This window comes from Variovorax sp. LjRoot175, from assembly GCF_964253805.1.
GTDB lineage: Bacteria > Pseudomonadota > Gammaproteobacteria > Burkholderiales > Burkholderiaceae_C > Variovorax.
This window is the reverse complement of sequence record NZ_CAXURY020000001.1, coordinates 4,405,011-4,847,715: the sequence shown is the minus strand read 5'-3', so window position 1 is coordinate 4,847,715 and position 442,705 is coordinate 4,405,011. Positions and strand designations below refer to the sequence as shown.

The 442,705-nt window shown below is 66.8% G+C and carries 427 protein-coding genes, 3 tRNA genes and 7 pseudogenes (2 of these 437 only partly in view); 251 read left to right on the top strand and 186 right to left on the bottom strand.

The window, feature by feature from the left end; translation table 11 throughout:
• Window positions 1-523, bottom strand: partial view of an SDR family NAD(P)-dependent oxidoreductase gene (locus tag ACSQ89_RS24100; RefSeq protein ID WP_436293464.1) — the 5' portion only. Its footprint begins 290 nt before the window's first position; 523 of the gene's 813 nt are visible here — the first part of the coding sequence; the start codon lies at window positions 521-523; its stop codon lies off the left edge, out of view.
• 105 nt (window positions 524-628) lie between these two features.
• Between ACSQ89_RS24100 and ACSQ89_RS24095 the strand changes: the two genes are divergently transcribed.
• A complete protein-coding gene (locus tag ACSQ89_RS24095; protein ID WP_436293465.1) occupies window positions 629-1,570 on the top strand; it encodes a GlxA family transcriptional regulator in 942 nt (313 codons plus the stop codon).
• A gap of 16 nt (window positions 1,571-1,586) precedes the next feature.
• Here ACSQ89_RS24095 and ACSQ89_RS24090 read toward each other — a convergent pair.
• Window positions 1,587-3,283, bottom strand: a pseudogene (locus ACSQ89_RS24090) (methyl-accepting chemotaxis protein).
• Between the two features lie 86 nt (window positions 3,284-3,369).
• Between ACSQ89_RS24090 and ACSQ89_RS24085 the strand changes: the two are divergent.
• The 4 genes from ACSQ89_RS24085 to ACSQ89_RS24070 all read left to right on the top strand — a co-directional run bounded on the left by ACSQ89_RS24085 (window position 3,370) and on the right by ACSQ89_RS24070 (window position 9,788).
• Complete coding sequence (locus ACSQ89_RS24085; RefSeq protein WP_436293467.1) at window positions 3,370-3,798, top strand: hypothetical protein; 429 nt, start codon at window positions 3,370-3,372, stop codon at window positions 3,796-3,798.
• Between the two features lie 106 nt (window positions 3,799-3,904).
• A complete protein-coding gene (locus tag ACSQ89_RS24080) occupies window positions 3,905-5,107 on the top strand; it encodes a TolC family protein (protein WP_436293468.1) in 1,203 nt (400 codons plus the stop codon).
• Complete coding sequence (locus tag ACSQ89_RS24075; RefSeq protein WP_436293469.1) at window positions 5,104-6,615, top strand: efflux RND transporter periplasmic adaptor subunit; 1,512 nt, start codon at window positions 5,104-5,106, stop codon at window positions 6,613-6,615. Before ACSQ89_RS24080 ends, ACSQ89_RS24075 begins: the two co-directional genes overlap by 4 nt.
• Window positions 6,612-9,788, top strand: coding sequence for an efflux RND transporter permease subunit (locus ACSQ89_RS24070; RefSeq protein WP_436293470.1), 3,177 nt, complete (start codon window positions 6,612-6,614; stop codon window positions 9,786-9,788). Before ACSQ89_RS24075 ends, ACSQ89_RS24070 begins: the two co-directional genes overlap by 4 nt.
• Here ACSQ89_RS24070 and ACSQ89_RS24065 read toward each other — a convergent pair.
• The 6 genes from ACSQ89_RS24065 to ACSQ89_RS24040 form a co-directional block, all read right to left on the bottom strand.
• Window positions 9,775-10,140 carry a hypothetical protein gene (locus ACSQ89_RS24065; RefSeq protein WP_436293471.1) on the bottom strand — a complete coding sequence of 122 codons (366 nt, stop codon included), beginning with the start codon at window positions 10,138-10,140 and terminating at the stop codon, window positions 9,775-9,777. The genes ACSQ89_RS24070 and ACSQ89_RS24065 overlap by 14 nt on opposite strands.
• 54 nt (window positions 10,141-10,194) lie before the next feature.
• Window positions 10,195-13,314, bottom strand: a complete 3,120-nt coding sequence (locus ACSQ89_RS24060; protein ID WP_436293472.1) for an efflux RND transporter permease subunit — start codon at window positions 13,312-13,314, stop codon at window positions 10,195-10,197.
• Between the two features lie 12 nt (window positions 13,315-13,326).
• On the bottom strand, window positions 13,327-14,415 hold the full coding sequence (locus ACSQ89_RS24055; RefSeq protein WP_436296630.1) for an efflux RND transporter periplasmic adaptor subunit: 1,089 nt from the start codon (window positions 14,413-14,415) through the stop codon (window positions 13,327-13,329).
• 11 nt (window positions 14,416-14,426) lie between these two features.
• Complete coding sequence (locus ACSQ89_RS24050) at window positions 14,427-14,981, bottom strand: hypothetical protein (RefSeq protein WP_436293474.1); 555 nt, start codon at window positions 14,979-14,981, stop codon at window positions 14,427-14,429.
• 18 nt (window positions 14,982-14,999) lie between these two features.
• Window positions 15,000-16,241: a TolC family protein gene (locus tag ACSQ89_RS24045; RefSeq protein WP_436296542.1), complete on the bottom strand. Its 1,242-nt coding sequence runs from the start codon at window positions 16,239-16,241 to the stop codon at window positions 15,000-15,002.
• A 107-nt stretch (window positions 16,242-16,348) separates the two neighbouring features.
• Window positions 16,349-16,804 (bottom strand): DUF2946 family protein, encoded by a 456-nt coding sequence (locus tag ACSQ89_RS24040; RefSeq protein WP_436293476.1) that lies wholly within the window; start codon window positions 16,802-16,804, stop codon window positions 16,349-16,351.
• A 121-nt stretch (window positions 16,805-16,925) separates the two neighbouring features.
• Between ACSQ89_RS24040 and ACSQ89_RS24035 the strand changes: the two genes are divergently transcribed.
• Window positions 16,926-17,339, top strand: a complete 414-nt coding sequence (locus ACSQ89_RS24035) for a PPC domain-containing DNA-binding protein (protein ID WP_436293477.1) — start codon at window positions 16,926-16,928, stop codon at window positions 17,337-17,339.
• Between the two features lie 79 nt (window positions 17,340-17,418).
• Here ACSQ89_RS24035 and ACSQ89_RS24030 read toward each other — a convergent pair whose 3' ends face one another.
• Both ACSQ89_RS24030 and arsC read right to left on the bottom strand, forming a co-directional pair.
• Complete coding sequence (locus tag ACSQ89_RS24030) at window positions 17,419-18,210, bottom strand: phosphodiesterase (RefSeq protein ID WP_436293478.1); 792 nt, start codon at window positions 18,208-18,210, stop codon at window positions 17,419-17,421.
• Window positions 18,211-18,337: 127 nt separating this feature from the next.
• Entirely contained in the window at window positions 18,338-18,784 is a 447-nt protein-coding gene (gene arsC, locus ACSQ89_RS24025; RefSeq protein WP_093109707.1) for an arsenate reductase (glutaredoxin), read from the bottom strand.
• 29 nt (window positions 18,785-18,813) lie between these two features.
• Here arsC and ACSQ89_RS24020 point away from each other — a divergent pair, with 29 nt between their 5' ends.
• From ACSQ89_RS24020 to ACSQ89_RS24000, 5 genes are read left to right on the top strand one after another with little or no spacing between them, the layout of a single operon-like run.
• Window positions 18,814-19,137: an ArsR/SmtB family transcription factor gene (locus ACSQ89_RS24020; RefSeq protein WP_093109706.1), complete on the top strand. Its 324-nt coding sequence runs from the start codon at window positions 18,814-18,816 to the stop codon at window positions 19,135-19,137.
• Between the two features lie 10 nt (window positions 19,138-19,147).
• Complete coding sequence (locus tag ACSQ89_RS24015) at window positions 19,148-19,585, top strand: ArsI/CadI family heavy metal resistance metalloenzyme (protein WP_436293479.1); 438 nt, start codon at window positions 19,148-19,150, stop codon at window positions 19,583-19,585.
• Window positions 19,586-19,599: 14 nt separating this feature from the next.
• Entirely contained in the window at window positions 19,600-20,094 is a 495-nt protein-coding gene (locus ACSQ89_RS24010) for an arsenate reductase ArsC (protein ID WP_436293480.1), read from the top strand.
• A 4-nt stretch (window positions 20,095-20,098) separates the two neighbouring features.
• On the top strand, window positions 20,099-20,806 hold the full coding sequence (locus ACSQ89_RS24005; RefSeq protein ID WP_436293481.1) for an aquaporin: 708 nt from the start codon (window positions 20,099-20,101) through the stop codon (window positions 20,804-20,806).
• Window positions 20,803-21,993 carry an MFS transporter gene (locus ACSQ89_RS24000; RefSeq protein WP_436293482.1) on the top strand — a complete coding sequence of 397 codons (1,191 nt, stop codon included), beginning with the start codon at window positions 20,803-20,805 and terminating at the stop codon, window positions 21,991-21,993. The genes ACSQ89_RS24005 and ACSQ89_RS24000 overlap by 4 nt, the downstream gene beginning before the upstream one ends.
• A 2-nt stretch (window positions 21,994-21,995) precedes the next feature.
• Here ACSQ89_RS24000 and ACSQ89_RS23995 read toward each other — a convergent pair whose 3' ends face one another.
• Genes ACSQ89_RS23995 through glgB form a run of 7 tightly spaced genes read right to left on the bottom strand, consistent with a single transcriptional unit; the run spans window position 21,996 to window position 39,157 of the window.
• A complete protein-coding gene (locus tag ACSQ89_RS23995; protein WP_436293483.1) occupies window positions 21,996-27,140 on the bottom strand; it encodes a malto-oligosyltrehalose synthase in 5,145 nt (1,714 codons plus the stop codon).
• Window positions 27,133-28,974, bottom strand: a complete 1,842-nt coding sequence (gene treZ, locus ACSQ89_RS23990; RefSeq protein ID WP_436293484.1) for a malto-oligosyltrehalose trehalohydrolase — start codon at window positions 28,972-28,974, stop codon at window positions 27,133-27,135. The genes ACSQ89_RS23995 and treZ overlap by 8 nt, the downstream gene beginning before the upstream one ends.
• Window positions 28,971-31,142: a glycogen debranching protein GlgX gene (gene glgX / locus ACSQ89_RS23985; protein ID WP_436293485.1), complete on the bottom strand. Its 2,172-nt coding sequence runs from the start codon at window positions 31,140-31,142 to the stop codon at window positions 28,971-28,973. Before glgX ends, treZ begins: the two co-directional genes overlap by 4 nt.
• A complete protein-coding gene (locus ACSQ89_RS23980) occupies window positions 31,139-31,846 on the bottom strand; it encodes a mechanosensitive ion channel family protein (protein WP_093109698.1) in 708 nt (235 codons plus the stop codon). The genes glgX and ACSQ89_RS23980 overlap by 4 nt, the downstream gene beginning before the upstream one ends.
• 23 nt (window positions 31,847-31,869) lie before the next feature.
• On the bottom strand, window positions 31,870-35,211 hold the full coding sequence (treS, locus tag ACSQ89_RS23975) for a maltose alpha-D-glucosyltransferase (RefSeq protein WP_436293486.1): 3,342 nt from the start codon (window positions 35,209-35,211) through the stop codon (window positions 31,870-31,872).
• A gap of 12 nt (window positions 35,212-35,223) precedes the next feature.
• Window positions 35,224-37,266 (bottom strand): alpha-1,4-glucan--maltose-1-phosphate maltosyltransferase, encoded by a 2,043-nt coding sequence (locus ACSQ89_RS23970; protein WP_436293487.1) that lies wholly within the window; start codon window positions 37,264-37,266, stop codon window positions 35,224-35,226.
• Window positions 37,259-39,157, bottom strand: coding sequence for a 1,4-alpha-glucan branching protein GlgB (glgB, locus tag ACSQ89_RS23965; protein ID WP_436293488.1), 1,899 nt, complete (start codon window positions 39,155-39,157; stop codon window positions 37,259-37,261). The genes ACSQ89_RS23970 and glgB overlap by 8 nt, the downstream gene beginning before the upstream one ends.
• Before the next feature lie 181 nt (window positions 39,158-39,338).
• Here glgB and ACSQ89_RS23960 point away from each other — a divergent pair, with 181 nt between their 5' ends.
• Complete coding sequence (locus tag ACSQ89_RS23960; RefSeq protein WP_093109694.1) at window positions 39,339-39,599, top strand: hypothetical protein; 261 nt, start codon at window positions 39,339-39,341, stop codon at window positions 39,597-39,599.
• Window positions 39,600-39,620: 21 nt separating this feature from the next.
• On the opposite strand, the gene ACSQ89_RS23955 is transcribed toward ACSQ89_RS23960, so the two are convergent.
• Window positions 39,621-40,535, bottom strand: a complete 915-nt coding sequence (locus ACSQ89_RS23955) for an NmrA family NAD(P)-binding protein (RefSeq protein WP_436293489.1) — start codon at window positions 40,533-40,535, stop codon at window positions 39,621-39,623.
• 143 nt (window positions 40,536-40,678) lie between these two features.
• On the opposite strand from ACSQ89_RS23955, the gene ACSQ89_RS23950 reads away from it, so the two are divergent.
• Window positions 40,679-41,647 (top strand): AraC family transcriptional regulator, encoded by a 969-nt coding sequence (locus tag ACSQ89_RS23950; protein WP_436293490.1) that lies wholly within the window; start codon window positions 40,679-40,681, stop codon window positions 41,645-41,647.
• 7 nt (window positions 41,648-41,654) lie between these two features.
• On the opposite strand, the gene ACSQ89_RS23945 is transcribed toward ACSQ89_RS23950, so the two are convergent.
• Window positions 41,655-42,566, bottom strand: coding sequence for an SMP-30/gluconolactonase/LRE family protein (locus ACSQ89_RS23945; protein ID WP_436293491.1), 912 nt, complete (start codon window positions 42,564-42,566; stop codon window positions 41,655-41,657).
• Window positions 42,567-42,687: 121 nt separating this feature from the next.
• Here ACSQ89_RS23945 and ACSQ89_RS23940 point away from each other — a divergent pair, with 121 nt between their 5' ends.
• Window positions 42,688-43,464, top strand: a complete 777-nt coding sequence (locus ACSQ89_RS23940; RefSeq protein WP_436293492.1) for an SDR family NAD(P)-dependent oxidoreductase — start codon at window positions 42,688-42,690, stop codon at window positions 43,462-43,464.
• A 167-nt stretch (window positions 43,465-43,631) separates the two neighbouring features.
• On the opposite strand, the gene ACSQ89_RS23935 is transcribed toward ACSQ89_RS23940, so the two are convergent.
• Complete coding sequence (locus tag ACSQ89_RS23935; RefSeq protein ID WP_093109690.1) at window positions 43,632-44,591, bottom strand: LysR family transcriptional regulator; 960 nt, start codon at window positions 44,589-44,591, stop codon at window positions 43,632-43,634.
• Between the two features lie 88 nt (window positions 44,592-44,679).
• Here ACSQ89_RS23935 and ACSQ89_RS23930 point away from each other — a divergent pair, with 88 nt between their 5' ends.
• Genes ACSQ89_RS23930 through ACSQ89_RS23885 form a run of 10 tightly spaced genes read left to right on the top strand, consistent with a single transcriptional unit; the run spans window position 44,680 to window position 57,334 of the window.
• The gene (locus ACSQ89_RS23930) at window positions 44,680-46,131 is read left to right on the top strand and encodes an aldehyde dehydrogenase family protein (protein ID WP_436293493.1); all 1,452 of its coding nucleotides are present in this window, start codon (window positions 44,680-44,682) and stop codon (window positions 46,129-46,131) included.
• A 56-nt stretch (window positions 46,132-46,187) separates the two neighbouring features.
• Window positions 46,188-47,156, top strand: coding sequence for an ABC transporter substrate-binding protein (locus ACSQ89_RS23925; RefSeq protein ID WP_436293494.1), 969 nt, complete (start codon window positions 46,188-46,190; stop codon window positions 47,154-47,156).
• Window positions 47,157-47,180: 24 nt separating this feature from the next.
• The gene (gene chvE / locus ACSQ89_RS23920) at window positions 47,181-48,251 is read left to right on the top strand and encodes a multiple monosaccharide ABC transporter substrate-binding protein (RefSeq protein ID WP_093109687.1); all 1,071 of its coding nucleotides are present in this window, start codon (window positions 47,181-47,183) and stop codon (window positions 48,249-48,251) included.
• A gap of 56 nt (window positions 48,252-48,307) precedes the next feature.
• Window positions 48,308-49,831, top strand: coding sequence for a multiple monosaccharide ABC transporter ATP-binding protein (mmsA, locus tag ACSQ89_RS23915; RefSeq protein ID WP_436293581.1), 1,524 nt, complete (start codon window positions 48,308-48,310; stop codon window positions 49,829-49,831).
• Entirely contained in the window at window positions 49,821-51,026 is a 1,206-nt protein-coding gene (gene mmsB, locus ACSQ89_RS23910; protein WP_436296541.1) for a multiple monosaccharide ABC transporter permease, read from the top strand. Before mmsA ends, mmsB begins: the two co-directional genes overlap by 11 nt.
• Window positions 51,023-52,552, top strand: coding sequence for a sugar ABC transporter ATP-binding protein (locus ACSQ89_RS23905; RefSeq protein WP_436293496.1), 1,530 nt, complete (start codon window positions 51,023-51,025; stop codon window positions 52,550-52,552). The genes mmsB and ACSQ89_RS23905 overlap by 4 nt, the downstream gene beginning before the upstream one ends.
• Window positions 52,549-53,616 carry an ABC transporter permease gene (locus ACSQ89_RS23900; protein WP_436293497.1) on the top strand — a complete coding sequence of 356 codons (1,068 nt, stop codon included), beginning with the start codon at window positions 52,549-52,551 and terminating at the stop codon, window positions 53,614-53,616. Before ACSQ89_RS23905 ends, ACSQ89_RS23900 begins: the two co-directional genes overlap by 4 nt.
• A complete protein-coding gene (gene yjfF, locus ACSQ89_RS23895; protein ID WP_436293498.1) occupies window positions 53,613-54,629 on the top strand; it encodes a galactofuranose ABC transporter, permease protein YjfF in 1,017 nt (338 codons plus the stop codon). Before ACSQ89_RS23900 ends, yjfF begins: the two co-directional genes overlap by 4 nt.
• A gap of 16 nt (window positions 54,630-54,645) precedes the next feature.
• Window positions 54,646-56,382 (top strand): IlvD/Edd family dehydratase, encoded by a 1,737-nt coding sequence (locus tag ACSQ89_RS23890; RefSeq protein ID WP_436293499.1) that lies wholly within the window; start codon window positions 54,646-54,648, stop codon window positions 56,380-56,382.
• A gap of 22 nt (window positions 56,383-56,404) precedes the next feature.
• Entirely contained in the window at window positions 56,405-57,334 is a 930-nt protein-coding gene (locus ACSQ89_RS23885; RefSeq protein WP_436293500.1) for a dihydrodipicolinate synthase family protein, read from the top strand.
• Window positions 57,335-57,343: 9 nt separating this feature from the next.
• On the opposite strand, the gene ACSQ89_RS23880 is transcribed toward ACSQ89_RS23885, so the two are convergent.
• The 5 genes from ACSQ89_RS23880 to ACSQ89_RS23860 all read right to left on the bottom strand — a co-directional run bounded on the left by ACSQ89_RS23880 (window position 57,344) and on the right by ACSQ89_RS23860 (window position 64,718).
• Window positions 57,344-58,855: a CHAD domain-containing protein gene (locus ACSQ89_RS23880; RefSeq protein WP_436293501.1), complete on the bottom strand. Its 1,512-nt coding sequence runs from the start codon at window positions 58,853-58,855 to the stop codon at window positions 57,344-57,346.
• A 10-nt stretch (window positions 58,856-58,865) separates the two neighbouring features.
• A complete protein-coding gene (locus tag ACSQ89_RS23875) occupies window positions 58,866-59,117 on the bottom strand; it encodes a hypothetical protein (RefSeq protein ID WP_126837645.1) in 252 nt (83 codons plus the stop codon).
• Between the two features lie 98 nt (window positions 59,118-59,215).
• Window positions 59,216-59,704 (bottom strand): hypothetical protein, encoded by a 489-nt coding sequence (locus tag ACSQ89_RS23870; protein WP_436293502.1) that lies wholly within the window; start codon window positions 59,702-59,704, stop codon window positions 59,216-59,218.
• Window positions 59,705-59,864: 160 nt separating this feature from the next.
• The gene (gene cphA, locus ACSQ89_RS23865) at window positions 59,865-62,432 is read right to left on the bottom strand and encodes a cyanophycin synthetase (RefSeq protein ID WP_436293503.1); all 2,568 of its coding nucleotides are present in this window, start codon (window positions 62,430-62,432) and stop codon (window positions 59,865-59,867) included.
• 45 nt (window positions 62,433-62,477) lie between these two features.
• Entirely contained in the window at window positions 62,478-64,718 is a 2,241-nt protein-coding gene (locus ACSQ89_RS23860) for a cyanophycin synthetase (RefSeq protein WP_244503976.1), read from the bottom strand.
• Between the two features lie 127 nt (window positions 64,719-64,845).
• Between ACSQ89_RS23860 and ACSQ89_RS23855 the strand changes: the two genes are divergently transcribed.
• Genes ACSQ89_RS23855 through queC form a run of 4 tightly spaced genes read left to right on the top strand, consistent with a single transcriptional unit; the run spans window position 64,846 to window position 68,519 of the window.
• Window positions 64,846-67,122 carry an ABC transporter ATP-binding protein gene (locus ACSQ89_RS23855; RefSeq protein ID WP_436293504.1) on the top strand — a complete coding sequence of 759 codons (2,277 nt, stop codon included), beginning with the start codon at window positions 64,846-64,848 and terminating at the stop codon, window positions 67,120-67,122.
• Complete coding sequence (locus ACSQ89_RS23850) at window positions 67,119-67,583, top strand: DUF1854 domain-containing protein (protein ID WP_436293505.1); 465 nt, start codon at window positions 67,119-67,121, stop codon at window positions 67,581-67,583. Before ACSQ89_RS23855 ends, ACSQ89_RS23850 begins: the two co-directional genes overlap by 4 nt.
• Window positions 67,580-67,780, top strand: a complete 201-nt coding sequence (locus tag ACSQ89_RS23845; protein WP_436293506.1) for a hypothetical protein — start codon at window positions 67,580-67,582, stop codon at window positions 67,778-67,780. The genes ACSQ89_RS23850 and ACSQ89_RS23845 overlap by 4 nt, the downstream gene beginning before the upstream one ends.
• Before the next feature lie 37 nt (window positions 67,781-67,817).
• Entirely contained in the window at window positions 67,818-68,519 is a 702-nt protein-coding gene (gene queC, locus ACSQ89_RS23840) for a 7-cyano-7-deazaguanine synthase QueC (RefSeq protein ID WP_436293507.1), read from the top strand.
• Here queC and ACSQ89_RS23835 read toward each other — a convergent pair.
• The 3 genes from ACSQ89_RS23835 to gspF all read right to left on the bottom strand — a co-directional run bounded on the left by ACSQ89_RS23835 (window position 68,498) and on the right by gspF (window position 72,500).
• Window positions 68,498-70,264, bottom strand: a complete 1,767-nt coding sequence (locus ACSQ89_RS23835; RefSeq protein ID WP_436293508.1) for an ABC transporter ATP-binding protein/permease — start codon at window positions 70,262-70,264, stop codon at window positions 68,498-68,500. The genes queC and ACSQ89_RS23835 overlap by 22 nt on opposite strands.
• Window positions 70,265-70,361: 97 nt before the next feature.
• Complete coding sequence (locus tag ACSQ89_RS23830) at window positions 70,362-71,261, bottom strand: 5'-nucleotidase (RefSeq protein WP_093109670.1); 900 nt, start codon at window positions 71,259-71,261, stop codon at window positions 70,362-70,364.
• A 6-nt stretch (window positions 71,262-71,267) separates the two neighbouring features.
• Complete coding sequence (gene gspF / locus ACSQ89_RS23825) at window positions 71,268-72,500, bottom strand: type II secretion system inner membrane protein GspF (RefSeq protein WP_436293509.1); 1,233 nt, start codon at window positions 72,498-72,500, stop codon at window positions 71,268-71,270.
• Between the two features lie 95 nt (window positions 72,501-72,595).
• On the opposite strand from gspF, the gene ACSQ89_RS23820 reads away from it, so the two are divergent.
• Window positions 72,596-73,168, top strand: a complete 573-nt coding sequence (locus ACSQ89_RS23820) for a hypothetical protein (protein WP_436293510.1) — start codon at window positions 72,596-72,598, stop codon at window positions 73,166-73,168.
• A 3-nt stretch (window positions 73,169-73,171) separates the two neighbouring features.
• Here the strand turns inward: ACSQ89_RS23820 and gspE are convergent, their stop codons facing one another.
• The 10 genes from gspE to gspG all read right to left on the bottom strand — a co-directional run bounded on the left by gspE (window position 73,172) and on the right by gspG (window position 82,663).
• Window positions 73,172-74,593, bottom strand: coding sequence for a type II secretion system ATPase GspE (gspE, locus tag ACSQ89_RS23815; RefSeq protein WP_093109668.1), 1,422 nt, complete (start codon window positions 74,591-74,593; stop codon window positions 73,172-73,174).
• 10 nt (window positions 74,594-74,603) lie between these two features.
• The gene (gspD, locus tag ACSQ89_RS23810) at window positions 74,604-76,916 is read right to left on the bottom strand and encodes a type II secretion system secretin GspD (RefSeq protein WP_436293511.1); all 2,313 of its coding nucleotides are present in this window, start codon (window positions 76,914-76,916) and stop codon (window positions 74,604-74,606) included.
• Window positions 76,917-76,918: 2 nt separating this feature from the next.
• Window positions 76,919-77,716: a type II secretion system protein N gene (gene gspN / locus ACSQ89_RS23805; RefSeq protein ID WP_436293512.1), complete on the bottom strand. Its 798-nt coding sequence runs from the start codon at window positions 77,714-77,716 to the stop codon at window positions 76,919-76,921.
• A gap of 14 nt (window positions 77,717-77,730) precedes the next feature.
• Window positions 77,731-78,297, bottom strand: a complete 567-nt coding sequence (gene gspM, locus ACSQ89_RS23800) for a type II secretion system protein GspM (protein WP_436293513.1) — start codon at window positions 78,295-78,297, stop codon at window positions 77,731-77,733.
• A complete protein-coding gene (gene gspL / locus ACSQ89_RS23795) occupies window positions 78,294-79,502 on the bottom strand; it encodes a type II secretion system protein GspL (protein WP_436293514.1) in 1,209 nt (402 codons plus the stop codon). Before gspL ends, gspM begins: the two co-directional genes overlap by 4 nt.
• Window positions 79,503-79,635: 133 nt before the next feature.
• Window positions 79,636-80,730 (bottom strand): type II secretion system minor pseudopilin GspK, encoded by a 1,095-nt coding sequence (gspK, locus tag ACSQ89_RS23790; RefSeq protein WP_436296540.1) that lies wholly within the window; start codon window positions 80,728-80,730, stop codon window positions 79,636-79,638.
• Window positions 80,727-81,392 (bottom strand): PulJ/GspJ family protein, encoded by a 666-nt coding sequence (locus ACSQ89_RS23785; RefSeq protein WP_436296539.1) that lies wholly within the window; start codon window positions 81,390-81,392, stop codon window positions 80,727-80,729. The genes gspK and ACSQ89_RS23785 overlap by 4 nt, the downstream gene beginning before the upstream one ends.
• A complete protein-coding gene (gene gspI, locus ACSQ89_RS23780) occupies window positions 81,392-81,748 on the bottom strand; it encodes a type II secretion system minor pseudopilin GspI (protein WP_244503975.1) in 357 nt (118 codons plus the stop codon). Before gspI ends, ACSQ89_RS23785 begins: the two co-directional genes overlap by 1 nt.
• Window positions 81,745-82,248, bottom strand: a complete 504-nt coding sequence (locus tag ACSQ89_RS23775; protein ID WP_436296538.1) for a prepilin-type N-terminal cleavage/methylation domain-containing protein — start codon at window positions 82,246-82,248, stop codon at window positions 81,745-81,747. The genes gspI and ACSQ89_RS23775 overlap by 4 nt, the downstream gene beginning before the upstream one ends.
• Window positions 82,223-82,663 (bottom strand): type II secretion system major pseudopilin GspG, encoded by a 441-nt coding sequence (gspG, locus tag ACSQ89_RS23770; protein WP_093109661.1) that lies wholly within the window; start codon window positions 82,661-82,663, stop codon window positions 82,223-82,225. Before gspG ends, ACSQ89_RS23775 begins: the two co-directional genes overlap by 26 nt.
• A gap of 65 nt (window positions 82,664-82,728) precedes the next feature.
• Between gspG and ACSQ89_RS23765 the strand changes: the two genes are divergently transcribed.
• The gene (locus tag ACSQ89_RS23765) at window positions 82,729-83,247 is read left to right on the top strand and encodes a type II secretion system protein N (protein WP_436296537.1); all 519 of its coding nucleotides are present in this window, start codon (window positions 82,729-82,731) and stop codon (window positions 83,245-83,247) included.
• Between the two features lie 15 nt (window positions 83,248-83,262).
• On the opposite strand, the gene ilvA is transcribed toward ACSQ89_RS23765, so the two are convergent.
• Complete coding sequence (gene ilvA, locus ACSQ89_RS23760; protein ID WP_436296536.1) at window positions 83,263-84,816, bottom strand: threonine ammonia-lyase, biosynthetic; 1,554 nt, start codon at window positions 84,814-84,816, stop codon at window positions 83,263-83,265.
• A gap of 251 nt (window positions 84,817-85,067) precedes the next feature.
• Here ilvA and ACSQ89_RS23755 point away from each other — a divergent pair, with 251 nt between their 5' ends.
• A complete protein-coding gene (locus ACSQ89_RS23755; RefSeq protein WP_093109658.1) occupies window positions 85,068-85,517 on the top strand; it encodes an OsmC family protein in 450 nt (149 codons plus the stop codon).
• A gap of 21 nt (window positions 85,518-85,538) precedes the next feature.
• Here the strand turns inward: ACSQ89_RS23755 and coq7 are convergent, their stop codons facing one another.
• Entirely contained in the window at window positions 85,539-86,168 is a 630-nt protein-coding gene (gene coq7, locus ACSQ89_RS23750) for a 2-polyprenyl-3-methyl-6-methoxy-1,4-benzoquinone monooxygenase (protein WP_436296535.1), read from the bottom strand.
• A 282-nt stretch (window positions 86,169-86,450) separates the two neighbouring features.
• Here coq7 and ACSQ89_RS23745 point away from each other — a divergent pair, with 282 nt between their 5' ends.
• The 8 genes from ACSQ89_RS23745 to ACSQ89_RS23710 all read left to right on the top strand — a co-directional run bounded on the left by ACSQ89_RS23745 (window position 86,451) and on the right by ACSQ89_RS23710 (window position 96,492).
• Window positions 86,451-87,701, top strand: coding sequence for a porin (locus ACSQ89_RS23745; protein ID WP_436296629.1), 1,251 nt, complete (start codon window positions 86,451-86,453; stop codon window positions 87,699-87,701).
• 187 nt (window positions 87,702-87,888) lie between these two features.
• Window positions 87,889-89,469 carry an ABC transporter substrate-binding protein gene (locus ACSQ89_RS23740; RefSeq protein ID WP_436296534.1) on the top strand — a complete coding sequence of 527 codons (1,581 nt, stop codon included), beginning with the start codon at window positions 87,889-87,891 and terminating at the stop codon, window positions 89,467-89,469.
• A gap of 137 nt (window positions 89,470-89,606) precedes the next feature.
• On the top strand, window positions 89,607-90,587 hold the full coding sequence (locus ACSQ89_RS23735) for an ABC transporter permease (protein ID WP_093109654.1): 981 nt from the start codon (window positions 89,607-89,609) through the stop codon (window positions 90,585-90,587).
• Window positions 90,587-91,840, top strand: a complete 1,254-nt coding sequence (locus ACSQ89_RS23730) for a M20 aminoacylase family protein (protein ID WP_436296533.1) — start codon at window positions 90,587-90,589, stop codon at window positions 91,838-91,840. The genes ACSQ89_RS23735 and ACSQ89_RS23730 overlap by 1 nt, the downstream gene beginning before the upstream one ends.
• Before the next feature lie 26 nt (window positions 91,841-91,866).
• Window positions 91,867-93,441 (top strand): ABC transporter substrate-binding protein, encoded by a 1,575-nt coding sequence (locus ACSQ89_RS23725; protein WP_436296532.1) that lies wholly within the window; start codon window positions 91,867-91,869, stop codon window positions 93,439-93,441.
• Window positions 93,442-93,567: 126 nt separating this feature from the next.
• On the top strand, window positions 93,568-94,479 hold the full coding sequence (locus ACSQ89_RS23720; protein WP_436296531.1) for an ABC transporter permease: 912 nt from the start codon (window positions 93,568-93,570) through the stop codon (window positions 94,477-94,479).
• A gap of 19 nt (window positions 94,480-94,498) precedes the next feature.
• Window positions 94,499-95,491, top strand: coding sequence for an ABC transporter ATP-binding protein (locus ACSQ89_RS23715; RefSeq protein ID WP_093109650.1), 993 nt, complete (start codon window positions 94,499-94,501; stop codon window positions 95,489-95,491).
• An 8-nt stretch (window positions 95,492-95,499) separates the two neighbouring features.
• Window positions 95,500-96,492, top strand: a complete 993-nt coding sequence (locus tag ACSQ89_RS23710) for an ABC transporter ATP-binding protein (protein WP_436293523.1) — start codon at window positions 95,500-95,502, stop codon at window positions 96,490-96,492.
• A 112-nt stretch (window positions 96,493-96,604) separates the two neighbouring features.
• On the opposite strand, the gene zwf is transcribed toward ACSQ89_RS23710, so the two are convergent.
• Window positions 96,605-98,074 carry a glucose-6-phosphate dehydrogenase gene (gene zwf / locus ACSQ89_RS23705; protein WP_436296530.1) on the bottom strand — a complete coding sequence of 490 codons (1,470 nt, stop codon included), beginning with the start codon at window positions 98,072-98,074 and terminating at the stop codon, window positions 96,605-96,607.
• A 134-nt stretch (window positions 98,075-98,208) separates the two neighbouring features.
• Between zwf and ACSQ89_RS23700 the strand changes: the two genes are divergently transcribed.
• Window positions 98,209-98,874 carry an HAD family hydrolase gene (locus tag ACSQ89_RS23700; RefSeq protein WP_436296529.1) on the top strand — a complete coding sequence of 222 codons (666 nt, stop codon included), beginning with the start codon at window positions 98,209-98,211 and terminating at the stop codon, window positions 98,872-98,874.
• Here the strand turns inward: ACSQ89_RS23700 and ACSQ89_RS23695 are convergent.
• Window positions 98,820-99,494 (bottom strand): lipocalin family protein, encoded by a 675-nt coding sequence (locus ACSQ89_RS23695; protein ID WP_436293526.1) that lies wholly within the window; start codon window positions 99,492-99,494, stop codon window positions 98,820-98,822. The two genes, ACSQ89_RS23700 and ACSQ89_RS23695, sit on opposite strands and share 55 nt — an antisense overlap.
• Before the next feature lie 105 nt (window positions 99,495-99,599).
• Here ACSQ89_RS23695 and tal point away from each other — a divergent pair, with 105 nt between their 5' ends.
• The 3 genes from tal to ACSQ89_RS23680 all read left to right on the top strand — a co-directional run bounded on the left by tal (window position 99,600) and on the right by ACSQ89_RS23680 (window position 102,523).
• The gene (gene tal, locus ACSQ89_RS23690; protein WP_436296528.1) at window positions 99,600-100,553 is read left to right on the top strand and encodes a transaldolase; all 954 of its coding nucleotides are present in this window, start codon (window positions 99,600-99,602) and stop codon (window positions 100,551-100,553) included.
• The gene (gene pgi / locus ACSQ89_RS23685) at window positions 100,550-102,100 is read left to right on the top strand and encodes a glucose-6-phosphate isomerase (RefSeq protein WP_436296527.1); all 1,551 of its coding nucleotides are present in this window, start codon (window positions 100,550-100,552) and stop codon (window positions 102,098-102,100) included. The genes tal and pgi overlap by 4 nt, the downstream gene beginning before the upstream one ends.
• Window positions 102,101-102,184: 84 nt before the next feature.
• The gene (locus ACSQ89_RS23680) at window positions 102,185-102,523 is read left to right on the top strand and encodes a DUF805 domain-containing protein (RefSeq protein WP_093109640.1); all 339 of its coding nucleotides are present in this window, start codon (window positions 102,185-102,187) and stop codon (window positions 102,521-102,523) included.
• A 78-nt stretch (window positions 102,524-102,601) separates the two neighbouring features.
• Here the strand turns inward: ACSQ89_RS23680 and groL are convergent, their stop codons facing one another.
• Window positions 102,602-104,254 (bottom strand): chaperonin GroEL, encoded by a 1,653-nt coding sequence (gene groL, locus ACSQ89_RS23675; protein WP_093109639.1) that lies wholly within the window; start codon window positions 104,252-104,254, stop codon window positions 102,602-102,604.
• 32 nt (window positions 104,255-104,286) lie between these two features.
• The gene (groES, locus tag ACSQ89_RS23670) at window positions 104,287-104,577 is read right to left on the bottom strand and encodes a co-chaperone GroES (protein ID WP_093109638.1); all 291 of its coding nucleotides are present in this window, start codon (window positions 104,575-104,577) and stop codon (window positions 104,287-104,289) included.
• A gap of 362 nt (window positions 104,578-104,939) precedes the next feature.
• Between groES and ACSQ89_RS23665 the strand changes: the two genes are divergently transcribed.
• Together ACSQ89_RS23665 and ACSQ89_RS23660 are read left to right on the top strand one after the other, a co-directional pair.
• Window positions 104,940-105,611: a hypothetical protein gene (locus ACSQ89_RS23665; protein WP_436296526.1), complete on the top strand. Its 672-nt coding sequence runs from the start codon at window positions 104,940-104,942 to the stop codon at window positions 105,609-105,611.
• A gap of 190 nt (window positions 105,612-105,801) precedes the next feature.
• The gene (locus ACSQ89_RS23660; protein WP_436296525.1) at window positions 105,802-106,230 is read left to right on the top strand and encodes a hypothetical protein; all 429 of its coding nucleotides are present in this window, start codon (window positions 105,802-105,804) and stop codon (window positions 106,228-106,230) included.
• A 108-nt stretch (window positions 106,231-106,338) separates the two neighbouring features.
• Here ACSQ89_RS23660 and ACSQ89_RS23655 read toward each other — a convergent pair whose 3' ends face one another.
• The 3 genes from ACSQ89_RS23655 to ACSQ89_RS23645 form a co-directional block, all read right to left on the bottom strand.
• Complete coding sequence (locus ACSQ89_RS23655; protein WP_436296628.1) at window positions 106,339-106,668, bottom strand: autotransporter domain-containing protein; 330 nt, start codon at window positions 106,666-106,668, stop codon at window positions 106,339-106,341.
• Between the two features lie 24 nt (window positions 106,669-106,692).
• Window positions 106,693-107,907 (bottom strand): alpha-hydroxy acid oxidase, encoded by a 1,215-nt coding sequence (locus ACSQ89_RS23650; protein WP_436296524.1) that lies wholly within the window; start codon window positions 107,905-107,907, stop codon window positions 106,693-106,695.
• A gap of 92 nt (window positions 107,908-107,999) precedes the next feature.
• Window positions 108,000-108,806 carry an IclR family transcriptional regulator gene (locus tag ACSQ89_RS23645; RefSeq protein WP_436296523.1) on the bottom strand — a complete coding sequence of 269 codons (807 nt, stop codon included), beginning with the start codon at window positions 108,804-108,806 and terminating at the stop codon, window positions 108,000-108,002.
• A 98-nt stretch (window positions 108,807-108,904) separates the two neighbouring features.
• On the opposite strand from ACSQ89_RS23645, the gene ACSQ89_RS23640 reads away from it, so the two are divergent.
• Window positions 108,905-109,879, top strand: a complete 975-nt coding sequence (locus ACSQ89_RS23640; protein WP_436296522.1) for a Bug family tripartite tricarboxylate transporter substrate binding protein — start codon at window positions 108,905-108,907, stop codon at window positions 109,877-109,879.
• 813 nt (window positions 109,880-110,692) lie between these two features.
• Here ACSQ89_RS23640 and ACSQ89_RS23635 read toward each other — a convergent pair.
• A complete protein-coding gene (locus tag ACSQ89_RS23635) occupies window positions 110,693-111,172 on the bottom strand; it encodes a VOC family protein (protein ID WP_436296521.1) in 480 nt (159 codons plus the stop codon).
• Window positions 111,173-111,633: 461 nt separating this feature from the next.
• Between ACSQ89_RS23635 and ACSQ89_RS23630 the strand changes: the two genes are divergently transcribed.
• On the top strand, window positions 111,634-111,900 hold the full coding sequence (locus tag ACSQ89_RS23630; RefSeq protein WP_139191735.1) for a hypothetical protein: 267 nt from the start codon (window positions 111,634-111,636) through the stop codon (window positions 111,898-111,900).
• Between the two features lie 16 nt (window positions 111,901-111,916).
• Here ACSQ89_RS23630 and ACSQ89_RS23625 read toward each other — a convergent pair whose 3' ends face one another.
• Window positions 111,917-112,138 carry a hypothetical protein gene (locus ACSQ89_RS23625; protein WP_436296520.1) on the bottom strand — a complete coding sequence of 74 codons (222 nt, stop codon included), beginning with the start codon at window positions 112,136-112,138 and terminating at the stop codon, window positions 111,917-111,919.
• A 374-nt stretch (window positions 112,139-112,512) separates the two neighbouring features.
• On the opposite strand from ACSQ89_RS23625, the gene ACSQ89_RS23620 reads away from it, so the two are divergent.
• Window positions 112,513-112,971 carry an ATP-binding protein gene (locus tag ACSQ89_RS23620; RefSeq protein ID WP_436296519.1) on the top strand — a complete coding sequence of 153 codons (459 nt, stop codon included), beginning with the start codon at window positions 112,513-112,515 and terminating at the stop codon, window positions 112,969-112,971.
• Window positions 112,972-112,989: 18 nt separating this feature from the next.
• Here the strand turns inward: ACSQ89_RS23620 and ACSQ89_RS23615 are convergent, their stop codons facing one another.
• Entirely contained in the window at window positions 112,990-113,907 is a 918-nt protein-coding gene (locus ACSQ89_RS23615) for a LysR substrate-binding domain-containing protein (protein WP_093109631.1), read from the bottom strand.
• Window positions 113,908-114,061: 154 nt separating this feature from the next.
• Between ACSQ89_RS23615 and ACSQ89_RS23610 the strand changes: the two genes are divergently transcribed.
• The 7 genes from ACSQ89_RS23610 to ACSQ89_RS23580 all read left to right on the top strand — a co-directional run bounded on the left by ACSQ89_RS23610 (window position 114,062) and on the right by ACSQ89_RS23580 (window position 121,645).
• Window positions 114,062-115,195, top strand: coding sequence for a C45 family autoproteolytic acyltransferase/hydolase (locus tag ACSQ89_RS23610; protein ID WP_436296518.1), 1,134 nt, complete (start codon window positions 114,062-114,064; stop codon window positions 115,193-115,195).
• Between the two features lie 44 nt (window positions 115,196-115,239).
• Window positions 115,240-116,136: a hydrolase gene (locus ACSQ89_RS23605; protein ID WP_436296517.1), complete on the top strand. Its 897-nt coding sequence runs from the start codon at window positions 115,240-115,242 to the stop codon at window positions 116,134-116,136.
• Window positions 116,137-116,158: 22 nt separating this feature from the next.
• Window positions 116,159-117,103 (top strand): ABC transporter permease, encoded by a 945-nt coding sequence (locus ACSQ89_RS23600; protein ID WP_436296516.1) that lies wholly within the window; start codon window positions 116,159-116,161, stop codon window positions 117,101-117,103.
• Window positions 117,100-117,930: an ABC transporter permease gene (locus ACSQ89_RS23595; RefSeq protein WP_436296515.1), complete on the top strand. Its 831-nt coding sequence runs from the start codon at window positions 117,100-117,102 to the stop codon at window positions 117,928-117,930. The genes ACSQ89_RS23600 and ACSQ89_RS23595 overlap by 4 nt, the downstream gene beginning before the upstream one ends.
• Window positions 117,927-119,576 carry an ABC transporter ATP-binding protein gene (locus ACSQ89_RS23590; RefSeq protein WP_436296514.1) on the top strand — a complete coding sequence of 550 codons (1,650 nt, stop codon included), beginning with the start codon at window positions 117,927-117,929 and terminating at the stop codon, window positions 119,574-119,576. The genes ACSQ89_RS23595 and ACSQ89_RS23590 overlap by 4 nt, the downstream gene beginning before the upstream one ends.
• Window positions 119,577-119,616: 40 nt before the next feature.
• On the top strand, window positions 119,617-121,188 hold the full coding sequence (locus ACSQ89_RS23585; RefSeq protein WP_436296513.1) for an ABC transporter substrate-binding protein: 1,572 nt from the start codon (window positions 119,617-119,619) through the stop codon (window positions 121,186-121,188).
• Window positions 121,189-121,255: 67 nt separating this feature from the next.
• Window positions 121,256-121,645 carry an HU family DNA-binding protein gene (locus ACSQ89_RS23580; protein WP_436296627.1) on the top strand — a complete coding sequence of 130 codons (390 nt, stop codon included), beginning with the start codon at window positions 121,256-121,258 and terminating at the stop codon, window positions 121,643-121,645.
• 81 nt (window positions 121,646-121,726) lie between these two features.
• Here the strand turns inward: ACSQ89_RS23580 and ACSQ89_RS23575 are convergent, their stop codons facing one another.
• Window positions 121,727-122,602 carry a LysR family transcriptional regulator gene (locus tag ACSQ89_RS23575; RefSeq protein WP_093109623.1) on the bottom strand — a complete coding sequence of 292 codons (876 nt, stop codon included), beginning with the start codon at window positions 122,600-122,602 and terminating at the stop codon, window positions 121,727-121,729.
• Between the two features lie 100 nt (window positions 122,603-122,702).
• Here ACSQ89_RS23575 and ACSQ89_RS23570 point away from each other — a divergent pair, with 100 nt between their 5' ends.
• The 5 genes from ACSQ89_RS23570 (at window position 122,703) to ACSQ89_RS23550 (ending at window position 125,978) form a co-directional block, all read left to right on the top strand.
• Window positions 122,703-123,146 (top strand): VOC family protein, encoded by a 444-nt coding sequence (locus ACSQ89_RS23570; protein WP_093109622.1) that lies wholly within the window; start codon window positions 122,703-122,705, stop codon window positions 123,144-123,146.
• Window positions 123,143-124,051, top strand: coding sequence for an amino acid ABC transporter substrate-binding protein (locus ACSQ89_RS23565; RefSeq protein WP_436296512.1), 909 nt, complete (start codon window positions 123,143-123,145; stop codon window positions 124,049-124,051). The genes ACSQ89_RS23570 and ACSQ89_RS23565 overlap by 4 nt, the downstream gene beginning before the upstream one ends.
• Window positions 124,052-124,064: 13 nt before the next feature.
• Window positions 124,065-124,640, top strand: coding sequence for a flavin reductase family protein (locus tag ACSQ89_RS23560; protein ID WP_436296511.1), 576 nt, complete (start codon window positions 124,065-124,067; stop codon window positions 124,638-124,640).
• 272 nt (window positions 124,641-124,912) lie between these two features.
• Window positions 124,913-125,632: a hypothetical protein gene (locus ACSQ89_RS23555; protein WP_436296510.1), complete on the top strand. Its 720-nt coding sequence runs from the start codon at window positions 124,913-124,915 to the stop codon at window positions 125,630-125,632.
• A gap of 79 nt (window positions 125,633-125,711) precedes the next feature.
• A complete protein-coding gene (locus ACSQ89_RS23550; RefSeq protein WP_436296509.1) occupies window positions 125,712-125,978 on the top strand; it encodes a hypothetical protein in 267 nt (88 codons plus the stop codon).
• On the opposite strand, the gene ACSQ89_RS23545 is transcribed toward ACSQ89_RS23550, so the two are convergent.
• From ACSQ89_RS23545 to ACSQ89_RS23535, 3 genes are read right to left on the bottom strand one after another with little or no spacing between them, the layout of a single operon-like run.
• Complete coding sequence (locus ACSQ89_RS23545) at window positions 125,956-126,642, bottom strand: RraA family protein (protein ID WP_436296508.1); 687 nt, start codon at window positions 126,640-126,642, stop codon at window positions 125,956-125,958. The genes ACSQ89_RS23550 and ACSQ89_RS23545 overlap by 23 nt on opposite strands.
• A gap of 10 nt (window positions 126,643-126,652) precedes the next feature.
• Window positions 126,653-127,639 (bottom strand): Bug family tripartite tricarboxylate transporter substrate binding protein, encoded by a 987-nt coding sequence (locus ACSQ89_RS23540; protein ID WP_436296507.1) that lies wholly within the window; start codon window positions 127,637-127,639, stop codon window positions 126,653-126,655.
• Window positions 127,640-127,687: 48 nt separating this feature from the next.
• Window positions 127,688-128,893 carry a pyridoxal phosphate-dependent aminotransferase gene (locus ACSQ89_RS23535; protein WP_436296506.1) on the bottom strand — a complete coding sequence of 402 codons (1,206 nt, stop codon included), beginning with the start codon at window positions 128,891-128,893 and terminating at the stop codon, window positions 127,688-127,690.
• Window positions 128,894-128,997: 104 nt separating this feature from the next.
• On the opposite strand from ACSQ89_RS23535, the gene ACSQ89_RS23530 reads away from it, so the two are divergent.
• The 3 genes from ACSQ89_RS23530 to ACSQ89_RS23520 all read left to right on the top strand — a co-directional run bounded on the left by ACSQ89_RS23530 (window position 128,998) and on the right by ACSQ89_RS23520 (window position 132,317).
• Entirely contained in the window at window positions 128,998-129,993 is a 996-nt protein-coding gene (locus ACSQ89_RS23530; protein WP_436296505.1) for a LysR family transcriptional regulator, read from the top strand.
• A gap of 82 nt (window positions 129,994-130,075) precedes the next feature.
• Window positions 130,076-131,257 carry a CaiB/BaiF CoA transferase family protein gene (locus ACSQ89_RS23525; protein ID WP_436296504.1) on the top strand — a complete coding sequence of 394 codons (1,182 nt, stop codon included), beginning with the start codon at window positions 130,076-130,078 and terminating at the stop codon, window positions 131,255-131,257.
• A gap of 46 nt (window positions 131,258-131,303) precedes the next feature.
• Window positions 131,304-132,317: an AraC family transcriptional regulator gene (locus ACSQ89_RS23520; protein WP_436296503.1), complete on the top strand. Its 1,014-nt coding sequence runs from the start codon at window positions 131,304-131,306 to the stop codon at window positions 132,315-132,317.
• A 25-nt stretch (window positions 132,318-132,342) separates the two neighbouring features.
• Here ACSQ89_RS23520 and ACSQ89_RS23515 read toward each other — a convergent pair whose 3' ends face one another.
• The 3 genes from ACSQ89_RS23515 to ACSQ89_RS23505 all read right to left on the bottom strand — a co-directional run bounded on the left by ACSQ89_RS23515 (window position 132,343) and on the right by ACSQ89_RS23505 (window position 135,042).
• Window positions 132,343-132,912 carry a YbhB/YbcL family Raf kinase inhibitor-like protein gene (locus ACSQ89_RS23515; protein ID WP_436296502.1) on the bottom strand — a complete coding sequence of 190 codons (570 nt, stop codon included), beginning with the start codon at window positions 132,910-132,912 and terminating at the stop codon, window positions 132,343-132,345.
• Between the two features lie 65 nt (window positions 132,913-132,977).
• Window positions 132,978-133,970: a hypothetical protein gene (locus tag ACSQ89_RS23510; protein ID WP_436296501.1), complete on the bottom strand. Its 993-nt coding sequence runs from the start codon at window positions 133,968-133,970 to the stop codon at window positions 132,978-132,980.
• A 145-nt stretch (window positions 133,971-134,115) separates the two neighbouring features.
• Window positions 134,116-135,042: a LysR family transcriptional regulator gene (locus ACSQ89_RS23505; RefSeq protein ID WP_436296500.1), complete on the bottom strand. Its 927-nt coding sequence runs from the start codon at window positions 135,040-135,042 to the stop codon at window positions 134,116-134,118.
• A gap of 146 nt (window positions 135,043-135,188) precedes the next feature.
• Here ACSQ89_RS23505 and ACSQ89_RS23500 point away from each other — a divergent pair, with 146 nt between their 5' ends.
• Window positions 135,189-135,587 (top strand): RidA family protein, encoded by a 399-nt coding sequence (locus tag ACSQ89_RS23500; RefSeq protein WP_436296499.1) that lies wholly within the window; start codon window positions 135,189-135,191, stop codon window positions 135,585-135,587.
• 25 nt (window positions 135,588-135,612) lie between these two features.
• Here the strand turns inward: ACSQ89_RS23500 and ACSQ89_RS23495 are convergent, their stop codons facing one another.
• Window positions 135,613-136,032, bottom strand: a complete 420-nt coding sequence (locus tag ACSQ89_RS23495; protein WP_436296498.1) for a DUF1801 domain-containing protein — start codon at window positions 136,030-136,032, stop codon at window positions 135,613-135,615.
• A 220-nt stretch (window positions 136,033-136,252) separates the two neighbouring features.
• Here ACSQ89_RS23495 and ACSQ89_RS23490 point away from each other — a divergent pair, with 220 nt between their 5' ends.
• The 18 genes from ACSQ89_RS23490 to ACSQ89_RS23405 all read left to right on the top strand — a co-directional run bounded on the left by ACSQ89_RS23490 (window position 136,253) and on the right by ACSQ89_RS23405 (window position 152,879).
• Window positions 136,253-137,755 (top strand): class I adenylate-forming enzyme family protein, encoded by a 1,503-nt coding sequence (locus ACSQ89_RS23490; protein WP_436296497.1) that lies wholly within the window; start codon window positions 136,253-136,255, stop codon window positions 137,753-137,755.
• Window positions 137,752-138,171, top strand: coding sequence for a PaaI family thioesterase (locus tag ACSQ89_RS23485; RefSeq protein WP_436296496.1), 420 nt, complete (start codon window positions 137,752-137,754; stop codon window positions 138,169-138,171). The genes ACSQ89_RS23490 and ACSQ89_RS23485 overlap by 4 nt, the downstream gene beginning before the upstream one ends.
• A 28-nt stretch (window positions 138,172-138,199) precedes the next feature.
• On the top strand, window positions 138,200-139,186 hold the full coding sequence (locus tag ACSQ89_RS23480; protein ID WP_436296495.1) for a tripartite tricarboxylate transporter substrate binding protein: 987 nt from the start codon (window positions 138,200-138,202) through the stop codon (window positions 139,184-139,186).
• Window positions 139,187-139,191: 5 nt separating this feature from the next.
• Window positions 139,192-140,007, top strand: a complete 816-nt coding sequence (locus ACSQ89_RS23475) for an SDR family oxidoreductase (RefSeq protein WP_436296494.1) — start codon at window positions 139,192-139,194, stop codon at window positions 140,005-140,007.
• Complete coding sequence (locus ACSQ89_RS23470; protein WP_436296493.1) at window positions 140,004-140,438, top strand: PaaI family thioesterase; 435 nt, start codon at window positions 140,004-140,006, stop codon at window positions 140,436-140,438. The genes ACSQ89_RS23475 and ACSQ89_RS23470 overlap by 4 nt, the downstream gene beginning before the upstream one ends.
• Window positions 140,439-140,535: 97 nt before the next feature.
• Entirely contained in the window at window positions 140,536-141,720 is a 1,185-nt protein-coding gene (locus tag ACSQ89_RS23465) for a lipid-transfer protein (RefSeq protein ID WP_436296626.1), read from the top strand.
• Window positions 141,720-142,163, top strand: coding sequence for a MaoC family dehydratase N-terminal domain-containing protein (locus ACSQ89_RS23460; RefSeq protein ID WP_436296492.1), 444 nt, complete (start codon window positions 141,720-141,722; stop codon window positions 142,161-142,163). Before ACSQ89_RS23465 ends, ACSQ89_RS23460 begins: the two co-directional genes overlap by 1 nt.
• Window positions 142,164-142,378: 215 nt before the next feature.
• Window positions 142,379-142,807: a MaoC family dehydratase gene (locus tag ACSQ89_RS23455; protein ID WP_436296491.1), complete on the top strand. Its 429-nt coding sequence runs from the start codon at window positions 142,379-142,381 to the stop codon at window positions 142,805-142,807.
• A gap of 22 nt (window positions 142,808-142,829) precedes the next feature.
• On the top strand, window positions 142,830-143,657 hold the full coding sequence (locus ACSQ89_RS23450) for an SDR family NAD(P)-dependent oxidoreductase (RefSeq protein ID WP_436296490.1): 828 nt from the start codon (window positions 142,830-142,832) through the stop codon (window positions 143,655-143,657).
• Window positions 143,657-144,811 (top strand): acyl-CoA dehydrogenase family protein, encoded by a 1,155-nt coding sequence (locus tag ACSQ89_RS23445; protein ID WP_436296625.1) that lies wholly within the window; start codon window positions 143,657-143,659, stop codon window positions 144,809-144,811. The genes ACSQ89_RS23450 and ACSQ89_RS23445 overlap by 1 nt, the downstream gene beginning before the upstream one ends.
• Window positions 144,808-146,481 carry a long-chain-fatty-acid--CoA ligase gene (locus ACSQ89_RS23440; protein WP_436296489.1) on the top strand — a complete coding sequence of 558 codons (1,674 nt, stop codon included), beginning with the start codon at window positions 144,808-144,810 and terminating at the stop codon, window positions 146,479-146,481. The genes ACSQ89_RS23445 and ACSQ89_RS23440 overlap by 4 nt, the downstream gene beginning before the upstream one ends.
• Window positions 146,478-147,278, top strand: a complete 801-nt coding sequence (locus tag ACSQ89_RS23435; protein WP_436296488.1) for an enoyl-CoA hydratase/isomerase family protein — start codon at window positions 146,478-146,480, stop codon at window positions 147,276-147,278. Before ACSQ89_RS23440 ends, ACSQ89_RS23435 begins: the two co-directional genes overlap by 4 nt.
• A 14-nt stretch (window positions 147,279-147,292) precedes the next feature.
• A complete protein-coding gene (locus ACSQ89_RS23430; protein ID WP_436296624.1) occupies window positions 147,293-148,198 on the top strand; it encodes an SDR family NAD(P)-dependent oxidoreductase in 906 nt (301 codons plus the stop codon).
• A gap of 8 nt (window positions 148,199-148,206) precedes the next feature.
• The gene (locus tag ACSQ89_RS23425) at window positions 148,207-148,611 is read left to right on the top strand and encodes a Zn-ribbon domain-containing OB-fold protein (protein ID WP_436296487.1); all 405 of its coding nucleotides are present in this window, start codon (window positions 148,207-148,209) and stop codon (window positions 148,609-148,611) included.
• Window positions 148,608-149,786, top strand: a complete 1,179-nt coding sequence (locus tag ACSQ89_RS23420) for a thiolase (RefSeq protein WP_436296486.1) — start codon at window positions 148,608-148,610, stop codon at window positions 149,784-149,786. Before ACSQ89_RS23425 ends, ACSQ89_RS23420 begins: the two co-directional genes overlap by 4 nt.
• 10 nt (window positions 149,787-149,796) lie before the next feature.
• A complete protein-coding gene (locus tag ACSQ89_RS23415) occupies window positions 149,797-150,951 on the top strand; it encodes an acyl-CoA dehydrogenase family protein (protein WP_436296485.1) in 1,155 nt (384 codons plus the stop codon).
• 32 nt (window positions 150,952-150,983) lie between these two features.
• On the top strand, window positions 150,984-151,958 hold the full coding sequence (locus ACSQ89_RS23410; protein WP_093111936.1) for a Bug family tripartite tricarboxylate transporter substrate binding protein: 975 nt from the start codon (window positions 150,984-150,986) through the stop codon (window positions 151,956-151,958).
• Window positions 151,959-152,123: 165 nt separating this feature from the next.
• Window positions 152,124-152,879, top strand: a complete 756-nt coding sequence (locus ACSQ89_RS23405; RefSeq protein WP_436296484.1) for an SDR family oxidoreductase — start codon at window positions 152,124-152,126, stop codon at window positions 152,877-152,879.
• A gap of 15 nt (window positions 152,880-152,894) precedes the next feature.
• Here the strand turns inward: ACSQ89_RS23405 and ACSQ89_RS23400 are convergent, their stop codons facing one another.
• Window positions 152,895-153,311 carry a nuclear transport factor 2 family protein gene (locus ACSQ89_RS23400; RefSeq protein ID WP_436296483.1) on the bottom strand — a complete coding sequence of 139 codons (417 nt, stop codon included), beginning with the start codon at window positions 153,309-153,311 and terminating at the stop codon, window positions 152,895-152,897.
• Between the two features lie 2 nt (window positions 153,312-153,313).
• Window positions 153,314-154,924, bottom strand: coding sequence for a bifunctional 3-(3-hydroxy-phenyl)propionate/3-hydroxycinnamic acid hydroxylase (locus ACSQ89_RS23395; protein WP_436296482.1), 1,611 nt, complete (start codon window positions 154,922-154,924; stop codon window positions 153,314-153,316).
• Between the two features lie 140 nt (window positions 154,925-155,064).
• Between ACSQ89_RS23395 and ACSQ89_RS23390 the strand changes: the two genes are divergently transcribed.
• From ACSQ89_RS23390 to ACSQ89_RS23355, 8 genes are all read left to right on the top strand, one after another.
• A complete protein-coding gene (locus ACSQ89_RS23390) occupies window positions 155,065-156,174 on the top strand; it encodes an alcohol dehydrogenase catalytic domain-containing protein (protein ID WP_436296481.1) in 1,110 nt (369 codons plus the stop codon).
• Window positions 156,175-156,187: 13 nt separating this feature from the next.
• On the top strand, window positions 156,188-156,730 hold the full coding sequence (locus ACSQ89_RS23385) for a cupin domain-containing protein (RefSeq protein ID WP_093111928.1): 543 nt from the start codon (window positions 156,188-156,190) through the stop codon (window positions 156,728-156,730).
• 3 nt (window positions 156,731-156,733) lie between these two features.
• Window positions 156,734-157,447 carry a GntR family transcriptional regulator gene (locus ACSQ89_RS23380; RefSeq protein WP_436296480.1) on the top strand — a complete coding sequence of 238 codons (714 nt, stop codon included), beginning with the start codon at window positions 156,734-156,736 and terminating at the stop codon, window positions 157,445-157,447.
• 1 nt (window position 157,448) lies between these two features.
• Window positions 157,449-158,000 (top strand): VOC family protein, encoded by a 552-nt coding sequence (locus tag ACSQ89_RS23375; protein WP_436296479.1) that lies wholly within the window; start codon window positions 157,449-157,451, stop codon window positions 157,998-158,000.
• Between the two features lie 48 nt (window positions 158,001-158,048).
• Window positions 158,049-158,912, top strand: a complete 864-nt coding sequence (locus ACSQ89_RS23370) for a fumarylacetoacetate hydrolase family protein (RefSeq protein ID WP_436296478.1) — start codon at window positions 158,049-158,051, stop codon at window positions 158,910-158,912.
• A gap of 68 nt (window positions 158,913-158,980) precedes the next feature.
• Window positions 158,981-159,949 (top strand): tripartite tricarboxylate transporter substrate binding protein, encoded by a 969-nt coding sequence (locus ACSQ89_RS23365; RefSeq protein ID WP_436296477.1) that lies wholly within the window; start codon window positions 158,981-158,983, stop codon window positions 159,947-159,949.
• 7 nt (window positions 159,950-159,956) lie between these two features.
• Window positions 159,957-160,535, top strand: coding sequence for an amino acid synthesis family protein (locus tag ACSQ89_RS23360; RefSeq protein WP_093111918.1), 579 nt, complete (start codon window positions 159,957-159,959; stop codon window positions 160,533-160,535).
• A 1-nt stretch (window position 160,536) separates the two neighbouring features.
• Window positions 160,537-161,544: a zinc-dependent alcohol dehydrogenase family protein gene (locus ACSQ89_RS23355; RefSeq protein ID WP_436296476.1), complete on the top strand. Its 1,008-nt coding sequence runs from the start codon at window positions 160,537-160,539 to the stop codon at window positions 161,542-161,544.
• A gap of 8 nt (window positions 161,545-161,552) precedes the next feature.
• Here the strand turns inward: ACSQ89_RS23355 and ACSQ89_RS23350 are convergent, their stop codons facing one another.
• From ACSQ89_RS23350 to ACSQ89_RS23305, 10 genes are all read right to left on the bottom strand, one after another.
• Window positions 161,553-162,554: a cysteine synthase A gene (locus tag ACSQ89_RS23350; RefSeq protein WP_436296475.1), complete on the bottom strand. Its 1,002-nt coding sequence runs from the start codon at window positions 162,552-162,554 to the stop codon at window positions 161,553-161,555.
• Window positions 162,555-162,633: 79 nt separating this feature from the next.
• Window positions 162,634-164,112: an NAD-dependent succinate-semialdehyde dehydrogenase gene (locus ACSQ89_RS23345; protein ID WP_436296474.1), complete on the bottom strand. Its 1,479-nt coding sequence runs from the start codon at window positions 164,110-164,112 to the stop codon at window positions 162,634-162,636.
• A 19-nt stretch (window positions 164,113-164,131) separates the two neighbouring features.
• Complete coding sequence (locus ACSQ89_RS23340) at window positions 164,132-165,220, bottom strand: tartrate dehydrogenase (protein ID WP_436296473.1); 1,089 nt, start codon at window positions 165,218-165,220, stop codon at window positions 164,132-164,134.
• 11 nt (window positions 165,221-165,231) lie between these two features.
• The gene (locus ACSQ89_RS23335) at window positions 165,232-166,860 is read right to left on the bottom strand and encodes an ABC transporter ATP-binding protein (protein ID WP_436296472.1); all 1,629 of its coding nucleotides are present in this window, start codon (window positions 166,858-166,860) and stop codon (window positions 165,232-165,234) included.
• Window positions 166,860-167,729 (bottom strand): ABC transporter permease, encoded by an 870-nt coding sequence (locus ACSQ89_RS23330; RefSeq protein ID WP_436296623.1) that lies wholly within the window; start codon window positions 167,727-167,729, stop codon window positions 166,860-166,862. Before ACSQ89_RS23330 ends, ACSQ89_RS23335 begins: the two co-directional genes overlap by 1 nt.
• A 58-nt stretch (window positions 167,730-167,787) precedes the next feature.
• Complete coding sequence (locus ACSQ89_RS23325; RefSeq protein ID WP_436296471.1) at window positions 167,788-168,744, bottom strand: ABC transporter permease; 957 nt, start codon at window positions 168,742-168,744, stop codon at window positions 167,788-167,790.
• 40 nt (window positions 168,745-168,784) lie between these two features.
• The gene (locus ACSQ89_RS23320; RefSeq protein WP_436296470.1) at window positions 168,785-170,410 is read right to left on the bottom strand and encodes an ABC transporter substrate-binding protein; all 1,626 of its coding nucleotides are present in this window, start codon (window positions 170,408-170,410) and stop codon (window positions 168,785-168,787) included.
• Between the two features lie 39 nt (window positions 170,411-170,449).
• On the bottom strand, window positions 170,450-171,742 hold the full coding sequence (locus tag ACSQ89_RS23315) for an NAD(P)/FAD-dependent oxidoreductase (protein WP_436296469.1): 1,293 nt from the start codon (window positions 171,740-171,742) through the stop codon (window positions 170,450-170,452).
• A 22-nt stretch (window positions 171,743-171,764) separates the two neighbouring features.
• A complete protein-coding gene (locus ACSQ89_RS23310) occupies window positions 171,765-172,430 on the bottom strand; it encodes a haloacid dehalogenase type II (RefSeq protein ID WP_436296468.1) in 666 nt (221 codons plus the stop codon).
• A 178-nt stretch (window positions 172,431-172,608) separates the two neighbouring features.
• The gene (locus ACSQ89_RS23305; RefSeq protein WP_436296467.1) at window positions 172,609-174,090 is read right to left on the bottom strand and encodes an aldehyde dehydrogenase family protein; all 1,482 of its coding nucleotides are present in this window, start codon (window positions 174,088-174,090) and stop codon (window positions 172,609-172,611) included.
• Window positions 174,091-174,328: 238 nt separating this feature from the next.
• On the opposite strand from ACSQ89_RS23305, the gene ACSQ89_RS23300 reads away from it, so the two are divergent.
• From ACSQ89_RS23300 to ACSQ89_RS23265, 8 genes are all read left to right on the top strand, one after another.
• Complete coding sequence (locus ACSQ89_RS23300; RefSeq protein WP_436296466.1) at window positions 174,329-175,207, top strand: GNAT family N-acetyltransferase; 879 nt, start codon at window positions 174,329-174,331, stop codon at window positions 175,205-175,207.
• A 5-nt stretch (window positions 175,208-175,212) separates the two neighbouring features.
• Window positions 175,213-176,148 carry a 2-hydroxyacid dehydrogenase gene (locus ACSQ89_RS23295; RefSeq protein ID WP_436296622.1) on the top strand — a complete coding sequence of 312 codons (936 nt, stop codon included), beginning with the start codon at window positions 175,213-175,215 and terminating at the stop codon, window positions 176,146-176,148.
• Between the two features lie 4 nt (window positions 176,149-176,152).
• The gene (locus ACSQ89_RS23290) at window positions 176,153-177,316 is read left to right on the top strand and encodes an aminotransferase class V-fold PLP-dependent enzyme (RefSeq protein WP_436296465.1); all 1,164 of its coding nucleotides are present in this window, start codon (window positions 176,153-176,155) and stop codon (window positions 177,314-177,316) included.
• Window positions 177,317-177,498: 182 nt separating this feature from the next.
• On the top strand, window positions 177,499-178,902 hold the full coding sequence (locus tag ACSQ89_RS23285; RefSeq protein ID WP_436296464.1) for an aspartate aminotransferase family protein: 1,404 nt from the start codon (window positions 177,499-177,501) through the stop codon (window positions 178,900-178,902).
• A gap of 79 nt (window positions 178,903-178,981) precedes the next feature.
• A complete protein-coding gene (locus tag ACSQ89_RS23280) occupies window positions 178,982-179,476 on the top strand; it encodes an Lrp/AsnC family transcriptional regulator (protein ID WP_436296463.1) in 495 nt (164 codons plus the stop codon).
• Between the two features lie 20 nt (window positions 179,477-179,496).
• A complete protein-coding gene (locus tag ACSQ89_RS23275) occupies window positions 179,497-179,877 on the top strand; it encodes a (2Fe-2S)-binding protein (RefSeq protein ID WP_436296462.1) in 381 nt (126 codons plus the stop codon).
• Window positions 179,874-181,280 (top strand): FAD-dependent oxidoreductase, encoded by a 1,407-nt coding sequence (locus ACSQ89_RS23270; protein WP_436296461.1) that lies wholly within the window; start codon window positions 179,874-179,876, stop codon window positions 181,278-181,280. Before ACSQ89_RS23275 ends, ACSQ89_RS23270 begins: the two co-directional genes overlap by 4 nt.
• A complete protein-coding gene (locus ACSQ89_RS23265) occupies window positions 181,277-182,434 on the top strand; it encodes an NAD(P)/FAD-dependent oxidoreductase (RefSeq protein WP_436293256.1) in 1,158 nt (385 codons plus the stop codon). Before ACSQ89_RS23270 ends, ACSQ89_RS23265 begins: the two co-directional genes overlap by 4 nt.
• 96 nt (window positions 182,435-182,530) lie before the next feature.
• Here the strand turns inward: ACSQ89_RS23265 and ACSQ89_RS23260 are convergent, their stop codons facing one another.
• The 8 genes from ACSQ89_RS23260 to ACSQ89_RS23225 form a co-directional block, all read right to left on the bottom strand.
• Window positions 182,531-182,884 (bottom strand): cupin domain-containing protein, encoded by a 354-nt coding sequence (locus ACSQ89_RS23260; RefSeq protein WP_436296460.1) that lies wholly within the window; start codon window positions 182,882-182,884, stop codon window positions 182,531-182,533.
• Window positions 182,881-184,110, bottom strand: coding sequence for a M20 aminoacylase family protein (locus ACSQ89_RS23255; RefSeq protein WP_436296459.1), 1,230 nt, complete (start codon window positions 184,108-184,110; stop codon window positions 182,881-182,883). Before ACSQ89_RS23255 ends, ACSQ89_RS23260 begins: the two co-directional genes overlap by 4 nt.
• Window positions 184,107-184,805, bottom strand: a complete 699-nt coding sequence (locus ACSQ89_RS23250) for an HAD-IA family hydrolase (RefSeq protein ID WP_436296458.1) — start codon at window positions 184,803-184,805, stop codon at window positions 184,107-184,109. The genes ACSQ89_RS23255 and ACSQ89_RS23250 overlap by 4 nt, the downstream gene beginning before the upstream one ends.
• 177 nt (window positions 184,806-184,982) lie before the next feature.
• Window positions 184,983-186,047 carry a tartrate dehydrogenase gene (locus tag ACSQ89_RS23245; RefSeq protein ID WP_436296457.1) on the bottom strand — a complete coding sequence of 355 codons (1,065 nt, stop codon included), beginning with the start codon at window positions 186,045-186,047 and terminating at the stop codon, window positions 184,983-184,985.
• Window positions 186,048-186,070: 23 nt separating this feature from the next.
• Entirely contained in the window at window positions 186,071-186,871 is an 801-nt protein-coding gene (gene hpaI / locus ACSQ89_RS23240; protein ID WP_436296456.1) for a 4-hydroxy-2-oxoheptanedioate aldolase, read from the bottom strand.
• A gap of 15 nt (window positions 186,872-186,886) precedes the next feature.
• Window positions 186,887-188,356 (bottom strand): NAD-dependent succinate-semialdehyde dehydrogenase, encoded by a 1,470-nt coding sequence (locus ACSQ89_RS23235; RefSeq protein WP_436296455.1) that lies wholly within the window; start codon window positions 188,354-188,356, stop codon window positions 186,887-186,889.
• A gap of 39 nt (window positions 188,357-188,395) precedes the next feature.
• The gene (locus tag ACSQ89_RS23230) at window positions 188,396-189,946 is read right to left on the bottom strand and encodes a UxaA family hydrolase (RefSeq protein WP_093105516.1); all 1,551 of its coding nucleotides are present in this window, start codon (window positions 189,944-189,946) and stop codon (window positions 188,396-188,398) included.
• Window positions 189,947-189,969: 23 nt separating this feature from the next.
• Window positions 189,970-190,953: a Bug family tripartite tricarboxylate transporter substrate binding protein gene (locus ACSQ89_RS23225; protein ID WP_436293261.1), complete on the bottom strand. Its 984-nt coding sequence runs from the start codon at window positions 190,951-190,953 to the stop codon at window positions 189,970-189,972.
• 106 nt (window positions 190,954-191,059) lie between these two features.
• Between ACSQ89_RS23225 and ACSQ89_RS23220 the strand changes: the two genes are divergently transcribed.
• Complete coding sequence (locus ACSQ89_RS23220; protein ID WP_436293262.1) at window positions 191,060-192,013, top strand: LysR substrate-binding domain-containing protein; 954 nt, start codon at window positions 191,060-191,062, stop codon at window positions 192,011-192,013.
• Window positions 192,014-192,055: 42 nt separating this feature from the next.
• On the opposite strand, the gene ACSQ89_RS23215 is transcribed toward ACSQ89_RS23220, so the two are convergent.
• Window positions 192,056-192,379, bottom strand: coding sequence for a hypothetical protein (locus tag ACSQ89_RS23215; protein WP_093105525.1), 324 nt, complete (start codon window positions 192,377-192,379; stop codon window positions 192,056-192,058).
• 209 nt (window positions 192,380-192,588) lie between these two features.
• Here ACSQ89_RS23215 and ACSQ89_RS23210 point away from each other — a divergent pair, with 209 nt between their 5' ends.
• Complete coding sequence (locus tag ACSQ89_RS23210; RefSeq protein WP_093105528.1) at window positions 192,589-193,194, top strand: nuclear transport factor 2 family protein; 606 nt, start codon at window positions 192,589-192,591, stop codon at window positions 193,192-193,194.
• 15 nt (window positions 193,195-193,209) lie between these two features.
• Window positions 193,210-194,187 carry a Bug family tripartite tricarboxylate transporter substrate binding protein gene (locus ACSQ89_RS23205; RefSeq protein WP_436293263.1) on the top strand — a complete coding sequence of 326 codons (978 nt, stop codon included), beginning with the start codon at window positions 193,210-193,212 and terminating at the stop codon, window positions 194,185-194,187.
• Window positions 194,188-194,191: 4 nt separating this feature from the next.
• On the opposite strand, the gene ACSQ89_RS23200 is transcribed toward ACSQ89_RS23205, so the two are convergent.
• Entirely contained in the window at window positions 194,192-195,208 is a 1,017-nt protein-coding gene (locus tag ACSQ89_RS23200; RefSeq protein ID WP_436293264.1) for a 1-aminocyclopropane-1-carboxylate deaminase, read from the bottom strand.
• A 128-nt stretch (window positions 195,209-195,336) separates the two neighbouring features.
• Between ACSQ89_RS23200 and ACSQ89_RS23195 the strand changes: the two genes are divergently transcribed.
• Window positions 195,337-195,846 carry an Lrp/AsnC family transcriptional regulator gene (locus ACSQ89_RS23195; RefSeq protein WP_093106134.1) on the top strand — a complete coding sequence of 170 codons (510 nt, stop codon included), beginning with the start codon at window positions 195,337-195,339 and terminating at the stop codon, window positions 195,844-195,846.
• Here ACSQ89_RS23195 and ACSQ89_RS23190 read toward each other — a convergent pair.
• Window positions 195,806-196,630: pseudogene (locus ACSQ89_RS23190) on the bottom strand (methyl-accepting chemotaxis protein); the annotation flags it as partial. The gene ACSQ89_RS23195 and the pseudogene ACSQ89_RS23190 sit on opposite strands and share 41 nt — an antisense overlap.
• Before the next feature lie 80 nt (window positions 196,631-196,710).
• Window positions 196,711-198,294, bottom strand: a complete 1,584-nt coding sequence (locus ACSQ89_RS23185) for a phospholipase D family protein (RefSeq protein ID WP_093105536.1) — start codon at window positions 198,292-198,294, stop codon at window positions 196,711-196,713.
• A gap of 187 nt (window positions 198,295-198,481) precedes the next feature.
• Here ACSQ89_RS23185 and ACSQ89_RS23180 point away from each other — a divergent pair, with 187 nt between their 5' ends.
• The 5 genes from ACSQ89_RS23180 to ACSQ89_RS23160 all read left to right on the top strand — a co-directional run bounded on the left by ACSQ89_RS23180 (window position 198,482) and on the right by ACSQ89_RS23160 (window position 204,744).
• The gene (locus ACSQ89_RS23180) at window positions 198,482-200,524 is read left to right on the top strand and encodes a TonB-dependent siderophore receptor (RefSeq protein ID WP_436293265.1); all 2,043 of its coding nucleotides are present in this window, start codon (window positions 198,482-198,484) and stop codon (window positions 200,522-200,524) included.
• Between the two features lie 20 nt (window positions 200,525-200,544).
• A complete protein-coding gene (locus tag ACSQ89_RS23175; RefSeq protein WP_436293266.1) occupies window positions 200,545-201,726 on the top strand; it encodes a PepSY-associated TM helix domain-containing protein in 1,182 nt (393 codons plus the stop codon).
• Complete coding sequence (locus ACSQ89_RS23170; RefSeq protein ID WP_436293267.1) at window positions 201,723-201,920, top strand: hypothetical protein; 198 nt, start codon at window positions 201,723-201,725, stop codon at window positions 201,918-201,920. Before ACSQ89_RS23175 ends, ACSQ89_RS23170 begins: the two co-directional genes overlap by 4 nt.
• A gap of 73 nt (window positions 201,921-201,993) precedes the next feature.
• The gene (locus tag ACSQ89_RS23165; RefSeq protein ID WP_436293268.1) at window positions 201,994-204,111 is read left to right on the top strand and encodes a TonB-dependent receptor family protein; all 2,118 of its coding nucleotides are present in this window, start codon (window positions 201,994-201,996) and stop codon (window positions 204,109-204,111) included.
• Window positions 204,112-204,744: a phosphoribosyltransferase gene (locus tag ACSQ89_RS23160; RefSeq protein WP_093105549.1), complete on the top strand. Its 633-nt coding sequence runs from the start codon at window positions 204,112-204,114 to the stop codon at window positions 204,742-204,744.
• A gap of 3 nt (window positions 204,745-204,747) precedes the next feature.
• Here ACSQ89_RS23160 and metK read toward each other — a convergent pair whose 3' ends face one another.
• Window positions 204,748-205,929, bottom strand: coding sequence for a methionine adenosyltransferase (metK, locus tag ACSQ89_RS23155; RefSeq protein WP_093105552.1), 1,182 nt, complete (start codon window positions 205,927-205,929; stop codon window positions 204,748-204,750).
• 184 nt (window positions 205,930-206,113) lie between these two features.
• Here metK and ACSQ89_RS23150 point away from each other — a divergent pair, with 184 nt between their 5' ends.
• Both ACSQ89_RS23150 and ACSQ89_RS23145 read left to right on the top strand, forming a co-directional pair.
• A complete protein-coding gene (locus ACSQ89_RS23150) occupies window positions 206,114-207,004 on the top strand; it encodes a lysophospholipid acyltransferase family protein (RefSeq protein ID WP_436293269.1) in 891 nt (296 codons plus the stop codon).
• The gene (locus tag ACSQ89_RS23145; RefSeq protein ID WP_436293270.1) at window positions 207,001-207,885 is read left to right on the top strand and encodes a lysophospholipid acyltransferase family protein; all 885 of its coding nucleotides are present in this window, start codon (window positions 207,001-207,003) and stop codon (window positions 207,883-207,885) included. Before ACSQ89_RS23150 ends, ACSQ89_RS23145 begins: the two co-directional genes overlap by 4 nt.
• Before the next feature lie 161 nt (window positions 207,886-208,046).
• On the opposite strand, the gene ACSQ89_RS23140 is transcribed toward ACSQ89_RS23145, so the two are convergent.
• The gene (locus ACSQ89_RS23140; protein ID WP_093105559.1) at window positions 208,047-208,958 is read right to left on the bottom strand and encodes an alpha/beta fold hydrolase; all 912 of its coding nucleotides are present in this window, start codon (window positions 208,956-208,958) and stop codon (window positions 208,047-208,049) included.
• The gene (gene yihA, locus ACSQ89_RS23135; protein ID WP_093105562.1) at window positions 208,955-209,695 is read right to left on the bottom strand and encodes a ribosome biogenesis GTP-binding protein YihA/YsxC; all 741 of its coding nucleotides are present in this window, start codon (window positions 209,693-209,695) and stop codon (window positions 208,955-208,957) included. The genes ACSQ89_RS23140 and yihA overlap by 4 nt, the downstream gene beginning before the upstream one ends.
• Before the next feature lie 71 nt (window positions 209,696-209,766).
• Between yihA and ACSQ89_RS23130 the strand changes: the two genes are divergently transcribed.
• The 5 genes from ACSQ89_RS23130 (at window position 209,767) to ACSQ89_RS23110 (ending at window position 215,837) form a co-directional block, all read left to right on the top strand.
• A complete protein-coding gene (locus ACSQ89_RS23130; protein ID WP_436293271.1) occupies window positions 209,767-210,441 on the top strand; it encodes a c-type cytochrome in 675 nt (224 codons plus the stop codon).
• 103 nt (window positions 210,442-210,544) lie between these two features.
• A complete protein-coding gene (locus ACSQ89_RS23125) occupies window positions 210,545-212,683 on the top strand; it encodes a cytochrome c biogenesis protein ResB (protein ID WP_436293272.1) in 2,139 nt (712 codons plus the stop codon).
• Window positions 212,680-213,996 carry a c-type cytochrome biogenesis protein CcsB gene (gene ccsB / locus ACSQ89_RS23120; RefSeq protein WP_436293273.1) on the top strand — a complete coding sequence of 439 codons (1,317 nt, stop codon included), beginning with the start codon at window positions 212,680-212,682 and terminating at the stop codon, window positions 213,994-213,996. The genes ACSQ89_RS23125 and ccsB overlap by 4 nt, the downstream gene beginning before the upstream one ends.
• A 115-nt stretch (window positions 213,997-214,111) precedes the next feature.
• A complete protein-coding gene (gene msrP / locus ACSQ89_RS23115) occupies window positions 214,112-215,110 on the top strand; it encodes a protein-methionine-sulfoxide reductase catalytic subunit MsrP (RefSeq protein WP_436293274.1) in 999 nt (332 codons plus the stop codon).
• An 88-nt stretch (window positions 215,111-215,198) separates the two neighbouring features.
• Window positions 215,199-215,837: a sulfite oxidase heme-binding subunit YedZ gene (locus ACSQ89_RS23110; protein ID WP_436293399.1), complete on the top strand. Its 639-nt coding sequence runs from the start codon at window positions 215,199-215,201 to the stop codon at window positions 215,835-215,837.
• Here ACSQ89_RS23110 and lysA read toward each other — a convergent pair.
• On the bottom strand, window positions 215,827-217,107 hold the full coding sequence (gene lysA / locus ACSQ89_RS23105; protein WP_093105574.1) for a diaminopimelate decarboxylase: 1,281 nt from the start codon (window positions 217,105-217,107) through the stop codon (window positions 215,827-215,829). The genes ACSQ89_RS23110 and lysA overlap by 11 nt on opposite strands.
• Window positions 217,104-217,346: an LPS translocon maturation chaperone LptM gene (lptM, locus tag ACSQ89_RS23100; RefSeq protein ID WP_436293275.1), complete on the bottom strand. Its 243-nt coding sequence runs from the start codon at window positions 217,344-217,346 to the stop codon at window positions 217,104-217,106. Before lptM ends, lysA begins: the two co-directional genes overlap by 4 nt.
• A gap of 140 nt (window positions 217,347-217,486) precedes the next feature.
• On the opposite strand from lptM, the gene ACSQ89_RS23095 reads away from it, so the two are divergent.
• The 3 genes from ACSQ89_RS23095 (at window position 217,487) to cyaY (ending at window position 218,570) form a co-directional block, all read left to right on the top strand.
• Window positions 217,487-217,789, top strand: a complete 303-nt coding sequence (locus ACSQ89_RS23095) for a hypothetical protein (protein WP_436293276.1) — start codon at window positions 217,487-217,489, stop codon at window positions 217,787-217,789.
• Entirely contained in the window at window positions 217,782-218,063 is a 282-nt protein-coding gene (locus ACSQ89_RS23090; protein WP_436293277.1) for a BrnA antitoxin family protein, read from the top strand. The genes ACSQ89_RS23095 and ACSQ89_RS23090 overlap by 8 nt, the downstream gene beginning before the upstream one ends.
• Before the next feature lie 174 nt (window positions 218,064-218,237).
• A complete protein-coding gene (gene cyaY / locus ACSQ89_RS23085) occupies window positions 218,238-218,570 on the top strand; it encodes an iron donor protein CyaY (RefSeq protein WP_436293278.1) in 333 nt (110 codons plus the stop codon).
• A gap of 3 nt (window positions 218,571-218,573) precedes the next feature.
• Here the strand turns inward: cyaY and ACSQ89_RS23080 are convergent, their stop codons facing one another.
• Window positions 218,574-220,979 (bottom strand): penicillin-binding protein 1A, encoded by a 2,406-nt coding sequence (locus tag ACSQ89_RS23080; RefSeq protein ID WP_436296454.1) that lies wholly within the window; start codon window positions 220,977-220,979, stop codon window positions 218,574-218,576.
• 240 nt (window positions 220,980-221,219) lie between these two features.
• Between ACSQ89_RS23080 and ACSQ89_RS23075 the strand changes: the two genes are divergently transcribed.
• From ACSQ89_RS23075 to hisA, 31 genes are all read left to right on the top strand, one after another.
• Entirely contained in the window at window positions 221,220-222,299 is a 1,080-nt protein-coding gene (locus tag ACSQ89_RS23075) for a pilus assembly protein PilM (RefSeq protein WP_093106143.1), read from the top strand.
• Complete coding sequence (locus tag ACSQ89_RS23070; RefSeq protein ID WP_093105581.1) at window positions 222,296-222,916, top strand: PilN domain-containing protein; 621 nt, start codon at window positions 222,296-222,298, stop codon at window positions 222,914-222,916. Before ACSQ89_RS23075 ends, ACSQ89_RS23070 begins: the two co-directional genes overlap by 4 nt.
• A gap of 8 nt (window positions 222,917-222,924) precedes the next feature.
• Window positions 222,925-223,599 (top strand): type 4a pilus biogenesis protein PilO, encoded by a 675-nt coding sequence (locus tag ACSQ89_RS23065; RefSeq protein WP_093105584.1) that lies wholly within the window; start codon window positions 222,925-222,927, stop codon window positions 223,597-223,599.
• Complete coding sequence (locus tag ACSQ89_RS23060) at window positions 223,596-224,135, top strand: pilus assembly protein PilP (RefSeq protein ID WP_436293280.1); 540 nt, start codon at window positions 223,596-223,598, stop codon at window positions 224,133-224,135. Before ACSQ89_RS23065 ends, ACSQ89_RS23060 begins: the two co-directional genes overlap by 4 nt.
• Window positions 224,132-226,279: a type IV pilus secretin PilQ gene (gene pilQ, locus ACSQ89_RS23055; RefSeq protein WP_436296453.1), complete on the top strand. Its 2,148-nt coding sequence runs from the start codon at window positions 224,132-224,134 to the stop codon at window positions 226,277-226,279. The genes ACSQ89_RS23060 and pilQ overlap by 4 nt, the downstream gene beginning before the upstream one ends.
• Window positions 226,280-226,303: 24 nt before the next feature.
• Entirely contained in the window at window positions 226,304-226,849 is a 546-nt protein-coding gene (locus ACSQ89_RS23050) for a shikimate kinase (protein WP_436293281.1), read from the top strand.
• A gap of 36 nt (window positions 226,850-226,885) precedes the next feature.
• On the top strand, window positions 226,886-227,986 hold the full coding sequence (aroB, locus tag ACSQ89_RS23045) for a 3-dehydroquinate synthase (RefSeq protein ID WP_436296452.1): 1,101 nt from the start codon (window positions 226,886-226,888) through the stop codon (window positions 227,984-227,986).
• 16 nt (window positions 227,987-228,002) lie between these two features.
• On the top strand, window positions 228,003-229,136 hold the full coding sequence (locus ACSQ89_RS23040; protein WP_093105597.1) for a deoxyguanosinetriphosphate triphosphohydrolase: 1,134 nt from the start codon (window positions 228,003-228,005) through the stop codon (window positions 229,134-229,136).
• Window positions 229,133-230,395, top strand: coding sequence for an MFS transporter (locus ACSQ89_RS23035; RefSeq protein WP_436296451.1), 1,263 nt, complete (start codon window positions 229,133-229,135; stop codon window positions 230,393-230,395). The genes ACSQ89_RS23040 and ACSQ89_RS23035 overlap by 4 nt, the downstream gene beginning before the upstream one ends.
• Complete coding sequence (locus ACSQ89_RS23030) at window positions 230,392-230,967, top strand: DUF1415 domain-containing protein (protein WP_436293285.1); 576 nt, start codon at window positions 230,392-230,394, stop codon at window positions 230,965-230,967. The genes ACSQ89_RS23035 and ACSQ89_RS23030 overlap by 4 nt, the downstream gene beginning before the upstream one ends.
• Window positions 230,964-231,830, top strand: coding sequence for a class I SAM-dependent methyltransferase (locus ACSQ89_RS23025; RefSeq protein WP_436293286.1), 867 nt, complete (start codon window positions 230,964-230,966; stop codon window positions 231,828-231,830). The genes ACSQ89_RS23030 and ACSQ89_RS23025 overlap by 4 nt, the downstream gene beginning before the upstream one ends.
• Before the next feature lie 21 nt (window positions 231,831-231,851).
• Window positions 231,852-232,544: a transposase gene (locus tag ACSQ89_RS23020; RefSeq protein ID WP_436296450.1), complete on the top strand. Its 693-nt coding sequence runs from the start codon at window positions 231,852-231,854 to the stop codon at window positions 232,542-232,544.
• Window positions 232,545-232,729: 185 nt separating this feature from the next.
• Entirely contained in the window at window positions 232,730-237,472 is a 4,743-nt protein-coding gene (locus tag ACSQ89_RS23015; RefSeq protein WP_436296449.1) for a glutamate synthase-related protein, read from the top strand.
• A 166-nt stretch (window positions 237,473-237,638) separates the two neighbouring features.
• Entirely contained in the window at window positions 237,639-239,117 is a 1,479-nt protein-coding gene (locus ACSQ89_RS23010) for a glutamate synthase subunit beta (RefSeq protein WP_436293289.1), read from the top strand.
• Between the two features lie 81 nt (window positions 239,118-239,198).
• Entirely contained in the window at window positions 239,199-240,053 is an 855-nt protein-coding gene (locus ACSQ89_RS23005; protein WP_436293290.1) for an ABC transporter ATP-binding protein, read from the top strand.
• Window positions 240,050-240,832, top strand: coding sequence for a lipid asymmetry maintenance ABC transporter permease subunit MlaE (gene mlaE, locus ACSQ89_RS23000; protein WP_436296448.1), 783 nt, complete (start codon window positions 240,050-240,052; stop codon window positions 240,830-240,832). The genes ACSQ89_RS23005 and mlaE overlap by 4 nt, the downstream gene beginning before the upstream one ends.
• A 20-nt stretch (window positions 240,833-240,852) precedes the next feature.
• Window positions 240,853-241,341: an outer membrane lipid asymmetry maintenance protein MlaD gene (mlaD, locus tag ACSQ89_RS22995; RefSeq protein ID WP_093105619.1), complete on the top strand. Its 489-nt coding sequence runs from the start codon at window positions 240,853-240,855 to the stop codon at window positions 241,339-241,341.
• Window positions 241,338-242,084 (top strand): MlaA family lipoprotein, encoded by a 747-nt coding sequence (locus tag ACSQ89_RS22990; protein WP_093105620.1) that lies wholly within the window; start codon window positions 241,338-241,340, stop codon window positions 242,082-242,084. Before mlaD ends, ACSQ89_RS22990 begins: the two co-directional genes overlap by 4 nt.
• Window positions 242,085-242,201: 117 nt before the next feature.
• A complete protein-coding gene (locus ACSQ89_RS22985; protein ID WP_436296447.1) occupies window positions 242,202-242,852 on the top strand; it encodes an MlaC/ttg2D family ABC transporter substrate-binding protein in 651 nt (216 codons plus the stop codon).
• A 16-nt stretch (window positions 242,853-242,868) separates the two neighbouring features.
• Window positions 242,869-243,141 (top strand): STAS domain-containing protein, encoded by a 273-nt coding sequence (locus ACSQ89_RS22980; RefSeq protein ID WP_093105624.1) that lies wholly within the window; start codon window positions 242,869-242,871, stop codon window positions 243,139-243,141.
• Between the two features lie 165 nt (window positions 243,142-243,306).
• On the top strand, window positions 243,307-244,254 hold the full coding sequence (locus ACSQ89_RS22975) for an ABC transporter ATP-binding protein (RefSeq protein WP_436296446.1): 948 nt from the start codon (window positions 243,307-243,309) through the stop codon (window positions 244,252-244,254).
• On the top strand, window positions 244,254-245,018 hold the full coding sequence (locus ACSQ89_RS22970) for an ABC transporter permease (protein ID WP_093106146.1): 765 nt from the start codon (window positions 244,254-244,256) through the stop codon (window positions 245,016-245,018). Before ACSQ89_RS22975 ends, ACSQ89_RS22970 begins: the two co-directional genes overlap by 1 nt.
• Before the next feature lie 2 nt (window positions 245,019-245,020).
• The gene (locus tag ACSQ89_RS22965; RefSeq protein WP_093105629.1) at window positions 245,021-245,263 is read left to right on the top strand and encodes a BolA family protein; all 243 of its coding nucleotides are present in this window, start codon (window positions 245,021-245,023) and stop codon (window positions 245,261-245,263) included.
• A 19-nt stretch (window positions 245,264-245,282) separates the two neighbouring features.
• On the top strand, window positions 245,283-246,569 hold the full coding sequence (murA, locus tag ACSQ89_RS22960) for a UDP-N-acetylglucosamine 1-carboxyvinyltransferase (RefSeq protein ID WP_436293294.1): 1,287 nt from the start codon (window positions 245,283-245,285) through the stop codon (window positions 246,567-246,569).
• The gene (gene hisG / locus ACSQ89_RS22955) at window positions 246,566-247,207 is read left to right on the top strand and encodes an ATP phosphoribosyltransferase (RefSeq protein ID WP_436293295.1); all 642 of its coding nucleotides are present in this window, start codon (window positions 246,566-246,568) and stop codon (window positions 247,205-247,207) included. Before murA ends, hisG begins: the two co-directional genes overlap by 4 nt.
• A gap of 2 nt (window positions 247,208-247,209) precedes the next feature.
• Window positions 247,210-248,526, top strand: coding sequence for a histidinol dehydrogenase (gene hisD / locus ACSQ89_RS22950; RefSeq protein WP_436296445.1), 1,317 nt, complete (start codon window positions 247,210-247,212; stop codon window positions 248,524-248,526).
• Between the two features lie 13 nt (window positions 248,527-248,539).
• Entirely contained in the window at window positions 248,540-248,899 is a 360-nt protein-coding gene (locus ACSQ89_RS22945) for a hypothetical protein (protein ID WP_436296444.1), read from the top strand.
• A gap of 5 nt (window positions 248,900-248,904) precedes the next feature.
• The gene (gene hisC / locus ACSQ89_RS22940) at window positions 248,905-250,002 is read left to right on the top strand and encodes a histidinol-phosphate transaminase (RefSeq protein WP_436296443.1); all 1,098 of its coding nucleotides are present in this window, start codon (window positions 248,905-248,907) and stop codon (window positions 250,000-250,002) included.
• A complete protein-coding gene (gene hisB / locus ACSQ89_RS22935; RefSeq protein WP_436293298.1) occupies window positions 249,999-250,628 on the top strand; it encodes an imidazoleglycerol-phosphate dehydratase HisB in 630 nt (209 codons plus the stop codon). The genes hisC and hisB overlap by 4 nt, the downstream gene beginning before the upstream one ends.
• Window positions 250,619-251,275, top strand: a complete 657-nt coding sequence (hisH, locus tag ACSQ89_RS22930; protein ID WP_280142630.1) for an imidazole glycerol phosphate synthase subunit HisH — start codon at window positions 250,619-250,621, stop codon at window positions 251,273-251,275. Before hisB ends, hisH begins: the two co-directional genes overlap by 10 nt.
• Window positions 251,276-251,322: 47 nt before the next feature.
• Window positions 251,323-252,066: a 1-(5-phosphoribosyl)-5-[(5-phosphoribosylamino)methylideneamino]imidazole-4-carboxamide isomerase gene (hisA, locus tag ACSQ89_RS22925; RefSeq protein ID WP_093105649.1), complete on the top strand. Its 744-nt coding sequence runs from the start codon at window positions 251,323-251,325 to the stop codon at window positions 252,064-252,066.
• Between the two features lie 5 nt (window positions 252,067-252,071).
• Here the strand turns inward: hisA and ACSQ89_RS22920 are convergent, their stop codons facing one another.
• Window positions 252,072-253,007, bottom strand: coding sequence for an amino acid ABC transporter substrate-binding protein (locus ACSQ89_RS22920; protein ID WP_436296442.1), 936 nt, complete (start codon window positions 253,005-253,007; stop codon window positions 252,072-252,074).
• Window positions 253,008-253,016: 9 nt separating this feature from the next.
• A complete protein-coding gene (locus ACSQ89_RS22915) occupies window positions 253,017-254,324 on the bottom strand; it encodes a dicarboxylate/amino acid:cation symporter (protein WP_436293299.1) in 1,308 nt (435 codons plus the stop codon).
• 181 nt (window positions 254,325-254,505) lie between these two features.
• Between ACSQ89_RS22915 and ACSQ89_RS22910 the strand changes: the two genes are divergently transcribed.
• From ACSQ89_RS22910 to tatC, 9 genes are all read left to right on the top strand, one after another.
• On the top strand, window positions 254,506-255,348 hold the full coding sequence (locus tag ACSQ89_RS22910) for a D-hexose-6-phosphate mutarotase (RefSeq protein ID WP_436296441.1): 843 nt from the start codon (window positions 254,506-254,508) through the stop codon (window positions 255,346-255,348).
• A 23-nt stretch (window positions 255,349-255,371) separates the two neighbouring features.
• The gene (hisF, locus tag ACSQ89_RS22905; RefSeq protein WP_093105660.1) at window positions 255,372-256,151 is read left to right on the top strand and encodes an imidazole glycerol phosphate synthase subunit HisF; all 780 of its coding nucleotides are present in this window, start codon (window positions 255,372-255,374) and stop codon (window positions 256,149-256,151) included.
• Between the two features lie 14 nt (window positions 256,152-256,165).
• Window positions 256,166-256,567, top strand: a complete 402-nt coding sequence (hisI, locus tag ACSQ89_RS22900; RefSeq protein WP_093106149.1) for a phosphoribosyl-AMP cyclohydrolase — start codon at window positions 256,166-256,168, stop codon at window positions 256,565-256,567.
• The gene (locus ACSQ89_RS22895) at window positions 256,564-256,953 is read left to right on the top strand and encodes a phosphoribosyl-ATP diphosphatase (RefSeq protein WP_436293301.1); all 390 of its coding nucleotides are present in this window, start codon (window positions 256,564-256,566) and stop codon (window positions 256,951-256,953) included. Before hisI ends, ACSQ89_RS22895 begins: the two co-directional genes overlap by 4 nt.
• A 9-nt stretch (window positions 256,954-256,962) precedes the next feature.
• Entirely contained in the window at window positions 256,963-257,352 is a 390-nt protein-coding gene (locus tag ACSQ89_RS22890) for a DUF4870 family protein (protein ID WP_093105665.1), read from the top strand.
• The gene (locus tag ACSQ89_RS22885) at window positions 257,342-257,701 is read left to right on the top strand and encodes a histidine triad nucleotide-binding protein (RefSeq protein WP_093105668.1); all 360 of its coding nucleotides are present in this window, start codon (window positions 257,342-257,344) and stop codon (window positions 257,699-257,701) included. Before ACSQ89_RS22890 ends, ACSQ89_RS22885 begins: the two co-directional genes overlap by 11 nt.
• Window positions 257,702-257,770: 69 nt before the next feature.
• Window positions 257,771-258,013 carry a Sec-independent protein translocase subunit TatA gene (tatA, locus tag ACSQ89_RS22880; protein ID WP_436293302.1) on the top strand — a complete coding sequence of 81 codons (243 nt, stop codon included), beginning with the start codon at window positions 257,771-257,773 and terminating at the stop codon, window positions 258,011-258,013.
• A gap of 13 nt (window positions 258,014-258,026) precedes the next feature.
• On the top strand, window positions 258,027-258,485 hold the full coding sequence (tatB, locus tag ACSQ89_RS22875; RefSeq protein ID WP_093105673.1) for a Sec-independent protein translocase protein TatB: 459 nt from the start codon (window positions 258,027-258,029) through the stop codon (window positions 258,483-258,485).
• A 60-nt stretch (window positions 258,486-258,545) separates the two neighbouring features.
• Window positions 258,546-259,349: a twin-arginine translocase subunit TatC gene (tatC, locus tag ACSQ89_RS22870; protein ID WP_093106151.1), complete on the top strand. Its 804-nt coding sequence runs from the start codon at window positions 258,546-258,548 to the stop codon at window positions 259,347-259,349.
• A gap of 31 nt (window positions 259,350-259,380) precedes the next feature.
• Here tatC and ACSQ89_RS22865 read toward each other — a convergent pair whose 3' ends face one another.
• A complete protein-coding gene (locus tag ACSQ89_RS22865) occupies window positions 259,381-260,544 on the bottom strand; it encodes a S1C family serine protease (RefSeq protein WP_436293303.1) in 1,164 nt (387 codons plus the stop codon).
• A gap of 225 nt (window positions 260,545-260,769) precedes the next feature.
• On the opposite strand from ACSQ89_RS22865, the gene ACSQ89_RS22860 reads away from it, so the two are divergent.
• Both ACSQ89_RS22860 and pdxA read left to right on the top strand, forming a co-directional pair.
• Entirely contained in the window at window positions 260,770-261,543 is a 774-nt protein-coding gene (locus tag ACSQ89_RS22860) for a Nif3-like dinuclear metal center hexameric protein (RefSeq protein WP_436293304.1), read from the top strand.
• Window positions 261,540-262,592, top strand: a complete 1,053-nt coding sequence (gene pdxA, locus ACSQ89_RS22855) for a 4-hydroxythreonine-4-phosphate dehydrogenase PdxA (protein WP_436293306.1) — start codon at window positions 261,540-261,542, stop codon at window positions 262,590-262,592. The genes ACSQ89_RS22860 and pdxA overlap by 4 nt, the downstream gene beginning before the upstream one ends.
• Here the strand turns inward: pdxA and mscL are convergent.
• On the bottom strand, window positions 262,579-263,007 hold the full coding sequence (gene mscL, locus ACSQ89_RS22850; RefSeq protein ID WP_436293307.1) for a large conductance mechanosensitive channel protein MscL: 429 nt from the start codon (window positions 263,005-263,007) through the stop codon (window positions 262,579-262,581). The two genes, pdxA and mscL, sit on opposite strands and share 14 nt — an antisense overlap.
• Window positions 263,008-263,160: 153 nt before the next feature.
• Between mscL and petA the strand changes: the two genes are divergently transcribed.
• From petA to ACSQ89_RS22805, 9 genes are all read left to right on the top strand, one after another.
• Window positions 263,161-263,775 carry a ubiquinol-cytochrome c reductase iron-sulfur subunit gene (gene petA / locus ACSQ89_RS22845; RefSeq protein WP_093105683.1) on the top strand — a complete coding sequence of 205 codons (615 nt, stop codon included), beginning with the start codon at window positions 263,161-263,163 and terminating at the stop codon, window positions 263,773-263,775.
• Window positions 263,776-263,788: 13 nt separating this feature from the next.
• Window positions 263,789-265,189, top strand: a complete 1,401-nt coding sequence (locus ACSQ89_RS22840) for a cytochrome b (RefSeq protein ID WP_093105686.1) — start codon at window positions 263,789-263,791, stop codon at window positions 265,187-265,189.
• 16 nt (window positions 265,190-265,205) lie between these two features.
• Window positions 265,206-265,961 carry a cytochrome c1 gene (locus ACSQ89_RS22835; RefSeq protein ID WP_436293308.1) on the top strand — a complete coding sequence of 252 codons (756 nt, stop codon included), beginning with the start codon at window positions 265,206-265,208 and terminating at the stop codon, window positions 265,959-265,961.
• Window positions 265,962-266,062: 101 nt separating this feature from the next.
• On the top strand, window positions 266,063-266,674 hold the full coding sequence (locus ACSQ89_RS22830) for a glutathione S-transferase N-terminal domain-containing protein (RefSeq protein WP_093105691.1): 612 nt from the start codon (window positions 266,063-266,065) through the stop codon (window positions 266,672-266,674).
• Window positions 266,675-266,694: 20 nt separating this feature from the next.
• Window positions 266,695-267,270, top strand: a complete 576-nt coding sequence (locus ACSQ89_RS22825; protein ID WP_093105694.1) for a ClpXP protease specificity-enhancing factor — start codon at window positions 266,695-266,697, stop codon at window positions 267,268-267,270.
• A 49-nt stretch (window positions 267,271-267,319) separates the two neighbouring features.
• A tRNA-Thr gene (locus tag ACSQ89_RS22820) sits at window positions 267,320-267,395 on the top strand.
• Between the two features lie 971 nt (window positions 267,396-268,366).
• The gene (locus tag ACSQ89_RS22815) at window positions 268,367-269,686 is read left to right on the top strand and encodes a Fic family protein (protein ID WP_436296440.1); all 1,320 of its coding nucleotides are present in this window, start codon (window positions 268,367-268,369) and stop codon (window positions 269,684-269,686) included.
• Between the two features lie 391 nt (window positions 269,687-270,077).
• Window positions 270,078-270,395, top strand: a complete 318-nt coding sequence (locus ACSQ89_RS22810) for a YecA family protein (RefSeq protein WP_436296439.1) — start codon at window positions 270,078-270,080, stop codon at window positions 270,393-270,395.
• Window positions 270,396-270,495: 100 nt separating this feature from the next.
• The gene (locus ACSQ89_RS22805) at window positions 270,496-270,795 is read left to right on the top strand and encodes an SEC-C metal-binding domain-containing protein (protein WP_436296438.1); all 300 of its coding nucleotides are present in this window, start codon (window positions 270,496-270,498) and stop codon (window positions 270,793-270,795) included.
• A gap of 30 nt (window positions 270,796-270,825) precedes the next feature.
• Here the strand turns inward: ACSQ89_RS22805 and ACSQ89_RS22800 are convergent.
• The 6 genes and pseudogenes from ACSQ89_RS22800 to ACSQ89_RS22775 all read right to left on the bottom strand — a co-directional run.
• Window positions 270,826-270,945: pseudogene (locus ACSQ89_RS22800) on the bottom strand (transposase domain-containing protein); the annotation flags it as partial.
• A gap of 177 nt (window positions 270,946-271,122) precedes the next feature.
• The gene (locus tag ACSQ89_RS22795) at window positions 271,123-272,397 is read right to left on the bottom strand and encodes a type II toxin-antitoxin system HipA family toxin (RefSeq protein WP_436293315.1); all 1,275 of its coding nucleotides are present in this window, start codon (window positions 272,395-272,397) and stop codon (window positions 271,123-271,125) included.
• Between the two features lie 6 nt (window positions 272,398-272,403).
• Entirely contained in the window at window positions 272,404-272,736 is a 333-nt protein-coding gene (locus ACSQ89_RS22790) for a helix-turn-helix domain-containing protein (RefSeq protein WP_093105700.1), read from the bottom strand.
• Window positions 272,737-273,048: 312 nt separating this feature from the next.
• On the bottom strand, window positions 273,049-274,464 hold the full coding sequence (locus ACSQ89_RS22785; RefSeq protein ID WP_436296437.1) for a PepSY-associated TM helix domain-containing protein: 1,416 nt from the start codon (window positions 274,462-274,464) through the stop codon (window positions 273,049-273,051).
• A 107-nt stretch (window positions 274,465-274,571) separates the two neighbouring features.
• A complete protein-coding gene (locus ACSQ89_RS22780; protein ID WP_436296436.1) occupies window positions 274,572-274,931 on the bottom strand; it encodes a DUF2946 family protein in 360 nt (119 codons plus the stop codon).
• Window positions 274,932-274,992: 61 nt separating this feature from the next.
• Window positions 274,993-275,298 (bottom strand): hypothetical protein, encoded by a 306-nt coding sequence (locus ACSQ89_RS22775; protein ID WP_436293318.1) that lies wholly within the window; start codon window positions 275,296-275,298, stop codon window positions 274,993-274,995.
• A gap of 191 nt (window positions 275,299-275,489) precedes the next feature.
• Here ACSQ89_RS22775 and secA point away from each other — a divergent pair, with 191 nt between their 5' ends.
• The 4 genes from secA to mutT all read left to right on the top strand — a co-directional run bounded on the left by secA (window position 275,490) and on the right by mutT (window position 280,940).
• A complete protein-coding gene (gene secA / locus ACSQ89_RS22770; protein WP_436293319.1) occupies window positions 275,490-278,267 on the top strand; it encodes a preprotein translocase subunit SecA in 2,778 nt (925 codons plus the stop codon).
• 19 nt (window positions 278,268-278,286) lie between these two features.
• Complete coding sequence (gene argJ / locus ACSQ89_RS22765) at window positions 278,287-279,516, top strand: bifunctional glutamate N-acetyltransferase/amino-acid acetyltransferase ArgJ (RefSeq protein ID WP_436293320.1); 1,230 nt, start codon at window positions 278,287-278,289, stop codon at window positions 279,514-279,516.
• 126 nt (window positions 279,517-279,642) lie between these two features.
• Window positions 279,643-280,512, top strand: coding sequence for an ATP-binding protein (locus ACSQ89_RS22760; protein ID WP_436293321.1), 870 nt, complete (start codon window positions 279,643-279,645; stop codon window positions 280,510-280,512).
• An 8-nt stretch (window positions 280,513-280,520) separates the two neighbouring features.
• Complete coding sequence (gene mutT / locus ACSQ89_RS22755; protein WP_436293322.1) at window positions 280,521-280,940, top strand: 8-oxo-dGTP diphosphatase MutT; 420 nt, start codon at window positions 280,521-280,523, stop codon at window positions 280,938-280,940.
• Here the strand turns inward: mutT and ACSQ89_RS22750 are convergent.
• The 10 genes from ACSQ89_RS22750 to ACSQ89_RS22705 form a co-directional block, all read right to left on the bottom strand.
• Complete coding sequence (locus ACSQ89_RS22750) at window positions 280,934-281,143, bottom strand: DNA gyrase inhibitor YacG (RefSeq protein WP_093105721.1); 210 nt, start codon at window positions 281,141-281,143, stop codon at window positions 280,934-280,936. The genes mutT and ACSQ89_RS22750 overlap by 7 nt on opposite strands.
• The gene (zapD, locus tag ACSQ89_RS22745) at window positions 281,143-281,895 is read right to left on the bottom strand and encodes a cell division protein ZapD (RefSeq protein ID WP_093105723.1); all 753 of its coding nucleotides are present in this window, start codon (window positions 281,893-281,895) and stop codon (window positions 281,143-281,145) included. Before zapD ends, ACSQ89_RS22750 begins: the two co-directional genes overlap by 1 nt.
• A 76-nt stretch (window positions 281,896-281,971) precedes the next feature.
• On the bottom strand, window positions 281,972-282,982 hold the full coding sequence (locus ACSQ89_RS22740; RefSeq protein ID WP_436293323.1) for a hypothetical protein: 1,011 nt from the start codon (window positions 282,980-282,982) through the stop codon (window positions 281,972-281,974).
• 1 nt (window position 282,983) lies between these two features.
• A complete protein-coding gene (locus tag ACSQ89_RS22735; RefSeq protein WP_093105728.1) occupies window positions 282,984-284,474 on the bottom strand; it encodes an MBOAT family O-acyltransferase in 1,491 nt (496 codons plus the stop codon).
• 83 nt (window positions 284,475-284,557) lie between these two features.
• Window positions 284,558-285,157, bottom strand: coding sequence for a dephospho-CoA kinase (coaE, locus tag ACSQ89_RS22730; protein ID WP_093105731.1), 600 nt, complete (start codon window positions 285,155-285,157; stop codon window positions 284,558-284,560).
• Window positions 285,158-285,177: 20 nt separating this feature from the next.
• Complete coding sequence (locus ACSQ89_RS22725; RefSeq protein ID WP_093105732.1) at window positions 285,178-286,020, bottom strand: prepilin peptidase; 843 nt, start codon at window positions 286,018-286,020, stop codon at window positions 285,178-285,180.
• On the bottom strand, window positions 286,020-287,243 hold the full coding sequence (locus ACSQ89_RS22720; protein ID WP_436293325.1) for a type II secretion system F family protein: 1,224 nt from the start codon (window positions 287,241-287,243) through the stop codon (window positions 286,020-286,022). Before ACSQ89_RS22720 ends, ACSQ89_RS22725 begins: the two co-directional genes overlap by 1 nt.
• A 20-nt stretch (window positions 287,244-287,263) precedes the next feature.
• Window positions 287,264-289,000: a type IV-A pilus assembly ATPase PilB gene (gene pilB / locus ACSQ89_RS22715; protein WP_436293326.1), complete on the bottom strand. Its 1,737-nt coding sequence runs from the start codon at window positions 288,998-289,000 to the stop codon at window positions 287,264-287,266.
• A gap of 118 nt (window positions 289,001-289,118) precedes the next feature.
• Window positions 289,119-289,195: transfer RNA gene (locus tag ACSQ89_RS22710), tRNA-Pro, on the bottom strand.
• Between the two features lie 49 nt (window positions 289,196-289,244).
• Window positions 289,245-290,237, bottom strand: a complete 993-nt coding sequence (locus ACSQ89_RS22705) for a polyprenyl synthetase family protein (protein ID WP_093105740.1) — start codon at window positions 290,235-290,237, stop codon at window positions 289,245-289,247.
• A 186-nt stretch (window positions 290,238-290,423) separates the two neighbouring features.
• Between ACSQ89_RS22705 and rplU the strand changes: the two genes are divergently transcribed.
• The 4 genes from rplU to proB all read left to right on the top strand — a co-directional run bounded on the left by rplU (window position 290,424) and on the right by proB (window position 293,279).
• The gene (gene rplU, locus ACSQ89_RS22700) at window positions 290,424-290,735 is read left to right on the top strand and encodes a 50S ribosomal protein L21 (RefSeq protein WP_093105742.1); all 312 of its coding nucleotides are present in this window, start codon (window positions 290,424-290,426) and stop codon (window positions 290,733-290,735) included.
• A 12-nt stretch (window positions 290,736-290,747) separates the two neighbouring features.
• The gene (rpmA, locus tag ACSQ89_RS22695; protein WP_436293327.1) at window positions 290,748-291,005 is read left to right on the top strand and encodes a 50S ribosomal protein L27; all 258 of its coding nucleotides are present in this window, start codon (window positions 290,748-290,750) and stop codon (window positions 291,003-291,005) included.
• Window positions 291,006-291,073: 68 nt separating this feature from the next.
• Entirely contained in the window at window positions 291,074-292,126 is a 1,053-nt protein-coding gene (cgtA, locus tag ACSQ89_RS22690) for an Obg family GTPase CgtA (RefSeq protein WP_093105747.1), read from the top strand.
• A 1-nt stretch (window position 292,127) separates the two neighbouring features.
• Window positions 292,128-293,279 (top strand): glutamate 5-kinase, encoded by a 1,152-nt coding sequence (gene proB, locus ACSQ89_RS22685; RefSeq protein ID WP_436296435.1) that lies wholly within the window; start codon window positions 292,128-292,130, stop codon window positions 293,277-293,279.
• Between the two features lie 4 nt (window positions 293,280-293,283).
• On the opposite strand, the gene ACSQ89_RS22680 is transcribed toward proB, so the two are convergent.
• Both ACSQ89_RS22680 and ACSQ89_RS22675 read right to left on the bottom strand, forming a co-directional pair.
• Complete coding sequence (locus tag ACSQ89_RS22680) at window positions 293,284-293,733, bottom strand: CNP1-like family protein (RefSeq protein ID WP_280142629.1); 450 nt, start codon at window positions 293,731-293,733, stop codon at window positions 293,284-293,286.
• A 91-nt stretch (window positions 293,734-293,824) separates the two neighbouring features.
• Entirely contained in the window at window positions 293,825-294,475 is a 651-nt protein-coding gene (locus ACSQ89_RS22675; RefSeq protein WP_436293400.1) for an RNA pyrophosphohydrolase, read from the bottom strand.
• 126 nt (window positions 294,476-294,601) lie between these two features.
• On the opposite strand from ACSQ89_RS22675, the gene ACSQ89_RS22670 reads away from it, so the two are divergent.
• Entirely contained in the window at window positions 294,602-296,347 is a 1,746-nt protein-coding gene (locus tag ACSQ89_RS22670; protein ID WP_093105757.1) for a proline--tRNA ligase, read from the top strand.
• Window positions 296,344-296,988: a lytic transglycosylase domain-containing protein gene (locus ACSQ89_RS22665; protein ID WP_436293330.1), complete on the top strand. Its 645-nt coding sequence runs from the start codon at window positions 296,344-296,346 to the stop codon at window positions 296,986-296,988. The genes ACSQ89_RS22670 and ACSQ89_RS22665 overlap by 4 nt, the downstream gene beginning before the upstream one ends.
• Here the strand turns inward: ACSQ89_RS22665 and ACSQ89_RS22660 are convergent.
• The 7 genes from ACSQ89_RS22660 to hemA all read right to left on the bottom strand — a co-directional run bounded on the left by ACSQ89_RS22660 (window position 296,980) and on the right by hemA (window position 303,611).
• Window positions 296,980-298,290 (bottom strand): hemolysin family protein, encoded by a 1,311-nt coding sequence (locus ACSQ89_RS22660; protein WP_436293331.1) that lies wholly within the window; start codon window positions 298,288-298,290, stop codon window positions 296,980-296,982. The genes ACSQ89_RS22665 and ACSQ89_RS22660 overlap by 9 nt on opposite strands.
• 51 nt (window positions 298,291-298,341) lie before the next feature.
• Window positions 298,342-299,328: an AAA family ATPase gene (locus ACSQ89_RS22655; protein WP_436293332.1), complete on the bottom strand. Its 987-nt coding sequence runs from the start codon at window positions 299,326-299,328 to the stop codon at window positions 298,342-298,344.
• Window positions 299,329-299,440: 112 nt separating this feature from the next.
• Entirely contained in the window at window positions 299,441-299,929 is a 489-nt protein-coding gene (locus ACSQ89_RS22650; RefSeq protein WP_093105767.1) for a cupin domain-containing protein, read from the bottom strand.
• Window positions 299,930-299,948: 19 nt separating this feature from the next.
• Window positions 299,949-300,275, bottom strand: coding sequence for a Grx4 family monothiol glutaredoxin (gene grxD, locus ACSQ89_RS22645; RefSeq protein WP_093105770.1), 327 nt, complete (start codon window positions 300,273-300,275; stop codon window positions 299,949-299,951).
• Between the two features lie 29 nt (window positions 300,276-300,304).
• On the bottom strand, window positions 300,305-301,156 hold the full coding sequence (gene prmC, locus ACSQ89_RS22640) for a peptide chain release factor N(5)-glutamine methyltransferase (RefSeq protein WP_436293333.1): 852 nt from the start codon (window positions 301,154-301,156) through the stop codon (window positions 300,305-300,307).
• On the bottom strand, window positions 301,156-302,244 hold the full coding sequence (prfA, locus tag ACSQ89_RS22635; protein ID WP_436293334.1) for a peptide chain release factor 1: 1,089 nt from the start codon (window positions 302,242-302,244) through the stop codon (window positions 301,156-301,158). Before prfA ends, prmC begins: the two co-directional genes overlap by 1 nt.
• 95 nt (window positions 302,245-302,339) lie before the next feature.
• Window positions 302,340-303,611 (bottom strand): glutamyl-tRNA reductase, encoded by a 1,272-nt coding sequence (gene hemA / locus ACSQ89_RS22630; RefSeq protein ID WP_093105776.1) that lies wholly within the window; start codon window positions 303,609-303,611, stop codon window positions 302,340-302,342.
• 84 nt (window positions 303,612-303,695) lie between these two features.
• On the opposite strand from hemA, the gene ACSQ89_RS22625 reads away from it, so the two are divergent.
• Window positions 303,696-303,974, top strand: a complete 279-nt coding sequence (locus ACSQ89_RS22625; protein WP_093105779.1) for a hypothetical protein — start codon at window positions 303,696-303,698, stop codon at window positions 303,972-303,974.
• Window positions 303,975-303,987: 13 nt separating this feature from the next.
• On the opposite strand, the gene ACSQ89_RS22620 is transcribed toward ACSQ89_RS22625, so the two are convergent.
• The 6 genes from ACSQ89_RS22620 to ugpB form a co-directional block, all read right to left on the bottom strand.
• The gene (locus tag ACSQ89_RS22620) at window positions 303,988-306,390 is read right to left on the bottom strand and encodes a DUF3772 domain-containing protein (protein ID WP_436293336.1); all 2,403 of its coding nucleotides are present in this window, start codon (window positions 306,388-306,390) and stop codon (window positions 303,988-303,990) included.
• Window positions 306,391-306,433: 43 nt separating this feature from the next.
• Window positions 306,434-307,174, bottom strand: coding sequence for a glycerophosphodiester phosphodiesterase (ugpQ, locus tag ACSQ89_RS22615; RefSeq protein WP_436296434.1), 741 nt, complete (start codon window positions 307,172-307,174; stop codon window positions 306,434-306,436).
• Window positions 307,171-308,178 (bottom strand): sn-glycerol-3-phosphate ABC transporter ATP-binding protein UgpC, encoded by a 1,008-nt coding sequence (ugpC, locus tag ACSQ89_RS22610; RefSeq protein ID WP_093105786.1) that lies wholly within the window; start codon window positions 308,176-308,178, stop codon window positions 307,171-307,173. The genes ugpQ and ugpC overlap by 4 nt, the downstream gene beginning before the upstream one ends.
• Before the next feature lie 19 nt (window positions 308,179-308,197).
• A complete protein-coding gene (gene ugpE, locus ACSQ89_RS22605; RefSeq protein ID WP_436293339.1) occupies window positions 308,198-309,049 on the bottom strand; it encodes a sn-glycerol-3-phosphate ABC transporter permease UgpE in 852 nt (283 codons plus the stop codon).
• A gap of 14 nt (window positions 309,050-309,063) precedes the next feature.
• Window positions 309,064-309,945, bottom strand: coding sequence for a sn-glycerol-3-phosphate ABC transporter permease UgpA (ugpA, locus tag ACSQ89_RS22600; protein ID WP_093105791.1), 882 nt, complete (start codon window positions 309,943-309,945; stop codon window positions 309,064-309,066).
• Window positions 309,946-310,052: 107 nt separating this feature from the next.
• Window positions 310,053-311,363 carry a sn-glycerol-3-phosphate ABC transporter substrate-binding protein UgpB gene (gene ugpB, locus ACSQ89_RS22595; protein WP_436293340.1) on the bottom strand — a complete coding sequence of 437 codons (1,311 nt, stop codon included), beginning with the start codon at window positions 311,361-311,363 and terminating at the stop codon, window positions 310,053-310,055.
• Window positions 311,364-311,556: 193 nt separating this feature from the next.
• On the opposite strand from ugpB, the gene serA reads away from it, so the two are divergent.
• The 18 genes from serA to ACSQ89_RS22505 all read left to right on the top strand — a co-directional run bounded on the left by serA (window position 311,557) and on the right by ACSQ89_RS22505 (window position 329,741).
• On the top strand, window positions 311,557-312,786 hold the full coding sequence (serA, locus tag ACSQ89_RS22590) for a phosphoglycerate dehydrogenase (protein ID WP_436293341.1): 1,230 nt from the start codon (window positions 311,557-311,559) through the stop codon (window positions 312,784-312,786).
• Window positions 312,787-312,875: 89 nt separating this feature from the next.
• Complete coding sequence (locus ACSQ89_RS22585) at window positions 312,876-316,754, top strand: DUF3683 domain-containing protein (protein WP_436293343.1); 3,879 nt, start codon at window positions 312,876-312,878, stop codon at window positions 316,752-316,754.
• Window positions 316,751-317,191, top strand: coding sequence for an HIT family protein (locus ACSQ89_RS22580; RefSeq protein WP_436293344.1), 441 nt, complete (start codon window positions 316,751-316,753; stop codon window positions 317,189-317,191). The genes ACSQ89_RS22585 and ACSQ89_RS22580 overlap by 4 nt, the downstream gene beginning before the upstream one ends.
• Window positions 317,191-317,604 (top strand): gamma-butyrobetaine hydroxylase-like domain-containing protein, encoded by a 414-nt coding sequence (locus ACSQ89_RS22575; RefSeq protein ID WP_093105804.1) that lies wholly within the window; start codon window positions 317,191-317,193, stop codon window positions 317,602-317,604. Before ACSQ89_RS22580 ends, ACSQ89_RS22575 begins: the two co-directional genes overlap by 1 nt.
• Window positions 317,605-317,696: 92 nt before the next feature.
• Entirely contained in the window at window positions 317,697-318,428 is a 732-nt protein-coding gene (gene ubiE, locus ACSQ89_RS22570) for a bifunctional demethylmenaquinone methyltransferase/2-methoxy-6-polyprenyl-1,4-benzoquinol methylase UbiE (RefSeq protein WP_436293345.1), read from the top strand.
• 32 nt (window positions 318,429-318,460) lie between these two features.
• Window positions 318,461-319,510 carry a Tim44 domain-containing protein gene (locus ACSQ89_RS22565; RefSeq protein ID WP_436293346.1) on the top strand — a complete coding sequence of 350 codons (1,050 nt, stop codon included), beginning with the start codon at window positions 318,461-318,463 and terminating at the stop codon, window positions 319,508-319,510.
• A 51-nt stretch (window positions 319,511-319,561) separates the two neighbouring features.
• The gene (locus tag ACSQ89_RS22560) at window positions 319,562-320,116 is read left to right on the top strand and encodes a ubiquinone biosynthesis accessory factor UbiJ (protein WP_093105810.1); all 555 of its coding nucleotides are present in this window, start codon (window positions 319,562-319,564) and stop codon (window positions 320,114-320,116) included.
• The gene (gene ubiB / locus ACSQ89_RS22555; RefSeq protein WP_093105812.1) at window positions 320,113-321,678 is read left to right on the top strand and encodes a ubiquinone biosynthesis regulatory protein kinase UbiB; all 1,566 of its coding nucleotides are present in this window, start codon (window positions 320,113-320,115) and stop codon (window positions 321,676-321,678) included. The genes ACSQ89_RS22560 and ubiB overlap by 4 nt, the downstream gene beginning before the upstream one ends.
• 14 nt (window positions 321,679-321,692) lie before the next feature.
• Complete coding sequence (locus ACSQ89_RS22550) at window positions 321,693-323,141, top strand: sodium:solute symporter family protein (RefSeq protein WP_436293347.1); 1,449 nt, start codon at window positions 321,693-321,695, stop codon at window positions 323,139-323,141.
• Between the two features lie 73 nt (window positions 323,142-323,214).
• Window positions 323,215-323,565: an FmdB family zinc ribbon protein gene (locus ACSQ89_RS22545; RefSeq protein ID WP_093105818.1), complete on the top strand. Its 351-nt coding sequence runs from the start codon at window positions 323,215-323,217 to the stop codon at window positions 323,563-323,565.
• 16 nt (window positions 323,566-323,581) lie between these two features.
• Window positions 323,582-324,202 carry a DUF502 domain-containing protein gene (locus ACSQ89_RS22540; RefSeq protein ID WP_093105821.1) on the top strand — a complete coding sequence of 207 codons (621 nt, stop codon included), beginning with the start codon at window positions 323,582-323,584 and terminating at the stop codon, window positions 324,200-324,202.
• A 31-nt stretch (window positions 324,203-324,233) separates the two neighbouring features.
• Window positions 324,234-326,039 (top strand): aspartate--tRNA ligase, encoded by a 1,806-nt coding sequence (aspS, locus tag ACSQ89_RS22535; protein ID WP_093105823.1) that lies wholly within the window; start codon window positions 324,234-324,236, stop codon window positions 326,037-326,039.
• A 76-nt stretch (window positions 326,040-326,115) separates the two neighbouring features.
• Window positions 326,116-326,583: a dihydroneopterin triphosphate diphosphatase gene (gene nudB, locus ACSQ89_RS22530; protein WP_436293349.1), complete on the top strand. Its 468-nt coding sequence runs from the start codon at window positions 326,116-326,118 to the stop codon at window positions 326,581-326,583.
• Window positions 326,580-327,338 carry an endonuclease/exonuclease/phosphatase family protein gene (locus ACSQ89_RS22525; protein WP_093105827.1) on the top strand — a complete coding sequence of 253 codons (759 nt, stop codon included), beginning with the start codon at window positions 326,580-326,582 and terminating at the stop codon, window positions 327,336-327,338. The genes nudB and ACSQ89_RS22525 overlap by 4 nt, the downstream gene beginning before the upstream one ends.
• A 70-nt stretch (window positions 327,339-327,408) precedes the next feature.
• Window positions 327,409-328,140 (top strand): GTP cyclohydrolase I, encoded by a 732-nt coding sequence (gene folE / locus ACSQ89_RS22520; RefSeq protein WP_093105830.1) that lies wholly within the window; start codon window positions 327,409-327,411, stop codon window positions 328,138-328,140.
• A 5-nt stretch (window positions 328,141-328,145) separates the two neighbouring features.
• Window positions 328,146-328,568 carry a BLUF domain-containing protein gene (locus ACSQ89_RS22515; protein WP_093105833.1) on the top strand — a complete coding sequence of 141 codons (423 nt, stop codon included), beginning with the start codon at window positions 328,146-328,148 and terminating at the stop codon, window positions 328,566-328,568.
• 31 nt (window positions 328,569-328,599) lie between these two features.
• Window positions 328,600-329,427 (top strand): DUF429 domain-containing protein, encoded by an 828-nt coding sequence (locus tag ACSQ89_RS22510; protein WP_436293350.1) that lies wholly within the window; start codon window positions 328,600-328,602, stop codon window positions 329,425-329,427.
• Between the two features lie 116 nt (window positions 329,428-329,543).
• Entirely contained in the window at window positions 329,544-329,741 is a 198-nt protein-coding gene (locus ACSQ89_RS22505; RefSeq protein ID WP_436293351.1) for a CsbD family protein, read from the top strand.
• Here ACSQ89_RS22505 and ACSQ89_RS22500 read toward each other — a convergent pair.
• The 6 genes and pseudogenes from ACSQ89_RS22500 to ACSQ89_RS22475 all read right to left on the bottom strand — a co-directional run.
• Window positions 329,717-330,103, bottom strand: a pseudogene (locus ACSQ89_RS22500) (ferritin-like domain-containing protein); the annotation flags it as partial. The gene ACSQ89_RS22505 and the pseudogene ACSQ89_RS22500 overlap by 25 nt on opposite strands.
• 29 nt (window positions 330,104-330,132) lie before the next feature.
• Window positions 330,133-330,582: a hypothetical protein gene (locus ACSQ89_RS22495; RefSeq protein ID WP_436293352.1), complete on the bottom strand. Its 450-nt coding sequence runs from the start codon at window positions 330,580-330,582 to the stop codon at window positions 330,133-330,135.
• On the bottom strand, window positions 330,572-330,952 hold the full coding sequence (locus ACSQ89_RS22490) for a hypothetical protein (RefSeq protein ID WP_436293353.1): 381 nt from the start codon (window positions 330,950-330,952) through the stop codon (window positions 330,572-330,574). The genes ACSQ89_RS22495 and ACSQ89_RS22490 overlap by 11 nt, the downstream gene beginning before the upstream one ends.
• Window positions 330,953-330,985: 33 nt before the next feature.
• The gene (locus ACSQ89_RS22485; protein ID WP_093105847.1) at window positions 330,986-331,366 is read right to left on the bottom strand and encodes a hypothetical protein; all 381 of its coding nucleotides are present in this window, start codon (window positions 331,364-331,366) and stop codon (window positions 330,986-330,988) included.
• 54 nt (window positions 331,367-331,420) lie between these two features.
• Window positions 331,421-331,582, bottom strand: a complete 162-nt coding sequence (locus ACSQ89_RS22480) for a DUF1328 domain-containing protein (RefSeq protein WP_093105850.1) — start codon at window positions 331,580-331,582, stop codon at window positions 331,421-331,423.
• 175 nt (window positions 331,583-331,757) lie between these two features.
• A complete protein-coding gene (locus ACSQ89_RS22475) occupies window positions 331,758-333,116 on the bottom strand; it encodes a CHASE3 domain-containing protein (protein WP_436293354.1) in 1,359 nt (452 codons plus the stop codon).
• A 107-nt stretch (window positions 333,117-333,223) separates the two neighbouring features.
• On the opposite strand from ACSQ89_RS22475, the gene ACSQ89_RS22470 reads away from it, so the two are divergent.
• Complete coding sequence (locus ACSQ89_RS22470) at window positions 333,224-333,856, top strand: response regulator (RefSeq protein WP_015866882.1); 633 nt, start codon at window positions 333,224-333,226, stop codon at window positions 333,854-333,856.
• A 72-nt stretch (window positions 333,857-333,928) separates the two neighbouring features.
• On the opposite strand, the gene ACSQ89_RS22465 is transcribed toward ACSQ89_RS22470, so the two are convergent.
• On the bottom strand, window positions 333,929-334,333 hold the full coding sequence (locus tag ACSQ89_RS22465) for a response regulator (protein ID WP_093105856.1): 405 nt from the start codon (window positions 334,331-334,333) through the stop codon (window positions 333,929-333,931).
• 286 nt (window positions 334,334-334,619) lie between these two features.
• Here ACSQ89_RS22465 and ACSQ89_RS22460 point away from each other — a divergent pair, with 286 nt between their 5' ends.
• Both ACSQ89_RS22460 and ACSQ89_RS22455 read left to right on the top strand, forming a co-directional pair.
• Window positions 334,620-334,826, top strand: a complete 207-nt coding sequence (locus ACSQ89_RS22460; RefSeq protein ID WP_436293356.1) for a hypothetical protein — start codon at window positions 334,620-334,622, stop codon at window positions 334,824-334,826.
• On the top strand, window positions 334,823-336,841 hold the full coding sequence (locus ACSQ89_RS22455; RefSeq protein WP_436296433.1) for an AsmA family protein: 2,019 nt from the start codon (window positions 334,823-334,825) through the stop codon (window positions 336,839-336,841). Before ACSQ89_RS22460 ends, ACSQ89_RS22455 begins: the two co-directional genes overlap by 4 nt.
• A 6-nt stretch (window positions 336,842-336,847) precedes the next feature.
• On the opposite strand, the gene ACSQ89_RS22450 is transcribed toward ACSQ89_RS22455, so the two are convergent.
• The 3 genes from ACSQ89_RS22450 to gpmA form a co-directional block, all read right to left on the bottom strand.
• Window positions 336,848-337,609, bottom strand: a complete 762-nt coding sequence (locus ACSQ89_RS22450; protein WP_436296432.1) for a HesA/MoeB/ThiF family protein — start codon at window positions 337,607-337,609, stop codon at window positions 336,848-336,850.
• 55 nt (window positions 337,610-337,664) lie between these two features.
• The gene (locus ACSQ89_RS22445) at window positions 337,665-339,107 is read right to left on the bottom strand and encodes a S41 family peptidase (protein WP_436293359.1); all 1,443 of its coding nucleotides are present in this window, start codon (window positions 339,105-339,107) and stop codon (window positions 337,665-337,667) included.
• 99 nt (window positions 339,108-339,206) lie between these two features.
• On the bottom strand, window positions 339,207-339,950 hold the full coding sequence (gene gpmA, locus ACSQ89_RS22440) for a 2,3-diphosphoglycerate-dependent phosphoglycerate mutase (protein ID WP_093105867.1): 744 nt from the start codon (window positions 339,948-339,950) through the stop codon (window positions 339,207-339,209).
• 72 nt (window positions 339,951-340,022) lie between these two features.
• Here gpmA and ACSQ89_RS22435 point away from each other — a divergent pair, with 72 nt between their 5' ends.
• The 6 genes from ACSQ89_RS22435 to nadA all read left to right on the top strand — a co-directional run bounded on the left by ACSQ89_RS22435 (window position 340,023) and on the right by nadA (window position 344,342).
• Window positions 340,023-340,430 carry a rhodanese-like domain-containing protein gene (locus ACSQ89_RS22435; RefSeq protein WP_436293401.1) on the top strand — a complete coding sequence of 136 codons (408 nt, stop codon included), beginning with the start codon at window positions 340,023-340,025 and terminating at the stop codon, window positions 340,428-340,430.
• Window positions 340,431-340,450: 20 nt separating this feature from the next.
• The gene (gene grxC, locus ACSQ89_RS22430) at window positions 340,451-340,711 is read left to right on the top strand and encodes a glutaredoxin 3 (protein ID WP_093105873.1); all 261 of its coding nucleotides are present in this window, start codon (window positions 340,451-340,453) and stop codon (window positions 340,709-340,711) included.
• A 109-nt stretch (window positions 340,712-340,820) separates the two neighbouring features.
• Window positions 340,821-341,285 (top strand): protein-export chaperone SecB, encoded by a 465-nt coding sequence (gene secB / locus ACSQ89_RS22425; protein WP_093105876.1) that lies wholly within the window; start codon window positions 340,821-340,823, stop codon window positions 341,283-341,285.
• Between the two features lie 25 nt (window positions 341,286-341,310).
• Complete coding sequence (locus ACSQ89_RS22420) at window positions 341,311-342,312, top strand: NAD(P)H-dependent glycerol-3-phosphate dehydrogenase (RefSeq protein ID WP_436293360.1); 1,002 nt, start codon at window positions 341,311-341,313, stop codon at window positions 342,310-342,312.
• A 32-nt stretch (window positions 342,313-342,344) separates the two neighbouring features.
• The gene (gene nadC / locus ACSQ89_RS22415) at window positions 342,345-343,223 is read left to right on the top strand and encodes a carboxylating nicotinate-nucleotide diphosphorylase (RefSeq protein WP_436293361.1); all 879 of its coding nucleotides are present in this window, start codon (window positions 342,345-342,347) and stop codon (window positions 343,221-343,223) included.
• Window positions 343,224-343,226: 3 nt separating this feature from the next.
• Window positions 343,227-344,342: a quinolinate synthase NadA gene (gene nadA / locus ACSQ89_RS22410; protein WP_436296431.1), complete on the top strand. Its 1,116-nt coding sequence runs from the start codon at window positions 343,227-343,229 to the stop codon at window positions 344,340-344,342.
• Between the two features lie 15 nt (window positions 344,343-344,357).
• Here nadA and ACSQ89_RS22405 read toward each other — a convergent pair whose 3' ends face one another.
• From ACSQ89_RS22405 to ACSQ89_RS22375, 7 genes are all read right to left on the bottom strand, one after another.
• The gene (locus tag ACSQ89_RS22405) at window positions 344,358-344,732 is read right to left on the bottom strand and encodes a 6-carboxytetrahydropterin synthase (RefSeq protein ID WP_436293362.1); all 375 of its coding nucleotides are present in this window, start codon (window positions 344,730-344,732) and stop codon (window positions 344,358-344,360) included.
• A gap of 113 nt (window positions 344,733-344,845) precedes the next feature.
• Window positions 344,846-345,484: a 7-carboxy-7-deazaguanine synthase gene (queE, locus tag ACSQ89_RS22400; protein WP_436296430.1), complete on the bottom strand. Its 639-nt coding sequence runs from the start codon at window positions 345,482-345,484 to the stop codon at window positions 344,846-344,848.
• A 6-nt stretch (window positions 345,485-345,490) separates the two neighbouring features.
• On the bottom strand, window positions 345,491-346,321 hold the full coding sequence (gene panC, locus ACSQ89_RS22395; protein ID WP_436296429.1) for a pantoate--beta-alanine ligase: 831 nt from the start codon (window positions 346,319-346,321) through the stop codon (window positions 345,491-345,493).
• 10 nt (window positions 346,322-346,331) lie between these two features.
• A complete protein-coding gene (panB, locus tag ACSQ89_RS22390; RefSeq protein WP_436296428.1) occupies window positions 346,332-347,210 on the bottom strand; it encodes a 3-methyl-2-oxobutanoate hydroxymethyltransferase in 879 nt (292 codons plus the stop codon).
• A gap of 55 nt (window positions 347,211-347,265) precedes the next feature.
• Entirely contained in the window at window positions 347,266-348,837 is a 1,572-nt protein-coding gene (gene nadB, locus ACSQ89_RS22385; protein ID WP_436293366.1) for an L-aspartate oxidase, read from the bottom strand.
• Window positions 348,838-349,017: 180 nt separating this feature from the next.
• Window positions 349,018-349,815, bottom strand: a complete 798-nt coding sequence (locus tag ACSQ89_RS22380) for a segregation and condensation protein A (RefSeq protein WP_093106164.1) — start codon at window positions 349,813-349,815, stop codon at window positions 349,018-349,020.
• Between the two features lie 111 nt (window positions 349,816-349,926).
• Complete coding sequence (locus tag ACSQ89_RS22375) at window positions 349,927-350,133, bottom strand: DUF3460 family protein (RefSeq protein WP_093105897.1); 207 nt, start codon at window positions 350,131-350,133, stop codon at window positions 349,927-349,929.
• A 132-nt stretch (window positions 350,134-350,265) separates the two neighbouring features.
• On the opposite strand from ACSQ89_RS22375, the gene ACSQ89_RS22370 reads away from it, so the two are divergent.
• Together ACSQ89_RS22370 and ACSQ89_RS22365 are read left to right on the top strand one after the other, a co-directional pair.
• Window positions 350,266-350,931, top strand: a complete 666-nt coding sequence (locus ACSQ89_RS22370; RefSeq protein WP_436296427.1) for a hypothetical protein — start codon at window positions 350,266-350,268, stop codon at window positions 350,929-350,931.
• Window positions 350,932-351,432, top strand: a complete 501-nt coding sequence (locus tag ACSQ89_RS22365; RefSeq protein WP_436293368.1) for an outer membrane protein assembly factor BamE — start codon at window positions 350,932-350,934, stop codon at window positions 351,430-351,432.
• Here the strand turns inward: ACSQ89_RS22365 and ACSQ89_RS22360 are convergent.
• From ACSQ89_RS22360 to metG, 3 genes are read right to left on the bottom strand one after another with little or no spacing between them, the layout of a single operon-like run.
• Window positions 351,429-353,105: a SulP family inorganic anion transporter gene (locus tag ACSQ89_RS22360; RefSeq protein ID WP_436293369.1), complete on the bottom strand. Its 1,677-nt coding sequence runs from the start codon at window positions 353,103-353,105 to the stop codon at window positions 351,429-351,431. The two genes, ACSQ89_RS22365 and ACSQ89_RS22360, sit on opposite strands and share 4 nt — an antisense overlap.
• A gap of 28 nt (window positions 353,106-353,133) precedes the next feature.
• Window positions 353,134-353,346: a hypothetical protein gene (locus ACSQ89_RS22355; RefSeq protein ID WP_436293370.1), complete on the bottom strand. Its 213-nt coding sequence runs from the start codon at window positions 353,344-353,346 to the stop codon at window positions 353,134-353,136.
• 8 nt (window positions 353,347-353,354) lie between these two features.
• Window positions 353,355-355,433: a methionine--tRNA ligase gene (gene metG / locus ACSQ89_RS22350; protein WP_436296426.1), complete on the bottom strand. Its 2,079-nt coding sequence runs from the start codon at window positions 355,431-355,433 to the stop codon at window positions 353,355-353,357.
• 85 nt (window positions 355,434-355,518) lie between these two features.
• Between metG and ACSQ89_RS22345 the strand changes: the two genes are divergently transcribed.
• The 4 genes from ACSQ89_RS22345 (at window position 355,519) to ACSQ89_RS22330 (ending at window position 357,415) form a co-directional block, all read left to right on the top strand.
• On the top strand, window positions 355,519-356,058 hold the full coding sequence (locus tag ACSQ89_RS22345) for a DUF1697 domain-containing protein (RefSeq protein WP_436293371.1): 540 nt from the start codon (window positions 355,519-355,521) through the stop codon (window positions 356,056-356,058).
• Between the two features lie 68 nt (window positions 356,059-356,126).
• A complete protein-coding gene (locus tag ACSQ89_RS22340) occupies window positions 356,127-356,420 on the top strand; it encodes a hypothetical protein (protein WP_436293372.1) in 294 nt (97 codons plus the stop codon).
• On the top strand, window positions 356,407-356,736 hold the full coding sequence (locus ACSQ89_RS22335) for a hypothetical protein (RefSeq protein ID WP_093105917.1): 330 nt from the start codon (window positions 356,407-356,409) through the stop codon (window positions 356,734-356,736). The genes ACSQ89_RS22340 and ACSQ89_RS22335 overlap by 14 nt, the downstream gene beginning before the upstream one ends.
• A gap of 7 nt (window positions 356,737-356,743) precedes the next feature.
• Window positions 356,744-357,415 carry a YceH family protein gene (locus tag ACSQ89_RS22330; RefSeq protein WP_436296425.1) on the top strand — a complete coding sequence of 224 codons (672 nt, stop codon included), beginning with the start codon at window positions 356,744-356,746 and terminating at the stop codon, window positions 357,413-357,415.
• Here the strand turns inward: ACSQ89_RS22330 and ACSQ89_RS22325 are convergent, their stop codons facing one another.
• The 6 genes and pseudogenes from ACSQ89_RS22325 to ACSQ89_RS22300 all read right to left on the bottom strand — a co-directional run.
• A complete protein-coding gene (locus tag ACSQ89_RS22325) occupies window positions 357,416-358,630 on the bottom strand; it encodes a patatin-like phospholipase family protein (protein ID WP_436296424.1) in 1,215 nt (404 codons plus the stop codon). It abuts the gene before it with no gap.
• Window positions 358,631-358,675: 45 nt separating this feature from the next.
• Window positions 358,676-359,617: a CysB family HTH-type transcriptional regulator gene (locus ACSQ89_RS22320; protein ID WP_436296423.1), complete on the bottom strand. Its 942-nt coding sequence runs from the start codon at window positions 359,615-359,617 to the stop codon at window positions 358,676-358,678.
• Window positions 359,618-359,723: 106 nt separating this feature from the next.
• Window positions 359,724-360,680 (bottom strand): ABC transporter substrate-binding protein, encoded by a 957-nt coding sequence (locus ACSQ89_RS22315; protein ID WP_436293376.1) that lies wholly within the window; start codon window positions 360,678-360,680, stop codon window positions 359,724-359,726.
• Window positions 360,681-360,717: 37 nt separating this feature from the next.
• Window positions 360,718-361,875, bottom strand: coding sequence for a c-type cytochrome (locus ACSQ89_RS22310; protein WP_436296422.1), 1,158 nt, complete (start codon window positions 361,873-361,875; stop codon window positions 360,718-360,720).
• A gap of 6 nt (window positions 361,876-361,881) precedes the next feature.
• Window positions 361,882-362,661 (bottom strand): ABC transporter ATP-binding protein, encoded by a 780-nt coding sequence (locus tag ACSQ89_RS22305; protein ID WP_436296421.1) that lies wholly within the window; start codon window positions 362,659-362,661, stop codon window positions 361,882-361,884.
• Window positions 362,655-363,356 (bottom strand): annotated as a pseudogene (locus tag ACSQ89_RS22300) (ABC transporter permease); the annotation flags it as partial. The gene ACSQ89_RS22305 and the pseudogene ACSQ89_RS22300, both read right to left, overlap by 7 nt.
• On the opposite strand from ACSQ89_RS22300, the gene ACSQ89_RS22295 reads away from it, so the two are divergent.
• The 22 genes and pseudogenes from ACSQ89_RS22295 (at window position 363,340) to ACSQ89_RS22190 (ending at window position 391,655) form a co-directional block, all read left to right on the top strand.
• Window positions 363,340-363,948 carry a cysteine dioxygenase gene (locus tag ACSQ89_RS22295; RefSeq protein ID WP_436293378.1) on the top strand — a complete coding sequence of 203 codons (609 nt, stop codon included), beginning with the start codon at window positions 363,340-363,342 and terminating at the stop codon, window positions 363,946-363,948. The pseudogene ACSQ89_RS22300 and the gene ACSQ89_RS22295 overlap by 17 nt on opposite strands.
• Window positions 363,945-365,062, top strand: a pseudogene (locus ACSQ89_RS22290) (rhodanese-like domain-containing protein); the annotation flags it as partial. The gene ACSQ89_RS22295 and the pseudogene ACSQ89_RS22290, both read left to right, overlap by 4 nt.
• 185 nt (window positions 365,063-365,247) lie before the next feature.
• A complete protein-coding gene (gene apbC / locus ACSQ89_RS22285) occupies window positions 365,248-366,339 on the top strand; it encodes an iron-sulfur cluster carrier protein ApbC (protein WP_093105954.1) in 1,092 nt (363 codons plus the stop codon).
• Between the two features lie 10 nt (window positions 366,340-366,349).
• A complete protein-coding gene (locus tag ACSQ89_RS22280) occupies window positions 366,350-367,294 on the top strand; it encodes a LysR family transcriptional regulator (protein WP_436293380.1) in 945 nt (314 codons plus the stop codon).
• A gap of 134 nt (window positions 367,295-367,428) precedes the next feature.
• The gene (locus ACSQ89_RS22275; RefSeq protein WP_436293381.1) at window positions 367,429-369,237 is read left to right on the top strand and encodes an NADH-ubiquinone oxidoreductase-F iron-sulfur binding region domain-containing protein; all 1,809 of its coding nucleotides are present in this window, start codon (window positions 367,429-367,431) and stop codon (window positions 369,235-369,237) included.
• Complete coding sequence (fdhF, locus tag ACSQ89_RS22270) at window positions 369,234-372,221, top strand: formate dehydrogenase subunit alpha (RefSeq protein WP_436293382.1); 2,988 nt, start codon at window positions 369,234-369,236, stop codon at window positions 372,219-372,221. The genes ACSQ89_RS22275 and fdhF overlap by 4 nt, the downstream gene beginning before the upstream one ends.
• Before the next feature lie 173 nt (window positions 372,222-372,394).
• Complete coding sequence (locus ACSQ89_RS22265) at window positions 372,395-374,611, top strand: LamG-like jellyroll fold domain-containing protein (protein ID WP_436293383.1); 2,217 nt, start codon at window positions 372,395-372,397, stop codon at window positions 374,609-374,611.
• Between the two features lie 108 nt (window positions 374,612-374,719).
• On the top strand, window positions 374,720-375,856 hold the full coding sequence (locus ACSQ89_RS22260) for an ABC transporter substrate-binding protein (protein ID WP_436296420.1): 1,137 nt from the start codon (window positions 374,720-374,722) through the stop codon (window positions 375,854-375,856).
• 74 nt (window positions 375,857-375,930) lie between these two features.
• On the top strand, window positions 375,931-376,515 hold the full coding sequence (locus tag ACSQ89_RS22255) for a DUF3305 domain-containing protein (RefSeq protein ID WP_093106172.1): 585 nt from the start codon (window positions 375,931-375,933) through the stop codon (window positions 376,513-376,515).
• Window positions 376,508-377,116: a DUF3306 domain-containing protein gene (locus ACSQ89_RS22250; protein WP_093105970.1), complete on the top strand. Its 609-nt coding sequence runs from the start codon at window positions 376,508-376,510 to the stop codon at window positions 377,114-377,116. Before ACSQ89_RS22255 ends, ACSQ89_RS22250 begins: the two co-directional genes overlap by 8 nt.
• A complete protein-coding gene (locus ACSQ89_RS22245; protein WP_436296419.1) occupies window positions 377,040-379,154 on the top strand; it encodes a 4Fe-4S dicluster domain-containing protein in 2,115 nt (704 codons plus the stop codon). Before ACSQ89_RS22250 ends, ACSQ89_RS22245 begins: the two co-directional genes overlap by 77 nt.
• Window positions 379,151-379,768 (top strand): TorD/DmsD family molecular chaperone, encoded by a 618-nt coding sequence (locus ACSQ89_RS22240; protein WP_093105973.1) that lies wholly within the window; start codon window positions 379,151-379,153, stop codon window positions 379,766-379,768. The genes ACSQ89_RS22245 and ACSQ89_RS22240 overlap by 4 nt, the downstream gene beginning before the upstream one ends.
• 104 nt (window positions 379,769-379,872) lie before the next feature.
• Window positions 379,873-380,097: a formate dehydrogenase gene (locus ACSQ89_RS22235; RefSeq protein ID WP_436293386.1), complete on the top strand. Its 225-nt coding sequence runs from the start codon at window positions 379,873-379,875 to the stop codon at window positions 380,095-380,097.
• Window positions 380,098-380,111: 14 nt separating this feature from the next.
• Window positions 380,112-383,105 carry a formate dehydrogenase subunit alpha gene (locus ACSQ89_RS22230; RefSeq protein ID WP_093105978.1) on the top strand — a complete coding sequence of 998 codons (2,994 nt, stop codon included), beginning with the start codon at window positions 380,112-380,114 and terminating at the stop codon, window positions 383,103-383,105.
• A 12-nt stretch (window positions 383,106-383,117) separates the two neighbouring features.
• A complete protein-coding gene (gene fdh3B, locus ACSQ89_RS22225; protein ID WP_093105980.1) occupies window positions 383,118-383,738 on the top strand; it encodes a formate dehydrogenase FDH3 subunit beta in 621 nt (206 codons plus the stop codon).
• The gene (locus ACSQ89_RS22220) at window positions 383,735-383,989 is read left to right on the top strand and encodes a hypothetical protein (protein ID WP_093105983.1); all 255 of its coding nucleotides are present in this window, start codon (window positions 383,735-383,737) and stop codon (window positions 383,987-383,989) included. Before fdh3B ends, ACSQ89_RS22220 begins: the two co-directional genes overlap by 4 nt.
• Before the next feature lie 16 nt (window positions 383,990-384,005).
• Complete coding sequence (locus tag ACSQ89_RS22215) at window positions 384,006-385,226, top strand: formate dehydrogenase subunit gamma (RefSeq protein WP_436293387.1); 1,221 nt, start codon at window positions 384,006-384,008, stop codon at window positions 385,224-385,226.
• Window positions 385,223-385,621 carry a hypothetical protein gene (locus ACSQ89_RS22210; RefSeq protein ID WP_436293388.1) on the top strand — a complete coding sequence of 133 codons (399 nt, stop codon included), beginning with the start codon at window positions 385,223-385,225 and terminating at the stop codon, window positions 385,619-385,621. Before ACSQ89_RS22215 ends, ACSQ89_RS22210 begins: the two co-directional genes overlap by 4 nt.
• 8 nt (window positions 385,622-385,629) lie before the next feature.
• Window positions 385,630-386,490 carry a formate dehydrogenase accessory sulfurtransferase FdhD gene (locus ACSQ89_RS22205; protein ID WP_436296418.1) on the top strand — a complete coding sequence of 287 codons (861 nt, stop codon included), beginning with the start codon at window positions 385,630-385,632 and terminating at the stop codon, window positions 386,488-386,490.
• A 46-nt stretch (window positions 386,491-386,536) separates the two neighbouring features.
• Window positions 386,537-389,053, top strand: coding sequence for an ABC transporter permease (locus tag ACSQ89_RS22200; protein WP_436293390.1), 2,517 nt, complete (start codon window positions 386,537-386,539; stop codon window positions 389,051-389,053).
• Window positions 389,054-389,097: 44 nt separating this feature from the next.
• Entirely contained in the window at window positions 389,098-390,471 is a 1,374-nt protein-coding gene (locus ACSQ89_RS22195; RefSeq protein ID WP_093105995.1) for a pyridoxal-phosphate dependent enzyme, read from the top strand.
• Complete coding sequence (locus ACSQ89_RS22190; protein ID WP_093105999.1) at window positions 390,468-391,655, top strand: trans-sulfuration enzyme family protein; 1,188 nt, start codon at window positions 390,468-390,470, stop codon at window positions 391,653-391,655. Before ACSQ89_RS22195 ends, ACSQ89_RS22190 begins: the two co-directional genes overlap by 4 nt.
• 18 nt (window positions 391,656-391,673) lie before the next feature.
• Here ACSQ89_RS22190 and ACSQ89_RS22185 read toward each other — a convergent pair whose 3' ends face one another.
• The 5 genes from ACSQ89_RS22185 to ACSQ89_RS22165 all read right to left on the bottom strand — a co-directional run bounded on the left by ACSQ89_RS22185 (window position 391,674) and on the right by ACSQ89_RS22165 (window position 395,739).
• On the bottom strand, window positions 391,674-392,669 hold the full coding sequence (locus ACSQ89_RS22185) for an isopenicillin N synthase family dioxygenase (RefSeq protein WP_093106002.1): 996 nt from the start codon (window positions 392,667-392,669) through the stop codon (window positions 391,674-391,676).
• A 16-nt stretch (window positions 392,670-392,685) separates the two neighbouring features.
• On the bottom strand, window positions 392,686-393,429 hold the full coding sequence (locus ACSQ89_RS22180) for an amino acid ABC transporter ATP-binding protein (RefSeq protein ID WP_436293392.1): 744 nt from the start codon (window positions 393,427-393,429) through the stop codon (window positions 392,686-392,688).
• A complete protein-coding gene (locus ACSQ89_RS22175) occupies window positions 393,426-394,136 on the bottom strand; it encodes an amino acid ABC transporter permease (protein ID WP_093106007.1) in 711 nt (236 codons plus the stop codon). The genes ACSQ89_RS22180 and ACSQ89_RS22175 overlap by 4 nt, the downstream gene beginning before the upstream one ends.
• Window positions 394,133-394,828 (bottom strand): amino acid ABC transporter permease, encoded by a 696-nt coding sequence (locus ACSQ89_RS22170; protein WP_436293403.1) that lies wholly within the window; start codon window positions 394,826-394,828, stop codon window positions 394,133-394,135. Before ACSQ89_RS22170 ends, ACSQ89_RS22175 begins: the two co-directional genes overlap by 4 nt.
• An 80-nt stretch (window positions 394,829-394,908) precedes the next feature.
• Window positions 394,909-395,739, bottom strand: a complete 831-nt coding sequence (locus ACSQ89_RS22165; protein WP_093106009.1) for an ABC transporter substrate-binding protein — start codon at window positions 395,737-395,739, stop codon at window positions 394,909-394,911.
• Window positions 395,740-395,827: 88 nt separating this feature from the next.
• Here ACSQ89_RS22165 and ACSQ89_RS22160 point away from each other — a divergent pair, with 88 nt between their 5' ends.
• Window positions 395,828-396,247 (top strand): group II truncated hemoglobin, encoded by a 420-nt coding sequence (locus tag ACSQ89_RS22160; protein ID WP_093106012.1) that lies wholly within the window; start codon window positions 395,828-395,830, stop codon window positions 396,245-396,247.
• Here ACSQ89_RS22160 and ACSQ89_RS22155 read toward each other — a convergent pair.
• On the bottom strand, window positions 396,244-396,900 hold the full coding sequence (locus ACSQ89_RS22155) for a Smr/MutS family protein (protein WP_436293393.1): 657 nt from the start codon (window positions 396,898-396,900) through the stop codon (window positions 396,244-396,246). The two genes, ACSQ89_RS22160 and ACSQ89_RS22155, sit on opposite strands and share 4 nt — an antisense overlap.
• A gap of 98 nt (window positions 396,901-396,998) precedes the next feature.
• A pseudogene (locus ACSQ89_RS22150) lies at window positions 396,999-397,379 on the bottom strand (UPF0758 domain-containing protein); the annotation flags it as partial.
• A gap of 63 nt (window positions 397,380-397,442) precedes the next feature.
• On the opposite strand from ACSQ89_RS22150, the gene ACSQ89_RS22145 reads away from it, so the two are divergent.
• The 3 genes from ACSQ89_RS22145 (at window position 397,443) to ACSQ89_RS22135 (ending at window position 399,906) form a co-directional block, all read left to right on the top strand.
• A complete protein-coding gene (locus tag ACSQ89_RS22145) occupies window positions 397,443-397,898 on the top strand; it encodes an FKBP-type peptidyl-prolyl cis-trans isomerase (protein ID WP_093106017.1) in 456 nt (151 codons plus the stop codon).
• Window positions 397,899-397,987: 89 nt separating this feature from the next.
• Window positions 397,988-398,944: a 4-hydroxy-3-methylbut-2-enyl diphosphate reductase gene (gene ispH, locus ACSQ89_RS22140; protein WP_436296417.1), complete on the top strand. Its 957-nt coding sequence runs from the start codon at window positions 397,988-397,990 to the stop codon at window positions 398,942-398,944.
• Window positions 398,941-399,906 (top strand): threonine/serine dehydratase, encoded by a 966-nt coding sequence (locus ACSQ89_RS22135; RefSeq protein WP_436293394.1) that lies wholly within the window; start codon window positions 398,941-398,943, stop codon window positions 399,904-399,906. The genes ispH and ACSQ89_RS22135 overlap by 4 nt, the downstream gene beginning before the upstream one ends.
• Before the next feature lie 15 nt (window positions 399,907-399,921).
• Here the strand turns inward: ACSQ89_RS22135 and ACSQ89_RS22130 are convergent, their stop codons facing one another.
• A complete protein-coding gene (locus ACSQ89_RS22130; RefSeq protein ID WP_093106022.1) occupies window positions 399,922-400,332 on the bottom strand; it encodes a VOC family protein in 411 nt (136 codons plus the stop codon).
• A gap of 61 nt (window positions 400,333-400,393) precedes the next feature.
• Between ACSQ89_RS22130 and serS the strand changes: the two genes are divergently transcribed.
• Entirely contained in the window at window positions 400,394-401,725 is a 1,332-nt protein-coding gene (gene serS, locus ACSQ89_RS22125) for a serine--tRNA ligase (protein WP_436296416.1), read from the top strand.
• Between the two features lie 45 nt (window positions 401,726-401,770).
• Window positions 401,771-401,860 (top strand) — tRNA-Ser (locus ACSQ89_RS22120).
• A gap of 94 nt (window positions 401,861-401,954) precedes the next feature.
• Here the strand turns inward: ACSQ89_RS22120 and ACSQ89_RS22115 are convergent.
• A complete protein-coding gene (locus ACSQ89_RS22115; RefSeq protein ID WP_436296415.1) occupies window positions 401,955-403,391 on the bottom strand; it encodes a hypothetical protein in 1,437 nt (478 codons plus the stop codon).
• Window positions 403,392-404,251: 860 nt separating this feature from the next.
• On the opposite strand from ACSQ89_RS22115, the gene istA reads away from it, so the two are divergent.
• The 3 genes from istA to ACSQ89_RS22100 are packed head-to-tail and all read left to right on the top strand — an operon-like array spanning window position 404,252 to window position 406,821.
• A complete protein-coding gene (gene istA / locus ACSQ89_RS22110) occupies window positions 404,252-405,757 on the top strand; it encodes an IS21 family transposase (protein WP_436296159.1) in 1,506 nt (501 codons plus the stop codon).
• Window positions 405,750-406,577, top strand: coding sequence for an IS21-like element helper ATPase IstB (gene istB, locus ACSQ89_RS22105; RefSeq protein WP_436296158.1), 828 nt, complete (start codon window positions 405,750-405,752; stop codon window positions 406,575-406,577). Before istA ends, istB begins: the two co-directional genes overlap by 8 nt.
• A complete protein-coding gene (locus tag ACSQ89_RS22100) occupies window positions 406,570-406,821 on the top strand; it encodes a hypothetical protein (RefSeq protein WP_436296157.1) in 252 nt (83 codons plus the stop codon). Before istB ends, ACSQ89_RS22100 begins: the two co-directional genes overlap by 8 nt.
• Before the next feature lie 63 nt (window positions 406,822-406,884).
• Here the strand turns inward: ACSQ89_RS22100 and ACSQ89_RS22095 are convergent, their stop codons facing one another.
• A complete protein-coding gene (locus ACSQ89_RS22095) occupies window positions 406,885-407,337 on the bottom strand; it encodes a hypothetical protein (protein ID WP_436296414.1) in 453 nt (150 codons plus the stop codon).
• 297 nt (window positions 407,338-407,634) lie between these two features.
• Here ACSQ89_RS22095 and ACSQ89_RS22090 point away from each other — a divergent pair, with 297 nt between their 5' ends.
• Together ACSQ89_RS22090 and ACSQ89_RS22085 are read left to right on the top strand one after the other, a co-directional pair.
• Window positions 407,635-408,027 carry an HNH endonuclease gene (locus ACSQ89_RS22090; RefSeq protein WP_436296413.1) on the top strand — a complete coding sequence of 131 codons (393 nt, stop codon included), beginning with the start codon at window positions 407,635-407,637 and terminating at the stop codon, window positions 408,025-408,027.
• A 68-nt stretch (window positions 408,028-408,095) separates the two neighbouring features.
• Complete coding sequence (locus ACSQ89_RS22085) at window positions 408,096-408,503, top strand: hypothetical protein (protein WP_436296412.1); 408 nt, start codon at window positions 408,096-408,098, stop codon at window positions 408,501-408,503.
• Window positions 408,504-408,544: 41 nt separating this feature from the next.
• Here the strand turns inward: ACSQ89_RS22085 and ACSQ89_RS22080 are convergent, their stop codons facing one another.
• Entirely contained in the window at window positions 408,545-408,832 is a 288-nt protein-coding gene (locus ACSQ89_RS22080; RefSeq protein ID WP_436296411.1) for a hypothetical protein, read from the bottom strand.
• Window positions 408,833-409,458: 626 nt separating this feature from the next.
• On the opposite strand from ACSQ89_RS22080, the gene ACSQ89_RS22075 reads away from it, so the two are divergent.
• On the top strand, window positions 409,459-410,331 hold the full coding sequence (locus ACSQ89_RS22075) for a hypothetical protein (protein ID WP_436296410.1): 873 nt from the start codon (window positions 409,459-409,461) through the stop codon (window positions 410,329-410,331).
• A 2-nt stretch (window positions 410,332-410,333) separates the two neighbouring features.
• Window positions 410,334-410,561 (top strand): hypothetical protein, encoded by a 228-nt coding sequence (locus tag ACSQ89_RS22070; RefSeq protein WP_436296409.1) that lies wholly within the window; start codon window positions 410,334-410,336, stop codon window positions 410,559-410,561.
• An 88-nt stretch (window positions 410,562-410,649) separates the two neighbouring features.
• On the opposite strand, the gene ACSQ89_RS22065 is transcribed toward ACSQ89_RS22070, so the two are convergent.
• The 4 genes from ACSQ89_RS22065 to ACSQ89_RS22050 form a co-directional block, all read right to left on the bottom strand.
• Complete coding sequence (locus ACSQ89_RS22065) at window positions 410,650-411,135, bottom strand: thermonuclease family protein (RefSeq protein WP_436296408.1); 486 nt, start codon at window positions 411,133-411,135, stop codon at window positions 410,650-410,652.
• A gap of 386 nt (window positions 411,136-411,521) precedes the next feature.
• Entirely contained in the window at window positions 411,522-413,303 is a 1,782-nt protein-coding gene (locus tag ACSQ89_RS22060) for an IS1634 family transposase (protein WP_436296001.1), read from the bottom strand.
• Window positions 413,304-413,540: 237 nt separating this feature from the next.
• Window positions 413,541-413,906 (bottom strand): immunity protein Imm33 domain-containing protein, encoded by a 366-nt coding sequence (locus tag ACSQ89_RS22055; protein WP_436296407.1) that lies wholly within the window; start codon window positions 413,904-413,906, stop codon window positions 413,541-413,543.
• Window positions 413,903-418,495: an RHS repeat-associated core domain-containing protein gene (locus ACSQ89_RS22050; protein WP_436296406.1), complete on the bottom strand. Its 4,593-nt coding sequence runs from the start codon at window positions 418,493-418,495 to the stop codon at window positions 413,903-413,905. Before ACSQ89_RS22050 ends, ACSQ89_RS22055 begins: the two co-directional genes overlap by 4 nt.
• Before the next feature lie 167 nt (window positions 418,496-418,662).
• On the opposite strand from ACSQ89_RS22050, the gene ACSQ89_RS22045 reads away from it, so the two are divergent.
• A complete protein-coding gene (locus ACSQ89_RS22045) occupies window positions 418,663-418,842 on the top strand; it encodes a DUF3606 domain-containing protein (protein ID WP_436296405.1) in 180 nt (59 codons plus the stop codon).
• Between the two features lie 171 nt (window positions 418,843-419,013).
• Here ACSQ89_RS22045 and ACSQ89_RS22040 read toward each other — a convergent pair whose 3' ends face one another.
• From ACSQ89_RS22040 to ACSQ89_RS21965, 16 genes are all read right to left on the bottom strand, one after another.
• Window positions 419,014-420,129, bottom strand: coding sequence for a hypothetical protein (locus ACSQ89_RS22040; protein WP_436296404.1), 1,116 nt, complete (start codon window positions 420,127-420,129; stop codon window positions 419,014-419,016).
• Entirely contained in the window at window positions 420,126-420,530 is a 405-nt protein-coding gene (locus ACSQ89_RS22035; RefSeq protein ID WP_436296403.1) for an HNH endonuclease, read from the bottom strand. Before ACSQ89_RS22035 ends, ACSQ89_RS22040 begins: the two co-directional genes overlap by 4 nt.
• A 307-nt stretch (window positions 420,531-420,837) precedes the next feature.
• On the bottom strand, window positions 420,838-421,053 hold the full coding sequence (locus tag ACSQ89_RS22030; protein WP_436296402.1) for an excisionase: 216 nt from the start codon (window positions 421,051-421,053) through the stop codon (window positions 420,838-420,840).
• Entirely contained in the window at window positions 421,050-421,601 is a 552-nt protein-coding gene (locus tag ACSQ89_RS22025) for a hypothetical protein (RefSeq protein WP_436296401.1), read from the bottom strand. The genes ACSQ89_RS22030 and ACSQ89_RS22025 overlap by 4 nt, the downstream gene beginning before the upstream one ends.
• A gap of 369 nt (window positions 421,602-421,970) precedes the next feature.
• Complete coding sequence (locus ACSQ89_RS22020) at window positions 421,971-422,480, bottom strand: hypothetical protein (protein ID WP_436296400.1); 510 nt, start codon at window positions 422,478-422,480, stop codon at window positions 421,971-421,973.
• Between the two features lie 44 nt (window positions 422,481-422,524).
• The gene (locus ACSQ89_RS22015; RefSeq protein WP_436296399.1) at window positions 422,525-422,725 is read right to left on the bottom strand and encodes a hypothetical protein; all 201 of its coding nucleotides are present in this window, start codon (window positions 422,723-422,725) and stop codon (window positions 422,525-422,527) included.
• Window positions 422,722-423,117, bottom strand: coding sequence for a hypothetical protein (locus ACSQ89_RS22010; RefSeq protein WP_436296398.1), 396 nt, complete (start codon window positions 423,115-423,117; stop codon window positions 422,722-422,724). Before ACSQ89_RS22010 ends, ACSQ89_RS22015 begins: the two co-directional genes overlap by 4 nt.
• Before the next feature lie 3 nt (window positions 423,118-423,120).
• Window positions 423,121-424,326 (bottom strand): hypothetical protein, encoded by a 1,206-nt coding sequence (locus ACSQ89_RS22005; protein ID WP_436296397.1) that lies wholly within the window; start codon window positions 424,324-424,326, stop codon window positions 423,121-423,123.
• A 205-nt stretch (window positions 424,327-424,531) separates the two neighbouring features.
• Window positions 424,532-424,822, bottom strand: coding sequence for a hypothetical protein (locus ACSQ89_RS22000; RefSeq protein WP_436296396.1), 291 nt, complete (start codon window positions 424,820-424,822; stop codon window positions 424,532-424,534).
• Between the two features lie 78 nt (window positions 424,823-424,900).
• Window positions 424,901-425,422: a hypothetical protein gene (locus ACSQ89_RS21995; protein WP_436296395.1), complete on the bottom strand. Its 522-nt coding sequence runs from the start codon at window positions 425,420-425,422 to the stop codon at window positions 424,901-424,903.
• A 444-nt stretch (window positions 425,423-425,866) separates the two neighbouring features.
• Window positions 425,867-426,058, bottom strand: coding sequence for a hypothetical protein (locus ACSQ89_RS21990; RefSeq protein WP_436296394.1), 192 nt, complete (start codon window positions 426,056-426,058; stop codon window positions 425,867-425,869).
• Window positions 426,051-426,452 carry a hypothetical protein gene (locus tag ACSQ89_RS21985; RefSeq protein WP_436296393.1) on the bottom strand — a complete coding sequence of 134 codons (402 nt, stop codon included), beginning with the start codon at window positions 426,450-426,452 and terminating at the stop codon, window positions 426,051-426,053. The genes ACSQ89_RS21990 and ACSQ89_RS21985 overlap by 8 nt, the downstream gene beginning before the upstream one ends.
• A 416-nt stretch (window positions 426,453-426,868) precedes the next feature.
• Window positions 426,869-429,568 carry a hypothetical protein gene (locus ACSQ89_RS21980; RefSeq protein ID WP_436296392.1) on the bottom strand — a complete coding sequence of 900 codons (2,700 nt, stop codon included), beginning with the start codon at window positions 429,566-429,568 and terminating at the stop codon, window positions 426,869-426,871.
• A gap of 65 nt (window positions 429,569-429,633) precedes the next feature.
• Window positions 429,634-429,876 carry a helix-turn-helix transcriptional regulator gene (locus tag ACSQ89_RS21975; RefSeq protein WP_436296391.1) on the bottom strand — a complete coding sequence of 81 codons (243 nt, stop codon included), beginning with the start codon at window positions 429,874-429,876 and terminating at the stop codon, window positions 429,634-429,636.
• 229 nt (window positions 429,877-430,105) lie between these two features.
• Window positions 430,106-431,314, bottom strand: a complete 1,209-nt coding sequence (locus tag ACSQ89_RS21970; RefSeq protein WP_436296390.1) for a tyrosine-type recombinase/integrase — start codon at window positions 431,312-431,314, stop codon at window positions 430,106-430,108.
• Between the two features lie 917 nt (window positions 431,315-432,231).
• Entirely contained in the window at window positions 432,232-432,717 is a 486-nt protein-coding gene (locus ACSQ89_RS21965; protein WP_093106027.1) for a thermonuclease family protein, read from the bottom strand.
• A 230-nt stretch (window positions 432,718-432,947) separates the two neighbouring features.
• Between ACSQ89_RS21965 and ACSQ89_RS21960 the strand changes: the two genes are divergently transcribed.
• Entirely contained in the window at window positions 432,948-433,877 is a 930-nt protein-coding gene (locus tag ACSQ89_RS21960) for a LysR family transcriptional regulator (protein ID WP_436296389.1), read from the top strand.
• A gap of 40 nt (window positions 433,878-433,917) precedes the next feature.
• On the opposite strand, the gene ACSQ89_RS21955 is transcribed toward ACSQ89_RS21960, so the two are convergent.
• Together ACSQ89_RS21955 and ACSQ89_RS21950 are read right to left on the bottom strand one after the other, a co-directional pair.
• Window positions 433,918-436,047, bottom strand: a complete 2,130-nt coding sequence (locus ACSQ89_RS21955) for an alpha/beta hydrolase domain-containing protein (protein WP_436296388.1) — start codon at window positions 436,045-436,047, stop codon at window positions 433,918-433,920.
• Between the two features lie 351 nt (window positions 436,048-436,398).
• The gene (locus ACSQ89_RS21950) at window positions 436,399-437,229 is read right to left on the bottom strand and encodes an FkbM family methyltransferase (RefSeq protein ID WP_436296387.1); all 831 of its coding nucleotides are present in this window, start codon (window positions 437,227-437,229) and stop codon (window positions 436,399-436,401) included.
• 157 nt (window positions 437,230-437,386) lie between these two features.
• Here ACSQ89_RS21950 and ACSQ89_RS21945 point away from each other — a divergent pair, with 157 nt between their 5' ends.
• Window positions 437,387-437,578 (top strand): hypothetical protein, encoded by a 192-nt coding sequence (locus tag ACSQ89_RS21945; protein WP_093106038.1) that lies wholly within the window; start codon window positions 437,387-437,389, stop codon window positions 437,576-437,578.
• 282 nt (window positions 437,579-437,860) lie between these two features.
• The gene (locus ACSQ89_RS21940) at window positions 437,861-438,733 is read left to right on the top strand and encodes a hypothetical protein (protein ID WP_436296386.1); all 873 of its coding nucleotides are present in this window, start codon (window positions 437,861-437,863) and stop codon (window positions 438,731-438,733) included.
• A 40-nt stretch (window positions 438,734-438,773) separates the two neighbouring features.
• Here the strand turns inward: ACSQ89_RS21940 and ACSQ89_RS21935 are convergent, their stop codons facing one another.
• The 4 genes from ACSQ89_RS21935 to ACSQ89_RS21920 form a co-directional block, all read right to left on the bottom strand.
• On the bottom strand, window positions 438,774-440,066 hold the full coding sequence (locus ACSQ89_RS21935; protein ID WP_436295844.1) for an NAD(P)/FAD-dependent oxidoreductase: 1,293 nt from the start codon (window positions 440,064-440,066) through the stop codon (window positions 438,774-438,776).
• A 193-nt stretch (window positions 440,067-440,259) separates the two neighbouring features.
• Window positions 440,260-441,258, bottom strand: a complete 999-nt coding sequence (locus tag ACSQ89_RS21930) for a transketolase family protein (protein ID WP_436296385.1) — start codon at window positions 441,256-441,258, stop codon at window positions 440,260-440,262.
• Complete coding sequence (locus tag ACSQ89_RS21925) at window positions 441,258-442,097, bottom strand: transketolase (protein ID WP_093106048.1); 840 nt, start codon at window positions 442,095-442,097, stop codon at window positions 441,258-441,260. Before ACSQ89_RS21925 ends, ACSQ89_RS21930 begins: the two co-directional genes overlap by 1 nt.
• Window positions 442,098-442,135: 38 nt before the next feature.
• Window positions 442,136-442,705 carry the 3' end of a TRAP transporter large permease gene (locus ACSQ89_RS21920; RefSeq protein WP_436295842.1) on the bottom strand. Its footprint extends 690 nt past the window's final position, so the window shows 570 of its 1,260 coding nt (coding positions 691-1,260); its start codon lies off the right edge, out of view; its stop codon occupies window positions 442,136-442,138.

Sequence of the window (442,705 nt, the reverse complement as noted above, 5' to 3'; positions counted from 1 at the left end):
CCAGCTCGTGGTGCAGGGACTGGCTGAGGTTGAGCACATAGGCCTTGGTCCCGCTGTAGCTGCCGTTCAGCAGCTCCGGCGACAGCGCGACGATCGACGCGATGTTGATCACCGTGCCGCTGCCGCGCGCAACGAACGCGGGCGCGGCGGCGCGCGCCATGCGGGTGAGCGCAATCACGTTCAACCGGATCATCATCTCCAGCTCGTCCGGGTCGGACTCGATCAGCGATGCGGTGGCGCCGATGCCGGCGTTGTTGACCAGCATGGTGATCGAGGGATCGGTGCGCAGGCGTTCCTCGACACGCCGCTGGTCGGCCGCTGCGCCCAGGTCGGCGACCATGACCTCGACGCGGCGCCCGGTCTCGCGCCCCAGCCTTTCGGCGAGCGCGTCGAGCCGCGAGCGATTGCGCGCCACGAGGATGAGGTCGTGGCCGCGCCGCGCGAGCCTGTCGGCGTAGACCGCGCCGATGCCGGATGACGCGCCGGTGATCAGCGCGGTGCTTTGGGATGCCTGCTTGCTCATGATGTGTGTCCTTGGGGTTCGAAAAAACGGCGGATTGACAAGACGAACATTAGGTCGCAGACCTGCGACTTAAAAGTTGTGTTTCCCTCGTTTTAGGACAAAGTGATGAAACGCGTCGGATTGCTGGTTTTTCCGGGCTTCCAGATCCTGGACATGGTGGTGGTCTCGGTCTTCGAGCTCGCCAACGCGGCCGCGACCAGGCCTGCGTACGCCTTGGAGGTGGTGTCGGAAGAGGGCGGGCCGGTGAAGAGCTCCTCCGGCGTGCAGGTCGAGACCCGTGCCTTCGGCAGCGCGAAGTTCGACACGTTGCTGGTCGCCGGCACCATGGACATCGCGCCCTCGTCGCCGGCACTGCTGGCCTTCCTGCGCGACGCGGCGAAGAAGTCGCGCCGCGTCGGCAGCATCTGCACCGGCGCCTTCGTGCTGGCCGAGGCCGGGCTGCTCGACGGCCGGCGCGCGACCACGCACTGGCACTTCGCGCGGGAGCTGCAGCGAAATTTCCCGCACGTGAAAGTGGAGGAGGACTGCATCTACATCGTCGACGGCACGGTGTGGACATCGGCCGGCATGACGGCCTGCATCGATCTCTCGCTGGCGCTGGTCGAAGGCGATCTCGGCACCGAGGTCTCACGCGCGGTGGCGCGCAAGCTCGTCGTCCACTCGCACCGCACCGGCGGGCAGTCGCAGTTCTCCGCCTTCCTCGAACTCGAGCCGAGATCGGAGCGCATCCACGACGCGTTGAACTACGCCAAGAAGAACCTGCATCTCGCGCTGTCGGTCGAACAGCTGGCGGACGTGGCCCATCTGAGCCCGCGGCAGTTCAGCCGCGCCTTCCTCGCCGAGACGGGCCAGTCGCCGGCCCGCGCGATCGAGAAGCTGCGCGTGGAAACCGCCCGCGCGCTGATCGAGGACGGGCACTCGATCGACCGGGTCGCGGAAAAGGCGGGATTCGCCGATCCGGAACGCATGCGCCGCGCATTCCATCGCGCCTTCGGGCAGCCGCCGCAGGCGCTCAAGCGGGCGGCGCGGCTGCAGGTGGCGGCCTGAAGGCCTGGGGCAAAACTCAGAACGTTTCCCAGTCTCCGTCGCCGGCGGCCGTGCCCACTGCCGTGAGCTGCTTGCGTTGCGGTGTCGCGATGGCTTGCCGGGCCCGGGCCGGTTGCGCTGCTGCCTTGCGCGGGAGGGGAACCACGGGCCGGATGACTTGCTGCTGCCCGTCGAGCTTGAACACGCTGACGGCCTGCGACAGGCTGCCGGCCTGCTCCTGAAGCGACTGCGCCGCAGCCGCAGCCTCTTCGACCAGCGCCGCGTTCTGCTGCGTCACCTGGTCCATCTGCGTGATCGCCTGGTTGATCTGCTCGATGCCCTGCGTCTGCTCGTGGCTCGCTGCCGTGATCTCGCCGATGATGTCGGTCACCCGCTTCACGCTGCCCACGATCTCTTCCATGGTCTTGCCGGCTTCGCCGACGAGCTGGCTACCGGCATCGACCTTGCCCACCGAGTCGTCGATCAGGCCCTTGATTTCCTTGGCCGCCGCGGCCGAGCGTTGCGCGAGGTTGCGCACTTCGGAAGCCACCACCGCAAAGCCACGGCCCTGCTCGCCGGCACGCGCCGCCTCGACCGCCGCGTTCAACGCGAGGATGTTGGTCTGGAAGGCAATGCCGTCGATCACGCCGATGATGTCGACGATCTTCTTGGAGGAGGCATTGATCGAGGCCATGGTGTCGACCACCTGGTTGACCACGTCGCCGCCCTTGACCGCCACCTCGGAGGCCGAGAGCGCCAGTTGATTGGCCTGGCGCGCGTTGTCCGCGTTCTGCTTGACGGTGGAGGTCAGTTCCTCCATCGACGCCGCGGTCTGTTGCAGCGAGCTGGCTTGCTCCTCGGTGCGCGAAGAAAGATCCTGGTTGCCCGAAGCAATCTGGCTCGAGGCCGTCGAGACATTCACCACCACGCCTTGCACCTGCTGCAGCGACTTCTGCAATGCCGTGCGCATCATGTCGATGGCGCGTAGAAGGCGGCCGGTCTCGTCGTTGGCATAGCTTGCCTGCGGCGCACCGGTCAGGTCCATGTCGGCGATCGACCGGGCCATCGTCTCCGCCCGGCGCAGCGGGTGCGTGATGCTGCGCGCCAGGAACCAGGCCAGCAAAGTACCGAAGATCAGCGACAGCGTGGAGCAGACGATCAGCAGCATCGTGGTCTGGGCGCGCAGGCCCTCGGCACGTTGCGCCGCGGCATCGAGCCCTGCACGCTGCAGGTCGACCATCTGCTTCACGCCCGCCAGGTAGCTGACCGAGGTCGGTTCGAAGCGCGCGCTGAAAACACGGCCGGCACCTTCGAGGTCGCCGGCCAGCTTGAGCTTGCTGACTTCCTCGCGCGCAGCGAGGTAGTCCTTGCGCAGTTCGCCACCTTCTGGAACAGCTCGCGTTCCTCGGGCTTGACCATCTGTCCTTCGATGAACTTCTGCAGCTCGTTGGTTTCCTTGATCGACGCCGCGGTGGCGGGTGCGAAGTAGGCGATCAGGCTGGCGTCGCTGCTCTTGGCGATGGCCGCAGCCCGCTGCACGCCCGATGTGGTGTGGCGCAGCCAGTCGGCGCCGGCGCGTTCGGTCCTGACGTTGTCCTGGACCATGCCGGTGATCTCGATGCCCAGCTGCCGCAGCTTCAATGCCGCAATCACGCTGCTTGCCAGGAAAAAGGCGAGGATCACGCCCAACACGATGGCCAATCGCTTGGCTATCGAGATATTGCTCAGAAACATGGGAGGCTCCGGAAGACGAGAAGGTCAAAAAGAGAAAAGACAGACCTGTATCGGCAGTCGGTCTGAAAAATTAAGGGAAGACCCGCATGTTCGAGCGCGACCAAAGCCACATCGCTAAACTCTCTGCAGTTATGTGCCGCCGCTCGTTCCATCGCCGCATGACCGCGTTCTTCGTGGTCCTGTCGCTGCTGTTCTCACAGCTGGCGCTCGCGAACTACGTCTGCCCTGGCGCCGCGGACGCAGTCGCGATGGCGGAAATGATGGCCGCAGGCGAACCCTGTGAAGGCATGGATTCGGCGCAGCCGGTGCTCTGCCACCAGCACGCAGCCGACATGTCGCTGTCGTTCGAGCCGGTGAAGCTGGCCACCCCGTCGCTCCCGGCCATCGTGCAGGTGCTGGTCGTGCCTGTTGTGATGGAGGCACAGCTCGCGGCGGCGATTCCCGTCGCAGCGACACCGGAGGTCCGACCTCCGCCCGACCCCGTTTTTCTTTCCACTCGCAGACTCCGAGTCTGAAATCTCCGTCGACTGACCGGCGCTGGTGCGGCTCGTCCGCTCGCCAGCTGATGCCTCATTCGTCTTCGGAGTTTTCATGCCATCCCACCTCCTGCACGCAGCCGCCTTGGCCGCCGCACTGCTTCCCTGCCTGGTAGCGGCAGCACCTCTGACCCTCGAGACGGCGCTCGACCTGGCCGTCAAACGCTCCGAATCCGCTCGCGCCGCGCGAGCTGGGGTGACGAGCGCGTCGGAGACCGCCCGAGCGGCCGGCCAGCTTCCGGACCCGATGCTGCGCGCCGGCGTCGACAACCTGCCGGTGACCGGGGGCGACCGGTTCAGCACTGCGCGCGATTCGATGACGATGAAGCGCGTCGGCATCAGCCAGGAATGGCTGTCGAGCGACAAGCGAGCCGCTCGTCAGGCGGCGGCCGAGGCCGCCGTCGCCCGCGAAGGAATCCAGTCTCGGACAGCAGTCGCCGAAACCCGGCTGAACACCGCGCTCGCCTACCTCGACGCTTTCTACGCCGGCGAGGCGCAGAAGCTGACGACGCTCATGGAGCATCACGCGCATGAGGAGTTGGAGGCGGCGCGTGCCCGCTTGGCGTCCTCAGCGGGCAGCAGCCAGGAAGTGCTTGCTCTGACCGGCGCGCGAGGTACGGCGGAGGACGAATCGGCCGAAGTGCGCCAGCAGCAAGGCGTGGCCAAGCTGTCGTTGCAGCGTTGGATCGGCACCCAGGGCGACGAGTTGGCACCCGTGAACGCGCTGTCATTGCCTACGGAGCAAGCGTACGTCGCAGGGCATCCGACTGTCGTGACGAAGCAGCTCGACATCGAAGTGGCCAAGCAGGTTGCCGCCGTCGCCACCTCGGAGCGCAAGCCCAACTGGACCTGGGAGCTTTCCTATGGACAGCGCACCGGCTACTCGGACATGGTGTCGTTCGGAGTGAGCATTCCGCTTCGAGTGGCCCCTTCGGAGCGCCAGGACCGAGAGACCGCAGCGAAGCTCGCGCTGGCCGACAAGGCCGAGGCAGAGCTTTCCGAGGCCACCCGCGCAGCCACCGCCGAATACCGAACGCTTGCCAGCGACGCCCAACGGCTGCTCGAACGCATCGAGCGATATCGCACCGGCGTCGTGACCCCAGCCCGGCAACGGACCACCGTGGCCACTGCCGCATATCGATCGAATCAGAGCACGCTCATGACGCTGTTCGAGGCGAGGCACGCCGAAGTGGAAGCACAGCGGAAGCTCCTGGCACTTCAACGCGACCTCGCCAAGGCTCAAGCGCAGCTTGCATTCAAGCCACTCGCACAAGGAGCCGACCAATGAAAGGCACTCGCGTCACCGCGCTTCTCATCGTCGCCGGTGCGGTCCTCGCCGGCGCCGGCTTCTTCCTGGGACGGCACACGAGCAACGAAGGCATGAGTGCCGAAGCAAGCGGCGCCGCTTCGTCCCCGGACGGCCGCAAGGTCCTCTACTGGCACGACCCGATGGTTCCGGGCCCGCGCTTCGACAAGCCGGGCAAGTCGCCGTTCATGAACATGCAGCTCGTTCCGGTCTACGCCGACAGTGACCAAAGCACCTCTGGCGTCAAAGTGAGCCCCACTGTGCAACAGAACCTGGGCATCCGCTACGCCACCGTGCGACGTGCAGAGACCTCGAGTTCGTTCGACGCCATAGGTGCGGTGCAGTTCGACGAGCGCTTGAACGTGGCCGTCCAGACGCGGGTCGCGGGATACGTCGAACGCCTGGCTGTGCGGGCCCCGATGGAGCGCGTGCGCAAAGGCCAGGCCTTGGCCACCATCTTCGCGCCGGACTGGCTCGGGCCGCAGAACGAGCTGCTTGCGCTCAAGCGCGCCGGGGTCGCGCCCGACCTCATCGCTGCAGCGCGTGAACGGATGCGTGCCATGTCGATTCCGGCTGAGCTCATTCGCCAGAGCGAAGAGATCGGGGCCGCGCAGGCGCGCTTCAACCTGAGCGCGCCAACAGGCGGGGTCGTCGCCGAACTGGGTGTCCGGGAAGGCGTTGCCGTCACGCCCGGCATGACCTTGTTCCGCATCGCAGGCCTCGAGAAGGTCTGGGCCGTGGCCGAGGTTCCGGAAGCTCAGGCGGTGCGCTTGACCCGCGGTCAGAAGGTCAAGGCGGCGCTTCAGGCGGATGCCACTCAAACCTTCGAGGGCGAGCTCAAGGAAATACTTCCAGAGCTCAATGCGAACACGCGCACGCTGAAGGCGCGCTTCGAGGTCGACAACAAGGACGGCAAGCTCACGCCCGGCATGCTGCTGCGTCTGCAGGTGGCGGGACCGACGAGTATCCGGCTGGTCGTACCGGCCGAGGCGGTCATCCGCACGGGCAAGCGCGCGGTCGTCATCGTCCGCAAGGACGGCGGTGCATTCGAACCGCGCGACGTAGCACTCGGCTTGGACCTGGGTGACGATGTCGAGGTCGTCCAGGGGCTGAACGAAGGGGACCAGGTGGTCGCGAGCGGCCAGTTCCTGATCGACTCCGAGGCCCGGCTGCGCTCGGTGCTGGGGAGCATGTCGGCACCTGCCGCGCCGCCCGCATCCACCGCCCCATCGCCGGGTGGGAAAGCATCCCAGACCCACGTGGCGGACGGCAAGGTCGAGAGCGTTGAACCGGACGCCATCACGATCTCCCATGGCCCCGTGCCGTCCCTCAACTGGCCGGCCATGACGATGGGCTTCTCCAAGCCGAATCCCCAGGCGTTCGCGGACGTGAGGCGAGGCGATGCCGTCCGATTCGAGTTCAAGGAGGGCGGGCCCATGGGCTATGAGCTGCTCTCGGTGCAGCGCGCACAACCGGGCATGAAGAAATGATTGCCGCGCTCATTCGATGGTCGATCGGCAATCGATTCCTGGTGCTCGTCGCCACGCTGTTCCTGACGGTCGCCGGTGTCTGGTCGGCTGCTCGCATACCGGTGGACGCATTGCCGGACCTGTCGGACGTACAGGTCATCATCCGGACGCCATTTCCCGGCAAGGCACCGCAGGTGGTGGAGGACCTCGTCACCTACCCGCTGACGACGACGATGCTCAGCGTGCCGGGCGCCAGGACCGTTCGCGGCTACTCCTTCTTCGGAGACTCGTTCGTCTACGTGCTCTTCGACGACAAGACGGACCCGTACTGGGCCCGCTCGCGCGTCGTGGAGTACCTCAACCAGGTACAGAGCAGGTTGCCCGCAGGGGCGAATGCGTCTCTGGGATCCGATGCAACGGGGGTCGGATGGGTTTACGAATACGCGCTCGTGGACCGCTCGGGCAAGCATGACATCGGACAGCTGCGTGCGTTCAACGACTGGTTCCTGAAGTTCGAGCTGAAGACCATCCCGGACGTGGCCGAGGTCGCGAGCATCGGTGGCATGGTGCGGCAGTACCAGGTGGTGCTCGACCCCGACCGCATGCGTGCCCTTGGCATCACGCAAGCGACGGTCGTCGCTGCCTTGCAGAAAGCCAACCAGGCGTCGGGCGGCTCGGTCGTGGAGCTTGCAGAAACCGAGTACATGGTGCGCTCGCGCGGCTACCTGAAGTCGCTGAGCGACTTCCGCACGATTCCGCTCGCAGTTTTGGGCACGACCCCGGTGCTCTTGCGCGACGTGGCCACGGTGCAGATTGGGCCGGAGATGCGCCGCGGCATTGCCGAGCTGGACGGCCAGGGGGAGGTCACAGGTGGTGTGGTCGTCATGCGCTCGGGCAAGAACGCGCGCACGACCATCGAGGCCGTCAAGGCGAAGCTCGAGACGCTCAAGCCGAGCCTCCCGGCCGGCGTCGAGGTGGTGCCGACGTACGACCGGTCCCTGCTCATCGACCGCGCCGTCGAGAACCTGCGCTTCAAGCTGCTGGAAGAGTTCGCCGTCGTGGCGGTCGTGTGCGCCGTCTTCCTGTTCCACCTGCGCTCGGCGCTCGTAGCGGTGGTCGCGCTTCCGATTGGCGTGCTCGCCGCGTTCATCGTCATGCATTGGCAAGGTGTCAACGCCAACATCATGTCGCTCGGGGGCATCGCCATCAGCATCGGGGCGATGGTCGACGGAGCCATCGTGATGGTCGAGAACGTCCACAAGCACCTTGAGGCATTCGAGTCGAAGCATGGCAGGAATCCGACGACGTCTGAGCGATGGCAACTGGTCGGCTCGGCGTCCATCGAGGTCGGTCCGGCTCTCTTCTTTTCGCTGGTCATCATCGCGCTTTCCTTCGTGCCCGTGTTCTCACTCGAAGCGCAGGAGGGCCGCCTCTTCTCGCCATTGGCGTTCACGAAGACCTATGCGATGGCGGCGGCGGCCGGCTTGTCGGTGACGCTGGTACCTGTGCTGATGGGCTACCTCATCCGCGGGCGCATCCCTCACGAGTCGGCGAACCCCGTGAACCGCTTCCTCATGGCGGCATATCGACCCGCGCTTGAAGCGGTGCTTCGCTTTCCCAAAGCCACGCTGGTGGTCGCGGCGCTGTTGCTGGCCCTGACGGCCATACCCGCCATGCGCCTCGGCGGCGAGTTCATGCCGCCGCTGGACGAGGGGGACCTGCTCTACATGCCGTCAGCCTTCCCGGGACTTTCAGTTTCCAAAGCGTCGGAACTCCTGCAGCAGACGGACCGCCTCATCAAGACGGTGCCTGAGGTCGAACGCGTCTTCGGGAAGGCCGGTCGCGCCGACACCGCGACCGACCCGGCTCCGCTCGAGATGTTCGAGACGACCATCCAGTTCAAGCCGCGCGAACAGTGGCGACCCGGCATGACGCCCGACAAGCTGGTCGAAGAACTGGACCGCGTCGTGAAGGTGCCCGGACTGACCAATGTCTGGGTGCCACCCATTCGCAACCGCATCGACATGCTGGCAACCGGCATCAAGAGCCCTGTCGGCATCAAGGTGGCCGGTGCGGACCTGGCCACCATCGATCGCCTGACGACGGAAATTGAAGCCGCAGTCAGGGCCGTCCCAGGCGTGTCCTCGGCATTGGCCGAGCGACTGACTGGCGGCCGGTACATCGATGTCGACGTGGACCGGCTCGCCGCAGCTCGCTACGGACTTTCCGTGGCAGACGTTCAGGCCATCGTCTCGACCGCTGTCGGCGGCGACAACGTCGGCGAAGTGATCCAGGGCCGGGAACGCTATCCCATCAATGTCCGCTACCCCCGAGAGATCCGCGACTCGCTGCAGCGCCTGCGAGAGCTGCCCTTCGTGACAGACAAGGGTGCGCAGTTGCTCCTGCAGGACGTGGCGAAGGTCAGCATCGAGGAAGGCCCGCCGATGCTGCGGAGCGAGAACGCGCGCCTGTCCGGTTGGGTCTATGTGGATGTCCGGGGCCGAGACCTCAGGTCCGTCGTCAATGACATGCAGGCTGCGGTGGCCAGATCGGTAACGATGCCTGCCGGCTACGCCGTGTCCTGGTCCGGGCAGTTCGAGTATCTGGAGCGCGCCACGCAGCGGCTCAAACTCGTGGTGCCTGCCACCTTGGCGGTCATCTTCATGTTGCTGTACTTGCTGTTCAGGTCCTTCGGTGATGCTGCGCTGGTCATGGCGGCGGTGCCCTTCTCGCTCATCGGTGGGTTCTGGCTGATCTGGGCGCTGGATCACTCCATCTCGGTAGCCACGGCCGTCGGATTCATCGCGCTCGCCGGCGTGGCCGCCGAGTTCGGCGTCGTCATGCTCATCTACCTCAAGAATTCCCTTGCACGACGCATCGAGGCTGGAGCGCCGATGAACGACGAGACCTTGCTTGCCGCCATCCGCGAGGGAGCGGTGCTGCGCGTTCGTCCCAAGGCGATGACAGTGGCCGTGGTGATGGCGGGCTTGCTACCCATCATGTGGGGAAGCGGAACCGGCTCGGAAGTCATGACTCGAATCGCTGCGCCCATGGTGGGAGGCATGGTGACGGCTCCCCTGCTGAGCATGCTGGTGATTCCGGCTGCCTGGTACCTGGTGCACCGGCGCCGAGCCGGCGGCCGTGAGACCGCGTTCGCAAGCCATCCCGCGCAGAACGCCATCACTTCAGAGTGAAGCGCGCCGTCCCCAAGGTCTTGCCCGAGTTCGTCACCACGGCCACCGCCTTCGTACCGGCAGCCACCTTGAAGCTGCCTTTGGCTTCCAGCTTGTCGCCGGCGGGCTTGAGCTCGACCTCCGTCTTCTCGGCGCCTGCGAGCAAGGTGACTTTCGCCGAGGCCTTGGAAAGGTCCCTCGGCTTGCCGTGGTCGCTGAGGTACAGCTGCAGCGTGTCGGGCTTGGCCACCAGCTCGAAGTCCGCTTCTTTCCCCGGAGCGACCAGGCCGCCATGCCGCGGCGTGTGGTCGTCGTGTTTGTGGTCGCTCGCAGCAAAAGCGCCGCCGGCAACAGCCAGGACCAGGGTGGCCATCCATGCTTGCTTTTTAATGAAGAATCCTTTTCTTGGTTGGTTGAATAAAGACGGTTACAGAGCATCCTGGCCCTTGGTCTCCGCAAGCCGCTCTGCAGCATTGCGGCCGAAGAGCCAGAACATCGCCGGCGTCAGGAAGGTGTCCAGGAGCGTCGAACTGATCAGGCCGGAAAAGATGACGACAGCGACCGGATGAAGAACCTCGGTGCCCGGCTGCTCGGCTTCGAACAGCAGCGGAGCCAGCGCAAATGCAGTCACGAGCGCAGTCATCAGCACCGGCGCCAGCCGCTCGAGCGAGCCGCGAACAATCATCTTCTGGTCGAAGCTTTCACCTTCGAAACGCATCAGATTGACGTAGTGGCTGACTTTCAGGATGCCGTTGCGGACCGAAATGCCAGCCAGCGTGATGAAGCCCACAAGTGCCGCCACGGAAAGCGGCTGGCCCGAGAGCCACAAGCCCACGACCGCACCCACAAGGGCCAACGGAATGTTCGCCATGATGAGCAGCGAGAGCTTGGTCGACTGGTAGCGGCTGTAGAGCACCACGAACATCAAGGTCAGGGAAACCAGCGACAGCAGGCCGACCAGCCGGGAAGCTTCTTCCTGCGCCTGGAACTGGCCGCCGAGCGTCACGAAGTAGCCTTCGGGCAGCCGGGTCTGCGCCACGACGCGCCGCATGTCCGTCACGATGTCGGAAAGCGCGCGCCCCTGCGCGTTGGCCGACAGGACGATGCGCCGCTTGCCGTCGTCGCGGCTGATTTGATTCGGGCCGTCGCCTTCTTCGATGGAGGCAAGCTTCGACAGCGGGACACGGCCGGACGGCGTCTCGATGAGGATATGCTGCAGCCCTTCTGCGGAGCGTGCGGATTCCGGCAGCTTCACGACCAGCGCGAAACGGCGGCCACCCTCGACGATCTGCGTGACCTTCTCGCCCTCCACCAGGCTTTGCAGCGCCTTCAGTATCTGGGGCGCCGGGACGCCATACTGCGCCGCGGCCGCATAGTCCACCCGGACCTTGATCTGGGGCGCCAGGACCTGCTTCTCGATCTCCAGGTCGGCGATGCCCGGGATGGCCGCCAGCTTGGCGCGCAACACATCGGCCTGGCCGCGAAGCGTGTCCAGGTCTTCACCAAAGATCTTGATGGCAATCTGCGAGCGCACGCCCGAAAGCATGTGGTCGATGCGGTGCGAGATGGGCTGCCCGATGCCGATCGCGGCCGGCAGGTTCACAAGCCGAGCGCGAATATCGGCGGATATGTCCCCCATCGACCGTGTCAGCTCGCCCGGCGGCTTCAGTCCCACGTCCAGTTCGCTGACGTGCACACCCTCGGCATGCTCGTCGAGTTCGGCGCGCCCGCTTCGGCGCCCGACGTGCGTCACCTCAGGCACCTGCTTGATCAGCACTTCGGCCTGGCGTGCCAGCGCCGCGGTCTCGGCCAGCGTGACGCCGGGGTTCAAGCGCATTCCGACAAGCAAGGTCCCCTCGTTGAAGGGAGGCAGGAATGTCGTCGGGAAGAAGGGCACCGCCGCGAGCGACACCAGCACCGCGATGCAGCCGGCAGCGATGGCGCCCTTGGGTTGGCCGAGCACCTTCTGCAGGCCGCGCGCATACCGCGTCTTCAACCAGGCCAATAGTTTCGTGTCGCCATGGTCGAGCGACTTCATCCGTGGCAGCAGGTAGTACGACAGCACCGGCGTCACGGTCACCGACACGACGAGGCTGGCGAGCGTCGAGACGATGAACGCGACGCCCAGCGGAACGAACAGCCTGCCTTCCATGCCCGGCAATGCGAACAGCGGCACAAAGACGAGAACGATGATGATGGTGGCGTAGAGGATGGATGAGCGAACTTCCATGGTGGCTCGTGCAACGACTTCGACTGGATTGAGCCGATGGTCCGGATGCCTGGCCCGGTCTTCCCTCAAGCGACGGATGGCGTTCTCCAGCCCGACCACCGCGTCGTCGACCAGGCCGCCGACCGCGACGGCCAGGCCTCCCAGCGTCATGGTGTTGATGGAGAGGCCGAAGTACCTGAACACCAGCGCCGCCATCAGGATCGAGACCGGGATGGCGGTGAGAGCGATGACGGTCGGCCGCAGCGTGCCCAGGAAGAAGTACAGAATCACCGCGACGAACACCGACGCCCCGACGAGCTTCCACTTGAGGTTGTCGATCGAAGCCTCGATGAAACTGGCCTGTCTGAAGGTCACTCTCGGCGCGTCCATGCCTGCGGGCAGGGACGCCTTCATGCCGTCCAGGGCGGCCTCGATGGATTGGGTGAGCGAAATGGTGTCCGCCGTGGGCTGCTTCTGGATGCCCAGGATCACGGCGGGCTTGCCCTCGAAGCCCGCGTCGCCGCGCTTGAGCGCGGCAGCGAAGCTGACGTCTGCAATCTGGCGCAGCAGGATGGCCTGGCCATTGCGCGACGTGAGCGCCAGATTCTTGAGGTCGTCGAGCAGCGAGGTGCGGCCCAGATGGCGGATGAGGTATTCGCGGCCGTTGAGCTCCAGGAAGCCGCCCGAGGTGTTGGATGAAAAGCCCTTGAGCGCGGCCTCCAGCTGATCGTGCGTGATGCCCAGCTCTGCCATGCGCGTGGTGTTGGGCTGTACCTGGAACTGCCGTACCTCGCCGCCGATGGGAATCACCTGAGCAACGCCGGGAATCGCCATCAACCGAGGCCGGAGTATCCAGTCCGCGTACTCGCGCACCGCCATCGGCGAGATCTTCGCGGTCTCGACCGGGATCGCGATCTGCATGATCTCGCCCATGATGGAACTGATGGGTCCCATCCGGGGCACCACACCCGCCGCCAAGCCTTCTTCCATCGACGCCAGGCGCTCCGATACCATCTGCCTGGCGCGGAATATCTCGGTATCCCAGCCAAAGGTCACATAGAGGAACGACAGCCCGGCCGAGGACACCGAGCGAACGGTCTCGACGCCGGGCAATCCGTTCATCGTCGTCTCAAGCGGGAAGGTGATGAGCTGTTCCACCTCCTCGGCGGCCATGCCGCCCGCCTCGGTCATGATGGTGACCGTCGGTTTGTTGAGGTCGGGAAACACATCCACCGGTGTGCGCGACAGGGTCCACGCACCATAGGCCATCAACACGACGCTCGTGATCAGCACCAGCAGCCGATTGGACAGGCTGCTACTCAGTAGCCACTTGAACATGCGTGGCTCCCGTCAGCGGACTTGGTTGATGAGGCTTGCGCCTTGCGTCGCCACACGGTCGCCTGCCTTCAGGCCTGAAGTGACCGCTACCGACACGCCGTCGAGCGGCAGGGCGCTCACGACGCGCGGCTCGAACTTCTCCGGCGCGGTCTTGACCCACACGATGGTCTGGTTCGACGGGTTCTTCAACAGCGAGGCCGCCGGAACGGCAATGCCTTCCACCTTCGACCGCGTCTGCACATAGACCTTGACGGGTTGCCCGACCGCCAGCTTGGCCAGCGCCGCGCCGCGGGCCGTGAAACTCAGCGGCAGCGCCTGTTCGCGCAGCGTGCGAGCGGCGCCGAGGAACTGAAGCGATACGCGCTCGTTGCCGATGGCGAGCGTTGCACCTCCGACATTCGCCCCGAGCTCGGCGTCGAAGGAGAGCGCCTCGATGCTCAGCCGACCGGGGTCGACGATGTCATAGATGAGCTCTCTCGCATCGACCACCTGGCCTGCGACCACGTGGGACGAGGCAATGACGCCGGCCACCGGTGCAACCAGTGCTTCCCGTCCGGTCAGGCCAGCACTCACGGCGCTGGCTCGCGCACCCAGACTGGCGAGTTCTGCCTCGGCTGCTTCGATATCCTTTCGCGGGACTGTGTCCGACAGCTCCTTGAGCCTGGCCAGGCGCTTTTCAGCAAGTGCCCGAGAGGACCGCAGTTCCGCCAGTTGAGCGGATTGGACCGAGCGCTCCAGCGGGGCCGTGGACGGAACCACGTATGACAGAACCTCGCCTTTGCGAACCGGCTGACCGACCGTGGGCAAGCCTTGCGGACCCGGCTCGACGCGGCCGGCCGTCGTTGCTTGCACCTTGCCCCCGGCGTTCGGGTCCATCGTGACCTTGCCAGCCAGTTCGACGGTGCGCGCCAGTTCCTCGGTTTTGGCAACTGCGGTTCGCACGGAGAGCTGCCGCTGCGCCGGCTTCGGAAGGAAGACGCTGCCGTCGGGTTGCCGACTGGGGCCGTTCGAGCTTGCCGCCGGAGAGGACTCACCGTGGTTGTGGCCATGTTCGTCTGCAGCCCAGGCGGACGCGGCGCAGCCGACAAGGGCAGCGAATATGAACTTTGCAATCACGCTTCACCTCCCACGCGCGCACGTTGAGCGCCGGCGGCGCGTCGCCTGAGCCAGGCAAGCGCTGCGAGTACCAGAACGGCGCCGGTGGCCCACGCCGCGTACTGTGGCCAGCCGCGCTTGCGCGCGTCGTGAGCGGCAGCCTCCTCGTGCAAGTCCAGCTCTCCCGCCAGAAGGTCGGCGTCCTTGCCGGCCACGATGGAGGCGGTGACCGCGATGACGCCAGGCTTGATTTCTTGCGCAAGAGCGCCCTCGTACTGGCCTTCGGCGTGCTGTTGGAGCGCGACCTTGGCGCCACCGATTTCGAGCTCGACCTTCGCATCTTTCACGGGAGCGTTGTTCTCGAAGCTGTCGAGGTAGACGGTCAGCTGCTTGCCGTTGACCACGCCCACCAGTTCGAAGACTTCGGAGACGGCCGAAAAGCGCGGCAAGGCCGGGCCGCTGGGTGCGTCTGGCGCGCCATGGTCGTGACCGTGTTCGTCGGCTGCCGGGGCCGGCATGGCGCACACGGCGGCCACAAGGCCCAGGCCCGCCAGCATGTTTCTTGGATTCATTGCTTGTTCTTTCATGACTTACTCGGGCAACAGGCCGAGCGATTGGCGCCATTGCGAGATGGCTGCTGCGAGTTCGATGCGGCTGCGAGTCGCCTGGCGTTCGGCGTCGGTGGCCTCCTGTTCGACACGCAGGCGGGTTGGCAGGTCCGTTTCGCCGAGGCGGAAGGACTTCGCGAAGAAGGCGCGTGATTCGCCGGCAAGCCGACTGCGACGCTCCGCCGCCGCGACCGCTGTCGTGAGCGCAGCGACGCGCTCTCTTGCGGCTTGGACCTCCGCCTCGATACGCGCCTGCTCCAATGAAAGCTGGGTCTCGGCTTCGAGCTGTTCGGCACCGGCGGTCGCGATCTTCGATTCGCTGCGGCTGTGAGAACCGAGCGGAATGCGCACATCGACGACGAGCGCTTGGGCGTATCGCTCTCCGAGCTCTGCGCGTTCCCTGGAGACGCCGAGCCTCAACTCGGGATTGGCGCGTGTCTGTGCGCCGGCGAGTTCAGCCTGTCGCCGTGCGACGTCGGCCCGTGCCGCCAGTTCCCGCAGGGTTGGATGCGTGGCATCGGGCATTGCCGCCGGCGGGGCTACTTCAGATATGACCTCATCCCTGGCAGGCGCTGCCTTGCCGGTCAGGGAGATCCAGCGTTGGGCCGCCTGCGACAACGCGACGGTCGCTTCGGCGACCGCGCTGTCGGCCGCAGCCACCGCGCCCTCCGCTTGGTGGCCATCGGAGCGCGCCAGGTCGCCCGCCTTGACGCGCCGAGCGACGTCCGCGGCAAGCTGCTGCGCATTCTCCAGGCGCTGCTGCGCCAGCGAACGCTCGAGGCGAGCGCGCTGATGGGCCCAGTGGGCTTCGCGGACCTCGGCGGCCAGTCGCCACCGCGTTGCGAGCAGCCGCGCCTCCACTGCGTCGGATTCGGCCGAGGCGGCTGCCAGCGAGCGCGAGCGTTCGCGTGGCAGCCATAGCGGCACAGCGACAGTGGCTTCGTACTCGCGAGCACCGCTGTTGTTTGTTGTCCGGTCGCTCTTGGCGGTCAAGTCCAAGGCAGGCGGCTCTGGGCTCCAGCGCTGCGCCGCACGCTCGCCGGCGACTGCAGCGTCGCGGCGCAACGCTGCGGCGCGCTGTTCGGGCTGACGCGCCCATGCGGCTTCAAAGCCTTGCTTGATGGTGTCGCCACCCGTCGGCGGCAGTTGCGCTTGCGCGGGCAATCCGCAGGCCAGAAAGGCAGCTGCCAGCGCACCGGGAATATCCCAGCGTCTTCTTCTCATGTGAAATCTCGTCGCGATGGCGGGCGCGTGTGCCCGCTGGTTCATGAACCCGACGAGGGGCGGGCGCACCCGGAGGGCGCCGAAGAAAACACCGCCTCGTCAGCCTGTCAGCTGACGAGCGTCAATGGCGGTCTGAGGAGCGTTTCGACGAAGCGGTCAGGCACTGCTGACGCGTATGGCACGTAGAAGATGCGGTAAGCGGGAGGCCTGGTGCCGTTGTCCGAAGCGGGAATCACGGCCGAGCTCAACCCGTGGCAGACGCCGCAATCGGGGTGGTCCGCGAGCGAGCCCGCCTGGCTGTCGCCCTTTTGCTCATCGGCATGTGCCGCGCCCTGATGCGCGTGCTCGTGATGGCCGAAGTGGGTGGCCTGACCCTGGTCTTCATGCGCGCAGACGCTTGCCGCCGAGGCCCAGGACCACTGGAGCGGTAGCAGGAGCATCAACACGATGTAGAGGATGCGGCGCATGAAGGGCGCGAGTCTAGCAAAGCAGCCGATAGCGCCGGTTCGCGAAGGGTTGTTGTCAGCGTCGATATGCAAACTGCGGAACAGACTGGTTGACAAGTGGGCTATCCGCGATGCACAGCGATCGGCCCCTGGGACGGATTCGTCGCGATGACTGGGCGCCGCTCGCACGCGCAGTCAGTCTTTGGCGTCAAGATCGTTGACCGGGTACGCTTCGCGCATGCACCAACTGCCCGTCCGCCTTCTGCCCGGCTGCGATCTCAGGCTCGCCCTGGAGTCACTGGGTCGTGATCAATTTCAGGATGGTGCCTTCGTCCTTTGCGGGATCGGCAGTCTCATCGATCCAAAACTTCGACTCGCCGGAGAGAGCGAGGAGTCTCGTTACGAGGGGCCATTCGAGATCCTCACGCTGTCTGGCACAGTGACCCGTCAGGGCGCCCATCTGCACATGAGCATCGCGTCTTCAGAAGGACATGTTAGGGGCGGACACGTCGTGTATGGCAACGTGGTCAGGACCACCGCCGAACTGCTTCTTGTGCAGGCACCGGAATGGGAGTTGCTGCGCGAGCGTGATGCGGCGACTGGGTTCCTCGAACTGGTTGCGAGTCGTCGGCAAGTCAAGGACAAGCCTTGACCAGTCGGTGTCATTCGTTCAATTGCGCGTCGTGACTGAGTCAACTGCAGAGTTCATGCGATGGCTCCGTGAGGAGTCTTCAGAAAAACGGGTACGGCCCCTCGAACTCACCGATGTAACTGATGTGGCTGACCAGACCCTCTGCCGTCCACAGATGGAGGAGGCACGCCGGAGGGCCAGCATATGAACACGGCTCTGCGCCAGGGGCCAAGCGCAAGGCAATTTGCGTCGTGGTGCTTGGGCACGCTATTACAACCGTGCCGGCCCATCGACGAACCATAGAGCGGTGAACGTGGCCGCAAAGCACAGCTTCGATGTTTTTTCGTCCCTCGATGATCGAAGCCAGTAGACCGCCCTCGAAGTATCGATAGTCGTCCAGATAGGGGATGCCGGAAGTGAACGGCGGGTGGTGCATCAGCACCAGCGTCGGCTTTTCCAGGTCGGCATCCAGCGTGGCCCGAAGCCATTCCAGTCCATCGGCTGTCACGTCCCCGTGGTGCTCGCCCGGTGGGCATGAGTCCAGGGCAACGATTCGCACCGGAAACTCGTCAACACAGTAGTGCAGTGGACCTTCCGCAGGCAGGTAGGCGTGGTTGTAGAACGCCGTGGTGAAGTTCACCCGTTCATCATGGTTCCCAGGAACAATCAGGTAGGGCAAGTCCAGTGCCTTGAGCAACTCGCACACGTTCGCGTACTCGTCGGCGTGCCCCTCGTCCACGAGATCCCCAGTCAGCAGCACGAGGTCGGGACGGCGATCCAGGCCTCGCAGGTGCTCGATGGCTTCAGCGAACATCCGATTGGAGTCCACGAGGCCTTTGTAAAGCTCGCCCCTTCGGCGCACATGTACATCAGACAGTTGGGCGATCAGCATCGGGGGCCTTGTTCCTGCAGATTGGTCATCCTATCGCCCTACGGACGAACCAGCGTTTGAGTCTGTCAGAACGTCCAAGTCCTTGATGCGCAACGCCCCGGCCTTCGATCCTGGCCGCCGATCGACATCAGGCGTCGCGACGCACGCGCTGGCCCTGCGCATCGATGACTGCTTCTCCGTCTTCCTTCGTGAACGCACCGCGTTGCGGCGACGGAAGAATGTCCAGCACGAGTTCCGACGGCCGGCACAGCCTCGTGCCCAGCGGCGTCACGACGATCGGGCGGTTGATGAGGATCGGGTGCTCCAGCATCAGCTCGATCAGCTGCTCGTCGGTCCATTTAGGGTCGTCGAGGCCGAGCTCGCCGTAGGGCGTCCCTTTCTGGCGCAGCAGTTCGCGTGGCGTGATCCCCATCGCCTTGATCAGGCCGGTCAGGGTATCGCGGCTCGGCGGCGTCTTGAGATATTCGACGACGTGCGGCTCGGCGCCGCTGTTGCGGATCAGGGCCAGCGTGTTGCGCGAGGTGCCGCAGGCCGGGTTGTGAAAGATGGTGATTTCAGGGTCTTGGGATTGCATGCATACTATTATGCAAATATTATTGAACTATGGAAGAGAATGATGTCGTCAGGTCCCTGGCTGCGCTGGCCCAGCCGGTGCGTTTGCAGGTTTTCCGCGCGCTGGTCGTGGCGGGCCCCGGTGGCCTGACCCCCGGTGCGCTGGTCGAAAGCCTGAACGTGGCGGCGACCAGCCTGTCCTTCCATCTCAAGGAGCTGATGCATTCGGGGCTGGTCTCGCAGGAGCGCAACGGCCGCAACCTGATCTATCGCGCTTCCTTCCAGCAGATGGATGCGCTGCTCGGCTATCTCACCGAGAACTGCTGCCAGGGCGAGCAATGCCTCGCCGCGGCGGAACAGGACTGTTCGTGTTGAAGGAGATCCCATGAAGCGATTCCACGTGCACCTCAACGTGCAAGACCTCGAGGCGAGCATCGCCTTCTATTCCAGGCTGTTCGCGTCCGAACCGGCGCGCGTCGAAAGCGACTATGCGAAATGGATGCTCGCGGACCCACCGCTGAATTTCGCGGTCTCGACCCGCGGCGGCGCCCTTGGCGTCGATCATCTGGGCCTTCAGGCGGAGAGCCCGGAAGAGTTGGCCGAACTGAAGGCCCGCGTGCAAGGCGCGGACACGCAGCTTCTCGATGAAGGGGCGACCACCTGCTGCTACGCGCGCAGCGAGAAGCACTGGGTCACCGATCCGCAAGGCGTGGCCTGGGAGCAGTTCCATACGCTCGGCAACATTCCCGTGTTTCGAGAAGCAAAGGCGACGGAGACTACCGTTGCCGCTTGCTGCTCTTCGGCGTCTTCCTCCTGCTGCTGAGTGAATCCACCTGAATGACGATCAACGTCCTCATCCTCTGCACTCACAACTCGGCGCGCAGCGTGCTCGCCGAAGGCATGCTGAACCACCTGGCAGCGAAGGCCGGCAAGGACGTGCGTGCCTTCAGCGCTGCCAGCGCACCCAGCGGACGTCTCAATCCCTTCGCACTGGAAGCGTTGACCAATGTCGATGTTGATGTGTCGTCCTATCGCAGCAAGAGCTGGGACGAATTCGTCGGCGACGACAAGCCGGCGATGCGCATCGTCATCACGGTGTGCGACAGCGCGGCGCAGGAGACCTGCCCGTACTGGCCCGGTAGCCCCGTCAAGGTGCACTGGGGGTATCCCGATCCTTCCAACGCGCTCGGCGACGACGAGGGCAAACGCGTGGCCTTCGAGCTGACACGGCAGGCCATCGCCTACCGCATGACCCAACTGCTGGCCCTGCCGCTGGAATCCATGAGCAACGCAGACCTGCAGCAGGCGCTCACCGCGATCTCGCAGAGCTGACGGCATGGCTGATCTTCCTCGCAAGCTGCTTGCCGAGATGCTGGGGACGGCGCTTCTGCTCGCCGTCGTGATCGGCTCCGGCATCATGGCCGAGCGCCTGTCCGGCGGAAACACCGCCGTGGCCTTGCTGGCCAATACCCTGGCCACCGTCGGCGGCCTGTACATCCTGATCGAGGTCTTCGGCCCGATCAGCGGCGCGCACTTCAATCCGGCCGTCAGCGCAGTGATGGCCATGCGCCGCGAGCTTCCCGCATCGAGCCTGGTGCCCTACGTGGCAGCGCAGCTCGTCGGCGCGATGCTCGGCGCCTGGCTGGCCCACGCGATGTTCGACATGAGCATCCTGCAGTTCTCGACCAAGCTGCGAAGCGGAACGGGGCAATGGATCGCCGAAGCCGTGGCCACGGCGGGGCTGCTGCTGGTCATCCTGCGCGCCCCGGCAGGCCGTGCGCCGGCCATGGTCGCGGCCTACATCGGCGCTGCCTACTGGTTCACCGCGTCAACTTCGTTCGCCAATCCGGCGGCGGTGTTCGGCCGGATGTTCAGCGACAGCTTTGCCGGCATCGCGCCCGCCAGCGCGCCGGGCTTCGTGCTCGCAGAGTTGATCGGGGCGCTCATCGGCCTGGCCATCCACAACGCCTTCGAGCCGCGCCTGCATCCTGCCGGCCACCCCAACGTGATCGAATCCTCGGGCCAGAATCAGATCGCAGAATGAGCCGGCTCACGACAGTGGCAGCCTTGGGCACCGCGCAGACGCTGGCCTGGGCTTCGTCGTACTACCTGCCCGCCATGCTTGCGGTGCCGATGGCGCGCGATCTGGGCATGGCCTCCGCGACGGTCTTCGCCGCGTTCTCGGTGGCGCTGATCGTCTCTGCCGCGCTCGGGCCCTATGCGGGCCGCGCGATCGACCGCTTCGGCGGGCGACCGGTGTTGATCGCAAGCAACCTCGTGTTCGCTGCCGGCCTGGCTGCGCTGGGATGGGCCGACAGCACGCCGCAGCTGTTCCTGGCCTGGGCGCTCATGGGCATCGCGATGGGCAGCGGGCTCTACGAAGCCGCCTTCGCCACCGTGGTGCGCCTGCACGGCCAGGAGGCGCGCAGCGCCATCACCGGCATCACCTTGTTCGCTGGCTTCGCGAGCACCGTCGGCTGGCCCGCGTCGGCGGCGCTCGAATCGCACTTCGGCTGGCGCGGCGCCTGCATGGCCTGGGCCGGGCTGCACCTGCTGATCGGCTTGCCGCTCAATGCCTGCCTGCCCAGGCTCCCGCGCGCGAACACGGCGGATGCGGCTGCACCGGCGAAGCCGGAGCCCGCTGCGCTGCTTTCAGAAGCCGAGGCGCGGCGCGCCGCTTTCCTGATGGCCTACGTGTTTGCCGTCACCTGGTTCATCAGCACCGCGATGGCCGCGCACCTGCCGAGCGTGCTGCAAGCGGCCGGTGTGGGCTTCGCGCTGGCCGTGTCCTTCGCCGCGCTGGTCGGGCCGGCGCAGGTGGCGGGACGCGTGCTGGAGTTCACGGTGCTGCAGCGCTTTCATCCGCTGCTGTCGGCGCGCCTGGCTGCCATGGCGCATCCGCTCGGCGCAGTGGCGATCGGGCTCGCGGGCGCGCCGGCCGCGGCGGTGTTCACGGTGCTGCATGGTGCGGGCAACGGCATCCTCACGATCGCGATCGGCACCTTGCCGCTGCTGTTGTTCGGTTCGCAGGGCTACGGCCGGCGGCAGGGGCTGCTCATGGTGCCCGCGCGCCTGGTGCAGGCAGGCGCACCCTTTCTCTTCGGCCTGAGCCTGGACCGCTGGGGCGCCGGTGCGCTGTGGCTGTCGGCCTTGCTGGGGCTCTCGGCCTGTGCTGCGCTGTGGTGGATGCCGGCGGGAGCGCGGAGCAGCCCGGCCGGCGGTGCGCGCTGAGTTCAACCCGCTGTGGAAAGCTTCCACAGCGCTGCACCCGGAAAGCGGCCCAGGGCGGCAGAGAGGCGGATGGCTCCGCCCTGCACGACGATCGTCTCGCCGGTCAGCACGTTCGCGAAAGCAGCACCGTCGGCCGCGTCCGGCAGGCGCACGCTCGTGTCCTGCCACGCCTCGCCGAGCGGCGGTTCGCCCTCGGCGCTGTCGAGGCCGGTGAAAAGCCGCCCTGCGATCACAACCAGCGTCTGCTCTTTGTGACGGCGCGCGAAAGCGACCACATGCGCGGCCTGCACGCCGCTGGCGCCCAGGGGCTCGTAGCGTCCCTCCCGGAACAGCACAGGCTGCGCGCGCCGAAGCGACAGCATGCGCCAGACGAGCCAGAGCTTGGCCCGGCCGTCATGGGGCTCGCGCGCGAGCGCATTCACGCGCGCCGGCATGTCGGGCGCCTTCGCCAGCGCCTCGAGCTCGTTCAGGCGCTGCTCGCGAAGGCGGAAATCCACCGGACGGCGGTTGTCGGGATCGACCAGGCTCAGGTCCATCAGTTCATTGCCCTGGTACAGGTCGGGCACGCCGGGCGACCCGTACTTCAGCAGGGCGAGCGAGAGGCTGTTCAACGCGCCGAACCAGGCGAGCCTGGCGCCCATGATCTTCAGCTCGTCGAGAAAACGGTTGTCGGCTCCAGGCCTGAACAGCGCGCGCACGAAACCCTCGAGGGCGCGCTCGTAGCCTTCGTTGGGATAGGTCCATCGGGTGTTGAGCTTGGACTCGCGTGCCGCCTTCTGCATGTAGCGCACGATGCGTTCGACATAAGGCTCGCGCGCCGCGTCGTCCAGTCCGCCCGGTGGCAGCGTGCCCAGCAGCGTCTGGTAGAGCAGGTACTCGTCGGCGGCCGAAGGCGCGCCGGCCGGTGCGCCCCGGGCTTCCAGCCGCCTGCGTACCGGCCGGGTGAAGCCGTGCCAGCGTCGCAGCGCCAGGCGCCAGGCGGCCGGCATCTCCGACAGCACGTCGATGCGGCAGCGCACGTCCTCGGAGCGCTTGTTGTCGTGCGTGGAGGTGGCAAGCATGGTATGCGGCCAGCGCCGGCCGCGATCGGCGCTGGCCTCGTGGAACTCGGCAACCGTCCTGCCGAAGCGCGCCGGCTCGCCGCCGACTTCGTTGAGCGAGCTCAAGGGAAAGTAGCGATAGAAGGCAGTGTCCTCCACGCCCTTGGCCGTGACCGGTGAAGTGAACTGCTGGAAACGGATCGCCAGGCGCAGCACGCGCTGCTGGAGTTCGTCATCGGCGCCGGATACCGCGCGTCCGAGCAGCATCTGCTGCACGAAGTCATAGATCGTTAGATCGGCATCCTGGCTGCCGCGCTCCGCCTCGCGCCGGGCCCAGGCGATGAAGCGCTCGTCCTGCGCGGAGGGCGCATCGATGATGTAGGTCCGGTAGACCGGGAGGCAGGCCGCGATCTCGCCGAGCGCACGGCGCAGCGCATTGAAGGTGTAGTCGCGCGTGCGCCGATCGGCCCGCGCGATGCGCAGCAGTTCGGTGGCCAGCACGGTGAGCTCCGAGGCCAGCGCGCTCTGCATGATGTCGCGCTTGCCGTCGCGCGCCAGGGCCTCGAAGTCTTTCTCGACGCCGGTGAAATTGCGCCAGATCTTCTCGAACTTCGTGGCCGCGGCAGTGTCGACGAACAGGCCGTTGGCCACGTTGGCGAAGCGGTAGCCGGTGGTGCCGTGCACATGCCAGTCTTCGGGCACCTCCTCGTCTTCGGCGACGATCTTTTCCGCCACCACGTAGAGCGGGCGCGCGGGCCGGCCTGCCGCATCGTGCGCTGTCAGCAGCAGGCCAGCGCGCCGCGCATAGCCTTCCTGGAGCTGGCGGAAGTAGCGCGCCGGATCGTAGAGGCCGTCCGGATGATCGATGCGCAAGCCCTCCACGCGGCCGGACGCGGCCAGGTCGAGCGCGAAGGACTGCGTGGCCTCGAACACCTCGTCGCGTTCCATGCGCAGCCCGGCGAGCGAATTGATGTCGAAGAAGCGGCGGTAGTTGATCTCGTCCGCGGCCACGCGCCAATAGGCGAGCCGCCAGGCCTGCGTTTCGATCAGCGCATGCAGCTCGTCGCGCATGCCCGGCAGGTTGAGCTCGGCCACCCGCGCCGTGATCGCGCGTGCCACGTCCGGATTGCGGGCGGCAAGACGGGACAGATCGGCCTTGAGCAGTTCCTTGTCGCGCGCGCGCTCGGCGCGGGCGACGGGATCCTCGGCATCGCGGCCCGGCAGCCGGCCGAAGGCGGAGGCCGTGCTGGCCAGGCGCGCCGCGAGCTCCGCATCGCCCTGCTGCGTCTCGGCGCCCGCGAGCACGCGCGGATAGCTCTCCGGCGCCAGCGGAAAGCGGTGTTCGAAGTAGTGCAGCGCCAGGCTTCCGGCTTCCTCGTCGAAGCGCAGCACCAGATCGCCGCTGGTGAGCACGTCGCCATAGTGGTCGCCCAGCACCGGCACCAGCACCTTGCCCGCGAGCTCGGGATTGAGCGGCTGCCAGTCGATGTCGAAGTGCTGCGCGAACAGCGAAGCGGGTCCGTTCTCCAGCACGTCCATCCACCATGCGTTGTCGGCGCCCATCACGCCCATGTGGTTGGGCACCAGGTCCAGCAGCTGGCCCATGCCGTGTTCGCGCAAGGCCGCGACGAAGCGATCGAAGCCTTCGCGCCCGCCGAGTTCGGGGTTGATCTCGTCGTGTGCGACGACGTCGTAGCCATGCATGCTGCCCGCGCGGGCGCGCTGGATCGGCGAGCAGTAGATGTGGCTCACGCCCAGGCGGGCGAGGTAGGGGAGGATGCGAATGGCATCGTCGAAGCCGAAGTCCTTGTGGAACTGGAGCCGGTAGGTGGCGCGCGGCACCAGGGTGCTGCTGCCGCGGCGCTCGCTGCCGGGTGCGCGGCGCGGCCGCGATGCGGCCATGGTGGTGCACAGGCCCGAGACTTCTTCGCTCGCCGCCAGCGCCTGCAGATCCAGCGGCAGTTTGCGCTGCCAGTTCGGCTGCTCCGCGGTGGTGCCGGGCATGTTGACCTGGTCCGTGACGCCGAGCGCGTCCTCGAACTGCACCATCATGATCGTCGAGGGTGCAGCGGCAAGAAAGGCGTGGACCGCCTCCACCGTGCGCGGCGCCGGCGTTGGGCGGCCCGTGGCCTCGGCGACTTCCTCGGCCGACAGCAGACCCGCGTGCTCGAGCTGCAGAAGCAGCCCCACGCGCTCCCGCGCGCGATCGCGGAGCTGCTTCTCGAACAGCGCCAGCTCGGGAAACAGGCCGAGCTGCAGCCGCAACCGCAGGTCCTCTCCGCTCCACCATCCGGCGAGGGTCGGCAGATCGTGCGTGCCGATCGCGGCCAGCGCGTCGGGCGGGTAGTCGGCCGCGGACTTGAACTCGCCGTCGTCGGTGCGTTCGAAGAACAGCACGCGGTAGGACAGCACGTCCACGCGCGCCAGCGCCTCGCGCATCTCCGGCGCCACCGTGCCCAGGTCTTCGCCGATCACCATGCAGCGGTTGCGCCGGCTCTCCAGCGCGACGATCGCGAGCAGCTCGGCTAGCGCGTAGTGCACGTAGGCGCCATCGGTGGCGCTTCGTCCGGGCGGTATCCAGAACAGGCGCATCAGCCCCATCACGTGGTCGATGCGCAGCGCGCCGGCGCTCTTCATATTGGCGCGCAGCGTGTCGATGAAGAGGCGGTAGCGGTCGGCGCGCAGGCGATCCGGCCGGAGCGGCGGCAGGCCCCAGCCCTGGCCACCGGGATTGAACTCGTCCGGCGGCGCGCCCACGCTTGCGCCGGCAGCAAAGCAAGTGCGTTCGCTCCAGACCTCGGAGCCCGCGCGGTCCACCGACACCGCCAGATCGAGGTACAGGCCGACGCCCAGCCCCAGCGCCTTGCAGCGCGCGTTGGCGCGCTCGAGCTGGCATTCGGCCAGCCATTGCAGGTACTGGTGGTACTGCACGCGCTCGGCATGCTGCTGTGCGAAGGCGGCGACCTCGGCGCCGGCCGGATCGCGAAAGGCCTCGGGCCATGCCGGCCAGCCCCAGACCGCGTCGTCGGCCGCGTGGAAGTGGGCCTGCAGCGCCTCGAACAGGGCGTGGCCGTACAGCGCTTCGCCGCCTTCGGCCACGAAGGCCAGGAAGGCGCGGCCCGCATCGTCACGCGCGTTGCGGCCGTCGGCTGACAGATGCTGTTCGCGAAACTGCGCGTAAAGAAGCTTCAGCACCTCGAACTTCGCTGCGGCCACGGCCGCGTAGTCGACCAGCGGCGCTTCGCGCAGGCGCGCGAGCCGGGTCTGGAATTCGAGCGAGTGCACGAGCTGCCGGGCCGCGTCGCAGGCGGCGAAGCCATCGACCGCCTCGACGTCGATGTAGAGCACATTGAGATGCCGGCGCGAGGACGGGCTGTAGGGACTCGCATGGGCCGGGTTGTGCGGGAAGAGGGCGTGCAGCGGATTGAGTCCGACGATGTCGGCGCCGCGCGCGGCCATCTGCGTGACCAGCTGCTCAAGATCGCCGAAGTCGCCGATGCCCCAGTTGCGCGCGGAACGCAGCGCATACAGCTGCACCGCGGGCCCCCAGATGCGGCCGCCGTGCTGCAATGCCGCCGGGCGCCAGCAGCGTGCGGGGGCGCTCACGATCAGCATCTCGCCGACCGGGCCGGCCAGGCCCTCGATGCTGAGGCGGTGGTAGCCGGCCGGCAGCGCAAGCGAAAACGAGAGCTCGCGCTCGCACCAGCGCACGCCATCGAGCTCGGCGTGCGCAAGCTCGGGCAGGGCCAGCGCGTCGAGTTTGCCCTGGTGCCGCGGGCCGGATTCCTCGTCCAGCTGCCAGCGCAGCCGGCCGGTCGTTTCGGGAAGGCGCAAGTGCAGTTGCCACGTCGGCGCCGCAGCTTGGATCGCATGCACCGGCGGCAGGCCTTGCGTCCATGCGGCGCGGCGGGCCGCGGCGAGCGCGTCCTCGGCCGTCGTGGTGGCATCGATGCGGACGTCGAGCTCCGCCAGCAAGGCGACCAGGCTGTTGCGCGGCACCGGACGGCGCGTTCGCCAGACGTCCTCGTAGTCGGTGGCGATGCCGAAGTGTGCACACAGCGGGCCCAGCGCCTCGTCGTCGTCGACGATGCGCGCGGGCTCAGTCAAGGCGGACCTCCTCCTGCAGTGTCGCATGCACCGCGCCGGGCGCCAGGTTCAGCGGCGTGGCATTCGTGGTCTGCGCCGCACCGATGGACCAGAGCAGGTCGCCGGGCGGCGCCGCGCATGCCATTTCCTCGAGGCCGAAGTTCGCGAGCAGATGCAGCGCTGCCGCCGACCCGAGCGTCCAGTCGACCTGCAGCAGCGCGCCCTCGCAGTGGAAACGGCCGGCGCCGCGCTGGCCCGCCAGCAGGGGCACCAGGCGCTGCTGTCGCAGGGCCAGCAGTTCGCGCAGCTCGGCGAGGCGGGCGCTGTGATGGGGGACATCCCTCTCCTCCCAGCGCAGCTTGGACGCCATGAAGGTGGACTCGGCATTGGGATCGGGAATGCGCGAGCGCGCCGCCTCGTCCTTGAAGGCGGTGAAGCGGCCGAACTCCTCGCGCCGGCCGCGCGAGACGGCGGCGGCGAGCTCGGGTCCGAAGTCGCAGAAGTACTGGAACGGCGTCGACGCCGCGAATTCCTCGCCCATGAACAGCATCGGCACATGCGGCGACAGCAGCACGCAGGCCATGGCCGCGCGCAGCATCGCCGCGTCGCCCAGCCTGTGGATGCGTTCGCCGAAGGCGCGGTTGCCGACCTGGTCGTGCGTTTGCAAGAAGGAAACGAAAGCGGCGAGCGGCAGGTGCGTGGACGGCTCGCCGCGCGGCTCGCCGCTGCGAAAGTGCGAAGGCTGGCCCTGGTAGATGAAGCCTTCGGCCAGCGCGCGCCCGAAGCGCGCCACCGGCGCGTCGGCATAGTCGGCGTAGTAGCCGTCGGCCTCGCCGGTGACCAGCACGTGGGCCGCATGGTGGAGGTCGTCGTTCCATTGGGCCGTGCCCGCGAGCGGAACGCCGCGGGCGTCGCGCTCGAGCAGTGAAGCCTGGTTCGCATCGTTCTCCAGCACCACGTGCACATGCCGCTCGCGGCCCGGCCCGTCGTGCAGCGCCTCGCAGATCTCGCGCACGATGTGCTTGCCGGAATCGTCACGTATGGCGTGGATCGCGTCCATCCGCAGGCCGTCGAAGCCGAACTCCTCGACCCAATAGAGCGCGTTGTGGATGAAGAAATCGCGCACCGTCCGGGACGCCTCGCCGTCGTAGTTGATGGCCGAACCCCACGGCGTCTGGTGCGCGGGGTTGAAGAACTGCGGGCAGTAGGCGTGCAGGTAGTTGCCTTCGGGGCCGAAGTGGTTGTAGACCACGTCGATCAGCACCATCAGGCCGAGCCCGTGGGCGTCGTCGACCAGCGCCTTGAGCTCGTCCGGCGTGCCGTAGGCGGCGTCCGGCGCAAAGGGCAGCACCCCGTCGTAGCCCCAGTTGCGCTGTCCCGGAAAGTCGGCCAACGGCATGAGCTCGACCGCGGTGATGCCCAGCTCGGCCAACGCGTGAAGGCGTTGCCGCGCGGCCGCGAAAGTGCCTTCGGCCGTGAAGGTGCCGACGTGCAGTTCGTAGACCACCGCCTCCTCCCACGGCCGGCCGCGCCAGGCCCGGTGCTGCCATGCATAGGCCGCCGGGTCGACGATGCGGCTCGCGCCGTGCACGTCCTCCGGGTTGAAGCGCGAGGCCGGGTCCGGCACGCGCAGGCCGTCCGGCAAGCGGAAGCGATAGCTGTCGCCGGGCCGCGCCTCGTCCAGGTCGAGGCGGTGCCAGCCTTCCGCGTCGTGCAGCATGCGATGCGTGCGCGCGCCGGCGTCGGGCCCGTGCTCCAGCATCACCAGTTCGACGGCCGGTGCCCAAAGTGCGAAGCGCACGCCGCCCTCGGGCAGGACGCCGGCGCCGAAGGGCATGGGATGCACGCGCTTCACTCGGTGTTCCCCGCAGGGCGCGCGGCGCGGCTCAGCAGCACGAAGGACCGTCCTTGCAGCGGGTAGCTCGGCGAGGTCCAGGCCGGTGCTTCGCCGCAGGCGGCCTCGTTCTCGTCGGGCGGCAGGGCCTGCGTCGCGGTGTCGAGCATGAGGCGCCATGCGCCCTGGCCCCCGGACGGCAGCGTGAACGCGATCTCGTCGTGGTGGGCGTTGAAGAGCAGCAGGAAGTCGTCGTCGCGCAGCGCCTCGCCGCGCGGTCCCCGCTCGGTGATGCCGTTGCCGGAGATCAGCATCGCGAAGCATCTCGCATGGGCATCGTTCCAGTCTTCCGGCGTCATTTCGAGGCCGTCCGGCTTGAGCCAGCACACGTCCTTGACCGCGCTGCCTTCCAGCGGCTTGCCATGAAAAAAATTGCGGCGGCGAAAGGAGGGATGCGCGCGCCGCAGCGCGATCACGCGCTGCATGAAGGCGAACAGCGCGTCGCCCTCCGGCGTCGGATTCCAGTCCAGCCAGGCCGTTTCGTTGTCCTGGCAGTAGACGTTGTTGTTGCCGTTCTGGGTGTGGCCGCGCTCGTCGCCGGCCAGGATCATCGGCACGCCCTGGGACAGCAGCAGCGTGGCGATGAGGTTGCGCTTCTGCCGCTCGCGCAGCGCCTGGATCTCCGGGTCGTCGCTCGGCCCTTCGACGCCGCAGTTCCAAGACAGGTTGTGGCTGTTGCCGTCGCGGTTGTCCTCGCCGTTGGCCTCGTTGTGCTTCTCGTTGTAGGAGACCAGGTCCTGCAGCGTGAAGCCGTCGTGCGCGGTGACGAAGTTGATGCTGGCATGCGGCCGCCGGCCCGACCAGCCGTACAGGTCCTGCGAGCCCGTGAGGCGTTGCGCAAGATCGCCCATCACGCCGTCGTCGCCCTTCCAGTAGCCGCGCACGCCGTCGCGGAATCGGTCGTTCCACTCGGCCCAGCCGTAGGGGAAGTTGCCGACCCGGTAGCCCCCGTGGCCGAGGTCCCAGGGTTCGGCGATCAGCTTCACGCGGTTGAGCGTGGGGTCCTGGCGGATCGCATCGAAGAAGCCGCCGAGGTTTTCGACCTTGCCGGATTCGCGCGCCAGCGCCGCGGCGAGGTCGAAGCGGAAGCCGTCCACGTGCATCTCCTCGACCCAGTAGCGCAGCGAGTCCATCACCAGCTGCAGCGCGCGCGGATGCTCCAGGTTCACGGTGTTGCCGCAGCCGGTGAAATCGTCGTAGAAGCGGCGGTTGTCGGCGGTGGTGATGTAGTAGGAGGCGTTGTCGACGCCGCGCATGGACAGCGTCGGCCCCAGATGGTTGCCTTCGCAGCTGTGGTTGTAGACCACGTCGAGGATGACCTCGATGCCTGCCGAGTGCAGCGTCTTCACCATGGTCTTGAACTCCTTGACCTTGAGCGAGGCGCAATAGCGCATCTCGGGCGCGAAGTAGGCCAGGGTGTTGTAGCCCCAGTAGTTCTGCAGCCCTTTCTCCGCCAGGTGGTGGTCGTTCAGGAAGCTGTGCACCGGCAGCAGCTCGACGGTGGTCACGCCGAGGCGCTTCAGGTAGTCGACCACCGGCGCCGAACCGAGTGCCGCATAGGTGCCGCGCAGGTCCGTTGGCACCTCGGGGTGGGTCATCGTGAAGCCGCGCACGTGCAGCTCGTAGATCACCATGTCCTGCCACGAGATGTGCGGGCGGCGGTCGTCGCCCCAGGTGAATGCGGGCTCGAGCACGCGCCCCTTGGGCATCAGCGGCGCGCTGTCGCGGCGGTCGAAGGACAGGTCCTCGCGCTTGCTCCCGACGGTGTAGCCGTACAGCGCGTCGCCCCAGCGCAGTTGCCCGATCGTGTCCTTGGCATAGGGGTCGAGCACCAGCTTGTGCGGATTGAAGCGATGCCCCTCCTCGGGCTTGTAGGGCCCGTGCACGCGATAGCCGTAGGCCAGCCCCGGGCGCGCCTCGGGCAGGTAGCAGTGCCAGATGTCGTCGGTGCGCTCGCGCATCGCGATGCGCAGCCGCTCGTGGCGGCCCTTCTCGTCGAAGAGGCAGAGTTCGACCTTGTGCGCATGCTGCGAGAAGAGCGCGAAGTTGACGCCCTGGCCGTCCCAGTGGGCGCCGGGCGGATAGGGGCGGCCGGGCCAGACTGCGGTGATCTGATCGTTGGTCTTCATCTAGGGAGCTTGTCGTCTGGGCCGTCGCCGGGGTTCTTGCGCTCGCGCGGCCACCATTGCTCGATGCGCTCCGCGGCCCAGTCCTTGCCGCCCAGACCGAAGGCGAGCGCCAGCGCGAAGACCACGCCGGCCAGGATCACGAGGAAGCTTTCGCGAACGATGTCGCCGCCGACCTTGATCTGGTCGAGCGCGATCAGCACCACGAACACCATGATCGCGTACTGCGCGAGCTTGCCGAGGAACACGGCGTCCTGCAGCTTGATGTTGCGGCCATAGGTGGCGACGCTGTCGCCGACGAAGCGCGCAAAGTAGGAGCCGAAGGCCAGCACCAGCAGGGCCACGAAGATGTTGGGAACGAACCAGACCACGCGGCCCAGCAGGTCGGTGATGTAGGTCAGGCCGAGGCCGTTGAAGGCGATCAGGAGCGCGGCGAGGATCACCAGCCAGTACACCAGCACGCCGAACAGGCTGGTGGTGTCGCCGGGCATTCCGCCCTGCCGCAGGAAGTTGTCGAGGCCGGCGCGTTCGGTGAGCACGTTGAAGTTGATCGCGCGCAGGGCCTTGACGACAGTGAAGCGCGCCAGCTTGGCGAGCAGCCAACCGCCGAGCACCACGATCAGCGCGATCAGAAGACGCGGCAGGAATGCGCCGATCTGGAACAGGATGGCCCGCAAGGGCTCCAGGTGGATTCCGAAGCTTTCCATGATGCGTTTCTCCAGTCGCTCGATCAGCGCGATGAGCCGGCACCGTTCAATGCCAGCAGGCCCTGCAGCGGGACCTGGACCCAGTCGGTGCGATTGTTGAGTTCGTAGCGCAGCTCGTACAGCGCCTTTTCAAGTTCGAACAATTCGAGAAGATTCGCGTCGATCGGCGCCGCCGTTCCAGCCGAAGCCATTGTCGCCCGATAGGCCGAGAGGAAGGCATCCCGCGCGGCAAGCTCCCAGTCGCGCGCTGGTGCGTCGAGCCGCTGGAGCTCGTCGGCGTTCTGCGCCACGCGCCGCAAGGCCGACCAGCGCGCGTAGTTGAACGAGCGCAGCATGCCCGCGACGTCGCGCAGCGGCGAGCCCTTGGCGCGGCGCTCCTCGAAGCTGCGCGTGGGTTCGCCTTCGAAATCGATGATGACGAAATCGTTGTCGGCCACCAGCACCTGGCCCAGGTGGTAGTCGCCGTGGTAGCGGGTCTTGGTGCCGCCTTCGACGTTCCCGGCTGCCGCGCTGATGCGCCTTTGCAGCGCCTCGTGGCGCGACAGAAGGGCTTGCGCGTCCTCTTGCGCGGCCGGGGGAAGCAGCAGCAGGCGATCGCGCAGCAAGGCCAACGTGGCGGTGGCATCGACCAGTGCGCGCTCGCGCATCGCCTCAACGTCGCCCGGCTCGAACGGCTCGGGATCGAAGGCCGCGTCGCCCGTGCGCGCGGCCAGCGCGAGATGGAGCTCGGCGGTGCGCCGGCCGAGCACCACCATCAGCGCGAGGAAGCCGCCGTGGGCCTGGGCCGGTGCGGCCGCGGCGAAGGCATCGGCGCCCGCCGTACGCAGCTCTTCGAGGAAGCGCTCCAGATAGCCGAGCGTGTAGACCCAGCCGTCGCCCTGGTTGGTCACGTAGGCCTGGACCATCGCCAGCGTCACCACGCGGCCGTCGTCGCCGAGGTATTCGAGTGCGCCCAGGACCGGAACGCAATGCGGAAAGCGTGCGACGCTGGTCAGGAACCAACCCATCTCGAGCTCGGGATTCACGCCGTCGCGCAGGTTGCGATAGCCCTTGAGGAACAGGGTCTCGTCGAAGGTGACGACGGTGTTGCTGCTCACCGCGCTGGGGCGGGCCACGGGCAGCGCAGCGAGGGCTACGGGGAGGTCGCTGAACGCGTCGGTGGCCGTGAAGCGCAACCGGCCGGCGTTGGTGGCGATCTCCTTGCCGGCGCGGATGGCCTCGACCACCGCGCGGCAGAAGGCCTCGTCATAGAAGGCGTCGGCCATCACGCCCACGTTGGACTGCTGCCGCACCTTGGCCAGCGCGGCCGGCGTGAGGCGGTTGAAGCGCTCCTCGTCCTGCTCTTCCCATGCCAGCGCCAGCGGCACGAAGTAGGTCGACGCTTCGGGCGGGCCGTCGAGCTGCAGCAGCGGCAGCATCCAGCTGAATTCGCCGGCGTCCCACACCGCATGGTCGACCAGCCGCGCGCGCTCGATCGGCGTGCCCTTGGAGGCGTACCAGCGCTGGATCTCCAGAAAGCGCGGCAGCGTGTCGGTCTCGAACTGCGTCAGCATCCGTTCGGCCATGCCGATGCGCCACGGCATCACGCGGTCGCGGAAGAAGCTGGTCCAGCCGTCGAACAGCACCAGCGTCGGCCGGTCCTGCAGCCCGACGCCTTCCTGGTGCCAGCTCGGCATCTCGGCATCGGCAGCGAGGCGGAACCAGTAGAAGCCGTACGAGGGCAAGGTCAGCAGGTAGGGCAGCTCGCCGATGGGCGGGAAGGAGGTGCGGCCCAGCATCTCGACCGGCACCTTGCCCTTGTAGGCCGACAGGTTGAGCTCCACCGGCTGCGCCGCGCGCGAGAGGTTGAAGACCGTGAGGATGGTGTCCTCGTCGTACTCGCTCAGGTAGGCCAGGATCTTGCGGTTGCCGGGCTTCAGGAAGATGCGCTTGCCGCGCCCGAAGGCGTGGCTGGTCTTGCGCACGGCCAGCATGCGTCGCGTCCAGTTGAGCAGCGAGCTGGCGTCGCGCGCCTGCGCCTCCACGTTGAGCGCCTCGAAGCCGTACATCGGGTCCATGATCGGCTGCAGATAGAGGCGCTGCGGGTCGGCGCGCGAGAAACCGGCGTTGCGATCGGGGCTCCACTGCATCGGCGTGCGCACGCCGTTGCGGTCGCCGACGAACACGTTGTCGCCCATGCCGATCTCGTCGCCGTAGTAGATGATCGGCGAGCCCGGCATCGACAGCAGCATGCCGTTCATCAGCTTGACGCGGTCGAGGTCGTTCTCCATCAGCGGCGCGAGCCGGCGCCGGATGCCGACGTTGATGCGGGCGCGCAGGTCGGCGGCATACATGAGGTACATGTAGTCGCGCTCCTTGCTGGTCACCATCTCCAGCGTCAGCTCGTCATGGTTGCGCAGGAAGATGGCCCATTGGCAGCCTTCGGGAATCTCGGGCGTCTGCTGGATGATCTCGACGATCGGATGGCGGTCCTCCTGCGCGATCGCCATGTACATGCGCGGCATCAGGGGGAAATGGTAGGCCATGTGGCACTCGTTGCCCTCGCCGAAGTACTCGCGCACGTCCTCGGGCCACATGTTGGCCTCGGCCAGCAGGAAGCGGTTCTTGTAGCGGGCGTCGATGGCGGCGCGCAGCTTCTTGATCACCGCGTGCGTCTCCGGCAGGTTCTCGTTGCTGGTGCCGTCGCGCTCGACCAGGTAGGGAATCGCGTCCAGCCGGAAGCCGTCGACGCCCATGTCGAGCCAGAAGCGCATGGTCTTGAACACGGCCTCCAGCACCTGGGGGTTGTCGAAGTTCAGGTCCGGCTGGTGGCTGAAGAAGCGATGCCAGTAGTAGGCCTTGGCAATCGGGTCCCAGCTCCAGTTGGAGGTCTCGGTGTCGGTGAAGATGATGCGCGTGCCCTGGTAGAGCTGGTCGCTGTCGCTCCAGACGTAGAAGTCGCGCTCGGGCGAGCCGGGCGGCGCGCGGCGTGCGGCCTGGAACCACGGGTGGTCGCTCGAGGTGTGGTTGATGACGAGCTCGGTGATCACGCGCAGGCCGCGGCGGTGCGCCGCATCCAGCATCTCGCGGAAATCGTCCAGCGTGCCGTACTGGGGGTGCACGTTCTCGTACTCGGCGATGTCGTAGCCGTCGTCGCGCAAGGGCGAGGGGTAGAAGGGCATCAGCCAGATGGTGTTGACGCCCAGGTCCTTCACGTAGTCGAGCTTGGCCGTGACGCCCTTGAAGTCGCCGACGCCGTCATCGTTGGAATCGAAGAAGGCCTTGACGTTGAGCTGGTAGATGACCGCATCGCGGTACCACAGCGGATCGTCGCTGCTGTCGATCTCGACGGTTTCGAGAGCAATGTGCGGTACCGGAGCGTTCATGGGCGCAAGACCTCACTGGAAATAGTCGAACTCGCGCTCGTCGCGAACCCGGCGCCGCACCCGGAAGATGTGGGCCGGCACGCTGTGCGGATCGAGCCGGACGAAGTGGCGATCTCCCTGCCACACGAAGCGCTGGTTGCTCAGCAGGTCGTGCATCTGGAACGGATGCCCGGCCTCGCAATCGATGGACGCGGGATCGAGCGCGAGCCAGCCGGACTGCACGTTGTGCGGGTCGAGGTTCACCACCGTCACCACCACGTTGACGCCGTCGTCCGAGCGCTTGGCGTAGGCCAGCAGCTGGTCGTTGTCGATCGCGAGGAAGCGCAGGCCGCGGTCGGCATGGAGCGCGGGGTTGTCGCGCCGGATGCCGTTGACGCGGGCGATGAAGGGCGCGAGGCTTCCCGGATCGTCGTGATTCCAGGCGCGCAGCTGGTACTTCTCGGAATGCAGGTACTCCTCGCTGCCCGGCTCGCGCGGCAGGTGCTCGCGCAGTTCGAAGGCGGGGCCGTAGATGCCGTAGTTGGCGGCCAGCGTCGCGGCGAGAACCAGGCGCGCCATGAAGACCGCGGGCTCGCCGCCCTGCAGGCGCTCGTGCAGGATGTCGGGCGTGTTGGGCCAGACGTTGGGGCGGAAATATTCGCTGCCCGGTCCCGCCGAGAGTTCGGTGAAGTACTCGGTCAGTTCCTGCTTGTCGTTGCGCCAGGTGAAGTAGGTGTAGGACTGCGTGAAGCCCAGCTTGGCCAACCGGTGCATCACCTTGGGCCGCGTGAAGGCTTCGGCCAGGAAGATGACCTCGGGATGCTGGCGCTTGATTTCGCCGATCGCCCATTCCCAGAACGGGAACGCCTTGGTGTGCGGGTTGTCGACCCGGAAGATCTTCACGCCCTCGGCGATCCAGTGGTCGAAGACGCTCTTGAGCTCGGCCCACAGCGCGGGCCAGTCCTCGCTCTCGAAGTTGAAGGGGTAGATGTCCTGGTATTTCTTCGGCGGGTTCTCGGCGTACTGCACGCTGCCGTCCGGCCGCCAGCGAAACCAACTGGGATGCGCCTTCACGTACGGATGGTCCGGCGCGCACTGGAAGGCGATGTCGAGTGCGATCTCGAGGCCGTGGCCGGCCGCCTGCGCGATCAGATGCCGGAAGTCCTCGGCCGTGCCGAGTTCGGGCAGGATGGACTTGTGGCCGCCTTCGGCCGCGCCGATGGCCCACGGGCTGCCGACGTCGTCCGCCTTGGCGACCAGCGCATTGTTCTTGCCCTTGCGCTGCACGCGGCCGATCGGATGGATCGGCGGGAAGTACAGCACGTCGAAGCCCATGGCCGCGATCGCGGGCAGGCGCGCTGCCACGTCCTTGAAGCTGCCGTGGCGTCCGGCCTCGGTCGCCGTCGAGCGCGGGAACAGCTCGTACCAGCTACTGAAGCGGGCGCGATCGCGATCGGCCACCAGCGGCAGCTCCAACGGATACTGCGCCGCGAGGCGGCGGTCCGGGTAGCGGGCTGCGAGCGCGGCCAGGGCTTCGTCCAGCGCCAGCGCCTTGAGCACCGTCGCATCGGCCGCGTCGGCGACGGCGGCGCTGTGCAGTTCCATGCCCCAGCGGGCCAGCGTCTTGCGCTCCACGCCATTGGCGCGTTCGGCGGCCGCCGCGATCTCGAGCGCGCCGATCTGCGATGCGATGCGGATGTCGTCGAGCTCGACGCGGCGCGCCATGTCGTGGCGCCAGGACTCGAAGGCATCGACCCAGGCCGCGACGGTGTAGCGGTAGCGGCCGATCGCGGGCGGCATGAACTCGGCCTCCCAGACGTCGTTGCCCAGCGGCTTCATCGGCAGCTCGGCCCCGTGGGCGTCGTCCTCGCTGCGCCAGCGCAGCATGACCCGCAGCATGTCGTGCCCGTCGGCGAAGCAGTGGGCCTGCACGCGCAGCGCTTCCCCGGCCACGCGCTTCACGGGAAAGCGCCCGCCGTCCACGATGGGCAGGACGGCGTCGATGACGGCGCGTACGCGGCCGTCCGCGCCGTCCGGATGGGTGGGGGGGCGGACCGGGGTATTTTTCTCAGCCATGGGGGGTGTGCTCGAGGAACAGGGTCGAAAGCGGCGGCAAGGTGAGGCACACGGAGTGCATGCGGCCATGGGCGCGCACCGGCGCCGACTCGATGCCGCCGAGGTTGCCCCAGCCCGCGCCGCCGAACTCGCCGGCGTCGCTGTTGACGAGCTCGCGCCAGAAGCCGGGTGCCGGCACGCCGAGCAGGTAGTTGGTGCGCGGCACCGGCGTCATGTTGCTGACGACCAGGAGCGGCGCGCCGCCGTCGCGCGCCTTGCGCAGGAAGGCGAACACGCTGCGGTCCGCGTCGTCGGCCGCGACCCATTCGAAGCCGGTGGCGGAGAAGTCGAGCTGGTGCAGCGCGGGCGTGGCGCGGTAGACGCGGTTGAGTTCCTTCACGAAACGCTGCAGGCCTGCATGGCCCTCGAGCGCGGCGACCCACCATTCGAGCTCGTCGTCATGGTTCCATTCGCGCCGCTGGCCGAACTCGCCGCCCATGAACAGCAGCTTCTTGCCCGGATGCCCCCACATGAAGCCGAGTAGCGCGCGCAGGTTGGCGAACTGCTGCCATGCATCGCCCGGCATCTTGTTGAGCAGCGAGCCCTTGCCATGCACCACCTCATCGTGCGACAGCGGCAGCACGAAGTTCTCGTTGAAGGCATACACCAGCGAGAAGGTGAGCTTGTGGTGGTGGTACTTGCGATGGACCGCGTCTTCCTTCATGTAGGCCAGGCTGTCGTGCATCCAGCCCATGTTCCATTTCATGCCGAAGCCCAGGCCGTCCATGTCGGTCGGGCGCGAGACGCGCGGCCAGGCGGTCGATTCCTCGGCGATGGTGAGCGTGTCGGGATGCTCGCGGTACACGGCCCGGTTCAGGGTCCGCAGGAACTCGACGGCTTCCAGGTTCTCGCGGCCGCCGTAGCGGTTGGGAATCCAGCCGCCGTGCTGACGCGCGTAGTCGAGGTAGAGCATCGAAGCGACCGCGTCGACGCGCAGGCCGTCCAGGTGGTATTTGTCGAGCCAGAACAGGGCCGACGAAATGAGGAAGCTGCGAACCTCGTTGCGGCCGTAGTTGAAGATGCTCGAGTTCCATTCAGGATGGAAGCCCTGTCGCGGATCGGCATGCTCGTAGAGATGGGTGCCGTCGAAGTAGCCGAGGCCGTGCTCGTCGGTCGGGAAGTGCGAGGGCACCCAGTCCAGCAGCACACCGACGCCGCGTTGGTGCAGGTGGTCGACGAAATACATGAAATCCTGCGGCGTGCCGAAGCGCGCGGTGGGCGCGAAGTAGCCTGTGGTCTGGTAGCCCCAGGAGCCGTAGAACGGATGCTCGGTCACCGGCATGAGCTCGACGTGCGTGAAGCCCATCTCGGTCACATAGTCGCCCAGCTCGTGCGCGAGTTCGCGGTAGCCGAAGAAGTGACCCTCCTTGCGCCGCCAGGAGCCGAGGTGCAACTCGTAGACGGACATCGGCGCATCCAGCGCATTCTTCGGTGCACGCGCGGACATCCATTCGCGGTCGCTCCACACGTAGTCGAGTGTCCAGATGCGGGAGGCCGTGGCCGGCGGCAGCTCGGCGCAGAAGGCGAAGGGGTCGGCCTTGTCGACCTGCCAGCCGCCATGGCGTGACCGGATGCGGTACTTGTATGCCTGCCCTGGCGCGGCATCGGGGGCGTGGCCCTGCCAGATGCCGAGCTCGCCGCGCGACTCGAGCAGGTCGACTTCGGCCGACCAGCCGTTCCAGTCCCCGATCACGCTCACGGATTCGGCGTTCGGCGCCCAGACCGCAAAGTCCGCGCCTCCCGTCGCCCGGAGGTGGCAGCCGAGGCGCTCGTAGAGCCGCGAGTGGGTGCCTTCCGCGAACAGGTAGCCGTCTTGTGGACCGATGAATTGGTTTTGCTTCTGGGTATGCACAGCCCGCCATTGAAGTGCTGGCCTGGCCGTGCGCAAGCGCGGCGCATGCGCTTCAGGATGTCGGACAGCAACTCGTTCGTCGGTCCCTGTAAGTCTTTTCGGGAACAGGAGCGGGTGCTGCTCCTACGCGGGCTGGTGGCGGTCTTCGCGAAGTTCGGGAAAACTCTGCAGGAGACGCGCGATGCCCGTCAGCTCTTCCGATCTCAAGCTTCCCGGCCATCACTTCGTGATCGAGAACTCGCAGGGAAAGGTGACGGTTCGCGTGAACAACGAAGCCTTGATCGCGCTCGGCGCAACGCCCGACGAAGAGAGCCTGTCGGCCACCCTCGAACGCCACATGCCGCGGCTGCGCGCCCTTGCGATGCAACTGGCGGGGGGCAGCCGATGCAGCGAAATCACCATTCGCAGCGCAGACATCTGGTGGTCTTCCTGGCGACGCTAGCGCAACGAAGAAGAGCCCGGCTTACATTGCCGCGTAGGCGCCGGCGAACTCCTCGGCGAAGTCCTCGAAGCGCGTGGCCGTGGTGTTGGCGGCGTTTCGCCCCGCGCTCGGGCCGACCCGGCCTTCATTGAAGGCGCGCGTCATCTCGATGTACAGCCCGGCAAAGCTCGGCGACAGACCGGCATCGACCATGGCGCCGGTCATGTCGGCCTCGCAGAGCTGCACATAGGCGAGCCCCCGCTTGCCGATGCGCTCGCCGAGGATGCGTGCCACCTCGGTGTGGCTCAGATCGCGCTGGCCGAGCAGCTCGCGCACGGCGACGCCGCTCCAGTCGCGCGCCAGCAGCGCCTGGGCCGCGACCGCGGCGATGTCATCGGCTGCGATCATGGGCACGGCGATGTCCGCCTCGACGGTGTCCGCCATCAGGCCCGCTTCCTTGATCTGCCCCAGCGCGTCGTAAAAATTCTCGAAGAAGGAGACCGGGCGCAGCAGCAGCAGGTGGACGCCGGCGATCCGCTTCAGCCGCTCTTCCTGCACATGCAGGCCGGCGATCACGCCCGTGCCTTCGCCCTGGTCCGCGCCCAGGCTGCTGAGCGCGACGACATGGCGCACGCCGCTCGCGCGCAGGGCTTCGGCGATGGCCTCGCCTTCCTGGTCCTGCCGGGCCCGGTAGTCGGGCGCGCGGCGATCGGTGGCCAGCAACGTGTAGACGGCATCGGCACCGCGAAAGGCCTGCGCGAGAAAAGTCGGGTCGCAGGTGTCGCCCGCCAGCACTTCGGCGCCGGCGCGTTCGAGCGCGGCCAGCTTGGCCGGGTTGCGGCCGAGGGCGCGCACCTTGGCGCCGGCGGCCAGCAGACGCCTGGCAATCTTGCCGCCGGTGTGGCCGGTGGCGCCCATGACGGTGATGGTGGGGATGGTGGGGACGGTGTTGCTCATGTCCGTTGCTCCTTGGGTTGGGGTTGACATGGCGTCTACTATCGTCGGCGAGAACAGGCTTATCAATGCTTGAAGATCGCTTGTTCGTGCTCATTCGTCCAGGCGAACTGGACGATCGCATCCAGGCTTCGCATACTGCCCGCATGAAGCTCAAAGACGTCCTGGTGCCCGTGGATCCGCTCGGCGAGGCGCTGCACTTCCTGCGGATGGGCGGCATCTTCTATTGCCGCTCCGAGTTCACCGCGCCCTGGGGCTTGACGCTGCCGCCGATGGCGGACAGCCTGATGTTCCATGCCGTGACCTCCGGCCCCTGCTGGCTCGAGGTCGAGGGCAGCGAGCCGCAATTGCTGCAGCCGGGCGATTTCGCGCTGGTGCCGCATGGTGCGGGTCATCGGCTGGTGAGCGAACCGGGCGCCGAGGCGCCCGGGCTTTTCGATCTTCCGCGCGAGCAGCAGAGCGACCGCTACGAGGTGCTGCGGCACGGCGGCGGCGGCGCGGCCACCAGCCTGGTCTGCGGCGCGGTGCGCTTCGATCACCCGGCCGCGCACCGGCTGGCCAAGCTGCTGCCCAGCGTGATCCGCATCGATGCTTCGGCGTCGCCCGAGGCCGACTGGCTCGGCAGCACGCTGCGCTTCATGGCCGCCGAAGCGCATGCCATGCAGCCGGGCGGCGAAACCATCATCACGCGGCTGGCCGACATCCTCGTGATCCAGGCGATCCGCTCGTGGATGGCGCGCGATCCCGCGGCCCGCACGGGATGGCTGGGCGCGCTGCAGGACCGGCAGATCGGCCGCGCCATCTCGCTCATCCACCGCGATCCCGCGCGGCCGTGGACGGTGGCCTCGCTGGCGGCCGAGGTCGCGATGTCGCGCTCGGCCTTCGCGGCACGCTTCACGGCGCTGGTCGGCGAGCCGGCGATGCATTACGTGGCGCGCTGGCGCATGCATGTCGCGCTGACCCTGCTGCAGGAGAAGAACGCGCGGCCGGTCGAACTTGCGAGCCAGCTCGGCTACCAGTCCGAGGCGGCCTTCAGCCGTTCCTTCAAGCGCTTCATCGGCGTGTCGCCGGGCGCGGCGCGGCGCCAGCGCGACATCGTGCTGCCCGACTTCTGACTTCTGATCAGCCGGCGAACAGCGGCGCCGGCAGGCCGGGGCTGTCGATGCGCACCGCGAACAGTGCGCCGGCCTCGGGCTCGGCTTCGCGCTGCGCGGGTGTCAGGCCGCTGGTCGCGCTCGTGATGTAGAGCGTGCACAGGTCCGCATCGCCGAAAGCGCAGTTGGTGATGTGGCTGGTGGGCAGCTTCACGCGGCAGAGTTCTTCGGCGCTGACCGGGTCGTGGCAGCTCACGCAGGCGCCGCCCCAGTGCGCGATCCAGAGCCGGCCGGCGGCGTCGGTGGTCATGCCGTCGGGCAGGCCGTCGCCGCGCGCGAAACGCAGCCACTGGCGCTTGTTGGCGAGCGTTCCGGCGGCCATGTCGAAGTCGTAGGCGTAGATGCGGCCGGTGACGGTGTCGTTGAAGTACATCGTCCCTCCGCCCTGCGACCAGGTCGGGCCGTTGGTCACGGCGAAGCCCCTGTCGTGGCGGCTGCAGCGGCCGTCGGGGTCGAAGCGGTAGAGCGCACCGGTCGGCGCCTCGCAGGCGAAGTCCATGGTGCCGCCCCAGAAGCGGCCTTCTGCATCGCATTTGCCATCGTTGAAACGGTTGGCGGGCAGTTCCGGCTCGGGCTGGTGCAGGTATTTGGGCGGCACCTCGCTCGCCGCCGGATCGAAGAGCGCGAAGCCGCGGCGCAGCGTGACGATCAGGCCCGGCGTGTTGGCCCGCTCGGCCAGCGCCGAGATCTCCTCGTCGAAATCCCAACTCTTGCGCTCGCCGCCGGCGGGGTCGAAGCGATGCAGCCGGCGCTCGAGGATGTCGACCCAGTAGAGCGCCTGTTCGCGCACCGACCACAGCGTGCCTTCGCCGAGTGTGGCGCCGGCCGGCCAGACGCAGCGGGGGGCTTCGAGGACCGTGGGCGGGGATGTCTTGTTCAAGCTTGTCTCCTGCGGTGTCCCTTGACGCGGCGGATCGTATCAAGGCATATTGATATTAGAAATCAATTATTTTCGTATTGATTGATACGTAAATTGCAATCTCATATTTTGGAGACACCTGATGAATCCCGCCCCCGCACTTTCCACCTATCCGAGCCTGAAGGGAAGGCCGGTTTTCATCACCGGAGGCGGCAGCGGCATTGGCGCCGCAATGGTGAGCGCCTTCGTCGAACAAGGCGCGCGCGTGGCTTTCGTCGACGTCGCCGAGGGCGCGAGCCAGGCGCTCGCGCGGCAACTGGCGGAGGCGGGCCATGCCGCCCCGTGGTGGCGCGTGTGCGACGTGCGCGACGTGGCGGCGCTGCAGTCGTGCATCGCCGAGGCCGCGGCGGCGCTGGGCGATTTCGCGGTGCTGGTCAACAACGTCGCGAGCGACGATCGCCATACGCTGGAATCTGTGACGCCGGCCTACTACGAGGAGCGCATGGCGATCAACGAGCGGCCCGCCTTCTTCGCCATCCAGTCGGTGGTGCCGGGCATGCGGCGCCTGGGCTTCGGCTCGATCGTCAATCTCGGCTCGACCGGCTGGCAGGGCAAGGGCGGCGCCTACCCCTGCTATGCGATCGCGAAGTCGTCGGTCAACGGCCTCACGCGCGGGCTCGCCAGGCCGCTGGGCGAGGACCGCATCCGCATCAACACGGTGTCGCCGGGTTGGGTGATGACCGAGCGCCAGATCAAGCTCTGGCTCGACGCCGAGGGCGAACGCGAGATCAAGCGCAACCAGTGCCTGCCCGACAAGCTGCAGCCGCAGGACATCGCGCGCATGGTGCTGTTCCTTGCCTCGGACGATGCGGCGATGTGCACGGCGCAGGAGTTCAAGGTGGACGCGGGCTGGGTGTAGGGGTCGTTTAAGTTGCCGCGCTCGCCCCCCGGATGGCGCTCGGCATGCGGTGCGGGCCGGGCTCGTGGGTGTTCGATGGTTGCGTGCGCGTCGAAGGCCCGGTGCCCCCACCCCCGCCCTCCCCCAGTGGGGGAGGGAGCAGTACCGCCCGCCTCGGCCCCCCCGGACTAGTCCGCCTCCAGCCGCCGCCCGTACACCGCCAGGCATTGCGCCTTCAACGCCTTCATCATCACCTTGGCCGCCGGAGAGGGCAGCCGGTCGGTGCGCGTGATGAGGCCGAAGGCGTCCATGTGGCAGGGCATGTCGACCGGCAGCACGGCCCCGATGCCGTGCGCGGCGTAGTAGCGGGCCACGTCGGTCGCGAGCACGGCCACCATGTCGCTCTGCTGCAGCATGCGCGTGATGAAGAGCAGTGCCGCGGTCTCGATCACGTTGAGCGGCGGCGCGAGGCCTTCCTCCTGGAACATCAGGTCGAAGCGGTGGCGCAGCACGCTGCCCGCGGGCGGCACGATCCAGCCGGCGGACACCAGGTCGCGCAGGCCGAGGCCGGTCATGCCGAGCAGCGGATGCCCGGGGCGCACGAGCGCGCACACCGGCTCCTCGACCAGCGCCTCGTAGCGCAGGTTCGACTTGTCGTGCTCCGCGAAAAGGCGCGCGACCAGGATGTCGAGCTTGCCCTGCTCGAGCCGTTCGAACAGCACCGGGCTGGTCTCGATATCGAGCGAGATGCGCAGGTTCGGCTGCTCGCGCTTCACGGCCGCCATCGCCGGCGGCAGTAGAACCAGGCCGGGCGAGGTGACCGCGCCGATGCCGACCTGGCCGAAGCTGCCGGCCTTGAGCGCGACGAGCTCGTCGTGCGCCTGGTTGAGGCTCGCCAGCGCTTCGCGCGCGTGGCGGATCATGGTCTCGCCGTACCAGGTCGGCCGCATGCCGCGCGGCAGGCGCTCGAACAGCGAGACCTCCAGCACGTCCTCCAGATCCTTGAGCAGCTTCGAGGCCGCGGGCTGCGTCATGTTGAGCACCTGGGCCGCGCGATGGATGTTGCCTTCCTCGGCCAGGGCCACGAGCAGCAGCAGCTGGCGGGTCTTGAGGCGCGCACGGATGAACCAGTGCGTGTAGTTGGTCATGGGGTTTTCCTGAATGCTCTTTCTGATATCGATTCAATCCAAATATTGATTGGAAAGATATTGGTGTGATTCCTAAACTCGCCGCACCTTGAAGCGCAGCCACCTCCAACAGAACGCCAGGCAGTACATCAACGGCCGCTGGGAGACCGGCGTGACCAGCGGCCTGAGCGAAAACCCGTCCGACACGCGCGAGGTGGTCGCCGAGTACGCCCGCGCCGACCGCAGCCAGACCGAATCGGCGATCCGGGCGGCGGTCGATGCCTTCCCGCACTGGAGCCGGACCACGCCGCAGCGCCGCGCCGACGTGCTCGACCAGATCGGCAGCGAGCTGCTGGCGCGCCGCGAAGAGCTCGGCGTGCTGCTGGCGCGCGAGGAAGGCAAGACCCTGGCCGAGGCCATCGCCGAAGCGACGCGCGCGGGCCAGATCTTCAAGTTCTTCGCCGGCGAGGCGCTGCGCGCCGGGGGCGAAACGATGTCCTCGATGCGGCCCGGCGTGCAGGTCGACGTCACGCGCGAGCCCGTGGGGGTGGTCGGCCTGATCGCGCCCTGGAACTTTCCGCTCGCGATTCCCGCCTGGAAGATTGCGCCCGCACTCGCCTACGGCAACAGCGTGGTGTTCAAGCCGGCCGAACTGGTGCCGGCCTGCGGCTGGGCCTTGAGCGAGATCATCAGCCGCGCGGCGCTGCCGGCCGGTACCTTCAACCTCGTGATGGGCAGCGGCCGCGAGGTCGGCCAGACGATCGTCGACAGCCCCCTGGTCGATGCGATCAGCTTCACCGGCTCGGTCGAGACCGGCGAGCGCATCCTGCGGGCCGCATCGGCGCGCCATGCCAAGGTGCAGCTCGAGATGGGCGGCAAGAATCCGCTCGTGGTGCTGGCCGACGCCGACCTCGAGCTTGCCGTCGACTGCGCGGTGCAGGGCGCCTATTTCTCGACCGGGCAGCGTTGCACCGCGTCGAGCCGGCTGATCGTCGAAGCGCCGGTGCACGATGCCTTCGTCGCGCGCCTGCGCCGCCGCATGGCCGCGCTCCAGGTCGGGCATGCGCTGGAGCGCGGCATCGACATCGGTCCGGTGGTCGACCGCCGCCAGCTCGGGCAGAACATGGCCTCGATCGCGGCCGCGATCGAGGAGGGCGCCGAGCACGTGTGGGGCGGCGAGCTGCTGGAGCGGCCGACCGCCGGCCACTACATGAGCCCGGCGCTCTTCTTGGCCCGGCCCCATCAGCGCGTGGCGCGCGAGGAGATCTTCGGGCCGGTCGCCTGCGTGCTGCGCGCCGACGACTACGAGCATGCGCTGGTGCTGGCCAACGACACGCCCTTCGGCCTGTGTGCCGGCATCTGCACCGGCTCGCTGCAGCGCGCCATGCATTTCAAGCGCCATGCCAAGGTGGGCATGACCATGGTCAACCTGCCGACCGCCGGCGTCGACTACCACGTGCCCTTCGGCGGCCGCAAGGCCTCGAGCTACGGGCCGCGGGAGCAGGGGCGCTACGCGGCCGAGTTCTACACCACGGTCAAGACGGGGTACGTGATGGCCTGACGCACGCACCCCGGGGCCTCAAGTTTTTTCACCACGACAACCACAGGAGACAGACCATGAAACTGAACCGTCGCACGCTCACCACCCTTGCTCTCGCAGCCGCCTCGCTGGCTTCGCTGCTGCCGGGCACGGCGCTGGCGCAGAAGAAGATCGTTCTCGGCTTCGCCCAGGTCGGCGCCGAAAGCGAGTGGCGCACCGCCAACACCGAGTCGATCAAGTCGGCCGCCAAGGAGTCCGGCATCGAGCTCAAGTTCTCCGACGGGCAGCAGAAGCAGGAGAACCAGATCAAGGCGATCCGCTCCTACATCGCGCAGAAGGTCGACGTCATCGCGTTCTCGCCGGTGGTCGAGTCGGGCTGGGAGACGGTGCTGCGCGAAGCCAAGGCCGCCAAGATCCCGGTGGTGCTGACCGACCGCTCCGTCAACACCAAGGACGACTCGCTCTACGTCACCTTCATGGGCTCCGACTTCGTCGAGGAAGGCCGCAAGGCCGGGCGCTGGCTGGTCGAGAAGATGAAGGACCAGAAGGGCGAGGTCAACATCGTCGAGTTGCAGGGCACCGTGGGCTCGGCGCCGGCGATCGACCGCAAGAAGGGTTTCGAGGAAATCATCAAGGCCGACCCGAAGTTCAAGATCATCCGCTCGCAGACCGGCGACTTCACGCGCGCCAAGGGCAAGGAAGTGATGGAAGCCTTCCTCAAGGCCGAGGGCAAGAAGATCAACGTGCTCTATGCGCACAACGACGACATGGCGATCGGCGCGATCCAGGCCATCGAGGAAGCGGGCCTGAAGCCGGCCAAGGACATCACGATCATCTCGATCGACGCGGTCAAGGGCGCCTTCGAGGCCATGATGGCCGGCAAGCTCAACGTGTCGGTCGAATGCAGCCCGCTCCTGGGTCCGCAACTGATGACGGCCGTGAAGGACATCAAGGCCGGCAAGACGATTCCGAAGCGCATCGTGACCGAGGAGGGGATCTTCCCGATGGAAGTAGCCAAGACCGAATTCCCCAAGCGCAAATACTGAGCGCACAACGAAGGAGATATCCCAATGAAACGCATTTTTCTCAAGACCCTGCTCGCCGGCGCCGCCATGGGCCTGATCGGCATCACTTCGCTCGCCCAGGCCCAGGACAAGGGTCCGATCGCGATCTCGATGCCGACCAAGTCGTCGGCGCGCTGGATCGCCGACGGCGCCAACATGGTCAAGTACTTCAAGGAGAAGGGCTACAAGACCGATCTCCAGTACGCCGACGACGACATCCCGAACCAGCTCGCGCAGATCGAGAACATGGTGACCAAGGGCTCCAAGGTGCTGGTGATCGCCGCGATCGACGGCAGCACCTTGTCGGACGTGTTGCAGAAGGCGGCCGACAAGGGCGTCAAGGTGATTGCCTACGACCGGCTGATCAAGGGCTCGAAGAACGTCGACTACTACGCGACCTTCGACAACTTCCAGGTCGGCGTGCTGCAGGCGGGCTACATCGAGCAGGCGCTCAAGCTGAAGGAAGGCAAGGGCCCGTACAACATCGAGCTCTTCGGCGGCTCGCCGGACGACAACAACGCCTTCTTCTTCTACAACGGCGCGATGTCGGTGCTGAAGCCCTACATCGACAGCGGCAAGCTGGTGGTGCGCAGCAAGCAGCTGGGCATGGACAAGGTCTCCACGCTGCGCTGGGACGGCGCGGTGGCGCAGGCGCGCATGGACAACCTGCTGTCGGCCTACTACACCAAGGACCGGGTCGATGCGGTGCTGTCGCCCTACGACGGCCTGTCGATCGGCATCATCTCCTCGCTCAAGGGCGTGGGCTACGGCTCGGCCCAGCAGCCGATGCCGGTGGTGACGGGGCAGGATGCCGAAGTGCCCTCGGTCAAGTCGATCCTACGCAAGGAGCAGACGGCGACCGTGTTCAAGGACACGCGAGAGCTGGCCAAGGTGACGGTGAACATGGTGGACGCGATGCTCGCGGGCAAAACGCCGGAAGTGAACGACACCAAGACCTACAACAACGGCGTCAAAGTCGTGCCCTCCTACCTGCTCAAGCCGATCAGCGTCGACGCATCGAACTGGAAGCAGGCACTGGTCGACAGCGGCTACTACAAGGAAAGCCAGATCAAGTAGTCGCGATGGTGGGGCGGAGGTTCGAAGGAGACAGGGTGAACGATGTGATTCTGGAGATGCGCGGCATCACCAAGACCTTTCCGGGGGTGAACGCGCTGGACAACGTCAACCTCGCGGTGCGCGCGGGCGAGATCCACGCGGTGGTGGGCGAGAACGGCGCGGGCAAGTCGACGCTGATGAAGGTGCTCAGCGGGGTCTATCCCTGCGACTCCTACACCGGCGAGATCCGCTTCGAGGGCGAGCTGCGCCGCTTCCGGGACATTGCCGACAGCGAGAAGCTCGGCATCATCATCATCCACCAGGAGCTCGCGCTGGTGCCGCTGTTGTCGATCGCCGAGAACATCTTTCTCGGCAATGAGACGGCGCGCGGCGGCGTGATCGACTGGTTCGCCGCCTATGCCCAGACGCGCGAGCTGCTGGCCAAGGTCGGCTTGAAGGAGCCGCCGACGGCCCTGATCACCGACCTCGGCGTCGGCAAGCAGCAGCTGGTCGAGATCGCGAAGGCGCTCTCGAAGGAGGTCAAGCTGCTGATCCTCGACGAGCCGACGGCGAGCCTGAACGAGAGCGACAGCGATGCGCTGCTCGCGCTCTTGCTCGGGCTCAAGAAGCAGGGCATCTCCTCGATCCTGATCTCGCACAAGCTCAACGAGATCGCCAAGGTGGCCGATTCGATCACCGTGCTGCGCGACGGCGCCACTGTCGAGACCATGGACTGCCGCGCCGCACCGATCAGCGAGGACCGGATCATCCGCGGCATGGTGGGGCGCGACATGGCGCACCGCTATCCCGAGCGCTCGCCGCAGATCGGCGAGACCGTGTTCGAGGTGCGCGACTGGCGCGTGCACCACGCGCTGCATGCCGAGCGCGAGCAGATCAAGGGCGTGAACCTGCATGTGCGGCGCGGCGAGATCGTCGGCATCGCCGGGCTCATGGGCGCCGGCCGCACCGAGTTCGCGATGAGCGTGTTCGGGCGCGCCTACGGCCAGCACATCAGCGGCTCGGTCTTCATGCACGGCAAGGAAGTGGACGTTTCCACCATCGGCCGCGCGATCGACCACGGCATCGCCTACGTCACCGAGGACCGCAAGGGCGCGGGCCTGGTGCTGGAAGAAGACATCCGCAAGAACCTGAGCCTGGCCAACCTGGCGGCCGTTTCGGAGCGCGGCGTGATCGACGACGGGCGCGAATTCAAGGTGGCGAACGAGTACCGCCGCGCGCTCGGCATCCGCTGCGCCGGCGTCGGCCAGCAGGTGCTCAACCTGTCGGGCGGCAACCAGCAGAAGGTGGTGCTCGCCAAGTGGCTGTTCGCGAAGCCCGAACTGCTGATCCTCGACGAGCCCACGCGCGGCATCGACGTCGGCGCCAAGTACGAGATCTACACCATCATCGACCAGCTCGCGAGCCAGGGCAAAGGCATTCTCATGATTTCTTCCGAACTGCCCGAACTGCTGGGCATGTGCGACCGCATCTATGTGATGAACGAAGGGCGATTCGTCGCCGAGTTTCCTGCCGCCGAAGCGTCGCAGGAAAAGATCATGCGGGCCATCGTGGCCTCGGGGAGCAGCGTCCATGCCGCCTGAAGTCGATACCGTCACGCCGGCGCAGCCGGTCGCGCCGCTCGCCGAGTACGCGGGCTTCCTCAAGAACAACCTGCGCGAATACGGCATGCTGATCTCGCTGGTCGCGATCATGGTGCTGTTCCAGGTGCTGACCGACGGCACGCTGATGCGGCCGCTGAACCTCACCAACCTGCTGCTGCAGAACAGCTACATCGTGATCATGGCGCTCGGCATGCTGCTGGTGATCGTGGCCGGCCACATCGATCTGTCGGTCGGCTCGGTGTGCGGCTTCATCGGCGCGCTGGCCGCGGTGCTGATGGTGGAGTACGAGTGGCATTTCGTGCCCACCTTCATCGTCTGCCTGCTCGCCGGCGGGCTGATCGGCGCCTCGCAGGGCTGGTTCGTGGCCTTCTTCCGCATCCCGTCCTTCATCGTCACGCTGGCCGGCATGCTGGTCTTCAAGGGGCTGACACTGGCGCTGCTCGCGGGGCAGTCCGTCGGCCCCTTTCCCGAGGCCTTCCAGAAACTGAGCTCGGGCTTCGTGCCCGACCTGGCGGGCGGCGGCAGCCTGCACCTGAGCTCGCTCGTGCTCGGCGCGCTGGCCGCCGCGGCGCTGGTGTTCTTCAAGCTGCGCGGCCGCGCCAAGCTGGCGCAGCACGGCATGGAGCAGGAGCCCTACGCCTTCTTCCTGGTCAAGAACCTGTTCTTCGCCGCCGTCGTCCTGCTGCTGAGCTACCTGCTGGCGACCTACAAGGGCCTGCCGAATGTGCTGATCGTGATGGCCGTGCTGATCGTGGCCTACGACTTCGTGACCAGCCGCACCACGGTCGGCCGCCGCATCTACGCGCTGGGCGGCAACGAAAAGGCGGCGCGGCTGTCGGGCATCAAGACGCAGCGGCTCGCCTTCCTGACCTTCGTCAACATGGGCGTGCTGGCGGCGCTGGCCGGGCTGGTGTTCGCGGCGCGGCTCAACACGGCCACGCCGAAGGCGGGGCTCGGCTTCGAGCTCGACGTGATCGCGGCCTGCTTCATCGGCGGCGCTTCGGCCTCGGGCGGCGTCGGCAAGGTGATGGGTGCGGTCATCGGCGCCTTCGTCATGGGCGTGATGAACAACGGCATGTCGATCCTCGGCATCGGCATCGACTACCAGCAGGTGATCAAGGGCCTGGTGCTGCTGGCCGCGGTGTTCGTGGACGTCTACAACAAGAACAAATGAACCCCGCCGCATCGTCCGAGATGCCGGTGCTCGAGCTCACCGGCATCGACAAGCAGTTCAACGGCGTGCCGGCGCTGCGCGGCGTGGCGCTCCGGCTCCGGCCGGGCGAGATCCATGCGCTGATGGGGCAGAACGGCGCGGGCAAGTCGACGCTCATCAAGGTGCTGACCGGCGTGCATGCCGCCGACGCCGGCGAGATGCGGCTCGCGGGGGAGCCGATCCGGCCGGGCTCGCCGCTCGAGGCACAGCGCATGGGCATCAGCACGGTCTACCAGGAAGTCAATCTCTGCCCCAACCTGTCGGTGGCCGAGAACATGTTCTCGGGGCGCTATCCGCGCTGCGGCGCGGCGCAGGGCTTTCGCATCGACTGGGCGAAGGTGAACCGCGATGCGCGCGCGCTGCTGGCGCGGCTGGATGTGGACATCGACGTCTCGCAGCTGCTGTCGAGCTACTCGGTGGCGGTGCAGCAGATGGTGGCGATCGCGCGCGCGCTCGGCCTCTCGTCCCGCGTGCTGATCCTCGACGAGCCGACCTCGAGCCTCGACGACGAGGAAGTGAAGAGCCTGTTCGCGGTGCTGCGACGGCTGCGCAGCGAGGGCCTGGCCATCCTGTTCATCACGCATTTCCTGAACCAGGTCTATGCGGTGTCGGACCGCATCACCGTGCTGCGCAACGGCAGCTGGGTGGGCGAGTGGCGCGCGAGCGAGCTCGGTCCGCAGGCGCTCATTTCCGCCATGGTGGGGCGCGAGTTCGCGGCGCAGGCCACCGGCCCTGTGCAGCTGCCCGCGCTCGAGGAGTTCGCGCCTGCGGTGCTGCAGGCCGAGGGCCTGGGCCAGCGCGGGCAGCTGCAGCCGGTCGACCTCAGCGTGCGCGCGGGCGAGGTGGTGGGGCTGGCCGGCCTGCTGGGCGCCGGCCGCACCGAGCTGGCGCGGCTGCTGTTCGGCCTGGCGAAGCCGGATTGCGGCCGCCTGCGCGTGGATGGCGTCGCCGTCGACCTGGCGAGTCCGGCGGATGCGGTGAAGCACGGGCTCGCGCTGTGCCCCGAGGAGCGCAAGACCGACGGCATCGTGGCCGAGCTCTCGCTGCGCGAGAACATCGCGCTGGCCTTGCAGGCGAGCCTGGGGCTGCGCCGCACGCTTTCGCGCGCCGAGCAGACGGCGCTGGCGGAGCGCTTCGTCAAGGCGCTGGGCATCAAGACCGCGAGCATCGACACGCCGATCGGCCTGCTGTCGGGCGGCAACCAGCAGAAGGCGGTGCTCGCGCGCTGGCTGGCGACCCGGCCGCGCCTCTTGATCCTCGACGAGCCGACGCGCGGCATCGACGTCGCGGCCAAGCAGGAAATCATGGACGAGATCCTGCGGCTCGCGGGCGAGGGGATGGCGGTGCTGTTCATCTCCTCCGAGATGAACGAGGTGGTGCGCGTGTCGCATCGCATCGCGGTGCTGCGCGAGCGGCGCAAGGTGGGCGAGCTGCCCGCGGGCAGCAGCGAGGACGCGGTCTACGAACTGATCGCGGCGGAATCATGAGCGCGTCGTTTCCCGAATCCTTGAGGTGGGTGTTCGGTCACCGCCTCGCATGGCCGGTGGTCACGCTGCTTCTGCTGCTGGCCGTCAACGCGGCCTTCAATCCGAGCTTCCTGCACCTGGAATGGCGCGACAGCCATCTCTACGGCAGCCTGATCGACATCCTCAACCGCGCGGCGCCGCTGGTGCTGGTGTCGCTCGGCATGACGCTGGTGATCGCGACGCGCGGCATCGACATCTCGGTCGGCGCGGTCGTGGCGATCGCAGCGGCGCTGGCGGCCTGGCTGATCGGCGGATCGCTGGTGGTCGCGAACGGCGCCGCCGCGGAGGTCAGCCGCTTCCCGATGTGGCTGGCCATTCTCGTGGCGCTCGGCGCGGCCGCGGCGTGCGGGCTGTGGAACGGCCTCCTGGTGGCGCGCGTCGGCATGCAGCCGATCATCGCGACGCTGATCCTCATGGTGGCGGGGCGCGGCATCGCGCAGCTGATCACGGGCGGCCAGATCATCACGATCTACTACGCCCCCTTCTTCTTCATCGGCAGCGGCTACCTGTTCGGGCTGCCTTTCTCGGTGTACATCGCGGCGCTGGTGCTGGCGGTGGTCTATTTCGGCATCACGCGCAGCGCGCTGGGCCTCTTCATCCAGGCGGTGGGCATCAACCCGAGCGCGGCGCGCGTGGCCGGCGTGCGCGCCCGCCGCATCATCGTCAGCGCCTACGTGTTCTGCGGCTTCTGCGCGGGTGTCGCGGGGCTCCTGATCAGCTCCAACGTCAAGAGCGCCGACGGCAACAACGCGGGCCAGCTGCTGGAGCTCGACGCGATCCTGGCGGTCACGCTCGGCGGCACCGCGCTCACGGGCGGCCGCTTCAGCCTGGTCGGCAGCGTGATCGGCGCGCTGATCATCCAGACCCTGACCTATGCCATCTATTCGCTGGGCGTGCCGCCGGAGATCAACCTGGTGGTGAAGGCGGTGGTGGTGTTCGCGGTCATGCTGCTGCAGTCGGCGGAATTCCGCGCCAGCATGCGGCAACTGGTGCGGCGCGCGCCGAGCGGCGAGGTTGCGCGATGAGCGCCGTCGTCTCGCGCCCGCCCGAAGCCGCTGCGCCGGCGCCCAGGCCTGTGGGCACGCGCCTGAACCCCAAGTACCTGCCGCTGGCCGCGACCATCTCGCTCTTCATGCTGATGGCGACGCTGGGCTCGGTGTTCTACGACGGCTTCTTCTCGCCGCAGGTGTTCCTGAACCTGCTGATCGACAACGCCTTCCTGTGCATCGTCGCCGTCGGCATGACCTTCGTGATCCTGTCGGGCGGCATCGACCTGTCGGTGGGATCGGTGATCGCGCTGACCACCATGGTCTCGGCCTCGCTGGTCGAGAAGCATGGATGGAGCCCGGGCGTCGTGATCCCGCTGGTGCTCGTCATGGGCACGCTGTTCGGCGCGCTCATGGGCCTGCTGATCGAGCGTTTCCGCCTCCAGCCTTTCATCGTGACGCTGGCCGGCATGTTCCTCGCACGCGGCCTCTGCTACCTGATCAGCATCGACTCGATCAGCATCACCAACGCGTTCTACTCCGAGGTGTCGCAGTGGCGCATGCCGGTCTGGGGCGAGGCCTCGATCTCGGCGAGCGCCCTGATCGCGCTGGCGGTGGTGGCGCTCGCAGTCTTCGTCGCGCACTACACGCCCTTCGGCCGCACGGTCTATGCGATCGGCGGCAACGAGCAGTCGGCCCTGCTCATGGGGCTGCCGGTGCACTCCACGGTGATCGGCGTCTATACGCTGTCGGGCTTCTGTTCGGCGCTGGCCGGCGTGGTGTTCACCTTCTACATGCTGTCGGGCTACGGCCTGCACGCGGTCGGGCTCGAGCTGGATGCCATCGCGGCGGTGGTGATCGGCGGCACGCTGCTCACCGGCGGCGTCGGCTACGTCGTCGGCACGCTGTTCGGCGTGCTGATGCTGGGCATCATCCAGACCCTCATCTCCTTCGACGGCACGCTGAGCTCCTGGTGGACGCGCATCGTGGTCGGCGCGCTCCTGTTCGTCTTCTGTCTCCTGCAACGCCTGTTCGCCGCGCGCAGGCCCTAGTCCCGAAAGCCCCCGCATGCCCCAGACCCCCAAGAAACTGCGCTCGACCGAATGGTTCGGTTCGGCCGACAAGAACGGCTTCATGTACCGAAGCTGGATGAAGAACCAGGGCATCCCGGACCACGAGTTCGACGGCCGGCCGATCATCGGCATCTGCAACACCTGGTCGGAGCTGACGCCCTGCAACGCGCACTTCCGCAAGATCGCCGAGCACGTGAAACGCGGCGTGTCGGAGGCGGGCGGCTTTCCGGTCGAGTTCCCGGTGTTCTCCAACGGCGAGTCGAACCTGCGCCCGACCGCGATGCTCACGCGCAACCTCGCGAGCATGGACGTGGAGGAGGCGATCCGCGGCAACCCGATCGATGCGGTGGTGCTGCTCACCGGCTGCGACAAGACCACGCCCGCGCTGCTGATGGGCGCGGCGAGCTGCGACATCCCGGCGATCGTGGTCACGGGCGGGCCGATGCTCAACGGCAAGCTGGAAGGCCGCGACATTGGATCCGGCACGGCCGTATGGCGGCTGCACGAGGCGATGAAGGCCGGCGAGATCGACGTGCACCAGTTCCTGTCGGCCGAGGCCGGCATGTCGCGCTCCGCCGGCACCTGCAACACCATGGGCACGGCGTCCACGATGGCCTGTATGGCCGAAGCGCTCGGCACTTCGCTGCCGCACAACGCCGCCATCCCCGCGGTCGACGCGCGCCGCTATGTGCTGGCGCAGATGTCGGGCATGCGGGCGGTCGAGATGGCACGCGAAGGCCTGACGCTGTCGAAGATCCTCACGCGCGAGGCCTTCGAGAACGCGATCCGCACCAACGCGGCGATCGGCGGCTCGACCAATGCCGTGATCCATCTGAAAGCCATCGCAGGGCGGATGGGCGTGCCGCTCGAACTCGAGGACTGGACGCGCATCGGCCGCGGCACGCCGACGCTGGTCGACCTGATGCCCTCTGGCCGTTTCCTGATGGAGGAGTTCTACTACGCGGGCGGCCTGCCGGCCGTGCTGCGCCGGCTCGGCGAGAACGGCCTGCTGCCGCATCCCGATGCGCTCACGGTCAACGGCAAGTCGCTGTGGGAGAACGTGCGCGATGCGCCCGGCTACGACGACGAGGTGATCCGCCCGCTCGATCGGCCGCTGGTCGAAGACGGCGGCATCTGCATCCTGCGCGGCAACCTGTCGCCGCGCGGCGCGGTGCTGAAGCCTTCGGCCGCCTCGCCGGAACTGCTCAAGCACCGCGGCCGCGCCGTGGTGTTCGAGAACCTGGAGCACTACAAGGAACGCATCGTCGACGAGGCGCTGGAGGTGGACGCGAGCTCCGTGCTGGTGATGAAGAACTGCGGCCCCAAGGGCTATCCCGGCATGGCCGAGGTCGGCAACATGGGCCTGCCGCCCAAGTTGCTGCGCCAGGGCATCAAGGACATGGTGCGCATTTCCGACGCGCGCATGAGCGGCACCGCCTACGGCACCGTGGTGCTGCACGTGGCGCCGGAAGCCGCCGACGGCGGCCCGCTGGCAGCCGTGCGCGACGGCGACTGGATCGAGCTCGACTGCGAGCAGGGCCGCCTGCACCTGGACATCAGCGATGCCGAGCTGGCCGAGCGCCTGCGTGCCGTCGCCGTGCAGGAAGCGCCCGAGAAGGGCGGCGGCTACCGGCGCCTTTACGTCGAGCACGTGCTGCAGGCGGACGAGGGCTGCGACTTCGACTTCCTCGTCGGCTGCCGCGGCGCCGCGGTGCCGCGCCATTCGCATTGATCCATTGAAATCTGGAGCCCGCATGACCCCTTCCAAGCAACGCCGCTACCAGGGCATCTTCCCGGTAGCGCCCACCACCTTCACCGAAACGGGCGAGCTGGACCTCGCGAGCCAGAAGCGCTGCATCGATTTCATGATCGAGTCGGGCTCGGATGGCATCTGCATCCTGGCGAATTTTTCCGAGCAGTTCGTGCTCGCGGACGACGAGCGCGAGCTCTTGACCCGGACCATCCTCGAACACGTGGCCGGGCGCGTGCCGGTGATCGTGACCACCACCCATTTCAGTACCAAGGTCTGCGCCGAGCGCAGCCGTCGTGCGCAGGACATGGGCGCCGCGATGCTGATGGTGATGCCGCCCTACCACGGCGCCACCTTTCGCGTGCCCGAGTCGCAGATCTACGACTTCTATGCGCGGCTGTCCGACGCGGTGGACATCCCGATCATGGTCCAGGACGCGCCGGCCAGCGGCACCGTGCTGTCCGCGCCCTTTCTCGCCTGCATGGCGACGGAGATCGAGCACGTGGCCTACTTCAAGATCGAGACCGCGGGCGCCGCATCGAAGCTGCGCGAACTCATCCGCCTGGGCGGCGACGCAATCGAAGGTCCGTGGGATGGCGAGGAAGCGATCACCTTGATGCCCGATCTCGACGCCGGCGCCACCGGCTCGATGACGGGAGGCGCCTACGCCGACGGCGTGCGGCCGATCATCATGGACCACCTGGCCGGCCGCCGCGAGGCGGCCTTCGCGCGCTACCAGCAATGGCTGCCGCTGATCAACTACGAGAACCGGCAGGCCGGCCTGCTCGCCTGCAAGGCGCTGATGAAGGAGGGCGGGGTGATCAACTGCGAGGCCCCGCGCCATCCCTTGCCGGCGATGCACCCCGACACGCGCGCCGGCCTGATCGAAACGGCGCGGCGCCTCGATCCGCTCGTGCTGCGCTGGGCCCGCTGAGGGCGCGGCTCAGCGCTTCGATCGCTTCCAGAAGGGGGGCGCGTCCGTGATCTTGCCGAGCGCGTCGCGGCATTCCAGCGCGCTTGCGGGCTGGCGCGCGGAAAGCCAGCCGACCGCGAACCATGCCCGCGCGTCGCGCTGGGCCGCATCGCGGTAGGCGGCGATGGCCATGGCGGCATCGTTGTGCGTGCCGAGCGCGTCCTGCGCCGGGCGCAGTTCCTTCAGGTAGCGCTTTGCGCCCTGGTCGAACAAGGGCGCGACGAACTCGCCCAGGTAGCGCAGCCGCTTGAGGCGCTTGCGCACGCGATGCTGTTCCTCGACCTCCAGCGCATCGAAGCGCCGGCCGTCGCGCACCACTTGCCGGTGCAGCTTGGACAGCCGAGCGCGCAGCGGCTTGCGGGCCGGAACGCCTGGTTCCAGCTGCTCGCCGGAGGGCTCTTCTTCGGGCAGCGAGGCCTCGATCAGGCTCATCAGCACGAGCTGGAAGGCCGCCGAACGCACCACCTCGGCCGGAGCCGGCGATGAACCCTCCGACGCGCCCTCGTGCCAATCCACCGGCGGCCCGCCGACGGCTTCGATCTGCGGCTGCACGGTCTGCTGCAGGTGCTCGCGATCGCGCTGGCGGCCCAGGGCGCGGAATGCGTCCACCAGCGCGGGCTCCCATGCCGGGTCGATCGAAGGCGCGAGCTCGGCCATCTCGCGCAACGCGGTCCGCAGGCGCCGGATGCCGACGCGCAGTTGATGCACGTGCTCGGGATCGGTGCTGCCGGCCGCGACCTCGCTGGCATTGGGCAGGATTTGCGCCAGGCAGCTGTTCAGCACCGCGCGAAAAACCTGCACACCGCTCGGATCGTCGCCCAGCTTCGGCGCTTCGGCCTTGACCGGCTCGCCGTATTCGATGCCCTTGGCCAGCCGCTCTCCGCGCGCCGATTTGGAGACGGTGTCGAGCCACAGGCCGTAGCGCATGCGCCAGCGCCGTGCGAGCTCCAGCATCGACCGCGGGCTGCCGCTCTTCAGCTCGATCTCGAGTTCGCACACCGCGTGCGAATGCTCGCCGGCGCGCACTTCGCCGCGGTCGAAAGCGAGCTCGACCAGCGCATCGCCGGTGCGCATTTCGCGCGTGGTGCGGCGGATGTCGGTGAGGTAGAGCGGCACCAGCACGGCATCGGCCGGGTCATGCCCGGCTGCTCGCAAGGCCTTCGCGATCAGCTCGCCGACGGGCGTGCCTTCATGGCGCTCGATGCGCGGAAGGGGCACCTCGCTCGCGCGCTCGGTGCTCAATTCGACGTTGTCCTCGTGGCGCTGCAGGGGCCCATCGGCCGGGGCCTTGGCGGTCTGTACCCAGTTCTTGCCTTCCTTGCGCACGCGCAGCACGAGACGCTGCGCGGCCAGCGCACCGTCGGCAGTGTCGAAATAGCGGGCTTGGAGGCGGGTGCGCTGCGAACGGCCGCGCGCGACCGCCGCCTCGACGGCGGCGCGTTGCTGCGCGTCGACCTGGAACTTGAGTTCGAACTCGGTCACTGCGGGGGCGTCAACCCGGCAGCTCGCTGATCTGCAGCGACAGGTCGAACAGCTTGGACTTGCTGGCGTAGTAGCGGTCGAGCCGCCATTCCTTCAGGATGTCCATGGCCAGCTGGAAGCTCTTGTAGTCGAGGTCGTAGAGCGTGACCAGCTCGAAGCTGCGCTCCGATTCGAGAGCCAGGACGAGCCGGGCCAGAATCTGGGCCGACTCGTTGGCCGGGTCCGTTTCGATGAATCGGCGTGCGACCTTGATGGCGTTCATGGGGGTGGGCTTCGGAGTTGACGGGCCCACGACTATAGCCAGCACCCCCGGGGCCTTTTATGACAGCCGCGTGACAATGTAGGGCTTTGGTCTTCGTCTCAACGAAGCGGGAGCGGCGCCATCGGTGCCGGCGCTGTCATCGGCGCCGGCGCGGTCATCGGCTCCGGCCGGGTCATCGGCGCTGGCGGCGGCGCGGTCATCGGCATTGGCGCCACTATCGGCGTCACGGTTTCGCGGATCACGCCGCCACCCAGCACGCTGCCTTCCATGGTGGTCCTGCCGGTGCCGAGCACGCGCGCCTCGCAGTCGGCCCGGTCGGCCGGCGGCTGCAGGCTGCAGCGTGCCAATGCGTTCTGTTCGTAGTTGATGGGCGCGGCGCTGGTCAATCCGCCTCGCCGCGCCTCGTAGCGTGCCGCTCCGGCTTCTCGAAGACAGGCGGTGCGATCCTGCAGAACGCCGTCGCAGACGGCGCGTTCGCGCTGCAGGGTGGCGTCGGATCCTGCTGCCTGGGCCATGGCCGACGAGGCGCCGATCAGGCCGCCCGCGGCGAGCAGGATGGCAAGGCTCGAACGAATGACTGTTTTCATGAGATCACTCCTTGGCTCGGGCAGCGCAGTTCGCGCTGCCGGTCAGGCAGTGTGTTGGCGTTCAGCGCCGCAGGCTGTGGGACAGCGTGGCCGCGATCTGGCGCAGGCGCCGCAGCTTCGTGTGGGACAGGTCTGTCACGGCGGCTGCGGCGCCGCGCTTTCAGCCAGCGGCGATGCGCTTCGCCAGGTGAGCGAGCGCTTCCTCAACCTGGTCGACCAGGATCAGCGAGAGGTCGCCCGGCTGGAGCCGATCGAGTGCGGTGTCGATGGCGATGAATTCGCCGCGGATCTCGTCGATGGTGCGGGTGCGCTGCGCGCCTTCGAGCCCCTGCCGCAGCAGCGCCATGACCTCGCCGTCGGCGCGGCCGCGCTGGGCCGCGTCCTGGTAGAGGATCACGTCGTCGAAGGCCTGGCCGAGGATCGCGGTCTGGTCGCGGATGTCGCAGTCGCGGCGGTCGCCGGCGCCGCTGATCACCACCGAGCGTTTCTTCGCCGGCATGGTGTCGACCGCGGCCACCAGCGCGCGCATGGCGTCGGTGTTGTGGCCGTAGTCGGCGATCACGGTGGCGCCGCGGTAGTCCATCACGTTGAAGCGGCCCGGCACGCCGGCGGCATCGTTGTTGAAGCTCGCGAGGCCGCTGCGGATGGTGTCCCAGTCCAGGCCCACGGCCCAGGCGGCCGCGACCGAGGCCATCACGTTGTCGACCTGGAAGCCGATGGTGCCGTTGCGCGTGATCTGCACGTCGCGCAGCGGAACGCGCTCGCGCCACGAACCCTCGGCGGCGACCAGCGTGTCCTGGTCGACGTAGACGGTGCGTTTGCCTTGCGCGCGGTGCGTGGCCATCACCGGATGCTGGCGGTCGGCGGTGAAGAAGATCACGCTGCCGGGGCAGGTGGCGGCCATCGCGGCCACGTTGGGGTCGGCCGCGTTGAGCACCGCATAGGCGCCGGGCGCCACGTTGCGCACGATCACGCGCTTGAGCACCGCGAGGTCTTCGACCGTGGTGATGTAGTTGAGGCCCAGGTGGTCGCCGCTGCCGATGTTGGTCACCACCGCCACCTGGCAGCGGTCGAAGCCCAGGCCCTCGCGCAGCACGCCGCCGCGCGCCACTTCGAACACGGCCGCGTCGACGTCCGGGTGCAGCAGCACATTGCGCGCGCTCTTGGGGCCGCTGCAGTCGCCGCTGTCCGTCTGGCGGCCGTCGACGTAGACGCCGTCGGTGTTGGTCATGCCGGTGCGCAGGCCGCTGGATGCGAGCAGGTGATTGATCAGGCGCGCGGTGGTGGTCTTGCCATTGGTGCCGGTCACGGCCACCACCGGGATACGGCCGTCGTCGCCGTGCGCGAACAGCGTGTCCATCACTGCTTCGCCGACCGCGCGGCCGCGGCCGAAGGAAGGCGAGATGTGCATGCGCAGCCCAGGGGCGGCATTGACCTCGACCACGCCGCCGTGCTGCTCCTCGAGCGGGCGCAGCACGTTCTCGCAGACCATGTCGACGCCGCAGATGTGCAGGCCGACCATCTGCGCCGCGTCGACCGCGCGCGCCGCGACTTCGGGATGCACGGTGTCGGTCACGTCGGTGGCGGTGCCGCCGGTCGAGAGGTTGGCGTTGTTGCGCAGCACCACGCGCTGGCCGAGCGCGGGCACGCTGTCGGGCGCGAGGCCCTGCGATTCGAGGCGGCCGATGGCGATGTCGTCGAGTCGGATCTTGGTGAGCGAGGTCGCGTGGCCAACGCCCCGGCGCGGGTCCTGGTTCACCAGGTCGACCAGCTGGCGCACGGTCTGCCTGCCGTCGCCGATCACCTGGGGCGGATCGCGCCGCGCCGCTGCCACCAGCTTGTCGCCCACCACCAGCAGGCGGAAGTCGAAGCCCGGCAGGAATTTCTCGACCATCACTTCGCCGTACGCTGCAGCCGAGTCGTAGGCGGCGAGCAGCTGCTCGCGCGTCGTGATGTTGACCGTGACGCCCTTGCCCTGGTTGCCGTCCTGCGGCTTCACGACCACCGGCAGGCCGATCTCGTGGGCCGCGGCCCAGCCGTCGTCGGCATCGCTGACCGGGCGGCCCAGCGGCACCGGCACGCCGGCGGCGTTGAGCAGCTGCTTGGTGAGCTCCTTGTCCTGCGCGATCGATTCGGCCACGCCGCTGGTGCTGTCGACCTCGGCGGCCTGGATGCGGCGCTGCTTCGAACCCCAGCCGAACTGCACCAGGCTGCCGCTGGTGAGACGGCGGTAAGGGATGCCGCGCGCCACGGCGGCGTCGACGATCGAGCCGGTGCTCGGGCCCAGGCGTTCGGATTCGTCGAGGTCGCGCAGTTCGGTGATGGCGGCGTGCGCATCGAATTCGGTGCCGGCCTGTGCGGCCGCGATCAGCTGCTCGGCCAGTTCGAGCGCGCGCCGGCCGACCGGTTCTTCGCTGTACTGGAAGGCGACCTGGTAGACGCTTTCCTCGACCGTGCGCGCGGTGTGGCCGAAGTTCACCGCGCAGCCCGCCTGAGCCTGCAGCGCCACGGCCGCGTTCTCGAGCACATGCGCCAGCGCGAGCGGCTGGCCGAGCACGATCGGGTGCAGTTCGCCGATGTTCGGGAACAGCGCGCGCAGCCGGGCTTCGAAGCCGGGCAGCCGCCTGATCGCGTTCTCGTCGCCCGTGCAGGTGACGATCGCCTCGATGCAGGTGTGGCGGCTCCAGAGATTGGGCCCACGCAGGGCGCGGATGCGGGTGACTTCCATGGCGGTGATGCAGTAGGGTGCCGGCGAACCTGAGGGTTGCGCCGGTCAGGCCAGTTGGGGTTCGGGCGAAAGCAGGGTTTGGGACAGCTGCAGCGAGGCGAGCGCCGCCTGCAGGTCGGCTTCGAAGGCTTCGACGCCGGCGCCGATCAGGCTCAGCGGAATGCCCAGGGCCCAGGCCGCGGCGACCGCGGCCAGCAGGCTCTCGAGGCCGACGCCCGCATGCGTGGCGCGCCAGATGGTCAGCCGGCCGAGGCCGGGCAGGAAGGACTCGCTGCTGCCGTTGGCCAGCACCACGCGGTCCTGCCGCACCAGCACGGCCTTGCCGCCGGCGCTCTGGTGCTTGGCCAGCGCCTCGGCTTGCGGGTCGACCGAATAGAGGATCACATCGCCATCGCACAGCGGCGCGAGGCCCGCGACGCGCATGTCCGCCGCATTCAGCACCGCAGTGCCTTCGGGCAGCACCACATCGACCTGGGTGCGCAGCACCCTGACCATCTGGTCGCTCTCGGTGATGTCGAACTCCGCCAGGTCTTCGGCGCCATCGAGATCGGTCACGATGCCGACCTCGCAGCGGTCGTAGGCCAGGCCGTCGCGCAGGATGGTCTGGGCGCCGTTCTCGATCACGACTGCCTGCACGGCGCGGTTCACCAGCAGGCGGCGGCCGGCTTCCCAGGTGGCGCTGTCGCGCGCATCGACGCGGCGGCGCTCGAGGAACAGGCCGTCGCGGCAGGCCAGGCCGGTATGGCGCCCGCCCAGCCCGACGAGCCAGGCGACCAGGCGCGAGAGCACGGCGGTGCCGCGCGAGCCGGCCACGCCGACCACGGGGATGCGGCCCGGCGCGTCGTCGGGAAAGAGGTGGTCGCAGATCGCGCGGCCCACCGGCCGCGGCGAGCCGACGGCCGGCTTCAGGTGCATCAGCAGGCCGGGGCCGGCGTTGACTTCGACGATGGCGCCGCCTTGCTGCGCCAGGGGGCGGCCGATGTCCTGGGCCACCAGGTCGACGCCGGCGATGTCGAGGCCGACCACGCGGGCCGCCAGCACGGCCGCATGCGCGACTTCGGGATGCACATGATCGGTGCAGTCGATGGCCATGTTGCCGTTGCGCTGGATCGTGACGACTCGGCTAGCGGCGGGCACGGCGGCCGCGTCCAGCTCCTGGCGCTTGAGTTCGAGCTGCAGCTTGGCGTCGGTCGCGATGTCGATCACGTCGAGCGGGAATTCTTCTTCGGCGCCGCGCCGCGGATCGCTGTTGAGCTGGCTCTCGATCAGCTGGGCCACGGTCGACGTGCCGTCGCCGGTCACCGTGATGATCTCGCCGCGCGCGGCAGCGACCACCTGGCCGCCGACCACCAGCAGGCGGTGCTCGTGGCCGCGGATGAAGCGCTCGACCATCACGTCGCTGCCCTCGGGCTCGGCGACGGCGAAGGCGGCTTCCACTTCCTCGCGGGTATTCAACTCCAGCGAGACGCCGCGGCCGTGGTTGGCGTCCGAGGGCTTGACCACCACCGGCAGGCCGATGTCTTCGGCGGCTTCCCAGGCTTCCTGCGCGTTGGCCACCACCTGGCCTTCGGGCACCGGCACGCCGCAGCCGGCCAGGAGCGACTTGGTGAGCTCCTTGTCGCTGGCGATCGATTCGCCGATTGCGCTGGTGTAGTCGGTCTCGGCGGTCCAGATGCGCTGCTGGTTGGCGCCGTAGCCGAGCTGCACCAGGTTGCCGCTGTTGAGCCGCATGTGCGGAATGCCGCGGTCGGTGGCGGCGCCGACGATGCAGGCGGTGCTCGGGCCGAGGTAGCAGTCCTCGACCTTGGCCTTGACCGCATCGACCGCGCGCTGCACGCCGGCGGCGTCGAAGGGATCGTTGTTGATGGCCGCCATCAAGAGCCGGTGGCCCTCGGCCAGGGCGACGCGGGCGACCTGCTCGTCGCGCGCGCGGAACACCATGCGGTAGACACCGTACTTGGAGGTGCTGCGCGTCTGGCCGAAACCGGTCGGCATGCCGGCCAGGTTGAGCAGCTCGATCACGACGTGCTCCAGCACGTGGCCCGACCAGGTGCCCTCGGTCAGGCGCTGGATGAAGCCGCCGCGCTCGCCGACGCCGCAGTGGTGCTCGATCAGGGCCGGCAGCAGCGTGGTCAGGCGGTCGGTGAAGCCGTCGATCTTGTTGGAGGGGTAGTCCTCGAGCGCGCCGAGGTCGAGCCAGACTTCCAGCACGGGCCGGTAGGTCCAGAGGTTGGGACCGCGCAAATAGTTGACGCGCAGCAGGCGGATGTCGTCGAAACGGGTCATGAGAACGTTCGTTGTGCTTTGGCCGAGCACGGGGCTGACTTCAAGCGCGCCCATGGTCATCGGTCAGAATCGGCGCCCGGCAGGCGCCATGAAGGGCCCCTTCGCGGGCCAGAGACACAGAAACACAATGCAACATCACGATCCAGTCGGCACCCCGGGGGGCGAAGAAGAGGAGGCCTCAGAGGCTCTGAAAAGCCGGCTCAGAGCCGCGGAAAACGTTCTGGCGACCGTGCCGGTTGACCTCGATGGCGAACTTCGGTTTGCTTCCGGCCTGCTGGCGCTGACCGATCGGCGCCTGCTGGCCCGCAATTCCGAAGGCGCCTGGGCCGAATGGCCGCTCGGCGCGCCGGGGCTGGACCTGCAACTGGCCGACCATGCCGGCATCGGCACCCTCGACCTGCTGGACGCCCGCGGGCGGCTGGCGCGCTGGCGCTACACCCTGCGCCACCAGGCGGTCGCGCTGCGGCTGCAGAAGCTGTTCGGCCAGCAGGCGGCCGGAGTCGCGCAGGCGACAGCGGTGGCCGCCGAGGCGGACGAGGCGGCGCTCGCCGAGCCCGAGCTCCAGACCCCGCCTTCGACCTGGGTCCTGCTGCGGCTGGGCCGCTTCGCCAAGCCCTACCGCAAGCAGCTGATCGCCGGCTTCCTGCTCACCCTGGCCTCGACCGCCGCCACGCTGGTGCCGCCCTACCTGACCATTCCGCTGATGGACGACATCCTGATCCCGTTCCAGAACGGCCAGCAGATCGCCTTCGGCAAGGTCGCGATGTTCCTTGGCGCGCTGCTGGCCGCGGCGCTGGCCGGCTGGGCGCTGGGCTGGGCCCGCACCTACCTGCTGGCGCTGGTTTCGGAGCGCATCGGCGCCGACCTGCGCACCACCACTTACGAACACTTGCTCACCTTGCCGCTCGATTACTTCGGCGGCAAGCGCACCGGCGACCTGATGGCGCGCATCGGCTCGGAGACCGATCGCATCAACGTTTTCCTCTCGTTGCATGCGTTGGACTTCCTGACCGACGTGCTGATGATCGCCATGACCGCCGTGATCCTGGTCTCGATCAATCCGCTCTTGGCCGTGGTCACGCTGGTGCCGCTGCCCTTCATCGCCTGGATGATCCACGTGGTGCGCGACCGGCTGCGCACCGGCTTCGAGAAGATCGACCGCGTCTGGAGCGAGGTGACCAACGTGCTGGCCGACACCATCCCCGGGATCCGCGTGGTCAAGGCCTTCGCGCAGGAAAAGCGCGAGGCCAGCCGCTTCCACGCCGCCAATGCCTACAACCTGCAGGTCAACGACAAGCTCAACAAGACCTGGTCGCTGTTCACGCCCAGCGTGTCGCTGCTCACCGAAATCGGCCTGCTGGTGGTCTGGGGCTTCGGCATCTGGCAGGTGGCACGCGGCCGCATCACGGTCGGCGTGCTCACCGCCTTCATCGCCTACATCGGGCGCTTCTACACGCGGCTCGATTCGATGAGCCGCATCGTCTCGGTCACGCAGAAGGCGGCGGCTGGCGCCAAGCGCATCTTCGACATCCTCGACCATGTGAGCAACGTGCCGGAGCCGGCGAACCCGGTGAAGGTCGAGCGAGTGCAGGGGCGCATCGAGATGGCCGACGTCGGCTTCCGCTACGGCAGCCGGGCCGTGATCCGCGACCTCGACCTCGTGATCGAGCCGGGCGAGATGATCGGCCTCGTCGGCCACAGCGGCTCGGGCAAGAGCACGCTGGTCAACCTGATCTGCCGCTTCTACGACGTGACCGACGGCGCCATCCTGGTCGACGGCACCGACATCCGCCGCTTCGCGGTGGCCGACTACCGGCGCCACGTCGGGCTGGTGCTGCAGGAGCCCTTCCTGTTCTTCGGCACCATTGCCCAGAACATCGCCTACGGCAAGCCCGAAGCCACGCGCGAGGAGATCGTGGCCGCCGCGCGCGCCGCCCATGCGCACGACTTCATCCTGCGGCTCGCGCACGGCTACGACTCGCTGGTCGGCGAGCGCGGGCAGGGTTTGTCGGGCGGCGAGCGGCAGCGCATCAGCATTGCGCGCGCCTTGCTGATCGACCCGCGCATCCTGATCCTCGACGAGGCCACCTCGGCGGTCGACACCGAAACCGAGAAGGAAATCCAGAAGGCGCTCGACAACCTGGTGCAGGGCCGCACCACCATCGCCATCGCGCACCGGCTTTCCACGCTGCGCAAGGCCGACCGGCTGGTCGTGATGGACCGCGGCGAGATCGTCGAGGTCGGCCCGCACGACGCGCTGATGGAAAAGCAGGGCGCCTACTGGCGGCTCTACCAGGCGCAGCTGCGCCAGGCCGACGACGAAAGCCCAGGCTTCGCGGCCGAGCGCGCCTCGGTCGCGCTGGTGCTTGGCGGCCATGCGGCGCATCCGGCGGGTGAGGCATGAACGATTGCCAATTGGAACGTGACGGCTTCGGCCGATTGGTGGTGGTCGACGCCGAGGGCGTCCGCCATGCCGGCGTGGTGCCGGTGCGCGCCTTCCCGCTCAGCGCGCCGGGCGATGGCCTGTCGCTGGTCGGCGGCGACGGCCGCGAGCTGCTCTGGATCGAGTGCGTCGATGACTTGCCCGAAGAAGTACGCGCCTTGCTCGCGCAGGACTTGGCCGCGCGCGACTTCGCGCCCACCTTGCGGAAGCTGCACAAGGTGTCGAGCTTCGGCGTGCCCAGCACCTGGCAGGTGAGCACCGACCGCGGCGAGACCAGTTTCGTGCTCAAGGCCGAAGAAGACATCCGCCGGCTCGAAGGCGGTGCGTTGCTGATCGCGAGCGCGCACGGCGTGCAGTTCCGCATTCCCGATGTGAGGGCGCTGGACCGGGGGTCGCGCAAGTTGCTGGAGCGTTTTCTATGAAGTTCGATGCCCTTCTGCAGCAAAAAGCCGAACGCGTGCGCGCCCCCTGCCGCCCCGGGGCTTCAGGACCGGTCTCTGATGATGGGCGGCACTTGCTGATGCGAAAGAAGGCGGGTTTCTGGATCTTCGTCTTGCCGTCCCACACGCCACACGTGACGTCTCGCCAGGTCAAGACCTTGCTGGAAGGCCGGCCCTGACAAACTTGAACCCTCGCCCGACACGCCGACCACCCCCATGCACACCACCGCCCTAGTCCTCTTCTCCGGCGGCCAGGACTCCACCACCTGCCTGGCCGAGGCGCTGGCCAAATACGAGCGCGTCGAGACCATCGGCTTCGACTACGGGCAGCGCCACCGCGTCGAGCTCGAGGCGCGCACCACCGTGCTGGCGCACCTGCGCGCGCGCTTCCCGCATTGGGCGCCGCGGCTGGGTGAAGACCACCTGTTGAACGTCGACGTGCTTGGCCAGGTGAGCAGTTCATCGCTCACGCAGGACATCGCCTTCGAGATGCAGGCCAACGGCTTGCCCAACACGTTCGTGCCCGGCCGCAACCTGCTGTTCCTCACGCTGGCCGGCGCGCTGGCCTACCGGCGCGGGCTGGAGGTGATCGTCACCGGCGTGTGCGAGACCGATTTCTCGGGCTATCCCGATTGCCGCGACGACACCATGAAGGCGATGCAGCTCGCGCTCTCGCTCGGCATGGATCGGCGTTTCGTGATCGAGACGCCGTTGATGTGGATCGACAAGGCCGCGACCTGGGCCATGGCGCACCGGCTGGGCGGCGAGCCGCTTGTCGAGCTGATCGTCGAGGACACGCACACCTGCTACCTCGGCGACCGCACGCAGCGCCATCCCTGGGGCTACGGCTGCGGCGGCTGCCCGGCCTGCGAGCTGCGCGCGCGGGGATGGGAGCGCTACGCCGCCTCGAGCCGGTAGCGCGCGCCTGCGCCTTCGGGCGCCGGCACCAGGGTCCAGCGCTTGTCGTGGAAAGCCGCCGCCGAGGCGCGGTGCGCGATCGACACCATCGCCCCGCCCGCCGAGCGCACGCCTTCTGCCAGGCGCTTGTAGAGCGTCTCCTCGGCCTGCGCATCGAGCGCGCTTGTGGCCTCGTCGGCAAACAGCCAGGCCGGCTTCTTGAGCAGCACGCGCGCGATCGCCAGGCGCTGCTGTTCGCCGCCGGAAAGCTTCTGTGTCCATGCATCGCTGTCGTCCAGGCGGTCGGCCAGGTCTGGCAGCAGGGCATCCTCGAGCGCCTGCTTCAGCTGCGCGTCGCTGTATTCGCTCGCCGGCTGCGGATAGGCCAGCGCGTCGCGCAGGCGGCCGTCGGGCACATAAGGCCGCTGCGGGATGAACATCGCGTTCTCGGGCATCGACACGCGGCCGCGGGCAAAGGGCCAGATACCGGCGAAGGCGCGGAACAGCGTCGACTTGCCGCTGCCCGAGGGGCCTTGCAGGAGCACGCTGTCGCCGGGCTTGACCATGAGCGCAGCATTCTGGATCAACGACGTTCCGCCCGGCAGCGCAACCGTGAGGTCGTCGACGCGCAAGCCTTCGTCGCCGCCGGCGGGCGCGCGCTCCACCGCGCTGGCCGCGCCGGCATGGGCGCGCATCGCGGTCTCGAAGGAGGTGAGCCGGTCCGCGGTGGCGCGCCAGACGGCGACGCGGTCGTAGTTGTCGACGAACCAGCTGAGCGAATCCTGCACGCGTCCGAAGGCCGAATTGACCTGCATCAGCTGGCCGAGTTGGATGGCGCCGCTGAAGAAGCGCGGCGCCTGCACGATGAAGGCGAAGATCACCGAGGCTTGCCCAAAGGAGGCCGTGAAGGCAACCAGGTTCTTCTGCTTGCCGATCAACTTCAGGTAGTTCTTCAGCACCGAGCCGAAGCGCAGCTGGAGCTGGCCGTGTTCGACCTGTTCGCCGCGGTCGAGCGCAATGGCCTCGCTGTATTCGCGAACCCGCATCAGATGGTGCCGGAAGTCGGCCTCGTAGCGCTGCTGCTGGAAGTTCAGGCCGATCAGCGGGCGCCCGATGAAGTGCGTGATCACGGTACCGGCTGCGCAGTAGGCCAGCGCAATCCAGACCATCGAGCCCGGCACCGTATAGCTGCTGCCGAAGAGTGGGACGCTGACCACGCCGCTGAGCGCCCAGAGGATGCCGATGAAGCTCACCAGGGTCACCACCGCATTGAGCAGGCCCATCGACAGCGTCATCGTGTAGTCGGTGAAGAGCTGCATGTCTTCCTGGATGCGCTGGTCGGGGTTGTCGGGCGTCTGGCCGTCCTGTTGCCCGTAGCGCGCGAGTTCGAGGCGGTAGAAGGTCCGGTCGGCCATCCAGCGCGCGAGATAGCTGCGCGTCATCCAGGCGCGCCAGCGCAGCTGCAGGAGCTGCGTCAGATAGAACTTGAAGATGGCGATCACGATATAGCCGGCCGCGATCCAGCAGAAAAAGACGATCTCTCTCCAGAACACCGCCTGGTCCTTGTTCTGCAGCGCGTCGTAAAAGCGTGCGAACCACTGGTTGTTCAGCACCAGCATGTAGACCGTGCCGAGATTGAGCGCCACGATCGTCGCAAGAAGCCCGCGCGCCCTCCATTTTTCTTCGGAGTGGAAGTAGGGCGCTGCCAGCGCGCCGATGCGGCGCAGCGTCGAGAGCAGGCTCGTGGAACCGTTGGGAGTGGTCATGGGATGAGCGTGGGTTGGCTGGCGCGCGAAGCGGCGCCTTTGCGCTCATCGTAGCGCCCGGGCGCGCCGCATTCTTAAACGGCGCTGAAGCGCCCGATCAGCGCAGGTTGCTGATGCCGCTCGCCACGTGACCCGAAGGCACATGGCGTGCAGCCGCGTCCACGTGGCCGGTCTGGTCGTCGAAGAAGAAGTCGGGTTCGAATTCGCGCAGGAATTCGCCCTTGGGCAGGCCGCCGAGGAACATGGCTTCGTCGACCTTGATGTTCCAGTTCATCAGCGTGCGGATCGCGCGCTCGTGCGCCGGCGCGCTGCGTGCCGTGACCAGCGCGGTACGGATGCGCATGCTGGGATTGCTCGCGAGCTGAAGCCGATGCAGTGCGGTGAGCAGCGGCTTGAACGGCCCCTCGGGCAGCGGCAGCTGGGCCTTGCTGGATTCGTGCAGCTGGAAGGCGTCGAGCCCCTCGGCCTGGTACACGCGCTCGGCCTCGTCGCTGAAGAGCACCGCGTCGCCGTCGAAGGCGATGCGCACCTCGTTGGGATAGGCATCGCTCGCATGCACCGACTCGACCAGCACGCGCGCGGCCGGGAAGCCCGCGTTGAGCGCTTCGCGCACGTCCTCGGCATTGACCGAGAGGAACAGGTGCGCGCGCAGCGGCCGCAGATAGCCGAAGGGCGGGCGGCCCTGCGTGAACACGCCGCGCTGCAGCGAGATGCCGTTGGCCACGCCCGAGCGGAACACGCGCATGCCCGAGACCGGATCGTTGCGCGAGAGGATCACGACCTCGACGCGCTGCATGCCGTCGTCGTTGAAGCGCAGCAGCTTGCGCACCAGCGAGTAGGCGATGCCGGGCTGGGCCGGTACGTCGAGCCGTTCGAGCTGGAGCTTCATGTAGCCCGCGTCGTCGCCGGATTCGAAAATCCGGTTCTCCTCTTCGAGGTTGAAGAGGGCGCGGGACGAGATGGCGACTACCAGCTTGTCGTCCAAGGACACGGGCATAGGCGGCTACTTCACGAACTGATTGAGTTGGATGATCGGCATCAACACCGCCAGCACGATCAGCATGACGACGCCGCCCATCGCCACGATCAGCAGAGGCTCGAGGATGGTCGCCAGGTGCATCGCGCGGCGTTGCACCTCGGCGCCCAGCTGGGACGCCGCGCGCTGCAGCATCAGCGGCAGGGTGCCGGTCTGTTCGCCGAGGCGCGCGAACATCGCGACGATGCCGGGGAATCTTTTCTTTTGTGCCAGCGCGGAAGCGAGCGGTGCGCCTTCGCGCACCAGCACCAGCGCATCGAGCGCGTCGGCGCGCATGGCGCGGTTGCTCAGCGTTTCGGACGCGGCCTGCAGCGCGCGCAGGATGGGCACGCCGGCCGTGGCCAGCATCGCGAGCGTGCTCGCGAAGCGCGCCGCGTTGTAGCCGCGGGACAGCCGGCCGACCAGCGGCAACTCGAGCCAGGCGGCGTCGAAGCGCTCGCGCACGGCGGCACGTGCCAGCGCCATGCGCGCGCCGAGGGTCGCCAGCACGATGGCGCCGAGCATCAGCCAGCCGTAGTTGCGCACGAAGTCGCTTAAGCCCAGCATCGCCACGGTGAGGATGGGCAGCGCCCGTTTCGTGCCCGCGAACACGTTGGCCACCTGCGGCACCACGTAGCTGACGAGAAAGATCACGATCACGATCGCGACCAGGGTCACGATCGCCGGGTACAGGGCCGCACCGACCAGTTTCTGCTGCAGCGCTTGCCGCTGTTCGAGGTCGTCGGCCAGGCGCTCGAGCACCAGGCCGAGATTGCCGCTCTGCTCGCCGGCGCCGATCACCGCGGTGTAGATGGGCGAGAACTCGCGCGGATGCTGGGCCAGCGCGCGCCCGAAGGGCGAGCCCGCATTGACCTCGGCGCGCAGGGATGCGACGAGGTTGCGCTGCTGCTCGGTCTCGGCCTCGTCGGTCAGCGCGGTGAGCGCGCGTTCGAGCGGCAGGCCGGAGGACACCAGGCCGGCGATCTGCCGCGTCCAGACCGCGAGGGTGGTCGAATTGAAGACGCGCTTGCCGCCGAGCAGGCGGCGCAAGCTCCGGTCCGGGGCGGCGCCGCTCTCGACGCTGCCGACGGCGGTCACCGACAGCGGAATCAGCGCTTGCGCACGCAGCAGCCCGCGGGCGCTGCGCGCGGTGTCGGCTTCGAGCACGCCCTTGCGAGGCTGGCCCGATTGGTCTATGGCTTCAAAGGAATAGGCGGGCATGGGGAGTGGCGACAAAATGCGCGAGCCCGCATTGTCGGCGTTTGGCGTTGCCTTTTCGTCGTGCGGCTTCCACAACACCACACAGAGGAGTCTTCATGTCGGCTCGTACCACTGCTGTCGCTGTTGCCGCGCTCTTGAGCGCGCTGTCTCTTCCCGCCGCGGCCCAGCCCACTTTCGACGGCTTTCTGTGCTGCAACATGCGCACCGATGGCAGCTGGATCAGCGACGCCAACTATGCCGAAAGCGGTAAGCGGATCATCCCGGCCGGCACGCCGACCCGCGTCACGGGCTATGGCCGCATGCGCGTGCTGGTCGAACTCAACGGCGGCAAGCAGGCCATCGGCAACGACTACAGCCGCGACCTCGACCTCGGCACTTTCGCCAAGCGCTATGTGGTCAGCGAAGACCCGGCGCGCAAGATCGCCGGCTATCCGCCCAAGATCCGCGACGCGATCAAGTCGGCGCGCGTCACCAAGGGCATGACGCGCGAGCAGGTGGCGATGGCGGTGGGCTATCCGATGAGCAGCGAGAACCCGAACCTCGACGCACCGATCTGGCGCATGTGGCTCGGCAGCTTCAGCGAGTTTCAGGTGCTGTTCGACAACGCGGGCCGCGTGCGGCAGGTGGAAACTGATCCGCAAACCCGCAATCTCGTCGTCATGGATTGAGGATCAGTCTCTTGTCACCCTCAGCAGCTCGGCGCGCGAAGTCACGCCGGTCTTGACCAGCCGTTCGCCGTCCTCGCGCATCGAACGCAGGCCGCCGCGTTCGGCCGCCACGAAGAGCTGGCTTTCGGGCGCGCGGTTGTGGATCAGCGATTGCACCGTGTCGTCGGCCACCAGCAGCTCGAAGATGCCGGTGCGGCCCTGGTAGCCGGTCTGGCCGCAGGCGTCGCAGCCCACGGGCTGGGCCTCGTCGCCGGCGGCCGAGGGCACGGCGCAGACCGGGCAGAGCCTGCGCACCAGGCGCTGCGCCAGAACGCCGAGCAGCGAGGAGCTCAGCAGGAAGGGCTCTACGCCCATGTCGGTCAGCCGCGTCACGGCGCTGACCGAATCGTTGGTGTGCAGCGTGGCCAGCACCAAGTGGCCGGTGAGCGAGGCCTGGATCGCGATCTGCGCGGTCTCGAAATCGCGGATCTCGCCGATCATGATCACGTCCGGGTCTTGCCGCAGGATCGCGCGCAGCGCCTTCGCAAAGGTCAGCTCGATCTTGGCGTTGACCTGGGTCTGGCCGACGCCCGGCAGCTCGTACTCGATCGGATCCTCGACCGTCATGATGTTGCTGCGGCCGGCATCGAGCCGGCTGAGCGCGGCGTAGAGCGTGGTGGTCTTGCCCGAGCCGGTCGGCCCGGTGACCAGGATGATGCCGTGCGGCTGGCTGATGAGGTGCTCGAAGCGTGCCAGCGTGTCGCCCTGCATGCCGACCGCTTCGAGCGTGAGCTTGCTTTCGGTCTTGTCGAGCAGGCGCAGCACCGCGCGCTCGCCGTGCGCCGAGGGCAGGGTCGAGACCCGCACGTCGACCGCGCGCGTGCCGATGCGCAGGCTGATGCGCCCGTCCTGCGGCAGCCGCTTCTCGGCGATGTCGAGGTCGGCCATGATCTTCAGGCGCGAGATCAGCGCCGCATGCAGCGCCCGGTTGGGCTGCACCACTTCGCGCAGCGTGCCGTCGATGCGGAAGCGCACCGCGGAGGTCCGCTCATAGGGCTCGATGTGGATGTCGCTGGCACCGTCGCGCGCCGCCTGCGTGAGCAGCGCGTTGAGCATGCGGATGATGGGCGCATCGCCGGCGCTTTCCAGCAGGTCTTCCACCGCCGGCAGCTCCTGCATCATGCGCGAAAGGTCGGCGTCGCCCTGCACCTCGCTCACGACCGCGGCGGCGTTCGATTCGCCCTGCGCATAGGCGGCGCTGATGCGCTGGGCCAGCTCACCGGGCCCCAGCGCCTCGAAGGCCTTGACCGGGTATTTGCGGACCACTTCGCCGAGCGCGCTGCGCGGTGGCACTTTGGGCATCCAGAGCGTGAAGCCGCCATCGTCCGTTTCTTCGAGCAGCAGTTGCTGGCTGCGTGCGAAGGCGTAGGGCAGGGGATAGCGCACGGCAGAATCCTTAAGGCAGTTCGCGCGCCGTGGACGGGTCGGCGGTCGGCGGCAGCGCGCCCTTCATCGGGCCCGGCGGCAGCGGTGCGTGCTGCGGCGGCAGCGGCGGCGGAATCAGGCGCGTGCCCTCGATGCGGCGCGACGGGTCGCCCCGCATGGCGTCGGGCAGCGCCGGCAGGATCGCCGAGTCGCGCACCGAATTGAGCATCGGGTTGTCGGTCGAGGGTTGCGTGTTCTGCTGCAGCGCGCGCAACGCGTCGTAGCGGTCGGCGGTGACCGCGTCGCCGGAGAGCTGGTCGCGCACGACGGTGGGCCGCAGGAACACCATGAGGTTGGTCTTGCGGCGGCTGCGGACTTCGCTCTTGAACAGGTTCCCGAGCACCGGAATGTCGCCCAGGCCGGGCACTTTTTCCTCGGAGGTCGAATACTCGTCGGACAGCAGGCCGCCGAGCACGATGATGTTGCCGTCGTCGACCAGGACGTTCGATTCGATCGCGCGCTTGCTCGTCGTGGGGCCGTTCAGGTTGTTCACCGTGGAAGCGACGACGCTAGAGACCTCCTGGAAGATCTGCATCTTGACCGTGCCGGTCTCGCTGATCTGCGGGCGCACGCGCAGCGTCAGGCCGACGTCCTTGCGCTCGATGGTCTGGAACGGATTGACGGTGTTGGTATTTCCGCCGGCGCTGGTGTACTGGCCGGTGACGAAGGGCACGTTCTGGCCGACGACGATCTTGGCTTCCTCGTTGTCGAGCGTCAGCAGATTGGGGGTCGACAGCACGTTGCCCTCGCCGTTGCTGGCCAGGAAGCGGGCCAGGAAGCCCAGCACGTACTGGCCGTCGCTGCCGTAGCGGTGGCCGATGCCGAAGTTGATGCCGCTGGACGGCCGCGTCGCGGCATTGCCGGTCGCCAGGCCGACCGCGAGGTCGATGATGTTGGCGCCGCCGAGGCTCGAGTTGGTGCCGATGACGCCCACGTTGCGGTCGCCGCTCTTGCCGATGCCGGTCTGCCACTGGATGCCGAACTCGGCCGCCTTGTCGGCATTGACTTCGACGATCAGGCTTTCGATCAGCACCTGTGCACGGCGGCTGTCGAGGCGGTCGATCACCGCGCGCAGCTGTCGATAGAGCGGTTCGGCCGCGCTGATGATCAGCGAGTTGGTCGCTGGGTCGGCCTGGATCTGTCCGCCGGTGGAGGGCTGCGCCGTCCCGCTGACCGGCGCCGTGGCGGCGCTCATCCCGCCTTGCGCCGTCGCGCCTAGCTGGCTGAACTGTTGCTGCTGCTGCTGGGCGGCGGGCGTAGTTCCGGCGGTACTGAGGGTGCCGGCAGCGCCGCCCAGCGTGCCGGTGGTGCTCGGCTGCGAGCTCGCGAGCGCGGCGCGCAGGGTAATGGCCATCCGCACCGCGTCGGCATTCTTGAGGTAGACGACGTAGATGTTGCCGGCCGCGCCGTTGCCGCTGTCGATCGGGGCGCGGTCGAGGCGGTCGATCAGCGTGCGGACCAGCTGCGAACGTGCCGGATTGGCCGCGCGCAGGATGATGGCGTTGCTGCGCGGCTCGGCCAGGAGCGTGGTGCGGAACGAGGCGTCGGTGGTGCCGGGCGCGGCGCCCGGCACCGGCCCGGTGGCGGATCCGCCTTCGACCAGGCGCGTGAGCACCGGCACCAGGTCGGTGGCGACCGAGTGCTTCAACGGGATGACCTCGATGTCGGAGGCGTTCGGCATGTCGAGCGCGGCGATGATGCGCGCCAGCCGCCGCATGTTCTCGGCGTAGTCGGTGATCACCAGCGAGTTGTTGCCGGGGTTCACGTTGATCGTGTTGTTGGGCGCGATCAGCGGACGCAGCACCGGCAGCAGATTGTTGGCCGACTCGTAGTTGAGCTTGAAGACCTGCGTGACGATCTGGTTGCCGGAGAGGCTGGAGGTGGCGGATGTCGACGTGCTGACCGCGCTGCTCTGCAGCTTGGCGTCGGCCTCCGGCACCACCTTGTAGAGCCCTTCGGACTGCACGACCGCGAAGCCCTGCAGGCGCAGCGCCGCTGCGAACTGGTTGAAGGCCGCGGCCGGGGAGATCGGACGGTCGGTCTGCAGGTTCATCGTGCCCTTCACGCGCGGGTCGACCACCACGTCGCGGCCGGTTACGACCGCCATGGTGCGCGCGACGGATTCGATCTCGGCGTTGGTGAAGTTCAGCGTGATCGGCTCGCCGCGTCGTGGCGGCGCTGCAGCTTCCTGCGCGAACGCAGCCGGAATGCAGGCGGTGATCAGCATCTGTGCCGCGAGGGCGATGGTGCCGATGCGTGTCGCGTACGAAGACTGTAGCTTCATGGTCAACCCAATGTGATGAGCGAGCGCGCGCCTTCGCGTCGCCCGATGATATTCAACAAGTTCGAAAGCGCATCCTCGCGCCCTGGGGCGGCGCTGGCTTCGCCGTCGAAGCGCAGCGCACTTCCGTTCCATCGGCCGCTGCCGCTGAGCTGCAGGCTGCCTTCGCGGGTGGTCAGGAGGAGGGTCGGCGTCGGCCCGCCCTCGAGCGTGAGGCGGTAGCTGCCCATCGGCTTGAGCGTCGAGAGGCTGGACGAGATGTCGGTGGCGTCGAGCGTGGCGCGGCCGGCGAGGCCCAGTTGCGGGCCGTTCCATTGCATCGCGAAGGCCTGCATGGAGATGTCGAGCACGCCTTCGGGCTTGAGGGTGTTCCAGGGCGCGCCGAAACCGCTGAGCAGCGCGGCGGGCCAGCGGGACTGGCCGTCGCGCCATTCGAGCTGCAGTCCGCTGGGCCGCGGGCGCGCCTTGAACTGCAGCGCTTGCGGCGCGCAGCAAGGGATGTCGAGCGCGGCGACGATGCCGTCCCAGCGCGGCCGCAATGTCCAGCCCAGTGCGCCCGGCAGCGAAATCGATTCGGCGCCGCTCCCGCCGCTGGAGAACACGACACCCGCGCTGCCGTTCCAGACCGTTCCGCGCGCATTGACCAGTTGCAGGTGGCCATCGCTCTGCTGCGCCAGCCAGGCGGCCAGCCAGCGCGCCGGTGCGTACACCGTGAGCGCCAGCACCGCACCGATCAGCGCGCCGAGCAGGGCCCAGCGCCGGCCGGTCGATGTGCCGAGGGCTGGAGAGCTTCGGGTGGCCATGGCGGGATCGACGTTCAACGTGCCGGCAGGCTCATGACCAGCGTGCCGTCCCAGCGCACGGCGGAAGGCTCGCCGGCGCCTTTGGCAGCCGCGGCGGCGGGGGAAGAGGCGGCCGGCGCGCCTTGCGCGGTGCGCGTCAGATGCGCCTCGCGCGGCACGGCGCGCGCATTGCTGCGCGCCTGTGCCAGCCATTGGGCGAGCGTGCCGGCGGGGGTGGTGCGCATGGCGATCGTCACGCCTTCGCCGGCAGCAGCGGGTTGCATCTGGGCGTTGGGCCCGAGGCTCTGGCGCACCGAGGTTTCGAGCGCGCGCATGGCGTCGTCGCGGCTGGCGCGCGGCTGGGACTGCAGGGCCTTGGCTTGCGTCTGCAGGCTGGTCATCTGCTGCAGCTGCGCATCGAGTCTTGCGTGCTCGGCCGGCGCCGATGACAGCGTGCGCAGCGCGGGCGCCAGCATCACCCACCAGAGCAGGGCCAGCACCACCAGCGCGGCGGCGATCGCGATCATGCGCTGCTCGCGCGGCTCGAGTTCGGGCCACCAGGCCTGCCAGCGTGCTTCGAGGGATTCGAGCCAGCTGTTCATCGCGCAGCCTCCGCCTGAACCAGCAGCAGATCGCCTTCGCTGCGCGCGCTGTAGCCGCGCGCGGACAGCGTGGCCGCGACGCTGTCTGCCTCGGCGGGCTGCAAGCCCAGGCCGCGCAGCCGCAACTGGCCGGCGCTGTAGTCGATGGCGCTGGGCACGCGGCCGGATGGCAGGCTGCCTGCCAGTACGCCCAGCATGGGTTCGAAATCGGCCGCGGCGACGCCGCCGGTGGCTTGCTGCAACGAGGCGACTTCGCGTGCCATCTGCACCGGGGCATCGACCACCAGTTGCACCGATGGAAAAGTCTGCTTGAGGATGCTGTTCACCATGGTGCGCTTGCTGTCGAGCGCGCTGCGCTCCTTCCAGGCCCAGGCATTGAGGCCGACGAGCTGGGCCAGCAGCAGGACCAGCGCGCCCCAGCGTGCTGCACGCCACTCGGGTCCGTGCCACACGGCGCGCCAGATGGCCGCGAGCTTCTTGCTCGCGCGGGCGCGGCCGGTGGACGCGAGGTCGAACTGCGCCAGATCCCAGGGCGAGCGGCTGGCCTGCAGCCAGCGTGCGGCCGGCTTGACGATCGGCACGCGGCGCCCGAGCAGGCTTTCGGCCAGTTCGGCCACCGCGGGCTCGGCCAGCATCGTCGTGCCTTCGGGGGGCGTGCCGAGCAGCGCAACGCCGGCGCTGTCGAGGGGGAGTGCGGTCACACCCTGGGTGTCGCAGATCACGAGCTGGGCGGCGTCCGGCTCGCCTATCGCGAGGACCATCGGAGCGGCGCCGGTCGGCTGCGGCGCGAATTCGGGAATGATCCGCGTGACGCGACGGCCCGCGGCTTCGAGGGCCTGCACCGCGCTGCGCAGCCAGATCCGGTTGGAGGCCGCCACCCACGCAGGCGCACCAGCGCGGGCGCCGGGCTCCAGCGCGAAGTGCAGCAGCTCCGGGTCGTCGAGCAACCGGTCTTCGAGCAGGCCATTGAGCACCGAGCGCACGCGCACGGCGCCGCTCATGCTGCCCTGCGGCATCGTGACCTGGTGCCAGGAGAGGGCGGCCGCGGGCACGCCCAGGATCACTTCGTCCCCGCTCGGCAGCAGCGCCGGCGGCGCGCTTCCCTGAGAGCGCAGCTTGCGGCCGTCGCTGGACCAGACCGCCCAGCCGTACTCGCCGCCGGCGGGAACGGGCGGGAGCGGGACGGTGACGAGCAATAAGGCCATGGCGATCGGTGAGGGGTGGTCATTGTAGGTGGATGGTTCACATCCACCCGCTACATATTTGATAGCGCGTTACGCCCGTGGCGTGGGCGCTCGAGTGCTTTTTATCCTATAAGCGTGACTAAAAGTTTCCGCTTCAGGGCTTCGGTGCCGCCGGCGTGGCGCCCGCACCACGTTCGCGCCACACGATGCGCACCTCGATGCCGTCGCGGCGCAGCAGCGACTGCTCCTCGACCCAGGTGCGGTCCAGCCGCAGCCGCCCATGCACTTCGAAGTAGTTGCTCCCCACGCTGTGCTGTTCGCCGAACTGCGTCGAGCTGTCCTGCAAGAGACGGTTCGCGTCGCTCAGGGAGCGGAAGTGGCTGCGTGTGCGCTGCGCCACCAGGCGCTTGGCACCTGCCAGATCGAGCGCGGGAACGCTGGCGAACAAGGCTTCGGCGCTGGCGGTGTTGATGTTGAGCTTCGTGCCCGCCGGCAGCACGGTGACGTAGGGCTGCAGCGCGGCCACCGTGGTGGGCGAGAGGCCGAGCCAGACCAGCTGGGAAGTGCGCTGGGGCATCAGCGGGCCGGTGGCCGAGGTGTCGGGGGTCGCGGCGGGGGGCGTGGTGCCGGTTCCTGTGCCTGTGCCTGTGCCTGTGCCTGTGCCTGTGCCTGTGCCTGTGCCTGTGCCTGTGCCTGTGCCTGTGCCGGTCGTCGCGGCGGCCGGCAGGGCGCGTTGCAGGTTGGCGGTCAGCGCCGCCAGTTCCTGCGCGGGCAGGCCCAGCAACTCGAACAGCTTGGTGAAGGCGGCGACCGATGCGGCCACGGGCTTGCCGCCCACCACCAGACTCAGCACGTTGAGCTTGGACTGGGCATCGACGATGCGGCCCGAAAGAAAGGCATCGGGCAGGCCTTCGAGCACATCGCTGGCGATGTTCTTCTCGGCCGAGAGAAAGCTCGTCAGCTTGGCTTCCTCCAGCGGCACGGCCCAGGGCTCGGCCAGGTGGTCCGCGCCGGTGCCGCCGCCGGTCCGGGCGTCCTCGCGCAGGATCAGGCGCGACCAGTCGAGCGCGCCGATCAGCACCCAGGCCGACTGCACCCGCGCCCGCTCGGCTGCCTCGACCTCGACCGCGCGCCATTGCTGCCAGAGCGCCGCGGCGGCGAAGGTGGCGACCAGCGTGACGGTCAGCATGGCGGCCAGCAGTGCGGCACCGCGCGTGTCTCTGGCGGACTTCGATCGCGTCTTCTTCATGACTTGGGCGCCGTTGCGGTGGGCCGCACCCAGTCGCGGGTCAGCAGCCCCGCGAGCGCCGGGCCGGGCGGCAGGCTCAGCACCAGGCGCACGCCTTCGGGCAAGGGCGTGCTTGTGCCGAGCACCTCGGCGCCGACCGCCGGGCTCCAGCTGTCGTTGCGGAAGTAGTAGAGCTGCCAGGCCTCGACCGGCATCAGCCCGAGCTCGGCGCCGCGCAGCTCGCTGCTGGAACTCGTGCTGGCGCTGCCGTCCTGGCCCCATGCGGCGGCGCGGTCCCAGGCTTGTTGCCATTCGGCGCGGGTGGTGATGCCGGGCGATTGCCAGCGCTGCCAGCGCGCACCCACGGCGGCATCGGCGCGCAGGGTCCAGGCGACCACATAGACCACCGACTGGGCGCTGTCGGTGCTGCGCCGCGTGAGGCGCAGCACGCGGCCGTCCCAGTCCATGGGCCGGATCTGCGCCAGCGCCGTCGTGGCATCGAGATCCGCGTTCCATTGCGACAGCGCAGCCTGCAGCGTGAGCATGGCATCGCCTCGTTCGCGGTTCAGGGCCTGCGCGCGCGCCATGCTCTCCAGGCCGCGCCAGCTCAACAGCGCGAGCAGCGCCATCACCGCGATCGCGACCAGCAGCTCGATCAGCGTGAAGCCCCTGGACCTGCGCATCAATAGCGTCCCACGACAGTGGACAAGCGCAGCACCGGCGCCTCGGCCGCATCGCGCACCTGGACGTCGACGCGGCGGAAGTTCGGGTTCAGCGTGGGCGTGGTCGAGACGGTGACGGCGAAGCTCACGTTGGCCTGGGTGCAGACCAGGCCTGCATCGCCGACCGCCGGCAGCTGACGCGCGAGCCGGGCCTTGATCAGTTCGTTCTCGGCGCAGAGCTGCGCCAGCAGCATGTCCGATTGGCGTTGCGCGTTGCGCGTGAGCGCCATCGTGGCCTGCGAGCCGGCCATCAATGCGATCGCGACGATGCCCAGCGCGACCAGCACTTCGATCAGCGTGAAACCTGCCTGCTTCACGGCGCAACCACCGCGAAAGGCCGCAGCCCGTCGGTGCCGATGCGCAGGCTGCGTGCCGGCGGGCCATCCATGGTGAGCAGCACCTGCTGCGCCGCGATGATCGGTTCGGGCCCCAGCTGCAGCGCCGGGATCGCCGAGCCGTCGGCGGCCAGCGGTTGCGCGGCGATGCCGTCGGCAAGCCAGGCGATCGGCAAGGTGCCGGGCTGCAGGCCGTCGAAGATGAAGTTCCCGGGGCCTTGCGGCGTCGGACGCCAGCGCACCGCGATGCCGCTGGCACGGGATTGCGCGCGTGCCGATTCGAAGAGCGCCGCGAGCCGCTCGGCTTCGCGGTCGAGCGTGGCCTGGCCCGAATCGCGCAGCGCGAGCCCGACGCCGGCCGTGGCGAGCGCGATGATCGCGATCACCACCAGCAGTTCGAGCAGCGTGAAACCGCCGGTGCGGCGGCGGGCGCGATCGGAGCGGGGGCCGCAGCGCCTATTGCCAGCTGCCGATGTCGGCATTTTTGCCTTCGCCACCGGGCTGGCCGTCGGCGCCGAGCGAAAGCACGTCGATCTCGCCCTTGAGGCCCGGGTTCATGTACTGGTAGGGCCGGCCCCAGGGGTCGTTCGGCAGCTTCTCGACGTAGGGTTTCCAGTTGGGTGCGGCAGGGCCGCTGGTGGGACGGGCGAGCAGTGCCTGCAGGCCTTGCTCGGACGTGGGGTAGCGCTGGTTGTCGAGCCGGTAGAGCTTGAGCGCCTGCATCAGGTTGTTGACGTCGGTCTTGGCGGCGGTGACGCGTGCGTCGTCGGCACGCTCGATCACATTCGGCACGATCAAGGCAGCCAGCACGCCGATGATGACCAGCACGACCATCAGCTCGATCAGCGTGAAGCCGCGCTGCAGGGCGCGCACAAGAGGGCGGTGGGAAAGGGGCATGAAAGGTGGGGAGGAGATCAAAAGAAGCGGGCCTTGCAGCATTCACTGAATGATAATCCGGCCCCATGTCAGTTCCCTACGCACCCGCCCGCTGGCCCTCGGCCACTGCGACGACCGGCCTTTGGGCGCTTGCGGCTGCGAGCATCGTGTTCTGGGGGCTGCGGCTGATGTCGCCGTCCGACGCGGTCGCGCCGCCCGCGGTGAACAGCGGCGCGACCGTGACCGTGGACTCGACAGCGGTGGCGCAAATGCTGGGTGCGGTGCCCAGCCAGGCCGTGGTCGCGGCAACGCCCGATGCGGCAAGCCGCTTCGTGCTGCAGGGGGTGGTGGCCGACACCGAGCAGCAGGGCGCAGCACTGATTGCCGTCGACGGCAAGCCGGCGCGGCCGTTCCGTGTCGGGGCCAAGGTGGCGGACGGCTATGTGCTGCAGTCCGTGAGCACGCGCGCCGCATCACTGGGCGCGAGCCTCGACTCGGCGCCGGCCTTCACGCTGCAGCTGCCGGTGCGACCGCTCGCCGCGAATCCGCCGCCTGCCGTGCCCGGCGCTCCGCCGCCCGTGGTGGCGCCGGCTCCGCCGCGCTGAGGCGCCGGCCGGGCCTCAGGCCTGCAGGAACAATCGATAGACCGGGTTGGCGGTTTCTTCCACGAAGGGATAGCCGAGCGTCCGCAGGAACTCGTCGAACGCGGCATGGTCGGCCGCCGGCACCTGCAGCCCGACCAGGATGCGGCCGTAATCGGCACCCTGGTTGCGGTAGTGGAAGAGGCTGATGTTCCAGGTCGGCCGCATGAGGCTCAGGAACTTCAGCAGCGCGCCGGGCCGTTCGGGGAACACGAAGCGCAGCAGCCTTTCGTCGTGCGCCAGGCCGGTGCGGCCGCCGACCATGTGGCGGATGTGCTCCTTCGCGAGCTCGTCGTGCGTGAGGTCGATCGCGCCGAAACCGTGCGCAACGAAGGTGTCGGCGATCGTCTTCGATTCGCCGCGCGCCGTCGTGGTCAGTCCCACGAACACGTGCGCCTCCCTGGCGTCGCTGATGCGGTAGTTGAACTCGGTCACGCTGCGCGATGCGCCCGGCAGCTGGCCGACCAATTCGCAGAAGCGGCGGAAGCTGCCGCGTTCCTCGGGAATCGTCACCGCGAACAGCGCTTCGCGCTCCTCGCCCACCTCGGCGCGCTCGGCCACGAAGCGCAGCCGGTCGAAGTTCATGTTGGCGCCGCAGAGGATGGCCGCGTAGGTCTCGCCGCGCGTGCCGTGCGCCTCGACATACTGCTTGATCGCGGCTACTGCGAGCGCGCCGGCAGGCTCGACGATGCTGCGCGTGTCGATGAACACGTCCTTGATGCCGGCGCATACGGCATCGGTGTCGACCGTGATGAACTCGTCCACCAGGTCGCTGGCGACCCGGAAGGTTTCTTCGCCGACCAGCTTGACCGCGGTGCCGTCGGAAAACAGGCCGACATCGGGGAGCGTCACGCGTTGACGGGCCGCGACCGATTGCATCATCGCGTCCGAGTCGTTCATCTGCACGCCGATCACCTTGATCTCGGGCCGCACGGCCTTGATGTAGTTGGCGACGCCCGCGATCAACCCGCCGCCGCCGATGGCGACGAACACGGCATCGAGCGGGCCCTGGTGCTGGCGCAGGATTTCCATCGCGATCGTGCCCTGGCCGGCGATCACGTCGGGGTCGTCGAAGGGGTGCACGAAGGTCAGCCCGTGCATCTTCTGCTGTTCGAGCGCGTACACGTAGGCATCGGAATAGCTGTCGCCGTGCAATTGCACTTCGCCGCCGAGCGCGCGCACGGCATCGATCTTGAGCTGAGGCGTGGTCACCGGCATCACCACCACGGCCCGCGTGCCCAGCTTGTGGGCGCCGAGCGCCACGCCCTGGGCATGGTTGCCGGCCGATGCGCAGATCACGCCCTTGGCGAGCTGCTCGGCGCTCAAGTGCGCCAGCTTGTTGTAGGCGCCGCGCAGCTTGAAGCTGAAGACGGGTTGCTGGTCTTCTCGCTTGAGCAGCACCGTGTTGCCCAGCCGCGCGCTCAAGGCGCGCGCCGGCTCGAGCGCGGACTCGACCGCGACGTCGTAGACGCGGGCGGTGAGGATCTTCTTCAGGTAATCGGCGGGGGTGAGCGGCGCTGTCGGCTTGGGCATAGGGCCGCGATCATAGGCCTGCGGGCACCGCGCCAGGCAGCCCCAAGAAAAAAGCCCCGGGCCTTGCGGCCCGGGGCTAAATCCACCAATTGGGAGGGTGGAGGAGACAACCGGTGCACACGCGTTCGTGTGCGATGAAATAAAGTATATCGGTTGTTTGTTGCATTGCAACAAGCGGGTGACGCTTTTCCAACACAAATCCACGCCGGCGTGATTTTTTGCCCCGTCGTGACCCTGGAGTCTGCAAAAAAATGGAATGCACAGTGAGCTGGACCGGCAACGCGGGTGCGCGATCGGCGATGGGCTTCGTTGCCGAGACCGGTAGCGGCCACGTCCTGATGATGGACGGGGCGCCGGATGCGGCCAAGCCGGAGAACGGCGGACAGAACCTCGCAGCCCGGCCGATGGAAACCGTGCTCGCCGGCACCGGCGGCTGCACCGCCTACGACGTGGTGCTGATCCTGAAGCGCGGGCGGCACCAGGTCGAGCGCTGCAGCGTCAAGCTGACCAGCGAGAGGGCGGAAAAGGACCCCAAGGTTTTCACCAGGATCCACATGCACTTCACGGTGGCGGGCAAGGGAATCCCGGCGGCCGCCGTGGAACGCGCGATCGCGCTGAGCCACGACACCTATTGCTCGGCCACCATCATGCTGGCCAAGACCGCCGAGATCACGACCAGCTTCGATTTGATCGAAACTTGAATGCAGCCCGGGCCCGCCCGCTCAGATGCGGTGGGCAACTGTCGTCATCACCCGGGAGGCCAGGCGCATCAGGGCCTTGGTCGGTGCCGGCAATTCCTGGGCGCCGGCGCTCCATGCCTGCGCTGCGTGGCGCGCTTCGTCCAGCTTCATTTGGTTGATCACGGCCCGCGATGCGGTGTCGCCCGCCGGCAGGCGGTCGAGGTGCCCGTCCAGGTGCGCCTCCACCTGGCGCTCGGTTTCGGCCACGAAGCCCAGGCTCAGCGGATCGCCGAGCCGGCCGGCAATGAGGCCCAGGCCGAATGCGCCCAGATACCAGACGGGATTCAGCACCGAGGGGTGGGCTCCCAATTCGTCGAGGCGCTGTCGCGTCCAGGCGAGATGGTCGGTTTCTTCGCGCGCTGCCGCGTCGAAATGCGCCCGCAGCACCGGATCCCGCGCAACGGCAGCCTGCGCTGTATACAAGGCCTGGGCGCACACTTCCCCGACATGATTCACGCGCATCAACGCGCCCGCTTCCCGGCGCTCGGCCTCGCTGAGCTCGCCTGCGGGATCCGCCGGTGGCGGGGCGGCCCGCGTTGCATGCGGCTTGGCGAACAAGGTACGCAAGGCCGCGTCTGCGACGGCCAGGGCGGAGTCGAGCGAAGGATTCATGGGGCGATTGGAACCGATCCGAAATAGAGCTCATGCAGGGCAGGTCTTGTTTCGCATGGTGGTGTCGTGATGACTGCTAAAGCTTTGTTGCACTGCTGCAACGAAACGCCGAGCCCAGCCGCGATTTCGGGCGATTTGTTTTGCCCTGGTGAGGCGGCTCTGGTGCAATAGCGACAACTTCCCAAAAGGAGGTTGGCCCGGGGTCCGGTAGGAGCACAAATGTGCCAGTCACGGTGAGCCCTTCGCACCGGAGCCCTATGTTTAACCTTGGAGAAACTTGCAATGAAAAAATCTCTAGTTGCTCTGGCTGCCCTGGCTGTTGCCGGTGTTGCCTCGGCTCAGTCGTCGGTCACGCTGTTCGGTGTGGTTGACGCTGCCATCAGCGGCTATTCGAATAAGTCGGAGAACGTCGGCTTCCCGACCCTCGCCAATCCCTTCTACGTTGATAGCATCAAGGCCAGCCGTACCGCGCTGACGAACTCGGGCTACAACTCCAGCCGTATCGGCTTCCGTGGTACGGAAGACCTCGGTGGCGGCCTGGCTGCCAGCTTCTGGCTCGAAGCCCCGATCAGCAATGACGACGGCCAAACCGGTATCTCGACCTTCCGTCGCCGTTCGACGGTGAGCCTGTCGGGCGGCTTCGGTGAAGTCCGTCTGGGCCGTGACTACACCCCGACCTTCTGGAACGACACCGTGTTCGATCCGTTCGGCACCAACGGCGTGGGTACCAACCTGGTTTCGACCGCCAACGACGCGTTCAATGCCTTCCCTGGCTTCACCGCACCGAGCGTCCCCGGCGTCCCCAACGTTGGCGGCAACAACTACGTTCGCGCCAGCAACACCATCGGCTACTTCCTGCCCCCGAACCTCGGTGGCTTCTATGGCCAGGTGCAGTACGGCTTCCACGAGCAGAACAAGTTCGATCCGGGTACCGTCACGCCGACCGCGCTGAACAACTCGCGCACCGGTCGTTACGTCGGCGGCCGCGTCGGCTATGCCAATGGCCCGCTGGACGTCGCTACCTCGTATGGCAGCAGCACGATCGGTGACAACTTCTACGTCGGCACCACCACCACGGTGAAGACGTGGAACCTCGGCGCTTCGTACGACTTCGGCGTCGTGAAGCTCTTCGGTGAATACTCGCGCGCCAAGAACGAAATCGACGTCGATACGCCGTTCGTCACTGGCACCATCGGCAACGACATCGACCTCAAGGGTTACCTGATCGGCGTGACCGTGCCGGTGGGCGCTGGCCTCATCCGCGCGGCCTACTCGGCTGTCAAGTACGACCTGAACGTGCCGTTCTCGGCGCTCGAAGACCCGAAGGCCAACAAGTTCGCCATCGGCTACGTGCACAACCTGTCGAAGCGCACGGCTCTGTATGCGACGGTGGCTCGCATCCGCAACAAGGATGGCGCAGCTTTGACCTTGGGTGGCCCGTCGTTCGTGACCACCACGACCCTGCTCCCGGGTCAGGCCTTCCTGCCGAAGACCTCGACCGGCTACGACGTCGGTATCCGTCACGCTTTCTGATTTGACGCTGGCGCAAGCCAGCTTTGATGGGAAGTCTTAAAAGCCACCCGACGCAAGTCGGGTGGCTTTTTTCCTTGCTCGGGCTTTCTCGAACAGGGATATCCCTTGGGTCGGAGTTCTCCCGTGTCCGAAGCTGGCCCGGCTGTTGCATAGTCCGCGTTTTGACTTTTGTGACGGATGGTTAACCATGGATTCCAAGCGCGTATTGATTCCTGTCGCCCTCGCGGCCTTTGTGTTGGCGGCGCCCGCGCTGCATGCGAAGACTTTCAAGTGGACGAGCGCGAGCGACATTCCAACGCTCGACATCCATTCTCAGAACAACGCACTGGGCAACGGCGTGCACGCGGCCATCTACGACTCGCTGGTCTACTACAACAGCAAGACCTTCAAGCCGGAGCCCCAACTCGCGTCCAGCTGGAAGCTCGTGACACCGACCCAGATGCGCTTCACCCTGCGCAGCGGCGTCAAGTTCAGCGACGGCTCGACGCTGACGCCCGAGGACGTGGTGTATTCGCTGACCCGCGCGATGGCCAAGACTTCCAACTACGCGGTCTACGCCCAGGGCATCGACAAGGTGGTCAAGATCGATGCGAATACGGTCGATGTCCTCCTCAAGGGCCCCAATCCCGTGCTGCTGAATCAGCTGACGGAGCTTCGCATCATGAGCAAGGCCTGGGCGGAGAAGAACAAGTCGGTCGAGCCGAAGGACATCAAGACGCCTGAGGAAAGCTACGCCCACCGCAACGCCATGGGCACCGGCCCGTACATGGTCAAGGAATGGCAGCCGGACCAGCGCCTGGTTCTTGTGCAGAACCCCAACTACTGGGGCAAGAACGATACGAACGTGACAGAGGTGATCTACAGCCCGATCAAGTCCGAGGCCACGCGTGTCGCGGCGCTGCTTTCGGGCGAGATCGACTTCGTGCTGGATCCGAGCCCGCAGGATCTGGGGCGCCTGCGCCAGAGCGGCAACCTGAAGGTCATCGATGGCGTCGAAAACCGCACCATCTTCTTCGGCATGGACCAGTTCCGCGACGAGTTGCCCGGCTCCAACGTGAAGGGCAAGAATCCACTGAAAGACCAGCGCGTGCGCAAGGCGCTCTACCAGGCTATCGACAGCGCGAGCCTCAATCGCGTGACGATGCGGGGCCTGAGCCAGCCTACCGGCGGGCTGGTGGCGCCGCAGGTCAACGGCTGGAGCGAAGGCGTGCACAAGCGCCATCCCTACGATGTGGAGGCCGCCAAGAAGCTGCTGGCCGATGCGGGGTACCCCAACGGCTTCGAGGTCGATTTCGCCTGCCCCAACAACCGCTACATCAACGATGAGGAAATCTGCCAGGCCGTGACCGCGATGTGGGCGCGCGTGGGCGTCAAGGCGAAGCTCCGCACGCTGCCGCTGGTGACCTATTTCCCGATGATCCAGCGCTACGAAGCCAGCATCTACATGCTGGGCTGGGGCGTGCCCACCTTCGATGCGCTCTACAGCCTGCAGTCGCTCACGCGCAGCGTGGGCAGCGGCGGCGACGGCAACTACAACGTCGGGCGCTACAGCAATCCGAAGATGGACCAGATCGTCGATCGCGTGAAGACGGAAACCGATCTCCCGGTGCGCGATCGCCTGCTGACCGAGGCGCTGCAGTTGCAGAACGACGACGTGTCCCACATTCCGCTGCACAACCAGATCATTCCCTGGGCCATGAAGAAGAACATCGACGTGATCCATCGCGCCGACAACCGGCTCGATTGGCGCGTCATCAAGGTGAACTGACGCGCTGCAAAGCGTTTGCTGCAGGCGCCTCGTCGCGCCTCGTTTTTGGCTCGGCTTCGAGCAAGGCGCAACCCGGGGAACCACCTCTTGGGCACGCACCTTGCTCTGCTAGCATCGTTGAACACATGCTTTGCTGAATGATTGCTTTCGTACTGCGCCGCCTGATCCAGGCCGTGATCGTCATGATCACGGTCGCCTTCTTCGCCTTCCTCCTTTTCCAGTACGTGGGTGACCCCGTGGTGTTCCTGCTCGGTCAGGACGCAACGCCCGAGCAGGTTCGTGAACTGCGTATCGGCCTCGGGCTCGACAAGCCCTTTTTCGTGCAGTTCTGGCATTTCCTCGTCAATGCCGCGCAAGGCGAATTCGGGTTGAGCCTGCGGCAAGGCAGCAAGGTCTCGCGGCTGATCGGCGAACGCTTCCCGGCCACGCTCGAACTGGCGCTGGCTGCGGCCTTCCTGGCCTTGCTGATCGGTATCCCGATGGGGGTCTATACGGCGCTGCGCCGCGGCACCTTCATGAGCCAGGTGTTCATGACGATCTCCCTGCTTGGCGTCTCGCTGCCCACCTTCCTGATCGGCATCCTGCTGATTCTTGTCTTTGCCGTCCTGCTCGGCTGGTTCCCGAGCTTCGGGCGCGGAGAAACGGTGCAGATCGGCTGGTGGAGCACAGGCCTTCTGCGAGTCGACGGCTGGCACCACATCGTGCTGCCGGCGGTCACGCTCGCCATCTTCCAGCTCACCCTGATCATGCGGCTGGTGCGCGCCGAAATGCTCGAGGTGCTGCGCACCGACTACATCAAGTTCGCACGCGCCCGCGGCCTGTCGGATCGGGTCATCCATTTCGGCCACGCGCTCAAGAACACGCTGGTGCCGGTGATGACCATCACGGGCCTCCAACTGGGCGGTCTGATCGCTTTCGCGATCATCACCGAGTCCGTCTTCCAATGGCCCGGCATGGGGCTGCTGTTCATCCAGGCCGTGACCTTCGCCGACATTCCGGTGATGGCCGCCTACCTGTGTCTGATCGCGCTGATTTTCGTCGTCATCAACCTGGTGGTCGACCTGCTCTATTTCGTGGTCGATCCGCGCCTGCGCATCGGCCGCGCGGGAGGCCACTGATGAGCGAGGCACGTCTGCAGGCGAACGGCAGGGCGTTCGCGCACATCGCGCGCTTCTATCCGGAGATCACCGCCTTCCGGCGCGACCTGCATGCGCATCCCGAACTCGGCTTCGAGGAGGTCTACACGGCCGGCCGCGTCCAGGAAGCGCTTCGGGCCTGCGGCGTCGATGAGATCCATCCCGGCATCGGGAAGACCGGTGTGGTCGGCGTGATCCGCGGCCGCTCCACGGCCAGCCGCCGCATGATCGGCCTTCGCGCAGACATGGATGCCTTGCCGATGCGGGAGGAAAACGACTTCGCTTGGGCGTCGGCCAAGCAGGGCTTGATGCACGGCTGCGGGCATGACGGCCACACCGCCATGCTGGTCGGGGCAGCGCGCTACCTCGCCGAAACTCGCGACTTCGACGGCACCGCGATCCTGATCTTCCAGCCGGGCGAGGAGGGCTTTGCCGGCGCGCGCGCAATGATCGAAGAGGGCCTGTTCGACCGTTTCCCCGTGCAGTCGGTCTATGCGATGCACAACTGGCCCGGCCTGCCGGCCGGCACGGTGGGCATCAACCGCGGCGCGATGATGGCGGCCGCCGATCGCATCACGATCGAAATCGCCGGCAAGGGCGGCCACGGCGCGCATGCCTATCTCACGGTCGATCCGGTGCTGGTGTCCGCGCACATCATCACCGCGGTGCAGAGCATCGTGTCGCGCAACGTACGCCCGATCGACGCGGCAGTGATCAGCATCTGCGCCGTCCAGGCCGGCGACCTCGGCGCCATGAGCGTGGTGCCGGGCAAGGCCATGCTGGTGGGCACCGTGCGGACCTTCAGCGCCCGGGTGCAGGCGCAGGTCGAGCAAAGGCTCGTGGAGCTGTGCGCCGCGGTTGCTTCCGGCTTCGGTGCCACGGCGCAGGTGAAGTTCGAACGCATCTATCCCGCCACCATCAACACGGCGCCCGAAGCGATGTTCGCCGGCGACGTCGCGCAATCGCTGGTGGGCGCGCACAACGTCGAGCGCAACATGGAGCCCAGCATGGGCGCCGAAGATTTCTCCTTCATGTTGCAGAAGAAGGCGGGCGCCTACATGCGCATCGGGCAGGACGCCCGCGGCGGCGCTTTCCTGCACAACAGCAAATACGATTTCAATGACGAGATCCTGCCGCTCGGTGCCGCATTGCATGCCGGCCTGATCGAGCAGGGCATGCCACTGGCCGCTGCCGGCAAATCCACCAAGAACAAAGTCGCCTCGACGGCGTCCTGATCCCTTCAACCCGAGGAGTGCTTCTCATGAATCTGAAGAAACAACTGGCCGCAGCGGCCGTGCTGAGCGCCTTGAGCCTGGTGGCCAGCGCACAGACCATCCGGATCGCGAACCAAGGCGACGCGCTCTCGCTCGATCCGCATTCGCTCAACGAATCGTTGCAGCTCTCCGTCACTTCCAACGTCTACGAGACCCTGGTCGGACGCAACAAGGACCTGAGCCTGGCGCCCTTGCTGGCCACGTCCTGGAAGCAGAGCTCGCCGACCGTCTGGCGTTTCGAGCTGCGCAAGGGCGTGCAGTTCCACGACGGCACGCCGCTCACCGCCGACGACGTGGTGTTCAGCTTCCGCCGCGCCGCGGGCGAAGGCTCCGACATGAAGGCCCACGTGAGCGAGATCAAGGAAGTCCGCAAGGCGGGCGACTCCGCCATCGAGATCGAGACCATGGGAGCGTTTCCGATCCTGCCCGACGTGATCACCAATATCATGATCATGAGCAAGAAGTGGTGCGAGACCAACCAGGCGACCAACCCGGTCGATCGCCGCAAGGGCATCGAGAACACGGCCTCGTTCAAGGCCAACGGAACCGGCCCGTTCCGCGTGCGCGAGCGCCAGCCGAACGTGCGCACCGTCTTCGTTCGCAACGCAAGCTACTGGGGCAAGATCGACGGCAACGCGCAGGAGATCGTCTTCACGCCCATCGCCAACCCCGCAACGCGCGTTGCGGCGCTGGTCTCGGGCGAGGTCGACGTGATGGAGCCGGTGCCGGTTCAGGACGTGGCGCGCATCAACAGCAGCCCCAGTGCCCGCGTGATCGCGGGCCCGGAACTGCGCACCATCTTCCTGGGTATGGACCAGAAGCGCGACGAGTTGCAGTACTCCAGCGTCAAGGGCAAGAACCCGTTCAAGGACAAGCGCGTGCGCCAGGCTTTCTACGAGGCCATCGACATCAATGGCATCCAGCGCACCGTGATGCGCGGCGCTTCGCGTCCCACCGGGCTGATGGTCGGCCCCGGCGTCAACGGCTGGACCGCCGAGCAGGACAAGCGCCTGCCCTACGACACAGAGGCAGCCAAGAAGCTCCTGGCCGATGCCGGCTACCCGAACGGCTTCGAGGTCACGATGAACTGCCCGAACGACCGCTACGTGAACGACGGCCAGATCTGCCAGAGCGTGGCTGCGAGCCTGGCGCGCATCGGCGTCAAGATCAACCTCGCCACCGAAACCAAGGGCACCTACTTCCCCAAGATCCTGCGCCGCGACACCAGCTTCTACCTGCTGGGCTGGACGCCGACCACCTACGATGCCCACAACGCCTTGAGTTCGTTGACGGCCTGTCCCGACGACAAGGGCACCGGGCAGTTCAACCTCGGCGCCTACTGCAATCCGAAGCTCGACGAGGTCACCAAGAAGATCCAGTCCGAGACCGACAAGGCCAAGCGCAACGAACTGATCAAGGAGGCTTTCAAGATTCATTCGGACGACATTGGCCACCTTCCGCTGCACCAGCAGTCGCTCGCCTGGGGCGTGAGCAAGAAGGTCGAGCTCACCCAGCTGGCCGACAACTTCATGTTCTTCAAGTGGATGAGCATCAAGCCCTGAAAAATGACGGCCCCCCGGCTTGCCACTTCGTGTGCTTCGCCGCCGCCCGAGGGGGAGGCTCGGCCGCCTTGGGGCGGCCCGGCGGCGGCCTAGTCTGCGCCCCGCGGAATTCGCTCCCACAACCCGATGAAAAAAACCTTAGCCCGCTGGCTGGACAGTGATGTCGGCCACAGCTTTCGCAGCTCGCCGGTCGCGATGCTGGCCGCCGCGATCGCCTTCGTCTGCATCTTCTGCTCGGTGTTCGCTGGCTGGGTGTCGCCGCACAACCCCTTCGACCTGGCCGCGCTCGAGCTCGGCGATGCGCGCCTGCCGCCCGCCTGGGAGCCCGAGGGCACACGCAAGTACCTGCTCGGCACCGACGACCAGGGCCGCGACATCCTTTCTGCGCTGATCTACGGTGCGCGCATCTCGCTGGTCGTCGGCCTCGTGTCGGTGATGCTCTCGGTCATCGTCGGCGTGCTGTTCGGACTCCTGGCCGGCTTCTGGGGCGGCTGGCTCGACGCCTTACTGATGCGGGTGTGCGACGTGATGCTGTCCTTCCCGCCGATCCTGATCGCCTTGCTGATCGCCGGCGTCGGCCGTGCCTTGTTTCCGAATGCGCACGACTCGGTGGCCTTCGGCGTCCTGATCATTTCGATCTCGCTCACCGGCTGGGTGCAGTACGCACGCACCGTGCGCGGTTCCACGCTGGTCGAGCGCAACAAGGAGTACGTGCAGGCGGCCCGCGTGACCGGCGTGTCCCCCTGGCGCATCATGGTGCGCCACGTGCTGCCGAACGTGATGGGCCCGGTGCTGGTGTTGGCGACCATCCAGGTCGCCACGGCCATCATCACCGAGGCCACGCTGTCCTTCCTGGGCGTCGGCGTACCGCCGACTTCGCCCTCGCTGGGCACGCTGATCCGCGTCGGCAACGACTACCTGTTCTCGGGCGAATGGTGGATCACCGTGTTCCCGGGCGCGATGCTGGTCCTGATCGCGCTCAGCGTGAACCTGCTGGGCGACTGGTTGCGCGACGCTCTCAACCCCCGCTTGCGCTGAAGAAGGTGGAGCACCGCACATGAGCCTTCTGCAAGTCAACCATCTGGTCGTCGAATTCCCGCACCGGCGCGGCACGCTGCGCGCGCTGGACGACATCTCCTTCGAGATCGCACCCGGCGAAATCCTCGGCGTGGTCGGCGAATCCGGCGCCGGAAAATCGCTCACCGGCGCGGCCATCATCGGCCTGCTCGAGCCGCCGGGGCGCATCGCCAGCGGCGAGATCCGGCTCGAAGGGCAGCGCATCGACAACCTGGGCCACGAGGCCATGCGCCACATCCGCGGCCGCAAGATCGGCGCCATCTTCCAGGACCCACTGACCTCGCTGAACCCGCTCTACACCATCGGGCGGCAATTGACGGAGACCATCCGCACCCACCTGCCCGTGAGCGAGCAAGAAGCGCGCCGGCGCGCCATCGGCCTCTTGCAGGACACCGGCATCCCGGGTGCCGAGCAGCGCATCGACCACTATCCGCACCAGTTCTCCGGCGGCATGCGCCAGCGCGTGGTGATTGCGCTCGCGCTGGCGGCCGAGCCGAAGCTGATCGTCGCCGACGAGCCCACCACCGCGCTGGACGTGTCGATCCAGGCGCAGATCATCCAGTTGCTCAAGAAGATCTGCAAGGACCGCGGCGCCGCCGTCATGCTGATCACCCACGACATGGGCGTGATCGCCGAGACCTGCGATCGCGTGGCGGTGATGTACGCCGGCCGCGTGGCCGAGATAGGACCGGTGCAGGAGGTGATCCACCAGCCCGCGCATCCCTACACCTCGGGCCTCATGGCCGCCATCCCCGACATGACGATGGACCGCGAACGCCTCAATCAGATCGACGGCGCCATGCCCCGCCTCAATGCCATCCCGCGCGGATGCGCCTACAACCCGCGTTGCCCGCGCGTCTTCGACCGCTGCCTGCAAGAGCGGCCCGACCTGCTCAACGCGGGCGCGACCCGCGCTGCCTGCTGGCTGCACGCTGCGCACAGCGCGGCGCCGATCGACGGGATTGCGGCATGAGCGCCCCGATGAGCGCACTGGTCCAGGCGAACGATCTCGCCAAGAGCTTCGACGTCTCGCCGCCCTGGCTCAACCGCGTGCTCGAACGCAAGCCGCGGGTGCTGCTCAACGCCGTCGACGGCGTGAGTTTCTCCATCGAGCGCGGCAAGACGCTCGCGCTGGTGGGCGAATCGGGCTGCGGCAAGAGCACCGTCGCGCGCCTGCTGGTGGGCCTGTACGAGCCCACCCGCGGCGGCATGCACTTCGACGGCCAGGACGCGCATGCCGCCTTCAAGACCGCCGAGGGGCGCAAGCTGCGCCGGCGCATCCAGATGATCTTCCAGGATCCCTACGCGAGCCTCAACCCGCGCTGGATCGTCGAGGACATCGTCGGCGAGCCGCTGCGCGAGCACGAGATTCTCAAGGAAGGCCCGGCGCTCAAGGCGCGCGTGGGCGAACTGCTGCAGTCGGTCGGCCTGAGCCCGCTGGACATGGTGAAGTACCCGCACCAATTCTCCGGCGGCCAGCGCCAGCGCATCTCGATCGCGCGGGCGCTCGCCACCCAGCCCGAATTCCTGGTGTGCGACGAGCCCACCTCGGCGCTGGACGTGAGCGTGCAGGCCCAGGTGCTCAACATCATGAAGGACCTGCAGCGCGAGCGCGGCCTGACCTACCTCTTCATCTCGCATAACCTCGCGGTGGTGCGCCACGTGGCCGACCAGGTCGGCGTGATGTACCTGGGCCGGCTGGTCGAGGTGGCGGACAAGGGCAAGCTCTTCAGCGAGCCGCAGCACCCCTACACGCGCATGCTGCTGGAGGCGATTCCGAAGATGAAGCACGCCGGCGAGCGGCGCACGCCGGTGCAGGGCGAGGTGCCGAACCCGCTCAATCCGCCCACCGGCTGCACCTTCCATCCGCGCTGTCCGCATGCCAACGCGCGCTGCAAGGCCGAACGGCCGCCGCTGCAGATGCTGCGCGGCGTGCAGGTGGCCTGCCACGCCGTCGAAGAAGGCCGGATCTAGCGCCCCATTCCAGAAACACCGCGCAACCGGCTGCGCCGGGCCGCTGGTGTTGCCCCCTGCAAGGGGGTTGGCGAAGCGACACGAAGTGCGCGCAGCCTGGGGGTGTGCTCAGCTACTGCTCTTCGCTCCAGGCGAAGCCGTCGCGCGCGATCATCGCGCTCGATGCACTCGGCCCCCAGGTGCCCGCTGCGTAAGGGCGCGGCACGCCGTCCGAGGCCCAGCTGTCGATCAGCGGCTCGACCCAGCGCCACGCCTCTTCCTGCTCGTCGCTGCGCACGAACAGGTTGAGCCGGCCGTCGATCACGTCGAGCAGCAGGCGTTCGTAGGCACCCACGCGCTCGGCGCCGAAGCGCTTGTCGAAGTCGAGGTCCAGCTGCACCGGTGCGAGCTGCGGGCCGGCACGGCGGTTGCCGTTGCGCTGGCGGTTGTCCTGCGCCTGCGCGAGCATGTGCAGCTCCAGGCCGTCCTTGGGCTGGAGATTGATCACGAGCTTGTTGACCGCACTGGGCGGCGCGCGAAAGATCGCATGCGGCGTCGGCCTGAAGTTGACCTCGATGCGCGCATCGCGCGAGGCCAGCCGCTTGCCGGTGCGGATGTAGAGCGGTACGCCGGCCCAGCGCCAGTTGGCGATCTCGGTGCGCAGCGCGACGAAGGTTTCGGTGCGGCTCTCGGGGTCCACGCCCGGCTCGTCGCGGTAGCCCGGCACGCGCTCGCCGTAGGCCGTGCCCGAGGTGTATTGCCCGCGGATCGCGTGCAGGCCGATCGACTCCGCAGTCCACGGCTTCAGCGCGCGCAGCACCTTCAGTTTTTCGTCGCGGATCGCGTCGGCATGCGCATTGATCGGCGGCTCCATGCCGATCGCGCAGACCAGCTGCAGCGCGTGGTTCTGCACCATGTCGCGCAACGCGCCGGTCTGGTCGTAGAAGGCGCCGCGCTTCTCGACGCCGAGGTCTTCGGCGATCGTGATCTGGATGTTGGCGATGTGCTCGCGGCGCCAGATCGGCTCGAACAGCGCGTTGCCGAAGCGCATCGCGAACAGGTTCTGCACCGAGGGCTTGCCCAGGTAGTGGTCGATGCGGAACACCTGGTGCTCGTCCAGCACCTTGCACACGGCCTTGTTGATGGCCCGGTTCGAGGCCAGGTCGTGGCCCAGCGGCTTTTCGAGCACGACGCGCGTCTGCGGGCCGTTGAGTCCGGCCGCGGCGATCTGTTGCACCACCTGCGTGAAGAGCGCCGGTGCCGTCGCGAGGTACATCACGACGGTGGTGGCGTCGCGGGTCTTGAGCAGGTCGGCGAGCTTGGCGTAGTCCTCGGCCTTCGACAGGTCCATGCGCAGGTAGTACAGCATCGAGGCGAACTTCTTGAACTCCTCGGGCGTCGGCCGCTTGGCACCCTCGACCGCCTCGAAGCGCGACTGGATCAGCTCGCGATAGCCGTCGTCGGAAAGATCGTCGCGCGCGACGCCGATGATGCGGCCGTCTTCGGGCAGGCTGCCGTGCCGGAAGGCCTGGAACAACGCCGGCATCAGCTTGCGCCACGCGAGGTCGCCGGTACCGCCGAAGAGGACAAGATCGAAACTCATGGATAAATCCGTGTTGTCATGAAATGCCGAGCAGGAGCGTCTGCCTGCGAATGGTAATGGACCGCTCGGGGCTCTACGACTTCGCGTAAGCTCCGAGCCGGCCCCCGGGGCCTTTTTTCTTGGACTCGACGGTAATGAAGAATGTGGTGTTCGATCTCGGCGCGGTGCTGCTGAGCTGGGAGCCGGTATCGCTGGTGCATGCGGAGTTCGCGCACCTGGCGCCCACGGCCGAAGCCGCCCATGCGCTCGCGCGCGAGATGTTCCATCACGAGGACTGGCTGGGTTTCGATCGCGGCACGCACAGCCTCGACGATGCCATCGGTCGCATGGCGCTGCGCCTTTCGCTGCCAGTCGACCGGCTCAACGAGGCGCTGGCGCCCATGGGCGAGCGCCTGGAGCCGATCGCCGTCACCATCGACGTGCTCGACGGGCTGCGAGCGCGCCGCGATGCGGGCGAGGACCTGCGGCTCTACTACCTCTCCAACATGCCGGTGCCCTATGCGCGCGTGCTCGAAGAGCGCCACGCCTTTTTCCGTTGGTTTGACGGCGGCATCTTTTCGGGCGACGTGCGCATGATCAAGCCGCAGCGCGAGATCTACGAGCTGCTGACCGCGCGCTACCGCCTGGCGGCTGCGGACACCGTCTTCATCGACGACTCGCTGGCCAATGTGGTGGCGGCGCGCGAACTCGGGTGGCAGGCCATCCATTGCGAGCGGCCCAGCGCCTTGCCGGCGCAGCTCGCGGCCTACCTGCCGGTCAACTCGACCTTGTCGACGTCGAAGCCCAGCGAGCGCGCGTAGTCGAGCTCGGCATCGAGCGCGGCGTCGTCCAGCCGCGGCGCACGCGACAGCACCCAGAGGTACTTGCGGTCCGGCGTACCGACCAGCGCCACCTGGTAGTCGCGGTCGAGCTTCAGGATCCAGTAGTCGCCCCAGACTGCGGGCAGCCAGCCGAGCCATTCAGGCGCGAAGCGCACTTCGAGGCGGCCTGCGCCCGGCTGGCCGGCAACCGGTGCCACGCGCGCCACGCCGACCGCTTCGTCGAAGCTGCCGTCGTCCAGGATGCAGCGGTTGCGAACCTCCATCTGGCCATCACCCAGCAGCGTGTACTCGGCCGTGGCCGGGCCCGCGCACTGCTTCTGGAAGCGGTTGGGCAGGCGGGCCTGTTCGTGCCACAGGCCGGCGTAGCGCTGCAGGTCGACTGGCGCCACCACCTGGAGCGGCGCGCGCATCAGCGGCGCGCCATCGGCGGGGCCGCCCACGCGTTCGGTGCGGGTCGCCCGGGCGGTCGCGAGCGCGAGGAGGGTCAGCACACCGCCCACGCAAAAAGCCGTGGCCAGCGTGCCGATCGACGCGCTGTGCGCGCGGTCATCGAACGCAGCGGCTGATGGCGACGCATGGTGGTGTCTGCGAAAAGGCATGGGAATTCCTCCGGAGGCGATCAGCGAAGGCTAGTCGCGGGTCCCGCCCGGCCCCGTCAGCCGAGGACCACACGGACTGTAGTTTTGCGGCGGGATAATGGCCGCATGAACCAACTCGATGCCCTCCGTCAATGGACCACCGTGGTGGCCGACACCGGCGATTTCCGCCAGCTGGCGCAGTTCAAGCCCCAGGACGCCACCACCAACCCCTCGCTCATCCTCAAGGCCGTGCAGAAGGCCGAGTACCGGCCGCTGCTCGACGAAGCGGTGAAGAAGCACGGCAGCCTGCCCGTCGACGAGGTGATCGACCGGATGCTGGTGCGCTTCGGCACCGAGATCCTCTCCCTCATCCCGGGCCGCGTCTCGACCGAGGTCGATGCGCGCCTGAGCTTCGACACGGCCGCCACCATCGAACGCGCCGAGCGCATCGTGGCGCTCTACCGGGCCGAGGACATCGAGGTCGAGAAGCGCGTGCTGATCAAGATCGCCGCCACCTGGGAAGGCATCGAGGCCGCGCGCCGGCTCGAAGAGAAGGGCATCCACACCAACCTGACCTTGCTGTTCTCGTTCGCACAGGCGGTGGCCTGCGGCGCGGCGGGCGTCAAGCTGATCTCGCCCTTCGTCGGGCGCATCTACGACTGGCACAAGAAAGCGGCCGGCGGCAGCTGGGACGAAGCGGCGCGTTCGGGCGCCAACGATCCGGGCGTGCAATCGGTGCGCCAGATCTTCGACTACTACAAGAAGCACGGCATCGCGACCGAGGTGATGGGCGCGAGCTTCCGCAACGTGGGGCAGATCGCCGCACTCGCAGGCTGCGACCTCCTGACCATCAGCCCCGAGTTGCTGGCCGAGCTCGCGGCCAGTGAAGCGCCGCTCGCGCATGCGCTCGACGCCGAGGCCGCGAAGGCGCTCGACATTCCCCAGCTCAGGCTCGACGAGCCGGCCTTCCGCTTCGCCCTCAACGAGGACGCCATGGCCACCGAGAAGCTGGCCGAAGGCATTCGCGCTTTCGCGGCCGATGCGGTGAAGCTGGAGAAACTGATGGAGGAGGTCGCATGACGATGAAGACGCGTTGCGATCGCACGGCGGCCTGGGGCCGGCTGCAGGCGCATTACGACGCTGGCGGCCGCGACTTCGACCTGCGGCAGGCTTTTGCCGCCGACCCGCAGCGTTTTGGCGCGTTCAGCCAATCGGCGCCCCATCTCTTCGCCGACCTGTCGAAGAACCTGATCGACGCGAAGACCGAAGAACTGCTGCTGGCGCTTGCGCAGGAGGCTGGACTGGAAGCGCACCGCGACGCGATGTTCGCCGGCGCGCACATCAATGCGACCGAAGACCGCGCCGTACTCCACACCCTGCTGAGAAGTCCCGCCTCCGCACCGGCGCCCGAGCAGCTCGCCGGCGCGCTGGCCGATGTCCATGCCACGCTGGCCGCGATGCTGGCCTACGCCGAGGCGGTCCGCGCCGACCACACGATCACCGACGTGGTCAACATCGGCATCGGCGGCTCCGATCTCGGCCCGCAGATGGCGGTGCGCGCCCTCGACCAGTTCGTGGCGCCGGGCAAGCGCTTCCATTTCGTCTCCAACGTGGACGGCCACGAACTCGCGCGTGTGCTGCGCGACCTGGCGCCCGAGCACACGCTGTTCCTCGTCGCCTCGAAGACCTTCACCACGGCCGAGACCATGGCCAACGCGCAGTCGGCCAAGCGCTGGTTCGAGCAGTCGGGCAGCGTCGACATCGCGCGTCATTTCGCGGCGCTCACCACCAACGTCGAGGCCGCGCGCGCCTTCGGCATCGAGACGACTTTCGGCTTCTGGGACTGGGTCGGCGGGCGCTATTCGCTGTGGTCGGCCATCGGGCTGCCGATCGCGCTGGCGATCGGCGCCGACGGCTTCCGCCGCCTGCTGGCCGGGGCCCACGCGATGGACGAGCATTTCCGCACCGTCCCGCTGGCGCAGAACCTGCCGGTGCGTCTCGGCCTGCTCGATGTCTGGTACCGCAACTTCCACCGCTTCGCCAGCCGCAGCATCGCCCCCTACCACAGCGCGCTGCAGCGGCTGCCGGCCTACCTGCAGCAGCTCGAGATGGAAAGCAACGGCAAGCGTGTCGATGCCGGCGGCCAGCCGTTGCCCTTCGGCACCTCGCCCGTGCTGTGGGGCGAGCCCGGCACCAACGGGCAGCACGCCTATTTCCAGATGCTGCACCAGGGCACGGACGTGATCCCGCTGGAATTCATCGCCGTGCGCGATGCGGCGCACGAGCTCGAGGGCCATCATCCCAAGCTGCTGGCCAATGCACTGGCGCAGGCGCAGGCGCTCATGGTGGGGCAGCGCGACGAGGGCGGGCATCGCAATTTCCCGGGCAACCGGCCGAGCAGCTTCTTCGTCTTCGACCAGCTCGCGCCCGAGGCACTCGGCGCCTTCCTCGCACTCTACGAGCACCGGGTGTTCACCAGCGGCGCGCTTTGGGGCATCAACAGCTTCGACCAATGGGGCGTCGAGCTCGGCAAGGTGCTGGCGCGGGACATCGAACCCCGCCTGGCCTCGGGCGACACGCAGGGTCTGGACGCCTCCACGGCCGGCTTGCTCGCCCGCCTGCGCTAGCGAAGAAGGTCACCAAAGCCGGCGAACCGCCCTTTATGATGGCCGCGGGAGTTTTCCCGGGGAACTATCGAGAGGAGTTGTTCGATGAATTTTCAACAAGCCATTCAGACCTGCTTCAGCAAGTACGTCGACTTTTCGGGTCGCGGATCACGCTCCGAGTACTGGTGGTTCGTGCTCGCCTACGTCATCGTGGCCGTCGTGGCAGGCTTCATTCACGAGATCGTCTATCTCGTCGTCATCCTGGCCTTCCTGCTGCCGCTGCTGTCGGCCGGCGCGCGCCGCCTGCACGACATCGGCAAGAGCGGCTGGTGGCTGCTGATCGGCCTGATTCCGCTGGTGGGCCTGGTGCTGCTGTACTTCATGGTCCAGCCCAGCCAGCCCGAGGGCAACGAGTACGGCGCGCCGCCGCTCGCCGCTGCCTGAGTCCGGCCTCGCAAACGTAAAAAAACCCCGCGGCTTGCGCTGCGGGGTTTTTCTATTTGGCCGGAGGCCGGGCAGACATTACATGCCCATGCCGCCCATGCCACCCATGCCGCCCATGTCGGGCATGCCGCCGCCGGCGCCGGACTCGTCCTTCGGTGCGTCGGCGACCATCGCTTCGGTCGTCAGCAGCAGGGAAGCGACCGAGGCTGCGTTCTGCAGCGCGGTGCGGGTCACCTTGGTCGGGTCCAGGATGCCCAGCTCGAGCATGTCGCCGTAGGTGTCGTTCTGGGCATTGAAGCCGTAGTTGCCCTTGCCGGCCAACACGGCGTTCACCACCACGCTGGCTTCGCCGCCAGCGTTGTTGACGATCTCGCGCAGCGGCGCTTCGATGGCGCGCAGCACCAGCTTGATGCCGGCGTCCTGGTCGGCGTTGTCGCCCTTGAGCTTGTCGCCCACGGCTTGCTTGGCACGCAGCAGCGCCACGCCGCCGCCGGCCACCACGCCTTCTTCCACAGCAGCGCGGGTGGCGTGCAGGGCGTCTTCGACGCGAGCCTTCTTTTCCTTCATTTCGACTTCGGTGGCAGCGCCGACCTTGATCACGGCCACGCCGCCGGCCAGCTTGGCCACGCGCTCTTGCAGCTTCTCGCGGTCGTAGTCGCTGGTGGCTTCCTCGATCTGCACGCGCACTTGCTTCACGCGGGCTTCGATGTCGGCGGGAGCGCCGGCGCCGTCGATGATGATGGTGTTTTCCTTGCCCACTTCGATGCGCTTGGCCTGGCCCAGGTCGGCCAGCGTCACCTTCTCGAGCGTCAGGCCCACTTCTTCGGCGATGACCTTGCCGCCCGTCAGGATGGCGATGTCTTCCAGCATGGCCTTGCGGCGGTCGCCGAAGCCCGGTGCCTTGACGGCCACGACCTTCAGGATGCCGCGGATGGTGTTGACCACCAGCGTCGCCAGGGCTTCGCCCTCGACTTCTTCGGCAATGATCAAGAGCGGGCGGCCGGCCTTGGCGACTTGCTCCAGCGTGGGCAGCAGGTCGCGGATGTTGCTGATCTTCTTGTCGAACAGCAGCACGAAGGGGTTTTCCAGCAACGCCGATTGCTTCTCGGGGTTGTTGATGAAGTAGGGCGACAGGTAGCCGCGGTCGAACTGCATGCCTTCGACGACATCGAGTTCGCTGTCGAGCGACTTGCCGTCTTCGACGGTGATAACGCCTTCCTTGCCGACCTTGTCCATCGCGTCGGCGATGAGCTTGCCGATGGTGTCGTCGCTGTTGGCCGAGATCGAGCCGACTTGCGCGATTTCCTTCGAGGTGGTGGTGGCCTTGGAAGCCTTCTTCAGCTCTTCGACCAGGGCAGTGACCGCCTTGTCGATGCCGCGCTTCAGGTCCATCGGGTTGATGCCGGCGGCCACGTACTTGAAGCCTTCGCGAACGATGGCCTGGGCCAGCACGGTCGCGGTGGTGGTGCCGTCGCCGGCGTTGTCCGAAGTCTTGGAGGCCACTTCCTTCACGAGCTGGGCGCCCATGTTCTGGAGCTTGTCCTTGAGTTCGATTTCCTTGGCCACGGACACGCCGTCCTTGGTCACGGTCGGGGCGCCGAAGGAGCGCTCGAGCACCACGTTGCGGCCCTTGGGGCCCAGGGTCACTTTGACTGCGTTGGCCAGGATGTTGACACCCTCGACCATGCGTGCGCGGGCTTCACCGCCGAAGACTACGTCTTTTGCTGCCATGAGATTTCTCCGAATTCAGATAGAGGGGTTGATTACTTCTCGACGACCGCGAACAGGTCGTCTTCCTTCATGACCAGCAGCTCGTCGCCATCGACCTTGACGGTCTGGCCGCTGTACTTGCCGAACAGGACGCGGTCGCCGACCTTGACGCTCATCGCGCCGAGTTCGCCCTTGTCGTTCTTCTTGCCAGGGCCGACGGCCAGCACTTCGCCCTGGTCGGGCTTCTCGGCGGCGTTGTCGGGGATCACGATGCCCGAGGCGGTCTTGGTTTCGCTTTCAATGCGCTTGACGATCACGCGATCGTGCAAAGGACGAAGTTTCATTGCATCTCCTGGATAAGAAACGGGGTTTGGTTCGGGCGCTGGCATGGTTGCCGGCTGCCCAGCCACTGGAAGCGGGGGGTTGTTAGCACTCCTCTTCAGTGAGTGCTAATCATAAGGGCATTTGGCGGGGTTTCAAGGCCCGGCGGTCCAAGTGCGGTGCGGAAGGTCAGTGGACCTTGCCTTTCGCTTCACTGGACTTTGCCTTGGTCGTCGACTCCCGCTGACGCTCGTTCGACCCCCCGCTGATGAAGCCTCATGCGAGCGACGCCCAGCTGAGATCCCAGCTGGGCAGGGCAGAATCGGCCAACCGCCGGATTCGGGCCAGAACCAGCACTCACCGTCGTCGTCCAGCCAGGAGCGATATGAAATATGCCATCCACAAAGCCGGCCCTCTTCTTCAGGTTTTTGGTCTTCTGACTTTTTGGGTTGCCAGCATCTTGCCGTTCCTGTTCACGTGGGCACGCCTTGGTTTATGGGTCGCCTTGGCTGGTGTCGTGCTTTGCCTGTCGGGCCTTCTCCTTCAGTTCCGCGCGACTCGCCACCTCGCAGACTCGGAATCGTTCGAGCTCCAGCGCCCAAGCCCGACGATTTTCCTTTGGGAGTTGACCCTCCGGCGGACAGTTCTCGCCTTCTGCGTGGCACTTGGGATGCATGTGGTCGTTACCAGCCTCTGGTATGCGACTGGCCGTTTGGGTCCGCTGACGTTGGCGGCTGAGCAACGTGAGGCAATGAGGACGCACACGCAACTCTTCATGCCTGTTTGCTTTGGCTTGGTCATCGGTGTATTGCCGGGCGCCTACGCCTTTCAAAAAGCGGTGTTGCTGACCGTCTTGTTGGCTGCCGCGGGCGGGGCCTTGCACTGGGTCGCTGGGCGGTCGGGAATACAAGTCGATTGGCCGACTTGGCATGGTTCAATGATGCTGGCGTTTCTGTCTGTTCTCTTCATGCTTCCACTGACGATGCTCGGCTGTGTCGTTGGCAGAGCCGCGCTGCACATTGCTCGGCGTACCGGGAGACCTTGGATTTGGTCATAGGAACGAGTGCGACGTTGGCCGAAGTGTTTTGAGACTCTTCGTGCGCTGGGGCGAGCGGCTTGCTCTGAACCTGCTGTTGAACGCCTGATCTGTAGAAGTCCGTACAGCCGGTATGAGCCCGTCGACGCCGTCGAGGATGTGGCAGGATGCGGCCCAAAACTAGACGTCCAACTCGAAGGCAGAATCTGGCATGCAATCTAAGCAGCTTCTCGCGCAGAACATCGAGTTCGGCAACGCCGGCGATATGGACACCCAAGAGACCGGCTGGTTTGTCGGATTCCGCGACTGGACCAAGGGGGCATCAAGCCACCTCCGCCACGTGCCTGCTGACGAACCTGCTGCTGGGCTATGCGTCAAGTGGTTCTCTCATCCGGCAGGCAATCCAAACGGCGAGTTCAAGCCGCTGAGCGACGGGAGGACGATGTCAGTCTTGGTGAGCCCGACCAGCGAATTCAGGATTGAGTTCTCGGTAACCGCCGACTTCGCGTCGCAGGATGTTGTGGCGCACACCCTGCGCCGCCATGGTGACTTTGTCATTTGGGGCCCAGGCCTCTTCCACCGCGCCTTTGGAGTCCAGCCGGCATGCATACTCACCGTCCGCTGGTCTCCGCAGCGATAGATGGCAGCCGGCCATGAGCTGCCTTCGAATTGCCGAAGGGCAAGCCCGCTCCAGGTCCGAAAGCGGACATGGCGGCATCCATTGCCGCGATGTCGCAGAGCGAACCCTTCAGAAAGCCCAGCTTGCCTGCACACGCAAGCTGTGGTCCTCGAACGCGCTGGCGTACTGGCCGGCGTAGACCACCCACAGCGTCGCGCCCGGCTGCCATTGCGTTTCCGCGCCCCGCTCCAGCGTCGCCACGTTCCGTGCCACCGGCAGGCCGCGCACCGAGAAGGCGGTCTGGTCCGCGAAGCTCATCGCGCGGATTGGCATGGTGTTGCCAAAGGCGCGGCGCCAGCCGATCTGTGCATGCAGCTTGGTCCGCGCGGTGACCTCCTGGCTCAGACGTAGGCCCGCACCCGCAAAGCCGGTCTCATCGGTTTCGTTGCCCGCGCGAATGAGGCGGTCGAAGCAATGTCTACGCTACACGGCGACCAACTGCTCCATGTTCAGATCCGCCAGCCTCTGCACGCCGAGCAGCGCCATGTCGCGGTGCACTTCGTCGCGCAGCAGCCCGACAGCATGCGCGACACCGGCCTGCCCACCTATGGCCGCTGCATAGGCCATGGGCCGCCCCACGAACACATGGTCCGCCCCCAGGGCGAGTGCCTTGAGCACATCAGTGCCGCGCCGAACGCCGCTATCCAGCATCAGCGCCATGGCGCCCTTGGCTTTGGCCGCCTCCGGCAACACCAGCAAGGGAGGTGCGGTGCCGTCGAGTTGCCGGCCGCCGTGGTTGGACAGGATCACGCCGTCCGCGCCCGCCTGTTCCGCGCGCTTCACGTCGGTCGCGGAGATCAGCCCCTTGATCACCAACTTGCCGCGCCAGCGTTGGCGGATCAATGCCAGATGTTGCCAGCTCAGGTGATCGCGCAGGCCGAACTGCCGCACCACGCTGCGCGAGAGGATGGGGACACCACGCCCGGCACCGGCGTTCTCGAAGTGCGGCATGCCGTGCTGCGCCAAGGTGCGGGCCAAGGTGCCCAGTAGCCAGTGCGGCCGCGTCATCCCGTCCCACGCCAGGCGCAGGCTGGGGCGCAGCGGCGTGGAGAAGCCGACCCGCACGTTGTTCTCGCGATTGGCCAGCGTGGCCGTGTCGACCGTCACGACCAGGGTCTTGAACCCTGCCTTGTCGACGCGCTCCAGCAGGCCTTCGATGTGCTCGGGCTCGCCAGGGATGTAGGCCTGGAACCAGCCGCAGGTGGGGGCCGCCTGAGCGACGCGTTCCATGCGTGTCAGTGATGCGCCGCTAAGCACGTAGGGAATGCCGGCCGCCTCGGCCGCGCGCGCCATCACGACATCGCCGTCGAAGGCGAACAGCGCGCACAGGCCCATGGGCGCGATGCCGAACGGAGCCTTGTACGTCTGGCCCATCAGCTGACGGCTCTGCTCGCGTGCGGATACGTCCACCAGCACATTAGTGCGGAACATCCACTTGCGGAACGCCGCAGCGTTTGCCTGGAGGGTCACGTTGTCTTCAACGCCGCCTTGCAGGTAGCCGAAGATGGGGCGGGGTAGGATGCGGCGCGCGGCCGGCTCCAGATCGCCAAGGGAAAGAATGCTGCGTAGCCTGGGAGGCAGGTGGCGGCGCGCATTGGGCGCGGGGCCGAGTTGTTTCCGCGGTGGGTTTGTCGTCATGGGATTCCGTCGAGGCCCTGCATTCATGCAGGAAGCGCCCGGATTGGAATCCAGTCGGCCCCTGCCGGCAATCTGTTACGCAGAGCGTAACGTCAGGGGTGCCATGTGGCGCGCAGCGAGGTCGCGGAAACGCCTCCCAGCGCAATGCCCAGCTGCCGTGCCGCGGCCATCGTGATGGGCGCCAGCCGGCGCAGCACCGGCGTGGTCAGCCGCTCCACCGGCCCGGAAGTGCTGACCGCACCCAGCACCACACCGTGGGCACCCCGGACCGCTGCCGCCACGGCCGCTGCGCCCGTGGAGCGCTCTGCTCGAGCGTAATGGAACCCACGCCGCCGGATGCGTTCGTACAGATCGCCTGGCTCGCCCAGGGCGGCCAAGATGGCGCGGCCCGGTGCACCCAGTTCCAAAGGCAGCAGTTCGCCCGAGCGCGGGTGGTCCGGCCTTGCGTTCGGTCCGTCGCAGCGCATGAGGCAGCTGCGCAGATTGCCTTCGTGCACGTAGAACGAAGAGCTTTCGCCGGTTTCCGCCGCCAGCCGGAGCAGGATGGGCTCGATGACCGAGCCCACGTCGAACTGCGCCTGGTAGCGCGATCCGATCCAGCCAGCGAACGGCCCCAATCGCCAGGCGCTGTCCTCGCGCTGCACCAAAAAGCGCGTCAGTGCCAGCGTTCGCGCGAGCCGCAGCGCGGTGGGTTTGTGCATGCCGGTACGTCGCGCCATCTCGGTCAAGGTCAGGAACACCTCGTCCGCGCTGTCAAAGGCCTGGAGCAATGACATGGCACGGATCACCGCCTGGATGTGGTCGCGTCCCGGCGCTTGCCCGGTGTCGGCCAGGCTCTTCGACGGCGGGCGGACAGCTGGCGCGGCTGGGGAGTTACGACTGCGGGTACTTTGGGCCATGGCCGGATGGTAGCTGTTACGCCTGTCGTAACGCGTTGTCCCGGCTTGCAACTCGCACCATCATCCCGGCCCTGACAACTCCAGACAGAGACGAGGCCGTGAACTTTCCCATGCATTTCAGCCGACGCCGCGTGCTCAGCGCGGCCGCTCTGCTGCCCCTGGCCGCCAGGGCGCAGGCAAGCTATCCGAGCAAACCGATCCGGATGATCATCCCGTTCGCCGCTGGCGGCGCAACCGATGTCCTGGGACGCGATCTGGGCCAAGCGATGACGCAAAGCCTGGGCCAGTCCTTCGTCGTCGAGAACATGGGCGGCGGCGCGGGCGTGCCGGCGCTCAACACGGTGGCGCGCGCTGCACCCGATGGCCACACCGTGATGTTCTGCGCGTCTGGCAACATCACGGCGCAGCCGCTGCTGAGCAAGAACCGCGTCGACATCCTGAGCCAGGTGGCGCCGGTTGGCATGGTCGCATCCGCGCCGCATGTGCTCGTGGTGAACGGCAACGGGCCCTTCAAATCGGTCGCGGACCTGATCGCCTATGCCAAGGCCCACCCGGGCGAGCTGAACTTCGCCTCTGCCGGGGTTGGGGGCCTCGCCCACCTGGGCACCGAACTGTTCGCCAGGACGGCCGGCATCAAGGTCACGCACATTCCGTACAAGGGGGCAGCGCAGGTCAACACCGACCTGATGTCGGGCCAGATCCAGGCGATCTTCGGCACCATGCCTTCGTTCATCGGCTTGATTTCGCGTGGGGCGATACGAGCCGTCGGCATCACCGCACCGAGCAAGGCCAGCCCGCTGAAGGGCCTGCCTCTGATTTCCCAGACCGTCCCGGGCTTCACCTACAGCACCTGGAATGCCATCTTTGCGCCCGCGCGCACGCCTGCAGCCTCTATCGCCAAGCTGTACGAAGCCATGCAGATTGCGGCGCGCAATCCCACGCTGGCCCATCGCTTCGACGAGCAGGGCGTGGACATCGCACTGGCGTCGCCTGAAGAACTGCGCAACCTCGTGCGCAAGGAATCGGTCATCTGGGACAAGGTGATCAAGGACGCCCGCATCGAACTGAACTGAAGAAGCGGTGATGCCCATGGTGCCGCGCCACCGCGGCTCCTTGTGCACCAATTCCCTGCCGAGCCAGCCGTCGTCGAGCGAGCCGCAAGCTGGTGATCATCGTCGACGACAGTCTGAAGCCAACCCAACCAACGGAAAGATTCCATGAGCCAACTCCCCGAAGTCGTTCGAGAGATCGAGCGCGTGAGCGCCGAACTCGTCGCCAAAGCGAGCGGCGTTGGCAGGCAATGCTGCGGACCGCTAATCGGGTACTCAACCGATAACAACCGAGGCGGCTGGCAAGCAGTTACCGTAGATTGTTGAGAGTCCGCTGCTGCCAAAAGCGGTCACCGACTTTCAGACGTCGACCGGTTGAATCCGCAGCCCAGAACGGCTGTTCACGGCCCGATCATGGCCGACGACCAGGCCCCCTCGCGGGCCCATCGGCAGAGTCGACGGGAGTGGTGGGTTACGGGCGGAACAGACCGGAAAATTCAATGTGTGGTGAAAACTCCACCGGGAAATTCAAACTATGTTGAACATCCGGTTCAACGTAGCGTGGTGAATCTGCGCGCCAGGCGTTGATTTGCATGGCACCCGTGTGCAGCCCTTGTCGCACGTCAACAGAGAGTCGAGAAGGAAGCCATGCTCAGGTGACGCTCGCGCGAACTGCACACACGCTGGCGGCACACCTTTCGAGGGCCAACCTAGGCCAACACTGAGAGGGGAGGAGGGCGCACCGCCCCTTGATGCGGCGGAGTTCTAGCAAAAAAATCGTGGCGTTCCGCGTGCGTGGCTGTCGCGGCGACGGGGGCTGGGCCGGCATCGGGAGCGTCAGCCGCGCCGAGCCGCTTCGATCGCAGCGATGTCGATCTTTCTCATCCCCATCATGGCTTCGAACGTGCGCTTGGCCGCCGCTCGATCAGGATCGGCGATCGCGGCCGTCAGGGCGCGTGGCGTGATCTGCCACGACAGTCCCCACTTGTCCTTGCACCAGCCGCATGCGCTTTCCTGGCCGCCGTTTCCGACAATCGCGTTCCACAAGCGGTCCGTTTCGGCCTGGTTGTCGGTCGCAACCTGGAACGAGAAAGCCTCGTTGTGCTTGAACGCCGGGCCCCCGTTCAGTCCGAGACAAGGGATGCCCATCACCGTGAACTCGACCGTCAAGACATCGCCCTGCTTGCCCGCGGGATAGTCGCCAGGCGCGCGATGGACAGCTCCCACCGCGCTGTCCGGGAACGTCTCGGCGTAGAACTTCGCGGCGTCCAACGCGGTGCCGTCGTACCAGAGACAAATCGTGTTCTTGCAGACCATCTTGGTTCTCCTAGATTGGGACAGGTACGTGCATTCAAGCCGCCGAAGAAGTGATTCGTCGGCAAGCACGTAGCCGCTAAATTCTGCCCCTATGGCTCCGGGCCGGAGCGAAAAATTCAATGTTCGGAGGCGTGAAGACCACAGGATCGAATGTCTAGCGGCGCATGAGCTGAACGATCAACGGCGCAGTTCCCCGGTGCGCCCTTTCGGATCAATGACTTAAGCCGTCTTGGTGCTCAATCTCCAGTGGCTGGCGTTCCACAGTCGGCGGTTTTCAACTTTAGCCCTGAATTTTTTGCAGCTTAGTTTGAACTCGCCGCGCCCCCAGTGGGGGAGGAGGCGCCCGACCGGGGGGCCGTCTTCTGCTGCGGGATCAGCCGTCAAACCCATGACATTGCCCCCGTTGCGTCCGAGCAGGAGTGGCGCATACTGGGCTGCAGAAGTCTCACCATTGACCACCGATGAACATTTCCCCGGCGCGCGACCACGCCGATCCGCCTGCTGCTCCGCCAGACTGGACGATCGAGTTTGGATCTGAGCCCGTAGGCGAAGGCAATTATTTTTTTGCCGATGTAAAGCGGGCCGGGAAAGTGATGTTCCGAATCGGAGTTGGCGGCGTATCCGAAGAGGCAAAAGCAAGGAAGCTGCTTGCGGCCAAGGCGCGCGCCTGGATCGACGAGTTCCTGATCCGAGAACAGCAATCTGGCGCTTCGTCCCAAGGCAACTGAGCTGGTCAGCCGCTGCTCAGTCCTCGTCGTCGAGTAGGTCCAGTTTTGGATCGTCCATGCGGGATTGAAGTGCCACGCACCCGGCTTCCCAGGCGCTCTTGTATGTTGGGAAGCTGAGTTCTGAGCGTGCCAAGGGCTCAAAGCCAGGCACGTCATCGAAGGATTCGAACAGCACCCATTCGAACGCTCCAGACCGGAGTGCTTCAACCATCGATACAAGAAAGCGGAAGCGGCTCATGCAAGCAATGCTGGGCGTGTGCATTGCCCTTGCCGTAAGCCGGCGCCTTCGTTTGATGGAAGGAAAGCTCGCCGCGCTTCCTAAGTCGTTCGATCCTGAGTGTGTAGTGCCACCAAGTCCCTGACCCCGATCGAAGATGCCCTCAGCGCCCTTAGCGGACCTAGGCGAAGTGATCTGCCTCCCGAAGGCAAGGCCGGGCCGCTCAAGGCTCCATGGTCGTGCGCGGCTCGCGGGGACTGCGTATAGCAGGGCATCGTGGACGCTGTTTCAGCGTGATCGTGGACGATTTGGGGAGCGCGCAAGTGATCTTTTGACCGGGCCTAGGCTCACCGCTTTTTGTGGTTCAAGCCGATGCAGCGGGGGCGGACGACTTCATGGTCAAACCCATGCGGGTAGGCGAGCTGGCCGCTCGCGTGCGCGCGCTGCTGCGGCGCGCCTACCTGGACACGCAGCCCGAAGAGCAGGTCTGGGGACGCTACCGCTTCGTGCTTGCGACCCGGCAACTGGAGATCGACGGCAGGCCTGTTGCGCTGACGCAGAAGGAGTTCGATCTCGCCTTGTTCGCCGGCGGGCTCGTCGATCACCTGCGCGGTCGAATCGCTTCCGCGTGCATGGGCCGTGCTGGTGAAGGACGAAGGACCGGCATCGCCGAAGAACTCCGGACGCAGGTGTTCGAGCCCTTCGTTCGAGGCAGCGCCACAGCAAACATCGACGGGGCCGGGCTCGGGTTGGCCTTTGTCAAGACCGTGGCTCAGCGGCACGGCGGCAAGGCGCTGCTCGACAGCGCACTGGGGCGCGGCAGTGCCTTTCGGCTCGTGTTGCCCCGCGCTTGAAAGTTCTTGACGGTGCTTTCACGATGAGACGCTGGCGATGGATCGGCCGCCGGGCTTCGCCCGGCGGAGGTGCGCCAATAGCTCCTCGCGAACCACGCCCGTGATGTGGCTGCGCCGGCCGCTCTCCAGCATGCCCAGGCGACGGGCAATCGGCCGGCCGGGCAGCTGCAGCACGCGCAGTCCGGGGTCGCTTTCCCAATCGAAGTTATTGAGCAGCGGCGCCATGGTGAAGCCCACGTTCTTTCGCACCAGTTCGACGATCGAGAGCAGCGAATTGAGCTCCAGGAACTCCCTGGGAACCAACTGCAGCCGGCGCAGGATCCGGTCGATGCGTGCACCCGTCGGCGTGCGCCGGTCGAAGCGGATGAAGGGATGGTTTGCGAACAAGCCCGCAATGGGGGTGTCGAGCGCGGCGATGCTCGAATTCGCGATCACAGTGAGCGTCTCTTCGTAGCAGGGCGTCCACAGCAAGCCGGGCTTGTCCGGCCATGGGCGCTCAACGACCACCGCGGCATCGAGTTCTCCACTCATCACGTCCTCCGCCAGTCGCGACTGCTCCCGGACTCTGAGCTCGACCTCGAGGTTGGGATGGAGCGATTTGAGCGTTGCCAGCGTGCTCGAGAGCAATCCCATGGCCGAGATCAGCGAGCCGAGCTTGATGGTTCCGGCGATCTGCCGCTGGTCCTGCAGGTCCTGCCGCATCGCCTCGTAGTGCGCGAGCAGTGCCTCGGCCCGCGGCAGCAGCAGATGGCCCGCAGGGCTCAGCGTCATGGTGCGGCCGGTCTTGTCGAAGAGCGTTTTCTTCAGCTCCGCCTCCAGCGCGCGCATCTGCTGGCCGACGGCCGCCTGCGTCAACGCGACCTGATCGGCTGCCGCGGCAAAGGAACCGCCTCGCGCTGCGGCCACGAAGGTGCGAAGAAAGCGGATGGTGCTCATGGCCGAGGCACGGATGAAGACAGCTTCAAGATAAACAATTTCTTTATTGATGCTAAATGATTTTTAAATTTATCTTTTTCTGTTCTTGCAAAACAATCCACCCCATCGCTACCCGCTCGCGGCGACAAGCGAATGACAAAGTGGCTCAAGCAACATGACAACCCCCCGATACTTTCCCCTTGTCGATGTTTCCGGCACGCCGCATGCGCGTGGCGTGCAGCATGGCCGCGCCGTGCCTGAGCGCGTGGCGCGCAGCATCGCGCTCTACAAGTCGCAGCTCGGCAAACGCGGCGTCGACGAGGCCACGCTGCGGCGCCTCGCGCAATCGATGGCCCAGGTCATCGAGGCCTATGACGCCACCTATCTCGAGGAACTGCGCGGCATCGCCGAAGGCGCGGGTGCGACGCTGGAGGACGTCATCACGATCAACTGCCGCACCGAGATGATGTTCGGCCATGCCGACCTCCAGCAGTCGCTCGAAGCACCGGCCAAGGCCCCGTCGTCGGAAGACGGCGACTGCACCGGCCTGCTCGTGCTGCCCGGCCGCTCAGCCACCGGCCGCCTCATGCATGCCCATAACTGGGACTGGCGCGAAGAATGCGTGGACACCGGCATCGTGTTGCGCATCCGCCGAGAAGAGGGTCCCGACATCCTGAGCTTCACCGAGGCCGGCGCGCTTGCGCGCCATGGCTTCAATGCCAATGGCGTCTCGCTGACCGGCAACTCCCTCTCCAGCGACGAAGACTTCCGCAAGGGCGCCGGCGTGCCGCTGGTGCTGCTGCGCCGTCGCGTGCTCGAAGCCGCCAACCTGGCGCAGGCCATGCGGGCGATCTGGGACTCGCGGCGCTATTGCGCCAACAACATGATCCTGGCGCAGGCCGGTGCCGGCGACGGCGCAGGCATGAGCCTCGAAACCTCGCCGGGCGAGATCTTCTGGGTCATGCCCGAGGACGACCTGCTGGTGCATACCAACCACTGGCTCTGCCCGGCCGCGCGCGTCAAGCTGCGCGACCCGTACATGGGCGAGCGGGTCGACAGCCTCTACCGCCAGCACCGGGTCGAGAACGCGCTGCGCCGCGTCTCGGGCCCGATCGGCTGGGACCATGTGAAGGCGATCCTCGCCGATGAATTCGGCAAGCCCGACGGCGTGCTGCGCTCGCCCAAACCCGCGAGCTTCGCCAGCATCTCCGCCACCGTGGCGACCACCCTGATCGACGCCGGCAACAAGACGATGTGGATCGCGCGCAAGCCCTACGAGGCACGCAACTTCCAGGAATACACGTTGTAGCCCGCCGCCGGCGCATACCCTTTCATACGCACCTACACACCGCCATGCTCGAAACCCCCGAGGCTTCTTCCGTTCAGGCCGAACAGCGCGCACGCGCCATCTACGACCTGGGTCCCAGCACCATCTACGCCTCGCGCAGCGATCCGCGCTTCTCGTACTGCACCTACGTGCCGCACCACATCGGCAGCGCCGGCACGCGGCCCATGCAACTGATCGTCGTGATGCACGGCACCGGCCGCGCCTTCGTCAACTACCGGGAGGCCTTCAGCGGCTTCGCCAAGTGGAACGACTGCATCGTGCTGTGCCCGCTGTTTCCGGTCGGCGTGCGCGGCGACGGCAACCGCGACGGCTTCAAGCAGCTGATCGAGGCCGACATCCGCTACGACCGGATCCTGCTCGACATGGTGGCCGAGGTGGGCGAGAAGTTCGATTGCGACTTCAACCGCTTCGCGCTCTTCGGCTACTCGGGCGGCGGGCAGTTCGCCAACCGCTTCGCGCTGCTGCACCCGGAGCGCCTGTGGGCCGTGTCCATCGGCGCACCCGGTTCGGTGACGCAGATCGATCCGCAGCAGGGCTGGTGGGTCGGCACGCAGGATTTCGACACCCGCTTCGGCAAGCCGCTCGACCTCGAGGCGCTGCGCCGCGTGCCGGTCCACATGGTGGCCGGCAAGGCCGACATCGAGACCTGGGAGATCACCCACAGGCCCGGCGGAAAGCACTTCATGCCGGGCGCCAACGACGCGGGCCCCACGCGACCCGAGCGGCTGCAAACCCTGCGCCGCTCCTTCGAAGCGGCCGGCGTGCAGGTCGTCTTCGACCTGCTGGACAACGTGCCGCACAACGGCCTGGCCTGCGTCGGGCGGGTGCAGGACTTCCTCGCCCGCGTGCTGCGCGAGCTTCGCGCCACGCCGTCCCCGTCGCCATCGTCGATCCCGGGCTGAGAACGCGCAAGGAGACAGGCCCATGTTCCGTTTCGCTGCGGCCCGCATCGCGATGGCGATTCCCACACTGCTCATCGTGGCGGTGTCGGTCTTCATCCTGATACGGCTCATTCCCGGCGACCCCGCGCAATTGCTGCTCGGCGACCTGGCCACGCCCGCCAGCCTTGCGGACCTGCGCGCCCGTCTGGGTCTGGACCGCTCGGTGCCGGCCCAGTTCGGCATCTGGTTCGGCCGCGTGCTGCAGGGCGACCTCGGCACCTCGATCAACAGCGGCCAGGACGTGCTGCCGCTGGTGGCCGAGCGCTTCCTCATCAGCGGCCGCATCGTGCTGGCCGCGGTGGTGCTGGCCGCGCTGGTGGCGGTGCCCGCCGGCATGATCGCCGCCTGGAAGCAGAACCGCGCACCCGACCTGCTGCTCGTCGGCTCGGCCACGCTGCTGGTGTCGATCCCGACGTTCTGGCTCGGTCTGCTGCTGTTGCTGCTGTTCGGCCTCAAGCTGGGCTGGCTGCCGGTGGTCGGCTACGTGTCGCTCGCCGAAGACTGGAGGGCCGGCCTGCTTTACCTGGTGCTGCCAGTGCTCACACTTTTCCTGCATGAGATCGGCGTGCTGATGCGCATGGCGCGCGCCAGCACGCTCGAGGTGCTGCGCCTCGACTACATCACCCACGCGCGCGCCAAGGGCCTGTCGGAGCGTGCGGTGCTGATGCGCCATGCCTTCAAGAACGCATTCGGCCCGACCTGGACGCTGATCGGGCTCGTGCTCGGCAACCTGCTCGGCGGCATCGCGGTGGTCGAGACGGTGTTCACCATTCCCGGCCTCGGCCGGCTGCTGGTGGACGCGATCTTCGCGCGCGACTACCCGGTGATCCAGGGCTGCCTGCTGTTCGTCGCCGCGGTCTACGTGGCGGTGAACCTCGTCATCGACCTTTGCTATCCGATCTTCGACCCACGGGTGGCTGTCGAATGAAATTCCGCAAGCAACGCATTCCCCTCAATGCCCTGGTGGGCATCCTGATCGTCGGCGCCGTCGCACTCGCGGCGGTATTGAGTCAGTTCTGGACGCCGCACGATCCGCTGAGAATCAACTTCGGTTCCCGCCTCAGGCCGCCGGGCGGCAGCTACCTGCTGGGCACCGACGAATTCGGCCGCGACGAATTCTCGCGCCTCATGGCCGGCGCCTCGACGAGCGTCTGGATCAGCCTGCTGACGGTGAGCTTCTCCATCGTCGCGGGCAGCATCGTCGGCGTGCTGACCGGCTTCCTGCGCGGCTGGACCGACCGCATCGTGATGGCCTTCAACAATGCGCTGCTGGCCTTCCCGGGCCTGCTGCTGGCGCTGGGCCTGCTCGCGGTGGTCGGCGCCAACGAGTACGGCATCATCCTCGCGCTGGGCCTGGCCTACACGCCCTCGGTCACCCGCATCGTGCGCGGCACGGTGCTGTCGCTGCGCGAGAAGGAGTTCATCGAATCCTCGCGCGTGCTCGGCAACTCCGAGCTCTACACCATGTTCCGGCACGTGCTGCCCAACTGCACCGCGCCGCTGACGGTGCTGGCCACCTCGATGTTCGGTTGGGTGATCCTGGCCGAGAGCGCTCTCTCGTTCCTGGGCCTCGGCGTGCCGCCGCCGGCGCCCACATGGGGCAACATGCTCTCCTCGGCGCGGCCCTTCATGGCGCAGGCCAGCCATCTTTCGATTCTTCCGGGCCTGTGCATCGCGCTGACGCTGCTCGGCATCAACCTGCTAGGCGATGCGGTGCGCGACTGGCTCGATCCGCGCATGAAAGGCGTGCAATGACGACGACACCCCTGGTCAGCGTGGAGGGCCTCACGCTCGCCGTCGGCGCGGGCGGCCGCGAGATCGTGCGCAAGGTCTCGTTCGACATCGCGCCCGGCGAGATGGTCGGCATCGTCGGCGAATCCGGCAGCGGCAAGACGCAGGCCGCGCGCGCCATCATGGGCCTCACGCCGCCGCCGCTGGTGCGCACCGCAGGCCGCATCCTCTTCGAGGGCGAAGACCTTGCGCAGGCAAGGCCGCAGCGGTTGCGCGAGCTGCGCGGCCTGCGGGTCGGCATGGTGTTCCAGGAGCCCATGACCTCGCTCAACCCGTCGATGACCATCGGCCGCCAGCTCGGCGAGGCGCTGGCGCTGCACCGGCGCGAGCTGCCGCCGGATGCGCGCCGCGCGCTGATCCTCGACATGCTCGCGCGCGTCGGCATTCGCGATCCGCAGGCCGCGCTCGGTGCGTGGCCGCACGAGTTCTCGGGCGGCATGCGACAGCGGATGATGCTGGCCTCGGTGATGCTGCTGCAGCCCGCGCTGCTGATCGCGGACGAGCCCACCACCGCGCTCGACGCCGTGGTGCAGCGCGACGTGCTGGAGCTGATGGTCGGCCTTACGCGCGAGCACCGCACCGCCGTGCTGATGATCAGCCACGACCTGCCGATGGTGGCCCGCTTCACCCAGCGCGTGGTCGTGATGCGGCACGGCGAGGTGAAGGAGATCGGCAACACCGACGACCTGCTTGCGCGCCCGCAACACCCCTACACGCGCGAGCTGCTCGAGGCCATGCCGCGGCGCCTACCCGCGCGGCCGGTGGCGGAGGAAGCGCCGGTGGTCGAGGTGCGCAACCTCGTCGTCGACTATCCCGGTCATCGCCGGCTCTTCACCAAGGCGGTACCCAAGCGCGCGCTGCACGGCATCGACCTGGCGGTGCGCCCGCGCGAGGTGGTGGCGGTCGTCGGCGGCTCGGGCTCGGGCAAGACCACGCTGGGGCGCGCCATCGCCGGTCTGCTGCGGCCCAGCGGCGGCGAGATCCTGTTCCGCGGCCGGCAGATTGCGCGCTCGGACCCCCGCTGGTTCGACTACCGGCTGCAGTGCCAGATGGTATTCCAGGACCCGTATGCCTCGCTCGACCCGCGCATGACCATCGGCCAGCTGGTGGGCGAAGGCCTGCGGTTGCTGCGGAACATGTCTGCCGTCGACAAGGGGCGGCGCGTGCAGGAAGTGCTCGACGAGGTGGGCCTCGGATCGGGCTTCGCGCCGCGCCACGCGCACGAGCTCTCGGGTGGCCAGCGGCAGCGCGTGGCGATCGCGCGCGCGGTCGTGCGCCGGCCCGAATTCGTGATCGCCGACGAGCCGGTCTCGGCGCTCGACGTGACGGTGCGCGCGCAGGTGCTCGCACTGTTCGCCGAACTGCAGAAGCGCCACGGCTTCTCGTGCCTCTTCATCAGCCACGACCTCGGCGTGGTGGAGCAGGTGGCCGACCGGGTGATCGTGATGCAGGACGGACGCATCGTCGAGCAGGGCACGCGCGACGCGGTGTTCGACCATCCGCAGCAGGACTACACGCGCAAGCTGCTCTCGGCCATTCCAGCACTCGAGTCCACCGACAGCGGCGGCGTGCGGCTGCGCTGGCGCTTCGGCGCCGCCGTTGCGGCCTGAGAGCCCTATTCCCATACTGACTTCGCAGGAGTACGCCACCATGCCCCGTCTTCTCATCCGTCTCGCTGCCATCGGCGGCGCATCCATCGCCTGCGCCACCGCTTTCGCCCAGACCTCCGTGACGGTCGCGCAGCCGGCCGACATCCGCTCCACCAACCCCGGCGTCAACCGCGACAACACCACCGACGGCATCGTGCTGCACATGGTCGAGGGGCTGGTGGGCTACCGCCAGGACGGCAGCGTGGGCCCGCTGCTCGCGCAGTCGGTGGAGATGTCGAAGGACGGCCTGACCTACACCTTTCGCCTGCGCAAGGGCGTGAAGTTCCACAACGACGCGCCGCTCACCTCGGCCGACGTGGACTGGAGCTGGAAGCGCTACATGGACCCGAAGACCGACTGGCGCTGCCTCAGCGAGTTCGACGGCCGCGGTGGCCTCAAAGTGGTCGAAACCTCGACACCCGACGCCGCCACCTTCGTCATGAAGATCAACAAGCCCTCGGCGATCTTTCTCGACACGCTGTCGCGCACCGATTGCGGCATGACGGCCATTCTTCATCGCAGCTCGGTCAAGGCCGACGGCAGCTGGGACAAGCCGGTGGGCACCGGCCCCTTCAAGTTCGGCGAATGGAGACGCGGCGAGTACGTCACCGTCACGGCCTTCAAGGGCTACACCTCGCCGCCCGGCAGCAAGGCCGACGGCTACGTGGGCCTGAAGGCGCCGCTGGTGGACACGGTGCGCTTCCTCGTCGTGCCCGATGGGTCCACTGCCACCGCAGGTTTGAAGTCCGGCGCCATCGATGCGGGCCAGATCACCGCGAGCGACGTGCAGGAACTCAAGACCGACAGCAAGCTCGCCGTGCAGACGCCCGGCCAGGCCACCAAGAACGTGCTGCTGATCCAGACCCGCGACCCGCTGCTGAAGAACGAGAAACTGCGCCATGCCATCGCCGCCTCCTTCGACATGGAGCAGATCGTGGCGGCGGCTTCCGAGGGCCTCGGCTCGGTCAACAACTCGGCGATCCACAAGGGGTCGGCCTTTTACGGCGCGGCGCAGAAGAAGGGCTACCGCTACGACCCGGCGCTGGCGGCGAAGCTGCTGCGCGAAGCAGGCTACAAGGGAGAGAAGATCACCATCCAGACCAACAAGCGCGCTCACGTGCCGAGCTACACCGTGGCGGTGCTCGCGCAGGCCATGATGCAGTCCGTCGGCATCAACGCGCAGATCGAGGTGCTGGAGTGGGCCACGCAGCTCGACCGCTACAACAGTGGCAACTACCAGATCAGCTCGTTCACGTACTCGTCGCGCCTCGATCCGGCGCTGAGCTACGAGCAGTTCGCGGGCCCCAAGGACAAGCAGTCGCGCAAGGTCTGGGAAGATCCGCAGGCGCTCAAGCTGATCGACGAGAGCTTTGCCGAAGCCGACCCGAAGAAACGTCAGGCGCTGTTCGATCAGATCCACGCGCAGATGATCCGGCAGGTGCCGCTGATCATGCTGTACAACGGCCTCGACGCCTGGGCGGTGCGCAAGCGCATCAGCGGCTTCTCGGTCTGGGAGGGCAAGCCGCGCCTATGGGGCGTATCGGTTGCCACGAGCGCATCGAAGGCCGGCTGACCAAGGGTTTGCAGACCTCGGCTACACTCCGCGCCGCTTGCAGCCAGTCTGGTTGGCTGCGCCGCCTTTGGCAACAAGGCGAACTACTCCAAGGAAATCTGTGAATCGTATTGAACTGGTCGAGAAAATCGCGACCGCACACACCGTCAGCAAGGCCGAGGCTGCGCGCATTCTTGAGACCGTCACTGGCTCCATCGTCGCGGCTGTCAAGAAGGGTGATCCCGTCCAACTCGTTGGTTTTGGAACGTTCAAGCAAGTCGCTCGTGCAGCCCGCACGGGCTTGAATCCCAGCACCGGCGAAAAAATCAAGATTGCTGCGGCAAAGCTCCCGAAGTTCGTTCCCGGCTCCGCGTTCAAAGCCGCCATCGACCCCAAGGCAGCAAAGCGCAAGGCTGACAAGGCTGCAGCGAAGCCGGTCGCCAAGAAAGCTACACCTACCAAGAAGACCAAGAAGTAAGTGCCCCGCGGCGGCGCCGCGGCTCTCACGGACAACGGCCCCGAGGGGCCGTTTCGTTTGGTGCAACGGGTTAGCGGTGAGCTACAGGCTGCCGCTGTAGGCCGCGCAGACCAACTGCGCCAGCAGGCTCGCGGACCCGGTCAGATTGCGGCTCGAGCGATGCACCAGCCCGATGTCGCGGTGGAATGTGTGGCGGCCGAGATCGATGGCGCGTACCGCGGCAGGCCAGCGCCGGTGCGTGGCGGTCTGCGGCACCAAGGCCACCCCCAGGCCGTTGGCCACCAGCCGCACGATCGCGTCCAACTCATCGAGCTCGCAGATCTCCTGCACGCTCAAGTGCGCGGCGCGCAGAAAGCGGTCGACCTGCCGACCGCCGAAAGAAGCGCGGTCGTAGCGCACGAAGGGCTGGCTGGACAGCAGTTCCGCCCAGTCGCTCCCCTCGACATGTCGCGGCACCAGCAGGCGGAATGGTTCATGCGCCAGCGTGGTCCAGCGCAGGTCGCTTTGCAGGGCGAACGGTGGACGGATGACGATGGCCATGTCGATCTCGCCTGCATCGACCAAGTTCAGCAGCGCCATCGACAGGCCGGGAATCACGCGCGTGCGGCAGTCCGGCGACTGCTTGTGGAGGCTGGTCAGCGCCTCGGCCAACAGCAGGCGCTGCGCCGACGCGATCGCGCCGATGCTGACGGGCACCGTCGCGCGCGGGCCGGCATGGCGCGAACCCAGATTGGCGTAGAGGCGAATCAGCTCCGTGGCCTGCTCCAGGGTCTCCTGGCCCATGGCGTTCAGGCGGGCCGAACGGCCGGTGCGGTCGAAAAGCGCGAAACCAAGTTCGGCCTCCAGCCGCTGCATCTGCGCACTGACCGCCGCTTGCGTCAGGCCGATCTTCTGGCCGGCAGCGGCGAAGGTGCCTTCCCGGGCCACGGCGACGAAGGTCTTCAGCTCGCGGATCATTCACAAATTCCATTGATGCATCTGTCAAATATATATTGATTTTTCTTTTTCTCATCCGACCCTAGGATCACGCATCCTCATCCACACCGAGCCCCACACCATGCTGACTCCGACCACCAACCCGGCCATGATGTCCCCCTTCCACCTGGCCTTTCCGGTGCACGACATCGCGCTGGCCCGCAAGTTCTACGGCGAGCTGCTGGGCTGCCCCGAAGGCCGCAGCGCGGACGACTGGGTCGACTTCAACTTCTACGGCCACCAGATCGTCGCCCACCTGGCGCCCGACGAGACGGGTGTGGCGCAGCGCAACGCAGTCGACGGCCATGGCGTGCCGGTACGCCACTTCGGCATCGTGCTGCCGATGTCCGAATGGGAAGCGATGGCGGCTCGCCTGAGGGCGCAGGGCGTCGAGTTCGTGATCGAGCCGTACATCCGCTTCAAGGGCGAGCCCGGCGAGCAGGCCACGATGTTCTTCCTCGATCCCTCCGGCAATGCGCTGGAGCTCAAGGCCTTCGCCAACATCGAGATGCTCTTCGCCAAATGAAGAAAGCGATACTCGCCATCGTTGCCGCCGCGTGCGCCTGGGCAGCCCAGGCCGATACGTTGCAGAAGATCAGGGAGACGGGGGTTGTCAGGATGGGCGTTCGCGAGTCGTCGGGTGCGCTGTCGTACACGACCGGCTACGGAAAGTACGTCGGCTTCCATATCGACCTGTGCCACCGTGCCCTGGCCGACATTCAGAAGCAGCTGGGTCTGCCCCAGCTCGATATCAAGTACGCGCCGGTGTCGTCTTCGAATCGCATCCCGCTGCTGCAGAACGGCACGATCGATATCGAGTGCGGCTCGACGACGAACAATGCCGCGCGGCAGCAGCAGGTGGCGTTCGCGCTCACGACATTCGTCGAAGAAGTCCGCATGGCAGTCAAGGCCAGCTCGGGCATCCAGTCGATCAACCAGCTGAGTGGCCGCGGAGTGGCAACTACGACCGGAACGACGAGCGTGCAATTGCTGCGCAAGCATGAGAAGGCCGCGGGAGTCGACTTCCAGGAAATCTTCGGCAAGGACCACACCGACAGCATGCTCAACCTCGACTCGGGCCGGGCGGACGCCTTTGTGATGGACAGCCAGGTACTGGCCGGCAATATCGCCAAGGCGCGCAATCCTGCGGACTACAAGATCGTGGGCGAGGTTCTTGGCGTGGAGCCGATCGCCATCATGCTTCGCAAGGACGACCCTGCCTTCAAGCAAGGCATCGACAACACGCTGCGGGGGATGATGAAGTCCGGCGAGATCGCGCAGCTCTATGACAAGTGGTTCATGAAGCCCATTCCCCCTGCCGGCGCGATCGTCAACTTGCCGGCATCGGAGGCGACGAAGGCTGTCTGGGCGATCCCGAACGACAAGCCCGCGGAAGAGTTCGCGCTGACGAGCGCCGGGGCCCGCAAGTAACCGGATGCCTGTCATGAATCATTTTCAGCCTGTCGCGCTCGAACACGCGAGCCGCCTCGTCAACCATGGCCCGACCGTGCTGGTGACGAGTGCCGAAGGCGCCCGCCGCAACGTCATGGCCGCCGCCTGGTCGATGCCGGTAGAGTTCACGCCGCCGCGTATCGCGGTGGTGATCGACAAGCGGACCTACACGCGCGAGCTCGTCGCCGCCAGTGGCGCGTTCGGCATCTGCCTGCCCGGCACGGCGCTGGTCGACCTCACCTACGCGCTCGGCAACACGAGCGGCCGCACGCTCGACAAGTTCGAGCGCCACGGCATCGCGGCGAGCCGCGGGCCCGTGCTGGGCATGCCCCTGCTCGAGGCGGGCTGCGCCGCCTGGCTGGAATGCCGGCTAATCCGCGAGCCGCATACCGAAGATGCCTACGACACCTGCTTCGGCGAGGTGGTCGCCGCGGCGGCCGACGCGCGCATCTTCGCCGGCGGGCATTGGCTGTTTCGCGAGGACAACGCCGACTTGCAGACCATCCATCACCTCGGCGGAGGCAACTTCGTGCGTGCCGGCGGCATGCTGCGGGCCGAACCGCTGTAGCGCAGCGGTGCGGCGGGCCGGCGAAGACTTGGTCGCGCCGTCGTCTTCACGGCCTTTCTTGCGGATAGCCCCACAAGTATCGGCGGCATCGATATGTCGCATCGACACAATCAATTTTACTAGTGGGCTCGGCGCTCATAGGCTCCACCGCTTCTTCGAGTCACCCGAGTCACATGACTTCTCGCGCCGTGTCTTTGTTTTGTATTCGTCCCACACTTGCCTGACCCCGCATTCCGCTTCAACCCAGCGCAGTGCGGCCTCGAGGGCAACGCATGTCCACGCTGAGGCTTGGCGTCCATCGGCTGCCCGCCGCCGAAGTCGTCGTGATTCAAACGATCGTGCGGCTGTCTGCGCACGACGGCGCCTTCCCATGGAAGCTGGTCGATGTGCCGCCGTACGACGCGCTGCTGGTCGACGGGACCACGACCGAAGGCGGGTGTCCCGAGGCCGCTACCATGGCAAGAGCGGTGCTCACGCTCACTCGCGTGAGTTCAGGCGATCCGCCGAATACGCTCGAACGGCCGATTCGCGCCGAAAAGCTTCAGCAATGGTTGAAGAACACCGAACGTGAGCTGCTCGCAGCGCAACCGGCGCTCCCGACCACGGATGAGCAGACTGCAATGGAGATGGAAGTCTCCGATTCGGTCCGCTTCATGCTTCGCCGCTGGCCTCCAGCCGCGCTGCTGGGCAACGACTCCGGCAATGTTCGGATGGCGAGCCTGCTTTCGCGGTGCGAATTGAACGCGAGCGAGCTGGCTGATCTCAGTCAGCAGTCGTTTTCTCGATGCGTCGGGTTCTTGCAAGCCTTGCGCAAGGCAGGCGTGCTGGAGGTGCATCCCGAGTCGATCCTGCCGCGCGAGACGGAACTGCCGATCGTCCCGAAGCTGACCGGCGCGGTCCGCAATCACATTGCGCTAGGCTTGATCGGCGGCATCCGCCGCGGGCTTGGCCTTCGGGCGTCAAGTCGCTTGTCGAAGCGCTCAACTGGCTAGAACCCTCGCAGACGCATGAAGCATGGTTCATGCAGCGCCACGGTATCGTCCGCCGTGTCGCGTCACGACCTACAGCTTCGTGGCTGCTCCCTTTGTCGTCATCGACACCGAATGCATCGCCACGGTGCATGGACGACTGGCGCGACTCGCACAGAGGTCTCAGCCCTTGAAGCTGCATGCGTTGCCCGTACCGATGCCCAGGATGGAGCAGGCGATGCAATGGCACAAGTACCGCACCCACGACCCGGGACTGGTCTGGCTGCGCGGGCTGCTGCACGAAGCCGCCTGGTTGATGGATGCGGAACAGACTGCAGGCGCTCGGCCTACAGCTTCTCGTTTTCCTTGAGCACACCCGCGTTGCGCAGCGCGGAGTCCAGCCACTTGGCAGCCGTATCGCCTTTCTTGATGGCATCGATGCGCGCGGCTTCGTCCGCAACTTTCCTTCTTGCCGCCTGAAGAAGCGCCTCTACCTTCTCCCGCTCGACCACGACCACGCCGTCGGCATCGCCAACAACAAGATCACCCGGACGGACGGCCACGCCGCCGACGGACACCGGATGTCCGATCCGCCCCGACGCCAGCTTCGTCGGGCCATTGGGATTGGTGCCGACCGAGAAAACGGGAAAGCCCATCTCATCGATCTCGACGCTGTCGCGCACCGCGCCGTCGATCACCACGCCGGCGATGCCGACCTGCCTGCATGCGTTCATCATGATGGTGCCCATCAGGGCAGCGCTCTGGTCGCCCTTGCCGTCGATCACCAGCACGTCGCCGGGCTTGGCCAGCGCGATGGCGGCGTGGATCATCAGGTTGTCGCCTGGCCGCACCTCCACCGTGAGCGCGCTGCCGGCCAGCTTCATCCGGTGACGCAAGGCCTGGATGCGGCCGTGCAGGGCACCTCGGCGGCCTGCAACGTCGGCCAGGATGGCGGGCTGGAAGGCCGAAGCCTGCTGGACCAGATCAGGCGGAACGCGCTGGAAGTCGCGAACGATATCGGCGAGATGGCTCATCGTCTTGTTCTCACTCGGCCTTGACGTCGGCATCCTTCACCACGCGGCCCCATTTGCGCTTGTCGGCAACCAGGAACGCACGAAACTGCTCGGGGGTGCTCCCAACCGGTTCCAGGCCGTCGGCGGCGAGCCGCTTGGCGATCTCGGGCATCGCGAGCACCTTGGCGACTTCGCGCTGGATGCGCTCGACGATGGCGGGCGGCGTGTTCCTGGCCGCGCAAATGCCTGCCCACGTCACGGGTTCGAAGTCCGGAACGCCGGCTTCCATCACGGTCGGAATGTCAGGGAAGGCCGTCAACCGGCGTGCACTGGCCACCGCCAAGGCGCGGAGCTTGCCCGAGCGCGCGTACTGCATCGAGCTGACGGGCTGGTCGAAGATCATCGAGACCTGGCCTGCCAGCAGATCCGTCATCGCCTGGCCGGTGCCCTTGTAGGCCACGTGGACGATGTCGATGCCTGCGCGCGTCTTCAGCATCTCGCCTGCCAAGTGGCCCCCGGTTGCCGTTCCCGAAGAAGCGAAGTTGATTTCGCCGGGCTTCTGCTTGGCGTAGGCGACGAGTTCCTTGACGCTCTTCACGGGCAAGGTCGCGTTGACCATCAGCATGTAGGGCGCGTTGGTGACCTGCGTGACCGGCACGATGTCCTTCTCTGGATCGAAGGGCATGCTCTTGAGCACATGGGGCTGGATCGACAAGGTCCCCGTGGTGCACATCAGCAGCGTGTGTCCGTCCGTGGGTGCGGCGAGCATCGCCGATGCCGCGATGTTGCCGCCGGCGCCGGGCCGGTTGTCGACCACGACTTGCGCGCCGAGCCCTTCCGCCAACTTCGGCGCGATCAGGCGTGCGACGACGTCGTTGGAGCCGCCGGGCGAGAAGCCGACCAGGATCTTCACCGGCTTCGACGGGAAAGGATCGGTCGCCCACGCCTGGGTGGCGCCCAGCCAGGCGATGCTTGCGGCGAGGGCCGGCAAGAGCTTCAGAAGCGATCGGAGTTTCATGGCGGTTCCTGGTTCAATTCGACATGGAGGCAAGGATGAGGTGATGGCTTAGCCCGAGAGTTCGTCGCGCGCCCGTGCAATGCGCCGGCAACCCTCCAGCAGCTGTTCGGTGCTGGCGGCAAAGGAGAGGCGGAAGTGCGTCGGCACGCCGTAGGCGCTGCCTTGCAGCGCCGCCAGATCCTGCGAATCGAGCAGGTGCATCACCCAGTCGTCGCTGCTGTCGATCGCTGCCCCCTTGCGCGTGCGAAGGCCGAACAGCTCGCTGCATGAAGCGAAGACGTAGAACGCGCCATCAGGCACTTCGCAATGGATGCTGTCGATGGCGTTGAGCGCCGCCACCACCGTGTCGCGTCGCTTCTGATATTCGCTCCGATTCGCGGCCACGATGTCCTGCGGTCCCGTGAGTGCTGCGACGGCCGCAGCCTGGGCGATCGAGTTCGGCCCGGAGGTGCTCTGCGACTGGAGCTTGACCATCGCCTTGATCAGCTCCGAAGGCCCGGCGCCGTAGCCGATGCGCCAACCCGTCATCGCATAGGCCTTGGAAACGCCATTCACCGTGAGGGTGCGGTCCTTGAGATCGGGCGCCGCCTGGGCCATGGTGGCGAACTCGACATCGCCGTAGATGAGGTGCTCGTAGATGTCGTCGGTCAGTATCCAGACGTGGGGATGGCGCCGGAGCACCTCGGCCAGTGCCTGAAGCTCGGCGCGCGTGTAGGTCGCTCCGCTCGGATTGTTCGGCGAGTTGAGCATCAGCCACCGTGTCTTGCCGGTGATGGCACGCTCGAGATCCACGGGCCGGAGCTTGAAGCCGTTTTCGGCCGAACAGTCGACGAACACCGGAACGCCACCGGCCAGCAGCGCGATGTCTGGGTACGACACCCAGTAGGGCGCCGGCACGATGACCTCGTCGCCCGCCGCCACCGTGCACATGAGGGCGTTGAAGATCACTTGCTTGGCGCCGCTGCCGACGATGATCTCGCTCGGCGCGTAAGCCAGCCTGTTCTCGTTTCGGAACTTGCCGGCGATCGCCTCCTTCAGCGCCGGGGTGCCGCCCACATCCGTATAACGGGTCTGGCCGGCAGCCATGGCGCGGATGGCCGCCTCCTTGATGTGCTGGGGTGTCTCGAAATCGGGTTCGCCCGCAGTCAAGCCCAGGATGTCCCGGCCCATCGCGCGCAGCTCGCGCGCTTTCTGGCCAGCCATGGAACTGGGAGACGGCTTGATTCGATTCAGGCGTGGCGCGATGTGGAGCATGGGCGCAGTATCAAAGGCCATGCGCCGCAGGACAAACGAGAAATCGGAGGATCCGGCTATTCCTTTTATTCCTGCGATGGACCTTGGGCGTACATTCCGCTGGAATGAACTTCACCTTCAAGCAGCTGGAGGCCTTTCTCTTCAGCGCCAAGCTTCAGAGCTTCAGCGCCGCGGCGGTGAAGCTGCACACCACGCAGTCGGCCATCTCCAAGAGGTTGGCGGAACTCGAGGCGTCGCTGGGCGGGCCCTTGCTGCACCGCACCTCGCACGGGCTGGAGCTGGCCCAGGCCGGCCGGGAGTTGCTGCCGCTCGCGGAAGAAGCCCAGCGCCTGTGGCAGCGCATTCAACATGACATCAGCGTGGACAAGACGCTTCGCGGCACCTTCCGCGTCGGCGTGACGGAGCTGATCGCGATGACATGGCTCACGCGCCTGATCCAGCTTCTTCAAAAGCTGCACCCCCATGTGACGCTCGAGCCGGTGGTGGATGCGGGCCTGACGCTGTTCGAACGCCTCGAAGCCAACAAGCTCGATCTGTCCATCATGCCCGGCACCTTCTGGGGCCAGGCCTTCGAGACGATCAAGGTCGGGCAGGTCGACCAGGCCTGGATCGCGAGTCCGCGACTCGGCATCCCGAACCGGGCCCTGAAGCCGCACGAGTTTGCCGACTACCCCGTGATCGAGCAGCCCGCCGGCGCCTCGAAGAACAAGTTCTACGAGGCCTGGCGCGCGGAGCACGGCTTCCGCTTCGGCAAGGTGCTGCTGACCAACAGCACGACCGTCTTGCGCGAACTGACCATCAGCGGCTTCGGCATCAGCCAACAGGCGCTCGACTATGTGCGGCCGGACATCAAGAGCGGCTTGCTGCGCGTCGTCAAGAGCGATCCCATGCCGCCACCGCTGGTCTACAGCGCGGTCTATCGAGGCGACGATGCCAGTCCTGCACTGGCGCGCATTGTCGAGTTGGCCGTCGAGACCTGCGATTTCAAGCTGCGGGCCAGCCAGCACGATGTGGCCCCGGCACGTCCGTTGCGCGGCTCGGGCTCAACCGTGCGGCAACGTTCGGTGCGCCGAGGCGCGAAGAAGCCTGCCAGGAGGTAGCCGCTCCTGATGCTTTTCGCCAATCGACGCGACCGGTGCCGCCATTGCCGGGGTGTTGCGCGCCGTCTAGATTGCAGACCTCATGAGCTCTTCCCCTGAATCCCCGGCGCGCGCAACCGGCGGCGCACCACTCGCAGGCGTGCGCGTGCTGGACCTGACCCGGCTGCTGCCGGGCCCGCTCGGCGCGATGCACCTCGCCGACCTCGGCGCCGACGTCGTCAAGATCGAGGACACCGGCGCCGGCGACTACGCCAGCCCCGCCGTGCGCGCGCTCGTCAACCGCAACAAGCGCGCGATCCGCATCGATCTCAAGCACGCCGATGGCGTGGCCACGCTGCTGCGCCTGTGCCGCCAGGCCGACGTGCTGGTGGAGGGCTTCCGGCCCGGCGTGATGCAGCGGCTGGGGGTGGGCTACGAAGCGGTGGCGGCCGTCAATCCGCGCATCGTCTACTGCAGCATCAGCGGCTTCGGCCAGACCGGGCCGTTGCGCGACACGCCGGGACACGACCTGAACTACGCTGCGCTGGCCGGCGTGGCCGACCAGATCGGCAACGCCGCGGGCCCGGCCCTGTCGAACCTGCCGGTGGCCGATCTGCTGGGAGGCACCATGACCGCGGTGGCAGGGATTCTTGCCGCGCTGTTCGACGCCGCACGCAGCGGTCGCGGGCGGCATGTGGACATCGCCATGGCCGATGGCGTGCTCGCCCACGCGGTGCTGCCGCTGGCCGGCCTGCACCAGCACGGCCAGGTGCCGCAGACCGGCCACAGCGCGCTGACGGGTGCGCTCGCCTGCTACGGCTTCTATCGCACCGCCGACGACCGGCAGCTCGCGGTCGGCGCACTGGAACCGAAGTTCTGGGAGGAGCTCTGCCGCACGCTGGAGCGCCCCGATCTCGCGCCGCTGCACCGCAGCGGCGACCCCGCGACCGAGGAAGGCCTGCGCGCCGAGCTGGCGGCCATCTTCGGTGCGCGGCCGCTCGCGCACTGGCGCAGCCTGTTCCACGACGGCGCCGGCTGCGTGACGCCGGTGCTGCGCATCGACGAGGCCCTCGCGCATCCGCACTTCCGCGCGCGCGGCATGCGCGTTGCGGGCGGTGATGCGGCAGCGCCGCAGCTCGGCTGTCCCGTCAAGATGACCGGCTTCGAACCGTCCGCTCCGCGGCCGGCCCCGCGCGCCGGGGAGCACACCGAGGAGATCCTGCGCGAGGCAGGACTGGGCGCCTCGGCCGTGGCTGCGCTGCGGGCGGCAGGCGCCGTTGACTGAATGGCGCTGCCTACAATCGTCGGCCGAGCCGCGGCGGCCGCTATCGATGACGCTCACCCACCACACCGTTGCCATCCAGCAGGTGCACAGCATCCTGATGGGCGCGCGCCATCGCGGGCTCGATGCGGCACCCCTGCTGGCACGGGCGGGCATCGCCCCCTCGCTGCTGGAGTCGCCGCTGGCGCGCATCTCGCAGCGCCAGTACGCGCTGCTGATCCGCGCCCTGCGGCGCGAACTGCGCGACGAGATCTGGGGCCTGCTGAGCCACCCGCTGCCGCCCGGAAGCTTCGGCCAGTGCATGCGCCAACTGGTGCGCAGCGCCACGCTCGGCGATGCGTTGCGCGACGGCTTCGCCATGTATCACCTGCTCCTGCATGACTTCGTGCCGCGCCTCACGGTCCGCGAGGGCAGCGCGCACGTGCAGTTCGTGCTGCGGCGCGCCTCCGACGCGCGGCTGGACTATGCGGTCAAGGCCTTCATGCTGCTCGCCTTCAACGCCTTCTCCTGGCTGGTGGCGCGCCGCATCCCGCTGCTGGAAGTGGACTACACGGCGGAGCAGACGAGCACCGACACCTCACGCGTCTACCAGGTGCCGATCCGCTATGGCCAGCCCCACGTCGGCCTGTGGTTCGATGCGCGCTGGCTGGCGCTGCCGGTCGTGCAGTCGCCGCAGAGCCTGCGCGAATTCCTCGCCGGCTCGCCCGCCAACCTGATCGTGAAGTACCGCGACACCAGCAGCCTCACCGAACGCATTCGCCGGCTGCTGCGCAAGCAGCTGGGCAACGAGCTGCCGTCGCTGGAGGAGGTGGGCGAGGCGCTCGCCGTGACGCCGCAGACGCTGCGCCGCCGACTGCGCGAGGAGGGCCGCGGCTTCCAGCAGATCAAGGACGAGCTGCGCCGCGATGCCGCCATCGAATACCTGCTGCACACGCCGCTGCCGCTCCTGGACATCGCCAACCGCGTGGGCTTCTCGGAAGCCAGCACCTTCCATCGCGCCTTCAAGCAGTGGACCGGCGTGGCCCCGGGCGAGTACCGCCTGGTGCACGGGCCGGAACGCTGATGGAGGCAAGCACAGTTGCCAACGCCTATTTCGCGCGCCCGTACTTCGCTGTGAAGGTGGCCGCGGCAAGCTTGTTGGCGTTGATCATGTAGCCCACCAGCGCCGCGGTACCGTCGGGTGGAATGTCGAGCTTGTCAGTCTTCAGCGCGTAGACCGTAAAGACGTAGCGGTGCGGCTTGTCGCCCTTCGGCGGACACGCACCGCCGAATCCCGGTGCGCCGAAGTCGGTACGTCCCTGCACGCTTCCGGCAGGCAGCTGTTTGCCGTCGGGCAACCCGGCTCCTTCCGGCAACTCGACAGCCGTTGCCGGGATGTTGTAGACCACCCAATGCCACCAACCCGACCCGGTGGGTGCATCCGGGTCGTACACCGTCACCGCGAAGCTCTTGGTGTCCTTGGGCGCGCCGCTCCACTTCAGCGCGGGCGACACGTTCTTGCCCGTGCAGCCGAAGCCGTTGAAGACCTGGGCCTCGGTGAGCATGCTGCCGGCCTTGACGCTCGGACTGGACAACACAAAGCCGGCACCGTGCGCGAGCGATACGCACATTGCCAACACGGCGGCAAGAGAGGTCGAACGCAACGTCGAATGCATCATCATTTTTCCTTTTCTCGAGCAAAGCAGCTTCATGCAGCCGGGGAGCCTTGAAGTATGAGCTCGTCTCAGTCGTCCTTGCCCCTGAAGCGGTCGTCCAGGAACTCGAACGCGGCCTGCCAGGTCTGCGGCGAGTTCAGGATGCCGAGGTGCCCGGTGCGCAGGATGGGATCGTAGGCGCCCTGGCCCGTGAGCACGATCTCGCGCGCGCCGCGCAGGCTGGCGCTCCTGGAGAAGTCCGTCGGCCTGCCGAACGAATCCACGGCGGGCACCGGCGCAACCGAGCCGTCCTGCACCGAGAAGTAGACGAAGCTGGCATCGCCGTTGCGGATCACCAGCACCCGCGTGGGCCCGTCGTTCTCGTTGCGCCCGTTGCGGCCATTGAGCAGGCGCAGGAAGGGCGAGTCGGGCGAGCCCAGTTCCTGGCACACGTCGCTCGCAGGCGTGAAGCCGCCCGCCGCCGGGACCTGCCAGTAGTTGGCGGGGTCGGGCGAGCAGTTGAGGATGCCGTGGTTGGGCCCGTCGATCGCGACGAAGCGGCGCACCATGTGTTGCACCTCGTCCTGCCGCATCCATTCACGCGCGAGCGTCACGCCCAGGCTGTGCCCGACGATGTCCACCCGCTTGGCGCCCGTGAAGTCCATCACCGCGCGCACGAAGCGGCGCAGGTCGGGCACGTTGGCCGCATTGGTGTGGGCGATGCTCGAACGGCGTGTCTGGTCCGCGGCCAGGTCGCACTGGTCGCCCTGGTAGCCCACGCCCCAGAGTTCGCTGGTGGAATAGCCGTTGTCGGCGAAGTATTGCGCCATCGCCTGAACGCGCCCGTAGGGGTTGCAGGCAGTGGGGAACGGCGTGTCGTTGTTGCCGTGAATGAAGATGACCGGCGTTCGCGTCACCGGCCCGGCGGCGCCGAAGCCAATGAGCGGCCGGGCGAGCGAGGTGTCTTCGATCGAAGGAAGGCCCGGTGGCAGCGTGTTGCCCACGAGGCCCGCTGCCTGCGCGGCGGCGGCCGCGGTCACGAAGGTGGCGAGAGCGGCGGCGTAGCGAATCCACGGTTTCATCAGCGGGCTCCTTCTTCAGCGCTCGCGATGATGCCGACCAAAGCCGTCGCTGGCAAGGTTCGCCGCGCCTTGGCGACGCGACGCTGGATCGGGCGCGAGTGCGCGAGCTGGATCGGGTCGCCGAATCACGCGTTCAACGCTCAAGTCACGAATCACGTCGGACGGTGACAGGCGCATGTTGTGCCATCAGCTCAGCGACCCAATCGATGAACACGCGCAGTTTGGTGCTGACATGCCGGTTCGGCGGAAACGCCACGTACATCGGCATCGGATCGAAGCGCCAGCCCTCGAACAGGGGCACCAGCTCGCCGCGCGCCAGGTGCGCCTTGGACATGTAGTCCGGTAGCCAAAGGACTCCCAGGCCGGCCAAGCCGGCCGCGAGGTAGGCATTGCCGTCGTCGACCGCGAACACGTAGCGGCCTTGCACTTCGATGCTCTCGCCGTCGCAGTGCATGGCGTACGGAAAGGGCTTGCCGCTGCGTGACCACAGGAAGCCCACGATGCGGTGATGCGTGTCTTCCAGCTCCCGCGGGTGCGAGGGCGTGCCGGCGCGTTCCAGGTAGCTCGGCGCTGCGTAAACCCCGAGCTGCAGGTCGCCCACGCGGCGTGCCATCAGCGACTGGTCGGTGAGTTCGCCGCCGCGCACGACGCAGTCCACGTTCTCGCCGATCAGGTCCACCATGCGATCGCTCACGCCCATGTCGAGCTGGATGTCGGGGTAGTGCGCGTGGAATGCCGGCAACGCCGGCACCAGAATCATGCGAGCCAGCGGGCTGGGCACATCCACTCGCAGCCGGCCCCTGGGCGACGCCGAGGCGCTGGACAGGCTGGTCTCGGCATCGTCCATATCGGCCAGCAGGCGCACCACGCGCTCGTAGTAAGCCGCGCCGTCGGCCGTGACGTTGACCTTGCGCGTGGTGCGGTTGAGCAGCTTGACGCGCAACCGCGCTTCCAGCTGCTGCACCAGTTGCGTCACGCTGGTCTTGTTCATATGAAGTGTCTCGGCCGCCTTGGTGAAGCTGCGTGTTTCCACCACGCGAGCGAATGCGTGCATCGCATCAAAACGGTCCATCTCTGCTCCAGATGCTTCGAAGATTGTTTGGATTCTGCAAATAGTGATTGTTGGCCTTGCTCCTTTATTCGGGAGGCATGGGTCCCTAAAGTCCCTTCATCGTGACCACCGGGTCGGCTTCGACCCATTCAAGAAGAAGGCAATCCATGACCAAGCGTGACGTCGTTTTTTCGCCCGGGCGCCAGGCGCTCTACGAAAAGAATCGCTATTCGCCGGCGGTCCGGTCCAATGGCTTCCTGTTCGTTTCGGGGCAAGTCGGCAGCCGCCAGGACGGCTCGCCCGAGCCCGACCTGGAGGCGCAGGTCCGGCTCGCGTTCGACAACCTGAACGCGATCCTGGTGGCTGCAGGCTGCACGTTCGACGACGTGATCGACGTGACCGTCTTCATCGTCGATCCCGAATCGACGTTCGAAACGATCTGGAAGGTGGTGCCGGAGTATTGGGGCAACGCGCCGCATCCGACGCTGACTGGCGTCGGCGTGACGTGGCTCTATGGCTTCCAGTTCGAGATCAAGGTGATCGCGAAGCTTCCAGGAGACCAGTGATGGCTGATCTGACCGGCGGAATCCCCTAGGACTTCGCTTTCTTCGAAGGTTTCGACTTGCCAGAACTGTTGAGGGCGACCGCTTGGCCAACCAGCGCCTTGAAGGCGGACTCGTCAACTTCTTCTCCTTCGTGGATGTCGATCGCGCGGCGTACGTTTCCGTCGAGACTCGAGTTGAAGAGACGGGCCGGATCCATCAGAGACGCGCCCTTGGCGAAGGTAAGCTTCACGACATTCTTGTAGGACTCGCCAGTGCAGATGATGCCGTCGTGCGACCAAATCGGAGTGCCCATCCACTTCCACTCCTCGACGACGTCCGGGTCTGCTTCCTTGATGAGCTTGCGCATTCTGCCGAGGGTTTCCCCGCGCCAGTCCCCGAGTTCGGCGATTCTTTCCGAGATGAGCTCCGATGCCGACTGGCCTTGGCTCGCGCCCGACTTATTCATGCTTTCATCCTAGAAGTTCCAATCGTGGACGCGCTCCTGGGCCGGATGCTGCCACAACTCTGGGTGCGCGCGGTCTTGCGAGCGTGCGCAGCTCGCTCAATAACTGTGACTCCCTCCAGCTGAGCGGTTTCGCCAAGCCCTTTGGCGCTTCTCGCCATGGGTCCGGGCCGCGGCCCGTCCTAAGCTTTGCCGCATCGTTCATCAAGCAAGCGGCTCCATCGTGTACCTCACCCAAGGCCTGCATCGCGCGCTGCAGCGCGACCCGGACAAGACCGCGCTCACCCACCTGGGCGAGGCTGGTACTCGCCGCCACACGCATGCGCAACTGGTGAAGGGCGTGGCCCTGCATGCGGCCGCGCTGGCGAAGCTCGGCATCGGGCGCGGCGACCGCGTGGCGCTGCTCGCGCCCAACAGCGACCGGCTGGTGCGCGCCATCCTCGCCTGCTGGTGGCTGGGCGCCGTCGCCTGCCCGCTGAACATCCGCTGGAGCACACCCGAACTGGCGCACGCGCTGCAGGACAGCGAAACCTCGCTGCTGCTCGTCGACGAAACGCTGGCAGCGCTCGCGCCTGCCGGCGGGCCCGCGCTGCTGCGCCTGGACTCGCTGGAAGAAGAGGGCGCCAGGCTGGATCCGCTGGCCGACACGCGCACCGGCGGCGACGCGCTCGCCGCCATCCTCTACACCGGCGGGACCACCGGCCGGTCCAAGGGCGTGATGCTGAGTCATGCGAACTTCTGGACCGCATCGATCGCGAGAGCCGCCGAGTTGAACAATGCGCCGGACTCGGTGTCGCTGCTGGTGGCACCGCTGTTCCACGTCGCCGGGCTCGGCCGCCTGGTGGGCCAGCTGATCGCCGGCGGCCACTGCGTGACGATGGCGCAGTTCCGTCCCGCTTCGGTGATCGAGGCGATCGCGGAGCACCGCATCGGCGACATCATCGTCGTGCCGACCATGCTGCAGGCGCTGCTCGAGGATCCCTCGTTCGCGCCTGAGCGCGTGCGCAGCCTGAATCGCATCGCCTTCGGTGCCGCGCCGATGCCGCCCGACCTGCTGGATCGCGCGCTGGCCGCCTGGCCGCACGTCGAGTTCTTCCAGGCCTATGGCCTCACCGAAACCGCGGGCGCCGTGTGCATCAACCTGCCGGCGAACCACCGGCCCGAGGCGCGCGCGCTCGGCCGCCTGAACTCCGTCGGCCGCGCCGGCCTCGGCGCCGAGATCATCGTTGCGGACGAGAGCGGCCGCGAGCTGCCGCGCGGCGAAGTGGGCGAGGTGCTGGCGCGCGGGCCGATGATCATGCAGGGCTACTGGCGCAATCCCGAGGCGACGGCCACCGCCTTGCGCGATGGCTGGCTGCACACCGGCGATGCGGGCCGCATGCTGCCCGACGGCCATCTCTTCATCGTCGATCGCCTGAAGGACATGATCATCACCGGCGGCGAGAACGTGTACTGCGCCGAGGTGGAGGCCGCGCTGCGCAGCCATCCGCAGGTCCTGCACGCGGCGGTCATCGGCCTGCCGGACGCGCGCTGGGGCGAGGCGGTGCATGCGGCGGTGGTGATGGCCGGCGATGCCGGCGCCAGCGCCGACGAACTCCGCGCCTGGTGCCGCGAGCGCCTGGCCGGCTACAAGTGCCCGCGCGGCATCAGCTTCCTGCGCGAGCTGCCGCTGTCGGCCGCCGGCAAGGTGCTGAAGAACGTGCTGCGCGAGCAGTTGCGCGGATGAAGCCGGTCGTGGGCGGGGACCGCCGCAACCTGTTCGGCCGCGTGCCCTTCATGCGGCTGCTGGACGCGCGGCGCGAGTTCGCCGAAGCGGGCCGCGCGCGCGTCGTCATCGACGAGCGGCCGGAGCTCGGCAACGTCGTCGGCGCGGTGCATGGCGGGGTGCTAGTCACGCTGCTCGACGTGGTCATGGCCAGCGCCGCCGTGTCGCTGTTCGACTTCGCCCGCACGGCGGTCACGCTCAACCTCAACACCAGTTTTCTCGAACCGGGCCGCGGCCGGCTCACGGCCGACGGCGAGGTCGTGCAGCACGACGCCGGCGTGGCCTGGTGCCGCGCCTCGATCACCGATGCCGGCGGGCGCATCGTCGCGCAGGCCCAGGGAACGTTCCGCTACCTGCCGCTGCCGCAGGCTTCCTGAACCGCCAATCCCACACAAAGGAGACACCATGAACATGCTCACCCGCTCCCTGCACAGGCGCTCGGCCCTCGGCGCCTTGTTCGCGCTCGGCGCCGCAGCCGCGGCCGGTCCCGCGTTCGCCGCCGACCCGTTTCCCGCCAAGCCGATCACGCTGGTGATGCCTTTCCCGCCCGGCGGCTCCTTCGATCCGATCTTCCGCCCGCTGGCGGAGGCGGCTTCGCGTGAGCTCGGGCAGCCGATCGTGCTGATGCACCGGCCGGGCGCCGGCGGCATCAACGGCCCGGGCTCGGTGGCGACGATGAACGAATCCGACGGCTACACACTCGCCGTGATCCACAACTCCGTGATCCGCGCGCCGCTCTTGCACAAGATCACTTGGCATCCGCTGCGCGATTTCACGTACCTCGCCGGCCTATTCGGCATGGTCACCGGCATCGTCGTCGCCCACGACGCGCCGTGGAAGACGCTCGACGAGCTGCTTGCCGATGCGAAGAAGCGCCCCGGCGCGATCAGCTGGGGCACCGTGGGCGCCACCAGCATCAACCGCATCTACGGCGAGCGGCTCGCGCGCATGAACGGCACCACCTTCAACATGGTTCCCTTCAAGGGCGGCGGCGAAGCCTTCAACGCCGTGGTCGGCCGCCACCTCGACGTCTACGGCGACCCCGGCTTCGGCGCGCAGGTGCAGGGCGGCAAGGTGCGGCTCTTGGCCACCTTCACCGCCGAGCGCCTCCCGCGCTATCCCGGCGTGCCGACGGTGAAGGAGCTCGGCTACGACCTCGTCATCGATTCGCCGGTCGGACTCGCCGCGCCGAAGAACCTGGACCCGAAGATCGCTGCCCGCCTGGCCGCTGCCTTCCGCAAGGCCGCTGCCGATCCGGTCTACCAGAGTCAGCTGGAGCAGTTCGACATGCAGCCGAAATGGATCGATGGCGATGCCTACGCCGCTTATGCGAAGGCGCAGTTCGAGCGCGACACGAAGATGCTGGCCGAGCTCGGCTTCAAGCCGGAATGAACACCATGGATTTTTCCGTCTTCGACTTCAAGGGCCGCCACGTGTTCGCCGCCGGCGGCTCCAGCGGCATCAACTTTGGCATCGCGCAGGCCTTCGCGCGCGCCGGCGCCCGCATCACGGTGCTCAGCCGCTCGGCCGACAAGGTGGCGACGGCTGCGCAGCAGCTCGAAGCCCTCGGCACCGAGGCACTCGGCATCCCGGCGGACGTGCGCCAGCCCGAGGCGCTGGAACGCGCCTTCGCGCAGGCGGCGGAGCGTTTCGGCCCGATCGACGTGCTGGTCTCGGGCGCCGCGGGCAACTTCCTCGCCAGCGCGCTCGACATGTCGCCCAACGCCTTCAAGACGGTGGTCGACATCGACCTGCTGGGCAGCTTCAATGTCGCCCGGCTGGCGCACGCGCATCTGCGCCAACCCGGCGCCTGCGTGATCCAGATCTCCGCCGGGCAGGCCTTCATTCCCACGCCTTTCCAGGCCCACGTGTGCGCGGCCAAGGCGGGCGTGGACATGCTGACGCAGGTGCTGGCACTGGAGTGGGGTGCGCAGGGCATCCGCATCAACTCCATCGTGCCCGGACCGATCGCCGACACCGAGGGCCTGAAGCGCCTCGCGCCCACCGATGAGACGATGGCCGCCATGGCGCAGCGCGTGCCGCTCAAGCGCCTGGGCCGCATCGAGGACATCAGCCGCATGGCCATGCTGCTGGCCAGCGACTGGGGCTCGTACATCACGGGCGCGGTCATTCCGGTCGATGGCGGCCTCGCGTTGACCGGCCCGCGCGACTTCACTGCGGCGGCTGCGGCATCGAAGCGGGAGACGGCATGAGTCTGCACCTGGCAAGCGCGCAGCGGGAGGAGGGCGACAGGCCGCGCAGCGGCCCGCAGCGCTACGTCCCCTTTTCCGAGCACCTGGGCCTGCGGGTTGAGCGCGCCGAGGGCGGCGAAGCCGTGGTGTCGGTGGAACTGCGCCCCGAATTGCTGAACAACCACGCGAGCGGCCACGGCGGCGTGCTGATGACCCTGCTCGACAGCGCGATGGCGCATGCCGCGCTCTCGCGCATGGCTTACGCGCGCGAGGTCGTTACCGTCGACATGCACATCGCCTTCATGCGGCCGACCAGCGGGCGGCTGCAGGCCGAAGGGCGCGCCACCGGCGGCGGCCGCTCGGTGTGCTTCTGCGAAGCCACTGTCACCGACGCCAGCGGCGAGGTGGCGGCACGCGCCATGGGCACCTTCCGCTACCGCGACCCGGCATGAGCGTTTCGGCCAATCGTTTTGGGCCGATCCGCGATTGTTGAAGCACGCGCGGCGGCCGAGACTTCCCTCCATCCATTCAGGAGCTTCCATGACACGTATGCAGCGCCCCGTCCACGTGGTTGGCGTGGGCATGATCCCCTTCACCAAGCCCGGTGCCAGCGACCCCTACACCGTGATGGGTGCGCGCGCCGCGAAGCTCGCGCTCGACGATGCCGGCGTCGACTACGCACTCGTGCAGCAGGCCTACGTCGGCTACGTCTACGGCGACTCCACCGCAGGCCAGGCGGCCATCTATGGCGTCGGCCTCACAGGCATCCCGGTCTTCAATCTCAACAACAACTGCTCCACCGGTTCGAGTGCGCTGTTCCTCGCGCGCCAGGCGGTCGAAAGCGGCGTGGTGGAATGCGCCATCGCGCTCGGCTTCGAGCAGATGCAGCCCGGTGCGCTCAAGGGCGCCTACGACGACCGGCCCTCGCCGATGGCGCGTTTCGCGGAGGTCATGACGCAGAAGCAGGGCTTCACCCCGGAAGCGCCGCGCGCCGCGCAGTTCTTCGGCGGCGCCGGCCGCGACTACATGGCGCAGTACGGCATCCGCCGCGACACCTTCGGCCGCATCTCGGTGAAGGCGCGCCAGCACGCGGCCCGCAACCCGCTGGCGGTGTTCCGCCAGACGCTGACGCTGGACGAGGTGATGGCCGCGCCCCTGGTGTTCGATCCGCTCACCCGTTTCCAGTGCTGCCCGCCGACCTGCGGCGCGGCGGCGGCGATCGTTTGCTCGGCCGAGTTCGCGAAGAAGCACGGCCTGGACATGCGCGTCGTGATCGCGGCGCAGGCGATGACGACCGACACGCCGTCCACCTTCGAGAGCCAGGACATGCGCAAGCTGGTGGGCTACGACATGACGGCCGCCGCGGCGAAGCAGGTGTACGAAGCCGCTGGCATCGGCCCCGAGGAGCTGGACGTGGTGGAGCTGCACGACTGCTTCACCGCCAACGAACTCATCACCTACGAGGCGCTGGGCCTCACGCCCGAGGGCACGGCAGAGCGCTTCATCGTCGAGGGCGACAACACCTACGGCGGTCGCGTGGTGACCAACCCGTCCGGCGGGCTGCTGTCCAAGGGCCATCCGCTCGGCGCCACGGGCCTCGCGCAATGCGCGGAGCTGGTGTGGCAACTGCGCGGCCGGGCCGAGCAGCGCCAGGTGGAAGGCGCGCGCCTCGCGCTGCAGCACAACCTGGGCCTCGGTGGCGCCTGCGTCGTCACGCTCTATCAGAGACAGTGATGATCGATCGCCGCCACATCGGCCACGCGTTGCCGCCCTTCGAGGTGGAAGTGGAGAAGGGCCGCCTGCGCTTCTTCGCCAAGGCCACGAGCCAGACCGATCCCGTCTACATCGACGAGGCCGCGGCCCGCGACATGGGGCATCCGGGCCTGCCGGTGCCGCCCACCTTTCTCTTCTGCCTCGAGATGGAGTCACCCAACCCGGCCGCCATCCGTGAGCTGCTGGGCATGGACTACCGCAGCCTGCTGCATGGCGAGCAGGGCTTCAGCTACCACGCGATGGCCTATGCCGGCGACACGCTGAAGTTCCAGCAGCGCATCGACGACATCTACGACAAGAAGGGCGGCGCGCTGGAGTTCGTGGTGCGCAAGACGCGGGTCAGCAATCAGCGCGACGAGTTGGTGGCCGAGCTGCGCTGCGTGACGGTGGTGCGCAATGGGTGATGTGGCTTTGATCGATGCTCGTTTTCCGGGGCGGGATCAGGCCGGCGGGGCGCGCTGCTCCGCTCATGTCCCCCGGCGGCCTGCGGCCTCCTCCTCCTTTACTTCGCTGCGCAGCGCGCCCCGCCGTCCTGATCGGTCAAGCGTGGTGGGTGTTCATGGGTTGGTCACCCGCCGCCCTCGGCCCGCCCCCGCACTCAATCAAGAGGCCTTCAGCAATGACAACCACCACCCTCCCTGCCTGGGACGCACTGCAGCCGGGCGACATGCTCCCAACGTTGGAACTGCCGCCGATCACCCGCCTTGCACTCGCGCTGTACTGCGGTGCTTCCGGCGACCACAACCCGATCCACGTGGACACCGACTTCGCTAAGTCCGCCGGCATGCCCGACGTGATCGCGCACGGCATGCTGTCGGCCGCCTGGCTGGGACGGCTGTTGACGACCTGGGTGCCGCAGTCGGCGATCCGTTCGCTCGATGTGCGCTTCGCCGCCATCACCCATGTGGGCGAGCGCATCAGCTGCACCGGCAGGATCGCCGAGAAGTTCGAACACGAGGGCCGGCGCTGCGTGCGGCTGCACATTGCGACCGCCAACCACGAAGGCATACAGAAGCTGACGGGCGAGGCGCTCATCGCTTGGAATTGACACAGGACATAGGAGACAACACATGAACCGCAAACTCGAAGGCAAGGTCGCCATCGTTTCCGGCTCCGGCCGCGGCATCGGGCGCGAGATCGCGCTCAAGCTGGCGAGCGAGGGCGCCCGCGTCGTCATCAACGACCTCGACGCCGAACCGGCCGCGCAGACCGTCGCCGACATCGTGGCCGCGGGCGGCAGCGCCACCGCCTGCGCCGGCAGCGTGACGGACAGCGGCTTTGCCGACCGCTTCGTACGCACCGCCGTCGACAGCTACGGCGGCCTGGACATCATCGTCAACAACGCCGGCTACACCTGGGACAACGTGGTGCAGAAAATGACCGACGAGCAGTGGGAAGCCATGCTCGCCGTGCACCTGACAGCGCCCTTCCGCATCCTGCGCGCGGCCTCCAACTTCATCCGCGATGCCGCCAAGCGCGAGGCCGACGAAGGCCGCGAAGTGTTCCGCAAGGTGGTCAACATTTCCTCCACCTCCGGCGTCTACGGCAACGCTGGCCAGGCCAACTACGCGGCCGCCAAGGCCGGCATCAACGGCCTGACCAAGGCCATGGCCAAGGAATGGGGCCGCTACAAGGTCAACGTCAACAGCGTCGCCTTCGGCCTGATCAAGACCCGCCTGACCGAGGCGGATGCCAGCGCTGGCGCCAGCATCGACATCGAGGGCCGCCAGATCAAGGTGGGCGTCAACCCGCAGATCCTGAAGAACGCGGAAGCCATGATCCCGCTGGGCCGCGGCGGCACGCCGCAGGAAGCGGCCGGCGCGGTCTACCTGTTCTGCATCCCGGAGTCCAACTACCTCAGCGGGCAGGTGCTGGTTTGCGGAGGCGGCCGGCCGTGATGAACCCCACCCGGCCGTGGATGACAGAGGAGCTGGAGATGCTGCGCGACAGCGCGCGCCGCTTCTTCGAGCGTGAATGCGTTCCCAACGAAACACGCTGGCGCGCGCAGCACCACGCCGACCGCGACATCTGGACCAAGGCCGGTGCCGCCGGGCTGCTGTGCGCCAGCATCCCGGAGGAATACGGCGGCGGCGGCGGCAGCTTCCTGCACGAGGCGGTGATCTGCGAGGAGCAGATGCGCGCCATGGCGCAGAGCTTCAGCAACAACGTGCACAGCGGCATCGTCGCCCACTACCTGCTGGCCTACGGCACCGAGGAACAGAAGCGCCGCTGGCTGCCGCGCATGGCCAGCGGCGAGTTGGTGGCGGCCATCGCGATGACCGAGCCCGGCGCGGGCACCGACCTGCAGCGCATCAAGACGCAGGCGCGGCGCGATGGCGACCATTGGCGCATCAGCGGCAGCAAGACCTTCATCACCAACGGCATGCATGCCGGCCTCGTCTGCGTCGCAGCGAAGACGGATGCCGCGGGTGGCGCCAAGGGCATCTCGCTGCTGATGGTGGAGACCGAAGGCACGGCGGGCTTTCGCCGCGGGCCGCTCTTGGACAAGATGGGCCAGAAGACGCTGGACACCACCGAGCTCTTCTTCGACGACGTGCGCGTGCCCGCCGAGAATCTGCTCGGCGCCGAGGAGGGCCGCGGCTTCCCGCAACTCATGGCGCAGCTGCCGCGCGAGCGCATGCTGATCGCCGTCGGTGCGGTGGCGAGCATGCAGCGCGCGATCGGCGAGACGCTGGAATACGTACGCGACCGCCAGGTGTTCGGCGAACCACTGCTGAAGATGCAGAACACCCGCTTCAAGCTGGCCGAGTGCGAGACGCAGGCGCAAGTGGCGCGCGCCTTCGTCGACGACTGCATCGCCCGCCTGATGCGCAACGACTTGGACGTGCCGACCGCAGCGATGGCCAAGTGGTGGACCACCGACGCCTGCTGCCGCATCGTCGACGAATGCCTGCAGCTGCACGGCGGCTACGGCTTCATGAACGAATACCCGATCGCGCGCCTCTATGCCGACGTGCGCGTCGGCCGCATCTATGGCGGCGCCAACGAGGTGATGAAGGAGATCATCGCCCGGGCCATGGAGAAGCAATGATGGCCCAGGGCGAAGGTCCGCATTTCCGCTTCTGGCCTAAAGGCGTCGCGCGCGAGCTGGTCGTGCCGCAGGCGACGCTGCCGGAGTACCTCGAGGTCGCGGCGCGGCGCTATCCGGAGAAGGCCGCGATCGTCTACTGCGGCAGCGTCATCCGCTATGCCGAGCTCCAGCGACGCGTGGCTGCGATGGCAGCCTGGCTGTGCGACACGCTCAAGCTGCAGCGCGGCGACCGCGTGCTGGTGGCCAGCCAGAACTGCCCGCAGTTCGTGGTCGCCTGCTACGCGGTCCTGCGCGCGGGCGGCGTCGTGGTGCCCGTGAATCCCATGAGCAAGGCCCGGGAGGTCCGCTACTACGCCGAGAACAGCGGCGCGCGCATCGCTTTCGTGGCGCAGGAGCTGCTGGAGCACTTCGAGCCGGGCTTGTTCGACCGGATCGTCGTGCACGCGTACGCCGAGGCCGTGGGGGACACCCCCGACGAGATTCCGGACTGGGTGCTTGCTCCGCTGCGTCCGATCTCGCGCCCGGATTGCGAAGGCTGGGCTTGCGTGCCGGCCGCCGGCGATGGCGCCGACCCGGGTGTGCGCCCCACGGACCTCGCCATCCTGCCCTACACCTCGGGCACCACCGGCCATCCCAAGGGTTGCATGCACACCCATCAGACGGTGATCGCCTCGTTGGCCGCCTCGCACGTCTGGAAGGGCCTGCATTGCGAGACGGTGGTGCTCGCGGTCGCACCGCTGTTCCACATGCTCGGTCTGCAGAACGGCATGAACATGCCGATCTTCCTGGGCGGCACCTCGGTGATGCTCCCACGCTGGAATCCGGCCCTGGCCGCCCGTCTGATCGAGCGCCACCGCGTCAGCGCGTGGACGGCCCCGCCGGCGATGATCCTGGACTTCTTCTCGAATCCCGAGGTGGCGCAGCGCGACATCTCCAGCCTGACCCTGCTCTCCGGCGGCGCCGCGGCGATGCCGGAAGCGGTGGCGACGATGATGCAGCAGCGCCACGGCATCACCTACAACGAGGGCTACGGCCTGACCGAGACCGCCTCCTTCCTGCAGGCCAACCCGCTCGCGCGCGGCAAGCGCCAGTGCCTGGGCATCCCGGCGCAGGGGGTTGACACCCGCATCGTGGACCCGGAGACGCTGAAGGAACTGCCGCAGGGCGAGGTGGGCGAGCTGGTCACCCATGCGCCGCAGAACACCGTCGGCTACTGGCGCAACCCGCAGGCCGATCGCGAAGCCTTCTTCGAGCTGGAGGGCAAGCGCTTCTTCCGCACCGGCGACCTGGCCTACATGGACGAGGAAGGCTACTTCTTCATGCGCGACCGCCTCAAGCGGATGATCAACAGCTCGGGCTACAAGGTCTGGCCGGCCGAGGTGGAGAACATGATGTACGAGCACCCGGCGATCCACGAGGCCTGCATCATCGGCGTGCCCGACGCCAGGCAGGGCGAGGCGGTGAAGGCGATCGTCTCGCTCAAACCCGCCTTCCGCGGCGAGGTGAAGGAAGAGGACATCGTCGATTGGGCACGCGGCCGCATGGCGGTCTACAAGGCGCCCCGTCTCGTGGAATTCGTGGACGCCTTGCCCAAGTCGGGCACCGGCAAGATCCTCTGGCGCGAGCTGCAGGAGCAGCATCGCGCCGCGGCAAGGAAGGAATCCGAATGAGCGACAACCCCGTTCGCTACGAACGCCGCGGCACCACGGCCGTGGTGACCCTCGACGACGCCGCCACCCGCAACTCGCTCACCCCCGACCTGAAGGAGGGCCTGGCGGCCGCCATCGCGCGGGTCAAGGCGGACAGCGGCATCCGCGCCGTGGTGATCACCGGCGCCAATGGCGCCTTCTGCGCGGGCGGCGACCTGCGTGGCATCGCCGCCGCCGGCGCGCTCGAAAGCGACGGCTTGCGAGCCCGCATGCAGGGCGCGCACGCGATCTTCCGCGAGCTGCTGTCCCTGGACCGCCCCGTCATCGCCGCGGTGGACGGTGCGGCCTACGGTGCCGGCTTTAGCTTGGCGCTGGCGGCGGACTTCGTGCTGGTGACGCCGCGTGCCCGCTTCTGCATGGTCTTCATGCGGGTCGGGGTCATCCCGGACTGCGGCGCCACCTACACGCTGCCGCGCATCGTCGGCGCGCAGCGCGCCCGCGAGCTGTTCCTCTCGGCCAGGGAGGTGGACGCGCGAGAGGCGCTGGCGCTCGGCATCGCCATGGAGCAGCACGAGCAGGCCGCGCTGCTGCCGCGGGCGCTGGCCCTGGCGGACAGCTTTGCCGGCGCCTCGCCGCTGGCCGTGGGCCTGGTCAAGCGCATCGCGCTCGACGCGGGCGCCATGGAAGCCGCCTTCGAGGCCGAGGCCGACGGCCAGGCGCTGTGCTTCCAGACCACGCTGCATCGTAAGGCGCTGCAGCGGTTCTTCGACAAGGAGCCGCCGGCCTTCCAGTGGCCGGCGCGCACGGACAAGGAGTGAAACGCATGAACAGGATGGTGGAGAACAAGGTCGTCGTGGTCACGGGTGCCGGCGGCGGCATCGGCCGCGACATCGCGCTGGCCATGGCGCGCGAAGGCGCCAAGGTGGTGGTCAACGACATCGGCGCGTCGGTGGGCGGCGAAGGCAAGGATGAAGGCCCGGCGCAAGCCGTGGTCAACGAGATCAAGGCCGCCGGCGGCCAGGCGGTGGCCAGCACCGACAGCGTGTCGGAGTCGGCCGCCGCGGCGCGCATCGTCGGCACGGCGGTGGAGGCCTTCGGCCGCATCGATGTCGTCGTCAACAACGCCGGCATCCTGCGCGACCGCTTCTTCCACAAGATGAGCGCCGAAGAGTGGGATGCGGTCATCAAGGTGCACCTGTACGGCAGCTTCTATGTGAGCCGGGCTGCGGCCACGCACTTCAAGGAGCAGGAGAGCGGCTGCTACGTGCACATGACCTCCACCTCCGGGCTGGTCGGCAACTTCGGCCAGGCCAACTACAGCGCGGCGAAGCTCGGCATTGCCGCGCTGTCGAAGTCCATCGCGCTCGACATGCAGAAGTTCCATGTGCGCTCCAACTGCATCTCGCCCTTTGCCTGGAGCCGGATGATCGGCTCCATCCCGACCGAGACGCCCGAGGAGCAGGCGCGCGTCGATCGCCTGAAGCAGATGACGCCCGCCAAGATCGCGCCGCTGGCCGTCTGCCTGGCCAGCGACGCCGCCAAGGATGTCAACGGCCAGATCTTCGCCGTTCGCAACAACGAGATCTTCCTCATGAGCCAGCCGCGGCCGGTGCGCTCGGTGCACCGCGGCGAGGGCTGGACCCCGCAGACGGTGGCCAGCCAGGCGTTGCCGGCGCTGAAGGCGAGCTTCTACGAGCTGGAGCGATCGGCCGACGTGTTCAGCTGGGACCCGATCTGAGGACGCGCATGACGACACCGACCATCGAAGAAGGCGCCGGCAGCGTGCAGGCCTTCCACCAGGACGAACTGGATGCCGGCCGCTTCCTCGTGCAGCGCTGCAGCGAGTGCAGCCGCCATGTGTACTACCCGCGCGCGAGCTGCCCGCACTGCGGCAGCGCGGCGCTGGAATGGACGATGCCCTGCGGCCTCGGCACCGTGCATGCCGTGACCACCGTGCGGCGCAAACCCGCGGATGGAGGCGACCTCAACGTCAGCCTGATCGATCTCGACGAAGGCGTGCGGCTCATGAGCCGCGTGGACAACCTTGCGCCCGATGCGGTGCGCATCGGTCAGCGCGTCAGGGCGCGGGTGCAGGTGAAGGACGGCCGTGGGCTGGTGCTGTTCGATGCCATCGAAGGAGCCACTGCATGAGCGCCGGATTGAAGGCATTGCGCGGCAGCGCCGCGATCGCCGGCGTCGCCACCTTCGGCTGCGGCGAGACGCCCGGCTTCACCGACATGGAGCTGCTGGCGCGCTCGGCACGCGCGGCCGTGGCCGACGCGGGCCTGACGATGGGCGATATCGACGGCCTGTGCACCGCGAGCGCTTCGGCCGCGATGTGGGCCCTGCCGGTGGTCGAATACCTCGGCCTCAACCCACGCTACATCGACGGCACCATGCTGGGCGGCAGCAGCTTCATCGCGCACCTGCTGCCTGCGATGCAGGCGATCCGCGCCGGCCAGTGCAGCGCGGTGCTCATCTGCTATGGCAGCGCGCAGCGCAGCGCCGCCTTCGGCCGGCGCGAGATCGTGGCGGCGCGCCGCTTCCTCGACCCGCAGCCTTACGAGCATCCCTACGAGCCGATGCTGCCGGTGTCGGCCTATGCGCTGGCCGCTTCGCGCCACATGCACGAGTTCGGCACCACGCGCGAGCAGCTCGCCGACGTGGCGGTGGCGGCGCGTGCGTGGGCGCGGCTCAACCCGGAAGCCTTCATGCGCGAGCCGCTCACGCGGGAGGAGGTGCTGGGCGCCCGCATGGTCTCGGACCCGCTCACCGTGCGCGACTGCTGCCTGGTCACCGACGGCGGCGGCGCCTGCGTGCTGGTGAGCGCCGAGCGCGCGAGGGACCTGCCGAAGAAGCCGGTCTACGTGCTGGGCAATGCCACGGCGGTGTGGAACCGGCAGATCTCCTCGATGGCGGATCTCACAGTCACCGCGGCCAGCCAGTCGGGCCGCGAGGCCTTCGCGATGGCGGGACTCGCGCCCAAGAACATCGACGTCGTACAGCTCTACGACGCCTTCACCATCAACACGCTGCTGTTCCTGGAAGACCTGGGCTTCTGCCCCAAGGGCGAGGGCGGCAGCTTCGTCGCCGGCGGCGCCATCGCGCCGGGCGGCCGGCTGCCGGTCAACACCAACGGCGGCGGGCTGTCCTGCGTGCACCCCGGCATGTACGGCATCTTCGCCTTGATCGAAGCCGTGCGGCAGCTGCGCGGTGAATGCGGCGAGCGCCAGGTGAAGAACGCGCACACCGCCATCGCCCATGGCAACGGCGGCATGTTGTCCAGCCAGGCCACCGCCGTTCTCGGCACGGCCGAAGCGCTCTGAGGAACCGACCATGATTCGCGACCCGCAAACGCTGCAAGCCCTGCTCGACGCGGTCGAGCGCTTCGTGCGCGAACGGCTGGTGCCGGCCGAAGCGCAGGTGGCCGAGACCGACGAAATCCCCGACGACATCGTGCGCGAGATGAAGGCGCTCGGCCTGTTCGGCCTAACCGTGCCCGAGGAGTTCGGCGGCCTCGGCGTGACGATGGAAGAGGAGGTGATGGTGATGCTGGCCATGGGCCAGACCTCGCCCTGCTTCCGTTCGCTCTTCGGCACCACGGTGGGCATCGGCTCGCAGGGCATCCTGTTGGACGGCACCGAGGCGCAGAAGAAGAAGTACCTGCCGCTGCTCGCGACCGGCGAGCTGATCGCCTCCTTCGCGCTGACCGAGCCCGATGCCGGCTCCGACGCGGCCTCGCTGCGCACCACGGCCATCCGCGAGGGCGACCACTACATCGTCAACGGCACCAAGCGCTTCATCACCAACGCGCCGCATGCCGGCATCTTCACGCTGATGGCGCGCACCGATCCGCAAGACAAGGGCGCGGGCGGCGTCTCGGCCTTCATCGTGGAGGCGAACACGCCGGGCATCAGCATCGGCCGCAAGGACCGCAAGATGGGCCAGCGCGGCGCCCACACGGCCGACGTCATCTTCGAGAGCTGCAAGGTGCCTGCCGGGCAACTGATCGGCGGCCGCGAAGGCCAGGGCTTCAAGACCGCGATGAAGGTGCTGGAGAAGGGCCGCATCCACATCGCCGCCATCTGCGTCGGCGTGGCCGAGCGCATGCTGCGCGACGCGCTGAACTACGCCATCGAGCGCAAGCAGTTCGGCCAGCCCATTGCCGAGTTCCAGCTGGTGCAGGCGATGCTGGCCGACAGCCAGGCCGAGATTTACGCCGCGCGCTGCATGGTGATCGATGCGGCGCGCCGGCGCGACGAGGGCCGCAACGTCTCGACCGAGGCCTCCTGCTGCAAGCTGTTCGCCTCCGAGATGTGCGGCCGCGTCGCGGACCGCGCGGTGCAGATCTTCGGCGGCGCCGGCTACATCGCCGACTACGGCATCGAGCGCTTCTACCGCGATGTGCGCCTATTCCGCCTGTACGAAGGCACGACGCAGATCCAGCAGATCGTCATCGCCCGCAACCTGGTGCGCGAAGCGATGCGTTGAGTTTTTCCCCACCCACCCGAGGAGACAAGACCATGAAGACATCGAAGATGCGAAGACTCTGCATTGCCGCCGGCCTGGCCGCGCTGCTGGCCGCGCCGGCCGTGGCGCAAACGGCCTATCCGAGCCAGCCGCTGAAGCTGATCGTGCCGTACCCCGCCGGCGGCGCCACCGACACGCTGGCGCGCACCATCGGGCAGAAGCTGCAGGAAGCCTGGGGACAGCCCACGCTGGTGGAGAACCGGCCCGGCGCCGGCGGCACCATCGGCAACGCTTTTGTCGCCAAGGCGCCGGCCGACGGCCACACCCTGCTCATCGCCATCACCGCGCTGATCCAGCAGCCGATGCTGATGGAGAAGCTCCCCTACGATCCGTTGAAGGACCTGGCGCCCGTCACCATGATCGCGCGCAGCCCGAGCATGCTGGCCGTGCCGCTGGACTCGCCCGCCAAGAACCTGAAGGACTTCATCGCGATGGTGAAGGCCAGCCCCGGCAAGTACAACTTCGGCAGCTACGGCGCCGGCACCTCGTCGCATATCCAGGGGGCGCTCCTGAACATGCAGGCCGGCATCGACCTGGTGCACGTGCCCTTCCAGGGCGCCGCACCGCTGGCGACCAACCTGGTCGGCGGCCAGCTGGCCTCGGCCTTCATCGACAGCGCCAGCGCCCGGCCGCACCTCAAATCCATGCGCCCGCTGGCGGTGACCGGCACGCAGCGCATGCCCGGGCTGCCGGACGTGCCCACCTTCGCCGAGCTGGGCTACCACTCCTTCGATCCCTACGGCTGGTTCGGCGTGTTCCTGCCGGCCGCGACGCCGGCGCCGGTGGTGCACAAGCTCTCGGACGAGATCGACCGCATCCTGCGCCTGCCGGAGGTCACGGCCAAGATCGAGGCGCTGGGCCTGCAGGTGGGCGGTGGCAAGCCGGAAGAGTTCCAGAAGCTCGTGCGCACGGATGCCGCCATCTACGCCAAGATCATCAAGGACGCCAATATCCGGCTCGCGCCCTGAGCCTGCGCGCGCGGCGCCGAGGCGCCTGCGATCTGCCCGCATGAAGAACGAATACGACTGCGAGTGTCACAAACCCGCGCTGCGAGACGTCCTATAAACATGGACGGCCGCATGGGGCGACCGTCCAGTGGGTTGACAGACAAGCTGAACGGAAAGGACTTCATCATGAAAATCGCAGTCATCGGCGGCAGCGGGCTCATCGGAACAAAGCTGGTGAAAAAGCTGCGTGAGCGAGGCCACGAGGCAGTCGCCGCCTCGCCCTCGGAAGGCGTCAATACCCTGACCGGAGAGGGCCTGGCCCAGGCCCTGGCAGGCGCGCAAGTTGTCGTGGATGTGGCGAACTCGCCCTCGTTCGAGGACGCCGCGGTCCTGAACTTCTTCGAGACCTCGGGCCGCAACCTCCTTGCTGCGGAACAGGCGGCCGGGGTCGGCCACCACGTTGCGCTGTCGGTCGTGGGCACCGAACGGCTTCTTGAAAGCGGCTACTTCCGCGCCAAGATGGCGCAAGAGAACCTGATCAAGGCGTCGCCTGTCCCCTACACCATCGTGCGTGCGACGCAGTTCTTCGAGTTCGCCGGAAGCATCGCCCACACGAGCACCGAAGGAGAGACGGTCCGGCTCTCGCCGGCGCTCGTGCAGCCCATGGCGGCGGAGGACGTTGCAGAGGCGCTGTCGGAGGTTGCGCTCGAAGCGCCGATCAACGGCATGCTCGAGATCGCCGGGCCTGCGCCGTTGGGCCTGGACAAATTCGTCGACCAGTTCCTGAGCGCCACCGGAGACGCTCGCAAGGTGGTCACCGATCCCGCCGCGCTCTACTTCGGCACGGCGCTGGACGATCGATCGCTCACCCCGGGCAAGAGCCCGCGCCTCGGCAAGACCACCTTCACGGACTGGCTCAGCCGGCCCAAGGAAGCGCGATAGGGCGGCCGACGGCGATCACGTTTCTTGTGTGATGCTCATCTCGAGCGGCGTGGTCTGGAATGCCAGCTGCCGCCACTGGCCGTCCTTCTGGACCCAGACCTGCATCACGCGCGAGTCGATACGCACGGTACCGCTGCCATCCTTGCGCACAGCGACCAGCAGCTGGCGGCCGGTCATCAGGGCGGTGCTGCCCAGCACCTGGACCTTGAGCTCCGACCGGTCGATCTGCCGGTAGTCAACGTGCGTGCCGCCGGCGCGGAAATAGCTTTCGTAGTCGTCGGTCTGGCCCTTGGCGTGGACGTGCGTGAGTCCAGGATGAAGGATCTCGCGCAGCCGTGCGAAGTCGGCTCGCTTCATCGCCTCGCAGCGCTGGGTTTCGAGATCCAGCAGCAGCGACGCGGTATCGGAGGGCGTGAGTGGGTTCTGGGGCATGGTCAATCCAGCATCAAGGCGTGGGTGGCGGTCGAAGCGATTGCTAGCGCGATGCGGGCGCGTTCGAGCAGCGCCTGCGCGCCGTCGAGATCGGCGGCGACGCCGTAGACGATGTGGTCCGGACGCACGAGCGCCGCGCCGCAGTCGTGGGTCTCGAACCAGCGCGCGATGACGCCATCGGCCTCTGCGAGGCCAACCAGGCCCTCGACATCGTCGGCATCGCACAGGCAGACCGCTTTCGCATGCAGGGCCCGGAGACCGGCGGCCAGGCGGTCGAACTGTTCGTGGGAAGGCGCATCGCGCAGGAACAGCAGGAAGCCGCGCGGCAGCAGGTCGTCCATCATCTGCGCGGCGCCCTGCGGGCCGAGCCGTCCCACCGCCTGAGGGAAAGGCGTCCCTGCGGCGCCGTGTCCGCCGTCGATCAGGCCGTGGCGCACGCCGGGCAGAAGGCTCTGGCGCAACTGCATCCTGACCTCGCCGCCTTGCTGCTCGCGCAGGCCGCGATCGCGCTGGGCGGCGCGTTCGGCGTCGCGCTCGCAGATGATCTGGCCCAGGCGCTTGACCGTCCGGGTGGTTTCCTCGACCTGCGGGCCGCGCTCCGTGCCGTAGCTGTCCAGCAGCGCGTCAGGCGCATCGCCCTGCAGCACCCAGTCGAGCTTCCACGCCAGGTTGACGGCGTCGCGCAGGCCCTGGCACATGCCCTGCGCCAGGAAGGGCGGCATCTGGTGCGCCGCGTCGCCGGCCAGCAGTACGCGTCCCTGCCGCCACTGCTCGAGGACGACCGCGTGGAACCGGTAGGTCGCGGCCCGCCAGATGCGCGCCTCGTGCGGCGCGAGCCAGGGCGAGAGCAGGGTCCAGATCGCGTCGTGCGGCATCTCGCGCTGCCCCGCCTCGTGCGGCAGCAGCAGGAATTCCCAGCGCCGGTGCGTGCCCGGCCCCACCACGTAGGTGCAGGGGCGAGCCGGGTCGCAGTACTGGATGTTGGTGGCCGGCAGGCGATCGAGCATGTCCTCGTTGACGTGCATGTCGACCACGATCCAGGGCTCGTCGAACTCCAGGCTCTTCAGGCCGAGGCCGAGCTGCTTGCGCATGGGGCTGGTGCCGCCGTCGCAGGCGACCACGTAGCGCGCCCGCAGCTGTGCCGGCGTGCCGTCCGGCGCCCGCGCGGACAGCATCGCGTACCCGCCTTCTTCCTGCACCGACGTGACTTCATGGCCCAGGTGGACCGACACCGACGGCATCTCGCCCACGGCGCGGCGCAAGGAGGCTTCGAGCGCCGGCTGGTTGAAGGTGTACGAAGGCGCCCAGGCTAAGGGGTAGGGCGAGGGGCCCATGTCGAAATGCTGGATCGGCTTGCCATCCGCGCCCTGATAAATCGTGGGGCGATAGGGCGTCATGTGGGGCGCCAGCGCGCCCGCGATGCCGATCTCCTGGAAGGTGCGCAGCGCCTCGTGGTCCAGCGCGAAGGCGCGCGGCAGCGGATAGATCTGATCGGACTTGTCGAAGACGGCCACGCGCCGGCCACGCCGGCCGAGCAGCGCGGCCAGCGATGCGCCGACCGGGCCGAAGCCGATGACGGCGACATCGACGGGCTCGCCGAAGGATTGATTCACTCGTTGTCTCCAAATGCATGAAGACAAAATTGTGCATAAAAATAGATGTTATGCACCGAGGGTTCTCCCGGATGGCATTCGTCATCGCGACGCAGAAAAATGCACAAAACCAGATTTGTGCATTCAACAAGGAGACGCCAATGTCGATGATGAAAGCCGCCCGACTTCACAAGGTCGGCGCACCGATGGAGATCGAGCAACTGCCCATTCCATTGCCCGCCGCCAACGACGTGCAGGTGAGGGTGCATGCCTGCGGCATCGTGCCGAACCTGGGCAACATCCTGGCGAACTGGACCACCTGGTTCCCCGAGCTGCCGCTGCCGCCGCTGCCCGCCGTGTTCGGGCTGGACCCGGCCGGCGAGGTGACGGCCGTCGGCTCCCACGTCCATACCTGGAAGCCGGGCGATCGCGTGTACGTGAACCCGAGCCTGTACTGCGGCGGCTGCCGCGCCTGCCGCAACGGCGACCTGATCAACTGCACGCACTACGCCTTCAGCGGCTACTTCGGCTTTTCGCAGAACTCGCTCAAGCTCTACAAGAACTATCCCTATGGCGGCCTGTGCGAGTACATGATCGCGCCCCAGTACGCGCTGGTGAAGCTGCCCGACAACGTGAGCTTCAACCAGGCCGCGCGCTTCGGCTACCTGGGCACCATGTACTCGGCGATGCGCAAGGCGAAGGTGGGGCCCGGCCGCAGCGTGCTGATCAACGGCATCAGCGGCACGCTGGGCATCGGCGGCGCGCTGTTCGGCCTGGCGATGGGCGCCACGCGCATCCTCGGCACCGGCCGCAACAAGGAACTGCTCGAACGCGTGAAGGCGCTGGCGCCGGACCGCATCGAGGTCTTCTCGAACGCCGACGGCGAGGCCATCGACACGTGGGCCAAGGCGCGCACCGACGGCCTGGGCGTGGACACCTTCATCGACGCGCTGGGCCCGGGCGCGCCACACGAGACCCTGCAGCAGGGCATTCGCGCGCTCAAGCGGGGCGGTCGCGCCTTCAACATCGGTGCCATCGCGGGCATGGTGGGCATGGACCTGCACACCATGATGGACGAGCAGCAGAGCATCGAGGGTTCGGCCTGGTTCACGGCCGGCGAAGGCCAGGACATGGCCGACATGGCCGAAGCCGGAACGCTGGACCTCTCGGTGTTCGAGCATGTCTGCTATCCGCTGGACCGCATCAACGAGGCGATCTCGGGCATCGCGACGCGCAACGGCGGCTTCAGCAACTTCGTCATCAACCCCTGAACGGCGGCGCACCATGAAGATCAGACGCGTAGTGGCCGGCACCGGCGCCGGCGGCAAGTCCCAGCTGTTCTCGGACGCGGCGGCGCCGCGCAGCTTCGAGTTCGATTCGGTTCCAGGCTTTGCGGCGGCACTGCTGTGGTCCACCGAGGCGGGCGACACGGTGGGCCGGGGCGTTGCCGCCGATCGCAGTCCGCAGGTCGGCTTCGTTCCTGCGGAGGGCGGGACGCGGCTGATGTTCGTCACCTTTCCGCCCGACGCGGTCATGATGCGCGCGGACTTCGATGCGGCGGCCTTCGGCGCCGAGTTCGCGGCGCGCGTGCCGGGCCTGGCCGAAACCTTCGAGCCCGAGCATCCCGGCATGCACACCACCGACAGCATCGACTACGACGTGGTGCTGGAAGGCGAGATCACGCTGGAACTCGACGACGGCGTGCAGGTGCCGCTGCGCCGGCACGACGTGGTCGTGCAGCACGGCAACCGGCATGCGTGGCGCAATCCCGGCGACCGGCCGGCGACCATGCTCTTCGTGCTGATCGGCACGCGGCGCAAGGAGTGATCCATGCATAACATCGCCGCCATGCACAAAAACGAATCCATGGACTACACCCCCACCCTCGTCGAACAGGCCTTCGGGCGCTTGCGCCAGGACGTGCTTACGGGAACCTTCGCCGCCGGCGCCAAGCTCAAGCTCGACGAGCTGCAGACCGTCTACGGCTTCTCGAGCAGCCCCTTGCGCGAAGCGCTCAGCCGCCTCGCGCAGGAGGGCCTGGTGCGCGCCGACGAGCGCCGGGGCTTCCGCGTCGCGGCGATCTCCGCCGAGGACCTGGCCGACATCACCCGCATGCGCGTGATGCTGGACGTACCGGCTTTGCGCGAAGCGATCGCGCATGGCGACGATGCGTGGGAAGCCAGCATCCTGGCCGCCTTCCATCGCCTGGAGAAGGTGGAGTCGCGCCTCGGCGACGGCCCGGTGGTGCTCGACGACGCATGGAGCGAGTTGCACCGCGGCTTCCATCTCGCGCTGGTCGCCGCCTGCCCCTCGGAACGCCAGCTCAGCTGGAGCGCCAGCCTGTTCGACCAGGCCGAGCGCTACAGGCGCTTCTCCGCGCGCTTTCGCAAGGCGGCGCGCCGCAAGTCGAACGAGCACCGCAAGATCATGGATGCGACCTTGCGGCGCGACGCGGAGACCGCCTGCGCGATGCTGGAGGAACACATCCTCAGCACGCAACGCAACGTGCAGGCCGCCCTGAAGGCGGCGGAAGCCGAGGCCTAGGATGCTCAAGGTCAGCCGGCCCACGCCCTCGCATTTCGGCATCTTCGTTACCGACCTGGAACGGATGGTGGCTTTCTATACCGAGACCTTCGAGCTCACGATCACGGATCGCGGCGTAGGCAGGACGTTCAAGAACGAGCTGGTCTTCACCAGTGCCAGCCCCGACCAGCACCACCAGCTGGTGCTCGCCTCCGGCCGCCCCGCGGAAGCGACCTTCAGCACCGTGATGCAGATCTCCTTCGTGGTGCCGAGCATCCAGCATCTGCGCGACATCTCTGCGCGTGCCGAAGCGCGGGGCGCGACCCAGATCCGCGGCCTCAACCACGGCAATGCGCTGTCGGTGTACATGCTCGATCCCGAAGGCAACACGGTCGAGATCTACATCGACACGCCGTTCTACGTCTCGCAGCCGCATGGCGATCCGCTGGACCTGTCCAAGGACGACGAGACGCTGATGAGCGATACCGAAGCGATCTGCCGCCGCGACCCCAGCTTCATGCCGCTGGCGCAATGGCAGGCGCAGTTCCAGGCGAAGGCGCCGGCCGCGGCCTGAGCGCGCCGTTGCACCTCTCTTTTTTCCTTTCTTCTTCTTGGAGTTCCTATGAAGCTTTTGTCCTTTGTTCTGCAAGGCCGCGAAACCTGGGGCGCCGTCGTCGGCGACGGCGTCGTCGACCTGGGCCGGGCGATGCCGCAGCATGCGAGCCTCGCCGACTACATCGCCTCGGGCGAATACACGCAGGCCTCGCAGCATGTCGAGGGCCTGGCCCCGGCCGCGAAGCTGGCCGACATCCGCTTCCTGCCGGTGATCCCGCGCTCCGAGAAGATCATCTGCGCCGTGCGCAACTACATGGACCATCACCAGGAGGTGCTGGCCGCGGGCATGCAGCGCGAGCTCTCCGAGCAGCCGCCCATCTTCCTGCGCGTGTGGCGATCGCAGTGCGCGCACAACGAGCCCATCGTGCGGCCGCGGGTGTCGGAGTCGCTCGATTGGGAAGGCGAACTCGCGGTCATCATCGGCAAGGGCGGGCGCGACATCGCCGAAGCGGACGCCTTCGACCATGTGGCCGGCTATGCCTGCTACAACGACGGCAGCGTTCGCGAATGGCAGTTCCACGCCAAGCAGATCGCCTCGGGCAAGAACTTCGAATCCACCGGCGGCTTCGGCCCCTGGATGGTGACCGCGGACGAGATCGAGCCCGGCCGCCAGCTCAAGCTCGAGACGCGGCTCAACGGCGAGGTGGTGCAGTCCAGCCACACGGGGCACATGATCTTCAGCATCCCGAGGCTGATCAACTACGCCTCGACGATCTTCACCCTCACGCCCGGCGACGTGATCGCGACCGGCACGCCGGCCGGCGTCGGCTGGAGCAAGAAGCCGCCGCGCTTCATGAAGGCCGGCGACGTCTGCGAGGTCGAGATCGAGGGCATCGGCGTGCTGCGCAACCCGATCGTCGACCAGGACTGACGCGCGGCGTCCGACCACTGCTGCCGCCAAGCACGGCAGCGACCCCACAACAAGACGGAGACACACCCATGCGGCGCAGACAGCTGGTCGGCGCGGGCCTTGCCTTGGCCTGCGCGGCACCTTTCACGGTTCACTCGCAGGACTTCCCGGATCGGCCGATCAAGATCGTCCAGGGCTTCGCAGCCGGCGGCAATGCCGACACCATCGCCCGCGTGGTCAGCACGGAGATGAGCAAGGGCCTGGGCCAGCCCTTCGTCGTGGAGGCGCAGACGGGGGCCGGCGGGACCATCGCCTCCGCCACCGTCGCGCGCGCCAAGCCCGATGGCTACACGCTGCTGCTGGCCACCGGTGGGCATGCGGTGGCGGGGGCACTGTACGGCAAGCTGGGCTACCAGACCGTGTCCGATTTCCAGATGATCTCCACCATCACCTACTTTCCCTTCCTGCTGGTGGTGCGCGCCGATTCGCCGTATCGCAGCCTCACGGAGCTGCTCGCCGCCGCGCGTGCCGACGCGCGCAGCCTGTCGTACGGCTCTGCCGGCATCGGCTCGACGCACCACCTGGCGGGGGAGCTGCTGGTCAAGAGCGCGAAGGTCGAGCTGCTGCACGTGCCCTATCGCGGCGACGCCGCCTCGGTGACCGCGCTGCTCGGCGGCGAAGTCCCGCTCATCGTCGCGCCGCCGACGGCCGTGATGGCCAATATCAAAGCCGGCAAGCTGAAGGCGCTGGCGACCACCGGTGCGCAGCGCTGGGCCGCGATGCCGGAGCTGCCCACGGTGGCGGAGCAGGGCGTCGCCGGCTACGACGTGCGCTCGTGGGCCGGCTTCATGGCGCCCGCCGGCACGCCGCGCCCGGTGGTCGAGCGGCTGCGCGCCGAGACCCTCAAGGCGCTGCAGGTCCCGGGCGTTCGCGCGCGCCTGGAAGACATGGGCGGCGAGGCGCGCGCAAGCACGCCGGAAGAAATGACGGCGATGGTGAGTTCCGAACTCAAGAAATGGACCGCCGTCGTCAACGAAGCACAGATTCCCAAGCAGTGAGGTTCGTATGTCCCTGATCGAAATCCGCAAGCGCAGTCTCACCATCGAGACCATCCATCACGAGGGCGGCCCGCCGGTCGACGAGCCGCTGAAACTGGCCGCGGCCTGCGCGGTGATCCGCAACCCCTACGCCGGGCGTTATGAGCCTGACCTGATGCCCTTTATGGCCGAGCTCCGCGCGCTGGGGACATCCCTGGCGACGGAGCTGGTCGAGGTGCTGGGCCGCGACAAGGTGGAGGTCTACAGCAAGGCCGCCATCGTGGGCGTCAACGGCGAGCTGGAGCATGGCGCCGTGTGGCACGAAGCGGGCGGCTGGGCCATGCGCTCGGTGCTGGGCGAGCCGAAGGCGATCGTGCCCTCGGCCAAGGCGGTGGCCGCCACCGGCTACCGGCTGATGGTGCCGCTGCACTACATCCACGCGGCCTATGTGCGCAGCCACTACAACAGCATGGAAGTCGGCATCCAGGATGCGCCGCGGCCCAACGAGATCCTGTTCGCGCTGGTGATGGGCACGGGTGGCCGGGTGCATGCCCGGCTGGGCGGCCTGAGCAAGGAAACCGTGACCGTGCACGACGGCCAACGCTGAGATGCAAAGCCTCATGCGCGCCGTGCAAGTCAGAAACCCCGGCGGTCCGGAGGCGCTGGAACTGGTCGAGCTGCCGATGCCGGTGTGCAAGCCCGGCGAGGTGAGAGTCCGCGCCGAGGCGATCGGCGCCGGCGGACCCGACGTGCTGATCCGCAACGGCACCTACAAGTGGATGCCGCCGCTGCCGGCCATTCCCGGCAATGAGATGGCCGGTACCGTCGAGGCGCTGGGCCCCGGCGTGACGACGCTGCAGGTCGGCCAGCGCGTGCTGGTCAGCTCGCGCGAGCTGCCGCAGCGCGGCGGCTGCTATGCGGAGTTCATCTGCGTGCCCGAGGAAGCGCCTTTCGTCCTGCCGGACAGCATCGCGTTCCAGGACGCGGTCAGCCTCGGCAATGTGCAACTGGCGCAGGCGATGCTATTGGCCTGCAACGGCGGCCTGCCGGTGCGCTCGATCCTCGTGCCGGGCGCGGCCGGCGGCGTGGCCACCGCGCTCGTTCAACTCGCGGCGCACCACGGCATGACCGTGATCGGCACCGCCTCCACGCCCGAGAAGCGGGCGCATGCACTGGCGCACGGCGCCAGCGCCATCGTCGACGGCGATCCGGCAGGGCTGCCCGATCGCGTCTTCGAGCGGACCGAGGGGCGTGGCGTGGACCTGGCTTTCGACCACGTGGGCGGCGAGCTGCTGATCGCCTGCATCCGCTCGCTGGCGCCGCTGGGCACCGCGATCTCCTACAACATCGCGGGCGGGCCGCCGGCGCGCGATGTGTTCATGGAACTGCGCTCGCTGTTGAGCAAGAGCCTGGCGGTCAGGACCTTCTCCATCCACACCTTCGACGCCGACCGGCAGCAGCGGCGCGCGCTGATGGGCAAGGCCATCGGGCTCATGAGCCAGGGGGCGGTGCGGGCTCCGCCGACTCGCGTGTTCCCGATGGGCGAGGTGCAACAAGTGCATCGCATGCTCGATGCCGGCGAGTCGCTGGGCAAGCTGGTGCTCGCGCCGCGATAGGCCCCGGCTCACGCAAGCCAGGCCGGAACCGGAAGATTCTTCTCGCGCAGGAAGGCCGGGTTGTACAGCTTCGACTGGTAGCGCGAACCGGAGTCGGCCAGGATCGTCACGATCGTGTGGCCCGGTCCGAGCTCGCGTGCCAGGCGGATCGCGCCGGCCACGTTGATGCCGCTGGAACCGCCCAGGCACAGGCCTTCCTCGCGCAGCAGGTCGAACAGCACGGGCAGCGCCTCCTGGTCCTCGATCTGAAAGGCGTCGTCGAACGAGGCGCCCTCCAGGTTGCCCGTGATGCGGTTCTGGCCGATGCCTTCGGTGATCGAGCTGCCGGTGCTGCGCAATTCGCCGTGCTTGATGTAGTGGTACATCGCCGCGCCCATCGGATCGGCGGCGGCGATCACCACACCCGGCTTGCGTTCCTTCAGGTACTGGCCGACGCCGGCCAGCGTGCCGCCGGTGCCGATGGAGCAGATGAAGCCGTCGATGCGGCCGTCCGTCTGCTGCCAGATCTCGGGGCCGGTCGAGCGGAAGTGGCCGTCGCGGTTGGACAGGTTGTCCCACTGGTTCGCATAGAGCACGCCATGGGGCTCGCTGCGCGCGAGCTCGGCGGCGAGGCGTTCGGCCACGTGCACGTAGTTGCCCGGATCGCTGTAGGGCACCGCCGGCACCTCGCGCAGCTCGGCACCGTACAGGCGAAGCGCATCCTTCTTCTCCTGACTCTGCGTCTGCGGGATCACGATCACGGTGCGGTAGCCGCGCGTGTTGCCCACCAGCGCGAGGCCGATGCCGGTGTTGCCGGCCGTGCCCTCGACGATCACGCCGCCCGGCTGCAGGTCGCCGCGCGCCTCGGCATCGAGCACGATATAGAGCGCCGCGCGATCCTTCACCGATCCGCCGGGATTCATGAACTCGGCCTTGCCGAGGATCTCGCAGCCGGTCAGCTCGGAGGCCTTGCGCAACCTGATGAGCGGTGTATGGCCCACCGCCTGGGTGAAGCTTTCACGCACGTCCATGATGAACGAGGATATTCCGCGCTTCCGGCCTTTCCGGTTCGCGCGGCCTGCATCGGACTACGTGCAGAAAGGTCTTTCGCTAGAGCTGCCCCTGGCACAGGTACTTGATGTGCATGTAGTCGTCCAGCCCGTGCACCGAGCCCTCGCGGCCGTAGCCAGACTCCTTCACGCCGCCGAAGGGCGCGGCCTCTGCCGCCAGGGCGCCTTCGTTGATGCCGACGATGCCTGATTCCAGCGCCTCGGCCACGCGCCAGATGCGGCGCACGTCGGTCGAGTAGAAGTAGGCCGCGAGCCCGAAGGGCGTGTCGTTGGCGGCGGCGATCACCTCGGCTTCGCTGTCGAAGCGCGTGACCGGCACCACCGGCCCGAAGGTCTCTTCGCAGCTGCATTCCATGGATGCGTCGGCGTTCACCAGCACGGTGGGGGCGAAATAGTTGGGGCCGTCGCAGCGCGCCGAGCGCAGCCGCTTGCCGCCGACGACGACGCGCGCGCCCTTCTCGACGGCATCGCGCACATGGCGCTCGATCTTCTCGACCGCACGCGCGTTGATCATCGGGCCGATCTGCGAATCGGCCTCGGTGGCCGGGCCGACCTTGAGTGCGCCGACCCGTGCGGCCAGCTTGTCGACGAAGGTGTCATGCACCTTGGCTTGCACGAACACGCGGTTCGGGCAGACGCAGGTCTGCCCGCCGTTGCGGAACTTGGCCGCCATCAGGCCTTCGACGGCGGCATCGATGTCGGCGTCTTCGAAGACGATGAAGGGCGCGTTGCCGCCGAGCTCCAGCGACAGCTTCTTCAGCGTGTCGGCCGAGGCGCGCGCGAGATGCTTGCCCACCGGCGTGGAGCCGGTGAAGCTGATCTTGCGCACGCGCGCATCGGCCAGCCACACGTCCACCACCTCGGGCGTGCGCTCGCGCGAGGCGGTGACGATGTTGAGCACCCCCGCCGGCACCCCGGCCTCCTGGGCCAGCTTGACCAGGGCCAGCGATGTCAGCGGCGTGTCCTCGGCCGGCTTGCACACCACGGTGCAACCGGCGGCGAGCGCGGGGGCGATCTTGCGCGCGATCATGGCGGCCGGGAAGTTCCACGGCGTGATGGTGGCGACCACGCCGACCGGTTCCTTCAGCGCGAACATGCGCCGGCCTGGCACCGGCGCAGGGATCACCTCGCCGTTGGCGCGCGTGGCTTCCTCGGCAAACCACTCGATGTAGCTTGCGGCGTAGGCCACCTCGCCGCGGCCCTCGGCCAGCGGCTTGCCCTGTTCGCGCGAGATCAGCCGGCCCAGGTCCTCCTGGTGCGCCAACACCAGGTCGTTCCAGCGCTTGAGGATGCGGGCGCGCTCCTTGGCCGGCACGGCGCGCCAGGCCGGGAAGGCGGCGTGCGCGGCATCGACCGCGGCGCGTGCGTCGGCGGCCGTGCCGTCGGGCACGCTGGCGAAGACGGTGTCGGTGGCAGGGTCGGTGACGTCCAGGCGGCGCGTGTCGCTCGCCTCGCGCCATTCGGCGCCGATCAGCTGGCGCCCGGGCATCAGGTCCTGGCGTTCAAGGTTCAGTGTCATGGTGTTTGTCATGGGGGTTTCAGGCTGCGGCGACGCGCTCGGCAATCGCCATGCCGAGTTCGGTGGTGGATGCCGTGCCGCCGAGGTCGCGCGTGCGCGGGCCCTCGCGCAGCACCGCCTCGATGGCGGCGAGGATCGCGTCGTGCGCGGCGCGGCCGGCGCCCTGGCCTTGGGTGAGGAAGTCCAGCATCAGCGCCCCCGACCAGATCATGGCGATCGGGTTGGCGATGTTCTGGCCGTAGATGTCGGGCGCCGAGCCGTGCACGGGCTCGAACAGCGAGGGGAACCTGCGATCCGGGTTGAGGTTGGCCGAGGGTGCCAGGCCGATGGTGCCGGTGGTCGCGGGGCCGAGGTCGGAGAGGATGTCGCCGAACAGGTTGCTTGCCACCACCACGTCGAAGCGCGTGGGCTGCAGCACGAAGCGCGCCGACAGGATGTCGATGTGCTGCTTGTCGACCTGCACCTCGGGATAGTCGCGGCCGACGGCGTCGGCGCGGCCGTCCCACCAGGGCATGCTGATGGCGATGCCGTTGCTCTTGGTGGCCACCGTCAGGTGCTTTCTCTTGCGCGCCTGGGCGAGTTCGTAGGCGTACCTCAGCACGCGGTCGGTGCCGTGGCGCGAGAACACCGATTCCTGGATCACGATCTCGCGCTCGGTGCCTTCGTACATCACGCCGCCGAGCGAGGTGTATTCGCCCTCGGTGTTCTCGCGCACCACGAGGTAGTCGATGTCGCCGGGCTGGCGGCCCGCGAGCGGGCATGGCACGCCTTCGAAGAGGCGCACCGGGCGCAGGTTGATGTACTGGTCGAACTCGCGGCGGAACTTCAGAAGCGACCCCCACAGCGAGACGTGGTCGGGCACGGTGGCGGGCCAGCCGACGGCGCCGAAGTACAGCGCGTCGACGCCCTTCAGTTGCTCCTTCCAGTCGTCCGGCATCATCTGGCCGTGCTCGGCGTAGTAGTCGCAGCTGGCCCAGTCGATGACGCGGCAGTCGAGCTCGAAGCCGAAGCGCGCGGCCGCGGCCTGCACCACGCGCAGGCCCTCGGGCAACACTTCCTTGCCGATGCCGTCGCCGGCGATCAGCGCAATGCGGAAGGTGGGGGTCATCTCGGTTTTCCTCATGATGCTGCCGCAGCGCTGCGGTCCATGTCGTCCAGCCAGCCCTGGCGCAGCTCGGGCACCGAACGGGCCAGCAGTTCGTAGTAGGGGTGATGCGGCCCGCGATCGTAGTCGCAGCGCGCCACCTGCGCGAGCTTGCGGCCGTGCTGCATCACGACGATCTCGTCGCACACCGCGCGCACCGTGTGCAGGTCGTGGCTGATGAACAGGTAGGACACGCCGAGCTCGCGGCGCAGCTCCGCCAGCAGGTCGAGCACCGCCGCGGCGACCACGGTGTCCAGCGCCGAGGTCACCTCGTCGCAGAGGATCAGGTCGGGGTCGGCCGCGAGTGCGCGCGCGAGGTTCACGCGCTGCTTCTGCCCGCCCGAGAGGCCGCCCGGCAGGCGCCCGGCCACCGAGTGCGGCAGCTTCACGAGATCCAGCAGTTCGCGGATGCGGCGCTGCAGCGGCGCGCCGCGCAGGCCCTTGTAGAACTCGAGCGGGCGCGCCAGGATGCGCTCGATGGTCTGCGACGGGTTGAGCGCCGTATCGGCCATCTGGAACACGATCTGGATGCGGCGCAGCTCGTCCCGGTCGCGCTGCTGCAGCGTCGGCTTGAGCTCGCGGCCGCGGAACAGCACGCTGCCATGGCTGGGCCTGAGCAGGCCGGCGACGGCACGCGCCAGCGTGGTCTTGCCCGAGCCCGATTCGCCGATCACGCCGATCGCCTGGCCGCGGTGGAGCTTCAGATCGATGTCCTGCAGGATCGGCATGGCCGGACGCCCCTGCGCATCCAGCGGGCCGTAGCCGGCCGAGAGCTGCTGCACATGCAGCAGCAGCTCGGGGTCGTCGTTCGCCGCCTTGCCCGATTCGCGCGTCACCGGCCGGGCGGCGGCGAGCAGGCACTTCGTGTACTCATCGGCCGGCGCGGCGAGGATCTGTCCGGTGGCGTTCAGCTCGCGCATGCGGCCATTGCGCAGCACCAGGATGTGGTCGGCCATCTGCGCCACCACGGCCAGGTCGTGGCTCACGTACACCGCGGTGGCGCGGCGCTCGCGCACCACGCGGCGGAAGGCGCGCAGCACCTCGATCTGCGTCGTCACGTCCAGCGCGGTGGTCGGCTCGTCCAGGATCACGAGCTCCGGGTCGCCGATCAGCGCCATCGCCGCCATCAGCCGCTGCAGCTGGCCGCCGGAGACCTGGTGCGGATAGCGCGCGCCGATGGTTTCCGGATCGGGCAGCGCCAGCTCGCGGAAGAGCTGCACCGCCTTCGCCTCGGCCTCGGCCCGCTTGCACAGGCCGTGGATGACGGTCGGCTCGATCACCTGGTCCATGATCGTGCGCGAGGGATTGAAGGAAGCGGCCGCGCTCTGCGCGATGTAGGAGACGGTGCGCCCGCGCAGTGCGCGCTGCTGCGCCGCATCGAGCGCGAGCACGTCGGTGTCGCCGATCTGCACCCTGCCCGCCGAGATGCGGCAGCCGTGGCGCGCATAGCCCATCAGCGCCAGCGCGGTGGTGGTCTTGCCGGAGCCCGACTCGCCGATCAGCGCCAGCACCTCGCCGGGCTGCACGGAGAAGCTCAAGGCATCGACCAGCGTGTTCGCGCCGGCGCAGATGCTCAAGCCCTGGACGGTGAGTGGTGCGCCCATCAGCGTGCTCCTCGTTCCCGTGCCGAACGGCCCGGAAGGTTGTCGATCACCAGGTTGACCGCGATGGTCAGGCTCGCGATGGCCAGCGCCGGCACGATCACCGAGGCGCCGCCCATGGCCAGCGCGCCGATGTTCTCGCGCACCAGCGAGCCCCAGTCGGCCGCCGGCGGCTGGATGCCCAGGCCGAGGAAGCTCAGGCTCGCCAGCAGCAGCACGACGTAGACGAAGCGCAGACCGAGGTCGGCCAGCATCGGGCCGACGATGTTGGGCAGGATCTCGCGCAGCATGATGTAGAGCGTGCCTTCGCCGCGCGTGCGCGCCACGGTCACGTAGTCGAGTGCGTTGATGTTGACGGCCAGCGAGCGCGCCATGCGGTAGGCGCCCGGCACGTAGATGATGGCCGCCGTGACGACCAGCATCGGCACCGAGGAGCCGAAGCCCGCCACCATGATGAGCGCGAACATCTTGCTCGGGATCGCGGTCAGCGTGTCCAGACCGCGGCTGAGCACCGCGTCGATCCAGCGGCCGCTGGCGGCGGCCAGCAGCGCCAGCGTGGTGCCGGTTCCGCTTGCCAGCAGCGTGGCAAACAGCGCGACGCCGATCGTGTAGCGCGCCCCCTCGATGATGAGCGCCAGCATGTCGCGCCCGAGGTAGTCGGTGCCCAGCCAGTGCTTCGCGCTGATCGGCGCGAAGACGTTCGAGGTGCCCATGGCCGCCGTGCTGTGCGAGAGCAGCCAGGGGCCGAGCAGCGCCGCGAGCAGCCAGAACAGCAGCACCGCGAGGCCGAGCAGGCCGGAGGGGCCGAAGCCGCCGAGCCGGCGCAGCGGGCTGCTTCGCCGCTCGGGTGGCGAAGCCGCGACGGAAGCCATGGCGCTCACGGCCGAGGTGGAGGTGGAGGTGGAGGTGGAGGTTTCCATGGAGCTGGCCTCAACGGTGCCGCAGCCGCGGGTTGGCGAGGATGCCGCAGATGTCGGCGGTCGTCACCAGGATCAGGTAGGCGCAGCAGAAGATCATGGCGCAGGTCTGCACCAGCGGCATGTCGCGCTGCGACACGCCGTCGACCATCAGCTTGGCGATGCCCGGGTAGTTGAAGATGGTCTCGACGATGATCACGCCGCCCAGCAGGTACGACAGGCTCAGCGCCACGGCGTTGGCGATCGGCCCCACCGCGTTGGGCAGCGCATGCGCCAGCACCATGCGCATCGGCGAGGCGCCCTTGAGCCGCACCATCTCGATGTAGGGCGCCTCGAGCTGGTCGATCACCGCGGCGCGCGTCATGCGCATCATCTGCGCCACGATCACGCAGCACAGCACCAGCACCGGCATGGCGAAGGCGCGCAGCATCTGCCCGACCGATTCGATGTCGTTGACGAAGGAGAGCGCCGGCAACCAGCGCAGCTGGACCGCGAAGACCAGCACCGCGAGGGTTGCGACCAGGAACTCCGGCACCGACACCACGCCGACCGCCGTCGTCGATGCCGCGCGGTCGAACCAGGAGCCGCGCCAGACCGCCGAGGCGATGCCGAGCGTGAGCGCGATGGGCACCGAGAACAGCGCCGTGACGGCGGCCAGCAGCAGCGAGTTGGGCAGCCGGCTGGCGACCAGCTCGGCCACCGGCATCTGCGTCGTGGCCGAACGGCCGGCATCGCCCTGCACAATGCCGAGCAGCCACTTCGCGTAGCGCTCGGGCGCCGGCACGTCCAGGCCCATCTGCGCACGCAGCGCGGCGACCGCCTCGGGCGTGGCGTCCTGGCCGAGCTGCTCCTGCGCGGCATCGCCGGGCAGCACCGCGGTGATCGAGAACACGATCACCGACACCGCCAAGAGCGACAGCAGCGCCAGCGCGATGCGCTGGGCGAGAAGCTTCAGGATTACATGGTTCATCTCGGTGCTCCGTGGGGCGAGACGAGCGGCCGGGGAGGCGTCATGCCTCCAGCCATACGTTCTCGGCGAAGTTGTAGCCCATCAGGCCGCCCAGCGGGATGGGCGACAGTCCCTTGAGCTTGGACGTGTGCCCGTCGATGCTCGCCAGGAACAGCGGGATGCCGATGCCGGCTTCCTGGTGGATCATGGTCTGCATGTCGGCATACATCTGCTTGCGCTTGGCCAGGTCGGTCTCGGCGCGCGAAGCCAGCAGCAGCTGGTCGAACTTCTCGTTCTTCCAGCGCGACTCGTTCCAGGCCGCGCCCGACTGGAAGAACTGCGTCAGCAGCACATCGGCGCTCGGGCGCGGGTTGACGTTGCCGAAGCCGACGTGGCTGTTGAGCCAGTGATTCGACCAGTAGCCGTCGGCCGGCATACGCTTGATGTCGATCTCCAGCCCCGCGCGCTGCGCCGTCTGCTGCAGCAGCAGCGCGATTTCCACCGAGTACAGCGCCGCCGGCGATGCCACCACCGGCACCTTGCCCGTGATACCGGACTTCTGCAGATGGAACTTGGCCTTGTCGAGGTCGAAGGGGCGCTGCGGCAGGCCCTTGAAGTAGAAGCGGTTGGTCGGGTCGATCGGCTGGTCGTTGGCGACCACCGCGTAGTCGAGCGCGATGGTCTTCTTCATCTGCTCGCGGTCGAAGAGGTGCTTCATCCCGAGCACGAAGTCCGGGTTGGCGCCGGGGCCCACGTCCTTGCGCATCACGAGGTCGGAGTACTGGCCGGACTGGGTGACGAAGATCCCGAAGCCGGGCGTACTCTTCACCCGCTCGACCGAGCGCGGATTGACCGAACCCACCAGGTCCATGCCGCCCGAGAGCAGCGCGTTGACGCGCGCGCTCTCGTCGCCGATGCCCACGAACTCGATCTCGTCGAGATAAGGCTTGCCTGGCTTCCAGTAGGCGTCGTTGCGCACCACCAGCGAACGCACGCCGGGCTTGAACTCCTTGAGCTTGTAGGGGCCGGTGCCGATGCCGGCGTTGAAGTCGGTGGTGCCTTCCTTGACGATGTGGAAGTGGAAGGTGCCCAGGATCACCGGCAGGTCGGCGTTCGGCGCGCTGAGCACGAAGGTCACTTCATTGGGACCGGTGGCCTTGGCGCTGTCGATCTGGTCGGCGAGCACCTTGGCCTTCGACGCCGTGGCCGGGTCCTTGTGGCGCATCACCGAGAACACGACGTCGGCCGGCGACAGCGCCTTGCCGTCGTGGAAGCTCACGCCCTTGCGCAAGGTGAAGACCCAGGTCTTGGCGTCCTTGGTGGTGAACGATTCGGCCAGCGCCGGCTGCGGCGTCAGGCTGCCGTCCAGCGAGGTGAGGCCGTTGTAGATCATGTTGCCGCGCGAGTAGTCGGTCTGGTTCGACTGCTTGGCCGGGTCCAGCGTGTCGGTGGCGGCGGCGGTCGCGCCGGCCACGCGGATGCGCCCGCCCTTCCTGGGCGTCTGCGCATGCGCGGACATCGCGGCGCCCGCGATGCCGCCGGCGAGCGTGGCCTGCATGCCGCCGGCCATCAGCATCGCGAGGATGTCGCGCCGCGAGGCGCCGCGCCGGAGCGACTCCATCACGCGAAGGCTTTCGCCGGGACCGACGAGGTTTTCGAAGCTCTTGTTGCTGCTGCTGTCGCTCATGGTGGGGTACTCCTCTGGTTGTCGATGAAGAAAAGGCGCTCAGGCCAGCCTGTCCTTGAGCGTGTAGTAGAGGCCGATCGCCGGCAGGAACCACGGCGGGCCGAAGTGGCCGGGAATGGCGGGCCAGTCGCGGCCCTGCCAGGGGTTGGCGAGCGCGTCGCCGCCCATCACGGCGGCCATGCGCTCGCCCATGTGGACCGACATCTGCGTGCCGTGGCCGCTGTAGCCCATCGCGTAGTAGAGGCCGTTGCGCTCGCCGGCGTGGGGCAGGCGGTCCTGCGTCATGTCGACCAGGCCGCCCCAGCAGTAGTCGAGCCGCACGGCGCCGAGCTGCGGAAAGGTCTCGGCCAGTCCCGCGCGCAGGATCTCGCCGCTTGCGGCATCGGTCTGCGGGCTCGAGACTGCGAAGCGCGCGCGCCCGCCGAACACCAGCCGGTGGTCGGCGGTGAGCCGGAAGTAGTGGTGGATGTTCGCCACCGTGACGTAGGTGCGCCGCTTGGCGAGCAGGGCCTGCGCGCGTTCGGCGCCGAGCGGCTCGGTGACCACGATGAAACTGCCGATCGGCACGATGCGGCGACGCAGCCAGCCGAAGCTGCCGTAGCCGCCGTGGCGCGTGGCACCGGTGGCCAGCAGCACCTGCTGGGCGCTGACGGTGCCGCGCTCCGTGTGCAGCCGGTGCGCATGGCCGGGACCCAGCCGTTCGAGGCGGCGCACGCTGGTGCCGGTGTGGATCTGCGCACCGTGGCGCTCGGCCGCTGCCGCCAGGCCGTGAGCGAAGCGGCCCATGTGCATCTGGCCGCTGCGCTTGTAGAGCAGGCCGCCGTGGAAGCGCTCGCTCTGCACCTCGGCATGCACGCGCGCCGCGTCGAGGATCTCGACCTCGCTGTCCACGCCGTCGGCGATCAGGCGCTCGGCGCTGCGTTCGAGCGCGGCCATCTGGTTCGGCCGCGTCGCGAGCTTGAGCTTGCCGTTTCGCAGGAAGTCGCAGGCTATGGCCTCCTCGCGCACCAGCCGCGCCACCGTGTCCACCGCATCGTCGTAGGCGCGGTACCAGGCGCGGGCCCGCTCGACGCCGACCTTGGCAGCGACTTCGGCGTAGTCCACCGCCAGCCCGTTGTTGACATGCCCGCCGTTGCGGCCCGAGGCTTCGGCCGCCACGCGCTCGCCCGCTTCCAGCACCGCCACCGTGGCGCCGCGCTTGGCCAGCGCCAGCGCCGCCGACAGGCCGGTGAAGCCGCCGCCCACGATCGCGACATCGACCTGCGCCGGCAGCTCGCGCGAGCGCGGCACGAAGGCGGGCGCCGAATCGGTCCAGTAGGAGTCGAGCTTCATGACGTGCGGCCGGTGGAGGAAATCAGAGGCCCACGACGCCCGGCAGGCCGCCGATGTCCTTGATCTCGACGTAGCGGTAGGCCGGATTGCCAGGGCCGTGGCCGCGGTTGACGAAGACCTTGTTGACGATGCCCAGGTCGTCCGCCGACATCAGGTCGTAGCGCAGGCTGGAGGAGACGTGCAGCACGTCCTCGGGGTTGCAGCCCAGCGAGTCGAGCATGTATTCGAAGGCCTTCAGGCGCGGCTTGTAGGCCTGGGCCTGCTGTGCGGTGTAGACGCGGTGAAAGGGCGCACCCAGCATCGCCACGTTCTTCTGGATCTGGTTGTCCGAGGCGTTCGACAGGATCACCAGCGGGATCTCCTTTGCGATCTTGGCCAGCCCGGCAGGGACGTCCGCGTGCGGGCTCCAGGTCGGCACCGCGTCGTAGTACTTCTGCGCCTCATGGTCGAGGTACTGGATCTTCCACTTCTTGCACAGGCGCCGCACCGCGTTCTTCAGCACCACTTCGTAGGGCTGCCAGTCGCCCAGCACCTCGTCGAAGCGGTAGGCGCTGAAGTCGGCGACGAACTGCTCCATGCGCTCGGCCGGGATGCGGTCGGCGAACATGTCGCGCGCCATGTCGCCCATGCGAAAGCGCGTCAGCGTGCCGTAGCAGTCGAAGGTGATGAATTTGGGACGGAAGCTCATGGTCTCTATTCCTTAAATGACAGATGTAAATGCGACAAGCTCATGACGAAGCGATTGCAGCACGCAGCGGCGCCGAGGTTGTAGGGAAATGGGGGCGCCCGGCGCACGAAAGCTGCCGTTTGGAGGGGGTGCGGCGGCATGCCATGCGGTCTGCCCCTCGCGCGTGCAGCCACGCACCTCAGTGCGTTGCTGCGAAGTCGATGAGCACGCTTTTGAAGCGCAGGTTGGCCTCGACTGCCTGACGGCCCAGGTCCTTGCCGATGCCCGACTGGTGGTAGCCGCCGGTGGGGATGACGAAGTCGGCGCTGCGCCCGTAGCGGTTGATCCAGACGGTGCCGGCGGAGATGCCGCGCATCGCGCGCAGCGCCCGGCCGATGTCGGCGGTGTGCACGCCGGACGCGAGGCCGTAGTGTTCGTGCGCGGCCAGCGCCAAGCCTTCCTCCTCGTCGCCGAAGGTCTGGACCGTGAGCACCGGCCCGAAGATCTCTTCCCGCACCGCCGGGTTGGCCGCGTCCACGCCCTCGATCAGCGTGGGCCGGAAGTAGGCGCCGCCGGGGCCGCCGTCGAACAGGCCGCCGCCGCTGCGCATGCGGCCGCCGGCCTCGCGCGAGCGATCGACGATGTCCTGGATGCGCCCGGCCTGCAGCGCCGAGACGATGGGCGGCAGCGTGGCCGCGTCGTCCCAGGTCGCGCCCGGGCGCAGCGCTTCGAAGCGCGCGGCGATGCCTTCGACCAGCGCCTCGGCGATGCCCCGCTGCACGATCAGCCGCGAACCGGCCACGCACACCTGGCCCGCGTTGCCGGTGATCGCGCCGGCGATCATGTCGGCCAGGCGGTCTACATCGGGCGCATCGTCGAACACCAGCTGCGGGCTCTTGCCGCCCAGCTCCAGCGTCACCGGCTTGGGGCCCGCCATGGCGCAGGCGGCCATGATGGCGGCGCCGGTGCGGGTGGAGCCGGTGAAGGTCATTTTCGAGACGAGCGGATGGCGCGAGAGCGCGTCGCCCGTGGTGCGGCCGTCACCCTGCACGACGTTGAAGAGCCCGGGCGGCACGCCGGCCTCGACGGCCAGCTCGGCCAGCCTGAGGGCCGAGAAGGGCGTCAGCTCCGAAGGCTTGAGCACCACCGCGTTGCCGGCGGCCAGCGCGGCGCCGACCTTCCACGACACCATCACCAGCGGAAAATTCCACGGCGTGATGGCGCCGACCACGCCGTAGGACTCGGCCACCACCATGCCCAGATGGTCGTGGCGCGTGGCCGCGACCTCGCCACCGAGCTTGTCCGCGTACTCGGCGAAGAAGCGCAGGCCTTCGGCCGTGAACGGGACGTCCCAGGCGATGGCGTCGCGCACCGGCCGCGTGGAGCACACGGCCTCCAGCGGCCCGAGGCGCGCGGCGTCGGCTTCGATCAGGTCGGCCCAGCGGCGCAGCACGCGAGCGCGTTCGCGCGGCGCGCGCCGTGCCCAGTCGCTCTGGCGCCAGGCGCTCCAGGCATCGCGCACGGCAGCGTCCACGGTGGCCGCATCGGCCAGCGGAAGCTCGGCATGCGGCTGGCCGTCGGAGGGCCGCTGCACGACCATGCGGCCGCCATCGGGGACCAGGCGTCCGCCGATGAAATGGCCCGAGGGCGCGTGGATCTGTCGCGGGTCGAAGACTTGCATGGTGGACTTTCGATGGAAATCTGTTGCCGAAACGCGAGCTCGCGAAACGGCGCTCGATGCTAGGCAGGTTGGCGCGGCATTTGTGTGCGTAAGCGCGCGCGCTGCCGCATCGAATTGCGAAACCCGGGGCCGCGACAGGCGAAGCTTGCAAGTTGCGGCGAAGCGCGAATTGGGTCTGGCGAAAGGCGCGGATGTCGTCCAAGATGACCTGCCTTTTCGCTGCAAAAAGACCTTCCCGATGCCTGCCCAGACACCGAATTCACCTGCTCTCGACGGCGTGGTGCTGAGATCAATGACCGCCGCAGACCTGCCGCTCGCACATGCGCTGACGGCCGTGCTGCGCTGGCCGCACCGCCCCGCGGACTGGGAGCAGGTGTTCGCGCATGCCGAGGGCATCGTCGCCGAGCGCGACGGCGAGCTCGTCGCCACCGCGCTGCGCTGGCGCTGGGGCGAGCGTCACGCCACCATCGGCCTCGTGATCGTGGCGCCGGCCTGCCAGGGTCGCCGCCTCGGCCACCGGCTCATGAGCGCGCTGCTCGAAGGCCTGGACGCGCACACGGTGCTGCTGCATGCGACCGCCGACGGGCGCGGCCTGTACGAACGGCTGGGCTTCGTGCGCACCGGCGAGTTGCGCCAGCACCAGGGCACGGCGCAGCCGGCGCCGCTGGTCGCGCTGCCGTCCGGCTGGCGCCTGCGGCCCGCCGGTCTGCACGAGGCTACAGCCCTTCAGGCGCTCGACGCGGCGGCGCGCGGCATGCCGCGGGATGCGCTGATCGCCGATCTGCTGGCCAGCGCCGACGCCTGCGTGGTGCTCGACCATGACAACGAGCCGCGCGGCTTCGCGATGCTGCGCCGCTTCGGGCGCGGGCACGCGATCGGTCCGGTGGTGGCGCCCGATGCCGAAGGCGCGAAAGCGCTGATCGCGCATCTCGCCGGCCTGAACGCCGGCCACTTCACGCGCATCGACATCGACTTCGCGAGCGGGTTGGCCGAATGGCTCGAGAGCATCGGCCTCTTGCGCGTGGACGCGCCGACGACGATGGTGCGCGGTGCGCCGCTTGCCACGCCGCCGGGCGGGCCGGCGCTGTTCGCGATCGTGACCCAAGCCGTCGGTTGATGGCGATGGGCACGGCCACCTTTCTCTACAAGTCAGACCCGGTGCGCGGCCGCCAGTGGGCCGAGGTGTTCCGGCGTCGCGCGCCTGGGATCGACTTCCGCATCTGGCCCGACATCGGCGACGCGGCGCAGGTGCGCTTTCTTGCGGCCTGGGAACCGCCGGAGGATCTGGCCGAGCGCTTTCCGAATCTCGAGGTGCTGTTCTCTTCCGGCGCCGGCGTCGACCAGTTCGACTTCGCGGCGCTGCCGCCGGACTTGCCGGTGGTGCGCATGGTGGAGCCCGGCATCGTGCAGGGCATGGTCGAGTATGTGACGTATGCGGTGCTCGGCCTGCATCGCGACATGCCGCGGTACCGTCGCCAGCAGCAGGAGGCCCAGTGGCGCCCGCTGCCGGTGCGGCCCGCTGGCGAGCGGCGCATCGGTGTGCTCGGGCTCGGCTCGCTCGGCCAGGCGGTGCTGGCGCAGCTCGTCGGCCTGGGCTTCGATTGCGCGGGCTGGAGCCGCTCGCGGCATGCGGTCGAGGGCGTGGAATGCCATGCCGGCGCCGACGAGCTGCAGTCCTTCCTCGCGCGCACCGACATCCTCGTGTGCCTGCTGCCGCTGACCGATTCGACGCGCGGCTTTCTCGACGCGCGCCTGTTCTCGATGCTGCCCGAAGGCGCGGGCCTGGTGCATGTCGGCCGCGGGCCGCAGCTCGTGGACACCGACCTGCTGGCTGCGCTGGCCAGCGGCCGGATCGGCGATGCCGTGCTCGACGTGACCGACCCCGAGCCGCTGCCGCCGGAGCATGCTTTCTGGCGCCATCCGAACATCCAGCTCACGCCGCACATCGCGAGCATGACACAGCCGCTGAGTGCGGCAGAGGTGGTGCTCGACAACCTGCAGCGCTTCGAGGCAGGCGAACCGATGCTCGGCCTGGTCGATCGCGCGCGGGGGTACTGAGGAGATGCAGGAACCTCAACGCGACAACGAGGAGCGCTGGGAGCAGGTGCGCGCGCGCTATCCGGCGCAGGAACCGCTGCTCAACCTGAACAACGCGGCCGTCAGCCCGCCACCACGAGCCGTCGAGCAGGCGGCGATCGAGGCCTTTCGCCTGGTCAGCCGCAACCCGGACGTCAACATGTGGACCCGGCTCGATGCGAATCTGCCTTCGATCAAGGACGCGCTGGCTGCCTTGGTCGATTGCGATCCGGCCGAGATCGCGCTCAACCGGAACTCGACGGAAGGACTCAGCACGGTCATCTTCGGCGTGACCATGCAGCCCGGCGACGAAGTGGTGGTCTCCGAGTGGGACTACCCGAGTGCCCTCGGCGGCTGGCAGCAGCGCGCCGCACGGGAAGGCATCCGGGTCGTGACCGCACGCTTCGATCCGCTCGACGATGACGACGCCATCGTGAGCGCCTATTCGAATGCGTTGACGCCGCGAACGCGCGTGATGCAACTGACGCACATGCTGCATTGGACGGGGCGCGTGCTTCCCGCTGAGCGCCTGTGCAAGCTCGCGCGCGAACGTGGCGTGGTGTCCTTGGTCGACGGTGCGCAGACCTTCGCGCAGATGCCCGTCAGCTTCCGAACGCTCGGCTGCGACTTCTTCGTCACCAGCCTCCACAAGTGGCTGGGTGCTCCCGTTGGAAACGGCATGTTGATCGCGCGCCGCGAGCGCATAGCATCCACATGGCCTTTGATGGCACCGTTCGAAGACGCGCCGGATCGCATCGACAAGTTCGACCACTGGAACCTGGGGACCTACAACTCCGCCCTGCAGGCGGGCATCGCCCCCGCCATCGAGATTCATCGCGAAACAGGTGTCCATGCCATGCACGCTCGCTTGCGCGAGTTGACCCGCTATTGGGTGGGATTGGCCAGCGGCATTCGAGGGTTCAGGCTGCACACGCCGGTCGACGACGAGCGGCTCGCCGCAGTCAGCCTGTTCTCGATTGCCGGCGCTGACATGAGGCATGTCGAGCGGGAGCTGCGCGAAAGGCACCACGTGCATGTGAAGTACCGCCGCATAGGGCCGATCGAGGGCTTGCGAGTCTCGCCGCATGTCTACACCCGGAAATCCGAGCTGCAGCGCTTCGTGGAAGCGCTGGACCGCGTGCTCGGCTAGCACGGCATCCGACGCGGGCGCTTTCTCGCCGCGGAGGTCTCACGGCACGATCTGCTGTAGCGAAGCACACAACCGCAGCCTGCTTTGCGCAATGCACCCAAAGCAGCACCACGCGATGCGGTGCGCCGCCTAAGCTGATGGCCATCGAAAGCCTCTTCGCTCTCGCTCCATCCGACACCGACATGACGCATCCCACCGCATTGCCCCACCACGCCGCGCTCGACGCGATCGACCGCGCGCATCTGATCCATCCCGTCTCGCCCTGGCGCGTGCACGAGAAGCGCGGCCCCACCGTGCTCGCCTCGGGCCGCGGCGCGTGGCTCACCGATGCCGACGGCCACGAACTGCTCGACGCCTTCGCGGGCCTCTGGTGCGTGAACGTGGGCTACGGGCAGGAGAGCGTGGTGCAGGCCGCGGCCGAGCAGATGCGCCGCCTTCCCTACGCGACCGGCTACTTCCACTTCAGCAGCGAGCCGGCCATTCGCCTGGCCGAGAAGCTGGTGCAGATCACGCCGGCATCGCTGACGCGCGTGTACCTGACGCTCGGCGGCTCCGAGGCGATCGATGCCGCGGTGCGCTTCATCGTGCAGTACTACAACGCGATCGGCAAGCCATCCAAGAAGCAGTTCATCGCGCTGGAGCGCGGCTACCACGGCTCTTCGTCCACCGGCGCCGGCCTGACCGCACTGCCTGCCTTCCATCGCGGCTTCGATCTGCCGCTGCCCACGCAGCACTACATCCCGTCGCCCTACGCGTATCGCCATGCGGACGGCGCCGACCCGCAGGCGCTGATCGCGGCCTCGGTTGCCGCATTGCGCGCCAAGGTGGCCGAGCTGGGCGCGGACAACGTGGCTGCCTTCTTCTGCGAGCCGATCCAGGGCTCGGGCGGCGTCATCGTGCCGCCCAAGGGCTGGCTGAAGGCCATGCGCGAGGCCACGCGCGAGCTCGGCATCCTGTTCGTCGTGGACGAGGTCATCACCGGCTTCGGCCGCACCGGCCCCATGTTCGCGTGCGAGGCCGAGGGCGTGGAGCCCGACCTGATGACCATGGCCAAGGGCCTGACCGCAGGCTACGTGCCGATGGGCGCGACGATGATGTCGGAGCAGGTCTATGCCGGCATCGCCGACGGCGCGCCGGCCGGCGCATCGGTCGGCCATGGCGCCACGTACTCCGCGCATCCGGTCGGCGCCGCGGTCGCGCTGGAGGTGTTGCGCCTGTACGAGGAAGGCGGCGTGCTCGCCAACGGCCAGCGCGGTGCGGCCCACTTCGCGGCCGGCCTCGACGCGCTGCGTACGCACCCGCTGGTGGGCGATGCGCGCTACCGCGGGCTGCTCGGCGCGCTGGAGCTGGTGAGCGACAAGGCGAGCAAGCGCGGGTTCGACGCAGCGCTGGGCCTGTCCGACCGCATCTTCGCCGCCGGCTATCGCAACGGCCTGGTGTTCCGCTCCTTCGGCGACCACATCCTCGGCTTCGCCCCGGCGCTCACCTTCACCGAGGACGAGTTCGCGCAGCTGTTCGCGCGGTTGAAGAAGACGCTCGACGAGGTGCTCGACGCGCGTGATGTTCGCGCCGCACTGGCTGCCTGAACCAAGGGCTTGCGTACACGGCCCCCGGATCTCAGCGCGCGACGCAGAATCGGAGCTTCTTCGCTTTTTTCGCACCGCCATGTCAGAAGCCTTCAAGATCGACCGACTCGACCTGCGCATCCTGGCCCAGCTGCAAAAGAACGGCCGCATGACCAACGTGGACCTGGCCGATGCGGTGGGCCTCTCGCCCAGCCCTTGCCTGATCCGCGTGAAGCGGCTGGAGCAGGCCGGCTACATCGCCGGCTACGGCGCCCACCTGCGGCTGGAAAAGCTCGGCGACACGCTGACCGTGTTCACCGAGGTCACGCTGCAGGATCACCATCGCGAGGACTTCGCACGCTTCGAGGCCGCGATCAGAGATGTCGACGAAGTGCTCGAATGCCATCTGGTGAGCGGCGGCTACGACTACCTGCTGCGCTTCCTGACGCGCGGCGTCAACCACTACCAAGAAATCATCGAGGAACTGCTCGAACGCAACATCGGAATCGCGAAGTACTTCAGCTACATCGTCATCAAGTCGCCGTTCATCAAGACGCACTGTCCGATCGAACGGCTGTTTCCCAACCAGCGCTGACCGGCGCTTCCTTTTCGTCCATGCCCGACACCCCGCCTCGCTCCCGTCCGTCCGCCCGCTTCGTGCGGCTGGCCGAAACCGACAGACCCACGCTGACGTTGCAGATCGACGGCCAGCCGGCCACCGCGCTGGCCGGCGACACCCTGCTGGTGGCGCTGCTCGCCCACGGCCGGCGCGTGCGCGACAGCGAGTTCGGCGACGGGGCGCGGGCCGGCTTCTGCCTGATGGGCGCCTGCCAGGACTGCTGGGTGTGGACGCCGGCCGGCGAGCGCCTGCGCGCCTGCTCCACCCCCGTGACGGCGGGCATGTCGGTGTGCACGCGGCCGCCCGCGCAGCACTGGCCGGCGACGCCGGACCTGCTGCAATCCCTGCAGCGCCATGCCCCGGGGGCGGCAGCATGAGCCCTGCATCGCTCGCTCATCCCGCACGCATCGTCGTGGTCGGCGCCGGCCCCGCCGGCGTGCGTGCGGCGCAGGCCCTGGTGCAGGCCGGGCTGCGGCCCATCGTGATCGACGAGAGCCGGCGCGACGGCGGCCAGATCTACCGCCGCCAGCCCGAAGGCTTCAAGCGCCCCTATGCCAAGCTCTATGGCAGTGAGGCCGCCAAGGCGCAGGCGTTGCATCGCGACTTCGATGCGCTGCGCGCGCAGTTGGACTACCGACCCGACACGCTGGCCTGGAACCTGAGCGAAGGCGCCCTGCACGTGGTGCGCGAGGGCGAGCCGCAGACGCTGCCCTTCGATGCGCTGCTGGTGTGTTCCGGCGCCACCGACCGCCTGATGCCCGTGCCCGGCTGGCAGCGCGCCGGCTGCTACAGCCTGGGCGCCTCGCAGATCGCACTGAAGGCGCAGGCCTGCGCGATCGGCGCGCGCGTCGTCTTCCTCGGCAGCGGGCCGCTGCTGTACCTGGTCGCCTCGCAGTACGTGCAGGCCGGCGCGCAGGTGGCGGCGGTGCTCGACTCCGCGCCGGCCGCCAAGCCCTGGGGCGCCTTGGCCGGCCTCTTCGCGCGGCCACGGCTTGCGCTGCGCGGTCTCGCGCTGATCCGCGGCCTGAGCCGTGCCGGCGTGCCGGTGCTGCAGGGCGTGACGCCGCTTCGCATCGACGGCGACGATAGCCTCGGCGTGCAGGCCGTGGCCGTGCTCGATACCCAGGGCCGCGAACAGCGCTTCGAATGCGATGCGGTCGGTCTGGGCTGGCACCTGCGCGCCGAGACGCAACTGGCCGATCTCGCGCGCTGCGAGTTCGACTTCGAGCCGCTGAGCCGACAGTGGCTGCCGCGCATCGATGCCGACGGACGCAGCAGCACGCCGGGCGTCTACCTCGCCGGCGACGGCGCCCGCATCCTCGGCGCCGACGGCGCTGAGGCCGCCGGGCGGCTGGCCGCGCTGGCGGCGCTCGCCGACCTGGGTCACGCGCCGGGCCGCGTGCTGTACGACGCCGAGTCCGCCGCGCTGCGCCGCACGCTGGCGCAGATGGACCGCTTCCGCGAAGGCCTGGCGCGCGCCTTTCCCTGGCCGCACGCGCAGGCCGCGGCACTGCCCGACGATGCGGTGGTGTGCCGCTGCGAAGCCGTGACGGCTGGCGAACTGCGGCGTTGCGTCAACGAGTTGGACAGCCGCGAAGTCAACCGCGCCAAGGCCTTCAGCCGCGTCGGCATGGGCCGCTGCCAGGGCCGCTTCTGCGGCCATGCGTCGGCCGAGATCGTGGCGCAGGCCTGCGGTATTCCTGTCGAGCAAGTGGGACGGCTGCGCACGCAGGCGCCAGTCAAGCCCCTGATGATGAGTACGCGCGAGGTGCAGGCATGAGCCCGGGAACACATGACACCGACGTGCTGATACTGGGCGGCGGCCTGATGGGCACCACCGCCGCCTTCTTCCTGCGCCGCGAGCACGGCCTGTCGGTCACGCTGCTCGAGCGCGAGCTGGTGGGCCGCCAGGCCAGCGGCACCAACTTCGGCAATGTGCGGCGCCAGGGCCGCGCGCTGGCGCAGATGCCGCTGGCCAACCGCGCGCGTGCCGTGTGGGGCCGCGTGAAGGAACTGCTGGGCGAGGACCTGGAGTTCGTGCCCTACGGCCATCTGCGCGTCTGCTACACCGAGAAGCAGGCCGCGGTGCTGGAGCAGCATGCGAAGGACGTGAAGCCGCTGGGCCTCGACCTGGAGCTCTTCAGTGCCGGGCAGCTGCGCCGGCGCTGGGGCATCTTCGCGCCCGAGGTGGTGAGCGGTTCGCTCTCGCCGAACGATGGCCATGCCAACCCGCGCCTGGCCGGCCCGGCCTTCGCGCGCGCGGCCCGGCGCGCCGGCGCGAACATCGTCGAGCATGCCGAGGTGATGCACGTCGAGCGCGACGGCACCGGCTTCGTCGCGCACACGGCAGACGGCCGGCGCTTTCGCGCGCCGCAACTGCTGGTGGCTTGCGGCGCCTGGTCGAACCGCATGGCCGAGCAGTTCGGCGAAGCCGTGCCGATGGACGCGCGCGGCCCGCAGATGGGCGTGACGGAGCCGCTGCCCTATGCCATCGGCCCGTCGATCGGCGTCTCATCGCCGGTCGAGCACGAGGGCCTGTACTTCCGCCAGATCGCGCGCGGCAACATCGTCTTCGGCGGCGGACTCAAGGGGCCGGCGCATGCCGACCTGATCCGTGCCTACGTGAAACCCGACAACGTGCTGCGCCAGCTGCGCGAGCTGCGCCGGCTGGTGCCGGCCTTCGAGCACGTGCAGCTGATTCGCGTGTGGAGCGGCATCGAGGGCTACACCGGCGACTGGCAGCCGGTGATCGGCCCCAGCGCCCGCGTGCCGGGCCTGCACTACGCCTTCGGTTTCAATGGCGAGGGCTTCGCGATCAGCCCAGGCGTGGGCGAGACGATGGCCGAGCTGATCGCCACGGGGCGCACGTCGACGCCGATCGAGAGCTTCTCGATCGGCCGGTTCGCTTCCGAGTTGGCAAAGCAGGCGGCCTGAAGCGGTTGGGGTGCGGAGGCGGGCGGTGTGCCCTCACCCTAACCCTCACAAAGCGTCCAGAGCCAAGACCCTATGCACTCCGGGCTTGTGCGGGCCCTACATCGCCATCACGACGAACACCTTGCGCAGGGTCTCATGCACATGCCATTCGCCGGTGGTGTGCTGCGGAAAGAACAGCGTGTCCCCCGCGCGGATCTGAAGCGGCTCGCCGCCGGTCGGCGTGAAAGTGCAGGCGCCCGCGAGGATGTGCATGACCTCGGCGTTGGGCAGCTGGCGTTCGAAGCGGCCGGGTTCGCATTCCCAGATGCCGCTGTTGTTGCCGCCGGCGCCTGCCAGCTCGACGTCGATGCCGCGCAGGCGGCACGGCGGCTCGCTCAGCGCGCGCGCGGGCGTGCCCTGGTCTTGCAGGCCGCCTATGGTGGCCGATTGGTGCAGAACGGTGATGCTCATGAGGATGAAGAGGAAAGAGGAGGAGGAGGGGATGCGGGTTCGGCTGCCGGGGCAAGGGCACGCTCGGCCACCTCGCAGAACCAGCGCACGCCCAGCGGCAGCGCATCGTCGTTGAAGTCGTAGCAGGGGTGGTGCAGCGCGCGATCGCCCTCCGGGCCCGGATCGGCGCGGCCCTGGCCCAGCCACAGGTAGGCGCCGGGCCGGCGCTTCAGCATGAAGGCGAAGTCCTCCGAGGTGAAGGCCGCGCGCGGCGCCGTGTCGGCTTGCAGGCCGATGGCGTTGGCCGCGGCGAGCGCGAGAGTGGCCTCGTCGCTGGTATTGACCGTGGCCGGGTAGTAGCGCAGATAGTTGACTTCGGCCTGGGTGCCGCTGGCCAGCGCCACACCGTCGACAGTGGCGCGCAGCGCGGCCTCGATGCGGTCCTGCGATGCGGCGTCGAAGCTGCGCACGGTGCCGGTGATCGACACCTCCGCGGGCAGCACGTTGTGGCTGTGGCCGCCTTCGATGCGCGTGACCGACAGCACCGCCGATTCGCCGGGGTCGATGCGGCGCGAGACGATGGTGTGCAACTGGGCAACGAGCTGGCTCGCCGCGAGGATCGCGTCGGGCGTGTGATGCGGCTGCGCCGCATGGCCGCCGCGGCCGCGCAGCACGATGTCGAAGCGGTCGGCCGCGGCCATGATCGGCCCGGCCCGCGTCTGCGCGTGGCCCAGCGGCAGATCGGGCCAGTTGTGCAGCGCATAGACGCTGTCGCAGGGGAAGCGCTCGAACAGGCCGTCCTCGATCATCGCGCGCGCACCGCCTTTGCCTTCCTCGGCCGGCTGGAAGATGAAGTGCACCGTGCCGTCGAAGCGGCGCGAGCGCGCCAGCTGGCGCGCAGCGCCGATCAGCATGCTGGTGTGGCCGTCGTGCCCGCAGCCGTGGTGCACGCCCGGCGTGCGGCTGGCGTGGGCGGCGCGCCCGAGCTCGACCATCGGCAGCGCGTCCATGTCGGCGCGCAGCCCGACGCTCTGCGCACCGCTGCCGCAGCGCAGCGTGCCGACCACGCCGGTGCCGCCGACCCCTTCATGCACTTCGAGGCCGAGGAGCCGCAAGGCCGCAGCCACCACGCCGGCCGTGCGCCTTTCCTCGAACGCGAGTTCCGGATGTGCATGCAGGTCGCGCCGCAGCGCGACCAGTTCGGGCAGCAGGTCGGCGACCGGCGCGGCGATCGCCTGCAGCGTCAACGCCCGGCCTCGACGGCATCGGCCAGCTCGGCCAGCGTGTGGAAGTGGTAGTCGGGCTGGGTGTGCTTGGACTCGAGCGTGCCGCCCGAACCCTTCTGCCCATGGCGCCGTTCGATCCAGCAGGTGGTGATGCCCAGCTGCTTGGAGATGCCGATGTCGTGGTACTGGCTTTGCGCCACGTGCAGGTTGTCCGCCTGCCTGTAACCCCAGGCGCCTTCGAAGCGGCCGCGGGCGTAGGCGAAGTAGCGTGCATCGGGCTTCTCGCACAACGCGTCGTCGCAGCTCAGCAGCATGTCGAAGGGAGAGCCCAGCGTCTTGTCGAAATGGGCCAGCGCCCACTGCTGCGCGTTGGTCATGGTCACCAGCTTGAAGCGCTTGCCGAGCCGCTTCAGTGCTTCCACCGAATCGGGGAACGCCGGCCACTGCGCCACCGAATCGCGCAGGCCCTGCGCGAGCGCGTCGGTGTCGGGCAGGCCGAGTTTCGGCGCGATGGCGTGCCAGCAGCGCTCCAGATCGTCGGGGTACCAGCCGGCCTTGCCGTCGGCGCGCGCATAGCGGTAGGCGGCGAGGAAGTCCTCGTCCGTCACGCGGGCCTCGGGCACGGCAGAGCGCAGGTAGGCGAGCATGCCGCCCTCGAAATCGATCAGCGTGCCGACGACGTCGAAGGTGAGCACCTTGAAATCTTGCAGGGACATGGTGAAAGCTCCAGTGATGACGGCAATGCCGGTTGCCATGAGCATAGGGGCCGCTTTCTGCATGGCCGAACCGAACTGGGTCTGCGCTGCGGCACAGGATTTCGTTGTCCGCGCCTTGCCGGCATCTTCTTCTGCCGCGTGCGACCCGCCGACGCCGGCAGGCCGCGACGAGGGCCTTCAGATCAGCGCGCTGATCGCCTCACCCATCTCGATCGTCGTCGCCTTGCCGCCCAAGTCGCCCGTGCGCGGGCCCGCCGCCAGCACTTGCTCGATGGCTCGCACGATCGCATCGTGCGCTTCGCGATGTCCGAGGAAATCGAGCATCAGCGCGCCCGACCAGATCATCGCCACCGGGTTGGCAATGCCCTTGCCGTAGATGTCGGGCGCAGACCCGTGAACCGGCTCGAACAACGAAGGGAACTTGCGGTCCGGATTGAGATTGGCCGACGGCGCCAGGCCGATCGTGCCGGTGCAGGCCGGTCCCAGGTCGGACAGGATGTCGCCGAACAGGTTGCTGGCCACCACAACGTCGAAGCGCTGCGGCTGCAGCACGAAGCGCGCCGACAGGATGTCGATATGCTGCTTGTCCACCTTCACTTCGGGATAGCCGCTGCCGACCGCGTCCGCGCGACCGTCCCACCACGGCATGCTGATCGCGATGCCGTTGCTCTTGGTCGCCACCGTGAGCTGCTTGCGCGGCCGAGACTGCGCGAGGTCGAACGCGTACTTCAGCACCCGGTCGGCGCCGAAGCGGCTGAACACCGATTCCTGGACGACCACTTCGCGCTCCGTTCCCTCGAACATCACGCCACCGAGATTGGTGTATTCGCCCTCGGTGTTCTCGCGCACGATGTAGAAGTCGATGTCGCCGGGCTTGCGGCCGGCCAGCGGCCCGGGCACCCCTTCGAACAGACGCACCGGCCGCAGGTTCACGTACTGGTCGAACTCGCGCCGGAACTTCAGCAACGAGCCCCACAGCGAAATGTGATCCGGCACCGTGTCCGGCCAGCCGACCGCGCCGAAGTAGACGGCGTCCATGCCTTCGAGCCGGGACTTCCAGTCGTCGGGCATCATCTGCCCGGTCTTGACGTAGTAGTCGCAACTGGCCCAGTCGATGTGCGTCACGGCCAGTTCGATGCCGAAGCGGCGCGCGGCCTTCTCGAGGACGCGCAGGCCCTCGGGCATCACTTCCTTGCCGATACCGTCGCCCGGAATGGCGGCGATGCGAAGCGTCTTGTTCATGGTGTCTGCCTTCTTGTCGATGTTCAGTACGCGGAGGCGCCGGCGGCGCTCATGGCGCTCTCGGTGCCGAGGCCGAACTCGCCGGCCAGGCGACGCGCGGCCTGTGCGAGCAGCGTGACGTCGATGCCGACCGCCACGAAGGTGGCACCGAGCTCGAGGTACTTGCGTGCCAGCGCGAGGTCCGCGGTCAGCGTGCCGGCCGCCTTGCCGCTCGCGACGATGGTGCGGATGGCGCGGTCGATGGCGGCCTGGACCTCGGGATGCCCCGGTGCGCCGCGGTGGCCCATCGACGCCGCCAGGTCGGCGGGGCCGATGAACACGCCGTGCACCCCGTCGACGGCGCAGATCTCTTCGAGGTTGTCGAGGGCGGTGACGGTCTCGGCCTGCAGCAGCAGGCAGACCTCGTCGTTGGCAGCGCCCAGGTAGTCGCGCCGGGCACCCCAGCGCGAGGCCCGCGCCACGGCAGCGCCGACGCCGCGCACGCCCTCCGGCGGATAGCGGGTGGCCGCCACCAGCGCGCGCGCCTGTGCAGCCGTGTCGACCATGGGCACCAGCAGGTTCTGCACCCCGATGTCGAGCAACTGCTTGATCAGTGCGGTGTTGCCGCTGACGGCGCGCACGACCGGCTGGCCGGGATAGGCCGCGACCGCCTGCAGCTGCGCCAGGGTGCTGCGCACATCGTTGGGTGCATGCTCGCCGTCGATCAGCAGCCACTGGAAGCCGGCGGTTGCGCAGACTTCCGCGCTGTAGGGCTGCGCCATCGACAGCCAGAGACCGATCTGCGGCTGTTTGGCGAGCAGTGCGTGCTTGAAGGAATTATTCATGACCGTTGCTTCCATTCAGTCCAGCCCGCCCTGGCACACGTACTTGGTGTGCAGGTAGTCGTCCAGGCCGTGGACCGAGCCCTCGCGGCCATAGCCCGACTCCTTCACGCCGCCGAAGGGCGCGGCCTCGGCGGCCAATGCGCCTTCGTTGATGCCGACGATGCCCGACTCCAGCGCATCGGCCACGCGCCAGATGCGACGCAGGTCTTGCGAGTAGAAGTACGCGGCCAATCCGAACGGCGTGTCGTTGGCCTGCGCGATCACGTCCGCCTCGGTGTCGAAGCGCGTGATCGGCGCCACGGGCCCGAAGGTTTCCTCGCAGGCACAGGCCATCGTCGCGTCGACGTCGACGAGCACCGTGGGTGCGTAGTAGTGGGGTCCCAGCGCCGCCAGGCGCTCGCCGCCGGCGAGCACGCGCGCGCCCCGGGCGACAGCGTCGCGGACATGGCGCTCGATCTTCTCGACCGCGCGGACATTGATCATCGGGCCGATCTGCGAGGCGGCATCGGTGGCGGGCCCGACCTTGAGCGCCGCGACGCGCGCGCCGAGCTTGTCGGCGAAGGCGTCGTGCACGCTGCTGTGCACGAACACGCGGTTGGGGCACACGCAGGTCTGTCCGCCGTTGCGGAACTTGGCGGCCATCAGCCCTTCGACCGCAGCATCGAGGTCGGCATCCTCGAACACGATGAAGGGCGCGTTGCCGCCCAGCTCCAGGGACAGCTTCTTCAGCGTGTCGGCCGAACGACGGGCGAGGTGCTTGCCCACCGGCGTGGAGCCGGTGAAGGTGATCTTGCGCACGCGCGGGTCGTCCAGCCAGACGTCCACCACCTCGGGCGTGCGTTCGCGCGAGGCGGTGACGATGTTGAGCACACCGGGCGGCACGCCGGCCTGTTCGGCCAACGCAACCAGCGCCAGCGAGGTCAGCGGCGTGTCCTCGGCCGGCTTGCAGACCACGGTGCAGCCGGCGGCCAGCGCCGGGGCGATCTTGCGCGCGATCATCGCGGCGGGAAAATTCCACGGTGTGATCGCAGCGACCACGCCCACCGGCTCCCTGAGCGCGAACATGCGGCGCCCCGGCAGCGGGGCGGGAATGACGTCGCCGTTGGCGCGCACGGCCTCTTCGGCGAACCACTCGATGTAGCTGGCGGCGTAGGCGATCTCGCCCTTTCCCTCCGCCAGCGGCTTGCCCTGCTCGCGCGAGACCAGGCGCCCCAGGTCGTCCTGGTTCGCCATCACGAGGTCGTTCCAGCGCTTGATGATCTGCGAGCGCTGCTTGGCGGGAACCTTGCGCCAGGCGGCGAACGCGCTGTGCGCGGCGTCGACGGCGGCGCGCGCCTCATCGGCGCCGCTGTCCGGCACCTGGGCGATCCGTCCTCCGGTGGCGGGATCCGTCACGTCGAGCGTGCGGCCGGTGGCGGCGCGCCACTCGCCGGCAATGAAATTGGCGCTGCGCAGCAGGCCGGGTTGGGAAAGCGTCAGGGGCATGGTTCCGGGAATCGGTGGGTTCGGCGAACGAAGGAAGGCTCAGCTCACGATGCCCATGTGCCAGGGCACGAACTCGTGATCGCCCAGGCCCAGCAACTCGCTCTTGGTCGGTTCACCCGAAGCGGCGCGCAGGATGTGCTGGAAGATGCGCTCGCCCATCTGCTGCACGTCGAGTTCGCCGTCCAGGATCAGGCCGCAGTTGATGTCCATGTCGTCCTCGAGACGGGTGAACATGGCCGTGTTGCTCGCGAGCTTGATGGTCGGCGACGGCTTGGAGCCGAACATCGAGCCGCGGCCGGTCGTGAAGCAGATCAGGTTTGCGCCGCTGGCGATCTGGCCGGTCGAGGCCACCGGGTCGTAGCCGGGCGAGTCCATGAACACGAAGCCGGACTTGTCGATAGTCTCGGCATACTCGTACACGGCCTGCAGCGGCGTGGTGCCGCCCTTCATCGCAGACCCGAGGGACTTCTCGAAGATGTTGGCCAGCCCGCCGGCCTGGTTGCCGGGGCCCACGACGCCATTGAACTGGCCGTTGTGGCCGCGTGTGTACTCCTCCCACCAGGCGAGGCGGTCGAGCAGTTTCTGCCCCACTGCCGGGCTCACGGCGCGGCGCGTGAGCATGAACTCCACGCCATGGATTTCCGGGGTCTCCGAGAGGATGGCGGTGCCGCCGTGGCGCACCAGGATGTCCATCGCCGCGCCCAGCGCCGGATTGGCAGTGATGCCGGAGAAGCCGTCCGAGCCGCCGCATTCCAGGCCGATCTTCAGGTGCGCCGCGCTGACCGGCTGGCGCTTCACGTCGTTCGCGGCGGGCAGCATGGACTCGATGGCCGCAATGCCCGCGGCGATGGTGGCGCGGGTGCCGCCGGTGTCCTGCATCACGAAGGTTCGCACATGCGGGCCGGGCACGAGACCCTGCGATGCCACGAGGTCGGCGACCTGGTTGCGTTCGCAGCCGAGGCCGACGATCAGCACGCCGGCGAGGTTCGGATGGCGCGCATAGCCGGCAATGGTCCGGCGCAGCACGTCGAAGTGCTCGCTCGGCGACGACATGCCGCAGCCGCTGGTCTGCGCGAAGGCCACCACGCCGTCGACATTCGGGTACGGCGCCAGGCGCTCCGGCGTGAAGTGGGCGGCGATCTGCTTGATGACGGTGGCCGAGCAATTGACCGACGAGATCAGGCCGACGAAGTTGCGCGTGGCGACGCTGCCGTCCGGGCGCACGATGCCCATGAACGTGGCGCGCTCGGCCTCCGGGACGTAGTCGACGGGGCGCACGTCCTCGCAGAAGCCCGGGTCGCGGTCGAAGTCGACCAGCTCGAGGTTGTGCGTGTGCACGTGCTCGCCGGGCTCGATGTCGCGCATGGCTGCGCCGATGACGGTGTCGTACTTCCTGACCTTCTCGCCGGCGGCGATCCGGCTCGCCGCGATCTTGTGGCCGGCAGGCACCTGCGCGCGCACGCGCAGGCCCAGCTCCGGCAATGCCTGGCCCAGCGCGATGGGGGCGCGGGCGATCAGCACGTTGTCGTTCTCGTGCAGCCGGATGAGCGGCGAAGGGGCGGCGACGGCAGCGGTGGCAACAGCGGTCATGCAGATCTCCTGGCGGGTTCGCCTCAGTTCTTGCTCATCAGCTCCTTGAGCTTGAGCCTCTCGATGAGCAACTTTTCCTTGGCCACGCTGGCGCTCACGTATTTCTCGTAGTCCGGCGCGTCGAGGTACATGAGCGGCGCGTCGATCCTGGCGCAGGCGGCGGCGAATTCCGGACTCGCGGCGGCGACCTTGAAGGCCGCGCGCAGCCGGGCGGCGACGTCCGCGGGCAGGCCCTTCGGCGCGCCGATGCCGTTGGGTGCATCCACCACGACGTTGTAGCCGGCCTCTTTCAAAGTGGGCGCGTCCTTGAACTCCGTCGTGCGCTGCTCGCCCCAGGTGGCCAGGAGGCGCAGCTTGCCCGACTTGACATGCGGCGCCCAGGAGCTGGAATCGGCCAGCACATCGACGTGGCCGCCCATCAGCGCCTGCAGCGCCTCCGCACCGCCCTTGAAGGGAATGGCGTTGAACTTCACGCCGGCGGCGATGGCGAACTCCTCCATGCCGACATGCGTCGCGCCGCCCAGGCCGGCGGTGCCGTAGGTGATCTTGTCGGGGTTGGCCTTGGCGTCGGCCACCAGGTCCTTGAGCGTCTTCCAGGGCGCTTCGGCACGCACCGCGATGCCGAAGGTCTGGCCCGAAACGCGCGCGATGTAGCTGAGGTCCTTGAGGGGATCGACCTGCACCATGCCGAGCTGCGAAAAGCGCGTCACCGAGATCGGGATCTGGCCGATCGTGTAGCCGTCGGGCTTGGCGCTCGCCAGCGCCTTCAGGCCGATCATCCCGGAGGCGCCGGCCTTGTTGTCCACCACGACCGACTGCCCGAGCTCCCTGGCCGCGGCGGTGCACAGCGCGCGCATGGTCACGTCCGCAGTGCCGCCGGCGGGCCAGGGGCAGATGAAGGTGACGGGACGATCGGGGTAGCCGGCCGCGACAGCGTGCGTGGCGGCGAATGGAAGCATGGCGGCGCCGAGGCTGCCCAGCATGAACTGGCGGCGATTGGATCGCATTGTCTTGTCTCCTGATTGCATCGTGGGAAGCGCCGATTGTTCAGGGTCTCATCATTACAATCCAATGAAGTTACCGACTCTCTTCTTTCCTATTGGGTTATGAACGATGCCTGCCATCGATCGCGTGCTTCGTTCCAACCTGAAGCTGCGGCATCTGCAGTTGCTGGTGTCGCTCGACGAGTTCCGCCATCTCGGCCGTGCGGCCGAATTCCTGTCGGTCACTCAGCCGGCGGTATCGAAGACGCTGGCGGAGATCGAACGCATGTTCGACCTCGAACTCTTCGTGCGTTCGACACGCGGGACGGAACCGACCGCCTACGGATCGGCCGTGGTGCGATTCGCGCGGTCGGTGCTGGCCGACTACGGCCGCACGCGCGACGAGATCGCTGCCGTGGCGAGCGGCGCGGCAGGCCGGACCAGCGTCGGCGCCATGGTGGTCGCCACGCCCTCCCTGCTGATGCGTGCCGTCGCGTTGCTGAAGGAGCGTTCGACACAGACCACCGTCATGATCGAGGAGGGAGATCTCACGCGCCTGCTGCCGCGCTTGCGCGTCGGCGAGCTGGATCTCTTCGTCGGGCGGCTCGAGCCGGGGTATGCGGCGCCGGACCTGAAAACCGAAGCCTTGTACGCCGAGCCCATGTGCGTCGTGGTGCGGCCCGACCATGAACTGGCGTCCGCCGCCAGGCCGACCTGGCGCCAGCTTGTTCAACTGCCGTGGGTGGTGCCTCCGCCCTGGGCGTCGTCGCGCATGAAGCTCGAGCAGATGTTCTACAAGCATCGCCTGGTGCCGCCTGTGGACATCGTCGAGACGGCATCCTTTCTCGTGACGCTCAGCTGCATCCGGGAGCGATCCGCCGCCGGCTTTCTTGCGCTCGGCGTGGCGCGGCATTTCGAAGGCGAGGGCCTCGTCAAGGCGCTCAGGCTGCCGGTCCCGATCGAGCTGCCGCCGGTTGGCATGATCACGATGCACGGGCGCAACCCGACGCCGGCTACCGAGCAACTGATGCGATGCCTGCGGGCCGCCGCGGCCGAGCGCATGTCGACCGAAGCTGCCCTGTAGCGGCCTGTCAGCGCTTCTTCCCGTCGAGCGCCTGCATCGACTTCATCGAGGAGCGGCGAGCAGATCGCCCCCCAGGGCGGAGGCGGCCGAAACGGGATAAGGGCCTTTGCGCCGCACTGCCCGGACGAACTCCATGGCCTGCACCTGCTGCGCGCTGTACTCGGCCGCGGGGCCGGCCGGGAAATGCTTCGGATCCTTGTCCATGGCGATCAGCAGCAGATCGTCCGTCGTCAACGGATCCGAGCCTTGGGCGCGGTCCGCCAGGCCGACCTCGAGCGCGAAGGCCCATTCCGCCGGCGCCGCTGGATCCTTGCGCAGCATGCGCGCCGCGAGCTTCGCGGCGTTGGGACTCAGCCGGGCGATCATTGCAAAACATTCATCCAGATGCACGCAGACCTCCAAAGTTGGCCGGGGGATGCTGCCAGCGCCAGCGAAATTGGCTGTAGGCGGCATCCGTTATCCGGCGTCGGCCTTGCACGCGCCACGGCTGTGCAGGCCAGGAAAACTGATTTCCGCTCGCGTCCTTGCGCCGGCCGGGCGCCTTGCGCAAACTCCGGCGCCACCAAGGAGACGACATGGACGAGACACTGCAGCAGGAACTCCTGATCCGCCGGCTGGTCGAGCGCTGGGCGGTCTGGCGCGACGCCGGCGACTGGGAGCGCTTCGCCACCGTGTGGCATCCCGAGGGCGTGATGATGGCCACCTGGTTCCAGGGCCCGTTCCGCGACTTCATCCGCGTCACGCGGGAGGGTTGGGCCAAGGGCGTGAGCATCCTGCACTTCCTGGGCGGCTCGGCCATCGAGGTGGCGGGCGAGCGCGCCATCGCGCAGACCAAGATGACCATCTCGCAGCGCGGCATGGTCGAGGGCGTGCTCTGCGACGTGGTGTGCACCGGCCGCTTCTACGACTTCATCGTCAGGCACGAAGGCGAATGGAAGCTGCTGCATCGGCAGCCGATCTACGAGAAGGACCGCATCGATCCCGTCGACCCGGCCGCAACCGTCGAGCTCGATGCCGAAGCGCTGGCGAAGTTTCCCGAGGGCTATCGCCATCTCGCCTACATCCAGACCCGCATCGGCTACACGGTCAAGCTCGACATGCCGATGCTGAAGGGCGAGGCGGTCGAGGCGCTGTACCGTCGCGGCACCGCGTGGCTGGCCGGCGGTGCGCTCGAGCGCTGAGCCCGGCAGCGCGCCATGGACCATTGCCTCACCCGCCGCGCGGCGCTCGGCGCCGCGCTGGCCTTCACCGCATGCGCTGCCATCGCGCAGGGCGCCTACCCCGACCATCCGCTGCGCATCGTCGTGCCCCAGCCGGCAGGCGGCGGCTTCGACTTCGTCGCCCGCACGCTGGCCGACCGCCTGGGCAAGCAACTGGGCCAGCCGGTGGTGGTCGAGAACCGGCCGGGCTCGGGCACGGTCGTCGGCACCGACCTGGTCGCCAAGGCGCCGGCCGACGGCTACACGCTGCTGCTGGGCTCGGTGTCGAACCTGGCCTTGAACATGGGCATGTACCGCAACCTGCCCTACGACAGCCTGCGCGACTTCGAGCCGCTGGGCCTGGCCGTGGCCTACAGCTACACGCTGATGGCGCGCAAGGAGCTGCCGCAAGCCACGCTGAAGGAAGTGATCGGCCACGCCAAGGCCAACCCGAAGAAGCTCAACTACGCATCGGCCGGCAACGGCTCGGGCCAGCACGTGATTGCCGCGGCGCTGTGGCATGCGGCGGGCGTGGAGCTGACCCACGTGCCCTACCGCGGCGCACAGGCGGCCTACCAGGACCTGATCGGCGGCCGCGTCGACCTGTTCTTCGATCTCTCGTCGACCGCGCGCACCCAGATCGATGCCGGCACGGTGCGCGCGCTCGCGGTTTCCGGTGCGGCGCGCATCCCGACGCAGCCGGACATCCCGACCATCGCGCAGACCGGCGCGGCGCCGCTGGAACTGGAATCGTGGTTCGGCCTCTTCGCGCCGGCGAAGACGCCGCCCGCCATCCTGGAGCGCTTGCGAACCGAACTCGCACGCGTGATCGCGATGCCGGAAGTGACCGAGACCTTCCGCAAGGCCGGCGGCAAGCCGCTCGCGCTTTCGGTCGCCGACACGCGCGCGCTGGTGCAGAAGGACGTGGAGCGCTGGAGCCGGACCGTGCGCGAGCTCGACATCCGGCCCGAGTGAGCGCTCAGCCGTTGCGGAACAGGAAGCTGTAGGCATTGAGCGCCGGCACGCCGCCCAGGTGGGCATAGAGCACCTTCGAGCCCGGTGCGAACTCTCCACGGCGCACCCTGTCGATCATTCCGTGCATCGACTTGCCCTCGTACACCGGGTCGGTCAGCATGCCTTCCTGCCGCGCGCAAAGACGGATGGCTTCCAGCGTGCCTTCGTTGGGAAGCCCGTATTCGGGGCCGCCGTAGCGCGTGTCGAGGATCACGTCCGCTTCGGTGATGTCGCGGCCCAGCCCGACGAGCTCGGCGGTGCTGCGCGCGATGCGCAGGATCTGCGCCCGCGTCTGCTCGGGCTTGGCTGATGCGTCGATGCCGATGACGCGGTCTGCGCGGCCGTCGGCCGCGAAGCCGACCACCATGCCGGCCTGCGTGCTGCCGGTGACCGAGCAGACCACGATGTAGTCGAACTTGAAGCCCAGTTCGGCCTCCTGTGCGCGCACCTCTTCGGCGAAGCCGACGAAGCCCAGCCCGCCGAAAGGATGCTCGGAGCAGCCGGCCGGAATCGGGAAGGGCTTGCCGCCGGCCTTGCGCACATCGTCCATGGCCTGCTCCCAGCTCGGGCGGATGCCGATGTCGAAGCCGGCCGCGTCCAGGCGCACATCGGCACCGAGGATGCGCGACATCTCGATGTTGCCCACGCGGTCGTAGACGGCATCCGAATAGTTGACCCAGTTCTCCTGCACCAGCACGCACTTGAGCCCCAGGTGCGCGGCCACGGCGGCGACCTGGCGCGTCTGGTTCGACTGGATGCCGCCGATGGACACCAGCGTGTCGCAGCCCTGGGCCAGCGCCTCGGGAATCAGGTACTCGAGCTTGCGCGTCTTGTTGCCGCCGAAGGCCAGGCCGCTGTTGCAGTCCTCGCGCTTGGCATAGAGATCGACCTTGCCGCCCAGGTGTGCGCTCAGGCGCTTGAGCGGGTGGATCGGGGTGGGGCCGAAGGTCAGCGGATAACGGGGGTAGCGGCTCAGGTTCATGGCGATGCTCCTTGGGTGCGGCGATGGGGCCATCGTAGGAAGAAGTGCGGTTCACAGGGTTGTGAAAACTGGGCTTTCAACGCACCATGAGCATCCTGCTGATCAGTTCGGCAGCGTTTCATTTCACGATGGCCAAAAATCAAGCAACAAAAGTTCGTAGTGCGCCGGAAGCGGCGTCTCTGCTCGATCGCACCGACAAATCGATTCTTCGGGCACTGCAGCGCGATGCCTCGATCTCCAACGTGGCGCTGGCCGCCAAGGTCCATCTGAGCCCGCCGGCCTGCCTGCGCCGCGTCGAGCGTCTGAAGCGCTCGGGAATGATCGGCGCCACGGTCGCGCTCCTGAATCCGCAGGCGCTCGGCGCGGGCATGCTGGTGATGATCGGCGTGGTGCTCGACCGCTCGACGCCCGAGTCCTTCAGCGACTTCGAGAAGGCCGCGGTGAAGATCTCCGGCTGCATGGAGTGCCACGTCGTGACCGGCGAGTTCGACTACTTCATGCTGGTGCGCACCGCCGACAGCGAGAGCTTCAACCGGCTGCACGCTGAGCAACTGCTCTACCTGCCGGGCGTGCGGCAGATCCGGTCCTTCATTGTGATCAAGCAGGTGCTGTCGACGACGCAGATCCCGCTGGCCTGAGCATGAACACCTTCACCACTTCGGCCAGCCCCGTCGCCTGCTCGCGCAGCGACCGCGAGGCCGCGGCCGATTGCTCGACCAGGCTGGCGTTCTGCTGCGTCATCTGGTCGAGCTGGGAGATGGCCTGGGTCACCTGGCCGATGCTGTCGCTTTGCTCGGCCGTGGAGGCATTGAGCTCGGCCATCAGGCCCGTCACGCGTTCCACGGCGGCGACGATCTCGGCCATCGTGCGTCCCGCATCCTCGACCAGCTGAGCGCCCGAGGCCACGCGCAGCACCGAGTCGCCGATCAGGCCCTTGATCTCGCGCGCGGCCTGCGCGCTGCGCTGCGCGAGGTTGCGCACCTCCGCCGCCACCACCGCGAAGCCGCGGCCCTGTTCGCCCGCGCGCGCCGCCTCGACCGCGGCATTGAGCGCGAGGATGTTGGTCTGGAAGGCGATGCCGTCAATCACGCCGATGATGTCGCCGATCTTCTTCGACGCGGCCGTGATCTCGTCCATGTTGGCGACCACCTGGCCCACCACCGCGCCGCCGCGCGTGGCGGCCTGCGCGGCCGAGCCCACGAGCGCGTGGGCCTGGCGCACGGCATCGGCGTTCTGCTGCACGGTCTCGGTGAGCTGGTGCATCGAGGCCGAGGTCTGCTGCAGGCTGGAGGCGGTGGACTCGGTGCGCTTCGACAAATCCTGCTGCCCGCTTGCGATCTCGAGCGCGGCCGTGCCGATGGTGCTCGACGCCTGGTCCACATGCCCGATCGCGCCGGCGATGCGTTGCAGCGCCGATTGCAGCAGGCGCGCGGCCGGCGAACGCGCTTCGATGTTCACGCCGTCGAGCGCGAGGCGAATATCGGCAGAAGAGGGGGCCTTGTTTAGAGCTGGTCGGTCGGTACAAACCACGAGAACAGCAGCAGCTGCAGCCGCGTCAGCATGCTCGAGTCGGGCTCGTCGTCGAGCACCTCGTTGGTCTCGTCTCCGGTGCCCACCCATTGCACGCTCTGGCCGTCGGGCTTGAGGACCACGCGGTAGACGCCCTCGATGTCGTCCAGCAGGTAGGCATAGAGCAGCGCCTGCGTGAGCTCGAAGCTGTGCACGCGCACGCCGAACTCGGTGTTGAGCCGCTCGGAGCGCGGATCGAGGTTCATCGAGCCGAGCAGCACCCACTCGCGGTCGATCAGGGCCAGCTTGGCATGCAGGCGGCCGCGGGCCTGGCGCAGCAGGCGGCGGATCTGCGTGTTGCGCTTCAACTGCTGCGTGCTCACCTCGAGCAGTTCCACGCCGGTCTGAAGCAGCGCGACGCGAAAGCGGTTGTAGTTGACGTTGACCAGCGGTTCGTCGCTGTCGGCCAGCGAGTTGGTGATGATGGTGATGCGCAGGCCGCGCGCGCGGGCGGCGCGGATCCGCTCCATGCCCTCGTCGCCGGGGATGAAGTAGGGCGAGATCACCAGCACTTGCGACTTGGCAGTCGCCATCGTGGCGTACCAGCGGCGCGCCAGCGTCTCCATGCCGGGCGGCCGGGTGCCGAGCGCCTTGTTCGGGCTGTCGGCCAGGGCTTGGGCCTCGGCGCGCATCCAGCGCAGCTCGCCGCGCGCGAGCTGCTCGGCGAGGCGCGGCTCGCTGAGGATGTCGCTCTCCGGCGGCGCATCGGGCCAGGGCGCGTGCTGCGCCGAGGTGGCGAGGTCGAACTCGGCCACCAGTTGTTCGGTCGGGTCGGCCGCGCGCACCATGCGCTGCAAGGGGTAGACCACGTCGCTGTTCCAGTAGTCGTCGAAGATGCGCGCGGACTGCGGCACCACCGGGCCGGCCATCAGCAACTCGAAGTCGATGAAGTTCGCGCCTTCGCTGCGCAGGAAGTACTCGTCCGCGAGGTTGCGCCCGCCCGCGATCGCGATGGCGCCGTCCGCGATGAAGAGCTTGTTGTGCATGCGGTGGTTGAGCCGCTTGAAGTCGGTGAAGAAATCCAGCCAGCGCGTGGCCGAGTGCTCGCGCCCGTTCACGAAAGGGTTGAACAGGCGCACCTCGGCCTTCGGCTCGGCGGCCAGCGCCAGCAGCAGGCGGTCGAGCCCGCCCGTATAGAAGTCGTCGAGCAAGAGGCGCACCCGCACGCCGCGCCGCGCGGCATCGCGCAGCTCGCGCAGGATCAGGAGGCCGGTCTTGTCCTTGCCGAGCTGGTAGGTCTGCACGTCCAGCGAAGCCTGCGCGCGGCGGATCAGTTCGAGCCTGGCGTCCAGCGCGAAGCTGGCCTGGGGCAAGGGCCGCACGGCCGACAGCTCATCGGGCTGGGTGTTGAAGGGGGCGACGATGCGGCCCAGCTCGGTCTGCGCGGAGACGGGTGTCGCCAGCTCGGGCGGCTGGGGCTCGCGCGGCGGCAGGCCGGCACAGCCCGCCGCAAGACATGCCAGGCCCATGGCGGCACGCCGCAGCAACGGAAGAAGACGGGCGAAAAGGTCTGGCATGGCGCGGGACGGATGGTAGCCGCGCGACCCTGCCTCGAAGGAGCGGCCTGTCTACGGGATTGTTGGGTTTTCATTTAATTCACCAATAGAATGCGAATCACTCTTAACAAGATTTCGGGATGAGGGTTTGAACTCCTGTTTTTCCGCGCGGCGCAAGGCCGCATCGCTCCTGGCCGGATGCCTGGCCGTGTCTGCGCAATCGCAGGTTTTTGCCCAAGCGGGCAGCGACGCCGTTCTGCCGGAGGTGCGAGTCGACGCCAGCGCCGAAACCGAATCCGCCACCAGTCCGGTGATCGGCTATCGCGCGAAGAACGCCGCCACGGCGACCAAGACCGACACGCCGCTTTCCGAAACGCCGCAGGCGGTGACAGTGATCACGCGCGACCAGATCGTGGACCAGGGCGCGACCAACCTGCAGGATGCGCTGGGCTACGCGGCCGGCGTGCGTTCCGACGCCTACGGCCTCGACGCGCGCAGCGATTCTTTCCGCGTTCGCGGCGCGTATCCCGACGTCTACCTCGACGGCCTGCGCCAGGCCTACGGCTACTACACCAGCACCACGCGCACCGAGCCCTACACGCTCGAGCGCCTCGAGGTGCTGCGCGGGCCCTCGGGTATGCTGTTCGGATCGGGTACCGCGGCCGGCATCGTCAACATGGTGAGCAAGCGACCCTTGCTCGAAACCCAGCGCGAAGTGGGCATCCAGTACGGCAGCTGGAACCGAAAGCAGATCCAGGCCGACCTGACCGGGCCGCTGACCGAGGACGGCCAGTGGTCCTACCGGCTGATCGCGGTGCAGCGCAAGGCCGACACGCAGGTCGATTTCGTGCCCGACGACCGCAGCCTGATCGCGCCCTCGCTGACCTGGCGCCCGAGCGCGGCGACCTCGCTCACGCTGCAGGGCCTCTACCAGAAGGACAAGAGCGGCTCGAGCTCGCAATTCTTCCCGTGGGAAGGCACGATCCTCCCGAACCCGAACGGGCGCCTGCCGACCAGCCGCTTCATCGGCGAGCCGGGCGACTACTACGACAGCGAGCGCAAGACCTTCGGCTGGCTGTTCGAGCACAAGTTCAACGAGAACTTCACTTTCCGCCAGAACTTCCGCCACGCGCAGAACGAGAACGACAACAGCTACCACTGGGGCGACTTCTTCACCATCACCGGCGGCTGGGGCGCCGACCCGGTCGGCAAGAGGCGCCTGTCGCGCTCGCTCGACAGCTCGCTCACGCGCAATCGCATCGACACGCTGGACAACCATCTCGAGAGCCACTTCGATACCGGCGCGCTCAAGCACACGCTGCTGGTCGGCGCCGACTACCAGCGCCATCGCGAGAACGTGTGGGGCGGGATCTCCACCAGCGAGATCGACGCCTATGCCCCGGTCTACGGCAATCGGCTGGAACCGGAACGCACGGCGCGGCCGCGCACCACGCAGCGCGCCACCGGCGTCTACCTGCAGGACCAGATCAAGCTGGGAAACTGGAACTTCATCGCCGGCCTGCGGCACGACCGCGTCGTCGCCGGCGCCGAGGGCAGCGAGGATTCGAGGGACAGCGCCACCAGCAAGCGCTTCGGCGTGCTGTATGCCTTCCCGTCGGGCTGGTCGCCGTACGTGAGCTATGCCGAGTCCTTCACGCCGCAGTCGCCGCGTGACGGCCGGGTGTTCAAGCCGCTGCGCGGCGAGCAGTGGGAAGTCGGCGTCAAGTACGAGCCCGCGGGCCGCAGCCTCGCCTTCAATGCCGCGGTCTACGATCTGCGCGAGAAGAACCAGATCGCCCAACCGCTGCCCAACGTCTACGCGCAGATCGGCCAGACCAAGACGCGCGGCGTCGAGCTCGAGGCCAAGGGCTCGATCACGCCGAACCTGGATGTCACGGCGCACTACAACTACACCGACCTCGACCCGCAGCTCGAAGGCCTGCCACGCCACCAGGCGGCGCTCTGGGCCAAGTACCGCTTCGCCATCGCCGGCACGCCGGGCTTTTCGGCCGGCGCGGGCGTGCGCTACATGGGCGCCTTCCGCGACGTCTCCTTCGGCGGCTACGGCCCGCGCATCCCCAGCGTCGCGCTGCTGGACCTCGTGTTCGCCTACGAGACCGCGAAGTGGCGCTATGCGCTGAACATCAACAACGCGACGGACAAGGAGTACTTCAGCACATGCCTCGCGCGCGGCGACTGTTGGTGGGGTACGCGCCGCAACGTGGTGGCCAGCGCCACCTACCGCTTCTGAGCCCCTGAGAAAAAACCGCGATGAACAGCCGACGAATCAAGACCTGGGCCTGGGTGCACAAGTGGAGCAGCCTGGTCTGCACCGTGTTCATGCTGCTCTTGTGCATCACGGGGCTGCCGCTGATCTTCCATCACGAGATCGGCCACTTGCTGGGCACCGAGGTCGATGCGCCGAAGATGCCCGCCGGCACGCCGCGCGCAAGCCTGGACCGCGTGATCGAGGTCGCGCATGCGCTGCATCCGGAGCGCGTGGTGCAGTTCGTCTCGCAGCCGGAGGACGACGACGGCCTGTGGTTCGTCACGCTCACGCCCACGCCGGCGCCGACCGAGGACTTCAAGTCGGTTGCGGTCGATGCGCGCACGGCCAAGGTGCTGGCGCAGCCCAAGTTCGACGAGGGCTTCATGTACGTGATGTTCAAGCTGCACGTCGACCTGTTCGCCGGACTGCCCGGCAAGCTGTTCCTCGGCTTCATGGGCTTGCTGCTGCTGGTGGCGATCGTCTCCGGCGTGGTGCTCTATTCACCCTTCATGCGCAAGCTGGACTTCGGCACCGTACGGCGCGAGCGCCGGCCGCGTCTCAAGTGGCTGGACCTGCACAACCTGCTGGGCATCGTGACGCTGGTATGGGCCTTCACGGTCGGCGCCACCGGCATGATCAACACCTGGGCCGACCTGATCATCAAGTACTGGCAGTACGACCAGCTGAGCACGCTGCTCGCGCCCTACCAGGGGCAGCCCGAAGTGCCGAAGGCCGAGCGCGGCTCGGTGCAGCGCTCGCTGGACGTGGCGCTCGAGCGTGCGCCGGGCAACAAGGTTTCCTTCATCGCCTTCCCGGGCACGGCCTTCTCGAGTCCGCATCACAACACCGTGTTCCTGCGCGGCAGCGAACCCTTCACTTCGCGCCTGCTGCAGCCGGTGCTGGTCGACGCCAAGACCAATGCGATCACGGCCAGCCCCGAGCTGCCCTGGTACCTGACAGGACTCCTGGTCTCGCAGCCGCTTCACTTCGGCGACTACGGCGGCATGCCGATGCAGATCCTCTGGACGCTGCTCGACATCGCGACCATCATCGTGCTGGGCAGCGGGCTCTATCTGTGGCTCAAGCGCGGCAACGCCGTGCCGGCCGCAGCGCGTGCCGACGAAGCGGCACATCAGGCGGCCGTTCCGCTGGCGCAGCCCACGGCGGCGAAGGCGGGCTCATGACGAAGCACCACCAGCGCCCTCGCTTCTGGCCCATGTGGGGCTGGCCGACCGTGCTGGGCGTGCTCACTTGCATCGGGCTGGTGTCCGCGCTCTTCAGCGACGGCGGTGTTGGCGATGCGCTGGCGTGGGTCGCGCTCGGCATTCCGTGCGCGGTGGGCGCCTGGTACGGCTGGCGCCGGCCTCGGCGTTCGTAGACGCGGCCTCGATCCGGCGCCATAGGGTCTTGCCCGTCGTGGCGGCGCGGCGGCTGGCCGCAGAATCGCCGCGATGAAATCCTCCGTCGCCACGGCCTGCCTGCTGCTTGCCGCGTCTTCCGCCTCGGCGCAGGATGCCGAGTCCGCACCCACGCTGCGCGAGATCACGGTCTCCACGCCGCGCGGCGCGGCGCGGCCCTTCGATGTGCCCGGTTCGGTCGACCGCGTGGAAGGCAACGAGATGCGCGACGCACGCCTGCAGGTGAACCTGTCCGAAAGCCTGGGTAGCGTGCCCGGGCTGCAGATCCAGAACCGCCAGAACTACGCGCAGGATCTGCAGCTGTCGATACGCGGCTTCGGCGCGCGCTCCACCTTCGGCGTGCGCGGCGTGCGGCTCTATGTCGACGGCATCCCGGCCACGCTGCCCGACGGCCAGGGCCAGACCTCCAACATCGACATCGGCTCGGCCGACCGTGTCGAGATCCTGCGCGGGCCTTTCTCGGCGCTCTACGGCAATTCCTCGGGCGGCGTGGTGCAGGTGTTCACCGAGGACGGGCAGGGGCCGCCGCTGCTCGGCTTCTCGCTGGCCGGTGGCAGCTTCGGCACTGCGCGCGTCGGCAGCAAGCTCAGCGGTTCCTCGGGCGCTATCGACTACCTGCTGAGCGCCAGCCGCTTCCACACCGACGGCTGGCGCGAGCACAGCGCGGCGGATCGCGAGATCCAGAACGGCAAGCTGGGCTTCCGGCTCGACGACGGCAGCAAGCTGACGCTGGTCTTCAACAGCGTGCATCTTTATGCGCAGGACCCCCTGGGGCTGTCGGCCAGCCAGTACGCGCTGAACCCGCGCGGCGTCGATCCGGTCGCCACGCAGTTCGATACGCGCAAGACCGTGGACCAGCAGCAGCTCGGCCTGAGCTACGAGCGCCGCATCGATGCCGCGAACACGCTGCGCCTGATTGTCTACGGCGGCCAGCGCAGCACCGTCCAGTTCCAGGCGATCCCGACCTTCGTGCAGCAGAACCCGCTGCATGCCGGCGGCGTGATCGACCTGGCGCGCGACTACGGCGGCGTGGACCTGCGCTGGAGCGCCAGGCTGCAGCTGGCCGATAGGCCCTTCGACCTGGTCGCCGGCCTGGCCTACGACGGCCTGCGCGAGCGCCGCCGCGGCTGGGAGAACTTCGTCGGCCGGTCCAGTGCGCCACTGGCCCTGGGCGTGCTGGGCCGCTTGCGCCGCAACGAGCGCAACGAGGTGCGCAACCTCGATCCCTACGTGCAGGGCAGCTGGCGCTTCGCCGATCGATGGACGCTCGAAGCCGGCGTGCGACGCAGCAACGTGCGCTTCTCCTCGCACGATCTCCACGTCGTCGGCCCGAACCGCGACGACAGCGGCAGCGCGCGCTACCGCAAGACCCTGCCGGTGGCTTCGCTGCGCTACGAGGCCACGCCCGATCTGGCGCTCTACGCCTCCGTCGGCCGCGGCTTCGAGACGCCGACGCTCAACGAGCTCTCCTACCGCGCGGACGGCTTCGGCGGGCTCAACTTCGCTCTGCAGCCTTCGGTGAACAGCAGCGTCGAGGTCGGCGCCAAGGCGCGCCTGGGTGGCGGCCTGCTCACAGCGGCGCTGTTCCAGACACGGACGCGCGACGAGATCGTGACCAACACCAACTTCGGAGGCCGCGCCACCTTTCAGAACGCCGGCCGCACCCAGCGCGACGGCTTCGAGCTCTCCTGGCAGCACGAGACGGCGAACCATTGGCGCACGCAGCTCGCCTACACCTGGCTCGATGCGCGCTACCGCGACGGCTTCTGCTCGCCGACGCCTTGCAGCGCGATCAGCACGGTGCCGGCGGGCAACCGCATCCCTGGGATCGCGGAGCATGCGCTTTTCGCGTCCTTCGGCTGGGTGCCGCCCGAAGGCTGGCGCGCCGGTACCGAGCTGCGCGCACTTGGGCGCATCCAGGCCAACGACCGCAACGACGCTGCAGCACCCGGCTACGCGGTGGTGGCGCTCTATGCGGGCTACCTCAAGCGCTGGGAGCGTTGGGAGTTCAACGCCTTCGCGCGCGTGGACAACGTCTTCGACCGGCGCTACATCGGCTCGGTGATCGTCAACGAGTCGAACATGCGCTATTTCGAACCCTCCCCGGGCCGCAACTGGACGATCGGCATGGGAGCGGCGTATCGTTTCTGAATGGATTTCAGGGACCGACGCGATGCGGGCCGCAAGCTCGCCAAGGCACTGGACGCGTGGCGTGGGCGCCCCGATGTCGTCGTGCTCGCGCTGCCGCGCGGCGGCGTGCCGGTGGCCTGGGAGGTTGCGCATTTCCTGCACGCGCCGCTCGATGTGCTGGTGGTGCGCAAGCTCGGCTTTCCGGGCCAGGAAGAATTCGCGATGGGCGCCATCGCATCGGGTGGCGTGCGCGTGATGTCGGAGCTGCCCGGCTTCTGGCCGGTGTCGGAGCGGGCCATGGAAGCTGTGGTCGCGCGCGAAACGGAAGAGCTGGCACGGCGCGAGCAGCTCTACCGCGGCCAGCGCGCGCCGCTCGCACTCGCGGGGCATGTCGTCATCCTGGTCGACGACGGCCTCGCCACCGGCGCCACCATGCATGCAGCCGTGCTGGCGGCCCGTGCCGCAGAGCCGCAGCGCATCATCGTGGCCGTGCCGGTGGCCTCGCGCGAGGCGGTCCAGTTGCTGAGCACCGTGGCCGACGAGGTGCTGAGCGTGTTCACGCCCGAGCATTTCCGGGCGGTCGGCCTCTGGTATGCGGACTTCGCGCAGACCAGCGACGAAGAGGTTCGAGAACTGCTGCGCCAGCGGCGCTGACGCTCAGAGTCCGGCGGCCGCGCGCAGCGCCGCTGCCTGGCTCGTGTTCTCCCAGGTGAACTCGGGCTCTTCGCGGCCGAAGTGGCCGTAGGCAGCGGTCTTGCCGTAGATCGGGCGCAGCAGGTCGAGCATCTGGATGATGCCCTTGGGGCGCAGGTCGAAGTGCTCCTGCACCAGCGCGGCGATCTTCTCGTCGGAGATCACGCCCGTGCCTTCGGTGTAGACCGTCACGTTCATCGGCTTGGCCACGCCGATCGCATAGGCGACCTGGATCTGGCACTGGCGCGCGAGGCCGGCGGCGACGATGTTCTTGGCCACGTAGCGCGCCGCGTAGGCGGCCGAGCGGTCCACCTTGCTCGGGTCCTTGCCCGAGAATGCGCCGCCGCCGTGCGGGCAGGCGCCGCCGTAGGTGTCGACGATGATCTTGCGGCCCGTGAGGCCGCAGTCGCCCTGCGGGCCGCCGATGACGAAGCGGCCGGTCGGGTTGATCAGGTACTTGGTTTCCTTCAACCACTCCTTGGGGAGCACCGGCTTGATGATCTCCTCGATCACGGCCTCGATGAAGCTGCCCTTCATCTTGGTCGGCGTTTCGCTCTGGTCGGGGTGGTGCTGCGTGGAGAGCACGACGGTGTCGATGCTGTGCGGCTTGCCGTCCACGTAGCGCATCGTGACCTGGCTCTTGGCGTCCGGGCGCAGGAAGGGCAGGCGGCCGTCCTTGCGCAACTGGGCCTGGCGCTCCACCAGGCGGTGCGCGTAGTAGATCGGCGCGGGCATCAGCTCGGGCGTTTCGTCGCAGGCATAGCCGAACATCAGGCCCTGGTCGCCGGCACCGGTGTTGAGGTGGTCGTCGCTCGCATGGTCCACGCCCTGCGCGATGTCGTTGGACTGCTTGTCATAGCAGACCATCACGGCGCAACCCTTGTAGTCGATGCCGTAGTCGGTGTTGTCGTAGCCGATGCGCTTGATGGTGTCGCGCGCCACCTGGATGTAGTCGACGTGCGCGTTGGTCGTGATCTCGCCGGCGAGCACCACGAGGCCGGTGTTGGTCAGCGTCTCGGCGGCCACGCGGCTGCGCGGGTCCTGCGCGAAGATCGCGTCCAGAATTGCGTCCGAGATCTGGTCCGCCACCTTGTCGGGATGGCCTTCGGAAACCGATTCGGAAGTGAAGAGAAAGTCGTTCGCCATTTCGGTAAAACTCCATGCAAGTGAATTGGCGCGTTGCCAACCCATCAGGAGCTTTGGCGAACGCTTTAGCAGTGATGTTTAACGTCGCCCTGCAAGTAGTTCCATAACTCAGCGACAATTTGCATTCTATTCGAGCCGCGTTACCCTGCGCGCGCGTCCTGGTTTTCACCCCCCCTCCGTGTCGATGATTGCTTTGTTTCGATTGCTCGCCCGTGTGCCGCTGCCCTTGATGCATGCGGTCGGCGGCTGGCTGGGCTGGCTGGTCTGGTGGCTGGCGCCGACCTACCGAAAGCGCTTCAAGGACAACGCCGAGAGCGCCGGCTTCAGCCCTGCGCAATACCGGCCTGCCATTGCCGCGGCAGGCGCCATGGCGGCCGAGTTGCCGTGGCTGTGGGCGCGGCCGCAGGGCGAGAGCGTGCTGCCGCGCATCGTCCGGTGGGATGGCGTCGCCGAATTGGAGGCCGCATTGGCCGCGCGCAAGGGCGTGATCCTGGTCTCGCCGCACATCGGCAGCTGGGAGACCCTGGGGCAGGCGGTCGGCGAACGCTTCGTCGATGCCTACGGGCCGATCACGGCCTTGTTCAGGCCGGCCCGCAAGAAATGGATGGCTGAACTGATCGCCGGTTCGCGCGACCGGCGCGGTCTGCAGACGCTGCCGACCAACGTGGGCGGGGTGCGCGGGTTGATGCGCACGCTGCGCGCCGGCGGCTACACCGGCATCCTTCCGGACCAGGTGCCGCCGCTGGGGCAGGGCGTGTGGGCGCCTTTCTTCGGCCGGCCCGCCTACACGATGACCTTGCTGCCGCGTCTCGCGCAGCAGACCGGTTCGCGCGTGTTCCTTGCCGTCTGCGAGCGGCTGCCGCGGGGCGCGGGCTATGCGATCCGCATCGAAGCCTTCGATGGCACCGCGCTGAACGATCCGAAGGCCACGCCCGAAGCCGCCGCCACCGCCATGAACGAAGGCATCGAACGGCTCATCCGCCGGCTGCCGGGCCAGTACGTCTGGGACTATGCGCGCTACAAGCAGCCGCGCGGCGAGGCGGCACCGGGGGCGGCAGTGGAGGCGGCACCATGAGCCTGTCGTCCCAGCTCGGCATCGGCTTCATGCGCACGCTGGCCCATGTGCCGCTGCCTTTGGCGCGCGGCTTCGGCGCTTTTCTGGGCCGGGTGCTGCATACCGTCGCAGCGCGGCGCCGGCGCGTGGTCGATACCAACCTCGCGCTGTGCTTCCCGGACAAGTCGCCCGAGGAGCGACGCCGCATCGCACGCGAAACCTTCGTCTATGTGGCGCAGTCCTGGCTCGACCGCAGCTGGCTCTGGCATGCGCCGGAAGCAACGGTGGCCGCCCGGCTCACGGTGAAGGGATCGGCCCGGGAGATCGACGAGATCGCCAACGGGAGCGAGCCGATGATCCTGTTCGCACCGCACTTCTACGGCCTCGATGCGGCGGCCACGGCGTTGACCATGCACACGGCCCGGCCCTCGACCACCATCTACACCACGCAGCGCGATCCGATGGTGGACGAGTGGATTCGCGAGGGGCGCAAACGCTTCGGCAACGTGGTCGCGCTGAACCGGGTCGACGGCATCAAGCCGATCGTGGCCGGGCTGCGCAAGGGCGGCTTGCTGTACCTGCTGCCCGACATGGACTTCGGCCGCGACCAGACGGTCTTCGTGCCCTTCTACGGCGTGCCGGCCTCCACCGTGCCCTCGCTGTCGCGCTTCGCCCGCCTGGGCCGGGCCAAGGTCGTGCCGGTGGTCTCGAAGCTCACCAGGGACGGCTACGAGATCGAGGTGCTGCCGGCCTGGCAGGACTTCCCGAGCGAGGACGTGGTGGCCGACACCGCCTTGATGAACGAGCGCCTGCAAGGCTACATCGACACGATGCCCTCGCAGTACTACTGGGTGCACCGCCGCTTCAAGACGCGGCCGGATGGTGCGGCGCCTGTGTACTGAGCCCCCCGGCTTGCCACTTCGTGTGCTTCGCCACCCCCCGAGGGGCTGAAGCCCGCGGCTCCAAGCCTGCCTGCGCAGGCTTGGACGGGCTGAAGGGGTGCTGCCTCTGGCGGCGACTCGGGGCGCGGCCCGCCTTGGGGCGGCCCGGCGGCGGGCGCAGTCTATTGATTGCGCTGCAGGAAGGCCTCGATCTCGCTCGCGACGTACTGCGGCTGCTCGTGCACGATCCAGTGCGTGGCGCCGGGCACCTTCTTGATCTCGAGCTTCGGCACGTACTCTTCGAGTCCTTCGAGCAGTCCCGGCAATAGCGCGGCGTCATCGAGTGCCCAGAAGACGAAAGTGGGCACCTCCACAACGAGGCGCTCACGTGGCAGCGTCGGAATCTCGGACGGCTTGCCGGGCAAGGCCGGCTTCATCGGCGTGACGCGATAGAGGTTGCAGGCGCCGGTGAGGCCCGCGTCCCACACCTCGCGGTACTTGTTCTTGACTTCTTCGGTCAGCCAGCCGAAACCGTCGGCACCGGCTTTCATCTGCGTGAAGGAGAGCCACATGCGCTTGTAGTCGTCGGCAGAAAGCAGCGCTTCGGCATCGGGCCGCGCGAGGAAGTTCATGTAGGCGCTCGCGGCCTGCTGCGCGGGATTGTTCAGCAGCTCGCGCGTGAAGGTGCCCGGATGCGGCGAATTGATGATGACCAGGCGGCCGAGCTTGTCCGGGTGCTGGTTGGCATAGCCCCAGCCGAAGGCGCCGCCCCAGTCGTGCGCCACCAGGGCCTCGATGCGGCCGTCCGCGTTTTCGCTTTGGGCGAGCTGCTCGATGTCCTGCACCAGCAGGTGCGCGCGGTAGGCCGATACCTCGGTGGGCGAGCTCGATTTCTCGAAGCCGCGCAGGTTCGGCGCCACGCAGCGGTAGCCGCCGTGCTCGGGGCTCGCGAAGTATTCGAGCAGCTCGTCCCAGATGAAGGCGGCCTCGGGAAAGCCGTGCAGGAACACCATCAGGGGGCGGCCGGGCGCGCCCGCGGCGCGGCAGCTGAGCGTGGTGCCGTTGGGCAGCGCGCGCGCAAAGGTTTCGATCATGGCTCGTTGTCTCCTTCTTCTGTCGGTTCTGCGGGCTGCTCGTTCTGCGGATGGGCCCAGCGCCACAGCAGTTCGGCCGCCTCGTCGACTCCCTGTTGCTTCAAGGCCGAGAACAGTTTGACCTCGCCGCCGCCGGCCTGCAGTCGCGCAATCGACAGCGCCTTGGCGCCTTCGGAGCGCGTGAGCTTGTCGGCCTTGGTCAGGAGCACCAGGAACTTGAGGCCTTGCTCGACCCGCGGGCGGATGACTTCCAGCAGGATGTCGTCGAGCTCGGTGAGGCCGTGGCGCGGGTCGCACATCAGCACCACGCCGCGCAGGTTCTCGCGCGTCATCAGGTAGTTGCCCATGACGCGCTGCCAGCGCAGCTTGGCCTCGCGCGGCACGGCTGCGTAGCCGTAGCCGGGCAGGTCGGCCAGCACGGCGTCGTCGACCTTCTGCTTGCCGACGCCGAACAGGTTGATGTGCTGGGTGCGGCCTGGCGTCTTGGAGGCGAAGGCCAGGCGCGTCTGCTGGGTGAGCGTGTTGATGGCGGTCGACTTGCCGGCGTTCGAGCGCCCGACGAAGGCAATCTCCGGCAGGTCGAAGGCCGGCAGGTGTTCCAGTTGGGGCGCACTCGTGAGGAAGTGCGCAGTGTGCAGCCAACCGCGTGCGACGCGGATGCGTTCGGCGGCCGCGGCATCGACGACAGGGGCCTTGCGGGAAGGGGGAGTGGCCGGCAGGCGCCGCGGGGTGGTCATCGATGAGCTTTCGGAACGGGGCGCCATTGTAGAATCGCGCGGTTTTGCGCCATAAATCCAAGCCCCCCGCTATGAAGTTGTTCGCTCATTTTCTGCTCGCAGCCCTCATGGGCGCCGCCGCCAGTACCAGCTTCGCGGCCGATGAGCCCGGGGCCAAGCCGGCTGCCGAGGCGCCTGCCAAGGCGCCCAAGCCCGATCCCGCCAAGGGCGACACCATCTTCAATGCCGCGCCGGCCAACAGCCAAAGCTGCGCCTCGTGCCACAACGCGGACGGCAACTCGGCCATCCCGGCCAATCCCAAGCTGGCGCAGCAGCACCCCGAATACATCCTCAAGCAGTTGCAGGACTTCAAGTCCGGCAAGCGCAAGAGCGCAATCATGAAGCCGCTGGCTTCGGCGCTGTCCGACGAAGACATGCGCAACATCGCCTGGTTCGTCGGTTCCAAGAAGGTCAAGACCGGTTTCTCGAAGGAGAAGGACCTGGTGTCGCTCGGCGAGAAGATCTACCGCGGCGGCCTGGGCGATCGCCAGATCCCGGCCTGCGCCGGCTGCCACAGCCCCAACGGTGCCGGCATCCCGGCCCAGTACCCGCGCCTGGGTGGTCAGCATGCCGACTACATCGTGCAGCAGCTCACCCTGTTCCGCGACGGCGGGCGCCTGAATGCTGCGCAGATGACCGGTGTGGCCGCCAAGCTCAACGACCGCGAGATCAAGGCCGTGGCCGACTACATTGCCGGGCTGCGTTGATTTCCGGCGCGCAAGCGTGAACTAACCGCCGATAACAAACCCAAACAAGGCGGGCCGATCCAGCGAGGATGGCCCGCCTTTTTGCTTTCCACGATTCCCCTTCATGTCAGTTTCCACCCACGGCCTTCGAGTCCGGCGCGGCCCCCACGTGGTCCGCGCGGCGGTGGAGCTCATGTCGTCGATGCGCTTCGCGATCGCGCTGCTCACGGTCATCTGCATTGCATCGATCATCGGCACCGTGCTCAAGCAGCACGAGCCGATCAACAACTACGTCAACCAGTTCGGGCCTTTCTGGGCCGAGGTGTTCCGCGCGGCCAGGCTCGATTCGATCTACAGCGCCTGGTGGTTCCTGCTGATCCTGGCTTTCCTGGTGATCAGCACCTCGCTGTGCATCGCGCGCAATACGCCGCACATCTTCAAGGACCTGAGGACTCTCAAGGAAGGCATCCGCGCGCAAAGCCTCAAGGCTTTCGGCCAGCGGGCCGAAACGGTTCTCGACGAAAGCCCGGACACCGCGGCCAACCGCATCGGCCAGCTGCTGGCGGGCGGCGGCTGGAAGGTCAAGCTGCAGCACCGCGACGGCGACGGCTGGATGGTGGCCGCGCGCGCAGGCGGCGCCCACAAGCTCGGCTACATCGCGGCGCACAGTGCGATCGTGCTGGTGTGCCTCGGCGGCCTGCTCGACGGCGACCTGATCGTGCGCGCCCAGACCTGGTTCAACGGCAAGAGCGTCTACACCGGCGGCGGCCTGATCGCGGACGTTGCGCCACGGCACCGCCTGTCGCCCAGCAACCCGACCTTTCGCGGCAACATCCTGGTGCCCGAAGGCGGACAGGGCAGCGTCGCGATCCTGAACCAGGCCGACGGTGTGCTGCTGCAGGACCTTCCGTTCTCGATCGAGCTCAAGAAGTTCATCGTCGACTATTACTCGACCGGCATGCCCAAGCTGTTCGCGAGCGAAGTGGTGCTGCACGACCGCGAGACCGGCGCGCAGGTGCCGGCGCGCATCGAGGTGAACCACCCGGCCAGCTACAAGGGCATCGAGATCTACCAGTCGAGTTTCGACGACGGCGGCTCCAGCGTGAAGCTCAAGGCGGTGCCGATGGCGGCTGCGGCCAAGCCTTTCGAAGTGGAGGGCACCATCGGCAACAGCTCGGAGATCACCAACGGCACCGACCGGCTGACGCTCGAGTACACGGCGCTGCGCGTGATCAACGTCGAGAACTTCGGCGAGAGCGCCGGCGGTGCGATGACCAGCGGCGCCGACGTGCGCAAGGTCGACCTGACGAGCGGCATCGAATCGCGCCTGGGCGCGGCCAACAAGACCAACAAGCCCAAGGTGCTGCGCAACATCGGCCCGAGCATCGGCTACAAGCTGCGCGACGCCGCGGGGCAGGCGCGCGAGTACCAGAACTACATGGTGCCGGTCGATACCGGCGACGGCCAGCCGGTCTTTTTGCTCGGCATGCGCGAGCGGCCGGAGGAGCCCTTCCGCTATTTGCGCGTACCGGCCGACGACCAGGGCTCGATGGACGGCTTCGTGCGCATGCGCGCCGCGTTGGCCGATGCCGACACGCGCACGCGCGCCATCGAGCGCTACATCGCGCGCGCGGCCGATTCCAAGCGGCCCGAGCTGGCCGAGCAGCTGCGCATCTCGGCCGGCCGCGCGCTGGCGCTGTTCGCGGGCACCGAGCGGGCCAAGGCCGACACGGTGAGCGCCGGAGGCTGGCAGGCGATCGCCGAATTCATGGAAGCGAACGTGCCCGAGGCCGACCGGGAGCGCGCCGGCGCGGTGCTGGTGCGCATCCTCAACGACGTGCTGTTCGAGGTGCTCAATCTGAGCCGCGAGAAGGCGGGGTTGGCGGCCTTGCCGGCCGACGCGAAGTCGCAAGCCTTCCTGACCCAGGCGGTGCTCGCCATCAGCGACGCGTATTTCTACCCCGCGCCGGTGGCGATGATGATGACCGACTTCAAGCAGGTGCAGGCCAGCGTGTTCCAGGTCGCTCGCGCGCCGGGCAAGAACGTGGTCTATCTGGGTTGCCTGTTGCTGATCGTGGGCATTTTTGCGATGCTGTACGTGCGCGAGCGCAGGCTGTGGGTGTGGCTCGCCAAGGACGCGAGCGCCAGTGGCACGGCGGCCACCATGGCTTTTTCGGTCAACCGCAAGACCATCGACAGCGATCGCGAATTCGAGCGTCTCAAAGACAAGCTGCTCGCCAGCAGGAAAGACACCGCCCCATGAGCACCACCACCCTCACGCTGAACGACGGCTGGCTTTCGCGCCGCAACGCCTTCGACTGGGTGTTTGCCGCGCTGGTACTGGCCGGCGGACTGTTCGCGTTCTCGCGCTATGCCGGCGCGATGGACATCTACGAGAAGATCATCCTGCTGGCGGCGATGCCCGCCGCCATATGGCTCGGCTGGTTCTGGCGGCCGCTGCGCGTGCTGGCGATCGTGGTGGCTGCAGCCGCGCTGCTGGGCATCGCCTCCTACCAGGGCGACCTGGCGCGTGCCGACACCGTGTTCTGGCTCAAGTACTTCCTGTCCAGCCAGTCGGCCATCCTGTGGATGAGCGTGCTCTTTTTCATGAGCACGCTGTTCTACTGGATCGGCTTCTTTGCGGCCAAGCAGGCCGACACCATGGACCTCATCGGCTCGCGCCTCGCATGGGCGGCCGTCACGATGGCGCTGATCGGCTCCATGGTGCGCTGGTACGAAAGCCACCAGCTCGGGCCGGACATCGGCCATATCCCGGTCAGCAACCTCTACGAGGTGTTCGTGCTGTTCTGCTGGCTGACGGCGACCTTCTATCTCTACTTCGAATCGCGCTACGGCACGCGGGCCTTGGGTGCCTTCGTGATGCTGGTGGTCAGCGCCGCGGTCGGCTTCCTGCTCTGGTACACGCTGGTGCGTGAAGCCCACGAAATCCAGCCGCTGGTGCCGGCTTTGCAGAGCTGGTGGATGAAGCTGCATGTGCCGGCCAATTTCATCGGCTACGGCACCTTTGCGCTGGCGGCGATGGTGGCCTTCGCCTACCTCATCAAGGAACAGGCGCAGGAGACCCGCTGGTACAAGCTCACGCCGATGTGGCTGCTTGGCGTGGCGCTGTGCTTCGTGCCCGTGGCGTTCCGCCAGCGCGTGCAGGAAGCCGGCGGCAGCTACTGGTTCGCCTATGCGGCCATCTCGGCATTGATCGCCGCCGGCATCCTGCTGGGCCGCAAGCGCATCGCCGCGCGGCTGCCGGCCAACGAGGTGTTGGACGACGTGATGTACAAGTCCATCACGGTCGGCTTTGCCTTCTTCACCATCGCCACCGTGCTCGGCGCCCTGTGGGCGGCCGACGCCTGGGGCGGCTACTGGAGCTGGGACCCGAAGGAAACCTGGGCGCTGATCGTCTGGCTCAACTACGCGGCCTGGCTGCATATGCGGCTGGTCAAGGGCCTGCGAGGCACGGTGGCAGCCTGGTGGGCGCTGGGCGGGCTGGCGGTGACGACCTTCGCCTTCCTGGGGGTCAACATGTTCCTGAGCGGATTGCACAGCTACGGCACCTTGTAGGAGCGGCCGGCGGGTTTTCGCGGTGAAGTGAAACCGGATGAACGCCTGGCGCGTAACCGAATCAGCATTGGGAACGAACTCCCTCAAGCACAACCATCCAGGCGAAAGGCGATCCATGTTGATTCACTCCCGCGACAAGGGCTTCATTCACCCGCATTCCAGCGAGATCACGCCGCGCAGCGTCTACGAAGGGCGGCGCGACATGCTCAAGCTGCTGGCGAGCGGCGTCGCCGGAGCGGCCCTGGCCTCGTGGGCCGCGCGCGACGCCCTGGCGCAGGCCACCGCGCCGGGCAAGCTGGCGGCGCTGAAGGGCGCGAAGTCGGCGGTGCCGGGTGCGCAGACCATGGAAAAGCTCACCGACTACAAGGACGCGACGAGCTACAACAACTACTACGAGTTCGGCACCGACAAGGCAGATCCGGCCAAGAACGCCGGCACCCTGAAGACCCGGCCCTGGACCGTCGAGGTCGAAGGCCTGGTCAAGAAGCCGGGCAAGTACGACATCGAGGACCTGATCAAGCTCAGCGCGCAGGAAGAACGGATCTACCGCTTGCGTTGCGTCGAAGGCTGGTCGATGGTGATTCCGTGGGTCGGTTACTCGCTGGCCGAACTCATCAAGAAGGTCGAGCCGCAGGGCAACGCCAAGTACGTGGAATTCGTCACGCTGGCCGATCCCAAGACCATGCCCTTCGTCGGCTCGCGCGTGCTCGACTGGCCCTACGTCGAGGGCTTGCGCTTGGACGAAGCAATGCACCCGCTCACGCTGCTGACTTTCGGCATGTACGGCGAAGTGCTGCCCAACCAGAACGGCGCGCCGGTTCGCATCGTCGTGCCCTGGAAGTACGGCTTCAAGAGCGGCAAGTCGATCGTCAAGATCCGCTTTGTCGAGAAGGAACCCGGCACGGCCTGGAACAAGGCCGCGGCGCAGGAATACGGCTTCTATTCGAACGTGAACCCGAACGTCGATCATCCGCGCTGGAGCCAGGCGACCGAGCGGCGCATCGGCGACGGCGGGGGCTTGTTCGCCAAGCGCCACAAGACGCAGATCTTCAACGGCTACGAGCCCCAGGTCGGCCAGCTCTATGCTGGCATGGACCTCAAGAAGTTCTATTGAAATGGCTGCCCCCATGCTCGGCACTGGCGTGTCCTCGCTGCCCCCGAAGGGGGCGCAGGCCGCCTTGGGGCGGCCCGGCGGCGGCTTCGTGAACAAGCTTCTGATGCACCCGGCGGCCAAGCCGCTGGTGTTCGTGCTCTCATTGCTGCCCTTCGCATGGCTGGTCTACGGTGCGTTCACCGATGGCCTGGGCGCCAATCCCGCCGAGTACCTGATCCGCTCGACCGGCGACTGGACGCTGCGCTTCATCTGCATCGTGCTCGCCGTGACGCCGCTGCGGGTGATCACCAAGACCAATGCGCTGGCGCGCTTTCGCCGCATGCTGGGCTTGTTCGCCTATTTCTATGTCGTGGTCCATCTGCTGAGCTACAGCTGGTTCGACATGGGCTTCGACGTTCCGGAGATCGCCAAGGACATCGCGAAGCGCCCGTTCATCCTGGTGGGCTTCTCGGCTTTCGTGCTGCTCACGCCGCTGGCCGCGACCTCGTTCAACCGGGCCATCAAGGCGCTGGGCGCGAAGCGCTGGCAGACGCTGCACAAGCTGGTCTATGTGATCGCCGGGCTGGGCCTGCTGCACTTCTTCTGGATGCGCGCGGGCAAGAACGACTTCGCGGAAGTGTTCGTCTATGCCGCGATCATCGCGCTGCTGCTGGGCTGGCGCGTCTGGAACTTCGCGAGCGGCAAGAAGAGGGTGCAGCGCCCTGCGCTGCGCTCGGTCAGTCGCTGAGCTGTTCGCTGCGCAGCTGGTCTTCGATGCTTTCACGCCGGCGGATCAAGGCGGCACGCTCACCGCTGACCAGCACTTCGGCGGCACGCCCGCGCGTGTTGTAGTTGCTCGCCATGGCCATGGAGTAGGCGCCGGCCGAAAGCACGGCCAGCAGGTCGCCTGCTTCCACCGCCAGCGCGCGGTCGCGGCCGATCCAGTCACCGCTCTCGCAGACCGGGCCCACGACGTCGTAGCTGACGGTCTCGCCCTGGCGCTCAGCCACCGGAACGATTCGGTGAAAAGCCTGGTACATCGCGGGCCGCGGCAGATCGTTCATCGCCGCATCGACGATGCAGAAGTTCTTGTCCTCGCCCGGCTTGGTGTAGAGCACTTCCGTCACGCAAACCCCGGCGTTGCCGACCAGCGAACGTCCGGGCTCGACGATGAGTCGGCGCCGTCCGAAGCCGCGCGCATCGAGGCGCGCGAGCAGCTGCTGCCACAGCGCATCGGCCGCCGGCGGCGTGTCGCCGTTGTAGTCGATGCCCAGCCCGCCTCCGAAGTCGAGGTGATGCAGCGCAATGCCGGCCTTCTCGATCGCCTCGACCAGGTCGAGCACGCGCTCCAGCGCTTCGAGGTAGGGCGAGGCGTCGGTGATCTGCGAACCGATGTGGCAGTCGATGCCGACGATCTGCAGCCCCTTCAACGACGCGGCGTGCTGGTAGATCGCGACCGCGCGGTCGTGCGCCACGCCGAACTTGTTGCCCTTGAGGCCGGTCGAGATGTAGGGATGCGTTTTCGGGTCGACGTTGGGATTGATGCGCACGCTGATCGATGCGCGCCGGCCTTCTTCGAGCGCGACGGCGTTGAGCACATCGATCTCGGCCTCGCTTTCCACATTGAAGCAGCCGATGCCGGCCGCGAGCGCCTGGCGCATTTCGCTCTTCGTCTTGCCGACGCCGGAGAAGATCACCTTGGCAGGGTCGGCGCCCGCGGCGAGCACGCGCGCGAGCTCGCCGCCGGAGACGATGTCGAAGCCGCAGCCCGCTTCGGCAAAGACGCGCAGCACGCCCAGCGAGGAGTTGGCCTTGATGGCATAGCAGACCAGCGCGTCGCGGCCTTCGAAGCCGCGCTGGTAGGCGCCGAGCGCATCGAGCATCCATTGCTTCGAATAGACGAACAGCGGCGTGCCATGCTCGCGCGCCAGGGTCGAAAGCGGCACGCCTTCGACGTGCAAGGTGCCGTTCTTGCGTGCGATGTGGGGATGTCCCGGAAGGCGCGGGTCGCTGCTCACTTCGTTCCTTCGGTCGTTGCCGGCGCCTGTGCGGGCGAATTGGCGGGCTCGTTGCGCGACGATTCGGGAATCAGCAAACCCGGCAGCGTGGCGCGATTCTTTGCGGCCGGATCGGTCGGAAGATAGAGCGGGCCCTTCTGGCCGCAGCCGGTCAGCGCGACCCCAACGATTGCGAGGCCAATCGCGCTCACTAGAATTTGATGAACATTCAACATGGTGAAATTGTACGTTTCGACCATTGGTCGCTTGGCGGACCGCCTGACCTTCGGGGGTTCCAACCAGTGCACCGGGTCAAGTGGCGGTTGAGCATATTTGTTGTAGTAACAAATAATCCTTGCGTCGGGTTTTATTTGTTACTACAATAAATTCACTGTTCACAGTGATCGAAACGCCTACGTTCCAGCGCCTCGCTGCCGAAGTTTGGTCTGAGGAAGAGCGGCTGGATTTCGTGGGATGGATCGCTGCGAACGCAGAGTCCGGCGACGTCATCAAGGGCACTGGCGGTCTGCGCAAGGTCCGTTGGACCCGTCCCGGCATGGGGAAGCGCGGCGGCGCCCGCGTGATCTATTTCAACCGCAACGACCAGGGCGATCTCGTGTTGTTGCTGGTCTATACGAAGGCCAAGCTCGACAACATTGCTCCGGCCTTTCTGGTGAAACTGAAGGAGGCGATCAATGCCTAAGATCAAAGACCCCGACGTGATGCAGTTCGAGCAAGATCTGCTCAAGTCCATCGACGAAATGAAGCGCGGCGAACATGCCGCTGTGCATACGCCGGCACAGATCGCTGCGCGCAAGCGTGGCCGACCGGCAGGCAGCGTGAAGGCGGATGTCAAGGTGTCCACCACCATCCGCTTCGATGCGGACGTGCTGGAGGCGCTCAAGGCCTCCGGCCCGGGCTGGCAGACGCGAGCGAACGACGCCCTACGGGCAGACATCCAGGCGGGCCGGCTGTAACGCCCGCTCGTCAGGCCCGGTGGCATGGCTTGGTCACCGTCGAATTGCGATTGCCAAGCCCACTGCTGCACGACGGATTCGGATTCACGGCAATATCGTGCTCGGAAGCGGTGCCGGAAAGCCCGCTACGAGACCCCTCATGAAGCGCCTGAGCGCGAAGGTACAAGAACTGTAATGACCGACCCCGAGTACATGAACCGCGCGGAAGCGGCGCTGGCCGCCATCGAGCGCAGCTGCGACCGCATCAACGACGCGACCGACGCCGATATCGACAACCAGCGCGTGGGCGGCATGATCACGATCACCTTTCGCAACCGTAGCCAGTTGGTCGTCAACCTGCAGCCGCCGTTGCGTGAAATCTGGCTGGCGGCCAAGTCCGGCGGCTACCACTACCGGCACGACGGCCGTGCGTGGGTCGACACCAAGACCGGGGAAGAGCTCTTCGGCAACCTGTCGCGCGAAGCGACTGCGCAAGCCGGGCAGCCCTTGCAGTTCGTGGCCGGCTGACGATCAGTTGCGGAAGAACTCGAGGATGCGGTTGCGCTCTTCCGGCGGCGGCGCCGGACTGACTGGCACGCCCGAGATCGCTTCGGCCGGCGGCGTCGGGCCGGCCTCGACGCCCAGGGTCGCGACGCCTCGGCCCGGTGCATAGTCGTCGTAGTACCACTCGCCGCCGACGTTGACCACGCCGGACGGCGCCGTGTTCAATTCGGCCACCGGCACGCCCTTGATGGCGGTCTCCATGAAGCTGATCCAGATGGGCAGGCTCAGGCCGCCGCCGGTCTCGCGATCGCCGAGCTTGCGCGGTGTGTCGTAGCCCATCCACGCCACCGCGGCCATCGTGGGCTGGAAGCCGGCGAACCATGCGTCCAGCGAGTCGTTGGTGGTGCCGGTCTTGCCGTAGAGGTCGGGGCGCTTCAGCGTGGCTTGCGCCTTGGCGGCCGTGCCGCTGCGCGCCACCTCCTGCAGCAGGCTGTCCATGATGAAGGCATTGCGCTGGGGAATCGCGCGCATGGCTTCGTTGAGCAGCGGAGGCTGCGTCTCCACCAGGACCTTGTCCTTGTGATCGGTGATGCGCGTCACGAGGTAGGGATTGACGCGGTAGCCGCCATTGGCGAACACCGAGTAGGCGGTGGCCATCTGCATCGGCGTGACCGATCCGGCGCCCAGCGCCATCGGCAGGTAGGCGGGATGCTTCTCGCGCTCGAAGCCGAAGTTGCTGATCCAGTCCTGCGCGTAGCGCGTGCCGATCGACTGCAGCACGCGGATCGACACCATGTTCTTGGAGCGGGCGAGCGCGCGGCGCAGCGACATCGGTCCTTCGAAAGTGCCGTCGTAGTTCTTGGGCTCCCACGGTTGTCCGCCGGTGGTGCCGGCATCGAAGAAGAGCGGCGCATCGTTGACGACCGTGCCGGGCGTGAAGCCCTTCTCGAGCGCGGCCGAGTAGATGAAGGGCTTGAAGCTCGAACCCGGCTGGCGCCAGGCCTGCGTGACGTGGTTGAACTTGTTCTTGTCGAAGTCGAAGCCGCCGACCATGGCCTTGACCGCGCCGTCGCGCGGGTCGAGCGCGATGAAAGCACCCTCGACCTCGGGCAGCTGGGTGATCTCCCAGGTGTTCTTCGGGGTCTTCACGACACGGATCACCGCGCCGCGACGGATCCTGATGTTGGGCGGCGCCTTGTCCGAGAGCCCGGACTGCGCGGGCCGCAGGCCGTCGCCGATGATCTGCAGCGTGTCGCCGTTGCCGCGCACGGCGTTGATTTCCTTGGCGCTGACCCTGAGCACCACGGCTGACATCACATCGCCATTGTCCGGATGATCGGCCAGGGCGTCGTCGACTGCCTCGTCGAGCTCCTTGGGATCGGCGGGCAGGTCGACGAACTTCTCGGGGCCGCGATAGATCTGGCGGCGCTCGTAGTCCATGATGCCTTTGCGCAAAGCGCGATACGCGGCGGCCTGGTCGGCGGCCACCAGCGTGGTATAGACCTTGAGGCCGCGCGTGTAGGTGCTGTCGCCGTACTGTGCGTACATCAGCTGGCGCACGGTTTCGGCCACGTATTCGGCATGCAGCCGCGTCGGATCCGCGGCGTCGCGCAGGTGCAGCTCTTCCTTCTTGGCTTCTGCTGCCTGTTCGGCCGTGATGAAGCCGGCTTCCTGCATGCGGTCGATCACATAGAGCTGGCGCCCTCGTGCACGAGCAGGGTTGTTGACCGGGTTGTTGGCGCCGGGCGCCTTCGGCAGCCCGGCCAGCATCGCCGCCTGGGCGATCGTGATGTCCTTGAGGGGCTTGCCGAAATAGGCTTCGGATGCCGCCGCGAAACCGTAGGCCCGGTTGCCGAGATAGATCTGGTTCAGATAGATCTCGAAGATCTGGTCCTTGGAGAGCAGGTGCTCGAGCTTGAAGGTCAGCAGCACCTCGTAGATCTTGCGGGTCAGCGTTTTTTCCGAGCTCAGGTAGACATTGCGCGCCACCTGCATGGTGATGGTGGAGGCGCCCTGGCTCTTGACGCGATTCATATTGGCCAGGCCGGCGCGGACCAGGCCCTTGTAATCAACCCCGCCGTGGTCGTAGAAGCGCGCATCCTCCGCCGCCAGCACGGCGTCCTTCATCATCTTCGGGATGGTCGCGATCGGGGTGAGGTTGCGGCGCTCTTCGCCGAATTCGCCGATCAGAGTGCCTTCCGAGGAAAAAACCCGCAGTGGCAGCTTGGGGCGATAGTCGGCGAGCTCGGAGATGTCCGGCAGGTTCGGATAGGCGACGGCCAGCGCGACGGCAATCACACAGACCAGGGATGCCGCCGCGGCCGCAGCGATACCCAAGCCCCACAGCACGATGCGCATGAGCCATGAAAGCCAGGCCGGGCGCGCGGGAGGAGGGGTTCTGGCGGGCCCGTTGGGGCGAGTTTTTTCGGGCATGAAAGGTGGAGAAGTCAGCGCTCATTATAAAAAGGCGACCCCTTCGGACGGCTCTGGGGGCGCGCATAAAACCCAAGTACTCGCATTTGTGACCAAAGTTGCAGAACCGTACTGTTACGTCCCCTTTTGACAACGCTTGTCGCTGGAGTGAGGATTCGCCGCTTGGTTGCCCGTGCACCTCCTGCTAGCATGCAACCACTCGCAAATATTTCCAATCGTTACAAACGGATGGGATCGAACTTGACTGCTTTGGGATCGTTGTTTCGCCGTCAGCCCGCGCCACTGCTCGGGTTGGACGTCAGTTCGTCCAGTGTGAAGCTGGTCGAGCTCGGCCGCGATGCCAGCGGCAAGCTGGTATTGGAGCGTTGTGCGATCGAGCCTCTGGAACGGGGATGGATCACCGACGGCAACGTCGAGAAATTCGACGAGGTCGCCGAAGCGGTGCGGCGCGTTGTCCGCAAGAGCGGCACCCGCACCAAAAACGCCGCCTTGGCGTTGCCGCCTTCGGCCGTCATCACCAAGAAGATCGTTCTGCCGGGCGGCATGAGCGAGCAGGAGCTCGAGATCCAGGTCGAGTCCGAGGCCAATCAATACATCCCCTTTTCGCTGGACGAAGTGAGCCTGGACTTTTGCGTCATCGGGCAGAGCGCCAATTCAGCAGGCGATGTCGAGGTTCTGATCGCCGCGTCGCGCAAGGAAAAGGTGCAGGACCGCCAAGGTTTGGCCGAGGCGGCAGGGCTGAAGGCCATGATTCTCGATGTCGAATCCTATGCTTCGCGCTTGGCCACGGCGCGGCTCATCGAGCAACTCCCCGGCCAAGGCCGCGATGCCGTGGTCGCGCTGTTCGAGGTGGGAGCGTTCACCACGAGCATGCAGGTCTTGCGCAACCAGGAAGTGCTTTACGACCGCGACCAGGCTTTTGGCGGCGCCCAGCTCACCCAGCTGATCGTTCGGCAGTACGGCTTTTCCGCGGAAGAGGCGGAAGCCAAGAAGCGCAGCGGCGATTTGCCCGACGACTACGGTTCGGGTGTGCTGAAGCCCTTCGTGGCAAGCATCGCCCAGGAGATCGCCAGGGCGCTGCAGTTCTTCTTTACCAGCACGCCGCACAACCGCGTCGACTACGTGTTGCTGGCGGGCGGCTCGGCATCGCTGCCGGGGCTGACCAGCGCCGTGACGCGGCAGACTTCATTTGCCTGTTCGCTCGTCAATCCCTTCGACGGGATGGAGATCGGCAGTGGAATCCGGGAGAAGAAGGTGCGCCGTGAGGCCCCGTCCTATCTGACATCGTGCGGCTTGGCGATGCGGAGGTTTCTGCAGTGATTCTGATCAATCTGCTCCCGCACAGGGAGGCTTCGCGCAAGCGCAGGCGAGAGGCCTTCTATGCGACTTTGGGCGCCTCGGCGGTCCTCGGCTGCCTGATCGCAGGTGCGGCATTCCTCTGGTACCAGGCTCAGATTTCCAGCCAGCAAGCGAAGAACAGCTTTCTGCAGTCCGAGATCACCAAGCTCGAAGCGGAGATCAAGGAGATCTCGACCTTGCAGGCCGAAATTGCGGCCTTGCGTGCACGGCAACAGGCGGTCGAAGACCTGCAGGGCGATCGGAATCTGCCGGTGCATCTGCTCAACGAGCTCGTTCGCCAGCTGCCGGACGGTGTCTATCTGACGAGCATGAAACAGGACAACCAGACGGTCACGCTTCAAGGCATGGCGCAGTCCAACGAACGCGTGTCGGAACTGCTGCGCAATCTTGGCAACAACAGCCCGTGGCTGGTCAAGCCGGAACTGGTCGAAATCACGTCCGCGAATATCAATCTGAGTCCGCGTGACCAGCGCCGGGTTGCGAACTTCACCATGCGCATCGGCCTCAAGCGGCCCACGGATGCTCAGAAGGCCGCGGCCGGTGCGGCCACGGCGGCATCGGCTGCAGTCAAGGGATAGGCGTCATCATGGCAACAACGCGCGCTTCCCAAAAGATCGACATCGCTGCCGCCGCGCAGCGCTTCGGGGATCAGTTCCGGGGTCTCAATCCGAACGACCCATCCGTCTGGCCGCCGGTGCCGCGCTACGCCTTGTGCGTCGCCGTCACGGCCCTGGTGCTGGTGGCACTGTGGTTCGTGTGGCTCACCAATTCGAACGACGAACTCGAAGCCGAGCGCGCGAAGGAAGTCACGCTCAAAGCGGACTATCAGAAGAAGGTTGCGCAGGCCGCCAACCTCGACTTGCTGAAGAAGCAGCGCGAGCAGGTGCAGCAGTATGTGACCCTGCTCGAAAAGCAGCTGCCGAGCAAAGCGGAAATGGACGCATTGCTCTCCGACATCAACCAGGCCGGGCTGGGCCGCAGTCTCCAGTTCGAATTGTTCCGTCCGGGGCAGGTTTCGGTGAAGGACTATTACGCCGAGCTGCCGATCGCCGTGCGGGTGACGGGTCGCTACCACGACATGGGCGCCTTCGCCGCGGACGTCGCCAACCTTTCCCGCATCGTGACCTTGAACAACTTGACGGTGACGCCGCAAAAGGATGGCGCTCTGACCTTGGATGCCACGGCGCGGACCTTCCGCTATCTGGACGATGAAGAGCAGGCGGCGCAGAAACGCGCCGCGGCGGGGGCGAAGAAGAAATGAGAACGCTCGGTTTTCTGTGGCTCGGCATTGCTGCCGTCGGCCTCAGCGGTTGCATGGGGTCGGAGCAGGAGGACCTTCAGCGCTGGATGGCGGAGCAGAGGGCGCAAGTGCGGCCCAACGTTCCGCCCATCACGGAGCCGAAGAAGTTCACGCCCCAGGCCTACACCGAGGCCAGTGCCTTCGAGCCCTTCAACATGCAGAAGCTGACGCAGGCTCTGCGGCGCGACTCGAACCAGCCGAGCACGTCGGGGCTCATCGCGCCCGAATTGGCTCGCCGCAAGGAGGCCCTCGAGGCTTTCCCGCTCGATTCGATGGCCATGGTCGGCAGCATGAACCGCAAGGGCGAGCCGGTGGCCCTGGTCACGGTCGACAAGCTGCTGTACCAAGTGCGCGTCGGCAACTATCTGGGACTCAACTACGGGCGCATCACCCGTATCAGTGAAACCGAACTCGGCTTGCGTGAAATCGTGCAGGACGCCGCCGGTGAATGGATCGAACGCGTGGCGACGCTGCAGTTGCAAGAGAGGTCGAAATGAATTCCAAGAAATCAATGTTCGCGCAGTGGCTGCGCGCTGTTGGCGTGAGCCTGCTTGCATTCGGCACGATCGCCGTCGCGCAGGCGCAGAACGCCATCGAATCGGTGACGAGTTCGATGCAATCCGGCGCCGAAGTCATTCGGGTCGACCTGACGCAACCGCTGTCTGCCGTGCCAACCGGCTTCGCGATTCAGACACCGGCGCGCATCGCGCTCGATTTCCCGGGTGTGACGAATGCCATCGGCCGTTCGGCGATCGACGTCAACCAGGGCAATCTGCGCTCGGTCAACGTGGTGCAGGCCGGTGAACGCACGCGCCTGGTCCTGAACCTGAAGCAGGCTACCGCGTACAAGGCTGAGATCCAGGGCAAGTCCTTGTTGATTTCGCTGGAGCCCGTTCCGGGCGCCGCATTGGTTGCTTCCACGCCTTCCGCATTTGCCGAGAACCGCAACCGGGACACCTTGCCCTTGCGCGACGTCGATTTCCGCCTGGGCTCGGACAACACCGGCCGCGTGATCGTCGACCTGGCCAACAACCAGGTGGGCGTCGACATTCGCCAGCAAGGCAAGAACCTGGTGGTCGAATTCACCAAGTCGACCCTGCCCGAGGGCCTGCGCCGCCGTCTGGACGTTTCGGACTTCGGCACGCCCGTCCAGTTGGTGACGACGCAGCAGTCCGGCGACCGCGTGCGCATGACCATCGAGCCCAAGGGCGATTGGGAACACAGTGCCTACCAGAGCGAGAACCAGTTCGTCGTCGAAGTGCGCCCGCGCAAGGTCGACCCGACCAAGCTCACCCAAGGCGCCGGCTACAGCGGCGAGAAGCTCTCGCTGAACTTCCAGAACATCGAAATCCGCTCGCTGCTGCAGGTGATCGCCGACTTCACGAATTTCAACATCGTGACCTCGGACTCGGTGACCGGCGCGCTGACCTTGCGCCTGAAGGATGTGCCCTGGGACCAGGCACTGGACATCATCATGCAGGCGAAGAACCTGGGCATGCGCAAAAACGGCAGCGTTCTGTGGATCGCACCCAAGGACGAAATCAACGCCAAGGAAAAGCTCGAATTCGAAGCCCAGGCTGCCATCCAGAACCTGGAGCCTCTGCGGACCCAATCGTTCCAGCTGAACTACACCAAGGCCATTGCCATCGCACAGGGCCTGACCGGCGCGGGCGCATCGAGCGGTGGCGGCGGTTCGGGAACGACGACGCGCATCCTGAGCCCGCGCGGCAGCGTGATCGCCGAATCGCGCACCAACCAGCTCTTCGTTTCGGACATTCCTTCGCGTCTCCAGCAGGTGGCCGAGCTGATCCAGAAGCTCGACGTCCCCGTGCGCCAGGTGCTGATCGAGGCGCGCATCGTCGAGGCTTCGGACACCTTCGGCAAATCCCTGGGCGTGCGGCTCGGCGGCGGCGTCGCCGGCGGTACGGTGGGCTCGAACAGCGGCCGCCCGATTTTCGGCAACGTCGGCGTCATGCCGGTCGTCACGCCGGCAACGGCAACCACGACGGGCAGCGCGTTGACGACTTTCACCAATTCGAACTTCGTGAACCTGCCGTCGACCGGCGTTTCCGGCAACGGCAATGCGCCGGGCACTTTCGCGATCTCGCTCTTCAACTCCAGCTTCTCGCGCATGCTGAACCTGGAAATCTCCGCGCTCGAAGCCGACGGCAAGGGCAAGGTGGTGTCGAGCCCGCGCGTGGTGACTGCAGACCAGACCAAGGCATTGATCGAGCAGGGCACTGAACTGCCCTACCAGGTCGCCACCTCCAGCGGCGCCACCTCGATCGCGTTCCGCAAGGCCAACCTCAAGCTCGAGGTCACGCCGCAGATCACGCCCGAGGGCAACATCATCCTGACGCTCGACGTCAACAAGGACACGGTCGGCCAGGCCACCACGGCCGGTTTCGCGATCAACACCAAGCACGTGCAAACCGAGGTGCTGGTCGAAAACGGCGGCACGGTGGTCATCGGTGGTATCTTCGAGCTCACCGAAACCAACGATGAATCGCGCGTGCCGGTGCTCGGTGAAGTGCCCTATGTCGGGGCGCTGTTCCGTACGCGCAATCGCGTTGCCAACAAGACCGAAATGCTCGTCTTTATCACCCCGAAGATGATTACCGACCGCAACGCCGCGCGCTGAACGCGCGGGCGTTCGTAGCACCGCGTGGCGGTCGCGCTCGTCGGCTTGCCCGGCGCCGGAAAATCAGCAGTGGGCCGGCGCCTCGGCCAGCGCCTGCAGCTTCCCTTCATCGACAGCGACGAGGTGGTCGAGCGCCGGATCGGCTGCTCCATCCGCGACTACTTCGAACGCGAAGGCGAAGAAAGCTTCCGCAATGTCGAAGAAGCCGTGATCGCCGATCTCGCGGCGACGGCCCATGGCGTCGTGGCGACCGGCGGCGGCGCCGTACTGCGGGAGGCCAACCGGATCCAGCTGCGCACGCACTTCCACGTGATCTACCTGCGATCCTCGCCCGAGGATCTGTTCCGGCGGCTGCGCCACGACGTCAAGCGCCCCCTGCTGCAGGTGGCCGATCCCCTGGGTCGCCTGCATGAGCTTTACAGTGCGCGCGACCCGTTCTATCGCGAGACGGCCCACGACGTGGTCGAGACCGGCCGGCCCTCGGTCGCGATGCTGGTGAACATCATCGTGATGCAGCTCGAACTTGCCGGCGCGGTCTCCGCCGAAACCCGGAGCCACCCACCGGACTGAGGCAAGCCCTTGCGGCATGCGCCTAAACTCGGGGCCATGCGATTGCCTGCCTCCCCCGAATCCGTCGAGATCCAGCTCGGCGAACGCAGCTATCCGATCCTGATCGGCAGCGACCTGCTCGGCGAACCGAATAATTTTGCGGCGGTACCCGCAGCCGCCACGGCCCTGATCGTCACCAACACCACCGTGGCGCCGCTCTATGCGGCTGCATTGCGCCGGACGCTGGCCGGACGCTTCCATGCCGTGCACGTGCTCGAACTGCCCGACGGCGAAGCGCACAAGGACTGGCAGACGCTGAACCTGATCTTCGATGCCCTGCTCGGCCACGGCTGCGACCGCAAGACGGTGCTGTTCGCGCTCGGCGGCGGGGTGGTGGGCGACATGACCGGCTTCGCCGCAGCGAGCTACATGCGCGGCGTGCCCTTCGTGCAGGTGCCGACCACCTTGCTGGCCCAGGTCGACTCGTCGGTGGGCGGCAAGACCGCGATCAATCACCCGCTCGGCAAGAACATGATCGGCGCCTTCTATCAGCCGCAACTGGTGCTGTGCGACCTCGCCACGCTCGGTACGCTGGCGCCGCGCGAACTCAGCGCCGGCCTGGCCGAGGTCATCAAGTACGGCCCCATCTACGACATGCGCTTCCTCGACTGGATCGAGTCGAACATCGACGCGCTGGTGGCCAGACAACCGGGTGCGCTGGCATACGCCGTCAAGCGCAGCTGCGAGATCAAAGCCGCGGTGGTGGGGCAGGACGAGCGCGAAACCGGCCTGCGGGCGATCCTCAATTTCGGCCACACCTTCGGGCACGCGATCGAGTCGGGCCTGGGCTACGGCCAGTGGCTGCATGGCGAGGCAGTCGGCTGCGGCATGGTCCTGGCCGCGCATCTGTCGCAGCGGCTGGGTGGCGTCGACGCTGCCTTCGTGCAGCGTCTCACGGCCTTGATCGAGCGCGCGGGCCTGCCCGTGGTCGCGCCTGCGCTCGGCGCGGAGCGCTATCTCGAACTGATGCGCATCGACAAGAAGTCGGAGGCGGGCGAGATCCGCTTCGTCGTGATCGACAAGCCCGGCTCGGCCGTCATGCGCAGCGCACCCGAGGCGATGGTGCGCGAGGTGCTGGCGCAATGCTGCGCGGCCTGAATCGGAAGGCTTCGCGATGAGCCTGGCGCGCCATGCCAGCGATCCGGCGCGCTCGCGCGGGCGGCGGCATCCCGAGCCGCCTGCGCCCACGCGCGATGCCTTTCAGCGCGACCGCGACCGCATCGTGCATTCGACCGCGTTCCGGCGCCTGGTCTACAAGACCCAGGTGTTCCTGAACCACGAGGGCGACCTGTTTCGCACCCGCCTGACCCATTCTCTCGAGGTCGCGCAGCTCGGCCGTTCGATCGCCCGCGCGCTGCGGCTCAACGAAGACCTGGTGGAAGCCGTCGCGCTGGCGCACGACCTCGGCCACACGCCTTTCGGCCATGCGGGCCAGGACGCGCTCAATGCCTGCATGACGGAGCACGGGGGCTTCGAGCACAACCTGCAGAGCCTGCGTGTCGTGGACGAACTCGAACACCGCTATCCGCAGTACGACGGCCTCAACCTGAGCTTCGAGACCCGTGAAGGCATCCTCAAGCACTGCTCCCGAACGAATGCGGAGCGCATCGAGGCGAGCGAGCCGGGCGGCGTGGCGCGGCGTTTCTGCGACGGCACGCAGCCTTCGCTCGAAGCGCAGCTGTGCAACCTCGCGGACGAGATCGCCTACAACGCCCACGACATCGACGACGGCGTGAGGTCGGGGCTGATCAGCATCGAGCGCGTGAGCGAGGTCGGCCTGTTCGACCGCTATCGCCGCGAAGCGCTGGCCGAGTATCCGCAACTGCAGGGGCGGCGCGTGCTCTATGAGGCGATCCGCCGGATGCTGAGCGCGCAGGTCTACGACGTGATCGATGCCACCCGCGCCGCGCTCGAGGCGGCCGCGCCGGCCGATGCCGACGCCGCGCGCAGGGCCGGGCCGCTGGTGCTCTTCAGCGAGGCCATGCGCGCGCAATCCATCGAGCTCAAGCAGTTCCTTTTTCGCAATCTCTACCGGCATCCGCGCGTCACGCAGACCACCGACCGGGCGCAGCAGGTCGTGCGCGAGCTGTTCGCCGCCTATCTGGCCCGCGCCGAAGAGATGCCCGACTCCTATGCGCAGCGTGCGGGCCGGCATCGCGCTGTGGCCGACTACATCGCCGGCATGACCGATCGCTTCGCGATGCGGGAACACGAGCGCCTCACTGGACGGCGGTGGACCGAAGAATGAGCCGCAGCCAAGCGCATGCACGCATACCCGCCGCTGCGCTCGCCGTGGTCGTGGCGGGCGTCGCGGCCGCCTTGCATCTCGGCAAGCTGGCGCCGGCCGTCCCGGCCTTGCAGGCCTCTCTGGGCATCGGCTTGGTCGAAGCAGGCTTTCTGCTGTCGTTGGTGCAGGTCGCCGGCATGACCCTCGGCCTCGTGGTCGGCCTGGCGGCGGACACGATCGGCCTGCGCCGCAGCATGCTCGCGGGCCTGGCCGTGATCACAGGCGCAAGCGTGCTCGGCGGGCTGGTCGGGAGCTCGGGCGAGGGCGGGGCGAAGGCCATTCACCTGCTGCTGGTGCTGCGTGCACTCGAAGGCGTCGGCTTTCTCCTGGTGGTGATGCCGGGGCCCGGGCTGATCCGTTCCATGTCGCAACCGAGCACCGAGAAGGCGGCGATGGGTCTTTGGGGCGCCTACATGCCGCTCGGCGTCGCCTTGGCGCTACTGCTCGGGCCCGCGTTCATCGCGTGGGCGGGCTGGCCGGGCTGGTGGTGGGCGCTGTCGCTGGTGTCGGCGGCCGCGGCGGCGTGGGTCGTGCTCGGCGTGCCCGCGGACAACAAGCGCATGGCATCGCCTGCCGCCATCTCGCCGGAGAACTGGTCGGGACGCCTGCTCGATACCGTGCGCGCAGGCGGACCCTGGACGCTCGCGCTGGCGTTCGCGGTGTACTCGGCGCAATGGATGGCGGTGATCGGCTTCCTGCCCGCCATCTACACCGACGCTGGCGTCCCGGATGCCTGGAGCGCAGCGCTGACAGCGCTCGCGGCGGCGATGAACATCGTCGGCAACGTCGCCGGCGGCCGCTTCCTGCAGCACGGCATCGCGCCCGAGCGCCTGCTGCGCGTGGGCTTCGTCGTGATGGCGCTCGGCGGCGTCGCGGCCTTTGCGCAGATCGGCCAGGCCGCCGATGTCGCCAGCCTGCCGCCCGCGCTGCGCTATCTCGCGATCTGCATGTTCTCGCTCGGCGGCGGGGTGGTGCCGGCGACGCTCTTCATGCTCGCGGTCCGGCTGGCGCCCGGGCCTTCCACCGTGTCAACGACGGTGGGGATGATGCAGCAGGCCTCGTCGCTGGGGCAGTTCATCGCGCCGCCGGTCGTCGCCTGGATCGCCCACCGCGGCGGGGGCTGGCAATGGACCTGGGTCGTGACCTTGGCCTGCTCGCTGGCGGGGATGGCCCTCGTATCCCGCGTGTCGCCTTCAAGTCCCCGCACGGGCACGGCATGAACACAGGTGCCACAATTTCGGCAGCACAGGCGCAGGCCGACACGCAACGCTGGCTCGAGCGCGCGGTCATCGGTCTCAACCTGTGCCCCTTTGCGAAGGCGGTGCATGTGCGAGGACAGATTCACTATGCCGTCTATCTGCCGGGCGAAGAGGCCGACCTGATCGATGCGCTGCTTCTTGAAGCGCACGAGCTCGCGGCCCGGGACCCTTCCGAACGCGACACCACACTCTTGATCGCACCGAACACCTTGGCCGACTTTCTGGACTTCAACGATTTCACGGCGCGCGCTGAGCGTCGGCTGATGCGCGCGGGTTTCGACGGCCAGTTCCAACTGGCGAGCTTCCATCCGCACTACCAGTTCGCCGGCACGGAGGCCGAGGACATCACCAACGCGACCAATCGTGCGCCGTACCCCACGCTGCACCTGCTGCGCGAAGACAGCGTGAGCCGCGCCGTCGAAGCCTTCCCGGATGCCGAGGCCATTTTCGGGCGCAATATCCAGACCCTCGAGGCGCTCGGTGCCGCAGGGTGGGATGCGCTGGATGTCGGTCCGGGCGGAGCGGCGCGATGAGCAGCAAGACCGTCGCCCGCGCGTCGAAAGCCGAAGCCGACCTGCAAAGCGAGTTGCGGCCCGGTCAATCGATCGAGTTGCTCAAGGAACTACACATCCTCACGCGCGAAGGCCGGCTCAACCAGGATTCGCGCCGCAAGCTCAAGCAGGTCTATCACCTGTTCCAGTTCATCGAGAAGCTGCTGCACGAATTGCCGAACGAGGGCGCCCAGGCCACGCTGGCCGACCATGGCGCGGGCAAGTCCTACCTCGGTTTCATCATCTACGACCTGTTCTTCAACCAGCGCGGCGGTGGGCACGTATACGGCATCGAAACCCGGGCCGAACTGGTCGACCGGTCGCGCGCGCTTGCTGCACGGCTCGGTTTCGAGCGCATGTCCTTCCTCAATCTCACCGTGGCCGAATCTGCCGGCGCCAGCGAACTGCCGGCGCGGATCGACATCGTGACCGCGCTGCATGCCTGCGATACCGCCACCGACGATGCGATCGCTTTCGGCCTCGCGAAAGAAGCGCGTTTCATGGTACTGGTTCCCTGCTGCCAGGCCGAGATTGCCGCCTGCCTGCGGCAGACCAAGGCGCTGGCGCTGTCACGCACACCGCTGGCCGAGCTCTGGCGCCACCCGCTGCACACGCGCGAAATCGGCAGCCAGCTCACCAACGTGCTGCGCTGCCTCTACCTGGAGGCGAACGGCTACCAGGTCACGGTGACCGAGCTGGTGGGCTGGGAGCACAGCATGAAGAACGAGCTGATCATCGCGCGCCATACCGGCCAGCGCAAAGCCAGCGCCGCGGCGCGGCTGCGCGAGCTGCTGGAGCAGTTCGGGCTCGAGTCCTTGCTGGCGACGCGCTTTCGCCTGCCCTGATCGATGCGCTGAATCCGCGCCATGGCACGCCTGCCCCGCCTCACGCTGGCCGACCAGCCGCACCACGTGATCCAGCGCGGGAACAACCGCCAAGCCGTCTTCATCGACCGCGCCGACCGCGAGATGCTGCTGGGCCTGCTGGGCGAGAACGCCGCGCGCTTCGGCATCGCCTTGCACGCCTATGTGCTGATGGACAACCATTTCCACCTGCTCGCCACGCCTTCGAGCGCCGACGGACTGCCGCAGTGGATGCAGGCGATCGGGCGGCGCTACGTGCGCTACTTCAACGACCGGCATGGACGCAGCGGTACCTTGTGGGAAGGGCGCTACAAGTCGACGCTGATCCAGACCGATCGCTACTTGCTGGCCTGCATGGCCTACATCGACCTGAACCCGGTGCGGGCCGGCATCGCCGCGGAGGCGCGCGACTACCCGTGGTCGAGCCATGCGCACTATGCCGGGCTGCGACACGACAAGCTGCTGACACCGCATCCTTTGTACTGGGCGCTGGGCAACACGCCGTTCGCCCGCGAAGCCGCGTATGCCGATTTGGTGCGCGCGGGCGTTCCGGCCACCGATCAAGCGGAGTTGACCGAGGCCACGCTGCATGGCTGGGCGGTGGGGGATCGCGACTTTCTGGAGTCGTTACAAAAAGCCACGCCGCGGCGTGTGCTCAAGGCCCGCCCTGGCCGCCCGCCGGCCGCCCAGAGCTGATCGAAAAAATGCCGGAGCCCGCGCAGGATACAGTTCATTTGCTATCAATTTTGATGTGTCCCTTAATTAAGTTGTTCCCATGGGTATGGAATGAAATTGGAATCTGACCCCAAATAAAGTGTTTGGCATTATTTGTGCAACGCAATATGCTCCTTTTCCCTGCGAAAAATTGAAGGAGCACGCCCATGACAACGGCTGCCGAGATCGAGCATCTCCAACAACACGGCCTTTACTCCGGTGCCGACGAGCACGACGCCTGCGGCGTCGGCTTCGTGGCCCACATCAAGGGCGAAAAGAGCCATGCCATCGTGCTGCAGGGCTTGAAGATTCTCGAGAATCTGGACCATCGCGGCGCAGTGGGCGCTGACAAACTTATGGGCGACGGCGCCGGCATCCTGATCCAGCTGCCCGATCTGTTGTACCGCGAAGAGATGGCCAAGCAGGGCGTCACGCTGCCGCCGCCCGGCGAGTACGGCGTCGGCATGATCTTCCTGCCCAAGGAGCATGCTTCCCGCGAGGCCTGCGAGCAGGAGTTGGAGCGCGCCATCAAGGCCGAAGGCCAGGTGCTGCTGGGCTGGCGCGACGTGCCGGTGAATCGCGAGATGCCGATGTCGCCGACCGTGCGCAAGAAGGAGCCGCTCCTGCGCCAGGTCTTCATCGGCCGCGGCAACGACGTGATCGTGCAGGACGCGCTGGAGCGCAAGCTCTACGTGATCCGCAAGACCGCCAGTGCCAGCATCCAGCGCCTGAAGCTCAAGCACAGCAAGGAGTACTACGTTCCGAGCATGTCGAGCCGCACGGTGGTCTACAAGGGTCTGCTCTTGGCCGACCAGGTCGGCACCTACTACCTCGACCTGCAGGACAAGCGCTGCATCTCGGCCCTGGGCCTGGTGCACCAGCGCTTCTCGACCAACACCTTCCCCGAGTGGCCGCTGGCCCACCCGTACCGCTATGTCGCGCACAACGGCGAGATCAACACGGTCAAGGGCAACTACAACTGGATGAAGGCGCGCGAAGGCGTGATGTCCTCGCCGGTGCTGGGTGCAGATCTGCAGAAGCTCTATCCGATCAGCTTCGCCGACCAGTCCGACACCGCTACTTTCGACAACTGCCTCGAACTGCTCACGATGGCCGGCTACCCGATCAGCCAGGCCGTGATGATGATGATTCCCGAGCCCTGGGAGCAGCACGCGACCATGGACACGCGCCGCCGCGCCTTCTACGAGTACCACGCCGCGATGCTGGAGCCCTGGGACGGCCCGGCCTCGATCGTCTTCACCGACGGCCGCCAGATCGGCGCCACGCTCGACCGCAACGGCCTGCGGCCCTCGCGTTACTGCGTGACCGACGACGACCTGGTGATCATGGCCTCCGAATCCGGCGTGCTCCCCGTGCCCGAGCAGAAGATCGTGCGCAAGTGGCGCCTGCAGCCCGGCAAGATGTTCTTGATCGACCTGGAACAAGGCCGCATGATCGACGACGAGGAGGTCAAGGCCACCCTCGCGAACAGCAAGCCCTACAAGCAGTGGATCGAGAACCTGCGCATCAAGCTCGACAGCGTCGAGGCCGAGGCCGTGCAGGCGCCGGTGAGCCAGGTCGCGCTGCTCGATCGCCAGCAGGCCTTCGGCTACACGCAGGAAGACATCAAGTTCCTCATGAGCCCGATGGCCGCGGCCGGCGAGGAGGGCATCGGCTCCATGGGCAACGACAGCCCGCTGGCCGTGCTGTCCAACAAGAACAAGCCGCTCTACAACTACTTCAAGCAGCTGTTCGCGCAGGTCACGAACCCGCCGATCGATCCGATCCGCGAGGCGATCGTGATGTCGCTGGTGTCCTTCATCGGTCCGAAGCCGAACCTGCTCGACATCAACCAGGTCAACCCGCCGATGCGGCTCGAGGTGAGCCAGCCGATCCTCGACTTCGGCGACATGGCGAAGCTGCGCGACATCGGCAAATACACGCAGGGCAAGTTCAAGAGCTACACGCTCGACATCACCTATCCGCTCGCTTGGGGCGAGGAGGGCGTCGAGGCCAAGCTGGCCTCGCTGTGCGCCGAAGCGGTCGATGCGATCAAGGGCGGCCACAACATCCTGATCGTGAGCGACCGCGCGGTGAGCCCGACCCAGATCGCGATCCCCGCGCTGCTGGCGCTGTCGGCCATCCACCAGTACCTGGTGCGCGAAGGCCTGCGGACCACCGCCGGCCTGGTGGTCGAGACCGGCTCGGCGCGCGAGGTGCATCACTTCGGCGTGCTGGCGGGCTATGGCGCCGAGGCTGTGCACCCGTACCTCGCGATGGAAACCCTGGCCGCGATGCATGAAGACCTGTCGGGCGACCTGAGCGCCGAGAAGGCGATCTACAACTACGTCAAGGCGATCGGCAAGGGTCTGTCCAAGATCATGTCGAAGATGGGCGTCAGCACCTACATGAGCTACTGCGGCGCGCAGCTCTTCGAAGCCATCGGGCTCAACAGCGAAACGATCGTCAAGTACTTCACCGGCACCGCCAGCCGCGTCGAGGGCATCGGCGTGTTCGAGATCGCGCAGGAAGCCATCCGCATGCACAAGGCGGCCTTCAGCGACGACCCGGTGCTCGCCCACATGCTCGACGCCGGCGGCGAATACGCCTGGCGCACGCGCGGCGAGGAGCACATGTGGACGCCCGACGCGATCGCCAAGCTGCAGCACAGCACGCGCGCCAACAACTTCAACACCTACAAGGAATACGCGCAGCTCATCAACGACCAGAACCGCCGCCATCTCACGCTGCGCGGGCTGTTCGAGTTCAGGATCGATCCGGCCAAGGCGATTTCCGTGGACGAGGTCGAGCCGGCGAGCGAGATCGTCAAGCGCTTCGCGACCGGCGCCATGTCGCTGGGCTCGATCAGCACCGAAGCGCATTCGACGCTCGCCGTCGCGATGAACCGCATCGGCGGCAAGAGCAATACCGGCGAGGGCGGCGAAGACCCGGCGCGCTATCGCAACGAGCTCAAGGGCATCCCGATCAAGGCGGGCGACACGCTCAAGAGCGTGATCGGCGAAGCCAACGTCGAGGTCGACCTGCCTCTGCAGGACGGCGACTCGCTGCGTTCGAAGATCAAGCAGGTCGCCTCGGGCCGCTTCGGCGTCACCGCCGAGTACCTCTCGTCGGCCGACCAGCTGCAGATCAAGATGGCGCAGGGCGCGAAGCCTGGCGAAGGCGGCCAGCTGCCGGGCGGCAAGGTGTCCAACTACATCGGCGCGCTGCGCTACTCGGTGCCGGGCGTGGGCCTCATTTCTCCCCCCCCGCACCACGACATCTATTCGATCGAGGATCTGGCGCAGCTGATCCACGACCTGAAGAACGTCGCGCCGCACGCGAGCGTGAGCGTCAAGCTGGTGAGCGAAGTCGGCGTCGGCACGATCGCGGCCGGCGTCGCCAAGTGCAAGAGCGACCACGTCGTGATCGCGGGCCATGACGGCGGCACCGGCGCGTCGCCATGGTCGTCGATCAAGCACGCGGGCAGCCCGTGGGAGATCGGCCTGGCCGAGACCCAGCAGACCCTGGTGCTCAACCGCCTGCGCGGGCGCATCCGCGTGCAGGCCGACGGCCAGATGAAGACCGGCCGCGACGTCGCCATCGGCGCACTGCTTGGCGCCGATGAGTTCGGCTTCGCGACCGCGCCGCTGGTGGTCGAGGGCTGCATCATGATGCGCAAGTGCCACCTCAACACCTGCCCGGTCGGCGTGGCCACGCAGGACCCGGTGCTGCGCAAGAAGTTCACCGGCAAGCCCGAGCATGTGGTGAACTACTTCTTCTTCGTTGCCGAGGAAGTGCGCCAGATCATGGCGCAGCTGGGCATCCGCAAGTTCGACGAGCTGATCGGCCGCGCCGACCTGCTCGACACCAAGAAGGGCATCGAGCACTGGAAGGCCCGCGGCCTGGACTTCAGCCGCCTGTTCGCGCAGCCGAACGTGCCGGCCGACGTGCCGCGCTACCACGTCGAGGCGCAGGACCACGGCCTCGCGAAGAGCCTCGACAACAAGCTGATCGAGAAGTCGCGCCCGGCGATCGAGAAGGGCGAGAAGGTGCAGTTCATCGAGGTGGCGCGCAACGTCAACCGATCGGTCGGCGCCATGCTCTCGGGCGCGCTGACCAAGGTGCATCCGCAAGGCCTGCCTGACGATTCGATCCGCATCCAGCTCGAAGGCACGGGCGGCCAGTCCTTCGGCGCCTTCCTGGCGCGCGGCATCACGCTCTACCTGATCGGCGATGCCAACGACTACACCGGCAAGGGCCTCTCGGGCGGCCGCGTGGTGGTGCGTCCCAGCCTCGACTTCCGCGGTGAAGCGATACGCAACACCATCGTCGGCAACACCGCGCTCTACGGCGCGACCACCGGCGAGGCCTACTTGTGCGGCGTGGCCGGCGAGCGCTTCGCGGTGCGCCTGTCGGGCGCCACCGCGGTGGTCGAAGGCACTGGCGATCACGGCTGCGAATACATGACCGGCGGCACGGTCGCGGTGCTCGGCAAGACCGGGCGCAACTTCGCGGCCGGCATGAGCGGCGGTGTCGCCTTCGTCTATGACGAGGACGGCCAGTTCGCGTCGCGCTGCAACCTCTCGATGGTCTCGCTCGACAAGGTGCTGACCTCCGCCGAGCAGATCGCGAGCGTGCACCGCAAGATCTGGCACGACGGCGAGACCGACGAGGCGCAGCTCAGGAAGCTCCTGGAAGACCACCATCGCTGGACCGGCAGCAAGCGCGCGCGCGAACTGCTCGACACCTGGGCGGTCTCGCGCACCAAGTTCGTCAAGGTCTTCCCGAACGAATACAAGCGCGCGCTGGCCGAGATCCACGACCGCCAGGTCGAGCTCACGAGCAGCGGCAACAACGCCCACGTGGGCATGGAGCCGCACGCGGTCGTCAACAAGCCGGTCACGGCCTGATCAAGCAACAACTCTTCATACGCCGTGCAGCTTCTTTAGGTGTGCCATCTCAACCCTTCGGGGAGCACCGCGGATCCGGCTTTGCCGGGCCGCTGGTGCTGCCCCCTGAAGGGGGCAGGAGGCTACACGAAGTGAGCAAGCAACGGGGGTGAGCAAAGGAATCACGATGGGAAAAATCACCGGCTTCATGGAGCATGAGCGCATCGAGGAGGGCTACAAGCCCGTCAAGGAGCGCGTCAAGCATCACAAGGAATTCGTTGTCGGGCTCGACGAGGCCCAGGCCAAGGTGCAGGGTGCGCGCTGCATGGACTGCGGCACGCCCTTCTGCAACAGCGGTTGCCCGGTCAACAACATCATTCCGGACTTCAACGACCTGGTCTACCAAAGCGACTGGCAGAGCGCCTTCGTGGTGCTCGATTCGACCAACAACTTCCCGGAGTTCACCGGCCGCATCTGCCCCGCGCCCTGCGAGGCCGCCTGCGTTCTCAATGTGAACGACGACCCGGTGGGCATCAAGTCGATCGAGCACGCAATCATCGATCGCGCGTGGGAAGAAAAATGGGTCGCACCGCGGCCGGCCAAGCACAAGACCGGCAAGAAGGTCGCGGTGGTCGGCTCCGGCCCGGCCGGCATGGCGGCCGCGCAGCAGCTCGCGCGCGTCGGCCACGACGTCACCTTGTTCGAGAAGAACGACCGCATCGGCGGCCTGCTGCGCTACGGCATCCCCGACTTCAAGATGGAGAAGGTGCACATTGATCGCCGTGTCGAGCAGATGAAGGCCGAAGGCGTGGTCTTCCGCACCGGCGTGATGGTCGGCGCCGCCAAGGATCCGCTCGGCAAGGGCTCCAAGGTCACGAACTGGGCCAAGGAAATCGTCACGCCCGAGCAGCTCGACCGCGAGTTCGATGCGGTTATCTTGACCGGTGGCGCCGAGCAGTCGCGCGACCTGCCGGTGCCGGGCCGCGATCTCGATGGCATCTATTTCGCCATGGAGTTCCTGCCGCAGCAGAACAAGGTCAACGCCGGCGACAAGGTGAAGGGCCAGATCTCTGCCTCCAGCAAGCACGTGATCGTGATCGGCGGCGGCGACACCGGCTCCGACTGCGTGGGCACCAGCAACCGCCACGGCGCTGCCAGCGTCACGCAGTTCGAACTGATGCCGCAGCCGCCCGAGGAAGAAAACCGCCCGCTGACCTGGCCCTACTGGCCCTACAAGCTGCGCACCAGCTCCAGCCACGAAGAGGGCTGCGAGCGCGAGTTCGCGATCTCGACCAAGGAGTTCATCGGCGAGAAGGGCAAGCTCACCGGCCTCAAGACCGTTCGCGTGGAGTGGAAGGACGGCAAGATGGTCGAGGTCCCCGGCACCGAAGAAGTGCTGAAGGCCGATCTGGTGCTCTTGGCCATGGGCTTCGTGAGCCCGGTCGGCAACGTGCTCGATGCCTTCGGTGTGGAGAAAGATGCGCGCGGCAATGCCAAGGCCAGCGTTGACTTCGTCGGCGGCTACGCAACCAACGTGCCCAAGGTGTTTGCCGCGGGCGACATCCGCCGTGGCCAGTCGCTGGTGGTGTGGGCGATCCGCGAAGGGCGCCAGGCGGCGCGCTCCGTCGACGAATTCCTGATGGGATTCAGCGATCTGCCGCGCTGAATTAGGCCTGGATTAGGCCCCCACTTCGGGGCATGGGCATGACCCGTGCTTCATTTATCATGGGTGCAACCGCGAGCCGGGATGCCTGAAGGCGCCCCGGCTTTTCTGTTTGATATGGACCCATCCACCACCTCCCTCGTTGAATTTCGCGACCTCGGCTTCGGCTACGGCGAGCGGCCCATCCTCGATGGCGTCTCGTTCTCCGTGCCGCGCGGAAAGGTGACGGCGCTGATGGGGGCCTCCGGCGGCGGCAAGACCACCGTGCTGCGGCTGATCGGCGGCCAGCTGCGTGCGCAGCGCGGCGAGGTGCTGGTGGACGGACAGGATGTCGGCAAGCTCGGGACCGATGCGCTCTACGCCGCGCGGCGCCGCATGGGCATGCTGTTCCAGTTCGGCGCGTTGTTCACCGACATGAGCGTGTTCGACAACGTCGCCTTTCCGCTGCGCGAGCACACGCAGTTGCCCGAAGCCCTGGTGCGCGACATCGTGCTCATGAAGCTCGATGCGGTGGGCTTGCGCGGCGCGCGGCACCTGATGCCCAGCGAGGTCTCGGGCGGCATGGCGCGGCGCGTGGCGCTGGCCCGTGCGATCGCGCTCGATCCGGATCTCGTGATGTACGACGAGCCCTTCGCCGGTCTCGATCCGATCTCGCTCGGCACCGCGGCGCGCCTGATCCGCCAGCTCAACGACACGCTGGGGCTGACCAGCGTCGTGGTCTCGCACGATCTCGAAGAGACCTTTCGCATCGCCGACCACGTGATCATCCTGGCCAACGGCGGCATTGCCGCCCAGGGTACGCCGCAGGAGGTGCGCCAGAGCGGCGATCCTCTGGTGCACCAGTTCGTCAACGCGCTGCCCGACGGGCCGGTGCATTTCCACTATCCCGGCGTCGGCGTCGAGGACGATTTCGGCAACACCCACGGAGAGCGCGAATGAGCTGGTACCGGCCCGCCGACATGGGTTTTGCCGTGCGCTCCAAGCTCGCCGACCTGGGGCTGGGCGCCCGCCTGTTCCTGCGCCTGGTGTTCCGGGGCGCGCGCAGCCTGCGCCGCTTCGGCCTGGTGCGCGACCAGATCCACTTCCTCGGCAACTACTCGCTCGCGATCATTGCGGTCTCGGGGCTATTCGTGGGCTTCGTGCTCGGGCTGCAGGGTTACTACACGCTGCAGCGCTACGGCTCTTCGGAAGCGCTCGGCCTGCTGGTCGCGCTGAGCCTGGTGCGCGAACTCGGTCCGGTGGTCGCGGCCTTGCTGTTCGCGGGCCGCGCGGGCACCTCGTTGACGGCGGAGATCGGCCTCATGAAGGCCGGCGAACAACTAAGCGCGATGGAGATGATGGCGGTCGATCCCGTGCAGCGCATCCTCGCGCCGCGCTTCTGGGCCGGCGTGATCACCATGCCCCTGCTGGCGGCCGTGTTCAGCGCAGTCGGCGTGAGCGGCGGCTACGTGGTCGGCGTGCTGATGCTCGGCGTCGATCCGGGCGCCTTCTGGGGCCAGATGCAGGGCGGCGTCGATGTCTGGCGCGACGTCGGCAACGGCGTGGTCAAGAGCATTGTCTTCGGCTTCACGGTGACCTTCATCGCACTGCTGCAGGGTTACGAATCCCTGCCGACGCCCGAGGGCGTGTCTCGCGCCACCACCCGCACTGTGGTCGCCGCCTCGCTCGCAGTGCTCGGGCTCGATTTCCTGCTGACCGCAATGATGTTCAGTATCTAGCTAAGACGGAAGGCACATACATGCAACGTTCCAACAACGACATCTGGGTCGGCCTGTTCGTGCTGATCGGCGCGGCGGCGCTGCTCTTTCTTGCGCTGCAATCAGCCAACCTGCTGAGCCTCAGCTTCCAGAAGACCTATCCCGTCACTGCGCGCTTCGACAACATCGGCGGACTCAAGCCGCAAACCGCGGTCAAGAGCGCGGGCGTGGTGGTCGGGCGTGTCGAATCGATCACGTTCGACGACAAGAACTTTCAGGCCAGCGTCACGCTCGCTTTGCAAAGCCGTTACAGTTTCCCCAAGGACAGTTCCCTCAAGATCCTGACCAGCGGCTTGCTCGGCGAGCAGTACATCGGGATCGAAGCGGGGGCTGAGGAGAAGAACCTTCAAGCCGGTGACACCATCACCGCAACGCAATCGGCCGTCGTGCTGGAGAACCTGATCGGTCAGTTTCTCTACAACAAGGCGTCCGAGGGCAGCACGCCATCGGGCAACGCCAACAAGAAATGAAACCGCGATCCACTTCCAACTTTTCGTCCGCGATCCGCGGCGCTTCTGTTCTGCGCCGCCTCGGCGCGCTTGCCCTTCTCGCCATCGCGAGCGGCTGCGCGACCGGTCCCCACCCCAATCCGGCCGATCCCTTCGAGCCTTTCAATCGCGGGGTTTCACGCTTCAACGACGTCGTCGACGACGCAGTGCTGCGTCCCGCCGCGACGGCCTACCGCGAAGTGCTGCCCTCGCCGGTGCGCACGGGCGTCAACAACTTCTTCGGCAACCTGTCCGACGTCTGGAGCTTCGTCAACAGCGTGCTGCAGCTGAAGCTGCAGAACAGCGCCGAGACCTTCATGCGCGTGAACGTCAACACCGTCTTCGGACTGGGCGGCCTGCTCGACATCGCCACCGAGGCCGGCATCGACCGCCACAGCGAAGACTTCGGCCAGACCCTGGGCCGCTGGGGTGTGCCGAGCGGTCCTTACGTGGTGCTGCCGCTGTTCGGATCGTCGACCTTGCGCGACACGGCGGCGTGGCCGATCGATCGGCGGGGCGATCTGCTGCGCGCGTTGAACGACATTCCGGTGCGCAACTCGCTGTATGTGCTGCGCGTGATCGATGGCCGGGCCAGCCTGCTGCGTGCAGGCCAGCTGCTCGATGATGCCGCGCTCGACAAGTATTCGTTCACCCGCGATGCCTTCCTGCAGCGCCGGCGCAACGAAGTGCACGACGGCAATCTGCCGAATGATGGCAACGAGTGAGTCCGGCGCTTGCATCCCGTTGCGGCCCTTTACCTCCGAGCGGGAACCGTGGGGGCGAACCGTTTCTCCAATTTGCCACGGTCGTCTGACCTGAAACTTCAAACAAGGGACTTATCGATGAACCAGATCCTGCAACGCCGCTCCTTCGGACGCCTGATGCTGGCCGGCCTGCTGCTCGCGGGCGCCGCCGCCTTCGTGCGGCCTGTCCACGCTGCCGACGAAGCGCCCGACGCGCTGGTGAAGCGCCTCTCGACCGATGTGCTCGATACCATCAAGGCCGACAAGACGATCAAGGCGGGCGACGTCAACAAGATCATGGTCCTGGTCGACACCAAGATCATGCCGAACGTGAACTTCCAGCGCATGACCGCTTCGGCGGTGGGCCCGGCCTGGCGCCAGGCCACGCCCGAGCAGCAACAGCGCCTTCAGGAAGAATTCAAGAAGCTGCTGGTGCGCACCTATGCGGGCGCGCTCGACCAGGTGAGCGACCAGACCGTGACCGTGCGCCCCTTCCGCGGCTCGCCCGACGACAAGGAAGTGCTGGTGCGCAGCGAGGTGCGCGGCAGCGGCGACCCGGTGCAACTCGATTACCGGCTCGAGAAGACGCCCGGCGAGGCCGGCGGCTGGAAGATCTACAACCTGAACGTGCTCGGCGTGTGGCTGGTCGATACCTACCGCAGCCAGTTCGCGCAGGAAATCAACGCCAAGGGCATCGACGGCCTGATCACCAAGCTGGTGGAGCGCAACAAGCTCAACGGCAAGAAGTGACAGGAAAGAGCGCCCGATGCTGGTCCTGCCGCCCAAGCTGACGCACGACGACGCGCCCGCGTGCGTGCTCATGCTCCGGCAGGGGCTCGCAGGGCAGACGGGTTCGTCCACCGTGGTCGATGCCAGCGCGCTGGCGCAGTTCGATTCGTCGGCACTCGCGGTGCTGCTCGAATGCCGGCGCGAGTCGAGTGCGCTCGGTCGCGGCTTCGCGGTGAAGGGCTTGCCTTCGCGCCTGCGCGAGCTCGCGTCGCTGTACGGTGTGGCAGGCCTTTTGCCGGCCGCACCGTAGAAGATGTCAGCCCCCCGGCTTTTCACTCCGCTTCGCTGCGTGTAATTCGCCACCCCCCGAGGGGGAGGCGCGGCTCGCCTTGGGGCGGCCCGGCGGCGGCCGCATCCGGCAATAAGACCGTTGCGAGGCAGCTTGCGACGTCGCCCCGTAAAATCGCGGGTTCCCATGCCCGCGATCTCCTTCCAATCGGTCTCCAAGACCTATCCTGCCTCACGCCAGCAACGCGCCCAGGGAAAGTCCGGCTTGCGCGCGGTCGACGAGGTCACGTTCCAGATCGAAGAGGGCGAGTTCTTCGGCCTGCTGGGCCCCAACGGTGCCGGCAAGACCACCTTGATCAGCATGCTCGCCGGCCTCTCGCGGCCGAGCTCGGGCGCCATCAGCGTCCATGGTTTCGACGTCCAGCGCGACTACGCCCAAGCGCGCCGCCAGCTCGGCGTGGTGCCGCAGGAACTGGTGTTCGACCCTTTCTTCAACGTTCGCGAGTCGCTGCGCATCCAGTCGGGTTACTTCGGCATCAAGAACAACGACGACTGGATTGACGAACTCCTGCACAGCCTCGGTCTCGCCGACAAGGCCGGCGCCAACATGCGCCAGCTCTCCGGCGGCATGAAGCGCCGCGTACTGGTGGCGCAGGCGCTGGTGCACAAGCCGCCCGTGATCGTGCTCGACGAGCCGACCGCCGGCGTCGATGTCGAGCTGCGCCAGACCCTGTGGCAGTTTGTCGCCAAGCTCAACAAGCAGGGCAGCACGGTGCTGCTGACCACCCACTACCTCGAAGAAGCCGAGGCGCTGTGCCATCGCATCGCGATGCTCAAGCAGGGCCGCGTGATCGCGCTGGACCGCACGAGCGAGCTGCTGCGTTCGGCCGCCAGCAACGTGCTGCGCTTCAAGACCGACGGCATGCTGCCCTGGGCTCTCGCGCAGCACGCCCGCATCACCGGCCGCATCGTGCAACTGCCGGCGCAGAACGCCCGCGAGGTCGAACAGATGCTTGCCGCCATTCGCGAGGCCGGGCTCGACGTGGAAGACGTCGAGATGCGCAAGGCAGATCTCGAAGACGTGTTCATCGACCTGATGGCCGGCGAGCAGACTCCCTTGGAGGTGGCGCGATGATGGTCGGTGCGCTCGGCTGGCGTGCCTTGCTCTACAAGGAAACGCTGCGCTTCTGGAAGGTCGGCTTCCAGACCGTCGGCGCCCCCGTCCTGACCGCGGTGCTCTACCTGATGGTGTTCGGCCACGTGCTCGAAGACCACGTCAAGGTCTACGGGACGGTGAGCTACACGGCCTTCCTGGTGCCCGGCCTCGTGATGATGAGCGTGCTTCAGAACGCATTTGCCAACAGCTCCTCGTCCATCATCCAGAGCAAGATCATGGGCAGCCTGGTGTTCGTGCTGCTGACGCCGCTGTCGCACTGGGGCTGGTTCTTCGCCTACGTGGGTTCCTCGATCCTGCGCGGCCTGGCGGTGGGTGTGGGCGTGTTCGCGGTGACCGCACTGATTGCCATGCCGAGCTTCGTCGCCCCGCTGTGGATCCTCGTGTTCGCCTTCCTGGGCGCCGCCATGCTCGGCACACTGGGCCTGATCGCCGGGCTCTGGGCCGAGAAGTTCGACCAGATGGCGGTGTTCCAGAACTTCCTGATCATGCCGATGACTTTTCTCTCCGGCGTGTTCTATTCGATCAACTCGCTGCCGCCGTTCTGGCAGACCGTGAGCCACCTGAATCCCTTCTTCTACATGATCGACGGCTTCCGCTACGGCTTCTTCGGCGTCAGCGACGCCTCGCCCTGGCTGAGCCTGGCGATCGTCGGCAGCGCCTGGCTCGTCGTCAGCGCCATCGCCGTTCACTTGCTTCGCATCGGCTACAAGATCCGAGGATGACCATGACTGCCGAAGAGCTCCAATCAATCATCCAGGCCGGCCTGCCCTGCCAGCACATCGCGCTCGAGGGCGATGGTCGCCATTGGTACGCCACCATCGTTTCTGCCGAGTTCGAGGGCAAGCGCGCGATCCAGCGACATCAGCGGGTCTACGCCACCCTCGGTGCCAAAATGCACACCGACGAAGTGCATGCGCTTTCGATGAAGACCTACACGCCCGCCGAATGGGCGGACCAAAACTCCTAGTTCTCTCGCTGGATCTTCCATGGACAAACTTCTGATTCGCGGCGGGCGCACGCTTCGCGGCGAGGTGCTCATTTCCGGCGCGAAGAACGCCGCGCTGCCCGAACTCTGTGCGGCCTTGCTGACCGACCGGCCCGTCACGCTGCACAACGTGCCGCGCCTGAACGACGTCACGACCATGCTCAAGCTGATCCGCAACATGGGCGTGGCGGCCGAGCGCGACGACAAGGGCACCGTGCGCATCGACGCCGGACCGCTGCACACGGCCGAGGCGCCTTACGAGCTCGTGAAGACCATGCGCGCGTCGGTGCTCGCGCTCGGACCGCTCCTGACGCGCTTCGGCAAGGCCAGGGTGTCGCTGCCGGGCGGCTGTGCCATCGGTTCGCGGCCGGTCGATCAGCACATCAAGGGCCTGCAGGCCATGGGTGCCGAGATCGTGGTCGAGCACGGCTATATGGTGGCCAGCCTCGCGGGCGGCGCCAAGCGCCTGCACGGCGCGCGCATCACGACCGACATGGTGACCGTCACTGGCACCGAGAACTTCCTCATGGCCGCCGCGCTGGCCGACGGCGAGACCGTGCTGGAAAACGCGGCCCAGGAGCCCGAGATCTCCGACCTGGCCGAGATGCTGATCGAGATGGGCGCGAAGATCGAAGGGCACGGCACCAGCCGCATCCGCATCCAGGGCGTCGAAAAGCTCAACGGCTGCACGCACCAGGTGGTGGCCGACCGCATCGAGGCCGGCACTTTCCTGTGCGCCGTCGCGGCCACCGGCGGCGATGTCGTGCTGAAGCATGGCCGCGCCGACCACCTCGATGCGGTGATCGAGAAACTGCGCGAGGCGGGTGCCCAGGTGGCTGCGGTGGACGGCGGCATCCGCGTCCAGAGCCAGGGCCGCCTCAAGGCGCAGAGCTTTCGCACCACCGAATACCCGGGTTTTCCGACCGACATGCAGGCCCAGTTCATGGCGCTCAACGTGATCGCCGAAGGCACCTCGACCGTGACCGAGACGATCTTCGAGAACCGCTTCATGCACGTCGACGAGATGCTGCGCCTGGGCGCCAAGATCCAGACCGACGGCAAGGTCGCCGTGATCGAGGGCGTGGCGCAGCTCTCGGGCGCGACCGTGATGGCGACCGATCTGCGCGCCTCGGCCAGCCTCGTGATCGCCGGGCTGGTGGCCGACGGCGAAACGCTGGTCGACCGCATCTACCACCTGGACCGCGGCTACGACCGCATGGAAAGCAAGCTGCGCGGCCTCGGCGCCGACATCGAGCGCGTGGCCGGGCCGGCGGAGATGCAGCAGTGATCACGCTCGCCCTGTCCAAGGGCCGCATCTTCGAGGAAACGCTGCCGCTCCTGGCCGCGGCCGGCATCGAGGTGACCGAGGACCCCGAGAAATCGCGCAAGCTGATTCTCGCGACCACGCGGCCCGACGTGCGCGTGGTGCTGGTGCGCGCCTCGGACGTGCCCACCTACGTGCAGTACGGCGGCGCCGATCTCGGCGTGACCGGGCTCGACGTGCTGCTCGAGCACGGCAACCAGGGCCTCTACCAGCCGCTCGACCTGCGCATCGCGGCCTGCCGCCTCAGCGTGGCCGTGCGCGCCGACTACGACTACGAATCGGCCGTCAAGCAGGGCTCGCGCATCAAGGTCGCGACCAAGTACGTCGGCCTGGCGCGCGAGTTCTTCGCCAGCAAGGGCGTGCACGTCGACCTGATCAAGCTCTATGGCAGCATGGAGCTCGCGCCGCTTACCGGCCTGGCCGACGCCATCGTCGACCTGGTGTCGACCGGCAACACGCTCAAGGCCAACCACCTGGTCGAGGTCGAGCGCATCATGGACATCAGCGCGCGCCTGGTGATCAACCAGGCCGCGCTCAAGCTCAAGCAAGCGCCGATCCGCCGCATCATCGACGCCTTCGCCTCGGCCATTCCTTCCGCCTGACGATGAACCTGAAAGCCTCTCCCGCCCGCCTGTCGACCGCCTCGGCCGGCTTCGAAGCCGATTTCAAGGCGCGGCTGCACTGGTCGGCCGAAGCGGATGCCGCCATCGAGCAGGTGGTCGCGGACATCCTGGCCGACGTCCAGCGGCGCGGCGACACGGCGGTGCTCGAGTACACGCGCCGTTTCGACCGGCTCGACGTGGCCGGCATGGAAACGCTGGAACTCAAGGCCGACGAATTGCGCGCCGCCTTCGATGCATTGCCCGCAGTGCAGCGCGAAGCGCTCGAAGCCGCGGCCCGCCGCGTGCGCAGCTACCACGAGGCGCAGAAGAAGGCCAACGGCGAAAGCTGGAGCTACCGCGATGCCGACGGCACGCTGCTGGGCCAGAAGGTCACGCCACTGGATCGCGTCGGCATCTACGTGCCGGGCGGCAAGGCCGCCTACCCGTCGAGCGTGCTCATGAACGCCATTCCCGCGCACGTGGCGGGAGTCGGCGAAATCATCATGGTCGTGCCCACGCCCGGCGGCGAGAAGAATCCGCTGGTGCTGGCTGCGGCGCACGTGGCCGGCGTGACGCGCGCCTTCACCATCGGCGGCGCGCAGGCGGTGGCTGCACTGGCCTATGGCACGGAAACCATCCCGAAGGTCGACAAGATCACCGGCCCCGGCAATGCCTATGTCGCCAGTGCCAAGAAGCGCGTCTTCGGCACCGTCGGCATCGACATGATCGCCGGCCCGAGCGAGATCCTGGTGCTGGCCGACGGCAGCACGCCGGCCGACTGGGTGGCGATGGACCTCTTCAGCCAGGCCGAGCACGACGAACTCGCGCAGAGCATTCTGCTCAGCCCCGACGCGGCCTACATCGATCGCGTGCAGCAGGAAATCGACCGCCTGCTGCCCTCGATGCCGCGCGCCGAGATCATCGCGGCCTCGCTCAACGGCCGCGGCGCGCTGATCCACACGCGCAGCATGGAAGAGGCCTGCGCCATCAGCAACCGCATCGCGCCCGAACACCTGGAAGTCAGCAGCCGCGAGCCGCAGCGCTGGGAGCCGCTGCTCAAGCATGCCGGCGCGATCTTCCTCGGCGGCTACACCAGCGAAAGCCTGGGCGATTACTGCGCCGGTCCCAACCACGTGCTGCCCACCAGCGGCACCGCGCGTTTCAGCTCGCCGCTGGGGGTCTACGATTTCCAGAAGCGATCGAGCCTGATCGAGGTCAGCGAAGAGGGGGCGCAAGCCCTGGGCCGCATCGCCGTGACCTTGGCCGAAGGCGAGGGCTTGCCCGCGCACGCCGAAGCGGCCCGCCTGCGCCTGCGCTGAAGGGGGCGAAGCGATGCGAATGCTATCGTTCGGGCCTGGCCTGGCTCTCGCGCTGCTGACCTTCGGCGCCGCCTGCCAGGCCATGAGCATCCGCGAGCTGCGCACGCTGGAAGCCAATGAAAAGGACGGCAAGCTCTACGCCAACTACTATCTCGTCGGCGTGGTCGAGGGCCTGCGCGAGGCCGGCGACATGGTCCAGCGCGCGGGCCAGAAGCCGCCGTTCTGCATCAACGGCCGCCGCCTCGAGCCCGCGATGGCGCGCTCGCTCTACCAAACCGAACTGACGCGCAATGCCGACAGCTACGAGGCCGACATGCCGGTGCAGCTCGTGATCTCGGCCGCGCTGCGCAACAGCTACCGCTGCGCACCCTGAACCGTATGACATCTTCTTCTGCCGCCACCACCGAACGCACGCTGGGCCGCATCCGCGCCGACGTCCAGTCCATGCACGCCTACGCCGTGCAGGATGCACGCGGGCTGATCAAGCTCGACGCCATGGAGAACCCCTTCGGCCTGCCGCCCGCGCTGCAGGCCGCGCTGGGCCAGCGGTTGGGCGCACTCGCGCTGAACCGCTATCCCGGCGCACGCGGCGCCGACCTGCAGCGCGCGCTGGCGGCCTATGCCGCCATACCCGAGGGCTTCGGGCTGATGCTCGGCAACGGTTCGGACGAACTGATCTCGCTGCTCGCCATGGCCTGCGACCTGCCGGGGGCGGCCATCCTGGCGCCGGTGCCCGGCTTCGTGATGTACGCGATCAGCGCCCAGCTGCAGGGCCTGCGCTTCGCCGGCGTGCCGCTGACGGCTGATTTCGAGCTCGACGAGGCCGCCATGCTCGAGGCCATCGCGCGCGAGAAGCCGGCCATCGTCTACCTCGCCTATCCCAACAACCCGAGCGCCAACCTCTGGGACGATGCGGTGATCGAAAAGATCATCGAGGCCCAGGGCGCGCAGGGCGGCCTGGTGGTGATCGACGAGGCCTACCAGCCCTTCGCCGGCCGCAGCTGGATCGACCGCATCGCTCGCCACGGCCACGTGCTCCTGATGCGCACGCTCAGCAAGTTCGGCCTGGCGGGCGTCCGGCTGGGCTACCTGATCGGCCCCCAGGCCCTGATCGCCGAGATCGACAAGGTGCGGCCGCCCTACAACATCAGCGTGCTCAATTGCGAGTGCGCGCTGTTCGCGCTGGAGCACGCCGAGGTGTTTGCCGGGCAGGCGGCGGAGATCCGCGCACAGCGCCAGCGCATTTTCGAGGCGCTGGCCCGGCTGCCTGCGGTGAAGAGCTGGCCCAGCGACGCCAACATGATCCTGGTGCGCGTGCCCGATGCCACCCGGACCTTCGAGGGAATGAAGGCGCGCGGCGTGCTGGTCAAGAACGTTTCTAAAATGCACCCATTGCTCGCGAACTGCCTGCGCCTGACCGTCGGAACCATCGACGAGAATGCGCAGATGCTTGCGGCCCTCGAAGCATCCCTATGAACACCCCCTCGGCACCCGAAGCAGTCGTCGCCGCCGGCGCGCGCACGGCCACCGTCACGCGCAACACCGCGGAGACGAAGATCACGGTCCGCGTCGACCTCGACGGCAGCGGCCGCTCGAAGCTGTCCACCGGCATCGGCTTCTTCGACCACATGCTCGACCAGATCGCCCGCCACGGCCTGATTGACCTCGACATCGATTGCCAGGGCGACCTGCACATCGACGGCCACCACACGGTGGAAGACGTGGGCATCACCCTCGGCCAGGCGGTCGCGAAAGCGGTCGGCGACAAGAAGGGTATCCGGCGCTATGGCCACGCCTACGTGCCGCTCGACGAGGCGCTGAGCCGCGTCGTAATCGATTTCTCGGGCCGTCCGGGCCTGGTCATGCACGTGCCCTTCACCAGCGGCATGATCGGCACTTTCGACAGCCAGCTCACCTACGAGTTCTTCCAGGGCTTCGTCAACCACGCCTTCGTGACTCTGCACATCGACAACCTCAAGGGCGTCAACGCCCACCACCAGTGCGAAACCGTGTTCAAGGCCTTCGCGCGCGCGCTGCGCGCGGCGCTCGAACGCGATCCGCGCTCGGCCGGCGTCATTCCTTCGACGAAGGGATCGCTCTGACCAAAAATACCGTCGCCGTCGTCGACTACGGCATGGGCAACCTGCGCTCGGTATCGCAGGCGGTCCAGCACGCGGCCGACCAGGTCGGGGTCGAGGTTTTCGTGACCTCCGACCCGGAGGTCGTGCGCCGCGCCACGCGCGTCGTGCTGCCGGGGCAGGGCGCCATGCCCGACTGCATGCGCGAACTGCGCGACTCCGGCCTGCAGGAATCGGTGCTCGAAGCGGCCGCCGCCAAGCCGCTCTTCGGCGTCTGCGTCGGCATGCAGATGCTGCTGTCGACGAGCGACGAGGGGCCGACCGAGGGCTTGGGCCTGATTCCCGGCGAAGTGCGCAAGTTCGAGCTGGCGGGCCGTCTCCAGCCGGACGGCAGCCGCTACAAGGTGCCGCAGATGGGCTGGAACCAGGTCATGCAGATGCGGCCGCACCCGGTGTGGGCGGGTGTGCCGGACCAGAGTTACTTCTATTTCGTGCACAGCTTCTATGCGCGGCCGGCGGATGCCCGCCACAGCGCGGGCGAAGCGGAATACGGCGAGCGCTTTACCGCCGCCATTGCACGCGATAATATTTTTGCGACCCAGTTCCACCCCGAGAAGAGTGCGGACCACGGGCTGCAGCTCTATAGAAACTTTCTCCACTGGAATCCCTGAAGAAGCAGTTCCTGCGCTTCATCGCTCGTTCCACGCAATCCCGCACCATGCTCCTCATTCCTGCGATCGATCTCAAGGACGGCCATTGTGTTCGCCTCAAGCAAGGCGACATGGACCAGTCCACCACCTTCAGCGAAGACCCGGCCGCGATGGCGCGCAGATGGATCGAAGCCGGCGCACGGCGGCTGCACCTGGTCGACCTGAACGGCGCTTTTGCCGGCAAGCCGCAGAACCATGCGGCGATCAAGGCGATCCTGAAGGAGGTCGGCGACGACATCCCGGTGCAGCTCGGCGGCGGCATCCGCGACCTCGACACCATCGAGCGCTACATCGACGACGGCCTGCGCTACGTGATCATCGGCACCGCTGCGGTCAAGAACCCCGGCTTCCTCAAGGATGCCTGCAGTGCCTTCGGTGGCCACATCATCGTCGGCCTCGACGCCAAGGACGGCAAGGTCGCGACCGACGGCTGGAGCAAGCTCACGGGCCATGAGGTGGCCGACCTGGGCAAGAAGTTCGAGGACTACGGCGTCGAATCGATCATCTACACCGACATCGGCCGCGACGGCATGCTCTCGGGCATCAACATCGAGGCCACGGTGAAGCTGGCCCAGGCGCTCACCATCCCGGTGATCGCATCGGGCGGGCTCTCGAACATGGCCGACATCGACAAGCTCTGCGCGGTCGAATCGGACGGCATCGAGGGCGTGATCTGCGGTCGGGCCATCTACTCGGGCGACCTCGATTTCGCCGCTGCGCAAGCGCGCGCCGACGAACTCGCGGAGCAATAGCTCACCTATTCTGTTTTTACCGCCAGCGTCTGGATGATGGTCTCCAGCTGCGGGCTCATCGGCAGATTGATGCTGGTGCTCGAAAGAGGCAGCTTCTGCAGGAACCAGCGCTTGTACTGGCGCTCGATCTCGCCGTCGATGGCCAGCGCCTGGAAGCTGTCGTTCACCACCTTGGCCAGCTGCGCATCGCCCTTGCGGTACATGATGCCGTAGGGGTCGTAGGAGAGGAAGTCGCCGACCACCTGGTACTCGCCCTGCACCTTGCCCTTGTTCTGCGCGATCAGGCCATAGAGCAGCACGTCGTCGGTCGCAAAGGCATCGGCCTGGCCGGCCACCACCTGCGCGAAAGACTCCGCATGGTCGCGCATCACGATCAGGTTCAGGTTGAGCTTGAATTTCTGCGACAGGTCCTGCATCGTCTTCTCGTTGGTCGTGCCGCGCGTCACGGCCACTTTTTTGCCGGCCAGGTCGCGAAATCCCTTGATCGGCGAACCTTTCTTCACCAGCACCTTGGTGCCCGAAACGAAGATCGTGGGCGAGAAGGCCACGCGCTTCTGGCGCTCGAGGTTGTTGGTGGTGGAGCCGCATTCGAGATCGACCTGACCCTTTTCCACCGCATCGATGCGCGACTCGGAGGTGACGGGCACCCACTTGATCTCCAGGCTCTTGTGTACTGCCTCCTCGATCGCGGCCACCAGCGCGCGGCACAGCTCGATCGAGTAGCCGATCGGTTCGTTGCGCGGCGACAGGTAGGAGAACGGGATCGACGATTCGCGGTAGCCGATCGTGATGGCGCCGGTGTCGCGCACCTTGGCCAGCGTGCCCGTCAGCGCTGCGGGCGCCGCCGGGGCGGGCTCGGGCTGCGCGCGGGCCATTGCAGACATGCCGAGTGCTGCCGCGAACAGCGCAACAGCGAGCGACGATTTCCAGGTGGGCTTCATGGCCGTGCCTCAGGCATGAACCGGGTGGGCCAGCGTGGCCTTCAATTCCTCGTCGATCTTGCTGGAGTTGGCCGCGGCATCGCTCTCCGAAAGCAGCTCGCCCTCCCACTTGGCCACCACCGCCGTGGCGATCGAGTTGCCCACCGCGTTGGTGGCCGAGCGGCCCATGTCGAGGAAAGTGTCCACGCCCAGGATCAGCAGCAGCCCGGCCTCGGGGATGTTGAACTGGTTCAGCGTGGCGGCGATCACCACCAGCGAGGCGCGCGGCACGCCGGCCATGCCCTTGGAGGTGAGCATCAGGATCAGCAGCATCGTGATCTGGGTGCCGAGCGGCAGCTCGATGCCGTAGGCCTGGGCGATGAAAAGCACGGCGAAGGTGCAGTACATCATCGAGCCGTCGAGGTTGAAGGAGTAGCCCATGGGCATCACGAAGCTCGAGATCTTGCGCTTGACGCCGAAGCGGTCGAGCGCGTCCAGGATCTTCGGATAGGCCGCTTCCGAGCTCGCCGTCGCAAAGGACAGCAGGAAGGCCTCCTTGATCAGCACCAGCAGCTTGAACACGCGCGGGCCGAGGAAGGCGAAGCCGGCGAAGATCAGGATGCCCCACAGCAGGAACAGGCCGATGTAGAAGTCGCCCATGAAGACCGCGAACTTGAGCAGGATCTCCAGCCCGTTCACCGCCACGGTGGCGGCCATGGCGGCCATCACGGCCAGCGGCGCCAGCTTCATGACGTAGCCGGTGATCTTGAGCATGGCGTGGGAGAGCTCGTCGATCGCGTTGACCAGGGTCTTGGCCTTGTCGCCGAGCGAGGCGAGCGCGACGCCGAAGAACATGGAGAACACCACGATCTGCAGGATCTCGTTGTTGGCCATGGCCTCGGCGAAGGACTTGGGCACCAGGTGGCTGACGAAGTCCTTCAGGGTGAACTTGGAGGTCGCGAGGTTGGCCGAGGCGCCGATGTCGGGCAGCGGCAGGCCCAGGTTGAGGCCCGGCTGCAGCAGATTGGCCATGATCAGGCCCAGCACCAGCGAGACCAGGGACGCGGTGATGAACCAGCCCAGCGCCTTGCCGAAGACGCGCCCCACCGAGGCCGCGTCGCCCATGTGGGCGATGCCCACCACCAGGGTGGAGAACACCAGCGGGCCGATCAGCATCTTGATCAGCCGCAGGAACACGTCCGACATGATCGAGATGTAGCCTGCGATCTGCGTGGCCACCTTCTTGTCGGGAAAGTTGATGAAGATCATGTAGCCGATCAAGATGCCGATCACCATCGCGATCAGGATCCAGGCTGCCGGCGGCAATTTACTTTTCATGTGCGAGCCCCTTCTTGTCGAACAAGTGATGTGGAGATGACGTCCCTCACCGCCAATCCGCATGCCGCGGCCGCCGGTTGCCGCGATTTCATGCCAAAACCATGCCGGCTGCAATGCGAATTCGGCCTGCGGCCATGCCGTTGCGGCCTGGGGTGACACGGGCCAAACCTAGAATCGGGTCATGTCCTTCAAAGAGATCGTCTTCCGCGGCCAGCCTGCACTGCACCTCGCCCTGCCGGGGGGCAGCGCCTGCACCGTGGCGAGGCACGGCGCCCACCTGCTGTCGTGGACCACGGCCGACGGCGTCGAGCGTCTCTACCTGAGCCCCGAGGCGCGCTTCGACGGCCAGAGCGCGATCCGCGGCGGGGTGCCGATCTGCTGGCCGCAGTTCAACCAGCGCGGGCCGCTGCCCAAGCACGGTTTCGTGCGCAACCTCGCATGGCAGGCCGAGGCGCCCACCGCCGGCGGCAAGGGCGACACGCTCGTTCTCTCGCTGCATGACAACGAGGCCACCCGCGCCATCTGGCCGCACGCCTTTCACGCACGGCTGGCTGTGACGCTGGCGCCGCATTCGCTGCGCATCGCGCTGTCGATCGACAACACCGGCCGCGGGCCCTGGTCCTTTGCGGCCGCGCTGCACAGCTACCTGCGCGTGGACGACATTGCCGCCGCCTCGCTGGAAGGGCTGCAGGGCGCCAATCGCTGGGACGCGGTGCGCGACGACCGGCATGTCGACCTGGCGCCCGCGCTGCGCTTCGGCACCGAATTCGACAGCGTCTACACGGCGCCCGCGCGGCCGCTGCGGCTGGTACAGCCTTCCGGCACGCTCGAGATCGCGCAAAGCGCGAGCTGCACCGAAACGGTGGTGTGGAACCCCGGCCCGGCGCTGAGCGCCCAGCTGGCCGACCTGCCCGACGACGGCTGGCGCCACATGCTCTGCGTCGAGGCCGCGCGCATCGACGAGCCCGTGCTGCTCGCGCCGGGTGCCGCATGGCAGGGCTGGCAGCAGCTCACCATCCTTTGAATCCCGCAAACCCTGAACCCGCCATGCTCGCCAAACGCATCATTCCCTGTCTCGACGTCACCGGCGGCCGCGTCGTCAAAGGCGTCAACTTCGTCGAGCTGCGCGATGCCGGCGATCCGGTCGAGATCGCGGCGCGCTACAACGCGCAGGGCGCCGACGAGCTGACCTTTCTCGACATCACGGCCACCAGCGACGGCCGCGACCTGATCCTGCCGATCATCGAGGCGGTGGCCTCGCAGGTCTTCATTCCGCTGACCGTCGGCGGCGGCGTGCGCACCGTCGAGGACGTGCGCCGCCTGCTCAACGCGGGCGCCGACAAGACCAGCTTCAACTCGGCCGCCATCGCGAACCCGCAGGTGATCGACGACGCGTCGCGCAAGTACGGTGCCCAGTGCATCGTGGTCGCGATCGACGCCAAGCGGCGCTCGGCCGAGGATGCGGCCTTGCGCGGGCCCGGCTGGGACGTCTACAGCCATGGCGGTCGCAAGAACACGGGGCTCGACGCGGTGAGATGGGCTGTCGAAATGGCGCGCCGCGGCGCCGGCGAGATTCTCTTGACCAGCATGGACCGGGATGGCACCAAGAGCGGCTTCGACCTCGAGCTCACGCGCGCCGTCAGCGATGCGGTCAGCGTGCCGGTGATCGCCTCCGGCGGTGTCGGCAATCTCGAGCACCTGGCCGACGGCATCCAGGCCGGCGGCGCCGATGCCGTGCTGGCGGCCAGCATCTTCCACTACGGCGAATACACCGTCGGCGAGGCCAAGGCCTGCATGGCGGCGCGCGGCATTCCTGTGCGCCTGTGACCGACAATACCCCGATGAACTGGCTCGACGAAGTGAAGTGGGATGCGAACGGCCTGGTGCCCGTGATCGCGCAGGAACAGGGCAGCAAGGACGTGCTGATGTTCGCCTGGATGAACCGCGAGGCGCTGGCCAGGACGGCCGAGCTGGGCCGCGCCGTGTATTTCAGCCGCTCGCGCGGCAAGCTCTGGTTCAAGGGCGAGGAATCGGGCCATGTGCAGACCGTGCACGAGATCCGGCTCGACTGCGACAACGACGTGGTGCTGCTCCAGGTCACCCAGCTCGGCCACGAGCCCGGCATCGCCTGCCATACCGGGCGCCACAGCTGCTTTTTCAGCAAGTACGAGAACGGCCAGTGGACCGTGACCGAGCCGGTCTTGAAAGACCCCGAATCGATCTACGCATCGTCCCCAAGATGAGCGCCGACGCCCCCGAACGCAATGCCGAAGACGCGCTCGCGCGACTGGCCGCCGTGATCGAAAGCCGGCTGCCCGCGCGCGGCGGCGACCCCGAGAAGAGCTACGTGGCACGCTTGCTGCATCGCGGCCCCGACGCCTTTCTCAAGAAGATCGGCGAGGAAGCGACCGAGGTGGTGATGGCCGCGAAGGACGCCGACCATGGCGGCGAGCGCACGAAAATAGTGAACGAAGTGGCCGATCTCTGGTTCCACTGCATGGTGGCGCTGGCCCACTACGGCTTTTCGCCACGCGACGTGGTGGCCGAGCTCGAGCGTCGCGAAGGCTTGAGCGGCATCGAGGAAAAGGCCCTGCGCAAGGCGCAGGATCGCGAAGCTTCCAACGACTGAGAGGACGCCATGCCCAACGACATCGTGACCGTGGAGCCCGACAGCTCGCTCAAGACCTGGGGCTGGATCAGTTACATCCTGCATCTGGTGGTGGCCGTCGGCGCCGTGTTGCCCGGCGCGCAGGCTTCCATCGCGCTGCTCCTGATCGCGCTGGTGATCGATCTGGTCAAGCGCGACGATGCCGCCGGCACCTGGCAGGCGACGCATTTCAGCTGGCGCATCCGCTCGGTGCTGTGGGCCGGCGTGTTGTACCTGCTGACCTCCTGGCTCTGGCTGCTGCTGCTCCTGCCGGGCTGGATCGCCTGGGCGCTGATTTCCCTCTGGTTCCTCTATCGCATCGTCAAGGGGATGGTGCGCATGAATGCCGGACGACCGATGGAGCCTGCGAATGTCCTCTGATCCGAACTGCATCTTCTGCAAGATCATCGAGGGCAAGATTCCCTCGCGAAAGATGTACGAGGACGACGATCTTTTCGGCTTCCACGACATCGCGCCCTGGGCGCCCGTGCATTTCATGCTGGTGCCCAAGCGCCACATCCCGTCGATGGCACAGGTCACGCCGGACGACGCGGCGCTCCTGGGAAAAATCATGACGCTGGCGCCCAGGCTGGCCATCGAGCAGGGCTGCCGGCCCTATCCGCGGGGCGGCTTCCGCATCGTCGTCAACACCGGTGCCGAGGGCGGGCAGGAGGTCCACCATCTCCATGTCCACGTCATGGGTGGCCCCCGGCCCTGGCTCAAGGGTTGATATTCGCCATTGCCGCGGGTTGTGACATCTGCGCCGACTAAAATCAAACACATTCTTCAGGAGTAATCCATGGGTTCACTTTCCATCTGGCACTGGCTGATCGTGCTGCTCGTCGTCGTGATGATCTTCGGCACCAAGAAGCTCCGCAACATGGGCTCCGACCTTGGCGGCGCCGTCAAGGGCTTCAAGGACGGCATGAAGGACGGTTCGGCAACCACCGAATCGCCCGTCGCCCCGAATCCGCAGGTGACCGGCAACACCACCGCCGCCGACAAGTCGACGATCGACGTCGAAGCGCGTCAAAAGTCTTGAGACGCATCCGTCCGTGATCGACCTCGGCATCTCGAAAATCGCGCTGATTGGCGCGGTGGCGCTGATCGTCATCGGCCCTGAGAAGCTGCCGCGCGTGGCACGCACCGTCGGCACCCTGCTGGGCAAGGCGCAGCGCTATGTGAACGACGTCAAGGCCGAGGTCAACCGGTCGATGGACCTGGACGAACTGCGCAAGATGAAGGACACGGTGCAGGAAGCCGCCCGCGACGTCGAGCACAGCATCCAGACCGGCGCGAGCGAGTTCGAGAAGCAGTTCTCCGAAAGCGGCCAGACCCTGTCGGAACTGGCCGAGCCCACACCGTCCTACCCCGAGTACAAGCATCCCGGCAAGAACTGGCGCCTGAAGCAGGGCGCTACGCCGCAGTGGTACAAGGCGCGCAACGGCGTTCGCACCCGGGCGCTTTCGGGCGCAGCGCGCGTGGCCCGCTACCGTCCCCACAAAATCAACTAGCCGCAACGCCGATCCGGCCGCGCGCAGCGCATGCCGGACGCCCGCCCGCAGCGCCCCTACATGGCCGATTCCCCCGACAAGAACAAAGAAGACGAACTGGCCGGCACCGAGCAGCCTTTCGTTCAGCACCTGATGGAGCTGCGCGACCGCCTGCTCTATTGCGTCTACGGCCTCGCGGTGGCGGGCATCCTGCTGGCGATCTGGCCCGGCCCGAGCGGGCTGATCGACCTGATCGCGGTGCCGATCCGCGCCCACATGCCTCCCGATGCCAAGCTGATCGCGGTCGGCGTGTTCTCGCCTTTCTTCGTGCCGCTGAAGGCGCTGATGATGGCCGCCGTGCTGCTGACCCTGCCCTGGCTCATGTACCAGTGCTGGATGTTCGTGGCGCCCGGCCTCTACAGCCACGAGAAGAAGTTCGCGCTGCCGCTCATCATCTTCGGCAGCTTCCTGGCCTACGCGGGCATCGCCTTCGTGCAGTTTTTCGTGCTCGACAAGATGTTCGGCTTCATCCAGAAGTTCACGCCCGAAGCGGTGGCGGCGACGCCCGACATCGCGTCCTACGTCGAGGCGATCCTGTCGCTCTATCTCGCCTTCGGCGTCGCCTTCCAGGTGCCGATCGTCGTGATGCTGCTGGTGCGCTTCGAGATGGTCACGATCGAGAAGCTGAAGAGCTTCCGCGGCTATTTCATCGTGCTGGCCTTCGTCGTGGCGGCGGTGCTCACTCCGCCCGACGTGGTCTCGCAGCTCGCGCTGGCGATACCGATGTGCCTGCTCTACGAAGTCGGCATCGTGGCCGCGCGCTACTTCGTGAAACACAGCAAGGCGCCCGAGGAAAACGAGAGCGCCGATTCCGCGCAGCCCTGAGCGGGCCCGCGCGACAGCAGCAGCTCGCCGCCTACTCGGGCTCGCCCGGGGCGCGGCGGATCGGGCTCCGCGGCCGCGGGCCCGGCGTGACGTTGAGTTCCATCTTGTCCCTGCCGCGCTGAAGCGCAAATCGCGCCGCATTGCCGGGCTTGAGCCCCGCCACCGCGGTCAGCAGTTCCTGCACGTTGTCGATGCTCTGGTCGCCGACGCCGGTGATCACGTCGCCGGGGCGGATGCCGGCCTGGGCGGCCGGGCCGTTCTGCAGCACGCCCGTGATGATGACCCCCTTGTTCGCCTTGATGCCGAAGGTCTCCGCCAGTTCGGGCGAGAGGTTGTTGGGTTCCACGCCGATCCAGCCGCGCGTGACCTTGCCTTCCTTGACGATGTCTTCCAGCACCTGCTTGGCGGTCGAAACCGGAATCGCGAAGCCGATGCCCAGGCTGCCGCCGGAGCGCGAGTAGATCGCGGTGTTGATCCCTTCGAGGTTGCCGTTGACGTCGACCAGCGCACCGCCCGAATTGCCGGGATTGATGGCCGCATCGGTCTGGATGAAGTTCTCGAAGGTGTTGATGCCGAGCTGGTTGCGCCCCAGCGCCGAGACGATGCCGCTGGTGACGGTCTGGCCGACGCCGAAGGGATTGCCGATGGCGAGCACCTGGTCACCGACCTGCAGGTTGTCGGAGTTGCCCAGCACGACCACCGGCAGCTTGTCGAGCTCGATCTTGAGCACGGCGAGGTCGGTGTCGGGGTCGGTGCCGATCACCTTGCCGCGCGCGTGACGGCTGTCGTTGAGCGTGACGTCGATTTCGTCCGCCCCCTCCACCACATGGTTGTTGGTGAGGATGTAGCCGTCCGTGCTGACGATGACGCCGCTGCCCAGGCCGACCTGGGGCTGGTCGACGCCCTGGTCGCCGAAGAAGAAGCGGAACCACGGGTCGTCGCTGCGCGGACTGCGCCGCGCCGCCTTGCTGGTGTTGATGCTGACCACCGCCGGCGAGGCCTTCTTGGCGGCGGCGCTCAGGCTCCCGGGCGCGATCGCCGTCGGATTGGCGGCCGGCGCCTCGATCACCGAGACCACGCCGCCGAGCGAGGTGGTGCGCTGGCCGACCCATTCGGGCTTGAGCGTCGCGACGACGAAATAGGCCGCGAGCAGGACGGTCACGGTCTGGGCGAACAGCAGCCAGGTGCGTTTCATGAAAAACAAGAAAAGAAGGACGTTGAAGTGGGGGGGCAGCGCGGCTGGCGCCGAAGACTGCATTGTCCCTCAATGGATCTGCTGCCTCGTTCCGCAGACTCGCGCCTGAGTGATTCGGACTGTTTCCGTCTATATAGTGAAAACCCTGAGGCCTGCGGCCTTGACCGGGCTCTCCGGGCGCAGCTGTGCGAGACGGCCTGCGCCGCTCGGGTCCACAATGGCGCGATGAGTACGACCCGCCACGAGCTGCTGCATGCGTTCGATCTCCTGCTCGCGCCCGAGCGTTTCAAGGACTACGGCCCCAACGGCTTGCAGGTCGAAGGCCGCACCACGGTGCGCAAGATCGTCTCGGGCGTCACCGCGAGCCGCGCGCTGATCGAGGCCGCGATCCACGCCGAGGCCGATGCGATCTTCGTGCACCATGGCCTGTTCTGGCGCGGCCAGGACGGCCGCGTGACCGGCTGGATGAAGCAGCGGCTCAGCCTCCTGCTCGGGGACGACGTGAGCCTGTTCGCCTATCACCTGCCGCTCGATGCGCATCCGGAGCTCGGCAACAACGCGCAGCTCGGTCTCAAGCTGGGCCTGGTCGCGCACGCCGGTTCGACCGGGCGCTTCGGCGAGCAGGAGATCGGCTTCCTGGGCGCGCGCGACAACGGCGAGAGCTTCGCGAGCGCGAAGGCGCTGGCCGCCCACGTCGAGAAGGCGCTCGGCAAGCCGGTCGTCCTGCTCGACACGGCGCATCGCCCGATCCGCAACATCGCCTGGTGCACGGGCGGCGCGCAGGGCTATTTCGAGGCGGCCATCGCGGCCGGCGCCGATGCCTTCATCACCGGCGAGATCTCGGAGCCGCAGGCGCACTACGCGAGAGAAATGGGCGTCGCCTTCCTCGCCTGCGGCCACCATGCCACCGAGCGCTACGGCGCACCCGCGGTGGCGGCGCACGTGGCTGCGCAGCTGGGCCTGGCGCACCAGTTCATCGACATCGACAACCCGGCGTGAAGCGCGACACCGCCCCGATCGCGATCACGCTCGGCGATCCCGCGGGCATCGGGCCCGAGATCATCGTCAAGTCTTTTCGCGATGCGCCCGGCATCACGCAGGGCTGCTTCGTCGCGGGCGACGTGGACACCGTGCGCCGCGCAGCGCAGGCGCTCGCAGCGCCGGGCAGCCCGGCGCTGCCCGTGGCGCTGATCGATGCGCCGGCAGACCTGGCCGCGATGCCGCCGCGCTGCATCCCCGTGCTGCAGGCTGCGAGCCCGCCGCCGTCGCCCATCGCGTTCGGCGAGATCAGCGCCGCCGCCGGCCGCATCGCCGGCGACTGCGTGCTGTGGGCGGCGCGCGCCGCGCTGCGCGGCGAGCTCGCGGCCATCGTCACCGCGCCGTTGCACAAGGAGGCGCTGGCAGCGGCGGGCTTCGCCTTTCCCGGCCACACCGAACTGCTGCAGGCCGAAGCCGCGGCGCATCTGGGCCGGTCGCCGGCTGAGCTGCCGGTGCGCATGATGCTGGCCAACGACGAGCTGCGCACGGTGCTCGTGAGCATTCACATGTCGCTGCGCGATGCGATCGAGGCGGTGACGGTCGACAGCGTGCTGCAGACGATGCGCATTGCGCACCGTGCACTGGCGGCGGTGCTGGGGCGCGCGCCGAAGATCGGCGTCGCGGGGCTCAACCCGCATGCGGGGGAGGGCGGCCTGTTCGGCTCGGAAGAGCGCGACATCATCGCGCCGGCCATCGCGGCCGCGCGCGCCGAAGGCATCGATGCCGACGGGCCCCATGCGCCAGACACCGTCTTCATGCGCGCCCGCGCAAAACGCCAAGGGGCGGGCGAGTTCGACGTGGTGATCGCGATGTACCACGACCAGGGCCTGATCCCGGTCAAGTACCTGGGCGTGGAGAAGGGGGTGAACGTGACGCTGGGCTTGCCGCTCGTGCGCACCAGTCCCGACCATGGCACGGCGTTCGATATCGCGGGCTCGGGCCGGGCCGATGCCTCCAGCCTGATCGAGGCGATCCGGATGGCGCGCGCGCTGGCGTTCAGGAGCGCTTGAGGCTGTCGCGGATCTCGCGCAGCAGCGCGATGTCCTCCGGCGGTGCGGCTTCAGCGGGTGCTGCTTCTTGCGTTTTGCGCAGCTTGTTGATTTGCTTGACCATCATGAAGATGATGAAAGCCAGGATCACGAAGTTGACCGCGATGGTGATGAAGCTGCCGTAGGCCAGCACCGGCACGCCGGCCTTCTTCAGATCTGCCAGGTTGTTGGTCACGCCGGCCGGCGCGGTGCCCAGCACGATGTAGAGGTTCGAGAAGTCGAGCTTGCCGAACACGATGCCGACCAGCGGCATGATGATGTCTGCGACCAGCGAGTCGACGATCTTGCCGAAGGCCGCGCCGATGATCACGCCGACCGCGAGGTCGATCACGTTGCCCTTGACCGCGAACTCGCGAAATTCCTTCAGAACGCTCATGTCGCTTACCTCGCGTCTTTGTTGTTGGACCGCGGCAGTATAGAGGCCGCGTTGCCCTGCATGCGGGGCCTGCGCTCGCGTTGAATTCGCTTGTGACGCTCCGCTACAATCGCCGGTTGACTCCAGCCCCCAGCGAAGAAGATTGAGGACCCCATGAGTGACATCTCCGTCGGCCAACAACGGATCGACAGCAGCAAGCGGACGTGGTTGATTGCATCCGGCTGTGCCGGCGCAGTGGGAGGCGTGGCAACCGCCATCCCGTTCGTGAGCACTTTCCAGCCCTCGGAGAAAGCCAAGGCGGCCGGTGCGCCGGTCGAGGTCGATATCGGTGGCTTGCAGCCCGGCGAGAAGCTTACCGTCGAATGGCGCGGCAAGCCCGTATGGATCCTCAAGCGCACGCCGGCCCAGATCGCCGAACTGCCCAAGCTCGACGGCCAGCTCGCCGATCCGCAATCCAAACGCAACCCCGACGAGTTCACCCCGGAATACGCGCGCAACGAAGGCCGCTCGATCAAGCCCGAAGTGCTGGTGGTCGTCGGCATCTGCACCCATCTCGGCTGCTCGCCGATCGACAAGCTCCAGTCCGGCCCCCAGCCCTCGCTGCCCGACAACTGGGAAGGCGGCTTCCTCTGCCCCTGCCACGGTTCGACCTTCGACCTGGCCGGCCGCGTCTTCAGGAACAAGCCCGCGCCCGACAACCTCCCGGTGCCGCCGCACATGTACCTCTCCGACACGCGCCTGCTGATCGGCGAAGACAAGAAGGCCTGAGAGGAACAAGAACATGGCTGAATTCAAGGAAATCTCGCCCAATGCCCCCACCGGCGAGAAGCTGCTCAACTGGGTCGACAACCGCTTCCCGCTGACCAAGCTCTGGAACGACCAGTGGGGCAAGTACTACGCGCCGAAAAACTTCAACATCTGGTACATCTTCGGCTCGCTCGCGATGCTGGTGCTCGTGATCCAGATCGTGACCGGCATCTTCCTGACGATGCACTACAAGCCCGACGCAGCGCAGGCCTTCGCGTCGGTCGAGTACATCATGCGCGACGTGCCCTGGGGCTGGCTGATCCGCTACATGCACTCGACGGGCGCCTCGGCCTTCTTCATCGTGGTGTACCTGCACATGTTCCGCGGCCTCATCTACGGCAGCTACCGCAAGCCGCGCGAGCTGATCTGGATCTTCGGCTGCGCGATCTTCCTGTGCCTGATGGCCGAAGCCTTCATGGGCTACCTGCTGCCCTGGGGCCAGATGAGCTACTGGGGCGCGCAGGTGATCGTGAACCTGTTCGCGGCGATCCCCTTCGTCGGCCCTGATCTCGCGCTCCTGATCCGCGGCGACTACGTGGTGAGCGACGCCACCCTCAACCGCTTCTTCAGCTTCCACGTGATCGCGGTGCCGCTGGTGCTGCTGGGCCTGGTGGTCGCCCACCTGATCGCGCTGCACGAAGTGGGTTCGAACAACCCCGACGGCATCGAGATCAAGGCCAAGCTCGACGCCGACGGCCATCCGCTGGACGGCATTCCGTCGCATCCGTACTACACGGTGCACGACATCTTCGGCGTGGTGGTGTTCCTCACGATCTTCTCGGCCGTGATCTTCTTCGCGCCCGAAGCCGGCGGCTACTTCCTCGAGTACAACAACTTCATCCCGGCCGATTCGCTGAAGACGCCGAACCACATCGCACCGGTCTGGTACTTCACGCCCTACTATTCGATGCTGCGCGCGATCACCAGCGAGATGATGTATGTGCTGATCGCCTGCGTCGTGGCCGGCGCCGTCTTCGGCGTCTGGAAGGCGCGTGTCATCGCCTTGATCAAGGGCGCGATCGTGATTGCGGCGGTCATCGTCGCGGTGATGATGCTGCGGATCGACGCCAAGTTCTGGGGCGTGATCGTCATGGGCGGCGCCGTCATCATCCTGTTCTTCCTGCCCTGGCTGGACAACAGCCCGGTCAAGTCGATCCGCTACCGTCCGGGCTGGCACTGGTTCGTGTACGGCGTGTTCGTCGTCAACTTCGTGATCCTCGCCTACCTCGGCGTGCAGCCGCCGTCGCCGATCGGCGAGCGCGTGTCGCAGGTCGGAACGCTCTTCTATTTCGGTTTCTTCCTCCTGATGCCGTGGTGGAGCCGCCTCGGCGAATTCAAGCCGGTCCCCGAGCGCGTGACCTTCAGCGCGCACTGACCGGGAGCACACAAGAATGAAGAAACTGATCCTCACGTTGATTGCAGCGCTCGGCTTCGTGGCCGGTGCACATGCCGCCGAGGGCGGCATCGCCTGGGACAAGGCACCGAACAAGACCAACGACCTGGCCGCGCTGCAGAACGGCGCCAAGCTGTTCGTCAACTACTGCCTCAACTGCCATTCGGCGGCGTTCATGCGCTACAACCGGCTGCAGGACATCGGCATCACCGAGCAGCAGATCAAGGACAACCTCCTGTTCGCGACCGACAAGGTCGGCGAGACGATGAAGGCCAACCTCGATCCGCGCCAGGCCAAGGAATGGTTCGGCGGCATTCCGCCCGACCTCACGCTGGTCGCCCGTTCGCGCGCCGGCCACGGCGGCACGGGGGCCGACTACCTCTACACCTACCTGCGCACCTTCTACCGCGACGACACCAAGGCGACCGGCTGGAACAATCTCGTGTTCCCGAGCGTCGGCATGCCGCACGTGATGTGGGAGCTGCAGGGTGACCGCCGGCCGGTGTTCGACAAGATCGAATCGCACGGCCACGCCGCCGAGGTATTCAAGGGCTGGGAGCAGGTCGCGCCCGGGACGATGACGCCGCTGCAGTACGACCAGGCGATCGGTGACCTCGTGAGCTACCTTCAATGGATGGCCGAACCCGCGCAGAACACCCGCATCCGCGTCGGCGTCTGGGTGCTGCTGTTTCTCGTCATGGCGTTGGTCTTCGTATGGCGCTTGAACGCCTCGTACTGGAAAGACGTGAAGTAACGAAGCTGAGAACGCGGTCCGGCCTCGCCGGGCGCGCGTCCTTGTGGAGTGGGTTGCCGCCCGGCATGCCCACTCTTTTTAATTTTTAGGAGTCTTTCGCCATGATGGTTTTGTATTCAGGAACGACCTGCCCCTTTTCCCATCGCTGCCGCTTCGTGCTGTTCGAAAAAGGCATGGATTTCGAGATCCGCGACGTCGATCTCTACAACAAGCCTGAAGACATCAGCGTGATGAACCCGTACGGCCAGGTGCCGATCCTGGTCGAGCGCGACCTGATCCTGTACGAGTCGAACATCATCAACGAGTACATCGACGAGCGCTTCCCGCATCCGCAATTGATGCCCGGCGACCCGGTCGACCGCGCGCGCGTGCGCCTGTTCCTGCTCAATTTCGAGAAGGAACTGTTCGTGCACGTCTCCACGCTGGAAAACCGCACCGCCAAGGGCAACGAGAAGGCGATCGAGAAGGCGCGCTCGCACATCCGCGACCGGCTCACGCAGCTCGCGCCCGTGTTTCTCAAGAACAAATACATGCTTGGCGACAATTTCTCGATGCTCGACGTCGCGATCGCGCCGCTACTCTGGCGCCTGGACTACTATGGCATCGACCTCAGCAAGAACGCCGCGCCGCTCCTGAAGTACGCTGAACGCATCTTCTCGCGCCCGGCCTACATCGAAGCGCTGACGCCGTCCGAAAAGGTGATGCGCAAGTAGTACCTGCAGCTTCGTTTCTCATGATCAACGCGCTCGAGTCTTCTTCCACCCGCCCCTACCTGATACGGGCCCTGTACGAGTGGTGCACCGACAACGGTTTCACCCCCTACGTGGCGGTGCAGGTCGACGACACCGTGCAGGTGCCGCGCGAGTACGTGAAGAACGGCGAGATTGTGCTGAACATCAGCTTCGATGCGACCAGTTCACTCAAGCTGGGCAACGACTTCATCGAGTTCAAGGCCCGCTTCGCCGGCACCGCGCGCGAGATCAGCGTGCCGGTGGGCCGCGTGATCGCGATCTATGCGCGCGAGAACGGGCAGGGCATGGCTTTTCCGGCGCCCGCACCCGCCGCAGTGCCGGCCATCGAGGACCACAGCACGGCCACGACTTCGCCCGCGGCGCGCACGCCCTTGCGAGACGCGTCCCGCGGCACCGAAGGCGATGCGAGCAAGGTCGTCCATCTGGTCAGCGGCGAGGCTTCCGCGGATGACGCGGCGGCAACGACGACGGCGGGCGCCACGTCTTCGGGCCCAGAAGACCCGCCGAGGCCCCCGACCAACGGCGGCGCCCGGCCCTCGCTCAAGCGCATCAAGTAGCGGGCCGAGCGGCAGGCGCCGCACCACTAAAATCCATCCGTACCCCCACGCCGCTTTAGCTCAGTTGGTAGAGCAACCGCCTTGTAAGCGGTAGGTCGTCAGTTCGATTCCGACAAGCGGCACCAAATTACCCAATAAAATCAACACGTTACGTCACATCGCACCCCTCTCCGTCACGCATCATCAACCTAATTCTGGGACACTTGATGTCCCAAGAGTGTCCCAAGGATGAGGGCTGACATGGGGCTACATGTTGCGCAGCTGGGACAGTGTGACATGCGACTGGGGCGCGGTGCAGGGATTTGGGACGTAGTATGAAACCGATAAATCAGCGAAGTGCATTCACTAGAGTCGGGGTAAGGTCTGAGTGACCTCGATGTAGATCGGTGTGAAGTGCTCGCTGTGCTTTTTGGCCCAGGCGACCGTTCGTCGAGCCGAGAGCCCTAGCGAATAGCGCGGACCCTCAGGGGCTTAGGCGTCATGGGACGCACACGCGCGAGGATGTCCCCGGCGCGAGTCAGCGCCGCTTAGCCAAGGGAGGCGGCGTGGCGACGCGCCGCTCGCTGATGCAGCGGGTGCTGCTCGGGTGCAACTCTATTGATCTGCTGGTGCACGTGCGCGCCAGCCTCATGGAGCTGCGCGATGAGTGCTATTGCTTCCGCCAACGACCAATCCAATCCTGGCGCAGTTAGCGCCGACCTACGCACTATGGACGCCGCTGGCCTCGCGGCTGTCCTGCACAAATCTGCGGCCAGCGTCTGCAACGACCTGAGCCGGGCTCCGCATAGGCTGCCGCCAGGCGCGGTGTGATGCCTTGGTTGGCTCGCCGCGGCAACACCTGATGGCGGTGCCAGGCGACGGCTGCTCGCTCGCGGTAAGCATGTTCACGGTGTCGTAGGACACCGTCAGGCCTTGCTGTATCGCGGATGGCCGCTCGCCCGTGCGCGTCTGCGCGCCTAATCTCACTCAGTGTCGCCACCGGCACCATGCATGCCGCGAGGTCGCTAGAAGGGAACGTCTCTGGTCGTGTGTGGCGCTGGAAGGGCCAGATGCTGGCGCAACAACTGGTGAAGCGGCATCCCAAACGGAAATCCAAGTGGAAACCAAACCGGTAAAACAACCGGAATCCACGCCAGCCATCTTTGTCGATAACCGGTTGTTTTGTATGACTGTTTCAGAGAAAATACAGGAAACGGAACCGGAAATCATGTCAGAAAAGCCCAAGCCGATTGCCGCCTATGACCAACCCCACCAGTTTGAGCCGCTGTTACCAGCGCTGAACCTGGACGGGTTGATTGAGGCCACGCGCCGCGTCTTCGAGAAATCGGCGCAGCTGCGAGCCTCGGCAAGCCCTGAAGCACGAGATGCCCTGCGCGCAATTGTCCGCTCGATGAACTCCTACTACTCGAACAGCATCGAGGGCCAGGGCACGCACCCTGCGAACATCGAGCGGGCGCTCAGGCACGACTTTTCCGAGAAACCCGATGTGGCCATGCGCCAGCGGGTGGCCGTGGCGCACATCGAAGCGGAACAGGAGCTCGAGCACCTTGTGACGACGGAGGCGGCGGCCCTGAGCAGCGATTTTCTCTTGAGGGCGCACGCAAGTCTGTACGGCAGGCTCTCGGAAGAAGACCGGCGCACCGAAGATGGACGCATTGTTGTTCCGGGAGAGCTCCGGAAGCACGACGTCGCAGTCGGCCGACATCAACCTCCGACCTGGCAGTCCGTCCCTCAATTCCTAAAGCGGATGGATGAGCGATATGGCCAGCTCAAGGGCGTCGACGCCGTTCTCTACGCCATTGCGTCCGCCCTTCACCGCATGGCGTGGACTCATCCGTTCGAGGACGGCAACGGGCGTGCTGTTCGACTGCAGAGCCACTGCGCCCTGTTCCCCCTCAGTGGCGGCCTATGGTCCCCAAATCGAGCGCTGGCGCGCCAGCGCCAGCGCTATTACGAAATGCTCGACAACGCCGACAGTGCCCGGCAGGGTGACCTCGATGGCCGCGGAAACCTCAGCCAGAAGATGCTTTGGGAGTGGTGTCGCTACTTCATCGAGCTGTGCGAGGATCAGGTCACGTTCATGGCCACCATGCTTGACCTTCCGAAGCTCAAAGATCGCATTCGGGCTTACGTGCTCGTGAGAGGGACTACGGACGGCATCTCGGAGTACCGGGAGGAGGCGGTCTTTCCGCTTCAGACGGTCGCAACGACGGGTTCGGTCGCGCGGGGCGACTTCATCAGAATGACCGGCTTGGAGGAGCGCACAGCCCGCAAGGTCGTATCTCGATTCCTCGCCGACGGGTTGCTGAAGAGCGACGGCCACCGGTCGGAACTCAGCATCGGATTCCCCATGTCCTCGCTCAGCATCTTGTTTCCAAACCTCTATCCAGAGGCCGCCACGGCGGCGCTCGAATAGACGCCGGCTACGCCCGCGGGGCGCGAGGCGCGAGGCACGAGGCGGCCTGGCCCAAACGGGCATGTACTCCCGGAAGCTTCCTACGAGCCGGCTGGCGGAGCTCACGAAAGCTATGCTGGCAATGCAACTTCCCATTGGACGCTCAGCCTAACTCCAGCACGGCGGCTCGACCCGCTCATGCCGGCGCAATGGGCGACAGCTCCGGCGAGAACCTCGCGCCCCCATGCGCCCGGACCGCAGCGCTAACGATCGAAGACTCCGTAAGCGCTCTTTTGACCACGCCCTTGCGGCCAGATGAGCGTTGGAGTAAAGGGATGACGGTTGGGTAGAAGCCGGCAGCGGCGCGTCGAGGGCGAGAATCGCGGTCGTACCCCGCATCCACATCCAATCGATGACCAACCCATTTGCCCCGCTGTCCGAGGACGAGTTTGACCAGCTTGACCAGTTCCTGCTCTATGACGTCGACACGGAAGAGAGCATGACACTGGACATGGTGGATGGGTTCTTGCACGCCCTTGCGGTCGGTCCGACGACCGTCCATCCGAAGCAGTGGCTCCCCAAGATTTGGGGCACCAAGGAGATGATGCCTCCGATGAATTCAATCGAGGAGTTGAACCATACTTGGGGCTGGTCATGCGTCACTTCAACAGCATCATTTCCGGGCTGGAGGAGGAGCCACGAGTGGTCAGTCCTGGCTGGTCAACCATGACCTACGCGGGCGACAAGCGGGAATATGACGATGCCGAGTCGTGGGCCTGCGGCTTTGTTGAGGGCATGAGGCCCCACTCTGCTGGAATGACTGGCAGCCGTTGCTGTCAACACCGCAAGGGCAAGCCTGGTTCAGGCCGATCGCCCTGCTCGGCGAAGATGACTACTCCGTGGATCAGGACGAACTCACAAAGACGCCCGCCATGAGGGCGGAACTGGCGCTTCAGATCCCACAAGCTGTCCTGGACATGCATGCCCACTGGCTCCCGCTCAGACGCGCTGTCTATGAACGCGAGGTGGCCAAGTCGATGCAACCCAAGGTGGGACGCAATGAGCCTTGCCCCTGCGGCAGCGGCAAGAAGTTCAAGAGGTGCTGCGGAGCAGCGGGTGACCTGCATTGAGGAAGATCGTGGACTGCCCTCAGGCCGGTTTCACTGCGTCAGTCGCCAGGGCAACAGGGCTTCGTAGTCGTCGGCCGTTTGCGCTAACGGCAGCTTCTTGAACAGCGCGACGAGGTAGCGGTATGGCTCGATGCCATTGGCCTCGGCGGTTTATGCCGCCCGCGGAACTATGCCGAGCGGTTCTGGAGAAAGCTCCCGCGCCGCAGCCCCGGCGCCTGGAGCGTCCAGCACCTGGCCCGGCTCGCGGCTCCGTAGTCGGAGCCTCTCCGCTTACGCGCCAGGCGGCTGACGGTCGGTGAGCGTCGACGTCCTGGACGTCTGCGGACGTCAGATTGGCTGAGGCGGCTGCTCCAGAAAGAACGACGGCGGCAGCATCGCGCCCTCGAGGTATTCAAGCGCAGCGCGGTCGACCCCGGCGCGTTCAAAGAACTCTCGCCAGCCGCTGACAACCTTCAGCATGGAGTCGATTTCGTGTTCAGCTTCCGCAGGCGAGAGCCCAAACACGTCGCATTGCGACAGCAGGTTGTAGCGGCTCGCTGCCCGGCCAAATCTCCCAACCTCCAGTGCAAGATCCCGACGTTCCTGAGACACCAGTGGCTTCGGCACGATGTCGTAGGCCGGTGATAACCGCCATCCTCCGGGTCGATGAAGCACCGCGTGATTGCGCGGGTGATCGTCGTTGTTGGTGACCATTGCATTGAAGACCATTCGCTTGAAGAGCTCGCGCCGATCGTCTTCACTTCGAACAGACCAGCGGCGCAGTTCATCGGCGAGCAGAGGGTAAGACCAGCGCGCACGACCTCCATAACCATCTTCTGCGTCAAGCACCGTCAAGCCCGAGATAAGCCCGTAGCGAAGGTAGGCGCCCTTGTCTTCTCGCCACTGCCTGTCGAAACGCTCCAGCATCAGGGCATCCTTTCCGCCGATTGGTTCCAGTCGCGTGCCGCACACTCGAATTCCTGCCGCATCGGCAAGGCGGAGGGTTGCGAACTCAATTCGCTGCATGTTGACCGGGTCGTTTTTCTCGGGGAGCTTGGCCAGCCAGATCTTTTTGCCATCCTCGATAGTCACCTTCGGCCTGGCTCCGCCCATGCTGGTGCCTGGTTCAAGCTCTTCCAGCACTTCGTGGGGAAGCCGACCATCCTCCTCTAGCTTCTCCGCGGCCTCGCAGAGAGCCTCGAGCTGGTGAGTGCGATTGAACGGACGGCGAGGGGCTGGAGGCTCAATAGTCCTGCCGAAGCTCAGGTTGCCGCCACCGTCGTCCGGACCATTAAGCAGGTAGTCCATCTCCTGCAGATCCTCCTCCTTGCGCTGGAGCTTCGCCTGTATGACACGGCGGCCCCAAGCGTCGGGGCTGGCGTCTCGCACGGCGCCAGGAATTCCTTTCAGTTTCGTAAATCGATGCGGGCGTGGGCCGAGCGGAAGGTGGTATTGGTCTAGCGCGACAACATCCTTGCGATCCAAGTAGCGCCGCCCGTAGGTAAAGGTGCCCTCGTAGGAGCCAGAGCCAACCTCGCGAACGCGCAACGACGCGCAGGGCACCGTCTCGAAGGTGCCTGGAAGCTGGATGTAGATGTAGCAGTGCTGGTCAGGGGTGGCCATAAGGGATCAGAAGTCGTTGTCCAGATTCGCCGCGCTGTGGCGAACCCTGGTCGGCCGTCGAGCCGCCTCAAGCACTTTGCCGTGCTCGTCCTGGTCGGGATCGGCCAAGCCCGCCGCCGTCCCCAGAAGGCCGAGCTTCCATAGCACCGACAACACGGTACCAAGCGAGGCTGCGGTTGAGCCGTTCTCGAGCGCGTAGAGGGTCTTGCGAGTGATGCCGCTGGCGCTCGCAAGCTCGTCCTGGGTCATGCGTCGGCGCATGCGAGCAGTGCGCAGACGCTCACCGAAGGTGCGTGCGGCCTGAGTGACTTCGAGAGGCGGGGCGCTTTGTGCGTTCATTTGGAAACTCACTATCCAGCTTAATGAGCAACATATTACCCGTGTCGAGAACTGATGTCGAGCGTGCTTAGCTCGTTCAGTACCCGTTACACCGTATATTGGATATCACTTTGCCCAATTTATCAGTGGCCGTGGGCTGGGGCGCTGGGAAGAGAGCTTGACTTTCGCCATCCCCCGGCATGTTCGATCCTGACATCCGGCTTCGCAAGAGCCGCCAAAACGCCCAAATTTGATGCCGACAAGCGGCACCACCAGACAGTCCGCAGGTGCTGCGCTGCGCGCCGTGTCCGGAGATGCAAAGTCATTGCTGCTTCAGGCAGCGCCCGCAGGACGCTGGTGTCCTTGCACGAGCAAGGCATCGAGCAGCAGCATCAGCAGCAGCGAAGCGCCGACCAGCGGAAACACGACGCCGCCCACAGCCAGCAATGCCACGACGGCGCGCAACGCGCGGCGGTCGGCGGGCATCGGAGGTACGCCCAGGCCACCGGCCGGCCGGCGCTTCCACCACATCAAGCCGGCGCTCACGCACAGCAGCACGATCGCCAGGCAGACCACCACCAGCACGACCTTGTTGAGCACGCCGAACTCCTGGCCCATGTGGACGTTGATGCCCCACTCCAGCCAGCGGCCCAGCGGCCCGTAGTCGGCATAGCGCATGTCGATGAGCCGCCGGCCGCTGTACTGGTCGAGGTTGATGACGCGCTGCTGCGACAGATCGTCGGGATAGACCGAAGCCGTGTAGACGCCGGTGGGCCCGCGCGGCGGGCTGATGGTGTAGCCGCGGGCGATGCCCAGCCCTTCGACGATCGCGATGGCAGCGTCGAGGCCGATGGCCTGGGGCGAAGCCGCCGCCGCAGCCGGCTGCGGCGGCGCGCCATGCCCTGCGTGATCCTCATGTCCGTCCGGTGCGGACCGAGGCAGGCGGGCCTGCTCGAGCGACCAGGCGGTGGGCGCTTGGTCGCCGAGCCGCTGCGTGGACATCGGCACCTGCACGCGCACGCCGGCGGGATAGCCGAAGTTGTGCCCGTTGGCCCACTGGTTGACCTTCGCCCCCCACAGCACCGACCAGGGCATGCCGGTGAAGGCCAGAAAGGCCAGCGCGCCGCCGACCACCAGGCCCGTCACGGCATGCAGGTCGCGCCAGAACACGCGTTGGCGCGGCCGCCCGCGCACCGAGAGCACCCCGCCGCTGCGCCCGCGCGGCCACCAGAGATAGATGCCGGTGAGCACCAGCAGGATGGCCCAGCCGCCCGCGATCTCGATCGCCCCGCGCGCCACCGGCCCGAAGTACTTCAGGCTGTGGAGTCGGCGGATGGTCCAGGCCACCGTCCCGCGATCGGGCAAGGCGCCCAGCACCGCGGCGCAATAAGGGTCGACGAACACCGCGAGCTGTTCGCCCTGGGCGGTCGCGATGCCGACTTCCGCCGAGTCGGTCGCTGCGCTTGCGGGCGTGTACTTGAGCAGCCGCCCGGGATGTGCCGCCAAGGCTGCGGCGACCACCTCCCCATGGGGCCGCATGGACCCCCTGGCGACCGGCACGGTCTTCAGCTCGCGATGAAAGAAGCCATCGATCTCTGCCTTGAAGACGTACAGGCCGCCTGTGATGGCCAGCCAGATCAGAAAGGGCAGCACCAGCAGGCCGGCATAGAAGTGCCAGCGCCATACGGCGCGATAGAGGCCGTCGGCAGCACCGGCGCGCGCGGGTGCCTCATGGGTCATTGAATTCATGGAAGGGCTCTTCGGCGCCGTGGAGCGCCGATGCATGGCAAGCAAGGAAGTTCGGGCGCCAGCGCCCGTCCTGCGGGGCGCGATGCGCTACCGGTTCGAAGGCAGGCTCAGAGCGCTGGCGGCCCGCGCGCGGGCAGCGGCGCGGCGGTGGCCGCGGCGATGCGTGCGGCCGGAGTGGGCTGGACCGCATGGGCCAGCGGGAGAGGACTCGGCAGCGCAACCGCTGCTGCGGGTGGCGGCGCGCCGGTCAACACGCACAGCGGGCAGTCCATGTGGCTCATGCCCAGCTCCTGCGCGCCGTCGTCGGTCTGCACGACCATCTTGACGGCGCCGGCACTGGAACAGACCAGCTCCACCGCCTGCGGATTCACGATCGGCGAGGCGACCGCCACGCCCAGCGACAGCGCGAACCACAGCAGCACGAAGCGGCCGAGCTTGAGCAGGCGGATCCGGGGTACGCAGGACATGGGAGGCGCGGAGCACGGCGTCGACGACACGCGCGAGTGGCGGCGGCTGACGCTCTTGCTTTCAGCGGCGCGCGAGCACCTTGATGCGAAGCGTCACGTCGTCCCAGCCTCTGGATTTCAGCCGCGTCTGAAGCAAAGGCACCAGCTGGCGCAGTTTGGCCGCGGCGGCGCTGCCCTGCACCAGCAGGCACCAGGTGCCGCCTTCGACGGGACCGGCCTGCACGGCGGGGCGCAGCTCGGGCGGAATCAGTTCCTGCACCGCCTGCAATCGCTCGATCGCATCGCGCGCGCGCGCGGCGAGGCTGGCCAGGGTGGGCGAATCCTGTGCGGCCTGCTGCAAACTGACGGGATTGAAACGGCGGTTCATCGGGGAAGAAGGGGGGGAGCCTCAGAGTGGCAACGCGGCTAAAATGCCCGGTTTGCCGGCGTTCGCGCCGGCGGGGTCCGTTTGCCTTGGCGTGTTGATTTTGCGCCAGGCGCGCCCACCTGCTTTCACCTATCTTAGGAATTTCGGTCGCGGTGCCCGCATGCGTTGGGGTTCCTGTCGACCCTGCTCGCATGGCCACCAACTTCCTGACCCAGATTTTCGGCAGTCGCAACGACCGGCTCCTCAAGCAGTATCGCAAGACGGTCGAACGCATCAATGCGCTCGAACCCGACTTCGAGAAGCTCAGCGACGATGCGCTGCGTGCCAAGACCCAGGAGTTCAAGGACCGGTTGGGGCGCGGCGAGACGCTGGACGACCTGCTGCCCGAGGCTTTTGCGACGGTGCGCGAAGGCTCCAAGCGCGTCATGAAGATGCGCCACTTCGACGTGCAGCTGCTCGGCGGCATGGCGCTTCACAACGGCAAGATCTCCGAAATGCGCACCGGCGAGGGCAAGACGCTCACCGCGACGTTGCCGGTGTACCTGAATGCGCTGACCGGCAAGGGCGTGCACGTGGTGACGGTGAACGACTACCTCGCCAACCGCGACGCCCGCTGGATGGGCCGCCTCTACAACTTCCTCGGGCTCTCGGTCGGCATCAACCTGCCGCAGATGCCGCGCGAGGAGAAGCAGCAGGCCTACGGCAGCGACATCACCTACGGCACCAACAACGAGTACGGCTTCGACTACCTGCGCGACAACATGGTCTACGAGACGCAGGACCGGGTGCAGCGCGGGCTGAACTACGCCATCGTCGACGAGGTGGACTCGATCCTGATCGACGAGGCGCGCACGCCGCTCATCATCAGCGGCCAGGCCGAGGACCATACCGAGCTGTACCTCGCGATCAACAAGGTCGTGCCGCTCTTGACCAAGCAAGAGGGCGAGGCCGATCCGCGCACCGGCGAGGGCGTCACGAAGCCGGGCGACTTCACGGTCGACGAGAAGACGCACCAGGTGTTCATGACCGAAGACGGCCACGAGAAGGCGGAGCAAATCCTCTCCGAATTCAAGCTGCTGCCCGAGGGCGCTTCGCTCTACGATCCGGCAAACATCACGCTGATGCATCACCTCAATGCCGCGCTGCGTGCGCGGCATCTCTACCACCGCGACCAGCACTACGTGGTGCAGCAGGGCGAAGTGGTGATCGTCGACGAGTTCACAGGCCGCCTGATGACCGGCCGGCGCTGGAGCGACGGCCTGCACCAGGCCGTCGAAGCCAAGGAAGGCGTGGAGATCCAGGCCGAAAACCAGACGCTTGCCTCGATCACCTTCCAGAACTATTTCCGCCTCTACGCCAAGCTGGCGGGCATGACGGGCACGGCCGACACCGAGGCCTACGAGTTCCAGGAGATCTACGGTCTGGAGACCACGATCATTCCGCCCAACCGCCCGAGCCGGCGCGAAGACCAGCTGGACCGCGTCTACAAGACCACGCGCGAGAAGTACGACGCGGCCATCGAGGACATCCGCGAGTGCTACGAGCGCGGCCAGCCGGTGCTGGTCGGTACCTCGTCGATCGAGAACTCCGAAATCATCGACGGCCTGCTCGCCAAGGTCGACCTGCCGCACCAGGTGCTCAACGCCAAACAGCATGCGCGCGAGGCCGAGATCGTCGCGCAGGCGGGCCGGACCAAGATGATCACGATCGCGACCAACATGGCGGGTCGCGGTACCGACATCGTGCTCGGCGGCAACGTCGAGAAGGCGATCGAGGCGGTGGAGGCCGACGAGGCGCTCGATCCTTCGGCCAAGGCGGCCGAAATTGCACGCCTGCGCACCGAGTGGGACAAGGACCACGAGTTCGTGAAGTCGGTCGGTGGCCTGCGCATCATCGCCACCGAGCGGCACGAGTCGCGGCGCATCGACAACCAGCTGCGCGGCCGCTCGGGCCGGCAGGGCGACACGGGCTCTTCGCGCTTCTACCTGAGCCTGGACGATCCGCTGATGCGCATCTTCGCGGGCGACCGCGTCAAGGCGATCATGGACCGCCTCAAGATGCCGGACGGCGAAGCCATCGAAGCCGGCATCGTCACGCGCAGCATCGAGAGCGCGCAGCGCAAGGTCGAGGCGCGCAATTTCGACATCCGCAAGCAGCTGCTGGAGTACGACGACGTCTCCAACGACCAGCGCAAGGTGATCTACCAGCAGCGCAACGACATCCTCGACGCCGGCGATCTCACGGCGCAGATCGAGGCGCTGCGCGAAGGCTGCTTCACCGACCTGGTTCGCCAGTACGTGCCGGCCGAATCGGTCGAAGAGCAATGGGACCTCGCCGGCCTCGAGAAGGTGCTGGCGGCCGAGTGGGGCATCGACATCCCGCTGCAGAAAGACGTGGAGGCTTCGAGTGCCATAGGCGATGAGGACATCGTCGGGAAGGTGGTCGCTGCGGCCAACGAAGCCTTCAACGCCAAGGTGGCGCTGATCGGGCAGGAGAACTTCACCCAGTTCGAGCGCATGGTGCTGCTGCAGAGCATCGACACCCATTGGCGCGAGCACCTGGCTTCGCTGGATTACCTGCGCCAGGGCATCCACCTGCGCGGCTACGCGCAGAAGCAGCCCAAGCAGGAATACAAGCGTGAGGCCTTCGAGCTCTTCGGCCAGTTGCTCGACTCGGTGAAGAACGAGGTCACGCGCCAGCTCATGACGGTGCGCGTGCAGACCGGCGAGCAGTTCGAGGAAGCGGCGGAGGAGCTGGGAAGCCGCGGCGAGAACCTGTCCAACATCACCTACACCGCGCCGACCGAGACCGGCGAGGTCGAAGTGCGGGTCGACGAAGAAAGCCTGCGCCGCCAGGCCACCTCGGGCCTGAGCGTTGGTGCCGCCGCCTTTGCGCGCGTCGGCCGCAACGACCCCTGCCCCTGCGGCAGCGGCAAGAAGTTCAAGCATTGCCACGGCAAACTCAATTGATGCACAGCAGGATCTCGCCATGCCAGTGAATCTCTCCGCTCCCGATCCCGCCGAGCTGCATGCGGTGCCCGGCATCCGCATCGGCGTGGCCGAGGCGGGCGTGCGCAAGGCCAACCGCAAGGACCTGACGGTCGTGCTGATCGACGAAGGCGCCGTCGTCGGCGGCGTGTTCACGCAGAACCGCTTCTGTGCTGCACCCGTGCAGGTGTGCCGCGAGCACCTGGCCCGGGACTTCGGCATTCGCGCCATGCTGATCAACACCGGCAATGCGAATGCCGGTACCGGCGAGGACGGCCTGGCGCGCACGCGCGCGACCTGCATCGCGCTGGCGCGCAAGCTGAACCTCGCGCCCGAGCAGATCCTGCCCTTTTCCACCGGCGTGATCATGGAGCCGCTGCCGATCGACCGCATCGAGGCCGGGCTGCCGGCCGCGCTGGCCGACGCGGCGCCCGCCAACTGGGCGCGCGCGGCCGAAGGCATCATGACCACCGACACCGTGCCCAAGGCCTTCAGCCGGCAGCTGCAGATCGGCGGCGTCACGGTCACCGTCACCGGCATCAGCAAGGGCGCCGGCATGATCCGGCCGAACATGGCGACCATGCTCGGCTTCATGGCGACCGACGCGAAGATCGATCCGTCGCTGATCCAGCCGCTGGCCAAGGCCCTGGCCGAGGCCTCGTTCAACCGGGTGACCATCGACGGCGACACCTCGACCAACGATTCCTTCGTGGTGATTGCCACGCAGAAAGCCGAGCACGGCACCATCACCTCACTCGATTCCGTGGAAGGTCGCGCCTTGCTGGACGCGATGCAGGCGGTCGCGCTCCAGCTGGCCCAGGCCATCGTGCGCGACGGCGAGGGCGCGACCAAGTTCATCACCATCCGCGTCGAAGGCGGGCGCGACGCCGCCGAGTGCCGCCAGGTGGCTTATGCGGTCGCGCATTCGCCGCTGGTCAAGACCGCGTTCTACGCGAGCGACCCCAACCTCGGGCGCATCCTCGCGGCAGTCGGCTACGCGGGCATCGCCGACCTCGACCAGACCGGCATCGACCTCCATCTCGACGATGTGCACGTCGCGGTCAAGGGCGGGCGCAATCCGAGCTACCGCGAAGAAGACGGCCAGCGCGTGATGAAGCAGAGCGAGATCATGGTGCGCATCGGCCTCGGCCGCGGCGAGGCCGCGGATACGGTGTGGACCTGCGACCTGAGCCACGACTACGTTTCCATCAACGCCGACTACAGATCTTGACCTCCCCCAGGCTTCGCGCACTTCGTGTCGCTTCGCCAACCCCCTCAGCGGGGGGCGACACCAGCGGCCCGGCAAGGCCGGTTCCGCGGTGTCCCCCCGAACAGACAAGCTTCATAGCTAATCGATATGAACGAGAAGTTTGAAAGGCTGATCGAGCGTGCCGAACAGCTGATCGGCCGCATCGAGTCGATCCTTCCCCAGCCGATGGCGGCGCCCGCCGACTGGAACGCCTCGATCGCCTGGCGCTACCGCCGTCGCAGTTCAGGGCACGGCACGCTAGAGCCGGTGCGCCATGTGGCGGGCATGTCGCTGGACGCATTGAAGGAAATCGACCTCCAGAAGGAAAAGATCGAGCGCAACACGCGCCAGTTCGTCGAGGGCAAGCCGGCCAACAACGTGCTCTTGACCGGGGCCCGTGGCACCGGCAAGTCCTCGCTGATCCGTGCCTGCCTGCAGGCCTATGCGCCGCAGGGCTTGCGCCTCATCGAGGTCGACAAGGCGGAGCTGACCGACCTGCCGGACATCGTCGAGGTGGTTTCACAGCGGCCCGAGAAGTTCATCGTGTTCAGCGACGACCTGAGTTTCGACGAGGGCGAGCCGGGTTACAAGGCGCTCAAGTCGATCCTCGACGGGTCGATCGCCGCGGCGACACCCAATGTGCTGATCTACGCGACGAGCAACCGGCGCCATCTGCTGCCCGAGTACATGAAGGACAACCTGAGCTACACCCACACCGAGGACGGCGAGGTGCATCCCGGCGAGGTGATCGAGGAGAAGACTTCGCTGTCGGAGCGCTTCGGCCTCTGGGTCAGCTTCTATCCCTTCAGCCAGAACGAATACCTGACGATCGTCGCGCAATGGCTCTCGTCCTTCGGCGTCGATGCGAAGGCGATCGAGGCGGCGCGCCCCGCGGCGCTGGTGTGGGCGCTCGAGCGGGGTTCGCGCAGCGGCCGCGTGGCCTACCAGTTCGCGCGCGACTACGCGGGCCGCAGCTGAACCCGGCCATGACGGACACGCGCAAACACACCGAGGTCGCGGTCGGCATCCTGATCCGCGAAGACGACGCCCTGCTTCTTTCGACGCGGCCCGAGGGCAAGCCTTACGCGGGCTATTGGGAGTTTCCGGGCGGCAAGATCGAGACTGGCGAGACGGTGGAGGAAGCGCTCCGGCGCGAACTGCACGAGGAGCTCGGCATCACGATCGCCGGCGCCGAAGTCTGGAAGACCACCGAACACGACTACCCGCATGCGCTGGTGCGCCTGCACTGGTGCAAGGTCCGAGTGTGGCGGGGCGAGTTCGAAATGCGCGAAGGCCAGTCCATGCGCTGGCAGCAGCTGCCGCTCGATGTGACGCCGGTGCTGCCGGGCGCGCTGCCGGTGCTCGGATGGCTGGCCGAAGAGCGCGGCCTGCCGGACGGTCACTGAAGCTTCGGGTCGCCGAAAGGCTCGTCGTCGGGCGGGGCCTCGGCCGGCATCCTGAATTCTTCGCTGGCCCAGGCGCCGAGGTCGATGCCCTTGCAGCGCGCGCTGCAGAAGGGCCGGTACGGGTTGCTGGGCGCGTAGACGCTGTCTTTCCCGCACGCCGGACACCGGACGATGCGCTCGCCGGCTGCATTGACCTTGGTCATCATGCGCAGAGGGTCAGCTCGAATGGCGTGTCGTCCGCGCTCTGGTGCAGGCGATCGGCCTCCTGCCGCATCAGCCGCACCGACACCATGAGCCGATTGCCGCTGATCTCCGGAATGAGTCCGAGTTTCGGGTCGATGCGCAGGCGCAGCAGCTGGAAGCTGCGGCCCTGGGGCAGGTTCTGCTGGAACTGGCCGCCCGCGGCCATGACCTTGTAAGGCACATCGGCGTCGCGCAACAGCTTCAGCAGCAGGTAGATCGATTCGGCCAGCGGCGCGAGCGTGGAGGACCAGCGTTCCAGGTCGGCGCGCCGATCGGAGGCCCTGCCGTTCTGCCAGGCGTAGTAGGCCGGCAGGTCGAATTCGCAGGTGCCGCCGGGAATGCCCGCGCGGCTGCGGATGCTCATCAGCCACTCGTTCTCGGTCAATGCCTGGCCGGCTTTGCCAGGCACCGTGTTGAGGGTCGTGAAATTGCTTTCGAGCTTGCCGACGACCTGGTCCAGCACGGCTTCAGAGATGGCCGGATTGCCGCGATAGCTGTTGAAGACATTCTTGTGCTTGTCGAGGTCCCGCATCACGTCGGCCTTGAGGTCGGCGCGCGCCGCCACGTCCATGACCTCGAAGATCGTGACGAGAGCGTAGTGGTGGGAGAGCGCCGAATCGGCAGGCACCAATTCGCCGAGACGGCGAAACAGGTGCTCCAGCCGCAGGTAGGTCCGGATGCGCTCGTTGAAGGGGTACTCGTACAGAATCACGCGTCGGCTTCCAGTCGCACGATGATAGCCCGAAGACTCGCTGCCGCGCCGCAGCGGATGGGAACTGGCATCCGTCCTACGGCGCGTTGTGTCGACCGGGAGAGAGGAACTCGCGCACCTCCGTCAGCATCAGGTCGCCGACCCACAGCTGACCGTGCATCGACAGGTGCGTGTCGTTGGGGAAATACAGATCGCGCACGGTCGTGCGGGCCTCCCTCGCCGCGGTGAACAAGTCGGGGCCGAGTTTGGTCTTGTTGAGCGCGGCCACGAAACTGGCCGAGTGCTTCGGTTCCACGTAGGTCGTCGTCTTGTCGGGCAACACCATCCATAGGATCGGCAACGACGGGTGCGCCTGGTTGATCGCTTCCATCTGCCTGACCGTCCGCTCGGACAATTCGGCCGCCTTGGTGTCATCGGGAAAAAACAGCGCCTTGTCGCAGAGCCTGTGGCTGAAATAGGCGCAGCCGTCGGGCACGGTGCGCACCCGCGCGCGCTCGCCGAACTGGATGTCGGGCGATGCGATTGCGCGTTTCGTGTTGCGATAGGTGTTCAGGCCGGTGGTCAGCTTGGCGTTGGTGTTGAGTTCGAAGCCCGGAACCTGGGTGAGGGGCGGCACGAAGGGCTCCTTCTTGACCGACAGGGGCTTCTTCGACATCGCGCCGCAGGTCTCGCTTTCGTCGAGGCGCTCGGCAAGCAGGCGCTCGATGCTCTCGATCACGATCAGCTTGCCGCGGAAACCGGTGCCCTCGACCCATTGGCTGAAATTCTTGCAGATGAAGGGAAGTTGTCCCCAGTAGATCGTCGTGACGCGGTAGCCGGCCTTCACCAGCACGCTCTGCCATGTGAGGGTCATCGAGAAGCTGTCGCCGATGACGAGGATGTCGGCCTGGTCCATCGGGACGCCGCGCATGGACTCGAGCGGAAGAGGAGGTGGCGGTTTGCGCCATCCGAATTCGTGATCGGATACCCGCCCGATGCGCGACAGGTCGCCGTAGGGAACCGGTGTGAACAGGGTGACCAGCAGCAGGGCCACGATCACCGCAAAGCCCGCGAAAAAGATCCGCAGCCAGAGTTTCGCTGGGGTCATGTCAGAACTGGAAATAAAGGAAGGGACTGTAGACGCCCAGTTGGGACACGCACATGCCGAACAGCACGACCACGAAAGCGGCGATCAGTGCCGTGACCGCCCGCATCGAGCGCGGACGCCCCGCCAGCGCGATCGGACCAGGCACCCAGCGCTCCAACGCGATCGTGGGAGGCAATGCCAGGCAGATGAACAGGCCGAGCAGCAAGGTCTGGAAGAACTCGGGCTTGCGATACGGAACCGCGAATTCGCCGAATGCGCTCGGCGGCGTTCCGTGCATGCCGAGCATGCCCTTGTAGATTTCGAGCGCCGTGGCGACGCTCTCGGCGCGGAACACGACCCAGGCGATCATCACGCACAGGAAGGTCAGCAACCAGCCGGTCGCGCGCCTCAAGCGGCTCGGTGTGGCATTGCGCAGCACCTTGGCGTTCCACAGGTGGTTGATCATCAGGAATGCGCCGTGCAACGCACCCCAGATCACGAAGGTCCACGCCGCGCCATGCCAGAGGCCGCCGAGCAGCATGGTGAGAAACAGATTGAGGTAGCGGCGCGCCTCACCCTTGCGGTTGCCGCCCAGCGGCACGTACAGGTAGTCGCGCAGGAAGGTCGACAGCGAAATGTGCCAGCGCCGCCAGAACTCGATGATGTTGGTCGACTTGTAGGGCGATCGGAAATTGAGCGGCAACTGCACGCCCAGGCACAAGGACAGCCCCACCGCCATGTCCGAATAGCCCGAGAAGTCGAAGTAGATCTGCAGCGTGTAGGCCAGCACACCGAACCATGCCGTGTAAAGCGAGGGCGCGATGCCGTTGTGCACGCCGTTGAACATCAGGTCGGCGTACTGTCCCATCTTGTCGCCGATCAGCAGCTTCTTCGCGAGACCGAAGCTAAAGATCGCAATGCCGAGCGCGAGCTTGTTCGCATCGATCCGGTAGATGGCCGGGTTGGCGAACTGCGGCATCATCTGCGCGTGATGCAGCACCGGACCCGCGATCAGATGCGGGAAGTAGGTGACGAACAGCACATAGTGAATGAAGCTGCGCTCGTGAACCTTGCCCTGCCAGCAGTCGACCAGGAAGGCAATTTGCGTGAAGGTATAGAACGAAATCCCGATCGGCAGTGCGATATGGAGCAGCGCAATCGGCGCCAGTCCTGCGGCAGCCAGCCCCTCGTTCACGTTCGAGACGAAGAAGTTGGCGTACTTGAAGACCGCCAGCACCCCGAGGTTGACGACGAGCGCAGCGATCAGCATGCGCTTGCGCTGACGGTCGTCGCGTCCCGGATTCGGCGTGAGGCGCAGTCCGAACCAGTAGTTGACGCAGATCGAGCCCACCAGCAGCGGCAAGGCCATGACGCTCCACCAGCCATAGAAGAACAGCGATGCGAGCGCAAGAAAGCCGGCGGCCGCACGCGCGTTGCGCTTTGCGATCAGGAAGAACCCGACAAGAACTATCGGGAAATAGAGAAAGATGAATGCGTACGAATTGAAAAGCATCTTGGGGAGGGCTGCGTCGCATGGCCCATTCGAGCGCGCCGCCTTGTTGTTGCTTCGCGCGTGTGGCGGCAGTCAGCCCGCGATTATCGCGTGCCTGCGCCGGTCCACCGTTCCCACAGATTTCGGACGTCGGCGGAGAGTTCCGCCAGCGACATTTTCTCGTTGAAGATCACCGCATCGGCTGCGGCGCGGCGCTGCGCGCGGTCGGCCTGCTGAGCAATTACGGCGCGAACGGCTTCGGGCGTCCACCCCGAACGCGCCACCACGCGCTGCACCTGGGTTTCTTCGGTCGCGTCGACGACCAGCACGCGATCGACCAGGGCGCGCCAACGCTTCGATTCGACCAACAGTGGCACATCGAAGACGACTAGCTGCCCGGCCGCGGCCGACGCCTGGCGTTCGCACTCCGCGCCGATCAAGGGATGCAGGATTGCCTCGAGCCGTTTCCTGGCGCCGGTGTCGGCAAACACCAGGTCCCGCATGCGCGCCCGGTCCAGACCGCCATCCGCAGCGATGACTGCGGGGCCGAATTCGGCTTCGATTGCGGGCATGGCGGCCCCATGAGGCTGGGCGATCGCACGTGCAATGGCGTCGGTGTCGATCAGCGTGGCGCCGGCGCTGACCAGTATGGACGCGACAGTGCTCTTGCCGCTGCCGATGCCGCCGGTCAGTCCGATGCGCATGGCACGCGCGCCTTTGCTTGTCAGAGGCCGGCCACGCGAAGGATCGCGTCCGGGCCGAAGAGCATGGCCGTGAAGCCCGCACCCGCGAGGAAAGGGCCGAAGGGCACGTAGCCGCCTTCGCGCAATCCGCTGTTGAGCTTGAGTGCAATGCCGACGATCACACCGATCACCGATGCCATCAGGATGATGGGCACCAGTGCTTGCCATCCGAACCATGCGCCGAAGGCGGCGAACAGCTTGAAGTCGCCGTAACCCATGCCCTCCTTGCCGGTGCTCAGCTTGAACAGCCAATAGACCGCCCACAGCGAGACATAGCCCGCCACGGCGCCCCAGACGGCGTTGGTCAGGCTCACGCCCGTGAAACCCGCGAGGGCAGCGAGCAGGCCGGCCCAAAGCAAGGGCAGCGTGATGTCGTCGGGCAAGAGGGTGGTGTCCCAGTCGATCAGCGCGAGCGCGATCAGCGCGGCCGCGAAGCCGCACCAGGCCAGGCCGCCGAACTGGCCCGGCATGCGCCATACGCACCAGGCGAACAGGGCGCCGGTCGCCAGCTCGACCAGCGGATAGCGCAGGCTGATCGGCGTCTTGCACGCCGAGCACTTGCCGCGAAGAAACAGGTAGCTCAAGACGGGCACGTTCTCGTACCAGCGGATCGCGTGGTCGCACTGCTGGCAGCGCGAATGCGGCACCATCAGATTGAAGGGCTCGGCAGCAGCGGGTTCCGCGCCGTTGAGGCTCGCGCATTCGGCGGCCCATTGGCGCTCCAGCATTTTCGGCAGGCGATAGATCACGACGTTGAGGAAGCTGCCGATCAACAACCCCAGCACGCCGGCCAATGCGGCGTCCACCCCCTGCGAAACCAGCATCAGACGACCTGGCCGAGCTTGAAGATGGGCAGATACATCGAGACCACGATGCCGCCGATGATCACGCCGAGGAACACGATGATGATGGGCTCCATCAGGCTCGAGAGGCCGGCCACCATGTCGTCGACTTCCGACTCGTAGAAATCGGCGGCCTTGCCCAGCATGTGGTCGATCGACCCGGACTCCTCGCCGATCGCGGTCATCTGCAGGACCATGGAGGGGAACAGGTTGGCGTTGGTCATGGCCGACGTCAGGCTGGTGCCGGTCGAGACCTCCTGCTGGATCTTGGCCGTGGCATCGGCGTACACCGTATTGCCGGATGCGCCGCCGACCGAGTCGAGCGCCTCGACCAGCGGCACGCCGGCGGCAAACATGGTGGCCAAGGTGCGGGTCCAGCGCGCGACGCAGGACTTGTCGATCAGCGTGCCGAAGATCGGCAGGCGCAGCAGCAGCCGGTCCATGACCCGCTGAACGCGCTCGTTGCGCTTCCAGGCCTGCATGAAGAAGTAGAGGCCGCCGCCGATCACGCCGAAGATCAGCCACCAGTAGGCGACGAAGATTTCGCTGACGGCCATGACGAACAGCGTCGGGGCCGGCAGGTCGGCGCCGAAGGAGGTGAACACCTGCTTGAAGGCCGGAATCACGAAGATCATGATGATCGCCACCACGACGAACGCGACGACGACCACTGAAGTTGGGTACATCAATGCCGACTTGATCTTCGACTTGATCGCCTCGGTCTTTTCCATGTAGGTGGCCAGGCGATCGAGCAGTTCTTCCAGGATACCTGCGGCTTCGCCGGCTTCGACCAGGTTGCAGTAGAGGTTGTCGAAGTACTTGGGAAACTTGCGGAAGGCGGCGGACAGCGAGGTCCCCGTTTCCACGTCGCTGCGAACGTCGTTGAGCAGCTTGGCCACGCTCGGATTCGCGTTGCCGCGGCCCACGATGTCGAAGGCCTGCAACAGCGGCACGCCGGCCTTCATCATCGTCGCCAGCTGGCGCGTGAAGATGGCGATGTCCTTTGGCTTGATGGCCTTGCCGGAGCGCATGCGCCGCTTCTTGATTTTCGTGGCGAGCACGCCCTGGCGCCGCAGCGCCGCCTGGACCTGGTTTTCGCCGGCAGCGCGGACCTCGCCGCGTACCGCCTTGCCGTTGCGATCCTTGCCTTCCCACTCGAAAACGAATTCCTTGAGGGTTCGGGTTGATGCTGCTGCCGTTGCCATTCGAGCTCCGCTTCTCAATGCTATTCGTTGGTGACCGCGAGCACTTCTTCAAGTGAGGTCAGGCCCTGCATGACCTTCTTCAGTCCCGATTGACGTAGCGAGCGCACGCCTTCGGCTTCGGACTGCTTCGCGATATCGAGGGCGCTGCCATCGCGCAGAATGATCTTCTGGATCTCTTCGGAGATCGGCATCACCTGGTAGATGCCAACGCGCCCCTTGTATCCGCCGTTGCAGGCCGAGCAGCCGACCGGGCGATAGGGCTTCCAGGTACCGTCCACATCGCTTTCCTTGAAGCCGGCATCGAGCAGCGCCTCCTTCGGCACATCCATGGCCGGCACCTTGCAAACCGTGCAGAGGCGGCGCGCAAGCCGCTGCGCGGTGATCAGGATGACGCTCGAGGCGATGTTGAACGGCGCGATGCCCATGTTGCGCATGCGCGTGAGTGTCGTGGGGGCGTCGTTGGTGTGCAGGGTCGACAAGACCAGGTGGCCCGTCTGCGCAGCCTTGATCGAGATGTCGGCGGTTTCGAGGTCGCGGATTTCGCCGACCATGATGATGTCCGGATCCTGGCGCAGGAAGGCGCGCAGCGCGGTCGCGAAGGTCAGCCCCGCCTTTTCGTTGACGTTGACCTGGTTCACGCCGGGCAGGTTGATTTCCGACGGATCTTCCGCCGTGGCGATGTTGACGCCGGCCTTGTTGAGCAGGTTCAGGCAGGTGTAGAGCGACACCGTCTTGCCGGAGCCGGTCGGGCCCGTGACCAGCACCATGCCGTAGGGACGCCCGATGGCAGTGAGCAATCGTTCCTTTTCATCCGCGTCGTAACCCAGTGCGTCGATGCCCAGGCGTGCACTGCTCGGATCGAGAATACGGATCACGATCTTTTCGCCGAACAGGGTGGGCAAGGTGCTCACGCGGAAATCGATCACGCGGTCGGGACCGATCTTGAGCTTCATGCGGCCGTCCTGCGGCACCCGCTTTTCGGAGATGTCCAGCCGCGAAATCACCTTGATGCGCGACGCCAGCTTGTCCTTGATGACCGTGGGCGGACTTGCGATTTCGCGCAGTTCGCCGTCGACGCGGAAGCGCACGCGGTATTGATGCTCGTAGGGCTCGAAATGAATGTCCGACGCGCGCATGCTGAATGCGTCGAGCAGCATCTTGTGCAGAAAGCGAACGACCGGTGCGTCTTCGACCTCGGCCACCGCCGGGTCGTTGTTGTCGCTCGAGGTATCCGCCGAAACTTCATCGAATTCGAACTCGGCACCGACGATGCTGTCGATGGTTTCGGACGCGCTCACTGCGGCCGCCTCGATCATGCGCGAGAGCTTGTCGTACTCGGCGATGACCCAGTCCACGCCCATCTGGGACGCGAACTTGATTTTTTCGGCTGCCTGCTGATCCGAAGGATCGGCTGTTGCAACAATGAGACGATTGTTGCGCTTGCTCAGGACGACGACCCGATAGGCCTGGCACAGCTTGGGGTCGAGCAGGTCCTTGGGAAGGCGCTGCGGGTCGATCGCATCGAGGTCGAGCAGCGGCGCACCGAAGGCGCTCGACAAGGTGTGCGCGAGGTCGGCGGCCGAGACGGCGCCCGTGCCGGTCAGCTCCGCGATGAAGCTGGTGCGCCCGCTGAGCGACTTTTGATAGATGTCTTCGGCTGCTTTTGCCGGAAGCTTGCCGGCCGATATCAAGGCCCGCGCGAGTCCCGGCAGGGCGATCGACGAGCTTTCTTTGACGAGAGGTTCAGCAGCGGCCATTCAACGAATGTAACAAGACGTGAAAAATTGCTTCACGATCATCGCTGATCCCCCAAGGGCTGTAAATCGCTTCGCTGCAACAGACCGCGGAGCATTTTGCATTTACAGCCGAAAAGGCTGGTCGGGGTGAGAGGATTCGAACCTCCGGCCTCTACGTCCCGAACGTAGCGCTCTACCAGGCTAAGCTACACCCCGATGGTTGCAAGAAAAAGATTCGTCCCGGGTGCCCACTGTCGTGAGGTGTCTAGGCGCGTCGCTCAAGCAACTGAGCCGCCAATTGTAGCAAACCGGCGGAGTGCGAATTCGCGGGAAAGCCGGCAAGCGCATCCATCGCGCGTTGCGCTTCGGCCGCTGCTGCTGCCCGCGTAGCGTCCAACGCACCCGTCTCTCGCACGATGGCGACGATCTGCGGCAGTTGCGCCGTATCGCCCGCCTCGATGGCGGCGCGAATGAGTTCGCGCTGTGCCGGGGTGCCGCGCTGCATGGCCAGAATCAGCGGCAGCGTCGTCTTGCCTTCGCGCAAGTCGTCGCCGACGTTCTTGCCGGTCTCGTTCGCATCGCCTGCGTAGTCGAGCACGTCGTCGATCACCTGGAAGGCGGTGCCCAGCGCCTGTCCATAGGCGGCACATGCTGCTTCCACCTCCGGCGTCGCGCCCGCCAATACCGCGGCGAGCCGGGTGCTGGCTTCGAACAGCTTGGCCGTCTTCGAGCGGATCACCCGAAGGTAAGCCTCCTCATCGAGCGAGGCGTCGTGCATGTTCATGAGCTGCAGCACCTCCCCCTCGGCGATCACGTTGGTCGCCTCGGCCAGGATTTCCATGACCCGGACGTTGTTGGCATCCAACATCATCTGGAATGCGCGAGAGTAGAGGAAGTCGCCGACCAGCACGCTGGCCGGATTGCCGAAGGACTCGTTGGCCGTCGGGCGGCCGCGCCGGAGCGTGGATTCGTCGACGACGTCGTCGTGCAGCAAGGTCGCGGTGTGGATGAATTCCACCACGGCGGCCAGGTTGAAGCGCTGTTCTCCGCGATAGCCCAAAGCGCCGGCCATGAGCAGCAGCAGCGCGGGGCGCAGCCTCTTGCCGCCGGCCGAGATGATGTACTTGGAGACTTGGCGCACCAGCGGGACGCCGGTATCGAGGCGGCGGGCGATCACGAGGTCGACCCCTGCCATGTCCTCTGCAATCAGGCTGAGTACGGCGGCAGCGGGGGAGGTGTCGGCGGGGGGGACTGACAAGGCAGGGGCGCTTTGTGCGCTGCGTGAGGGACGACGATGGCGCAGGGCCGGAAGGCGCAGATTATAGGGAGCCGGGTGCCCAGACAATGCGGCGCGGCGCGGCTCTATGCCCGCAGGTGCCCTCCGTGCTAGAATCTTGGGCTCTGCGGAATTCGCCGTAGAACCATCTTATTCCAAGAGGTCCACATGTACGCGGTCATAAAAACCGGTGGCAAGCAGTATCGCGTTGCTTCCGGCGAGAAAATTAAAGTAGAACAGATTGCTGCGGACGTAGGCCAGGAAATCGTGATCGACCAAGTGCTCGCAGTCGGCGACGGCAGCGCAATCAAGGTCGGTACGCCCCTGGTGTCCGGCGCATCTGTGACAGCCACTGTGCTGTCGCACGGCAAGCACGACAAGGTTCGCATCTTCAAGATGCGCCGTCGCAAGCACTATCAGAAACGTCAAGGCCATCGCCAGCAGTTCACAGAGCTGCAAATCGGTGCGATCGCCGGCTAAGGAGCGAACACCATGGCACAGAAAAAAGGCGGCGGCTCAACGCGAAACGGGCGCGATTCCAAGCCCAAGATGCTCGGCGTGAAGGCTTTCGGCGGCGAACTGATCAGCGCCGGTTCGATCATCGTGCGCCAGCGCGGCACCCAGTTCCACCCCGGCGTCAACGTCGGCGTGGGCAAGGACCACACGCTGTTCGCCCTGGTCGACGGCCATGTGTCCTTCGGCACCAAGGGCGCGCTCAACAAGCACACGGTCACCGTGACCCCGGCGTAAGCCAGTCACTTCGATCTGCTCGAAGCCCCGCTTTGCCGGGGCTTCTTCATTTGTAAACTGGACATCTCATGAAGTTCGTGGACGAAGCCTTCATCGACATCGCCGCCGGCGATGGCGGCAACGGCTGCGTGTCGTTCCGGCATGAGAAGTACAAGGAGTTCGGCGGCCCGAACGGCGGCGACGGCGGGCGCGGCGGCCATGTGTTCGCCGTGGCCGATCCGAGCCTGAACACCCTGGTGGATTTCCGCTTTTCGCGCCGCCACGATGCCAAGCGCGGGCAGCACGGCATGGGCTCGGACATGTTCGGTGCCGCCGGCGACGACATCACGCTCAAGATGCCGGTCGGCACCATCATCACCGACGCCGAAACTGGCGAGGTGCTGTACGAGCTGCTGACGCCGGGCGAGGTGATCACTATCGCCAAGGGCGGCGATGGCGGTTTCGGCAACATGCGCTTCAAGAGCGCCATCAACCGCGCACCGCGCCAGAAGACACCCGGCTGGCCCGGCGAGAAGAAGAGCCTCAAGCTCGAGCTGAAGGTGCTGGCCGACGTGGGCCTGCTGGGCATGCCAAACGCCGGCAAGTCCACCCTCATCAGTGCGATTTCCAATGCGCGCCCGCGCATCGCCGACTACCCCTTCACCACGCTGCATCCGAACCTCGGCGTGGTGCGCGTCGGTCCGGAGCAGAGTTTCGTCGTCGCCGATCTCCCGGGCCTGATCGAGGGTGCCTCCGAAGGCGCCGGCCTCGGCCATCTGTTCCTGCGCCACCTGCAGCGCACCCGGCTGCTGCTGCACGTGGTCGACATCGCGCCCTTCGACGACGCCGATCCGGTCGCGCAGGCCAAGGCGATCGTCGGTGAGCTCAAGAAATACGATGCAGCCTTGTACGAAAAGCCGCGCTGGCTGGTGCTGAACAAGCTCGACATGGTGCAGGACGACGAGCGCGCCGCGCGTGTGAAGGACTTCGTCAAGCGGCTGCGCTTCAAGGGTCCGGTATTCGAGATCTCCGCGCTCACGCGCGAAGGCTGCGAGCCCTTGGTGCAGGCGATCTACCAGCACGTCAAGGCGCAACAGGTCGCCGAGCAACCGCCGACAGAGATCGATCCGCGTTTTGCCTGACATGACTTCAAGCTCGACCACCGGTTCCACCGCCCTGCGCGACGCGCGCCGCATCGTCGTCAAGGTGGGCTCCAGCCTTGTCACCAACGAGGGCCGGGGCCTGGATGAAAACGCCATCGGTGATTGGTGCCGGCAGCTCGCGACGCTGGTGCGCGACGGCCGCGAGGTCGTGATGGTGTCCAGCGGTGCCATCGCCGAAGGCATGAAGCGGCTCGGCTGGCGCACGCGCCCGCACGAGATCCACGAACTGCAGGCCGCCGCGGCGGTCGGGCAGATGGGCTTGGCGCAGATCTACGAGACCAAGCTGCGCGAGAACGGCATGGGCAGTGCACAGGTGCTGCTGACACACGCCGACCTGGCCGACCGCGAGCGCTACCTGAATGCGCGCTCGACGCTGGTGACCCTGCTCGCGCTCGGCGTGGTGCCGGTCATCAACGAGAACGACACGGTGGTCAACGACGAGATCAAGTTCGGCGACAACGATACGCTGGGCGCGCTGGTCGCCAACCTGGTGGAAGCCGACGCGCTGGTGATCCTGACCGACCAGAAGGGCCTCTACACCGCCGATCCGCGCAAGAATCCCGACGCGCGCTTCGTGCACGAGGCGGCCGCGGGCGATCCAGCGCTCGAAGCCATGGCCGGCGGCGCCGGCAGCAGCATCGGCCGCGGCGGCATGATCACGAAGATCCTGGCGGCCAAGCGCGCCGCAGGTTCCGGTGCCTCGACAGTGATCGCATGGGGCCGCGAGCACGACGCATTGCTGCGCCTTGCGCACGGCGAACCGATCGGCACGCTGCTGCTGGCGCAGACCGCCAAGCACCAGGCGCGCAAGCGCTGGATGGCCGACCACCTGCAGTTGCGCGGCGCGGTCACGGTGGACGCCGGTGCCGCCGCCAAGGTGCGGGGCGAGGGCAAGAGCCTGCTGCCGATCGGCATGACCAGCGTCGAGGGCGAGTTCTCGCGCGGCGACGTCATCGCCGTGCGGGACGCGCAGGGCATCGAACTGGCGCGCGGGCTGGCCAACTACTCGAGCGCCGAAGCCAGGCTGTTGTGCCGCAAGCCCTCAATCGAGTTCGAGCGGCTGCTGGGCTACGTGGCGGAGCCGGAGATGGTGCACCGCGATAACATGGTGCTGATGCCCGACAGCCGCTGAGGTCTCAGGGGAGCTCGCGCAGCGGGTTCTTGATCTGCTGAACCATCTCCCTCACAGAGGCACGCGGCGCGTGGCCGCGGCACAGGGCCTGCGCAGACAGCTCCTTGGCATAACGCGAGTTGCGATCGTCGATGCGCTTCCATTCCGGTTTGGGCACGTGGTGCCAGGCGCCCTGGTTGTAGCGGGCGTACTGCTTCACCTCCTCGGACGCACAGCGCACGCCTTCGTAGAAGGCATTGGTGGCCCCCCCAGCCTTGTTGCTGGCCACGACCACGTAGCGCACCATGCCGTCGCCGCCCAGGGTGATGGTGGCCGGATCGACGCCGTACTTGAGGCTCAGGTAGGGCGGCATCTCGATCGGGAGCAGCCGCTTTTCGTCGAAAGCGGGGGGTGGCGGCACTTCGCCTTCCTTCCACTCGTCAGCCTGAGCCGTCACCTTTGGCGGCGGCGGCATGCCGGCTTGTGCCCAGTCCGGATTGTCGGTGTCTCTCGGACCCGAGCCGCATGCGGTGAGCACGCATGCGAAGGTGTAGGCAAGAACGTGCCTAGCGCGGCACATGAAGAGGATCGGTTGGGTCGGGCGCTTGATGAGGGGCATTGGGATTCGGGTCGAAACTCGCCCCGGGGGGCAGTTCGAAGTTGGGTTCGTGGCCTGCAGCGGGCGGGTGGCGCTCGAATTCGCGAGCGCGCACGTTGCTGCGCAGGAAGCGGTTGCGGAAATCCTGCCGAGGCAGGTAGCGTGCGAGTTCGGTCAGCGCCATTTCATAGACGCCGCGCTTGAATTCGACCACCACGTCCAGCGGGACCCAGTAGTCGTGCCAGCGCCAGGCGTCGAACTCCGGATGGTCGGTGGCGCGAAGATTGAGATCCCAGTCGTGGCCGATCAGCTGCAGCAGGTACCAGATCTGCTTCTGGCCCTTGTAGTGGCCCCGTGCGTCACGGCGGATGAACCGATCCGGCACCTCGTAGCGCAACCAGTCGCGGGTACGGGCCACGATGCGCACATGCTCCGGCTGGAGACCCACCTCTTCGTGCAGTTCCCGGAACATGGCCTGTTCGGGACTCTCGCCGCGATCGATGCCGCCTTGCGGGAACTGCCAGGAATGGGTGCGGATGCGTTTGCCCCAGAAAACCTGGTTTCTCTGGTTGAGCAAGATGATGCCGACGTTGGGCCTGAAGCCGTCCCGGTCGAGCATAATCAAACCCCAATTTTTTGAACTGAGTCGATTATGCATGCCGGGTTGCACTCGGCAAGCGACCGGTTCCGGGCCCTCTCGTGGCTCGCCCCTTGCCCCTGTACCTGGAACCCTCTCTCGCGACCGATGAAAGCTTCCCGATTCTTTATCTCCACCCTCAAGGAAGCGCCGGCCGATGCCGAGGTCGCGAGCCACCGGCTCATGATGCGCGCCGGCATGATCAAGAAGCTCGGCACGGGCATCTACACCTACATGCCGATGGGCCTGCGCGTGATCCGCAAGGTCGAGGCGATCGTGCGCGAGGAGATGAACCGCGCCGGTGCCGTCGAGCTCGCAATGCCGGTGGTGCAGCCGGCAGAACTCTGGGAGGAGAGCGGCCGCTTCCAGGGCTACGGGCCCGAGCTGCTGCGTATCAAGGACCGCCATGAGCGCGGCTTCGTCGTGCAGCCGACCAGCGAAGAGGTCGTGACCGACATCGCGCGGCAGGAAATCCGCAGCTACAAGCAGCTGCCGAAGAACCTCTACCAGATCCAGACCAAGTTCCGCGACGAGCGCCGGCCGCGCTTCGGCCTGATGCGCGGGCGCGAGTTCGTCATGAAGGACGCCTACAGCTTCGACCGCGACCTCGAAGGCGCGAAGGCCAGCTACCAGGTGATGGCGGACGCCTACCGCAAGATCTTCGACCGCTTCGGCCTGCGCTACCGTGCCGTTGCGGCCGACAGCGGCGCGATCGGCGGCGACGTGAGCCAGGAGTTCCAGGTCATCGCGGCGACCGGGGAAGATGCGATCGTCTATTGCCCCGACAGCGACTACGCGGCCAACATGGAGAAGGCCGAGGCGCTCGCGCCCGCCGTGCCGCGCGGTCCGGCGACCGAGCCGCTCGCCAAGACGCCCACGCCGGGCAAGAGCACCTGCGAGGATGTGGCGCTGCTGCTGGGCGTACCGCTTTCGACCACGGTGAAGTCGCTGGTGCTCGCGACCGACATCGTCGATGCTGCCGGCAATCCCAAGGGTTCCCAGGTCTGGCTGCTGCTGGTGCGCGGCGATCACGACATGAACGAGATCAAGGTGAGCAAGGTGCCGGGCCTGGACAACGGCTTCCGCTTCGCGACGAATGCCGAGATCGAGGATCACTTCGGCTGCAAGCCCGGCTACCTCGGGCCGCTCGCGCTGAAGCAGCCGGTGAAGATCGTCGCCGACCGCGAAGTGGCGGTGATGGCCGACTGGATCACCGGCGCCAACGAAGTCGACTTTCACATGACCGGCGTCAATTGGGGCCGCGACCTGCCCGAGCCCGACGCGGTGGCCGACATCCGCAACGTGGTCGCCGGCGACGCCTCGCCCGACGGCAAGGGCGTGCTGGCGATCGAGCGCGGCATCGAGGTCGGCCACGTGTTCGTGCTCGGCACCAAGTACAGCAAGCCGATGAACGCCACCTTCCTCGACGAGGCCGGCAAGCCGCAGTTCCTCGAGATGGGCTGCTACGGCATCGGCATCACGCGGCTGCCCGCGGCGGCCATCGAGCAGAACAACGACGAGCGCGGGATCATCTGGCCCGATGCCATCGCCCCTTTCACCGTGGTGGTCTGCCCGATCGGCATGGACCGCAGCGCCGAGGTCAAGACGGCTGCCGAAGCGCTCTACGAGGAACTGCTCGCAGCCGGCGTCGACGTATTGCTCGACGACCGCGGCGAGCGCCCCGGCGCGATGTTTGCCGACTGGGAACTGATCGGCGTGCCGCACCGCGTCGTCATTTCCGACCGCGGCCTGAAGGAAGGCCAGCTCGAATACCAGCATCGCCGCGACACGGCCGCGACCAAGGTGCCGGCGGCCGGCATCGCGGAGTTCATCAAAGGCAAGCTCGCGATATGAGCTTGTCGCGCCGCGCGTACCTGAGCGGCGCCGCCGCCGGAACCCTGTCGCTGGTGCTGCCGCAGCCGGCGCTGGCGGGCGCGCAGATCGAAGAGCCCTTGATCGATTCGGTGCGCACCGCGCTGAGCTCGGCCATTCACAACAAGGCGCCGCCGATCCCCGAGTTCAGCAACACCGAGGCGCGGCTCGCCTACCTGCGCTGGCTCGGCGCCATGAGCGAACGCCTCAAGAAGAAACTCGTCGACTGGCCGACGCGCAAGGAATTCCTCCAGACGGTCTGGTACGAATCGCGCCGCGCCGGCCTCGACGTCAGCCTGGTGCTGGGCCTGGTCCAGGTCGAGAGCAATTTCCGCAAGTACGCGGTTTCGAGCGCCGGTGCGCGCGGCTACATGCAGGTGATGCCCTTCTGGACGCGCGTGATCGGCGACAGCGACCCGGCCAAGCTGTTCCACATGCAGACCAACCTGCGCTTTGGCTGCGTGATCCTGCGCCACTACCTCGACCGCGAGGCCGGCGACTTGTTCATGACGCTGGGCCGCTACAACGGCAGCCGGGGCAGGGCGCCGTACCCGAATGCGGTGTTCGCCAACCAGCGGCTCTGGGCCTTCGACGACCGGCGTTCGGACTCGGCTTCAGCCTGAGGCCGCCGCGCCTGCGCCGGCGCGGGTGACCATCACCTGGTCGATGCGGTGGCTGTCCACGTCCATCACCTCGAAGGTGTAGCCGCTCCAGCTCACGCTGTCGGTACGCTTGGGCACGCGGCGCAGCATCACCATCAGGAAGCCGGCCAGCGTTTCGTACTCGTCGGCGTGCGGCAGCGCATCGATATCGAGCGCGCGCTGCACGTCCTGGATCGGCGTCACGCCGTCGATCAGCCAGGAGTTCTCGTCGCGCCTGACGATCTGCTGCTCTTCGTCCTGCGGCCCGACCAGGTCGCCCATCACCGTGCTCATCACATCGTTGAGCGTGATCACGCCGACCACCAGGCTGTATTCGTTGACGATGATCGCGAAGTCCTCGTGCGCCTGCTGGAACTGCTCGAGCACCTCGGTGAGCGAGAGCCGGTCGGGGATGACCAGCGCCTTGTGCAGCGGCAGCCCCTGGTCGAAGGAGAGCGGCTGGCCGCTCAGTACGCGCTGAAACATGTCCTTCGCGTCGACGTAGCCCAGCACGTGGTCGATGTCGCCCTCGCACACCGGATAGGCCGAAAAGGGCTCCGCCACGATGCGTGCGCGCAGCACCGCCTCGGAATCGTCTTTCAGGAACCAGGCGATGCGGTCGCGCGAGGTCATCACGCTGCTGACCAGCCGCGTGTCGAGTTCGAACACGTTGGCGATCACCTGCTGCTCGCGCACCGCGAGCACGCCGGCGCGCGCACCGGCCTCGGTCATGGCGAGGATGTCGGCCGAGGTGATCTTGTCGTCGCGCTGCATCGGCATGCGCAGCAGCTTGAAGAGCAGGTCGGTGCAGTGCGTGAACAGCCAGACCAGCGGCTTGAAGGTGGTGATGAGCACCTGCATCGGCCCGACCATGCGCACCGCGAGCCGCTCCGGATCGTTCATGCCCAGCCGCTTGGGAAACAGGTCGGCGAACACCAGGAATACCGCGATGATCGTGATGAAGGAGGCCAGGAAGGCCATGGTCTGCGCGGCCTCGGATCCGAGCCACAGCTCGAACAGCCGTGCGTAGTAGGGACTCAGCGAACCTTCGCCGACCACGCCGCCGAGGATCGCGACCGCATTGAGTCCGATCTGCACCACCGTGAAGTAGGGGCCGGGCTGCTCCTGCATGCGCATCACGCGGTCGGCACGTGCGTCGCCCTCGTCGGCCATCTGGCGCAGGCGCAGGCGGCGCGAGGCGGCCAGCGCGATCTCGGCCAGGGAAAAGAAAGCGCTCGTCGCAATCAGGGCGACGATGACGAGCAGGCTTTGGGTCAGGGTCACAGAATCATGGATCGGTCGACGAGGACCGCCATGGTGCCATGACCGCAGGACTTACTGGACGAAGCCGATCCGGCTGCGCCCGGCGCTCGCACGCGGCAGGTCGTCGATGCGCACCTCGTCGCGGCCGGCCAGCCGGGCGTTGCCGAAGCCGGTCATCAGCGCGCGGCGCATCTCGCGCGGCGCGAATGTCGCCAGGTGGTCGAGCACGTCGCCGGAAGGCTCTTCGGCCAGGAGCCGGCCCCAGTCGTGCTCCTTGCGGATCGAGGCATAGAGCTGGCGCGCGATCTGCCGCGCCGCCTCGGGCGAGGGCGCATCGACCTCGAACACGTTCATGCGGTTGAGGATGGGCTCGGGGATGCCGCGCAAGTCGTTCGCCGTCGTGATCCAGATCACCTGGCTGGCATCGATCGGCACTTCGGCGAACTCGTCGACGAAGGCATGGGCGGTGTCGTGCTCGAGCAGGTTGTAGAGCGCGCCCAGCGGGTCGTACTGGGCGTCGGCGCCGGCCTTGTCGATCTCGTCGATCACCATCACCGGGTTGGCGTACTGCCCGTCGACCAGCGTCTCGAACACCTTGCCCGGCTTGGAACCCTTCCATTGGGACGATGCGCCGGAGAGCAGCCAGCCGGCGGTCATCGAGTTCATCGGCACCAGCGACATGCCGGTGCCCAGCAGTTCGGCCAGCTTCTTCGCGAAGTGGGTCTTGCCGATGCCGGGCGGGCCGAGCAGCAGCATCGGCGTGACTTCGAGCCCGTCGCGGCTGTCCTGGGCCAGCGCGACATGGCGGCGCACGTCGTCGAGCACTTCGGTGAAGTTGGGCAACTGGGCGTAGAGCGCAGCCATCTCGGGGACGCCGCTGGGCTTGACCTGGAAGCGTTCGGGACCGCGTTCGAGCATGCGCTCGTAGGTGGTGCGCAGGTGTTCGTGGTCGCGCTCGGGGAGCTTGGCGAGTTTGCGCTCGACGTCGTGCGTGCGGAAGACGCTGCGCAGGTGGGCCACCGGCAGCTGGAAGGACGCGGGAACCAGATCGCGGGACATGCGGGAATCCATGGGACACCTCCGACTTCGAACACTCGGGTACAGCATAAGCCGTGCCCGATGTCCGTGCGTGTCTATGTTTTCTCGCTTTTGGGGTTTTGTGGCCGGGACTTCAGACGCCACCGTGCGGGTGTGTCGGGTCGACCCACAGCACCGACTCGGGCTTCTCGACCGGTTCGATGTCGAGATTGACCGCCACCGCCTCGCCATCGCTGCGGCAGAGCACGCATTCGAGCGCCTCGGTCGTGCTGGCGTTGATTTCCTGATGCGGCACGTAGGGCGGCACGTAGATGAAATCGCCCGGCCCGGCCTCGGCCGTGAATTCGAGGTGGACCCCCCAGCGCATGCGCGCGCGCCCGCGCACGACGTAGATCACGGATTCGAGGTGCCCGTGGTGGTGGGCGCCGGTCTTCGCATTGGCATGGATGGTCACCGTGCCGGCCCAGAGCTTCTGGGCGCCGACGCGCGCGAAGTTGATCGCCGCGGCCCGGTTCATGCCGGGCGTCTGGGCCGTATTGGTATCGAGCTGGTTGCCTGGAATCACGCGTACGCCGTCGTGCTTCCAGGCGGCGTCACCGTGATCGGCGTGATCGTGGCTCATGGACCGGCCGAGAAAAAGCTCAGGCCGGGCTGCCGTTGAGCATCTGCTGCAGTTCGCCCGACTCGTACATCTCCATCAGGATGTCCGAGCCGCCGACGAATTCACCCTTCACGTACAGCTGCGGAATCGTCGGCCAGTTGCTGTATTCCTTGATGCCCTGGCGAATGGCGTCGTCCTCGAGCACGTTGACGGTCTTGAGCGTGCGCGTGTCGACGCCCACGGCCTTGAGAATCTGGATCGCGCGGCCGGAGAAGCCGCACATGGGAAAACTGGCGTTGCCCTTCATGAAGAGCACGAGCTCGTTGGTCTTGACGAGGTCGTCGATGCGTTGCTGGGCTTCGGACATGGGGGGCTCCTGAAAATTGGCTGGGCGGATTATTTCACCGTGCGCCAGATCCCGCCGGAGCAGCGCGCGATGCCTGCCAAGTCGTCGCGGCTTTGGACTTCGGCGAAACCGCGGACTGCCAGCAGTTCCCGGACCGTGGCGGCCTGGTCGTAGCCGTGCTCGAGCAGCAGCCAGCCGCCGTCCCGCAGGTGCTCGGGCGCCGCCTGGACGATGCGGCGGATGTCGGCCAGACCGTCCGGCCCCGAAACCAGGGCGCCCCGCGGTTCGTGGCGCAGGGCGGCCAGATGGGCATCGTCGGCCGCGACGTAGGGCGGGTTCGAAACCACCAGGTCGTAGCTGGTGCCGGCGCCGTCCAGCCAGTCGGCTTCGACGAAGCGGACGGCCAAGCCGAGCCGCTGCGCGTTGGCGCGGGCAACGGCCAGGGCATCCGCGCTGGCGTCGACCGCCGTGACCTGCGCATCGGGGCGGGCGTGCCGGATGGCCAGCGCGATCGCGCCGCTGCCCGTGCCGAGGTCGATCACCGACGGCGCTGCGCGGCCTTCCAGGCATTGCAGTGCCCAGTCGACCAGGGTTTCGGTGTCCGGCCGCGGCACCAGGACGCGCGCGTCGACCTGCAGGCCGAGCCCGTGGAACTCCTTCTCGCCGACCAGGTAGGCGACCGGTTCGCCGGCCGCGCGGCGGGCACAGAGTTCGGCGAAGCGCAGCCAGGCGCTTTCCGGCAGCGCATCCGTGTCGTGCGCCAGCAGCCAGGCACGGTCGTCCAAGGGCCGGCCCAGCACATGCAGCAGCAGCAGCTGGGCATCGAGCCGCTCCACGCCCAGCGCCGCGGCCGCGGCGAGCATCTCTGCCGCGGTGGAGGGCGAATTCGGAACCGGCGGCATCACGCGGGCAGGCTCGCTTCCAGCTCCGCCAGCTGTTCGGCCTCGCGCGCCGACTGCAGCGCCGCCAGCACGTCACCCAGGTCGCCTTCCATGATCGCCTGCAGCTTGTAGAGCGTGAGGTTGATGCGGTGGTCGGTGAGCCGGCCCTGCGGGAAGTTGTAGGTGCGGATGCGGTCGGAGCGGTCGCCGCTGCCGATCAGGCCCTTGCGCAGCGCGGCGTCCTTGGCCGCGCGCTCGCTGCGGTCTTTTTCCTGGATGCGCGCCGACAGCACCTGCAGCGCCTTGGCCTTGTTGCGATGCTGGCTGCGGTCGTCCTGGCACTCGGCGACGATGCCGGTGGGGATGTGCGTGATGCGCACCGCTGAATCGGTCTTGTTGATGTGCTGGCCGCCGGCGCCGCTGGCGCGGTAGGTGTCGATGCGCAGGTCGGCGGGGTTGATCTGCACGGCCTGCGTTTCGTCGGGCTCGGCCAGCACGGCGACCGTGCAGGCGCTGGTGTGGATGCGGCCTTGGGTCTCGGTGGCCGGCACGCGCTGCACGCGATGACCGCCAGACTCGAAGCGCAGCTTGCCGAAGACCTCGTCGCCCGCGATGCGCACCACCACCTCCTTGTAGCCGCCGAGCTCGCTCTCGCTTTCGCTCACGATCTCGCAGCGCCAGCCGGTGCGCTCGGCGTAGCGCGTGTACATGCGCAGCAGGTCGCCGGCGAACAGCGCCGACTCGTCGCCGCCGGTGCCGGCGCGGATTTCGAGGAAGGCGTTGCGCGCGTCGTCAGGGTCCTTGGGAAGCAGCAGGCGCTGGAGTTCGTCCTCGAGCTGCCGCAGCTCGGCTTCCGCGCTCGCGATCTCCTCCTGCGCCATCTCGGCCATGTCGGGATCGTCCTGCATCTCGCGCGCGCCAGCCAGGTCCGACTCGCGCTGCAGGTAGCGCGCGTAGCGGCCCGCGATCTGCGTCACCTCGGCGTGCTCGCGCGAGATGGTCCGGTACTGCGTCATGTCGGACATGATGTCTTCGCGCGAGAGCAGGAAGTCGAGTTCGCCCAGGCGTTGCGCGTAGCGCTCGAGTTGGTGGCGGAGAAAGGGTTTCAAGGGAGGCGGGCGGAAAGCGGGAAGAACAGGCCGCGCGATGCGCACGGCGACGGGGCGTGGGTTGCGGCGTGCGCAACCGGGCACGGCCGGCGTCGCTAACGCTCTTTGCGCAGGAACAGCCGCGAAATGGCCTGCGCCGTGTGCTCGCGGGCGCTGGCGTCGCCGGCATGCAGCTCGGCCATCGCGCCGTGCAGCATCTTTTGCGTGAGGCCGCGCGACAGCGCCTCCAGCACGGCCTCGACCGGCTCGCCCTTGGCCAGCAGCTTGCGCGCGCGGGCCAGTTCCATGGCGCGCCATTCGTCCGTCTGGGCATTGAGCTGCTGGATCAGCGGCACGGTGCCGCGCTGATCCAGCCAGTGCATGAAGCTGCGCACGCCGGCGTCGATGATGACTTCGGCCTCCGCCACCGCGGCCTGGCGGCTGGCGTGGCCTTGCTGCACGACCTGCGCCAGGTCGTCGACCGTGTAGAGATAGATGTCTTCGAGCGCCTTGACCTCGGGCTCGATGTCGCGCGGCACCGCGAGGTCGACCATGAACATCGGGCGGTGCTTGCGCAGCTTCAGCGCGCGTTCGACCGCGCCGAGCCCGATCAGCGGCAAGGTGCTCGCGGTGCAGCTCACGACGATGTCGAATTCGGCCAGGCGCGCGGGCAGATCGGCCAGCCGCATGGCTTCGCCGCCGAAGCGCGAGGCCAGCTTTTCGCCGCGCTCCAGCGTGCGGTTGGCGATGACGATGGATTTCGGCTCCTTGGCCGCGAAATGCGTCACCGCCAAGTCGATCATTTCGCCGGCGCCCACGAACAGCACGCGCGTCTGCTTCAGATCCTCGAACAGCTGCGCGGCCAGCCGGACGGCCGCGGCCGCCATGCTGATCGAATGGGCGCCGATCTCGGTGGCGGTGCGCACTTCCTTGGCGACGGCGAAGGAGCGCTGGAACAGCTGGTTCAACGTGCTGCCCAGCGAGCCGGCCGTCTCGGCGGCGCGCACGGCGTCCTTCATCTGGCCGAGGATCTGGGCCTCGCCCAGCACCATCGAATCGAGGCCGGCAGCGACGCGGAAGGCGTGGCGGGCAGCCTGGTCGTCGTGCAGCGTGTAGGCATGCGAGCGCAGCAGGGCCGGGGCGACGCCGCCGCTCTCGGCCAGCCATTCGACCGTGTGGTCGAGCGCCGGGTGCTCGGCGGCGCAGTAGATCTCGGTGCGGTTGCAGGTCGAGATGATGGCGGCCTCCACGTCGGGATGCCGGTGGGAGCCGAAGGAATGCCGCAGGCTCTGCAGCGTGGGGGCTATCTGGTCGATCGCGAACGCGAACCGACCGCGCAGGTCGAGCGGCGCGGTCGTGTGGTTCAAGCCGAGAGCCCAGACTGTCATAACGGCTGATTATAAAATCCGCCGCCGCCATGGGGTCGCCGCATTTGCGAATGGCCCCCAAAACCCGCGGCGCCCTTGTTTTCCATGTCCGCGCTCGATTTCCTGATTCACCTGCTCAACTTCGCGGCGCCGGCCTTCTTCGTCGCGCTCCTGCTCGCGTTGCTGTTTCGGCTTGCCATGCACAAGCGCAGCGCCGCGACCGGGCTGTGGACGCAGCTTGCCGTCAACTTCGCTGCCGGTCTGGCCGTGCTGATCGCCGGCCTGATCTTCTTCGGCCGTGACGGGCAGATCGCGACCTATGCCGCGCTGGTGGCGGTCTGCGGCACCGTCCAGTGGTGGCTCCTGCGCGGCTGGCGCGGCTGAACCGGCCTTTGGCTCAAACCGGCAAGGGCGGCGTCGGCGCGGGCGGCGCCGGCGGCTCTGTCGGCGACATCACCATGGTGGGCACCGCCAGCGGCAGCCCGGCCTCCTTGAGCAGATCGAGAATGGCGAAGAGCAGGTCGCTGCGTACCCCGCCGGCGAGGCGCGGGCTCTGCACGTAGGCGATCGCCTGGAAGATCAGCATGCCGTTCTCGATGCCTTCGAGCGTGACCGTGGGCGCGGGCGAGGGCAGCACGCCGGCATGATCGGCGCAGGCCGCCAGCATCAGCTCGCGCGTGCGCTGGGCGTCGGTGTTGAGCGGCATCGGCAGGCGGATCAGCACGCGGCCCTCGGCGTTGGCCAGCGTCATGTTGCGCACGGTCTTGGTGATGAACTCCGAGTTCGGCACGATCAGCGTGGAGCGGTCGCCCAGCTGGATTTCGGTGGCGCGCACGTTGATGCGCCGCACATCTCCTTCGGCATTGCCCAGCACCACCCAGTCGCCGACCTTGACCGGGCGCTCGGCCAGCAGAATCAACCCGGAGATGAAATTCTGGACGATCGCCTGCAGCCCGAAGCCGATGCCGACCGACAGCGCGCTCGCCACCCAGGCGATGCGTTCGATGCCGATGCCCAGCGCCGACAGCGCGAAGGCGACCACCAGGATGCCGCCCACATAGCCGAGCAGCGTCGTGATCGAGCTCTGCATGCCGGGCTCGAGCGCGGTTTGCGGCAGGTAGTGCGCCTCCAGCCACTTCTTGATCACGCGCAGCGCGACGAAGCCGACGGCCAGCACTGCGACCGCGCTGAAGATCGCGCCCGGGACGAGCTCGAACTCGCCGATCTTCACGCCGGTGCCGAACTTGCCGCTGCGCTGGAACACCTCGCCCGGGCTGGTGCCCAGCGGCGTGGCCAGCGCGATCACCATGTAGAAGAACAATGCGACGCGGCTGAGGCCCGAGAGCACCACGGCCGCCTGGTCCAGCGTGCGCGGCGCGAAGCCGAAGCTCTTCTGCAGCTTCTGGCCGAAGTCGCTGCGCGAAGACACCAGCGCCATGAACAGGTCGTCGGCGAACTTGAACAGCACGTAGAAGGCCGATGCGACGATGCCGGTCCAGGTGAGCTGGCTGGCGAGGAAACTCGCCATCGCGACGTAGCCGACCGCCACCAGGATCCAGATCACGATCACCGCCAGCGCCACGGCGCTCAGCAGGAAGCTGATCCACATCGGTCGTTCGGGCTCGGCGGGCGGCGGCTGGGCCGCCTCCGTCGTGGGGGCGGCCGCGGGCGCAGCCTGCGGCTCGCGCAGGCGCCAGAGCATCGTGCCGATCAGCGCGGTCAGTGCCAGCGCGGTGACCACGTGCGTCGCGACCACCGCCGCGAAGCTGGCGTCCACCACCGCATTGATCTGGGTCGGTGCCCAGACCAGCACGGCGATCAGCGCGGTGAGCCAGGGGAAGGGCGCCAGGCGCCGGGCCATCTCGTCGGGGATTGGCGGCAGCCGCCACGAAGGCCGGCCGTTGGACAGCAGCGCGCGGCCCAGGCCGACCACGAAGGCGATGAAGATGATGGACTGCACCACCGCCTGGGCCAGCTTGCGGATCTGCGGTCCCCATATGCCGTGGCGGTCGAGCGTGGCGAACACGCCCTGCGCCGCCAGCGCCACCAGCAGCACGTTGACGGCCACGATCGCGAGCACCAGCAGCGAGCGGCGCAGCCGCCCGGCCGGCAGCACGCGCGCCGCCAGTTGCGCCAGCCCGCGCTCGGCGGCCCAGTTGCCCAGCAGCACGAGCAGCAGCGCCACGGTCATGCTCGCCAGCGCTGCCGTTCGGTGCGCCGGCTCCCGCGCGGTGTCGAAGCTGGCTCGGAGCTCGTCGCCGAGCGTGGCCAGGCGTTCCACGTCGGCAGGCCAGGCGTCGCTGATGTCGAACCAGAACTGGCGGCCGAGCGGCGAGGGCGCGCGCTCGGTGAGCTGAGCCTCGAACAGCGCGCGGCGCTTGGCCAGCAGCTCGCTGCCGCGCTGCTGCGCATCGACCGTGACCAGGCGCGCCAGGCGGATGTCGGCGTCGAGCGCGTTGCGATCCTTCAGCAGCGCCGCGCGCTGGCGCGTGATGTCGGGATCTTCGGCCGCGGCGCCTTCGGCCGGCGGGTTGCCCAGCTCGCCCAGGCGCGCGTTGAGGTCGTTGAGCTGCCCGGTGCGCGAGGCGATGAACTTGTCGGCCTGGACACCGATGGCGTTGATGCGGGCGATGAGCTCGCGCACCTCGGCGTTGCTCTCGACGGAATCGGGAATGCGGTCGAGCTGGGCCCGCAGATCGGCCACCGTGGCTTCCGGCGGGGCGGCGGTGCTCTGTGCAAAGGCGCCGCCGCAGAGGACGGCGGCCAGCAGCAGGGCCGCGAGGCGGTGCATCCAACTCATGGCTTCATCATAGAAGGGCTTCGCATCCGCCCCGCGCGCAGACTCAGGCCGCAGGACTGAATCGATCGACGCGGTTGGTGATGATGCCGTCGGTGCCGAGCTCGATCAGCCGCTTCGCCAACCACTCGTCGTTGACGGTATAGCTCAGCGCGCGCAAGCCGGCGGCATGCACCTGCGCCACGGTGGCAGCGTCCCACAGCGCATAGTTGCAGACGATCGCCGCGCAATCGAGTCGGCGCGCGGTGTCGAGCCAGCCCTCCCGCAGCGTGTCGAGCAGCAGGCCGCGCGGCAGTTCGGGCTGGGCCGACCGCGCACCCTCCAGGGATTCGGGCGCGAAGGAGGTCAGGAGGGGCGGCGCGACGGCCGAGCCGGCCCACAGCCGAGCGGCGAGCTGCGCGACGCGTCCGCCGGTGTTCAGTTCGACGCCCGGCGTCGGCTTGATCTCGATGTTGAGCGCGTAGCCGTTGGCGAGGCAGAAGCGGATCAGGGCTTCGAGGCTGGCAAGCGGCTCGCCGGCGTAGCGGCGCGAATGCCAGGCGCCGGCGTCGAGTTGCGTCAGCTCCGACCACGCACGCTCACCGGCGACGCCATGACCGTTGCTGGTGCGTTGCAGCGTGCTGTCGTGCAACAGGAAAGGGACGCCGTCGGCGCTGAGCTTCGCATCGCACTCGAACATGCGGTAGCCGTACTCGGCACCGAGGCGGAAGGCGGCGAGCGTGTTCTCGGGGGCCAGCTTGCCAGCGCCGCGGTGGGCGATCCAGAAAGGGTAGGGCCAGGGGGTCATGCCGTGCGCTTGCCCGAGCCTGCATCGAACCAATGCAGCTTGTCCTGGCGCGCGGCGATCCGGACAGTGTCGCCAGTGACCGGTGGCGTCTGGCCTTCGTCGGTGCGCATGACCAACTGCTCGTCGCCGATGCGCCCGTAGATCAGCCGCTCGGCGCCCAGCAGTTCGACGTACTCGACCTGCACCGACCAGCCGTCCGCATCGAGGGTCAGATGCTCGGGACGAATGCCGAGGATGGTGCCCGGCCGCACGCCGGGCGCGTGCTTCAGCAGGTTCATCGGCGGCGAACCGATGAAGCTCGCGACGAAGGTGGTGGCGGGACGCGCATACACCTCCTCGGGCGTGGCGAACTGGTCCATCACGCCGGCGTTCATCACGATGATGCGCTGCGCGAGCGTCATGGCCTCGACCTGATCGTGCGTGACGAAGAGCGAGGTGATGCCCAGCTCGCGGTGCAGCTTCTGGATCTCGAGGCGGGTCTGCGCGCGCAGCTTGGCGTCGAGGTTGGAGAGCGGCTCGTCGAACAGGAACACCTGCGGCTGCCGCACGATCGCACGGCCCATCGCCACGCGCTGGCGCTGGCCGCCGGAGAGCTCGCGCGGCTTGCGTTCGAGCAGGTGACTGAGCTCGAGGATCTTGGCGGCCTTGTCCACGCGCGCCTTGATCTCGTCCTTGGGCACTTTCGCGATCTTGAGCCCATAGGCCATGTTGTCGAAGTTCGACATGTGCGGGTACAGCGCGTAGTTCTGGAACACCATTGCGATGTCGCGCTGGGCCGGCTCGATGTTGTTGACCACGCGGTTGCCGATCGCGATCTCGCCCGCGCTGATTTCCTCCAGGCCCGCGACCATGCGCAGGAGCGTGGACTTGCCGCAGCCCGAGGGGCCGACGATGACGACGAACTCCCCGTGGTTGACGTCGGCCGAGACGCCGTGGATGACCTGATTGGCCTTGGCCCCGTGGCCGTAGCGTTTGATGACGTTGCGAAGAGAGATGGCAGCCATTGTGTCGTTGCTTTTTCGATTACTTCTCTGTGTCCACCAGGCCCTTGACGAACCAACGCTGCATCAGCACCACCACCACCGCGGGCGGCAGCAGCGCAAGAATGGCCGTGGCCATGATGATGTTCCAGTCGTTGGCCGCGTCGCCGCTGGCGATCATGCGCTTGATGCCGATCACCACCGGGTACATGTCCTCGGTGGTGGTCGCGAGCAGCGGCCAGAGATACTGGTTCCAGCCGTAGATGAACTGGATCACGAACAGCGCCGCGATCGAGGTTTGCGACAGCGGCACCAGGATGTCCTTGAAGAAGCGCATCGGCCCGGCGCCGTCCATGCGCGCCGCCTCCACCAGTTCGTCGGGCACGCTCAGGAAGAACTGCCTGAACAGGAAGGTAGCCGTGGCCGAGGCGATCAGCGGGATGGTGAGGCCGGCGTAGGTGTTGAGCATGTTGAGGTCGGACAACACCTTGTAGGTGGGCAGGATCCGCACCTCCACCGGCAGCATCAGCGTCACGAAGATCATCCAGAAGACCAGCTTCTTGAACGGAAATCGGAAATAGACGATCGCGAAGGCCGAGAGCAGCGAGATCGCGATCTTGCCGATGCTGATGACCAGCGCCGTGACCAGGCTCACCCACATCATTCGGCCCACAGCCGCCTTGGAGCCCTGCGTCTCGGCCGTGCCGGTGAGCGCCGCCTTGTAGTTCTCGACCAGGTGGCTGCCCGGCGTGACCGGCATCGGCACCTGCACGATCTCGTCGCGCGTGTGGGTCGAGGCCACGAAGGCCAGGTAGATCGGGAAGACGACGATCAGGATGCCGAAGATCAGCACCAGATGCGACAGCAGCGTCAGGCCGGGGCGGCGTTCAACCATGGCTCGCTCTCATTTCAGTACTGGACTTTCTTTTCGACATAGCGGAACTGGATGATCGTCAGCACCACGACGATCGCCATCAGCACCACCGACTGGGCCGCCGAGCCGCCGAGGTCGAGGGCGCGGAAGCCGTCGTGCCAGACCTTGTAGACCAGGATCGCCGTGTCGCGGCCCGGGCCGCCCTCGGTGGTCGCATGCACGATCGCGAAGGTGTCGAAGAAGGCGTAGACGATGTTGATCACCAGCAGGAAGAAGGTGGTCGGCGAAAGCAGCGGAAACTGGATCGTGATGAAGCGCCGCAGCGGGCCGGCGCCATCGATGGCCGCGGCTTCGATCAGCGCCTTCGGAATGGACTGCAGGCCGGCGAGGAAGAACAGGAAGTTGTAGGAAATCTGCTTCCACACGGCGGCCACCACGATCAGCGACATCGCGTGGTCCGAGTTGAGCAGGTGGTTCCATTGGAAACCCATGAGGCCGAGCCCGTAGGCCACGATGCCGATGGCCGGCGAGAACATGAAGATCCACAGCACGCCCGCGATGGCCGGTGCGACGGCATAGGGAATGATGAGGAAGGTCTTGTAGAACAGGCCGCCGCGCAGGATGCGGTCGGCGAAGATCGCGAGCATCAGCGAGATCGCGATGCCGCAGCCCGCCACCAGGGCAGAGAACAGCGCGGTGATCTGGAACGACTCGACGTAGGCCGGGTCTTCGAACAGGGTCTTGAAGTTCTCGAGGCCCACCCAGACGGTCGAGGTGCCGAAAGCGTCCTCCGACTGCATCGACTGCATGACGGCCTGGCTCGCCGGCCAGAAGAAAAACACCAGGATCACCGCCATCTGGGGCGCGATGAGCAGCCACGGCAGCCACGAGGAGCGGAACAGAACGCGTTTTTCCATGAAGCCTTCGAATGAAGAAACCCGCCGGGCTCCGGGTGGAGCGAGGCGGGCGAGAGTCTACTGCGGCGCCGAATTCACGGCGCCTGACGTCCAGGCCGGCAAAGGCGTCAGCCCTTGTTCGCTTTCTGGAAGCGCTCGAGCTGCTCGTTGCCGCGCTGGATCGCGGCGTCGAGGGCTTCCTTCGGCTGTTTCTTGCCCGACCAGATCTGCTCGGTCTCCTCGTCGATGATGGTGCGGATCTGCACGAAGTTGCCGAGCCGGATGCCGCGCGACTTGTCGGTCGTCTTGCGGATCATCTGCGTGACCGCCACGTCGGTGCCCGGCTTCTCCTTGTAGAAGCCGGACTTGTCGGTCAGCTCGTAGGCCGCAGTGGTAATAGGCAGGTAGCCCGTGCGCTTGTGGCTGGCGGACTGCACGTCGGGCTTCGACAGGAAGTTGAAGAAGTCGGCCACGCCCTTGTATTCGGCCGGCTTCTTGCCCGCCATCACCCACAGGCTGGCGCCGCCGATCACAGTGTTCTGCGGCGCGCCTTGCACGTCGGGGTAGTAGGGCAGCGTCGAAATGCCGTAGGCGAACTTGGCGTCCTTGGAGACACGCGCGTACAGGCCGGAGGAGCCCGTGAACATCGCGCATTCACCGGCCGGGAAGGCGGCGTCCGGCACGTTGCCGCGGCCCTTGTAGACGAAGAGGCCCTGCTTGGCCATGTTCGCGAGGTTCTCGAAGTGACGGTGGTGCAACGGCGAGTTGAATGCGAGGCGGGCATTGGTGCCGCCGAAGCCGTTGTTCTGCGTTGCGAACAGCGTGTTGTGCCAGGCCGAGAAGCTCTCGAGCTGGGTCCAGCTCATCCAGCTGGTCGTGAAGGGGCACTTGTGGCCGCTGGCCTTGAGCTTGGCCGCCGCGGCCACCACTTCGGGCCAGGTCGTCGGCGCCTTGTCGGGATCGAGGCCGGCGGCCTTGAAGGCGTCCTTGTTGTAATAGAAGATGGTCGTCGAGCTGTTGAACGGGAAGCTCAGCATCTGGCCGTTGGGTGCCGTGTAGTAGCCGGCGACGGCCGAAATGTAGGCCTTCTGGTCGAACTTGGCGCCGCCTTCCTTCATCACATCGCCCACCGGCTTGATGGCGTTCTTGGAAGCCATCATGGTCGCGGTGCCGACTTCGAACACCTGCAGGATGTGGGGCGCATTGCCCGAGCGGTATGCCGCGATGGCGGCGGTCATCGATTCATCGTAGGTGCCCTTGTAGGCGGGCACGACCTTGTATTCCTTCTGGCTCTCGTTGTATTGCTTGGCGAGGTCGGCGACCCATTCGCCGAGGGGCCCGCTCATGGCGTGCCACCACTGGATCTCGGTTTGGGCGTGCGCCGGGATGGACAGCGTGGCGGCCAACGCCGAGGCGACGGCGAGCGTATTGAATCGCATGAAGACTCCTGAGGGGAAAGAAAAGCGCGGATGCTAGGCGGCGCGTATGACACGGCTGCGTCACATTTGTCGCACGGCGAGGGGGCTCGTCCAACCGGGGAAACCCTTTTGGCGCATGGCCGCACACCCCGCTTGCTGCGCCGCACCATGCTAGCATCGCCCTCCGATTTTTCAGCCCGTCGCCGGGGCTTCCATGAGCAAGACCTCCCTCGACAAAAGCAAGATCAAGTTCCTTCTGCTCGAAGGCATCCACCCCTCGGCGGTCGAGGTGCTGCGGGCCGCGGGCTACACGAGCATCGAGACGCTCGCCGGCGCGCTGCCGGAGGCGGAGCTCAAGGCCCGCGTCGCCGACGTGCACTTCCTGGGCATCCGCTCGCGCACGCAGCTGACGGCCGACGTGTTTGCCGCTGCGCAGAAGCTGGTCGCAGTCGGCGCCTTCTGCATCGGCACCAACCAGGTCGATCTGGATGCGGCGCGCGAGCACGGCGTGGCGGTCTTCAACGCGCCTTACTCCAACACGCGCTCGGTGGCCGAGCTGGTACTGGCCGAGGCCATCCTGCTCTTGCGCGGCGTGCCCGAGAAGAGTGCGGTGGCGCATCGCGGCGGCTGGCTCAAGTCGGCCGAGAACGCCTTCGAGATCCGCGGCAAGACGCTGGGCATCGTGGGCTACGGCTCCATCGGCGCGCAGCTGTCGGTGCTGGCCGAGGCGCTCGGCATGCAGGTGGCTTTCTTCGACGTGGTCACCAAGCTGCCGCTGGGCAACGCGCGCCAGGTGCGCGAACTGCACGACCTGCTGGCGCAAAGCGACATCGTGAGCCTGCACGTTCCGGAGACCCAGGCCACGCAGTGGATGATCGGCGCGGCCGAACTCGCGGCCATGAAGCCGGGCGCGATCCTGATCAACGCCTCGCGCGGCACCGTGGTCGAGATCGATGCGCTGGCCGAATCGCTCAAGCAAAAGAAGCTGCTGGGCGCCGCGATCGACGTGTTCCCGGTCGAGCCGCGCAGCAACAAGGACGAGTTCCAGTCGCCGCTGCGCGGGCTGGACAACGTGATCCTCACGCCGCACATCGGCGGCTCGACGATGGAGGCGCAGGCCAACATCGGCCTCGAAGTGGCCGAGAAACTGGTGAAGTACAGCGACAACGGCACCTCGACCTCCTCGGTCAACTTCCCCGAGGTGGCGCTGCCGGCGCACCCGGGCAAGCACCGGCTGCTGCACATCCACCGCAACGTGCCGGGCGTGCTGTCCGATATCAACCGCGTGTTCGCCGAGAACAACATCAACATCGCCTCGCAGTTCCTGCAGACCAACGAGAAGGTGGGCTACGTGGTGACCGACATCGATGCCGCGTACTCCGATCTCGCGCTCGAAAAGCTGGCGAAGGTGCCCGGCACCATTCGCAGCCGGGTCCTCTTCTAGACCCCCCCCCCGGCAAGGTGCGCGGGGCTGACTTAAAATTCATGCCCCTGGTTCATGGGCGCGCAGCGCCCGACCGAGGCCACTCCCCGATGAATGCTCCGACCGCGTTGACGGCGTTGTTGTCGCAGGCCGAAGAGCCCGCGCGATTGCGTGAGATCCCTTACAACTACACGAGTTTTTCCGATCGCGAGATCGTGATCCGCCTCCTGGGCGAGCGCGGCTGGGAACTGCTGCAGACGCTCCGGGCCGAGCGCCGCACCGGCCGTTCGGCGCGCATGCTCTACGAGGTGCTGGGCGACATCTGGGTGGTGCAGCGCAATCCCTACCTGGTCGACGACCTGCTGGACAACCCGCGCCGGCGCGGCCAGCTGGTCGATGCGCTCAACCACCGCCTGTCCGAGGTGCAGAAGCGCCGCACGCCGGACGCGGCCGCGCAGCGCGACGCGCTGGTCGGCGAGTTGACCGCGCTGGTGGCCCAGGCGGTGCAGGCCTTCGACACCATGTTCCGCGATGTGGCGGCGCTCCGGCGCAAGGCCACGCGCGCGCTGGGCCGGCTCACGGCCAAGGACAACATCAAGTTCGACGGCCTCTCGCGCGTGTCGCACGTGACGGATGCGACCGACTGGCGGGTCGAATACCCCTTCGTCGTGCTCACGCCCGACACCGAGGTCGAGATGGCCGGGCTGGTCAAGGGCTGCATCGAGCTGGGGCTCACCATCATTCCGCGCGGCGGCGGCACCGGCTACACCGGCGGCGCGATCCCGCTGACCTGGAACAGCGCCGTCATCAACACCGAGAAGCTCGAGGCGATGACCGAGGTCGAAATGGTCTCGCTGCCCGGGCTCGATGCGCCGGTGCCCACCGTCTGGACCGAAGCCGGCGTGGTCACCCAGCGCGTGGCCGATGCGGCCGAGCGCGCGGGCTTCGTGTTCGCGGTCGACCCCACCTCGGCCGAAGCCTCCTGCGTCGGCGGCAACGTCGCGATGAACGCGGGCGGCAAGAAGGCGGTGCTCTGGGGCACCGCGCTCGACAACCTGGCCTCCTGGCGCATGGTGACGCCCGAGGCCGAGTGGCTCGAAGTCACGCGCATCGGCCACAACCTCGGCAAGATCCACGACGCCGACAGCGCGGTCTTCGATCTGCAGTACTTCGCGGCCGACGGGAAGACCAAGCTGCGCAACGAGCGGCTCGAGATCGTCGGCAAGACCTTCCGCAAGGAAGGCCTCGGCAAGGACGTGACCGACAAGTTCCTCTCGGGTCTGCCCGGCATCCAGAAGGAAGGTTGCGACGGCCTCATCACCAGCGCGCGCTGGGTGGTGCATCGCATGCCGGCGCACACGCGCACTGTCTGCCTGGAGTTCTTCGGCAATGCCAAGGACGCGGTGCCCAGCATTGTCGAGATCAAGGATTTCATGTTCGCGGAGCAGAAGCGCTCCGGGGTGCTGCTGGCCGGTCTCGAACATCTGGACGACCGCTACCTGAAGGCAGTGGGCTACGCGACCAAGTCCAAGAAGCACGGTGGCCTGCCGAAGATGGTGCTGTTCGGCGACATCGCCGGCGACGATGCCGATGCGGTCGCGCGCGTGACCTCCGAGGTGGTGCGCATCGCCAACTCGCGCAGCGGCGAAGGCTTCATCGCGATCAGCCCCGAGGCGCGCAAGAAGTTCTGGCTCGACCGCAAGCGCACGGCCGCCATCAGCAAACACACCAACGCCTTCAAGATCAACGAGGACGTGGTGATCCCGCTGCCGCGCATGGCCGAGTACACCGACGGCATCGAGCGCATCAACATCGAGCTCTCGCTTCAGAACAAGCTTGTGCTCGCCGACGAGCTCGAAGCCTTCTTCGTGCGCGGCAACCTGCCGCTGGGCAGAAGCGACGATGCCAGCGAGATTGCGTCGGCCGAGCTGCTGGAAGACCGCGCCGCCCAGGCCGCGGCGCTGGTGCGCGAGGTGCGGGCGATGTGGCAGGGCTGGCTCGATGACATCGAAGCGCTGTTCCCGCAGCTGCAGGACCACTCGCTGCGCGCGAGCTGGAAGACGCAGATCCGTGCGCCGCTTGCGGCCATCTTCAGCGGCGCCGAGTTCGCGCCGATCCTGGCCGAGTGCAATGCCATCCACCAGCGCGTGCTCAAGGGCCGCGTCTGGATCGCGCTGCACATGCACGCGGGCGACGGCAACGTGCACACCAACATCCCGGTCAACAGCGACAACTACGAGATGCTGCAGACCGCGCATGCCGCGGTGGCACGCATCATGGTGCTGGCACGCAGCCTCGACGGCGTGATCTCGGGCGAGCACGGCATCGGCATCACCAAGCTCGAATTCCTGTCCGACGCGGAGCTGCAGCCCTTCACCGACTACAAGAAGCGGGTCGACCCGGAAGGGCGCTTCAACAAGGGCAAGCTGCTGCGTCCCGTGCTCGGCGATGGCGGCCCGCTGCATGCCGACTTGACCAACGCCTACACGCCCAGCTTCGGCCTCATGGGCCACGAATCGCTGATCATGCAGCAGAGCGACATCGGCGCCATTGCCGACAGCGTGAAGGACTGCCTGCGCTGCGGCAAGTGCAAGCCGGTGTGCGCGACGCACGTGCCGCGCGCCAACCTGCTCTACTCGCCGCGCAACAAGATCCTGGCGACCTCGCTCCTGGTGGAGGCTTTCCTCTACGAGGAGCAGACCCGGCGCGGCGTCAGCATCAAGCACTGGGAAGAGTTCGAGGACGTGGCCGACCACTGCACGGTGTGCCACAAGTGCCTGACGCCTTGCCCGGTCGACATCGACTTCGGCGACGTGTCGATGAACATGCGCAACCTGCTGCGCAAGATGGGCCAGAAGTCCTTCCGGCCCGGCAATGCGGCGGCGATGTTCTTCCTCAACGCCACCAATCCGCAGACCATCAAGATGATGCGCACCGGCATGGTCGATATCGGCTTCAAGGCCCAACGCCTGGCCAACGACCTGCTGCGGGGCCTGGCGAAGAAGCAGACCGCGGCCCCGCCGGCCACGCTGGGCCCGGCGCCGGTCAAGGAGCAGGTGATCCACTTCATCAACAAGAAGATGCCGGGCGGGCTGCCCAAGCAGACCGCGCGCGCGCTGCTGGACATCGAGGATGCCGACTACGTGCCGATCATCCGCAACCCGAAGGCGACCACCTCCGAGACCGAGGCCGTGTTCTATTTCCCGGGCTGCGGCTCGGAGCGTCTCTTTTCGCAGGTGGGCCTGGCCACGCAGGCGATGCTGTGGCATGCGGGCGTGCAGACCGTGCTGCCGCCCGGCTATCTGTGCTGCGGCTACCCGCAGCGCGGCAGCGGCCAGTACGACAAGGCGGAGAAGATGATCACCGACAACCGCGTGCTGTTCCACCGCGTGGCCAACACGCTGAACTACCTCGACATCAAGACGGTGGTGGTGAGCTGCGGCACCTGCTACGACCAGCTGCAGGGCTATCAGTTCGACAAGATCTTCCCGGGCTGCAGGATCATCGACATCCACGAGTACCTGCTCGAGAAGGGCATCACGCTAGGTGGCGCCGCTGGTGGCGGCTACCTGTACCACGACCCCTGCCACAGCCCGATGAAGCTGCAGGATCCGATGAAGACCGTCAAGGCGCTGGTCGGCGACAACGTGCTCAAGAACGACCGCTGCTGCGGCGAGTCCGGCACGCTGGGCGTGACGCGCCCGGACATCTCGACGCAGATCCGCTTCCGCAAGGAAGAGGAGCTGAAGAAGGGCGAGGCCGCGCTGCGCGACAGCGGCATGGTCGGGCCCAAGGCCAACGTCAAGATCCTCACCAGCTGCCCGAGCTGCCTGCAGGGCCTGAGCCGCTACGGCAACGACCTGAACAACGGCCTGCTCGAAGCCGACTACATCGTGGTCGAGATGGCGAACAAGATCCTCGGCGACGACTGGATGCCCGAGTACGTGGCCGCGGCCAATCAGGGCGGCATCGAACGCGTGCTGGTATGACGCGCGCGGCTGGCTGCCCTTTGTGCGACGAGCCTGGCGGACGTCTGGTCTTCGAGGCTGCGAAGTTTCGCGTCATCCATGCTGCGGAAGCGGGCTTTCCCGCGTTCTATCGCGTCGTCTGGAAAGACCACGTGGCCGAGTGGTCGGATCTGGGGCCGGAAGACCGCGCGTTGTGCATGGATGCGGTGGTCGCCGTGGAGCAAAGCCTGCGCAACGCCCTGGCGCCGGCCAAGATCAACCTCGCGGCGCTGGGCAACATGGTTCCCCACCTGCACTGGCACGTGATCGCGCGCTTCGATTGGGACCCGCGTTTCCCTGGGTCGGTCTGGGCCGAAGTGCAGCGCGAGCGCGATCCGGAACGCGAGGCCGGGATCGAGGTCAAACTGCCATCGCTGGAACGCGAGATGATCCAGCGCCTGGCGACAAGGAGTTTCTGATGGCAGGTTTGCAAGCCGGCGCGCCGACGCCGCAATCGATCACCGTGCACAACCAGTCGCGCGTGCTGGAGGTCGGCTTCTCCGACGGTGCCACCTTCCGCATCCCCTTCGAGCTGATGCGCATCTATTCGCCCTCGGCGGAAGTGCAGGGTCACGGGCCGGGCCAGGAAGTGCTGCAGACCGGCAAGCGCAACGTCGGTCTGCTGGACCTGCAGCCGGTCGGCAACTACGCGGTTCAACCGAGCTTCTCCGACGGCCACGATACCGGCATCTTCTCGTGGGACCTGCTGTACGAACTCGGGGCCAAGCAGGACGAACTCTGGGCCGAGTACGAGCGGCGCCTGGCCGCTGCAGGCGTCGACCGCGATGCGCCGATGGCCGAGAAGGGCGGCCACGCCTGTGGCAGCCACTGAGCGCCGCTTTCTTTGGCCCAAAGCAACGAATGACCGCCGTCCCTGCGGGGTCGTCGGCTTGATGTGAACGCTTCCGGCCTAACATCGGGTGCATGAGCAGTACCCATTTCGGTTTCGAATCGGTCGAGGAAAGCGACAAGGCGCGGCGCGTGCGCGGCGTGTTCGACTCGGTCGCAACACGCTACGACCTCATGAACGACCTGATGTCGGCGGGCCTGCATCGTGCCTGGAAGGCCTACACGGTGATGGTCGCCAACGTGGGCGAGGGCTCGAAGGTGCTCGACATCGCGGGCGGCACGGGCGACCTCGCACTGGCCTTCGCGAAGAAGGCGGGCGCAAGCGGCGAGGTGGTGCATACGGACATCAACGAAGCCATGCTGCGCACCGGCCGCGACCGGCTGCTCGATGGCGGCGTCGCGCTGCCCACGCTGGTGTGCGATGCCGAGAAGCTGCCCTTCCCGGATGATCACTTCGATGTCGTGTGCGTCGCCTTCGGCCTGCGCAACATGACGCACAAGGACCTCGCACTGAAGGAAATGAACCGCGTGCTGAAGCCGCGCGGCAAGCTCCTGGTGCTCGAGTTCTCCAAGGTCGCCAAGCCGCTTTCCAAGGTCTACGACTGGTATTCGTTCAAGGTGCTGCCGCTGCTCGGCAAGGTGGTGGCGGGCGACGATGCGAGCTATCGCTACCTGGCCGAGTCGATCCGGATGCATCCCTCGCAAGAGGAGCTCAAGACCCTCATGAAAGAGGGCGGTTTCGGACATGTGGACTATCACAACATGACCGGTGGCGTTGTCGCCCTGCATGTTGGAATCAAGTGCTGATGAAGAAATTTTTTGCCGAAAGAGGAGACGTCATGAAGAGTTTTTGGTCCGTTTTGCTGGTGTGCGCGCTGGCCGCTGTGAGCATCGACGCCGACGCACGCCGCCTGGGCGGCGGAACGTCGATCGGCAAGCAGTCGGGCAACGTGACGCAGCGCGAGGCAACGCCCACTGCGCCGGCCGCGCCCGGCGCCCCCGCACAGAACGTGAACAGCGCTGCGGCCAAGCCGGCCGCGGCCGCGCCCGCTGCGGCGGCGCCCAAGCGTCCGTGGGCCGGCATGCTCGGCGGCCTGGCTGCGGGCCTCGGCCTGGCCTGGCTTGCGCATTCGCTCGGCCTCGGCGCAGCCTTTGGCAACATCCTGCTGATCCTCCTGCTGGTGGTCGCGGCCGTGGTCGTGTGGCGCATCTTCGCGGCGCGTTCGCGCGCCAACGGCGCGTCCCGCAGCGGCGGCTTCGCGTTCCAGGGCGCAGGCCATCCCGCTGACGCCACGGCGCCTTCGCAGTACAGCCCGAACAACGTCGGCAACGACGCCTCGGCCCGTCCGTGGGAGCGCAACACCGCGGCCTTCGACGCCAGCCCGGCGCAGCAGCCCGATCACCCGGCCGAGCGCAGCACCGGCGGTTCGTCGATGGCGGGCGCGGCAGCGGCCGGTGGCAGCCTGATCGGTTCGGCCTTGGGCGGCTCGCAGTCCTGGGGCATCCCGGCCGGCTTCGATGTCGACGGTTTCCTCGCCGCTGCCAAGCGCAACTTCGTGACCCTGCAGGACGCCTGGGACCGCACCGACATCGGAACCCTGCGTTCGATGATGACCGACGGCATGGTCGGCGAGATCCGCCAGCAGCTGGCCGAGCGCGAGAACCACACCGGCGGCCAGCCGAACAAGACCGAGGTCGTGATGCTGGATGCCAAGCTGCTGGGCATCGAAGAACTGCCCGATGCCTATCTGGCCAGCGTCGAGTTCTCCGGCATGATCCGCGAGGACGTGTCCTCCGGCCCGAGCCCCTTCCGCGAAGTCTGGAACATGACCAAGCCGACCAGCGGCACGAGCGGCTGGCTGGTGGCCGGCGTGCAAGCTCTGCAGTAAAAGCACGCAGCGCCGCGGCCGGGAGGCCGACGGCTCAGGAATAATGGGGACATGGTCACACCATCGTCCCCATTTTCTTTTCTCGACGACTTCGTCAACCGCGTCGGCAGCCGCTTGCAGCCGCCCGATTGGGTCGTCCACGAGGTCCAGCACCGCGCCGTGCTGTTTCTCAACCACGTGCTGCAGCAGGAACCCGAGGCCCAGCAGCGGCTGATGCGCCAGCAGGGGCGGGTGGTCCAGTTCGAATGGCGCTTCGTCACGATGAAGTTCGTGGCCACGCCGGCCGGCCTGCTCGACCTGGCGCCCGAGGACGCCCTCTCCGAGCTCACGCTCGCGGTGACCGAGGAATCCCCGTTCGGCCTCGCGCGGGCCGCGTTCCGCGGCGACAAGCCGCCGGTGCGCATCGAAGGCGACGTGCAACTGGCGGCCGAGGTCAACTGGCTGGTCGACCACGTGCGCTGGGACGTCGAGGATGACTTGGCGCGCGTGATCGGCGATGTTCCCGCCCACACCATTGCCACCGGCGCCCGGCGCGTGGTGGCGGCACTGCGGCAGTTCGTCGGTGAGCGCGGCGGCAAGGCCGCCGGGCCCGCAGGCCCCGAATGAGGCGTTTCTACCGCGGCATCGTCATCGTCCTGGTCGCGCTGCGCTACGGCCTCGACGAGCTCGTGCTCACGAGCTTCCAAAAGCCCTGGCTGCGCGTGGTGGCGCGCGTCGTCTCGATCGGCCGCAATCTCGACGCGCCGCGCGGCCAGCGCCTGCGCGAAGCGCTGGAGAGCCTGGGGCCGATCTTCGTGAAGTTCGGGCAGGTGCTGTCGACGCGGCGCGACCTGCTGCCTGCCGACATCGCGGACGAGCTGGCCTGGCTGCAGGACCGCGTGCCGCCCTTCGATTCGAAGGTCGCGATCGCGACCATCGAGCGCGCCTTCCGCCGGCCGGTGGGCGAGATCTTCGTGCAGTTCGACGAGACGCCTGTGGCCAGCGCGTCGATCGCGCAGGTGCATTTCGCGACCATCCGCGACCCCGGCGGCGCCGTGCGCGAGGTCGCGGTCAAGGTACTGCGGCCCGGCATGCGCGGCGTGATCGAAAAGGACCTGGAACTCATGGCCATGATGGCCGCCTGGGTGGAGGGATTGTCGACCGATGCCAAGCGGCTCAAGCCGCGCGAGGTGGTGGCCGAGTTCGACAAGTACCTGCACGACGAGCTCGACCTGGTGCGGGAAGCCGCCAACGCCGCCCAGTTGCGGCGCAACATGAGCAAGCTCGAACTGGTGATGATCCCCGAGATGCTCTGGGACTTCTGCCATCCCGAGGTGATCGTGATGGAGCGCATGAAGGGCGTGCCCATCGCCCAGCTCGACCGCCTGCGGGCGGCCGGGGTCGACATCCCGAAGCTGGCGCGCGACGGCGTCACCATCTTCTTCACGCAGGTGTTTCGCGACGGCTTCTTCCATGCCGACATGCACCCGGGCAACATCCAGGTCAGCCTGGACCCGGCCACTTTCGGGCGCTACATCTCGCTGGACTTCGGCATCATCGGCACGCTGACCGAGTCCGACAAGGAGTACCTGGCGCAGAACTTCGCCGCCTTCTTCAGGCGCGACTACAAGCGCGTGGCCGAGCTGCACCTCGAAAGCGGCTGGGTTCCCGAAGGCACGCGCATCGACGAGCTCGAGGGCGCGATCCGCACCGTGTGCGAGCCTTACTTCGACCGGCCGCTGAAGGAGATCTCGCTCGGCATGGTCCTGATGCGCCTGTTCCAGACCTCGCGCCGTTTCCACGTCGAGATCCAGCCGCAGCTGGTGCTGCTGCAGAAGACCCTGCTCAACATCGAGGGCCTGGGCCGCCAGCTCGATCCCGAACTCGACCTCTGGCACACGGCCAAGCCTTTCCTCGAGAAGTGGATGAGCGACCAGATCGGCCCGCGCAAGCTGCTGGAGCAGCTGCGCGCCGAGGCGCCGCGCTACGCCAAGCTGCTGCCCCAATTGCCTCGGCTTCTGCACGATTTCCTCGAAAATCGGCCGGCCGACCACCGGCGCGAACTGATGGAACTGCTGGCCGCTCAAAAGCGGACCAACCGGCTCCTGCAGGCCATCATCTACGGTGGCATAGGTTTTGTATTGGGGTTGATCGCGATGCAGGTGCTGGTGCGCGTGCGTCTTTTCTGAAAGGAGATTTCGTCGTGCTGCTGACCCTGGTCATCATCTACCTGCTGCTCACGATCGCCGTCGGCCTGTATGCGGCCAAGCGCGTGAAGAACACCACCGATTTCGCGATCGCCGGGCGCCATCTGCCGCTCTACATGATCGTGACGACCACTTTCGCCACCTGGTTCGGCTCCGAAACGGTGCTTGGCATCCCGGCCAAGTTCATCGAAGGGGGCCTGAACAGCGTGGTCGAGGATCCTTTCGGCGCCGGCACCTGCCTGATCCTGGTCGGGCTCTTCTTCGCCGGCAAGCTCTACCGCATGACGCTGCTCACCATCAGCGACTATTACCGGGAGCGCTTCGGCCGCACCATCGAGATCGCTTGCTCGCTGATCATCATGCTGAGCTACCTCGGCTGGGTCTCCGCGCAGGTTACGGCGCTCGGGCTGGTGTTCAACCTGCTGTCGGGCGGCGTCATCAGCATCCCGATCGGCATGGTGATCGGCGTGGTCTCGATCCTGGCCTACACGCTGTTTGGCGGCATGTGGTCGGTGGCGGTGACCGATTTCATCCAGATGATCATCCTGGTGCTGGGCCTGGCGGTGATCGCGATGTTCGCGGGCAACATGGCCGGCGGTGCCGACAAGGTGATCGCCTTCGCCGCCAGCAAGGACCTGTTCCGGTTCTGGCCGGAGCCGAACTTCAAGGACATCATCTTCTTCTTTGCCGCCGCGATCACCATGATGCTCGGCTCGATTCCGCAGCAGGACGTGTTTCAGCGCGTCATGTCGGCCAACAGCGTGAAGGCCTCGACGCGCGGCCCGGTGATCGGCGGCGTCGCGTACATCCTGTTCGCCGCCGTGCCGATGTTCCTGGTGGCGAGCGCGCTCCTGATCATGCCGGAGCAGACCGCGACGCTGCTGAAGGAAGATCCGCAAAAGGTGCTGCCCATGCTGGTGCTCGAGAAGATGCCCTTCGTGATGCAGGTGTTCTTCTTCGGCGCGCTGCTGTCGGCCATCAAGTCGACGGCCTCGGCCACGCTGCTGGCGCCGAGCGTGACCTTCACCGAGAACATCTGGCGCCAGTTCCGGCCGGCCGGCAGCGACAAATCCAACCTGATGACGATGCGCATCACGGTGCTGCTCTTCAGCGTCGCCGTGCTCGCCTATGCGATCCGCATGCAGGGCACGCCGATCTACGAGCTGGTCTCGGGCGCCTACCAGGTGCCGCTGGTGGGCGCCTTCGTGCCGCTGGTCTGCGGCCTGTACTGGCAGCGCGCGACGACCCAGGGCGCCATTGCGGCGGTCGTGCTGGGCATCGGGGTCTGGCTGCTGTTCCTGGCCATGCCTTGGGGCGAGCAGTTCCCGGCACAACTGGCCGGTGTGCTGGCGGCCTTCGCCGGCATGTTCGCCGGCTCGCTGGCGCCACAGTGGGTCTCCAACACCCGCACGCCGCATCGTCCGCTGGCCGTCGACCCCGCCTGAGCGGCGGTGGGGCGGCGCTTATAATCGAGAGCTTTGCGAGCGGCCGCCGGCCGCTCATCCGCCCCCCGACCCCATGCCTATCTACGCCTACAAGTGCAGCGCCTGCGGCTTTGCCAAGGACGTGCTGCAGAAATTGTCCGATGCGCCCTTGACCGAGTGCCCGAGCTGCGGCGTGGGTGCGTTCAGCAAGCAGCTCACCGCCGCCGGCTTCCAGCTCAAGGGATCGGGCTGGTACGTGACCGATTTCCGCGACGGCGGCGGCAAGAAGGGCGCTGAAAAGGGCGCTGACGGTGCGGGCGCGCCGGCCGACGGAACTGCCGCGAAGCCGGCCGAAACTGCGGGCGCGCCGGCACCGTCCGCTGCGCCTGCCGCATCCCCCGCGCCGGCGCCGGCGCCTGCCGCTGCCGCGGCCAAGAACGACTGATCGAGCCGCACACGCCATGCTCGCGCTGCGCAAATGGGTGCTTTCCGGCTTGCTGGTCATCGTGCCGCTGGTCATCACGCTGGGCGTGCTGAACTGGATCATCGGCACGCTCGACCAGACGCTGTGGCTGCTGCCGGAAGATTGGCAGAAGTGGCTCAACGACCACAGGGTGCGCGGGCTGGGCGTGCTCTTGACGCTGGCGATCCTGCTGGCGGTCGGCGCGATCGCGAGCAATTTCGTCGGCAAGCGCCTGCTGGGATGGGGCGATGCCGTGGTGCGCCGCATTCCGGTGGTCCGCTCGATCTACTCCAGCGTCAAGCAGGTGTCGGACACGCTGTTCTCCGAGAACGGCAATGCGTTCCGCACCGCGGTACTGGTCGAGTGGCCGCGCGAAGGCGTGTGGACCATCGCGTTCGTGACCGGTGCTCCCGGCAGCGACGTGGTGGAGCACCTCGGCGGCGGCGACTACCTCAGCGTCTACGTGCCGACCACGCCCAACCCGACGGGCGGCTATTTCGTGATGCTCAAGCGCAGCGACTGCATCGAACTCAAGATGAGCGTGGACGACGCGCTCAAGTACATCGTGTCGATGGGCGTGGTCGTTCCCGGCGGCCCCGCAACCATCGCGATCAAATAAAACGCGCCACTGTCGGCGCCGGAATCCACCTATGGCCATGCGTTCTCACTACAGCGGTCTCGTGACCGAAGCCCTGCTGGGCCAAACCGTCACCCTGTGCGGGTGGGTCAACCGCCGCCGCGACCATGGCGGCGTGATCTTCATCGACCTGCGCGACCGCGAAGGGTACGTGCAGGTGGTGTGCGATCCCGATCGCGCCGCCACCTTTGCCACGGCCGAGGGCCTGCGCAACGAGTTCTGCGTACAGGTCACCGGCCTGGTTCGCGCGCGGCCCGAGGGCACGGTCAACGAGAACCTGAAGAGCGGCAAGGTCGAAGTGCTGTGCCAGGAGATGAAGGTGCTCAATCCTTCCGTCACGCCGCCCTTTCTGCTGGACGACGACAACCTCTCGGAAACCACCCGCCTCACGCACCGCGTGCTGGACCTGCGCCGCCCCGCGATGCAGCGCAACATGATGCTGCGCTACAAGGTCACGATGGAGGTGCGCAAGTTCCTCGACGCCAACGGCTTCATCGATATCGAGACGCCGATGCTCGGCAAGTCCACGCCCGAAGGCGCGCGCGACTACCTGGTGCCGAGCCGCGTGCACGACGGCTGCTTCTTCGCGCTGCCGCAGTCGCCCCAGCTCTTCAAGCAGCTGCTGATGGTGGCCGGCTACGACCGCTACTACCAGATCGTCAAATGCTTCCGCGACGAGGACCTGCGCGCCGATCGCCAGCCCGAGTTCACGCAGATCGACATCGAAACCTCGTTCATGGCCGAGGAAGAGATTCGCGAGATGTTCGAAGGCATGATCCGCAAGGTGTTTCGCGCGGCGGCCGCAGTCGAGCTGCCGCCGTTCCCGGTCATGAGCTATGCGGACGCGATGTTCAAGTACGGCTCCGACAAGCCCGACCTGCGCGTCAAGCTCGAGTTCACCGAACTGACCGACGTGATGCGCAACGTCGAGTTCAAGGTCTTCGCGCAGGCCGCCAGCACCCCCGGCGGCCGCGTGGTGGCGCTGCGCGTGCCCGGCGGCGGCGCCGAAGGCGGCCTGTCGCGCGGCGACATCGATGCCTACACCGAGTTCGTCAAGATCTACGGCGCCAAGGGCTTGGCCTACATCAAGGTCAACGACGCGGCGCAGGGGCGCGAGGGCCTGCAGAGCCCGATCGTCAAGAACCTCAACGATGCCTCGCTGGCGGAAATCATCGCGCGCACCGGTGCGCGCAACGGCGACATCCTGTTCTTCGGCGCCGACAAGGAAAAGATCGTCAACGACGCCATCGGCGCGCTGCGCGTGAAGATCGGCCACAGCGCCTTCGGCCGCAAGAACGGCCTGTTCGAGGACCGCTGGGCGCCGCTCTGGGTCGTCGACTTCCCGATGTTCGAGTTCGACGAGGAAGGCCAGCGCTGGTCGGCCGTGCACCATCCCTTCACCGCGCCCAAGGACGGCCATGAAGACCTCATGGACACTGCGCCCGAGAAGTGCATCGCCAAGGCCTACGACATGGTGCTCAACGGCATCGAGATGGGCGGCGGCTCGGTGCGTATCCACCGCGAGGAGGTGCAGAGCAAGGTGTTCCGCGCGCTCAAGATCAGTGCCGAGGACGCCCAGAACAAGTTCGGCTTCCTGCTCGACGCGCTGCAGTACGGCGCACCGCCGCACGGCGGCATCGCGATCGGCCTGGACCGGCTGGTGATGCTCCTGAGCGGTGCGGAGTCGATCCGCGACGTGATCGCCTTCCCCAAGACCCAGCGCGCGCAGGACCTGCTGACGCAGGCGCCGAGCCCGGTCGACGAGAAGCAGCTGCGCGAGCTGCACATCCGGTTGCGCAACGCCCAGCTGGCCGCCTGAGCGGGCCGGGGCCAAGCATGAGCCGCCGGGCCGCCCCCAAGGCGAATACCGAAGCGCGCGGCGCGAAGGTTGGTTAGTGAGCGGGCGGCCCTGGAAGATTCCCGAGTCGGTGCTGGTCGTGATCCACACGCCGGCGCTCGAAGTGCTGCTGATCCGGCGTGCCGATGCCGAGGACTTCTGGCAGTCGGTCACCGGCAGCAAGGATGACATCGACGAACCGCTGGCGCTGACCGCGGCGCGCGAGGTCGCGGAGGAGACCGGCATCGATTGCGGCGAAGGCAGCGCGCTCGCCTCGCAGCTGCGCGACTGGCGGCTCCAGAACATCTACGAGATCTACCCCCGCTGGCGCGCCCGCTATGCGCCGGGCGTCACCCACAACACCGAGCACCTGTTCGGCCTCTGCGTGCCCGAGCGCCTGACGCCGCGCCTGGACCCGCGCGAACACACGGCCTGGCGCTGGCTGCCCTACCGCGAGGCGGCCGACGCCTGCTTTTCCCCTTCGAACGCCGAAGCGATCCTGCTGCTGCCACAATTTGCGCAATGAACGCGCCGACCAACAGCATCCGGGTGGCGACCTACAACATCCACAAGGGTGTGCAAGGCATCGGCCCCGCACGGCGCCTCGAAATCCACAACCTGGGCCATGCCATCGAGCAGCTCGATGCCGACATCGTCTGCCTGCAGGAAGTGCGCAAGATGAACCGGCAGGCCGCCGCCCGCTTCAGGCACTGGCCCGAGCTGCCGCAAGCCGACTTTCTCGCGCCCGAGGGCTACACGGCCGTCTACGAGACCAACGCCATCACGCGGCACGGCGAGCATGGCAACGCGCTGCTCACGCGCTGGCCGGTGCTGCGCAAGACTCATCAGGACATCTCCGACCATCGCTTCGAGCAGCGGGGGCTGCTGCACGTGGCGATCGACGTCGAGGGCCAGCCGGTGCATGCGATCGTGGTGCACCTGGGCCTCATCAAGGGCAGCCGTGTGCGCCAGGTCGCGCTGTTGCGGGAATTCATCGAGCGCGAGATCCCGCCCGGCGAGGCGCTGGTCGTGGCCGGCGATTTCAACGACTGGGGCGCGCGCATGCGCTACGCGATGAACGCCATGGGGCTGCGCGACACCGGCGACCTGCGCGGACCGCGCACGCTGACCTATCCCTCGCGCCTGCCGGTGACCCAGCTCGACTTCATCTACGGCCGCCAGGTCGAGCCGGTCGCCACCACGGTGCCGCGCGGGCCGATCTGGGCGCGCATGTCCGATCACCTGCCGCTGGTGACGGATTTCGTGCTATCAAAACAATAGCTTTGCGCGCAGGCGGGAAGCGCGCTGCAGGGTCATTCGCCCTGAATACATTCACTGTTAGGATGCTCTCATGCTAAGGAAAACCGACGCCGTAGAGCGCCCCGACGAAGGGGCCGAGGACGAGGGCACGCCCGTGTCCGTGAAGATCCGCGAGCGCCTTCTGGCCGCCCGCAAGCGCTTCCATGCCAACGACAATATCGCGGAGTTCATCGAGCCCGGCGAACTCGAGCGCCTGCTCGACGAGGTCGAAGGCAAGATGAAGCATGTGCTCGAGAGCCTGGTGATCGACCTGGACAACGACCACAACACCGACAACACGGCCCGCCGCGTCGCGAAGATGTACGTCAACGAGGTGTTCAAGGGGCGTTATGTGGCCCAGCCCTCGCTCACCGAATTCCCGAACGCCGAGCACCTCAACGAGCTCATGATCGTCGGCCCGATCACGGTGCGCAGCGCCTGCTCGCACCATTTCTGCCCGATCATCGGCAAGCTCTGGATCGGCGTCATGCCCAACGAGCAGACCAACGTGATCGGCCTGTCGAAGTACGCGCGGCTGGCCGAGTGGGTGATGAGCCGGCCCCAGATCCAGGAAGAAGCCGTGGTTCAGCTGGCCGACCTGATTCAGGAGCGCACGCAGCCCGACGGCCTGGCGCTGGTGGTCGAGGCCGAGCATTTCTGCATGCAGTGGCGCGGCGTCAAGGAGATGGACAGCAAGATGATCAATTCAGTGATGCGCGGCGCGTTCCTGAAAGACTCCAACCTGCGCCGCGAATTCCTTTCCCTTCTTCCCCGCCGGAGTTGAACGCCATGCTCGTACGACTTCTCTATGTGAGCCGCGCCGTCGATACCAGCTCCGACGCCATCGAAGCGATCCTCGCGCAATCGCGCTCGCACAACACTGCGTGCGGCATCACCGGCATCCTTTGCTATGGCGCAGGCGTGTTCCTGCAGGCCATCGAAGGCGGCCGCACGGCGATCAGCGAGCTGTACGGCCACATCCAGCGGGATCCCCGCCACAAGGACGTGGTGCTGCTGCACTACGAAGAAATCTCCGAGCGCCGCTTCGGCGGCTGGACGATGGGGCAGGTCAATCTGTCCAAGCTCAATATCTCGACCTTGCTCAAGTACTCGGAGAAGCCGGAGCTCGATCCGTATTCGGTCTCCGGGAAGGTATCGCTCGCGCTGCTCGAGGAACTGATGGCCACCGCCGCCATCGTCGGCCGGCACTGAGTCGCGCGCGGCGGCCGAGGCTGCGTCGGCCATGCTGTTGCTGGGCTGCGATTTTTCGAGCGCACCGACTTCGCGCAAGCCCATCGTGCTCGCGCTCGGGGCCGCGCAGGAGGGCGGCGTCCGGCTCTCGCGGCTCGAACGCTTCGCGACTCTCGACGCCTGGTGCCAATGGCTGGCGGATACGCCCGAATGGGTCGGCGCCTTCGACTTCCCCTTCGGCTTGCCGCGTGAACTGGTCGTACAGCTCGGATGGCCGCCGCAATGGCGGGCGCTCATCGCGCACTATGCCGGCTTGAGCCGCGACAGTATCCGCGAGACTTTCGCTGCCTTCTGCGCGGCGCGCCCCGCCGGCGGGAAGTTCGCGCACCGCGCAACGGACGGCCCGGCGGGCTCTAGTCCCTCGATGAAATGGATCAACCCACCGGTCGCCTTCATGCTGCACGCCGGCGTGCCGCGGCTGCTCGCGGCAGGTGCCGCATTGCCGGGACTGCACGCGCCGGCCGGCGGCGGCATGGCGCGTGTTGCGCTGGAAGGCTATCCGGGGCTTCTTGCGCGCGAGCTGATCGGGCGGCGCAGCTACAAGAGCGACGATGCCGCTGCCCAGAACGCACAGCGGCGCGCGGCGAGGATCGATCTGCTCGCCGCGCTCGAACGAGGTTCCACGCGTCTCGGCCTGCGTCTCTTTCTCGGCGCTGCCGAGCGCGATCAGCTGCTGGCCGATGCCAAGGGCGATTGCATCGACGCGGTGCTCTGCCTCGTGCAGGCCGCCTGGGGTGCGGCCCGCAAGTCGAGCGCCGGTCCGGGCTATGGCCTGTCGGCGGCGATGGACCCGCTGGAGGGCTGGATCCTCACCGCCTGAAGTCCTACAGCAGATCAAGCCGGCTTCGGCACGCGGGGGCCTATGCGGGCCCGCTAGATTGGCTTTCAGTGGTTCGGTCGAACCACCCGTTCATCTCATCTTGCGAAGGAAGCGACATGAACAAGGACCAAGTGGCAGGCCGTGTCGGCCAAGCCAAGGGCAAGCTCAAGGAAGCGGCCGGCAAGGTCAGCGGCAGCGAGAAGCTGCAGAGCGAAGGCGTGGTCGAGCAGGCCGGCGGCAAGGTGCAAAGCACCTACGGCGATGCCAAAGAGAAGGCCAAGGACGCCATCAAGCGCGGCGCGGACAAGCTCTGACGCCCATTCACCATGGCCTGCAGCTCCGTCGCCTCGTCGTAGTCCGCATGACTGCGGTCGAGCAATGTCTTCGGATTGAAGTCGGGCTGGCCTCCGAGCTGCACGATGCGTTCCGCGATCTTGTCGGAATGGGCGGACTCTTCGTTCGCATGCACGAGGAACTCGTCGGCGATCGCCGGCGAGGCCACGCCGTTGGCGGTGAAGTAGTGGCGCTTGTAGCGCAGCACGCAGACCAGCTCGGTGGCCAGCGCGTCATTGAGCAGCTTGACGATGTCGTCGCGCCACGGCCCGTCGCTGGGCGTCACGGCGCCGTCGTCGAGGTGCTTGGACGCCGCGTCGATGGCGGTCTGGTCGAGCGTCAGATGTTACGGGCGCTCCTTGACTGCGGTATTCATGGGGAATCCTTTCGTGAGGGGCTGGGGTTCTTGTGCATCAGCGTGGTCACGAGATCGGCCACGTCCGATGTCTTGAGGGCTGCGGCGAGCACTGCCGTGATCGACAGCAATCGCCAGGGCTTGACCAGCACGACCAGCGCACCCGCCGCCGCTGCCGCCGCCATCAGCTTGGCGGGCTGTTCGCGCGCATAGCGGTCGAGCAGCGGTCGCGCCAATTGGCCGACGGCGTTGGCGGGGTGCCTGCGCCACCAGCGCCGGGTCGCATTGCGCGCGACCGACGCCCAGTCGACCCGGTCGAGCACGCTTTCGCGCTGCGCCGGGCGCCGCCCCGAGGCTGGCCGTGGTGCATCGGCTGCGGCTTCGCTCCCTCGCAGCTGCTGCACCAGCGCCCGGCGGGAGATCGCGAGCCGTTGCTGCGGCGTCAGGTCCTGGCGCTCAATGGCCACGACCTTCTCCCGCCAGATGCAGCGCCTGGACGTCCGCGTCGAGCTGGGCGCGGATATCGCTGAAAGCATGAAATTCGCTCGGGCGCGAAGCAACATAGGCCGAGACGAGCGCGACCAGTACCGCGATGCCCGGAACGACGACCAGCACCCAGTGAAAGCTTCCGTGCAGCGCGCCGAGCATGGCGGCGACGCCGATCAGCCCCAGGGCGAGCATCGCGCTGGCGGCTGCAAGCGCGCCTGCCACGACCCGCGCGATCAGGCCCCGGCTCGCCTGCGCCGTTTCCAGCCTGGCCAGCGCAGCGTAGTTGGCGACGTGATCCGCGATCAGCTCCGGATGCCCGAGCACCGTGGAGAAAATGGGATGGAGCATGGTGCGGCAGGCAGCGGGAAGCGGAATTTCAGATCAATAGTCGTCGCGGCTGCTGCGACGGCTGGCGAGGACGATCAGCGCCGTGATGGCGGCACCGGCCGCGGCGGCGACGAGCACGGAGCGAACCGGCTGGTCGGCGATGTACTTGCCCGTGACGTCGGCAGCCTGCTCGAAGCGGCGTTGCGCACGCGCGCTGGTCGTCGAGGCGGCATCCAGGCCGCGCTGTACCGCCTGCTGCACACGTGCCGCGATCTGTTCCACGGCGGGCTCCGCGTCGCGGCGCAGGTCACGAACCTTCTCTCCGGCGGCGTTCACTGCGTTCTGCGCGTAGGCGCGCGTGGTGTCGATCGCGTCAGCGGCGGTCTGGCGCGCCTCTTCGGCGATCTGCGAAGGGGTCTTGGTGGTCGTGTTCATGAAAATAGTCCTTCCGGAGATTGTTGTGAGAACCTGCTCATCGTAACGAGGCTGTCATCGTCGCATCAAGCCCGCGATGAAGCTGGCGAGGGCCAGCACGATGAAGATCACGAAAAGTATTTTCGCGATGCCGACGGCGCTGGCCGCGATGCCGCCGAAGCCGAACAGCGCGGCGATCAGGGCGATGACCAGGAATACGACTGCGTAATACAGCATGCTGAACTCCTTTGGAGGATGGTCTCGTCGTTGTGAATGGCGGCCGGCCGGTTCAGAGGGTGAAACCGCGTGGGATTCACGTTAAGTGGGGGGGCGCCGAAGCCCTGTCAGCAGCAGCGGCCTGGGGGCGTAGGAGAGGGTCGAATCACGGTCGGGCCGCTCCCGAGCCGCGTATTCAGGCTGCCTTGGAGGAGCGAGGCGGGGAGGCGGGGAGCATCGCGCTCAGGCGCGTTCCCTGGCCGGGCGCCGACGAAATGGTGAGCTTGCCCTTGGCGGCTTCCACGCGATGCCGCATGCCTGCCAGGCCATGGGATGAAGGCCGGGTGCTGCGGGCGTCGAAGCCCTTGCCGTTGTCGGCGACCTCCACGATCACATGGTTGCCGTAGTTCTTCATGACGATGCTGGCTTCGGTCGCCTGCGCGTACTTGCTGATGTTGGTCAGGCTTTCCTGGACCATGCGATAGATGGTGAGCTGGTCGTCTTCGTTGAGCGCCACCGGCTCGAGCACCATCTCGATTTCCATTCCCGAGCGCTCGGCGAATTCGCGGCCGAGGATTTCGAGCGAAGCGATGAGCCCGAGGTTGGCCAGCGACGAGGGCCTCAGGTCTTCGATGATGCGGCGCTTGAGCGCGATGCCGCTGTTGAGGAGCTCGTTCAGGTGCTGCAGCCGCTGGATGGCGTCCGGCGAATCGATGAGGCGCGACTTCAGGCGTGCCACGTCCAGCTTGGCCGCGGTCAGCAGCGAGCCCAGCTCGTCGTGCAGCTCGCGCGCCAGGAAGCCGCGCTCGCTTTCCCGCACCTGCTGCAGGTGGGTGGCGAGCTCGGCCAGCGTCGCGGTGCGTTCGCGGACCTCGTCCTCCAGGGCATTGCGTTCGCGTTGCAGCGCCTCCTGCTGCCGCTCGCCGGCCGAACGCAGCACATGGGCCTGGCGCAAATACAGGTAGAAGGCCAGCAGGCCCGCCAATGCCACCAGCCCGATGCCGATGCGCGCAAAGCGCAGCGACTTCGCGATCTGGACCTGGCCCAGCATCAGCGCCTCGTTGCTGATCGAAATCAGTTCGCCGGCCTGCTGGCGGATGGCCTCCATCTCCTCGCGGCCGACGTCGGTTGTGATCACGAACTTCCAGGCGTCGTCGTTGCCGTCGCGTCGCAGCCGCACGCTCATGTCCATCTCCGCGAGCTTGCGCGAGACGTGCTTCGAGAGCTGGGTCAGGCGCGCCGTCTCGACGGGCTTTCCGGCATAGAGCACCTGCAGGGCGGCCAGTTGACCATCCACCTGCTTCACGGCAACGTCATACGGCTCGCGGTAGCGCGCCTCGCCCGTCAACAGATAGCCGCGCTGACCCGTTTCGGCATCGATGATGTTCTGCAGCAGCATGTTGAGCACCAGGCGCACGCGCTGCGCCTCGCCGACTTCGGTCAGGGCCTGGGTGGACTGGCGGTAGCCGGCCTCGTTGATGCCCACGAGCACGAGCGCGGCGAGCGTCGCGAGCGTGAGGCCGAGGGCCATCTTCGGGAAAGCTAACCAGCGCATGGGGTCTCCGCGGGATGCGGGCAGTTCAAATTCGGGAATAATCGACGTGGATCAGGGGGCGGCATGCCGCGACGCAAGAAACCGCGATACGACAAAGAAGGTACCAGATGATCAAGATCGGAATTGTGGACGACCACGCCATCGTGCGCTCCGGCTTGCGCCAGTTCTTCTCGGAACACGTCGACCTGCGCGTGGCGGGCGAGGCGGCCAGCGGACGCGAAGCGATCGAGCTGGTGCGCACCACGGAGCTGGATGTGCTCGTGATGGATCTCTCGATGCCCGGACAGAGCGGGATCGATGCGCTGGCGATGATCCGCGCCAAAGCGCCGGACGTGGGCATCCTCATCTTGAGCGGCTACCCCGAGGAGCACTACGCGATGAACCTGATCCGCCAGGGCGCGAGCGGCTATCTCAACAAGGAGTGCGACCCGATGGAGATCGTGAACGCGATCCGCACCATCTCGCTGGGCCGCCGCTACATCACGCCGGCGGTGGCCGAGCTGCTGGCGCGCCAGCTCGACCGCAAGGACGACGCGGCGCCGCACGAGCAATTGTCCGAGCGCGAGTTTCAGGTGTTTCTCAAGCTGGCCAAGGGTGAGACGGCGGGCGATATTGCCAAGACGCTTTCGCTTTCGGTCAAGACCGTCAGTACTTACCGCACGCGCCTGATGGAGAAGATGAATCTCTCTTCCAACAGCGACCTGACGTACTACGCGCTGAAGAACAAGTTGATCGATTGAGATTCCGGCGGCGGCTCCATCCCTGCGGGGCTGCCGCATGCTGGAAAAGACCATCGTTCGCGATGCGGGGCGTCAGCTCGAGCTGGACGGCTGGCGAAGCGCGGAGGACTGTCCGATGCAGAAGTCGATCAGCGCGTCGATCTCGTTCGATTTGTCGAACACGGCATCGACACCGAACTGGGCGCAGCGTTTGCGTATGTCGGGGGTGGCGTAGTTGCTGAGCACCACCACTTTCTGGTCGGGCCGGCGCGACACGCAAGCCTGCAGCACGCCCAGGCCGCTGCCTTGTTTCAGGAACAGATCGACGATGGCCAGTTCCCACTGGTCGCTGTTCTCGGTCAGCCAGCGGACGGCTTCCGTCTCGGTTTCGGCGAAACCGACGGCTGAGATGCAGGTGAGCTCCTCCAGAGTACCGACGAGATTCTCGCGGATCGTGACGTTGTCTTCGACGATGTAGGTGTTCAATCTGGGGTCCATTGGAGAACCGGCGCGTCTCTCTGGCGATCGAACTCCGTGGACCGTGGGTCCCCGCGAAAGCCGTTTCGCAAAATGCTACAAATCAACAGCCCCGCATCATGCAGCGTTCGACGCCCTGCGGCTGTAGGCTTGTTCTTACGACGGTGAACGATTTGCGGCCGTAGGCTTTGCCCCACAGCGGCTGCGGTCGAGCGCCGACCCCGGCGCCGGATGCGCCCCCTTACCCTCGATCCCGATGCGGATCGCTCCATGCCTTCGCATCCTTTCCCCAACGGAAGGCGCCGAGATGAACATCGTGTGGAACTACGTGGCCGTCGGCCTCTTGACCTTGGCGGCCGCCGCAGTCGTGGTGATCGGTGAGCCCGCGAACGCCGAACTGAAGCTCGCCGAAGCGGCGAAAAACGCGGCCGCGGTCGGCATCACCGCCATCTGCTTCCTCGCATCCCCTGCATCCATCGCCTCGACGCCGGACAAGAAGATGCCAGCACCGTGACCCCGAACACCGCCCACACGCCGCGCCGCTCGATCTGGATCAAGCTCGGCGCGGTGCTGCTGGGGCTGTTCGTGGCCCTCCTGCTGGTGCTGGCTTTCTTTCCCTGGGACGCGCTGCGGGAGCCGATCAACCGCTACGTCAGCGACAAGACCGGCCGCAAGTTCGAGATCACGCGGCGGCTGGATGTCGATCTCGGCTGGCGCGGCGCCACCGTCAAGCTCGACGGCATCGAATTCGCGAATCCTTCCTGGGCCCGCGACCCCTATCTCGTGCGTGCGCAGAGCGCCGAACTGGACCTCCGGCTGTGGCCGCTCCTGGCGCGCAAGGTCGTGATTCCGCGCCTGGCCCTGGTTTCGCCGTTGCTGGGCCTTCAGATGGAAGAGGACGGGCGGCGCACCTGGGCGCTGGGCAAGGACACTTCGGACGAAGCGACAGTGCCGACGATCGGCCTCCTGCAGATCGACGGCGGCGGGCTCGACTTCCTTGCGGAGCATTGGGGCGTGGACCTGCACGCCGATTTCAGCTTCGACACCAGCCGCGGCGACATGCCGCTCAGCTACCGCATCAAGGGCCGCTACCAGCGCCAGCCGCTCACGGCGGAGGGCCGTACCGGCAACGTGCTGCAGCTCAACGCGGCGGGCCAGCCGCCGTTCCCGCTCGAGATCAGTGCGGCCGCGGGTCACACCCGGCTGAAGGCGCAAGGCACGGTGACCGAACTCGCCAGCCTGGATGGCGTCGACGCCCGCTTCGAACTCAAGGGCCAGAACCTCGGCGATCTGTACCGGTTGCTGGGCATCGCGCTGCCCCAGACTTCCCCTTACGCCCTCAGCGGCGAGCTGAAAAAGCGCGCGAAGCTGTGGGAGGTGCAAGGCCTCAAGGGCAAGCTGGGCCTCTCCGACATCGGCGGCGACATGCGGTTCGACCAGTCGCAGAAGCCGCCTTATCTCGCGGGCAGCCTCCGCTCGCGCGTGATGGACATGGACGACCTCGGCCCGCTGATCGGCTTGCCGCCGACGGCCCGTTCGGCCAATGCAGTCGAAGGTGTGGCGCCGCCGCCCAGCGTTGCCCAAGTCAAGCGCGCGCGGCGCGATCCCGGGCGCAAGGTGCTGCCCACCGCCACGCTGGACTTCGAGCGCCTGCGCGCCATGAATGCCGAGGTGAAGTACGTGGCCGACCGCATCCGGAACGTGCGCGAGCTGCCGCTCGACAAGGGCAGCGTGCAGGTGAAGCTGAAGGATGGCGTGCTGACGCTCGACCCGCTCGATGTGGGCGTCGCCAACGGCAGGCTGGCCGGCGCGATCCGCATCGATGCCACCCAGAATCCGGCCGACATCCGAGCGGCGCTGGACGTGCGCGCCATGCAGCTCAACCGCCTGATTCCCAAGGTCGAGACCCTGCGCACCAGCTTCGGAAAACTCGATGGGCGGATCAACCTGTCCGGGCGCGGAAACTCGGTCGCGGGCTGGCTGGGCAGCGCCTCCGGGGATGTGGCCGCTCTCACGGGCCGCGGGCAGTTCAGCAACCTGCTGCTGGAATTCATGGGCCTGGACGGCGGCGAGATCATCAAGTTCTTGCTGCGCGGCGACCGGAACGTCGTGTTGCGCTGCGCGGCGCTCGCCTTCGATGTCGACAAGGGGACGATGAATGGCCGCAGCCTGGTGTTCGACACCGAGGACACGGTCTTCAACGTGAGTGGCCATGCCAGCCTCGCGAACGAGACGCTGGATTTCGTGATCCGGCCGCAACCCAAGGACAAGAGCATCCTCTCGCTGCGCGGTCCGCTGGTTGTCGGCGGCACCTTTGCATCGCCGTCGGCGGGCGTCCAGGCCGGCCCGTTGGCGACGCGCGGCATCGCTGCGCTGGCGCTGGGCACGATCAACCCCTTGCTCGCGCTCGCCGCGACCGTCGAAACCGGCCCCGGCGTCGATGCCGATTGCCAGGAAGTGCTGGCCCTGGCGAAGCGGCCGGTATCCCGGGAGGCAGCCGCTGGCGCTGCCAAGGCAAAGAAGCAGTAGCTTTTCTCAGCCGGCACCCGGCCGGTGCCCGCACACGCTGCAGCCCGGATCGCGGGCGACGCGCAGGGTGTCGAAAGCCGTCCGGCGCCCGTCGAACATCAGCAGGCTGCCGGCCAGCGAGGGGCCGATGCCGGCCAGCAGCTTCAGCGCCTCGCCGGCCTGCAAGGTGCCAATGGTGCCGACCACCGGCGCGAACACGCCGAGCACGGCGCAGCGCGTTTCCTCGAAGTGGGCATCGGGCGGGAACAGGCAGGCATAGCAGGGCGAGGCCGGATCGCGCGCGTCGTACACGCTCAGCTGGCCGTCGAAGCGGATCGCCGCGCCGGCCACCAGCGGCCTGGCATGGGCGACGCAGGCCCGGTTCACCGCATGCCGGGTGCTGAAGTTGTCGCTGCAATCGATCACCACGTCGGCCTCGGCGACCAGCCGCGCGAGCAGCGCATCGTCGGCGCGCAGGCGGTGCGTCTCGATGCGGATGTCCGGATTGATGCCGCGCATCGCCTCGGCGGCCGATTCGACCTTGGCCATGCCCACCCGCTCCGTGCCGTGGGCGATCTGGCGCTGAAGGTTGGTGAGATCGACCTCGTCGTCGTCGACCAGCGTGATGCGGCCGACGCCGGCCGCGGCGAGATAGAGCAGCACCGGAGAGCCGAGCCCGCCGGCACCGATCACCAGCGCATGGCCCGCACTGACGCGCGCCTGGCCGTCGATGCCGAACTCTTCGAGCAGGATGTGGCGCGAATAGCGCAGCAGGTCTTGGTCTTCCATGCGCTGCGCGGTCGATCGCCGGGGGGCGGTGGCTCCCGCGGGGAGCCGCCCGGGATCAGTTTTCCTTCTTTTCTTCCTTGTTCTCGACGATCACCTGCGTCTTGCTCACCAGCACGGGCTGACCCTTGAGCCGGTTGAAGGCCTGCATGAGCGGGAAGTCCTTGTCGGTGCCGAACTCGGGCACCTTGCGGTCCTGCGGCGGCTTCTTGGCTTCTTCCTCGAGCCGCTTACGGGCCTCGTCGCGGGCTTTTTCGCGCTCGGGGTCCTTGCTCTCCGGGCCCTGGCCGCTCGCCAGGTGCTTTTCGAGGTCGGCCTCGCGCATGCGCAGCGCGGCGAAGGGGCTGCCCTCGGCGCTTTCGTCGACCAGCACGTTCGGCACGATGCCCTTGGCCTGGATCGAGGTGCCGCTCGGCGTGTAGTAGCGCGCCGTCGTGATCTTGAGGCCGGTGTCGGGGCCGAGCGGGCGCACCGTCTGCACCGAACCCTTGCCGAAGGTCTGGCTGCCCATCACGATGGCACGCTTGTGGTCCTGCAGGGCGCCGGCCACGATTTCGCTGGCGGAAGCCGAGCCTTCGTTCACGAGCACCACCAGCGGCACCGTCTTGAGCGCCGCAGGGAGGGTGCGCAGCGGATCGCTGCTCGCGCGCCGCTGGTAGAACTCGGGCGCGGCCTTGTAGACCGACTTGCTCTCGGACAGCTGGCCGTCGGTGGAGACGACGGTGACGTTCTCGGGCAGGAAGGCGGCCGAGATGGCCACCGCCGCATCGAGCAGGCCGCCCGGATCGTTGCGCAGGTCGAGCACCAGGCCCTTCAGGTTGGGTTCCTGCTTGTAGATCTCGTCGACCTTCTTGACGAAGTCGTCGACCGTGCGTTCCTGGAACTGCGACAGGCGGATCCAGCCGTAGCCCGGCTCCATCACCTTGCCGCGCACCGACTGCGTGCGAATCTCCTCGCGCGTGATGGTCACCGGGAAGGTGCGGTTCTCGTCCTTGCGGAAGATCGTGAGCAGCACCTTGGTGTTGGCCTCGCCGCGCATGCGCTTGACGGCCTCGTTGAGCGAGAGGCCGCGCACCGCGGTGTCGTCGATCTTGGTGATCAGGTCGTTCGGCTTGAGGCCGGCGCGGAAGGCGGGGGAGCCCTCGATCGGCGACACCACCTTGATCAGGTTGTCCTCCTGCGAAATCTCGATGCCCACGCCGACGAAGCGGCCGGTGGTGCCCTCGCGAAATTCCTTGAAGGACTTCTTGTCGAAATACTGCGAATGCGGATCGAGCCCGGCGACCATGCCCGAAATCGCATCCGAGATGAGCTTTTTCTCGTCGACCGGCTCGACATAGTCGCTCTTCACCATGCCGAACACCGCAGCGAGCTGCTGCAGTTCTTCGAGAGGTAGAGGGGCCAGGGAGCCTCGTGCAACGGTTTGCAACGAGACGGTGGTCAGCGCGCCGGCCACGGCGCCGGCTGCAACCCAGCCGGTGATTTTCAATTTCTGGCCCATGTGTAAACGTCCTTGTCGCCTGTCAATCCAATATACACAGCTTGGAAGCAAGTTGTCTGCCGGGGTTCCGCGTACCCGTCGAAGCTGGAGCGGTTTTCGTCACGCCTTGCCTTGCGCAGCCACCGCGGCCACGGCTTTTTCGGCCGCCGCGGCGTCGCCGAGGTAGTAGTGCCGCAGCGGCTTGAGCTCGTCGTCCAGCTCGTAGACCAGCGGAATGCCGTTCGGGATATTGAGGCCCACGATGTCGTCGTCGGAGATGCCGTCGAGGTATTTCACCAGCGCCCGGATCGAATTCCCGTGCGCCGACACCACCAGCCGGCGCCCGGCGCGGATCGCCGGCGCCATCGATTCGTTCCAGAAGGGCAGCACGCGCGCCACGGTGTCCTTGAGGCATTCGGTCAGCGGTACCTGCTCCGGCGGCAGCTTGGCGTAGCGCACGTCGGCGCGTTCGCAGCGCGGATCGTTCGGCTCCAGCGGCGGCGGCGGGGTGCTGTAGCTGCGGCGCCAGACCAGCACCTGCTCGTCGCCGTACTTCTTGGCGGTTTCGGCCTTGTTGAGGCCCTGCAGCGCGCCGTAGTGGCGCTCGTTGAGGCGCCAGGAGTGCACCACCGGCAGCCAGGTGCGGTCGAGTTCGTCCAGCGTATGCCAGAGCGTGCGGGTGGCGCGCTTGAGCACGCTGGTGTAGGCGACGTCGAAGTCGTAACCCTCGGCCTTCAGGAGTCGCCCGGACTGCTTGGCCTGCTCGATGCCGGTGGCCGTCAGGTCGACGTCGGTCCAGCCGGTGAAGCGGTTTTCGAGATTCCAGGTCGATTCGCCGTGGCGGATCAGTACCAGTTTGTGCATGGGGGAAGGCCTTTGGAACGCAAGCGAAAAGTCGACATTCTAAAATCCGAGGTTTGCTACTCAAGGAACACCGTGAAATTCATCGTCGACAACTGGATGCTGATCCTGATCGCGCTCAGCTCGGGCGGCATGCTGGCCTGGCCGCTGCTGCGCGGGGCCAACGCCGGATCGCTCACGGCGCAGGGCGCGGTGCAGCTCATCAACCGCGAACGCGCGGTGGTGGTCGACGTGCGCGAACCCGAGGAGTATGCAGCCGGTCATGTGACCGGCGCGAAGAACGTGCCGCTCAACCAGCTCGACGAAAAACTCGCTGCCGCGGTCAAGAACAAATCGGTGCCGCTGCTTCTGATCTGCGCCACCGGTGCGCGGGCCCAGCGCGCGGTGGCCACGGCCAAGAAACTCGGCTACGAGCAAGCGCAAGCGGTGGCCGGCGGACTCAAATCCTGGAAAGAGGCTAACCTGCCGATTGAAAAAGCCTGAACTTCCCGGATATACGCACGATGCAAGCCGTCAAGATGTACACCACCGCCGTTTGCCCCTATTGCATTCGAGCCAAGCAAATCCTCAAGGCCAAGGGCGTCGATCAGATCGAGGAGATCCGCGTCGACAGCGACCCCCAGGCCCGCGTCGCGATGATGAACACCACCCAGCGGCGCACCGTGCCGCAGATCTTCATCGGCGACACCCACGTCGGCGGCTGCGATGACCTGATCGCGCTCGACGGCCGCGGCGGCCTCATCCCGCTGCTGCAGGGCGCCTGAAGCCGCGGGGCGATAATCGCCCTTTTCGCATCCTCGCAGACCCATCCTCCAGCCCGCTCTCGGGACCTTCTCCCCGGCGGGCGTTGTTTTGACCCTCGAAAGTTCAGCCATGGCCGACCAGCAAGCCCAAGATCCCGTCTTCCAGATCCAGCGCGTCTATCTGAAAGACCTGTCGCTCGAGCAGCCCAATTCGCCTGCCATCCTGCTGGAGCAGGAGCAGCCGACCGTCGATATCCAACTCGGCGTCGATGCCCAGCCCGTGACCGACGGCATCTTCGAGATCACCGTCTCGGCCACCGTGCAGACCAAGATCCAGGACAAGACCGTGTTCCTGGTCGAGGCCAAGCAGGCCGGCATCTTCGAGATCCGCAACTTGCCCGAAGACCAGATGGGCCCGATCCTCGGCATCGCCTGCCCGCAGATCGTCTACCCCTACCTGCGCGGCAACGTGGCCGACGTGATCCAGCGCGGCGGTTTCCCGCCGGTTCACCTGGCCGAAATCAACTTCCAGGCCATGTTCGAACAGCAGCAGGCCCAGGCGGCGGGCCAGCCCTCGCCGATCGTCACGCAGTAAGCGCAACGCAACTGCGCCGCCGCCGATGAAGATCTGCGTGCTCGGCGCCGGTGCCTGGGGCACGGCGCTGGCGGTCAATGCGGCCGGCCGCCATCCGGTCACCCTGTGGGCGCGCGATGCGGCCCAGGCCGAGGCCATGTCGGCGGCGCGCGAGAACCAGCGCTATCTGCCCGGCATTGCGCTGCCGCCCTCACTCACCATTCGCGCCGGCGATGCGCTCGCCGCGCTCGAGGGCGCCGATCTCGCGATCGTCGCGACGCCGATGGCGGCCTTGCGCGAACAGCTCGTTCTTTTGCGCGACGCCGCCTACCCGGTGGCCTGGCTTTGCAAAGGCGTCGAGCCGGCGCGTGCGGACCCGGGCGCCGTGGGGCTGCTGGGCCACGAGATCCAGGCCGTCGTCGCGCCCGATCTGATGGCCGGCGTGCTGAGCGGCCCGAGCTTTGCGCAGGAAGTCGCGCAAGGCCGGCCCACGGCGCTGGTTGCCGCCAGTCTCCATACGCAGCTGCGCGATGCGCTGGTCGCGGCCTTCCACGGCCCGACCCTGCGCGTTTATGCCAACGACGACATCGTGGGCGTCGAGGTCGGCGGCGCCGTCAAGAACGTGTTGGCGATCGCGACCGGCCTGGCCGACGGCCTGACGCTCGGCCTCAATGCGCGCGCCGCGCTGATCACGCGCGGCCTGGCCGAAATGACGCGCTTCGGCGTCGCCCTCGGCGCCCGGGCCGATACCTTCATGGGGCTCTCCGGCCTCGGCGACCTCGTGCTCACGGCCACCGGCGATCTCTCGCGCAACCGCAAGGTCGGCCTGCTGCTGGCCCAGGGCCGGACGCTGGCCCAGGCGGTGGATTCGCTGGGCCACGTGGCCGAGGGCGTCTACTGTGCGCGCACCGTGGTGCAGCGCGCGCGCCATCTGGGCGTCGAAATGCCGATCGCCGACAGCGTGGTGGCGCTGCTTGACGGCCGCGTGCGGCCTGCGGAGGCGGTCGCTGAACTGATGGGGCGCGAGCCGGGCGTGGAATCCGGATGAAACCCGTGTGGCCCGGCTAAGCAAACAGAACAATGGACGACAACTTTTTCGATTTTTCCCCGGCCCGCGTGGCCGAGCTCGCGCAGACCGATGCCGCGCGGGCGTTGCGCGAGGACGCCGGCGACGGCGACCTCACGGCCGGCCTGGTGCCCGCCGGCGGGCGCGCCACGGCGCGAGTGCTGCTGCGCGAGCCCGCCGTGCTGTGCGGCGCACCGTGGGTGGAGGCGGTCGTGCGGCAGCTCGATCCGCAGGCCCGCATCGTGTGGCATGGTGCAGAAGGCACGCAGTGCGCGGCCGAGCAGACCGTGCTCGAAATTTCGGGCGATGCGCGGGCCCTGCTCACTGCCGAACGCACCGCGCTTAACTTCCTGCAGCTGCTGAGCGCCGTCGCGACGCGCACCGCCACCTACGTCGAAGCGGTCCGCGGCACGCGCGCCGCCATCGTCGACACCCGCAAGACCCTGCCGGGCCTGCGTCTGGCGCAGAAGTACGCGGTGCGCGTCGGCGGCGGCACCAACCACCGAATCGGCTTGTACGACGCCATCCTGATCAAGGAAAACCACATCGCCGCCGCGGGTGGCGTCAGCGCCGCGCTGCAAGCCGCCGCGCGCGTGGCCGGCCAGGCAAAGTTCGTCGAAATCGAAGTCGAGACGCTGGACCAGCTCGACGAGGCGCTGGCCCAGGGCGCGCGGATGGTGCTGCTGGACAACATGGACCTGCCGACCCTGCGCGAAGCCGTGCGCCGCAACGAGGCGGCCGGAAAGACCCGCGCGGTGTTGGAGATCTCCGGCGGCGTCACACTCGAAAGCGTGCGTGCCCTGGCCGAGACCGGCGTCGATCGCATCTCGGTGGGCGCGCTGACCAAGGACATCAAGGCCATCGATTTTTCGATGCGCTTCCAGGAGGGCTGAGCCGTGGCGACTTCCGTCATCAGCGTCGACTACGAGCAGCCGGCCCAAGCCGGTGCCGCCTGCGACACGCGCCATGCCTGGGCGCGCGTCCCGCCCGAGCCGTCGCCAACCGAACGCGCAGCGCTGAAGCAGCGTATCCGCCGCCTGCTGCGCGAGCGCGATGCGGTGATGGTGTCGCACTACTACGTGCATCCCGACCTGCAGGACCTGGCCGAGGAAACCGGCGGCGTGGTGAGCGATTCGCTCGAGATGGCACGCTTCGGCCGCGACCATGCGGCAAGGACGCTGGTGGTTTCGGGCGTGCGCTTCATGGGCGAGACCGCCAAGATTCTGTCGCCCGAAAAGCGTGTGCTGATGCCCGATCTCGACGCCACCTGTTCGCTCGATCTCGGCTGCCCGGCCGATGCTTTCAGCGCCTTCTGCGACCGGCATCCGGACCACACGGTGGTCGTCTACGCCAACACCAGCGCGGCCGTGAAGGCGCGCGCCGACTGGCTGGTGACTTCAAGCTGCGCGCTCGACGTGGTGCGTGCGCTGGCGGCGCAGGGCCGCAAGATCCTCTGGGCGCCCGACCGGCACCTGGGCGACTACATCCGGCGCGAAACCGGCGCCGACATGGTGAGCTGGGAAGGCGCCTGCATCGTGCACGACGAATTCAAGGCGCTCGAGCTGGAACTGCTGAAAGAGGCCCATCCGCGGGCCAAGGTGCTGGTGCATCCAGAAGCGCCGGCCGACGTGATCGCGCTGGCCGATGCGGTGGGCTCGACCTCCGGCATCCTGAATGCGGCGCAGCGCATGGATGCAGCCGAGTTCATCGTCGCCACCGACAGCGGCATGCTGCACAAGCTGCGCACGCTCAATCCCGGCAAGATCTTCATCGAGGCGCCCACGGCCGGCAACGGCGCCACCTGCAAGAGCTGCGCGCACTGCCCCTGGATGGCCATGAACGGCCTGGCCGACCTGGCGCGCGTGCTCGAAACGGGCGCCGGCGAGATCCATGTCGACCCGGCGCTGGGCCTTCGCGCACGCGTGCCGATCGATCGCATGCTGGCTTTCACGGCGGGGCTGAAAAACGGCCAGCCGGCCGGCAGCTTGGTCGCCGGCATCGGCGCGGCCTGAGCCGAGCCTCCGGCGTCAGGCGCCGAGCTCCAGCACGCACTCGTCGCCCAGCGCATCGCGCCAGACGCGCACCCGCGAGGGCGGCGGCCGCATGCCGGCCAGGGCCTTGGCGATGAACAGGCAAAGATTTTCCAACGTGGGGATGCCCAGGCCCGGCACATCGTCGAGCAGGTGATGGTCGAGTTGCTCGCGTACGGCATTCAGATGTCCGCGCAACACGCCGAGGTCGATGACCATGCCGGTTTCGACATTGAGCGGGCCGCGTACGGCGACCTCCGCGTGGTAAGTGTGGCCGTGGATGCGGCGGCTGCCTTCGGCGTCGATCTCGCGCCTGAGGGTGTGGGCAGCGTCGAAAAAGAAGCGCTGGCTGATGGTGAGTTGGGTGGACATTGGCGTCAGTCGGGGAACACCGCGGAACCGGCTTTGCCGGGCCGCTGGTGTTGCCCCCGGAGAGGGGGTTGGCGGACCACACGAAGTGGGGGAGCCTGGGGGAGAGCTAAATTTCAGCGGATCCCGGTCAGTTTGTGGGTCTGCAGGCTGAGCCGCCAGCCGGGGCGGTGCATGCAGGTGTCGATGCACAGGGCCGTGTTCTCGGCCTGTGCCGGACCGTCCATCGGCTGCAGGAAGCGGTGCGCGAAGTGGCTGTCGGCCTGCAACGCGTCCAGGTCGAGGCCGGGCTGCGGCCACACCACCTTGAGCTCCTGCCCCGTGCGCTGGACCCAGGGCGCGCCGGCCTTCGGGCTGATGCAAAGCCAGTCGATGCCTTCGGGCGCAAGGACAGTGCCGTTGCTTTCCACCGCGATCCGGAAGCGGCGCGCATGCAGCGCGGCGATGAGCGCCGCGTCCACTTGCAGCAGCGGTTCGCCGCCGGTGAGCACGACCATCCGGTGCTCGGCGTCGCCGGCCGGCCATTGCGCGGCGATGGTGTCGGCAAGCAGTTCGGCGTTGGCGAACTTGCCGCCCAGCGTGCCGTCGGTGCCGACGAAATCGGTGTCGCAGAAGCGGCAGATGGCGCTCTCGCGGTCGCTCTCGCGGCCGCTCCACAGGTTGCAGCCGGCAAAGCGGCAGAACACGGCCGGCATGCCGGACTGGGCGCCTTCGCCTTGCAGGGTGTAGAAGATTTCCTTGACGCTGTAACTCATGAAGACTCAGAGGTCGATTTCCAGGTTGTCGATCAGCCGCGTGGCACCCAGGCGCGCCGCGGCCAGCGCAACCAGCGGCTCGCCGGGCGCCGGCGCCTGCAGGTCGGCGCGGCGGCGCAGTACCAGGTAGTCGGGCTGCCAGCCGCGCTCTTTCAATGACTGCATCGCGCGCGCTTCGATCGCAGCCAAGTCGCGCTCGCCCGAACGCAGCGCGCTGTCCATGGCTTGCAGCGCCTTCGACAACTGCACCGCCTCCGCGCGCTCGGCCTCGCTCAGGTAGCCGTTGCGCGAGGACAGCGCGAGGCCGTCTTCGGCGCGCCGGGTCTCGCTGCCCACGATCTCGATCGGCAGCGCGAACTGCCGCACCATGTGGCGGATGACCATCAGCTGCTGGTAGTCCTTCTTGCCGAACACCGCGACGCGCGGCTGCACGCAGCTGAAGAGCTTCATCACCACGGTGCAGACGCCGACGAAGAAGCCGGGCCGGAAATGGCCTTCGAGGATGTCGGCCAGCGCCGGGTCCGGATGCACCTTGCAGGTCTGCGGCTCGGGGTAGAGCGCCTTTTCGTCGGGCGCGAACAGCACATCGCAGCCGGCCGAGCGCAGCTTCTCGCAATCGCTGTCCCAGGTGCGCGGATAGGTGTCGAAGTCCTCGTGCGGCAGGAACTGCAGCCGGTTGACGAAGATGCTGGCCACCGTGACGTCGCCCAGCGGCTTGGCCTGGCGCACCAGGGCCAGGTGGCCCTCGTGCAGGTTGCCCATGGTGGGAACGAAGGCCGGGCGCCGGAAGCGGCCCAGGTGCTCGCGCAGTTCGGGGAGGGTACGGGCGATGTGCATGGTCTGATGCCTACCAGGCGTGGAGTTGGTCGTCGGGGAAGCTGCCGTCCTTCACGGCGCGCACATAGGCCGCCAGCGCCTGCGCGATGCCGGGCGCATCGGCCATGAAGTTGCGCACGAACTTCGGCATCTTGCCGAGGTTGATGCCCAGCATGTCGTGCAGCACCAGCACCTGGCCGGCGGTGCCGCGGCCGGCGCCGATGCCGATGGTGGCGCAGTGCTTCAGCTCGGCCGTGAGCTCGGCGGCCAGGGCGGCCGGCACCATCTCCAGCACCAGCATCGCGGCGCCCGCGTCCTGCAGCGCATGGGCCTCGCGCTTGAGCAGGGCGGCGGCCTCGCTGCCCTTGCCCTGCACGCGGTAGCCGCCCAGCGCGTGCACCGTCTGCGGCGTCAGGCCGAGGTGAGCGCACACCGGGATGCCGCGCTCGACCAGGAAGCGCACGGTCTCGGTGGTCCAGCCGCCGCCTTCGAGCTTGACCATGTGGGCGCCGGCCTGCATCAGCACCGTGGCGCTGGCCAGGGCCTGCTCGCGCGATTCCTGGTAGCTGCCGAAGGGCAGGTCGGCGATCAGCCAGGCCGTGCCCTGCACCCGGTGCAGCCCGCGAAAGACGCTCTCGGTGTGGTAGCGCATGGTGTCCAACGTCACGCCCGCGGTGCTGTGCAGGCCCTGGCAGACCATGCCCACGGAGTCGCCGACCAAGAGGCATTCGACGCCCGCCGCATCGGCCATGGCGGCGAAGGTGGCGTCGTAGGCGGTCAGCATGGTGATCTTCTCGCCGCGCGCATGCAGGTCCGCCAGGCGCGGCAGGCTCAGCGGCTTGCGCAGCGAGGGCGGGGAGGCGGGCGGCAGGGTGCCGTAGGGGGTGGCGGAGCCGGCGGCGTTCGACATGGTGGGCTTCTTCAACAGTGGCGCAGCGCGCCGTAGGTTCGAACCGGGCGGCGCCTCAGGCGGCCGGCGGTACCAGGATGGTCGGTGCCGCGGGCGCGGCGAGCGATGGATAGTCGCGGCTGAAATGCAGGCCGCGGCTCTCGCGCCGCGCCTGCGCCGAGCGCACGATGAGCTCGGCCACCTGCACCAGGTTGCGCAGCTCCAGCAGGTCGCGCGTGACGTGGAAGTGGGCGTAGAACTCCTGGATCTCGCTGTTCAGCAGCGCGATGCGATGGGCGGCGCGCTCCAGCCGCTTGTTGGTGCGCACGATGCCCACGTAGTCCCACATGAAGCGGCGCAGCTCGTCCCAGTTGTGCGAGATGACCACGGTCTCGTCGGCATCGGTGACGCGGCTGTCGTCCCAGGGCGGCAGCTCGGCGCCGGCGTGCGCCGGCGCCTCCGCGATGGCCTGTGCGGCCGCGCGTGCGAACACCATGCATTCGACCAATGAGTTGCTGGCCAGCCGGTTGGCACCGTGCAGGCCGGTGCAGGCGGTCTCGCCGATGGCGTAGAGGCCCGGCACGTCGGTGCGGCCGGCGAGGTCGCTCAGCACGCCGCCGCAGGTGTAGTGCGCGGCCGGCACCACGGGAATGGGCTCGCGCGTGATGTCGATGCCCAGTTCGGCGCAGCGCGCGAGGATGTTGGGGAAGTGTTCCTGCAGGAAGGCCGGGCTCTGGTGCGAGATGTCCAGGTGCACGCAGTCCAGCCCGTGCTTCTTCATCTCGAAGTCGATGGCGCGCGCCACCACGTCGCGCGGCGCCAGCTCGGCGCGCGCATCGTGCGCGGGCATGAAGCGGGTCCCGTCGGGCAGCTTGAGCAGTCCGCCCTCGCCGCGCACCGCCTCGCTGATGAGGAAGGACTTGGCATGCGGGTGGTACAGGCAGGTTGGGTGGAACTGGATGAACTCCATGTTCGCCACCTGGCAGCCCGCGCGCCAGGCCGCGGCGATGCCGTCGCCGGTGGCCGTGTCGGGGTTGGTGGTGTAGAGATAGACCTTGCCGGCGCCGCCGGTGGCCAGGATGGTGTGGGGTGCGCGGAAGGTGACCACCTCGTCGGTCGCCGCGTCCAGCGCATAGAGGCCCAGGCAGGCCGGGTCGGCCAGTCCGAGCTTGCGGCCCGTGATGACGTCGACCAGCGTGTGTTCTTCGAACAGAGTGATGCCGGGCGTGCGGCGCACGACCTCGATCAGCGTGCGCTGCACCGCGGCGCCGGTGGCGTCGGTCACGTGCACGATGCGGCGCTGGCTGTGGCCGCCTTCGCGCGTCAGGTGCAGTTCGCCGTTCTCGAGCGAGAAGGGCACGCCGAGTTCGCGCAGCCATGCGATGGCCTCGGGCGCGTGCTCGACCACGAAGCGGGTGGCGGCCAGGTCGCAGAGCCCGGCGCCGGCGACCAGCGTGTCGTCCACGTGGGACTGAAGGCTGTCGTCTTCGCCCAGCACCGCCGCGATCCCGCCCTGCGCCCACTGGCTGGAACCGTCGTTCAGCGCGCGCTTGGTGAGCACGGCCACGCGGTGCGTGGGCGCCAGGTGCAGCGCAGCACTGAGGCCGGCCAGACCGCTGCCGACGATGAGGACGTCGAACTCATGCATATATCGCTCACCCCCAGGCTTGCCCACTTCGTGTGGCCGCCACCGCCCTCACCGGGGGCGCCACCAGCGGCCCGGCGAAGCCGGTTCCGCGGTGTCTCCCGAATGGGCCTGGCTTCGCCGGCCTCGAATTGATGACCACGCGTCGGGCAACGCCCGGCCGGCGCGCTGAATAGAGCAACATCATGCCGGGGCGTAGGCCAGCCGCACGTAGATCGGCGCGAAGGCCTCGGCCTGCGTGATGTCGATCAGCGTTTCCTTCGCGAGTTCGAGCATCGCGATGAAGGTGACGATCAGCACCGGCACGCCGCGCGTGACGTCGAACAGCTTCTCGAACTCGACGAACTGCCGCCCCTGCAGGTGGCGCAGCACGATGCTCATGTGCTCGCGCACGCTGAGCTCCTCGCGCGAGATCTTGTGGTGCTGCACGAGCTTGGCGCGCTTCAGGATGTCGGCCCAGGCCTCGCGCAGGTCGACCACGTTCACGTCGGGAAAGCGCGGCTTGAGCGACTGCTCGATGTAGACCTGCGCCTTCCAGAAATCGCGCCCGGCCTGCGGCATCGCGCTGATCGAAGCGGCCTGCAGCTTGGCCTGCTCGTACTCGAGCAGGCGGCGCACCAGTTCCGCGCGCGGGTCCTCGACCTCCTCGCCCTCGGCCGTCTTCTTGGGTGGCAGCAGCATGCGCGACTTGATCTCGATCAGCATCGCGGCCATCAGCAGGTACTCGGCCGCGAGCTCGAGGTTGGTCTGGCGCACCTGGTCCACATAGGTCAGGTACTGCCGCGTCAGTCCCGCCATCGGGATGTCGAGGATGTTGAAGTTCTGCTTGCGGATCAGGTAGAGCAGCAGGTCCAGCGGCCCTTCGAAGGCTTCGAGGAAGACCTGCAGCGCCTCGGGCGGGATGTAGAGGTCGTTGGGCAGCGCGAACAGCGGCTCGCCGTAGAGCCGCGCGAGCGCGACCTGGTCGATCACCTCGGGCATGGCCGCGATCGGCGGCGCGTCGTCGTCGACGACGTCCTCTGCCCCCACGGCACGGGCATCGTCGCCCGCCATGGTGGCCCGGGAGTGCGCTACAGGCCGGATGGGCACTTGTTACTTCACGCGCGTCTGGTAGACGTAGGGCTGCTGCGGCACATTGGCCTGGCCGTACTCCTCGAGCGCGTCGCGGTCGAGGTGCTTGTCCCACAGCAGCGCGCGGCCGGCGCGCTGTTCGGCTTCGAGGGTCGGCTTCTTTTCCTTCATCTCTTCGATGAAGTTCGTGATCTCGGAGGTGTAGTGGGGGCGGGCGAAGATGGACATGGGGGTTTGGACCTTTGCGGCGAATTTTACCGGGGCTCAATCCCGGCCATCCGGCACCGGTGGATTCCTCATTGTTGGAGGGGTCGCCATGCGCTAGCGTGGCGGCTCCCAAACACCACAAGGAGACTGCTCATGCGCCGACTTTCGCTGTACCTCGCTTCGACGGTCGCGGCGGCCATTGCACTGGCGGCCTGCAGCGGCATGACCGGTACGCCGCAAAGCAAGATGAGCTTCTTCCTGACCAGCACGAACCCCGGCAAGGGCGCCGACTTCGGCGGCCTCGCGGGCGCCGACCGCTACTGCCAGAGCCTGGCGGCGAGCGCGGGCGCCGGCAACCGGACCTGGCGCGCCTACCTGAGCAACAGCGCCTTGGCCGGCAGCCCGGCGGTGAATGCGCGCGACCGGATCGGCAGCGGCCCGTGGCTCAACGCCAAGGGCGAGTTGATCGCCAGCAATGTCGACGGGCTGCACGGTCCCGACAACAAGCTCAGCAAGCAGACGGCGCTGACCGAAAAGGGCCAGATCATCAGCGGAAGCGGCGACGCGGTCACCCTGCACGACATCCTGACCGGCTCCTCGCCCGACGGCCGTGCCGTGAGCGACGGCAAGGACAACACCTGCGGCAACTGGACCAAGAGTGGCGAAGGCTCGGCCATCGTGGGTCACCACGACCGCAGGGGGCTGGACGACAGTGCGCCTGCGAAGTCCTGGAACTCCTCGCACCCCACCAGCGGCTGCAGCCTGGACGCTCTCAAGTCAACCGGCGGCGGCGGCTTGATGTACTGCTTCGCACAATAAATGAGGCTCACCCCCAGGCTTGCCCACTTCGCCGCTTTGGCGGCGGTGCTGTGCCTGGGGGGCTGCGATCGACAGCGCATCAGCGAGCTGGAAGAAGGCGTCTCGACCGAGGCCGATGTGCGGACCCGCTTCGGCCAGCCGGAAAACATCTGGGATGTGCCCAACGGCCGTGTCTTCGAGTACAACCGCCAGCCCCAGGGCCAGAAGAACTACATGATCACCATCGGCGCCGACGGCAAGATGAGCGCGTTGCGCCAGGTGCTCACACCCGAGAACTTCGCCCGGGTGCAGCCCGGCATGGCGATGGAAGATCTGCGCCGGCTGCTGGGCAAGCCGGCCAGGCGCACGCCGTACCCGCTCAGGAACGAGACCGCCTGGGAATGGCGCTGGCTCCAGCCGCCGAATTCGCCGATGGTGTTCGTCGCCACGCTCAATGACGACCAGCGCGTGGTGCGCACCGGTTCTTCGCCCGACCGCAGCACCGAAGCCAATTCGAACTAGTGCGCGGCCTGGCCCGGCGCGCCCGAGGTGATCTCGTCCGCGAAGCCCGAGCGCACGATCACTTCGAGCGGTTGCGGCTGCAGCGACTCGATGCGCAGCACGCCGTCGCGCGCCAGCACCGCCTTGTGCAGCTGGCGCAGCGCGTCCAGGCCGGTGGCGTCGAGCGAAATCAGCTGCATCGCATCGAGCACCACCGTCATGCCGCGCGGGGCCCGCTCGACGGCCTGCACGGTCGGGTCCAGCTTGGCTGCGGCGCCGAAGAACAGCGCACCGTAGAGCCTGAAGGTCAGCACCGGCGGCTGCAGCGACACCATCTCGATGCTGAACAGCGTGCTCATGCGCCGGATGAACAAGGCGCAGGCCAGCACGATGCCCGCCTGCACCGCCACCGTGAGGTCGAACACCACGGTGAGGAAGAAGGTGCCGAGCATCAGGAGCCGGTAATGCTGGCTGAAGCGGCGCAGCATGTAGGGGGAGAACTCGTGCCATTCGCCCATGTTCCAGGCCACGAAGACCAAGATGCCGGCCAGCACCGCCAGCGGCACGTGCTGCGCGAGCGGCGCTGCCACCAGCACCACCACCAGCAGCGTGAGCGCGTGCACGATGCCGGCGATGGGCGAGCTGGCGCCGGCGCGCACGTTGGTCACGGTGCGCGCGATGGTGCCGGTGGCCGGCATGCCGCCGAAGAAAGGCGTGACCAGGTTGGCGATGCCCTGCGCCATCAGTTCCTGGTTGGGATCGTGGCGCGGCTGGCCGCTGGCCTGGTCGGCCACGCGCGCGCACAGCAGCGACTCGATCGCGCCGAGCAGCGCGATGGTGATCGTGGGCGTCACCAACTGCTTGACGGTTTCCCACGAGAAATCGGGCAGTGCGAAGCCCGGCACGCCCTCGGGAATGCCGCCGAAGCGCGTGCCGATGGTCTCCACCGGCAGGCTGAAGCCCCAGGACACCAGCGTCAGCGTGACCAGCGCGACGATCGGCCCCGGCATGCGCGAACCGGCGCGCACGGCGCGCAGCTCGGTCATGCGGCCCAGCACCAGGTGCACCGCGTAGCCGAAGCGCGTCTTGTCGTGCAGGAGCTTCGGCCAGGCGAACAGGCCGATGAGGCAGGCCAGGCCGAGCCCGAAGGCGTAGGGATTGAAGCTGCCGAGGTTCTTGGCCAGCGTGTGCAGCTGGGAGAACATGTCGGCCGGCATCTTGGCGATCGAGAGGCCGAGCCAGTCCTTGAGCTGCGAGATCAGGATCAGCGCCGCGATGCCGTTGGTGAAGCCGATCACGATCGACACCGGCACGTAGCGGATCAGGTTGCCGAGCCGGAACAGCCCCATCAGCAGCAGCAGCAGGCCCGCGCAAGCGGTGGCGATCAACAGGTTCGCCACGCCGTAGCGCTCGACGATGCCGTAGACGATCACGATGAAGGCGCCGGCCGGCCCGCCGATCTGCACCGCCGAGCCGCCCAGGGCCGAGATCAGGAAGCCGGCGATGATCGCGGTCCAGATGCCGGCCTCGGGCTTGAGCCCGGAGGCGATCGCGAAAGCCATTGCGAGCGGCAGCGCCACGATGCCCACCGTGGCGCCGGCGCCGAGGTCCTTGAAGAAGCGTTCCCTGTCGTAGCCGGCCAGCGTGTCGATCAGTCGGGGGCGGAAGGGCGCAAGCTTCAATGGCGAGGTCATGACGCTATTGTGGATGCGCCTTTTTCGCTCAACGGTCTTCGCTGTCGGGCAGCACGGCATCGGCCGCGGCGCCTACTGCCTTGCCCGTGATGCGGGCGGTGCCGATCGCCGCATCGGCCGCCAGGCCGGCCGCGCCGGCGCCCACGCTCACCACCGTGCTGGCGACGCTGACCACTGCGCAGCCGCCCAAGGGCAGGCAGAAAGCCAGGATCAGCGCGGCGATCGGGAAGAAGCGGTTCATGAGCGGCGCTAGCGTACCCGCATGCCGGGCGTTGCGCCACTCGTCGGCTCGAGCACGTAGATGCCGGGCTCTGCCTTCTCGTCGGCATGGCTGGCGGCCAGCACCATGCCTTCGGAGATGCCGAACTTCATCTTGCGCGGCGCCAGGTTGGCGACCAGCACCGTGAGCTTGCCGACCAGCTGCTCGGGCTCGTAGGCCGAGGCGATGCCGGAGAAGACGTTGCGGGTCTTGCCCTCGCCGGCATCGAGCGTCAGGTGCAGCAGCTTGGTCGAGCCTTCGACCTTCTGGCAGGCCACGATCTTCGCGATGCGCAGGTCGATCTTTGCGAAGTCGTCGATGGTGATGGTCGGGGCGATGCCTTCGCCGCCGGGGAGCGCGGTGGCGGGAGCGGCTTCCGGGGCCGGCTCGGGCGGCTCGAACAGCTGGTCGAGCTGCTTGGCGTCAACGCGCTGCATCAGGTGCTTGTATTCGCCGATCGGGTGACCCGTGCGCAATGGCGCATGGACGTCGCTCCACGCCAGTGGATCGATCTTCAGGAACTCCTCGACGTTCCTGGCGAGCGTCGGCAAGACGGGCTTGAGGTAGAGCGTCAGCAGGCGGAAGGCCTCGATGCAGGCCGAGCACACGTCGTGCAGCCGCGCCTCCTGGCCTGCCTGCTTCGCGAGCTCCCACGGCTTGTTGGCGTCGACGTACGCATTCACATGGTCGGCCAGCGCCATGATCTCGCGCAGCGCGCGCGCGAAGTCGCGGCTGTCGTAGAGGGTGCGGATGTTCTCCGCTTCGAGACGCAGCACCTCCAGCACATGCAGGCCGTCGCTGCTGACCTGCCCCAGATGGCCGCCGAAGCGCTTGGCGACGAAGCCGGCCGCACGGCTCGCGATGTTGATGTACTTGCCGATCAGGTCGGCGTTCACGCGCGCGATGAAGTCGTCGGGATTGAAGTCGACGTCTTCCACCTTGGCGTTGAGCTTGGCCGCGATGTAGTAGCGCAGCCATTCGGGGTTCATGCCGATCGAGAGGTACTTGAGCGGGTCGATGCCGGTGCCGCGGCTCTTGCTCATCTTCTCGCCCGAGACCGTGATGAAGCCGTGCACGTTGACCTGGCTCGGCGTCTTGCGGCCGCTGAACTGCAGCATCGCGGGCCAGAAGAGCGTGTGGAAGTAGACGATGTCCTTGCCGATGAAGTGCACCTGCTCCACCGCCGGATCGGCGACGAACTCGTCGAAGCTTTGCGATGTGCGCGAGGCCTCGTGCCAGTGGGCGGCGGCCTGGCCCTTGTCGAAGTGGTTCTTCAGGCTCGCGAGGTAGCCCACGGGCGCATCGAGCCAGACGTAGAAGTACTTGCCCGGCGCATCGGGAATCTCGATGCCGAAGTAGGGCGCCTCGCGCGAGATGTCCCAGTCGGCCATGCCGGCCTCGAACCACTCGCTGGCCTTCTTCGCCATCTCGGGCTGCAGCTTGCCGTCCTGCGTCCATTTCTTCAGGAAGTCGACCACCTTCGGGTCGGAGAGCTTGAAGAAGAAGTGCTCGGAGCTGCGCAGCTCGGGCGTTGCGCCGGTGAGCGTCGAATAGGGGTTGATCAGCTCGGTCGGTGCATAGACGCTGCTGCAGACTTCGCAGGCGTCGCCGTACTGGTCCTTGGCGTGGCACACCGGGCATTCGCCCTTGATGTAGCGATCGGGCAGGAACATGCCCTTCACCGGGTCGTAGAACTGCTCGATGGTGCGCGTGGCGATCATGCCGCGCGCCTTGAGCTTCCTGTAGATACCCTGCGCCAGCTCGGTGTTCTCGGCGCTGTCGGTCGAGTGCCAGTTGTCGAAGCGGATGTGGAAGCCGTCGAGGTATTCCTTGCGGCCCGCGGCGATCTCGCCGACGAATTCCTGCGGTGTCTTGCCGGCCTTTTCGGCCGCGATCATGATCGGCGCGCCATGCGCGTCGTCGGCGCCCACGAAGTGCACCATGTGGCCCTGCATGCGTTGGAACCGCACCCAGATGTCGGCCTGGATGTATTCCATGATGTGGCCGACGTGGAACTTGCCGTTGGCATACGGCAGGGCGGTGGTGACGAAAAGCTTGCGCTGGGACATCGGGGAGGCGCTTTCTGGGGGAACGGAGGAGCCGGCGGGAGGGGCATTTTAGGCGGCCGGGCGCTGCTGATAGATTGGCCGGGATATGAAGCACGCCGTCTTCTTCCGCAATCTCAACCTGGGACGGCCGAACTGCCCGACCCGGGCGCAGTTCGAGGCCGCCTTCCTGGCGGCCGGTGCCGGGTCGGCTTCCTCCTTCCTCACCAACGGCACGCTGGTCTTCGAAGCGCGAAACAAGACCGAGGCGCGCAAGGTGCTGGCGCAGGCCTGCGAGGCGCTTGCGGCCGAGTGCGGATTGCGCGAGCCGGCCTTCCTGCGCAGCGTGGACCGCCTGGCCGAGCTCGTGGCTCTCGATCCCTTCGCAGCCGTCGATCGCGGCAGCGTCTACGAAGTCTGCGTGTCCTTCCTCGGCGCCGGGCGCGGGGCGCTGCCCGCGCTGCCGCTGGTCTCGAAGCGCCAGGACGTCGAAGTCCTTCACGCCACCGAGGGCGAGGCCTTCAGCATCAGCCGCGTCGTCGGCAACACGCCGGGCAGCCCGAACGCCTTCCTCGAAAAGCTGCTGGGCGCACCGGCGAGCACGCGGGCCTGGAACACGGTCGTGCGGCTGGTCGAGAAGCATTGCTGAGCCGCCTAGCAAACCAACCGTGGGTGCGGTGTGGTGACAAAAGGCACACAGCAGGCTAGGATGCCGGCATGAAGTCTTTTCGGTGGAGCCCGGAGAAAAACGACATGCTCAGGGCAGATCGAGGAGTCTCTTTCGAGAGCATTGTTGTCGCTATCGAATCGGGCGGCTTGCTGGATATCCTGGCCCACCCCAATCAGGTGAAATATCCGAGGCAGCGAGTACTCGTCGTGGCTTATGACGGCTATGGGTATTTGGTGCCGTTTGTCGAAGAGGAAGACTATTTCTTCTTGAAGAACGTCATCCCGAGCCGCAAAGCGACACGCGACTACTTGAATACGGGTGAATCAGATGCAGAACATTGACGACAACGAAAGCGAAATTTCCAGCGCCTACGACAAGGGAAAACTCAAGTCGGTCGCCACCAAGAGCGAGCTTGCCAAGTTCAAGGCGGTGGCGCGGGCCACCGCCATCAAGGATCGGCGCGTCAATATCCGCCTTTCCTCCGGCGACTTGAACGACATCCAGGTCAAGGCCCTCGAAGAAGGCATGCCCTATCAAACCTTGATTGCCAGCGTGCTTCACAAGTACGTCACGGGCCGCCTGGCAGAGCAGCCCGAACGCACCACTCCCTCGCCGCGCGCCGCCGCGCGCAAGCGGCGTCCCAGCTCCGCGAGTTGACTCGGTCATGACTCCGACCCTCCCCACCCTCTCCCTGATCGAAACCCGCGTGCTCGGCGTGCTGGCCGAGAAGCAGCGCACCGTGCCCGACAGCTATCCGCTGACCTTGAATGCGCTGGTGGCCGGCTGCAACCAGAAGACCAGCCGCAATCCGCTGATGGAGGCCTCGGACACCGACGTGCAGGCCGCGCTCGACAGCCTCAAGGGCTACAGCCTGGTCATGGAATCAAGCGGCGGGCGCGTTTCGCGCTACGAGCACAACATCGAGCGGGTGCTGCGCGTGCCCTCGCAGTCGGCCATCCTGCTGACGGTGCTGATGCTGCGCGGCCCGCAGACCGCCGGCGAACTGCGCATCGCCTGCGAGCGCATGCACAACTTCGCCGACATCTCCTCGGTCGAGGCTTTTCTCGACGAGCTCGCGGCCCGGCCGGCCGGCGCGCTGGTGCTGAAGATGTCGCGCCTGCCCGGAGCACGCGAGAGCCGCTGGGCCCATCTGCTCGCCGGCGAGCCGCCCGAGAGCACGCCGGAGACCCGCACCGCGAGCGGTCCGCAAGACGCTTCGCTCGGCGAAGTGGCGGCGCTGAAGCTCAACGTGGCGCGGCTCGAGGCGGAGGTCGCCGCGCTCAAGACCCTGACGACGCGGATCTGCTCCGAGCTCGGCATCGCCAACGACGGCTGATCAGGCCGGCGCCCAGCCGAAGAAGCGACGCACTTCGTCGCGCTGCTTCAGCGTATCGGCCCGCCCGAGCGCCATCAGCTCGCGCGTGAAGCCCTGATCGAAGAGCAGGTAGCTCGCGAGCGCCGCACCCTTGACCTCGTTGTGGCCCGAGAGCGCGTCGCGGCCGCCGAACAGGCGGCGCACCGCGCCGGGCAAGGCGCCCACATGGCGCGCGGCGATTGCGTCGATGCGCTCCGAGGGCGAGATCAGCAGCAGCTCGACCAGCCGCAGGCTCGTGTTCTGCCGCGCAACGGGCGGGATCAGCGCCAGCGTCTGGTTGATGCGCCGCAGGCGCTCGACGTCGACCGCCAGCGCATCAAGGAAGATGCTCGACAGTGCATGGCCCGCGATCTGCGCCATGGTCGGATAGCCGGTGAAGGTGTTGGGTGCGGGCGCTTCGCGCGGCTCGCTCATGCGGCCGGCGCCCACGGCGAGGATGCGCTGCGCGCCCAGGTGGATGGCGGCCGCGATCGGCGCCGACTGGCGCATCGAGCCGTCGCCGAAGTACTCGGTATGGCCGCCCAGGTCCAGGCCGGTGGACGGGAATACGAAGGGAATGGCCGAGGAGGCCAGCAGATGCGCGTGCGTGATGTGCCCCGGCACCGCGATGCGCTGCGAGCGCACCCAGGGTTCCATCGGTGCGGCCGCGTCGAAGAAGGTGACGTGCTCGCCCGAGCTGTAGCTCGACGCGGTCACGGCCAGTGCCTGCAGGTGGCCGTCGCGCATCAGTTGCGGAAGGCGGTCCAGCGGCACCATGCGCTCGAGCAGCTCGGCCAGCGGCGCGTTGTCCAGCAGCGAGCGCGGCGCGAGGCGCAGCCACTTGCGCAGCAACTGGCCCACGCCCAGCAGCAGGCGCCAGCGCGCGCCGGCATCGAGCATGGCCAGCGAATCGGCGCGGTACACCTGCTCGGTGCGAAAGCCCTGCCACACGTCGGCGATGCGCCGCACGGTGGCATCGAAGTCGTCGCTGCCGCAGGCCAGCGCCGCGGCGTTGATGGCACCGGCCGAGGTGCCGGTGATCACGGCGAAGGGATTGCCCTGCGTCCCCGCACCCGCAGCGAGCCGCAGGTCGGCAATGGCTTCGAGCACGCCGACCTGGTAGGCGGCGCGGGCGCCGCCGCCGGTTAGCAGCAGGCCGGTGGCGGGCAGGGGGGCGAATTCGGGCGGTGGTGGCATGAAGGGCGCCCAAGCGTACCCGCCCTTCGGCCCTTTCGCACGGTCCTAGGCTTCGTCGTGCACCGGCGAATCCGCAGCCAGCGCCTGCTCCACCACCTCGCGCGTCAGCGTCGGCGCAAAGGATTCGATGAAGGCATGCACATAGCCGCGCAGGTAGCTGCCGCGCCGCACCGCGAGCTTGGTGAGGTTGATGCCGAACAGCGGGCCGGCATCCAGCGCGCGCAGCTGCGTGTCGCGCTCGGCCTCGTAGGCGACGCCGGCGACGATGCCCACGCCCATGCCGAGCTGCACATAGGTCTTGATCACGTCGGCGTCCATCGCGGTCAGCACGATGCCGGGCGCGAGGCCTTCATCCTCGAAGGCGCGGTCGATCTTCGTGCGGCCGGTGAAGCCGGTGTCGTAGGTGATCAGCGGATAACGGGCCAGCGCCTCCAGCGTGAGCGCTGCATCGAGCAGCGCATGCCCCGGCGGCACGATCACCGAATGCGTCCAGCGGTAGCAGGGCAGCGCGACCAGCTGTGGATAGTCGCCCAGCGCCTCGGTCGCGATGCCGACGTCCGCCTCGCCGTCGATCAGCATTTGCGCGATCTGCTTGGGCGAGCCCTGGTGCAGATGGAGCTTGACGTCGGGGAAGTGGCTGCGGAACTCCTGCACCGCCACCGGCAGCGCATAGCGCGCCTGCGAATGCGTGGCAGCGATGGAGAGCAGGCCGCTTTGCCGCGCGACGAATTCCTGCCCCGCATGCCGCAGGTTGCTGCTCTCCATCAGCATGCGCTCGATGATCGGCAGCACATGGCCGCCGGGTTCGGTCAGGCCGGTCAGGCGCTTGCCGGCGCGCACGAAGAGCTCGATGCCGAGCTCTTCCTCGAGTTCGCGGATCTGCCGGCTCACGCCGGGCTGGGAAGTGTGGAGCGTGTGGGCGACTTCGGTGAGGTTGAAGCCGCAGCGCACGGCTTCGCGCACCGAGCGCAGTTGTTGGAAATTCATAAGGCTCGAACGGAGAACGGCGCCGCAAGGGGCGTGGCGCGCCATTGTCCGCAGGGGCCTCGGATCTGGGAACGACCGATTCGTTGATTCCAAATAATCAACTCATCTAACCGTTCGCAGAGAAGGACAGGTCGAAGGTGGAACGTACATCCAGCGGCTGCTTGATGAGCCCGACCTGGTGATAGAAGTCGGCGGTGCCCTGTTGGTCGGCAATCACCCGCGCATCGATGGGCACCCACTTCTGCTGGCGACGCTCGAACTGCAGCTTCGCGGCGTCGGCCGGGATGCCGATGATGCGTGCCAGCGTGGCCGAGAAGGCATCGACATTGCGGTACGACCAGCGCTGCGCGCGCACCACGCGCTGCAGGAAGTCCTGCAGCACCGGCCGCTTGGCGGCGATCGCTGCATCGGTGGCGGCCAGGTAGCTCAGGCCCGGCAGCAGGCCGCGGCCGATCGCCAGCACCCGCGCATGCCCGCTGGTTTCGGCCAGCGCGGTGTAGGGCTCCCAGGTGGCCCAGGCATCGACCGAGCCTTGCGTCAGCGCGAGCTTGGCATCGGCCGGGGCGAGGAAGCGCAGGTTCACGTCCTCCGGCTTGAGGCCGGCCGTTGTGATGGCCTTCAGCGTGATGTAGTGGCCGATCGAGCCGCGGTTGGTCGCGATGCTCTTGCCCTTGAGGTCGGCCGCGCTCTTGAGCGGCGAGTCGGGCCGCACCAGCACGGCCGTGCCGTAGGCATCGGAACGGTTGGCGCCGATCGCCTTGACGCGCGTGCCGGCCGCGAGCGCGAAGATCAGCGGCGCATCGCCGATCGGCCCCGAGTCCACGGCTTCTGCATTGAGCGCTTCGGCCAGCGGCGCGGCGGCCGGGAACTCGGACCACTGGATGTCGTAGCTCAGGCCTTCGAGGCTGCCGGCCGCTTCGAGCAGCGCGCGCAGGCCGCCTTTCTGGTCGCCGGCCTTGAGCACGGGGCGCGATTGCGCATGCAGCGCGGGGGCCGGCAGCGCGAGGCTGGTGGCGCCGGCGAGCGTGTGGGTGATGAAGCGACGGCGGGATGCTTGGGTCATGAAGAAGACTCCTTGAATGTGATGAAAGAGGGCGGGCTCAGTGCACGAAGCCGCCCTTGACGAAGCGCACCGGCTCGGCGTCCATGCGCGCGATCAGGGCGCCGAGGCCGTCGGTGAGCGAAGCGTCTTGCGCGTCACGCGGCACCGCCTCGGTGCGGCACAGCAGGTCGTCCTCCGACCAGCCGGCCTGGCCCGGCGCGCTGCGGGCGCGCAGCCAGCCGCCGCGGTCCGCCAGCAGTTGCGTGCCGGCCAGTTGTTCCGTGCCTGCGACCAGTGCAAAGGCGTCCCAGGCATTTGGGTCGGCGATGCAGTCGATGCCGGACTGCGAGGAGGTGTCGCCCGGAGGTCGCAACAGCACGGTCACCAACCGCGGGTCTTCGAGCAAAGGCGCCGCCGCGGCCGAAGCCACGATGCGCAGGCGCTGGCCGCGCCAGCTCGCGAGCGTGCGCGGTGTGCGGCCTTCGCAGCGCACCGCGACATCGGGCAGGCCGATGGGCTGGGCCCAGAGGCCGGTCGCGCGCAGGCTCTGTCCCGCGCCCTGGGCCTTCATGAAATCGATCAGCGCCCAGGCCTCGCGCGCACCGAACAGCCCGTCGAAGGCCGGCATGGTGGGCGCGCCGTGCCTGTCCTGCATGCCGTGGAGCACGCGCCACAGCAGGTCGCCATCGGCGCGCCGCCACAGGAGCGGGCCGCTGAGGTTCGGCGGCCACACGGGCTGTGCGGCTGCCAGCGGACCCTGGCCGCGCCCGTCCGCGCCGTGGCAGCCGATGCAGTGCTGCGCATAGAGCACGCGTCCCTGCGCGATGGAGGCCGCGCTGAAGCCGGTGGGCGAGCGATGGAAGCTCGCGGGATAGGCCGGCACCAGCACCACATGGGGCTCGGGCCAGGGTGCGACGGCCAGCAGCAGCGGAACCATCGCGACGAGCACGATCCGCCGCCGGCGCCAGACCAGCGCGAGCAACAAGGCAAGCAGCGCAGCCGCGAGCACCAGCAGCGTGAGCGCGAGCCGCCGTGCCTGGCCGAGATCGATCAACAGGTTCTCGCCCGACAGGCGCAACGCCCATGGCCAAGCCGGCTGGCCATGGCTGGTGCCCGCGAGTCCGAGCCACGCGAGAAGCCGCAGCAGGCCGAGTTGCGCAGCCTGCAGAAAACCGATCAGCGCGTTGAGCCCATCGGCCTCGGCCAGCGGTGTCATCGGGATCTACCAGGTCGCATCCAAACCTAGATGACGCAGTGCTTCGTGCCGGAGTTCGGCCAGCCTCGGATGGCCGCGATGACGCGGGTAGGGCAGGTCGACTTCGAGCTGCGCCGTGATGCGCGCCGGCCGGTCGCTCAGCACGATCACCCGATTGGCGAGGAACAACGCCTCTTCGACATCGTGCGTGACCAGCAGCGCCGAGAAGCCCGTCCGCTGCCACAGGTTGACCAGCTCGCTCTGCATCGCGATGTGCGTCAGCGAGTCGAGCTTGCCCAGCGGCTCGTCGAGCACCAGCAGCTGCGGATCGTTGACCAGCGCCCGCGCCAGCGCGACGCGTTGCGCCATGCCCCCCGAGAGCTGATGGGGAAAGCTCTTCGCGAAGTCGGCAAGGCCCACGAGCCTGAGCGCATCGTCGACGCGCGAACGCTGCGTCTTCAGCAGGCCGCGCGCCTGCAGCCCGAGCGCCACGTTGTCCCACACGTTGCGCCACGGATAGAGCGTCGGGTCTTGGAACACCACGATGCGCGAGGGACCGGGTCGCGCGATGCGCTCGCCGTCCTGCGTGATGCTGCCGGTGGTGGCTGGCTCCAGCCCGGCCACCAGCCGCAGCAGCGTCGACTTGCCGCAGCCGCTGGGCCCCAGCAGCGCGACGAACTCGCCCGGCTGCACCGTGAGGTCGATGCCGTCTAGCACCTGCAGCACGCCGGCCGACAGCTGGAACCAGTGGCCGACGTTGCGCACCTCGATGCGTGCGCCGGCGGTTGTCGTCGCTGCGGCTACCACTTGACCGTCCCCTTCTGCCACGAGAGCGCGCGGTCGCGCACCGCGAACAGCAGCGTGATGAGGCCCGAGCACAGCACCGCCATCACCAGCAGCGCCGCATACATGTTGGCGTAGGCGGCCCAGCCCTGGGCCCACTGCAGGTACCAGCCGAGGCCGGCCTTCACGCCCATCATCTCGGCCGTGACCAGCACCGAGAACGAAGCGCCGAGCCCCATGAAGAGGCCGACGAAGACCTGCGGCAGGGCAGCCGGCACCGCCACGCGCAGCACCAGGAACCATTCGGGCGCGCCCAGCGTGCGCGCCACTGCGTAGTAGTTCTTGTTGACCGAGGCCACGCCCGACCAGCTCAGCACCGCCACCGGGAAGAAGGTCGCGAGCCCGATCAGGAACACCGCGGCCGCATAGCTCGAGGGCGCGAAGAAGAAGGCCAGCGGCAGCAGCGCCGAGGCCGGCACCGGCCCGAGAAAGCGCAGCAGCGGATGCACCCAGTAGCCGGCGATGCGCGACCAGCCGATCCAGACGCCGGTCGTGAAGCCGACCCCCGCGCCGAGCACGAAGCCGTGCGCCAGCAGGCGCGCCGAATGCGCGGTCGAGATGCCGAGCCGGCGCCAGTCCTCGTAGGCGACGTCGATCAGGCTTTGCGGCGGGGCGAAGAAGGGCGGTGGCAGCAGGCCCAGCTTGGCGGTCGCCACCTCCGCGCTGGCGCCGCTGCGCGAGTTCGTGGTCGATTTCGGCCGCCTGCTCGATACGCATCCCGGCGAACCGCGCATCCTGGAGGAGGGCGGTGCGCTGCTGCGCCGGCTGGTGGCGCGCGACGACTGGCTGCCCGATGCCTATGCCCGGCCGCACCCCGAGCGCTACCAGCAGTTCCTGCTGCATGCCGACTCGACCGAGCGCTTCTCGGTCGTCAGCTTCGTCTGGGGCCCGGGCCAGGCCACGCCGGTACACGACCACACGGTGTGGGGGCTGATCGGCATGCTGCGCGGGGCCGAGTACAGCCAGGCCTACCGCGAGCGGCATGGCGAGCTGCGCCCCGAGGGCGAGCCCTCGTGGCTTGCGCCGGGCGACGTGCAGGCCGTGTCGCCTCGCATCGGCGACGTGCACCGCGTGCACAACGCCTGCGACGACCGCGTGTCGATCAGCATCCATGTCTACGGCGCCAACATCGGTGCGGTGCGGCGCCATACTTACCCTGCGGGCGGCGGGCGCAAGCCCTTCGTCTCCGGCTACTCGAATACGCAACTGCCCAATCTCTGGGACCGATCCGCCGAACTTCACCATCCATGACTGCCACGCTGTCCTTTGTCGCCGTGCGCGCCCACCTGCTTGCGGGCGGCGAGATCGCCTTGCTCGACGTGCGCGAGGAAGACCCCTTCGCACAGGCCCATCCGCTGTGGGCCGCGAACCTGCCGCTGTCGCGCATCGAGCTCGATGCCTGGCGCCGCATTCCGCGCCGCGACACGCTGATCGTGGTCTATGGCGAGCACGAGGGCATCGACCTCGCGCCGCTCGCGGTCGAGCGGCTGGGCGCGCTGGGCTACACCCAAGTGCGCCTACTCGAAGGCGGGCTCGACGGCTGGCGCCAAGCCGGCGGCGAGCTGTTCCGCGACGTCAACGTGCCGAGCAAGGCCTTCGGCGAACTGGTCGAGCATGAGCGCCATACGCCCTCGCTCGCGGCCGAGGAAGTGAAGGCGCTGATCGATGCCAAGGCCGACGTGGTGGTGCTGGATGCGCGCCGCTTCGACGAATACCAGACCATGAGCATCCCCACCGCGACCAGCGTGCCCGGCGCCGAGCTGGTGCTGCGCGTGCGCGAGCTGGCGCCAGATCCGGCCATGCGCGTGATCGTCAACTGCGCGGGGCGCACGCGCAGCATCATCGGCACGCAGTCGCTGGTGAATGCGGGCATCCCCAATCCGGTGGCGGCGCTGCGCAACGGGACGATTGGCTGGAAGCTGGCGGGGCAGGTGCTCGACCACGGCGCCACGCGCCGGGCGCCCGAAGCAGGTGAAGCGAACCGTGCCGCGGCGCGGGCTTCGGCGCAAGACGTGGCACGGCGTGCCGGCGTGCCGGCGTGCGTTGGGTCGATCTCCACGCGCTCGCCACCCTCGAAGCGCCTGGCCGCACGCTCTACCGCTTCGACGTGCGCACGCCCGAGGAGTACGAGGCCGGCCACCTGCCCGGCTTCGCGAGCGCGCCGGGCGGGCAGCTGGTGCAGGAGACCGATCACCACGTGCCGGTGCGCGGCGCGCGCATCGTGCTGGCCGATGACGACGGCGTGCGGGCGCCGATGACGGCCTCGTGGCTGGCGCAGATGGGGTGGGAGGTGCATGTGCTGGCGCCGCAGGCCGCGTCGGCGCGCAGTGACAAGGGTCCGGCACCGGCCAAGGCCGCGACGCCTGCGACCGGCCGCTACCGCCGGCCCTACGAAGGCACCGACGCGCCGCCCGAGGCGATGCAGGCCTACCTCGACTGGGAGTTCGGCCTGGTGGCGCAGCTGGAGTCCGACGGCACGCACGGCTTTCGCGTGCTCTGAATAGGCGCCGCGACGCGGCGGACTAGACTATCTGTCATTAGGAGTTACCAATGGCAGTTACCCAGGCGGCGCTCACCGAAGCGCTCAAGACCGTCCTCGACCCCAACACGGGCAAGGACTTCGTCAGCACCAAGGCGCTGAAAAACCTGCAGATCCACGAGGGCGACGTCTCCTTCGACATCGAGCTCGGCTATCCGGCCAAGAGCCAGATGCCGGCGATGCGCAAGGCGCTGGTGGCCGCGGCCAAGGGCGTGGCCGGCGTGGAGAACGTGTCGGTCAACATCGCGACCAAGGTCATCAGCCATGCCGTGCAGCGCGGCGTGCAGCTGATGCCCAACGTCAAGAACATCATCGCCGTGGCTTCGGGCAAGGGCGGCGTGGGCAAGAGCACCACCGCGGCCAACCTGGCGCTGGCGCTGGCGGCCGAGGGGGCCAGCGTCGGCCTGCTCGATGCCGACATCTACGGCCCGAGCCTGCCCATGATGCTGGGCATCGACCGCCGTCCCGAGAGCGAGGACGGCAAGACCATGGAGCCGCTGGAAAACCACGGCGTGCAGGTGATGTCGATCGGCTTCCTGGTCGACCAGGACGAGGCCATGATCTGGCGCGGCCCGATGGCCACCCAGGCGCTGGAGCAGCTCCTGCGTCAGACCAACTGGAAAGAGCTCGACTACCTGATCGTCGACCTGCCGCCCGGCACCGGCGACATCCAGCTGACGCTCTCGCAGCGCGTGCCGATGACCGGCGCAGTGATCGTGACCACGCCGCAGGACATCGCGCTGCTCGACGCCAAGAAGGGCATCAAGATGTTCGAGAAGGTCGGCGTGCCGATCCTCGGCATCGTCGAGAACATGGCGGTGCACGTGTGCTCGAACTGCGGCCACGTCGAGCACATCTTCGGCGCCGAGGGCGGCAAGAAGATGGCCGCGCAATACAACATGGAGTACCTCGGCGCGCTGCCGCTGGACATCAACATCCGCCTGCAGGCCGACAGCGGCAAGCCGACGGTGGTGGCCGATCCCGACGGCGAGGTGGCGGGCATCTACAAGTCGGTGGCGCGCCGCGTGGCGGTCGGCATTGCCGAAAAGGCGAAGGATTTCTCGGCCAAGTTCCCGACCATCACGGTCAGCAAGAACACCTGATCAAGCGCTCATGAACCTGCTCGCGTCCATGCGCTACCTCAGCGCGCTGCACGAGCACCGCCACTTCGGCCGCGCCGCGCAGGCCTGCCACATCACGCAGCCGGCCTTGTCGAACGCGCTGCGTGCGCTGGAGGCCGAGTTCGGCGTGGTGATCGTCAAGCGCGGGCGCACCTATTCCGGGCTGACGCACGAGGGCGAGGCCGTGCTGGCCGCGGCCCACCGCATGCTGCACGAGAACGAGGTGCTGCAGCAGCTGCTCAAGAGCGAAGAAGACCGTCCGCGCGGCAACCTGCGCATGGCCGCGGTGCCGACCGCGATGCCGATGCTGGCGCGCTTCGCGGGACGGCTGCGGGCGCGCCATCCGGGCATCGTGCCGACGGTGCTGTCGATGAGTTCGCTCGAGCTCGAAACCGGGCTGGAGAACCTGTCGCTCGACCTGGCCCTCGGCTACACCGAGCGCATGCGAAGCGGCGAGGTCAAGCTCACGGCCTGGCCGCAGAGCATCGAGCACTATTACCTGGTGCGCCGGTCGGCGAGCGCCGACCAGCTGGCGCTGCAGTTCGGCGCGCCCATCGCCTGGGCAGAAGCGGGGCGGCTGCCCCTGTGCCTGCTGACGCCGGAAATGCACAACCGCTCCATCGTCGACCAGGCCTTCGCCGATGCCGGCGTCTCGGTGAAGCCGGCCATCGAGACCAATTCGGTGCTGACGCTGGCGCTCAGCGTGAGCGCCGGGGACGTTTGCGCCGTGCTGCCCGGCGGCATGGTCGATGCCGTGCGCAGCCACGGCGAACTGGAGGCGCTGCCCCTGGTGGCGCCGGAGGTGCGCACGCCGATCGGCTTCATGACGCAGACGGCCGTGCGGCCCTCGCGCGCCCTCGATGCGGCGCTGGCGCTGGTCCAGAGCCCGGCCTGGCAGCAGGAAGTCGCGGCGCACAGCGGAGCGCTGCGCGGCTAGTGAGGTGCGCCGCATCATTTCTTTATTGAATCGCCCCATGTGCGGATTCAATTTGCCGAAAACCGCAGGCGGGGCGACAGTCGGGCAGGCCGTGCCTTCGCGCGGCCGGACAGTCCGCAACAACGGCCGAGGCAATGAACTACCCAGGCACCCAGAACGCCGTCCAGGCGATCCCGCTCGCGACCCCCGATCAACTGCGCGAGCGCATCCGCCGCAAGAGCAAGCTCAAGGGCCGGCAGCCCGAGACCGAAGCGCTGGCGGAGGTGCGCGCACTCATCGGCCCGCGGCCCGATGACGGCTGGCGGCGCGACCTGCTGATCGAGCAGCTGCACCTGCTCAACGATGCGCACGGCGGGCTGCACGACCGCCACCTGGTGGCGCTGGCCTCGCTCATCAACGTTCCGATGGCCGAGGTCTACGAGGTTGCGACCTTCTATCACCACTTCGAAGTGCTGCGCGGCGACGAGCAGGCACCCGGGCTCACGATCCGCGTGTGCGATGGCCTGGCCTGCGAGCTGGCCGGCGCACAGGACCTGCTCGCGCGGCTGCCTGCGCTGCTGGGCGCGGCAGGCCGCGACGACGTGCGCGTGATCTCCGCGCCCTGCATCGGCCGCTGCGAGCAGGCGCCGGCCGCGGCGGTGCACCAGCGCGCCGTGCCGCTGGCGACCACCGACCGGCTGCTGCAGGCGCTGGACGCCAGGCCGTCAGCGCCCGAGACCCTCAACTTCGTGCCGGCGGCGCTGGCCGAGAAAAGCGTCTCGCCGCCGCCCGAAGGGATCGCGGAGATCCCCGCCTTCACGGACTACGCCACCTACCGCGCCAACGGCGGCTATGCGCTCGCGGCCGCGCTGGTCAACGGCGAAGAGGACGCCGAGGCCGTGCTCCGCGCGATGGAAGACTCGGGCCTGCGCGGCCTCGGCGGCGCGGGCTTTCCGGCCGGGCGCAAGTGGCGCATCGTGCGCGAGCAGCCGGCGCCGAAACTCATGGCGGTGAACATCGACGAGGGCGAGCCCGGTACCTTCAAGGACCGTACCTACCTCGAGCGCGATCCGCATCGCTTCCTCGAAGGGCTGCTGGTGGCCGCGCAGGTCGTGGGCACCGAGGCCTGCTACATCTACCTGCGCGACGAATACCACGACTGCCGCCGGCTGCTCGAGGCCGAGCTGGCCAAGCTCAAGGCCGACCCGCCCTGCACGCTGCCGCGCATCGAGCTGCGGCGCGGCGCCGGCGCCTACATCTGCGGCGAGGAGTCCGCGATGATCGAGAGCATCGAAGGCAAGCGCGGTGAGCCGCGCATGCGCCCGCCCTACATCGCGCAGGTCGGCCTGTTCGGCCGGCCGACGCTGGAGCACAACTTCGAGACGCTCTACTGGGTGCGCGACATCGTCGAGAAAGGCCCGCAGTGGTTCAGCGGCTTCGGCCGCCACGGGCGCAAGGGGCTGCGCAGCTTCAGCGTGAGCGGGCGCGTCAAGAACCCCGGCGTCAAGCTCGCACCGGCGGGCATCACGGTGCAGGAGCTGATCGACGAATACTGCGGCGGCATGCTGCACGGCCACACGCTTTACGGCTATCTGCCCGGCGGCGCCTCGGGCGGCATCCTGCCGGCGCGCATGAACGACATCCCGCTGGATTTCGACACGCTGCAGCCTTACGGCTGCTTCATCGGCTCGGCCGCCGTGATGGTGCTGAGCCAGCACGATCGCGCGCGCGATGCGGCGCTGAACATGATGCGCTTCTTCGAACACGAGAGCTGCGGCCAGTGCACGCCCTGCCGCGTCGGCACCGCCAAGGCGGCGGCGCTGATGCAGGCGCCGGTGTGGGACAACGCCACGCTGGAAGACCTCGCGCAGGTCATGGGAGATGCATCGATCTGCGGGCTGGGGCAGGCCGCGCCCAATCCGATCCGCTGCATCCAGAAGTACTTCCCCGAGGAGATCGCGTGAACGCTCCCACACGACTTGCCGAAGTGATTCCGCAGACCATCGAGTTCAAGCTCGACGGCCGCGCCGTCCAGGCCTTCGAAGGCGAAACCATTCTTCAGGCCGCGCAGCGCCACGGCGTCGATATCCCGCACCTTTGCTACAAGGAGGGCCTGCGCCCCGACGGCAACTGCCGCGCCTGCGTGGTCGAGGTGAAGGGCGAGCGCACGCTCGCGCCGAGCTGCTGCCGCAATGCGACGGCGGGCATGGAGGTGCAGGCCAGCAGCGAGCGGGCGCTGAAGAGCCAGAAGATGGTGGTCGAGATGCTCTTGTCCGATATGCCGGACCGCGGGTACAAGTGGAACGACGAGGCGGTGGCGAAGGCTGCGAGCCCCCACCCCAACCCTCCCCCAGAGGGGGAGGGGGCGAGTCCGGAGTTGCTCCCTCCCCCTCTGGGGGAGGGCGGGGGTGGGGGCTTCCCCGTCGGCCAGCACGGCGAGCTCAGCGAATGGGCCGAACGCCTCGGAATCTCCGTCCGCCCCGAGCTCAAGGCCCTGCGCCGCGAGCAACCCAAGGCCGATGTCTCGCACCCCGCGATGGCTGTCAACCTCGACGCCTGCATCCAGTGCAACCGTTGCGTGCGCGCCTGCCGCGAGGAGCAGGTCAACGACGTGATCGGCTACGCGATGCGCGGCGGGGATTCGAAGATCGTGTTCGACCTCGACGACCCGATGGGCGACAGCACCTGCGTGGCCTGCGGCGAATGCGTGCAGGCCTGCCCGACCGGCGCCTTGATGCCCAAGAGCCAGATCGGCTCGCAGCAGGTCGACCGCAAGGTCGATTCGGTCTGCCCCTTCTGCGGCGTGGGTTGCCTGATCACCTACAACGTCAAGGACGAGAAGATCGTCAGCGTCGACGGCCGCGACGGCCCGGCCAACCACAGCCGGCTCTGCGTCAAGGGCCGCTTCGGCTTCGACTATGCGCACCATCCGCAGCGCCTGACCAAGCCGCTGATCCGCAAGCCCGGCGTGCCCAAGGACTTCAACGACGCACCGCGGCCCGGCGACTGGCACGACGCCTTCCGCGAGGCCAGCTGGGAAGAGGCGCTCGCGCTCACCGCGGGCAAGCTCAAGAGCCTGCGCGACACGCACGGCAAGAAGGCGCTGGCCGGCTTCGGCTCGGCCAAGGGCAGCAACGAAGAGGCCTACCTGTTCCAGAAGCTGGTGCGCACCGGCTTCGGCAGCAACAACGTCGACCATTGCACGCGGCTGTGCCACGCCTCCAGCGTGGCGGCGCTGCTCGAAGGCGTGGGTTCGGGCGCGGTGAGCAACCAGGTCAACGACGTGGAGCATGCGGACCTGATCTTCATCATCGGCTCCAACCCGACCGCCAACCATCCGGTGGCCGCCACCTGGATGAAGAACGCCGCCAAGCGCGGCGCGAAGATCGTGCTGGCCGACCCGCGCGTCACCGACATCGGCCGGCACGCCTGGCGCACGCTGCAGTTCAAGGCCGACACCGACGTCGCGATGCTCAATGCGCTGATCCACGCGGTGATCGACGAGGGCCTGGTCGACGAGGCCTTCGTCCGCGACCGCGCCAGCAACTTCGAGGCGCTGCGCGAGAACGTCAAGGGCTACAGCCCCGAGGCGATGGCGCCGATCTGCGGCATTCCGGCCGAGACGCTGCGCGAAGTGGCGCGGGCCTTCGCCAAGGCCAAGGGCGCGATGGTGTTGTGGGGCATGGGCATCAGCCAGCACGTGCACGGCACCGACAACGCGCGCTGCCTGATCGCGCTGGTCGCGGTCACCGGCCAGATCGGCAAGCCCGGCTCGGGCCTGCATCCGCTGCGCGGGCAGAACAACGTGCAGGGCGCGAGCGATGCGGGGCTGATCCCGATGATGTTCCCCAACTACCAGCGCGTCGACAACCCGGGCGTGCACGCTTGGTTCGAGAACTTCTGGGGCATGCCGCTCGATGAGAAGCCGGGCTACACGGTGGTCGAGATCATGCACAAGGCGCTGGCGCCGGACAGCGATCCGCACAAGATCCGCGGCATGTACATCATGGGCGAGAACCCCGCGATGAGCGACCCGGACCTCAACCATGCGCGCCATGCGCTCGCGAGCCTGGAACACCTGGTGGTGCAGGACATCTTCATGACCGAGACCGCGTGGCTGGCCGACGTGGTGCTGCCGGCCACTGCCTGGCCCGAGAAGACCGGCACCGTGAGCAACACCGATCGCATGGTGCAGCTTGGCAAGAAGGCGCTCAACCCGCCCGGCGATGCGAAGCCCGATCTCTGGATCATCCAGCAGATCGCAAAACGCATGGGCTTGGCCTGGAACTACGAGGGCGAGGAGTCCGGCGTGGCCGCCGTCTACGAAGAGATGCGCCAGGCCATGCATGCGGCCATCAGTGGCATCACCTGGGAGCGGCTGCAGCGCGAATCCAGCGTGACCTACCCCTGCCTGGACGCGGACGATCCGGGCCAGCCGACTGTCTTTATCGACGACTTCCCGACCGCCGACGGCCGCGTGAAGCTGGTGCCGGCCGACATCATCCCGGCCGACGAGCGGCCCGATGCCAAGTACCCCTTCGTGCTGATCACCGGGCGCCAGCTCGAGCACTGGCACACCGGCAGCATGACGCGCCGCGCCACCGTGCTCGATGCGCTGGAGCCGATGGCCACGGCGTCGATGAACCAGAGCGACCTGGAGACCCTGGGCCTCCAGGCGGGCGACGTGGTCACGATCCGCTCGCGCCGCGGCGAGGTGGCGATCCACGTGCGCCGCGACGACGGAACGCCGAACGGCGCGGTGTTCGTGCCCTTCGCCTACTACGAGGCGGCAGCCAACCTGATGACCAATGCGGCGCTCGATCCCATGGGCAAGATCCCGGAGTTCAAGTACTGCGCGGTGCAGGTGCTGCGCGGCGGCGTGCCGGTGGCTGCCGCGGGCTATGGAACCGGGGCGGTGGCAACGGTGGAAACGGCGACGGCGCACTGAAAAGCGGCATCGTGATGTGACATTTTTGGCATAGCGAGCGTCTTTCTGACGCCGGACGTCGCACCGCGGGCACGCATGCCAGGCGCGGCCCTGCGCGAGGACCTTGGCTCGAGTGACTGGCATATATGTTGCTGGCCGTAACTTATCCAGCACATCACAACGCCAAGTCAAACGTGGACCAGCCAAAAAACGACAACGACATTTCATTGGATCGCCGCCTCTTCTGCGTGGGCGCAGTGAGCTTCGCAGCCCTGGGAACCGCGGCCTGCGGAGACGGTGGAAGCAGCGGCTTCGGCAGCGCCGGCGCGCTCGGCACCACGCAACAGAATGCGGCGACTTCGACGGCCACGTCCACCGAAGTCGCTGCGACCGAGCCTGTCACCAACTCCACCTTGACGTCGCAAGCGCGAAAGTTCACGCATCCCGGTCTGCTGCACACCGAGGCCGATTTCGAGCGCATGCGAACCAAGATCGCGGCCGGCGCCCAGCCCTGGGTCGACGGCTGGAACGCGCTCACCTCCAGCAGCCGTGCCCAGCTCGGCCGCGCGCCCGTGCCGCTGGCAACGGTGGTGCGCGGCGGCGACGGCGAGAACCACCGCACCATGGTCGAGGACATGGCGCGCGCCTACCAGTTCGCGCTGCGTTGGAAGGTCTCCGGCAACACCGCCTACGCGGACCTGGCGGTGCAATACCTCGACGCATGGTCGTCGACGATGACGGCACTCAACGGCAACTCCGACCGCTTCCTGGCCGCCGGCATCTACGGCTACCAATGGGCCAATGCGGCCGAGATGATGCGCAGCTATCCGGGCTGGTCGTCCGAAGGCGTCGCGCGCTTCCAGAAGCTGCTGCTGGAGGTGTTCTATCCGCTCAGCCACAGTTTCCTGATCAAGCACAACGACGCGAACATCACCAACTACTGGGCCAACTGGGATCTGTGCGCCATCTGCGCCATCCTGGCCATCGGCGTCTTCTGCGATCGCACCGACCTCTATGACGAGGCCATCGCGTACTACAAGACCGGCCGCGGCAACGGGGCGGCGGCACACAACGTCTACATGCTCCACCCCGGCTACCTGGGGCAATGGCAGGAAAGCGGCCGGGACCAGGGACACGCCACGCTCGGCATGGCGCTGACCGGCCTGCTGTGCGAAATGGCCTGGAGCCAGGGCGAGGACCTCTACGGCTACGGCAACAACCGCTTCCTCGCCGCCGCCGAGTATGTGGCCATGTCGAACCTGCAGGACGGCAACGGCCAGTACTACTCGCCGCCGTTCTCGACCTACGTCAACAGGCAGGGGACTTTCACCGTGGTGTCGACGGCCGGGCAGCCCAACCTGCGCCCGTGCTGGGAGTCGATCTACAACCACTACGTCAATCGCAAGGGGCTTGCGGCGCCCTGGGTGGCGACCATCGCCGCCCAGATACGCCCCGAGCGCAGCGAATGGGGCGGCGACCAGCCGAGCTTCGGCACGCTGACCTACAGCCGCGATCCCTTAGCCGCGGGCACGCCGCCGAGCGGCCTCACGGCCTACGTCACCGCCAACCAGGTACTGCTGTCGTGGTGGGGCAGTGCAGGCGCGACGAGCTACAAGGTCAAGCGCGGCCCTTCGGCGAACGGGCCTTTCGCCACCGTCGCCAGCGTCACCGACCCTCGCACCTACACCGACACGCCGGGCAACGGCGTCTGGCACTACGTCGTCACCGCGGTGAGCGCAAGCGGCGAGAGCAGCGTCTCCAACGTGGCGCGCGTGGCCTTGCCCAGCGAGCTGCGCGCGCAACTGCCGCTGGATGCGGCCAGCGGAACCACGGCCGCCGATGGCAGCGGCAACGGCCAAAACGGCACGCTGCAGGGCGGCGCCAGCTGGGGCGAAGGCCGCAGCGGCGGCCGCGCGCTGGCGCTCGACGGCAGCAGCGGCCACCTCGCGCTGCCCACCGGTGTGCTCTCCAGCCTGGGCGACTTCACGATCGCGCTGTGGGTGTACTGGAATGCCGCCGTCACCAACACACGCGTGTTCGACTTCGGCTCCAGCGACATCGCCTACCTCGCACTGCTGCCGCGCGATGCCGGCGGCTCGATGCGCTTCACGGTGACCGGCACCACCTGGTACGGCGAGCAGAGCATCGTGGCGAGCGCGTTGCCCACCGGCCGCTGGGTGCACCTGGCGGTCACCCTGTCGGGCACCACTGGCACGCTGTACGTTGACGGCGTGGCCGCCGGCAGCAACAACGCGATTGCGCTCGCGCCCTTCCAGCTCGGCGACACCACCCAGAACTGGCTCGGCCGCTCGCAGTACCCGGCCGACCCCTGCTTCAACGGGCGCATGCAGGACCTTCGTATCTACAGCGGCGCGTTGAGCGCAGCCGAGATTGCGGCGCTCGCGGCCTGAGGCGTCGGACGACGCCTGCCGTTGATCTAGGGTTAACACCTAGGCCCCATCGATTTTAAGTTACAGTAAGTGACTACTCGTTACATGAGCGCCTGACTCACTTACTCGATGGAAAAACCGATTCAACGCCGGCACGCGATCCAACGCCTTGCCGCCGCGAGCGCCGCGCTGGCACTTCCGGCTTGGGCCCAACCGGCGCGCATCGTGCTCGGGCAATCGGCCGCATTCAGCGGCCCGGCCGAGCAGCTGGGCATTCAGATGAACAAGGGCGCGCGCATCTTCTTCGATGCGCTCAATGCCTCGGGCGGCATCAACGGCCGCAGCGTCGAACTGCGCACGCTCGATGACGGCTACGAGCCCGAGCGCTGCAAGGCGAACACCGACAAGCTCATCAAGGACGAGGTCTTCGCGCTCTTCGGCTACGTCGGCACGCCCACCTGCCTGGCGGCGATGCCGCTGGTCGATGCGGCGAAGATTCCGTTCTTCGGCCCGTTCACCGGTGCCGAGGCCCTGCGCGAGCCGTTCCGCAAGACGGTGTTCCATGTCCGTGCCTCGTACTACGACGAGACCGCGCTGATCGTGAAGCAGCTCACCTCGCTGGGCCTCAGGAAGATCGCGGTGTTCCACCAGAACGATGCCTACGGCCAGGCCGGGCTGGAGGGCGTGAAGCGTGCGCTCAAGCCGCTCGCCCTGGACCCGGTGGCCGTGGGCAAGGTCGAGCGCAATTCGGTGAACGTCGCGCAGGCGGTAAAAGACATCACTGCCGCCGGCCCCACGGCCGTGGTGCAGATCGGCGCCTACAGGGCCTGCGCGGCCTTCATCCGCGAAGCGCGCAAGGCCGGCTACGGCGGCACCTTCTTCAACGTGTCCTTCGTCGGCACCGAGGCGCTGGGCGACGAGCTCGGCAAGGACGCCCGCGGCATCATGGTCAGCCAGGTGATGCCCTCTCCGTTCTCGACCAACACGCCGATCTCGCGCGAATACCTGGAGGCCACGCGCAAGGCCGGCCCTGAGGCCAAGCCCAACTATTCGAGCATGGAAGGCTACGTGGCCGCCAAGGTGCTGGCCGAGGGACTTCGCCGCGCGGGCCGCGCGCCGACGCGCGATTCGCTGGTCGCCGGCCTGGAGTCGATCCAGAACGCCGACTTCGGCGGCTTCCGCGTCGACTTCAGCGCCCGCAATCACGCGGCATCGAGCTACGTCGATCTGTCGATGCTGACGCAGGACGGCAAGGTTCGCCTTTGAGCTTGGGAAGCGGCTGCGCCGGCGCGAAACCCCGCTTGCATGTCGCCGGCGGCGCATCGGCTATCGTCCGCCGCATGGTCCCATCCGAAACCCCATCCGAGGGCGCACACCCTTCTCTCGCCGTGGCGGTCGTGATGCGGCGCGAGCGGCTCCACGGCCCGTCGAGCCATTGGCAGCCCTGGCGCTGGACGCTCGACGAGGTGGTCCCCGACGAGCCGGGCTTTGGCGACGCGCCGCGGCTCTTGCGCGACGACGAGGGCGCGCAGCGCTGGCTGCACCCGGGCTTCCAGGTCGAATTGTTTCGCGATGAAGCAGAGGGTTACCAGCTCAACGCAACAACGCCCGCGCCCTGCTGGTTCGTGATGTGGCGCATGGAAGAAGAGGCGACGCTGGCGCCGGAGCCGATTGCGCGGCCGCTGGTGGTGACGTTGAGCTACAACGAAGCGGGCCGCTGGCTCGATGCGCAGGAGAATGTCGAGCAGGTGCCGGCACCCGAAGAAGTGGTGGCGTGGCTGCGCGCCTTCGTCGAAGAACACTATGTGCTCGAGCCCAAGCGCCGCAAGCGGCCGGAGAGCTTCAAGCCGCTGGTCGACCGCTTCGGCAATGCGGCCAGCGTGTCGACCGAGAAGAAGCGCGGCCGGGGAGCGGGCGATGTCTGAAGGCTTTTTCGATCGCTGGTCGCGGCGCAAGCAGCAGGTGCGGGAAGGGGAGGTGCCCGCGCCTGAGCCGGTGGCGGCCGTGCCGGTTGTGGCGCCTGCGCTTGTGGAGACGCCTGGCCCCCATCCCAACCTTCCCCCAGAGGGGGAAGGAGAGATGCCACCGCCGCCGCCTACGCTGGCTGATGCTGAAGCGCTCACCATCGACTCCGACTTCAAGCCCTTCGTCGCGAAGAACGTCGCGCCGGAGGTCAAGAACGCGGCCTTCAAGAAGCTGTTCGCCGATCCGCACTTCAATGTGATGGACGGGCTGGACACCTACATCGACGACTACTCCCAGTCGACCCCGGTGCCCGAGAGCGTGCTGCGCCAGATGGCGAGCGCGAAGTTCCTGAACCTGTTCGAGGAAGAAGAATCGAAAGAAGACCCTGAGGCCCACGCACCCCCGGACGTGGCACAGTCGATGCCTCCCGAGGAAGTTCCCAGCCCGCCGGTTGCCGATGCGCAACCCGCCAGCCAAGAGACCGATGACCACCACGCTGATCTGCGACTGCAACAAGACGATGCCCCTCGAGCCGAAGACGCTCGGGACGGCACTGGCTGAGAACCTGCCTCTCCATTCGGCACTGTGCCGGCGCGAGGCGCCGGCCTTCCAGCGCGCGATCCAGTCCGGCGACGAGGTGGTGGTGGCCTGCACGCAGGAGAAGCGCTTGTTCGGCGAGCTCGCGCAACAGACCCCGGATGCGGTGTCTCCGATCCGCTTCGTCAACATCCGCGAAACCGGCGGCTGGAGCCGCGACGCGAAGAGCGCGATGCCGAAGATCGCCGCGCTGCTCGCCGCCGCCAGCCTGCCCGAGCCTGATCCCGTGTCGACGGTCAGCTATGCGAGCCAGGGCCGCTTGCTGATCGTCGGTGCGCTCGACGAAGCGGAGAAGGCGGCCGCGCTGTTGGGCGACGCGCTGGACGTCACGATCTTTTCGCAGGGCCCCGGCATGCTCGGCGGTGCGCAGGAGCGCCGCTGGCCGGTGATCGCGGGCCGCATCGATGCGCTCGCCGGCTGGCTCGGCGCCTTCAAGCTGCAGTGGACGCGCGACAACGCGATCGACCTCGACCTTTGCACGCGCTGCAACGCCTGCCTCGCCGTCTGCCCGGAACAGGCCATCGGCTTCGACTACCAGATCGACAACGCCAAGTGCACCTCGCACCGCGACTGCGAACGCGCCTGCGCGGTGGCCGGCGCGATCGATTTCAGCCGCGCGCCCGCGCAACTCGACGGCGCCTTCGACCTGGTGCTCGATCTCGGCGCCGCGCCGCTCATCGACTGGCATGCGCCGCCGCAGGGCTATTTCCACCTGGCCGGCGGCCTCGCGCATGCGCAGGGCCTGCAAACCCTGCTGCGCTTGCGCGAGCTGGTCGGCGAGTTCGAGAAGCCGAAGTTCTTCGACTACAAGCAGAAGCTTTGCGCGCACAGCCGCAACGAAGTGGTTGGCTGCAATGCCTGCATCGAGGTCTGCTCCGCGCACGCAGTGACGAGCGACAAGGAACGCCAGCGCATCGTCGTCAACCCGAACCTCTGCGTCGGCTGCGGCGCCTGCACCACCGTCTGCCCGACCGGAGCGCTCGGCTACACCTATCCGCGCACGCCCGACCAAGGCCTGAAGCTGCGCACGCTGCTTTCCACCTATGCAGGCGCGGGCGGGCGCGATGCCGTGCTGCTGCTGCACAGCCAGGAAGGCGGGCAGGCGCTGGTCGAACGGCTCGGGCGCGACGCGCAGCTCGGCCGCGCGCAGGGCGTGCCCGCGAACGTGATTCCGATCGGCCTCTGGCATGCCGCAAGCACCGGCATCGACCTCTGGCTCAGCGCGGTCGCCTTCGGCGCTTCGCAGGTGGCCGTGCTCGCGACCGGTGAGGAGGCGCCGGCCTACCTTGATGCGCTGCGCAAGCAGATGGCGATCGCGCAGGCGCTGCTGCTGGGGCTGGGCTACACGGGAACTCACTTCCGGTTGATCGAGGCGGCGACGCCCGCGGCCCTGGATGCCGCGCTGGCCGCCTTGCGCGACACGCGCCAGCAGCGGCCGGCCACGGCGGCGCGCTTCGCGGTCGGCACCGAGAAACGCAGCACGCTCGAACTCGCGCTCGACCACCTCATCGACGCGGCGCCGGCGCTGAAGGCGGCGCCCGAAACGGCGCTCGCGATTCCGCTGCCGGCAGGCTCGCCCTTCGGCACGATCGAGGTCGACAAGAACAAGTGCACGATGTGCCTGGCCTGCGTCAGCGCCTGCCCGGCCAGTGCGCTGCAGGACAACCCGAACGCGCCGCAGCTGCGCTTCGTCGAGAAGAACTGCGTGCAGTGCGGTCTTTGCGAAACCACCTGCCCCGAGGACGCGATCTCGCTGGTGCCGCGGCTGCTGGTCGCGGCCGAGCGCAAGCAGCCGGTGGTGCTCAACGAGGCCAAGCCTTGGAGCTGCATCCGCTGCGGCAAGCCCTTCGGCACCCAGAAGGCGATCGAGGCCATGCTCGGCAAGCTCGCGGGCCATGCGATGTTCCAGGGCGAGGCGCTCGAGCGGCTCAAGATGTGCAGCGACTGCCGGGTCATCGACCTGTACAGCGCGCAGAACGAAATGAAGATCACGCAGTTATGAGCGATAGTTTTCCGGTTTCCTCCGCGCTCGACGAGGAGCTTGCGCGCGCCGAGCTCTACGGCCTGCTGGCGCGGCTCTGGTATGCGGCGCCCGATGCCGAGTTGCTCGGCGCCTTCCAGGTCGCGCCGACCGAGGCGCCGGCTGCGGGCGCCTTTCTCGAGGAGCCCTGGCGCCAGCTCGTGGGCGTGGCGCGCGGCCTCGACGCCGCCGCGGCGAAGAGCGAGTACGACGCGCTCTTCGGCGGCATCGGCAAGCCCGAGGTCTACCTGTTCGGTTCGCACTACCTGAGCGGCTTTCTCAACGACAAGCCGCTGGCCCAGCTGCGTACCGACCTCGACCGGCTCGGCCTGGCGCGCGAGCAGGCGGTCTCCGAGACCGAGGACCACATCGCCTGCCTGTTCGAAGTGATGCGCTACCTGATCGCGGGCGAGGACGTCGCGGTCGCCAATCTCACGCAGCAGCAGGCCTTCTTCTCGACCCATGTTCAGTCTTGGCTGCCCGCCATGTGCGATGCGGTGGCGCAGCATCCGAAGGCGAACTTCTATGCCGCGCTGGCGGTGCTGACACGCGCATTCGCAGAGGTCGAAGCGCAGGGCTTCGACATGCTGAACTGAGTCTGAGGGAAATAGATTTACGAAATATCAGGGTCTCGACTAGTATCCAAATATATGTAACTGGTTTCATATCTAGTTCCACCCAGCCACTCCTGGAGTTGTTAATGCAGGACAGCCAATCTGCCGGTCCCAAGCCGGCGTCCCGCCGCGGGTTCTTTTTCGGCGCCGCCTCGGTCGGCGCAGCTGCAGCAGCCGTCATGGTGCTGCCCAAAGTCGCGCCGGAGCCCGTTTCCGCCGCCACACCCGTTCCGAAGCCTGCGCCCGAGAAGGGCGGCGGCTACACGCTGAGCGAGCACGTCAAGCACTACTACAAGACCACTTCGGCCTGAGGACGAACACCACCATGTTGTTGACCCGGAAAGCGACCGGCGCTGCGCTCGACAGTGCCTCTTCCCGTTCCTCTTCTTTCTCCTCCTCGCCCTTCGTCCACAGCCTGCGGCGCGGCCTCGCCAATGCGTTGCCGACCATGGACCGGCGCGCCTTCCTGCGGCGCTCCGGGCTGGGTGTCGGCGTGGGTCTGGCCGCGGGCCAGCTCACGCTGATGCGCAAGGCCGAAGCCGCCGGGGATGGCAAGCCGGCTGCGGTCGGCGCCGGCAAGATCGAGATCAAGCGCACGGTCTGCACGCACTGCTCGGTCGGCTGCGCCTCGGACGCGGTGGTCGAGAACGGCGTCTGGGTGCGGCAGGAGCCGGTGTTCGATTCGCCGCTCAACCTGGGTGCGCACTGCGCCAAGGGCGCGGCGCTGCGCGAGCACGGCCACGGCGAGTACCGGCTGCGCTATCCGATGAAGCTGGTGAACGGCAAGTACGAACGCATCAGCTGGGACACGGCGCTCGACGAGATCACCGCCAAGCTCAAGGAACTGACCAAGGCCAGCGGCCCCGATTCGATCTACTGGATCGGCTCCAGCAAGCACAACAACGAGCAGGCCTATCTGCTGCGCAAGTTCGTGAGCTTCTTCGGCAGCAACAACTGCGACCACCAGGCGCGCATCTGCCACTCGACCACGGTCGCCGGCGTGGCGAACACATGGGGCTACGGCGCCATGACGAACTCGTACAACGACATGCGCAATTCGAAGGTTGCGCTCTACATCGGCTCGAACGCGGCCGAGGCCCATCCGGTGAGCATGCTGCACATGCTGCATGCCAAGGAAAACGGCTGCAAGATGATCGTGGTCGACCCGCGCTTCACCCGCACCGCGGCCAAGGCCGACGAGTACGTGCGCATCCGTTCGGGTTCGGATATTCCCTTCCTCTTCGGCATCCTGTACCACATCTTCAAGAACGGCTGGGAAGACAAGAAGTACATCAACGACCGCGTCTTCGGCATGGACGAGGTGCGCGCCGACGTGATGGCCAAGTGGACGCCCGACAAGGTCGAGGAAGCCTGCGGCGTCAAGGAAGCCCAGGTGCTGAAGGTCGCGACCTGGCTCAACGAGAACCGCCCCGGCACCATCGTCTGGTGCATGGGCCAGACCCAGCACACCATCGGCAACGCGATCGTGCGCGCCTCCTGCATCCTGCAGCTGGCGCTGGGCAACGTGGGCAAGTCGGGCGGCGGCACCAACATCTTCCGCGGCCACGACAACGTGCAGGGCGCCACCGACGTCGGCCCCAACCCCGATTCGCTGCCCGGTTACTACGGCCTGGCCGAAGGCTCGTGGAAGCATTTCGCCGCCACCTGGGGCGTGGACTTCGAGTGGATCAAGGGCCGCTTCGCTTCGCCCGCGATGATGGCCAAGCCGGGCCTCACGGTCTCGCGCTGGATCGACGGCGTGCTCGAGAAGAACGAGCTGATCGACCAGGATTCGAATCTGCGCGGCGTCTTCTACTGGGGCCATGCGCCCAATTCGCAGACCCGCGGCCTCGAGATGAAGCGGGCCATGGACAAGCTGGACCTGCTGGTGGTGGTGGACCCGTACCCCTCGGCCACCGCGGCGATGGCGGCGATGCCGGGCCGCTCGGAAGACCTGAATCCGAATCGCGCGGTGTATCTGCTGCCGGCCTGCACGCAGTTCGAAACCAGCGGCTCCGTCACCGCCTCGAACCGCTCGCTGCAATGGCGCGAGAAGGTGATCGAGCCGCTGTGGGAAAGCCGCAGCGACCACATGATCATGCAGCAGTTCGCCGACCGGCTCGGCTTCGGCAAGGAGCTCAGCAAGAACTACAAGATGCAGAAGGTCAAGGGCATGGACGAGCCCGTGCCGGACGACATCCTGCGCGAGATCAACAAGTGCGTCTGGACCATCGGCTACACCGGGCAGAGCCCCGAGCGGCTGCAGGCCCACATGCGCAACATGGGCGCCTTCGACGTGCGCACGCTCAGGGCCAAGTCGGGCAAGGACAAGGTCAACGGCTACGACCTCTCGGGCGACTACTTCGGGCTGCCGTGGCCCTGCTATGGCACCCCCGAGCTCAAGCATCCGGGCAGCGCGAACCTCTACGACACCACGCGGCACGTGATGGACGGCGGCGGCAACTTCCGCGCGAACTTCGGCGTCGAGCGCAACGGCAAGAACCTGCTGGCCGAGGACGGCTCGCATTCGCTGGGCGCCGAGATCACCACCGGCTATCCGGAGCTCGACCACCTGCTGCTCAAGAAGCTCGGCTGGTGGGACGAGCTCACCGCGGCCGAGAAGCCCAAGGCCGAGGGCAAGAACTGGAAGACCGACAGCTCGGGCGGCATGATCCGCGTGTTCATGAAGAACCACGGCTGCCATCCCTTCGGCAACGCCAAGGCGCGCGCGCTGGTGTGGAACTTCCCCGATGCCATCCCGCAGCACCGCGAGCCGCTCTATGGCACGCGGCCGGACCTGATGGCCAAGTACCCGACGCACGACGACAAGATGGCCTTCTGGCGCCTGCCCACGCTCTACAAGAGCGTGCAGCAGAAGAACATCGCCGACAAGGTGGCCGAGAAGTTCCCCTTCATCATGACCTCGGGCCGGCTGGTCGAGTACGAGGGCGGCGGCGAGGAAACCCGCTCCAACCCCTGGCTCGCCGAGCTGCAGCAGGAGATGTTCATCGAGATCAACCCCAAGGTAGCGGCCGAGAAGAACATCCGCAACGGCGAGCGCGCCTGGGTGCACACGCCCACCGGCGCCAAGCTCAACGTGCAGGCGCTGGTCACCGAGCGCGTGGGTCCCGACACCGTGTTCATGCCCTTCCACTTCTCCGGCCACTGGCAGGGGGCGGACATGCTCGCCTACTACCCCAAGGGCGCGGCGCCGGTGGTGCGCGGCGAGGCGATCAACACCTCGACCACCTACGGCTACGACAGCGTGACCATGATGCAAGAGACCAAGACCACGGTCTGCAACATCGAGAAAGCATAAAGAGGAATCGATATGGCAAGAATGAAGTTCGTCTGCGATTCCGAGCGCTGCATCGAGTGCAACGGTTGCGTCACGGCCTGCAAGAACGAGAACGAGGTGCCGTGGGGCGTGAACCGCCGCCGCGTGGTGACGCTCAACGACGGCGTGCCGGGCGAGAAGTCGATCTCGGTGGCCTGCATGCACTGCTCCGACGCGCCCTGCATGGCGGTGTGCCCGGTGCAATGCTTCTACCGCACCGAAGAAGGCGTGGTGCTGCACGACAAGGATGTCTGCATCGGCTGCGGCTACTGCTCCTACGCCTGCCCCTTCGGCGCGCCGCAGTTCCCCTCGCAAGGCACCTTCGGTGCGCGCGGCAAGATGGACAAGTGCACTTTCTGCGCCGGCGGCCCCGAGGCCAACGGCTCGCAGGCCGAGTTCGAGAAGTACGGGCGCAACCGCCTGGCCGAAGGGAAGCTTCCGGCCTGCGCCGAGATGTGCTCGACCAAGGCGCTGCTGGCCGGCGACGGCGACGTGGTGGCCGACATCTTCCGCACCCGCGTGCTGCATCGCGGCAAGGGCGCCGAAGTCTGGGGCTGGGGCACGGCCTACGGTTCGCAGCAGGCCGGCACGCCGACCAGCGGAGGCACGAAATGAGGCGCGCACTGGCGACGACGGCAGTCCTGGCCTCTGCCGTGCTGCTGCTGGCGGCCTGCGGCGAGAAGCCGCAGACCAACGCCGAGGGCGTCAAGCTCGATGCCGCGCCCTGGACCGGCACCGGCACGCAGCAGAACGCGGGCACGGCATTCACCGCGTCGGGTTGGCAGGTCGGCGACAAGAACGCCTGGCAGCAGCAGCTCAAGACCCGCGCGCAGAACGGCCAGAACGACTACGTCAGAGACAACTGAGCGGAAGGAAGGCTGCATGAACAAGGCTCTTCTGAACGCCCTGGTCCTCATGGCCGCGCTGGCCGCCGGCCCGGCCCTGGCCCAGGCGCCGAACCCGGCTGCCGGCGGCGCGGTCGCCCAGCCGCCTGCCGCCGCTGCGGCGCCGCCGCAGCAGCAGGCCGGCGGCATCAAAAGCCAGAACATCTTCGAGGTCAAGCCCGAGGCGAGCGCCGATCCCAACTACCTGCAGCAAAGCAATGCCGAGCGCGCGAAGGTGCAGCCCGGCAACAACGCGCCGATGTGGCGGCAGGTGGGCGAAGGCGTGACGGGCTACAGCAGCCTGCCGAAGTCTCAGGCGCCCGAAGCCGGCAACCTGATCCAGCGCTTCGTGCAGTACCCGGGCTCGCGCTATACCAACGCCGGCGAGGCCTGGCGCCAGGTGCGCAACGACTGGATCATTCCCTACGGTGCGGCGCTGCTCTTCGTGGTGCTGCTGGCGATCGCGATCTTCTATTTCACGCGCGGCGCGATCGGCCTGCACGGCACCGAAACCGGCCGCAAGATCGAGCGCTTCACGCCCTTCGAGCGCGCAACGCACTGGTCGAACGCGATCGCCTTCGTCACGCTGGCCGTCTCGGGCCTGGTGATGGCCTTCGGCAAGTTCTTGCTGCTGCCCATCATCGGCGCCGCGTTGTTCGGCTGGCTGACCTATGCGCTGAAGACCGTGCACAACTTCGTCGGCCCGCTGTTCGTCGTCACGCTGATCCTGATGTTCATCACCTTCGTGCGCGACAACTTCCCGCGCAAGGCGGACCTCCAGTGGCTGGCTCATTTCGGCGGCCTGTTCGGCGGCAAGGAGGTGCCTTCGCACCGCTTCAACGCCGGCGAGAAGGTGGTGTTCTGGGGCGGCATCCTCGTGCTCGGCAGCATCGTGGCCGGCTCGGGCCTGTTCCTCGACAAGCTGCTGCCGGGCTTCGTCTACACGCGCGGCGAGATGCAGATCGCGCACATGGTCCACGCGGTGGCCACGCTGCTCATGATGGCGATGATCATGGGCCACATCTACATCGGCACGCTGGGCATGAAGGGCGCCTTCAGCGCCATGCGCCACGGCTATGTCGACGAGACCTGGGCCCGCGAACATCACGAGCTCTGGTACGACGACATCGCTGCCGGCAAGATTCCCGTCCAGCGCAGCGCCGAGGTCTCGGGCGCCACGCCCGCGAAGACCGTCCGGGTCGAAGGAAGCCCCTCATGAAGAAGATGCTGATCGTCTGCGGCCTGGCCCTGGGCCTGGCCTCCACCGCTTTCGCCAAGCTGCCGGCGCCGCCTTCCACGCCCGAGGCCAAGCTCAAGGCCGCGGAGACCGCGGCCAAGACCGCATGGACAGGCAAGGTCGATGCCTACCGGCTCTGCCAGGCGCAGGACAAGGTGGCGGCCAAATACCGCGCCAGCGCAGCAGCGGCCGGCAAGCAGTTGCCGCCGGCGCCGGCGACGCCCGCCTGCACCGACCCCGGCCCCTTCGCCTTCGTGCCGCCGGCCGAGCAGAAGCCGATCGAGGCCGCGGGTGCCCATTCGCCGGCCGCCACGGCAGCTGCGCCGCCGAGCACCGCCCAGCCAGCGGCGGCGACGAATCCCACGCCGAAACAGTGACGACTGCCTTGCCGCTTCCGCGCCTGACTTCGGCCCGCGCCGAACTCACGCGCGAAGTGGAGGTCGTCGACGAGCACGGCGAACGCGGCGTCGTCTCGATCCCGGCCGAGCGCGACCTGACGGTCTACGTCGACCGCCGCGAACTGGTCACGCTGATGACGCTCGGCGCCCAGCCCGAGCTGCTGGTGCTGGGCTACCTGCTGAACCAGCGGCTCATCGAGTCCGCGGCCGACGTCGAATCGATCACGGTCGACTGGGAGGTGGGTGCGGCCGCCGTGAAGACCCATGCCGGCATCGACCGCATCGAGGAGCGCACCGCCAAGAAGGTGGTGACCACGGGCTGCGGCCAGGGCAGCGTGTTCGGCGAGCTGATGGCCGGCATCGACAAGCTCGAGCTGCCCGGCACGCGCATGCGGCAGGCGCAGCTCTATGCGCTCGTCAACGTCATCCGGCTCCAGGAGAGCACCTACAAGTCGGCCGGCTCGGTGCATGGCTGCGCGCTGTTCACGCTCGGCCAGGGTGATGAAGCGCACATGCAGTGCTTCGTCGAGGACGTGGGGCGCCACAACGCGATCGACACCATCGCCGGCTGGATCGCGATGCAGCCCGCAGAAAGGCTTACGGGCGGCCGCGTGTTCTACACCACCGGGCGTCTCACGAGCGAGATGGTGATCAAGTCGGCCCAGATGGGCGTGGCCATCGTGGTCTCGCGCAGCGGCATCACGCAGATGGGTCATGAGGTCGCGATGCGCGTGGGCTTGTGCGCGATCGGGCGCGCGACCAACAAGCGCTTCGTCTGTTATGCCGGCGCCGAGCGGCTGGTGTTGCAGCCTGAGCTCGCGGGCGCCCGCGTCACGAGCGCCGCCTAAGCCCTTCGGTTTGGCCGGGCCTTGCGGCTCGGCTATCGTCTCGCCCATGAATGCTTCTCTTCGCCTAGGCTGGCGCACCCTCTGGCGCGACTTGCGCGCCGGCGAACTGCGGCTCCTCATCGTGGCCGTGCTGCTTGCCGTGGCGGCACTCACCGCGGTCGGTTTCTTCGCCGACCGGCTCAAGGGCGGACTGCAGCGCGATGCGCGCCAGCTGCTCGGCGGCGACGCGGTGCTGGCGAGCGACAACCCGACGCCGAAGGCTTTCGTCGAACGTGCACGTGCGCTCGGCCTGCAGGACGCGAGCACCTACGGTTTTCCGACCATGGCACGCGCCAGCGAGGAGCAGGGCGGCGCCAGCAAGCTGGTCGCGCTCAAGGCGGTGGAGGACGGCTATCCACTGCGCGGCAGCCTGCAGGTGAGCACCGAGCCCGGCGTGCCGGGCCGGCCGACGCGGGACGTGCCGGCGCCGGGCGACGCCTGGGTCGATGCGTCGCTGCTCGAATCGCTGGCGCTCAAGGTGGGCGACACGCTGCTTTTGGGCGATGCCGGCCTGCGCATCGCGCGCGTGATCACGCTCGAGCCCGACCGCGGCGCCGGCTTCATGAGCTTCGCGCCGCGCGTGATGCTCAACCAGGCCGACGTGCCGCGCACCGGCCTCGTGCAACCGGCCAGCCGCGTCAGCTACCGCTTCGCCGTGGCCGGCGAGGCGCGCGCCGTCAAGACCTTCAGCGACTGGGCCGACGCGGCGATCAAGAAGGGCGAGCTGCGTGGCCTGCGCCTCGACTCCTTCGAAAGCGGCCGCCCCGAGATGCGCCAGACGCTGGACCGGGCCGAGAAATTCCTCAACCTGGTGGCGCTGCTGGCGGCGCTGCTGTCGGCCGTGGCGGTGGCGCTGGCCGCGCGCGGCTTCGCGGCCAGCCACCTGGACGATTGCGCCATGCTGCGCGTGCTGGGCCAGAGCCAGCGCACCATCGCGCAGGCCTATGCCTTCGAGTTCGCCGCCATCGGCCTCTTCGCCAGCGCGCTCGGCGTGGCCATCGGCTACAGCGTGCACTATGTCTTCGTGCTGCTGCTCGCGGGCCTGGTTGAGACCGCATTGCCCGCGGCCACCCTCTGGCCCGTGGCCTTCGGCCTCGGCATGGGACTCACGCTGCTGTTCGCCTTCGGGCTGCCGCCGGTGCTGCAGCTCGCGCAGGTGCCGCCGCTGCGCGTGATCCGGCGCGACGTCGGCAACCTGAAGCCGGCCTCGATCGCGGTGCTGGCGCTCGGCGTGGCCGGCTTTGCCGCCTTGCTGGTGGCGGCCAGCAGCGACTTGAAGCTGGGGCTGATCGCGGTCGGCGGCTTCGCGGCGGCGGTGGCGGTGTTCGCGCTCCTGAGCTGGATCGCGGTGCTGCTCTTGCGCCGCAGCGTCAACGAAACGACGGCGCCGCGCTGGCTGGTGCTGGCGACGCGCCAGATCTCGGCGCGGCCGGCCTATGCGGTGGTGCAGGTCAGCGCGCTGGCGGTGGGCCTGCTGGCGCTGGTGCTGCTGGTGCTGCTGCGCACCGATCTCGTGGCCAGCTGGCGCAAGGCGACGCCGCCCGACGCGCCGAACCGCTTCGTGATCAACGTCATGCCCGACCAGAGCGAGGGCTTCCAGAAGACCCTGCGCGACAACGGCGTGAGGAAGTTCGACTGGTATCCCATGATCCGCGGGCGCCTCGTCGCCATCAACGGCAAGTCGGTCTCGCCCGACGACTACGCGGACGACCGCGCGAAGCGGCTGGTCGACCGCGAGTTCAACCTGAGCACCAGCGCCGAGGCGCCGGCGCACAACGTCGTCACGGCCGGCGCATGGAAGCCCGGCGCCGCCGGCGAGCTGAGCGTCGAGGAAGGGCTGGCCGAGGCCCTGGGGATGAAGCTCGGCGACAGCCTGCGCTTCGACATCGGCGGCATGCAGAACGATGCGCGCATCACCTCCTTGCGCAAGGTCGACTGGGGTTCGCTGCATGCCAACTTCTTCGTCATGTATACCGTGGATGCGCTGCCCGAGGTGCCCGTCACCTACATGGGCGCGTTCCGCGCGCCGGACGTGAAGGGCTTCGACAACGCGCTGGTGCGCAGCTACCCCAACGTGACCAACGTCGACATGAGCGCCACCATCGGCCAGGTGCAGCGCGTGCTCGACCAGGTGATCCGCGCGGTGGAGTTCCTGTTCGGCTTCACGCTCGCGGCCGGCCTCGTGGTGCTGTTCGCGGCCGTCACCGCCACGCGCGAGGAGCGCGCGCGCGAATTCGCCGTGATGCGCGCAGTCGGCGCGCGCGGCAGCCTGCTGCGCCAGGTGCAGCGCGCCGAACTCGTGGGCGTGGGCCTGCTGGCCGGCTTCCTCGCGAGCATCGTCGCCTCGCTGATCGGCTGGGGCCTGGCGCGCTATGTGTTCGACTTCACCTGGACCGCTTCGCCGCTGGTGCCCATCGCCGGCTCGCTGGCCGGCGCCGTGCTCGCGCTCGCGGCCGGCTGGTGGGGCCTGCGCGAAGTGCTGCGCCGGCCGGTGATCGACACGCTGCGGCGGGCAGCGGAGTAGGCGCAGGGCGACTACGATCATGTCGACTGCACAAGGTGGACGACATGACGACTGAAACCCGACCCGCGGTGCTGGACCTGATCGGCAACACGCCGCTGGTGCAGGTCACGCGGCTGGACACCGGCCCCTGCACGCTGTTCCTCAAGCTCGAGTCGCAGAATCCCGGCGGCTCGATCAAGGACCGCGTCGGCCTCTCGATGATCGATGCGGCCGAGCGCGACGGCCGCCTCCAACCCGGCGGCACCGTGGTCGAGGCGACGGCCGGCAACACCGGCCTGGGCCTGGCGCTGGTGGCGCGCGCCAAGGGCTATCGCGTGGTGCTGGTGGTGCCCGACAAGATGTCGACCGAGAAGGTGCTGCACCTCAAGGCGCTCGGCGCCGAGGTGCACACCACGCGCTCGGACGTGGGCAAGGGCCATCCCGACTACTACCAGGACTTCGCCGCGCGGCTCGCGAAGGAGATCCCCGGCGCCTTCTTCGCCGACCAGTTCAACAACCCCGACAACCCGCTCGCGCACCAGTCCAGCACCGGCCCCGAGATCTGGCAGCAATGCGGGCACGACGTGGATGCGATCGTGGTCGGCGTCGGCTCGGGTGGCACCATCACCGGGCTCACGCGCTACTTCCGCGAACTGCAGCCGCAGCTCTTCTTCGTGCTGGCCGATCCGGCGGGCTCGGTGGTCGCGGAGTACACGCGAAGCGGAACGGTGGGCGAAGCCGGATCGTGGGCGGTCGAGGGCATCGGCGAGGACTTCATCCCGGGCATCGCCGATCTGTCGGGCGTGAAGCATGCGTATTCGATCACCGACCTGGAAAGCTTCGGCACCGCGCGCGAGCTGCTGCGTGCCGAGGGCATCCTCGCCGGCTCCTCCACCGGCACGCTGCTGGCTGCAGCGCTGCGCTTCTGCCGCGCGCAGACGCGGCCGCTGCGCGTCGTCACCTTCGTCTGCGACACCGGCACGCGCTATCTCTCGAAGGTCTACAACGACCAGTGGATGCTCGACCAGGGCCTGCTCGTGCGCGAGCACCATGGCGATCTGCGCGACGTGGTCTCGCGCCGCTTCGAGGACGGCAGCGTGATCAGCGTCGGCCCCGAGGACACGCTGCTCACCGCCTTCCAGCGCATGCGGCTGGCCGACGTGTCGCAGCTGCCGGTGCTCGAAGGCGCGCAACTGGTCGGCGTGATCGACGAATCCGATCTGCTGCTGGCCGTGCATGCGGACGCCGGCCGCTTCCGTTCGAGCGTGAAGAGCGCGATGACCGATGTGCCCGAGACTCTGCCGTCCGGCGCCAGCCTGGCCGAGCTCGAGGCCGTGCTCGACCGCGGCCTGGTGGCGATGATCGCGGACGAGTCCGGATTCCACGGCCTCATCACCCGCGTCGACCTGTTGAATCACCTGCGGAGAAGCTTGAAATGACCCAGGACCCCCCCAACACCCCGAAGAAGGGTTTCGCCACCCGCGTGATCCATGCCGGCCAGTCGCCCGACCCCTCGACCGGCGCGATCATGCAGCCCATCTATGCGACCTCGACCTATGTGCAGCAGAGCCCCGGCGTGCACAAGGGGCTGGACTACGGCCGCTCGCACAACCCCACGCGCTGGGCGCTGGAGCGCTGCATCGCCGACCTCGAAGGCGGCTCGGCGGCCTTCGCCTTCGCCTCCGGCCTGGCCGCGATCTCGACCACGCTCGAATTGCTGGACGCCAATTCGCACATCGTCTCGGGCGACGACGTCTACGGCGGCACCTTTCGCCTGTTCGAGCGTGTACGGGCGCGCAGCGCGGGGCATCGCTTCAGCTTCGTCGACCTCACCGATCCCGCCAGGCTCGTCGCCGCGCTGCGGCCGGACACGCGCATGGTCTGGGTCGAAACGCCGACCAACCCGCTCTTGCGCCTGGCCGATCTGCGCGCCATCGCCGAGATCTGCCGCGAACGCGGGATCTTGAGCGTGGCCGACAACACCTTCGCGAGCCCGTGGGTACAGCGTCCGCTGGAGGCGGGCTTCGACGTCGTGGTGCACTCGACCACCAAGTACCTCAACGGCCATTCGGATGTGATCGGCGGCGTCGCCATCGTCGGCCGGGAAGCGCGGCACGAGGCGCTGCGCGAGCGCCTGGGTTTCCTGCAGAACTCGGTGGGTGCGATCGCCGGGCCCTTCGACAGCTTCCTCACGCTGCGCGGCGTGAAGACGCTGGCGCTGCGCATGGAGCGCCATTGCAGCAGCGCGCTGGTGCTGGCGCAGTGGCTCGAACGGCAGGCGCAGGTCGCGCGGGTGCACTACCCGGGCCTGCCTTCGCATCCGCAGCACGAGCTGGCCCGGCGCCAGATGGAGGGCTTCGGCGGCATGATCTCGATCGACCTGCGCTGCGACCTGGCCGGCACGCGGCGCTTTCTCGAGGCGGTGCAGATCTTCTCGCTGGCCGAAAGCCTGGGCGGCGTCGAGAGCCTGATCGAGCACCCGGCCATCATGACCCACGCCACCATTCCAGCCGAGACGCGCGCGCGGCTGGGTATCGGCGATGGGCTGGTGCGGCTGTCGGTGGGCGTGGAAGACCTGGACGATCTGCGCACCGATCTGCAGCAGGCGCTGGCGAAGATCTGAGTCCGGACTGCCGCGCGCCTACAGCACCGCGCTGCGCAGTTGCGGGAACACCTTCGACACCTTGTCGAGCAGGTAGTCGCCATAGATGCCGTTGAAGGCATGCACGTTGGCGCGGTCCCAGCGCGTGGCGCTGTCGTCGACCACGGCGGGCTTCGGCAGGCCTTCGATCGGCCGCACGCGCGCATGGAAGTTGGGGTCGAAGAAGAGCGGGAACGAAAGCCGGTCGCGTCCCGAGGTGTTGCGGATCACGCGATGCGGCGTCGAGCGGTAGAGGCCGCCGGTCATGCGGTCGAGCATGTCGCCGATGTTGATGACGAAGGCATCGGGCACTGGCGCGGCATCGATCCAGCCCTGGCCCGTGCGCACCTGCAGTCCGCCGATGTCGTCCTGCCGCAGGATGGTGAGCAGGCCGTAGTCGGTGTGCTCGCCCACGCCCCATTGCACGTCGAGGTTTGCGGGCACCGGCTGCGTCGGGTAGTTGAAGATGCGGAACAGGATCAGCGGGTCGGCCGTGTAGCGCTCGGCGAAGTAGGAGGCGGGCAGACCCAGGCTCAACGCGATGCCTTCCATCAGCGTGTGGCCGAGCCGCGTGGCAGCCTGCATGTAGTCGAGGATCGCGGTCTTGAAGCCGGGCAGGTCGGGGAACAGGTTGCGCCCGTGCACCGGCGTGCGCGCCAGCACCAGCGGATCGTCGTCGGGCAGCTCGGTGCCGAGGTAGAGCCCTTCCTTCCAGTCGGGCCGGCCCGAGGTGAGTTCTCCCGCGACTGGAAAGTAGCCGCGCCAGGCGCGGCCGCCGAGTTCCATGCGCCATTGCATCTTGGTTGCTTCGCCCTGCGCGAAGAAGGCGCGGCTCAGGTCTTCGAGCCGCTGCGTCAGCGCGGGGTCGATGCCGTGGCCGGTGATGTAGAAGAAGCCGTGCGCGCGGCAGGCCTCACCGATCTGCGCGGCGACCGCGGCGCGCTCGCGCGTCGATGCGGTGAGCGGCGCGATGTCGATCAGGGGCAGCGAAGTCATGGCGATGTCCAGGGTATCAAACGGCATGCGCGAAGGGCGTGCGGATGTCGGCAAGAAACTGCTGGGCGCGCGGGTGTTGCGGCCGGTTGAAGAAGTCGTCGGGCGTCGCGCGTTCGAGCACGCGGCCGGCGTCCATGAAGAGCACGCGATCGGCCACGTCGCGCGCGAAGCCCATCTCGTGCGTCACGACCACCATGGTCATGCCTTCGCGCGTGAGGTCGCGCATCACCAGCAGCACCTCGCCGACCATCTCGGGGTCGAGCGCGCTGGTGGGCTCGTCGAAGAGCATCAGCGGCGGCTGCATGGCCAGCGCGCGTGCGATCGCCACGCGCTGCTGCTGGCCGCCCGAGAGTTCGGACGGAAAGGCGCTTGCCTTGTGGGCCAGGCCGACGCGATCGAGCAGGGCCATCGCGCGTTCCGTCGCCTCGGCGCGCGAAAGGCCGCGCAGCTGGATCGGCGCCAGCGTGCAGTTGCCGAGCACCGTGAGATGCGGGAACAGGTTGAACTGCTGGAACACGAAGCCGATGTGCGAGCGGAAGTCGTTGAGGTCGATGCCGCGCGCATGGATGTCGCGGCCATCGACCGTGATGTGGCCCGACTGGATCGGCTCGAGCCGGTTGATGGTGCGGATCAGCGTGGACTTGCCCGAGCCCGAAGGCCCGCAGACCACCACGACCTCGCCGCGGGCGATGGTCTCGTTCACCTCGACCAGCGCCTGGTAGTCGCCGTACCACTTGTTGACGTTGTCGAACTGGATCATGCGGGTGCTTTCGGTGCAGAGCGGACGAGCGTGCGCCGGCTGGTGCGCGCCTCCAGCCAGTAGGCGAAGCGCGAGAGGCCGAAGCACATGACGAAGTACGTGAAGCCGAGCACCAGGTAGACCTGTACCGGCTTGGTGAAGACCTGGGTGTTGATCTGCGAGGCGATGAAGGACACCTCCGCCAGCCCGATGATGTAGCCCAGCGAGGTCTCCTTGATGGTGGAGACGAACTGGTTCACCAGCGATGGCAGCATGCTGCGCAGCGCCTGCGGCAGCACCACGAAGCGCATTGCGCGGCCGTAGCCCAGGCCCAGCGAACGCGCGCTCTCGACCTGGCCGCGCGGCACGCCCAGGATGCCGGCGCGCACGATCTCGCCGATGTAGATGCCGTCGAACACCACCAGCGCGATCAGCATGGTGCTGAACTGGTCGGTCTTGACGCCGGTCACGCTGGGCAGGAAGAAGTAGGCCCAGAACACCACCATGAGCAGCGGCGTGCCGCGCACCACGAAGGCCACGGTGGTGACCGGCCAGCGCAGCCAGCGCCAGGGGGCGACGCGCGCCAGGCCCAGCAGCAGGCCGAAGGGCAGGGCGAGCACCAGCCCCAGCGCGGCCAGCAGCACGGTGAGTGCGAGGCCGCCCAACGGGCCGTTGGGATATTGGCCGATCAGGAAGTAGATCCAGTAGGTCTGGACCAGCTCGATCATGCGGCCCTCGGCGGAAAGCGGTGCTGGTACCAGCTGGCCGCGCCGGTGATGATCATCGACACCGTGAGATAGGCCGCCGTGGCGAAGGCGAAGGATTCGGCGCTGCGGAAGGTCGCGCTCTCGACCTGCCCGGCCTGGTACATGAGCTCGGCCACGCCGATCACGGTCGCGATGCTGGTGCCCTTCCAGAGATTGAGCGTCTGCGAGATGAGGGGCGGGATCGTGACGCGCAGCGCCTGCGGCAGGATGATGCGGCGCATGGTCGCGAGAAAGCCGAAGCCGAGCGCCCGGCCGGCTTCCATCTGCACCGCGGGGATCGCGCGGATGCCGCTGCGGATGTCTTCGGCCATGTAGGCCGCGGCGTAGAGGCCCAGCGCGACCACCGCGCTCATCGCCTCGATGCGGCCGCTGTAGAGGCGCTGCTTGATGTCCTCGGGCAAGAGCTCGGGCGCGCCGAAGTACCAGAACAGCATGTGCGCGAGCAGCGGGATATTGCGGATCGACTCGACATAGGCGAAGCCCAGCCAGCGCAGCGGCGCGGCCGGCGCCAGGCGCAGCAGCGCCACCACCAGCGCGATGGGCAGCGCCAGCATCAGCGAGGCGGCCAGCAGTTGCAGCGACAGCAGGAAGCCCGCGACGAGCATGTCGTGGTACTTCCCCGTGATGAGCAGGGAGTAGTCGAAGGGCAGCATGAACGGATACGTCGGCGCCCGCGTCGTACGGGCGCGGGGCACATCCTACGCATCCGGCGCCGCGGATGCCCGGCGCGGACTCAGCTGTCGATCTTGTCGGTCTCGATCTTGAAGCTGCGCTTGTCGAAGCCCGACTTGGTCTTCGGGCCGTACCACTTGAAGAAGATCTTCTCGGCCTCGCCCGATTTCTCGAGCTCGCGCAGCGTCTCGTCGACCACCGCCTTGAGGCCGGTCTCGCCCTTCCTGATGCCGATGGCGAGCGCCTCGGTGCTGAGGTTCTGCGGCAGCACCACGTACTGCGCCTTCTGCGGGCCGAGCTTGGCGTAGCTGTTGAGCAGCGCGGCCTCGTCGTCGACATAGCCCACGCCCTTGCCCTGCTGCAGCGCCTGGAAGGCCTGCTGGCTGGTGTCGAAGGTCACGACCTCGGCGCCTGGAACGGCCTTCTTGATGTTGGGCTCCTGCGTGCCGCCGCGGATGGTCAGCACCTTCTTGCCCGAGAGCTGCGGCACCGCGGTGATGCCGCTGTCCTTCTTGACGATGGCCTTCTGGCCGGTGACGAAGGTGGTCAGCGAGAAGTCGATCTGCGCCTCGCGCTCCTTGTTGTGCGTGAGGCCGGCGGCCACCAGGTCGACATGGCCCTGCTGCAGCTCGGGAATGCGCGCCGCGACGGCGATCTGCTTCAGCACCGGCTTGACGCCGATCTTCTTGGCGATCGCGTTCACCAGATCGACCTCGTAGCCGATGATCTCGCGCGTCTTGGGATCGATGAAGGTGGCGGGCTCGTCGGTGCCCAGCACGCCGACGACCAGTTGGCCCTTTTTCTTGATATCGGCGAGTTGGTCGGCATGGACGGCGGTGCCCAGGAGCAGGGCGGCCGCGGCGAAGGCGGAAGCGGCGATTCGGAAACGCATGTTGTTATCTCCAGTGGAAGTCGGCCCGCACCATAGCAACAAAAGCCTGCGCCGAGAAATAGCTCTTTCACATATGCATACTGCCGGCATGCAGATTCAAGACAAGCCGCCCTTCGACACGCCCTTCGAATGGATCGGCGGCGAAGCCAAGGTCCACGCGCTGGTCGAGCGCTTCTACGACCTGATGGAGCTGGAACCGGCCTATGCGCAACTGCGCGCCGTGCATGGCACGACGCTCGACAACGCGCGCCAGCGGCTGTTCTGGTTTCTCTGCGGCTGGCTCGGCGGGCCGCAGCACTACACCGACCGCTTCGGCCATCCGATGCTGCGCGCGCGGCACCTGCCGCAGAGCATCGGAGGGCATTCGATCGGCATCAAGGAGCGCGACCAGTGGCTGGCCTGCATGGACCAGGCGATGGGGGAGACAGGGGTGCCGGAAGCCTTGCGTGCCCGGCTTCGTGACTCTTTCTTCCAGACCGCCGACTGGATGCGAAACAGAAGCGGCTAGCGCCGCGCCGGCGCCAGCAGCACCAGCAGCGCGCCGGCTCCACCCTCGGCCGGCTTGGCCTGCACGAAAGCCAGCGTCTCGCTCTTCTGGATCAGCCAGCGCTGCACCTTGGCCTTGAGGACCGGCTGGCGTCCCGGCGAGCCCAGCCCCTTGCCGTGCACCACGCGCACGCAGCGCAGGCCCTGCTTGTAGGCATCGCGGATGAAGGCACCGAGCGCCTCGCGGGCCTCGTCGCTGCGCATGCCGTGCAGGTCGATCTGGCGCTGGATCGACCATTCGCCCGCGCGCAATTTGCGCGTCACGTCGGTGTGGATGCCCGGGCGGCGGAAGCTCATCGCATCGTCGGCGTCGAGCAGCGTGGTGACGTCGAACTCGTCGGACAGCGATTCGCGCAGCACGCGCTCTTCGTCCAGTTGATGCTGCACCGGGATCGGCGCCGGCGGCTCGGGCGCCAGCGGCACGGCGGCCTTGCGGCGCAGCGGCTGGGTGGCGCCGATCGCGCGCGCGAACAGGTCCTGTTCGGCCAGGCGCTTCTTCTCGGCGGCCGCGCGCGCAGCGGCCGCGGCGGCTTCGCGCTCGCGCTGTTCGGCCAGCTTGTGCTGCAGCGTTTTCAGGTCAGCGAGGCTCTTGATGGCTTTGGGTGGGAGAGGCATGGAGCTCAGGATAAGGCTTCGTCGTCTCTTGCTCAGACCAGGCCGCGCTCGGCCATCGACAGGGTCTGGCCACGGGCGACGATCATGTGGTCCGGCGCCGCGAACACCTCGTGCGGCCGCGCGGCGATGTGCAGCTGCAGGTAGTGCTTGACGGCATCGGGCGAGTCGAACACCGCGCGCTCCTTCAGGCGCTCGGCCAGGGCGCGGCGTGCCAGCTCGAGCACGGCCGCCAGCTCGGCGCGCTTGGCGGTGCCGCCCAGGCCCTTGATGCGTTTGAGGTTGTCGAGCCCGGCATGGAGGAGCCCGGCCAGTCCGCCGAAGCTGTTGAGCAGCTCCTGGGCGAGCTGCAGCACGTTCTTGCCCGCCGCGCCGGTGCGCAGCAGCAGGGCCAGCAACTCGGCATCGCCGAGCGCAGCGGCGCCCTGCGCGATGAGCTTTTCGCGCGGGCGCGCCCCGGCCGGCAGATCCTTGAAAGACATGATTTATGCGGGCTCAAGGGCCCCTCCCTAAAATACAGGCCCAGTCCATAGCGATCCCCCATCTTGTCCTCCACCACCACCGCCGTCGTCACGCCCGGCTCCTTTCTCACGCTGCACTACCGGCTGGCCGGGCCGGCGGGCGACATCATCAACACCTTCAACGACAAACCCGCCACGCTGTCGCTGGGCACCGGCGAGCTCTCGCCCGCGGTCGAGCAGCGGCTGCTGGGGCTGGAAGAAGGCACGCACGCCACCTTCGAGCTGCCGGCCGGCGACGCCTTCGGCGAGCGCAACCCCGAGATGCAGCAGTGGGTGGCGCGCAAGCTGCTCGCTCAGATGGGCGACCCCGACGAGCAGTACGCGGTCGGCGACGTGGTGCAGTTCCCCACGCCCGATGGCAGCGGCAGCTACGCCGGCGCGGTGATCGAGTCGAACGAGACCGCGGTGCGCTTCGACTTCAACCATCCGCTCGCAGGTCAGCCCGTGACCTTCGAGGTCCGACTGATCGGCGTGTTGTGAGCACCGCCGGGCCGCCCCAAGGTGCGAAGGCCCCCTCGGGGGGCAGCGAGGACACGCCAGTGCCGAGCGTGGGAGCCAGTTCAACCGGCGTGCAAGAGGTCATCCTGGCCGAACCGCGCGGCTTTTGCGCCGGCGTCGACCGCGCGATCGAGATCGTCGAGCGCGCGCTCGCCAAGTTCGGCGCGCCGATCTACGTGCGCCACGAGATCGTGCACAACACCTACGTGGTCAACGAGCTCAAGGCCAAGGGCGCGATCTTCATCGAGGACCTGGCCGAGGTGCCGCCGGGCTCTACGCTGGTGTTCAGCGCGCACGGCGTCAGCAAGGCGGTGCAGGCCGAGGCGCGCGAGCGCGGCTTCGAGGTCTTCGATGCCACCTGCCCGCTGGTGACCAAGGTGCACGTCGAGGTCGCCAAGCTCGCGAAGGAAGGCTACGAGTTCATCATGATCGGCCACAAGGGCCACCCCGAGGTCGAAGGCACGATGGGGCAGCTGTCGAGCGGCATCCACCTGGTGGAAGACGTGGATGACGTCGCGCACGTATCGCCCGCGCAGACCGACAAGCTGGCCGTCGTCACGCAGACCACGCTGTCGGTCGACGATGCGGCCGAGATCTCGGCCGCGGTGCGCGCGCGTTTTCCGAACGTGCGCGAGCCCAAGCAGCAGGACATCTGCTATGCCACCCAGAACCGGCAGGACGCCGTGAAGCTGCTGAGCCCGCAGGTCGACCTGGTGATCGTGGTGGGCAGCCCGACCAGCTCCAACAGCAACCGGCTGCGCGAGCTGGCGCAACGGCTGGGTACCGAGAGCTACATGGTCGATTCGGCCGCTGAGCTCCAGCCCGAATGGTTCGAGGGCAAGAGCCGTGTCGGCTTGACGGCCGGCGCTTCGGCGCCCGAGGTGCTGGTGCGCGAGGTGATCGAGCGCGTCAAGGCGCTGGGGGCGGTGTCGGTGCGCAAGATGGACGGCATCGAGGAGACGCTCAAGTTCCCGCTGCCCAAGGGCCTGAAGCTCGACGACATTCCCGCACCGGGTCATATCTCGTGAGCGGCGCCGCAACCATCGACTGGCGCCGCGACATCGAGGCCGCCGCCCGCCGCCTGCACGAGCGCGCGCCGCATTTTTTGCGCGAGACGCCGCTGTGGAAGCTGTCGGGCCGTGCGCTGGGTGTGGAAGTGCCGGGCGTCGAGGTCTGGCTCAAGCTCGAGCATCTGCAGGCCAGCGGCAGCTTCAAGGCGCGCGGCATGATGAATCGTTTGCTGGCCAACGAGATTCCGGAAAGCGGCGCGATCGTGGCTTCTGGCGGCAATGCCGGCATTGCCACAGCGGCGGCCGCGCACGCGCTCGGCGTGCATTGCGAGGTGTTCCTGCCCACGGTGTCGCCCGAAGCCAAGCGCGCGCGCCTGCGTGCGCTGGGCGCGACGGTGGTGGTGGGCGGCGAGATGTACGGCGATGCCCTGGCCGCCTGCCTCGAACGGCAGCGCGAAAGCGGTGCGCTGCTCACCCATGCCTACGACCAGCCCGAGGTGGTGGCCGGCGCCGGTACGCTCGGTCGCGAGATCGAGCAGCAGGGCGGCATGCCGGACGCGGTGCTGGTCAGCGTCGGCGGCGGCGGGCTGATCGGCGGGCTGGCGGCCTGGTTCGAGCAGCGCAGCCGCGTGGTCGCGCTCGAGCCGGAGCGCGCGCCGACGCTGTATCGGGCGCGCGAAGCGGGCGAGCCGGTCGATGTCGAGGTCGGCGGCGTCGCGGCCGATTCGCTCGGCGCAAGGCGCATCGGCGCGATCGCCTGGGACATCACGCAGCGCCATGTGCGCGATGCGCTGCTCCTGCCCGACGAGGCGATCCGCGCGGCGCAGCTGTGGCTCTGGAAGGAGCTCAAGCTGGCCGTGGAGCCGGCGGCCGCCTTGCCGCTGGCCGCGCTGCAAAGCGGCGCCTATGTACCGCGCGAAGGCGAGAAGCTCTGCCTGATCGTCTGCGGCGCGAACGTGGACCCGGCGAGCCTGGCTTAGGGACTGAACAGGCCCTCAGGCCGGCGGCTGGTCGACGTTGACCATCCACGGCACGCCGAACTTGTCTTCCAGCATGCCGAAGCCGGGGGACCAGAAAGTGGCGGCGTAGGGCATGGTGACTTTCCCGCCCTCGGACAGCGCCTTGAAGAGCTGTTCGCCTTCTTTCACATCCTTGGCCTGCACCGAGAGCGAAAAGCCCTTGTAGCCGTCGAAGGCCATGCCGGGCGGCAAGTCCGAGGCCATGATCTGCTTGCCGCGGGCTTCGAGGGTGGCATGCATGATCTTGTTCTTGTGGTCGGCCGGCGTTTCGGCGCCCATCGGGCTCTCGCCGAAGCTCATGCTGAAGAGGATCTTTCCGCCCAGGCTCTTGGCGTAGAAGGCCAGTGCCTCGGCCGCATTTCCGTTGAAGGACAGATAGGCTTCCATCGAATCTCCTTGAGTCAGTTGAAAGGGGAGAGCGATCCTACGCCCCGCCTAAAATCGCCCGATGCTCGATATCACTCTGTTACGCAAGGACCTCGCCTCGGTCGTTGCCCGCCTCGAAACCCGCAAGAAGAACCAGACCTTTCTCGACGTGGCCAGCTTCAGCGCACTCGAGGCCGAGCGCAAGACCCTGCAGACCCGCACCGAGGAGCTGCAGGCGCGCCGCAACGCGCTCAACAAGCAGATCGGGCCCCTGAAGGCCAAGGGCGAATCGGTCGATGCGCTGATGACCGAGGTCAATGCGCTCAAGGCCGAACAGGAGTCGTCGGCGGTGCGGCTCGATGCCATCCAGCCCGAACTTCAGGCTCTGCTGCTCGCGGTCCCGAATCTGCCGCATCCGAGTGTGCCGGTCGGAGATGACGAAACGGCGAATCTCGAGGTCCGGCGCTGGAGCCCGAAGGGCGGCAACGGCGCCGATGCACCCGCGCTCGGCTTCGAGGCCAGGGACCATGTGGATCTCGGCACGCCGCTGGGACTGGACTTCGAGACCGGCGTCAAGCTCGCAGGTTCGCGCTTCACCGTGATGAAGGGGCCGATCGCGCGCCTGCACCGGGCGCTCGCCCAGTTCATGCTCGACATCCAGACCGAGCAGCACGGCTACACCGAGTGCTACGTGCCCTACATCGTCAACGCCGAAACGCTGCGCGGCACCGGCCAGCTGCCCAAGTTCGAAGGCGACCTGTTCGCCGCCAAGAAGGGCGGGCAGGACGGCGAGCCGGCGCCCGATCATTCGGCGCTCTATCTCATCCCGACCAGCGAAGTGCCGCTCACGAATTTCGTGCGCGACGAGATCGTGGCCGAGTCGCAACTGCCCATCAAGCTCACCGCGCACACGCCGTGCTTTCGCTCCGAGGCCGGCAGCGCGGGCCGCGACACGCGCGGCATGATCCGCCAGCACCAGTTCGACAAGGTCGAGATGGTGCAGATCACGCATCCCGAAAAAAGCTACGAGGCGCTCGAAACCATGACCGGCCATGCCGAGGCCGTGCTGCAGGCGCTGGAGCTGCCCTATCGGGTGGTGCTGCTGTGCACCGGCGACATGGGTTTCGGTTCCACCAAGACCTACGACCTCGAGGTCTGGCTGCCGGCACAGAACACCTACCGCGAGATCAGCTCGGTCTCGAACTGCGAGGCCTTCCAGGCCCGCCGCCTGCAGGCCCGCTTCAAGAACGCACAGGGCAAGAACGAGCTGGTGCACACCCTCAACGGCTCGGGCCTGGCGGTCGGCCGCACGCTGGTTGCGGTGCTGGAGAACCACCAGAACGCGGATGGCTCGATCACCGTGCCGGAGGCGCTTCGACCCTATCTGGCCGGATTGGGCGTGCTGCGGGCCTGAAAAGCGCCCAAAGCCTCTGCTAGAATCGCGGGCTCGACAGACACCGGAGAGGTGGCAGAGTGGTCGAATGTACCTGACTCGAAATCAGGCGTCCGTGCGAACGGACCGAGGGTTCGAATCCCTCCCTCTCCTCCAGTAAGCAAGTAAATACGGGCCCTAGCGGCCCGTTTTGCTTTACTACCCCCCTTTGTACCCACCCCGCTGTCCTCCACCACTGCCACGCGTGGTTTCAGGTTTGGCGTCGACCTCCCGCGCGCCTGCGACTCGTAACCTTGCGAATCTGCGTAGCGGTAAAAACCTCATCCGCATCCCCATCCAACTGCAGGTACTGAGCGGGGCTAGTACCGTCAAAACGCTCCCGATAAGTCTTCACCACGCAGTTGCGCCTGCTGTCGTACGACAAGCTGCCGATAAGTGCGGCCTCAGCAACGCTTGGGTACTGCTTCCGCAGATCCAAGTAGTGCTTCTTCGTCCAGGCATGAACAGCCTTCACCAGGGGCCGATACATGCGGCCGTAGGTGCCTTTGCCTACTGTCAAGCCCATTACGTTGAGGCAATAGCCAAGGACGCGCGCGCCCTTGAAGTTCGGCATGGCTAACAGCTCGTTGTAGAGAAGCCGGCGCAGCTTGAACTGAACGATCTTCCAAGTCGACGAAGTTTTCGACATGGGCATGAAGCTAGACCAAGCATCATTGTGTTGAACTGTCCAAGCCGTCCATACTGGTCGCGCCACGCTTGACGCGGCGAGCACGACCTCAAACATCAGCCGGGCAAGCTGGTCATAGATGCTCTCCCCAAATTCGTCTTTGTGAAGCCGAAGCTTGTCTTGGTAGGGCGGATGCTTCGCGTTGCTTACCGCATCGATTGCGTTGACCACAAAGTTCACAATTACGCTAAACCGCCGATAGGCCTCCAACTGGTAGAAATCATCGCCTGCCTCGTTCAGTTTGTGGACACCAGAGACTGCGCCTTCGATGTCGTGGAACGCTCTTGACAAAGCGTAGGAGTGAGGTTGACGCGTTTTCACGAGGTAGTCGTCGAGGGTCAGCAACGTGACGCGGCAGTACATCTCCAGCATTTCAGGCGACCACTTGTCGCGCTCGAAATAGTCGATGTCAAGCGGTGAACCAAAGTCGCGAGCGAGCCCTTCCACCAGATAAAAATTTCCGTAGAGCGTCCGGCTGAAGAGCTTCACAGATCCCAGAAGGCCGGAGGTGAAGTCATCGCCCTCGTGATAGAGGATTGAATCAGTGTTGCAAATTGCCTCGGCCGAAACGTTGGTTGCAAACGCGCCGAGTGGCAAGTGAAATTTCTTGGCCTCTATGGCCTCCTCAAAGATTGCAATGGCTGTACCAGGCGCCGAGCCAATGATGTGTCGGCATAGCTTCCTATTCGCGATGAGCCGCAACACGTGAAAGGCGAATTCTTCGGTCTTGTCGATCTGCTTCGGTGCCGGTACCTGATGGTGGCGTTCAGGAACAGGCGGCGCGAAGTGGATCAATCGTTGCGCAGACCGAGCAAGCTCATCCGCCATTACCGAAAGCTCGGTGTCTGAGCCCTTCACGATGATTCGAAAGAGCGTTTGCGCGTATCGCTCTGCGTTTGTGAACGCTGGTCGAGATCCGCTTGTATTCGACGGTGAGGTGGCGTTTTTGAGTCTGGCCATGTTCCGAGCTTCGGCTCGTTGACGCCGAACGAGCGCGCATGAGGTATTCGCCTGCATGGCCGCCCGAGGGCGGCCATGCAGGCGAAGGCGATTCTCTTGAGCAGGTCTTGATCCCGGGCGCCGTTGCCAGCCCGTGGGGCGGCGGCTGCACGCGCCGCCCGTGACACACGCGGGTACTGCGAGGTACAACGTCGACGATGCCGAAGTAGGCGGGTGCGGCAGCGGTCACTAATGCCTGGCAGCCTGGAGACCGCGCCGCGCCCTACACCGTGCCGATGAAGGTGGTGCTGCAGCAGTGTTGCACCCTGGGACGAGTCCGTCCAGCACCTTTGGCTGATCGCCGAGGATGGACATGGACCGTGCGGCCCGCCTGTTCCTGTGCGCGCGTTGCCGCGACCAGGTGCTGTTGTGTTCACACTGCGACCGCGGTCAGCAGTATTGCAGTCGGGCGTGCTCGAGCCTGAGTCGGCGTGAGCGGCGACGCGAGACTGCCGAGCGCTACCAGAGCAGTCGCAGCGGTCGCCTCAAGCATGCCGCGCGCTCCGCGTGCTGGCGGGAACGGCAACGTTCGCTGCGTCAGGCCGGCGCGGGCGACGCCATCGATAAAGAAGTGACGCACCAGGGTTGCCCGCACGCGGGGGCCGATGCTTCACTGCTTGCATGCGACCCACCCAGCGAACCACCCAGCGCGTGCGAGTTCACCGTCCTCACCGAATCGCCATCGGCCCACGACGCTGCGCGGGTGAGCGCCGGCGCGGTCCCCTTCGCTGCACTCGGATGCCGGCGTTGCGGTCACGAGCTGCGGCCCCATGTGCGCCTGGGCTCCCTGCGCACGAACGGCCTTCGACAGCGCGGCGGTCATGACCATCCCTCTTGATCTGGCCGCACGCATCGAGCGTCTGTTCACGGTCGAGCGCTGGCGCGTGGGGACCATCGCGCGCCAATTGCACGTGCACCGCGACACGGTGCGCCGTGTGCTGCGTGAACACGACGTGGCACCGCCAGGCGTGCCGCTGCGCCCGAGCCTCATCGATCCTTACCGGGCCTTCATCCGAGAGACGCTGGAGAAGTACCCGACGCTGACGGCCAGCCGGTTGCATGACATGGTGTGCGAGCGCGGCTATGCGGGGCAGGCCAGCCACTTCCGACACCTGGTGAGCACGATGCGTCCCCGGCCGTCGGCCGAAGCCTACCTGCGCCTGCGCACGCTGCCGGGTGAACAAATGCAATGTGACTGGGCTCACTTCGATCACTTGCAGATCGGCCGTGCGCGGCGCCCGCTCATGGGCTTCGTGATGGTGCTGAGCTACTCGCGGCGCATCTTCCTGCGCTTCTGCCTCAATGCCCAGATGGACAGCTTCCTGCGTGGCCACGTCGAGGCGTTTGATGCGCTAGGCGGGAGCGTCAGAACGGTCCTCTATGACAATCTCAAGAGCGTCGTGCTCGAACGCGTGGGCGATGCGATTCGCTTCAATCCCGAATTCCTGGCCTTCGCCAAACACTACCGCTTCGAGCCGCGTCCGGTGGCGGTCGCACGAGGAAATCAGAAGGGACGGGTTGAAAGGCAAATCGATTTCATCCGCAAATCCTTCTTCGCCGGGCGCGAGTTCACCGATGTGGCCGACCTGAACGCCCAGGCGCGCCGGTGGTGCGAGGGCAAGGCGTTCGATCGGCCCTGGCCCCAGGATGACTCGTTAACCGTGCGCCAGGCCTTCGCTGTCGAGCAGCCACGCCTGCTCGGGCTGCCCGCCACCGGCTACGCCCTGGGCCAGCGCCTGGATGTCGAGGTGGCCAAGACGCCTTACGTGCGCTTCGATCTGAACGACTACACGGTGCCGCATACCCACGTGCGGCGCACCCTGTCGGTGCTGGCCGATGAACAGCGCGTGCGCATCTTCGACGGCGTCACCGAACTGGCCAACCATCCCCGCAGCTTCGAGCGTCATCAGACGATCGAGGACCCAACCCATTTGCAGGCCCTGGTGCAGCACAAACGCAATGCGCGCTCGCACCGCGGCTGCGACGTGCTGGCCCAGGTCGCCCCCGCCAGCACCGAGCTGCTGCAAATGGCCGCCGAGCGCGGTCACAACTTGGGGTCAATCACCGCCGCGCTACTGCGACTGCTGGACCAGTACGGCGCGCCGTCGCTGCAGGCGGCCATCCTGGAGGCCATCGAGCGCAAGGTGCCCCATCCCAACGCCGTGCGCCTGGCGCTGGAGCGCGCGCGCGAGCGCACCGGGCGGCCTCCAACGCTGGCTCTCGCGCTGCCCGAGCACGTGGCGCGACGCGACGCGCCGATGGCCACGCATTCGCTCGCTTCCTACGACCGCCGCTACGACCCACCCAAGGACGCCAACGATGAATGAGCCAATCCCTCCTGTCCACCCAGGGGCCTCTCACGCCGAGTTGCGGGCGCAGGCCGCCGAGCTGCGCCTGCACGGCCTGCTGGCCCACTGGGACGAGTTGATGGGTCAGCCCGAGAGCGAACACCGCGTGCGCCAGTGGCTGGGCTGGGAGAGCGCCGAGCGAGCTCACCGCAGCCTCGAGCGGCGTCTGCGCGAGGCGCACATCGGCCGCTTCAAGCCTCTGGCCGACTTCGACTGGAGTTGGCCCAAGGAGTGCGACCGCACCGCCATCGAAGAGTTGATGAGCCTGCAGTTCCTCGCCGACGCCAGCAGCGTCGTGCTGTTCGGCCCCAACGGGGTGGGCAAGACGATGGTGGCGGCCAACATCGCGCACCAGGCGGTGCTCCAGGGGCATACGGCGCTGTTCACCACCGCCGGTCAGATGCTCAGCGAGCTCGCCTCGCTGGACAGCGATTCGGCCCTGCGCCGGCGGCTGCAACACTACGCCGCACCGGACCTGCTCCTGGTCGATGAGGTCGGCTACCTCTCGTACTCCAATCGTCATGCCGACATGCTCTTCGAGCTGGTCAGCCGACGCTACCTGCACAAGAGCACGATCGTGACAACGAACAGACGATTCGCTGACTGGGGCGAGGTCTTCCCCAACGCCGCCTGCGTGGTCTCCCTGGTCGACCGGCTGATGCACCGCGCCGAGGTCGTTCGCATCGAGGGCGAGTCGTACCGCCAGAAAGAAGCCGAGGAACGCGCCACGCAACGCATGGCCGCCCGCACCGCCGCGACGCGCTCGAAGCCAGCGTCCACGCGCAAGCCGCGTGCGTGACGCCCGCCAGGCCATGGCCGCCTCGATGAGAACGCCGCGGCGCAAGCGCCCCTCCCGAGCGACTGCCGCCTTCGCGCTGCCGTCGCACTGGTCGCCCAGGCAGGCCCTGGCCGTCTTCGAGTGCCTCGAGCTGATGCGCGAGCAGCTCTGGCTCGCCTACGGCCCCGAGATCCAACGCGCCTGGCGCGATCAACTCGTGCCCGATCGCACCCCACCCGACTTCGATCCCGACTCGCCGTTCTGACTGCACAGCGGCATCGCCCAACGAGCAGATGGCCCCTTGCGGGGCCATCTGCTCTTCGTCACGTCAATCCCAACCGGGGCAAACCAAACCCGCGTCCTCACCAGCGTATAGCAGCGGATCTATACCGTCGCCAACAGCGTTTCGTCGGCCGAACACGGGAGGCCGGATGAAGGCATACCAAACCCATGTCATGAACGTGCCTAGAAAGAGAGCGCCCAACGCTGCTTGCCAACCGGACCGCGTGAGAGAACTGCGCGGCACCCACCAACCTTCCGCCAGCCAGACCTCTGTGAGCAGGGTCGCAAGCCCGATGAACGCCATCAGGCCGAAGGTCAGACGATAGAGTCGAGATGGAGCGATTGCTACTCGGAACCTATAGCGGATGTCTGTGATCGTGAACACGATCACCATGAGCGCTAAGGAAGAGATGAACTCGGCGAATCCAAACAATCGCGGAGTCTCTTTGCCGAGCGGAACAAAGCAAAAAGCCAAGTAGCAAACTTCGGGTGAAGACAATGATCTTCCTCTGGATGACTAGCCGCTGTCGTATCGGCTCAAGGGCGACGAATTTAGCTCATCTCCAGTTCCGTGATGTAGGCGATCGCTCGACGCGCGATACACCAACCGATCACAGCCGACCGGCAAGACGTGTGTTTCGCTCCAACCGGCCTCATTGAGGCGCTACACTTCACATCGATCGAGGCCTGAAAATCTCGACAGCCTGACCCTAGGTCAGGCACCGCCATGAGCCCAAGGCCTTGGCGCCCGAGCTGCGCCTAGCGTCAACGGGGGATCACCACACCGTGAAGCCCTATGACGACATCCCGAGTTCGAACTCTTCGGCGACAAGCCTTCCAAGCGCAAGACGAACGTTGCTTCTACTGCAAGCTTCCGATGTGGGAGACCAGTTGCGAAGCGTTTGCAGCGCGCTGGCATCTTTCATTGGAAGAGGCCGCGCTGTTCGCTTCCACGGCCGAGCATCTCACCGCGAAGATGGGTGGGGGGAAAGACAGTCGGTCGAACATCGTCGCCGCCTGCAAACATTGCAACTCAGAGCGCCATGCTCCCGACCCGAGCGCGGCGCTTGACCCAGATGCCTACCAAGCCCATGTTGCACTGATGGTCGCTGATGGGCTCTGGCACGCATGTCGTCGGAAAAGCGCTGACGATCGCAGCACCCCGCGGGGCGGCCCCATCCCAATGTAGACGACCCAGCATGCGCCCACGCTCTATCGGCCAGAATCTGGCAGTCGAATTCACAACCACGCGGTCACATGGATGCATCAACCCTCACCTCAATAGTCGGCGTTGGCCTGTCAATATTCTTCGCGACGTCGGTCGCTTTTTTTGCGCTAGACGAGAGCCGGCGTGAACAGCTCTTCCGCTTCTGGAAAAAGTGGATCAGCATCTCGCTTCTCTTGGTTATCGGAGTGAACTCGGCTGCTGGCATTTACTTGTTCATCGTTGGCCCGCCGCAACTGGTTCGATCCGACATCCTCAAACTGCTGCTCCACATCTTCAACGTGTGTGCGGTGCCCCTCCTCCTTTTCATGGACGCCATGCACAAAGTGCTGGACGCGAGGGACGCAAAGCGGTCTGAACTGGCGGCATCAATCGAAGCGTTGACAGCAAGGATTGAGGCCTTGGCCCCACTTGGTTCGGGGCCTGAGCAGCGCGCGTGAACCTATCGTCCGCAAGCCGCCGTGGAGGGCGAAGCGTGACCCTAGCGCGTGGTGCGTCCGCGGCTTCGTCTACTTGTGCCCGACGGGTTCCAGCTTGCGCCCTCGATCATCTCCTTGATCAGCACATAGGGCATGTATCCGTGATCTGGGTCAGTTCCGTCCAGCGGCAGCCAATCGAATGTGCCCATGCGGACAGCCTTCGCAAGCATCATGCGCATCGCCTCAGGCACTTCCACGTGTTTGGCATCACAGATCTCTTCAAAACGGCGATGAAGGCCAGCGTCCACTTGAAAGACGACTTGATCGGTCGGCTGCTTTTTGCTCGGCATACCAGATGTTAGAGGGAGCGGTCGTATGCGGATCACGGCCGAGCGCCTGACCATGCCCCCGGAGCCGTTGCCGCCGAAAGAGCCGAAGCCCAAGGCCGACGCGCGCGCGACCGAAGGTGCCACCTCAAGAGCCGCCTGTTTGACGTCAAGCCGAATCAGACTTCGCTCTCGCCATGAACACGAGGGCCGCACGTCGCGAGTACTTCGAGGCTGTCGCTGAGTTCCAGCGGTCGCTTCAAGAGTTCTCTGCGGGTATGGGCCATCTCCTGGATGATCCGTCCGAGCCCAACGGCGCTCCGCACGTCCAGCCCTCAACGATGCTCTTGAAGCTGCTTGGGCCCCGGAAGCCGCCCAAAACGAGCGTAGCGTGCCCAGCGGCTGATCGAAGGCGCAAGGAAGACGTGAGCGCGCTCAGCCTGGCCTAAGTTTTCCGGCGCATGCTTCGTTCTGACAGTTTGCCGGTGCTGGTAGAGGTCGCTTCGGCGCCGTCCACTAACGACCGGGGCTGCAAATTAGGGTTGCCAGTTACAAAATGCGGAACTTTTACGTTGCACCAAGCTCGCGTGGCAACGAGAATACCCTCAAACGCGTAGCTTTTGCAACATTATGTATCATCCGCTCTCATCGTGACGATCGCTGGCTTCTATCTGACGCCTGAAGGAGTCGTCCTAGGCGCCGACAGTACAGCGTCCGGGCTCACCCCGAATGGGATGCACTTCTTTGATTTCAATCAGAAGATTTTTGAAATAGGTGAGGACAGCACGCTAGCGCTTATGACTTGGGGCTTAGGGGCCTTCGGCGGAACTAGCATTCGATCCCTCGCGGCAACTCTAGGCGACAGCTTGGCCGCGACGCCGCCAACAAGCCTGAACGATGTCGGCGCTCGGTTTGTTGATTTGGTTTCGCCAGTTTACGAAGCAGAACCCCTTGTTCAGCGTTTTAAGTCGTTAGCGGCGAAGGCTGCGCACGATCCCGCGGATGCGTCGTCCCGATCCAAGGATGATGAGACGGAGTTCGCAAATTTGAAGCAAGCGCTGTTCGTGGGATTCTGTATCGCTGGTTACGTGCTGCCTGACCGAACGCTTGGCGTCTGCACGATCGGCTTCGATCCACTTAACGGCAAGCCTGCCCCGCAGACACAACAGGGACAAGAAGGCTTTTCGTGGTGGGGGGCTCCAAACATCGTGCAACGTCTCGTTTTCGGGGCAGACGATAATCTCAAGGCGGCGCTCATGGCGTCGGGAAAGTGGTCTGGCACACAACAGGAACTCGAAGCCTTGTGTGCCAACCAGCGATTAGTCCACCATTCCTTGCCCATTAGAGAGGCTGTGGACTACGTCTACTCGTGCATTTATTGCACGATCAAAGCGATGAAGTTCTCTAGCTTCTCGCAGATATGCGGCGGTCCAATCGAGATTGCCGTCATCACTTCCGATCGAAAGTTTAGGTGGGTGCGTCACAAACCCTGGGACGCCGCTATCAATGAAGGAGCACTGTAGCCATGCCAGAACGCAACGACCAACGAGCGCCGCTGACAGTTCACGAGACGGCGGTGCGCATGCAGGCGCACTATGCCCAAACGGGTGCCTATCGCATGCAAGACGTGTCCCGTGTGCTGGGCGATCCGCGAAAAGATGTGTCTCATATGGTGACGCCGCAGGATAGCAATCAGCCGGCGAAAAATAATCTCAGCTTTGTTCCCGTTCATAACTTTGTCCGGGTTGCCTGAGAGCGATTTTTTAGTGCTGCCGGCGGTAGCGCGCGTCGGCGGCCTGTTTCATTTGTGTAGAAGCCTCCACTCCTAGCATCCACGAAGGTCACCCGCCGCGCTGCGCCTTCTTCCGCCATTCCCAAGGCGCCTGGGACTCCCGATCGGCCCACAACCCTAGATGTTGTGCACGGGCGGTGTACTGCACCTTGAACAGCGCACCGTCGTCGCGGGTCGCGTACTGCTCGTAGACCCAGGCCCACCCACCGGCCACCTGGCGCCGGCCGGCATCCTCCCCGCGGCACCTCACATCCGCCACGGTCCGACCGTACCGATCCACATCGCGGGGCGAGATCCGGGCCTGCTCCATGTAGCAGAGCGAGCTCAGGGCCTGTTTGCTTCGCTGGCCGCAGGGCTGGCGCGATTCAGGAGCGTCGATCGCCGCAAGCCGGACCTTCACCTGCTCATATGAGCCAGTCGAGCCACAGCGGGCCGTGAGGGTGTCGCCGTCGCTGATGCCGACGACGAGGCAGGTTCGGGTTTGGGCTTGAGCGGCAAAGGGAAGGGCGAGGAGCAGCCACGCGATCAATCGCATCTGAACAAGACCTCGGCATCCGGGCGCGATTTGTCTTCCTTGATCACACGGGTTGGGTCGCCGAAGTTGCGACAGTACGCCTCTGCTTCTTGAGCTGTCGCAGCTTTCAGCAGTCCGTCGCCAAGCCGAACCACGCCGGTCACCGGCGCTGCACAGCCGGACAGGAACGCCAGTGACGAAAGAAACAATGGAGTGAGCAGGCGGCGCCTCGGCGAGGCACTACCGAAAATTTCAAAACAACACATGCACGCACTCTACCCGGGCGCCCCCACACCTCACGCTCCTCAATCTCGTGCTTGCCCTCGCCATAGCCCGTCTTTCTCAACTGGCAGGTGCGAAGCCGGCTAAGTGCTTGATTTGATTCAGCACGAGCTCGAAGGTCTCCACTACAGCGGGATGGGTTGGGCAGTGATGCGGGCGTGTTTGGCAGTGATCTTCGGCGGGGGTTGATCGGGCAGCTTCAGCCGCAGCAGGTCCAGCAGCATGCGGTGATCGGCCTCGGGCTGGGTATATCGCGACAGCACGAGCTCTCTGCCGTCGGTGGTGGGCAGGTGCACGTCCACCATCTGCATGGTCTTGAACTTGGCGATGACCTCCGCAGGCGTGATGCCGTGCGCCAGGCGCTTGAGTTGGGCCTTCAAGGTGACCTGCAGGCAGTAGGCGAGGAAGGCCACGAAGATGTGGGCCTCGATGCGCTTCTCGCTGGAGTGGTAGATCGGGCGTACGGCCAGGTCGTGCTTGAGCTCCTTGAACGCCTGCTCGACCTCGGTGAGCTGGATGTAGAACGTCCACAGCTGCGCGGGATCGTGCGCTGCGAGGTTGGTGCGCAGCAGATAGCGCCCTTCACGGCGGCGCACCTGGCGCAGCCGGGCGCGATCGAGTTCGAACTCGAAGGATGCTGTCTTGGAACTGCTGCTGGCCTCGGGCAGCTGAACCGTGACCAGATGGGCGGCGCGCCCGGCGTCGTGCTTGGCTGCGCCGAGCTTCATGAGCAGTTGATCGCGCGTGAGCGCCTGGCCCTGCAAGGCCTGCAGGCGCTGCACGTAGCGGCGCAGGCGGCGTTGCCGCATCGCACGCTCCTTGTCGATGCGTGCTGCACTTTGCGCCAGCACGTAGGTGTCTTCGTCACCGGCCAGGCGCTTGACATCGACGCCTTCGCGCACGCGCTGCCACGGCTGTGCGAGGAAGCCTTGCTCGAGCTTGCTCAGCCGCCCCTTGGGGGTGCCCACGAGATACGACGCTCCCATGCGGCGCATCTGTGCCAGGCTGTCTTCGGTGGGCACGCCGCGGTCCATCACCCAGATCCGGTTGGCTCGGCCGTAGCGCTGCTCGATGCGATCGAGGAAGTCGCCAAGCGTCGTTGAGTCGGCCGTGTTGCCCGAGAGCACCTCGTAGCTCAGCGGGAAGCCTTCAGGGGTGACGATCAGCGCGATCACCACCTGGCGGCAGTCGCCTCGCTTGTCGCGGCTGTAGCCGTACTGGCGCTTGTCGTGCTCGCTGCGCTGCGCATCGCTCTCGAAGTAGGTGCTGGTCAGGTCGTACAGCAGCACGTCGAACTTCGCGCCGAACAGCTCGCCCCAGCGCCGGCACAGGAACTTGAACAGTTCGTCCTTGTGCGCTGTGAGCTTGTCCAGGCAACGGTACAGCGTGTTCTTCTCGGCCAACGCGAAGTCGGCGTGCAGCAGATCGGCCATCGCGCTGGCGTCGAACCAGTGACGGTGCAAGCGCCATTCACTGCCAGGATCGATCAGCCGGTAGGCCACCAGCGTTTGCAGCACCTGCAGCCACGGGGTGCCTTCGCGCGAGGGCGGCAGCCGAGCGCTCCAGAAGGCGTCGAGTTCGAGTTGCTGCCACAACACGCATGACAGCCAGCACGCGCCCCACTGGCGCGGGCGTTCGAGGCGCAGTTCGTCCAGACGGATACCCACCGCATTCGCGTCATCGGCGGGCATCGAGCCGGCCGGGAACAGCGCCACTTGGCGCCTGGTTCCCTCGTCGTGCACTTCGATGGTCTTGCGCCAGGCTTCGCGCTGGCTCGCGTTGATCTCGCCCAGGTAGAGCACCTGCCTTTGCACCACACGACCATCGGCCAGTCGGCGGTTCTCCACCACGCTCCAGTAATCGTGCGTCTTGCCGTCCTTCAGGCGTCGGTTGCAGCGCAGAAACATGCGCCGCAGTTTAGGAACCGCTCGCCCGCACGCCAAGGACCAAGGTCTCCACCACAAGCGTTTTGCCGCGTCACCCCTATACGCATCAAGCACTTGCGTCGCTCAACACCCCCAAAATCGTCGAAATCGGGGTTGAGTTGAGAAAGATGGGATAGGTCTCGTTGCCGGCCGCCACGACCTGCTCGAAGGGCCGATCGGTTCACCGTACAGCCGCTGCCATAAGGGAAATGGCGCCAGCTACTCTCGCCGCGCATGCAACAACGACTCGTCGAACCAAACATCCTCGCAGTCCGGTGCTATTAGGAATCGCCATCCCGGCGGAAGGCCCAAATACTTCTTGATCTGCGGCGCCCATTCGTCCAAGTGCTCTATGTGCAGCGGCTTAAAAAAGTCGGGATCTGTTGAAAGCTCTTCGCCTGCCCAGATGTACCAGCCGCTGGTTTCACCCTCCAAGGCATGCCGCAGACCATTGATTGGGAAAATTCCATCGCGCACGTTCAACGCGATGCCAATCTTGAGATGGCGCGGCGCGGCACAGAACTGCGCAGCGAACCGTCGGCAGACATCGCGCTGCGCTTCTTCAATTGCCGACCATTGGTTCATAGTCCTCTCAGCCTTTTCTGTTCACGCGAGTATCTACTCATGTCGGCACCTTCTCGCGCTGAGCAGGTCGGACATTCTGATTGCACCGCATCAAGGCTTCGCATGCGTTCCTTGTCGATCGTGCCAGTTTCGTAGTATTCCTTCACAAGCGCCCCCTTGTGCCCGGCAATTTGGCCGGCAGTTTGCTCTCCACACTTGACGCATGGCATCCCTTGGACTGACTGACGTTGTGCCGCCGTGGTTGACCCGGAGGGCCGTCGATAGGGGGCGCTAATGGCAGGGCAAGACAGCCCCAACGACTTACCCCCGATATCGGGTGCGCGTAGAGGGGGAGGTATACCGAGCAGTGGTATCGGGGATGTCAGCCTAGAGGTAGCGCCGCCTCCACCGCCGGGCACGGCGGGGACAGGGACGACTGGGGCAGGCTTCTTGGGTGCATAGCCGTCGTCGTCATATATCGAAAGCGGACCACCTAGCGCGTAGGCAAACCGATTCCAGCCCCCGTCGAGGCCGATCGGATCAGATTGGCTGTACCGCCCAGTTCTGCTGTCGTAGCTCCTGAAGTAGTTGTAGTGCAGCCCTGATTCCTTGTCGAAGTACTGGCCCGGGTATCGCTGGTTGTTGGTGACCTCGGGGACGTTTGTCGTCCCAGAATTCGGCGTGATGTCCAGGTTGGCAAACCGGTACTTCGCGATCGTGGGCTTCTCGTCTCCGAACGCGCTGTAGCTCCACTGCCAGACCGCTTGCCCGTCTGCATCCGTAAGCCGCCTCGGTGTGTTCAGGTGATCGCTGTGCACCGCGTACATCTGGCCGTTGATCACCGCAGCAATCGGCATTGGCCCGTTGGCAGTCGGCAGGTGGATGTACTGCGTGCTGCCCGTACTGTTCGCTCCCCCCGTGCCCGTCTCCGCGATCAGCGTGCCATCTTCGTCGTACACGAACGCGAAACCGAGCTGCTCAGCCTCAATCGTGCTCGGCGCCCAAAACCTTGCAAAGAAGTCGATCAGGCTCTGGAAGAACCCCGGGTCGCTCTCATCCCCTTCTGCTGGCGGATACAACGGCTCCGTCTTGAACACCCGCTGCCCCAGCGCGTTGTGCGCATAGCGCGTGGTCGGGCTCGTGTCGGTGGCGCCTGTCGTGACGGCACTCAGCCTTCCCTCGGCGTCGTAGCTGTAGGTCCTGAGGCCATCGCCGGTCATGTCCCCGTTGGCGTTGTAGCTGTAGGCCACGTTCGTGGTCGTGCCGCCCGCGGTCTGGCTGAAGCCCGCGAGCCTGTTGCTGCTCGCCCCCACCGTGTAGCTGAGGTTGGTGGTCTGCCCGCTGATCGTCTTCGTGCTGCTTGCCCGGTTGCCGTTGGCGTCGTAGCCGAAGCCCGTGCTGTGGCCCGTGGCATCGAAGCCGGTGATGCGGCCCACCGCGTCGTAGCTCACGCCCCAGGTGGTGCTGGCGCTCGCGATCGTGCTGTGGGTGGGGTCGGCATCCCCCGGCTGGAACAGGTTCTGCGTCAGGCTCGTGATGCGACCGGCCGCGTCCCAGACGTAGCTGCTGAACTCTGTGGCGGTCAGCCGGCCTGCGGTGTCGTAGCTGCGGCTGGCACCGAGGCTCGGAGCAACAAAGGCCCAGTTCCATCCCGTAGCCTGGCCCATCGGGTTCCAGGCGATGCTGGTGATGAGGGGGTTGCCGTTCCAGTTGAGCTGCGCCAGGCGCCCGGTGGCGTCGTAGCCGTAGCTCAGGACGCTGCCGTTGGGGTAGCCGATGCTCGCGAGCAGGCCGCTGGCGCCGTAGGCATAGCTCACCTGCTGCACCAGGCCGCTGGCCAGGCTCTGGCGCTTGGCGGTGACGCGGCCGAAGGCGTCCCGCGTGTACTCGGTGATGCCGCTGCGGTCGACGATCTCGGAGAGATAGCCCTTGGAGCTGGGCGTGAGGTCGTAGCGCAGAGTGGTGGTCTTGCCGTCGGCGAAGAGCAAGCCCGTCGGGCGGCCCAGTGCATCGCGGGCGATGGTGGTGACTTGGCTCATCGCGTCGATGATCCAAACGGGCAGGCCCAGCGCATCGAATTGGGTGTTCACGCTGCCGATGTCGGCGCTGGCCTCGGAGGTGGCGTTGCCCTGGGCGTCGCGGCCGTAGCTTGTCGCGACTCCCTTGAAGTCCTTGGCTTGGGTGACGCCGTCGATAGGGTTGTAGGCGAGCGTCGCCGTGGCGCTGGCGGCATTGGTGATGGCGGCCACCCGGCGCAACGGATCGAGTCCGTACTGGGTGCTCTGGTTCAGGCCGTTGGTCTCGGTGACGAGTTCGCCGTTGGCGTCGTAGCCGAAGGCGTTGGTCTGGTTGGGGCCGTCGGTGCGGGCTGAGACGCGGTTGAGGTTGTTGATGCCGCGCGCGGCAGTCCAGGCGACGGCGCCTGCGGAGTCCTTGATCTGCTCGGCCGTGCGGTTGCCCATGGCGTCGAGCGTGAAGGTGCCGCTCTCGCCGCGGTTGTTGCTCCAGCCTGTGAGGCGGTGCGCGGCATCGTACGAATAACTCAGGGCCAAGCCTGTCGGCAGCGTGAGCGTATCGACCAAGCCGGTGGGCTTGTAGGTCAGCGTGGTGGTCTGCTGGCCTCCGACGGTGCGAGTAAACAGGCGGTCTCTGGCATCGTAGGTGTAGGTGGTGACCAGGCCATTGGGCGCCGTGCTGCTGACAACCCGATTGGCCGTGTCGTAGGCGTAGAGGGTCTCGTGGCCCAGGGCATTCACGGCCTTGGTCAGATTGCCCAGCGTGTCGTAGGTGTAGGTGGTGACTGCGCCGTTGGGAGCGGTCTGCGTGGCGGCCAGGCCTTGGGTGTTGTAGGTCCACTGCCAGGTGCGCGTGGTGTTGGGTGACGAGGCCGTGTCGGTGATGGCCTGCGACAGCACGTTGCCCGAACTGTCATAGGTATAGGCCACCGCACGGCCGGTCTCGGTGATGAGCGCGGGCAACGAGAAGGTGGCGTGCCACTGCGTAGTGACGGTCTGGGCGTCGGGTGTGCCCGCTGCACGCGTGACTGATGTGGGCAGGCGACGCGCGACATCCCACGCCGTCGTAGTGGCCACGCCCTTGAAGTCGGTCTCGCTCGTGATCAGGCCGTTGGCATCTTGAACGCGAGATGCGGCGTCGGCTTCGCCAATCCCCGATGGCTGGCTGCCGCCCGTGACAGCCAGCTTACCCTTGGTCGCGCTGTAGCTGTAGTCGCGCGAGGTGTTTAGAGGATCAACAATGGTTGCAGAACCCGCCGAGGGGTAACTGACTTGGTAGCGCTCGGCCGAGCCAGCCAACTCCGTGCTGATAGCGCGGCCCTGCGTGTCATACGCAAAGGTTCCCCAGCGCGCACCGGTCTCATCAAGAATGCCGGTGAGCGCCTGCGGGAAGGCCGCGTTCTCGTAGAGGAAGCTGCGCGTCTTGCCGTCGGGGTAGGTGACGAGCGAGAGTCGGCCTGCCGCGTCGTAGCTGTAGCCTATGACACGTGCATCGGGCGCGGTCACCGTGGTCAGTTGGCCTGCAGGGTTGTACGCAAGGATCAGACTGCGCCCGAAGCTGTTGCTGATGGTGGCGAGCTGGCCGGAAGAGTTGTAGGCGTAGGCGGTAGCCCAGCCGTTGCGGTGCACCATTGTTTGCAGCTTGCCGGCAGCGTCGAAGTTCAGCGTGCTGTCGTCATCGGCGCGGCGATAGGTCCACGCGCCGCCAGCGATCTGTACCAGGGTGTCGGCGCTATTGGTGGCGGTCCAGGTCGAGGCGCCGGTTGCTTGCGCGAACGTGCGGACGTGGCCTTCGGCGCTCGTGACAATGGCTGCGCCGGCACTCGTCTTGAGGCGGGCGCCATGGTTGTGCGCCCAGGATTTGCCTAAAGGCTCGGAGATGCGCGTCGCATCCGCCCCCCAGGTACTGCGATAGATTCGCGTCAAACTCAGCGCGGCCGGCCCGCTGTCGGCGTAGTCAAGTTCAGATCGGTACTTTTCGCCAGTCGCGGGGATGATGGGATGGGGAGTTGTTGCGCCCGCGATATCGACCGCCTTTCCCATATCGGCCCTCGTGCACATCGACCGGCTGGCCGTCTCCGGCGCAGCGAAGATGCAAGCGGTTTGCGCGGGATATTCCAGATAGTTCGACTTGCAGGCGCATCCGCCACTGGCCGCTGCACTGTTGGGTGGACAGTACGTCCCGGTTCCTCGACGATCCGACAGCTCGAAGCCGTACCCGCCCCAGCGCCGAGCATCGTAGTAGCAGTAGTATCCGAGCCGCATTTCCGTTGCCACTCCGATCTTGGCACCCAGGTCTGCGCATGCGTCGGCTGAGTTCGGATACGGGTCCGATTGTCCAAAGTACGTGTAGAAGTAGACCGCGTTACCGAATGGAATCGTCGCGTGCGCCGACTGCGACAGCAGCCCGAAGAATGCAAGGCAAACGACCAGGAACAAATGCGTCATCGCGTTCGGGAAACCGAGGAGAGCAAGGGGTCCGCTCGGGTTCTTGCCTTGAGGTCGTCCCCGGTACCCTAAAGCCTTGCGAGAGAGCACAAGAAAACCGGGAGCATGCACGCGACGTGCAGCCCCCGACACGATGGACGGTGTCATGAATTCCTCCCGACGTAGTGCTTATTGAGTTGGCGCGGATCATAGCCACGCGCCTCCAATTCCAATAGCAGGAGAAAGTTCAAAACTTGCCGGGCGCTAAGGGGTCACACCCGTTGCTACTTTGGCCTGACCCGACACATACTGAGCACTCCAAAAAGGAGCAAGCAATGGCAGATGACAAGACGAAGACCGGAAAGGCCGACCGCGGCAAGGTCGCAGGCGGCCAAAAGCACGAGGTCGCCTACGCGGCCAAGAAAGCCGGCGTCAAACCGGCAGAGGTGAAGGCGGCTATCAAACAAGTGGGCAACTCGCGTCCCGCAGTCGAGAAGGCTCTGAAGAGGAAATAGCTTCGCTTCGAGCCACAAGGATCGCGGGTCGTTGCGCCGCGCTGCAGCGTCTGTGTATCCGTCGGTGCCGGGCTGCACCCTGACCTGCTCCGCACACAGCAAAGAGGTCGGATTCTTCCGGTTCCGTCAGATAGCTAGTAAAGACGGCCCTTCGCGGGCCGTTTTGCTTTTCTACCCGCCTCGCTGCTTTTGCCTCGCCGCCATGAACTGCGTGAGGTGTTCTAGGCACGTCGAACTCTTTGTGTAGGTGATGCGAAACGGCAGTGACCCGCGATCTGGCGCAAGCAGGGGCTCTTCCAAAACCGCTTTCAATAGAGGATGCATTCCAAACGTGTAGCCCCACTCTGCAGATCTCGCAACGGTGAATATGGGCGTCTCTGTCACGACAGCTTCGGCGTCTACGATCAAGAGCGTCGCGTTGGTGGTCCCCAGAAAAATCCAGAGCCGAGACGCAGATAGCGCAAACTGCGAGCGCACTGATGCTTGCCATTTCCGCATCCAATCCCGACCGGTCCCGTGGTTAACGCTGTTCAGCATCACCCTCACATCCTGCGAGAAACTTGAAGCTACCGCGACACCGTTCTCTCGAATCAGAACGCTCACGAGCGCAATGTCGGAGAGTTGGCCCAGATCGACAACGTAATTTGTGTCCGGCAACCACTCCGGTCCATCGGTCGACAAACGCACTGCGGCTACGGTGCCGCCAACCCCTTGGCCCATCAGCGAGTCGCGAAGTCCATAAGATTGGATGGAAGCGGCCAAGACAACGAGCATCCGGCTTTCATCGAGATTCCCTTGCGTGAACATCGTTGTGAGCGCGCTGCTCATCTCGGCGTGCCACGAAGCCAGGCTGCCAATCCGCATACTGGTTTCAACTTCAACGGCTGCATTCGGAAGCGCGCTGCTCCAGTGCCAAAGCTCGGGGCCGCTGTCGATCTGGCGCGCAATCAGAAACTCAAAGCGACTAGCATCGTCGACCCCCAGATTAGAGGAAACCTTCGCCAGTAACTCGGGGATCGGCGTCTGCCGAGAGTAGAGAGAACGAAATATCTGCGCTGCGTTGAACGCTCGGGTTGCATCTCCCGCAATCGCCAACATGCAGTCTTGCGAAATCGCAACAATCTTAAGCGCGCCTTCCGACACTCTGCGATTCCGTAGCGCCACCGACGCCTCGCCAAACGCAGTGATTGCATCGGTGGAGACGGGGGCGGGGGCATCGTGGGTCACCGCAGAATCAGCGAAGAGATAGACGCTGCTTCGAAACTTGAACGCGTAGCAATATGTCATAGGGAAGCCTTTGATCCGGCACGATGCGCATTCACCACCCACATCTCAGGTTTGCGCGCTCTTAGTGTTGCGCGTGCTGCAGTGTAGGCATCACCGGCTCCAACCACGCCCCCGCCGCATCGTCGGTCGGGAAGTAGGGGTAGGTTGGCCGGATGCCACCGACCGCGTGCCATGAGCCGTTCGACCTGCGCCTTGAACACGCTCGCGCTAGGTGCTGTTCTCTGGCGGCCTAAGTGGCGTCGCGTGTTGCAGTGAAGACAAGCAGCAACAATGTTTGCCCGGGCATCTGTGCCACGGTCCTGGCGCGCCACCAAGTGTTCGGCAGTGCAGCGGAGCCAGCGAGCTTGCCGCGAGGTGCAACCCCATTGGCTCACGAATGCAGCAGGGTCGTCCTGCCACATTGGAAGAGAGCAGTAATAGCAGCAGCCTTGCTGAAGATTGAAGGCGTGTCTACGGTGGGCGCAAGAAGATTTCGACATAAGGACGCACAAAGTTGATGTGATCCCCGATCGACGCTACTGCGCGCACAGCGGGCACCAGCTGAATTCACTGCTGGCGGTGCACAGCCATTCGGCCAGTGCAGGTCGGGCTTGGAGCCCCGAGCGCGCAAAGTCTAGCGTGCGCTGCTTGCGAATTCAAGCATCATGTGCCGCCGCCTGCACGCTGAACAAATCCGCCATGGTCTCAGCGGTGCGCGCTTGCAACACCTTAGTTTTTCCGTGTGAGCCAGCGTTGCACGCTTTCGCGATCGATCATCACGTGGCCGTCCGGCGCGCGGATGTACTCGCGCCGGTCGATCCACGTCCCCGCCTTGATCTTGCAGCGGATGGCGTTCTGTGAGTAGCCGCTAATCGCGGCGTACAGCGCGATCGTCACGTAGCGGTCTGGCGCCAAGAACACGGGCGGGGCGATGTCGTCGCTCATGGGCGCGCCCGCCGCTCTGCAATGGCCGCTTCCCTGATACCAGCCTTCGCCGCACGCACGGCATCGTTCGCGGCATGCAGGACGGCTTTCTCGGCCACCTGACGCACCACCAGGGCCGTGAGCTCGTGCTGGTTCGCTGGCATCTTGGCGCCGTCCTCGGCGCGCGCCTTGCGCCAGGCCTTGATGCGTTCGTTTGTGGCACGGACGATGGCCAGGGCAGCCGTCTGCTCGCGCAAGGCCTCTGCGTGCCGCGCCGCGGCCTCTGTCTTGGGTGTGGAGGGCGCAGGCGCCTCGTCGACCACCAGGTGCCGCAGCACGCCGTCCGCGAACTTCGCCGGCGCATCGCCATTCATGGCTCGGAAGTCCGCTAAGGCTTCGGCCATTTCGCGCACGGTGATCGCGTGCTTCGCGCGGTAGAGATCGACGCAGTCGCGGAAGGCCTCGACGCCATCGGCGCCGGCCTGCAGTTCGGCCGGGGTGAATTCTTTCGGAAACCGTCCCCACTGGCTTTGCGTGGCGCAACCGATCATCTCGGCGAGCGCGCGCACCTCGAACCGATGGCGTGCCTCCCACTGTTCCACCAGAAAATCCAATGCGATGTTCTCAAGCGTGGGGCGATTAAACGTTGAAGAGTTGAGCATTTCGTGCGGCCGAGAAGTTAAGGTGATCGGAGAATATAGCGGTCGCCATCATTAATCTAGATCAAGCAAATTGCGCAATTGCGAAAGCCGTGAAATCCTCAAAACCGGGGAGGCTCTCGCCTTACGCAATCGCGAAATGAACTGCGAAAACTATCCGCGCAACTGGAGGCAATCTGAATACTTTCGGCGCAGATTTAGTGCTTTCGTCTATTGCGAAATCGCTCTTTTGTAATGGCGGACGCAACGCTCTCTATTTCTGTCGCTGCGTGAAGAAAGTCACATGCGCCGCACTGCGTCTGCGTCGACGAGAAACGTAGTCTCGTCGTCCGGATCGGGCGTGGCGAAGCCGAGTCGCTGGCAGAACGCCAGCAGGCGCGGGTTGATGACGAGTTCCATCGCGAGGATGGGCCATGGGTTGACGCCGACGCACAGCTTCAGGAATTGCTTGAAACGGCCTTGGCCCTGCAATTGCTCGGAAAGGTAAAAGCCATCGATCGCTAGGCATTCAATCGGGGGACCGTAACCGCGCAACGCGCGCTCGCTCGTCTTGCGGACCAGCGCCACTGTCTCGCCTTCCAGCATTAGAAATTCAGTCGGCGTGCGTGAGTCGTCCGCAAGCGACTGCAACCAGTGGTCAAGCTGGCCCGCGATCATAGGGAAATTGACGTGCGCCGCGCTCTCCCACTCAGGACTCGAAAAATTCCCGGCAATTCGGGAAAAGTGTTCCCCTCTTTCCGGAGCCGTTGAGTTTTTCTCGGCGGCTGCTTTAAAAAGTTCAGGGTTCATTCTTTGCCGCGCTGCAGTGCAGGGGGTGGGGAGGGGCGCCCGTTCTATTCTGAAATCGGGTCGGCGGCGCGCCGGGGCTCAGGCCGGCGAACCCGCTCGCGAAACACCAAGTCGGCGCGGCCCGTTCGCTGCGCGGTGGGCGGCTGGCGCTGCCCGAACACGAGCTCTACGCCCACGCTCAGTGGCTTCTCTGCCGTCTGCGTATCGTCTTCACTGCCGCGGTGCGGTGCGTGGTTGGTGGTCATGTGATGATGTCCGGGGTGAGGTTGTCCGCGACCACAGCGCGGTGGTTCAGGTCGTGGTCGAAGCTGATGACGACGTACTTCTGCAGTTCGTCGACATAGTCGAATTGATAGACGCCCGTAGTGGGGTCGCTCCACATCTCGCGAATGGGCAGCAGGTCCTTTTGACGCAGCAGAACGACGCGTTCCGAGACCGGCAGATTCGGCGTGCCTTTGTCCTTCACCGTGCCAGAGATGCGGCCGACACCTTCGCCTCTAACACCTGTCAGGTAGTCAATCCGGCCTCGAAGGACTGGCTTCACCGCGTCCAGCACGGTTGCCCCCGTATAGATGGCACCAGCGACGAGAGCTTGCGGGTTGAGGTACGCAGTGGCAGCAACGACGACGTCACTCATGGTTCACCGCCAAGGGCCAGTGATGTCTACGAAGGAAACCCCAGTGTTTGCGACGTTCAGGGTCGCCCCCGGGTTGTTAGTTGGATTTAGCGCGAGCAACTTCCGCCCGTTCAAGGTGCCGGATGCCACGGTCTTATCTAGCGTTCTAAACGTGTTCATGCACTCGGATTGCGGCACGTGGAACAAGCCCGGTAGTTCGCCGCGTGCGGGTTGCCCGGTTCCCGATGCAAGGTACCGCCTGGCGAGACGGAGCGTGGCATCGACAAGGCTCGGAAAGATGCCCATCGTTGAGTCCGACCCGGACGGAGCGCTACCAATGCCTGTGTACGGATAGCTCGCGTGCAAGGCGGAAGAACCCAACCCGGTGTAGCTTCGCGGCGTAGCCGTTTGAACAGCGGTGCCGACATCGAAACACCCGTCATGCATCGTCGAGATGCCGCTGGCCCCTGCGTAGTTCAGCGCGCAAAAATAGGCGTCACCTGCGGGCTTGTACGCGATGGGGTCCCCGAAACCTCGCGTGAAGCCGTTGAACCATGCGGGGGTGGCGCCCGAGTAGGGAGCGACGAAGAGCAGGAAGAATCGCCCGTCGCCGACAAGCGCCCATGTGTTCGCTGTCGAATTGGCCGCCGAACTCTTAGCCCAGTAGCCCCCGCCTGACATTTGCGCGGCCGTTGGGAAGGGACCGGTGCCGGTATCCACGTCGGTCATCGTCTCGTAGCCGACCACGCGGCATGAAGTGGTGCCTGCGTCGTCTATGCGGAGATAGCAGCCTGTCGACGCGGGATCGCTCGACTTGTATGCCGCTTTGTTGGTGCCGGTGAAGGGCTTGGTGAAGCCGAGAGGCGCCATCTTCATCGTGATCGTGCCGGTGGCCGTTCCGTCTGGCAACGCGGTCGCGAATGTCACCGAGGTGGCGCCGGGTTTGGTCACGATCTTCTGTTCGCCGTTCAGGTCCGCCCATCCCGTGGGGCCGCCAGTCACGCCTGCGATGAGCACCACGCTGTCTACAAGCGCAGCGTGCGTGCCGGTGTAGGTCGCCGTCGCCACGCCCCCGGCAACGACCAGGGAGCTCAACGCGACGGTGTTGAAACCATCCTTCAGGCAGGCGTCCAGGAGAGCGATGAGCGATCCTGCCGTGCCGCTGAGCACGGGCGCGTTTGCCATCGAACTGTTGAAATTCTTGACGCTGGTATCGACGGGTGAAGTCATTTTCTTGCTCTGAATGCGTTGAGGTCTTGTGGATCGGCGGGGGTTAAATCGTGTTCAGTGATGTCGGCGAGCGACGCGGCGACAACGTGCACTCCAGGGCCGCGCACGCGCACTGCGCTCCCGGTTCCGATAGGCTCGATGTGCAGGCCTCGCGCTCTGATTGCTGCACGGATGCGCTGCAGTCGGCGGTCGGCGGTGCTCGTGCTCATCGCAGCTTGAACCTGCAGTTGGGGCCAGGTCGCGATCGCACCGGCTCGAACCCCGCGAGCACGGCGGCGACGATCGCCGCACCATTGCTCACGTAGGTCCGTGCAGATCGTTCAACCAAATGTTTGACGCGGTAGCTGCCGTGCTGAATCAGTAGCCGCCGGCGCAAGGGCGCATCTGCAAACCACGCGTACGCAGTTTCGACCTGCTCAACGAAGTCGGCGCCAGGGCGGAGAGGGGGGAAAACCTGAAACCCGTGCACGCCGATCTCGGGATATTCGGCGAGCACGCGTTGGATTTCTTCAGCGGCAGGCGTGATTGGCCTAGCCTTCGACACCAAGAGGACTTCGCGATCGCTCGTCACGCCTCAGCCCCGACTTCTGCGGAGCGCGTAAGCCGCTTCAGCCGCGGCCGTGAGCTCCTGCTCCGTCGCTTCCTCGGGAGCTTCATGGGGAACCAACTCGTTACGGCGGGAACTGAGGCGCTCTACCTCCGCGTTGATAGCCACTGCACGCGCGCTATGTCGAATCGCCTCCGCCCCGGCGCTGTCCGTGAGCGGCCGAGTCAGGGCCTCAGCAACTGCGTCCTTGCCGAGGAGCCGAATGATCAGCGGCGCGAGATCGAGCGACACCTGAGCCGGGCCGCTCACTGTTTCGATCGCCAAGTTCACAGCCAACAGTGACTCGGAGCCCCCATCTGCGAGGCTGACCAGCGCCGTCAGATGGTCGGTGTGATCCCGTGAGTGCACCGCGTCGAGTTGAGCGTGAATGTGCTTCCGAATCGCAGGCCCGTTACGGCGGGTCTTCATCAGCGTGTTGGCTTCGGCGTTGAGTGCACGAAGGCGGGTATCGATCTGATCGATCTCTGCTTGGCGGTCCGTGGCCTTCATTTGCATTCCTTCCTTGTCGCGAGCAGGGGGTCGGCCGGCCGCGGGTTGCCGGATAGCCAGGCGTAGAAGACATCGGGGCGGCGGATATGCCGGATACGCCGGGGGCCGAGCTCAACGACCGAGCAGCCGGGAATCTGGTCCTCACGAATGGTGGCCGCGAGCACAGAGGGGCTGACTCCAGCCATCCGTGCACATGCACTAAGACGCCACAGTACGGCGGGTGAAACAGGGGGCTCGGGGATTTGCATGGCGCTCCTCAGTTGGGTTCTACGCAGTTTGGGAGTGATCGCGAGAATCCCACTGCGGCCCAATTTCGCGAGGTAGCGTTAGTAGGGCGTTTCGGGCTGTTTGGGCGCGTTGCGCCATTGGAGGGGGCAAGCCTCTTGTGCCGGTTAGCGAGGGTTCGGCGAAATCGTCACGCAGTCGGGTTCTTGCAGTTTTCGTCTAGTGCTTTTGGCCGCCGGTCACGTGGCGCCGCAGAGCACGCCCGGCCGTCGTTGCTGCAGCGCGCATCTGACCCTCGACGAACTCAAACACATCAGGCGAGAGGTTGAGCTCACGCATGCGCTCGATCCCGCGGGAGACGGCCGCCTCGACGATGCGGACCATCTGCTCGTCTAGTCCGTCGTCAAGCACGGTGTACCGACTCTGTCGTGAAGTCGGACATCGAATCTGCGATCTCTGCCAGTCGGGTATCAATTGCAAATTCGATCTCTTCAGCAACTTCAGGTGCCACGTGCAATCGGCGCTCGATGTTGTCAGGCAGAGACCGAAGGCCCTGCGCGAGCGTGGCGAGACACATTGCCATTGCATCGCGCACCGCAGACCGCAGGACGTACTCCCCACGTTTGATCTGCAGATTCAACTCGCGCTCGTCGGCTTTGATCCTCTCGTGCCGCGCTCGCTGCTCTTGAAACGTGGTGCCTGCCTCTTGAATCCGCGTCGGCGCCGCGTCGGCACTCTTGGGTTTTCGGCCAGCGCCCGGCCGAGCACCGCCGTGACCAAGTGCCGTTGCGTTTACTTCATTCATTTGGATTCTCATTCAAGAAACTACTGACCAGGCCAACTGCATAGCGGGCCTCTGTGTGCCCGCACGGTGGAAGAGGCCCTGTAGGGTCCCCGGACCGTTCGTGATCTGCAGGCAATAGTGAGTTTGCGAACTGCTCACGAACGCAATGCGGGTGAACCTGCCTGTCACAAGCACGGCGGCGCAGGATGAGGCACGGCCTAGAGCCATCAGACCGCCAGGAATGCCGCGGGCAGGGCGCGCGGCTGGGGTGACGTGCATCGATGTCCATTGCCTGCTCCTTTGGTTGAACCTCGCAGGCCGGTATTTGGAATACCGGTTGCCTCACTGCTCCAGCGCCAACACCATGCATTTGAGAAAAGAAGGGGTTTGACTTGTGACGGGTGGTGAGCCGGTATTCCAAATACCGGCCGATCGAACTAAGGCCTGATGGCAAAACAAGCGACGCCATCTCCGTCGACACGCCGAGTAAGCCGTAAGGCCTCGCCCGTCATTTCATCGACCTGCACCCATCGCTCCGCCTTCGCGTTCAGCACGCGTGAAACAGACTTCGCCTTGCTCGGGTCCCTTGCCGCCAAGCCTTCCAGTGCGTCCCGCAACTTGGGCCCGAGGTCTGGGTCGCGGCTTTCACCGGACGGAAAGCCCGTCACCAATTCGGCGACGTGGCGCGCGTAGAACGTCTCATCTCCGAAGGCAGCGCGGAGCAGCCGAACAAGCGCACGGAGCGATTGCGCGTGCTCCGAGTCTTCCTCGTTCATTCGGAACACCTGCGCAACATCTCCACCGCCTGCCCAGATCAGGGGCTGCCTCACCATCCGGTCCCACGCAGGGAAACGGGTGCCGCTCAATGCCAACCGGTCGCCGCTCTTGATGAAGCCGGCGATGATGCCGATGACATCGCGCAGCACCGCGTCGCTGATGCTCAGCGCGTGGCCGACCACGTCAGAGTTTCGAAACTGCCGCTCCTCGGGCCGCGCGCGCTTTGGCTCCAGCCGCGTCACCATCCAGCGCGTGATCTCGTCAGCGCCTAGCGTCAGGTTGTTTCCGCTCAGGCAGAACAAGACATTAGTCAGTGCCTCGACGTTTCGATTTCCGCCCAGCAGGCGCGCGGAGAAAACAGAGGAGGTCATGACCCCGCCGAGCACGCCCGAGTGCACCGTGAACCCGTCTGGCACATTGTCGAAGACCACCATGGCGGGCGCCGACATCAGCATTCCCAAAATGCTCTTCTTGATCTCCGCTTCATCGCCGATGGCGAGCGTAGACACCGCCATGTCGCGCCCTGTCGCGAGCACGTGGATGCGTCGTAAGAGGGTGGTCTTCCCACTGCTCTGTGCGCCGGCCAGGGCGGCCAGCCCCGGCGCCGCGTCCATCAATGTTCGCTGGATGGCAGTAAAAAGGCCGGCGAGGGCGACTTCTTCGTCTAGCGGGCTCGCAAACTCGAACCCGTCCAGGACGACTCGTTTCAACCTCAAGCGAGCTTCGGCCGCCTCAGCAACCGAATACGGTCGGTAGTTGGTATTCGTGATGCCGGACACGTACAGACCCGTGGTTGGGTCGAGCCCGTTGGTCGACAAGATCGACCCATCGGGCAGGACGATGGCATGAGTCAGCAGGCCGCGGATGGTCGGCGCGTTCGCCGCGTTCAGTTCTAGAAGTGGATCGAGAATGATCTTCGGCACCTGAATAGGCGCCAACAGATCGTCGCGCAACTCGCACATCACCACATGGTTCTCGACCAGTTCCCGCATACTGGTCTCTGTGTGCGTTTCAACGACGAGGCGCGGCGGCGGCGGCTCGGTCGAGTCGTCCACCCGATGCATGTAGGGTGGCGGTGCCTCCCTGACTCGCGACACCATGCTGTTGAACAGGACTAGCGTGCCGGGTGGCTCATTCTTGATGAGTTCATCCCCAACTTCGCGCGCCTGCGCAACCGAGTTTTCCGGTTGCAGCGCGATCATCTTGCGCGCGGCGGCTCGAAGCTCGAAGGCATTCTTCCGCTTGTCTCGGGCCAAGTGGCGACGGGCGTCGTTGAGGGACTGACGCAGGATCAGCTTGCCGACGCTCGTTTGCTCATGCACGAGGGCCATGAAGTCCGCTCCGGATTCTTTAGACATGGCAGCCGCGAGCGGTGCCCACTCTTTCAGGATGTCAGCGCGCGGCATCCTCTTGAAGCGTTCGAGTACCGACTCTGGCGTCGCGGCCTTGCGCGGGTTAATCCATCCGAGGGCTTGCGCCTTCGTGAAGACGGCTCGGTATCCGGCACGGTCGGCGCGAAGTTGGGGCCATTTCTTCTCGGCCTCTCCGGGCTTCTCGTTGCCAAGCGCCAGCGAGTAGCGAAGGAACAAGCCTTTCGCTGGGTCGCCTAGGCTCTTGAGCATGTTGCCGGTCCACGCCCAATCGTCGTATTCGCGGCCGTACCCGACCGCTGCCAGGTGCATGGTCGCGCTTTCAAGGTCAGCGAGGGTCTCCCCGCTCACCAGCGCGTCAAGATCGTCGCTAACTACGGGCTTGGCCGGAATCGACAAATGCAACTTCGTGCCGAACTCGGCGCGCAGATCGGCTATGCACGCATCGAACAACGAGCTCGGCACCGCGGGGATGACCGCAGGCAAGCCGTTAGGGCCATCGCCATCCCAACTATAGAACTCGCCCGATGGATGCATTCCCCCGGCGACAAACTGCTGTCCCTCGCCGAGGATCTCGATTCTTCCGTGATCGGTAGGGATGACGGTCTTCTTGCGTGAGCCGCTAACCCTGCAGACGAGCAGGCATCGGGAACTATTTGTCCGGGATCGCACGGGCAAGCGCATGCCAAGGCGAATTTCAATCCGGCGGGCCACCCGATCGACCAAGTTCGCGTCCGTAAGATCAAGGTCGATTCCCACTAGGTCGCGCGTCTGCACTCCGATGCCGAATCGAGGCTCCGAACTCCAGCGAGATATCTCGGCGTCGCTTGTCGAATGAACTGTCCAGTTGGTGAAGCCCATCACCAGGCCGTTCTGATCGAACAGGCTTGGTACCTTGCCGATCTTCCCTTGCAGACTTGAGCCCGACCGCACGGGAGCGCTCGGATCGGCGACGATCGGGAGTAGGTCGGGACCAAGGCCCAGGATCAAGTCCCAATGCTCCCACTCAGCCGGAGATGCGCCAACTCGCCGGACTGTTTGACTGCCTGCTGTCGTCATGCCGCATCGCTCGCCAAGTGCTTGCGTACGTCCCCCACTCGCCACCGGATCACGTTCGACGCCTCACGCATAGGAGCAGGGAACGCGCCTTCTTTCACGCGGCGCCAAAGCGTGGTCCTGCTGCACGCAAGGAGCGTGCATACGGTCTCTGTCTTGATGCGAGCATCGCTCGGCAGGACATGGAAGGTTTCGAGGGTTGCGCGTGCCGAGCCGGCCGGTGCGGCGAAGGTGTTGGACATGAGGGACTCCTGTTCAGAGCTCCGCGATTGCGGCGCTTGAAACAGAGTCTCGGTCTTTGAACGCGATTCGCGCTGCGGCTTGATTTCCGCGCCTTTTCGCGCAGATTGCCCCCTCGTTTGCCGCCTATCCGCCCCCTGCGGGAGTCCGACCAATCAGCACCAGGAATGCAAGGCTTGAATCGGCTCTTTTCGTCTTGAACTAGCACGAAACAACTGCGTTGTCACTGCACTAGGATTTCGCAAGATAAGCGGCCCAATCGCTCATCAAGGCGCGTCTTTTCACGAAGAGGGTCGACCGCTGGTAGCTGGCCTCCACTTTGTCGGGCAGCCGATGGGCGAGGGCGTGTTCGGCAACCTCGCGCGGATGCGTCGTTTGTTCTGCTGCCCACTGGCGGAACGTCGATCGAAACCCATGGACGGTCGCCGGCTCACCTGCCGCGTCTTTGGTGCCCATGCCTCGCAACAGTTCCAACATGGCCATGTTGGAAAGCGGCTTGCCTTCTTTCGCGCCGGGGAACACCCACGGGCTGTTGCCGGCTGCCTTCTTTGCGGTCTTCAGCAGCGCTACGGCGGCGGGACTCAACGGCACGGTGTGCTCGACCTTGGCCTTCATACGCGCGGCCGGGACAGTCCAGATCGCCGCGGCAAGGTTGATCTCGCCCCACTGTGCGCCGATCGCTTCGCTGGTGCGTGTCGCCGTAAGGATCACGAATTCCAAGGCGCGAGCAGCGCCTCCGGTGCGCTTTCGAATCGAGGATGTGAATCCCGCAACGTCTTTCACATCGATCGCGGCGAAATGCTCGCGCTTTTGGATGTCGCCAGGCGCCGCCATTGTTGCCTCTAAGTGACCCTTCCACGCAGCCGGGTTGTCGCCGGTGCGGTGGCCGTGCGCTTTTGCCCAATCGAGCACGGCCTCGATGCGCTGGCGCACGCGGCTTGCTGTCTCGGTCTTCGTGTTCCAGATTGGATCGAGGCACTTACGCACGGCGGCCGTGTTGATTTCCGACGCCTGCAAATCGCCGATGTGCGGATACGCGTAACGCGCGAGGCTGTTCTCCCACTGCTGCACGTGTTTTGCATTCTTCCAACCAGGCCGCTTGCTCTCGATGAGCTTCTCGGCGCACTGCTTAAACGTTATGCGCTGCGCCGCCGCGGTTCGGTCGGCATCCTGCAGTGCTTGGCGCTGTGCGATCGGGTCTAGGCCCTCAAGAAGCTGCAGGCGACACTGCAGCGCCTTTTCACGTGCCTTCGCGAGCGATATCAACTGCTGCGGCCCGAGCCCCATTTCTCGCTTCTTTCCATCGCGGCCGTATCTGAAGATCCACGACTTGGTGCCTGTTTTGCTCACCTGCAAAAAGAGGTTGCCGCCGTCGCTGTAGTAGCCCGGCTCCGCTATCCGCGCGATGCTTGGCGCGGTCAGGCGTTGGGTCGTCCGCATGCTGTTCTCCAAATTCTTGACCCCCCTTTATACCCCCCTTCATGCTGGAACAGATTGCGGACTATGCGGCCTGCTTGAAACGCGCTGTTGTTACATAACCTGTTGATTTATATGAAGTTATAGCAACTTATTGGCGGATTGAAACGGTTTGACTTAGGAGGACTGGAGGTCTCCCTCTCCTCCAGAAGTAGCGCCGACAAGCGCCACGGACGACCGAAAGGCCCTTGAGAACTACGCTCTAGGGCTTTTTTGTTGCCTATGTTGTCCGCCAAAGTGCTTTGACAGCCCGAGCCAAAACGGGGGGCACAGTTGGGGGCATAAACCGCGATCCGAGCGGTGCCCCTCGAAAATGCCCCCAGATGCCGCTCACGGACACCGCCTGCAAGAACGCGAAACGCTCACTTGGCGAGCCTGGGTGGCGTGCATACATGTTGCACTACCAGACAGGCATGAAAAAGCCCGCCGAAGCGGGCCGTCTGTCGGGCAGCGGGCGAGTTACGCTGCGTCGTGGGTACTAGTACCTTGCTTGGACTCATGATCCCCTTTGTTCGCCGCTACCGACTCCATCAGGAGGCGCTGCTCCAAAGAGGCTTTCGAGATCACGTTCGCATAGATGCGCTTCTTCTCCGCCGACGACGTGTCTCGGACGAAACGGGAGAGGGAGGTAGCCTCGAGAAGATGTGAGTGACGAAATAGGTTAAACATTGCAGCCTCAAGTCTAGGAGCGAACGATTTTTTCGACTTCTTCCTTGGAATATTGCAGCGGAGCGACGTGATTCAAGTCACTTACGTTCGCATGGTAGCGTCGGTGAGTTCCATCAATGTCCTTGATGATCACATCAATCTTGATGGACTGCCCGAACTTTGGGCTGCACTCATGATGGTACAGACACCTCCACTGCCCAACATCACCAGCGTCAGCCGCCGCGCTGTACCTTCCGCCATTCCCACGGCGCCAGGGGCTCCCTATCGGCCCACAACCCTAGATGCTGCGCACGGGCGGTGTACTGCATCTTGAACAGCGCGCCGTCGTCGCGGGTCGTGTACTGCTCGTAGACCCAAGCCCAGCCGCCAGCTACTTGGTGCCGGCCGGCGTCCTCACCGCGGCATCTCACATCCGCCACAGTCCGGCCGTATCGGTCGGTGTCGCGTGGCGAGATCCGAGCCTGTTCCATGTAGCAAAGCGCGCTCAGAGCCTGCTTGCTTCGCTGGCCGTAGGGCTGACGTGACTCAGGAGCATCGATGGCTGCAAGCCGGACCTTCACCTGCTCGTATGAGCCTGGAGAGCCACAGCGGGCCGTGAGGGTGTCGCCGTCACTGATGCCAACGACGAGGCAGGTTCGGGGCTGGGCTTGGGCGGCAAAGGGAAGGGCGAGCAGCAGACAGATGAGGGCGCGGAGCATTGGGAGTAACGGCCCATGGCTGGGCGAGAGGAGGAAAGGAGCGCGATGATAAGAGGCCGTCAATGCGCCCTGCAGCCCGATATGCGAACGTCTCCCTCCCTCCAGTGACGGATTTCAAGCTGTCTCAGGAAGCTTCAGAAAACCCCGCAAACCCCGCGTCAAGCCTAGGCTTCCGGGGTTTTTTCTTGCCTGGGCGGTCTCACTCGGCGCAGTGGTCAAATCCACTCGTCATGATCAACCTGAATCGTTTCGATCTCGTCTCCCTGCGCCTTTTCGTCGCGGTCGTCGATGCAGGAAGCCTGACCGCGGGCGCAGATCGCTTCGGCGTTTCGCTCCCAGCGGCCAGCAAGCGCATCGCCGATCTCGAACGGCATTGCGGCATCGCCCTGCTCCAGCGGGGGCAGCGCGGCGTGACCGCTACGCCGGAGGGACAGACCCTGCACCGACACGCGATCGAAGTGATTGCGCGCCTGGAACAGCTCGTGCAGGCCGTCGACGATTTCCGCTCGGGTGCCACCGGTCACCTGCGGTTGTGCGCCAATCCTTCCGCTTTCGGAGGCTTCCTGCCAAGCGTGCTGGCAGAGTACGCCCGCCGCTACCCCCATGTCGTGATCGACATGGAAGATGCCCTGAGCGAGGACGGTATCCGCGCCGTGCAGAAAGGCTCGGCGGAGCTTGCCGTCATTGGCGACAACGTGCCGCACGAAGGCCTCGAGACAATCGTCTGCAATGTCGACCAGCTGGTCCTGCTCGTGCCGGCAGGTCACGCGCTGGGCAGTCAGCAGAACGCCTCCACAGTGAACGTGTTCGACTATGACCTGGTCACTCTGGCGCGAAGCGCATCGCTCACGCGCAAGGTGATGGCGGCGGCCGACGCGGTGAAGCGCACACCACGCATCCGGGTGCAGGTGCGCAGCTTCGATTCGATGTGCCGCATGGTCGCATGCGGGCTCGGCCTGGCGATCCTGCCACGCGCGGCTGCCTCTCTCTATGCCCAAGCCCTCAACCTCGTGCAGGTCGGCCTCGAGGGCATCGAGATGGAACGCGTGCTGCTGCTGGCAATGCGGAGCCGCCCGGAACTGTCGACGTCCGCAGCCGCGCTCGTGGAAATGATCGAGAGCGCGGCTTCGCTCAGCAGCGTCTCCGCCAGCACTTCATGAATCCTGAGAAGGCGATGCTGGTAGCGCATTTCTCTCCTCGTCAGCGGAGCACAGCGCTGTCGGACGCCTGACGGATGAGGCGCTCACGGTCCGCGGGGAGAAGGAAGCCCTCGGAGAACGCCTTCTCGGCGGCGGCTCGCACCGCGGCCACGTAGCCCTCGTGATTGCCGTAGCGCTCCTCGAGCGAGAGGCGCGGGTCGCCACGGGCGATCCGCTCGGCACGCGTCCGGGCGAACGGCACATAGCCCCCCACATAGTTGCACACCTGCCCCTGATGGAAACCCGCAGCGGTGATGTTGAAGCCCAGGTAGGTGCCCAGCGGAGCCATCACGAGCACGGTGGGTACGCCCGCGATCTCGTTGCCGTCGGCGTCGACCTTCGGTACCTTCATCGGGATGACCTTCTTGATGGGCGGCGGCACGTTGGTGGGCACGCCGGAAGCTTCCGCGTGGTTGAATTGCGGGCCCCAGTCGTAGTCGAACACCGGAAACGCAAAGTTCTCCGGCAGGAAGATCGAATCCGGGATGCCGGGCACGCCGTCCGGGAAGCCCATCGCCTCCTTGTTCGCGTCGACCAGCGTCTTGCCCGCGAGCGTGGGCCACCGGCTCGGCGGCGGCGGCGTACCCTTAAGCACCCAGTCGCGCATGGCCAGGCGCAGCACGTTGGTGATCTCCGTGTGCGGCACCGGGTTCGCCGCCAACGTGGCGCGACCAAAGTTGTTGCCGGGACAGGTGGGGCCGGTGGTGGTCGCCGGGATGTGCGTGAAGCTGCCTGCGCCGCCGCCGTGGTTGGTGCTCGGCACGTAGTAGCGGCGAACGTTGCGAGTCAGCGGGATGTCCGCGTCGCCGGCCGTGCCGATCCACTCGGGCGTCAGCTTCAGTGCGTACACCTCGGCCGACCCGAAATGCTCGATCACCTTCGGGCAGGTGTTGTTCGTGTTGCAACGCGAGAAGATGCTGCCGGCGGGCTGGTTGCGCACCGGGTCCGCCCAGTCCACCCACCACTGCGGGCCTTCGCTGCCCTGCTGGTAGAGTTCCAGCACGCCGTCCGGCTGGGCCCAGCGCGAGTTGGCGGCCACCCGGCGGCCCGCGATGATCGGCCAGGCCCCGTCGTAGACCTTGCGGTTGCGTTCGTCCTGGTTCAGACCCATGAAGATGAACTGCCGTACCATGTTTCCGGACTGCGACACACCCCGCACGGCCGTGCCCTTGACGAAACCGGCGATCGGATTGCGCGTGCCGAAGTCGTCGGTAGTCTCGTAGCGGAAGAAGGTGCCGACGTCGCGGAATGCCGCCATGCCCACGCCCAGGATGTAAGCGTTTTGCGCCGGGTACACCACCTGGTACAGCACGTTGGGATCGAAGCCGTTCCGCAAACAGATGTGCACGGGCAGATTGCCGGGCGCGTTGGCGGGGTTGTTGTCGATCGGAGTACCGGGGAACGGATTGCTGGCGTCGCATTTCGCGAACGCCCAGTCGCCCGCGGCGATGCTCGGACCCTCGGTGATGACGCCGTCGACGGTTTCCTTGGTGTGCGTCTTCAGTGTCGCCTTGGTCGTGTCCAGCGTTGCTGGAAGGTAGGGCATAGGGTTCGATTGCACCGTCAGCGGCTTGGAGTCCGCGCCGCTCTGGTTGACGATCCGCGCGAATACGTTGCCTGTGACGGCCAAGCCGTTGACCTTCGCGATGGGCGCCGCCACCCAGTGATTGGTACCCGCCGCGCGATTGGCGGCAATGCCTGTATTGCCGGCGTTGTCCGCCTGCCAGCCGCTGCGCAAGCCGATATCGCCCAGCTCGCGTTCGTCGACGACGATGGTGCCGGCGCCGCCACGGTTGGGCACGTCATGCCAGAGGAAGCCACTGGAGCGATTCATGTCGACCGGCTTCACCAGATTGAATGTGGTCTCGTAGCGCACCTTGCCATCGGCGTCCGTACCCAGCTTGATGTCGGTGATGACGCTGTTGTGCGGATCGTTCGGGTCGAGCTCGCCGAAGGCGCGGCCGCGGATTTGCTCGTACAGGATCGCCTGCCCCGTGAGTGGCGTGACACTGTCGATCACGATGCGAGTGACGCGGGCCTCGGCCGGCGCGGCAGCAACGGTCGCCGCCGTGGCCGCAGCCGCGAGCCAGGGCAGGCGCGACTGACGCCCGATCAGGCTTCTGGGGTGCATGCTGTCTCCTGCTTTTTGTGGTGGTCCGACGGCGTCGGCGCCTTGCATCCTCACGATTCCGAGGCACGCCGACAATTCGCATCTTGTTTAGTCGGTCTTAACTGATGGTTAAGGGTGACAGTCTCACTAGGATCAACTCGCACGCCTTCATCCAGCAATGACGCTACGCCATCCCGCAAGGTAGTCCGTCGGTGATTCGTGCCATGCGCCAGGGTGTTGTCGCGGTCGGACATGAGCGGACTTGTTTCTGATGGAATGCGTTCGGGGCCCTTGACCGACCCTGTGACGCAAGTTTCCTGGTTGCCGCGGTGGCTGAAAAATGCGAAATGTGGATATGTCCATAGGCCGAGCCTATGTCTTCTCCGCAAGCAACGGCTTGCGCGCGATCAGCATCTCGTAGAACCCGGGCGGCACCTCATCGAGGGGGCGAACTTCAATGCGCATGCCCCGCAGCAGCGAGCATGCGAAGAACCAGAGCTTTCCGAGCTTCCCCGCATTGTGCGTTGAGGGTATGCGATCGATGGAATGGAACTCCGTGTAGCCATAGCTGCGCAGCAGTTCCACTACCTTCGACTTGCCATCCACGAACTCGCCGAAGTGCTGCTCGAAGACCAATATGGGCGAGTCGCGGTCCAGAATGCCCTTCATTCCCTGGATTGCCGCATATTCGTGGCCTTCGACGTCGATCTTGACGAGCCGAATGTCGCGCACGTCCGCCACTTCCTCGTCAAGCCGGCGGCAGGGCAACTCCATCGCCTTTCCTGTGGGCTGCCAGCCCTCTGGAAGCACGTACGTGCCTCCAATATTTCCCGCCTCCTGCTCGAAGCGCAGCGTCCCGTTTGTGTCCGATGCTGCAACCTGGTGGCAGTGAATGTTTTCTGCCAAGTTTGCGTTGAGGGCAAGGACCTCGTACGACCTGGGGTTCGGCTCGATCGCGTGAACGGCTTCGAAGTACCGCGACATGAAGATGCTGTGGTTGCCGATGTTCGCGCCGACGTCGAGCATCGCACCGCCTACGTGGCCGTTCGCCTTGAGCCACTGCGCGAGGACCTCGAGTTCCTCAAACTCCCAGTAGCCGTACATATTGATGCCCTGGCCGATCAGGTCCGACGAGAAGACCACCATCTGGGGATGGTTCGCCGCAGCACGCTGTGAGAACTCCGGCACCAGCACCTTGTTCATGATCAGGCTCTTCAAGATCCGCGATGCGGCATAACGCCTTCCGAAGTTCAACATGTCCTTCTCCGCCTGTCGTGGTGACTGGTGAAGGCTCCTTTTCCGGGGGAAGCCTGGTTCTCTCAAGGCATCTGTGTCAAATTGCGTCCGGGTAAAATGCCGCATGTCCAACACCCAACTCACGCAGGATGGCCTGCGCTACGTCAAGAAGGCCCCAGGCTCCATCATCACCACGCCGCGCGCCGAAGCCATGATGTCCTGCTTCAAGTGCGGGAAGTTCGTTCTTCGCACCGGGATGACTTCGCGGCGCTTTCTCGGCAAGAACCATCTCGTCTGTGCGCCCAAGTGCCCATAGGAAGCGCACCGCGGCGTTGCCCACCAAACTCCGCGGCCTCTCGGCCACCTGCTGAAGTGAAGGCGCGCCGCTCAGCTCAACCTCGCCAGCAAGCACGCGCTCCAGCGACCAACACATCGAACGCCAGGCACAGGGCATTCGCCTGAAGGGACGCGAAGCTTGAGAAGCTCAGGTTCGAATTCGTCGGCAACTGACTGTCGGTAACACCTGGGCGGCGGATGTGGGTTGGTTCGCAGACCGCGGTGTTTCACAATCGGAGGCCGAAGAGAACGGGGTGCCTCCATGAATGAACCCTCCGACAGTGAGGCACTTGCACTGCTGAACGAGCGCCGCGGCCTGTTGCGCCGTATGTGGGCGCTTGCGATGGTCAGCATGGCATCTGGAAGTGCAGCGCTCACGGCCTGCGGCGGAGGCTCCGGCGCCCAGACAACAGTAGCTGCAGCTGCAATTGCAGCCGCTCCTGCACCCGCACCCGCACCTGCACCTGCACCTGCACCTGCACCTGCTCCAACGGCGCCAGCCCTCGGCGCCCACGTGCTCGACTTCAACCGTGACGGCGTGTCGTCCTCATCGCTGTCCACTTCCGGCATGTCCACGCGCACGACCGGAAGCACCCTGTTGGCCTGCGTCGGGCGGGGTTTGCTTTCTGCCATCGCGCCGACGGACAACGTGGGCAATGCCTTCGTTCAGCTCGATGTGGCGCACACCTACACCCTCTGGCCAAACTCAGGGACGGCCTTGTATGCCTGCGAGCAGGCCCGGGGCATGGGCGGCCACGCGGTCACCGTGGTGAAGCCTAAAGTCACCGACGAAACGACCCTGAGCGTTGTCGAGATCACCGGAGGCGGCTTCGTGCGCGATGTGCAGTGGCGCGAGGTGCTGTCTGGCCAGCCCTTGACCAGCGCCAGTGTCACCACCACCGGCCCTGCGCTGCTCGTCGCATGGTGGTGGGGCGATGCAGGTGTCGACCTGGACAAGACGGCCGTGCCCGACAGCGGCTTCACGGTGGTCGATTCGGTACTGGCCTCTGGTGCATTGGTGCAGTGCGCCGTTGCCGTCAGGCAGGTGAGCGTGGCCGGTACCTACAACGTGACCTGGGCGTCGATGCCGCAGCAAGGAGCGCAGCTCTGGCTCGCTGCCGTGCAGGCGGCCTAGCCCGTCTCAACAGCAGCCTGCACGAACTCCTGGGTGATCCTTAGATCCGCGCGTCTACCAAGTGGAATGCGCGGGCGCCCGCTTCATAGCCCAGCGCCTTCGCGTTGCGCCACAGCGTGGGGGCCACTTGTGTCACCGGCAACGGCAGGTCATCGCGGCGGACCGCGCCCAGCACGAGCTTCGCGAGTTCCCTGCCGAACACCGTTCCCGGTGCGATACCCCGGCCATTGAAACCGTTGAACGAAACCACGTTGTGGTCAAGCTCGTGAAATCGGGGGAGGGCGTTGCTCGTCATGCCGATCGTTCCATACCACTCATGCTCGAACGGCACGTCCTTCAGCTGCGGAAAGATCCTGGCGAGCGCGCGTCGCGCCCAGTCGTGGTGGATCTCCCGTCCCATGCCCCGCAAAGCGCCGACGCTGCCGAAGACGAGCCGCCCCGCGGCGTCGAGACGGAACGAGGACAGAACCTGGCGTGTATCCCATGCGCCTTGGCGTTCGGGCAGGATGCTTTCTGCGCTTGCCCGCGGCAGCGGCGCCGTGGCGAAGTTGAAATAGGGCAATCGCACCTGCTCTGCCTGGATGCCGGGCCACGGCCCGTCGCTCCCGGTGTAAGCATCGGTGGCGACGATGACCCATCTCGCGGACACCATTCCGCCGCTGCTCGTTGCCAATTGCCACTGGGACCCGACGCGCTCGGCCGCTGTCACGCGCGTCTGCGTGTGGATGCGCGCACCCGCACGCAGTGCGGCATCGGCCAGGCCTCGCACATAGGCGAGCGGTTGGACGGTGCCGGCCCGGCGGTCCAGCAACGAAGCCGGATAGGCCCGAGTTCCGGTGAGTTCCAGGGTCCGCTGCGCATCGAGGACTTCCACCGGGGCGCCGAGTTCCAGCCACTGGCGCGCGCGCTCGGCAATCTCGGCGACGCCGCGTTTACCCGCTGCGCAATGCAACGTTCCGTTGTGGACGGCCTCGCACTCGATGCCATGGCGGGCAATCAGATCGAAAACGATGGAAGGCCCATTGCCCAGCATGCCCAGCAGGCGCTGGCCGTGCGACTTGCCGAGCTCACCCAGCAGCACGGATGGCATGACCCACATGCCGGCATTCACGAGGCCCACGTTCCTGCCGGAGGCGCCAAAGCCGATGTCGAACGCCTCGAGCACCGCGGCGCTCGCGCCGCCCTCGGCGAGGTGAAGTGCCGCCGATGATCCGGTATACCCCCCGCCGATGATCGCGACGTCGACCGTTATCCGCTGCGTCAGCGGTTGCGTCTTCGGCGCCAGCGGCGCCGAGGCCTCCCACAGGCCGTGCGAAAGCCGATCGCCGTTCATTGGGAACCTCCGCATTGCTACTGGGCGCGATGGGTGAAGTTGAGCATTCTGCCGGCAAAGACGGCTTTCGCTGCAATGACGACTATGGATACGCGTGCCCGTGCCGGACTTGCTGGCCACAGTGCCGGCGCTTGAAGAACAACCGCGCCAAGGGCGCCAGCACCATCGTGTTGCGCCACACATCCGCTCACGGTTATATCCAGGCGCGTATGCGCTCGGCCATGGTAGTCGCCGAGATGCCATAGCGATCATGGAGCGTCGGCAATGCGCCCGCATCAAGAAATGCATCAGGCAGCGCGACGTGCCGGAATGTCGGCGTGACACCGGAGCGAAGCAGAAGGCTCGCCAGAGCCTCACCAAGACCTCCAATGACCGAATGGTTCTCGGCGGCGACCACCACACGGTCCGATCGTTTGACCTCGGACAGAATCGTCGCCTCGTCCAACGGCTTGATCGTGGGCACATGGAGCACCGCGACATCCACGTTGTCGGCACGCAGCTGCTTGGCTACCTCCAAGGAACGCATCGTCATGAACCCGCTCGCAATGATGAGCACGTCCTTGCCATCGCGCAGCAGCTTGGCCTTGCCGAGCTCGAACTTGTAGTCGTACTCGTCGAGCACGAGCGGCACGCTGCCGCGCAGCAGGCGCATGTACACCGGCCCCGGATGTGCTGCGATCTGCGGCGCGGCCTGCTCGATGTCCAGCGCATCGCAAGGGTCGATGATGGTCATGCCTGGAATGCCTCGCATCATCGCGAGGTCCTCTGTCGCCTGGTGGCTGGGTCCGTAGCCGGTGGTGAGCCCCGGCAGCGCGCAGCACATCTTGACGTTGAGCTTCTCTTCCGCGATCACCTGGTGCACGAAATCGTAGGCGCGGCGCGTGCCGAACACTGCATAGGTGGTCGCAAAGGGAATGAAGCCCTCCTTGGCCATCCCGCCGGCGGCGCCCATCAGCAACTGCTCGGCCATCCCCATCTGGAAGAACCGCTCGGGGTACGCCTGGGCGAACAGGTGCAGGTCCGTGTACTTGGCGAGATCGGCCGTCATGCCGACGATGTCGGGGCGCTCTCGCGCCAGTTCCACCAAGGCCTTGCCGAACGGGGCCGCCTTGACGCGCTGGCCCTCGCCGGCAATCGAGGCAATCATCGCCGATGTGGTCAGCCGCGGCTTCTTGTCGGTCGTGGTGTTCATCAAACGGCTCCTTCGTGTTGCGCCTGGTCGAGATGGTCGATCGCTTGCTGCCATTCCGGCGGATCGACGCGGATGAAATGGTTCTTCTCGCGCTGCTCGAGAAAGGGCACGCCCTTGCCCATCAGCGTGTCGACGAGGATGACGCGTGGCTTGGCGTCGCTCAGCGCGCGCGCGACGTCGAACGCCGCGACGACCGCGGGCAGGTCGTTGCCGTCGACCCGCTGCACATGCCAGCCGAAGGCAGTCCACTTGTCGGCCAGCGGCTCGAACCCGAGCACCTTGCCTGACGGACCGTCGGCCTGCTGGTTGTTGATATCGACCAGGCAGATGAGGTTCGACAGCTGGTGGTGCGCAGCCGCCATCGCCCCTTCCCAGGTCGAGCCTTCGTCCAGCTCCCCGTCCGACATCGAGTTGTAGACGAAGGCGGGGTTGCGCTTCTGGCGCAGGCCGAGCGCCATTCCGACCGCGATCGGCAGCCCTTGGCCGAGCGATCCGCCGGACATCTCCATGCCAGGCGTGTAGGTCGCCATGCCCGACATGGGAAGGCGACTGTCGTCGCTGCCATAGGTCTCGAGTTCGTCCTCGGGGATGATCCCCGCCTCGATCAACGCCGCGTAGAAGGCGATGGCGTAGTGGCCGTGCGAGAGCAGGAAGCGGTCGCGCGATTCCCATTGCGGGTCTTCCGGGCGGTACTTCATGGCGTGGCCATAGGCCACGGCCAGCACGTCGGCATAGCCCAGGGCCTGGCCGATGTAGCCTTGCCCCTGCACTTCACCCATCCGCAGCGCATAGCGCCGAATGCGGTAGGCACGCTCGGAAAGAGTCGATGGATCAGACATGAATGGTCCTTTGAGATGAGAGTGGAGCGAGAGCGGGTTCAGCGAATCGTGAGCCAGGGCAGATAGGCGAAGCCGATCAGCAGGCCGATCGCAACGGCATAGAAGGGAATCAGTTCCTTCACCACGTCGCCGATGCGCACCTTCGCGATGGTGCTGGTGATGAACAGCGTGGTGCCGATCGGCGGGTGGTAGAGCCCGATCGAGAGGTTGACGATCATCATGATCCCCAGCTGCACCGTGTCCATGCCGACCGCGGCGGCGAGCGGAACGAACATCGGCGTGAGGAGCAGCACGGCCGCGGGCAGATCGATGAACATGCCGGTGGCCAGCATGATCAGGTTCATCGCCAGGATGATCAGCCAGGGCGACTGCAGCGTTTCCTTCGCGAAGCGTGTGAACTCGGCAGGCAGCTGTTCGTAGGTCACGATCCAGCCGACGACGCTCGAGGCCATGATGATCAGCAGCACCACGCCGGTGGAGATCCCGGCTTCGATCGCCGCGTGTTTGATCTTGGCCAGCGTGAGATCCCGATAGACCAGGCCTGAGACGACCAGGGCGTACAGCGTGGACATCACGCTCACCTCCGTCGGCGTCGCGATGCCGAAGCG

What these genes read in the sequence shown, in the direction of transcription:
- ACSQ89_RS22060 (WP_436296001.1), bottom strand. Translation starts at nt 413,303, where the DNA reads ATGTTTCTGCGCTGCAACCGACGCCTGAAGGACGGCAAGACGCACGAT.
- ACSQ89_RS23035 (WP_436296451.1), top strand. Translation starts at nt 229,133, where the DNA reads ATGAGCCGCAGCCAAGCGCATGCACGCATACCCGCCGCTGCGCTCGCC.
- ACSQ89_RS22165 (WP_093106009.1), bottom strand. Translation starts at nt 395,739, where the DNA reads ATGCGTTTCCGAATCGCCGCTTCCGCCTTCGCCGCGGCCGCCCTGCTC.
- ACSQ89_RS23710 (WP_436293523.1), top strand. Translation starts at nt 95,500, where the DNA reads ATGAGCGCACTGGTCCAGGCGAACGATCTCGCCAAGAGCTTCGACGTC.
- ACSQ89_RS23340 (WP_436296473.1), bottom strand. Translation starts at nt 165,220, where the DNA reads ATGACCCCCACCTTCCGCATTGCGCTGATCGCCGGCGACGGCATCGGC.
- ACSQ89_RS21935 (WP_436295844.1), bottom strand. Translation starts at nt 440,066, where the DNA reads ATGAACGGCGATCGGCTTTCGCACGGCCTGTGGGAGGCCTCGGCGCCG.
- ACSQ89_RS22345 (WP_436293371.1), top strand. Translation starts at nt 355,519, where the DNA reads ATGAAGCACGCCGTCTTCTTCCGCAATCTCAACCTGGGACGGCCGAAC.
- ACSQ89_RS24095 (WP_436293465.1), top strand. Translation starts at nt 629, where the DNA reads ATGAAACGCGTCGGATTGCTGGTTTTTCCGGGCTTCCAGATCCTGGAC.
- ACSQ89_RS22575 (WP_093105804.1), top strand. Translation starts at nt 317,191, where the DNA reads ATGGCAGGTTTGCAAGCCGGCGCGCCGACGCCGCAATCGATCACCGTG.
- ACSQ89_RS22945 (WP_436296444.1), top strand. Translation starts at nt 248,540, where the DNA reads ATGCGAATGCTATCGTTCGGGCCTGGCCTGGCTCTCGCGCTGCTGACC.
- ACSQ89_RS23940 (WP_436293492.1), top strand. Translation starts at nt 42,688, where the DNA reads ATGAATCCCGCCCCCGCACTTTCCACCTATCCGAGCCTGAAGGGAAGG.
- ACSQ89_RS22220 (WP_093105983.1), top strand. Translation starts at nt 383,735, where the DNA reads ATGAGGCGCGCACTGGCGACGACGGCAGTCCTGGCCTCTGCCGTGCTG.
- ACSQ89_RS22665 (WP_436293330.1), top strand. Translation starts at nt 296,344, where the DNA reads ATGAGCTTGTCGCGCCGCGCGTACCTGAGCGGCGCCGCCGCCGGAACC.
- ACSQ89_RS23330 (WP_436296623.1), bottom strand. Translation starts at nt 167,729, where the DNA reads ATGGCTTCCGTCGCGGCTTCGCCACCCGAGCGGCGAAGCAGCCCGCTG.
- ACSQ89_RS22050 (WP_436296406.1), bottom strand. Translation starts at nt 418,495, where the DNA reads ATGACACCGTCCATCGTGTCGGGGGCTGCACGTCGCGTGCATGCTCCC.
- ACSQ89_RS22720 (WP_436293325.1), bottom strand. Translation starts at nt 287,243, where the DNA reads ATGGCAACGGCAGCAGCATCAACCCGAACCCTCAAGGAATTCGTTTTC.
- ACSQ89_RS23905 (WP_436293496.1), top strand. Translation starts at nt 51,023, where the DNA reads ATGAACCCCGCCGCATCGTCCGAGATGCCGGTGCTCGAGCTCACCGGC.
- ACSQ89_RS23645 (WP_436296523.1), bottom strand. Translation starts at nt 108,806, where the DNA reads ATGGCCCAAAGTACCCGCAGTCGTAACTCCCCAGCCGCGCCAGCTGTC.
- ACSQ89_RS23130 (WP_436293271.1), top strand. Translation starts at nt 209,767, where the DNA reads ATGAAGTTGTTCGCTCATTTTCTGCTCGCAGCCCTCATGGGCGCCGCC.
- ACSQ89_RS23720 (WP_436296531.1), top strand. Translation starts at nt 93,568, where the DNA reads ATGAAAAAAACCTTAGCCCGCTGGCTGGACAGTGATGTCGGCCACAGC.
- ACSQ89_RS22320 (WP_436296423.1), bottom strand. Translation starts at nt 359,617, where the DNA reads ATGAATTTCCAACAACTGCGCTCGGTGCGCGAAGCCGTGCGCTGCGGC.
- gspN (WP_436293512.1), bottom strand. Translation starts at nt 77,716, where the DNA reads ATGGCCACCCGAAGCTCTCCAGCCCTCGGCACATCGACCGGCCGGCGC.
- ACSQ89_RS23165 (WP_436293268.1), top strand. Translation starts at nt 201,994, where the DNA reads ATGAAATCCTCCGTCGCCACGGCCTGCCTGCTGCTTGCCGCGTCTTCC.
- ACSQ89_RS22825 (WP_093105694.1), top strand. Translation starts at nt 266,695, where the DNA reads ATGATCAACGCGCTCGAGTCTTCTTCCACCCGCCCCTACCTGATACGG.
- ACSQ89_RS22055 (WP_436296407.1), bottom strand. Translation starts at nt 413,906, where the DNA reads ATGAACCAATGGTCGGCAATTGAAGAAGCGCAGCGCGATGTCTGCCGA.
- ACSQ89_RS22970 (WP_093106146.1), top strand. Translation starts at nt 244,254, where the DNA reads ATGGTCGGTGCGCTCGGCTGGCGTGCCTTGCTCTACAAGGAAACGCTG.
- ACSQ89_RS22775 (WP_436293318.1), bottom strand. Translation starts at nt 275,298, where the DNA reads ATGAACCGCCGTTTCAATCCCGTCAGTTTGCAGCAGGCCGCACAGGAT.
- ACSQ89_RS23305 (WP_436296467.1), bottom strand. Translation starts at nt 174,090, where the DNA reads ATGCAAGTCTTCGACCCGCGACAGATCCACGCGCCCTCGGGCCATTTC.
- ACSQ89_RS23850 (WP_436293505.1), top strand. Translation starts at nt 67,119, where the DNA reads ATGAACGATTGCCAATTGGAACGTGACGGCTTCGGCCGATTGGTGGTG.
- ACSQ89_RS23325 (WP_436296471.1), bottom strand. Translation starts at nt 168,744, where the DNA reads ATGAACCATGTAATCCTGAAGCTTCTCGCCCAGCGCATCGCGCTGGCG.
- ACSQ89_RS22540 (WP_093105821.1), top strand. Translation starts at nt 323,582, where the DNA reads ATGCTCGCGCTGCGCAAATGGGTGCTTTCCGGCTTGCTGGTCATCGTG.
- ACSQ89_RS23200 (WP_436293264.1), bottom strand. Translation starts at nt 195,208, where the DNA reads ATGAACCTGAGCCGCTACCCCCGTTATCCGCTGACCTTCGGCCCCACC.
- hisD (WP_436296445.1), top strand. Translation starts at nt 247,210, where the DNA reads ATGAACCTGAAAGCCTCTCCCGCCCGCCTGTCGACCGCCTCGGCCGGC.
- ACSQ89_RS23900 (WP_436293497.1), top strand. Translation starts at nt 52,549, where the DNA reads ATGAGCGCGTCGTTTCCCGAATCCTTGAGGTGGGTGTTCGGTCACCGC.
- ACSQ89_RS23630 (WP_139191735.1), top strand. Translation starts at nt 111,634, where the DNA reads ATGAACATTTCCCCGGCGCGCGACCACGCCGATCCGCCTGCTGCTCCG.
- ACSQ89_RS23585 (WP_436296513.1), top strand. Translation starts at nt 119,617, where the DNA reads ATGCCCCGTCTTCTCATCCGTCTCGCTGCCATCGGCGGCGCATCCATC.
- ACSQ89_RS24015 (WP_436293479.1), top strand. Translation starts at nt 19,148, where the DNA reads ATGAAGCGATTCCACGTGCACCTCAACGTGCAAGACCTCGAGGCGAGC.
- ACSQ89_RS23700 (WP_436296529.1), top strand. Translation starts at nt 98,209, where the DNA reads ATGAAGAATGTGGTGTTCGATCTCGGCGCGGTGCTGCTGAGCTGGGAG.
- ACSQ89_RS24035 (WP_436293477.1), top strand. Translation starts at nt 16,926, where the DNA reads ATGCACCAACTGCCCGTCCGCCTTCTGCCCGGCTGCGATCTCAGGCTC.
- ACSQ89_RS23440 (WP_436296489.1), top strand. Translation starts at nt 144,808, where the DNA reads ATGATGGCCCAGGGCGAAGGTCCGCATTTCCGCTTCTGGCCTAAAGGC.
- ACSQ89_RS23235 (WP_436296455.1), bottom strand. Translation starts at nt 188,356, where the DNA reads ATGCCCCTGACGCTTTCCCAACCCGGCCTGCTGCGCAGCGCCAATTTC.
- ACSQ89_RS22830 (WP_093105691.1), top strand. Translation starts at nt 266,063, where the DNA reads ATGATGGTTTTGTATTCAGGAACGACCTGCCCCTTTTCCCATCGCTGC.
- ACSQ89_RS24020 (WP_093109706.1), top strand. Translation starts at nt 18,814, where the DNA reads ATGGAAGAGAATGATGTCGTCAGGTCCCTGGCTGCGCTGGCCCAGCCG.
- ACSQ89_RS23005 (WP_436293290.1), top strand. Translation starts at nt 239,199, where the DNA reads ATGCCTGAAGGCGCCCCGGCTTTTCTGTTTGATATGGACCCATCCACC.
- ubiB (WP_093105812.1), top strand. Translation starts at nt 320,113, where the DNA reads ATGAGGCGTTTCTACCGCGGCATCGTCATCGTCCTGGTCGCGCTGCGC.
- ACSQ89_RS23195 (WP_093106134.1), top strand. Translation starts at nt 195,337, where the DNA reads ATGGCCAAAAATCAAGCAACAAAAGTTCGTAGTGCGCCGGAAGCGGCG.
- metG (WP_436296426.1), bottom strand. Translation starts at nt 355,433, where the DNA reads ATGTCCCAGCGCAAGCTTTTCGTCACCACCGCCCTGCCGTATGCCAAC.
- ACSQ89_RS22620 (WP_436293336.1), bottom strand. Translation starts at nt 306,390, where the DNA reads ATGAGTTGGATGCACCGCCTCGCGGCCCTGCTGCTGGCCGCCGTCCTC.
- ACSQ89_RS22465 (WP_093105856.1), bottom strand. Translation starts at nt 334,333, where the DNA reads ATGGACCCCAGATTGAACACCTACATCGTCGAAGACAACGTCACGATC.
- ACSQ89_RS22625 (WP_093105779.1), top strand. Translation starts at nt 303,696, where the DNA reads ATGTCCGCGCTCGATTTCCTGATTCACCTGCTCAACTTCGCGGCGCCG.
- ACSQ89_RS23665 (WP_436296526.1), top strand. Translation starts at nt 104,940, where the DNA reads ATGAAATATGCCATCCACAAAGCCGGCCCTCTTCTTCAGGTTTTTGGT.
- hisA (WP_093105649.1), top strand. Translation starts at nt 251,323, where the DNA reads ATGCTCCTCATTCCTGCGATCGATCTCAAGGACGGCCATTGTGTTCGC.
- ACSQ89_RS23275 (WP_436296462.1), top strand. Translation starts at nt 179,497, where the DNA reads ATGCCCGACACCCCGCCTCGCTCCCGTCCGTCCGCCCGCTTCGTGCGG.
- ACSQ89_RS23635 (WP_436296521.1), bottom strand. Translation starts at nt 111,172, where the DNA reads ATGGTCTGCAAGAACACGATTTGTCTCTGGTACGACGGCACCGCGTTG.
- ACSQ89_RS22090 (WP_436296413.1), top strand. Translation starts at nt 407,635, where the DNA reads ATGACGACATCCCGAGTTCGAACTCTTCGGCGACAAGCCTTCCAAGCG.
- ACSQ89_RS23660 (WP_436296525.1), top strand. Translation starts at nt 105,802, where the DNA reads ATGCAATCTAAGCAGCTTCTCGCGCAGAACATCGAGTTCGGCAACGCC.
- ACSQ89_RS23345 (WP_436296474.1), bottom strand. Translation starts at nt 164,112, where the DNA reads ATGACACTGAACCTTGAACGCCAGGACCTGATGCCCGGGCGCCAGCTG.
- ACSQ89_RS22545 (WP_093105818.1), top strand. Translation starts at nt 323,215, where the DNA reads ATGCCTATCTACGCCTACAAGTGCAGCGCCTGCGGCTTTGCCAAGGAC.
- ACSQ89_RS24010 (WP_436293480.1), top strand. Translation starts at nt 19,600, where the DNA reads ATGACGATCAACGTCCTCATCCTCTGCACTCACAACTCGGCGCGCAGC.
- ACSQ89_RS23015 (WP_436296449.1), top strand. Translation starts at nt 232,730, where the DNA reads ATGACAACGGCTGCCGAGATCGAGCATCTCCAACAACACGGCCTTTAC.
- ACSQ89_RS22670 (WP_093105757.1), top strand. Translation starts at nt 294,602, where the DNA reads ATGAAAGCTTCCCGATTCTTTATCTCCACCCTCAAGGAAGCGCCGGCC.
- ACSQ89_RS22160 (WP_093106012.1), top strand. Translation starts at nt 395,828, where the DNA reads ATGCAGATTCAAGACAAGCCGCCCTTCGACACGCCCTTCGAATGGATC.
- yjfF (WP_436293498.1), top strand. Translation starts at nt 53,613, where the DNA reads ATGAGCGCCGTCGTCTCGCGCCCGCCCGAAGCCGCTGCGCCGGCGCCC.
- ACSQ89_RS23890 (WP_436293499.1), top strand. Translation starts at nt 54,646, where the DNA reads ATGCCCCAGACCCCCAAGAAACTGCGCTCGACCGAATGGTTCGGTTCG.
- ACSQ89_RS22740 (WP_436293323.1), bottom strand. Translation starts at nt 282,982, where the DNA reads ATGACCCCAGCGAAACTCTGGCTGCGGATCTTTTTCGCGGGCTTTGCG.
- ACSQ89_RS21940 (WP_436296386.1), top strand. Translation starts at nt 437,861, where the DNA reads ATGAATGAACCCTCCGACAGTGAGGCACTTGCACTGCTGAACGAGCGC.
- ACSQ89_RS23425 (WP_436296487.1), top strand. Translation starts at nt 148,207, where the DNA reads ATGACGACACCGACCATCGAAGAAGGCGCCGGCAGCGTGCAGGCCTTC.
- ACSQ89_RS23140 (WP_093105559.1), bottom strand. Translation starts at nt 208,958, where the DNA reads ATGATCGAAACCTTTGCGCGCGCGCTGCCCAACGGCACCACGCTCAGC.
- ACSQ89_RS23210 (WP_093105528.1), top strand. Translation starts at nt 192,589, where the DNA reads ATGGACGAGACACTGCAGCAGGAACTCCTGATCCGCCGGCTGGTCGAG.
- ACSQ89_RS23970 (WP_436293487.1), bottom strand. Translation starts at nt 37,266, where the DNA reads ATGGCTGAGAAAAATACCCCGGTCCGCCCCCCCACCCATCCGGACGGC.
- ACSQ89_RS23380 (WP_436296480.1), top strand. Translation starts at nt 156,734, where the DNA reads ATGCATAACATCGCCGCCATGCACAAAAACGAATCCATGGACTACACC.
- ACSQ89_RS23450 (WP_436296490.1), top strand. Translation starts at nt 142,830, where the DNA reads ATGAACCGCAAACTCGAAGGCAAGGTCGCCATCGTTTCCGGCTCCGGC.
- ACSQ89_RS22910 (WP_436296441.1), top strand. Translation starts at nt 254,506, where the DNA reads ATGTCCTTCAAAGAGATCGTCTTCCGCGGCCAGCCTGCACTGCACCTC.
- pgi (WP_436296527.1), top strand. Translation starts at nt 100,550, where the DNA reads ATGACGATGAAGACGCGTTGCGATCGCACGGCGGCCTGGGGCCGGCTG.
- ACSQ89_RS22280 (WP_436293380.1), top strand. Translation starts at nt 366,350, where the DNA reads ATGAACCTGCTCGCGTCCATGCGCTACCTCAGCGCGCTGCACGAGCAC.
- hisC (WP_436296443.1), top strand. Translation starts at nt 248,905, where the DNA reads ATGACATCTTCTTCTGCCGCCACCACCGAACGCACGCTGGGCCGCATC.
- ACSQ89_RS23535 (WP_436296506.1), bottom strand. Translation starts at nt 128,893, where the DNA reads ATGCTCCACATCGCGCCACGCCTGAATCGAATCAAGCCGTCTCCCAGT.
- ACSQ89_RS23820 (WP_436293510.1), top strand. Translation starts at nt 72,596, where the DNA reads ATGTCGGCTCGTACCACTGCTGTCGCTGTTGCCGCGCTCTTGAGCGCG.
- gspF (WP_436293509.1), bottom strand. Translation starts at nt 72,500, where the DNA reads ATGCCCGCCTATTCCTTTGAAGCCATAGACCAATCGGGCCAGCCTCGC.
- ACSQ89_RS23540 (WP_436296507.1), bottom strand. Translation starts at nt 127,639, where the DNA reads ATGAAACTCCGATCGCTTCTGAAGCTCTTGCCGGCCCTCGCCGCAAGC.
- treS (WP_436293486.1), bottom strand. Translation starts at nt 35,211, where the DNA reads ATGAACGCTCCGGTACCGCACATTGCTCTCGAAACCGTCGAGATCGAC.
- istB (WP_436296158.1), top strand. Translation starts at nt 405,750, where the DNA reads ATGAATGAGCCAATCCCTCCTGTCCACCCAGGGGCCTCTCACGCCGAG.
- ACSQ89_RS23290 (WP_436296465.1), top strand. Translation starts at nt 176,153, where the DNA reads ATGCAGGAACCTCAACGCGACAACGAGGAGCGCTGGGAGCAGGTGCGC.
- ACSQ89_RS21930 (WP_436296385.1), bottom strand. Translation starts at nt 441,258, where the DNA reads ATGAACACCACGACCGACAAGAAGCCGCGGCTGACCACATCGGCGATG.
- ACSQ89_RS23485 (WP_436296496.1), top strand. Translation starts at nt 137,752, where the DNA reads ATGAAGCCGGTCGTGGGCGGGGACCGCCGCAACCTGTTCGGCCGCGTG.
- nadB (WP_436293366.1), bottom strand. Translation starts at nt 348,837, where the DNA reads ATGCATGAGTTCGACGTCCTCATCGTCGGCAGCGGTCTGGCCGGCCTC.
- pilQ (WP_436296453.1), top strand. Translation starts at nt 224,132, where the DNA reads ATGAATTCCAAGAAATCAATGTTCGCGCAGTGGCTGCGCGCTGTTGGC.
- yihA (WP_093105562.1), bottom strand. Translation starts at nt 209,695, where the DNA reads ATGACCACCCCGCGGCGCCTGCCGGCCACTCCCCCTTCCCGCAAGGCC.
- ACSQ89_RS22580 (WP_436293344.1), top strand. Translation starts at nt 316,751, where the DNA reads ATGACGCGCGCGGCTGGCTGCCCTTTGTGCGACGAGCCTGGCGGACGT.
- cgtA (WP_093105747.1), top strand. Translation starts at nt 291,074, where the DNA reads ATGAAGTTCGTGGACGAAGCCTTCATCGACATCGCCGCCGGCGATGGC.
- rpmA (WP_436293327.1), top strand. Translation starts at nt 290,748, where the DNA reads ATGGCACAGAAAAAAGGCGGCGGCTCAACGCGAAACGGGCGCGATTCC.
- ACSQ89_RS23765 (WP_436296537.1), top strand. Translation starts at nt 82,729, where the DNA reads ATGTCAGTTCCCTACGCACCCGCCCGCTGGCCCTCGGCCACTGCGACG.
- ACSQ89_RS23250 (WP_436296458.1), bottom strand. Translation starts at nt 184,805, where the DNA reads ATGTCCCTGCAAGATTTCAAGGTGCTCACCTTCGACGTCGTCGGCACG.
- ACSQ89_RS21925 (WP_093106048.1), bottom strand. Translation starts at nt 442,097, where the DNA reads ATGTCTGATCCATCGACTCTTTCCGAGCGTGCCTACCGCATTCGGCGC.
- murA (WP_436293294.1), top strand. Translation starts at nt 245,283, where the DNA reads ATGGACAAACTTCTGATTCGCGGCGGGCGCACGCTTCGCGGCGAGGTG.
- serS (WP_436296416.1), top strand. Translation starts at nt 400,394, where the DNA reads ATGCTCGATATCACTCTGTTACGCAAGGACCTCGCCTCGGTCGTTGCC.
- ACSQ89_RS22245 (WP_436296419.1), top strand. Translation starts at nt 377,040, where the DNA reads ATGACCACCACGCTGATCTGCGACTGCAACAAGACGATGCCCCTCGAG.
- ACSQ89_RS23205 (WP_436293263.1), top strand. Translation starts at nt 193,210, where the DNA reads ATGGACCATTGCCTCACCCGCCGCGCGGCGCTCGGCGCCGCGCTGGCC.
- ACSQ89_RS21970 (WP_436296390.1), bottom strand. Translation starts at nt 431,314, where the DNA reads ATGCGGACGACCCAACGCCTGACCGCGCCAAGCATCGCGCGGATAGCG.
- ACSQ89_RS22255 (WP_093106172.1), top strand. Translation starts at nt 375,931, where the DNA reads ATGGTCCCATCCGAAACCCCATCCGAGGGCGCACACCCTTCTCTCGCC.
- ACSQ89_RS23435 (WP_436296488.1), top strand. Translation starts at nt 146,478, where the DNA reads ATGAGCGACAACCCCGTTCGCTACGAACGCCGCGGCACCACGGCCGTG.
- ACSQ89_RS23960 (WP_093109694.1), top strand. Translation starts at nt 39,339, where the DNA reads ATGCCCGTCAGCTCTTCCGATCTCAAGCTTCCCGGCCATCACTTCGTG.
- ACSQ89_RS22195 (WP_093105995.1), top strand. Translation starts at nt 389,098, where the DNA reads ATGACGACTGAAACCCGACCCGCGGTGCTGGACCTGATCGGCAACACG.
- ACSQ89_RS23320 (WP_436296470.1), bottom strand. Translation starts at nt 170,410, where the DNA reads ATGAGCGACAGCAGCAGCAACAAGAGCTTCGAAAACCTCGTCGGTCCC.
- ACSQ89_RS22200 (WP_436293390.1), top strand. Translation starts at nt 386,537, where the DNA reads ATGAATGCTTCTCTTCGCCTAGGCTGGCGCACCCTCTGGCGCGACTTG.
- ACSQ89_RS22675 (WP_436293400.1), bottom strand. Translation starts at nt 294,475, where the DNA reads ATGCTCGACCGGGACGGCTTCAGGCCCAACGTCGGCATCATCTTGCTC.
- ACSQ89_RS21995 (WP_436296395.1), bottom strand. Translation starts at nt 425,422, where the DNA reads ATGAAGGCCACGGACCGCCAAGCAGAGATCGATCAGATCGATACCCGC.
- ACSQ89_RS23220 (WP_436293262.1), top strand. Translation starts at nt 191,060, where the DNA reads ATGCCTGCCATCGATCGCGTGCTTCGTTCCAACCTGAAGCTGCGGCAT.
- ACSQ89_RS23355 (WP_436296476.1), top strand. Translation starts at nt 160,537, where the DNA reads ATGCAAAGCCTCATGCGCGCCGTGCAAGTCAGAAACCCCGGCGGTCCG.
- ACSQ89_RS23245 (WP_436296457.1), bottom strand. Translation starts at nt 186,047, where the DNA reads ATGAACAAGACGCTTCGCATCGCCGCCATTCCGGGCGACGGTATCGGC.
- folE (WP_093105830.1), top strand. Translation starts at nt 327,409, where the DNA reads ATGCTAAGGAAAACCGACGCCGTAGAGCGCCCCGACGAAGGGGCCGAG.
- ACSQ89_RS24070 (WP_436293470.1), top strand. Translation starts at nt 6,612, where the DNA reads ATGATTGCCGCGCTCATTCGATGGTCGATCGGCAATCGATTCCTGGTG.
- istA (WP_436296159.1), top strand. Translation starts at nt 404,252, where the DNA reads ATGACCATCCCTCTTGATCTGGCCGCACGCATCGAGCGTCTGTTCACG.
- gspL (WP_436293514.1), bottom strand. Translation starts at nt 79,502, where the DNA reads ATGGCCTTATTGCTCGTCACCGTCCCGCTCCCGCCCGTTCCCGCCGGC.
- ACSQ89_RS22680 (WP_280142629.1), bottom strand. Translation starts at nt 293,733, where the DNA reads ATGCCGCCGCCGCCAAAGGTGACGGCTCAGGCTGACGAGTGGAAGGAA.
- ACSQ89_RS23365 (WP_436296477.1), top strand. Translation starts at nt 158,981, where the DNA reads ATGCGGCGCAGACAGCTGGTCGGCGCGGGCCTTGCCTTGGCCTGCGCG.
- ACSQ89_RS22965 (WP_093105629.1), top strand. Translation starts at nt 245,021, where the DNA reads ATGACTGCCGAAGAGCTCCAATCAATCATCCAGGCCGGCCTGCCCTGC.
- ACSQ89_RS22840 (WP_093105686.1), top strand. Translation starts at nt 263,789, where the DNA reads ATGGCTGAATTCAAGGAAATCTCGCCCAATGCCCCCACCGGCGAGAAG.
- ugpC (WP_093105786.1), bottom strand. Translation starts at nt 308,178, where the DNA reads ATGGCTGCCATCTCTCTTCGCAACGTCATCAAACGCTACGGCCACGGG.
- ACSQ89_RS21985 (WP_436296393.1), bottom strand. Translation starts at nt 426,452, where the DNA reads ATGAATGAAGTAAACGCAACGGCACTTGGTCACGGCGGTGCTCGGCCG.
- ACSQ89_RS23620 (WP_436296519.1), top strand. Translation starts at nt 112,513, where the DNA reads ATGGTCAAACCCATGCGGGTAGGCGAGCTGGCCGCTCGCGTGCGCGCG.
- ACSQ89_RS21945 (WP_093106038.1), top strand. Translation starts at nt 437,387, where the DNA reads ATGTCCAACACCCAACTCACGCAGGATGGCCTGCGCTACGTCAAGAAG.
- ACSQ89_RS22170 (WP_436293403.1), bottom strand. Translation starts at nt 394,828, where the DNA reads ATGCTGCCCTTCGACTACTCCCTGCTCATCACGGGGAAGTACCACGAC.
- ACSQ89_RS22250 (WP_093105970.1), top strand. Translation starts at nt 376,508, where the DNA reads ATGTCTGAAGGCTTTTTCGATCGCTGGTCGCGGCGCAAGCAGCAGGTG.
- ACSQ89_RS23615 (WP_093109631.1), bottom strand. Translation starts at nt 113,907, where the DNA reads ATGAGCACCATCCGCTTTCTTCGCACCTTCGTGGCCGCAGCGCGAGGC.
- ACSQ89_RS23570 (WP_093109622.1), top strand. Translation starts at nt 122,703, where the DNA reads ATGCTGACTCCGACCACCAACCCGGCCATGATGTCCCCCTTCCACCTG.
- ACSQ89_RS23145 (WP_436293270.1), top strand. Translation starts at nt 207,001, where the DNA reads ATGAGCCTGTCGTCCCAGCTCGGCATCGGCTTCATGCGCACGCTGGCC.
- ACSQ89_RS23270 (WP_436296461.1), top strand. Translation starts at nt 179,874, where the DNA reads ATGAGCCCTGCATCGCTCGCTCATCCCGCACGCATCGTCGTGGTCGGC.
- ACSQ89_RS23300 (WP_436296466.1), top strand. Translation starts at nt 174,329, where the DNA reads ATGCCTGCCCAGACACCGAATTCACCTGCTCTCGACGGCGTGGTGCTG.
- ACSQ89_RS23860 (WP_244503976.1), bottom strand. Translation starts at nt 64,718, where the DNA reads ATGACCCGTTTCGACGACATCCGCCTGCTGCGCGTCAACTATTTGCGC.
- ACSQ89_RS23020 (WP_436296450.1), top strand. Translation starts at nt 231,852, where the DNA reads ATGGCACGCCTGCCCCGCCTCACGCTGGCCGACCAGCCGCACCACGTG.
- ACSQ89_RS21960 (WP_436296389.1), top strand. Translation starts at nt 432,948, where the DNA reads ATGATCAACCTGAATCGTTTCGATCTCGTCTCCCTGCGCCTTTTCGTC.
- ACSQ89_RS23730 (WP_436296533.1), top strand. Translation starts at nt 90,587, where the DNA reads ATGAGCGAGGCACGTCTGCAGGCGAACGGCAGGGCGTTCGCGCACATC.
- ACSQ89_RS23520 (WP_436296503.1), top strand. Translation starts at nt 131,304, where the DNA reads ATGACGCTCACCCACCACACCGTTGCCATCCAGCAGGTGCACAGCATC.
- ACSQ89_RS22480 (WP_093105850.1), bottom strand. Translation starts at nt 331,582, where the DNA reads ATGCTGTATTACGCAGTCGTATTCCTGGTCATCGCCCTGATCGCCGCG.
- ACSQ89_RS23370 (WP_436296478.1), top strand. Translation starts at nt 158,049, where the DNA reads ATGAAGCTTTTGTCCTTTGTTCTGCAAGGCCGCGAAACCTGGGGCGCC.
- ACSQ89_RS22485 (WP_093105847.1), bottom strand. Translation starts at nt 331,366, where the DNA reads ATGAACACGACCACCAAGACCCCTTCGCAGATCGCCGAAGAGGCGCGC.
- ACSQ89_RS22980 (WP_093105624.1), top strand. Translation starts at nt 242,869, where the DNA reads ATGCTGGTCCTGCCGCCCAAGCTGACGCACGACGACGCGCCCGCGTGC.
- ACSQ89_RS23885 (WP_436293500.1), top strand. Translation starts at nt 56,405, where the DNA reads ATGACCCCTTCCAAGCAACGCCGCTACCAGGGCATCTTCCCGGTAGCG.
- ACSQ89_RS23475 (WP_436296494.1), top strand. Translation starts at nt 139,192, where the DNA reads ATGGATTTTTCCGTCTTCGACTTCAAGGGCCGCCACGTGTTCGCCGCC.
- ACSQ89_RS22325 (WP_436296424.1), bottom strand. Translation starts at nt 358,630, where the DNA reads ATGCCACCACCGCCCGAATTCGCCCCCCTGCCCGCCACCGGCCTGCTG.
- ACSQ89_RS23405 (WP_436296484.1), top strand. Translation starts at nt 152,124, where the DNA reads ATGAAAATCGCAGTCATCGGCGGCAGCGGGCTCATCGGAACAAAGCTG.
- ACSQ89_RS23525 (WP_436296504.1), top strand. Translation starts at nt 130,076, where the DNA reads ATGAGCTCTTCCCCTGAATCCCCGGCGCGCGCAACCGGCGGCGCACCA.
- ACSQ89_RS23530 (WP_436296505.1), top strand. Translation starts at nt 128,998, where the DNA reads ATGAACTTCACCTTCAAGCAGCTGGAGGCCTTTCTCTTCAGCGCCAAG.
- prmC (WP_436293333.1), bottom strand. Translation starts at nt 301,156, where the DNA reads ATGCCGCCGGTTCCGAATTCGCCCTCCACCGCGGCAGAGATGCTCGCC.
- ACSQ89_RS23350 (WP_436296475.1), bottom strand. Translation starts at nt 162,554, where the DNA reads ATGGACGTGCGTGAAAGCTTCACCCAGGCGGTGGGCCATACACCGCTC.
- ACSQ89_RS23725 (WP_436296532.1), top strand. Translation starts at nt 91,867, where the DNA reads ATGAATCTGAAGAAACAACTGGCCGCAGCGGCCGTGCTGAGCGCCTTG.
- ccsB (WP_436293273.1), top strand. Translation starts at nt 212,680, where the DNA reads ATGAGCACCACCACCCTCACGCTGAACGACGGCTGGCTTTCGCGCCGC.
- mmsB (WP_436296541.1), top strand. Translation starts at nt 49,821, where the DNA reads ATGCCGCCTGAAGTCGATACCGTCACGCCGGCGCAGCCGGTCGCGCCG.
- ACSQ89_RS22975 (WP_436296446.1), top strand. Translation starts at nt 243,307, where the DNA reads ATGCCCGCGATCTCCTTCCAATCGGTCTCCAAGACCTATCCTGCCTCA.
- ACSQ89_RS23935 (WP_093109690.1), bottom strand. Translation starts at nt 44,591, where the DNA reads ATGACCAACTACACGCACTGGTTCATCCGTGCGCGCCTCAAGACCCGC.
- ACSQ89_RS22230 (WP_093105978.1), top strand. Translation starts at nt 380,112, where the DNA reads ATGTTGTTGACCCGGAAAGCGACCGGCGCTGCGCTCGACAGTGCCTCT.
- mscL (WP_436293307.1), bottom strand. Translation starts at nt 263,007, where the DNA reads ATGAGCGTTCTGAAGGAATTTCGCGAGTTCGCGGTCAAGGGCAACGTG.
- hisB (WP_436293298.1), top strand. Translation starts at nt 249,999, where the DNA reads ATGAACACCCCCTCGGCACCCGAAGCAGTCGTCGCCGCCGGCGCGCGC.
- ACSQ89_RS22190 (WP_093105999.1), top strand. Translation starts at nt 390,468, where the DNA reads ATGACCCAGGACCCCCCCAACACCCCGAAGAAGGGTTTCGCCACCCGC.
- ACSQ89_RS22175 (WP_093106007.1), bottom strand. Translation starts at nt 394,136, where the DNA reads ATGATCGAGCTGGTCCAGACCTACTGGATCTACTTCCTGATCGGCCAA.
- ACSQ89_RS22585 (WP_436293343.1), top strand. Translation starts at nt 312,876, where the DNA reads ATGAATGCTCCGACCGCGTTGACGGCGTTGTTGTCGCAGGCCGAAGAG.
- ACSQ89_RS23375 (WP_436296479.1), top strand. Translation starts at nt 157,449, where the DNA reads ATGCTCAAGGTCAGCCGGCCCACGCCCTCGCATTTCGGCATCTTCGTT.
- ACSQ89_RS23610 (WP_436296518.1), top strand. Translation starts at nt 114,062, where the DNA reads ATGACAACCCCCCGATACTTTCCCCTTGTCGATGTTTCCGGCACGCCG.
- ACSQ89_RS22525 (WP_093105827.1), top strand. Translation starts at nt 326,580, where the DNA reads ATGAACGCGCCGACCAACAGCATCCGGGTGGCGACCTACAACATCCAC.
- rplU (WP_093105742.1), top strand. Translation starts at nt 290,424, where the DNA reads ATGTACGCGGTCATAAAAACCGGTGGCAAGCAGTATCGCGTTGCTTCC.
- ACSQ89_RS23360 (WP_093111918.1), top strand. Translation starts at nt 159,957, where the DNA reads ATGTCCCTGATCGAAATCCGCAAGCGCAGTCTCACCATCGAGACCATC.
- ACSQ89_RS22920 (WP_436296442.1), bottom strand. Translation starts at nt 253,007, where the DNA reads ATGAAGCCCACCTGGAAATCGTCGCTCGCTGTTGCGCTGTTCGCGGCA.
- ACSQ89_RS22560 (WP_093105810.1), top strand. Translation starts at nt 319,562, where the DNA reads ATGGTCACACCATCGTCCCCATTTTCTTTTCTCGACGACTTCGTCAAC.
- ACSQ89_RS22355 (WP_436293370.1), bottom strand. Translation starts at nt 353,346, where the DNA reads ATGAACCGCTTCTTCCCGATCGCCGCGCTGATCCTGGCTTTCTGCCTG.
- ACSQ89_RS23215 (WP_093105525.1), bottom strand. Translation starts at nt 192,379, where the DNA reads ATGATCGCCCGGCTGAGTCCCAACGCCGCGAAGCTCGCGGCGCGCATG.
- ACSQ89_RS23470 (WP_436296493.1), top strand. Translation starts at nt 140,004, where the DNA reads ATGAGTCTGCACCTGGCAAGCGCGCAGCGGGAGGAGGGCGACAGGCCG.
- ugpB (WP_436293340.1), bottom strand. Translation starts at nt 311,363, where the DNA reads ATGCGATTCAATACGCTCGCCGTCGCCTCGGCGTTGGCCGCCACGCTG.
- ACSQ89_RS23835 (WP_436293508.1), bottom strand. Translation starts at nt 70,264, where the DNA reads ATGACCACTCCCAACGGTTCCACGAGCCTGCTCTCGACGCTGCGCCGC.
- ACSQ89_RS23560 (WP_436296511.1), top strand. Translation starts at nt 124,065, where the DNA reads ATGAATCATTTTCAGCCTGTCGCGCTCGAACACGCGAGCCGCCTCGTC.
- ACSQ89_RS22470 (WP_015866882.1), top strand. Translation starts at nt 333,224, where the DNA reads ATGATCAAGATCGGAATTGTGGACGACCACGCCATCGTGCGCTCCGGC.
- ACSQ89_RS23605 (WP_436296517.1), top strand. Translation starts at nt 115,240, where the DNA reads ATGCTCGAAACCCCCGAGGCTTCTTCCGTTCAGGCCGAACAGCGCGCA.
- msrP (WP_436293274.1), top strand. Translation starts at nt 214,112, where the DNA reads ATGTTGATTCACTCCCGCGACAAGGGCTTCATTCACCCGCATTCCAGC.
- ACSQ89_RS21955 (WP_436296388.1), bottom strand. Translation starts at nt 436,047, where the DNA reads ATGCACCCCAGAAGCCTGATCGGGCGTCAGTCGCGCCTGCCCTGGCTC.
- metK (WP_093105552.1), bottom strand. Translation starts at nt 205,929, where the DNA reads ATGGCGAACGACTTTCTCTTCACTTCCGAATCGGTTTCCGAAGGCCAT.
- ACSQ89_RS22785 (WP_436296437.1), bottom strand. Translation starts at nt 274,464, where the DNA reads ATGAATTCAATGACCCATGAGGCACCCGCGCGCGCCGGTGCTGCCGAC.
- ACSQ89_RS23460 (WP_436296492.1), top strand. Translation starts at nt 141,720, where the DNA reads ATGATCGATCGCCGCCACATCGGCCACGCGTTGCCGCCCTTCGAGGTG.
- ACSQ89_RS22275 (WP_436293381.1), top strand. Translation starts at nt 367,429, where the DNA reads ATGAACTACCCAGGCACCCAGAACGCCGTCCAGGCGATCCCGCTCGCG.
- serA (WP_436293341.1), top strand. Translation starts at nt 311,557, where the DNA reads ATGAGCAAGACCTCCCTCGACAAAAGCAAGATCAAGTTCCTTCTGCTC.
- ACSQ89_RS22790 (WP_093105700.1), bottom strand. Translation starts at nt 272,736, where the DNA reads ATGAACGCACAAAGCGCCCCGCCTCTCGAAGTCACTCAGGCCGCACGC.
- ACSQ89_RS23575 (WP_093109623.1), bottom strand. Translation starts at nt 122,602, where the DNA reads ATGATCCGCGAGCTGAAGACCTTCGTCGCCGTGGCCCGGGAAGGCACC.
- ACSQ89_RS22240 (WP_093105973.1), top strand. Translation starts at nt 379,151, where the DNA reads ATGAGCGATAGTTTTCCGGTTTCCTCCGCGCTCGACGAGGAGCTTGCG.
- ACSQ89_RS22810 (WP_436296439.1), top strand. Translation starts at nt 270,078, where the DNA reads ATGACCAACCCATTTGCCCCGCTGTCCGAGGACGAGTTTGACCAGCTT.
- ACSQ89_RS23385 (WP_093111928.1), top strand. Translation starts at nt 156,188, where the DNA reads ATGAAGATCAGACGCGTAGTGGCCGGCACCGGCGCCGGCGGCAAGTCC.
- aroB (WP_436296452.1), top strand. Translation starts at nt 226,886, where the DNA reads ATGCGATTGCCTGCCTCCCCCGAATCCGTCGAGATCCAGCTCGGCGAA.
- ACSQ89_RS22655 (WP_436293332.1), bottom strand. Translation starts at nt 299,328, where the DNA reads ATGTCCCGCGATCTGGTTCCCGCGTCCTTCCAGCTGCCGGTGGCCCAC.
- lptM (WP_436293275.1), bottom strand. Translation starts at nt 217,346, where the DNA reads ATGGTCGAAACGTACAATTTCACCATGTTGAATGTTCATCAAATTCTA.
- grxD (WP_093105770.1), bottom strand. Translation starts at nt 300,275, where the DNA reads ATGTCCGAAGCCCAGCAACGCATCGACGACCTCGTCAAGACCAACGAG.
- ACSQ89_RS23925 (WP_436293494.1), top strand. Translation starts at nt 46,188, where the DNA reads ATGAAACTGAACCGTCGCACGCTCACCACCCTTGCTCTCGCAGCCGCC.
- ACSQ89_RS23715 (WP_093109650.1), top strand. Translation starts at nt 94,499, where the DNA reads ATGAGCCTTCTGCAAGTCAACCATCTGGTCGTCGAATTCCCGCACCGG.
- ACSQ89_RS22650 (WP_093105767.1), bottom strand. Translation starts at nt 299,929, where the DNA reads ATGAGCCACGATCACGCCGATCACGGTGACGCCGCCTGGAAGCACGAC.
- ACSQ89_RS23170 (WP_436293267.1), top strand. Translation starts at nt 201,723, where the DNA reads ATGACGAAGCACCACCAGCGCCCTCGCTTCTGGCCCATGTGGGGCTGG.
- ACSQ89_RS22375 (WP_093105897.1), bottom strand. Translation starts at nt 350,133, where the DNA reads ATGTCCATCTTCGCCCGCCCCCACTACACCTCCGAGATCACGAACTTC.
- ACSQ89_RS22420 (WP_436293360.1), top strand. Translation starts at nt 341,311, where the DNA reads ATGAAGATCTGCGTGCTCGGCGCCGGTGCCTGGGGCACGGCGCTGGCG.
- proB (WP_436296435.1), top strand. Translation starts at nt 292,128, where the DNA reads ATGACTTCAAGCTCGACCACCGGTTCCACCGCCCTGCGCGACGCGCGC.
- glgX (WP_436293485.1), bottom strand. Translation starts at nt 31,142, where the DNA reads ATGAAGACCAACGATCAGATCACCGCAGTCTGGCCCGGCCGCCCCTAT.
- ilvA (WP_436296536.1), bottom strand. Translation starts at nt 84,816, where the DNA reads ATGCCCAAGCCGACAGCGCCGCTCACCCCCGCCGATTACCTGAAGAAG.
- ACSQ89_RS22760 (WP_436293321.1), top strand. Translation starts at nt 279,643, where the DNA reads ATGAACGAGAAGTTTGAAAGGCTGATCGAGCGTGCCGAACAGCTGATC.
- ACSQ89_RS22235 (WP_436293386.1), top strand. Translation starts at nt 379,873, where the DNA reads ATGCAGGACAGCCAATCTGCCGGTCCCAAGCCGGCGTCCCGCCGCGGG.
- ACSQ89_RS23420 (WP_436296486.1), top strand. Translation starts at nt 148,608, where the DNA reads ATGAGCGCCGGATTGAAGGCATTGCGCGGCAGCGCCGCGATCGCCGGC.
- ACSQ89_RS22515 (WP_093105833.1), top strand. Translation starts at nt 328,146, where the DNA reads ATGCTCGTACGACTTCTCTATGTGAGCCGCGCCGTCGATACCAGCTCC.
- argJ (WP_436293320.1), top strand. Translation starts at nt 278,287, where the DNA reads ATGCCAGTGAATCTCTCCGCTCCCGATCCCGCCGAGCTGCATGCGGTG.
- ACSQ89_RS21975 (WP_436296391.1), bottom strand. Translation starts at nt 429,876, where the DNA reads ATGTCCAACACCTTCGCCGCACCGGCCGGCTCGGCACGCGCAACCCTC.
- ACSQ89_RS23285 (WP_436296464.1), top strand. Translation starts at nt 177,499, where the DNA reads ATGACGCATCCCACCGCATTGCCCCACCACGCCGCGCTCGACGCGATC.
- mlaE (WP_436296448.1), top strand. Translation starts at nt 240,050, where the DNA reads ATGAGCTGGTACCGGCCCGCCGACATGGGTTTTGCCGTGCGCTCCAAG.
- ACSQ89_RS22490 (WP_436293353.1), bottom strand. Translation starts at nt 330,952, where the DNA reads ATGCTCCATCCCATTTTCTCCACGGTGCTCGGGCATCCGGAGCTGATC.
- ACSQ89_RS23090 (WP_436293277.1), top strand. Translation starts at nt 217,782, where the DNA reads ATGCCTAAGATCAAAGACCCCGACGTGATGCAGTTCGAGCAAGATCTG.
- gpmA (WP_093105867.1), bottom strand. Translation starts at nt 339,950, where the DNA reads ATGCACAAACTGGTACTGATCCGCCACGGCGAATCGACCTGGAATCTC.
- mmsA (WP_436293581.1), top strand. Translation starts at nt 48,308, where the DNA reads ATGCGCGGCATCACCAAGACCTTTCCGGGGGTGAACGCGCTGGACAAC.
- ACSQ89_RS23415 (WP_436296485.1), top strand. Translation starts at nt 149,797, where the DNA reads ATGATTCGCGACCCGCAAACGCTGCAAGCCCTGCTCGACGCGGTCGAG.
- ACSQ89_RS23150 (WP_436293269.1), top strand. Translation starts at nt 206,114, where the DNA reads ATGATTGCTTTGTTTCGATTGCTCGCCCGTGTGCCGCTGCCCTTGATG.
- ACSQ89_RS23160 (WP_093105549.1), top strand. Translation starts at nt 204,112, where the DNA reads ATGGATTTCAGGGACCGACGCGATGCGGGCCGCAAGCTCGCCAAGGCA.
- ACSQ89_RS23480 (WP_436296495.1), top strand. Translation starts at nt 138,200, where the DNA reads ATGAACATGCTCACCCGCTCCCTGCACAGGCGCTCGGCCCTCGGCGCC.
- ACSQ89_RS22040 (WP_436296404.1), bottom strand. Translation starts at nt 420,129, where the DNA reads ATGACATATTGCTACGCGTTCAAGTTTCGAAGCAGCGTCTATCTCTTC.
- gspK (WP_436296540.1), bottom strand. Translation starts at nt 80,730, where the DNA reads ATGAAGAAGACGCGATCGAAGTCCGCCAGAGACACGCGCGGTGCCGCA.
- mutT (WP_436293322.1), top strand. Translation starts at nt 280,521, where the DNA reads ATGACGGACACGCGCAAACACACCGAGGTCGCGGTCGGCATCCTGATC.
- ACSQ89_RS22565 (WP_436293346.1), top strand. Translation starts at nt 318,461, where the DNA reads ATGAAGAGTTTTTGGTCCGTTTTGCTGGTGTGCGCGCTGGCCGCTGTG.
- ACSQ89_RS22865 (WP_436293303.1), bottom strand. Translation starts at nt 260,544, where the DNA reads ATGAAACGCACCTGGCTGCTGTTCGCCCAGACCGTGACCGTCCTGCTC.
- fdh3B (WP_093105980.1), top strand. Translation starts at nt 383,118, where the DNA reads ATGGCAAGAATGAAGTTCGTCTGCGATTCCGAGCGCTGCATCGAGTGC.
- ACSQ89_RS22365 (WP_436293368.1), top strand. Translation starts at nt 350,932, where the DNA reads ATGAGGCTCACCCCCAGGCTTGCCCACTTCGCCGCTTTGGCGGCGGTG.
- ACSQ89_RS23870 (WP_436293502.1), bottom strand. Translation starts at nt 59,704, where the DNA reads ATGAAAACAGTCATTCGTTCGAGCCTTGCCATCCTGCTCGCCGCGGGC.
- mlaD (WP_093105619.1), top strand. Translation starts at nt 240,853, where the DNA reads ATGCAACGTTCCAACAACGACATCTGGGTCGGCCTGTTCGTGCTGATC.
- ACSQ89_RS21965 (WP_093106027.1), bottom strand. Translation starts at nt 432,717, where the DNA reads ATGCTCCGCGCCCTCATCTGTCTGCTGCTCGCCCTTCCCTTTGCCGCC.
- ACSQ89_RS23510 (WP_436296501.1), bottom strand. Translation starts at nt 133,970, where the DNA reads ATGAAACCGTGGATTCGCTACGCCGCCGCTCTCGCCACCTTCGTGACC.
- ACSQ89_RS23875 (WP_126837645.1), bottom strand. Translation starts at nt 59,117, where the DNA reads ATGAACGCCATCAAGGTCGCACGCCGATTCATCGAAACGGACCCGGCC.
- cphA (WP_436293503.1), bottom strand. Translation starts at nt 62,432, where the DNA reads ATGGAAGTCACCCGCATCCGCGCCCTGCGTGGGCCCAATCTCTGGAGC.
- ugpA (WP_093105791.1), bottom strand. Translation starts at nt 309,945, where the DNA reads ATGGAAAAACGCGTTCTGTTCCGCTCCTCGTGGCTGCCGTGGCTGCTC.
- zwf (WP_436296530.1), bottom strand. Translation starts at nt 98,074, where the DNA reads ATGAGTTTCGATCTTGTCCTCTTCGGCGGTACCGGCGACCTCGCGTGG.
- secB (WP_093105876.1), top strand. Translation starts at nt 340,821, where the DNA reads ATGGCCGACCAGCAAGCCCAAGATCCCGTCTTCCAGATCCAGCGCGTC.
- ACSQ89_RS24030 (WP_436293478.1), bottom strand. Translation starts at nt 18,210, where the DNA reads ATGCTGATCGCCCAACTGTCTGATGTACATGTGCGCCGAAGGGGCGAG.
- ACSQ89_RS22020 (WP_436296400.1), bottom strand. Translation starts at nt 422,480, where the DNA reads ATGAACCCTGAACTTTTTAAAGCAGCCGCCGAGAAAAACTCAACGGCT.
- ACSQ89_RS23830 (WP_093109670.1), bottom strand. Translation starts at nt 71,261, where the DNA reads ATGCCCGTGTCCTTGGACGACAAGCTGGTAGTCGCCATCTCGTCCCGC.
- ACSQ89_RS24065 (WP_436293471.1), bottom strand. Translation starts at nt 10,140, where the DNA reads ATGGCCACCCTGGTCCTGGCTGTTGCCGGCGGCGCTTTTGCTGCGAGC.
- gspM (WP_436293513.1), bottom strand. Translation starts at nt 78,297, where the DNA reads ATGAACAGCTGGCTCGAATCCCTCGAAGCACGCTGGCAGGCCTGGTGG.
- ACSQ89_RS23500 (WP_436296499.1), top strand. Translation starts at nt 135,189, where the DNA reads ATGACCAAGCGTGACGTCGTTTTTTCGCCCGGGCGCCAGGCGCTCTAC.
- ACSQ89_RS23745 (WP_436296629.1), top strand. Translation starts at nt 86,451, where the DNA reads ATGAAAAAATCTCTAGTTGCTCTGGCTGCCCTGGCTGTTGCCGGTGTT.
- hpaI (WP_436296456.1), bottom strand. Translation starts at nt 186,871, where the DNA reads ATGAATAATTCCTTCAAGCACGCACTGCTCGCCAAACAGCCGCAGATC.
- ACSQ89_RS23280 (WP_436296463.1), top strand. Translation starts at nt 178,982, where the DNA reads ATGTCAGAAGCCTTCAAGATCGACCGACTCGACCTGCGCATCCTGGCC.
- ACSQ89_RS22915 (WP_436293299.1), bottom strand. Translation starts at nt 254,324, where the DNA reads ATGAAAAGTAAATTGCCGCCGGCAGCCTGGATCCTGATCGCGATGGTG.
- ACSQ89_RS22085 (WP_436296412.1), top strand. Translation starts at nt 408,096, where the DNA reads ATGGATGCATCAACCCTCACCTCAATAGTCGGCGTTGGCCTGTCAATA.
- ACSQ89_RS23775 (WP_436296538.1), bottom strand. Translation starts at nt 82,248, where the DNA reads ATGCCGACATCGGCAGCTGGCAATAGGCGCTGCGGCCCCCGCTCCGAT.
- ACSQ89_RS22155 (WP_436293393.1), bottom strand. Translation starts at nt 396,900, where the DNA reads ATGCCTCTCCCACCCAAAGCCATCAAGAGCCTCGCTGACCTGAAAACG.
- ACSQ89_RS22450 (WP_436296432.1), bottom strand. Translation starts at nt 337,609, where the DNA reads ATGGAAGACCAAGACCTGCTGCGCTATTCGCGCCACATCCTGCTCGAA.
- ACSQ89_RS22340 (WP_436293372.1), top strand. Translation starts at nt 356,127, where the DNA reads ATGAAGTCTTTTCGGTGGAGCCCGGAGAAAAACGACATGCTCAGGGCA.
- ACSQ89_RS23515 (WP_436296502.1), bottom strand. Translation starts at nt 132,912, where the DNA reads ATGATGCATTCGACGTTGCGTTCGACCTCTCTTGCCGCCGTGTTGGCA.
- coq7 (WP_436296535.1), bottom strand. Translation starts at nt 86,168, where the DNA reads ATGAATCCTTCGCTCGACTCCGCCCTGGCCGTCGCAGACGCGGCCTTG.
- ACSQ89_RS22210 (WP_436293388.1), top strand. Translation starts at nt 385,223, where the DNA reads ATGAAGAAGATGCTGATCGTCTGCGGCCTGGCCCTGGGCCTGGCCTCC.
- ACSQ89_RS23335 (WP_436296472.1), bottom strand. Translation starts at nt 166,860, where the DNA reads ATGGGCGCACCACTCACCGTCCAGGGCTTGAGCATCTGCGCCGGCGCG.
- ACSQ89_RS22860 (WP_436293304.1), top strand. Translation starts at nt 260,770, where the DNA reads ATGAGTACGACCCGCCACGAGCTGCTGCATGCGTTCGATCTCCTGCTC.
- ACSQ89_RS23695 (WP_436293526.1), bottom strand. Translation starts at nt 99,494, where the DNA reads ATGCCTTTTCGCAGACACCACCATGCGTCGCCATCAGCCGCTGCGTTC.
- ACSQ89_RS23680 (WP_093109640.1), top strand. Translation starts at nt 102,185, where the DNA reads ATGAATTTTCAACAAGCCATTCAGACCTGCTTCAGCAAGTACGTCGAC.
- ACSQ89_RS23390 (WP_436296481.1), top strand. Translation starts at nt 155,065, where the DNA reads ATGTCGATGATGAAAGCCGCCCGACTTCACAAGGTCGGCGCACCGATG.
- gspG (WP_093109661.1), bottom strand. Translation starts at nt 82,663, where the DNA reads ATGCCCCTTTCCCACCGCCCTCTTGTGCGCGCCCTGCAGCGCGGCTTC.
- ACSQ89_RS22510 (WP_436293350.1), top strand. Translation starts at nt 328,600, where the DNA reads ATGCTGTTGCTGGGCTGCGATTTTTCGAGCGCACCGACTTCGCGCAAG.
- ACSQ89_RS23505 (WP_436296500.1), bottom strand. Translation starts at nt 135,042, where the DNA reads ATGGACCGTTTTGATGCGATGCACGCATTCGCTCGCGTGGTGGAAACA.
- hisF (WP_093105660.1), top strand. Translation starts at nt 255,372, where the DNA reads ATGCTCGCCAAACGCATCATTCCCTGTCTCGACGTCACCGGCGGCCGC.
- ACSQ89_RS23845 (WP_436293506.1), top strand. Translation starts at nt 67,580, where the DNA reads ATGAAGTTCGATGCCCTTCTGCAGCAAAAAGCCGAACGCGTGCGCGCC.
- ACSQ89_RS23030 (WP_436293285.1), top strand. Translation starts at nt 230,392, where the DNA reads ATGAACACAGGTGCCACAATTTCGGCAGCACAGGCGCAGGCCGACACG.
- ACSQ89_RS23545 (WP_436296508.1), bottom strand. Translation starts at nt 126,642, where the DNA reads ATGAGCCATCTCGCCGATATCGTTCGCGACTTCCAGCGCGTTCCGCCT.
- grxC (WP_093105873.1), top strand. Translation starts at nt 340,451, where the DNA reads ATGCAAGCCGTCAAGATGTACACCACCGCCGTTTGCCCCTATTGCATT.
- ACSQ89_RS24005 (WP_436293481.1), top strand. Translation starts at nt 20,099, where the DNA reads ATGGCTGATCTTCCTCGCAAGCTGCTTGCCGAGATGCTGGGGACGGCG.
- ACSQ89_RS23430 (WP_436296624.1), top strand. Translation starts at nt 147,293, where the DNA reads ATGGTGGAGAACAAGGTCGTCGTGGTCACGGGTGCCGGCGGCGGCATC.
- ACSQ89_RS22445 (WP_436293359.1), bottom strand. Translation starts at nt 339,107, where the DNA reads ATGGGCCAGAAATTGAAAATCACCGGCTGGGTTGCAGCCGGCGCCGTG.
- arsC (WP_093109707.1), bottom strand. Translation starts at nt 18,784, where the DNA reads ATGCAATCCCAAGACCCTGAAATCACCATCTTTCACAACCCGGCCTGC.
- ACSQ89_RS24045 (WP_436296542.1), bottom strand. Translation starts at nt 16,241, where the DNA reads ATGAGAAGAAGACGCTGGGATATTCCCGGTGCGCTGGCAGCTGCCTTT.
- petA (WP_093105683.1), top strand. Translation starts at nt 263,161, where the DNA reads ATGAGTGACATCTCCGTCGGCCAACAACGGATCGACAGCAGCAAGCGG.
- tatC (WP_093106151.1), top strand. Translation starts at nt 258,546, where the DNA reads ATGGCCGATTCCCCCGACAAGAACAAAGAAGACGAACTGGCCGGCACC.
- ACSQ89_RS22215 (WP_436293387.1), top strand. Translation starts at nt 384,006, where the DNA reads ATGAACAAGGCTCTTCTGAACGCCCTGGTCCTCATGGCCGCGCTGGCC.
- ACSQ89_RS22795 (WP_436293315.1), bottom strand. Translation starts at nt 272,397, where the DNA reads ATGGCCACCCCTGACCAGCACTGCTACATCTACATCCAGCTTCCAGGC.
- ACSQ89_RS23230 (WP_093105516.1), bottom strand. Translation starts at nt 189,946, where the DNA reads ATGACCGCTGTTGCCACCGCTGCCGTCGCCGCCCCTTCGCCGCTCATC.
- ACSQ89_RS23310 (WP_436296468.1), bottom strand. Translation starts at nt 172,430, where the DNA reads ATGAGCTTCCGTCCCAAATTCATCACCTTCGACTGCTACGGCACGCTG.
- ACSQ89_RS23125 (WP_436293272.1), top strand. Translation starts at nt 210,545, where the DNA reads ATGTCAGTTTCCACCCACGGCCTTCGAGTCCGGCGCGGCCCCCACGTG.
- ACSQ89_RS22505 (WP_436293351.1), top strand. Translation starts at nt 329,544, where the DNA reads ATGAACAAGGACCAAGTGGCAGGCCGTGTCGGCCAAGCCAAGGGCAAG.
- ACSQ89_RS22315 (WP_436293376.1), bottom strand. Translation starts at nt 360,680, where the DNA reads ATGACCCAAGCATCCCGCCGTCGCTTCATCACCCACACGCTCGCCGGC.
- ACSQ89_RS22890 (WP_093105665.1), top strand. Translation starts at nt 256,963, where the DNA reads ATGCCCAACGACATCGTGACCGTGGAGCCCGACAGCTCGCTCAAGACC.
- hisI (WP_093106149.1), top strand. Translation starts at nt 256,166, where the DNA reads ATGAACTGGCTCGACGAAGTGAAGTGGGATGCGAACGGCCTGGTGCCC.
- ACSQ89_RS22015 (WP_436296399.1), bottom strand. Translation starts at nt 422,725, where the DNA reads ATGACCACCAACCACGCACCGCACCGCGGCAGTGAAGACGATACGCAG.
- ACSQ89_RS24075 (WP_436293469.1), top strand. Translation starts at nt 5,104, where the DNA reads ATGAAAGGCACTCGCGTCACCGCGCTTCTCATCGTCGCCGGTGCGGTC.
- ACSQ89_RS23265 (WP_436293256.1), top strand. Translation starts at nt 181,277, where the DNA reads ATGAGCCCGGGAACACATGACACCGACGTGCTGATACTGGGCGGCGGC.
- ACSQ89_RS22460 (WP_436293356.1), top strand. Translation starts at nt 334,620, where the DNA reads ATGAACATCGTGTGGAACTACGTGGCCGTCGGCCTCTTGACCTTGGCG.
- ACSQ89_RS24050 (WP_436293474.1), bottom strand. Translation starts at nt 14,981, where the DNA reads ATGAATCCAAGAAACATGCTGGCGGGCCTGGGCCTTGTGGCCGCCGTG.
- ACSQ89_RS22130 (WP_093106022.1), bottom strand. Translation starts at nt 400,332, where the DNA reads ATGGAAGCCTATCTGTCCTTCAACGGAAATGCGGCCGAGGCACTGGCC.
- ACSQ89_RS22070 (WP_436296409.1), top strand. Translation starts at nt 410,334, where the DNA reads ATGCCAGAACGCAACGACCAACGAGCGCCGCTGACAGTTCACGAGACG.
- ACSQ89_RS22045 (WP_436296405.1), top strand. Translation starts at nt 418,663, where the DNA reads ATGGCAGATGACAAGACGAAGACCGGAAAGGCCGACCGCGGCAAGGTC.
- tal (WP_436296528.1), top strand. Translation starts at nt 99,600, where the DNA reads ATGAACCAACTCGATGCCCTCCGTCAATGGACCACCGTGGTGGCCGAC.
- ACSQ89_RS23785 (WP_436296539.1), bottom strand. Translation starts at nt 81,392, where the DNA reads ATGCGCAGGTCCAGGGGCTTCACGCTGATCGAGCTGCTGGTCGCGATC.
- tatA (WP_436293302.1), top strand. Translation starts at nt 257,771, where the DNA reads ATGGGTTCACTTTCCATCTGGCACTGGCTGATCGTGCTGCTCGTCGTC.
- ACSQ89_RS22405 (WP_436293362.1), bottom strand. Translation starts at nt 344,732, where the DNA reads ATGTCCACCCAACTCACCATCAGCCAGCGCTTCTTTTTCGACGCTGCC.
- ACSQ89_RS22115 (WP_436296415.1), bottom strand. Translation starts at nt 403,391, where the DNA reads ATGGCCAGACTCAAAAACGCCACCTCACCGTCGAATACAAGCGGATCT.
- queC (WP_436293507.1), top strand. Translation starts at nt 67,818, where the DNA reads ATGCACACCACCGCCCTAGTCCTCTTCTCCGGCGGCCAGGACTCCACC.
- ACSQ89_RS23595 (WP_436296515.1), top strand. Translation starts at nt 117,100, where the DNA reads ATGAAATTCCGCAAGCAACGCATTCCCCTCAATGCCCTGGTGGGCATC.
- ACSQ89_RS22885 (WP_093105668.1), top strand. Translation starts at nt 257,342, where the DNA reads ATGTCCTCTGATCCGAACTGCATCTTCTGCAAGATCATCGAGGGCAAG.
- ACSQ89_RS23740 (WP_436296534.1), top strand. Translation starts at nt 87,889, where the DNA reads ATGGATTCCAAGCGCGTATTGATTCCTGTCGCCCTCGCGGCCTTTGTG.
- nadC (WP_436293361.1), top strand. Translation starts at nt 342,345, where the DNA reads ATGGACGACAACTTTTTCGATTTTTCCCCGGCCCGCGTGGCCGAGCTC.
- secA (WP_436293319.1), top strand. Translation starts at nt 275,490, where the DNA reads ATGGCCACCAACTTCCTGACCCAGATTTTCGGCAGTCGCAACGACCGG.
- ACSQ89_RS23955 (WP_436293489.1), bottom strand. Translation starts at nt 40,535, where the DNA reads ATGAGCAACACCGTCCCCACCATCCCCACCATCACCGTCATGGGCGCC.
- chvE (WP_093109687.1), top strand. Translation starts at nt 47,181, where the DNA reads ATGAAACGCATTTTTCTCAAGACCCTGCTCGCCGGCGCCGCCATGGGC.
- ACSQ89_RS23755 (WP_093109658.1), top strand. Translation starts at nt 85,068, where the DNA reads ATGGAATGCACAGTGAGCTGGACCGGCAACGCGGGTGCGCGATCGGCG.
- ACSQ89_RS22065 (WP_436296408.1), bottom strand. Translation starts at nt 411,135, where the DNA reads ATGCGATTGATCGCGTGGCTGCTCCTCGCCCTTCCCTTTGCCGCTCAA.
- ACSQ89_RS23445 (WP_436296625.1), top strand. Translation starts at nt 143,657, where the DNA reads ATGAACCCCACCCGGCCGTGGATGACAGAGGAGCTGGAGATGCTGCGC.
- groES (WP_093109638.1), bottom strand. Translation starts at nt 104,577, where the DNA reads ATGAAACTTCGTCCTTTGCACGATCGCGTGATCGTCAAGCGCATTGAA.
- ACSQ89_RS23400 (WP_436296483.1), bottom strand. Translation starts at nt 153,311, where the DNA reads ATGCCCCAGAACCCACTCACGCCCTCCGATACCGCGTCGCTGCTGCTG.
- ACSQ89_RS23410 (WP_093111936.1), top strand. Translation starts at nt 150,984, where the DNA reads ATGAAGACATCGAAGATGCGAAGACTCTGCATTGCCGCCGGCCTGGCC.
- ACSQ89_RS23495 (WP_436296498.1), bottom strand. Translation starts at nt 136,032, where the DNA reads ATGAATAAGTCGGGCGCGAGCCAAGGCCAGTCGGCATCGGAGCTCATC.
- ACSQ89_RS23060 (WP_436293280.1), top strand. Translation starts at nt 223,596, where the DNA reads ATGAGAACGCTCGGTTTTCTGTGGCTCGGCATTGCTGCCGTCGGCCTC.
- ugpE (WP_436293339.1), bottom strand. Translation starts at nt 309,049, where the DNA reads ATGGTTGAACGCCGCCCCGGCCTGACGCTGCTGTCGCATCTGGTGCTG.
- ACSQ89_RS22835 (WP_436293308.1), top strand. Translation starts at nt 265,206, where the DNA reads ATGAAGAAACTGATCCTCACGTTGATTGCAGCGCTCGGCTTCGTGGCC.
- ACSQ89_RS24000 (WP_436293482.1), top strand. Translation starts at nt 20,803, where the DNA reads ATGAGCCGGCTCACGACAGTGGCAGCCTTGGGCACCGCGCAGACGCTG.
- ACSQ89_RS22985 (WP_436296447.1), top strand. Translation starts at nt 242,202, where the DNA reads ATGAACCAGATCCTGCAACGCCGCTCCTTCGGACGCCTGATGCTGGCC.
- ACSQ89_RS22180 (WP_436293392.1), bottom strand. Translation starts at nt 393,429, where the DNA reads ATGATCCAGTTCGACAACGTCAACAAGTGGTACGGCGACTACCAGGCG.
- ACSQ89_RS22035 (WP_436296403.1), bottom strand. Translation starts at nt 420,530, where the DNA reads ATGTGGCAGGACGACCCTGCTGCATTCGTGAGCCAATGGGGTTGCACC.
- ACSQ89_RS21950 (WP_436296387.1), bottom strand. Translation starts at nt 437,229, where the DNA reads ATGAACAAGGTGCTGGTGCCGGAGTTCTCACAGCGTGCTGCGGCGAAC.
- ACSQ89_RS23455 (WP_436296491.1), top strand. Translation starts at nt 142,379, where the DNA reads ATGACAACCACCACCCTCCCTGCCTGGGACGCACTGCAGCCGGGCGAC.
- ACSQ89_RS22370 (WP_436296427.1), top strand. Translation starts at nt 350,266, where the DNA reads ATGCGCCGACTTTCGCTGTACCTCGCTTCGACGGTCGCGGCGGCCATT.
- ACSQ89_RS23600 (WP_436296516.1), top strand. Translation starts at nt 116,159, where the DNA reads ATGTTCCGTTTCGCTGCGGCCCGCATCGCGATGGCGATTCCCACACTG.
- ACSQ89_RS23040 (WP_093105597.1), top strand. Translation starts at nt 228,003, where the DNA reads ATGAGCCTGGCGCGCCATGCCAGCGATCCGGCGCGCTCGCGCGGGCGG.
- ACSQ89_RS23010 (WP_436293289.1), top strand. Translation starts at nt 237,639, where the DNA reads ATGGGAAAAATCACCGGCTTCATGGAGCATGAGCGCATCGAGGAGGGC.
- ACSQ89_RS22725 (WP_093105732.1), bottom strand. Translation starts at nt 286,020, where the DNA reads ATGCTGGTTTCGCAGGGGGTGGACGCCGCATTGGCCGGCGTGCTGGGG.
- queE (WP_436296430.1), bottom strand. Translation starts at nt 345,484, where the DNA reads ATGAGTTACAGCGTCAAGGAAATCTTCTACACCCTGCAAGGCGAAGGC.
- gspD (WP_436293511.1), bottom strand. Translation starts at nt 76,916, where the DNA reads ATGAAGCTACAGTCTTCGTACGCGACACGCATCGGCACCATCGCCCTC.
- ACSQ89_RS22750 (WP_093105721.1), bottom strand. Translation starts at nt 281,143, where the DNA reads ATGACCAAGGTCAATGCAGCCGGCGAGCGCATCGTCCGGTGTCCGGCG.
- ACSQ89_RS22260 (WP_436296420.1), top strand. Translation starts at nt 374,720, where the DNA reads ATGGAAAAACCGATTCAACGCCGGCACGCGATCCAACGCCTTGCCGCC.
- ACSQ89_RS23175 (WP_436293266.1), top strand. Translation starts at nt 200,545, where the DNA reads ATGAACAGCCGACGAATCAAGACCTGGGCCTGGGTGCACAAGTGGAGC.
- ACSQ89_RS22010 (WP_436296398.1), bottom strand. Translation starts at nt 423,117, where the DNA reads ATGAGTGACGTCGTCGTTGCTGCCACTGCGTACCTCAACCCGCAAGCT.
- ACSQ89_RS23625 (WP_436296520.1), bottom strand. Translation starts at nt 112,138, where the DNA reads ATGAGCCGCTTCCGCTTTCTTGTATCGATGGTTGAAGCACTCCGGTCT.
- ubiE (WP_436293345.1), top strand. Translation starts at nt 317,697, where the DNA reads ATGAGCAGTACCCATTTCGGTTTCGAATCGGTCGAGGAAAGCGACAAG.
- apbC (WP_093105954.1), top strand. Translation starts at nt 365,248, where the DNA reads ATGGCAGTTACCCAGGCGGCGCTCACCGAAGCGCTCAAGACCGTCCTC.
- ACSQ89_RS22030 (WP_436296402.1), bottom strand. Translation starts at nt 421,053, where the DNA reads ATGAGCGACGACATCGCCCCGCCCGTGTTCTTGGCGCCAGACCGCTAC.
- panC (WP_436296429.1), bottom strand. Translation starts at nt 346,321, where the DNA reads ATGCACATCGCCCGTACCCTCCCCGAACTGCGCGAGCACCTGGGCCGC.
- ACSQ89_RS23025 (WP_436293286.1), top strand. Translation starts at nt 230,964, where the DNA reads ATGAGCAGCAAGACCGTCGCCCGCGCGTCGAAAGCCGAAGCCGACCTG.
- ACSQ89_RS23950 (WP_436293490.1), top strand. Translation starts at nt 40,679, where the DNA reads ATGAAGCTCAAAGACGTCCTGGTGCCCGTGGATCCGCTCGGCGAGGCG.
- ACSQ89_RS22380 (WP_093106164.1), bottom strand. Translation starts at nt 349,815, where the DNA reads ATGCCCGAGGTGATCGACCAGGTCGCGCTCGCGCGGCTCTACGGCGAG.
- ACSQ89_RS23225 (WP_436293261.1), bottom strand. Translation starts at nt 190,953, where the DNA reads ATGCGATCCAATCGCCGCCAGTTCATGCTGGGCAGCCTCGGCGCCGCC.
- ACSQ89_RS23315 (WP_436296469.1), bottom strand. Translation starts at nt 171,742, where the DNA reads ATGAAGCTCGACTCCTACTGGACCGATTCGGCGCCCGCCTTCGTGCCG.
- ACSQ89_RS23565 (WP_436296512.1), top strand. Translation starts at nt 123,143, where the DNA reads ATGAAGAAAGCGATACTCGCCATCGTTGCCGCCGCGTGCGCCTGGGCA.
- ACSQ89_RS23735 (WP_093109654.1), top strand. Translation starts at nt 89,607, where the DNA reads ATGATTGCTTTCGTACTGCGCCGCCTGATCCAGGCCGTGATCGTCATG.
- ACSQ89_RS23855 (WP_436293504.1), top strand. Translation starts at nt 64,846, where the DNA reads ATGCAACATCACGATCCAGTCGGCACCCCGGGGGGCGAAGAAGAGGAG.
- ACSQ89_RS22475 (WP_436293354.1), bottom strand. Translation starts at nt 333,116, where the DNA reads ATGCGCTGGTTAGCTTTCCCGAAGATGGCCCTCGGCCTCACGCTCGCG.
- ACSQ89_RS23080 (WP_436296454.1), bottom strand. Translation starts at nt 220,979, where the DNA reads ATGCCCGAAAAAACTCGCCCCAACGGGCCCGCCAGAACCCCTCCTCCC.
- ACSQ89_RS22185 (WP_093106002.1), bottom strand. Translation starts at nt 392,669, where the DNA reads ATGACTTCGCTGCCCCTGATCGACATCGCGCCGCTCACCGCATCGACG.
- ACSQ89_RS22360 (WP_436293369.1), bottom strand. Translation starts at nt 353,105, where the DNA reads ATGACCTCGCCATTGAAGCTTGCGCCCTTCCGCCCCCGACTGATCGAC.
- groL (WP_093109639.1), bottom strand. Translation starts at nt 104,254, where the DNA reads ATGGCAGCAAAAGACGTAGTCTTCGGCGGTGAAGCCCGCGCACGCATG.
- aspS (WP_093105823.1), top strand. Translation starts at nt 324,234, where the DNA reads ATGGCCATGCGTTCTCACTACAGCGGTCTCGTGACCGAAGCCCTGCTG.
- ACSQ89_RS22780 (WP_436296436.1), bottom strand. Translation starts at nt 274,931, where the DNA reads ATGTCCTGCGTACCCCGGATCCGCCTGCTCAAGCTCGGCCGCTTCGTG.
- ACSQ89_RS23555 (WP_436296510.1), top strand. Translation starts at nt 124,913, where the DNA reads ATGTCCACGCTGAGGCTTGGCGTCCATCGGCTGCCCGCCGCCGAAGTC.
- ACSQ89_RS24085 (WP_436293467.1), top strand. Translation starts at nt 3,370, where the DNA reads ATGTTCGAGCGCGACCAAAGCCACATCGCTAAACTCTCTGCAGTTATG.
- ACSQ89_RS24060 (WP_436293472.1), bottom strand. Translation starts at nt 13,314, where the DNA reads ATGTTCAAGTGGCTACTGAGTAGCAGCCTGTCCAATCGGCTGCTGGTG.
- coaE (WP_093105731.1), bottom strand. Translation starts at nt 285,157, where the DNA reads ATGCGCATCGGACTGACCGGCGGCATCGGCAGCGGCAAGAGCACTGTC.
- panB (WP_436296428.1), bottom strand. Translation starts at nt 347,210, where the DNA reads ATGTCGAACGCCGCCGGCTCCGCCACCCCCTACGGCACCCTGCCGCCC.
- cyaY (WP_436293278.1), top strand. Translation starts at nt 218,238, where the DNA reads ATGACCGACCCCGAGTACATGAACCGCGCGGAAGCGGCGCTGGCCGCC.
- ACSQ89_RS23465 (WP_436296626.1), top strand. Translation starts at nt 140,536, where the DNA reads ATGCAGCGCCCCGTCCACGTGGTTGGCGTGGGCATGATCCCCTTCACC.
- ACSQ89_RS23590 (WP_436296514.1), top strand. Translation starts at nt 117,927, where the DNA reads ATGACGACGACACCCCTGGTCAGCGTGGAGGGCCTCACGCTCGCCGTC.
- pilB (WP_436293326.1), bottom strand. Translation starts at nt 289,000, where the DNA reads ATGGCCGCTGCTGAACCTCTCGTCAAAGAAAGCTCGTCGATCGCCCTG.
- hemA (WP_093105776.1), bottom strand. Translation starts at nt 303,611, where the DNA reads ATGACAGTCTGGGCTCTCGGCTTGAACCACACGACCGCGCCGCTCGAC.
- ACSQ89_RS22895 (WP_436293301.1), top strand. Translation starts at nt 256,564, where the DNA reads ATGAGCGCCGACGCCCCCGAACGCAATGCCGAAGACGCGCTCGCGCGA.
- ACSQ89_RS23295 (WP_436296622.1), top strand. Translation starts at nt 175,213, where the DNA reads ATGGGCACGGCCACCTTTCTCTACAAGTCAGACCCGGTGCGCGGCCGC.
- ACSQ89_RS22735 (WP_093105728.1), bottom strand. Translation starts at nt 284,474, where the DNA reads ATGCTTTTCAATTCGTACGCATTCATCTTTCTCTATTTCCCGATAGTT.
- ACSQ89_RS23980 (WP_093109698.1), bottom strand. Translation starts at nt 31,846, where the DNA reads ATGGAAAGCTTCGGAATCCACCTGGAGCCCTTGCGGGCCATCCTGTTC.
- ACSQ89_RS23650 (WP_436296524.1), bottom strand. Translation starts at nt 107,907, where the DNA reads ATGACGACAAACCCACCGCGGAAACAACTCGGCCCCGCGCCCAATGCG.
- ugpQ (WP_436296434.1), bottom strand. Translation starts at nt 307,174, where the DNA reads ATGACCCCCTGGCCCTACCCTTTCTGGATCGCCCACCGCGGCGCTGGC.
- ACSQ89_RS22335 (WP_093105917.1), top strand. Translation starts at nt 356,407, where the DNA reads ATGCAGAACATTGACGACAACGAAAGCGAAATTTCCAGCGCCTACGAC.
- ACSQ89_RS22080 (WP_436296411.1), bottom strand. Translation starts at nt 408,832, where the DNA reads ATGCCGAGCAAAAAGCAGCCGACCGATCAAGTCGTCTTTCAAGTGGAC.
- ACSQ89_RS23260 (WP_436296460.1), bottom strand. Translation starts at nt 182,884, where the DNA reads ATGAGCATCACCGTTCTGCACCAATCGGCCACCATAGGCGGCCTGCAA.
- ACSQ89_RS23065 (WP_093105584.1), top strand. Translation starts at nt 222,925, where the DNA reads ATGGCAACAACGCGCGCTTCCCAAAAGATCGACATCGCTGCCGCCGCG.
- ACSQ89_RS22310 (WP_436296422.1), bottom strand. Translation starts at nt 361,875, where the DNA reads ATGACACCGCTGGCCGAGGCCGATGGGCTCAACGCGCTGATCGGTTTT.
- ACSQ89_RS22990 (WP_093105620.1), top strand. Translation starts at nt 241,338, where the DNA reads ATGAAACCGCGATCCACTTCCAACTTTTCGTCCGCGATCCGCGGCGCT.
- ACSQ89_RS23185 (WP_093105536.1), bottom strand. Translation starts at nt 198,294, where the DNA reads ATGCCAGACCTTTTCGCCCGTCTTCTTCCGTTGCTGCGGCGTGCCGCC.
- ACSQ89_RS22330 (WP_436296425.1), top strand. Translation starts at nt 356,744, where the DNA reads ATGACTCCGACCCTCCCCACCCTCTCCCTGATCGAAACCCGCGTGCTC.
- ACSQ89_RS22005 (WP_436296397.1), bottom strand. Translation starts at nt 424,326, where the DNA reads ATGACTTCACCCGTCGATACCAGCGTCAAGAATTTCAACAGTTCGATG.